General features: G+C 42.5%; 409 protein-coding genes, 2 tRNA genes, 1 other RNA gene, 1 pseudogene and 1 riboswitch (2 of these 414 cut by a window edge). Of the genes and pseudogenes, 178 read left to right on the top strand and 235 right to left on the bottom strand.

The features are described from left to right. The 7 genes from ACOOE0_RS17845 to ACOOE0_RS17815 form a co-directional block, all read right to left on the bottom strand. A protein-coding gene (locus ACOOE0_RS17845) for a type II toxin-antitoxin system HipA family toxin (RefSeq protein WP_420400263.1) crosses the window boundary here: on the bottom strand, positions 1-463 show its 5' portion. 839 nt of this gene lie to the left of the window's left edge; only the first 463 of its 1,302 coding nucleotides appear in the window; the start codon lies at positions 461-463; its stop codon lies beyond the left edge, outside the window. Continuing rightward, entirely contained in the window at positions 457-777 is a 321-nt protein-coding gene (locus ACOOE0_RS17840) for a helix-turn-helix domain-containing protein (RefSeq protein WP_420400262.1), read from the bottom strand. Before ACOOE0_RS17840 ends, ACOOE0_RS17845 begins: the two co-directional genes overlap by 7 nt. A gap of 225 nt (positions 778-1,002) precedes the next feature. After that, a complete protein-coding gene (locus ACOOE0_RS17835; RefSeq protein ID WP_420400261.1) occupies positions 1,003-2,271 on the bottom strand; it encodes an adenylosuccinate synthase in 1,269 nt (422 codons plus the stop codon). Positions 2,272-2,283: 12 nt separating this feature from the next. Further along, positions 2,284-2,739, bottom strand: a complete 456-nt coding sequence (locus ACOOE0_RS17830) for a Fur family transcriptional regulator (RefSeq protein ID WP_420400260.1) — start codon at positions 2,737-2,739, stop codon at positions 2,284-2,286. 41 nt (positions 2,740-2,780) lie between these two features. Beyond that, positions 2,781-4,985 carry a RelA/SpoT family protein gene (locus ACOOE0_RS17825; protein WP_420400259.1) on the bottom strand — a complete coding sequence of 735 codons (2,205 nt, stop codon included), beginning with the start codon at positions 4,983-4,985 and terminating at the stop codon, positions 2,781-2,783. Positions 4,986-5,029: 44 nt separating this feature from the next. Next, positions 5,030-6,262, bottom strand: a complete 1,233-nt coding sequence (locus ACOOE0_RS17820) for a M48 family metallopeptidase (RefSeq protein ID WP_420400258.1) — start codon at positions 6,260-6,262, stop codon at positions 5,030-5,032. Positions 6,263-6,265: 3 nt separating this feature from the next. Beyond that, on the bottom strand, positions 6,266-7,084 hold the full coding sequence (locus ACOOE0_RS17815; RefSeq protein WP_420400257.1) for a TrmH family RNA methyltransferase: 819 nt from the start codon (positions 7,082-7,084) through the stop codon (positions 6,266-6,268). Positions 7,085-7,143: 59 nt separating this feature from the next. Between ACOOE0_RS17815 and ACOOE0_RS17810 the strand changes: the two genes are divergently transcribed. Next, a complete protein-coding gene (locus ACOOE0_RS17810) occupies positions 7,144-7,950 on the top strand; it encodes a DUF6503 family protein (protein ID WP_420400256.1) in 807 nt (268 codons plus the stop codon). Between the two features lie 7 nt (positions 7,951-7,957). On the opposite strand, the gene ACOOE0_RS17805 is transcribed toward ACOOE0_RS17810, so the two are convergent. The 4 genes from ACOOE0_RS17805 to ACOOE0_RS17790 all read right to left on the bottom strand — a co-directional run bounded on the left by ACOOE0_RS17805 (position 7,958) and on the right by ACOOE0_RS17790 (position 11,855). Beyond that, positions 7,958-9,025, bottom strand: a complete 1,068-nt coding sequence (locus ACOOE0_RS17805) for a DUF3810 domain-containing protein (RefSeq protein ID WP_420400255.1) — start codon at positions 9,023-9,025, stop codon at positions 7,958-7,960. 145 nt (positions 9,026-9,170) lie between these two features. Continuing rightward, positions 9,171-10,280 carry a peptidylprolyl isomerase gene (locus ACOOE0_RS17800; RefSeq protein ID WP_420400254.1) on the bottom strand — a complete coding sequence of 370 codons (1,110 nt, stop codon included), beginning with the start codon at positions 10,278-10,280 and terminating at the stop codon, positions 9,171-9,173. Positions 10,281-10,284: 4 nt separating this feature from the next. After that, positions 10,285-10,842, bottom strand: a complete 558-nt coding sequence (gene gldI, locus ACOOE0_RS17795) for a gliding motility-associated peptidyl-prolyl isomerase GldI (RefSeq protein WP_420400253.1) — start codon at positions 10,840-10,842, stop codon at positions 10,285-10,287. Next, the gene (locus ACOOE0_RS17790) at positions 10,839-11,855 is read right to left on the bottom strand and encodes a DHH family phosphoesterase (RefSeq protein ID WP_420400252.1); all 1,017 of its coding nucleotides are present in this window, start codon (positions 11,853-11,855) and stop codon (positions 10,839-10,841) included. Before ACOOE0_RS17790 ends, gldI begins: the two co-directional genes overlap by 4 nt. A gap of 75 nt (positions 11,856-11,930) precedes the next feature. Here ACOOE0_RS17790 and ACOOE0_RS17785 point away from each other — a divergent pair, with 75 nt between their 5' ends. Then, positions 11,931-12,974 carry an alkaline phosphatase D family protein gene (locus ACOOE0_RS17785; protein ID WP_420400251.1) on the top strand — a complete coding sequence of 348 codons (1,044 nt, stop codon included), beginning with the start codon at positions 11,931-11,933 and terminating at the stop codon, positions 12,972-12,974. 49 nt (positions 12,975-13,023) lie between these two features. Continuing rightward, the gene (locus ACOOE0_RS17780; RefSeq protein ID WP_420402240.1) at positions 13,024-13,443 is read left to right on the top strand and encodes a nucleoside-diphosphate kinase; all 420 of its coding nucleotides are present in this window, start codon (positions 13,024-13,026) and stop codon (positions 13,441-13,443) included. A 47-nt stretch (positions 13,444-13,490) separates the two neighbouring features. On the opposite strand, the gene ACOOE0_RS17775 is transcribed toward ACOOE0_RS17780, so the two are convergent. Next, positions 13,491-13,997: a GNAT family N-acetyltransferase gene (locus ACOOE0_RS17775; protein ID WP_420400250.1), complete on the bottom strand. Its 507-nt coding sequence runs from the start codon at positions 13,995-13,997 to the stop codon at positions 13,491-13,493. A gap of 21 nt (positions 13,998-14,018) precedes the next feature. Next, positions 14,019-14,273: a DUF721 domain-containing protein gene (locus ACOOE0_RS17770; RefSeq protein WP_420402239.1), complete on the bottom strand. Its 255-nt coding sequence runs from the start codon at positions 14,271-14,273 to the stop codon at positions 14,019-14,021. Here ACOOE0_RS17770 and ACOOE0_RS17765 point away from each other — a divergent pair. Continuing rightward, the gene (locus ACOOE0_RS17765) at positions 14,264-14,311 is read left to right on the top strand and encodes an H-X9-DG-CTERM domain-containing protein (protein WP_420402238.1); all 48 of its coding nucleotides are present in this window, start codon (positions 14,264-14,266) and stop codon (positions 14,309-14,311) included. The two genes, ACOOE0_RS17770 and ACOOE0_RS17765, sit on opposite strands and share 10 nt — an antisense overlap. Before the next feature lie 3 nt (positions 14,312-14,314). Here the strand turns inward: ACOOE0_RS17765 and ACOOE0_RS17760 are convergent, their stop codons facing one another. Together ACOOE0_RS17760 and recF are read right to left on the bottom strand one after the other, a co-directional pair. Further along, positions 14,315-14,737: a hypothetical protein gene (locus ACOOE0_RS17760; RefSeq protein ID WP_420400249.1), complete on the bottom strand. Its 423-nt coding sequence runs from the start codon at positions 14,735-14,737 to the stop codon at positions 14,315-14,317. Between the two features lies 1 nt (position 14,738). After that, positions 14,739-15,818 (bottom strand): DNA replication/repair protein RecF, encoded by a 1,080-nt coding sequence (recF, locus tag ACOOE0_RS17755; protein ID WP_420400248.1) that lies wholly within the window; start codon positions 15,816-15,818, stop codon positions 14,739-14,741. Positions 15,819-15,944: 126 nt separating this feature from the next. On the opposite strand from recF, the gene ACOOE0_RS17750 reads away from it, so the two are divergent. The 7 genes from ACOOE0_RS17750 (at position 15,945) to ACOOE0_RS17720 (ending at position 22,468) form a co-directional block, all read left to right on the top strand. After that, on the top strand, positions 15,945-16,703 hold the full coding sequence (locus ACOOE0_RS17750) for a tetratricopeptide repeat protein (protein ID WP_420400247.1): 759 nt from the start codon (positions 15,945-15,947) through the stop codon (positions 16,701-16,703). Between the two features lie 4 nt (positions 16,704-16,707). After that, positions 16,708-17,190, top strand: coding sequence for a 6,7-dimethyl-8-ribityllumazine synthase (ribH, locus tag ACOOE0_RS17745; RefSeq protein WP_420400246.1), 483 nt, complete (start codon positions 16,708-16,710; stop codon positions 17,188-17,190). 494 nt (positions 17,191-17,684) lie between these two features. Further along, complete coding sequence (locus ACOOE0_RS17740; RefSeq protein WP_420400245.1) at positions 17,685-17,969, top strand: riboflavin synthase subunit beta; 285 nt, start codon at positions 17,685-17,687, stop codon at positions 17,967-17,969. Further along, a complete protein-coding gene (gene mutL, locus ACOOE0_RS17735) occupies positions 17,969-19,813 on the top strand; it encodes a DNA mismatch repair endonuclease MutL (RefSeq protein WP_420400244.1) in 1,845 nt (614 codons plus the stop codon). Before ACOOE0_RS17740 ends, mutL begins: the two co-directional genes overlap by 1 nt. Further along, complete coding sequence (locus ACOOE0_RS17730) at positions 19,814-20,548, top strand: rhomboid family intramembrane serine protease (RefSeq protein ID WP_420400243.1); 735 nt, start codon at positions 19,814-19,816, stop codon at positions 20,546-20,548. It begins immediately after the preceding gene. A 3-nt stretch (positions 20,549-20,551) separates the two neighbouring features. Then, positions 20,552-21,427, top strand: coding sequence for a rhomboid family intramembrane serine protease (locus ACOOE0_RS17725; RefSeq protein ID WP_420400242.1), 876 nt, complete (start codon positions 20,552-20,554; stop codon positions 21,425-21,427). A gap of 6 nt (positions 21,428-21,433) precedes the next feature. Next, a complete protein-coding gene (locus ACOOE0_RS17720; RefSeq protein ID WP_420400241.1) occupies positions 21,434-22,468 on the top strand; it encodes an endonuclease/exonuclease/phosphatase family protein in 1,035 nt (344 codons plus the stop codon). On the opposite strand, the gene ACOOE0_RS17715 is transcribed toward ACOOE0_RS17720, so the two are convergent. The 11 genes from ACOOE0_RS17715 to udk all read right to left on the bottom strand — a co-directional run bounded on the left by ACOOE0_RS17715 (position 22,445) and on the right by udk (position 32,815). After that, positions 22,445-22,738 (bottom strand): DUF6122 family protein, encoded by a 294-nt coding sequence (locus tag ACOOE0_RS17715; RefSeq protein ID WP_420400240.1) that lies wholly within the window; start codon positions 22,736-22,738, stop codon positions 22,445-22,447. The genes ACOOE0_RS17720 and ACOOE0_RS17715 overlap by 24 nt on opposite strands. A 19-nt stretch (positions 22,739-22,757) precedes the next feature. Next, on the bottom strand, positions 22,758-23,396 hold the full coding sequence (locus ACOOE0_RS17710; protein WP_420400239.1) for a WbqC family protein: 639 nt from the start codon (positions 23,394-23,396) through the stop codon (positions 22,758-22,760). 71 nt (positions 23,397-23,467) lie between these two features. Continuing rightward, complete coding sequence (gene lepB, locus ACOOE0_RS17705; protein WP_420400238.1) at positions 23,468-25,210, bottom strand: signal peptidase I; 1,743 nt, start codon at positions 25,208-25,210, stop codon at positions 23,468-23,470. A 47-nt stretch (positions 25,211-25,257) separates the two neighbouring features. Then, positions 25,258-25,959: a 4-hydroxy-tetrahydrodipicolinate reductase gene (gene dapB, locus ACOOE0_RS17700; RefSeq protein WP_420400237.1), complete on the bottom strand. Its 702-nt coding sequence runs from the start codon at positions 25,957-25,959 to the stop codon at positions 25,258-25,260. Positions 25,960-25,962: 3 nt separating this feature from the next. Continuing rightward, positions 25,963-26,601, bottom strand: coding sequence for a DUF5683 domain-containing protein (locus tag ACOOE0_RS17695; RefSeq protein WP_420400236.1), 639 nt, complete (start codon positions 26,599-26,601; stop codon positions 25,963-25,965). After that, the gene (locus ACOOE0_RS17690; protein WP_420400235.1) at positions 26,594-27,505 is read right to left on the bottom strand and encodes a ParB/RepB/Spo0J family partition protein; all 912 of its coding nucleotides are present in this window, start codon (positions 27,503-27,505) and stop codon (positions 26,594-26,596) included. The genes ACOOE0_RS17695 and ACOOE0_RS17690 overlap by 8 nt, the downstream gene beginning before the upstream one ends. Continuing rightward, positions 27,506-28,279 (bottom strand): ParA family protein, encoded by a 774-nt coding sequence (locus ACOOE0_RS17685; protein WP_420400234.1) that lies wholly within the window; start codon positions 28,277-28,279, stop codon positions 27,506-27,508. A 135-nt stretch (positions 28,280-28,414) separates the two neighbouring features. Further along, positions 28,415-30,490 carry a methylmalonyl-CoA mutase gene (scpA, locus tag ACOOE0_RS17680; RefSeq protein ID WP_420400233.1) on the bottom strand — a complete coding sequence of 692 codons (2,076 nt, stop codon included), beginning with the start codon at positions 30,488-30,490 and terminating at the stop codon, positions 28,415-28,417. Beyond that, positions 30,483-31,880: a methylmalonyl-CoA mutase subunit beta gene (locus ACOOE0_RS17675; protein ID WP_420400232.1), complete on the bottom strand. Its 1,398-nt coding sequence runs from the start codon at positions 31,878-31,880 to the stop codon at positions 30,483-30,485. Before ACOOE0_RS17675 ends, scpA begins: the two co-directional genes overlap by 8 nt. Next, positions 31,873-32,205, bottom strand: a complete 333-nt coding sequence (locus ACOOE0_RS17670) for an FtsB family cell division protein (RefSeq protein ID WP_420400231.1) — start codon at positions 32,203-32,205, stop codon at positions 31,873-31,875. Before ACOOE0_RS17670 ends, ACOOE0_RS17675 begins: the two co-directional genes overlap by 8 nt. 1 nt (position 32,206) lies before the next feature. Further along, positions 32,207-32,815 carry a uridine kinase gene (gene udk, locus ACOOE0_RS17665; RefSeq protein WP_420400230.1) on the bottom strand — a complete coding sequence of 203 codons (609 nt, stop codon included), beginning with the start codon at positions 32,813-32,815 and terminating at the stop codon, positions 32,207-32,209. 178 nt (positions 32,816-32,993) lie between these two features. Here udk and ACOOE0_RS17660 point away from each other — a divergent pair, with 178 nt between their 5' ends. From ACOOE0_RS17660 to ACOOE0_RS17650, 3 genes are read left to right on the top strand one after another with little or no spacing between them, the layout of a single operon-like run. Then, positions 32,994-33,494, top strand: coding sequence for an acetyl-CoA carboxylase biotin carboxyl carrier protein subunit (locus ACOOE0_RS17660; RefSeq protein ID WP_420400229.1), 501 nt, complete (start codon positions 32,994-32,996; stop codon positions 33,492-33,494). Positions 33,495-33,502: 8 nt separating this feature from the next. Beyond that, positions 33,503-34,945 (top strand): acetyl-CoA carboxylase biotin carboxylase subunit, encoded by a 1,443-nt coding sequence (gene accC / locus ACOOE0_RS17655; RefSeq protein ID WP_420400228.1) that lies wholly within the window; start codon positions 33,503-33,505, stop codon positions 34,943-34,945. Positions 34,946-34,950: 5 nt separating this feature from the next. Beyond that, complete coding sequence (locus tag ACOOE0_RS17650) at positions 34,951-36,492, top strand: acyl-CoA carboxylase subunit beta (RefSeq protein ID WP_420400227.1); 1,542 nt, start codon at positions 34,951-34,953, stop codon at positions 36,490-36,492. 23 nt (positions 36,493-36,515) lie between these two features. On the opposite strand, the gene ACOOE0_RS17645 is transcribed toward ACOOE0_RS17650, so the two are convergent. After that, the gene (locus ACOOE0_RS17645; RefSeq protein ID WP_420400226.1) at positions 36,516-37,577 is read right to left on the bottom strand and encodes a Gfo/Idh/MocA family protein; all 1,062 of its coding nucleotides are present in this window, start codon (positions 37,575-37,577) and stop codon (positions 36,516-36,518) included. Positions 37,578-37,656: 79 nt separating this feature from the next. Beyond that, positions 37,657-37,977, bottom strand: coding sequence for a GIY-YIG nuclease family protein (locus ACOOE0_RS17640; RefSeq protein ID WP_420400225.1), 321 nt, complete (start codon positions 37,975-37,977; stop codon positions 37,657-37,659). Between the two features lie 212 nt (positions 37,978-38,189). Here ACOOE0_RS17640 and ACOOE0_RS17635 point away from each other — a divergent pair, with 212 nt between their 5' ends. Further along, complete coding sequence (locus tag ACOOE0_RS17635; RefSeq protein ID WP_420400224.1) at positions 38,190-39,401, top strand: multidrug effflux MFS transporter; 1,212 nt, start codon at positions 38,190-38,192, stop codon at positions 39,399-39,401. Here ACOOE0_RS17635 and ACOOE0_RS17630 read toward each other — a convergent pair. From ACOOE0_RS17630 to nagB, 5 genes are read right to left on the bottom strand one after another with little or no spacing between them, the layout of a single operon-like run. Then, on the bottom strand, positions 39,398-40,477 hold the full coding sequence (locus tag ACOOE0_RS17630) for an anhydro-N-acetylmuramic acid kinase (RefSeq protein WP_420400223.1): 1,080 nt from the start codon (positions 40,475-40,477) through the stop codon (positions 39,398-39,400). The genes ACOOE0_RS17635 and ACOOE0_RS17630 overlap by 4 nt on opposite strands. A 15-nt stretch (positions 40,478-40,492) precedes the next feature. Continuing rightward, entirely contained in the window at positions 40,493-42,106 is a 1,614-nt protein-coding gene (locus tag ACOOE0_RS17625) for a glycoside hydrolase family 3 protein (RefSeq protein WP_420400222.1), read from the bottom strand. Next, on the bottom strand, positions 42,099-43,379 hold the full coding sequence (locus ACOOE0_RS17620; RefSeq protein ID WP_420400221.1) for an MFS transporter: 1,281 nt from the start codon (positions 43,377-43,379) through the stop codon (positions 42,099-42,101). The genes ACOOE0_RS17625 and ACOOE0_RS17620 overlap by 8 nt, the downstream gene beginning before the upstream one ends. A gap of 27 nt (positions 43,380-43,406) precedes the next feature. Next, positions 43,407-44,903, bottom strand: coding sequence for a glycoside hydrolase family 10 protein (locus ACOOE0_RS17615; RefSeq protein WP_420400220.1), 1,497 nt, complete (start codon positions 44,901-44,903; stop codon positions 43,407-43,409). 52 nt (positions 44,904-44,955) lie between these two features. After that, positions 44,956-46,890: a glucosamine-6-phosphate deaminase gene (gene nagB, locus ACOOE0_RS17610; protein ID WP_420400219.1), complete on the bottom strand. Its 1,935-nt coding sequence runs from the start codon at positions 46,888-46,890 to the stop codon at positions 44,956-44,958. Between the two features lie 207 nt (positions 46,891-47,097). Here nagB and ACOOE0_RS17605 point away from each other — a divergent pair, with 207 nt between their 5' ends. Beyond that, positions 47,098-47,847 carry a DeoR/GlpR family DNA-binding transcription regulator gene (locus ACOOE0_RS17605; RefSeq protein WP_420400218.1) on the top strand — a complete coding sequence of 250 codons (750 nt, stop codon included), beginning with the start codon at positions 47,098-47,100 and terminating at the stop codon, positions 47,845-47,847. Between the two features lies 1 nt (position 47,848). Then, entirely contained in the window at positions 47,849-48,661 is an 813-nt protein-coding gene (gene murQ / locus ACOOE0_RS17600; RefSeq protein ID WP_420400217.1) for an N-acetylmuramic acid 6-phosphate etherase, read from the top strand. Positions 48,662-48,671: 10 nt separating this feature from the next. On the opposite strand, the gene ACOOE0_RS17595 is transcribed toward murQ, so the two are convergent. After that, positions 48,672-49,790: a PQQ-dependent sugar dehydrogenase gene (locus ACOOE0_RS17595; protein ID WP_420400216.1), complete on the bottom strand. Its 1,119-nt coding sequence runs from the start codon at positions 49,788-49,790 to the stop codon at positions 48,672-48,674. Between the two features lie 146 nt (positions 49,791-49,936). Here ACOOE0_RS17595 and ACOOE0_RS17590 point away from each other — a divergent pair, with 146 nt between their 5' ends. Together ACOOE0_RS17590 and ACOOE0_RS17585 are read left to right on the top strand one after the other, a co-directional pair. After that, the gene (locus ACOOE0_RS17590; RefSeq protein WP_420400215.1) at positions 49,937-58,255 is read left to right on the top strand and encodes a T9SS type B sorting domain-containing protein; all 8,319 of its coding nucleotides are present in this window, start codon (positions 49,937-49,939) and stop codon (positions 58,253-58,255) included. Positions 58,256-58,443: 188 nt separating this feature from the next. Continuing rightward, complete coding sequence (locus ACOOE0_RS17585; protein WP_420400214.1) at positions 58,444-58,743, top strand: hypothetical protein; 300 nt, start codon at positions 58,444-58,446, stop codon at positions 58,741-58,743. A gap of 11 nt (positions 58,744-58,754) precedes the next feature. Here ACOOE0_RS17585 and ACOOE0_RS17580 read toward each other — a convergent pair whose 3' ends face one another. Both ACOOE0_RS17580 and ACOOE0_RS17575 read right to left on the bottom strand, forming a co-directional pair. After that, positions 58,755-61,499, bottom strand: a complete 2,745-nt coding sequence (locus ACOOE0_RS17580) for a T9SS type B sorting domain-containing protein (RefSeq protein WP_420400213.1) — start codon at positions 61,497-61,499, stop codon at positions 58,755-58,757. A gap of 184 nt (positions 61,500-61,683) precedes the next feature. Further along, positions 61,684-64,428 carry a T9SS type B sorting domain-containing protein gene (locus tag ACOOE0_RS17575; protein ID WP_420400212.1) on the bottom strand — a complete coding sequence of 915 codons (2,745 nt, stop codon included), beginning with the start codon at positions 64,426-64,428 and terminating at the stop codon, positions 61,684-61,686. A gap of 237 nt (positions 64,429-64,665) precedes the next feature. Here ACOOE0_RS17575 and ACOOE0_RS17570 point away from each other — a divergent pair. Then, a tRNA-Pro gene (locus ACOOE0_RS17570) sits at positions 64,666-64,739 on the top strand. Positions 64,740-64,985: 246 nt separating this feature from the next. Next, positions 64,986-66,782 (top strand): carboxypeptidase-like regulatory domain-containing protein, encoded by a 1,797-nt coding sequence (locus ACOOE0_RS17565; protein WP_420400211.1) that lies wholly within the window; start codon positions 64,986-64,988, stop codon positions 66,780-66,782. An 11-nt stretch (positions 66,783-66,793) separates the two neighbouring features. Here ACOOE0_RS17565 and ACOOE0_RS17560 read toward each other — a convergent pair whose 3' ends face one another. Further along, positions 66,794-68,458, bottom strand: coding sequence for a carboxypeptidase-like regulatory domain-containing protein (locus ACOOE0_RS17560; protein ID WP_420400210.1), 1,665 nt, complete (start codon positions 68,456-68,458; stop codon positions 66,794-66,796). Between the two features lie 485 nt (positions 68,459-68,943). Here ACOOE0_RS17560 and ACOOE0_RS17555 point away from each other — a divergent pair, with 485 nt between their 5' ends. The 23 genes from ACOOE0_RS17555 to ACOOE0_RS17445 all read left to right on the top strand — a co-directional run bounded on the left by ACOOE0_RS17555 (position 68,944) and on the right by ACOOE0_RS17445 (position 114,182). After that, positions 68,944-71,283 carry a TolC family protein gene (locus ACOOE0_RS17555; RefSeq protein WP_420400209.1) on the top strand — a complete coding sequence of 780 codons (2,340 nt, stop codon included), beginning with the start codon at positions 68,944-68,946 and terminating at the stop codon, positions 71,281-71,283. Positions 71,284-71,302: 19 nt separating this feature from the next. Beyond that, positions 71,303-72,388: an efflux RND transporter periplasmic adaptor subunit gene (locus ACOOE0_RS17550; RefSeq protein ID WP_420400208.1), complete on the top strand. Its 1,086-nt coding sequence runs from the start codon at positions 71,303-71,305 to the stop codon at positions 72,386-72,388. Between the two features lie 28 nt (positions 72,389-72,416). Continuing rightward, positions 72,417-75,530 carry an efflux RND transporter permease subunit gene (locus tag ACOOE0_RS17545; protein WP_420400207.1) on the top strand — a complete coding sequence of 1,038 codons (3,114 nt, stop codon included), beginning with the start codon at positions 72,417-72,419 and terminating at the stop codon, positions 75,528-75,530. Positions 75,531-75,721: 191 nt separating this feature from the next. Further along, on the top strand, positions 75,722-78,535 hold the full coding sequence (locus ACOOE0_RS17540; RefSeq protein ID WP_420400206.1) for a triple tyrosine motif-containing protein: 2,814 nt from the start codon (positions 75,722-75,724) through the stop codon (positions 78,533-78,535). A 306-nt stretch (positions 78,536-78,841) separates the two neighbouring features. Beyond that, positions 78,842-82,027: a glycoside hydrolase family 2 TIM barrel-domain containing protein gene (locus tag ACOOE0_RS17535; protein WP_420400205.1), complete on the top strand. Its 3,186-nt coding sequence runs from the start codon at positions 78,842-78,844 to the stop codon at positions 82,025-82,027. Positions 82,028-82,039: 12 nt separating this feature from the next. Continuing rightward, positions 82,040-83,446, top strand: coding sequence for a glycosyl hydrolase family 16 (locus ACOOE0_RS17530; RefSeq protein ID WP_420400204.1), 1,407 nt, complete (start codon positions 82,040-82,042; stop codon positions 83,444-83,446). A gap of 32 nt (positions 83,447-83,478) precedes the next feature. Further along, complete coding sequence (locus ACOOE0_RS17525; protein ID WP_420400203.1) at positions 83,479-84,327, top strand: glycoside hydrolase family 16 protein; 849 nt, start codon at positions 83,479-83,481, stop codon at positions 84,325-84,327. A gap of 16 nt (positions 84,328-84,343) precedes the next feature. Continuing rightward, positions 84,344-86,731: a PKD domain-containing protein gene (locus ACOOE0_RS17520; protein WP_420400202.1), complete on the top strand. Its 2,388-nt coding sequence runs from the start codon at positions 84,344-84,346 to the stop codon at positions 86,729-86,731. 100 nt (positions 86,732-86,831) lie between these two features. After that, positions 86,832-88,373 (top strand): sugar porter family MFS transporter, encoded by a 1,542-nt coding sequence (locus tag ACOOE0_RS17515; protein ID WP_420400201.1) that lies wholly within the window; start codon positions 86,832-86,834, stop codon positions 88,371-88,373. 67 nt (positions 88,374-88,440) lie between these two features. Further along, complete coding sequence (locus ACOOE0_RS17510; protein ID WP_420400200.1) at positions 88,441-91,851, top strand: hypothetical protein; 3,411 nt, start codon at positions 88,441-88,443, stop codon at positions 91,849-91,851. A 16-nt stretch (positions 91,852-91,867) separates the two neighbouring features. Then, a complete protein-coding gene (locus ACOOE0_RS17505) occupies positions 91,868-93,160 on the top strand; it encodes a glycosyl hydrolase family 17 protein (protein WP_420400199.1) in 1,293 nt (430 codons plus the stop codon). Between the two features lie 67 nt (positions 93,161-93,227). After that, the gene (locus ACOOE0_RS17500; RefSeq protein WP_420400198.1) at positions 93,228-94,694 is read left to right on the top strand and encodes a glycoside hydrolase family 30 protein; all 1,467 of its coding nucleotides are present in this window, start codon (positions 93,228-93,230) and stop codon (positions 94,692-94,694) included. 20 nt (positions 94,695-94,714) lie between these two features. Further along, complete coding sequence (locus ACOOE0_RS17495) at positions 94,715-96,145, top strand: MFS transporter (protein WP_420400197.1); 1,431 nt, start codon at positions 94,715-94,717, stop codon at positions 96,143-96,145. Between the two features lie 37 nt (positions 96,146-96,182). Continuing rightward, a complete protein-coding gene (locus tag ACOOE0_RS17490) occupies positions 96,183-96,818 on the top strand; it encodes a hypothetical protein (protein ID WP_420400196.1) in 636 nt (211 codons plus the stop codon). Between the two features lie 110 nt (positions 96,819-96,928). Beyond that, complete coding sequence (locus ACOOE0_RS17485; RefSeq protein ID WP_420400195.1) at positions 96,929-97,813, top strand: glycosyl hydrolase family 17 protein; 885 nt, start codon at positions 96,929-96,931, stop codon at positions 97,811-97,813. Positions 97,814-98,217: 404 nt separating this feature from the next. Then, on the top strand, positions 98,218-99,024 hold the full coding sequence (locus tag ACOOE0_RS17480; protein ID WP_420400194.1) for an endonuclease/exonuclease/phosphatase family protein: 807 nt from the start codon (positions 98,218-98,220) through the stop codon (positions 99,022-99,024). Positions 99,025-99,122: 98 nt separating this feature from the next. Continuing rightward, positions 99,123-100,547, top strand: a complete 1,425-nt coding sequence (locus ACOOE0_RS17475) for a sulfatase (protein ID WP_420400193.1) — start codon at positions 99,123-99,125, stop codon at positions 100,545-100,547. A 120-nt stretch (positions 100,548-100,667) separates the two neighbouring features. Beyond that, positions 100,668-101,318: an RNA polymerase sigma factor gene (locus ACOOE0_RS17470; protein WP_420400192.1), complete on the top strand. Its 651-nt coding sequence runs from the start codon at positions 100,668-100,670 to the stop codon at positions 101,316-101,318. Between the two features lie 156 nt (positions 101,319-101,474). Beyond that, on the top strand, positions 101,475-102,554 hold the full coding sequence (locus tag ACOOE0_RS17465) for a FecR family protein (protein WP_420400191.1): 1,080 nt from the start codon (positions 101,475-101,477) through the stop codon (positions 102,552-102,554). Between the two features lie 173 nt (positions 102,555-102,727). Then, positions 102,728-106,084 carry a SusC/RagA family TonB-linked outer membrane protein gene (locus ACOOE0_RS17460; RefSeq protein ID WP_420400190.1) on the top strand — a complete coding sequence of 1,119 codons (3,357 nt, stop codon included), beginning with the start codon at positions 102,728-102,730 and terminating at the stop codon, positions 106,082-106,084. 9 nt (positions 106,085-106,093) lie between these two features. Then, on the top strand, positions 106,094-107,674 hold the full coding sequence (locus tag ACOOE0_RS17455; RefSeq protein ID WP_420400189.1) for a SusD/RagB family nutrient-binding outer membrane lipoprotein: 1,581 nt from the start codon (positions 106,094-106,096) through the stop codon (positions 107,672-107,674). An 81-nt stretch (positions 107,675-107,755) separates the two neighbouring features. Then, positions 107,756-111,061: a VCBS repeat-containing protein gene (locus ACOOE0_RS17450; RefSeq protein ID WP_420400188.1), complete on the top strand. Its 3,306-nt coding sequence runs from the start codon at positions 107,756-107,758 to the stop codon at positions 111,059-111,061. A 16-nt stretch (positions 111,062-111,077) separates the two neighbouring features. Then, positions 111,078-114,182, top strand: coding sequence for a DUF5107 domain-containing protein (locus ACOOE0_RS17445; protein WP_420400187.1), 3,105 nt, complete (start codon positions 111,078-111,080; stop codon positions 114,180-114,182). A 35-nt stretch (positions 114,183-114,217) separates the two neighbouring features. Here ACOOE0_RS17445 and ACOOE0_RS17440 read toward each other — a convergent pair whose 3' ends face one another. From ACOOE0_RS17440 to ACOOE0_RS17430, 3 genes are read right to left on the bottom strand one after another with little or no spacing between them, the layout of a single operon-like run. After that, positions 114,218-114,835 carry a LacI family DNA-binding transcriptional regulator gene (locus ACOOE0_RS17440; RefSeq protein WP_420400186.1) on the bottom strand — a complete coding sequence of 206 codons (618 nt, stop codon included), beginning with the start codon at positions 114,833-114,835 and terminating at the stop codon, positions 114,218-114,220. Positions 114,836-114,884: 49 nt separating this feature from the next. Continuing rightward, complete coding sequence (locus ACOOE0_RS17435) at positions 114,885-115,772, bottom strand: sugar phosphate nucleotidyltransferase (RefSeq protein WP_420400185.1); 888 nt, start codon at positions 115,770-115,772, stop codon at positions 114,885-114,887. Positions 115,773-115,775: 3 nt separating this feature from the next. Beyond that, on the bottom strand, positions 115,776-116,876 hold the full coding sequence (locus tag ACOOE0_RS17430; RefSeq protein ID WP_420400184.1) for a galactokinase family protein: 1,101 nt from the start codon (positions 116,874-116,876) through the stop codon (positions 115,776-115,778). Positions 116,877-117,043: 167 nt separating this feature from the next. Here ACOOE0_RS17430 and ACOOE0_RS17425 point away from each other — a divergent pair, with 167 nt between their 5' ends. Then, entirely contained in the window at positions 117,044-118,075 is a 1,032-nt protein-coding gene (locus ACOOE0_RS17425) for a substrate-binding domain-containing protein (protein ID WP_420400183.1), read from the top strand. Between the two features lie 13 nt (positions 118,076-118,088). On the opposite strand, the gene ACOOE0_RS17420 is transcribed toward ACOOE0_RS17425, so the two are convergent. Beyond that, positions 118,089-118,739 (bottom strand): carbohydrate-binding family 9-like protein, encoded by a 651-nt coding sequence (locus ACOOE0_RS17420; RefSeq protein WP_420400182.1) that lies wholly within the window; start codon positions 118,737-118,739, stop codon positions 118,089-118,091. A gap of 169 nt (positions 118,740-118,908) precedes the next feature. Here ACOOE0_RS17420 and ACOOE0_RS17415 point away from each other — a divergent pair, with 169 nt between their 5' ends. Beyond that, positions 118,909-120,675 (top strand): glycoside hydrolase domain-containing protein, encoded by a 1,767-nt coding sequence (locus ACOOE0_RS17415; RefSeq protein ID WP_420400181.1) that lies wholly within the window; start codon positions 118,909-118,911, stop codon positions 120,673-120,675. A gap of 26 nt (positions 120,676-120,701) precedes the next feature. Here the strand turns inward: ACOOE0_RS17415 and ACOOE0_RS17410 are convergent, their stop codons facing one another. The 3 genes from ACOOE0_RS17410 to ACOOE0_RS17400 are packed head-to-tail and all read right to left on the bottom strand — an operon-like array spanning position 120,702 to position 123,424. Next, the gene (locus ACOOE0_RS17410; protein WP_420400180.1) at positions 120,702-121,976 is read right to left on the bottom strand and encodes a TRAP transporter large permease; all 1,275 of its coding nucleotides are present in this window, start codon (positions 121,974-121,976) and stop codon (positions 120,702-120,704) included. A gap of 3 nt (positions 121,977-121,979) precedes the next feature. Continuing rightward, positions 121,980-122,441 carry a TRAP transporter small permease gene (locus tag ACOOE0_RS17405; RefSeq protein WP_420400179.1) on the bottom strand — a complete coding sequence of 154 codons (462 nt, stop codon included), beginning with the start codon at positions 122,439-122,441 and terminating at the stop codon, positions 121,980-121,982. After that, complete coding sequence (locus tag ACOOE0_RS17400; RefSeq protein WP_420400178.1) at positions 122,438-123,424, bottom strand: TRAP transporter substrate-binding protein; 987 nt, start codon at positions 123,422-123,424, stop codon at positions 122,438-122,440. The genes ACOOE0_RS17405 and ACOOE0_RS17400 overlap by 4 nt, the downstream gene beginning before the upstream one ends. A gap of 320 nt (positions 123,425-123,744) precedes the next feature. Here ACOOE0_RS17400 and ACOOE0_RS17395 point away from each other — a divergent pair, with 320 nt between their 5' ends. Next, a complete protein-coding gene (locus tag ACOOE0_RS17395; RefSeq protein WP_420400177.1) occupies positions 123,745-124,515 on the top strand; it encodes an SDR family NAD(P)-dependent oxidoreductase in 771 nt (256 codons plus the stop codon). Between the two features lie 24 nt (positions 124,516-124,539). On the opposite strand, the gene ACOOE0_RS17390 is transcribed toward ACOOE0_RS17395, so the two are convergent. Continuing rightward, positions 124,540-125,019, bottom strand: a complete 480-nt coding sequence (locus tag ACOOE0_RS17390; protein ID WP_420400176.1) for an OsmC family protein — start codon at positions 125,017-125,019, stop codon at positions 124,540-124,542. 557 nt (positions 125,020-125,576) lie between these two features. Here ACOOE0_RS17390 and trxB point away from each other — a divergent pair. Then, positions 125,577-126,545 carry a thioredoxin-disulfide reductase gene (gene trxB, locus ACOOE0_RS17385; RefSeq protein ID WP_420400175.1) on the top strand — a complete coding sequence of 323 codons (969 nt, stop codon included), beginning with the start codon at positions 125,577-125,579 and terminating at the stop codon, positions 126,543-126,545. 82 nt (positions 126,546-126,627) lie between these two features. Here trxB and ACOOE0_RS17380 read toward each other — a convergent pair whose 3' ends face one another. The 8 genes from ACOOE0_RS17380 to ACOOE0_RS17345 form a co-directional block, all read right to left on the bottom strand. After that, entirely contained in the window at positions 126,628-127,077 is a 450-nt protein-coding gene (locus ACOOE0_RS17380; protein WP_420400174.1) for a hypothetical protein, read from the bottom strand. Between the two features lie 166 nt (positions 127,078-127,243). Then, positions 127,244-128,446, bottom strand: a complete 1,203-nt coding sequence (locus ACOOE0_RS17375) for an NlpC/P60 family protein (RefSeq protein WP_420400173.1) — start codon at positions 128,444-128,446, stop codon at positions 127,244-127,246. 64 nt (positions 128,447-128,510) lie between these two features. Beyond that, on the bottom strand, positions 128,511-129,554 hold the full coding sequence (locus ACOOE0_RS17370) for an aminotransferase class I/II-fold pyridoxal phosphate-dependent enzyme (RefSeq protein WP_420400172.1): 1,044 nt from the start codon (positions 129,552-129,554) through the stop codon (positions 128,511-128,513). A gap of 5 nt (positions 129,555-129,559) precedes the next feature. Beyond that, positions 129,560-130,570: a dipeptide epimerase gene (locus ACOOE0_RS17365; RefSeq protein WP_420400171.1), complete on the bottom strand. Its 1,011-nt coding sequence runs from the start codon at positions 130,568-130,570 to the stop codon at positions 129,560-129,562. Between the two features lie 107 nt (positions 130,571-130,677). Further along, positions 130,678-131,400 carry a head GIN domain-containing protein gene (locus ACOOE0_RS17360; RefSeq protein WP_138834055.1) on the bottom strand — a complete coding sequence of 241 codons (723 nt, stop codon included), beginning with the start codon at positions 131,398-131,400 and terminating at the stop codon, positions 130,678-130,680. Positions 131,401-131,555: 155 nt separating this feature from the next. Then, positions 131,556-133,289, bottom strand: coding sequence for a PspC domain-containing protein (locus ACOOE0_RS17355; protein WP_420400170.1), 1,734 nt, complete (start codon positions 133,287-133,289; stop codon positions 131,556-131,558). A 9-nt stretch (positions 133,290-133,298) separates the two neighbouring features. Then, entirely contained in the window at positions 133,299-133,628 is a 330-nt protein-coding gene (locus ACOOE0_RS17350; protein ID WP_097045933.1) for a PadR family transcriptional regulator, read from the bottom strand. Between the two features lie 211 nt (positions 133,629-133,839). Further along, the gene (locus ACOOE0_RS17345; protein ID WP_420400169.1) at positions 133,840-134,322 is read right to left on the bottom strand and encodes a DUF4870 domain-containing protein; all 483 of its coding nucleotides are present in this window, start codon (positions 134,320-134,322) and stop codon (positions 133,840-133,842) included. A 247-nt stretch (positions 134,323-134,569) separates the two neighbouring features. Between ACOOE0_RS17345 and ACOOE0_RS17340 the strand changes: the two genes are divergently transcribed. The 6 genes from ACOOE0_RS17340 to ACOOE0_RS17315 all read left to right on the top strand — a co-directional run bounded on the left by ACOOE0_RS17340 (position 134,570) and on the right by ACOOE0_RS17315 (position 143,385). Further along, a complete protein-coding gene (locus ACOOE0_RS17340; protein ID WP_420400168.1) occupies positions 134,570-135,025 on the top strand; it encodes a DUF4442 domain-containing protein in 456 nt (151 codons plus the stop codon). A 238-nt stretch (positions 135,026-135,263) separates the two neighbouring features. Continuing rightward, entirely contained in the window at positions 135,264-136,010 is a 747-nt protein-coding gene (locus tag ACOOE0_RS17335) for a hypothetical protein (protein ID WP_420400167.1), read from the top strand. Next, entirely contained in the window at positions 136,007-138,784 is a 2,778-nt protein-coding gene (locus ACOOE0_RS17330; RefSeq protein ID WP_420400166.1) for a TonB-dependent receptor, read from the top strand. Before ACOOE0_RS17335 ends, ACOOE0_RS17330 begins: the two co-directional genes overlap by 4 nt. Positions 138,785-138,795: 11 nt before the next feature. Continuing rightward, complete coding sequence (locus ACOOE0_RS17325) at positions 138,796-139,977, top strand: DUF4249 domain-containing protein (protein ID WP_420400165.1); 1,182 nt, start codon at positions 138,796-138,798, stop codon at positions 139,975-139,977. A gap of 47 nt (positions 139,978-140,024) precedes the next feature. Beyond that, on the top strand, positions 140,025-141,785 hold the full coding sequence (locus ACOOE0_RS17320; RefSeq protein WP_420400164.1) for a hypothetical protein: 1,761 nt from the start codon (positions 140,025-140,027) through the stop codon (positions 141,783-141,785). A 22-nt stretch (positions 141,786-141,807) separates the two neighbouring features. Beyond that, positions 141,808-143,385, top strand: coding sequence for a PQQ-binding-like beta-propeller repeat protein (locus ACOOE0_RS17315; RefSeq protein WP_420400163.1), 1,578 nt, complete (start codon positions 141,808-141,810; stop codon positions 143,383-143,385). A gap of 37 nt (positions 143,386-143,422) precedes the next feature. On the opposite strand, the gene ACOOE0_RS17310 is transcribed toward ACOOE0_RS17315, so the two are convergent. Next, positions 143,423-144,076: an HAD family hydrolase gene (locus ACOOE0_RS17310; RefSeq protein WP_420400162.1), complete on the bottom strand. Its 654-nt coding sequence runs from the start codon at positions 144,074-144,076 to the stop codon at positions 143,423-143,425. A gap of 172 nt (positions 144,077-144,248) precedes the next feature. Between ACOOE0_RS17310 and ACOOE0_RS17305 the strand changes: the two genes are divergently transcribed. The 4 genes from ACOOE0_RS17305 to ACOOE0_RS17290 all read left to right on the top strand — a co-directional run bounded on the left by ACOOE0_RS17305 (position 144,249) and on the right by ACOOE0_RS17290 (position 146,943). Next, complete coding sequence (locus tag ACOOE0_RS17305; protein ID WP_420400161.1) at positions 144,249-145,046, top strand: TIGR00266 family protein; 798 nt, start codon at positions 144,249-144,251, stop codon at positions 145,044-145,046. 71 nt (positions 145,047-145,117) lie between these two features. Next, positions 145,118-145,771, top strand: coding sequence for a DUF2461 domain-containing protein (locus ACOOE0_RS17300; protein WP_420400160.1), 654 nt, complete (start codon positions 145,118-145,120; stop codon positions 145,769-145,771). Between the two features lie 47 nt (positions 145,772-145,818). Then, on the top strand, positions 145,819-146,403 hold the full coding sequence (locus tag ACOOE0_RS17295) for an NUDIX domain-containing protein (protein ID WP_420400159.1): 585 nt from the start codon (positions 145,819-145,821) through the stop codon (positions 146,401-146,403). A 21-nt stretch (positions 146,404-146,424) separates the two neighbouring features. Beyond that, on the top strand, positions 146,425-146,943 hold the full coding sequence (locus tag ACOOE0_RS17290) for a peptide-methionine (S)-S-oxide reductase (RefSeq protein WP_420400158.1): 519 nt from the start codon (positions 146,425-146,427) through the stop codon (positions 146,941-146,943). Here the strand turns inward: ACOOE0_RS17290 and ACOOE0_RS17285 are convergent. Then, positions 146,918-148,204: a D-alanyl-D-alanine carboxypeptidase gene (locus tag ACOOE0_RS17285; protein ID WP_420400157.1), complete on the bottom strand. Its 1,287-nt coding sequence runs from the start codon at positions 148,202-148,204 to the stop codon at positions 146,918-146,920. The genes ACOOE0_RS17290 and ACOOE0_RS17285 overlap by 26 nt on opposite strands. Positions 148,205-148,321: 117 nt before the next feature. On the opposite strand from ACOOE0_RS17285, the gene ACOOE0_RS17280 reads away from it, so the two are divergent. Then, positions 148,322-148,519: a hypothetical protein gene (locus ACOOE0_RS17280; RefSeq protein WP_138834027.1), complete on the top strand. Its 198-nt coding sequence runs from the start codon at positions 148,322-148,324 to the stop codon at positions 148,517-148,519. A gap of 76 nt (positions 148,520-148,595) precedes the next feature. Here the strand turns inward: ACOOE0_RS17280 and ACOOE0_RS17275 are convergent, their stop codons facing one another. After that, positions 148,596-149,534 carry a LysR substrate-binding domain-containing protein gene (locus tag ACOOE0_RS17275; RefSeq protein ID WP_420400156.1) on the bottom strand — a complete coding sequence of 313 codons (939 nt, stop codon included), beginning with the start codon at positions 149,532-149,534 and terminating at the stop codon, positions 148,596-148,598. 165 nt (positions 149,535-149,699) lie between these two features. Between ACOOE0_RS17275 and ACOOE0_RS17270 the strand changes: the two genes are divergently transcribed. The 3 genes from ACOOE0_RS17270 to ACOOE0_RS17260 all read left to right on the top strand — a co-directional run bounded on the left by ACOOE0_RS17270 (position 149,700) and on the right by ACOOE0_RS17260 (position 155,822). Further along, a complete protein-coding gene (locus ACOOE0_RS17270; RefSeq protein ID WP_420400155.1) occupies positions 149,700-151,556 on the top strand; it encodes a sigma 54-interacting transcriptional regulator in 1,857 nt (618 codons plus the stop codon). 176 nt (positions 151,557-151,732) lie between these two features. Further along, the gene (locus ACOOE0_RS17265) at positions 151,733-152,287 is read left to right on the top strand and encodes an OsmC family protein (RefSeq protein WP_420400154.1); all 555 of its coding nucleotides are present in this window, start codon (positions 151,733-151,735) and stop codon (positions 152,285-152,287) included. 76 nt (positions 152,288-152,363) lie between these two features. Next, complete coding sequence (locus ACOOE0_RS17260) at positions 152,364-155,822, top strand: 4Fe-4S binding protein (protein WP_420400153.1); 3,459 nt, start codon at positions 152,364-152,366, stop codon at positions 155,820-155,822. Here ACOOE0_RS17260 and ACOOE0_RS17255 read toward each other — a convergent pair. Next, positions 155,800-159,195 (bottom strand): ATP-binding protein, encoded by a 3,396-nt coding sequence (locus ACOOE0_RS17255; RefSeq protein WP_420400152.1) that lies wholly within the window; start codon positions 159,193-159,195, stop codon positions 155,800-155,802. The genes ACOOE0_RS17260 and ACOOE0_RS17255 overlap by 23 nt on opposite strands. A 243-nt stretch (positions 159,196-159,438) precedes the next feature. Here ACOOE0_RS17255 and ACOOE0_RS17250 point away from each other — a divergent pair, with 243 nt between their 5' ends. Next, positions 159,439-161,601: a TonB-dependent receptor gene (locus tag ACOOE0_RS17250; RefSeq protein WP_420400151.1), complete on the top strand. Its 2,163-nt coding sequence runs from the start codon at positions 159,439-159,441 to the stop codon at positions 161,599-161,601. Positions 161,602-161,612: 11 nt separating this feature from the next. On the opposite strand, the gene ACOOE0_RS17245 is transcribed toward ACOOE0_RS17250, so the two are convergent. Beyond that, positions 161,613-162,035 carry a DoxX family protein gene (locus ACOOE0_RS17245; protein WP_420400150.1) on the bottom strand — a complete coding sequence of 141 codons (423 nt, stop codon included), beginning with the start codon at positions 162,033-162,035 and terminating at the stop codon, positions 161,613-161,615. 79 nt (positions 162,036-162,114) lie between these two features. After that, entirely contained in the window at positions 162,115-162,594 is a 480-nt protein-coding gene (locus ACOOE0_RS17240; protein WP_420400149.1) for a GNAT family N-acetyltransferase, read from the bottom strand. 308 nt (positions 162,595-162,902) lie between these two features. Between ACOOE0_RS17240 and ACOOE0_RS17235 the strand changes: the two genes are divergently transcribed. Continuing rightward, complete coding sequence (locus ACOOE0_RS17235; protein ID WP_420400148.1) at positions 162,903-164,663, top strand: type IX secretion system membrane protein PorP/SprF; 1,761 nt, start codon at positions 162,903-162,905, stop codon at positions 164,661-164,663. Between the two features lies 1 nt (position 164,664). On the opposite strand, the gene ACOOE0_RS17230 is transcribed toward ACOOE0_RS17235, so the two are convergent. From ACOOE0_RS17230 to ACOOE0_RS17195, 8 genes are all read right to left on the bottom strand, one after another. After that, positions 164,665-165,270, bottom strand: coding sequence for an FMN-binding negative transcriptional regulator (locus tag ACOOE0_RS17230; protein ID WP_420400147.1), 606 nt, complete (start codon positions 165,268-165,270; stop codon positions 164,665-164,667). A 127-nt stretch (positions 165,271-165,397) separates the two neighbouring features. After that, positions 165,398-166,162: a hypothetical protein gene (locus tag ACOOE0_RS17225; RefSeq protein ID WP_420400146.1), complete on the bottom strand. Its 765-nt coding sequence runs from the start codon at positions 166,160-166,162 to the stop codon at positions 165,398-165,400. 23 nt (positions 166,163-166,185) lie between these two features. Next, the gene (locus ACOOE0_RS17220; RefSeq protein WP_420400145.1) at positions 166,186-166,704 is read right to left on the bottom strand and encodes a nuclear transport factor 2 family protein; all 519 of its coding nucleotides are present in this window, start codon (positions 166,702-166,704) and stop codon (positions 166,186-166,188) included. Positions 166,705-166,761: 57 nt separating this feature from the next. Beyond that, positions 166,762-167,532 (bottom strand): hypothetical protein, encoded by a 771-nt coding sequence (locus ACOOE0_RS17215; protein WP_420400144.1) that lies wholly within the window; start codon positions 167,530-167,532, stop codon positions 166,762-166,764. Between the two features lie 301 nt (positions 167,533-167,833). Then, the gene (locus tag ACOOE0_RS17210) at positions 167,834-169,000 is read right to left on the bottom strand and encodes a serine hydrolase domain-containing protein (protein ID WP_420400143.1); all 1,167 of its coding nucleotides are present in this window, start codon (positions 168,998-169,000) and stop codon (positions 167,834-167,836) included. A gap of 134 nt (positions 169,001-169,134) precedes the next feature. Beyond that, the gene (locus tag ACOOE0_RS17205; protein WP_420400142.1) at positions 169,135-169,980 is read right to left on the bottom strand and encodes a DUF4249 family protein; all 846 of its coding nucleotides are present in this window, start codon (positions 169,978-169,980) and stop codon (positions 169,135-169,137) included. Positions 169,981-169,984: 4 nt separating this feature from the next. Continuing rightward, on the bottom strand, positions 169,985-172,384 hold the full coding sequence (locus ACOOE0_RS17200) for a TonB-dependent receptor (protein ID WP_420400141.1): 2,400 nt from the start codon (positions 172,382-172,384) through the stop codon (positions 169,985-169,987). 254 nt (positions 172,385-172,638) lie between these two features. Further along, the gene (locus tag ACOOE0_RS17195) at positions 172,639-174,414 is read right to left on the bottom strand and encodes a hypothetical protein (protein ID WP_420400140.1); all 1,776 of its coding nucleotides are present in this window, start codon (positions 174,412-174,414) and stop codon (positions 172,639-172,641) included. Positions 174,415-174,646: 232 nt separating this feature from the next. On the opposite strand from ACOOE0_RS17195, the gene ACOOE0_RS17190 reads away from it, so the two are divergent. The 9 genes from ACOOE0_RS17190 to ACOOE0_RS17150 all read left to right on the top strand — a co-directional run bounded on the left by ACOOE0_RS17190 (position 174,647) and on the right by ACOOE0_RS17150 (position 180,559). Then, positions 174,647-175,756: a hypothetical protein gene (locus tag ACOOE0_RS17190; protein WP_420400139.1), complete on the top strand. Its 1,110-nt coding sequence runs from the start codon at positions 174,647-174,649 to the stop codon at positions 175,754-175,756. A gap of 163 nt (positions 175,757-175,919) precedes the next feature. Further along, complete coding sequence (locus tag ACOOE0_RS17185; protein WP_420400138.1) at positions 175,920-176,339, top strand: DUF2141 domain-containing protein; 420 nt, start codon at positions 175,920-175,922, stop codon at positions 176,337-176,339. A gap of 4 nt (positions 176,340-176,343) precedes the next feature. After that, a complete protein-coding gene (locus ACOOE0_RS17180; RefSeq protein ID WP_420400137.1) occupies positions 176,344-176,967 on the top strand; it encodes a tetratricopeptide repeat protein in 624 nt (207 codons plus the stop codon). Beyond that, entirely contained in the window at positions 176,964-178,307 is a 1,344-nt protein-coding gene (locus ACOOE0_RS17175; RefSeq protein ID WP_420400136.1) for a 2TM domain-containing protein, read from the top strand. The genes ACOOE0_RS17180 and ACOOE0_RS17175 overlap by 4 nt, the downstream gene beginning before the upstream one ends. 215 nt (positions 178,308-178,522) lie before the next feature. Further along, entirely contained in the window at positions 178,523-178,801 is a 279-nt protein-coding gene (locus ACOOE0_RS17170) for a 2TM domain-containing protein (protein ID WP_420400135.1), read from the top strand. Positions 178,802-178,842: 41 nt separating this feature from the next. Further along, the gene (locus ACOOE0_RS17165; RefSeq protein WP_420400134.1) at positions 178,843-179,145 is read left to right on the top strand and encodes a 2TM domain-containing protein; all 303 of its coding nucleotides are present in this window, start codon (positions 178,843-178,845) and stop codon (positions 179,143-179,145) included. A 2-nt stretch (positions 179,146-179,147) separates the two neighbouring features. Beyond that, positions 179,148-179,453: a 2TM domain-containing protein gene (locus ACOOE0_RS17160; protein WP_420400133.1), complete on the top strand. Its 306-nt coding sequence runs from the start codon at positions 179,148-179,150 to the stop codon at positions 179,451-179,453. Beyond that, positions 179,453-179,788: a 2TM domain-containing protein gene (locus ACOOE0_RS17155; RefSeq protein ID WP_420400132.1), complete on the top strand. Its 336-nt coding sequence runs from the start codon at positions 179,453-179,455 to the stop codon at positions 179,786-179,788. The genes ACOOE0_RS17160 and ACOOE0_RS17155 overlap by 1 nt, the downstream gene beginning before the upstream one ends. 15 nt (positions 179,789-179,803) lie before the next feature. Next, entirely contained in the window at positions 179,804-180,559 is a 756-nt protein-coding gene (locus tag ACOOE0_RS17150; protein WP_420400131.1) for a LytR/AlgR family response regulator transcription factor, read from the top strand. Between the two features lie 91 nt (positions 180,560-180,650). On the opposite strand, the gene ACOOE0_RS17145 is transcribed toward ACOOE0_RS17150, so the two are convergent. Beyond that, complete coding sequence (locus tag ACOOE0_RS17145; protein ID WP_420400130.1) at positions 180,651-181,841, bottom strand: LETM1-related biofilm-associated protein; 1,191 nt, start codon at positions 181,839-181,841, stop codon at positions 180,651-180,653. Between the two features lie 205 nt (positions 181,842-182,046). Here ACOOE0_RS17145 and ACOOE0_RS17140 point away from each other — a divergent pair, with 205 nt between their 5' ends. Beyond that, positions 182,047-182,697 (top strand): OmpW/AlkL family protein, encoded by a 651-nt coding sequence (locus ACOOE0_RS17140; protein ID WP_420400129.1) that lies wholly within the window; start codon positions 182,047-182,049, stop codon positions 182,695-182,697. Between the two features lie 73 nt (positions 182,698-182,770). Here the strand turns inward: ACOOE0_RS17140 and ACOOE0_RS17135 are convergent, their stop codons facing one another. The 4 genes from ACOOE0_RS17135 to ACOOE0_RS17120 all read right to left on the bottom strand — a co-directional run bounded on the left by ACOOE0_RS17135 (position 182,771) and on the right by ACOOE0_RS17120 (position 186,182). After that, positions 182,771-183,127, bottom strand: coding sequence for a YciI family protein (locus ACOOE0_RS17135; protein WP_420400128.1), 357 nt, complete (start codon positions 183,125-183,127; stop codon positions 182,771-182,773). Positions 183,128-183,158: 31 nt separating this feature from the next. Next, positions 183,159-184,436, bottom strand: coding sequence for an RNA polymerase sigma factor (locus ACOOE0_RS17130; protein WP_420400127.1), 1,278 nt, complete (start codon positions 184,434-184,436; stop codon positions 183,159-183,161). A gap of 24 nt (positions 184,437-184,460) precedes the next feature. Next, positions 184,461-185,465 carry a GNAT family N-acetyltransferase gene (locus ACOOE0_RS17125; protein WP_420400126.1) on the bottom strand — a complete coding sequence of 335 codons (1,005 nt, stop codon included), beginning with the start codon at positions 185,463-185,465 and terminating at the stop codon, positions 184,461-184,463. 234 nt (positions 185,466-185,699) lie between these two features. Further along, complete coding sequence (locus ACOOE0_RS17120) at positions 185,700-186,182, bottom strand: YdeI/OmpD-associated family protein (protein WP_420400125.1); 483 nt, start codon at positions 186,180-186,182, stop codon at positions 185,700-185,702. A 166-nt stretch (positions 186,183-186,348) separates the two neighbouring features. Here ACOOE0_RS17120 and ACOOE0_RS17115 point away from each other — a divergent pair, with 166 nt between their 5' ends. Continuing rightward, positions 186,349-186,558 (top strand): hypothetical protein, encoded by a 210-nt coding sequence (locus ACOOE0_RS17115; protein WP_420400124.1) that lies wholly within the window; start codon positions 186,349-186,351, stop codon positions 186,556-186,558. A gap of 7 nt (positions 186,559-186,565) precedes the next feature. On the opposite strand, the gene ACOOE0_RS17110 is transcribed toward ACOOE0_RS17115, so the two are convergent. From ACOOE0_RS17110 to ACOOE0_RS17090, 5 genes are read right to left on the bottom strand one after another with little or no spacing between them, the layout of a single operon-like run. Then, a complete protein-coding gene (locus tag ACOOE0_RS17110; protein WP_420400123.1) occupies positions 186,566-187,786 on the bottom strand; it encodes an alpha/beta fold hydrolase in 1,221 nt (406 codons plus the stop codon). 56 nt (positions 187,787-187,842) lie between these two features. After that, a complete protein-coding gene (locus ACOOE0_RS17105) occupies positions 187,843-188,544 on the bottom strand; it encodes a DUF2490 domain-containing protein (protein ID WP_420400122.1) in 702 nt (233 codons plus the stop codon). A gap of 6 nt (positions 188,545-188,550) precedes the next feature. Continuing rightward, complete coding sequence (locus tag ACOOE0_RS17100) at positions 188,551-191,757, bottom strand: VPS10 domain-containing protein (RefSeq protein ID WP_420402237.1); 3,207 nt, start codon at positions 191,755-191,757, stop codon at positions 188,551-188,553. A 46-nt stretch (positions 191,758-191,803) separates the two neighbouring features. Next, positions 191,804-193,180 (bottom strand): amidohydrolase family protein, encoded by a 1,377-nt coding sequence (locus ACOOE0_RS17095; protein ID WP_420400121.1) that lies wholly within the window; start codon positions 193,178-193,180, stop codon positions 191,804-191,806. 33 nt (positions 193,181-193,213) lie between these two features. Beyond that, positions 193,214-196,504: an amidohydrolase family protein gene (locus ACOOE0_RS17090; RefSeq protein WP_420400120.1), complete on the bottom strand. Its 3,291-nt coding sequence runs from the start codon at positions 196,502-196,504 to the stop codon at positions 193,214-193,216. A 232-nt stretch (positions 196,505-196,736) separates the two neighbouring features. On the opposite strand from ACOOE0_RS17090, the gene ACOOE0_RS17085 reads away from it, so the two are divergent. Continuing rightward, a complete protein-coding gene (locus ACOOE0_RS17085) occupies positions 196,737-197,207 on the top strand; it encodes a hypothetical protein (RefSeq protein WP_420400119.1) in 471 nt (156 codons plus the stop codon). 79 nt (positions 197,208-197,286) lie between these two features. Continuing rightward, entirely contained in the window at positions 197,287-198,543 is a 1,257-nt protein-coding gene (locus tag ACOOE0_RS17080) for an MFS transporter (RefSeq protein ID WP_420400118.1), read from the top strand. 20 nt (positions 198,544-198,563) lie between these two features. Here ACOOE0_RS17080 and ACOOE0_RS17075 read toward each other — a convergent pair whose 3' ends face one another. From ACOOE0_RS17075 to ACOOE0_RS17045, 7 genes are all read right to left on the bottom strand, one after another. Further along, complete coding sequence (locus tag ACOOE0_RS17075; protein WP_420400117.1) at positions 198,564-199,256, bottom strand: hypothetical protein; 693 nt, start codon at positions 199,254-199,256, stop codon at positions 198,564-198,566. 9 nt (positions 199,257-199,265) lie between these two features. Continuing rightward, entirely contained in the window at positions 199,266-201,119 is a 1,854-nt protein-coding gene (locus ACOOE0_RS17070) for a hypothetical protein (protein WP_420400116.1), read from the bottom strand. A 134-nt stretch (positions 201,120-201,253) separates the two neighbouring features. Then, positions 201,254-201,829, bottom strand: a complete 576-nt coding sequence (locus ACOOE0_RS17065; protein WP_420400115.1) for a YdeI/OmpD-associated family protein — start codon at positions 201,827-201,829, stop codon at positions 201,254-201,256. Continuing rightward, positions 201,830-203,446 carry a M1 family metallopeptidase gene (locus ACOOE0_RS17060; RefSeq protein ID WP_420400114.1) on the bottom strand — a complete coding sequence of 539 codons (1,617 nt, stop codon included), beginning with the start codon at positions 203,444-203,446 and terminating at the stop codon, positions 201,830-201,832. A 7-nt stretch (positions 203,447-203,453) separates the two neighbouring features. Continuing rightward, positions 203,454-203,957 (bottom strand): VOC family protein, encoded by a 504-nt coding sequence (locus ACOOE0_RS17055; RefSeq protein ID WP_420400113.1) that lies wholly within the window; start codon positions 203,955-203,957, stop codon positions 203,454-203,456. Between the two features lie 82 nt (positions 203,958-204,039). Further along, entirely contained in the window at positions 204,040-205,569 is a 1,530-nt protein-coding gene (locus tag ACOOE0_RS17050) for a nuclear transport factor 2 family protein (RefSeq protein WP_420400112.1), read from the bottom strand. Continuing rightward, positions 205,566-207,776, bottom strand: a complete 2,211-nt coding sequence (locus ACOOE0_RS17045; RefSeq protein ID WP_420400111.1) for a bifunctional alpha,alpha-trehalose-phosphate synthase (UDP-forming)/trehalose-phosphatase — start codon at positions 207,774-207,776, stop codon at positions 205,566-205,568. Before ACOOE0_RS17045 ends, ACOOE0_RS17050 begins: the two co-directional genes overlap by 4 nt. Before the next feature lie 103 nt (positions 207,777-207,879). Here ACOOE0_RS17045 and ACOOE0_RS17040 point away from each other — a divergent pair, with 103 nt between their 5' ends. Further along, entirely contained in the window at positions 207,880-209,679 is a 1,800-nt protein-coding gene (locus ACOOE0_RS17040) for a glycoside hydrolase family 15 protein (protein ID WP_420400110.1), read from the top strand. Here ACOOE0_RS17040 and ACOOE0_RS17035 read toward each other — a convergent pair. The 15 genes from ACOOE0_RS17035 to ACOOE0_RS16965 form a co-directional block, all read right to left on the bottom strand. After that, complete coding sequence (locus tag ACOOE0_RS17035) at positions 209,672-211,117, bottom strand: pyridoxal phosphate-dependent decarboxylase family protein (RefSeq protein WP_420400109.1); 1,446 nt, start codon at positions 211,115-211,117, stop codon at positions 209,672-209,674. The two genes, ACOOE0_RS17040 and ACOOE0_RS17035, sit on opposite strands and share 8 nt — an antisense overlap. Before the next feature lie 103 nt (positions 211,118-211,220). Continuing rightward, entirely contained in the window at positions 211,221-213,026 is a 1,806-nt protein-coding gene (locus tag ACOOE0_RS17030; protein ID WP_420400108.1) for an acyl-CoA dehydrogenase family protein, read from the bottom strand. A 117-nt stretch (positions 213,027-213,143) separates the two neighbouring features. After that, positions 213,144-213,431, bottom strand: coding sequence for a four helix bundle protein (locus ACOOE0_RS17025; protein ID WP_420400107.1), 288 nt, complete (start codon positions 213,429-213,431; stop codon positions 213,144-213,146). A gap of 25 nt (positions 213,432-213,456) precedes the next feature. Beyond that, on the bottom strand, positions 213,457-214,647 hold the full coding sequence (locus tag ACOOE0_RS17020) for an acetyl-CoA C-acyltransferase (protein WP_420400106.1): 1,191 nt from the start codon (positions 214,645-214,647) through the stop codon (positions 213,457-213,459). A gap of 43 nt (positions 214,648-214,690) precedes the next feature. Beyond that, complete coding sequence (locus tag ACOOE0_RS17015) at positions 214,691-215,044, bottom strand: four helix bundle protein (RefSeq protein WP_420400105.1); 354 nt, start codon at positions 215,042-215,044, stop codon at positions 214,691-214,693. Between the two features lie 41 nt (positions 215,045-215,085). Beyond that, the gene (locus ACOOE0_RS17010; RefSeq protein ID WP_420400104.1) at positions 215,086-217,491 is read right to left on the bottom strand and encodes a 3-hydroxyacyl-CoA dehydrogenase/enoyl-CoA hydratase family protein; all 2,406 of its coding nucleotides are present in this window, start codon (positions 217,489-217,491) and stop codon (positions 215,086-215,088) included. A gap of 13 nt (positions 217,492-217,504) precedes the next feature. Next, positions 217,505-217,951: a MarR family winged helix-turn-helix transcriptional regulator gene (locus ACOOE0_RS17005; RefSeq protein ID WP_420400103.1), complete on the bottom strand. Its 447-nt coding sequence runs from the start codon at positions 217,949-217,951 to the stop codon at positions 217,505-217,507. Positions 217,952-218,076: 125 nt separating this feature from the next. Then, positions 218,077-219,849 (bottom strand): AMP-dependent synthetase/ligase, encoded by a 1,773-nt coding sequence (locus ACOOE0_RS17000; protein ID WP_420400102.1) that lies wholly within the window; start codon positions 219,847-219,849, stop codon positions 218,077-218,079. A 108-nt stretch (positions 219,850-219,957) separates the two neighbouring features. Then, entirely contained in the window at positions 219,958-220,311 is a 354-nt protein-coding gene (locus ACOOE0_RS16995) for a DUF4406 domain-containing protein (RefSeq protein WP_420400101.1), read from the bottom strand. 78 nt (positions 220,312-220,389) lie between these two features. Then, entirely contained in the window at positions 220,390-220,965 is a 576-nt protein-coding gene (locus ACOOE0_RS16990) for a Crp/Fnr family transcriptional regulator (RefSeq protein ID WP_420400100.1), read from the bottom strand. After that, positions 220,962-221,432, bottom strand: a complete 471-nt coding sequence (locus ACOOE0_RS16985; RefSeq protein ID WP_420400099.1) for a GNAT family N-acetyltransferase — start codon at positions 221,430-221,432, stop codon at positions 220,962-220,964. Before ACOOE0_RS16985 ends, ACOOE0_RS16990 begins: the two co-directional genes overlap by 4 nt. Before the next feature lie 192 nt (positions 221,433-221,624). Further along, positions 221,625-225,311, bottom strand: a complete 3,687-nt coding sequence (gene purL / locus ACOOE0_RS16980) for a phosphoribosylformylglycinamidine synthase (RefSeq protein ID WP_420400098.1) — start codon at positions 225,309-225,311, stop codon at positions 221,625-221,627. A gap of 124 nt (positions 225,312-225,435) precedes the next feature. Then, positions 225,436-226,191: an SDR family NAD(P)-dependent oxidoreductase gene (locus ACOOE0_RS16975; RefSeq protein ID WP_420400097.1), complete on the bottom strand. Its 756-nt coding sequence runs from the start codon at positions 226,189-226,191 to the stop codon at positions 225,436-225,438. An 86-nt stretch (positions 226,192-226,277) separates the two neighbouring features. Beyond that, positions 226,278-227,186: a helix-turn-helix domain-containing protein gene (locus ACOOE0_RS16970; RefSeq protein WP_420400096.1), complete on the bottom strand. Its 909-nt coding sequence runs from the start codon at positions 227,184-227,186 to the stop codon at positions 226,278-226,280. A gap of 145 nt (positions 227,187-227,331) precedes the next feature. Beyond that, positions 227,332-228,543: an RsmB/NOP family class I SAM-dependent RNA methyltransferase gene (locus tag ACOOE0_RS16965; protein ID WP_420400095.1), complete on the bottom strand. Its 1,212-nt coding sequence runs from the start codon at positions 228,541-228,543 to the stop codon at positions 227,332-227,334. A gap of 71 nt (positions 228,544-228,614) precedes the next feature. Between ACOOE0_RS16965 and ACOOE0_RS16960 the strand changes: the two genes are divergently transcribed. Further along, positions 228,615-229,646, top strand: a complete 1,032-nt coding sequence (locus tag ACOOE0_RS16960; RefSeq protein WP_420400094.1) for a WD40/YVTN/BNR-like repeat-containing protein — start codon at positions 228,615-228,617, stop codon at positions 229,644-229,646. 50 nt (positions 229,647-229,696) lie between these two features. Here ACOOE0_RS16960 and ACOOE0_RS16955 read toward each other — a convergent pair whose 3' ends face one another. The 8 genes from ACOOE0_RS16955 to ACOOE0_RS16920 form a co-directional block, all read right to left on the bottom strand. Continuing rightward, entirely contained in the window at positions 229,697-230,044 is a 348-nt protein-coding gene (locus ACOOE0_RS16955) for a DUF6515 family protein (protein ID WP_420400093.1), read from the bottom strand. A 108-nt stretch (positions 230,045-230,152) separates the two neighbouring features. Next, on the bottom strand, positions 230,153-230,596 hold the full coding sequence (locus ACOOE0_RS16950) for a Spy/CpxP family protein refolding chaperone (protein WP_420400092.1): 444 nt from the start codon (positions 230,594-230,596) through the stop codon (positions 230,153-230,155). Further along, positions 230,589-231,119 carry a hypothetical protein gene (locus ACOOE0_RS16945; protein ID WP_420400091.1) on the bottom strand — a complete coding sequence of 177 codons (531 nt, stop codon included), beginning with the start codon at positions 231,117-231,119 and terminating at the stop codon, positions 230,589-230,591. Before ACOOE0_RS16945 ends, ACOOE0_RS16950 begins: the two co-directional genes overlap by 8 nt. 33 nt (positions 231,120-231,152) lie before the next feature. Next, complete coding sequence (locus ACOOE0_RS16940; RefSeq protein WP_420400090.1) at positions 231,153-231,695, bottom strand: RNA polymerase sigma factor; 543 nt, start codon at positions 231,693-231,695, stop codon at positions 231,153-231,155. A gap of 342 nt (positions 231,696-232,037) precedes the next feature. Then, on the bottom strand, positions 232,038-233,861 hold the full coding sequence (locus tag ACOOE0_RS16935) for an ABC transporter ATP-binding protein (RefSeq protein WP_420400089.1): 1,824 nt from the start codon (positions 233,859-233,861) through the stop codon (positions 232,038-232,040). Positions 233,862-233,864: 3 nt separating this feature from the next. Next, positions 233,865-235,571 (bottom strand): phospho-sugar mutase, encoded by a 1,707-nt coding sequence (locus tag ACOOE0_RS16930; RefSeq protein ID WP_420400088.1) that lies wholly within the window; start codon positions 235,569-235,571, stop codon positions 233,865-233,867. A gap of 56 nt (positions 235,572-235,627) precedes the next feature. Next, entirely contained in the window at positions 235,628-236,575 is a 948-nt protein-coding gene (locus ACOOE0_RS16925) for a glycosyltransferase family 2 protein (RefSeq protein WP_420400087.1), read from the bottom strand. 42 nt (positions 236,576-236,617) lie between these two features. Further along, complete coding sequence (locus tag ACOOE0_RS16920) at positions 236,618-237,139, bottom strand: DUF4199 domain-containing protein (RefSeq protein WP_420400086.1); 522 nt, start codon at positions 237,137-237,139, stop codon at positions 236,618-236,620. 164 nt (positions 237,140-237,303) lie between these two features. Here ACOOE0_RS16920 and ACOOE0_RS16915 point away from each other — a divergent pair, with 164 nt between their 5' ends. Together ACOOE0_RS16915 and ACOOE0_RS16910 are read left to right on the top strand one after the other, a co-directional pair. Further along, positions 237,304-237,570, top strand: coding sequence for a type B 50S ribosomal protein L31 (locus tag ACOOE0_RS16915; RefSeq protein ID WP_420400085.1), 267 nt, complete (start codon positions 237,304-237,306; stop codon positions 237,568-237,570). Positions 237,571-237,651: 81 nt separating this feature from the next. Beyond that, a complete protein-coding gene (locus tag ACOOE0_RS16910; protein WP_420400084.1) occupies positions 237,652-238,827 on the top strand; it encodes a GlmU family protein in 1,176 nt (391 codons plus the stop codon). Positions 238,828-238,861: 34 nt separating this feature from the next. Here ACOOE0_RS16910 and ACOOE0_RS16905 read toward each other — a convergent pair whose 3' ends face one another. Continuing rightward, positions 238,862-240,439: a M81 family metallopeptidase gene (locus tag ACOOE0_RS16905; RefSeq protein ID WP_420400083.1), complete on the bottom strand. Its 1,578-nt coding sequence runs from the start codon at positions 240,437-240,439 to the stop codon at positions 238,862-238,864. A gap of 143 nt (positions 240,440-240,582) precedes the next feature. Between ACOOE0_RS16905 and ACOOE0_RS16900 the strand changes: the two genes are divergently transcribed. Beyond that, complete coding sequence (locus ACOOE0_RS16900; protein ID WP_420400082.1) at positions 240,583-241,053, top strand: YybH family protein; 471 nt, start codon at positions 240,583-240,585, stop codon at positions 241,051-241,053. Here ACOOE0_RS16900 and ACOOE0_RS16895 read toward each other — a convergent pair whose 3' ends face one another. Then, positions 241,054-242,820 (bottom strand): SGNH/GDSL hydrolase family protein, encoded by a 1,767-nt coding sequence (locus tag ACOOE0_RS16895; RefSeq protein WP_420400081.1) that lies wholly within the window; start codon positions 242,818-242,820, stop codon positions 241,054-241,056. A 197-nt stretch (positions 242,821-243,017) separates the two neighbouring features. Here ACOOE0_RS16895 and mtaB point away from each other — a divergent pair, with 197 nt between their 5' ends. Beyond that, entirely contained in the window at positions 243,018-244,346 is a 1,329-nt protein-coding gene (mtaB, locus tag ACOOE0_RS16890; protein ID WP_420400080.1) for a tRNA (N(6)-L-threonylcarbamoyladenosine(37)-C(2))-methylthiotransferase MtaB, read from the top strand. A gap of 49 nt (positions 244,347-244,395) precedes the next feature. On the opposite strand, the gene ACOOE0_RS16885 is transcribed toward mtaB, so the two are convergent. After that, positions 244,396-244,689, bottom strand: coding sequence for a GNAT family N-acetyltransferase (locus ACOOE0_RS16885; RefSeq protein ID WP_073176257.1), 294 nt, complete (start codon positions 244,687-244,689; stop codon positions 244,396-244,398). Between the two features lie 161 nt (positions 244,690-244,850). Here ACOOE0_RS16885 and ACOOE0_RS16880 point away from each other — a divergent pair, with 161 nt between their 5' ends. Together ACOOE0_RS16880 and ACOOE0_RS16875 are read left to right on the top strand one after the other, a co-directional pair. Then, positions 244,851-245,528, top strand: a complete 678-nt coding sequence (locus ACOOE0_RS16880; RefSeq protein ID WP_420400079.1) for an alpha/beta fold hydrolase — start codon at positions 244,851-244,853, stop codon at positions 245,526-245,528. A 29-nt stretch (positions 245,529-245,557) separates the two neighbouring features. Beyond that, positions 245,558-246,526 carry a lytic transglycosylase domain-containing protein gene (locus ACOOE0_RS16875; RefSeq protein ID WP_420400078.1) on the top strand — a complete coding sequence of 323 codons (969 nt, stop codon included), beginning with the start codon at positions 245,558-245,560 and terminating at the stop codon, positions 246,524-246,526. Positions 246,527-246,709: 183 nt separating this feature from the next. Here ACOOE0_RS16875 and ACOOE0_RS16870 read toward each other — a convergent pair whose 3' ends face one another. Beyond that, positions 246,710-247,330, bottom strand: a complete 621-nt coding sequence (locus ACOOE0_RS16870) for a pseudaminic acid biosynthesis-associated methylase (RefSeq protein ID WP_420400077.1) — start codon at positions 247,328-247,330, stop codon at positions 246,710-246,712. A 426-nt stretch (positions 247,331-247,756) separates the two neighbouring features. Further along, on the bottom strand, positions 247,757-248,272 hold the full coding sequence (locus ACOOE0_RS16865) for a DUF2892 domain-containing protein (RefSeq protein WP_420400076.1): 516 nt from the start codon (positions 248,270-248,272) through the stop codon (positions 247,757-247,759). A gap of 169 nt (positions 248,273-248,441) precedes the next feature. Between ACOOE0_RS16865 and rpmH the strand changes: the two genes are divergently transcribed. Together rpmH and carB are read left to right on the top strand one after the other, a co-directional pair. Further along, positions 248,442-248,600 carry a 50S ribosomal protein L34 gene (gene rpmH / locus ACOOE0_RS16860; protein ID WP_084598129.1) on the top strand — a complete coding sequence of 53 codons (159 nt, stop codon included), beginning with the start codon at positions 248,442-248,444 and terminating at the stop codon, positions 248,598-248,600. Between the two features lie 102 nt (positions 248,601-248,702). Then, positions 248,703-251,555 carry a carbamoyl-phosphate synthase large subunit gene (gene carB / locus ACOOE0_RS16855; RefSeq protein ID WP_420400075.1) on the top strand — a complete coding sequence of 951 codons (2,853 nt, stop codon included), beginning with the start codon at positions 248,703-248,705 and terminating at the stop codon, positions 251,553-251,555. Between the two features lie 4 nt (positions 251,556-251,559). On the opposite strand, the gene ACOOE0_RS16850 is transcribed toward carB, so the two are convergent. The 16 genes from ACOOE0_RS16850 to gndA form a co-directional block, all read right to left on the bottom strand. Next, positions 251,560-252,393: a DUF2306 domain-containing protein gene (locus ACOOE0_RS16850; RefSeq protein ID WP_420400074.1), complete on the bottom strand. Its 834-nt coding sequence runs from the start codon at positions 252,391-252,393 to the stop codon at positions 251,560-251,562. A gap of 35 nt (positions 252,394-252,428) precedes the next feature. Next, positions 252,429-253,109 (bottom strand): DUF4386 domain-containing protein, encoded by a 681-nt coding sequence (locus ACOOE0_RS16845; RefSeq protein WP_420400073.1) that lies wholly within the window; start codon positions 253,107-253,109, stop codon positions 252,429-252,431. A gap of 49 nt (positions 253,110-253,158) precedes the next feature. Continuing rightward, positions 253,159-253,398: a hypothetical protein gene (locus tag ACOOE0_RS16840; RefSeq protein WP_420400072.1), complete on the bottom strand. Its 240-nt coding sequence runs from the start codon at positions 253,396-253,398 to the stop codon at positions 253,159-253,161. Between the two features lie 109 nt (positions 253,399-253,507). Continuing rightward, on the bottom strand, positions 253,508-253,936 hold the full coding sequence (locus ACOOE0_RS16835) for a hypothetical protein (protein ID WP_420400071.1): 429 nt from the start codon (positions 253,934-253,936) through the stop codon (positions 253,508-253,510). Between the two features lie 98 nt (positions 253,937-254,034). Then, on the bottom strand, positions 254,035-254,592 hold the full coding sequence (locus ACOOE0_RS16830) for a GIN domain-containing protein (protein ID WP_420400070.1): 558 nt from the start codon (positions 254,590-254,592) through the stop codon (positions 254,035-254,037). Then, positions 254,579-254,947, bottom strand: a complete 369-nt coding sequence (locus tag ACOOE0_RS16825) for a GntR family transcriptional regulator (protein WP_420400069.1) — start codon at positions 254,945-254,947, stop codon at positions 254,579-254,581. The genes ACOOE0_RS16830 and ACOOE0_RS16825 overlap by 14 nt, the downstream gene beginning before the upstream one ends. A 1-nt stretch (position 254,948) precedes the next feature. After that, on the bottom strand, positions 254,949-255,701 hold the full coding sequence (locus tag ACOOE0_RS16820) for a hypothetical protein (RefSeq protein ID WP_420400068.1): 753 nt from the start codon (positions 255,699-255,701) through the stop codon (positions 254,949-254,951). After that, the gene (locus ACOOE0_RS16815; protein WP_420400067.1) at positions 255,685-256,536 is read right to left on the bottom strand and encodes an ATP-binding cassette domain-containing protein; all 852 of its coding nucleotides are present in this window, start codon (positions 256,534-256,536) and stop codon (positions 255,685-255,687) included. The genes ACOOE0_RS16820 and ACOOE0_RS16815 overlap by 17 nt, the downstream gene beginning before the upstream one ends. A 151-nt stretch (positions 256,537-256,687) precedes the next feature. Continuing rightward, positions 256,688-257,137, bottom strand: coding sequence for an SRPBCC family protein (locus ACOOE0_RS16810; protein WP_420400066.1), 450 nt, complete (start codon positions 257,135-257,137; stop codon positions 256,688-256,690). Then, positions 257,130-257,459: an ArsR/SmtB family transcription factor gene (locus ACOOE0_RS16805; protein ID WP_420400065.1), complete on the bottom strand. Its 330-nt coding sequence runs from the start codon at positions 257,457-257,459 to the stop codon at positions 257,130-257,132. Before ACOOE0_RS16805 ends, ACOOE0_RS16810 begins: the two co-directional genes overlap by 8 nt. Before the next feature lie 72 nt (positions 257,460-257,531). Continuing rightward, complete coding sequence (locus ACOOE0_RS16800; RefSeq protein WP_420400064.1) at positions 257,532-258,026, bottom strand: YdeI/OmpD-associated family protein; 495 nt, start codon at positions 258,024-258,026, stop codon at positions 257,532-257,534. Between the two features lie 199 nt (positions 258,027-258,225). Continuing rightward, entirely contained in the window at positions 258,226-258,549 is a 324-nt protein-coding gene (locus tag ACOOE0_RS16795) for a hypothetical protein (protein ID WP_420400063.1), read from the bottom strand. A 68-nt stretch (positions 258,550-258,617) separates the two neighbouring features. After that, positions 258,618-259,310, bottom strand: coding sequence for a helix-turn-helix transcriptional regulator (locus tag ACOOE0_RS16790; protein ID WP_420400062.1), 693 nt, complete (start codon positions 259,308-259,310; stop codon positions 258,618-258,620). 115 nt (positions 259,311-259,425) lie between these two features. Continuing rightward, the gene (locus ACOOE0_RS16785; RefSeq protein ID WP_420400061.1) at positions 259,426-259,866 is read right to left on the bottom strand and encodes a carboxymuconolactone decarboxylase family protein; all 441 of its coding nucleotides are present in this window, start codon (positions 259,864-259,866) and stop codon (positions 259,426-259,428) included. Between the two features lie 64 nt (positions 259,867-259,930). Next, positions 259,931-260,506 (bottom strand): Crp/Fnr family transcriptional regulator, encoded by a 576-nt coding sequence (locus ACOOE0_RS16780; protein ID WP_420400060.1) that lies wholly within the window; start codon positions 260,504-260,506, stop codon positions 259,931-259,933. 19 nt (positions 260,507-260,525) lie between these two features. Then, positions 260,526-261,935, bottom strand: a complete 1,410-nt coding sequence (gndA, locus tag ACOOE0_RS16775) for an NADP-dependent phosphogluconate dehydrogenase (RefSeq protein ID WP_420400059.1) — start codon at positions 261,933-261,935, stop codon at positions 260,526-260,528. A 188-nt stretch (positions 261,936-262,123) separates the two neighbouring features. Here gndA and zwf point away from each other — a divergent pair, with 188 nt between their 5' ends. Continuing rightward, a complete protein-coding gene (gene zwf / locus ACOOE0_RS16770) occupies positions 262,124-263,656 on the top strand; it encodes a glucose-6-phosphate dehydrogenase (RefSeq protein WP_420400058.1) in 1,533 nt (510 codons plus the stop codon). 81 nt (positions 263,657-263,737) lie between these two features. Continuing rightward, positions 263,738-264,451, top strand: a complete 714-nt coding sequence (gene pgl / locus ACOOE0_RS16765) for a 6-phosphogluconolactonase (protein ID WP_420400057.1) — start codon at positions 263,738-263,740, stop codon at positions 264,449-264,451. On the opposite strand, the gene ACOOE0_RS16760 is transcribed toward pgl, so the two are convergent. The 5 genes from ACOOE0_RS16760 to ACOOE0_RS16740 all read right to left on the bottom strand — a co-directional run bounded on the left by ACOOE0_RS16760 (position 264,444) and on the right by ACOOE0_RS16740 (position 269,422). Beyond that, positions 264,444-264,989, bottom strand: a complete 546-nt coding sequence (locus ACOOE0_RS16760) for an acyl-CoA thioesterase (protein ID WP_420400056.1) — start codon at positions 264,987-264,989, stop codon at positions 264,444-264,446. The genes pgl and ACOOE0_RS16760 overlap by 8 nt on opposite strands. A gap of 26 nt (positions 264,990-265,015) precedes the next feature. Beyond that, the gene (gene rmuC / locus ACOOE0_RS16755) at positions 265,016-266,359 is read right to left on the bottom strand and encodes a DNA recombination protein RmuC (protein WP_420400055.1); all 1,344 of its coding nucleotides are present in this window, start codon (positions 266,357-266,359) and stop codon (positions 265,016-265,018) included. 61 nt (positions 266,360-266,420) lie between these two features. Further along, the gene (locus ACOOE0_RS16750) at positions 266,421-267,200 is read right to left on the bottom strand and encodes an ABC transporter ATP-binding protein (RefSeq protein ID WP_420400054.1); all 780 of its coding nucleotides are present in this window, start codon (positions 267,198-267,200) and stop codon (positions 266,421-266,423) included. Beyond that, positions 267,200-268,231: an iron chelate uptake ABC transporter family permease subunit gene (locus tag ACOOE0_RS16745; RefSeq protein ID WP_420400053.1), complete on the bottom strand. Its 1,032-nt coding sequence runs from the start codon at positions 268,229-268,231 to the stop codon at positions 267,200-267,202. Before ACOOE0_RS16745 ends, ACOOE0_RS16750 begins: the two co-directional genes overlap by 1 nt. Continuing rightward, the gene (locus ACOOE0_RS16740; protein ID WP_420400052.1) at positions 268,232-269,422 is read right to left on the bottom strand and encodes an ABC transporter substrate-binding protein; all 1,191 of its coding nucleotides are present in this window, start codon (positions 269,420-269,422) and stop codon (positions 268,232-268,234) included. It lies immediately after the preceding gene. A 22-nt stretch (positions 269,423-269,444) separates the two neighbouring features. Next, a riboswitch (cobalamin riboswitch) is annotated at positions 269,445-269,691 on the top strand. A gap of 69 nt (positions 269,692-269,760) precedes the next feature. Between ACOOE0_RS16740 and ACOOE0_RS16735 the strand changes: the two genes are divergently transcribed. After that, the gene (locus ACOOE0_RS16735) at positions 269,761-271,623 is read left to right on the top strand and encodes a TonB-dependent receptor plug domain-containing protein (RefSeq protein ID WP_420400051.1); all 1,863 of its coding nucleotides are present in this window, start codon (positions 269,761-269,763) and stop codon (positions 271,621-271,623) included. 16 nt (positions 271,624-271,639) lie between these two features. Continuing rightward, entirely contained in the window at positions 271,640-272,572 is a 933-nt protein-coding gene (locus tag ACOOE0_RS16730; RefSeq protein ID WP_420400050.1) for an ABC transporter substrate-binding protein, read from the top strand. 49 nt (positions 272,573-272,621) lie between these two features. On the opposite strand, the gene ACOOE0_RS16725 is transcribed toward ACOOE0_RS16730, so the two are convergent. Beyond that, positions 272,622-274,088, bottom strand: a complete 1,467-nt coding sequence (locus tag ACOOE0_RS16725) for a S41 family peptidase (protein WP_420400049.1) — start codon at positions 274,086-274,088, stop codon at positions 272,622-272,624. Positions 274,089-274,298: 210 nt separating this feature from the next. On the opposite strand from ACOOE0_RS16725, the gene ACOOE0_RS16720 reads away from it, so the two are divergent. The 7 genes from ACOOE0_RS16720 to ACOOE0_RS16690 all read left to right on the top strand — a co-directional run bounded on the left by ACOOE0_RS16720 (position 274,299) and on the right by ACOOE0_RS16690 (position 278,374). Next, positions 274,299-274,808, top strand: coding sequence for an RNA polymerase sigma factor (locus ACOOE0_RS16720; protein WP_420400048.1), 510 nt, complete (start codon positions 274,299-274,301; stop codon positions 274,806-274,808). Further along, positions 274,795-275,214: a hypothetical protein gene (locus ACOOE0_RS16715; RefSeq protein WP_420400047.1), complete on the top strand. Its 420-nt coding sequence runs from the start codon at positions 274,795-274,797 to the stop codon at positions 275,212-275,214. The genes ACOOE0_RS16720 and ACOOE0_RS16715 overlap by 14 nt, the downstream gene beginning before the upstream one ends. A 10-nt stretch (positions 275,215-275,224) precedes the next feature. Then, positions 275,225-275,764, top strand: a complete 540-nt coding sequence (locus ACOOE0_RS16710; RefSeq protein WP_420400046.1) for a DUF4252 domain-containing protein — start codon at positions 275,225-275,227, stop codon at positions 275,762-275,764. A gap of 109 nt (positions 275,765-275,873) precedes the next feature. Then, a complete protein-coding gene (locus tag ACOOE0_RS16705) occupies positions 275,874-276,416 on the top strand; it encodes a DUF4252 domain-containing protein (RefSeq protein WP_420400045.1) in 543 nt (180 codons plus the stop codon). A 42-nt stretch (positions 276,417-276,458) separates the two neighbouring features. Then, a complete protein-coding gene (locus tag ACOOE0_RS16700; protein WP_420400044.1) occupies positions 276,459-276,998 on the top strand; it encodes a DUF4252 domain-containing protein in 540 nt (179 codons plus the stop codon). 132 nt (positions 276,999-277,130) lie between these two features. Next, positions 277,131-277,484 carry a hypothetical protein gene (locus tag ACOOE0_RS16695; protein ID WP_420400043.1) on the top strand — a complete coding sequence of 118 codons (354 nt, stop codon included), beginning with the start codon at positions 277,131-277,133 and terminating at the stop codon, positions 277,482-277,484. A gap of 74 nt (positions 277,485-277,558) precedes the next feature. Continuing rightward, positions 277,559-278,374, top strand: coding sequence for a mechanosensitive ion channel family protein (locus ACOOE0_RS16690; protein ID WP_420400042.1), 816 nt, complete (start codon positions 277,559-277,561; stop codon positions 278,372-278,374). Positions 278,375-278,466: 92 nt separating this feature from the next. Here the strand turns inward: ACOOE0_RS16690 and purB are convergent, their stop codons facing one another. Genes purB through ACOOE0_RS16675 form a run of 3 tightly spaced genes read right to left on the bottom strand, consistent with a single transcriptional unit; the run spans position 278,467 to position 281,131 of the window. Further along, entirely contained in the window at positions 278,467-279,810 is a 1,344-nt protein-coding gene (purB, locus tag ACOOE0_RS16685; RefSeq protein ID WP_420400041.1) for an adenylosuccinate lyase, read from the bottom strand. 44 nt (positions 279,811-279,854) lie between these two features. Continuing rightward, positions 279,855-280,427, bottom strand: a complete 573-nt coding sequence (locus tag ACOOE0_RS16680; protein WP_420400040.1) for an adenylosuccinate lyase — start codon at positions 280,425-280,427, stop codon at positions 279,855-279,857. A gap of 11 nt (positions 280,428-280,438) precedes the next feature. After that, positions 280,439-281,131, bottom strand: coding sequence for an SIR2 family NAD-dependent protein deacylase (locus ACOOE0_RS16675; protein ID WP_420400039.1), 693 nt, complete (start codon positions 281,129-281,131; stop codon positions 280,439-280,441). A 45-nt stretch (positions 281,132-281,176) separates the two neighbouring features. On the opposite strand from ACOOE0_RS16675, the gene ACOOE0_RS16670 reads away from it, so the two are divergent. From ACOOE0_RS16670 to ACOOE0_RS16660, 3 genes are read left to right on the top strand one after another with little or no spacing between them, the layout of a single operon-like run. Next, positions 281,177-281,830 (top strand): TrmH family RNA methyltransferase, encoded by a 654-nt coding sequence (locus ACOOE0_RS16670; protein ID WP_420400038.1) that lies wholly within the window; start codon positions 281,177-281,179, stop codon positions 281,828-281,830. Between the two features lie 40 nt (positions 281,831-281,870). Further along, positions 281,871-282,398: an SRPBCC family protein gene (locus ACOOE0_RS16665; protein ID WP_420400037.1), complete on the top strand. Its 528-nt coding sequence runs from the start codon at positions 281,871-281,873 to the stop codon at positions 282,396-282,398. A gap of 4 nt (positions 282,399-282,402) precedes the next feature. Further along, on the top strand, positions 282,403-282,780 hold the full coding sequence (locus ACOOE0_RS16660) for a VOC family protein (RefSeq protein ID WP_420400036.1): 378 nt from the start codon (positions 282,403-282,405) through the stop codon (positions 282,778-282,780). Here the strand turns inward: ACOOE0_RS16660 and ACOOE0_RS16655 are convergent, their stop codons facing one another. The 4 genes from ACOOE0_RS16655 to ACOOE0_RS16640 all read right to left on the bottom strand — a co-directional run bounded on the left by ACOOE0_RS16655 (position 282,781) and on the right by ACOOE0_RS16640 (position 287,895). Continuing rightward, entirely contained in the window at positions 282,781-284,466 is a 1,686-nt protein-coding gene (locus tag ACOOE0_RS16655) for an alpha-amylase family glycosyl hydrolase (RefSeq protein ID WP_420400035.1), read from the bottom strand. A gap of 98 nt (positions 284,467-284,564) precedes the next feature. After that, positions 284,565-285,341 (bottom strand): carboxypeptidase-like regulatory domain-containing protein, encoded by a 777-nt coding sequence (locus tag ACOOE0_RS16650; RefSeq protein ID WP_420400034.1) that lies wholly within the window; start codon positions 285,339-285,341, stop codon positions 284,565-284,567. Positions 285,342-285,416: 75 nt separating this feature from the next. Continuing rightward, complete coding sequence (locus tag ACOOE0_RS16645; protein ID WP_420400033.1) at positions 285,417-287,171, bottom strand: DEAD/DEAH box helicase; 1,755 nt, start codon at positions 287,169-287,171, stop codon at positions 285,417-285,419. A gap of 142 nt (positions 287,172-287,313) precedes the next feature. Next, positions 287,314-287,895 carry a non-canonical purine NTP diphosphatase gene (locus ACOOE0_RS16640; RefSeq protein ID WP_420400032.1) on the bottom strand — a complete coding sequence of 194 codons (582 nt, stop codon included), beginning with the start codon at positions 287,893-287,895 and terminating at the stop codon, positions 287,314-287,316. A 187-nt stretch (positions 287,896-288,082) separates the two neighbouring features. On the opposite strand from ACOOE0_RS16640, the gene ACOOE0_RS16635 reads away from it, so the two are divergent. From ACOOE0_RS16635 to ACOOE0_RS16625, 3 genes are all read left to right on the top strand, one after another. Beyond that, the gene (locus ACOOE0_RS16635) at positions 288,083-288,529 is read left to right on the top strand and encodes a methyltransferase family protein (RefSeq protein WP_420400031.1); all 447 of its coding nucleotides are present in this window, start codon (positions 288,083-288,085) and stop codon (positions 288,527-288,529) included. Positions 288,530-288,674: 145 nt separating this feature from the next. Continuing rightward, positions 288,675-290,567, top strand: a complete 1,893-nt coding sequence (gene serA, locus ACOOE0_RS16630; protein ID WP_420400030.1) for a phosphoglycerate dehydrogenase — start codon at positions 288,675-288,677, stop codon at positions 290,565-290,567. A gap of 127 nt (positions 290,568-290,694) precedes the next feature. After that, complete coding sequence (locus ACOOE0_RS16625) at positions 290,695-291,624, top strand: type IV pili methyl-accepting chemotaxis transducer N-terminal domain-containing protein (protein WP_420400029.1); 930 nt, start codon at positions 290,695-290,697, stop codon at positions 291,622-291,624. Here ACOOE0_RS16625 and rlmH read toward each other — a convergent pair. Together rlmH and ACOOE0_RS16615 are read right to left on the bottom strand one after the other, a co-directional pair. Then, positions 291,590-292,063 (bottom strand): 23S rRNA (pseudouridine(1915)-N(3))-methyltransferase RlmH, encoded by a 474-nt coding sequence (rlmH, locus tag ACOOE0_RS16620; RefSeq protein WP_420400028.1) that lies wholly within the window; start codon positions 292,061-292,063, stop codon positions 291,590-291,592. The two genes, ACOOE0_RS16625 and rlmH, sit on opposite strands and share 35 nt — an antisense overlap. 129 nt (positions 292,064-292,192) lie before the next feature. Beyond that, positions 292,193-293,032, bottom strand: coding sequence for a cupin-like domain-containing protein (locus ACOOE0_RS16615; RefSeq protein ID WP_420400027.1), 840 nt, complete (start codon positions 293,030-293,032; stop codon positions 292,193-292,195). A 257-nt stretch (positions 293,033-293,289) separates the two neighbouring features. Between ACOOE0_RS16615 and nadC the strand changes: the two genes are divergently transcribed. From nadC to priA, 4 genes and pseudogenes are all read left to right on the top strand, one after another. Then, positions 293,290-294,147 carry a carboxylating nicotinate-nucleotide diphosphorylase gene (gene nadC, locus ACOOE0_RS16610; protein ID WP_420400026.1) on the top strand — a complete coding sequence of 286 codons (858 nt, stop codon included), beginning with the start codon at positions 293,290-293,292 and terminating at the stop codon, positions 294,145-294,147. Continuing rightward, positions 294,147-295,123, top strand: a pseudogene (locus ACOOE0_RS16605) (YihY/virulence factor BrkB family protein). The gene nadC and the pseudogene ACOOE0_RS16605 overlap by 1 nt, the downstream one beginning before the upstream one ends. Next, positions 295,101-295,550 (top strand): DUF2147 domain-containing protein, encoded by a 450-nt coding sequence (locus ACOOE0_RS16600; protein ID WP_420400025.1) that lies wholly within the window; start codon positions 295,101-295,103, stop codon positions 295,548-295,550. The pseudogene ACOOE0_RS16605 and the gene ACOOE0_RS16600 overlap by 23 nt, the downstream one beginning before the upstream one ends. Positions 295,551-295,554: 4 nt before the next feature. Then, positions 295,555-298,011, top strand: coding sequence for a replication restart helicase PriA (priA, locus tag ACOOE0_RS16595; RefSeq protein ID WP_420400024.1), 2,457 nt, complete (start codon positions 295,555-295,557; stop codon positions 298,009-298,011). Positions 298,012-298,016: 5 nt separating this feature from the next. Here the strand turns inward: priA and ACOOE0_RS16590 are convergent, their stop codons facing one another. Further along, positions 298,017-298,709, bottom strand: coding sequence for a LytR/AlgR family response regulator transcription factor (locus tag ACOOE0_RS16590; protein WP_073176311.1), 693 nt, complete (start codon positions 298,707-298,709; stop codon positions 298,017-298,019). A gap of 236 nt (positions 298,710-298,945) precedes the next feature. Here ACOOE0_RS16590 and rpsF point away from each other — a divergent pair, with 236 nt between their 5' ends. The 5 genes from rpsF (at position 298,946) to ACOOE0_RS16565 (ending at position 303,840) form a co-directional block, all read left to right on the top strand. Further along, positions 298,946-299,284, top strand: a complete 339-nt coding sequence (gene rpsF, locus ACOOE0_RS16585; RefSeq protein WP_138833744.1) for a 30S ribosomal protein S6 — start codon at positions 298,946-298,948, stop codon at positions 299,282-299,284. A gap of 4 nt (positions 299,285-299,288) precedes the next feature. Further along, positions 299,289-299,585, top strand: coding sequence for a 30S ribosomal protein S18 (gene rpsR, locus ACOOE0_RS16580; protein ID WP_055392375.1), 297 nt, complete (start codon positions 299,289-299,291; stop codon positions 299,583-299,585). A 13-nt stretch (positions 299,586-299,598) separates the two neighbouring features. Beyond that, on the top strand, positions 299,599-300,051 hold the full coding sequence (gene rplI / locus ACOOE0_RS16575; protein ID WP_420400023.1) for a 50S ribosomal protein L9: 453 nt from the start codon (positions 299,599-299,601) through the stop codon (positions 300,049-300,051). Between the two features lie 99 nt (positions 300,052-300,150). Next, entirely contained in the window at positions 300,151-303,288 is a 3,138-nt protein-coding gene (locus tag ACOOE0_RS16570; RefSeq protein ID WP_420400022.1) for a TonB-dependent receptor, read from the top strand. Between the two features lie 81 nt (positions 303,289-303,369). Further along, positions 303,370-303,840, top strand: coding sequence for a DUF6495 family protein (locus ACOOE0_RS16565; RefSeq protein ID WP_420400021.1), 471 nt, complete (start codon positions 303,370-303,372; stop codon positions 303,838-303,840). 401 nt (positions 303,841-304,241) lie between these two features. Here the strand turns inward: ACOOE0_RS16565 and ACOOE0_RS16560 are convergent, their stop codons facing one another. After that, positions 304,242-305,009, bottom strand: coding sequence for a hypothetical protein (locus ACOOE0_RS16560; protein WP_420400020.1), 768 nt, complete (start codon positions 305,007-305,009; stop codon positions 304,242-304,244). Between the two features lie 490 nt (positions 305,010-305,499). Between ACOOE0_RS16560 and hisS the strand changes: the two genes are divergently transcribed. Continuing rightward, the gene (gene hisS, locus ACOOE0_RS16555; protein ID WP_420400019.1) at positions 305,500-306,876 is read left to right on the top strand and encodes a histidine--tRNA ligase; all 1,377 of its coding nucleotides are present in this window, start codon (positions 305,500-305,502) and stop codon (positions 306,874-306,876) included. Here the strand turns inward: hisS and ACOOE0_RS16550 are convergent. Both ACOOE0_RS16550 and ACOOE0_RS16545 read right to left on the bottom strand, forming a co-directional pair. Beyond that, on the bottom strand, positions 306,871-307,416 hold the full coding sequence (locus ACOOE0_RS16550; RefSeq protein WP_420400018.1) for an NUDIX hydrolase: 546 nt from the start codon (positions 307,414-307,416) through the stop codon (positions 306,871-306,873). The genes hisS and ACOOE0_RS16550 overlap by 6 nt on opposite strands. Before the next feature lie 85 nt (positions 307,417-307,501). Continuing rightward, entirely contained in the window at positions 307,502-308,590 is a 1,089-nt protein-coding gene (locus tag ACOOE0_RS16545; protein WP_420400017.1) for a M42 family metallopeptidase, read from the bottom strand. A gap of 104 nt (positions 308,591-308,694) precedes the next feature. On the opposite strand from ACOOE0_RS16545, the gene ACOOE0_RS16540 reads away from it, so the two are divergent. Further along, positions 308,695-309,372: a DUF4294 domain-containing protein gene (locus tag ACOOE0_RS16540; protein WP_420402236.1), complete on the top strand. Its 678-nt coding sequence runs from the start codon at positions 308,695-308,697 to the stop codon at positions 309,370-309,372. Here ACOOE0_RS16540 and ACOOE0_RS16535 read toward each other — a convergent pair. Continuing rightward, entirely contained in the window at positions 309,369-309,602 is a 234-nt protein-coding gene (locus ACOOE0_RS16535; protein WP_420400016.1) for a DUF6095 family protein, read from the bottom strand. The two genes, ACOOE0_RS16540 and ACOOE0_RS16535, sit on opposite strands and share 4 nt — an antisense overlap. Positions 309,603-309,659: 57 nt before the next feature. Between ACOOE0_RS16535 and ACOOE0_RS16530 the strand changes: the two genes are divergently transcribed. Beyond that, positions 309,660-310,979 (top strand): GntP family permease, encoded by a 1,320-nt coding sequence (locus ACOOE0_RS16530; RefSeq protein WP_420400015.1) that lies wholly within the window; start codon positions 309,660-309,662, stop codon positions 310,977-310,979. Here the strand turns inward: ACOOE0_RS16530 and ACOOE0_RS16525 are convergent, their stop codons facing one another. The 12 genes from ACOOE0_RS16525 to ACOOE0_RS16470 all read right to left on the bottom strand — a co-directional run bounded on the left by ACOOE0_RS16525 (position 310,980) and on the right by ACOOE0_RS16470 (position 324,561). Then, positions 310,980-311,807, bottom strand: coding sequence for a DUF4249 family protein (locus tag ACOOE0_RS16525; RefSeq protein ID WP_420400014.1), 828 nt, complete (start codon positions 311,805-311,807; stop codon positions 310,980-310,982). A 26-nt stretch (positions 311,808-311,833) separates the two neighbouring features. Further along, on the bottom strand, positions 311,834-312,697 hold the full coding sequence (locus tag ACOOE0_RS16520) for a DUF4249 family protein (RefSeq protein WP_420400013.1): 864 nt from the start codon (positions 312,695-312,697) through the stop codon (positions 311,834-311,836). 8 nt (positions 312,698-312,705) lie between these two features. Further along, positions 312,706-315,105: a TonB-dependent receptor gene (locus ACOOE0_RS16515; RefSeq protein ID WP_420400012.1), complete on the bottom strand. Its 2,400-nt coding sequence runs from the start codon at positions 315,103-315,105 to the stop codon at positions 312,706-312,708. 61 nt (positions 315,106-315,166) lie between these two features. Beyond that, entirely contained in the window at positions 315,167-315,979 is an 813-nt protein-coding gene (locus ACOOE0_RS16510) for a DUF4249 family protein (protein WP_420400011.1), read from the bottom strand. 87 nt (positions 315,980-316,066) lie between these two features. After that, a complete protein-coding gene (locus ACOOE0_RS16505) occupies positions 316,067-318,289 on the bottom strand; it encodes an NADP-dependent isocitrate dehydrogenase (protein WP_420400010.1) in 2,223 nt (740 codons plus the stop codon). Between the two features lie 622 nt (positions 318,290-318,911). Next, the gene (gene rplS / locus ACOOE0_RS16500) at positions 318,912-319,262 is read right to left on the bottom strand and encodes a 50S ribosomal protein L19 (protein WP_420400009.1); all 351 of its coding nucleotides are present in this window, start codon (positions 319,260-319,262) and stop codon (positions 318,912-318,914) included. Positions 319,263-319,392: 130 nt separating this feature from the next. Further along, positions 319,393-319,710: a hypothetical protein gene (locus ACOOE0_RS16495; protein WP_420400008.1), complete on the bottom strand. Its 318-nt coding sequence runs from the start codon at positions 319,708-319,710 to the stop codon at positions 319,393-319,395. 1 nt (position 319,711) lies between these two features. Next, complete coding sequence (trmD, locus tag ACOOE0_RS16490; protein WP_420402235.1) at positions 319,712-320,386, bottom strand: tRNA (guanosine(37)-N1)-methyltransferase TrmD; 675 nt, start codon at positions 320,384-320,386, stop codon at positions 319,712-319,714. 32 nt (positions 320,387-320,418) lie between these two features. Continuing rightward, positions 320,419-320,859 carry a GNAT family N-acetyltransferase gene (locus tag ACOOE0_RS16485; RefSeq protein ID WP_420400007.1) on the bottom strand — a complete coding sequence of 147 codons (441 nt, stop codon included), beginning with the start codon at positions 320,857-320,859 and terminating at the stop codon, positions 320,419-320,421. Between the two features lie 27 nt (positions 320,860-320,886). Then, positions 320,887-321,489 carry a tRNA (guanine-N1)-methyltransferase gene (locus ACOOE0_RS16480; RefSeq protein ID WP_420400006.1) on the bottom strand — a complete coding sequence of 201 codons (603 nt, stop codon included), beginning with the start codon at positions 321,487-321,489 and terminating at the stop codon, positions 320,887-320,889. 106 nt (positions 321,490-321,595) lie between these two features. Next, a complete protein-coding gene (locus ACOOE0_RS16475; RefSeq protein WP_420400005.1) occupies positions 321,596-323,044 on the bottom strand; it encodes a glyceraldehyde-3-phosphate dehydrogenase in 1,449 nt (482 codons plus the stop codon). Between the two features lie 125 nt (positions 323,045-323,169). After that, a complete protein-coding gene (locus ACOOE0_RS16470) occupies positions 323,170-324,561 on the bottom strand; it encodes a S1C family serine protease (protein WP_420400004.1) in 1,392 nt (463 codons plus the stop codon). A gap of 133 nt (positions 324,562-324,694) precedes the next feature. Between ACOOE0_RS16470 and dapF the strand changes: the two genes are divergently transcribed. The 4 genes from dapF (at position 324,695) to ACOOE0_RS16450 (ending at position 327,832) form a co-directional block, all read left to right on the top strand. Next, positions 324,695-325,468, top strand: a complete 774-nt coding sequence (dapF, locus tag ACOOE0_RS16465) for a diaminopimelate epimerase (RefSeq protein ID WP_420402234.1) — start codon at positions 324,695-324,697, stop codon at positions 325,466-325,468. Then, positions 325,462-325,995, top strand: coding sequence for a GNAT family N-acetyltransferase (locus ACOOE0_RS16460; RefSeq protein WP_420400003.1), 534 nt, complete (start codon positions 325,462-325,464; stop codon positions 325,993-325,995). The genes dapF and ACOOE0_RS16460 overlap by 7 nt, the downstream gene beginning before the upstream one ends. Continuing rightward, the gene (gene mltG / locus ACOOE0_RS16455) at positions 325,985-327,028 is read left to right on the top strand and encodes an endolytic transglycosylase MltG (RefSeq protein WP_420400002.1); all 1,044 of its coding nucleotides are present in this window, start codon (positions 325,985-325,987) and stop codon (positions 327,026-327,028) included. Before ACOOE0_RS16460 ends, mltG begins: the two co-directional genes overlap by 11 nt. Before the next feature lie 159 nt (positions 327,029-327,187). Continuing rightward, complete coding sequence (locus tag ACOOE0_RS16450; RefSeq protein ID WP_420400001.1) at positions 327,188-327,832, top strand: hypothetical protein; 645 nt, start codon at positions 327,188-327,190, stop codon at positions 327,830-327,832. 52 nt (positions 327,833-327,884) lie between these two features. Here ACOOE0_RS16450 and ACOOE0_RS16445 read toward each other — a convergent pair whose 3' ends face one another. From ACOOE0_RS16445 to dnaA, 3 genes are read right to left on the bottom strand one after another with little or no spacing between them, the layout of a single operon-like run. Then, positions 327,885-328,613, bottom strand: coding sequence for an SAM-dependent methyltransferase (locus ACOOE0_RS16445; protein WP_420400000.1), 729 nt, complete (start codon positions 328,611-328,613; stop codon positions 327,885-327,887). A 4-nt stretch (positions 328,614-328,617) separates the two neighbouring features. After that, positions 328,618-329,070: a low molecular weight protein-tyrosine-phosphatase gene (locus ACOOE0_RS16440; protein ID WP_420399999.1), complete on the bottom strand. Its 453-nt coding sequence runs from the start codon at positions 329,068-329,070 to the stop codon at positions 328,618-328,620. A 12-nt stretch (positions 329,071-329,082) separates the two neighbouring features. After that, complete coding sequence (dnaA, locus tag ACOOE0_RS16435) at positions 329,083-330,507, bottom strand: chromosomal replication initiator protein DnaA (RefSeq protein WP_420399998.1); 1,425 nt, start codon at positions 330,505-330,507, stop codon at positions 329,083-329,085. A 203-nt stretch (positions 330,508-330,710) separates the two neighbouring features. Here dnaA and ACOOE0_RS16430 point away from each other — a divergent pair, with 203 nt between their 5' ends. Beyond that, positions 330,711-331,109: an acyl-CoA thioesterase gene (locus ACOOE0_RS16430; RefSeq protein WP_420399997.1), complete on the top strand. Its 399-nt coding sequence runs from the start codon at positions 330,711-330,713 to the stop codon at positions 331,107-331,109. On the opposite strand, the gene ACOOE0_RS16425 is transcribed toward ACOOE0_RS16430, so the two are convergent. Genes ACOOE0_RS16425 through ribD form a run of 4 tightly spaced genes read right to left on the bottom strand, consistent with a single transcriptional unit; the run spans position 331,106 to position 334,224 of the window. Continuing rightward, entirely contained in the window at positions 331,106-331,714 is a 609-nt protein-coding gene (locus tag ACOOE0_RS16425; RefSeq protein WP_420399996.1) for an IMPACT family protein, read from the bottom strand. The two genes, ACOOE0_RS16430 and ACOOE0_RS16425, sit on opposite strands and share 4 nt — an antisense overlap. After that, entirely contained in the window at positions 331,714-332,577 is an 864-nt protein-coding gene (locus tag ACOOE0_RS16420; RefSeq protein ID WP_420399995.1) for an EamA family transporter, read from the bottom strand. Before ACOOE0_RS16420 ends, ACOOE0_RS16425 begins: the two co-directional genes overlap by 1 nt. After that, entirely contained in the window at positions 332,577-333,179 is a 603-nt protein-coding gene (locus ACOOE0_RS16415) for an HAD family hydrolase (protein WP_420399994.1), read from the bottom strand. Before ACOOE0_RS16415 ends, ACOOE0_RS16420 begins: the two co-directional genes overlap by 1 nt. Next, entirely contained in the window at positions 333,172-334,224 is a 1,053-nt protein-coding gene (gene ribD / locus ACOOE0_RS16410) for a bifunctional diaminohydroxyphosphoribosylaminopyrimidine deaminase/5-amino-6-(5-phosphoribosylamino)uracil reductase RibD (protein ID WP_420399993.1), read from the bottom strand. Before ribD ends, ACOOE0_RS16415 begins: the two co-directional genes overlap by 8 nt. A 29-nt stretch (positions 334,225-334,253) precedes the next feature. Here ribD and ACOOE0_RS16405 point away from each other — a divergent pair, with 29 nt between their 5' ends. From ACOOE0_RS16405 to ACOOE0_RS16370, 8 genes are all read left to right on the top strand, one after another. After that, positions 334,254-334,739: a GNAT family N-acetyltransferase gene (locus ACOOE0_RS16405; RefSeq protein ID WP_420399992.1), complete on the top strand. Its 486-nt coding sequence runs from the start codon at positions 334,254-334,256 to the stop codon at positions 334,737-334,739. A 1-nt stretch (position 334,740) separates the two neighbouring features. Next, positions 334,741-335,598: a peptide chain release factor N(5)-glutamine methyltransferase gene (gene prmC, locus ACOOE0_RS16400; RefSeq protein WP_420399991.1), complete on the top strand. Its 858-nt coding sequence runs from the start codon at positions 334,741-334,743 to the stop codon at positions 335,596-335,598. Position 335,599: 1 nt separating this feature from the next. After that, a complete protein-coding gene (locus ACOOE0_RS16395) occupies positions 335,600-336,181 on the top strand; it encodes a TIGR00730 family Rossman fold protein (protein WP_420399990.1) in 582 nt (193 codons plus the stop codon). Continuing rightward, complete coding sequence (gene ligA / locus ACOOE0_RS16390) at positions 336,182-338,182, top strand: NAD-dependent DNA ligase LigA (protein WP_420399989.1); 2,001 nt, start codon at positions 336,182-336,184, stop codon at positions 338,180-338,182. Between the two features lie 156 nt (positions 338,183-338,338). Further along, positions 338,339-338,722, top strand: coding sequence for a hypothetical protein (locus ACOOE0_RS16385; RefSeq protein WP_420399988.1), 384 nt, complete (start codon positions 338,339-338,341; stop codon positions 338,720-338,722). Continuing rightward, on the top strand, positions 338,719-339,129 hold the full coding sequence (locus ACOOE0_RS16380; protein WP_420399987.1) for a hypothetical protein: 411 nt from the start codon (positions 338,719-338,721) through the stop codon (positions 339,127-339,129). Before ACOOE0_RS16385 ends, ACOOE0_RS16380 begins: the two co-directional genes overlap by 4 nt. Next, on the top strand, positions 339,113-339,412 hold the full coding sequence (locus tag ACOOE0_RS16375) for a hypothetical protein (protein WP_420399986.1): 300 nt from the start codon (positions 339,113-339,115) through the stop codon (positions 339,410-339,412). Before ACOOE0_RS16380 ends, ACOOE0_RS16375 begins: the two co-directional genes overlap by 17 nt. A gap of 457 nt (positions 339,413-339,869) precedes the next feature. Beyond that, positions 339,870-341,360 carry a BspA family leucine-rich repeat surface protein gene (locus ACOOE0_RS16370; RefSeq protein ID WP_420399985.1) on the top strand — a complete coding sequence of 497 codons (1,491 nt, stop codon included), beginning with the start codon at positions 339,870-339,872 and terminating at the stop codon, positions 341,358-341,360. A 270-nt stretch (positions 341,361-341,630) separates the two neighbouring features. Here the strand turns inward: ACOOE0_RS16370 and ACOOE0_RS16365 are convergent, their stop codons facing one another. Further along, the gene (locus ACOOE0_RS16365; RefSeq protein ID WP_420399984.1) at positions 341,631-342,542 is read right to left on the bottom strand and encodes a metallophosphatase; all 912 of its coding nucleotides are present in this window, start codon (positions 342,540-342,542) and stop codon (positions 341,631-341,633) included. Continuing rightward, the gene (locus ACOOE0_RS16360; RefSeq protein ID WP_420399983.1) at positions 342,543-343,259 is read right to left on the bottom strand and encodes a 5'-nucleotidase C-terminal domain-containing protein; all 717 of its coding nucleotides are present in this window, start codon (positions 343,257-343,259) and stop codon (positions 342,543-342,545) included. 181 nt (positions 343,260-343,440) lie between these two features. Between ACOOE0_RS16360 and ACOOE0_RS16355 the strand changes: the two genes are divergently transcribed. The 13 genes from ACOOE0_RS16355 to ACOOE0_RS16295 all read left to right on the top strand — a co-directional run bounded on the left by ACOOE0_RS16355 (position 343,441) and on the right by ACOOE0_RS16295 (position 355,764). Beyond that, entirely contained in the window at positions 343,441-343,908 is a 468-nt protein-coding gene (locus ACOOE0_RS16355) for a DUF6913 domain-containing protein (RefSeq protein WP_420399982.1), read from the top strand. Next, on the top strand, positions 343,908-344,798 hold the full coding sequence (gene dapA, locus ACOOE0_RS16350) for a 4-hydroxy-tetrahydrodipicolinate synthase (RefSeq protein WP_420399981.1): 891 nt from the start codon (positions 343,908-343,910) through the stop codon (positions 344,796-344,798). The genes ACOOE0_RS16355 and dapA overlap by 1 nt, the downstream gene beginning before the upstream one ends. A gap of 107 nt (positions 344,799-344,905) precedes the next feature. Continuing rightward, positions 344,906-345,733 carry an outer membrane protein assembly factor BamD gene (locus ACOOE0_RS16345; protein ID WP_420399980.1) on the top strand — a complete coding sequence of 276 codons (828 nt, stop codon included), beginning with the start codon at positions 344,906-344,908 and terminating at the stop codon, positions 345,731-345,733. 19 nt (positions 345,734-345,752) lie between these two features. Then, positions 345,753-346,079, top strand: a complete 327-nt coding sequence (locus ACOOE0_RS16340) for a DNA-directed RNA polymerase subunit omega (protein ID WP_097046104.1) — start codon at positions 345,753-345,755, stop codon at positions 346,077-346,079. A gap of 3 nt (positions 346,080-346,082) precedes the next feature. Continuing rightward, positions 346,083-347,288 carry a bifunctional phosphopantothenoylcysteine decarboxylase/phosphopantothenate--cysteine ligase CoaBC gene (coaBC, locus tag ACOOE0_RS16335; protein ID WP_420399979.1) on the top strand — a complete coding sequence of 402 codons (1,206 nt, stop codon included), beginning with the start codon at positions 346,083-346,085 and terminating at the stop codon, positions 347,286-347,288. Further along, positions 347,281-348,171 (top strand): DUF4835 family protein, encoded by an 891-nt coding sequence (locus ACOOE0_RS16330; RefSeq protein WP_420399978.1) that lies wholly within the window; start codon positions 347,281-347,283, stop codon positions 348,169-348,171. The genes coaBC and ACOOE0_RS16330 overlap by 8 nt, the downstream gene beginning before the upstream one ends. A gap of 46 nt (positions 348,172-348,217) precedes the next feature. Beyond that, the gene (gene recN, locus ACOOE0_RS16325) at positions 348,218-349,870 is read left to right on the top strand and encodes a DNA repair protein RecN (protein WP_420399977.1); all 1,653 of its coding nucleotides are present in this window, start codon (positions 348,218-348,220) and stop codon (positions 349,868-349,870) included. Between the two features lie 91 nt (positions 349,871-349,961). After that, the gene (locus ACOOE0_RS16320) at positions 349,962-350,774 is read left to right on the top strand and encodes an enoyl-ACP reductase FabI (protein WP_138833641.1); all 813 of its coding nucleotides are present in this window, start codon (positions 349,962-349,964) and stop codon (positions 350,772-350,774) included. Positions 350,775-350,830: 56 nt separating this feature from the next. Beyond that, positions 350,831-351,841 carry a glycosyltransferase gene (locus tag ACOOE0_RS16315; protein WP_420399976.1) on the top strand — a complete coding sequence of 337 codons (1,011 nt, stop codon included), beginning with the start codon at positions 350,831-350,833 and terminating at the stop codon, positions 351,839-351,841. Further along, on the top strand, positions 351,841-352,797 hold the full coding sequence (locus tag ACOOE0_RS16310) for a YbbR-like domain-containing protein (protein ID WP_420399975.1): 957 nt from the start codon (positions 351,841-351,843) through the stop codon (positions 352,795-352,797). The genes ACOOE0_RS16315 and ACOOE0_RS16310 overlap by 1 nt, the downstream gene beginning before the upstream one ends. Next, positions 352,794-353,381, top strand: coding sequence for a dephospho-CoA kinase (gene coaE, locus ACOOE0_RS16305; protein ID WP_420399974.1), 588 nt, complete (start codon positions 352,794-352,796; stop codon positions 353,379-353,381). The genes ACOOE0_RS16310 and coaE overlap by 4 nt, the downstream gene beginning before the upstream one ends. 77 nt (positions 353,382-353,458) lie before the next feature. Beyond that, entirely contained in the window at positions 353,459-355,045 is a 1,587-nt protein-coding gene (locus ACOOE0_RS16300; protein WP_420399973.1) for a sensor histidine kinase, read from the top strand. 5 nt (positions 355,046-355,050) lie between these two features. Continuing rightward, on the top strand, positions 355,051-355,764 hold the full coding sequence (locus ACOOE0_RS16295; protein ID WP_420399972.1) for a response regulator transcription factor: 714 nt from the start codon (positions 355,051-355,053) through the stop codon (positions 355,762-355,764). Positions 355,765-355,823: 59 nt separating this feature from the next. Here the strand turns inward: ACOOE0_RS16295 and ACOOE0_RS16290 are convergent, their stop codons facing one another. The 8 genes from ACOOE0_RS16290 to ACOOE0_RS16255 are packed head-to-tail and all read right to left on the bottom strand — an operon-like array spanning position 355,824 to position 363,232. Then, positions 355,824-356,315, bottom strand: a complete 492-nt coding sequence (locus ACOOE0_RS16290) for a gluconokinase (RefSeq protein WP_420399971.1) — start codon at positions 356,313-356,315, stop codon at positions 355,824-355,826. After that, positions 356,308-357,231: a tRNA (adenosine(37)-N6)-dimethylallyltransferase MiaA gene (miaA, locus tag ACOOE0_RS16285; RefSeq protein ID WP_420399970.1), complete on the bottom strand. Its 924-nt coding sequence runs from the start codon at positions 357,229-357,231 to the stop codon at positions 356,308-356,310. The genes ACOOE0_RS16290 and miaA overlap by 8 nt, the downstream gene beginning before the upstream one ends. Beyond that, on the bottom strand, positions 357,228-358,067 hold the full coding sequence (locus tag ACOOE0_RS16280; RefSeq protein ID WP_420399969.1) for an ion transporter: 840 nt from the start codon (positions 358,065-358,067) through the stop codon (positions 357,228-357,230). The genes miaA and ACOOE0_RS16280 overlap by 4 nt, the downstream gene beginning before the upstream one ends. Beyond that, positions 358,064-359,425, bottom strand: a complete 1,362-nt coding sequence (locus ACOOE0_RS16275) for an exonuclease domain-containing protein (protein WP_420399968.1) — start codon at positions 359,423-359,425, stop codon at positions 358,064-358,066. The genes ACOOE0_RS16280 and ACOOE0_RS16275 overlap by 4 nt, the downstream gene beginning before the upstream one ends. A 22-nt stretch (positions 359,426-359,447) precedes the next feature. Then, the gene (locus ACOOE0_RS16270; protein WP_420399967.1) at positions 359,448-360,107 is read right to left on the bottom strand and encodes a YggS family pyridoxal phosphate-dependent enzyme; all 660 of its coding nucleotides are present in this window, start codon (positions 360,105-360,107) and stop codon (positions 359,448-359,450) included. 5 nt (positions 360,108-360,112) lie between these two features. After that, positions 360,113-361,348, bottom strand: a complete 1,236-nt coding sequence (locus ACOOE0_RS16265; RefSeq protein WP_420399966.1) for a DUF1015 domain-containing protein — start codon at positions 361,346-361,348, stop codon at positions 360,113-360,115. A 2-nt stretch (positions 361,349-361,350) separates the two neighbouring features. Then, a complete protein-coding gene (locus ACOOE0_RS16260) occupies positions 361,351-362,238 on the bottom strand; it encodes a 3-hydroxyacyl-CoA dehydrogenase family protein (RefSeq protein WP_420399965.1) in 888 nt (295 codons plus the stop codon). Between the two features lie 34 nt (positions 362,239-362,272). Next, positions 362,273-363,232 carry a Gfo/Idh/MocA family protein gene (locus ACOOE0_RS16255; RefSeq protein ID WP_420399964.1) on the bottom strand — a complete coding sequence of 320 codons (960 nt, stop codon included), beginning with the start codon at positions 363,230-363,232 and terminating at the stop codon, positions 362,273-362,275. Between the two features lie 115 nt (positions 363,233-363,347). Between ACOOE0_RS16255 and ACOOE0_RS16250 the strand changes: the two genes are divergently transcribed. Beyond that, a complete protein-coding gene (locus ACOOE0_RS16250; RefSeq protein ID WP_420399963.1) occupies positions 363,348-363,989 on the top strand; it encodes a protein-L-isoaspartate(D-aspartate) O-methyltransferase in 642 nt (213 codons plus the stop codon). A 5-nt stretch (positions 363,990-363,994) separates the two neighbouring features. Here the strand turns inward: ACOOE0_RS16250 and smpB are convergent, their stop codons facing one another. Further along, positions 363,995-364,456 carry an SsrA-binding protein SmpB gene (smpB, locus tag ACOOE0_RS16245; protein WP_420399962.1) on the bottom strand — a complete coding sequence of 154 codons (462 nt, stop codon included), beginning with the start codon at positions 364,454-364,456 and terminating at the stop codon, positions 363,995-363,997. Positions 364,457-364,524: 68 nt separating this feature from the next. Between smpB and ACOOE0_RS16240 the strand changes: the two genes are divergently transcribed. Beyond that, positions 364,525-365,265, top strand: coding sequence for a DUF6503 family protein (locus ACOOE0_RS16240; RefSeq protein ID WP_420399961.1), 741 nt, complete (start codon positions 364,525-364,527; stop codon positions 365,263-365,265). Here ACOOE0_RS16240 and ACOOE0_RS16235 read toward each other — a convergent pair whose 3' ends face one another. Next, positions 365,266-365,721, bottom strand: coding sequence for a histidine phosphatase family protein (locus ACOOE0_RS16235; protein WP_420399960.1), 456 nt, complete (start codon positions 365,719-365,721; stop codon positions 365,266-365,268). Positions 365,722-365,873: 152 nt separating this feature from the next. Here ACOOE0_RS16235 and ACOOE0_RS16230 point away from each other — a divergent pair, with 152 nt between their 5' ends. Next, the gene (locus ACOOE0_RS16230; RefSeq protein ID WP_420399959.1) at positions 365,874-367,442 is read left to right on the top strand and encodes a PorP/SprF family type IX secretion system membrane protein; all 1,569 of its coding nucleotides are present in this window, start codon (positions 365,874-365,876) and stop codon (positions 367,440-367,442) included. Between the two features lie 12 nt (positions 367,443-367,454). On the opposite strand, the gene ACOOE0_RS16225 is transcribed toward ACOOE0_RS16230, so the two are convergent. The 5 genes from ACOOE0_RS16225 to clpB form a co-directional block, all read right to left on the bottom strand. Then, on the bottom strand, positions 367,455-368,051 hold the full coding sequence (locus ACOOE0_RS16225; protein ID WP_420399958.1) for a TetR/AcrR family transcriptional regulator: 597 nt from the start codon (positions 368,049-368,051) through the stop codon (positions 367,455-367,457). Positions 368,052-368,123: 72 nt separating this feature from the next. Continuing rightward, on the bottom strand, positions 368,124-369,188 hold the full coding sequence (locus ACOOE0_RS16220; RefSeq protein WP_420399957.1) for a dipeptidase: 1,065 nt from the start codon (positions 369,186-369,188) through the stop codon (positions 368,124-368,126). A 51-nt stretch (positions 369,189-369,239) separates the two neighbouring features. Continuing rightward, positions 369,240-369,707 (bottom strand): RidA family protein, encoded by a 468-nt coding sequence (locus ACOOE0_RS16215; RefSeq protein WP_420399956.1) that lies wholly within the window; start codon positions 369,705-369,707, stop codon positions 369,240-369,242. A gap of 5 nt (positions 369,708-369,712) precedes the next feature. Then, complete coding sequence (locus ACOOE0_RS16210; protein ID WP_420399955.1) at positions 369,713-371,026, bottom strand: gluconate:H+ symporter; 1,314 nt, start codon at positions 371,024-371,026, stop codon at positions 369,713-369,715. 153 nt (positions 371,027-371,179) lie between these two features. Continuing rightward, positions 371,180-373,780, bottom strand: a complete 2,601-nt coding sequence (clpB, locus tag ACOOE0_RS16205; protein ID WP_420399954.1) for an ATP-dependent chaperone ClpB — start codon at positions 373,778-373,780, stop codon at positions 371,180-371,182. 144 nt (positions 373,781-373,924) lie between these two features. Between clpB and ytxJ the strand changes: the two genes are divergently transcribed. Further along, complete coding sequence (gene ytxJ / locus ACOOE0_RS16200) at positions 373,925-374,314, top strand: bacillithiol system redox-active protein YtxJ (protein ID WP_420399953.1); 390 nt, start codon at positions 373,925-373,927, stop codon at positions 374,312-374,314. A 76-nt stretch (positions 374,315-374,390) separates the two neighbouring features. Here the strand turns inward: ytxJ and ACOOE0_RS16195 are convergent, their stop codons facing one another. Then, the gene (locus tag ACOOE0_RS16195) at positions 374,391-375,596 is read right to left on the bottom strand and encodes a hypothetical protein (RefSeq protein ID WP_420399952.1); all 1,206 of its coding nucleotides are present in this window, start codon (positions 375,594-375,596) and stop codon (positions 374,391-374,393) included. 251 nt (positions 375,597-375,847) lie between these two features. Here ACOOE0_RS16195 and glyA point away from each other — a divergent pair, with 251 nt between their 5' ends. Next, positions 375,848-377,122: a serine hydroxymethyltransferase gene (glyA, locus tag ACOOE0_RS16190; protein ID WP_420399951.1), complete on the top strand. Its 1,275-nt coding sequence runs from the start codon at positions 375,848-375,850 to the stop codon at positions 377,120-377,122. A gap of 46 nt (positions 377,123-377,168) precedes the next feature. On the opposite strand, the gene ACOOE0_RS16185 is transcribed toward glyA, so the two are convergent. The 9 genes from ACOOE0_RS16185 to ACOOE0_RS16145 form a co-directional block, all read right to left on the bottom strand. Further along, complete coding sequence (locus ACOOE0_RS16185; protein ID WP_420399950.1) at positions 377,169-377,816, bottom strand: hypothetical protein; 648 nt, start codon at positions 377,814-377,816, stop codon at positions 377,169-377,171. A 174-nt stretch (positions 377,817-377,990) separates the two neighbouring features. Further along, entirely contained in the window at positions 377,991-378,659 is a 669-nt protein-coding gene (locus ACOOE0_RS16180) for a histidine kinase (protein ID WP_420399949.1), read from the bottom strand. An 18-nt stretch (positions 378,660-378,677) separates the two neighbouring features. Continuing rightward, positions 378,678-380,768, bottom strand: coding sequence for an ATP-binding protein (locus tag ACOOE0_RS16175; protein WP_420399948.1), 2,091 nt, complete (start codon positions 380,766-380,768; stop codon positions 378,678-378,680). 107 nt (positions 380,769-380,875) lie between these two features. Next, entirely contained in the window at positions 380,876-381,094 is a 219-nt protein-coding gene (locus tag ACOOE0_RS16170; RefSeq protein WP_420399947.1) for a hypothetical protein, read from the bottom strand. A gap of 21 nt (positions 381,095-381,115) precedes the next feature. Beyond that, positions 381,116-381,277, bottom strand: a complete 162-nt coding sequence (locus ACOOE0_RS16165; protein ID WP_420399946.1) for a hypothetical protein — start codon at positions 381,275-381,277, stop codon at positions 381,116-381,118. A 138-nt stretch (positions 381,278-381,415) separates the two neighbouring features. Then, entirely contained in the window at positions 381,416-382,150 is a 735-nt protein-coding gene (locus ACOOE0_RS16160; RefSeq protein ID WP_420399945.1) for a LytR/AlgR family response regulator transcription factor, read from the bottom strand. A 129-nt stretch (positions 382,151-382,279) separates the two neighbouring features. Continuing rightward, positions 382,280-383,779, bottom strand: coding sequence for a choice-of-anchor Q domain-containing protein (locus ACOOE0_RS16155; protein ID WP_420399944.1), 1,500 nt, complete (start codon positions 383,777-383,779; stop codon positions 382,280-382,282). A 38-nt stretch (positions 383,780-383,817) separates the two neighbouring features. Then, on the bottom strand, positions 383,818-384,213 hold the full coding sequence (locus ACOOE0_RS16150) for an acyl-CoA thioesterase (protein WP_420399943.1): 396 nt from the start codon (positions 384,211-384,213) through the stop codon (positions 383,818-383,820). After that, entirely contained in the window at positions 384,213-385,280 is a 1,068-nt protein-coding gene (locus tag ACOOE0_RS16145) for a glutaminyl-peptide cyclotransferase (RefSeq protein WP_420399942.1), read from the bottom strand. Before ACOOE0_RS16145 ends, ACOOE0_RS16150 begins: the two co-directional genes overlap by 1 nt. Before the next feature lie 75 nt (positions 385,281-385,355). Here ACOOE0_RS16145 and ffs point away from each other — a divergent pair. From ffs to fsa, 4 genes are all read left to right on the top strand, one after another. Continuing rightward, an RNA gene (gene ffs, locus ACOOE0_RS16140) (signal recognition particle sRNA small type) lies at positions 385,356-385,454 on the top strand. 58 nt (positions 385,455-385,512) lie between these two features. Further along, entirely contained in the window at positions 385,513-386,322 is an 810-nt protein-coding gene (locus ACOOE0_RS16135) for an SDR family oxidoreductase (protein ID WP_420399941.1), read from the top strand. 12 nt (positions 386,323-386,334) lie between these two features. Further along, a complete protein-coding gene (locus ACOOE0_RS16130) occupies positions 386,335-386,775 on the top strand; it encodes a hypothetical protein (RefSeq protein ID WP_420399940.1) in 441 nt (146 codons plus the stop codon). A gap of 102 nt (positions 386,776-386,877) precedes the next feature. Further along, the gene (fsa, locus tag ACOOE0_RS16125; RefSeq protein WP_420399939.1) at positions 386,878-387,534 is read left to right on the top strand and encodes a fructose-6-phosphate aldolase; all 657 of its coding nucleotides are present in this window, start codon (positions 386,878-386,880) and stop codon (positions 387,532-387,534) included. A 39-nt stretch (positions 387,535-387,573) separates the two neighbouring features. Here fsa and ACOOE0_RS16120 read toward each other — a convergent pair whose 3' ends face one another. Continuing rightward, a complete protein-coding gene (locus ACOOE0_RS16120; protein ID WP_420399938.1) occupies positions 387,574-388,959 on the bottom strand; it encodes a TlpA family protein disulfide reductase in 1,386 nt (461 codons plus the stop codon). A 171-nt stretch (positions 388,960-389,130) separates the two neighbouring features. On the opposite strand from ACOOE0_RS16120, the gene ACOOE0_RS16115 reads away from it, so the two are divergent. Then, positions 389,131-390,762: an ABC-F family ATP-binding cassette domain-containing protein gene (locus ACOOE0_RS16115; protein WP_420399937.1), complete on the top strand. Its 1,632-nt coding sequence runs from the start codon at positions 389,131-389,133 to the stop codon at positions 390,760-390,762. On the opposite strand, the gene ACOOE0_RS16110 is transcribed toward ACOOE0_RS16115, so the two are convergent. Next, positions 390,763-391,482, bottom strand: a complete 720-nt coding sequence (locus ACOOE0_RS16110) for a hypothetical protein (protein ID WP_420399936.1) — start codon at positions 391,480-391,482, stop codon at positions 390,763-390,765. It lies immediately after the preceding gene. A 224-nt stretch (positions 391,483-391,706) separates the two neighbouring features. On the opposite strand from ACOOE0_RS16110, the gene ACOOE0_RS16105 reads away from it, so the two are divergent. Continuing rightward, a complete protein-coding gene (locus tag ACOOE0_RS16105) occupies positions 391,707-392,258 on the top strand; it encodes a fasciclin domain-containing protein (RefSeq protein WP_420399935.1) in 552 nt (183 codons plus the stop codon). Here ACOOE0_RS16105 and pheT read toward each other — a convergent pair. Then, on the bottom strand, positions 392,250-394,670 hold the full coding sequence (gene pheT, locus ACOOE0_RS16100; protein ID WP_420399934.1) for a phenylalanine--tRNA ligase subunit beta: 2,421 nt from the start codon (positions 394,668-394,670) through the stop codon (positions 392,250-392,252). The genes ACOOE0_RS16105 and pheT overlap by 9 nt on opposite strands. 128 nt (positions 394,671-394,798) lie before the next feature. Here pheT and ACOOE0_RS16095 point away from each other — a divergent pair, with 128 nt between their 5' ends. After that, positions 394,799-396,040, top strand: a complete 1,242-nt coding sequence (locus ACOOE0_RS16095) for a peroxiredoxin family protein (protein ID WP_420399933.1) — start codon at positions 394,799-394,801, stop codon at positions 396,038-396,040. Here the strand turns inward: ACOOE0_RS16095 and leuB are convergent. Next, complete coding sequence (gene leuB, locus ACOOE0_RS16090) at positions 396,033-397,151, bottom strand: 3-isopropylmalate dehydrogenase (RefSeq protein ID WP_420399932.1); 1,119 nt, start codon at positions 397,149-397,151, stop codon at positions 396,033-396,035. The two genes, ACOOE0_RS16095 and leuB, sit on opposite strands and share 8 nt — an antisense overlap. 26 nt (positions 397,152-397,177) lie before the next feature. Then, the gene (locus ACOOE0_RS16085; protein WP_420399931.1) at positions 397,178-398,350 is read right to left on the bottom strand and encodes a 2-isopropylmalate synthase; all 1,173 of its coding nucleotides are present in this window, start codon (positions 398,348-398,350) and stop codon (positions 397,178-397,180) included. Between the two features lie 146 nt (positions 398,351-398,496). On the opposite strand from ACOOE0_RS16085, the gene ACOOE0_RS16080 reads away from it, so the two are divergent. Next, entirely contained in the window at positions 398,497-400,041 is a 1,545-nt protein-coding gene (locus ACOOE0_RS16080) for a hypothetical protein (RefSeq protein WP_420399930.1), read from the top strand. On the opposite strand, the gene ACOOE0_RS16075 is transcribed toward ACOOE0_RS16080, so the two are convergent. The 3 genes from ACOOE0_RS16075 to panB all read right to left on the bottom strand — a co-directional run bounded on the left by ACOOE0_RS16075 (position 400,031) and on the right by panB (position 402,035). Next, a complete protein-coding gene (locus ACOOE0_RS16075; RefSeq protein ID WP_420399929.1) occupies positions 400,031-400,756 on the bottom strand; it encodes an RluA family pseudouridine synthase in 726 nt (241 codons plus the stop codon). The two genes, ACOOE0_RS16080 and ACOOE0_RS16075, sit on opposite strands and share 11 nt — an antisense overlap. After that, positions 400,753-401,052, bottom strand: coding sequence for a four helix bundle protein (locus ACOOE0_RS16070; protein ID WP_420402233.1), 300 nt, complete (start codon positions 401,050-401,052; stop codon positions 400,753-400,755). Before ACOOE0_RS16070 ends, ACOOE0_RS16075 begins: the two co-directional genes overlap by 4 nt. A 164-nt stretch (positions 401,053-401,216) precedes the next feature. Next, complete coding sequence (gene panB / locus ACOOE0_RS16065; protein WP_420399928.1) at positions 401,217-402,035, bottom strand: 3-methyl-2-oxobutanoate hydroxymethyltransferase; 819 nt, start codon at positions 402,033-402,035, stop codon at positions 401,217-401,219. A gap of 71 nt (positions 402,036-402,106) precedes the next feature. On the opposite strand from panB, the gene ACOOE0_RS16060 reads away from it, so the two are divergent. Beyond that, the gene (locus ACOOE0_RS16060) at positions 402,107-402,589 is read left to right on the top strand and encodes a nuclear transport factor 2 family protein (protein ID WP_420399927.1); all 483 of its coding nucleotides are present in this window, start codon (positions 402,107-402,109) and stop codon (positions 402,587-402,589) included. 34 nt (positions 402,590-402,623) lie between these two features. Here the strand turns inward: ACOOE0_RS16060 and ACOOE0_RS16055 are convergent, their stop codons facing one another. From ACOOE0_RS16055 to ACOOE0_RS16025, 7 genes are all read right to left on the bottom strand, one after another. Beyond that, positions 402,624-403,292 carry an SCO family protein gene (locus tag ACOOE0_RS16055; RefSeq protein ID WP_420399926.1) on the bottom strand — a complete coding sequence of 223 codons (669 nt, stop codon included), beginning with the start codon at positions 403,290-403,292 and terminating at the stop codon, positions 402,624-402,626. Between the two features lie 9 nt (positions 403,293-403,301). Beyond that, entirely contained in the window at positions 403,302-405,032 is a 1,731-nt protein-coding gene (locus ACOOE0_RS16050; RefSeq protein WP_420399925.1) for a hypothetical protein, read from the bottom strand. A gap of 261 nt (positions 405,033-405,293) precedes the next feature. After that, a complete protein-coding gene (locus ACOOE0_RS16045; protein ID WP_420399924.1) occupies positions 405,294-406,517 on the bottom strand; it encodes a DUF3570 domain-containing protein in 1,224 nt (407 codons plus the stop codon). 9 nt (positions 406,518-406,526) lie between these two features. Next, entirely contained in the window at positions 406,527-406,751 is a 225-nt protein-coding gene (locus ACOOE0_RS16040) for a DUF4266 domain-containing protein (protein ID WP_420399923.1), read from the bottom strand. Beyond that, on the bottom strand, positions 406,732-407,664 hold the full coding sequence (locus tag ACOOE0_RS16035) for an FAD:protein FMN transferase (protein ID WP_420399922.1): 933 nt from the start codon (positions 407,662-407,664) through the stop codon (positions 406,732-406,734). The genes ACOOE0_RS16040 and ACOOE0_RS16035 overlap by 20 nt, the downstream gene beginning before the upstream one ends. 2 nt (positions 407,665-407,666) lie before the next feature. After that, a complete protein-coding gene (locus ACOOE0_RS16030; RefSeq protein ID WP_420399921.1) occupies positions 407,667-408,080 on the bottom strand; it encodes a thioredoxin fold domain-containing protein in 414 nt (137 codons plus the stop codon). A 37-nt stretch (positions 408,081-408,117) separates the two neighbouring features. Next, complete coding sequence (locus ACOOE0_RS16025) at positions 408,118-409,542, bottom strand: L-serine ammonia-lyase (RefSeq protein ID WP_420399920.1); 1,425 nt, start codon at positions 409,540-409,542, stop codon at positions 408,118-408,120. A 368-nt stretch (positions 409,543-409,910) separates the two neighbouring features. On the opposite strand from ACOOE0_RS16025, the gene dnaK reads away from it, so the two are divergent. Further along, positions 409,911-411,827, top strand: coding sequence for a molecular chaperone DnaK (gene dnaK / locus ACOOE0_RS16020; RefSeq protein WP_420399919.1), 1,917 nt, complete (start codon positions 409,911-409,913; stop codon positions 411,825-411,827). 115 nt (positions 411,828-411,942) lie between these two features. Here the strand turns inward: dnaK and ACOOE0_RS16015 are convergent, their stop codons facing one another. From ACOOE0_RS16015 to ACOOE0_RS15965, 11 genes are all read right to left on the bottom strand, one after another. After that, positions 411,943-412,587: a response regulator gene (locus ACOOE0_RS16015; protein WP_420399918.1), complete on the bottom strand. Its 645-nt coding sequence runs from the start codon at positions 412,585-412,587 to the stop codon at positions 411,943-411,945. A 621-nt stretch (positions 412,588-413,208) separates the two neighbouring features. Next, the gene (locus tag ACOOE0_RS16010; protein WP_420399917.1) at positions 413,209-414,075 is read right to left on the bottom strand and encodes a hypothetical protein; all 867 of its coding nucleotides are present in this window, start codon (positions 414,073-414,075) and stop codon (positions 413,209-413,211) included. 201 nt (positions 414,076-414,276) lie between these two features. Then, positions 414,277-414,999: a 23S rRNA pseudouridine(2604) synthase RluF gene (gene rluF / locus ACOOE0_RS16005; RefSeq protein WP_420399916.1), complete on the bottom strand. Its 723-nt coding sequence runs from the start codon at positions 414,997-414,999 to the stop codon at positions 414,277-414,279. 17 nt (positions 415,000-415,016) lie between these two features. Continuing rightward, positions 415,017-415,892, bottom strand: coding sequence for a sulfate/molybdate ABC transporter ATP-binding protein (locus tag ACOOE0_RS16000; RefSeq protein ID WP_420399915.1), 876 nt, complete (start codon positions 415,890-415,892; stop codon positions 415,017-415,019). Then, positions 415,889-416,560 (bottom strand): molybdate ABC transporter permease subunit, encoded by a 672-nt coding sequence (modB, locus tag ACOOE0_RS15995; RefSeq protein ID WP_420399914.1) that lies wholly within the window; start codon positions 416,558-416,560, stop codon positions 415,889-415,891. The genes ACOOE0_RS16000 and modB overlap by 4 nt, the downstream gene beginning before the upstream one ends. Next, positions 416,557-416,961 carry a TOBE domain-containing protein gene (locus ACOOE0_RS15990; RefSeq protein WP_420399913.1) on the bottom strand — a complete coding sequence of 135 codons (405 nt, stop codon included), beginning with the start codon at positions 416,959-416,961 and terminating at the stop codon, positions 416,557-416,559. The genes modB and ACOOE0_RS15990 overlap by 4 nt, the downstream gene beginning before the upstream one ends. Beyond that, complete coding sequence (gene modA, locus ACOOE0_RS15985; protein ID WP_420399912.1) at positions 416,954-417,721, bottom strand: molybdate ABC transporter substrate-binding protein; 768 nt, start codon at positions 417,719-417,721, stop codon at positions 416,954-416,956. Before modA ends, ACOOE0_RS15990 begins: the two co-directional genes overlap by 8 nt. A 71-nt stretch (positions 417,722-417,792) precedes the next feature. Then, on the bottom strand, positions 417,793-418,371 hold the full coding sequence (locus tag ACOOE0_RS15980; RefSeq protein ID WP_420399911.1) for a DUF1287 domain-containing protein: 579 nt from the start codon (positions 418,369-418,371) through the stop codon (positions 417,793-417,795). A gap of 6 nt (positions 418,372-418,377) precedes the next feature. Next, complete coding sequence (locus ACOOE0_RS15975) at positions 418,378-420,126, bottom strand: sugar-binding protein (protein ID WP_420399910.1); 1,749 nt, start codon at positions 420,124-420,126, stop codon at positions 418,378-418,380. Between the two features lie 35 nt (positions 420,127-420,161). After that, on the bottom strand, positions 420,162-420,974 hold the full coding sequence (locus ACOOE0_RS15970) for an alpha/beta hydrolase (protein ID WP_420399909.1): 813 nt from the start codon (positions 420,972-420,974) through the stop codon (positions 420,162-420,164). A 46-nt stretch (positions 420,975-421,020) separates the two neighbouring features. Then, positions 421,021-421,431 (bottom strand): EthD family reductase, encoded by a 411-nt coding sequence (locus tag ACOOE0_RS15965; protein WP_420399908.1) that lies wholly within the window; start codon positions 421,429-421,431, stop codon positions 421,021-421,023. A gap of 363 nt (positions 421,432-421,794) precedes the next feature. Between ACOOE0_RS15965 and ACOOE0_RS15960 the strand changes: the two genes are divergently transcribed. From ACOOE0_RS15960 to ACOOE0_RS15910, 11 genes are all read left to right on the top strand, one after another. Continuing rightward, positions 421,795-422,607 carry a hypothetical protein gene (locus ACOOE0_RS15960; protein ID WP_420399907.1) on the top strand — a complete coding sequence of 271 codons (813 nt, stop codon included), beginning with the start codon at positions 421,795-421,797 and terminating at the stop codon, positions 422,605-422,607. 132 nt (positions 422,608-422,739) lie between these two features. After that, a complete protein-coding gene (ggt, locus tag ACOOE0_RS15955; protein ID WP_420399906.1) occupies positions 422,740-424,437 on the top strand; it encodes a gamma-glutamyltransferase in 1,698 nt (565 codons plus the stop codon). Positions 424,438-424,637: 200 nt separating this feature from the next. Beyond that, positions 424,638-425,861: a GTP-binding protein gene (locus ACOOE0_RS15950; RefSeq protein ID WP_420399905.1), complete on the top strand. Its 1,224-nt coding sequence runs from the start codon at positions 424,638-424,640 to the stop codon at positions 425,859-425,861. Between the two features lie 7 nt (positions 425,862-425,868). Further along, positions 425,869-426,468, top strand: coding sequence for a DinB family protein (locus tag ACOOE0_RS15945; protein WP_420399904.1), 600 nt, complete (start codon positions 425,869-425,871; stop codon positions 426,466-426,468). 76 nt (positions 426,469-426,544) lie between these two features. Continuing rightward, positions 426,545-427,258 carry a hypothetical protein gene (locus ACOOE0_RS15940; RefSeq protein ID WP_420399903.1) on the top strand — a complete coding sequence of 238 codons (714 nt, stop codon included), beginning with the start codon at positions 426,545-426,547 and terminating at the stop codon, positions 427,256-427,258. 58 nt (positions 427,259-427,316) lie between these two features. Next, complete coding sequence (locus ACOOE0_RS15935) at positions 427,317-427,814, top strand: hypothetical protein (protein WP_420399902.1); 498 nt, start codon at positions 427,317-427,319, stop codon at positions 427,812-427,814. 68 nt (positions 427,815-427,882) lie between these two features. Continuing rightward, positions 427,883-429,286: a YfcC family protein gene (locus tag ACOOE0_RS15930; RefSeq protein WP_420399901.1), complete on the top strand. Its 1,404-nt coding sequence runs from the start codon at positions 427,883-427,885 to the stop codon at positions 429,284-429,286. 1 nt (position 429,287) lies between these two features. Then, positions 429,288-430,454 carry an acetylornithine deacetylase gene (gene argE, locus ACOOE0_RS15925; protein ID WP_420399900.1) on the top strand — a complete coding sequence of 389 codons (1,167 nt, stop codon included), beginning with the start codon at positions 429,288-429,290 and terminating at the stop codon, positions 430,452-430,454. 111 nt (positions 430,455-430,565) lie between these two features. Continuing rightward, the gene (locus ACOOE0_RS15920) at positions 430,566-431,840 is read left to right on the top strand and encodes a dipeptidase (protein WP_420399899.1); all 1,275 of its coding nucleotides are present in this window, start codon (positions 430,566-430,568) and stop codon (positions 431,838-431,840) included. Positions 431,841-431,858: 18 nt separating this feature from the next. After that, positions 431,859-432,368: a DUF6702 family protein gene (locus ACOOE0_RS15915; protein WP_420399898.1), complete on the top strand. Its 510-nt coding sequence runs from the start codon at positions 431,859-431,861 to the stop codon at positions 432,366-432,368. A 1-nt stretch (position 432,369) separates the two neighbouring features. Then, positions 432,370-432,954 (top strand): HupE/UreJ family protein, encoded by a 585-nt coding sequence (locus tag ACOOE0_RS15910; RefSeq protein WP_420399897.1) that lies wholly within the window; start codon positions 432,370-432,372, stop codon positions 432,952-432,954. A gap of 36 nt (positions 432,955-432,990) precedes the next feature. Here ACOOE0_RS15910 and ACOOE0_RS15905 read toward each other — a convergent pair whose 3' ends face one another. Next, positions 432,991-435,204 carry a DUF5916 domain-containing protein gene (locus ACOOE0_RS15905; protein WP_420399896.1) on the bottom strand — a complete coding sequence of 738 codons (2,214 nt, stop codon included), beginning with the start codon at positions 435,202-435,204 and terminating at the stop codon, positions 432,991-432,993. Positions 435,205-435,466: 262 nt separating this feature from the next. After that, a tRNA-Ser gene (locus ACOOE0_RS15900) sits at positions 435,467-435,551 on the bottom strand. 148 nt (positions 435,552-435,699) lie between these two features. On the opposite strand from ACOOE0_RS15900, the gene ACOOE0_RS15895 reads away from it, so the two are divergent. The 4 genes from ACOOE0_RS15895 (at position 435,700) to ACOOE0_RS15880 (ending at position 438,982) form a co-directional block, all read left to right on the top strand. Further along, positions 435,700-436,455: a sulfite exporter TauE/SafE family protein gene (locus ACOOE0_RS15895; protein WP_138833486.1), complete on the top strand. Its 756-nt coding sequence runs from the start codon at positions 435,700-435,702 to the stop codon at positions 436,453-436,455. A gap of 106 nt (positions 436,456-436,561) precedes the next feature. Next, positions 436,562-437,755, top strand: coding sequence for a DegT/DnrJ/EryC1/StrS family aminotransferase (locus tag ACOOE0_RS15890; protein WP_420399895.1), 1,194 nt, complete (start codon positions 436,562-436,564; stop codon positions 437,753-437,755). Positions 437,756-437,867: 112 nt separating this feature from the next. Next, positions 437,868-438,374, top strand: coding sequence for an RNA polymerase sigma factor (locus ACOOE0_RS15885; RefSeq protein ID WP_420399894.1), 507 nt, complete (start codon positions 437,868-437,870; stop codon positions 438,372-438,374). Then, the gene (locus tag ACOOE0_RS15880) at positions 438,371-438,982 is read left to right on the top strand and encodes a hypothetical protein (protein ID WP_420399893.1); all 612 of its coding nucleotides are present in this window, start codon (positions 438,371-438,373) and stop codon (positions 438,980-438,982) included. Before ACOOE0_RS15885 ends, ACOOE0_RS15880 begins: the two co-directional genes overlap by 4 nt. Positions 438,983-439,038: 56 nt before the next feature. Here ACOOE0_RS15880 and ribB read toward each other — a convergent pair whose 3' ends face one another. The 7 genes from ribB to ACOOE0_RS15845 all read right to left on the bottom strand — a co-directional run bounded on the left by ribB (position 439,039) and on the right by ACOOE0_RS15845 (position 446,443). Further along, complete coding sequence (gene ribB, locus ACOOE0_RS15875; protein ID WP_420399892.1) at positions 439,039-440,175, bottom strand: 3,4-dihydroxy-2-butanone-4-phosphate synthase; 1,137 nt, start codon at positions 440,173-440,175, stop codon at positions 439,039-439,041. Then, positions 440,172-441,680, bottom strand: a complete 1,509-nt coding sequence (locus tag ACOOE0_RS15870; protein WP_420399891.1) for an LptF/LptG family permease — start codon at positions 441,678-441,680, stop codon at positions 440,172-440,174. The genes ribB and ACOOE0_RS15870 overlap by 4 nt, the downstream gene beginning before the upstream one ends. Before the next feature lie 3 nt (positions 441,681-441,683). Next, positions 441,684-442,331: a LolA family protein gene (locus tag ACOOE0_RS15865; protein ID WP_420399890.1), complete on the bottom strand. Its 648-nt coding sequence runs from the start codon at positions 442,329-442,331 to the stop codon at positions 441,684-441,686. A 4-nt stretch (positions 442,332-442,335) separates the two neighbouring features. Further along, a complete protein-coding gene (locus ACOOE0_RS15860) occupies positions 442,336-444,702 on the bottom strand; it encodes a DNA translocase FtsK (protein WP_420399889.1) in 2,367 nt (788 codons plus the stop codon). 63 nt (positions 444,703-444,765) lie between these two features. Next, the gene (locus tag ACOOE0_RS15855) at positions 444,766-445,131 is read right to left on the bottom strand and encodes a diacylglycerol kinase (protein ID WP_420399888.1); all 366 of its coding nucleotides are present in this window, start codon (positions 445,129-445,131) and stop codon (positions 444,766-444,768) included. Then, the gene (gene tpx / locus ACOOE0_RS15850; protein ID WP_420399887.1) at positions 445,124-445,630 is read right to left on the bottom strand and encodes a thiol peroxidase; all 507 of its coding nucleotides are present in this window, start codon (positions 445,628-445,630) and stop codon (positions 445,124-445,126) included. The genes ACOOE0_RS15855 and tpx overlap by 8 nt, the downstream gene beginning before the upstream one ends. Positions 445,631-445,798: 168 nt before the next feature. Next, a complete protein-coding gene (locus ACOOE0_RS15845; protein ID WP_420399886.1) occupies positions 445,799-446,443 on the bottom strand; it encodes a peroxiredoxin in 645 nt (214 codons plus the stop codon). 448 nt (positions 446,444-446,891) lie between these two features. Between ACOOE0_RS15845 and ACOOE0_RS15840 the strand changes: the two genes are divergently transcribed. Next, positions 446,892-449,549, top strand: coding sequence for a hypothetical protein (locus ACOOE0_RS15840; protein WP_420399885.1), 2,658 nt, complete (start codon positions 446,892-446,894; stop codon positions 449,547-449,549). 47 nt (positions 449,550-449,596) lie between these two features. Here the strand turns inward: ACOOE0_RS15840 and nhaC are convergent, their stop codons facing one another. Continuing rightward, positions 449,597-451,078, bottom strand: coding sequence for a Na+/H+ antiporter NhaC (gene nhaC / locus ACOOE0_RS15835; RefSeq protein WP_420399884.1), 1,482 nt, complete (start codon positions 451,076-451,078; stop codon positions 449,597-449,599). Positions 451,079-451,140: 62 nt separating this feature from the next. After that, entirely contained in the window at positions 451,141-452,361 is a 1,221-nt protein-coding gene (locus ACOOE0_RS15830) for an aminotransferase class I/II-fold pyridoxal phosphate-dependent enzyme (RefSeq protein WP_420399883.1), read from the bottom strand. A 150-nt stretch (positions 452,362-452,511) separates the two neighbouring features. Here ACOOE0_RS15830 and ACOOE0_RS15825 point away from each other — a divergent pair, with 150 nt between their 5' ends. Both ACOOE0_RS15825 and ACOOE0_RS15820 read left to right on the top strand, forming a co-directional pair. Continuing rightward, on the top strand, positions 452,512-452,970 hold the full coding sequence (locus ACOOE0_RS15825) for an Lrp/AsnC family transcriptional regulator (RefSeq protein WP_420399882.1): 459 nt from the start codon (positions 452,512-452,514) through the stop codon (positions 452,968-452,970). Between the two features lie 109 nt (positions 452,971-453,079). Next, on the top strand, positions 453,080-453,469 hold the full coding sequence (locus tag ACOOE0_RS15820) for a hypothetical protein (RefSeq protein WP_420399881.1): 390 nt from the start codon (positions 453,080-453,082) through the stop codon (positions 453,467-453,469). 7 nt (positions 453,470-453,476) lie between these two features. On the opposite strand, the gene ACOOE0_RS15815 is transcribed toward ACOOE0_RS15820, so the two are convergent. The 3 genes from ACOOE0_RS15815 to ACOOE0_RS15805 all read right to left on the bottom strand — a co-directional run bounded on the left by ACOOE0_RS15815 (position 453,477) and on the right by ACOOE0_RS15805 (position 456,844). After that, a complete protein-coding gene (locus ACOOE0_RS15815; RefSeq protein ID WP_420399880.1) occupies positions 453,477-454,409 on the bottom strand; it encodes an aldo/keto reductase in 933 nt (310 codons plus the stop codon). Continuing rightward, complete coding sequence (locus ACOOE0_RS15810) at positions 454,393-455,706, bottom strand: NTP/NDP exchange transporter (protein ID WP_420399879.1); 1,314 nt, start codon at positions 455,704-455,706, stop codon at positions 454,393-454,395. The genes ACOOE0_RS15815 and ACOOE0_RS15810 overlap by 17 nt, the downstream gene beginning before the upstream one ends. Before the next feature lie 88 nt (positions 455,707-455,794). Then, positions 455,795-456,844, bottom strand: a complete 1,050-nt coding sequence (locus ACOOE0_RS15805; protein ID WP_420399878.1) for a helix-turn-helix domain-containing protein — start codon at positions 456,842-456,844, stop codon at positions 455,795-455,797. Positions 456,845-457,020: 176 nt separating this feature from the next. Between ACOOE0_RS15805 and lpdA the strand changes: the two genes are divergently transcribed. Continuing rightward, positions 457,021-458,427, top strand: coding sequence for a dihydrolipoyl dehydrogenase (gene lpdA / locus ACOOE0_RS15800; protein ID WP_420399877.1), 1,407 nt, complete (start codon positions 457,021-457,023; stop codon positions 458,425-458,427). 18 nt (positions 458,428-458,445) lie between these two features. Here the strand turns inward: lpdA and ACOOE0_RS15795 are convergent, their stop codons facing one another. Further along, on the bottom strand, positions 458,446-459,639 hold the full coding sequence (locus ACOOE0_RS15795; RefSeq protein ID WP_420399876.1) for a heparan-alpha-glucosaminide N-acetyltransferase domain-containing protein: 1,194 nt from the start codon (positions 459,637-459,639) through the stop codon (positions 458,446-458,448). Between the two features lie 129 nt (positions 459,640-459,768). Between ACOOE0_RS15795 and ACOOE0_RS15790 the strand changes: the two genes are divergently transcribed. Continuing rightward, complete coding sequence (locus ACOOE0_RS15790) at positions 459,769-460,302, top strand: NADPH-dependent FMN reductase (RefSeq protein ID WP_420399875.1); 534 nt, start codon at positions 459,769-459,771, stop codon at positions 460,300-460,302. A 6-nt stretch (positions 460,303-460,308) separates the two neighbouring features. Beyond that, a protein-coding gene (locus tag ACOOE0_RS15785) for an anthranilate synthase component I family protein (protein WP_420399874.1) crosses the window boundary here: on the top strand, positions 460,309-461,373 show its 5' portion. 234 nt of this gene lie beyond the right edge of the window; 1,065 of the gene's 1,299 nt are visible here — the first part of the coding sequence; the start codon lies at positions 460,309-460,311; its stop codon lies off the right edge, out of view.

The following is a 461,373-nucleotide window of genomic DNA, read 5'->3' as shown; positions in this document are numbered from 1 at the left end:
CGCGTTCGTTCAGCATTTTTTGGGCCACCTCCACTAGGCTGTCCAGTTCCAGAGCGTAGGTGTAGGTGCCAGTTTTTATTCTGGCAGGGTCAAACTCCAGCGCCCCCATACCCCTTGTGCCTATAAAGCATAGCTTTTCCACAGGGTTCATGCTGTTTTCGGGTCGGCCTTGCTGGGTTAGCCAGATGTTGATCAACTTGTTCCCGTATTTGTCTGGTAGGGCGTCGGATAATAGACCTGGCAATCCCTTAAAGGCATCTTCGGTTTCACCTCGGCCTTTCCGCAATTCTGGAAAACTATGTATTCGAGATCCTTGGTCCAAGGGCATTTTAATGGGGGATAGGTCCCAGCCTTTATGAAGAAAGTTGGGATCGTACTGGAAGTACCCCAACCGTTGGGATTCGTCCCAGCGGATGGCACCTACCAGCTCGTTCCATATTTTTACCTCGGCCACATCTACCATCCTAAATCTTCTTTGTTGGGTTTGGGACTGGATTTACCACTGGCCCTTTGTCTTTGCTGTTTTTTGAGCTTGGCATACGCCAGAGGGCTTATTTCTTCGGAAACTTGAAAGGTATTCAGAACATAAAGACTGTTTAAGGCCCTAAGAATTTGGATAAGGCTCATTAAGGTAACGGGCTCGCCATTCTCTATTTTACTGATGGTCCATCGATTGAGCCCTGCCTTATCTGCCAATTGGGCCTGCGAGGTATCTTGCTGTAATCGTAAACGCCTGATATATAGCCCTAGTTGTTCCACTATGGCAGCGTCTGTCATATGAGTCCAATTTATGTTGGTATTTTCCATCTTTATGTGAAAAAAACTATTTAATGTTTGTTTTTCCCAACAAAGATACAAAATTATACATAATTTTTCAAATTAATATGTTAGTGAATACCATCAATATAGATAAAAAATCGATTTAATGATGGTTTTTACCAACATAAAGTAAGTGTGAAATCCTATGATGAAATAAAATCAAAGTGGCAAAGAAGAAGTTGTTTACCTGTGAATGGTCTGTACCCGGTCTGGCCCTACGGAAACAATTTTGATCGGAACGTTCAATTCTTTTTCCAAAAAGTCGATATATGCGTTTAGAGCAGGAGGAAGGTCTTCCGCTTGGGTCAACTGGGTCAAATCCTTGGCCCAACCTTTCATTTCGGAATAAACGGGTGTTACGTTTTCGCTTTCAATATTATAGGGAAGGTGCTGGATTTCTTCGCCTTTATATTTATACGCTGTACAGACCTTTAGCGTTTTAAAACCACTCAAAACATCCGCTTTCATCATCATCAACTCGGTAACCCCGTTGATTTGGACCGCGTATTTTAACGCTACTAAATCCAACCAACCACAACGTCTGGGTCTTCCTGTGGTAGCACCAAATTCGTTGCCCACACGGCCCATGGTCTCTCCGTCCTTGTCAAAAAGTTCAGTAGGGAAGGGGCCACTGCCCACACGGGTGGTGTATGCCTTGAAAATACCCAAAACACGACCAATTTTATTGGGAGCCACCCCCAATCCGGTACAAGCCCCGGCAGCTGTGGTATTACTGGAGGTCACAAAGGGGTAGGTCCCAAAGTCAATGTCCAAAAGGGAACCTTGGGCGCCTTCGGCCAAAATTTTCTTGCCTTCGGCCTGTGCTTTGAAGATAAACTCTTCGCTGTCAATAAAAGTGAGCTTTTTAAGCATTTCCACAGCTTCAAAAAACTCAGCTTCCAACTCAGCCAAATCGTATTGGATATCCACATTGTAGAACCCGATCATGGCCTCATGCTTGTCGGCAAGCGTACGATATTTTGTTTTCCAGGTATCAAATTCCAAATCTCCAACCCGCATTCCGTTACGCCCGGTCTTGTCCATATAAGTAGGACCAATACCCTTAAGGGTAGATCCAATTTTGGCTTTCCCCTTGGCAGTTTCGGAAGCGGCATCCAACAAACGGTGGGTAGGTAAAATCAAATGGGCCTTTCTGGAAATCAGAAGCTTGGAGACAATATCAATATTGAACTTTTCAAGATTGTCCAGCTCCTTTTTAAAGATCACTGGATCTATGACCACCCCGTTCCCAACAACATTCACGGCATTTTTATGGAAAATTCCGGATGGAATGGTGTGCAATACATGTTTTATGCCATCAAACTCCAAGGTATGTCCTGCATTTGGACCGCCTTGAAAACGAGCTATAATATCATAATCCTTGGTAAGAACATCAACAATCTTTCCTTTTCCCTCGTCTCCCCATTGGAGTCCAAGCAATAAATCTACCATGAAATAGGTGGGTTAGTCAGTTAGGTTTTCTTCTTTGTTTCTGGTTCCGTAGAAATATAGAGAATGGTTGTTGATCTTGATATCAAAAACCTCCTCAATGGTTTTTTTGATGGATTGGATACGCGGGTCGCAAAATTCAACAACTTCGCCCGTATCCGTTAAAATAACATGGTCGTGCTGGCGATCAAAATAGGATTTTTCGTATTGGGCCTGGTTTTTCCCAAACTGATGCTTGCGTACCAATTTACAGTCCAATAGCAACTCAATGGTGTTGTAAAGGGTAGCTCGACTTACTCGATAGTTTTTGGTCTTCATTTTAATATAGAGGGATTCCACATCAAAATGGTCGTCACTATCGTAGATTTCCTGAAGAATAGCGTAACGTTCCGGAGTTTTTCGATGCCCTTTTTCCTCCAAAAAGGAAGTGAACACATTTTTTACAATTTCCTGGTTTTTATCGTTGCCCATAGCGTCTCACCAATGCTAAAGGACAAAGGTACAGCTAAAAATTAAATTCTGGATACTTTGTCTATCCCCTCTACCTGTTTCAGGTGGTTGACCAGTTTTTTAAGGATGTTGTTGTTTTTCACAACCAAGGTAATCTGGCCCGTAAAAGTTCCCCCGTCAGCACTAAAATTCAGGTTGCGCATATTCACGTGCAGGTTATCCGAGATGATGTTGGTAATCTCGTTTACCAATCCCAGATTGTCAATCCCTGTGATTCGGATGTCAGCCGTAAACTCTTCTTGCGAGGAGTCTATCCATTTGGCCGACATGATCCGGTACGCATAATTGGATTGAAGCGAAATGGCATTGGGACAGCTCTTGGTATGCACTTTTATGCCGTCGTTTACGCTTAAAAATCCAAAAACGTCATCTCCTGGAATGGGATTACAGCATTGTGACAGTTTGTAAGGCAATTTTTCCTCTTCCTTGCCAAATACGAGCATATCGTACTTGGTGGTAATCTCATCCTTGTTCACATCCTTGGGAGTAGGGTTCCTTCGGATTTTGTTTTTGAAGAAATTCAGGAAGGCATTGTGATACGAAGATGCAAAGTCCTTGATGCGCTCATTGTCTATGACCCCAATTCCTACGCGATAAAAGAGATCTAGGCTGGTTTTCAGCTTAAAGTAGGTCACCAATTTGTTCACGGTGTCCTCGTTCAAATTGATTTTTTGGGATTTTAGCTTTCGGCGAAGCACTTCTTTCCCGTCTGCCGCAATGCTTTTCTTTTCCTCACTTAGGGACGATTTGATCTTGGATCGCGCACGGGCCGTTTGGGCATAATCCAACCAACTTTGGTTGGGTTTCGCGCTTTCAGAAGTGATGATCTCCACTTGGTCCCCACTTTGAAGCGTAGATCCCAACGGAACCAATTTCCCATTAACCCGAGCACCTCGGGTCTTCATCCCAATCTCTGTATGGATGTGGAAGGCAAAATCCAAAGGGGTGGAACCTTTGGGCATGGATTTTAGATCCCCTTTTGGGGTAAATACAAAAATCTCCTTGGAATACAGATTAAGCTTGAATTCCTCCACAAAATCCACGGCATTTCCATTGGAGCCTTCAAGGGCTTCCTGTAATCGGTTGAGCCAATCCTCAATACCTTGTTCTTTTTGCTCCCCGTGCTTGTATTTAAAGTGGGCCGCATACCCTTTTTCGGCAATCTCGTGCATGCGTTCACTTCGGATTTGGACTTCTACCCATTTTCCTTTGGGCCCCATTACGGTAATGTGCAAGGCTTCGTACCCCGTTGATTTTGGAGAAGTGATCCAATCGCGCAAACGAATGGGATTGGGTGTGAAGTGGTCCGTAACAATGGAATAGATTTTCCAAGCCAGGAACTTTTCATTTTTTCGGTCGGATTTATAGATGATCCGAATGGCAAACTTGTCATAGACCTCATCAAAAGAAACGTTTTGGGCCTTCATCTTTCTCCTAATGGAAAAGATGGACTTCATTCGCCCCTTTACGTCATAGTTCAAGCCTTCCTTATCCAGGGAGTTTCTGATCACGTTGGCAAAATCATCAATATAGGCCTGCTGCTCTTCCTCCGTATCCTCAATCTTGGCTTGTATATCGTTGTAGACCTCAGGTTCGGTATATTTTAAACTGAGATCTTCCAGATGGGTTTTTATGTTATAAAGCCCAATCCTGTGTGCCAGGGGGGCATAAATGTACAGGGTCTCCGAGGCAATTTTTACCTGCTTGTGCTCGGGCATGGAATCCATGGTGAGCATATTGTGGTACCGGTCTGCAATTTTGATGATGATCACCCGTACATCGTCATGCAGGGTCAGCAGCATTTTTCTAAAGTTTTCTGCTTGCTGACTGATGTCCTTGTCCTTCTTAAGGTGGGCTATCTTGGTCAGTCCATCCACGATGCGGGCCACGGTTTCCCCGAACATACGTTCAATGTCGTCCAGGGTGTAGGGCGTATCTTCTACCACATCATGTAAAAGGGCAGAAGCAATGGAAACTGCATCCAGTCCAATTTTGGAAGCTACTATTTTGGCAACGGCTATAGGATGGAAAATATAGGCCTCCCCCGACTTCCTACGTTGATCTTTGTGGGCATCCACGGCAACGTCAAAAGCGGAGCGTATCAATTTCTTGTCCGCAGCGGTCAAGGTTTGATAACTGATACGAAGCAATTCCTTGTACTGCTTCGCGATCTCCTTGTTCTCTTTTTCTATAGCAGCCTCCGTCATATTAAATTAAAGTTAGCACAATCTTAATAGCTAACCAACAAAAATTATGCCTTTAAGTTTCTAATCCGTTCAATTAGAGGAGGGTGGGAATAATGCACAAACACGTACGCTGGATGGGGCGTGAGGTTGCTTAAATTGTTTTTGGAAAGCTTTTTTAAGGAGGTGACCAGCGGTGTGGCCGAAAATGTCATTTTGGCATAGTTATCTGCCTGAAACTCAAACTTTCTGGATAGATAATTCATGGCCAATCCAGTAATTTCGGAGATGGGGCTATAGAGCAGCACAAAGCCGATCAAGCCAGCGTGAAAACTTGGGGTGGATACCCCAATGGCCAATGAAATTTGCGGATTATTGATGAAAAGCGACAAAATGAACAAGGTCAAACCGGTCAGCAGTAATGAAACCACCAAATTGAAAATAATGTGCTTGCGTTTGTAATGACCGACCTCATGGGCCAAAATGGCTACAATTTCTTCCTCACTCAAATCATTGATCAAGGTGTCAAACAAAGTAATCCGCTTTTCCCGCCCAAATCCACTAAAATAGGCATTCGCCTTGGTTGACCGCTTGGAACCATCGATCACAAAAATGTTTTGAAGTTCAAAACCCACATGTTTGGCATAGCGTTCTATAGCTTCTTTCAAGCTTCCCTCTGTAAGTGGAGTCTGTTTGTTGAACAAAGGCACAATTAGTTTGCTATAGAACAAGTTCATGAACAGAATGACCACAGCAGCCATAATCCATGTGTACAGCCAAAAATTGGGGCCTGTCCATTGATAAAACAAGATAAACAGTGATAGGATACCACCCCCAAAAACAGCTGTGAGCACTCCAGCTTTAAGTTTGTCCAAGAAAAAGAGTTTCTTGGTGGTCTTGTTGAAACCATACTGTTCCTCTATCACAAAAGTTTGATAATAGGAAAACGGGGCACTAAGAATGCTGCTCCCCACTACAATCAGACCAAAGAACACCAAGGCCATTACAATGGGATTGTCCGATATGGAACGGGTAAACTGATCCAACCACTCAAATCCGTTCAACAACAAAAAAGCCAAGGTCACCAATAAGGAAAACCCATCTGACAAACTGCCAAATCTATAATTAGTTCGTTTATATTGCTGGGATTTTTGGTACTCCTCCCCATCAAAAACATCTTGGAGTTCTTTTGGAACTTCAGATTCAAATCTCTTGGCATTCAAGTATTCCAAAAGTTGATGGATAAGGTATTGCACCACCAAAATAACGATGATGACATAAAACAGTGTAGTTTTTTCCATAGGCTAGTATCCGCGTTGCCGCTTGGCTTCAAATATAAGTATTGCCGCGGACACGGAAACGTTCATGGAGTCAATTTCGCCTTGCATTGGAATTATAATGTTTTGATCCGAATGCTGGAGCCATGTATCGGACAAACCGGTAGCCTCGGTTCCAACCACAATGGCAGAACCACCTTGAAAATCGCATTCCACATAATTTTTGGAGGCCGTAAGGGCTGCACAGAAAATAGAAATGTTCTTCTCCTTTAAAAACTCCAGAATTTCTGTGGAGTTCCCCATGCCAATTTGGGTGGTAAATACGCATCCAACACTAGATCGGATAATGTTGGGGTTATAAAGGTCGGAGCGGGGATTGGCTATCAATACGGCATCGATATTCGCTGCATCCGCAGTACGCAACAAGGCGCCAATGTTCCCTGGTTTTTCAGGAGCTTCAGCAACCAAAACCAACGGATTTGGATTTTTAAACTGCAGATTTTCCAGTAGATGCTCCTTGCTCTCAACAACTGCTAAAACGCCCTCGGTTGTGCCCCTGTGGGCCAGTTTTTCGTAAACTGATTTGGAAAGCTGGACGTATTCGATTGTTGGATTTCTGGATATCGGATGGCTAGAAAAATCGGAAGCAATCTCGGGGTTGTACAGTAGCGTTTTTATTGTATAATCACCTTTTTGGGCCAGCTCAATTTCGCGAACTCCCTCCAATATAAAAAGGCCTGTTTTCTTTCGTTCCCGGGATTTTTCCTTTAGGAGCAGTACCTTCTTTATCAAAGGATTTTGGGTACTACTGATGGATTTGATTTCCTTCACCCCACAAAAATACATATTCTTGTAATCTCATCGGATAGCTTCCGACCAAGCATGAAATTGACCAAAAATAGAAGATGAAAAGAATAGTTCTCTTGGCAATGATTCTAATTGTTGCTTCGTGTAAACCAACCTCCAAAGAGGAAAAAAGCGCTGAAAATGTGCAAACAGAAACCGAAGTTACCGCTTCAAAATACCCTAAAATACTCGAGGCCGTTTTTACTGCCCATGGTGGCTTAAATGCATGGAAAGCCCAACGTACGTTGACCTTTGAAATGCCCAAAAGCGAATCAAGTGAAACGCATACAGTAGATTTATGGTCGCGCAAAGATCGTGTGGATACCCCGAACTTATCCATGGGTTCTGATGGCAGCCAAGTTTGGCTCTTAGATCCTGATAAAAGCTACGAGGGTGATGCCGTGTTTTACCATAACCTTATGTTTTACTTCTATGCCATGCCCTTTGTTTTGGCGGATGATGGTATAGTTTATCATGAAACGGATGATTTGGTATATGAACAAAAAAGTTACCCTGGAATTCGTATTGCCTATAATTCAGGTGTGGGAACCTCGCCCAAGGATGAATATTTTATCCATATTGACCCTGAAACTGGTCAAATGGCCTGGCTGGGGTATACAGTTACCTATAGAACAGGGGAAATATCAGAAAACGTCAAGTGGATTCGATATGATGATTGGCAGACCATTGATGGACTTGTACTCCCTAAATCCATTACATGGTACAACTATGAAGGACCAAAAATTTTGGATGCCCGAAGTACGGTTAATTTTGAAAACGTGAGCTTGGTCAAAGAAGCAAAACCCGTTGACTTTTATGCGAAACCAGAGCAGGCCGTTATTGTGGAACCCAAGAAGTATAGCTAGGAAGGCTTTAAAACCCGTACTTATTGTGATAGCTGATCAGTAGGCCTACCACGGAATTGTAGCTCTCAATTCCCTCCTCTTGATTATTGACTTTGAGGAAGGTGTTGAAGATGGATTTGAAGACAGGTTCCAGTGGATTTTCATAACGCTCCCAAAACTCACGGACTTCTTTATAATTTTTTTTGACTCCAGGATTTAATCCTGCTATCAATTGCTTGAAAGTGTCCTCATCTTTTCGGGCCAAATCGGAGAGGCAATAGCCCAAAGCATGGGAATATGCGGTATACTTAAAATAGGGGTCTTCGTTTTTAGCCGAAACCAAGAACCCAATGAAATTGGTGGCATCCTCGGCTGAATATCCCAATTGATGACCTATCTCATGTCCACTTACCGTTGGCATTCGATAGATGGGAGTAATCCCATTCACCTGCGCCTCATTTGAAAAAGGATTGAGGTATCCTCCGTAGCCCATATAGCTTAGCGGAATACTGAATATGGAGGATTTGATGCTTTTGCTTTTGTATTCAAGATAGGGGTATTTGTTTTTCAGTTGGTCATAACCTTTTTGGGTCATATCAAACACTTCCTTTCGGTCATAGGGAACTTTTACGGCAGTAATGCTGTCTCCAGTAATTTGCTCTTGAAAATGGTTGGATCGGTCAATCAAATACTGGGTAAAGTCCACCAATTGTACTTGGGTATATTCCCTTTCAATGCCCAGTTTCCAGGTAATGGGTTGTCTGTAGTAGTTCATTCCCCAGAGCAGATGAAATGCAAAATATACTATAGATAGAACCACTACAATATCCTTTAAGAAAAGCAGGGGCTTCTGCCTTATGTTCTTCCAGTTGCGGTAGAGATATTTTATGGCCAGAACAATGAGGGTTAGATACAGGAGGTCACCAAAAGAGAAGGGAATCCAACCAAATAGCATCCGTAGAAACCTGGAAATAGGTGGATAAATGCCCTCGCTATAATAGCGCTCAACCCAATTGGGATAACTTCCAACCCATTTGACCAAAATAATTTGAAGAGGTAGGGCAAGGGCAATTAAAGTTTTGACTTTGGGTCGCATAGAGTACGGATACGGGAAACAAGGCCTCTAAACTACTTCTAAATTTTTAGAATTTATATTGCGGGTTGGAGTCTTAACAAAGCTTTGTGCAAAAAACAAAAAAAGCCGAACATAGGTTCGGCTTGGTTCAATACAATTTAAGCTGTTATTCCTGAATTCCGGTAATCTCCAAGTCAAAAATCAAATCGGAATTAGGTGGGATGGGGCCACCGCCTTGGGCGCCATATCCTAGATGTGGTGGGATAAATACGCGTATTTTATCACCCACTTTCATAGTTTGCAACCCCTCTTTGAATCCTGGAATTAACCTGGCTTCAGGGCTATAATCCATTGGAGTTGGGAAATAACCGCCACCTTGCTTCCTTCGTAGGTCAAACTTGTTGAATTTGGTGGCTATCTCTTCATAATTGCTATCAAACAACAGTCCGTTGGGTAGCCATCCCGCATACATCACCAAGACCTTTTGCCCAACTTTAGGCTGCTCTCCATCCCCTTGGGTCAAAGAAAGTATTTTAAGTCCCGAAGGCAACTCCTCAGCTTGCGCTTTTTGACTTTCAAATTCAGCGGCGTAATCAGCCTTCATTTTTTCAAAAGCGGCTACCGCAGCTTCCTCCTCGGCAAAATAATCCGTCATGATTTGAACGGCATCGAAGTTTTTGGCTTCCTTGCCATTGCGTACAATTTCCACCTTGTTCATCACCACCTCATCATTGGGTTTGTTGCTTTGAGGAGCCACGGCCACATTGGCTATTGTATCCACTACTTCAATTCCACTTACTACCTCACCAAATACCGTATGTCTCCCATCCAGCCACGGGGTTTCTTTATGCGTTATAAAAAACTGACTCCCATTGGTCTTCGGGCCTGAGTTGGCCATGGATAGAATTCCCTTTTTAGAATGCTTGAGGGAGTCGTTGAATTCATCCTTGAACTTATATCCTGGATTACCCCGACCGGTTCCCATCGGGTCGCCGCCCTGAATCATAAAATCCTTCATGACCCTATGGAAAATCAAGCCATCATAGAATTTTTTGTTTTTTAGACTATCGGATACAAAGGGACTATTTCCTTCTGCCAAGGAAACAAAATTGGCCACGGTAACAGGGGTCTTCTCATGCTCCAATTTTACAATGATATCTCCTTTGTTGGTTTGGATATCAGCAAAAATGCCATCTCCCAAATCGGTATACTTGCTGGATTTACAGGCAAGTAAGGCCATGGAAAATAGCGTCATTAATACTAGGGATCGTTTCATGGTATTATGGTTTTAGATTTAGACTATCTTGATTTATTATGATTGTATGTAATTCTATGGTCGACTTCAAGGGGGTTCTAGGGCCAATTCTGTCACCATCCCCGTGATATCCATAGGCCTGCAGGGATGGAAATATGAAAGTCGCCTTTTCATTGATTTTAAGCAGTTTCACCGCATTTTGAAGTCCAGTGAACAATTGTTCTTTGTCCACTACGTAAGATGTTGGTCCAATTTCCTGGGCCGTATAAATAGTATCGTTATCCAAACTTCGCAGATTATACGAAAAGAGAATCTGGTCATTCGTTTTGGGCAAATATCGCGAGCTGTCATTTTTGGCATCAAAATAGTACCAAAACCCACTAGGACTAGCCGTATACTCATGCAATGAATCCCTTTCAATAATTTTCTGGATGATGGTTTCTTCTTGGGCCAAAAGTGCTTTGTTCCGCTCCACGGATTCCTTAAAAAAACTACCTGATTTTACTTTAACGGGCCTTCGAGGCTCTGGACCACCGCAGCTCATTAAAAACAAAATCAAAACGGACGACCAAATCGCTTTCATGGGTTTAATTCCTTTTGGTAAGTCTTTAGAATCAAGTTGAATTTATCAATAGTTTCCTCCATACTGAGCTCACTGCGCCCTCCAGCTGCGTTGTCATGTCCGCCTCCGTGAAAATGCTCTCGGGCAAATTGGTTTACTGAGAAATCCCCAATAGATCGAAATGAGATTTTGATGATACCCTCTTCCTTGTTTTCAATAAAGATGGCAGCAAAATTAATGTCTTCAAGCGTTAATCCGTAGTTTACAAAACCTTCGGTATCCCCTTTTTTGAAATCGTATTGATCTAACTCCTCTTGACTAAGGGTGATATAGGCGGTTTTCAATTCCGGGAGAATGACCATATTACCCAAAGCTACACCCAGCAAATGTAAGCGGGATGGGGAATTGGCATCAAAAACCTTCTGGTGGATCTCCATATTGGACGCCCCCTTGTCCATAAGATCGGCCACAACCCGATGCGTTCTACTGGAGGTGGTACGATATTTAAATGAACCGGTGTCCGTCATGATTCCAGTATACAGATTGGTGGCAATTTCTGGCGTAATGCTGTCCAATGCTCCCAAAAATTCTATAAAGTTATACACCATCTCACAAGTGGAACTCATGTTCACATCTGAATAGGTAACCTTGGCGTAACCATTGGGCTGCTGATGATGATCGATCATAATAAAGTCAGCCTTCTTTTCTTTTAAAGGAGTTTCCAACTGCCCAGTACGGGATAAATCGTTAAAATCCAAAGTAAAGACTACCGTAGCTTCTTCAAGAACCTTTTTAGCCTGACTGTTTTCCCTTTCATAATTTAAAATGCTGTTACAACCGGGCATCCATTTTAAGAATTTAGGAAAATCGTTGGGTGCCACCACTGTAGCCTTATGACCCTGGTCCTTCAGAAAAAAACAAAGGGCCAAACAGGAGCCAATGGCATCTCCATCAGGATTTTTATGGGGTATAATTGCGATGTTTTGGGGCTGGGAAAGAATCGACTTAACGGTCGTGATATCCTCTAAATTCATGCGCCCAAAGATACAATAATATAATATAGAGGTATGCTTTGATGCTTTATTTTTGTCCCAGTTCAAATTAATAGTATGACCCGCTTCCTTTCGTTTTTATTGTGCATAATTGCACTCGTCGCATGCAAATCAAAGCAGGAATCCACACCAAGGTCAGAAAGTCCTGGTGAAAATTCCAGTCCCACTTTTAGAATTACTTTTGGTTCCTGTAACAAACAAGATATGGACAACCCTTTTTGGGATGATATCTTGGATCTGGATCCCCAACTTTGGATTTGGGGCGGAGATAATATTTATGCGGATACGGATGATATGGAGCTTTTGAAATCGATGTATGACAAACAAAATAAGGTTGAGGGATATGCTGTATTGAAATCCAAAATTCCTGTAATTGGAACCTGGGACGATCATGATTATGGCCTGAATGATGGAGGGGAGGAGTTCATCATGAAAGATGGAAGTCAAGAACAGTTTTTAGACTTTATGGGAGTGGCTCCAGAAAGTGAAAGACGGGCTAGGAAGGGAATCTATGCAGCGCATACCTATGAAATTCCCGCTGGTAAAATAAAAGTAATGGTTTTGGACACCCGCTATTTTAGAAGTAGGCTGGAGAAAGATCCAAATCCTGAAAGAAGGTATATGCCCAATATAAAGGATGATGCTACCATTTTGGGGGATGCCCAATGGAAATGGCTTCAAAACGAATTGCAATCAACAGGGGCGGATTTCAATTTAATTGTGACAAGCATTCAATTTTTAGCCAGGGAACATGGATTTGAAGGTTGGGGCAATTTTCCAAAGGAAATTGAAAGGATGAACCAGCTCATATCCAATTCCAAGGCCAAAGGAGTTATGATTTTGTCTGGTGATAGACATATATCCGAGTTTTCCAAAACCCAATTGGAAGGCATGACCTATCCTTTGATTGACTTTACGAGTAGTGGCCTTACCCATTCCTACTCCAATTTTGAATCAGAGCCCAACCACTTTCGTGTGGGTTCGGTAACGTCGGTGCCCAGTTTTGGGCTAATTGAGTTAAACCTAGTGACCCGGGAGGCCAAGCTTAAAATAATGGGTGAAAATGGTTTGGTGCATCAAGAAATAAAACAGCAGTATTAAATCTTGCCCGTTGGTTGAAAAAGCGTAAGTTTGCGCAAAATTTTAGAAAATAATGGGAAATAGAACGTTTACCATGATCAAGCCAGATGCCGTTGAAAATGGGCATATTGGTGCTATATTGGAAAAGATTACTGGGGCTGGCTTCAAAATTGTGGCCATGAAATACACCCAGTTGAGCAAAAGAGATGCGCAAGAATTTTACGCAATCCATAAAGAGCGACCTTTCTTTGGGGAATTGGTGGAATTTATGACGCGTGGGCCAATTGTTGCCGCAATTTTGGAAAAGGATAATGCTGTGGATGATTTTCGTGCTTTGATCGGGGCAACCAACCCAGCAGAAGCTGCAGAGGGAACCATCCGTAAATTGTATGCAACCAGCATTGGTGAAAATGCCGTTCATGGTTCAGATAGTGATGAAAATGCAGCTATTGAAGGTGCTTTTCACTTTTCAGGAAGAGAAGTATTCTAAATAGCATAACGAATATACATGGAAAGCCACTCTTTTGGGTGGCTTTTTTAGTTGGAAAAAAGAAGAAGTTCCTCCTTTTTTCCTGGGGGAATCACCGTACCTACTTCCATAAGTCCAATTTTAACGAGTAGATTTCTGGATTTAACATTGCATGGAGTAGTGATACCCAGGATGGACTTCAACTTTAGATTTTGCTTGGCATGCTGCATCAAGGCTTCGCAAGCTTCATAAGTGTATCCAAATCCTTCAAAGGATGGCAAGGTGGCAAACCCAATATCCGGATGGTCCAAATAATCCCGTTGCAAGAACCCGCAGAGGCCAATAGGAATCATGGATGCCTTCAAAATTACGACGTAAAGCCCAAACCCGTAATGATTATAAGAGTGTCGTAAACTCGTTTCTATATAGTTTATGGCCTGTTTTTCGGTCTTCACCCCTCTATCTCCAATAAACTCCAACCAGTTGGGGCTGTTGAGCAGTTCCAGGATAAATTCGGAATCTTTTGGTTCTGCTTCCTGAATTCGCAATCTTTCCGATTCTATAATTGTTTTCATTGGGTTAGGAATGATTGCTATTTAACGCAGCACCAATTTTTTGACCAATTCTTTGCCCAGCTCCTCATTGAGCATTGTAATGATCTTGGATTTTCCCAAGCTTAGTTCCTCCCGCAACACGGAGGAGGACAAGGAAACATAAAGGGTTTCGTTTCTTAGTTCTACAGCTGTGGTGTAGTTGTTCACCCCATTGCCCATGAGTTTTGCCCAGGCATCCCTGGCATCCACTTTATCCATGCCTTTTTGAAGCTTGTTTTCCTTGATAAATTCGCTCAAGGCATCCCGAAGGGGCAAATGTGAGTTTTGTCTTTTAGCCATTATTTGGGAATGGATATGGGTTGAAATCGCTTATACGCATATTGTACGCCCTCCTCGTCACGGACGGTATACGAGAGCGAATCCAATTGGATTAGGGTTTCCCGTCTTTCATCCAGATTTTGTTCATAACTAAAGACAAAATACTCCTGACTTTGGATGACTTCAAAAGCTTCCGTTTGATTGGATGTTTGGTAACTGCCATCAAACTTGGGCTGCATTTTTTTTCGATAGCCTTGGGTGCCCTCCAATTGAATGAAATCAATGGTGGGATTGATACCGTAATCCTTCTGTTCACCATCTGGAAACATCACACTGCTGATTTCCCAATAGCCATTCAAATGCCGAAGTTCTTCCTTGGTAATTGCTGATTCAGCGCATCCCAGAAAGATTAAACCCAATAAAAACAGGATTGGCCACCTCATGTTACAAGGTAAAAATTTTATAGCTCTGCCGAATGTTTTTAACTACATTTTCAGTTCGCTCGGCATGCGTATCACTAATAAACAATTGCCCAAAACTCTCATTGTCTACAAGGGAAACTATTTGCGAGACCCGATGTTCATCCAGCTTGTCAAAAATGTCATCCAAAAGCAGAATGGGTGTGGTTCCGGCCTGCTCCTTTATAAAATGGAATTGAGCCAGTTTTAAGGCGATGAGAAAAGACTTTTGCTGACCTTGGCTCCCAAATTTCTTGATTGGATGCCCCGCAATGGTGAACTGTAGGTCATCTTTGTGAATGCCCACACTGGTGTATTGCAAAACCCGGTCTTTCTCCACTGCTCCTTCCAGCAATTCCAGGAGGCTTCTATCACTCAATTGGCTTTCATAGGACAAATCGATTTGTTCGTCCTTTTCTGAAATATGGGCGTATTGTTCCTTAAAAATGGGTAGAAATGATGTAATAAAGGCCAATCTTTTTTCATGGATGTTGGTTCCCAACTCGTGAAGTTGACCGTTGTAGATAGATAAGGTGTCGGGATCAAAGGTGTTGTTGGCCATAAAATACTTGAGCAAGGAATTACGCTGCACCAAAACCTTGTTGTATTTGATCAGGTCTTGCAGATATTGCTTATCCGATTGCGATATGACCCCGTCCATAAATTTTCGTCGGGTATCGCTACCCTCTATGATCAAATCCCGGTCCGAAGGAGAGATGATTACCAAGGGTAAAAATCCAATGTGTTCCGAAAATTTCTCATAGGCTTTCCCATTCCGTTTGATGACCTTTTTCATTCCCCGTTTAAAGCTGCAGATGATTTTTTCTGGACGTTCATCTTTCTCAAATTCTCCTTCGATCACAAAAAAATCAGTGCCGTGTTTAATGTTTTGGGTGGATACCGGGTTAAAATAACTCTTGCCAAAAGAAAGATGATAAATGGCGTCCAGAATGTTGGTCTTTCCAACCCCGTTATCGCCTACCAAACAATTGATTACGGGGTCGAACTCCATGATTTTGGAATCGAAATTCTTGTAATTGACTAAGGATAAATGCTTTAAAAACATGAAAAGCTAGTGCAATAATGTGTTTGGGGCGCTAATGGGACCCATAAAAGATTCCAAAAATAACGAATAAATTGCCTTTTGGTTTTGGATAAAAACTTTATTTTTGCGCGATTAATTTAATGAAGAATGGCAACATACAAGAAGCGAGGCTTTAAACCCAAAAATAAGGCTGAAGAAGTATCCATAGACGAAAACAGCACAACGGCAGAGGTGTTTAGCACCTTGGACCAAAGTGCTTCCAAAACTGAGGCTTGGGTACAGAAGAACCAAAATTTCATCTTGGGGGCCATTGGAGCTATTGCCATAGGAGTGTTGGGGTACTTGGGTTACAACGAGTTTATCCAGAAACCCAAAGAGGCCTCCGCTGCCAATGAGCTTTTTTATCCGCAGCAATATTTTGATCAAGCCTTGGCCAATGAAACTGCCAAGGATTCTTTGTTTGGATTGGCCTTGAACGGTGCAGAAGGGAAATATGGATTTTTGGATATCATTCAGGAGTATAAGGGAACCAAAGCCGCAAACTTGGCCAAATATTCTGCAGGAATGACTTATTTGAACCTACAACAATATGATGACGCCATAACCCAATTGGAGGATTTTTCTTCTGATGATGCTGTTCTGGGTGCCATGGCCAAGGGAGGTATTGGGGATGCTTTTTCCCAATTGAACCAGAAGGAGGATGCCTTGGATTACTATGAGAAAGCCATTTCACACAGTACCAATGAGTATACCACACCTAGATTTTTGTACAAAGCGGGTGTATTGGCCTTAAATCTTGGCCAAAAAGATAAGGCCATAGGTTTCTTTGAACGAATCAAGGAGGAGTTTGAAGGTTCGCAAGAAGCCAACGGCATTGACGTACTTATTGGCTTGGCCCAAAACTAACAGCATGGCCACTGAAAACAAAAACCTTTCAGTTTACGATAAATCCAAAATCCCAAATGCGAAGTCACTTCGGTTTGGGATTGTTGTTTCCGAATGGAACGAAGCCATTACCGAAGCGCTCTCTCAAGGGGCTTATGATGCCTTAATCGACTGTGGAGCGCAGCAAGAGAACATTCTGCGTTGGAGCGTTCCAGGAAGTTTTGAATTGACTTTTGGCTGCAAAAAAATGCTCATTACGGAAAAGGTAGATGCTGTAATTGCCATTGGAAGTGTCATTAGGGGAGAAACCAGCCATTTCGATTTTGTTTGTAGTGCCACGGCACAGGGAATCAAAGACCTTAATGTGGCATACGATATTCCTGTAATATTTTGCGTGTTAACAGACGATACGCTACAACAGGCTCAGGACCGAAGTGGCGGCAAACACGGCAACAAAGGTACGGAAGCGGCCATAGCAGCTATTCAGATGGCAGTGCTGGGAAGATAGTATAAACTTCAAGTTCAAACTCAAGTTCAATTTCTTCCAATATTTGATTTTGAGTTTTAAATGTTGAATGTAAAATCACAAGTATTCCCATTCAAAATCTAGAATTAATAATTTCGCATTGCGCTCACGGCTCCAAACCCCAAACACCAAAACTCAGAATCCAATTGTCAGTTCGAGCGCAGTCGAGAACGACATTAGTTCTAAGCTCTAAATTCCAAACTACAAATTCCAATTTAAGTTTGTTAGCTTTCCACTTTCCACTTTGGCATAAGCACCAAACACCAAACACCAAACACCAAACACCAAACTCCAACAATCCAAAACTCCAACAATCCAATAATCCTGTTGGCCTTGAACTTGATTCTTGAGTTTGAACTTGAACTTTGATTTTGAACTTATTTTCCGACTTTTCCCTTGTTAACATTTTTTGGCATACGCTCCAAGCCATGTTTTTCGATTTTAAGTACCTTTGAGGTTACACCGAAAAGGATGCCATGCGAAATTTTCTAAAACTTAGAAAAAACAAGACGTTTGACTACTCGCCGCGTTATTACAAGGGAGAACGCAGTCCTTATAAAATTGAACATAAACTTGATAAATTCAGAAGTACAGCACATACACAAAGAGGGATAAAAAACAAGGTGACTTCCGCAATGGATGATTTGAAGACGGAAGGGGATAGAAACCTAAGAATCCGATTCCTAATTATTGTAGCCGTATTAATATTGTTGTTTCTCTACATCATCGACTTTGATTTATCCATATTCCTGAATCCCTAATGGAGGACATCATTAAACTTTTACCAGACCATGTTGCCAATCAAATTGCAGCAGGGGAAGTGGTTCAACGCCCAGCTTCAGTGGTCAAGGAATTGTTGGAAAATGCCATTGATGCCGGAGCTACCTTGATCAAGCTGATCGTAAAGGACGGGGGCAAGTCGCTTTTGCAGGTGGTAGACAATGGCAAGGGTATGAGCGAAACGGATGCTAGGCTTTCTTTTGAACGCCATGCCACCTCCAAGATTTCCTCGGCCCAAGATCTGTTTAACCTTCAGACCAAAGGGTTTAGGGGTGAGGCTTTGGCTTCCATTGCTGCTATTGCCCATGTGGATATGTTGACCCGAATTGATACCATGGATGTGGGAACCCACATTAAAATAGAAGGCAGCAAAGTGGTGTCCCAAGAAGTAGTGGCTACCCCAAAAGGTACTTCCATTTCGGTCAAAAATCTTTTTTTCAACATCCCGGCCCGACGCAATTTCTTGAAATCGAACCAAGTGGAACTAAGGCATATAACGGATGAATTCCATAGAGTGGCGTTGGTACATCCCAATATCGAGTTTCATTTTTACAACAACGGTTCCGAGATTTTTAACCTTCCCAAAGTCAACCATAGACAACGGATAGCCCATGTTTTTGGAAGTAGGATGACCGAGCGATTGGTTCCAGTGGAAGAGGAGACCGAGGTGGTGAATATCTCAGGCTTTATCTGTAAACCTGAATTTGCCAAAAAGAGCAGGGGAGAGCAGTTTTTCTTTGCCAACAATCGATTTATCAAAAGTCCATATTTGCATCACGCGGTGGTCTCCGCTTTTGAGGGACTGATCAAGCCCGATGCTTTTCCAGGCTATTTTATTTATTTGGAGGTGGATCCCAAGTCCATCGATATTAACATACATCCCACCAAAACAGAAGTAAAATTTGATGATGAGCATGCCTTGTACGCCATGCTCCGCTCCACGGTAAAACATAGTTTGGGTCAGTTTAATGTGGCCCCGGTTCTGGATTTTGAGCACGATCCCAATTTAGATACGCCTTACGCCTATAAAGAAAAGGGAGTAGTATTGCCCAAAGTGACCGTGGATGCGGATTTCAATCCTTTTCAGGATACTGTAAAGACTACATCTGGCAAACCTGCTTTCCAAAAGCAAAGCGCCAAGGGCTGGGAGAATTTGTACCAAGGGTTGGACATGGAGGAGACGGGTGGATTCAGCAGCGTTGAAATTGAAACAGATACGGTCGTCCAAGGGGTCATGTATTCCGAAGATGAGATGGATGCCCAAGCGGGAACAACCTTCCAATTGCAGCGGAAATATGTGGTAAGTACCATTAAATCCGGTTTGTTGGTGGTTCATCAGAATCGGGCTCATGAACGTATCCTTTTTGAAAAATTTCTGGGCGAGATTACCGTAAAGGAAGGGGTAAGTCAGCAGTTGCTATTTCCTTTGGAACTTTCATTTTCCAAACAAGATTTAGCAGTATTGACGGAGGTAAGGGAAAGTTTATACAATGTTGGATTTGCCTTTGAAGATTTGGATCAGGAAACTGTAAAAGTGACAGGAGTACCCATAATGGTGTCCGAAAGTGGAATTGGCACGGTATTGGATCGCTTAATTGCGGATTACAAAGAGGGGTATCAGGAAGGTTCCATTTCCCAGGCCGAATTGCTGGCCGAGGCACTTTCCCGAAATTTGGCGGTAAAGACAGGAGACGTATTGGACCATGAATCGCAGTTGGCCTTGGTGAACAATCTTTTTGGATGTAAGGAACCCACTTTGAGTCCCAGACAAAAACAAATATATACCATCATCTCCGAAGGGGATATAGATAAAAAATTGAACTAAATGGGTAGATTGACCGAGGCAGTTAAGCATATATTGATTATCAATGTCATCTTGTTTTTTGCCACCCAATTGTACGGAGATCAAATGTACCAGTTGCTGTCGCTGTGGTTTCCCGAAAACAGCAACTTTGAATGGTGGCAGATTATCTCCCACATGTTTATGCATGGAGGTCTTATGCATATTGTTTTTAATATGTACGCATTATGGGCTTTTGGAACACCCTTGGAACAGGTTTGGGGAAGGAACAAGTTTTTGTTTTTCTATTTTTCCGCGGGATTGGGATCGGCGATGCTGCATTCAGCAGTGAATTTCTATCTATTTAATGAGGGATTAAGTGCTTTGGTAGATGCAGGAATGACCAAGAGTCAGGTTCTGGAAATATTGGGTAGGGGACAATACAGCCCAGATTGGTATAATCTAGCCTCCAAAAGTACTATTGACAACTTTTTAAGTGCATATAACACTCCAGCGGTAGGAGCTTCGGGAGCCATTTATGGTATTTTGGTGGCTTTCGCGTTTATGTATTCTGAGGCACGACTGATGCTCATTTTTCTTCCAGTTCCCATTAAAGCCAAGTATTTTGTGCCATTGTTGTTATTGGGGGATTTAATTTTTGGAATTGGAAACGTGAATACCGGGGTGGCCCATTTTGCTCATATTGGGGGCGCATTGATTGGATTTATTATGATGTGGTACTGGAAAAAGAATCAGTTCAACCAAAACCGATGGGATTAAAACATGGCTAGCGGAGGAATAAAATATTATATGGCTCGGCTTAACATAGCAGAAAAGCTTATTGGAATCAATGTGCTCGTGTTTATTGCTTCCGGTTTGTTGGCCGTATTGTTTGGCATTCCCAAGGACGCTGTACTCAATTGGTTCGAACTCCCTGAAGACATCAACGAGTTCATCACCAAGCCTTGGACCTTGGTCACTTATTCCTTTTTCCACGGAAGCTTGGGGCATATTTTTTGGAATATGTTGTTACTCTATTTCTTTGGAAGGATTTTTTTGAACCTTTTTGACAACCAAAGGTTCCTCAATGTATACTTTCTTGGGGTCATCTTTGGGGGCTTGCTGTTTATGCTGGGGTACAATGTATTTCCTATGCTGTTGTCAACCAACGCCATTTTAATAGGGGCTTCCGCAGGGGTCTCTGCCGTTTTGATTTTTGTTTGCGCATACATTCCTTCTCGTGAAGTACGAATCATATTTTTCAATATTAAACTCTGGCAATTGGCCGTTTTTGTGGTATTGAAAGATGTTATCTCCCTGTCCATGGGCAGCAATGTTGGCGGGATGCTTGCACACTTTGGAGGTATTTTACTGGGCTATGTGTATGCCACGCAACTTTTAAAGGGGAACGATATCGGTTCTGGATTTACCAAACTCTGGAATGGGATAGCCCAGCTTTTTAAACCAAGGGAAAAGAATGCTCCGCTGAAAACAGTCTACAAAAAGAAGGCTTCCAAAAACAAGACCAAGGTCGACTACGACAAGGCAGCACATCAAAAGAAGATAGACGACATCTTGGATAAAATAAGTAAATCTGGCTACGAGAGTTTGTCCAAGGCCGAAAAGGATTTTTTGTTCAAAGCAGGTAAAGAGGATTGACAGGCTATGGGCAAAATCGCTAAAATCTTTGGAAAGCTCTTTTTCGTTTTCAATATGTTCTTGGCATTCATGCTGCTGTTTGCCAGCTTGATTTCACTTTCTTCTTCAAAAATTTGGACCCCCTTTGCCATATTGAGTATTGCGGTTCCAGTTATTTTCCTCATCAATGTTCTGTTTTTGGTTTACTGGCTCTTAAAGCGTAAGAAAAAGATGTGGGTTTCCCTGGTCGCCCTGATTGTTGGATTCTTTACGTTTGGAAGTTTTTACAAACTGGGAAGTGGGGAGGTAATGGACTCTGGAGAAGAGCTTAGGGTTATGACATTCAATGTCTGGCGTTGGAATAAAAATGGATGGATAAAGAAACCCAATATTGGAGATAGCATTATTGGATTGATCAATAAAGAAAAACCGGATGTTTTGTGCATCCAGGAGCACACTCGCGTATGGCGAAAGAAATTGGGCCGATATCCTTATAGAACCGAGACACCATATTCGGTTGAGGGTAGAGCCACTCAAGCCATTTTTTCTGTGTTCCCAATTGTTGGAAGCGGATCCCTGGATTTACCGGGTACGGCAAACAATATTATTTATGCTGATATTGAGCGTCATCAGGATACGATTCGGGTATACAACGTGCATTTGCAATCGTTCAGTATTGTTCCGTCATCGGATGCTTTTTCCGAGGAGAAATCCGAAAGAAATTACAAAAGATTGGTTAGTACCGTAGGCAAACAATTGGACCAAGTTAAGTTTTTCAACGAACACAAAGTGAAAAGCCCTTATAAGTCTTTGGTCTGTGGGGATTTCAACAACACGCAGTTTTCCAATGTCTACCGAACAATCAAAGGCGATATGAGCGATACCTTTTTGGAAAGAGGGAGCGGTTTTGGAAGAACGTATAATTTGTTGGGTTTTCCCTTGCGTATTGATTACATCCTTGCAGATTCCTCTTTTGAGGTGTTATCCCATAAAAACTTTGACGAAAAACTATCCGATCATTATCCCGTTGTGGCCACTTTACGACTCCAGGAAAATCATTAGGCAGTCCAACATGTCGGCAATAATATGAATGATCAAGGCCAGGCCAATAAGCCGTGTAGGTCTAAAGAAGGGTAGTATGCAATACACCAGAATGGCCCAATACGAATGCAATAGGTGAAAATTGATACTGCATCGATTTGGATCAAAAATAGGGTTGGCCCATAAATGGTCTATATCTATGACGATTCCTGCCAAAAGAATCAGCGAGATTTTTAATCTGTCCTTTTTAAAACACAGGAAACCTATGAGAAAGGGAACCGCGAAATGCATGCCGTAATGAATGAGAAACCTAAGCATCCAAAAAATCCAATGATAGGTTGTGCAAGTAAGGAGCCGCGTTGGTACCTTCGTTGAAAAGCAAATCCAGAATGCTCAGATTGGACAGGAAGCCGTGACGTTCACCAAATACCTGTATGTACTCAGGAAATGGGTCCGAAATAAGGGGTTTTTTGGCATTCACTAGAAAACGAACATCTTGAAGCTCATTGGGGGACATTTCGAAATTTGAGGTTTGCTTACTGGTGAATTCAATGCCTAAACAGTCGGAAACGACCTGAATCGTCTTTAAGTTAAATTCAAATAAAGACTGGGTCTGCGTTTCAAAAAGGGATTTCAAATCGTCTTCATAAAACTCAAAGAAAGGAGAGGTTCTATATGCAGTTTCCAGGGTGCGCCAATGTTGTTTCAGCCAATTGGAAGAATGGTCCAGTTGTACCTCTCGGTACTTTTGTCTTCCTTCATTCCCTCCCACATGTTTTATGGGAATATTGAGCATATGTTTGCCTTGATCGGTACAGATGTAGCAACGGTTTCTGTAGGTCTGTTTTTGAAAGTTATCATGCGCTTCCCAAACAATATCCTTCTGGGCCAAGACCGCAAATGTGGCTATGCTGGGAAAATAGGAGGGATGTATGAGAAACTTGGACATAATACGCTGTTGTCCTATATCAAATCGGTTTATTTCTAACGTCTAACGTCTAACGTCTAACGTCTAACGTCTTATTCGGATTTCCTTTTTCTTCGTTTGTTGACAAAGTCAAGCACAAATAATCCCAACACAACTGCCACAAAATACCAGCGATACGAAACAGGCTCCCCACTGCCCCCAACAGTAGTGAAAATCCTTTCCCAACGAGGGCGCCAGTTAAAAAAGTCATCTTTAAAATTGTCAAAACTCATCCATAGAAAAACGGGTTTGCCCACAATATGGTTGGCAGGAACATAACCCCAGGAACGACTGTCCTCCGAGCTGTCCCTATTGTCTCCCATCATCCAATAGTAATCTTGCTTAAAGGTGTAGGAATTGGCTTCTTGGCCATTAATGAATACTTTCTGGCCGGTTACCTTTACATCATTGTTTTCGTAATCCCTGATTATCTTTTTGTAAAGGGGAATGGTGCGATGGTTGATTTCCACCGTGGACCCAGCTTCCGGAAGGTAGATGGGGCCAAAGTTATCATTGTTCCAAGGATACAGATTGGGTTTTTGCGGAAAGGAACCACCGTACTTTCCCTTGGGCTCATTGGTCCTGACCACCGAATCTATTTCTTGGTTGCTTCGGAGTTGGGTCACCATTTCATCGGTCATGTTGGCCAGTCGGGATAAAGGCCTTTCCTCGGAAAGTGACAATCTCAATTGCCTTATTACTTCAGTTGGAATTCCCTTCTCATCCGTGATGATTTCAATTTGGCCTTGCGGGTTTTTATAGGCCCCCCGAATATAAGGAGATAGGCCATTGGCTTGAGCCTCGCTCAGGGAATTTGCAAAGTACTTTCTGGTATAATCAGCTGCATCTACAGCCTCCAATGCCCTTGTGGAAACTCCTTTTTTGGAATAGATGGTATAGAAGTACATTACTTTGGCCCGATCTGAAAGCTGTAGTTTGGTGCCGTTTACATGCACAAAACCATCAATCACCGCCAGGGAATCACCTGGGGTTCCCACGCATCGTTTTACGTAATTTGATTTCTTATCAATAGGTTTTTTTACCGCTTTTTCCGCTCTAAAAAACTGATACAGCGTATCCGATGGCAGGCTAAATACTACAATATCATTCTTCTTCACCGTATTGAAACCGGGTAAACGCATGTACGGCAATTGCAGCTTATTGATCCACGAGGTTTTGTAAGTCTCGGGATTTACATCTGCCAGATAGGATCGCTTTCTTACCACTGGAAGCGTATCATGAACCATAGGTGCGGCAAGGGTGGTCATGGGAACACGGGCTCCATAATGAAATTTGCTCACAAAAAGGAAATCCCCGATTCGAAGAGTTCGTTCCAATGATCCCGTAGGAATCACATAAGGTTGGATAAAATAGGTGTGCACAAAGGTGGCAGCTACAATAGCAAAAACAATGGAACTGACCCACTCACCCAAACCTGTTCTGGGTTTTAGGCTTCGGTTTTCAATATAGCTTACATCCTCTGCATAGTTAATATAGTAGATATAGAATCCAAGGGTAAGAATAACCGCCCAGGTGTCCAAGAGCTTGTTTTTTCCAAAACTTCGGATTGTTTCTACCCAAACTACGGGAAACATCAATAAATTGATGATGGGAATGAAAAGCAAGGGCACCCACCACCAGGGCCTATTTATGATTTTCATGAGCACTACACCATTATATATGGGTATTGCCGCTTCCCAGGCTTTACGCCCTGCTTTTACATAGAGTTTCCAAGTGCCCAAAAAATGGATGACCTGAATGATCAGAATAAAGATGATCCACTGTGTTCCGTCCATAAAAAAGTTTATTTGTGAGACTTAAAGTCTTGCTAGTTGTTACTTTGTTAAGTGAGATTTAACACATCTTTCATAGAAAAGATACCCGTTTTTCCTTGAATCCATTCAGCGGCAATTACAGCTCCCAAAGCAAATCCCTCCCTATTGTGGGCGGTATGCTTTATTTCAATATCATCTACTTGGCTCTTGTATGAAATGGTATGTGTACCTGGAACTTTGCCTTCCCTTTTGGAGGTTATGGGAACTATATGTTCACCATCCTTCTCCAATTTCCAGTCCGTATAATCTGTATTCCCTATGATTCCTTCAGCTAACGTGATGGCCGTTCCGCTTGGAGCATCCAATTTTTGCGTATGGTGAATTTCCTCCATCGAAACTTTATACTGATCTAGACCCTTCATCATTTTGGCCAGATATGCATTCAATTCAAAAAATACATTGACACCCAAACTGAAATTGGAAGCATAGATGAAAGCGCTTTGGTGTGTTTCGCATTGAGATACAGCTTGGTCAAACTTATCCAACCAACCGGTAGTCCCTGATATCACGGGAACCTTATGTTCAAAACAGCTGGTAATATTGCCAAAAGCGGCATCTGGAGTACTAAAATCTATGGCAACATCCATGTTTTCAAAAGGGATGTCTGTGGTATCTACATCTACTCGAGCAACAATGGTATGCCCTCTATCTTGAGCTATTTGCTCTATCATCTTGCCCATTTTACCGTAGCCGAACAATCCAATCTTCATACATCAGAATTTTATGACCAGGGCCATGCCATAATTGGGGTCGTTGGTCAGGGGGTTAAGATCCAAATAAGGTTTAAAGTCGATGGCCAGGTTCTCATCCACATTATATTGCTTCAAATGGGCATCAACATTGGCATCAATAATGTTTAGGGCATACATGGCAATGGTGATCAGCAAGGCCAGATCCCGATCACGTTGTGCACGCTCTTGGGCATCTTGTAAGGCTTCCAAAGAGAAATCGGGTCCTTCCCCATCACCTGTAATGTCAAAAAACTCGTCTTCCAAGCCCGCACGTCTCCTTTTAAAAGCATCTCGCGCTCGATTGTATTCTGTATTGTTAAAGGAATACACATAGATTCCAGTACCAATGGCACCCCACACTATGGGGGCTTTCCAATACCTTTTGTTGTAAATCTGGCCCAAACCGGGTACTATGGCAGAAAAAAAGGCAGCCTTACTGGGTGCCAATGGATTTATTTTTCTTTTTTCATAGGTCACCTCCTCTATGGTAATACCTTTACCTTCAAGGTCTTGTGCCAAGGAGTCAATTTCCACGGGATGTTCTTGAATCTGATCATCCTGGGCAAAAGAAAAGCTGACAAAAAACAGGCAAGTGCCAAAAAAAAGCAGGTTTTTAATCACCAATCAACAATTTTTTTAAACGCTGGAATTCTTCTTTGGAATGGAAAGGAATCACAATTTTCCCTTTTCCATTGGCCGAGGTACTGATGTCCACTTTGGTTGAAAGGTGGGATTTCAAAGCATCAATTCCCTTGGTTACATAATTGGGGACTTCTTTTGAACTGCTGGTTTTCTTTCCAGAATCGATCCCGTCTTTGGATTCCTTATAGGATTTGACCAAACGCTCTGTTTCCCGAACGGATAAGCCATCAGAAACGATTTTTTCGTAAATATTGATTTGGTCCTTTTTCTTGTCGATATTGATAAGTGCCCTTCCGTGACCCATGCTCACAAATCCATCCCGCATACCGGTTTGAATGATGGGATGTAATTTTAGTAGCCGAAGATAATTGGTGATGGTGGAACGTTTTTTTCCAACCCGATCACTCAACTTTTCCTGGGTCACCTGGATTTCATCGATTAAGCGTTGGTAGGACAGTGCAATCTCGATAGGGTCCAAATCTTGGCGTTGGATGTTCTCTACCAAGGCCATTTCCAAGGATTCTTGGTCATTGGCAATCCGAATATAGGCCGGAATGGTCTCCAAGCCCACCATTTTGGAGGCACGGAAACGACGCTCCCCTGAAACCAGCTGGAATTTATTGAAATCCAACTTACGTACGGTAATGGGTTGGATGATTCCCAATTCCCTGATGGAACTGGCCAATTCTTTTAGGGTTTCATCATTGAAGTTGGAACGCGGCTGAAAGGGATTAACCTCTATGGATTCAATTTCCAATTCAACTACATTACCAATAACCTTGTCCGCATTTTTATCGGAAACAGATTGAATGTCATTCTCCGGATCCTTCAATAGAGCGGACAGGCCTCTTCCCAAAGCCTGCTTTTTGGTTGCTTTCGCCATTTAAACTTTCTCCTTGTTTTTCTTCAATATCTCATTGGCCAAGTTCAAGTAATTGGTTGCGCCCTTACTACTTGCATCGTATTTGATGATGCTTTCGCCATAGCTTGGGGCTTCACTTAGCCTAACGTTTCTTTGGATAATGGTGTCAAAAACCATATCCGCAAAGTGTTTCTTTACTTCCTCAACCACTTGGTTGGAAAGTCTTAATCGAGAGTCATACATGGTTAGGAGCATGCCCTCTATATCCAGGTCGTTGTTGTGTATTTTTTGTACGCTTTTTACGGTGTTCAATAGCTTTCCAAGTCCTTCCAAAGCAAAATATTCGCATTGGATTGGAATCATTACGGAATCAGCTGCTGTAAGCGCATTAAGTGTTAACAATCCCAATGATGGTGCACAGTCGATAAGTACAAAATCGTATCGGTCACCCAAATCCCTAAGGGCTTCTTTTAGCATATACTCCCTGTTGTCCTTGTCCACCAATTCAATTTCAATGGCCACAAGGTCTATGTGCGCTGGAATTAAATCGACATTTGGGGAATCCGTTTGGACAATTACATCATCCACACCTAGGGTGTGCTCCAATAACTGATATGTTCCCTGTTCAACCCCATCAACATCAATTCCCAAGCCTGAGGTGGCGTTGGCCTGAGGATCCGCATCAATCAACAACACCTTTTTTTCCAGTACACCAAGTGAGGCTGCAAGGTTTACTGTAGTAGTTGTTTTTCCAACACCGCCCTTCTGATTTGCAATAGCAATTATCTTGCCCATTTCATAGTAAGTTAGGTGCTAAAAATACGATTATTTAAGACGCTAAAAAATGTATTTTGTTAACAGAGGGTGAATAACCTTAACATCTTGCGTTAAAGAAAGTTAAAGTTTTAATTGCTAATAAGTTAAGGGGTGTTATCCTATTAAAATCTTTAGGATTTCAATAGCGGCATCGCTGATTTTGGTACCGGGTCCAAACACGGCTACGGCCCCATGTTTCATTAGGTGGTCGTAATCTTGTTTAGGGATAACACCACCCACAATAACCATAATGTCTTCCCTGCCATGATTTTTTAGTTCTTTGACCACCTCAGGCACCAAGGTTTTATGGCCTCCTGCCAAGGAGGAAATCCCTAGGACATGGACATCATTTTCAACGGCTTGTTTGGCAACTTCAGCAGGTGTTTGGAAGAGAGGTCCAATATCCACATCAAAACCTAAGTCTGCATAACCTGTTGCCACCACTTTGGCACCTCGATCATGGCCATCTTGCCCCATTTTGGCCACCATAATTCTGGGTCTACGACCTTCTTCCAATGCAAAGTCATCGGCCATTTGCTTGGCCCGCTCAAAGCTTTCGTCGTTTTTGATCTCTTTGGAATACACGCCTGTAAAGGATTGGATTTTTGCTCGATATCGCCCAAAGGCCTTTTCCATGGCATCACTTATTTCTCCCAGGGTGGCCCTTGCTTTGGCAGCTTCTACAGCTAAAGCTAGCAAATTTTCACGATCACTTTCGTTTTGCATGGCTTTTTCCGATGCCGCCGAAATACGCTCTAGAGCCAGTTTTACCTCTTCTTCTTTACGTGTTGACCTCAATTGATCCAATTGGGCAAGCTGCTGTTTTCTTACCTTATCATTGTCCACTTCCAAAATTTGGAGGTCATCCTCATTCTCGAGCTGATATTTGTTCACTCCGATGATGACATCCTGCCCGCTATCTATTCGAGCTTGTTTTTTGGCAGCTGCTTCCTCAATCCGCATTTTGGGTATCCCTGCTTCTATAGCCTTGGTCATGCCACCTAATTTTTCCACTTCTTGTATCAGTTCCCACGCTTCAGTTGCAATTTCATGGGTCAACTTTTCAACCACATGGCTTCCGGCCCAGGGATCAACCGTTTTGGTGATATGTGTTTCTTGCTGCAGATATATCTGGGTATTTCTGGCGATCCTTGCGGAAAAATCCGTGGGTAGTGCTATGGCTTCATCCAAGGCATTGGTATGCAGACTTTGTGTGCCTCCAAACGCTGCGGCCATGGCTTCAATAGTGGTACGTGCCACATTGTTGAAAGGATCTTGTTCAGTCAAACTCCAGCCGCTAGTCTGACTATGGGTTCGGAGCATCAAGGATTTTTCATTTTTCGGATTGAAATCCTTGACCAATTTAGCCCAGAGCATACGTCCAGCTCTCATTTTGGCGATTTCCGTGAAATGGTTCATCCCAATCCCCCAGAAAAAGGACAGTCGAGGGGCAAAGTCATCGATTTTTAGCCCAGCCTTTATTCCGGTTCTGATATACTCAATGCCGTCAGATAAAGTGTACGCCAACTCCATGGCTGCTGGTGCTCCTGCTTCGTGCATATGGTACCCTGAAATACTAATACTGTTAAATCGAGGCATGTTTTGACTGGTGAACTCAAAAATATCGGCCACCAATTGCATGGATGGAGCAGGAGGGTAGATATAGGTGTTTCGCACCATGAACTCCTTGAGGATGTCATTTTGTATGGTTCCGGAAAGTTGCTCCATGGATACTCCCTGTTCCAAGGCAGCGACAATATAAAATGCCATAATGGGAATAACTGCCCCGTTCATGGTCATGGATACCGACATTTTATCCAAGGGAATTCCATCAAAAAGCACCTTCATATCCTCAACGCTGTCAATGGCAACCCCTGCTTTGCCCACATCGCCTACCACACGCTCGTTATCGCTATCGTAACCGCGGTGGGTGGGGAGGTCAAACGCAACCGAAAGTCCTTTTTGACCTGCTTCCAAATTCCTTCTATAAAACGCATTGCTTTCCTCAGCTGTAGAGAATCCAGCGTATTGGCGGATAGTCCATGGTCTGCGTACGTACATAGTGGAATACGGCCCTCTAAGGAAGGGAGGGATGCCTGCTGCAAAATCAGAAGTCTGATTAGCTGTTACATCAGTATTTGGATGTTTTACATCCACTAATTCAAGTTGGGAAACGTCTTTTCTACTCATCGTCCAATCGTTTTATTTCCATCTGTTCCGCTAGCCGCCTTGCTATGATCGGCTCAATTAACGTCTTTCGAGCCTGTTTTTTTACAAAGGGGTAGAGCTCCATATCATCCTTCATTCTGTCCTGTGGATTTTGGAATTTATTGGTTCCTAAAAGCACGATATTCCCGTCGTTGAACAAGCCTTGTTCCTTGTCGGCACTTTCCTTGATTTTTCGCTGTATGTTGCCCTTTTTTAGCTCGCTTAAAAATCCTCCTGAACTTTCAATTTGCTTGAACAATACCAATGCTTTTTCTGCCAGCTGTTGGGTAAGCGACTCAATATAATAGGTGCCGCCTGCCGCTTTGGCCCCATTCCCAAAATAGCTTTCATCCTTTAAAAGCAGGAGCTGGTTCCGAGCTATTCTATCCCCAAATTCATTGTCTTTATGATAAATGGCATCGTAGGCTTGGTTATGCACGGTATCCGCACCACCCAAGACAGCGGACATACATTCCGATGTGCTACGAAGCATATTTACATTGTAATCATATAGAGTTTTATTGCGTTGGGTGGGAAAAGCCAAAACATGGCAATCCGATGTTATACCATAGTTTTTGGCCAGCGTCTGCCACAACCATCGTAAGGCTCTTAGCTTGGCAATTTCGAAGAAGTAGTTGCTTCCCACAGATACTTTAAAAGTGATGGGAAATATGTTCTTCGATGAGGTTGAAGCGGTATTGGAAAAATGATTGAGATACTCGTTGGCATGGGCAAGACCATAGGCCAATTGCTGCACCATGTTCGCCCCCGAATTTTGATAATGGGAAATAGCTACACTTAAAACACTAAAGTTGTCAAACTTGGATACCATGGCATGGATATCTTCCAGTATTTGGTGGTCCTTTTCCAAATTTTGGTACCAATTTCCGGTTTTCCCCAAATGACCAATTAAGTCTAAGTGGAAGAAGACAGAGGTGGATTTTCCTTTCAGAAATTCAAGGAACTCTTGTATGACATTTTTATCAAGGGTTTCAAAGTTTAAATGCAACGGATATTTTGATAAATCAATACCTTGAAACAAGGAGGCTATATCCAAATCCTGATCTGGAATGGTGAAAACAAGGCTTTCAGCACCACGTTTCAGGCTGTCTATGGCTGTTTTGTTGGCCAGGGAAAAATTTCCTGCATATATGGGCTGCCCAATCTTCCATTCCGATGACCCTTTTTGCTGAAATGATTTTAGGTTTTCTACATCTTCAGAATGGTAATAAGGTTTAACCTTGATACCCTCCAAGGATTCCCAGATCAAAGTTTCATTATAATCTGCTCCTTTTAGATCGTACTGGATTTTTTGCTTCCATTGTTTGGAAGACACTTGAGGGAATTCATTAAATAAATTGGGACTATTCATTTTTTTTGGTCTTAAGACTATCCTCGTATTCAATAAGAAAAATCTCCTCGTTTTCCTTCTTCATATAGTATTTTTCACGAGCAAATTTCTCTAGTTCTTCTTGGTCGGAAAGTTTGTCCAGAATGAGCTTGTCATGTTCAATTTCCCCTTCCAAAAATTCCTTTTGTTTTTCCAACTTTTTAATTTCCTGGTTCAATTCCCGATGAATAAGCAAGGAATTGGCATCAAAGAAAATCATCCATATGGCAAATGCTGTCAGGACCAGAACATAAATGTTCCGCATAAATTTGAACCACTTCTTGTTGTACAGATCGTGAATCAGCATATTAGCCTAATCTTTCATTAATAATGGTACGAACCATATCTACCGCCACCGTATTATAGTGGTTGTTGGGGATGATGATGTCCGCAAACTCCTTTGAGGGTTCAATAAACTGTTGGTGCATGGGTTTTACAGCTGTCTGGTAACGCGTCAGAACCTTGTCCAGATCATGTCCTCGTTCTCTAATATCCCGTTGCAACCTCCGAATCAGCCGTTCATCGGAATCGGCATGGACGTAGATTTTGATGTCAAACATTTCACGCAACAGCGGATTGCTCAATACCAAAATTCCTTCCACGATCATCACCTTTCTTGGATGGGTCAAAATCGTATCTTCCAAACGGGTTTCCTCCACAAACGAATAAATGGGTTTATGGATGGACTTACCCTCCCTTAGTTGCTGCAAGTGGGAAATCAACAATTCAAAATCTATGGAGTTGGGATGGTCAAAGTTGATTTGACCACGTTCTTTCTTGGTCAAATGGGAGAGGTCATTATAATAAGAATCCTGTGAAATAACACCCACTTCATTATCGGGTAGTTCCTCAACAATTTGATTAACCACTGTGGTTTTACCGCAACCGGTGCCCCCGGCAATTCCCAAGATCAGCATAATGATAATTTTAATCCCAAAAGTAAGCATTTGATACATTTTTCAATCTGCCAATACAACTGCATAGTTAGCTTCTTTTTGCCATTCCATGAATGATTATTGTCATGATTCCAGAAAGTAATTAACCATAGCTTTGCCTTGGAATACCGCTTTAATCTTATATTTATATTGACAACCCATGAGCACATTCTTTATGGACAATTCCTTTACAGTCAAGGTCGATGGAGACCTTGAATTTCAGTTATCCAAAGACGAAATTTCTTCTATGGATTCCCTAAAAACGGGGGATGGCGCTTTTCATATTTTGAAGGATGGCATCTCTTATCATATTGAGATTCCCAAGACCAACGGGAATCAGCGACTGTATACCGTTAAGGTAAACGGTACCGAGTATCAAGCGGAAATTCAGACCCCGCTGGACAAGCTTATCCAAAAAATGGGATTTGCTTCCAACGGTGCCAAAAGTATCAACTCCATAGCAGCACCCATGCCTGGATTGATTTTGGATATTTCGATTGAAGAAGGCCAGGAAGTGGCTGAGGATGACCAATTGGTAGTTTTGGAAGCCATGAAAATGGAAAACATAATTACTTCGCCACGAAAAGGGGTCATCAAAAAAATTGCCGTTAAAGTTGGGGATGCCGTAGAGAAACAACAATTGCTTGTAGAATTTGAATAAGTCTTGATATGAAAAAAATACTAGTTGCCAATAGGGGCGAGATTGCCCTTAGGGTAATGCGAACCGCCAAGAAAATGGGAATACGCACCGTGGCCGTCTTTTCTACGGCCGATAGAAATGCACCCCATGTGAGGTTTGCTGATGAGGCCGTTTGTATTGGGGAAGCACCTTCCAACCAATCCTATTTGTTGGGGGATAAAATCATTGCTGTGGCCAAAGAGCGTCATGTGGATGGCATACATCCAGGCTATGGATTCCTAAGTGAAAATGCGGATTTTGCAGAGGCTGTGGAACAAAACGGAATTACGTTTATCGGCCCAAAATCGAAAGCTATACGAATCATGGGAAGCAAACTTGCGGCTAAGGAAGCAGTTAAGGCCTACGATATTCCGATGGTTCCGGGCATTGATGAAGCCATTACCGATGTGGCAAAGGCCCAGGAAATTGCCCTTGAAATTGGATACCCCGTTCTGATCAAGGCTTCTGCAGGTGGGGGAGGTAAGGGAATGCGCATCATAGAAAAGGAAGAAGATTTGAAATCGGGAATGGAAAGGGCCATTAGTGAGGCTACTTCTGCTTTTGGTGACGGTTCTGTTTTTGTGGAGAAATATGTCACTTCCCCTCGCCATATCGAAATTCAGGTGATGGCGGATACCCACGGGAATGTGCTGCATTTTTTTGAACGGGAATGTAGTATTCAAAGGCGGCACCAAAAGGTTGTGGAAGAGGCACCTTCGTCCATTTTGACCCCAGAACTTCGGGAAGCCATGGGCGTGGCGGCTACTAAAGTAGCTAAAGCTTGCGATTATATTGGCGCCGGTACAGTGGAGTTTTTAATGGATGCCGACCTTAATTTCTATTTCTTGGAAATGAACACCCGATTGCAAGTGGAGCATCCGGTTACGGAGCTAATTTCGGGAGTTGATCTTGTGGAGCTGCAGATAAAAGTGGCTAGGGGAGAAGCATTGCCATTGAAACAGGAGGACTTGAAAATTCAGGGACATGCCATGGAATTGAGGGTTTACGCGGAAGACCCCCTAAACGATTTCTTACCCAGTGTGGGAACCTTGGAAACCTATCAATTGCCGGTTGGTGAGGGCATTCGGGTAGACAACGGTTTTGAGGAAGGAATGGACATTCCTATTTATTACGACCCTATGCTTTCCAAGTTGATTACCTACGGTAAAACCCGAGAGGAGTCCATTGAACTGATGTTGGAAGCCATACGGGATTACAAAGTCCAAGGGGTGCAAACCACCTTACCTTTTGGAGCCTTTGTTATGGAGCATGAGGCGTTCCGTTCTGGGAATTTTGACACCCATTTTGTAAAAGATCATTATTCGCCTGAGTTGATTTTGGAACGAAAATCCAAAGAAGCAGAAATGGCAGCGATAATGGCTTTACGCCAATTTCTAGATGATCAAAAAATAGTTCAACTACCTACAAACTAAAGCATATGGATTCCAAGATAAAAACGCTAAACAACAAGCTGGCCGAAGCCCATTTAGGCGGTGGGGAAAAACGTATCGAAAAACAACATCAAAAGAAAAAACTAACCGCTAGGGAACGTATCCACTACTTACTGGACGAAGGCTCCTTTGAGGAGATGGGCATTTTGGTGACGCATCGGACTACCGATTTTGGTATGGACAAGGAGCAATATTATGGCGATGGGGTAGTTACTGGCTATGGAACCGTTCACGGCAGATTGGTCTATGTATATGCCCAGGATTTTACAGTTTTTGGTGGGGCTTTGTCCGAGACCCATGCAGAGAAAATCTGTAAGGTGATGGATTTGGCGATGAAGGTAGGTGCACCCATTATCGGTTTGAACGATTCGGGAGGTGCAAGAATCCAGGAAGGGGTTCGGTCGTTGGGAGGCTATGCGGATATTTTCTACAGAAATGTTCAAGCTTCTGGGGTTATACCTCAAATTTCTGCGGTGATGGGCCCCTGTGCGGGAGGTGCGGTGTATTCCCCCGCCATGACGGATTTCATTGTGATGGTGGAAGAAACCAGCTATATGTTTGTAACTGGGCCAAACGTGGTCAAAACCGTGACCAATGAGGAGGTAACTTCGGAAGAATTGGGAGGCGCTACAACCCATGCGGTTAAATCTGGGGTGGCACATAAAACATCGTCCAATGATGCTTCCTGTTTGGATGATATTCGGAAACTGTTGGAGTATCTGCCCCAAAACAATAAGGAAACCGCAAGGAAGTTGGATTATGAGTTGGGAGAAGAAGTACGGGAAGAACTTTCGAACATTGTTCCCGACAACCCCAACAAACCTTACGATATGCACGATGTGATCAATGGTATTATTGACCACGATTCGTTCTATGAAATCCATAAGGATTATGCGGAGAATATTATTGTTGGTTTTGCCAGATTAGGGGGCAGGAGCATTGGAATTATTGCTAATCAACCTATGTTTTTAGCGGGGGTTCTTGGCGTAAAAAGCTCCCGAAAGGCCGCACGGTTCACCCGTTTTTGTGATGCTTTCAATATTCCGTTGTTGGTTTTGGTGGATGTTCCTGGATTTTTACCGGGAACGGATCAGGAATGGTCGGGAATTATCATGCACGGCGCCAAGCTTCTTTATGCCTTGAGTGAGGCTACGGTGCCTCGGGTTACCGTAATTACCCGTAAGGCCTACGGCGGAGCCTATGATGTGATGAACTCCAAACATATCGGAGCTGATTTTAACTTTGCATGGCCCACAGCCGAAATTGCGGTAATGGGTGCCAAGGGAGCCAGTGAGATAATTTTTAGACGGGAAATTGCTGCAGCTGATGACCCAGAGGCCAAGTTGAAGGAGAAAGAAGCGGAATATGCGGACAAGTTTGCCAACCCATATAGGGCAGCACGCCGCGGATTTATTGATGAAATAATCCTACCCAAAAATACCAGAAGAAAATTGTTGAAGGCTTATGCCATGCTTGAGAAAAAGGAGGTTGCGGCCCCAAAAAAGAAGCATGGAAATATTCCATTGTGATCCAAGGAATAAGCTGGGCGAGATTATAAATTAACAGTTTTACCCGTTTTTACAGATTCATCAGCGGCCAAAACAATTTTTAAACTGTTGACCGCATCATTCAAATGGTCGGTAAGGTCGCGGTCGTTCGTGATGGCGTCCAACAAGTATTCTTGTTCCAAAAGACAAAGTTGGTCATGGTCAGGTTCATCCGCGGTGTTTATTATCTCGTCTTTTTTGGCAAAGTGACCATCCGCGTCCAAAGTACTGTGATGTAGTTTTAAACTTCCCGTTTTTGTATGCCCCTCAATATCTTCTGAGGCTCCCTTATCTGCATCACTGATGGAAACACAACCCTTTGGCCCGATCACATCCTTGATAAAAAAGGCATTCTCGCTCATCATAGGTCCCCAACCTGCTTCGTACCATCCTACGGAGCCATCTTCAAAACGTACTTGCAACTGTCCGTAATTGTACATTTGGTCATCAACCTCACCTGACAAACGAGCGCCAATAGCCGAAACACTTACGGGATTGGATCGGGTCATGGAACACATAATATCCACATAATGCACACCGCAGTCCACAATGGGGGACATGGATTGCATCAATTGTTTGTGGGTGTACCATTGCTCCCCTGCACTTTGCTGATTTAGGTTCATTCGCATCACCAACGGTTTGCCCAGGGTTTGAGCCATTTGTACAAATTGGGTCCAGGTTGGATGAACACGAAGAATGTACCCTACTACCATCTTCTTCTTTTGCTTTTGTGCCAGTTCTACCAAACCCTGAGCCTCTTTCACCGTAAGGGCAAGGGGCTTTTCCACAAATACATGGGAGTCGGCTTGCAATGCCTTCTTCACGTAATCAAAATGGGTGTCGGGATAAGTATTGATGGAGACCACATCCGGTTTTGTCTGTTCTAGGGCCTGGTCATAATCGGAATATGTTGGGATTCCATTTAATTCTTGGGATAGCTGTTCCCGACTTTTAGCTCCTCTACTTACCAGTCCAACAATTTCAAACCCTTCCAATTTATGATAGGCACGGGCATGGGAGGTTCCCATATTACCACAGCCTACTACCAATGTTTTCAATGTATCCATCACCCTGTAGTTTAATCAAATATAGGCATTCAGACCATTAAAATTCATTAAGAATGTCGGGTCGAGCGCAGTCGAGACCTCATTCGCATTCTGGCTTATACTTGTAATGTGATGCATTCCTGCATTCAGTTAGAATTTGGAGCAGGTCAAAATTTCCACGAGCCAAAGCCAGTTTCTTTTGGGCGCTCCATTTTTTGATTTTCTTCTCGAAATAAATAGCTTGTAGCACATCATTGAACTGTTGTTGAAATATCAATTTGATAGGTCTTCGTTTATATGTAAAGCTGTCCTTATTCAATCCGTGTTGATGTTCCTCCAATCTTCTAGCCAAATTACAGGTAATACCTGTATAGGTAAGTCCATCAGCACAAAGTAAGATGTAAACGTAATAAGATTTCATGGGCGTTAGGTCTCGACTGCGCTCGACCTGACACTAAATATAGGCATTAGCGGGATATTTGGGACTAGGTTTTCGGGGCCAAAGAAAAAACTCTAAGGAGTTCAGATAGGATTTGAAAGACTTAATTGTATTATAACTTTTGACTATAAAACATAACATTAATACTATCATAAATACTTCATTGATTTCTTGGGGATGCCTAATTTTGCCAAATGCAAAAAGAGACCCAAAAACCTAACTTCGAATTCATAGCCATGATGGCCGCCTTGATGTCCATTGTGGCCTTGGCCATTGATGCCCTTTTACCTGCTATTTCAAATATTGGGGAGGCTATTCATAGCTACAGTTCAACAGATAACCAACTGTTGGTGACCATGATTTTTTTGGGACTTGGGGTGGGACAGCTGATTTTTGGTCCTCTTTCGGATTGCTATGGCAGAAAACCTGTGGTTTACTTGGGATTTGTTTTGTTTGCCATAGCCAGTGTAATCTGTGTTTGGGCTCCCTCTTTGGAGGTGATGGTTTTAGGAAGAATTTTACAAGGTATTGGACTATCGGCACCCAGAACTTTGGCCATTTCGATTATTAGGGATACGTACAAAGGAGATTACATGGCCAAGATAATGTCATTTGTGGTCGCTTTTTTTATTCTGATTCCGGTGATCGCACCCGCTATAGGTAAACTCATTTTGGACGCTTTTGGATGGGAAGCTATTTTTTATATCCAGCTCTTTTTTGCCCTTGTGGTGGCCCTGTGGTTTTGGAAAAGGCAGCCGGAAACGCTGAAACCGGAATACAAGATTCCGTTTACGCGTCACGTATTTGTAGATGGGGTTCGTGAATTCTTTAAATATAGGGATACCGTTATCTTTACCTTCATCTCAGGCTTGGTCACTGGAGCGTTTTTGGTGTATTTAAGTTCTTCCCAACACATTTTTGAGAATCAATACGACCTCAAGGAGGCCTTTCCATACATATTTGCTGGTTTGGCTATTTCCATTGGCTTGTCCACCTTTATGAACGGTACTTTAGTAATGCGCTATGGTATGCGAAAACTGTCTGTCTTGGCTCTTGCGGTGTTTTGTGGGATAGCCATTCTTTATGTATTGCTGTTTTGGGGAACACCCAATCCCAATATCTACATTTTGGTGGGATTCCTTTCCATTCAGTTTTTTTGCCTTGGTTTTATGTGGGGAAATTATCGTTCCATCGCCATGGAACCTATTGGACACATTGCGGGGATAGGAGCTGCCATCAATGGTTTTGTATCCACCCTGTTGGCCATTCCAATTGCAACTTTTATCGGGGATTTCATCGCTGATAGTGTTTGGCCCCTTTTCGCAGGGTTGGCCATTTGCGGGATTGCATCCTTGCTTCTTGTCATTTCCACCAGAAAACGCGGACGGGTGGCATTGACCAACTAAGCTTGTGGGTAGAAAATTTCACCACTACAGGAGTCTTTCTGTGCTCCGGTAACGGAACTTAACACATTGGTTTTGCTCTGTTCTTTAAGAACACCCATTAGGGCGAATACAAGCGCTTCTTTATAGGCAATGAGTGTTGGGGACGGTGAATGGATTTCAATGGTTTGTCCCAACTTTTCTTGCAAGGTTTCTTTAAAGAAACTATTTAAGGCTCCCCCGCCAGTAACGAGCATTTTTTGCTTTGTCCCAGTGGCATGTTTTTGTACTTCCAAAGCAATTTGTTCGCAGTTATGATGGATGAAGGTGTGCAACAAATCAGCATGGCTTGCCTTTGAGGATTCAATTAAGGGAACAATTTCCTCAGTGAACCATTCATAGCCTGTGGATTTTGGATGGGGAAGTTGGTAATAGGACAATGCGTTCAATTGCTCCAATAGCTGATTATCCAAATTTCCAGATCGGGCCAACTTTCCATCTTCATCATAGACCATTCCCAACTTCGCTGTGATAAAGTTCAAGGGCATGTTGGCCAAGCCAATATCATAGGCAATTCTTTGACCATCTTTTTCAAAAGACATATTACTGATTCCTCCCAGATTCAGGCAAAAATCATATTTATGAAACAGCAATCGGTCTCCTATAGGTACCAGGGGTGCACCTTGACCACCCAGAGAAACATCTTTGGTCCTGAAATCACAGATGACCTTCTTTTTTGAATTATTGGCAAGCAACTGCCCATCTCCCAATTGGAAGGTATATCCTTCCTCAGGTCTATGGTGTGAAGTATGCCCATGACTGGCTATAAAATCAACATCCAAATCATGCTCTTTTAAGAACTCCAAGGCCTGTTTTCCCAGCCAAATACCGTAGTTTTTGTGTAACTGCTCATGATTCTGCTCGGAAAGACGGATGGCATTCTTTAGTTGGTCTCTCAATTGAAGGTCATAGGAAACATCCTTTGTTTTTTCCAATGAAAATTCCCATCCCCTCGCACCTTCCCATAAATGGCAAAAGGCCAAGTCCAACCCATCTAGGGAAGTGCCCGACATTAATCCTAAAACCTGATACTTCTTCATCTGGGTGTTTTTTGATTAGTGGTGAAAAGCAGATTTCATCTGAAAAGGAAGCTTTCCTTTAGCTTCAAATTTATTTTGGAAATGTTCAAAGGCCACCTTTTGGAACACTTTAAAATCTTGATAGGCAATCACTAGGTTTGAATTTACCTCCAATCCTAGAATGTTGCTCACATATGGATTTCCGAACAGATAAATCAGAACATTTTTCTGGGAAATTAATTCACGGATAAATTCCAGTATCGGAGCTTCAAGTCCAAATGCCCCCTTGGGTTTAACAGCGGGCGGAAACAAGGCCAAAACTACATTTTCATTGGAAGCTACCAATTGCTTTATGTCCGTTAAGTTTTCAGATTTCACATGATGGTGCTGCTTGTCAAAAGTGTTCTCAATGGATTTGGAAAACAAATTTTCAGCAGGGCTACCTATGGAAAGGTTGAGAAATTGACCAGCTTTTAGCATCCGAACCCCATTAGTATCTCCATAGCATTCCGTCAACGCGAAAAGGGCTAACTTCCGATTTAACCCCTCTTCTGCCACGGGATTTGGTGCCTGTTTGGAAGGATGGTCCAAAAAAGCTTTTTCCTTCAGTTGCCATACCCTTTTGAAGCTTTCTTCTATACGTTCCGTAGTAGCAGATTTCAATATTTCGGCTATACCCTCTGTAGGATATTCGGTAAAACACATCATATCCATTCCAGCCTTGAATGCAGCGGCCTCCAAGGTTCCCTTTACGGTATATTGTTTGGAGACGGCATGCATGTTCAGGGCATCAGAAATAATCACTCCATTAAAGCCCAATTCATTTCTGAGAAGTTCTGTAATTATGGGATAGGAAGTTGTGGATGGATTCCCTGATTCGTCCAGCGATGGTATGGACAAGTGTCCCATCATAACTGAATCAACACCTTCTTGAATGTGCTTTATAAAAGGGAAAAGCTCGTTTTCCATTAGGATTTCCTTGGATTTGTCAATGACGGGCAGTCCCAAGTGGGAATCCGTTGCCGTATCCCCATGCCCTGGAAAATGTTTAACGGAATTTAGAACCCCAACACTGGACATTCCTTGGATATAGGCTAAAGATTTGGAAGTGACACTGTCCTTATCATCACCAAAGGATCTATACCCTATGACAGGATTTTCTGGATTGTTGTTGATGTCAACAACGGGAGAGAGGTTCCAATGTACACCGGCATTAAGACAATCCAAACCAATATGCTTTCCAACATCAAACAGCAAATTAGGTTGTTCCTGAATGGCCCCCAGGGTAATGGCATACGGATATTGTGGCGTGTTTTCAATACGCATGGCCAACCCCCATTCGGCGTCAATGGCGATAAGCAAAGGAATGTTTGCCGCTTTTTGATACCGCTCTATGAGTTGTAACAAACGATTGTAGCTCTTTTCGTTGTGAACTACTTTCTTTTTGCCTTCAAAATTTGTAGCAGCACTGGCCCTGCTATGGAAGAAACATATGGCACCAATGTCCAATGTATTAATCAAATACTCCAATTTTTGAACCTCCTCTTCCGTATCATTTATAAATGCCGCAGGCATAAACAATTGCCCCACTTTTTGCTTTAAGGTGAGTTGGTTTTTGGCTTCTTCGTATTTGGATAGTAGATCATTCATGGGTAATGGCACTTTTCTTTCCGTAATCGGCAGGGTACTTCAAAAATTTAAGCAACAAAAATGCTGGTAAGGCTGCAATGACGACCCAAACAAAGAATCCATCATAACCCAGCCATTCTTGGATATAACCACTCAACATTCCAGGAAGCATCATTCCCAAGGCCATAAAACCTGTTGCGATGGCATAGTGGGAGGTTTTGGAAGCTCCTTCAGCAACATAGATGAGATAGATCAAAAAAGCAGCGAACCCAAATCCATAACCAAATTGCTCTACCACTACAGTTCCCACCACAGCAACCAGACTGGAGGTTTTGGTAATCGCCAGCATGGCATAGAGGATATTGGGCAGGTTTAGGGATAATAGCATGGGGAGCATCCACTTTTTAAGTCCATCCCTAGAAATTAAAATTCCCCCAATGATCCCACCCAAAGAAAGCATGATTACTCCCACGGTTCCGTAAATGGTTCCTACGGCCTCTGTGGAATAAGCCAATCCGCCCACTTCTTTTTCATCCAAAAGAAAAGGGGAGGCCATTTTTACCAATTGCGATTCTCCCAACCGATAGGTAAGTATAAACAACAAGGCGATGCCAATCTGTTTTTTTCTGAAGAACGAAGCAAATACTTCCCAAAAATTGTTGGGCTTGTCCGAGTTTTGATTGGGAGCAGTTTCAAACTTGGGTGCAGCAAAGAAATTGGAAATGGTGAGAATAAGCATGAGAACGGCTGCACAAATCATGGTGAGCGACCACGCTTTGGTGTTATCCCCATATCTGTTTTCAAGAAAGCCTGCAAAAATGACCAGAAGTCCTTGTCCTGTCACCATGGCCAAACGATAAAAAGTACTTCGCATCCCGATAAAAAAGGACTGTTTTTTTTGGGTGAGACCTATCATATAATATCCGTCCGAGGCAATGTCGTTGGTTGCCGAAGCAAAGGCGGCCATCCAGAAAAATGCAAGGGAAACCACAAAGAACGCATTGGTGGGTAACGAAAGTCCTATGCCCAGAAAGGCCAGGGAAACAAGCAGTTGCATGGCCAAAAACCATTTTCGTTTAGTGCCGTTTAAATCCACGAAAGGACTCCAAATGGGTTTCAATACCCATGGCAAATAGAGCCAGCTGGTGTATAGTCCAATTTCGGCATTGCCAACGCCCAAACGTTTGTACATGATTACCGAAACCGTTACAATAAGGATATAGGGAATACCCTGGGTAAAATAAAGGATGGGTACCCAGACCCAGGCTCTTTTGTCTTTCTTTGCGATGCTCATCTAAGTTAACTTCATAGGATTTTGATTTTATGGTGTTTGGATCAACAATACCTCGCTTTCGTTTCCGTAGGCGTCAGATATGGTAATGCCCATGGGACTTTTAATGTTGTTTGCTTCCAAACATATACTTTGTTCGCCTTCGGATAAGTACTTTTTCCTGCTCAAGGTGGCATCCTCCCTTTCAAAACCACTCTTTGACCGATAGAGGTTAAGGAATCTTGGTACGGAGTCATTGTGCGAAATGCAAAGTTCCAGAACCTTGTTGTGCCTGTTGTAGGATGCCAGGGATGGTTGTAAAATCTCCCTCTTGGTTTTAACCAATCCAACCGGATTGTGGGAAGGCAAGGGATAAAATTTGCGCTTTAGGGTGTTTACGACCCTATCATGTTTACCCATTAAAGATTTGGCACTAAAAAAAATGTTGCCATCAATCTTATCCTGGTTTCTAGCTAGATGAAGTTGTTTGGGGATTTCGTTTCTGCGTTTCCAAGCTTTATCCGAATTGTTTTTGATTTTGTAGGTGCCATTCCCAATATACAATTGGGAGCCCTTTGAGTTGTTGGCCCACCACTGGGTAATAATCCGATGTGATGCAACAGGGTAGTCCATACTCCAATACACTTGCGGAGCCAGATAATCCAGCCAACCCTTCTCGGTCCAAAGAAGTGGATCGGCATAAAGATCTTCATAAGTAGTCTGTCCTGCTTTGGTGTCCGAACCCTTGGGATCCGTATCCCTGTTTTTCCAAACGCCAAAGGGACTAATTCCAAATTGTACCCAGGGTTTGTGCTTTTTTATGGTGCTGTGGACATTCTTAACCAGGGAATCGACATTGCTTCGCCTCCAATCCTCCAAATTTTGATTGGGAAGGCCAAATTTTTTGTAGGCGATGGAATCATTAAAGACCTCTCCTTTGATTTTGTAGGGATAGAAATAGTCGTCAAAATGAATGGCATCAACCTGATAATTTTGAACCAACTCGGCAATAATTGTATTGAACTTCTCCCTTACTTCGGGTAGACCAGGATTGTAGTAATACTTCTTGCCATACTTTACCATCCATTCTGGATGTTGGTAAAAATCGTGCTCATTGGAAAGCGAAAGGGTGTCCAAATCTACCGTTGCACGATAGGGATTCAACCAAGCATGGAATTCCATTCCACGTTTGTGTGTTTCCTCAATCATCCAGTGCAAAGGATTTTCAAATTCTTTTGGAGGTTTGCCTTGTTTCCCTGTCAAATATTTGGACCATGGGGAAAGTTGGGAGGGATACAAAGCATCTCCTGCGGTCCTAATCTGAACAATGGCGGCATTAAAATTAAGGTCTTCGTAGAAATCCAAAATGCGGATAAAATCCGCTTTCTTTTTGGCTGTATTGCCATTGGGGTTTTTGGGCCAGTCAATGTTGGCCACCGTAGCGATCCAAACCCCTCTAAATTCAGTTTTGGGGGCAGTGGTTGTGGTTCTGAATATAGAACAGGAAATGAAAAGAACTGGGAAGATTAAATATGCAATGTTGCGCATGGATAAAGAAAAAGGCCTACTCTTCAATAAAAGTAGGCCTTTTTTATATGGATTATTTGAAATTGTACCGTACAAATCCTTCCATGGCTTCGTACTCTGCCATTCCCAATTGGTTGTATTTTCTTGCGGTATCCTTATTGCGCTCTTCGGCTCTCATCCAGAACTCTCTGGAATCATCACCTTGGAACATGACCCCGTCTTTTTGTGACTGGTGACAGAATATGGCCAATCTTTTACGGAGCACCTGATCAGGACTCATAGGGACTGCCATTTCAATTTCGTGGGTGTCCCATTCATGCCAAGCACCTCTGTACAGCCATACCCAGCAATCATCCATATAGGATTCCCCCTTTAATTCTTCCAAGGCAGCAAACAAGGCGTCCAAACAGGTCTTGTGCGTACCGTGTGGGTCGGCCAGGTCACCCGCAGCGTAAATTTGATGCGGTTTAATGCTTTTGATAAGGTCTACCATTATTTGTACATCGGCATCCGAAAGATCGTTTTTCTTGATAGCCCCTGTTTCATAAAAGGGAAGATCTAAAAAGTGCACATTGGCATCATCCAACCCAAAGTAACGGGTGGCAGCAAAAGATTCACCACGCCTGATGTTTCCTTTCAATTTTCTTACCTCAAGCGGGTCAAAATCAGCTTCTTTTTTTGCTTTTATGGAATCGATAATGGTTTGGGCTTCCTCCGAAGGGTTGATGGATTTGGCAATTTCCGCAAATTTCAAAGCTTCGGTATCCGATACGGCGATATTTCCAGAAGTTTGATAGGCCACATGAACCTCATGACCTTGCTGAACCAATCGGTCAAAAGTACCTCCCATGGAAATGACATCGTCATCAGGGTGGGGGCTAAAAATGATGACCCGTTTGCTTTCCGGTAGTGCCCTTTCAGGTCTATTGGTATCATCAGCATTGGGTTTACCTCCAGGCCATCCCGTTATGGTATGCTGCAATCGGTTGAACATTTTAATGTTTAGGTCATACGATTCTTGGGAGGTTAGGAGACCTGACATTCCATTATCGTTGTAATCCTTATCGGTCAGGCTTAAAATGGATTTTCCCGTTTGTCGGCACAACCAAACTATGGCCTTGGCGGTCAATTGCTCATTCCAGGTAAGGGATTCATCCACCAACCATGGGGTTTTGTGACGTGTAAGTTCACTGGCCGCTCCGGTATCCAAAACAAAGGTACAGTTGGTGTGTTCTTGAAGGTAGGTGGCAGGAACCTGGGAGGAAATCTCGCCCTCTATGGTTTTTTTGATGATATCTGCCTTGTTTGGCCCCCATCCGAGCAAAACAATTCTTTTGGCACTCATTACCGTTGCAATTCCCATGGTAATGGCTCTGCGAGGAACATTATCTATACCCAAGAATGCGGGTGCAGCATCTACGCGCGTAATATGATCAAGGGTAATGACCCTTGTTGCAGAATTGTGGTGGGAACCAGGCTCGTTAAATCCAATATGGCCCGTTCGTCCAATTCCCAAAAGCTGAAAATCCAGTCCGCCAGCTTCCTTGATTTTTCTTTCATAATCCAAACAGTGCTCAATGATGGCATCGCCAGTAACCGTTCCGTTGGGGATATGAACATTGTTGGGGTCTATATCGATATGATTGAACAAGTGTTCATGCATAAAGTAGTGGTAACTCTGTCTGTTGTCCTTTTCCATGGGCAGGTACTCATCCAGATTAAAGGAAATAACATTGGAAAAACTAAGTCCTTCTTCATTGTGCATTCGCACCAATTCCCGGTATACGCGAATAGGAGAGGAGCCTGTGGCCAATCCAAGTACGCAAGTTTTACCCTTTGCCTGCTTTTCTTTGATCAAGTCCGCAATTTCCTTGGCCACCACGGCGGAGCCATCCGCAGAATTTTCAAAGATGATGTTGTGAATTTTTTCAAAACGGGTTTCCTCAAATCGCCCTGCTGGTTTATACGAGATATCCACTTTTCCTTTTTTTACTGTTGCTGTTTCCATGAAACCTGATTTTCGATGTGCTTGGTTACTATTATTTGCTGGTTTTGAACTGCAAAAATAGAAAATAAAATCAAAAACTGCTGTTTTTTGCAAGTATTTTGCAATGTTTTGCTTTTTTTAATCATTTGGTAACATTAAATTCGAATTAAACAGCATAAAATGGGATTGTTTTCTTTACATTTGATCTTGAATTAACACGCTGCTTACATGCTTAAAGAGGAAAGACAGCATACTATATTGAATGAAGTGGAGCTTCACAACCGCGTTCTGCTCACCGATTTGGCGGAAAAACTCGATGTTTCCATAGATACGGTTCGAAGGGATGTCAAGGAGCTGGATGGAGAGAACAAGTTGGTCAAGGTTCATGGAGGCGCAGTTTCTACCGGTTTTGCAAACCATAGCCCTGCGAGAAACAATGTATATGCCCTAGAGGAGAAGATTTTGATTGCCCAAAAGGCGACTTCCTTTTTAAAAGAGAACAGTGTTATTTTAATTGATGGGGGCACAACCTGCCTGGAATTGGCCAGATTGCTTCCTGCCAACATTAACTTGACTTGTTTTACCCTTAGTCTTCCAGTAGCTATGGAACTTTTGGGGAAACCCAATGTGGAGACCATTTTCATCGGGGGGATGTTGTCCAAGGATTCTCAAATAGCCATCGGCTCCAATGCCATTCATAATCTATCCCAAATAAAGGTAGATTACAGTTTCATTGGCACGGGCTATGTGGACTCAGCTTTTGGGTTAACGGAATTTGACTGGGATATTGTCCAAACCAAGAAAGCGGTAATCCAAGCTTCCAAAAAAACCGTGCTTTTGTGCATTTCAGAAAAATTGAATTCGCAACATCGGTTCAAAACCTGCGATTTAAATATGATCGATACCATGATTACCGAATTGAATCCGGAGCATCCGTTGTTGGAAAGTTTTAAAAATCAAGACCTATACCTATTATAATATGACAGATTATATCAAAATTACCGAGCGTTCTTCCAACCATGATCATTTGGAGAAGATGTCCACCAATGAAATTTTGGAAGGAATCAACCAAGAAGATAAGAGGGTTGCAGAAGCTGTTGAGCAAGTGTTGCCTCAATTGGCCCAGCTTATTGATGGTATTGTGGAACGTTTTGAGAAAGGCGGACGCCTGTTTTATATTGGCGCAGGTACCAGTGGTCGGTTGGGAATTCTGGATGCTTCGGAAATACCACCCACCTTTGGGATGCCGCATGATCGGGTCATAGGTCTAATGGCCGGAGGCGATGTTGCCATTCGTAAATCTGTGGAGCACGCAGAGGATGATACGCAACAAGCATGGAAAGATTTAATGGAATATGATATAAATGCCAATGATTCTTTAGTGGGTATTGCCGCTTCGGGAACCACCCCTTATGTTTTGGGAGGAATTGAAGATGCCAAAAAACATGGGATTCTCACGGGCGGGATCACTAACAACCCTGGATCACCTTTGGCTCAATTGGCTGACGTTCCCATCGAAATAAACGTGGGACCTGAATTTTTGACGGGGAGTACCCGTATGAAAAGTGGTACCAGCCAAAAACTGGCACTCAACATGATTTCCACTGCTTTGATGATTCGTGCCGGTAGGGTGAAAGGGAATAAAATGGTAAACATGCAACTGAGCAACAATAAGTTGGTAGATCGCGGTACCCGCTACCTAGTGGAAGCGCTTGGATTGGATTATGACGAAGCGCAAAAGGCTTTGAAAGAGCATGGCTCAGTAAAGAATGCAATAGAGGCCTTGAAATAACAAACAGGTATTATTTGGGATCCAAACGATAGATTCCTTTTCCTTCTATCCCAACATAGATAAAACCGTTTGGGGCTTGTCTCACATTTCGAACACGACCCATGCCGTCAAGTAATTTCTCTCGGTAGACTACTTTGTTGTTTTCAATGACCAAACGCTCCAGATACTGAAATGCCAAGGAACCTACCAGAAGATTTCCGCTCCATTTAGGGTATTTATCCGAAGAAACAAAAGCCATACCACTTGGACCAATGGAGGGTGTCCATTGATATACAGGTTGTTCCATGCCTGGTCTGGAGGTTTCATCGGTAATTTTTGTACCACTATAGTTAATGCCATAGGTAATCACTGGCCAGCCATAGTTTTTGCCTTTTTGTACCAAGTTGATTTCGTCACCTCCCCGGGGACCATGCTCGTGCTCCCATAATTTACCGGTATTGGGATGAAGTATCAAACCTTGCGGGTTTCTATGGCCATAGCTGTAGATAGCGGTTTTCGCCCCTGACTTATCTGCAAAAGGATTGTCTTTTGGAATGCTGCCGTCATCATGGATGCGATAGATTTTTCCACCATCCCTCCTTATGCTTTGTGGGTTAACATCCCTGTTTCCACGATCTCCTACCGAAAAGTACAGGTATCCCTCCCGGTCAAATTCCAATCTGGAACCAAAATGTTGTCCTTTGGTTGTATTGGGTTCGGCTTTATAAAGGAGTTGGTGATCCGTAAGCTGATTGCCCGAAAGCTTCGCTCTGGAAATTGCAGTGTTGCCACCTTTGCCATTTCCTTCAGAAGATGCATAGGAAAAATAAATCCACCCGTTTTCCTCATAATTGGGGTGTAGTTCAATATCCAAAAACCCACCTTGTCCTCGGACATAAATGTTCGGAATGTTTGAAATTTGAGTGGTATTTCCATCTTTATAATGGAATAATTTCCCTGATTTTTCGGTAACAAGAATTTCCCCATTTGGCAAAAATACCATACCCCAAGGGTTTTGAATGTCCTGAATTACCAAATGTGTAGTAAAATCAATACTTTCGGGAAGATTTATGCCTTTATCGGAGTTTTGGGCACAAGATGTATTAAGCATTACAACGAATAAATAAGGAAGAATGGCACTTTTTTTCATAATTTAACGTTGAAATTATAGATTTTATAGATGAACTGCGACTTTCTGTAGTCGAAAGATAACGAGAAAATATAAGTTTAGACAATTACAATCTAGAATATTAAGACCCCAAATCTGACGTATTCTACCATAACAAGACTTAACCTATGCTCCCACAGAAAACAAGGCATTTGCTATATGCCGTGCTGTTGGTGTTTATATCAATTTTTTGTTCCACAGTACTTGCAAAAACAGAGGTGAATAAGGTATTTGCCAAGGTGGTAGATGCTGTCTCTGGAACTAGTAAAGCCAAAAAAGCTGAATTATTGGAGGTACAATCCTCCAAGGTTCAGGTTCACGACGCAATTTCCGCTTCTGCTCCTATATTCATGACTATTATTCAGGGAGCCAACGAAGAGGTGGTATGCCCCAATGATGGTAGTACACTGGCCAAATTCTTCTTATGTGGAACCAGTGATATTAGAACTTTAACCCTTAGTCAATCCGGTAGCAGTTACGAATGGCAACAATTGGATACCAACACTTGTGCCCCAACTGTTGTAGATGATTGTCCAACCATAAATGCAGCTTGTACTTGGAATACAGTAGGGACTGGAGCAACCTATAGTTTGTCATCTGCTGGTGAATTTAGGGTGCGAGTGGATTCAGGTCAGTATTTTTATTTTAAATCCACTTTGAACCCGTTGGATCCCCAACTGATTCACGAAGATATCATCTGTGGTAATCCAGGTAGGGTAGAAGTAACCAATGTACCGGCTGGTTATGAATATAGCATAAGTGGTGCAGCAGGTCCGTATCAGGATGATCCTTTCTTTGATGTAACCACTGCTGGGAATTACATGGTGTGGGTACGTTTGAAAAATGTGTCGGCCAGTGCCTGTGTCTTCCCGTCCAATACCGTTAATGTTCAAGATTTGGATATCACAGTCGATGTCACGGCCAACGATATTCTGTGTAGTGGAGAGTTGGGAAGTGTGGATGTGCAGGTCTCCGGCGTTCCAGGATTCTTTACCTACAGGCTGATTAAAAATGGGATTACGGTTGATACCTTTGGTCCCAATGCCTCGGACAGCTATACCTTTGCCAATGTTGGTCCAGGGACCTATTCCATTCGAGTTGACACCAATGATTGTTCTGAGACGGTGACCACGGTTACTGGTGGTGGTCCAATCGAAATTGGTAATGGTATTAGTCCATTAGATGTTTCTGCTACAGCTTCTGACAGTTTTGGCTGTGGAGCCTCTTCGGTAGATGTCAACTTAACCACTTCAGGAGGAACTGCCCCATACCGCTATAGTGTGGATGGAGGTCCATTCAGCTCAACTTATACAGGTTCGACTACTTTTTCGGTTACTTCTGCTGCCACCTACAATATTTTGGTGGAAGATGCCAACGGATGTCAAAGAACTGCCTCTGTGGACGTTCAGGACATACCACCACCCTTGTTCAACTTTACCGAAGAAGACGCCAATTGTGGTGGAGCAAATGATGGAAGGATAACCATAAATGTGACCAACGGATTTGGATACGAGATAGAGTACAGTATTGACAATGGTGCCAATTATCAGATTAGTAATGTGTTTTCCAACTTGGCTCCTGGTACCTATGATATCGTATTGCGATATGAACAAGATTCCTTTTCATGTACCACGACACCGCAAACAGCTACGGTAGGTACACCTTCTACCATTAGTGCCACGGCAACACCGGATTCGTCCCCAACTTGCCTGAACGAAAATGGAGGCCAAATCACCATTTCGGGTGTCTCAGGAGGTACAGCACCTTATGAGTATAGCATTGGTGCTGGATTTGGTTCTGGAAATGTATTTACCAATTTGGGGGTTGGAACCTATACTCCTTTGGTGAGGGATGCCAATGGTTGTGTGCAACCCCTACCGGATATTGTATTCAATACCCTGAATAAACCTACCGACATAGCCTTTACCATTTCCAGTTTGGATTGTATAACCACAACTGCAAGTGTTGGTCTTGTGGTAACTGGGGGAACAGGGCCTTATACCTATGAAATTATTGCCCCGGCAGCAAGCGCAGTCAACAATGGAACCAATGATACCTTTACCGGACTGGGATTGGGAACCTATACCTTTAGGGTTACCGACAATGAAGGCTGTTCCTACGATGAAAATTATGCCATAACCGATATCAGTTCCATTGGGGTTCAAGCCCAACAGACCAAAGTGGTTACCTGTGTAGGTGATTCTGATGGGGAAGGAAGATATTTGGTTGACGGATTTAATACCACTTATAGCTATAGTATTGATGGTGGTCCACTATTCACTGGGCAAAATGCGGGCATAATCCCTATTACAGGTTTGGCGGCAGGTAATTATGTGATCTCCGTAACCGACGAGGATACCAATTGTACGGATACAGCTACCCTAACTATTGAAGAACCCTCCACGGCTTTCGCTATTTCCAGTTTGGATGTCACCGATATGAGTTGTCAGAATGGTAACATTGGCTCCGTACGAATCAACACTGTTGGTGGTTGGGGTGGTAATAGATATACCTTGACCCAACCTGATGGATCCACCCGTGGTCCAAAAAATGGAAGGGTTTTTTCCAATCTTTCCCAAGATGGCTTGTATCAAGTCAGTGTTACCGATGCCAACGGTTGTACTGTTACAGATAGTTTTACGCTAACCTCATTGCAAGCCCCTGCCTTGACATTGGACTTGGGTGCTTCCGACTTTTGCTACGATAACTTCAACGCAGCAACCTTAGTGGTCAATGCAACACTGGGCACAGCACCTTATCAATATCGTATCAATGGGGGAGCTTTGGGGGCCAGTAATACATTTTCTGGTCTTACTCCGGGCAACTATACCATAGAAGTAGTGGATGCCAACGATTGTAGAGACACCGTTTCCGCGACCATTGAACCTCAGGTAATGGCTACCGCGGTTACCATTCAGGAGTTGGATTGTGCAGGACCTCCAGGACAGATTCAGGTGAACATTTCCAATGGATACACTTCAGGAGGAGACTATGACATTTACGAAGTCAGTATCAATGGAGCACCTTATACCTCTGACAACAACAATATTACGGGAACCTCCTTTATATACAGTGTTCCCAATGATGGTTCTATCATCTCGGATACCACTTATCAGTTTATGATTACCGATGCCCAGGGATGTACCACAGAATCCAACGTGATTACCATAACGCCACCGGAGACCATTGCTGGTTCGGTGGTAGGAACGGACACACAATGTGGCGATGCTAATAGTGGTATTGTGGAACTGATTCCGGATACTTCCCAGGGAATTCCTCCGTATGAATTCAGTAATGATAATGGTGTGACTTTTGGAACACAAAATATATTCTCCGGTTATGGACCTGGAACCCATGGTGGGTTTGTTATTCGGGATAGCCGAGGCTGTGTTAGCCCAGCTTATGATGTAACCATTGGGGGAAGTGCTGCCTTGGATGCCACGGCTACGCCGTCTCCAGCAGTCTGCTCGGCCGGATCTGTATTGGGTTCAATCTCAACCACCATCAATAATGGTGTAGCTCCCTTTGACTATGTGTTACTTGATGTTGCAGGAAATTTAGTGGCATCTTCCATGGGAACCGCCAGTACAACGGTTAACTTCCCAAATCTTCCTGCTGGAAACTATACCGTCGTAACCACCGATTCCACAGGATGTGAGGACAGGGACCCAGTGGTGATTGACCAAAACACACTGGATTTGATTCCTTTGGATCCACCACCAGCCCTTTGTACCGATCCTTTCATATCTTATCGCGTACAAGCCACTGGAGGTACGGCGCCCTATGAATTTAGATTGGTGGGTGACCCTACTTTTGTACTAGCCAACGTTAATGGTGTTGATATCCATGATTTCTCCGCAATGGTGACCTTTGGAGTGACTTATTTTGTTGAAGTCAGGGATGCCTTGGGATGTACGTACATAGAGGAAATTGATCCGATTACGGCTCCAAGTCCAGTAACTGTAATGGCTACAGCTACAACAGCCTCCTGTAACGTTGCGGGAAGTGGTGCAATTGATTACGAAGTGACAGGAATTGCAAGCCCAGCAGATTTAACCATTACTCTTCAAAATACAGATACAGGAGCCACCATTACAGGCCCAACTCCACATAATAATGTGGCAATTCCTTTCAATGATTCATTCACTGGTTTGGCGCCAGGGAACTATCAGATTTTGGTAACAGATAACAATACCGGTTGTACGGGAAGTACCTTGGTCTTTATTGATTTTAGTTCCCCATCCATTGTTATCGATAGTAATGTACAGGCAACCTGTAATGCTGGGGCCTTTGTAACCGTTAGAGGTATTGGTTCAGGAACTCCATTCGGATATGCCTATGTGCCGTCAGGAGATCCTGCTCCAACGGTATTCAATACAGATACTACCTTTGAAATACCAGGGCCATATCCGACCAACTACGATTTCTATGTACAGGATGCAAACGGTTGTACAGCTATGACAACGGCAACGGTGAGCCAGGAAGCTGGAGTGCCAAATCCAACAATCGATGTTACAAATCAATGTACCGCAACCAGCGGATATCAGATTGAGGTGCTATCTCCTATTTCGACAGGTTCTGGATTGCCACATGAAACCTTTATGTATGATATTGGAAGCGGATACCAGACCAGTGTCAATTTTGTGGTTCCCAACCCAGGTAGCTATGTAATTACCGTAAGGGATGGTAATGGATGTATCAATACAGTAAATGCAGATGTGTTCGATTTCTTTGCGATAACCGCGGATGCTACTTCATTCCCTACCTGTAATGCCGGTGATGGAGAGATTACCGTGAATACCACAGGGGGTAGTGGAAATTTTGAATTCCAATTGCGGGATGCAGGAACCTTGGCGAATGTAGGTCCGGCCCAAAGCTCCAATGTGTTCACTAATGTAATGCCTGGAGATTACAACATTCTGGTAACGGACTTAAGCTCCAATACCAGTCCGTTATGTTCGGATGAAGCCATTGTGAATGTTTCAACGGTAAATACTCCAGTGATAACAGCAACCCCAAGTACGGATATCTCCTGTAACGGAGCTGGTGATGGTACCATTTCGGTAGAACTTCTACCTGGTTCGGATACAGATACTCCATTGAGCTATATTCTATATGATGGAGCTAGCACTACCGTGATCGCTGGTCCACAACCATCACCTGTCTTTGATAATCTTACGCCAGATACCTATCAAGTGGAAGTAGTTTCGGATAGAGGTTGTACAGATCGTTCTGGAGACGTGATCATAGCAGAACCTACTTTGTTGTTGGTAGATGCCATTCACACAGAATTCAGCTGTAACCCATCCAGCAATCAGTTTAGTACGGCTACCATAACCGTTTACACGGATACCAATGGGGATGGAACGGGAACACCTACAGGAACAGGACCCTATACCTATAGCTTAAATGACGGTACACCCCAGTTTGATGGTACCAACTTCCAGACCAGTAATGTTTTTGAAGTTATTGACAACGGTACAAACCAAACCTTCATTTTAACCGCAAGGGACCAGAGTGGGTGTGAAGAGACTACCACAGTCAATATCAATACACCGACGGATATCACCTTTAGTTATAATGTAGGACCTATATCCTGTGATGCCTCTGGAAGCGGAGTTAACCCTGGATTTATCGAAATCATTGTCAATGAAGGGCCAGGAAACTATGAAGTTGAGATTTTACCGCTAGGTTCCGAACCAGCCAGAAGTTCATCTGGAACGGATAGGGTAACTTGGGACATTTCTACTCCAGGGGATTACATCTTTGCAGTGACGGACGTGGGAAGTGGAGGTTGTTCTTATTTGACCGCTACCATCAACATGCCAGAATACAATAATATTGAGGCTGTCATAGCTGAGGTACGACCGGTAACCTGTTTCAATGGAAACGATGGTGAAATCAGTTTGGCAATCAACAATTATAGCGGTACTTATAATTATGAAGTCTTCTCGAGGGATAATTCAGGAGTGGAAACCACTACTGGAGTAACAGGTAGTTTTGATACCAATGCCCCGATCAATAGCCCAGAGATTATTTCGGGACTGCCAGCTGGAAACCTGGTAGTTCATATTGAAGCCTTGGATGATCCATATTGTGATGTGGTTAGTAATGTGGTTACCGTTAGGTCTCCAGACCGACCACTTACCGTAACAGCGGTGCAAACCACTGAGGTGACTTGTAATGTTCCTGGATTTGGTGAAATTACGGCCACTGGAGACGGAGGTTGGGGAACCTATGAGTACCAATTGATTGCTCCGGACGGTGTTACCGTGTTGGTAGATTATCCCAATACCAATCCTATTTTCCAAGATTTGTCAACGGGAACCTATACAGTAAATATCCGTGATTTTAGGGGCTGTGAGGAAAGCACAACCATTAACCTGCCATTGCCCGTACCAATTTCGGCAGATATTCAGGTGGTTCAACCCTTGCGTTGTAACAATGACAATGATGGAATCATTGAAGCCTACAATATGGCGGGAGGACAAGGTCCAGGAAACTATTTGTATCAATTGAACAGGATAACGGATGGAACCAATAGTGGACTTCAGACCATTCCAACATTTGCCAACTTGTCTGCCGGGGACTATACCATTACCATTTTTGATGGCTGGAATTGTAGTTTTACCACGGTTCCGATAACCGTTCAAGATCCAGAAATTGTGATTGCAGAATTGGTGGAGCTACAGCCTCCAGGTTGTGGGGATTTGGGTAGGATGCAATTGACCGTGACCAATCCGGAAGTAGGTGTGGACTATTTCTATAGAAGAGCGGGAACATCGGATCCGTTTACACCCTTTGGAGCTGGATTGAGTAGCGTTGAAATTGCGGCGGATATTACCATTGATCCCGGACCTTTCCAATATGACGTTCAGAATTCCAACGGTTGTCCGTTTGAGAAATCCAACCAGATTTCCTTGGATCCGGCAGCACCTTTGGTCATTGCTCTTGACCTGACCAACGCTACCATAAACTGTGCTGGTGAAGCAACGGGTATTATACGCTCGGAAGCATTTGGAGGTATTGGAAGCTATATCTATACCCTTTTGAATTCGAACACACCTCCAGTACCTACACCTGCAACAACGGTAAGATCCGCACAAAGCTCGGGGATTTTTAGGGACTTATTGCCTGGCACCTATTATGTATATGCTCAGAGTGGGGGATGTGAGGCCATTTCGGACCCCATTGTTATAGAACCAAAACCGCCATTGGTATTGGAGTATTTGGAAGCCGTTCCAGTAGCCTGTTATGGTGATACCAATGGACAGATTATTATTGAAGCCAGTGGAGGAACCGGAGCCATCCGTTATTCCATTTCTGATACTTTGAGTGAGTTCTTTGAAGGAGACGATCCAGCCAATCCAAATAGAAAGACGTTTGATGATCTTTCGCCCAGAACCTATGATGTGATCATCCAGGATGATTTGGGTTGTACCATTACCCGAACGGTGGAAATAACCCAGCCTATGGAATTGATCGCGGCTGTGGCATCAACAACGCCCGAAGTTTGTTTGGGTGATATGGATGGTACCATGACCTTGGAGGTCACAGGTGGTACAGCACCCTATTTCACCAGTGTAAATTCTGCTGATGATGCTGACTTTGAGCAAAACGACAGCTTGTTCTTTGATAACCTTCAAGGGGGTGAAACCTATGTGGTCTTTGTAAGGGATTCCAATGGTTGTCAAACCAACGTTACTGCAGATATTGGGCTCGGTATAGAATTGATGGCAGAACCTATTGTGGAGTATGGCTGTGAGGGGATCTTCCCTTATAGTACCGCCACGGTTTCCATTGCCGACGATTCCATGCTCAACGACCTGCTCTTTTCATTGGATGTGGACGACATTAGTTTGGCCACGGAGCAAAGAACTTTTGGTGATCTTCCAGAAGGCGAGCATACGGTTTTCATCTACCATCAAAATGGTTGTGTAACTTTTGTTGAGTTTGAAATAGAGGTTTATGAGCCATTGACTTTGGAAGTACTCAAAACGGGTCCTACAGAAATTAAGGCTATTGCAACCGGAGGTTTCGGAGGGTATGAATATTTCTTCCAAGGTGAATCCTTTGGGGAAACCAATACATTTACCATTAACCAAGATGCCAATGTCAATGTTATGGTTCGTGACCGTAATGGCTGCGAGGCCAACTTTATGATGGCCTTTGATTTTGAGGGAATGCCGGAAATGCCTCCGTTCTTTACGCCCGATGGAGACGGTATGAATGATAATTGGTATCCTAGAAATAGAGAGTTCTTCCCTAATATTGATGTGATCATCTACGACCGTTATGGTAGAGTGATAGCCAGACTTGATCAAGTACAGAAATGGGACGGAACCTATGAAGGACATCCGCTTCCTACAGGGGATTATTGGTACGTGGTCTACGCCAATGATAGGGAAAAACAACAATACGTAGGACATTTCACCTTATACAGGTAGGTGTAATCCAAATTTTGTTATATTTACTCATCCAAGACTCTGTTTGCAGAATTAGTTTGATTGGAGTTATAACCTCGCCTCTTTTTATTCAACGTATGTGCACAAAATAGTTGTTGGCCAGAAAAATTATTGGCTCAATGGTATTTGGGGTCTTGAATGCTAATCCAAATCTTAAATTCGGGACCACAATGGATTCAAACAAATTTGACCTGCAATTACCTTCTTTTTTGCCTATCGAAACCAAAACTTTGGAATATTCACTGTTTCTTTTGAATCTATATCTTAATGGGTATGGAGAGAAACATAAGCCTTACACAATTGACTACCACACCTTGTTGTTGAGCTATCACTTTTGGGGAAAGAAGAGTCTGGAAGAATTCTGCCAAAATCAAACATTGAGCTACTTTTTGTTACACCCAAATGATGATTCCGCTGAGGCAAGAGAAGCGTTTTATATTGAAATCAGGGAATTTTTGACAGGAAATTAACTCCCTTTAATCTATCGTTTCAGTGTAAAATGACCCTTGAAAGACCGACCATCCTCCAAAGAAACACTGAACCAATAATCCGAAGCGGGTAAGGGCTGACCGTTCCAACTACCATCCCAACCCGGGGAAGCGGGATCTACTTGGGCAAGGAAATTCCCATATCTATCAAAGATATAAACAATGGAACCCGACTGGATGTCTGCACTGATACCTTGGATTTGCCAATAGTCGTTCACATTGTCGTTATTCGGAGTGAAGAAAGCAGGATGTCCGATAACGGAGAACTGGAATTCCACCACCTCACAGCCGTTAATATCCCTAGCATAGGCCTTATGGATCCCAGGAGCCACATTTTCAAATACGTGACTTCTTTGGAAGGGGCCAAAAGGCGCATCCACCGAGAACTCAAAATCCCCAAATTCTGCCAATTCCACAGTTGCCGTGGTTTGTAAGCTTACCAATCCGTCAACATTAACGGTTAAAATTTCTGGGGGTTCTATCGTTGTGACTTCCACAGTTTTGAAAGCTTCGCATCCAGTTCCATCAGTCATGGTTGCCTTTAAGGTATAGGTTCCTTCAGCTGGAATGCCAAAAGTTTGGTTTGTACTCAAAACATTTCCATCGACATCTATCCATTCATAGGTATAAACATCTTGGACCTTCGTCGGACCTATGGAATACGGTAGCTGGTTTTGACAGACCTCTAGATTGGAATCCAAATCAAAAATTGGTCCTTCATCCACCACCAATGTTATGTGCTGTCCAAGTCCAATACAGGCATTTTGGTCTTCGCTATCCACCCTCACCCATAAATCCTGCTGACCAGGAGATAGTACATTTCTATAGCGCATTGGGTCTATGGCTTCCAACTCTGACAAGGCATCTTCCGCAGATGCATAATAGCTGACCTCAAAATTGCTGCCCGGAGGGAACAAGGCAAGAATAGTGTTTGTAGCACTGCTAAATTCAAAGGTTCCCACTCCATCGGTATAGTTGTCATTGACCCCATCGTCGCATGCCGTGACCTCTATGTTAAAATCACTGGGAATGGCCGTACTTACAACACTTAAATCCAGTGTAGTAACACCAAAACAGCCTAATTCATTTTCCACTCTCACAAAAAGTTGGGAACCCAAGGCATTGGAATAGGTTTCTGGATTGGCAACAGGACTTGAACCACCTCTTGCCCCTCGCTCACTATCATGAAAGCTAAAAGTGAGTCCATCAGTCGCATTGATCAGGGAACTGGCTTCAAACAGATTAAATTCCGAGAACCCGTCCCCATCGGGGTCGCACTGCACCAGTTGGGCCGGATTTGCCAAGGGCAGAGCCGTTACTTCAACCTCTTTGGTATAGGATTCCACTTCTGCACCTTTGGTAATGGTGGCGGTAACTAGATAAGTTCCAGGTACGGAATAAACATGCTCTGGAGATTTATCTATCGTGTTTAAAACGGGAGATCCGTCCCCAAAGTCCCAGGCAATGTTATCTGGATCAGGCAAAAAGTTGGTGGAGAGTTTGGTAAAGTCGCCAACACAGGCTTCCTCATATTCAACCCGAACTTGAAAATAGGACTGGACAAAGGATGGAAGTCCTTTCCAGCTGCTGTTCCCAATGGGTAAACCTTCTTCCACATAATTGCAGGCCGCTCCAAGTTCCTTTGGATTATTGATTACCCCTAAGTGACGCCTTTGGACATGTGCTTGGTAAATTTTTCCGTCTATGGCCAATTGCAGGGCTGTAGGGTCCACTGGGGACTCTGCGATCTTTTGATAATCGTTGTTTCTCTCCAAATCTATCTGGACCAAAATACTGCCATCATTGTCATGGCCGCTAGGAGGGACATCTCCATTGTTAAAACTACTTACCGTGGCATATAATTTTTTGGAATCCGGAGAAAATTCCACTCCATAGGCAAAGACAAAGTCATCATCCATCAACTGTTGGGCATTGGAAATCACACCCGTCAAAATATCAAAATCGAAGAGGTAAAGGCTACCTGGGGAATGCCCGCTGGGATCCACATTGTTCATAAAGTTGGCCATGGCCAGTTTGGTTCCGTCGGGAGACATTTTTATCTGTCCTTTGGCATTTCCGGAATAGGCTCCTAAATGCATTAATGGACCTACCTGTGATACTACAGGTGTTTCGTTAACTCCATTTTCATCCACTTTAAATGCATAGAATTTGTCATGAAAATGGGCGATTACCCAATAAATATCTTCACATGGATCCTTGATGGCCGTAAGTTTCTGGGAGCATTTCAAAGCCCTTTCAAATCGGTTATCCGGGTCATAGGTAATCAAATGGGCCCCACGGCTACTGATGGTTCCGGGCCCTGTCATGTTAACCTCAAAAAAATTGAGACCATCACCATTCCAAACAATGGTGTCAACCGTTTCGTAGTCGTCTGTTATAAAAAGGTAATAGAAGTTTGGAAATCCTGGTTTGGGAACAATAATGGAGGACTGCGTACTGAAATTGCTCCCCGATAGAGCCCTACTTCCAGGCATGCGCCTATGCAATCTATTGTAGGCTACTTCTGAATCCGTGTAAAAAAGAAGATTCCCTTCTTCGGTGGCGATGGTTGCAGAACCTTCATAGGTGTCCATACTGCTACCGACCAAGGATTGCGGGACGAGGCTATTGAAGTCCAGACCTGCAAATTGGCCAAAATGCCATATGGCCGCCTCCCTATCTTGAGCACACACCAATCCAAACCAACATGCCATGAGCAATGTAAGTGTTCTTTTCATAGCGAAATCGGAGTATTATTCCTTTCGTATAGTGATGAAAGTAAATAGCTATCAACTCTAAATATAGTGATTTCAGTGTTTTGGGCATAAAGTGGTGGACAAAAATGGGTGTTCATCGCATTTAATAGATGAACTGATATCTCAAAATACCAAATACACACCATGTAAAACAGATGGAAAGGATTTACCTTTTCAAGGTAAAATGGCCTTTAAAGGATCTACCATCTTCCAAGAATACCGTGAACCAATAGTCTGAGGCAGGGAGGGGTTTACCATTCCAACTGCCATCCCAACCTTCAGAAGCTGCATCAACTTGTGCTAAGAAGTTACCATATCTATCATAAATGTAGACCATAGATTGGGATTGAATATCAGCGCTTATGCCTTGTATCTGCCAGTAGTCATTCACACTATCATTATTTGGTGTAAAGAAGGCTGGATGTCCAATAACAGAAAATTGGAATTCCACTACCTCGCAGCCGTTAGTATCCCTAGCATAGGCCATGTGCACACCTGGCGGAACATTTTGAAATATGTTGCTGCTTTGGAACGGGCCCAGCGGATCGTCCAAAGAGAATTCGAAGTTGTCAAAGTTTGCGAGTTCCACAGTAGCTGTGGTTTGTAAGCTGACCAGGCCATCCACCTTTACATCCAATATTTCTGGAGGGTCAATGGTTGTGACATCGATAGTACTATAGGCTTCGCATCCGGTGCCATCTGTCATGGTTGCCTTTAATGTATAGGTTCCCGCTGTGGGAACACCAAAATTTTGATTGGTTCCCAAAATATTTCCCTCTGCGTCCATCCATTCGTAGGTATAGTTGTCTTGTGGATTTCGGGCACTTATAGGATAAGGTAATTGGTTCAAGCAGACTTCTATGGAGGGTTCCAAATCAAAAATAGGACCCTCATCAATAGCTAAGGTAATATGTTGCCCAAGTCCAATACAGGCATTCTGATCTGCTCCATCCACCCGAACCCAAATATCCTGTCTGTTGGGTGATCCCACATTGCGGTATTGTGTTGGATCTAAGGGATCCGTTTCCGAAAGTGCATCTTCTGAAGAGACGTAATAGCTAACTTCAAAATTGCTATTGGCAGGAAACAGGGCCATTATGGCGCCTGTGGCACTACTAAAATCAAAGGTGCCAATGCCATCAGTATAATTGTTGTCTACCCCATCATCACAGGCCCTAACCTCTAATTGAAAACCACTTGGAATAGCCGTACTCACTACTCTTAGGTCCAATGTTGTGACATCAAAACATCCCAGTTCATTCTCCACCCTCACAAAAAGTTGATTGCCCAATGCATTGGAATAGGTTTCCGGATTGGCAATTACGCTTGTACTTGCCCTAGCTCCCCTTTCAGTTTCATGAAAACTGTAGGTGAGGCCTTCAGTGGCATTTATCAGGGAAGCTGCTTCAAATAGGTTGAATTCTGAGAATCCGTCGCCGTCTGGGTCACACTGTACCAACTCAGCAGGGTTTGCCAAGGGTAAAGAGGTCACTTCCACTTCTTTGGTATAGGTTTCCACTTCTGCACCTTTGGTAATGGTGGCAGAGACCAGATAAGTGCCTGCACTGGTATATACGTGTTCCGGTGATTTGTCCAATGTATTCAATACGGGTGAGCCATCACCAAAATCCCATTCAATATTGTCAGGGTCTGGGAGATAGTTGGTAGAGAGCTTTGTATTGTCCCCAACACAAGCTTCTTCATATTCAACCCTCACCTGGAAAAAAGACTGCACAAAAGCTGGAAGCCCTTTTTGACTTGCCCTACCCATTGAAAGGCCATCTTCCACGTAGTTGCATGCCGCTCCTACTTCCTTGGGATTATTGATAACTCCAAGATAGCGCCTTTGAATATGCGCCTGATAGATCTTACCATCAATTGCTAGTTGGAGGTCCGTAGGGTCTACTGGAGAATCGGCTATTTTGCGATAATTGTTATTGTCCTCCAGATCCACTTGGACCAACATGCTCCCGTTATTAAAAAAACCACTAGGCGGCACATTTCCATTATTAAAACTACTTACAGTGGCGTACAGTTTTTTGGAATCGGGCGAAAACTCCACTCCATAAGCAAACACAAAATCGTCATCCATTAATTTTTGCTCATTGGAAACGACACCGGTAAGTACATTAAAATCAAAAACATATAGGCTACCCGGTGCATGGCTTTCCTTATCCACCCCATTCTGGAAATTAGCCATGGCCAAACGGGTTCCATCCGGAGACATTTTAATCTGCCCTTTAAAGTTCATAAAGGGTCGACCGAGTTCTACGGCAGGTCCCACTTGAGAAACCACGGGTGTTTCGTTCACTCCATTTTCATCAATCTTAAAGGCATAAAACGAGTCTTTGAAATGAGTTACAAGCCAATAAATCTCTTCGCATGGATCTTTGATAGCTGTAAGTTTTTGCGAGCACTTTAGTGCCCTTTCAAATCGGTTGCTGGGATCATAGGTCACTAGATGGTTAACTTGGTCCCTAATGGAGCCGGGACCGGCCATACCCACATCATAATAGTTCAGCCCAGAGCCGGTGTATACAACAGTGTCCACAGTTTCGTAATCGTCCGTGGTGAACAAAAAATAATTGGTGAGATTGGATGGGTCCGGGACTATAATGGCCGATTGGGTACTTCTGGTGCTACCAAGAAGGAACCTACTACCTGAAATGAGCCTATGCAAACTGTTATGTGCACTTTCTCCATCTGCATAAAATATCAAGCGTCCTTCCTCGGTGGAAATGGTGGTTGTTCCCTCAAATGTATCTGTGGCTGATCCCGCCAAAGAACGAGGGATCAAACTATTGAAATCCAAGCCTGCAAACTGTCCAAAGTGCCAAATCGCAGCCTCCCTATCTTGGGAAAAAGCCAGACTGGTCCAAAATGCCATAAGTATTAGTAGTGCTCTTTTCATGGTCAATTTGGATAACTACTGGGAACCTAAATCCTTGAATTTGAGTAGCTATCAAAAATAAATATAATGAATTCGTACTACTGGATTGAAATTAGCTGACAAAAACAGTTGGGTGTCCAAAAAATTGGATGAAATGAATAGTTTGATAAATCTGCCCAAATTGTATATTTGCACTCCCAATTTGTTAAGCAAAACTTGGAAATTGGGTATTGAAAATTGTTGACCGAAGGTCAATTACGGGATGTGGCGCAGTCTGGTAGCGTACACGCATGGGGTGCGTGTGGTCGCTGGTTCGAATCCAGTCATCCCGACAAGCTAAAGCAGAAAAGCCGAACATATTGTTCGGCTTTTTTGTTGGGAATCCTTGAATCTCAAAAACACCAAGATTTTGTTGCAGTTTTGAACCCATTTCCAAGTTCAAAATGTGTGCAAACATACATTTCGTCATTATTGAAGTAAAAACATGTCGTCTACTTATGGGTACAAGCAAAAAGTGACTTATCTTACAGTGTCTAACCCTTTCATTTTGAATAAAATGTGTTGGGGAATCCGTTTGGATGATGAAAATATTCAATCTGTTACTGGCGTTGGTGGTTTGTACTTCGGCTTGGTCCCAATCCAAGATTGAAGGCCATATATATGATAAGGCTACCAACACGCCTTTGCCCTATTGTTCCATCAAAATTTATGGATCCAAAGAGGATTATACCATAACAAACGAAGATGGAAAGTTTGCCATTGGTCCGGAGTTTGCCAATGATTCCCTAGAAATAAGACATATTGGATTCAAACCTAAAAAGGAAGCCTTGTCCTATTTTAAGTCAGAATCCAGACTGTATCTTGAGACGGATGTTTCCGCATTGGATGAAGTGGTGTTAACTGCCGGGGAGGATAAAGAATATCCGTATAAGTTATTGGCTCAAGTTGTGGAAAAGTACCGCGCAAAAAATAAAGTAACCCATAGCAAGGCTTTTCTTAAGTTGAGTTCGTCAGCCAGGAACATCCCCATTGAACAAATAGAAGGTTTTTATAATAGTGATCAAAGCCTGTCGGGAGGAATCTTGGATCTAAAAGTAAAAAGCGGTCGGTTCGGACAGAATAAAAAGTTTGCCTTTTACAGTCTGGACAACACCAAAATTCTAAGTGATTTTGAACTATTTGGAACTACAGGCCAACTATTACCAAATTACCCTGGTAATATGAATTATGAGGCGATTTCCAGAAAATACAAAGTGAGAATTGACCCTTGTACTTCCTGTAACGAGCAGGATGTGGCCATTGCCTTTTTCCCCAAGAGACCCAATGGCAGGTTGTTTTATGGCAAACTGATAGTGGACCATGCCCAGATGATTGTCAAAAAAATTGAATTGGGTGTCAAAGAACCAAATATAACCGATTTGGCCTCTATTAATGAAAACATTGAGCTCATACCCATTGAAATGCAACTTGATATTGCTTTTGACCCAATGGATTTGTATAAAATCCAATACTTAAATCTGACATTGCGGATGAACTACAGAATCGATGACATTTCTGAAATCATCGATTCCCGTACCTTTCTCTATGCTTACGATTATGATTCCACTTTTGAGATGCCATATTTTACCGAGGAATTGTCCTTCAACAATGATTACGACAAAATCATTGCTTTGCAGGCCTCGGATCATTTTTGGGAATCGAACTATCAATTCCCCAAAAGCTTTAAGGACAATCGTTCCATGAACTTCATGAAAGAGCATGGTTATTTGATCAACTATAACAGCTATATTCCCTTAAGTGACCTTATGTATGCAAAACCTTCTGTACTGTCTTGGCACAAGGACTACCGCTTGCAATGGGAACATTTAACAAACTTTATTCCTGTTGAGGAAGACAAAACAAGTCGAAAAGATGCAAGGGGTAAAAGGGATGTTACCGTGGGTCAATCCTTTGATTCGCCGGTAGCGGCCCATATAAAAAGCACAGGTGTTAAAAATAGCAAAGGACTCAACATTACCTATGTGGTGGATAGATATCTGGATGGTGAAGGAAAAAACAAAACCGTAAGCCGAACTTTATTAGATCTCAATGCTTCCCAATTTAAGAATGATGGCTCCAGAAACAGGTTGGCCTACATCAATATAATTTTTGATATCTATGAGGTTTACCGTCAATTGGCGTCTTCCCGTATCACTGAAAGCATGGGTTCTGAGGAGGCAAAAGCCATATTTGATGAAATATATCAGGGTGCAGCGATTGAGGTCAAAAAAATGGAAAGAGAGACCCAAAGAGGTGCAGATCAAGAAGCTCTACAGCTATGGAACCGAAGGATCAATGCCCGATTGGGGGTGGATAACATATCTTTGAACCGTTGATGGTAAACGGGTCATTCAATGATTGAATCTTTCTGCGTATTTACAGAGAATAAATGATTGCCCTGATAATTTGGGGTGAGTTTAAACAGCATCTGTTTTTGATGTTGGGTGGGAAGCCCATAATCAAAATAGGCTGTTACCCGAAGATATGTCACAGCACCTTCAAAGTTTTGCAAGTTTACTTGCCATTCCCCTTTGGGTTCTGCCTCCAAAAAGAATTGCTTCGTTGTTAAACCCTCCTGATTTTCATTGTTGTTCCAGATTTTGTATTGCGATTCAGGATTTATGATTTGAATACCCAAATTGATTTCGGGATTACTCCATGTCATTACAATTCTGGTGGGAGACATCATTGGCGGTTCCAAATCAAAGAAGCTGTCCATTCCACCAGTTTCTGGAATACGTCCATTTTGGACGTTTTCCTTGAATTGTCGGTACACCTCTGCTGCTTTTTCCCTATTTCCAAGGGCGACGTAGGCATTGGCAAGATCTATATAGGATTGGGGAGCCGTAGCATCTTGTTGTAAAATTTGAAGATACGTTTCCAAAGCCAGATTATTTTGTCCCTGTGTTTCATAGGTATAAGCCAGTGATCGCAAGGCAGGAATATTTTTCCCAAAGTTTTGACGGACATCCTTGAGCAATTGGTTGGCTGTTTTTTGATCATCCCAACGTCCCCTAAAATACTGCGCCACGTCCAAGAAAAAATAAGGTTGGGTTGCATAAGCCTCGGCATGGGTTTTCAATAATGCCTTTGCTTCTTGATGCGATATCGCTCGACCAAAGACATCCAGATATTCAGGATTCTCGGGCACATAGCTGTTTTTACTATCGAATAGGGTATACAGGCTATCCCGCATTTCAGAGTTGTCGTACCGTCGAACAATTCCCATTTCGTCCATACGGTTTTTGCCCTTTGTATTGACGATAATAACACCCCCAACCCCTCGAGGGCCATATCTGGAAATGGCGGCATTGCGCTCCAAAACAACCAAACGGTCTATATCACTTGCGGAAAGGTAAGTCGGTGTGCTTTCAAAAATCATCCCGTCCACATCAAATATGGCCTTGGGCGCTGAATTTACAGAACCTGAGGTATCCACGGAAAAGGACATTCTTCTTAAATAAACCTCTACATCGGGTACATGGGGTGGCCTTACAACCCGCATACTGGGTATGTGGTTCTTCAATGAGGTCAAAAAATCTGTTCCCACATTGATAAGATCTTTACCCTCCACAAAGCGCATGGAAGTGGAAGAACGATCTTTGTCCAGAATTCCAAAAGATGTCTTGATTAGATTAGTATTTTCTTGGTAATCCGCCAGTAACTCTTTTTGTCTTTTCCTTTTCTTTTTTTGAACAACCACTTCCCTTAGTTTTGTAGTTTGAGGGGATAGGACCACTTTCAAATCCTCCATCTGCTCGTCAACAACCAGCTCAATAGTGCCAAAACCAACCGCGGAGATGACTAAAACTTCATCTATCATTGCTTGTATGGCAAACTGCCCTTGCGTGTCGGAATTTGTACCACGCTGCGTATTCTTGATCAATATATTGGCATCAGGAATGGGAGTTTCCCACACATCGGTAACCTTTCCGGAAATTATTGCCTCTGTGGTTTGGGCATAAAAGGGTAGGGTGATTATAGAAAATAGAAATATTGCAAGACGCTTCATTTTTGATTGATTTGTAGGACTGAATCCCTATAAACTATAGAATCCGAGATGCCTACTGGTATTAAAAGTAAAAAAAATGCACCAACTTCCAGTAACGAATACCAACCTGGCTTATAAACCGAGAATATTTCGCCCTGTGGTTAGGCCTAGCCCCCCATCTTAAGATGATGTTCTTTTCGATTATTGAGAGTTTTTGGTTTCTGGATAACATTGCAAATCAAAATCGCCCTGGTTTTTAGGTTTGCTTCATTTTGTTAATGCAATGTTAAAAGCTACAGATAATTTTCCTATTTTAGGATGAAACATGATTCTGAAATTTTGTTTGACCACCGGTTTGGCAATTTTACATAGTGATACAATACACTGAAAAAGTATCATTCGGAGTTAAAGGTTGGTCAGGATCGGATCACATTTTATAAAAGAACCTGTAAGGAGCTTTTACAAGTCGCCTAAGAAAGGTAAGGAAGGAATTAACCTCAACATATATGAAACAAAGACTATTCTTCGTAATGCTTCTCTTGTCTTTGGTCACATTTGCCCAAACCGACCAGACCTACCGGATAGGGATTCTTATTGATCAGATGAACCCTGAAATGTCTCCCTTGCTGGAACAATTAAAATCTGAAGTCGTGGCCGTGGTGGGGGAGGATGCGAAAATTCAATTTCCGGAAGAGAACATACTTGTCAATGGTTTTGATGTAGCCAAGGCCAAACAGAATTACGACCAGCTTTTAAACAACAACACGGATATTATCCTGGCCTTTGGAGTGGTCAATAATCAAATCATAAGCCCATTGGAAGCACATCAAAAACCTACAATTCTCTTCGGGGCTGTCAATCGGGACCTCCACAATCTTGACCTGACCAACGCGACTTCTGGGATAGAGAATTTTACCTACCTGGTTGAATCCGAATCCTATGAAGAAGATTTCAAGAAATTCAAGGACCTTACCAACTTTGAGAACGTTGGAATCGTAATTGATGCCCCAATTGTGGAAATACTTCCGCTCAAAGAGACTTTTGACAGGGAAATCACAGCACTTGGAGCTACCTATAAGTTGATTCCGTTTACTACCGTTCAGGACATTACTTCCAATCTGGAAGGAATTGACGCAGTTTATATGGCCGGAGGATTTTTTCTGAGCAGAGAAGAGAAAAAGCAGTTGGCAGATACCTTTTTGCAGGCCAAACTTCCTTCCTTTACTGTTAATGGTACTGAAGATGTCAGAGATGGCTTTATGGCAACCTACCAATCCGATGATAACCTGGATCAGTTTTTTAGACGCATTGCATTGACCATAGAGGCTTATGTAACAGGCACCCCTTTGTCCGAACTTCCGGTGTACATAGATTACACCCCAAGATTGACCATCAATTACAATACCGCTGAGACTATTGGCGTACCCATAAAATACAGCTTGATAGGGCAAACGGATTTTGTTGGGGTTAAGAATGTTATTTCTGAAAAGGATTATGACCTTTTGACCGCAATCGATGATGCGCTTGAAAATAACCTATCCCTTGGTTCTAATCAGAAAGATGTTGAATTGGCTCAGCAGGATGTACGGTCGGCCAACAGCAATTACCTACCTAGTTTAACCGCTGCTGGAACTGCCACCTATGTTGACCCGGATGCCGCAGAGGTGAGCGCTGGACAAAACCCAGAATTCTCTACAGGCGGAAACATAACCTTAAGCCAGACTCTTTTTTCAGAAGCGGCCAACGCCAACATTTCCATACAAAAGAGCCTTCAAAAAGCCCAAGAGGCAAATTTTAATGCTGCTGAACTGGACTTGATTTTTGACGTTTCAAATGCGTATTTCAATGCCCTAATTTTAAAGGTAAATGCGCAAATTCAATCAAGGAATGTGACCTTGACCAAGCGAAACCTGGAAATTGCAGAACAGAATTTTGAAGCGGGTCAATCGGGAAAATCCGATATGCTCCGTTTTCGAAGTGAAATGGCACAAAACACCCAATCCATGGTGGAGGCCGTTAACCAATTGGAACAAGGTTTTTTGGTGCTCAACCAAATATTGAACAATCCCGTGGATCTTGAAATTGATGTGGAGGATGTGCAGTTCAATGAGGGCATATTTGAGCGCTACAATTATGAGGAATTTTTTGACCTTTTGGATAATCCCACGTTACGGGAGCCCTTTATCGATTTTCTAATAGAGGAGGCCTATAAAAATGCCCCCGAGTTAAAATCCTTGGACTTTAATCTGTTGGCTACGGAACGGAATATAAGGTTGAACGGATATGGCAGATTTCTTCCAACCTTGGCATTGCAGGGCCAATATAATTCCACATTTAGCCGATCAGGTGCGGGCAGTACTCCACCTCCAGGTGTTTCCCTGATTGATAATACCTACAATGCTGGACTTAACCTGTCCATTCCCATCGTAAACCAGAATTTGTCCAACATCAACCGTCAAACGGCCATTATTCAAAAAGAGCAGTTGGAAATAAATAAAAACAATGTGGAATTGGGAATTGCCGTGAACATTAGGACAGCCATACTGAATTTGGTAAATCAGATTTCCAATATCCAGCTTTCCCAAATATCAGAAGAAACCGCAGAGGAAGCCTTGGAACTTACACAGGCATCGTACTCCAGTGGGGCTGTGAACATTGTGCAATTATTGGATGCGCAGAACAATTTTTTGAATGCTCAATTGGCCAGGGCCAATGCCACCTATAATTATTTGATCAATTCGCTACAGGTAGAGCGCTTTTTGGGCTACTACTTTTTATTGAATTCTGAAGAAAAGAACAACGAGTTTAGACAAAGGTTCTTTGAGTATTTAAACACCAGAAACTAACGTACAAAAACACAAAGGGATGAAATTCATATCAAAACTAAGTTTGTTCAGTGTCCTGGCGGGATTGTTATTATCCTGCGGAAGTGAAGAAAAAAAGGAAGAAAAGTTCTTGCGGCCCGTTAAATACCAGGAGGTTGGCTTTTTGGGAGGAGAACGGGTAAGAACCTTTAGCGGAACCGCGCGCACCGATAAAATCATCAATTTAAGTTTTAGAAGCTCTGGAATCATCACTCAATTTGATATGAAGCTTGGCCAAAGAGTGAAGAAAGGGCAATTGCTAGGCAAACTGGACAATGTGCAATCAAGATTGGCCTATGAACAGTCCATAACACAACTGAACAGTGCTGCATCGCAAATGAACACCAGCAAGTTGAACTTGAACAGAATTCGTTCCCTCTATGAAAAAGGGAGCACTTCGTTAAGTGATTTTGAGGCCGCAAAAAACTCGTTTAAAAATGCGGAAGAAAGTTATAAATCGGCCAAACGAGGGGTGGAGATACAACAAGATCAGATAAACTACGGATATATCTACGCGCCTGAAGATGGCATCATTGCCTCTATTTCGGCAGAAGTGGACGAAAACATCCAGGCAGGATCTTCAGTGGCCATCCTCAATTCTGGTACCGAGATGGAAATTTCCTTGGGCTTGCCCGAGAGTGTCATCAATGGAGTGCAGGAAGGAATGGAAGTAGCTGTGGACTTTTCTTCCATACCCGATCAAACCTTCAAAGCAAAAGTCACCGAAGTAGCTCCCGCAGTGGATGCGAATACCGCAACTTATCCGGTCAGGGTAACCGTAGTAAATCCAAGCGATGCAATCAAAAGTGGAATGGCAGCCAATGTGGCCTTTGATTTTGGAAATCATGAAATTGATGAAAGCCGATTGGTGGTTCCTGCCCATGCAGTGGGAGAAGATAGCAATGGACGATTTGTGTTTTTGATCGAGGAAGAAGGCGCAATCACCAAGGTGCGAAAACAAGCTATCGAAATAGGTAGTCTTGCTTCGGACGGTTTCGAAATAACATCTGGATTGTCCAAAGGACAAAAAATAGCCACAGCTGGACTTCAGACCCTATTGGACGGGCAAGAAGTTAAATTACAATGAATTGAATTGGCCGCACTAAAACCAACCTATGAATTTAGCTAAGTTTTCCATTGAAAAGAATAGAATCACCTTTATGGTTCTGGCAACTATCGTTTTGTTGGGCATCTCCATGTATTTTGGACTTTCAAGAGATAGCATGCCTCCTTATACGGTTCGGGTGGCCACGGTGGTCTCGTCTTTTCCCGGAGCGAGTCCTGAACGTGTTGAACAACTGGTAACGGATAAAATTGAAAAAGTTGCTCAGGAACTCCCAGAGCTTGATGAGGTAAACAGCACCTCAAGAACCGGGCTTTCCATTGTCAGCGTGACCCTTAAGGATGAAGTCTCCAAGGAAAAAATGCAATCTGTTTGGGATAGATTGCGCAGAAAACTAAATGCCATTCAAGGCTTGCCTAGCGGGGTAAATCCCAATTTGAATGATGACGGAGTGGGCGATGTATATGGTATTGTGGTGGGCTTGACCTCTGATGGATATTCATATTCTGAGATGAAGGAGTACGCGGATGACATCAAAGATGAATTGATCAAGCTTCCCGATGCAGCAAAAGTGGAACTCGGAGGTGTACAGGAAGAACGGGTTTTTGTGGAATTTGATAATACACGACTGAAGGAATATGGACTTTCAGCTTCCAAATTGCAGCAGAGCATTTCCGCTACCAACATTCTCAATTCTGGGGGACAGGTCAATGTAGGTGATGAACGCATTATTTTGGAACCCACCGGAAACTTTGATTCTGTGGATGCCATTCGGGATATGTTGATTGCTGTGGGCGATGGCACACAATTGGTTAAACTGGGGGATATAACTTCGGTTTCCAAAGGTTATATTGATCCGCCCAATCAAATTGTCAGTATTAATGGCAGGGAAGCCATTTCTTTACATGTCAACCTAAAGGAAAACCAGAATATTGTTGCGTTGGGTGAGGCTGTAAACCAAGTGGTAAATAATTGGAAACAGAAACTTCCCATAGGTCTGGAACTGACCCGGGTTTCGTCCTTGGATACCTACATTGATGTTAAAGTAAGCGACTTTATTGTTAATCTTCTGCAATCCATTAGCATTGTTTTGTTGGTTATGCTTGTATTTCTCGGATTCCGTACGGGATTCGTTATTGCAAGCCTTATTCCCATTGTAACCATCATGACATTGATGATCATGGGGCTTATCAATGTGGGGTTAAATCAAGTTACCTTGGCCGCTTTGATCATGGCACTTGGGATGTTGGTGGATAATGCCATTGTGGTCGCCGAGACCATAATGGTAAAATTGGAACAAGGGGTTGCAAAAAAACAAGCAGCTGAAGAAGCTTTTGCTGAACTCTGGATGCCACTTTTGATATCCACCTTGACCACATCCGCTGCGTTTTTGGCCTTCTTTTTATCCCCCACTACCATGGGAGATATTGTGGGCCCCATTTTCGTGGTAATTACCATTGCTTTAATGTCCTCGTGGATCATTGCCCTTACGGTAATCACCATGTTCTGTTATCTTTTCCTAACGGTAGCTCCCAAGGGAGAGAAAAAACCAAGTTTGGTCGACAGGATTATCAATGCTTGCAAGAGCTATTATAAAAATTTGATCCTGATGGCTTTGGCGAACAAATACAAGGTGATTATCGCAATATTCCTTGCCTTTTTTGTTTCGCTTTATGGCTTCACCAAAATCCCTTTCATTTTCTTTCCTGATAGTGACCGAAATATGATTACCATCGACATTAATTTACCGGAAGGAAACAAGATTGAGCGAACAACCGAAGTGGTCCAGAAAATTGAGCAATTTATGACGGATTCGCTCAAGACGAATCCCAATAGGAGTTTGGGTGTTGTGGATTGGTCTTCCTACATCGGAGAAGGACCGGAATCCTATGACCTTGGATATTCACCCGATGAAGCCAATTCCAACTATGCACATATTTTGGTGAACACTTCCTCCTTTAATGAAAATGTAGCGATGATCACCAGATTGGACAAGTTTACCTTCAACAATTTCCCAAATGCGGACATCAAAGTAGGTGCCTTGGGTGCAGGTGGCGGCGGAACGCCTATAGAAATTAAGGTCTCAGGGAGCGATCCCGATGAACTTTCGAAAATATCAGAACGGGTTAAGCTCAGACTTGCCAGCATTGCAGGCACCAAAAATGTAAAGGATGATTGGGGACCAAAAAGTAAAAAGTTCCTAATTGAAATAGACCAAAATAGGGCACAAACCGCTGGAGTTAGCAGTCAGGATATTGCTACCTCGCTCCAAACTGTTTTGGACGGTTTTCAGACTGGGGAATATCGTGAGGATGATAAATCAATACCGATAATCATGCGAAGTGATGCGTCACAGCAACAATCATTGGCATCCTTGGAAACCTTGAATGTGTACTCACAAAACTCTGGAAAGACAGTCCCTTTATTGCAGGTCGCTTCCATTGTTCCCGCTTGGCAATATTCCAAGATAAAACGCTTGGATTTACGCCGAACCATCAACATTAGTAGTGAGCTCCGTGAAGGAGCCAATGCCTCGGCCATAACGGCGGAGATTACACCTTGGTTGGAACAAGAGTCAACCACATGGGCTGATAACTATAGTTTTAAGTTTGGTGGGGATGCGGAAAGTACTGCTGAAAGTATGGGGTCGGTAATTGGATTCTTGCCCATTTCTGCATTTATCATTGTTTTGCTTTTGATCATTCAATTTAATTCGTTTAGAAAAATGACCATGGTGGTGTTGACCATTCCCTTGGCCGTGATCGGAGTTGTAATAGGCTTGTTGGTTTTTCAGGAAGCTTTTGGGTTTATGCCCTTTTTAGGGGTCATATCCTTGGCCGGAATAGTGATCAACAACGCGATTGTGCTCATAGACAGAATGGAAATTGAACAGAGAGATTTGGGTCGTACGGAACAAGACGCGGTCATTGGTGCTTGTTTGCAGCGTTTTAGACCTATATTATTGGCCACCTTCACTACGGTTTTGGGACTTATCCCACTGTATTTGAGCGGAGGCGAAATGTGGGAAGGTATGGCAGTGAGTATTATGGTTGGACTGCTGTTCGGAACCATTATTACCCTCTTGTTTATTCCTGCACTATATAGTGCGCTCTTTCGTGTAAGCTATAAAAACTACCAATTCAATGACGAGCTTCTGGACGCCTAGGACAAATTAAATCTGAGGTCTAATTGTAAAATGTATGCCAAAGTAAAGTTGGTTTGGAACCTATTATAAATTGATTTTATGTATTTTAAACCTACGGATAAAGTATATCCCAAGCGTATTGGAATTTGATCACAACTAATCATTTGATTTCCAGCTTTTGACGATTCATCACTAACGCTTAATCAAAATTTGTGACCCAACTTAGGTATTTTGTTTTGCTTGCGGTTCTCACCCTACAAGGTTGGGGCATATCGCAAGAACTTCCCCCGATTCAGAACTTTGCCCCAGCGGACTATAATTCTGAAAGTCAAAATTGGGCCATTTCCCAATCCACCGACAAAATCATATATGTTGCCAATAACAACGGGCTTCTTGAATTTGATGGGGCAAGGTGGACTTTGTACCCCTCTCCCAATGAATCCATCATTAGAACTGTGAAGGTCGTAGGGAGCAGAATCTACACGGGAAACTATATGGATTTTGGCTATTGGGAAAAGGATCGTTTGGGTATTTTAAGATACACCAGTTTAGCTGCCCAAATGGATCATGCACTAGTTGAGGATGAGGAATTTTGGGGAATTCTGAATCTCGGGGAATTCATGGTGTTTCAGTCCCACAGCAGGATATACAGCTACAATTTGGCAAACAAATCCGTCAGCATCATCAATTCTGATACCTTTTTGCCCAAGATATTTAAGGTAGGACAAACTGTTTATTTCCAGAAAATGAACCAAGGACTTTTCCGAATTGAAAATGGGCAGGAAGTTCTTGTTTATGACCAAGAGCCATTGAAGTCGGATGAGGTGATCAGTATTGTTCCTGACAATGAGGAACTGCTGATTCTTACGCGCAACAATGGTTTTTATAGAGGCCAAAACGATACATTGGAGAAATGGAATGTGGCAATTGACACCCAGCTCAGCGATATCAGTCTTTATAGCGGATTGCAGATGAAAGATGGAAGTTTCGCCTTGGGGACCATTTCCCATGGCCTGATTCTAATGGATAGGGATGGGCAGTTGATTCGTCATATAGACCAGATCAGTGGATTACAGAATAATACGGTCTTGTCCCTTTACGAAGATGAGGATGCAAATGTCTGGTTGGGACTTGATGTTGGGATTAGCTATATCAATTTTGGGTCGCCCTTTCAAGTATATCCTGATAGCAGGGGATTGGTTGGGAGCGTCTATGCCTCGGCAGTTCAAGACGATTACCTGTATTTGGGAACCAATCAAGGCCTTTTCTATAAAAATGGAAGTCAATCCGATTTTCAGTTTGTAGAGGGTACTCATGGACAGGTGTGGTCCCTTGATGTTGTAGGTGGCACCCTGTTTTGCGGGCATCACACGGGTACTTACGTAATTTCAGAAGGAAAGGCGCAAAAAATATCAAATATTCAGGGAACCTGGAAAATTGGGGATTTGTCCAATAAATCCAACTTTGCTTTGCAAGGCAACTATGATGGGCTATATGTGTTGGAAAAGAAGGGTGGTAGCTGGCAACTTAAGAATAAGGTGGAGGGGTTTGACAATTCCGCTCGCTACTTTGAAATCTTCGAGGATCAAATATTTGTCAATCACGAGTACAAGGGAGTTTTTAAGGTAAAAGTGGATGAGGATTTCTCACGTTCCACCCATGTTGGGATTGACACGGTTATAAAGGGTTCCAATTCGGGCTTGATCAAATACAAGGGCAAATTGCTTTACGCCTTTAAGAATGGGATTTTCTCCTATCAAAAACAACAAGATAAATTTGTCAAGGATACCATTCTAAGCCAGCTGTACACGCCTGAGGAGTATACTTCGGGAAAAATGGTGGTGGACCACAAGAATGGCTATTTATGGACCTTTTCCAATGCAAGCATTGGTTATGTTTCTGAAAGTAGTCTGGCAAGCACGCTTAGTATAAACAAGATTCCGCTAACGGAAAATATCAGAAATGGAATTATTGGCTATGAAAGTGCCACTGCCCTGGAAAAGGAGGGGGTCTATCTTTTTGGTGCCCGTTCCGGTTATTTTACTCTGGACGTCAAAAACTTTCAGGAGAACCCAATCAATGTTAACATTGGCACCGTACAAATAGGCGGGAAGAACAGGGTGACCACAGAGAAAAATCTTTGGGATCCAAACATTACCGGTGATTTTGAAAGTGAGGAAAACAGCCTTCAGATTTCTTACTATGTCCCACACTATAACAAATATCTTAAGCCACAGTACCAATATCAGTTGCTGGGTATTTATCCAAATTGGAGCAATTGGTCAAGTGAAGCCGTCGTCTTGTTTGAAAATTTACCCCCGGGAGACTATACCTTTAATGTACGGGCCAAAATTGGGGAAAAGGTTTCAGAAAGTATGGATTCCTATACCTTTAAAATAGCCCGACCTTGGTATTTGTCCAATTTAATGTGGGTAGTCTACATTGTTGGCGCAATCCTGGGTTCCATTCTTATTCATTCTGCCTATCGTAGATATTATAACAGGCGTCAGCAAAAATTAATTGAAGAGAATAAGCGGGAAATGGAGTTGGCCAAGGCCCAAAATGAAAAGGAAATCATTAAACTTAAAAACAAGCAGTTACAGGAGGAGTTCAGAAGTAAAAGCAATGAATTGGCGGCTTCAACCATGAGTATCATCAAAAAGAACGAACTCTTGGCCAAAGTCAAGGAACAATTGACGGCTAATGCAGAGGATAAGGATGCCGTACGGCCCATTATTCATGTAATTGATAAAAGTCTAAATCAAAATGACGATTGGGAATTGTTCAAAGAAGCATTTAACAATGCCGATCGCAAGTTTTTGAAAAAACTTAAAAAGGCGCACGCCAATCTATCTCCAAATGACATTCGATTATGTGCCTATTTGCGCCTCAATTTGTCCTCCAAGGAAATCGCTCCCATGTTCAACATTTCACCAAGAAGTGTAGAAATAAAAAGGTACAGACTTCGCAAAAAAATGAACCTTGAACACGATGATAACCTGGTTGACTATATCCTAAAGCTTTAGTACACGCTACAGATGAGGTTTTCCACCTCAACATTACCTATACAAGTCCAAGTTTACCGCACTAACCAAACATTGGGAATCCTCTCTGAACTCCCATAAAAACTGATGTTTTGCCATATTCTCAAAAATCTCGCAATTTTTTTGTGATGTATATTTTTTGTTGAGGTAAACTTTAAGGACTTGGTATTTTTTTAAGATAAGTTTAACCGTCCGCAAAAATGGAGGATGGTTAGGTTTTGACCACTAATCAATTCTCGACTTCACCTTCTTTTCTGCGCAGACTTCAAACTAAAACTAAACATTACTATGAAAAACAATTTAATGAGATTGCTCCTCATATTGTTTGCTTCGGGATTGTATGCCCAGGCTGATCAAGTATCAGTGGTAAACAATGAGGAAGGAATGAAATTGGTTGTCAACGGTGAGGATTTTATGATCAATGGTATGAATTGGGATTACATTCCCATTGGCACCAACACCGTAAATGCCAATTTCTGGAAAAAGTCTGATGATGTAATCAAGGCGGGACTGGATCATGAAATGGCCTTGCTTAAAAACATGGGTGTTAATGTTATTCGGCAGTACACCGGAGTCCCAGCAAAATGGATTAAGTACATCTACGAAAACTACGGCATTTACACCATGCTCAACCATTCATTTGGGCGCTACGGACTCACTCTGGAGGGGGTATGGACACCGGTTACCATTTATGATGATCCAACAACAGTTGATTTCCTAATGCAGGAAATGAAGGAATTGGTCAATGGTTATAAGGACACTCCAGGACTTTTGTTGTATTTGTTGGGCAACGAAAACAACTATGGACTCTTTTGGGCGGGTGCAGAAACTGAGGATTTTCCAGATGATGAAGGTAGGATAGAATTTATAGGCGAGAGCCGCGGAAGGCCCATGTACCGATTAATGAATGAAGCCGCCAAAATGATGAAGGAAATGGATGCATCCCATCCAGTGGCTATCTGTAACGGGGATGTCTTGTTCATTGATATCGTAGCAGAGGAGTGTAAAGATGTGGATATCTATGGTACCAACACTTATAGGGGTGTATCCTTCGGTGATATGTTCCAAGTAGTGAAGGACAAACTCAACAAACCTGTCATGTTTACAGAGTTTGGTGCCGATGCCTTTAACGCAGTTGAGAATAAGGAAGACCAGTATTCCCAAGCCTATTACATGGTCGGAAACTGGAAAGAGATTTATGAAAATGCCGCGGGCTTAGGTAAGGTTGGAAATTCCGTAGGGGGTTTTACCTTCCAATTCAGTGATGGATGGTGGAAGTTTGGTTTTGATGATAGAAAAAATGCGGACGTTCATGACAACAACGCTTCATGGTCCAATGGAGGATATGCTAGAGATTTAGCAGAACCTGGAGCCAATAATATGAATGAAGAGTGGTTTGGGATATGCGCCAAAGGGGCAACAAACCCACGCGGGCTTTATGAACTTTATCCGAGAGCCGCCTACTATGCGCTAAAAGAGGCACATCAACTAAACCCATATGAGGAGGGCATTGACCTGGCCTTTGTAGAAAACTATTTCAACAATATTGAGCTAATGGAGGCGGTGCTTAAAGCACGGGGCGATAAAGCCGCTCTGCGTGGAGAGCAGAGTAACTTGTTGCGTATAAGTAATCTTCAGGCAAAGTTTTCCACCTTCAGCACGGGAGGAAGTTTAATCACTACACCCGATAATGCCGATCCGGATGACCCCAATACCTTTCCAAATCAACTAGGATTTGATCATATGCAATCCTATTTTGTTGGGATTGAAGGTAACCCTGCCCCCAATATGCGGGCAGAGGTGAACTTCAACATTCTTGGAAATGTTGCCCAGAATCCAATTAACGAAATCTTTTATGAGAATCGGGCAAGACCAATCACCGTAAGTTCTCCAGAAGGTGATGTTGTGATTAATGACAACAATAGGTTGGCAGTATACCAGGCCGAATTTGAGTGGAAGGCAAAAGAATTTGACCTTAGAGGGTTTTATAGAACGGGTCACTACCATTGGGGTTACGAAGGTGACTTCTTCGGATTGTATCCAGAAGCCAACTATGGCCCCAACCTTGATATTTATAACGGAGAGATACTTGGAGTCGAAGTCGACGGGAAAGGCCCTTTAAAAGGATTAAAAGCCGCCGTTGGCCCACAATTGTGGTGGGGAGCCAACCCTACAATGCTCTTTAAATACAAAAAGCATATTGGAAAGTTCGATGTTACAGGTATTTACCATAGGGATTTTAAAACTGAAATCGTTTTTGACGAAAGCGGACGTCGGGTCTTGGATGCTAACCAGGTTCGAAGTGGTGTAATCCCATTTTGGCCAACCGAAAGGGCCACATTGGCTATTGAAAGGGAGTTCGGCAAGTTTGGAGTTCATCTTGGAGGTATTTGGGCTGGAAACCCCTTAAATGGAAGTACGTTTCAAGATGTAAGAGGTACCCCTGGCAACTATGTTGTTTATGAAGATGTTATTAATTCAGATGACAATTGGGGTGGAAAAGTAAAGCTTACGTATGAAGGTGGTAAGTTCAATTGGTACGGTCAAGGAGCAGTTATGGGACTTGTCGCTAATGGTGGCGCAGACCAGACCTTGACATTTACAGGTTGGAAATTAAAGGATACAGGTAGCGGAAACCAAGCCAATTTCTTGACAGGATTTACAGTTGCGGCTGGAAATTTCCAGATTGCCCCCAACTTTCTCTATCAAAAACCATTGGTGGATCCTATGCCGAACGATGTAAATGCACCTGGACGTTTAAGGAACAATCTTGATGATCCCTTTTCCGTTCGAGGCAACAGGGAGACCACCGCCGGTGAAATTTTATTCACTTTTGATCCCACTCCCGGCACTTGGATGTACGAATGGGATAACGACCGTTCCGAGGATGCTAAGTTTGCCATGAATTTGGGATTTGTGTATCGTCACCTTCCTACAACCGTTGACTCACATATTGGTTTCAACGCCGACAGGACCTTTTTTGCTTTTCCAAATTCGGTTCCCGCTGAAGACTTATGGGAAGTACATTCCAGAATGGTGTCCAAAATCAATTCCGACATAGGAATTATTGGGAACTTCTATTATGGCAATGGACAGGCCAACGGTGATAGCGATAGGTTGATTAGACGTTTCGGTGGAGATGTTCGAATGATCTACAACAACTTGAAAATCCAGTATACCCAAAAGATCAATGATTGGGGACCTTTTGATTATCATCGTGATTTTAACTTAACGTACCCAGTACAATTAATGCTGGATATATCTACCACACTTGGAAAACCGGATTGGTTTATTCTTCCAAGCACGCAAGTGGGAATAAGGGGCACATGGCGATCCTTGGATGAATTTTCGCCTAGATACCTTCCCAACCAAGCACTAGAATTTGCTGACTCCCCAATTATAAGCCCGGTAGGATTCGGCGATGGTAGCGAGTGGGAAATCATGACTTATATACATATCAACATCGGCAAATAAAAAGATTTAAAAATGAAAAATAAGAAATATATCAGCTTACAATCTATACTTTTTCTCTGCCTGGGTATTGTAGTTTTTTCCAGTTGTGAAAGAGAATTTTCGGATGAGGTGCAATTCGCCACCTTCCCTCCGAACGGAGATGTTTTCATAGATGCCTTTTCCCCAGGTTTGGATTATTTTCCTTTTGTGGGAGCGGGCGCGGACCCGGAAGCTTTTAGTGTGGATTCAGAGAACGTATTTGACGGGGATGCCTCCATGCGTTTTGATGTTCCTGCATTTGGAAACGGCTTCGTGGGTGCTGCGTTCAATACTACGGTTACCAGAGACCTTTCAGGTTTTGATGCGTTAACCTTTTATGCAAAGGCCTCCCAAGCGGCTTCCATTGACGCTATCGGATTTGGCATCTCAGCAGAGACTGCCAACAAGTTTCAAGTAACAGCCAATAATTTGGGGATAAGCACGCGATGGGAAAAATATGTGATTCCTATTCCTGATGCTTCCAAACTTACTGAGCAAACCGGACTGTTCTGGTTGGCCGAAGGTGCATCCTTTGAGGGTGACGAAGGCGGCTATGTTTTATGGTTTGATGAAATCAAGTTTGAAAAATTGGGCACCGTTGCCCAACCTAGACCAACCATTTTTGATGGACAGGAATTGGTAGAACAGGCCTTTACAGGTTCCAACATTCCAATTACTGGGCTTACCCAGACCTTCAATTTGGATAATGGAGTAAACCAAACGGTTGTTGCCGCACCTTCCTATTTCGATTTTTCATCTTCAGATGTTGGCGTAGCTGTGGTGAGCGAGTTGGGTGAAATCTCTATAGTGGGAGCAGGAACGTCCACCATATCCGCCTTGTTGGCCAATGTTAGGGCGGCAGGTTCGTTGGAGGTAACATCAAGTGGTAGCCTACAGGCTTCCCCTGACCCAATTCATCCAGCTGCCAACGTAAAGTCCATTTTCAGTGACGCTTATAGCGATGACACCAGCAGTAATTTTTCACCTGGTTTCGGTGGATCCACAACGGATACCAAAGTAACGTCAACGGACAATGGGAATGTATTGGTTTATTCCAATAACAACTTTACAGGAATAATTTTCGACAATACGGTAGACGCTTCAGGCCTCACTTTCTTGCATATTGATGTTTATGTGCAAGCTCCAGGTGTAGAAGTGGGAGTCCAAATTAGGGACAGTGGAGCCAATCAAATGATAGAAACGGATGTCAACACTGGATTGCCCATTGGAGACGATAGGGACCGTAGGTTTGACTTGACGGGATTGACCGCGGGTCAATGGACTTCATTCAACATTGCGCTGGACGGTGACATTGCCGATCAGAAGAACAATTTGGCAGCAATCATACTTACAGGAGGACCAAATTTCATATTTGATAATGTGTACTTCTTCACCGAATAACAAGGAGTTCAATAAAAAGAAAAAATAGGGTTATGAATATAAAGTTTAGAAACATAAAAACTATAAAATCAAGTTTTTCAAATTTTTTGGTGGTTTTTCTAGTGTGCTGTTTTTCAGGATGTACAACGGATGACACACAGACGGTGGTAACTTTTACCAACTTGGTGATGGAGGATAACTTTAATACCGAAGGAGCTCCCAATCCACAAATCTGGGGCTATGATATAGGAACAGGGGTCAATGGCTGGGGCAATCAAGAGCTTCAGTACTATACCAGTCGCCCTGAAAACGTAAAGGTAGACAACGGGCTCCTGCTTATAACAGCACGTCAAGAGGCTTTTGAAAACTCACAATATACGTCTGCCAGATTGTTAACCAAGGATCTTTTTGAACAACAATACGGTCGATTTGAAGCAAGGATTCGCCTGCCTTACGGTCAGGGAATTTGGCCAGCTTTCTGGATGTTGGGAGCGGATATCGATGATAATCCTTGGCCAGCTGCAGGAGAGATTGACATTATGGAGTACCGCGGACAAAATCCAACCGTACTTGTTGGCAGTGTTCATGGGCCTGGATATTCGGCTGGAGAGGCCATTTCCAAGGAATACATTTTGGAAAATGACCGATTTGACACTGGTTTCCATGTGTTTGGAATTGAGTGGGGTCCTGAGTACATCAACTTTTATGTGGATGATGTTCTCTACAATCAAATTACTCCAGAGGATGTTACTGGGACTTGGGTGTTCAACAAGCCTTTTTACATCCTAATGAATCTTGCCGTGGGAGGAACCTTTGTGGGTAGCCCTAATGCAGAAACTGTTTTCCCTCAAACCATGTTGGTGGATTATGTAAGGGTATACGAAGGAATAGAAGCTAACTAAACTAATTTATACTAAAATGAAACAATTGCTAAACAAGGCCAAAGTTTTATGCTTGATGATTTTGGCCGTATCCTATTTAGGATGTGAAGAAGACGATGAAGGAAATGTACTGCCGGAAGTGTTGGCTGGCTTTACCCAATTGACCACGGAAGGAACGGGGACAGTTTCCTTTATCAATACCTCTGAAAATGCAGATAATTACGAATGGGATTTTGGGGATGGAACAACCTCCACCGAGATAGATCCGATTAAAACATATGGAACGGGAACGTATACGGTGAGCCTTACAGCGTCCAATGCTGCTGGCGGTTCGGATACTTTTGAAGATGAACTGGTCATTTTAGTGCCGGAAGCTGTGGCTTTGCCCATAACCTTTGATGGGGCCAATGTGGTTTATGATGCTTCCACGTTCAACGGGGCTGCATTTGAAGTGGTGGATAATCCTGCGCCGGGAGGCAGCAACGATACCGCTTCCAAAGTTGGGGCCATAACCAACAGTGGAGCAGCGTTTGAAGGGTTCTTCTTTGATTTGGGCGCTCCAATTGACCTAAGTACTGATAAGACCATCCAAATGAACTTTTGGGCAGATGCAGCCATCGATGTCCTCCTTAAACTTGAAGAAGGAACAGGGGCGGCCACAGAAGTGACAGCCAGTCATGGAGGTAGTGGTTGGGAAATGTTGTCTTTCGACTTTACATCCGAGGACAGTTTCTCAAGATTTACCATGTTTGTGGACGGTCCTGGAACAACCGCAGGTACTTTTTATATTGACGACATAACACAGGTGGAAACCATGTCCGGAGGTGGTGGCAATGCGCCAACTACTTCCGCACCAGCACCACCTGTACGCGATGCAGCAGATGTCATCTCAATTTATGGTGGCTCCTATGCCAACATTGACGGAATTAACTATAATCCCGATTGGGGACAATCAGGTCTGGCGTTCGTAAATACCGAATACGACCCAGGGGATGGGAATTTTGCCTTGGCCTATCCAATGTTCAATTTCCAAGGAACTGATTTTTCCGGGAATGCACAAGACGCTTCGGCAATGGAATTCCTTCATGTTGATATTTGGGTGCCCGAAGGTACAGATAGACAGGTGAAGATAAGTCCCATCAACAGTGGAACAGGAGCTGGAGAGGTATTGGTGGTAGTGCCAGTGACTCCAGGTGCCTGGAACAGTGTGGATCTTCCCATTGGTGACTTCACGGGAATGACCTGGGACAGTGTAATCCAAATGAAGTTTGATGGCCAGTTCAATGGAGATGGCAGTGCCAACACGGATCCACACGATATTTATTTGGACAACATCTATTTCTATAGGGAAGCCAGTGGGGGAAGCAGTGCACCAACTACTTCCGCACCTGTCCCTCCAGCTAGGGATGCGGCGGATGTAATCTCCATCTTCGGTGAGAGCTATACCAATGTGACGGGAATCGATTATGATCCCAACTGGGGCCAATCCGGATTTGGCTTGGTGAACACAACCTTTGATCCAGGAGATGGGAACTTGGCCTTGGCCTACCCGACCTTCAACTATCAGGGAACCGACTTTTCAGGTAATGCTCAAGATGCATCAGCAATGGAGTTCCTGCATGTGGATATCTGGGTGCCCAGTGGAACCGACCGACAGGTGAAGATAAGTCCCATCAACAGTGGTACCGGAGCGGGTGAAGTATTGGTGGTGGTGCCGGTTACACCAGGTGCCTGGAACAGCGTGGACCTGCCTATTGGCGATTTCACGGGAATGACTTGGGACAGTGTGATCCAAATGAAGTTTGACGGTCAGTTCAATGGAGATGGCAGTGCCAACACGGATCCACACGACATTTACTTGGATAATATTTATTTCTACAAGGAGCCAAGCGGCGGTGGCGGAAGTGCTCCGACAACCTCTGCACCTGTTCCCCCGGCTAGGGACGCAGCGGATGTGATCTCCATCTTCGGTGAGACCTATACCAATGTGACAGGAATCGATTATGATCCCAACTGGGGCCAATCCGGATTTGGCTTGGTGAACACAACCTTTGATCCAGGGGACGGGAACTTGGCCTTGGCCTACCCGACCTTCAACTATCAGGGAACCGACTTTTCAGGTAATGCTCAAGATGCTTCGGCAATGGAGTTTGTTCATGTGGATATCTGGGTGCCCACTGGGACTGACCGACAAGTGAAGATAAGTCCTATCAACAGTGGAACGGGAGCTGGAGAGGTATTGGTGGTAGTGCCTGTGACTCCAGGCTCATGGAACAGCGTGGATCTGCCCATCGGCGATTTCACGGGAATGACCTGGGACAATGTGATCCAAATGAAGTTTGATGGTCAGTTCAATGGAGATGGAAGCGCAAACACGGATCCATTCGATATCTATGTTGACAATATTTATTTCTATAGAAACTAAACTGTTCTGTTTCTAGATGGATTGAAGGGCTGGGAATGTATTTCCCGGCCTATTCAACAACTAACAGAATAGGGTCTTTAATAACCAAACATAACACTTCATGTCTCAGCATAAGCAAGTAGTTAAAATGAACAAATCCTATACCGTGCTCATCAGTTTAATAGTAGCACTGGGAGGATTTCTTTTAGGCTTTGATAGTGCGGTAATATCAGGGGCCATCAAAGGCATAACCACCTATTTTGAAATGACAGATGCCATGTTGGGATTTGCTGTAGGCTGCGTCATTTTTGGTGCCATGGCAGGCAATTTGATGGCTGGACCCCTTGCGGATAGATTTGGAAGAAAGAAGGTGTTGATTGTGGTAGCAGCCTTATTTGCGATTTCAGCAACATGGTCTGCCCTGGCAACGGATTATACCGAGTTCATTATCGCTCGAATTATTGGAGGCGTTGGAATAGGCGGTGCTATTTTAATAGCCCCCATTTATATCGCGGAAATTGCGCCTCCCAAGCTACGGGGCAGTTTGGTTTCTTTTAACCAACTGAACATAGTCATTGGTATTTCAGTGGCCTACTTTTCCAATTACTTTTTAGTGAATTATGGGGATGAAAGCTGGCGTTGGATGCTTGGGGTTGAGGCCATTCCTGCAACCATATACTTTCTATCCTTGTTTACAGTACCGCAAAGTCCTAGATGGTTGATTTTGAAATTGAACAAGGTCAAATTGGCTCGCAAAATTCTACAAAAAATAGGAGGGGAGGAGTATGCAGAAATTACCGTGATGGAAATTCAAAGGGGATTGGAAAAAAAGGAGAAAAAAGGACGTTTGACAGATTTGTTCAAAAGCAAGTATGCCACCATCATGATCATCGCTCTTGGCATTGCCTTCTTCCAACAAATTACTGGGATCAATGCCATTTTTTACTATGCACCTACCATTTTTGAACAGGCAGGGGGCAGCACTGATTCCTCCTTTTTGCAGGCGATTGTCGTCGGCCTCACCAACCTGGTTTTTACCCTAGTAGCCATTTGGCTTATTGACAAATTGGGGCGAAAACCATTACTTTTAATAGGTTCGGGGGTGATGACCGTGGCATTGCTCATGGCAACCATGGCATTTAACAATGCCAGCTACGAGTTTAAGGAATCCTCTTTGAGAAAGGTGGATGACTACCAGATTTATGTTGCCTTAACAGAATTGGAGGGCAAAAGATATAGCAGTCAAAAGGTCTTGTTTGAAGAAGTTAGGGAGAAACTCACCACCCAACAATTTTTGGATTTTAAACGGAACCAAGTCACCAATTTCATCGACATCAATGCCACCTTGGTTCTAATAGCAATTTTACTGTACGTGGCAGCATTTGCAATTTCATTGGGGCCGGTAATGTGGACCTTGATATCGGAAATTTTTCCGAATAGAATTAAGGGAATTGCCATTTCGGTAGTAGGCTTTTTCAACTCCTTGGTTAGCTTTTCGGTAACCCAAATTTTCCCCTGGGAGTTGACCAACCTTGGTCCTACGTGGACTTTTGCAATTTATGCGATATTCTCCGCCATCGCATTCCTTTTTGTTCGTCGTTTTGTGATAGAAACAAAAGGAAAAACACTGGAGGAGGTGGAAGATTTGTTGATAAGGACATAACATATTGAATTTGATAATGATAAGTGAACCATCACTAAAAGAAACCAAAGCAGTTAATACCACAAAAATGGAACAGGTTCAAATAGGTAACGAGGGCTTTTTCAAGATTTCGGATAGCGATAAACTAAGGCCGTTCTTTATGAGCATTGTTAGTGATTCAGATCATTGGATGTTTATATCCAGCAATGGGGGACTTTCTGCTGGAAGAAAGAATACGGAGTATTCCCTGTTTCCATATTACACTGATGATAAGATTACAGAGTCTGCGGAGATTACTGGAAGCAAAACCATTGTTGTAGTGCATGCATCCGATGCTCCTGTAGTTTGGGAACCTTTTTCGGATCGGAATAAAGAGAAGTTTCATATCACCAGGAACTTATACAAGAGCGTATACGGTAACAAAATTCTGTTTGAAGAGGTTAACCATGATTTGGAACTGAAATTTAGTTATCAATGGAATTCCAGTGACCGGTATGGGTTTGTTCGGAAATCGTCTTTAGTCAACTTGAGCGACCAACAAATCAAAGTTTCTGTGCTGGATGGCGTCCAAAATCTAATTCCTTATGGGGTGGGTAGTGACCTTCAGAACAGGCAGAGTAATCTGGTGGATGCCTATAAACGAAGTGAATTAATTGAAAAACAAGGGGTTGGAATTTATGCCTTAAGCGCAATTATTGTGGACAGGGCGGAACCTAGTGAGGCCTTAAAGGCAAATATCGCTTGGTCCGTTGGTTTAAATGGTCCAAAGTATTTGCTTTCATCTCTTCAGCTCCATGATTTTAGAACAAAATATTCGGTACGGCAAGAAACAGATGTTAAGGCAGAAAAGGGAGCCTATTTGCTAAACTTCGACCTCTCGATGGGGCCAAAATCCAATAAAGATTGGATGATTGTACTGAATGTGAACCAGAATCATGGTTCCATAGCCAAAATTGTAGCTTCACTTGGAGATTCAGCTTCCCTTGTCAATAGTATAAACGCAGATATTGAGAATGGCACCAAACAGCTAATTGGGTTAACGGCGGCTTCAGATGGGCTGCAATACACATCGGATAGCTTACGGGACACCCGTCATTTTTCCAATACCCTCTTTAACATTATGCGAGGCGGTATTTTCGATGATGGCTATCGGATTGAGAAATGGGATTTCACGGATTACCTGTCCAAAGCCAATAAGGAAGTCTACCAAAACGCTGCAAATACCATTGCGGAATTGCCAGAAACATTTACCCTAGCTACACTTAAGAAAATAACTGAGCAAAGTACGGACAGGGATTTGGTTCGACTTTGTCTGGAATATATGCCCCTGAAGTTCAGTAGAAGACATGGAGATCCAAGTAGACCCTGGAACAGATTCTCCATTAACACAAGAAGCGAAGTGGATGGTTCCAAAATTCTGGATTACGAAGGAAACTGGCGTGATATTTTCCAAAATTGGGAGGCTCTTGCCCATTCTTATCCAGAATTTATTGAGAACATGATTCATAAATTCTTGAACGCCACCACCTTTGACGGATACAATCCTTATAGAATCACCAAGGGAGGGTTTGATTGGGAAATCGTGGAGCCGGATGACCCATGGTCCTATATTGGATACTGGGGGGATCATCAAATTATTTATTTGCTGAAATTCTTGGAGTTCATTCAAGATCATTACCCAGGCAAATTGGAGGGTTATTTTGATAAAGACCTGTTTGTTTATGCGAACGTGCCCTACAAAATCAAGAGTTTTGAGGAAATTGTAAATGACCCAAAGGATACCATTGAGTTTGATGACGAGCAGGATAAAAGCATTCGCCATAGAAGGACCCAACTCGGGGCTGATGGGGCTTTGCTGACTGCCAGCGACCTTAGCATACATCGAGCCAATTTCCTGGAAAAAATATTGGCAACGGTATTGTCCAAATTGTCCAACTTGGTTCCAGAAGGCGGGATATGGATGAATACCCAACGCCCAGAATGGAATGATGCGAACAACGCCCTTGTTGGTAATGGGGTGTCCATGGTTACCCTGTACTACTTGAGGAGGTTTCTAAAGTTCTTTGAAGAATTGTTGGATGGGTATGAAGTCACCGAAGTACCCGTATCGAATGAGGTGGGCGAGTTTTTTGAAAACATCCGTCAATGCCTGGATGGTCATCGCCATTTACTTTCTAAAAGTATAGAGGACAAGGAGCGATATCAAATTGTTGCGCAATTGGGTCAGGCTGGAAGCATGTTCCGATCAAACATCTATGAAAATTCTTTTTCTGGGGAACAGTCCCCGCTTTTGTTGGATGACCTAAAACATACCATATCAGTCGCCTTGGAATTTTTGGAACACTCCATCAGTGCCAACAAACGTCAAGATGGAATGTACCATGCCTATAACTTGATGACAATAAATGAAAATCAAACCGCTTCCATATCCTATTTGAGTGAAATGCTAGAGGGGCAGGTTGCAGTTTTAAGTTCGGGTTACCTAACAGCGGAACAAAACTTGGAAGTGTTGGATGGATTAAAAAAGAGCAAGCTGTTCCGACCGGATCAGTATAGCTATTTGCTGTACCCGAACAAGGAATTGCCTTCATTCATGGATAAAAATACTGTTCCCGAAAAGCAGGTCAAAACCTCAGAATTGCTTTCAGCATTGGTGCATGACGGCAACCTTACAATTATTGAAAAGGATGTCAATGGAGCGTATCATTTTAATGGCGATTTTAAAAACGCCACAGATTTGGAACGGGCACTTCTGGCCTTGTCCAATACTCCGTACGCCCATCTGGCCAACAAGGAATCTGGACTGCTACATCAAATTTTTGAAGAAGTATTCAACCATAAGGCATTTACTGGAAGATCAGGTACATTCTATGGATACGAGGGTCTGGGGTCCATCTATTGGCATATGGTGTCCAAATTGTTGTTGGCCGTTGTGGAATGTTCCGTGGAAGTCATAGGCAAAGGCTCGAACGAAATCGTAGTTGGTAAATTATTGGAACATTTCTATGAAATCAATGAAGGGATTGGGGTACACAAATCGCCAGAACTGTATGGCGCATTTCCCACTGACCCGTATTCCCACACTCCCGCGGGAAAAGGAGCCCAGCAGCCGGGGATGACAGGACAGGTAAAAGAGGACATCTTGAGCAGGTTTGGCGAATTGGGAGTTTTTGTAGCCGATGGAAGACTAAAGTTTGACCCCGTATTGCTTAGAAAGAGTGAATTTTTGGAGGCATCCACCAGCTTCCATTTTGTGGATGTAAATGAGCAACAAAGGAAAATACAGCTGGAAAAGAATTCCCTTTGCTTTACATATTGTCAGGTTCCCATCATTTATAACATTTCGGAAGAAGAAACCGTGGTTGTGCTGGATAAAAACAATAACAAAACCATGTTTGATTCCCTAAGCCTTGACTTGCAGCATAGTATAGAGCTGTTTAAAAGAAGCGATGAAATTCGGTACATCATTGTTAACCTAAAGGAAACGAGATTAAGATGAATGAAAAAATCGTATTATGAAGTCAGCAGTAAAAGTGTTTCTTGTATTTCTGGTCATTTTGGTGACACAGGCCTGCAAGGAGAAAAAAAATAGTACAGAAGATCATCAATCCAAAACACCACAAGAAGTGACAGCAAAAGATATTTTAGGCAATCCAAACTATTTGGCCATTTCTTATGGCGGATACCGCGCTATTTCCAGAGATGTACAACCTACCTTGGACGAACTCAAGGAAGACATGAGGCTGTTGTCGGCCATGGGCATTAAAGTTGTTCGCACCTATAACGTGCAGTTACAGCAAGCTTCCAACTTGCTCAAGGCCATTCGGGAAATGAAGGAAGAAGATCCCAACTTTGAAATGTATGTGATGCTTGGCGCATGGATAGATTGTAAAAACGCATGGACGGACAAGGAACCGGACCACCATGTGGAAAGCGAGCAGAATGAAGCAGAAATTGGTAGGGCAGTGGCATTGGCCAACGCTTATCCGGACATTGTAAAAATTATTGCTGTGGGCAATGAGGCCATGGTAAAATGGGCCACTAGTTATTATGTGCAACCCAGCGTGATATTAAAATGGGTGAACCATTTGCAAGGACTCAAGAAAGAAGGGAAGCTTCCCGAAAGTCTATGGATTACCAGCTCCGATGATTTTGCTTCTTGGGGTGGGGGAGACCCAGAGTACCATACCCAGGATTTGGAAGCCCTTATCAAGGCAGTGGACTACATTTCCATGCACACCTATGCGTACCACAATACGCACTACAATCCTGAATTCTGGGGTGTTCCTGAAGATGAGGAAAACCTGGTTGATATAGCTAAAATTGAAGGTGCCATGTTGAGGGCAAAATCATTTGCAATGTCGCAGTACGAAGCTGTCACCCAGCATATGAAAAGTTTGGGTGTGGATAAACCGGTTCATATTGGTGAAACAGGTTGGGCCACCGTTTCCAACGGACAATATGGGCCCAAAGGCTCAAAAGCCACAGACGAGTTTAAAGAGGCTTTGTACCATAAACATATGCGGGAATGGACCAACAAGGCTGGAATTTCCTGTTTCTATTTTGAGGCGTTCAATGAAAAATGGAAGGATGCCCATAACAAGCAAGGTTCAGAGAACCACTTTGGGCTCTTTACCCTGGAAGGTCAAGCTAAATATGCCCTTTGGGATTTAGTGGATCAAGGCGTATTTGATGGATTGACCCGCAATGGAAATCCAATAACCAAGACGTATAATGGAGATTTGGAAGCGCTTATGGCGGATGTACTGGTTCCCCCGTTGAAGAGAGAACAGGCTGTCTCCCAATAGGTTCAAATATCATAACCTGAGGTGAATAGGCCGTTTACTGGAATTTAAATGCTTAACTAAGGCGGTAATGGTAAAATCATACAAAACGAAACATCTGGAGGTTGAGGTCTATGAAACGTCCTCAGAAGGACATCAATTGTCCAGGACCTTAGCTGTGGACAAAGTAGAGGATGGAGCCATAATCAAACTTTTACCAGGGAAGCAATATCAAACCATAACTGGTTTTGGGGGGTCCTTTACCCAAGCTTCGGCCTATTTGCTCAATCAGTTGGGAGAAGAGAATCGTAAAAGGATCATTGACGCCTATTTTGGGCCAGACGGAGCGCAATATTCCCTGACCAGGACTCATATGAATTCCTGTGATTTTTCATTGCGCAATTACTCCTATGCACCCGTGGAAGGAGATGTAAAATTGGAGTATTTTACCATAGAAGAAGATAAGGCTGATATCATTCCAATGATCAAAGAAGCCATGGCGGTGTCTAGGGATGGATTTAAGATTATTTCTTCCCCTTGGTCAGCACCACCATGGATGAAAGACAATAAAGATTGGCGGGGAGGTAAACTCTTACCGGAATATTTCGATACTTGGGCGCTCTTTTATTCCAAATATGTGGATGCCTTTAAGGCCGAGGGCATCGATATTTGGGGTTTTACCGTGGAGAATGAACCCTTGGGCAATGGCAACAACTGGGAAAGTATGCACTTTTCACCCACTGAAATGACGCATTTTGTGCAGCATCATTTGGGGCCTAAATTGGAAGCAGAAGGTAAGAGCCATATTAAGATATTCGGGTACGACCAAAACAGGGAACATTTGAAGGATTGGGTAGATGGAATGTTCCAATCCAAAGAGAGCTCCAGATACTATGATGGCACGGCCATTCATTGGTATGCCAGTACCTTTGAAGTATTCCCCGAAGCCTTGCAGTATGCCCATCACAAGGCTCCAAACAAGCACCTGATTCAAACGGAGGCTTGCGTGGATGCCCAGACGCCCAAATGGAAGGACGATGCGTGGTATTGGTCTCAGGAAGCAACGGACTGGGGATGGAACTGGGCACCCGAAAAAGATAAACAGCTGCATCCCAAATATGTACCGGTCTTCAGATATGCCAGGGATATTATTGGATGTTTGAACAACTGGGTGGATGGCTGGATTGATTGGAACATGGTATTGGACAGGCAGGGCGGCCCCAATTGGTTCAAAAATTGGTGCGTGGCCCCGGTTATAGTAGATCTAGCCAAAGATGAGGTTTATTTCACTCCCTTGTATTACACCATGACCCACTTCAGCAGGTACATACGACCTGGTGCCATACGGATAGGATTTGAAAATTCCAATCGGGATTTACAGGTGACGGCAGTGAAGAACCCTAATGACAACATAGCTGTAGTTGTTTTCAACGAAAACCCGGAAGCTAAGACTTTTTTGTTGGATTTGTATGAACAATCAGTGCCGATGAAAATACGTGGTAAAGCCTTGCAAACCATCATTATTGCTAACGATTCTAACAAAGACCAAACCAACTAATACTAACTAAAACAACAATTATGTCAAACGTAAAAACCATCAAAACAGATAGGGTCCCCTTGGGGCAAAAAGCCGCTTTTGGAGCAGGGCATTTGGTTTTGAACTTATATCCCGGTGCCTTGGGATTCTTTATGTTCTTTTTATTGACCGCATTTGGCATGGATCCATTTTTGGCTGGACTTTTAGGGGGGTTACCTCGATTTTTTGATGCCATCACGGATCCAATTATGGGATTTATTTCGGACAACACAAGCTCAAAATGGGGTAGAAGAAGGCCTTACATCCTAGTTGGGGGCATCATAAGTGCCATCACTTTTGTGCTGCTTTGGCAACTTGATGAAAACAACTCCTCAAACTACAATTTTTGGTATTTCCTTATTATGTCCATGGTTTTTCTTATCGGAAATACCATGTTTGCCACCCCCTTGGTCGGGTTGGGTTACGAAATGACCTCTGATTATAACGAAAGGACACGTTTGATGGCATTTTCACAAACTGTGGGTTTGTTGGCTTGGGTTATTGTTCCTTGGTTTTGGGTGATCATTGCAGACCCGGATATTTTTAGCAATCAAGCCGAAGGGGTACGGACAATGGCCATTTATGTTGGAGCAGCATGTTTGCTACTTGGACTTTTGCCAGCAATTTTTTGTAGGGGTATAGATGCATCCCATATGGGAAACAGAAAAAAGTTAACCTTTACCTCAATATTTAGTAATTTGAAAGACTTGTTGGTCAGCATAAAAGAGGCTGTAAAGAATAGGCCTTTCATGAAACTATGTGGCGCTACCTTTTTAGTATTTAATGGGTATCAAATTGTAGCATCCTTTAGTTTTTTCATTTTTGTTTTTTACATATTTAATGGAAGCTATGAGGCCACCGCAACCTGGCCAGCTTGGTTTAGCTCCATCGGGGCATTGGTATCGGCCTTTTTGGTGATTCCCATTGTGTCGGCCATGGCAACCAAATGGGGTAAAAAGAAAGCTTTTATTATTTCAACGGCCCTGTCCATTGTTGGATATCTTTTGAAGTGGTGGGCGTTCACCCCAGATAATATTTGGCTGTCCTTTATTCCCATTCCATTAATGTCATTTGGTTTGGGAAGTTTGTTCACGTTGATGATGAGTATGACGGCGGACGTATGTGACCTGGATGAACTTAGAAATGGTATGCCTCGGAAAGAAGGTACATTTGGAGCCTTATACTGGTGGGTGGTGAAACTTGGTCAGGGTTTGGCGCTGGTTTTGGGAGGTTTGGTATTAAAGATCATTGGATTTGATGGAAATGCGGCCACCCAAACAGTAGAAACTTTGACCAAATTAAGAATTGCAGATATCATTATTCCCGTAGTTACAGCTGCTTTGGCCATTTGGGTAATGTGGAAATACAGCTTGTCCGAGGAAAGGGCAAAAGAAATTAAAGCACAACTGGAAGAAAGAAGAGGAGTTTTATAAGGCTTTGAAGGATTGATTAATAGAAAAAAACAATAAGATGTCAACGAAATTAGTAATTATATCAGTAGGGATTTTGCTTGTGCTCATTGCCATACTTGGCAATAGAAAAGGAAACTCGGATAAGGGGTTTCTCGGCAGCAAGCTGGTAATGTCCTTCGGAATCATTGGAGTTTTGATGGTTATGTACGGAAGCTACTCATCCGAACTTGTAAACTTTAATACGCAAATGGAGCAAGTTTCCATCGGCAACAAATTAAAGGTAAGTGGACCCGTTGATGCGGTAAAGGTGGTGTCGCCAATCGAGAAAGATTCTGTGGATTGTCGCATTTTAACCATGGGCGTCTACCCCGAAGGTCATACCAAGGATATTTGGGTTGTCATCAGGCCTACCGATGACCGATATTATCCGCAATCCGATCACACCAATACATCATACAAAAGAGATGGGGAATGGCAGGTTGTTACCCGATTTGGAGGGGATAAAGGGGAGGCATACGATTTGATCATATATGAAGCGGATGCAGCGGCTTCCTCATTTTTTAGTTCCACAATAGCCAATTGGAAGGAAGTGGATGAATATCCTGGCCTCCAATTGGAAGAAATGCCAACTGGAGCAAAAGAGGTGGAGCGGCTTGTGATTTACACCAGTAAAAACTGCAGGGGCGTTTTCTAATAACTGTTTAATTACGGTTAGAATTGGAATCTGAAGAAAAAAGGAAGAGCCCATCGGTTGAAAGGAAGCAAAACTAACTAAGGGATACAAAACAAAATCAAAGAACCACTATGTCATATAAAGCAGAACGATTTCTCAATCTAGCTTCATTGGATTATGCTGGGAAAAGTGAAAAAGAGCTAAAGCTATTGTGCAGGGAAGTTTTAAAGGAAGGTATGCACGGTCTTTGTTTTAGTCCCTATATGGAAAATCAGCAACCTGGGGACCAGATTTCCGAGGAGCAGATCCATCGCCGCATGAAGATAATTCAGCCGTATACCAAATGGATTAGATCCTTCTCTTGTACCGATGGGAATGAGGCCATACCAAGAATTGCCAAACAATATGGCATTAAGACCATGGTAGGGGCATGGTTGGGCGATAACCCGGAAATCAACGAAAAGGAAATAGCAGGGCTCATCAAATTGGCCAATGAAGGCTATGTGGATATTGCGGCCGTGGGTAACGAGGTAATGTATCGAGGAGACCTAACCGAAGAGCAATTATTGGACTTTATCTATTTGGTGAAAGATGCCATTCCCAACATAACGGTTGGTTATGTGGATGCCTATTATGAGTTTGTGGATCATCCTCGGATTACGGACGCCTGCGATATCATTCTAGCCAATTGCTACCCATTTTGGGAAGGCTGCGATTTGGATTATTCTTTGTTGTACATGAAAGATATGTATCAGCGGGCATTGAGAGCAGGGAATGGTAAAAAAGTGATTGTATCAGAAACCGGTTGGCCCAGCCAGGGAACCAATTTGGAGGGGGCATTTCCCTCCTTTGAAAATTTCATGAAGTATTTTATGAATACCCAAAAATGGTCCATGGAAGAAGATGTTGAAATATTTTATTTCTCTTCTTTTGATGAGTCATGGAAAGTAGGGGCCGAGGGAGATGTTGGAGCCTATTGGGGCTTATGGGACAAAGATGAAAACTTAAAATTCTAGTCGTTCCAAATCTGAACAAGGCTCGCTGGATCAATTTTTCAAAGAAGGATTCATAGCTGGCTGCCCTTACTATTGGATTTTTCTTACTTTTTCCATCTGCGCCAAAATTCCTTTTTCAAAGCTAAAGCTAGTTGAATTAGCGCAGTGAAGCTACATTGCCTAGGACTCTGATATTGTTTGACATGTAATATGTGTTAACGTACACATTTTTTCTTATATTGCATGCGAACCTTGACTTTGGAGCAAGAATTCTTGCACTAAATCAACCAAAAAAAGAAACGTATTCCAGAAGATAATTCATGGAAATTGGGAACAACAATAGCTCCACAGTTGTTATTGATGTCTCCATTAGTGCCTTCGGTCTAATTATTTCCGTCTTCTTTTATCAATTAATTAAATTTTAAATGGAAATAGGAAAAATGGGTTTTAGAATCCTTTTGGTTATTGTGTCAATTTCGGTGGCTTTACCGATTTCAGCACAAACCAAAACCAAAGCTTCAAAAACTGTCAAAGTGCTTTCCTTCAATGTCTTTGGCGGCAGAACCACAAAAGGGGATTTGAATTTTGAAGTTGTGGCCAAGGTAATTCGGGACGTGAACCCAGATTTGGTTGCCTTGCAGGAGGTGGATTATAATGTTAATCGATCTAGAAAGGTGGATTTGGCTACCGAATTGGGCTGGCGAACCAAGCTCATACCCATCTTTGCCCGCGCCATGTACTATGACGGAGGAGAATATGGGGAGGGAGTATTGTCAAGATATTCATTCTTGACAACCCGAAGCGTTCCGCTTCCGAACATTGAAGGACAGGAACCTCGCACAGCTCTGGAAGTGGTTGTTGAGCTGCCATCGAGGGATACCATAGCCTTTGTGGGCACCCATTTTGCACATGAAGGACCGGCCGGAAGGGAGCTTCAGGCCAAGGCATTGAATGAAGTTTTTACCAAAAATAAATACCCGACCATTTTGGCCGGTGATCTAAATGCAAGACCAGGAAGCAAAACCATAACAATTTTGGAAGAGTTTTGGGAACCTACCTATGACAGGGAAAACCCAGAGCCTACTTCTCCTTCGCATGATCCCAAATCAAAGATTGATTATATCATGTTTTACCCTAAAAATAAATGGAGGGTAGTGGACAAGGAAATTATTGTGGATACCTATGCTTCGGATCACTGTGCATATTTGGTGACCTTGGAGCTTTTGGATTGATTTGACCAAGTATTAAGGTTGGAATAGGTAGAAATAAACGCAAGAGAGAACAAAACAAGAAAATGATAGTAAAATCCATCAAAATAACAATATGTCTTATGGCATTGTTGGTTGGGTGTAAACCGAACCAAAATACAGTGGCTAAAAAGACCAACGTTGTGTTTATTTTGGTGGACGACCTAGGGTGGAGAGATCTGGGCTGTTATGGCAGTACATTTTACGAGACTCCCAACATTGACAAACTAGCCCAATCAAGTGCCGTATTTACCAACGCCTATGCTGCAAGTCCTGTCTGCTCCCCAACCCGGGCCGCGATTTTGACAGGTAAGCATCCCACTCGAGTTGGAATCACGGATTGGATTCCTGGGTTTGATCCCAAAAACAGGACACTTTTGGGCCCCAATGACATGCATCAATTGCCCTTGGAAGAAACAACCTGGGCAGAGGCCTTGAAGCAAGAAGGGTATCAGACCTTTTTTGCTGGAAAATGGCATTTAGGGGATGAAGGTTTTTTTCCCGAAGACCAGGGATTTGACATTAACAAAGGCGGGCACCATATGGGGCAACCTCCAGGGGGGTATTACTCACCCTATAAAAATCCCAAACTTTCCGATGGCCCGGAAGGCGAATACTTAACGGATAGATTGGTAGACGAATCCTTGGAATTCATGGAAGCCAATCAGGAGAATCCGTTTCTGCTATACCTATCCTTATATACCGTACACACGCCAATTCAAGCTAGTAAAAGACATTTGGAAAAGTTCAGGATAAAACGACGGTCCCTTGCCGATTCCATTCCCCATATTGCAAATGAAGGTCAAGGCTTTACTACCCAAGGCCAAACCAATGCGGAATATGCTTCCATGGTATATGCCATGGACGAAAATGTTGGAAGGATTTTGAACCGACTTGAAGAGCTTGACTTGATGGACAACACGCTACTGGTTTTCACCTCGGACAATGGAGGTCTGTCTACAGTGGCAAATGCTAATTGGGTAGCACCCACCGATGTTCTACCCTTGCGCGCTGGTAAAGGTTGGGCCTATGAAGGTGGCATCCGGATTCCGTTGATTATCAAAAAACCCGACACCGATAAGGGCTTGGTTATTGAAACCCCGGTGAATAGCATGGATCTGTACCCCACGGTCCTGAGTACGTTGAAATTAGAGGCAAGACCGGTGCAGCACCAGGACGGGATAGACTTAACTGGGTTATGGGAGAATGGAGCAGAAGAAGTTCATGATGTCCTTTTTTGGGATTTCCCGCACTATCACGGGAGTGCTTGGACTCCTGGATGCGCCCTTAGGAAAGGAGATTGGAAAGTGATTCAATTCTATGAGGAAAATAGAATGGAACTGTATAATTTGAAAGAGGATATTGGAGAGCAGAACGACTTGGCAGAGGTAAATCCTGAAAAGCTTGGAGAGCTACTGAATGAATTGGAAAAAATGAAAGCAAAATTGGGTGCGAAAGCCCCAATTGAAAACACAAATAATAAAACTAATAGCAAAATTGAACTTTGATGACCTTTTTTTGAGTACCTTATATGTGCACAAGTCAGGTCGTCAATAAAGCATCCTACAAAACAGAGGAAGACTTTAGAGAACAAACTTGAACAACCACAACTAACTAACTAACTTAACATGGCTTCACCTAACTTAAGTGCAGCTGCAAAAATTCATCGGATAACAGGCAATTCGAAACCAAAATCGGATACCTGTAACTTTGATGCTTCCAAGGAATGGAAATTGTTTTGTGATGGTAGCGAAGCTGCATTTGTAAAGATCTACAATCACTATTTCCACATGTTGTACAATCTTGGCCGGCAATTTTCTGGAGATACGGAGTTATTGAAGGATGTATTACAGGAAACCTTTATCAAGATTCGGGAAAAAAGGGGCAAACTTCATAAAGTAGTTTCTGCAAAGGCCTTTCTTATTAAATGTTACAGGAATAACATTCTATCCGAACAGAAAAAGCGGAAAAAGAATATGACCTTGAATTTTTCAGCGACACCCTATGCGTTCCATTTAACCCCTTCCCATGAGAGTGTCCTGATCAATAGACGCTTTAAGTCAGATCAAATAAAATTGATCCAGGATTCCCTCAACAAACTTACCCGAAGGCAAAGGGAGGCTATTTATTACCTTTATTATAATGGGCTTACTTATGACCAAATAAAGGATGTAATGGGTTTTTCCAGTGTAAGGGCGGCCCGAAACTTAATTTATAGATCCTTGACCGAGTTGAAAAAACAGGTTGAAATTTTGGGAGAACCCAAAAAAATAGGGTAAAAGCGTTGTTTAGCGCCATTTAATTCAAAATTCAAGCAACTTTTTTTATTTCCAATTAAAAACTGTAGTTGCTTAATAATCAATAGTTAACATTAAGGAAACCTATAAAATGACAACATAAGTCTTAAAATTTTGTAAAAAAGGCAATTTTTTTTGATGTCATTTAACCTTTTCTTAAGTCTTTATAATACAGGAGAACACCAAATGGATTATCACGAGTATGAACTTGAGGATTTTTTAGCCGATTCTGAATTTCGGGATTGGGTAACTAAACCCAATAGATCTTCACATTTTTTCTGGAAAAACTGGTTGGCTGCAAACCCTTCCAAAAGAGATACGGTATTAGCGGCCAAGGAGATTCTTCTTTCCCTTAGCTTTCATCTGGACAATGAGTTGGATGGTAAGGCAAGGGAGGAACTTCTTACGTCCATTTTGGGCAAAAGAAATCTTATTCCAAAAAGTAACGGGAGTAGTTTAATGTCCTTTGTTCTTCCCTTGGTGGCATGTGGATTACTGTTCTTTGGCTTGGTTATAGGAATGCGGATGTCCGCAACAACAGAGTTGGTACCAACCACCCAGTCCATCACCTATTTGGAAAAAGAAAACCTGAGGGGAAAAAAATCAAGAATTACCCTTCCCGATGGCACAACCGTATACCTTAATAATAATAGTAGGATCAAATATGCCTCCAGATTTGTCAATGAAAGACAAGTTTATTTGGAGGGTGAGGCCTACTTTGAGGTAGAAAAGGACCCAACCAAACCTTTTTTGGTTAAATCCAATGGATTGGTAACCAGGGCTTTGGGTACTGCTTTTAATGTGAAGGCACACAAGGGAAAGAAAGTGGAAGTTGGATTGGTGGAAGGTAAAATTTCCGTTGCTCCTGTGCTCGAGGACAAGAAAGTTGGAATCATTGACAGCCCGGGCGGAAAGGCCACTTTTACCTCAGAAGATGGGGAACTCAACTTTTCAGCCTATGCCGATATGGACTTTTATAAGTGGACCAAACGAACTTTGGTCTTTAAGGCCGCTGGTTTTGATGAAATTGAGGAGACCCTCGAAAACTGGTACGACGTGAACATTACTGTTCGAAATCTGAAGAGGCGTGTTACCTATACAGGTGAATTTCCAAGCGAAAGCCTGGAAAGTGTTTTGGCAAGGATAGCCTTCGTGGAAAAATTCTCATTTAGGATAGATGAGGAAGACGAAAGAGAGGTAACGATCTATTTTAAGTAGCGAAAAATGGAACTTAAACAATTTGAAATAATAACCACTAAAACTTAAACGTATGAAAATGAAAAGCTACCCGTAAAAAATAAGTTTGCTCCAAAGAAAATGGCACTTTCGATGGAGGCAAACTTATCATCAAAAGTTCAATTAAAGTATATCAACTAAACCGATGTAAAAGTATGAAATTTAAACTATCTAAAACAGTCGCTATGCTCTCTAGGATATTTATTTTGCAAATGGTGTTCTGCTATTTTGCAATGGCTAATGAGGGGTATACGCAAAGTATGAAGGACACCTACCTTGAGTGGAACTCAGACCGACAGGTGAAGGTATTGGATGTCTTTGAAGAAATCGAGAACCAATCTGCGTTCAAATTCAATTACGACGAGAATGATGTGAACAGGAGGACAAAGTTCCAAATTGCCCTGGGTACCCATTCCGTGTACGACTTGTTGGAGCAGATAAGTAAAGAAGCTTCCTTGAATTTTAGAAGGATGAACAGCACTATTGCTGTGACGCCAAGACTCGAAGAAGCTGCTCCCGAAATTATTGAAAAAGTCGTTCAACAAACCGTGACAGGAAACGTTACAGATGACACGGGAGCACCTTTACCTGGGGTAAACGTTGTGGAAAAGGGAACGTCAAACGGTACATCTACCGATTTTGATGGAAACTATACCATTTCGGTTTCAAGTGGTGCAGTACTAGTGTTTACTTCCTTAGGTTTCACGGCCCAAGAAGTCCCCGTTGGCGGACAATCAACTGTTAATGTGTCTATGAGCGAAGACGCAGAGCAATTGGGAGAAGTGGTGGTAACCGCTTTGGGTATCAAAAGGGAAGAAAAAACCCTGACCTATGCCCAACAAACCGTGGATGCCGATGAGATTACAAAAACAAGAGATGTTAACTTCCTTAATAGTATCAACGGTAAAACCGCTGGTGTGGAAATCAAGAAAAGTAGCTCAGGTGCAGGTGGATCCACCAAAATTGTACTTAGAGGTAACAAATCTTTGACCGGGGACAGTACCCCATTATTCGTAATTGATGGTATTCCTTTGGCGAACAACCGTGGCGGTCAGCCCGGTATGTGGGGTGGAACTGATTCCGGAGACGGTATTTCAGCCTTAAACCCAGATGATATTGCCAGTATCAGTATCCTTAGAGGAGCAAACGCCGCCCTACTTTATGGTAGTGCTGGTGCCAATGGGGTGGTATTGATCACCACCAAAGAAGGACAAGCTGGTAAAACAACAGTGTCGCTAAACTCTGGGGTGACGTTTGAAAGCGTTATTGAGTTACCAGACCTTCAATTTAGGTATGGAGCAATAGGAGAGGCCAAAGAAAGCTGGGATACCACTCCTGGAAATTATGCCAGTGGCTATGTGGATGACTTCTTCTCCACGGGAGCCAACTGGATCAACTCTCTTTCCGTAAGTGGAGGGAATGACAGAACAACAGCTTATTTCTCTTATTCCAATACTACGGCAACTGGGATAACTCCTGATAACACCTATTCTAGAAATAATGTGTCGTTTAAGCAGTCTACCAAGCTATTGAATGATAAATTGACCGTAAGTTCAAATATCATCCTGTCCATAGAAAATTCAGAAAACAGATTGCCTGCAGGATATTACCTTAACCCATTAACGGGTCTTTATTTCTTCCCAAGGAATCGTGATTTTGAAGATACTAGGGTCAACTACCAGATTTTTGATGAAAGTAGAAATCTAATGGCCCAAAACTGGTTTGTAAATGATCACCATCAGTCCAATCCCTATTGGATAATAAACAACCAACCAAGAGATCAGAACAACAGAAGGGTGATTGCCAATTTAACCTTGAACTATCAGTTGGCGGATGCACTTAACCTTCAGGTTAGGGGTAATTACGATTACGCCAATGTTACAAGGGAGCAAAAGCATGCTGCTACTTCCAACCCAACCAATGTGAACATCAATGGTACTTGGGATTATCACAAGTATGAAGATCGTTTGATCTATACCGATGCCATATTGACTTATGATTCTGATTTATCTGATGACTTTAGTCTAACAGCACTTGTGGGAGGTAGTTATACAGAAACTGATTATGGAGATGGTGTAAGGGTTACTCCAAGTAGTGGTAACGGACTCATTTATCCAAATGAATTTAATTTCCAGAATTTGGCCTTGACTCAGACGCCAGTTCGTTCCGTAACCAATGGAGTCATCAAGAAGCAAGGTCTGTTTGCCAATGCCACATTGGGATATAAAGAAATGCTATTCTTGGATTTGGGTGGAAGAAATGACTGGGCTTCGACCTTGGCACTTACAGGAAATGATTCCTACTTCTATCCGTCCGTAGGTTTAACTGCTATCGTTAGTGAAATGTTTGAAATGCCAGAGGCCATCAGTTTTGCAAAATTCAGGGTTTCACAAACCCAGGTGGCCAATGAGGTGCCTTTTAACAGGATCAATCCTCAAAACAGTATTTCCGATCCAGTTGGTAGTTTAACGCGTAATACGACCAAGCCGTTTACAGATGCTGAACCGGAAATCATTACAAGTACCGAGATTGGTGCAGATTGGCGTTTCTTCGGTAATAGATTGGGAATTGATTTCACCTATTACCATATTAAATCTGAAGACCAGTTTATTACAGTTCCTTTGGATGCATCAGATCCAGAGTCTGAAGGTAGATACACCCAGAAATTCATTAATGCTGGTGAAATTGTAAACAAAGGAATCGAGGTTTCGTTGAATGGTACTCCAATTCGAAATGACAACTTTGAGTGGAATACAGCTTTCAACATTACAAGGAACAGAAGTGAGATTGTGGATATAGGCCCAGATGACGAAAGAATCATTGATTTGGGATCATCTGAAGGCTATAGATCTAGATTGGTTGAAGGCGGACGATTCAACGATTTGTATGTGTTGAAATTCCGTAGGGATGACCAAGGAAGAATCCTATTCGATGATAATGGTAATCCTCTTAGAACCCAAGATTATGAATTGATTGGTAATCTGGATCCTGACTTTACCTTAGGTTGGAACAATACAGTATCCTTTGGAAGATGGAGCGCAAGTGCCTTGATCAACGCAGTATTTGGCGGGGAGGTATTTAGCCAAACCGAATCCATGTTGGATGGAGCAGGAGTATCAGAGCGTACGGCTGCTGCCAGAGATGCGGGAAGTGTTGCGGTTAATGGTGTTGTAGAATCTTCGGGTGCTGCAGTAACCAGTGTAGATCCAGAACAATGGTTCCGTTTCATCGGAGACCGTAATGGTGTAGGAGAAGCTTATGTGTATGACAGAACCAATATTAGATTGGCGCAATTGTCTTTGGCCTATGATATCAACTTGGCCAAATTGAACATGCCTTTCATACAATCAGCTTCCATTGCCTTCATCGGCAACAACCTATTCTTCTTTAAAAAAGATGCACCATTTGATCCGGAATTGGCCATGAGTACCAATAGAAACTCTGTTGGATTGGATAACTTCAATCTACCTTCTACAAGGAATTATGGACTGAACCTTAAAGTAACTTTTTAAAAAATGGATATGAAGAAGTATATATATGTATTATCAATGGTGTTGGCACTAGGTGCCTGTACCAGCGACTTTGAAGAGACCAATACCAATCCATACGAGATTTCTGATGAATCATTGAAACAGGATTTCAATAATATTGGTGCCTTCTTCCCGGGCTTGTTGTCAAACCTTTATGGAATTCAGATTGACCATAATTTGACCAATGATTCCTATGCCCGGCATTTGGCCACTCCAACACCGTTTGTGGGTGGGGTGAACAATACGACCTATTACTTGCGTTGGAACAGGTACTGGAGCGTACAGTACAACAACGTTATGGCCCCTGCCAACCAGGTAATTGACATTGCTTCGCAAGAAGAGGGTAATGAAGTGTTTATCGAATTGGCCAATTTGATCAAGGTTCTTTCCATGCACCGTTTAACAGTGTACCAAGGACCTATTGTTTACACGGAATTTGGTCTGGGAAAAACAGGGGAGTATGATAGCGAGCAAGTGCTCTACAATGCTTTCTTCTCTGACTTGGACCGTATAATTGGTGTCTTGAAAGCTAATACCGATTTTGGAGGGTTCAGCGCTTTTGATGCCAGTTACGGTGGGGACATTGCCGCTTGGGCAAAGATGGCAAACACCTTGAGGCTTCGTTTGGCTATCAGGATATCCAAAGTAGATCCAGCTAAGGCGCAAGCTGAGGGTGAAAAAGCTTTGGCAGATTCCGCAGGGCTAATTCTGACCAATGCAGAGAATTTCAATATCTCCAACTATGGAAGAAAGTACCACCCAGCTGTAATCTGCTTTGAGTGGAACGATACCCGTATGAGCGCAAGTATGGAATCCATTTTGGGTGGATATGGAGACCCAAGGGTTAGTGCCTTTTTTGATGAGGCAACTGATCCCGCTGTTGTTGCCGATCACCCAGATTTCCCATATAAGGGAATCCGTAACGGTGCCACCTTGGGTGCCAAGGATGATCGTTTGAGTTATTCCACTATCGACCTTTCATTTAACGATCCTGCAGTAGTAACGGATCGTAAAATGATCAGCGCCGATGAAGTATATTTCCTAATGGCAGAAGCCGCATTGCGCGGTTGGGCTGGAGCAGGAGATGCTGGAGCAAACTATGAAATGGGTGTTCGTACTTCCTTTGAGCTCTGGGGAGTCGGCGGTGTTGATGATTATCTGGCAGACAATACCAGCATCCCATGGGATTATACAGATCCAAAGGCAGATGCAGGTGTTAATGCATTCACAAACAGAATCACTAACACTATTGCCTGGGATGAAGCTGCTGATAATGAAACCAAATTGGAGAAAATCATTACACAAAAGTGGATTGCTGCTTATACAGATTCCATGGAACCTTGGGTAGATCATCGTAGAACCGATTATCCTAAACTTCCGTTCAACTATCAGAATGATAGTAACTCGGATTGGGGGGTTATCGCAGACGATGACTTCTTAAGAAGAATGACATTTATAAACAGCGAGCGAACCAACAATCCAGATGGTGTCGCCGATGCAACCGCTAAGTTAGGTGGCCCCGATGAAATAGGAACGCGACTCTGGTGGGATACCGGAGGACCTAATTTCTAAAAAGGGGAGAAAAAAAACCTGTGGCGACCCCACAGGTTTTTTATTGTACTATCTTAAAAGGCGTAAACCAATCCAAAATCTATGAGTTCCCATTACAAAGCTTTGCTGCTGGTGTTCTGTATTGTTGCTTCATGCAAAAAAATAGATTCCAGCAAGTTGTTTTCCAAAATGCCCTCGAGCCATACAGGCATTAAATTTAAAAACCTGGTCACCGAAACGGATGAGTTCAACATTCTTACCTACGGTAATATTTACAATGGGGGAGGAGTGGCCGTTGGTGATATCAACAATGATGGGTTACAAGACCTATACTTTACAGGAAGTATGGTCGGAAGCCGTCTATATCTGAACAAAGGGGATTTTAAATTTGAGGAAATTGCCCAAAAAGCGGGTGTATTTGCTGAAGGGCTTTGGAACACGGGTACTTCAATGGCTGATGTGAATGGGGATGGTCTTTTGGATATTTATGTCTGCCGTTCAGCAGCCAAGAATAAGGAAAAAAGGAGAAACCTGCTCTTTATAAACAATGGGGATTTAACCTTTACTGAAAAAGGAGCGGAATATGGCCTGGACGACTTTGGGTATTCGACCCAGGGCAATTTTTTCGACTATGACAAAGACGGTGACATGGATGTCTTTGTGCTCAACCATTCCGTACAGCCGTACTCGAGCCTAAAAAATGCTTCCAATAAACTAAGGGAAAAGTCATATCCGGATTACGCGGATCGTTTGTACCGAAATGACAATGGAAAATTTGTGGATGTCAGCCAAGAGGCTGGAATCATGTCCAGTGTGTTGGGATTTGGATTAAGTGTTTCCGTCAGTGACATCAATGATGACACATGGCCGGATATTTATATTTCCAATGATTTTCACGAGCATGATTTTCTGTATTTGAACAATGGTGATGGAACTTTCACTGAAAGCCTAAAGGATTTTATAGGGCACACCTCGCATTTTTCCATGGGATCCGATATTTCGGACATCAATAACGATGGGAAACCGGATATTGTAACCTTGGATATGCTCCCAGAAGGGAATTTTAGACAAAAAATGGTCTCTGGCCCTGACAACTATGACAAGCACCAATTTCTTGTGGATTCTGATTTTCATCATCAGTATATGAGAAACATGCTGCATTTGAACCAAGGGAATTCCTTTGCGGAAATTGGGCAGTTGGCAGGAATACATGCTACCGATTGGAGTTGGGCACCACTCTTTGCCGATTTTGATAATGACGGTTACAAGGACTTATTCGTGACCAACGGGGTTAAACGGGACTACACCAATATGGATTTCATGAATTTTGCGGTTCAAAAGCGCTTGGAAGAAATGGATTCCGGAGTGGAAACCGCGATCAAGGATTTATTGGAAAATATTCCTTCCACCATCGAAGAAAATTACGCCTACCGAAACAAAGGGGATTTAACTTTTGGAAAAGTGACGGCAGATTGGGGCTTGGACGGGAAATCTCTTTCCAACGGTGCGGCCTACGTGGATCTGGACAATGATGGAGATTATGATTTGGTGGTCAACAATACAGATGATGAAGCTTTTATTTATCGCAATAACAGTGAGATTCTAGAGAACAACAACTACTTAAAAATACAGCTGCAAGGTAAGGAAGGGAATACCTTGGGGGTAGGAGCTAAAGTAATTATTAAATCAGATACTTTGCTATTGCACCAGGAGTTGTATCCTGCCAGGGGGTTTCAATCTTCCGTTGATCCTTCCCTAATATTTGGTTTGGGAAGCTTACAGAAGGTTGATGACCTAAAGGTCATATGGCCTGATGGAACGGTTACCACAAAAAGTAACATTGAAGCCAATCAAACGCTGCAGTTGGCGCAGACGGATGCGACTTTAGCAGAAGCAATGGAGGAAACCTCACAAACCCAGTATTTTTCAGATATAACTTCTGACAGTTTATTGGTTTTTAACCATATCGAAAACAAGTTTGTGGACTTCAAGAGGGAATCGCTTATTCCTCACCAACTTTCCACCCAAGGGCCCAAAATTGCCAAATCGGACATCAACAATGATGGACTTGAGGATATTTTTATAGGTGGGGCGAAAGGTAGTGTTGGAAAAGTGTTGGTTCAGCGTAGAACAGGGAATTTTACTGAACTTAACGCACCTACATTCAAAGATGATGAACAATCTGAAGATACTGCAGCATTATTTTTTGATGCAGACAACGATCAAGACATGGATCTCTATGTAGTTAGTGGAAGTCATGAGTTTGAAGAGGAAGCTCCTGAACTTCAGGACAGATTGTATATAAACAGCAACGGAAGCTTTACCAAAAAGACATCCGCCTTACCTAAAATGCTGACCAATGGATCCTGCGTGAGAGCATATGATTACGATCAGGACGGCGATCAAGATCTGTTTGTTGGTGGTAGATCGGTGCCAGGCCAATATCCCATGGCAGCCAGAAGTTATGTTTTGGAGAACGATGGGAATGGTAATTTCAAGGATAGCACAAACGAACTAAACAAGGATTTGTCCCATATCGGTATGGTAACAGATGCCTTATGGACTGATTTCAACGGAGACGGACTTAAAGATTTGATTTTAGTGGGTGAGTTTATGTCCATCCGCTTTTTTAGCAATGAGAATGGAAAATTAATAGAAGCAAACGATGCTGTTGACACCCAAAATTCCAAAGGCTGGTGGAACAGGATTGTTGAAGGGGATTTCGATAATGATGGTGATCAAGATTACATAATTGGCAACTTCGGATGGAATTCGCAATTAAAGGCTTCACCAGATGAACCTGTACAATTGTACGCCAAGGATTTTGATGATAATGGAGCTATCGACCCCATTTTGTGTTCCTACCTTATGGGTGAGAGCTATCCTGTGTTCTCCAAAGACGATTTGGTGGAACAACTGAATGGGCTTAAAGCCAAATACGTCAACTATTCCGACTACGCCACTCAAAAAATAACCGATATTTTTTCACCCGAGGAGTTAGAAGACGCCTACCTTTTGGAAGCCAACAATTTTTCTACCAGTTATATGGAAAATCTTGGGGAGGGCAGGTTCAAGCTGACACCACTCCCTATTCAAACTCAATTTTCACCCATCTATGCAATTCTGGCAAAGGATGTAAACAAAGACGGAAACCTAGACTTGGTTTTGGCAGGGAATTTCTACGGGACCAGGGTTAAATATGGCCGTTATGATGCCAACAATGGGCTTTTGTTGTTGGGCAATGGCCAAGGAGGCTTTCAAGCTGTCACGGATGTGGAAAGTGGCCTCAATGTAGCTGGCGAAGTCCGTGATTTGGTAATGATCAATGGCAATTCGGAAGCTCCTCTACTACTATTTGCAAGAAACAATCAACCTGTGCTGGTTTACAGAGCAACCGCTGATGACTAGCACTAAAACTGGAATTTTGAAAAAACTAACTGCACTTTTATGGATTGTCTCTCTGAGTACAATGGCACAAAACGCCAAAATCAGTGAAGAGGTAAGACAATTGGAAACATACGGATTTGGAGCACCCAACCCAGTTCCCATTTTAACGGAAAACCCTAAAATATTCCCTTACTTCAAATTTGAGGAATACGACCATACATCCCGAAAAAAAGGATGGAAAGTGGTGAAATTGGAAAACGAATACATTGAGGTCTATGTGCTACCGGAAATTGGGGGAAAGGTCTGGGGAGCCATTGAAAAGAGCACGGGCAATGAGTTTTTGTATCGGAATGAGGTGGTCAAGTTTCGGAACATTGCCATGAGAGGGCCATGGACTTCCGGAGGTATTGAGTTCAATTTTGGGATTATAGGACATCATCCTGGTACAGCAACTGCCGTGGATTATAAAACTGCGACCAACGAAGACGGCAGTGTAAGTTGTTTTGTAGGTAATATGGATTTGCCATCCGGAACGTATTGGCAGGTGGAAATTAAACTGGAAAAGGACAAGGCTTATTTTGAGACCAATGCCTCTTGGTACAATGGAACTTCCCTAAATCAATCTTATTACAACTGGATGACAGGTGCCGCACCTGCAACCAACGATTTGGAATTTTTTATTCCGGGCAATGGATATCTGGAGCACAATGGCACCTGGAAAAAATGGCCCATTGATGAGCAGGACAGAAATCTGGCCATGTACAAAAACAACGATTTTGGCCCCTCAAAATCCTATCACATAGTTGGCGATTACAAAAATTACTTTGGAGGCTATTATCATGACCGAAATGTTGGCTTTGGACATTTATCACCCTATGAGGAAATGCCTGGACAAAAATTATGGTTGTGGGCCCTGTCAAGATCGGGCGGTATTTGGGAAGACCTTCTGACGGATACCGATGGTCAGTATATTGAATTTCAGGCAGGCAGATTGTTCAATCAATATTTCCCAGGAGCCAAAAACCCAGTTTCCCAAGCCAACTTCGATCCCTATGTCATGGATACTTGGCAGGAACTCTGGTTTCCTATCAAAGAGATAGGCGGAATGGAAGCCGCTTCTGAATATGGAGTGTTAAACGTGGAACGGAATGAAGAGACGGCTACGTTAGGAATTAATGCGCTACAGGCATTTAAGGAACCCATTCAAATTTTTGTGAACAAGAAAGAGGTTTTTAGCGAGTCCCTAGAGATGCAACCCATGCAGATTTTCACCAAAACTTTTCCTTGTAAAGACACAGACACGTTGGATATTTACGTTGGTGCCGATAAATTGGAGTATACATCGGTTAGCAAAACCTTGCTCAAAAGGGATTTTGTTTACAAGCCTGAAATCAAACCTTCCAAGGTAGAGCAGTTGTATCATGAAGCTTCGGAAGCCATGAAGTATAGGGAATATGAATTGGCGGATGAAAAATTGGCCGAATTGTTTACTTTGGATAAAACGCATCCCAATGCCCTGATACTGGCCGCTGAATCAGCATATAGAAAAACGAGATATGATAAAGCCCTGGAATTTGCCAATACCGCTTTACAATTGGATACCTACAACCCTGAGGCCAATTATCTGGCGGGAATTTCCTATTGGGCTCAAAAGGACGCGCTTAACGCTTTGGAATCTTTTGGTTGGGCGGCGAGATCCATTCAATTTCGCTCGGTTTCCTTTGCCCAAATGGCAGAAATACACCTGTACAGGAACGATTTGGGTAAAGCCGAGAGTTATGCAAAAAAGGCTTTGGCATTCAATGCCTATAACCTAAATGCCAGACAGGTTTTATTGGTGGTGTATCGAAAGAACAACAAGGCCCAAGCGTTCCAAAAACAGCTCAATAAAGTATTTAAGATCAGTCCGATAAACCATTTTGCAGCTTTTGAAGAAATTCTTTTCCAAAAGGATGCTTCGGCTTCCATAACAGAAGGTATACAGAATGAGTTTCCCCAAGAAACCCTGCTGGATCTGGCACTGGAATACCTGAATTTGGGTCAGAAGCAGACAGCAGAACATTTATTGGATTTGAACGGTGCGGACATAAAATCAAGACTTTATTTGGCCTATGCTTCCAAAAATTCGGAAAAAAGTAAACAACTGCTTTCCGGATTGACAAGCCATTCTCCTGATTTTGTTTTTCCATATAGACGCGAGACCATACCAGTGTTGGAATGGGCCGTTTCTACCCATGATCATTGGAAGTTTAAATACTACTTGGCCCAAAACTATTTGGCAGTTGGACTAGAAGATAAGGCTATTGATTTATTGAAGCTATGCGGGAATCTGCCAGACAACGACACCTTCTACAGCTTTAGGGCCAAGATTATGGGCGATGCTCCTTACGGGGATTTGCACAAGGATTTTGAAAGGTCCCTTACTTTGAATAAAGACAATTGGAAACGTTGGGATGATTTCATTCTATTTTATTTGGACCATGATAAAAACGATGAGGCTACGGCGCTCGCCAAAAAGGGTTTCAAAAAATTTCCAAACAATTACAACATAGGATTGAGCTATGCCAAAGCGTTGGTGTCCACTGGAAATTATTCCAAAGCAATAGCAGCACTTGGAAGCTTGAATATTTTGCCTTTTGAACATGCATCCGAAAGCAAAAAAATCTATGATCAGGCGCACGTCTATAGGGCCAAACAGTTTATGGACAAAGAACAGTTCAGCAAGGCCATTCCTTTATTGGAAGCCTCAAAAGAATGGCCTGAAAACTTGGGAGTGGGTACTCCTTTTAATCCAGATACCCGTATGGCCGATTATCTTTTGGGTCTTTGTCACGAAAAGCTTCAAAATGCGGATAAGGCAAGTAGCTATTTTAAACAGGTTGCCGATTATCACAGCGATTCCAACCCGAATTTGGTTAGAAATAGTTTGTTCAAGCTAATGTCCTTGGAAAAGTTGGGTGAGGAAAACGATAGGGACGCCATATTGTCCCAAATCAAAAAGGAATCTGAAGACAGTCAAACTGCCGCCATGTTATCGGCAATATATGGTCAGGATGAGCAGCGTATTAATGAGTTAAATGGTAAACTAAAATGGGACAGCAGATTCTTGGAAATATTGAGCTATGTGGTGAAACAGCAGTAAATACCTCGCCCTAAATTAGCGGTAAAACCTATTTCTTAAACTTTGGAGAATTGTTCTGGAGCATTGTTTTTCCAGTCAATTCGCTCTATCAATGCCTTGCCAAGTTTCCTGCCGATACCACGCTGCTTTTTTATGTCAGAATTGGGCGGTAGGGGTTTGGTGTGCTTTATCCAAGCCAATCCTTCTTTCGTATGCTGTTCAAGCAAGTTTTCAGTGGCGGTATCTGTTTGTTCCAACAGAAATATCAATCCGTCCGCGGTTCTCTGGGGTTCTAATTGCTTAAGTGCTTTGTGCAATGTTTTGGAATCAAATTGATGGATCAAAGTTTGATACCCAAGGTTTTGGGACTTATCAATAATTCCTTCAATAACGGCTGAATACCTGCATAACTGTTGCTTTGGTAGGCAAACCATGAGTACATCCGTTTTTTGCTTTCTTAAAGCACAGGCGGTTTTGTTTGGAATATAGTTGTGATCCGTTGCAAGTTGCCGTAATTTCTTTTTGGTAAGTGAACTAATTTCATCACTGTTGTTCAGAGCCTTGGACACGGTAGAAATGGAAAATCCAGAAATTCTGGCCAAATCTTTTAAATTGGCCATGGGAGCAGTAATCTGCTTGTTGTGTACTGTTTTTTTGTTGGTTAAACCGTGCATGTTATTTACATTTTGTTCAATTCCTTTTGGAAATTTTGCATTCGTATTTTTAGGCCGACTCCCAATCCAATTCTGGATAGTTCTTTCTTAAAAACTCCTTGACTTCAAGAATATCTTCCTTGGCAGTAAGGTCAGGGACATGTTCTGAAAATGGAATCCCGATGGCAGAACCAGGGTGATCCTTCAGCATATTCAATAAGGCCGTGGGAAGTTCCTTTTCGTTTCTTTCTGGATGCACAGGGCAATTCTTGATATACGGATATATCATTGCCCCTTCAAACGTAAAGGCATTCATACTGACACGAAGTTTACCCGAAGCATCCCGATATCGCTCTACCTCGCTTTCCGAGGGTTTCTCAATAATGTCCAACAGATGCCCGTCATTATCCAGTTTGGCCAGGGCAAAGCGCGAAATACGTTCCATGGGAAATAACATGGCATCCCTATCATAGCCTATAAAAGCATTGGGACTATTGGTCTTTCTAAGCGCGGTCAATGCTTCTACCGAATAAAGGTTATCGCTGTTGCAAACCGTATAGGAAGTGTTGTTCAACTCTGGAAATTGCTCCAAAGCCTGAAAAACAGCATCTGCCGTACCAAAAGGTTTTACCCTTCCTTCCGGGATGTATTGGATGGCAAAAGAAATCTTGAGCCCACGGAATTCATTGCCCCTATCCTTGTTGCCATAAAATTCCCTGAACAGGTCACCTTGCTCCCCAATTACAATATAAATATGGGTGAATCCAGCCCGTTTGGCGTTGTATAGGACATAATCCATCATGGGTCTACCTTCATTGCCCACGGAAATAAGGCCCTTACTACGTTCGTTGGCTTGTTTAATGTCTTCGGCGCTAAGCCCTTTATCCGAAGAGACCTGTTTCTTCATTCTGGAAGATGCGCCCCCCGCCAAGACAATAAGATTTGAGTGTTCTTTCATTAATTACAATGTTTTGGTTTGAGGTTCTAAAATTCTTGCTCCTTCATCTACCTTTACAGCATATGCGTCCTTTGCCCCTGATTCCATCAGTGCTTTAATGACCTTGTCTTGTTCTCCGTCCCTGGCCAAGACCACAATACTGCCTCCTCTGCCCGAACCCACGATCTTGGCTCCCAGTGCGCCCGCACCCAACGCTCCCTCAATCATGGTATCAATGCGGGGAACAGTGATATTTAAATAATCCCTTAGGATATTATGATGCTGGCTCATAAGCTTCCCAATTTTAACCGGATCCAACTCTTGAAGTTGGAATTCTATCAAGGCCTGCTGCGTTACGTCATGGTTCAATATGGCTGCGTCCAAGTATATTTTTAGGTCATCCGGGACATAGTTTCTGTATTTGGGAAGATCATCCTTGGAAATTTTGCTAACGTCGAACGATGGTAATTTTTCCTTTACCTTGTTGATGGCGAGCAAAGCTTTTTCCTTTAGTTCCCCTAGGACACCTGTAGTATCCTTGGGAATTCCGGACTCGGCCACAATTAAGCCTGATAGTGGTTTGTGAAACACTTCATATTCCAACCGATCACCGGTTTCCAAATAAATAATACCTCCCAAGCCAATACTGAACTGATCCATTTTGCCTCCCGGTGCGCCGTGAAATGTCACCTCTGCCTCATAAGCAACCTGAGATATAAATTCTTTGGTTATAGGTACGTTGCAGCCAAAGGCATTTACCAGAAACAAGGCCCATGTAAGGATAAGGGCGCTGGAACTGGAAGTGCCCGCATTGATAGCTACGTTTCCAGAGATGGCTAGATCATAGCCGGAGTTGGGAACACAGCCATATTTTTTTAGGATTTTTAAGGTGGCCAATAAATGGTCTCCTTTGGAAACCTCCTTATCCTGAACATCGAATTCAAGGATACGTTGTTTTCCAATATCAGGCATGTTGATGACCAATTTATCCGTACTGTTCTTACAGGCTTCCAATCTTATATGCCGGTCAAAAGCACAGGCTATTACAGGGAGTCCCAAATAATCTTGGTGATCCCCAAACAAACATGTTCTTCCCGGTGCTATAGCAATGATTTTTTCCTTCATTTATTGCGGTTCAAATTCTGATTCTTCATAGTGCTACTTTTTGGTAAAAAATGGGACTTTCTCGATCAATTTTGGGGCAAGATAGAAAAAAATGTGTACGTTAACATCATTTTAGTGTTAAGGTACACAATACATCGGTTTCTTTTTTGGATATATTTGTGACAAGGATGAAAAAAAACACCACAATCAAGGATATTGCCAAGCTGGCTGGGGTCTCTATCGGCACGGTGGATCGTGTGTTGCACAATAGGGGAAGGGTTTCAAAAAAAGCCTTGGACAAGGTTAACGAAGCGCTTAAGGAATTGGAATACACCCCTAACCCCATTGCTCGGTCTTTAAGGAACAATGTGGTGTATACCATCCATATCCTTATCCCTGATGCCAAAAAGGATCCTTATTGGGAACCCTGTATGAAAGGGGTTTCTGAACTAATGGATGAATTTGCGGCTTTCGACCTAAATTTTTCCCTGCACACTTTTGATCCTTCCAATCCAAAATCTTTTTTAGGGGAAGGAAATAAAATCCTAGGAGAAGATCCTGATGCATTGCTATTTGTTCCCCTATTTGGTAAGGAAAGTACCCAGCTGCAAAAGGAGCTAAACGATAGAAATATTCTATCTACCACCTTCAATAGTCCCGTGTGGGATCATGTACATCATCATGTGGGTCAGGACTTATTTTTAAGTGGACGGGTTGGTGCCAAACTGGTGTCCAATCTTATTGACAATCCTGGTGAGATAGCTATTATTCATGTGGAAGAAGCGTACAACAATGCTACCCATATGCAGGAAAAGGAAAATGGCTTTAGATCCTTTTTTGAAGAGCAGCATACGGAATTTAAGATTTTGACGCTCATTCTAAGTTCCAAGGAAATTAGAAACGACTTTGAAACAATTGTCAAGAAACATCCCAATATTGAGGCCTATTTTGTAACCACGTCCAGAACCTATGAGGTGGCCAATGCAATACATAAATTGGGAATAAAAAAACCGGTAATTGGGTATGATCTTCTGCCCGAAAATGTGACTTGTTTGCACAATGATCAGGTTCAATTTTTAATACATCAAGCTCCTAGGCAACAGGCTTATTTGGGTCTTCGTAGCCTTGTGGAGAAACTTTTATTCAATAAGGAGTTGGCCAAGGTTGAGCTTTTACCCATTGATATTATAAATTCGGAAAACGTAAAAAGTTATCTGTAAGATAGGGAGCTCTTCATGTTAATTCCAAGATGCCAAAGGAGGAGGGCACATGAAAATCTGGATTCTCCACCAAAGGATCGATCCAAGTGAGCCAATTTAATCTTGCATTCTGCTTCCCTTCATCTGGCAAGGCTACACAATGACCTAGATAGATACCCGCACGTAGCGTATTGTTATGGATCAAACCTAGTTGATTCAAGGATTGTTTACTGATTCTGATGTCCACTTGATAATCGGTTGAACCAATATCTGCGGTAACAAAAATATGTCCGTCAGGCCAAGTCCATTGGTAGTCAAATACCCTATGGTAGGATGCTGAATAATCCAGAATTCTTGCCGAAGGATCAATTTCCAAACAATAATAGGTCTGTAATTGTGGGTCTGCGCTAAGGAAAATTTCAACACGATCGGACTGGGTGACGTCCATTTTTCCGTTACCCCCTTCGTATAAAAGAACATTGGCATCCTGCACTACGTACTTTAAGTACAGATATTCATCGTCATGAAGCGCCTTGAATAAGATTTCTGGATATTTTTCCTGTCCCCAGGGTTGATGAAAGGTGTGCAGTTTGTCTGCAGACTTCCATAAGTTGTTGTTAGGGAAAGCTGTTGACGGTTCGCCACTATTTATTTTTCTTATGGAATAAACCTTCGTTTGCTGCATGTTGCAAAGGTTACAAAATAAAATGGCACCTCACCCAATAAATAAGCTGGGGTCAGGACCTGTGTGAAAATCCTGCAAAGCGCTCATTTTTTTTATCTGAAAATTGCAGAAGTAGTGGTAATTTACCATCTTTGGTGGTAACGTTAACACAAATCATAAATCACTAATAATGAGGGTTTTATTATTTTTTGTTTTTTCAATTTTTCTAATTGGTTTTACCGCATGCCAACAGCAAGCAAAAATAGAAGTTGCTTCCACTTACGAGGAACCTGCAGATCCATCACCTGATACCACTTCGGATTGGTCCAAGGCACTACAAGGATTAAATGCCAGTTTTGCGTCCACTGGAATTCGTTTCGTGAAAAGTAAGATGCCCAATGTAGCACCTAAGAATGCCTGGGAGGCGACCGCATGGAGAGGAGAACGGGTATCTGCACAGTTGGTGCTCTGGTCCAACGATTCTATTTCCAATGTAAGGGCAAATGTGTCCGAATTTGAGTCTGGCTCAGGGGACAAACTTGGTGTTGAATCCACTAAAGCTCGTTTTGTGAAGTACGTGATCACGGATGAATTTGCAGATGGATGCGGCCATAGAAAACCAGAGGATTATGCGGCTTCCTTGGCTGCTGATGCCTTGGATACGGTTGCTTCTTATGCAGTAAAGGCTGGCGAAACACGACCCTTATGGTTGACCATTGACGTACCATCCGATGCGAAACCTGGACTTTATAAAAGTACATTGGCATTGGAGGTTGAAGGACAGAAAAATAAAGACTTTACGCTAGAGTTGACTGTGCAAGATCGGGTTTTACCCGAACCTGAAGAATGGAAGTTTCATTTGGATTTATGGCAAAACCCCTATGCGGTAGCTAGATACTTCGACGTTGAGGCATGGTCCGATGAACACTGGGAATTGGTGAAACCAGGGATGGAACGATTGGCAAATGCTGGGCAAAAAGTAATTACGGTTTCTTTGAACAAAAGACCTTGGGGCGGACAAACATTTGACCCTTTTGGAGCGATGATTGATTGGAGAAAAAAAGCGGACGGTACTTGGCATTATGACTATACTGTATTTGATAACTGGGTGCAGTTTATGATGGATTTAGGTATCAAACAACAGATCAACTGCTATTCCATGGTGCCTTGGGGCAATGAGATTTATTATTTTGATGAAAAGGAAAACAAGGAAATCAAAGTTAAGGCAGCTCCTGGAACAAAAATCTATGAAGAACTTTGGGCACCATTCCTGGAACAGTTCAAATCGCATCTCATGGAAAAGGGATGGTACGGTATTACCCGAATGGCCATGGATGAACGTGGGCCCGAAGAAATGCAGGCCATGCTGAAAATATTGGAAGAACATGCACCGGAACTTGGTTTTTCGCTAGCGGACAATCACAAAAGCTATAAGCTCTATCCAGACCAGATGAAGGATCTTTCCGTGGCTTTTGGTGCCACCGTGGATGCCGAAGATTTATCACTCCGTAAGCAAAGGGGATATATTAGCACACACTATGTTTGCTGTGCAGACAAATTCCCTAATGTGTTTACCTTTTCCGACCCATCAGAAGGGGTGTTTATAGGTTGGTATAGCATTGCTGCCGAATTTGATGGTTTCTTGCACTGGTCTTACAACAGTTGGGTGGAAAAACCACTACAGGATTCCCGCTTCAGGACTTGGCCAGCAGGTGATACGTACTTGGTTTATCCGGGCAATAGAAGTTCCATTCGTTTTGAGACCTTAAGGGAAGGCATTCAAGATGCTGAGAAAGTTCGGGTTTTAAGAGAGGATTTCAGCAGTAGAAATATGGAGCAAGAATTGGCGACTTTGAATACATTGGTCAATCAATTCAATATAACCGAGAAACCGGATCAATTGGAGCAAATGCTTCTCGACGCCAAGCAACAAATCAATATTTTGTCTGAGAAGTAATGGGTAATTCTAAATGTGTCCAGCAATTAATCCATAAACAATCTAGGGAGATATAGGGACAGATCTGGGAAAAGGGTTACCAAAGTTAAGATCAACAGACTAACCAATAAAAAGGGGAAGCCAGCTTTGCTCACTTTTCCAATGGAGACTTTTCCAATACTGGAGGATACAAAAAGACACACCCCTAAAGGAGGAGTGGTTAGACCGATCATGAGGTTGAGCAACGCTATCACGGCAAAATGAATTGGATCCACATCCACTGCAGTGGCAACTTTCAGCAGAATGGGAAATAGGATTAAGAGGGCGGCAATAGTTTCCATAAAGGTGCCTACAAAAATCAGCAAGAGATTGATCAGCAGTAGAACAACATATTTGTTCTCCGAAAAATTGATGATTTCCGAGGAGATCAATTGAGGGAGCTGTTCCGTAATAAGGATCCAACCAAAAAGATTGGCAAAACCGATGAGCACCATCAACGAAGCGGAAGTTTTCATGGAATCCAAGATTACGACCATGGTCGTTTTGAAGGTGAGTTTTTTGTACACTAAACTGCCCACCAAAAAAGCGTAGATTACCGCTATAATTGAAGCTTCTGTAGGGGTAAATACCCCACCAATAATTCCAAAAAGAATAATGAAGGTCATTAACAGCGACCAAAAAGTTTCAACAAATCCTTTCAATATTTGCTTGGCCGTACTCCGTTCCAATTTGGGATAATTTCTTTTTTTGGCGATGAAATAGGTGAGCACCATTAAGCTAAATCCCAATAGGAAACCTGGCAAGGCACCTGCCAAAAACAATTTCCCAACGGAAAGTCCGCTTAAGGTTGCGGCGATGATCATGGGAACACTGGGAGGTATGATTGGACCTACAGTAGAAGAGGACGCAGTGACGGCGGCAGAAAAGGCCGCATCATAACCTTCCTTTTTCATAGCAGGTATCATTACCGAACCAATACTGGCCGTATCGGAAATTGCTGTGCCTGAAATTCCGGCAAAAAGCATGGAAGCTCCGATATTACCAAGAGCAAGTCCACCTCGAACATGACCAATCAGATGGTTGCAGAAACCTATGATCTTTTCCGTCAATCCTCCATGGTTCATCAAATTTCCCGCAATTATGAACCCTGGTATGCTCAAAAGCACAAATACGTCGATGCCCGAATACATTTTCATGGGCATTACAATTAAGGGAATGCCTTTAAGCAATAGAAAAACCAAACAAGAAAGACCTAGACAAAAAGCAATGGGAAATCGCAACAAAAGACAGATGATAAAAACAGCAAGGAGAATCCAGATCATTTTTTATTTTTTGAAAAGGGAAATCAATTTAGTTATGGCATAATAGGAGATGGCCAACCCCATAATCGTAACCCCAATAAAGGCCACAGCCATTGGAAATCGTAAACTTGGCGATTTTTCAATCCAACCGTCCATTACAAACTGAAAGCTGTGATAGGTGAAAATCACGAAGAGAACCACAATCAGTATATAAATGGCCTTCATGATCAGCGACTTCAGTTTGGATGGGAGCTTTTCGTATAGGAAATCGAAATGGACATAATAACTTCCTCTCATGGCCAAACCTGAAGCGCAGCCAATGGCAAAAATGAAAAAGAGGCGAGCGGCTTCCTCCGTCCAAGAAGGAGCTTTGGCCATAAAAAAACGCGCATAGATTTGTATAAGTGTAGAGGCCACAAAGCCAAGCGTGCTCAGGAGCGTACCCCACTTCAACAATTTTCCAACCTGTCGTTGCAATGTTTTCATTGTTTTAAATCATTTCTTAGTTGGGTGTAGATTTCCTGCATTTCAGGAGATAGGGTATCGTAAATGGCATCTCCGCATTTGTCTATAAAGGCTTTGTTGTCCACTTCCACAAAGGTCATTCCCAGCGCTTCAAGTTCTTGTCGGGCGTTTTCCTCATATTCCATGAAGATCTTCTTTTCATAGGCCTGCATGTCCGCAGCTGCTTCAAGAAAAATCTCTTTGAGGTCATCTGGAAATTTTTGAAACTGCTTTTCCCCAATCAGCGGATATACCCAACTGACTACATGTCCCGTGAGGTTCAAATAATCCTGTACTTCATAAAAACCCGAAACCTTGATTTGGGCGAAAGGATTTTCCTGGGCTTCGATAGTACCCTGCTGTAACGAGGTAAATACTTCGGAAAACGCCATAGGGGTGGCTTTGGCCCCTAAAGCTTCCCATGCCTTTACAAAAGCGGGAACATTGGGTACCCTTATGATCAGACCGTTAAGGTCATCCGGATGCTTTATGGGTCGATTGGAAGTTAGGTGTCTCGTACCCATACGAAAATACCCCACAGGTCTCAGCCCTGCCTTGGAAATCATTTCTTGTTCAATACGTTTCCCTAGAGGGCCGTTGACCAATTTGTCAACATCATTGGGATCTTGGAGCATGAAAGGCATTTCGCAGAAAACCATGACCTCTACCCAGCTGCTCAACATGGCGCTGGTAATGGTCATGTCAATTACCTCGGCCTGAATCATGCGAATGGCCTCCACTTCCTTTGCCAACTGTTCCGAATGGTAGTTTTGCAGCACAATCCTCCCGTTGGAACGTTCTTCCAGGATTTCCCCAAAATATTCGAAAGCTTTGTACCAAGTATGGTCTTCACCTACCAAGTGACTGGCTCTAAGCAAAAATTCAGGTTGATCTTTTTTAGGTGAACATCCAACCAGCAATAAAAGGAATGCCAATCCTAAAATTAGGCTGAGGTTTTTTTTCATTCGAAGAATGGGTTGTTTGTTTGGTTGGATTCCAATTTACAAAAAACAATGCGCTAATTTCCCATTCTTGACAATTATAAAAGTTGTTTGCGAAGTTGTTCCGATTATAACATGCCATTGGTTTTGTGTTTTATTTGGATTGGATGAACGGGATTCTTCCAAGGTGATGTTTTTAAATGTTGAAAATCAGCTTATTTTCGACCACAGCATTGCTAAGACCCACAGAATACTGCCTTAAGTTTTCGACGGATAGACTTTTTTGGGTTTCTTTGGTAGGAATTAAAACGAATCGGACTCAATCCTGAATTTTAGAACAACGTATGGGAGTATTGAATAAGTTTAGCTTAGAAAGTAAAGTTGCATTGGTAACAGGATGTAAACGAGGTATTGGAAAAGCCATGGCCTTGGGTCTGGCAGAAGCGGGAGCAGATATTATTGGGGTCAGCGCTACATTGGAGGCTTCTGGAAGCGATGTGGAAAGGGAGGTAAAGGCCATTGGAAGAAACTTTACGGCCTATAGCTGTGATTTTGGTAAACGGGATTCCCTTTACAACTTTATAAATAAGGTGAAATCGGATTTTCCTGTCATCGATATTCTCATAAACAATGCAGGAACCATAAAGCGTGCTCCTGTTGTGGAGCACTCTGATGCTTTTTGGGATGAAGTGATTGAAGTGAATCAGAATGCCCAGTTTATCCTGACACGGGAAATAGGAAAGGATATGGTAGCAAGAGGATCGGGTAAAATAGTGTTTACGGCTTCACTCTTGACTTTTCAGGGGGGGATTACCGTTCCTGGTTACGCGGCCAGCAAGGGAGCCATAGGCCAACTTACCATGGCATTTGCCAATGAATGGGCCAAACATGGGGTAAATGTAAATGCCATAGCACCAGGGTATATTAGCACGGATATTACGGAGGATCTTCGAGAAAATTCGGAAAGATCAAAAGCCATTATGGCTAGAATTCCAGCGGAACGATGGGGAAAACCAGATGATTTTGCTGGCCCCGTGGTATTTCTTTCGTCAGATGCGGCCGCTTATATGCATGGGAGCATTATTGTGGTGGACGGTGGATGGATGGGTAGATAAACGGAATGCACCAACATAAATATCTCAATCTTGCCCTAGTACTCTTACCTTGGGTTTATGTCCAATCGGGAAATTGCATGAGTTGGCAATAAAGCACATTTCGTTGGCCTTTTTATGCAGTTCTTCCACAAGTTCCAAATCCACGGATGCTGCAACAACGATTTCTGGATGCAGGGTCACTTCCTTAAACCTCCCACGACCATCCTTTTCCTCGGTCATGGTGCCTGTTGCCTCGTCTTGGTATTCCAACACCACAATTTTTTTTGTGCTGCATAAATGCAGGAACCAAAGCATATGACAGGAAGCAATTGAAGATAGAAAAACGTCCTCAGGGTTATATCTTGTTTTATCTCCTCTGAAACTTGGATCCGAAGACCCTTGGATCAGGTGGCTCTTTAATGGGGCACTTACTTCAAAATCCCGGCTGTACGAACGGTAATCTAACGTACCCACTCCTTGACTTCCTATCCATTTAAGATCTATTTGATACTTATGTTCCTTCATGATAAGTTATGTAAGCGAATCTTCTAAACTATAGGGATGAACCAATTTTACACTATTCAGTTGCTAAAGATACTACGATCAATTTTTTAAATATTGATCCAAAACGGTCATCCGTAAACGCAGAAGGGGCATCCGTCCATTGGGAGCCCTTTTTCATGAATGTGCGTATTATGTTTGTTCACGAATTAATGAACGATCATAGACATCTAGATTCAAACCTCCGAATAGTCAGATACAAAGTATTTTGAGAACACTTTTCAAGCGTTCCTTACCTAATTCTGGCAACTACGAGGTTTCCGTTGTGCTAAGGGGTGTTGAGGTTGAGCCCCTTGGCCGACGGTTTTGAATCACCATACAATATATCTACATTCACTTAACCTGCATGTTTGGACAAAGAGTCGAGACCCGGACTCTTTTCCTTTTTTGTGCCCATTCCCAGGCATCAACATTTTTCCAACAAATTTGTGTACAACTATTCCAATTCAATGGAAAGTGAAATGTAAGTTTCTGTACAAAAAACCTACTTTTGTAGAACAAATTTTAGGAGAGTTTTTGTTATGTCAGAACAGATAGAAAGATTAAAAACATTGATTATAGGCTCAGGGCCTGCTGGGTATACCGCGGCCATTTATGCTTCAAGAGCGGATTTGAAACCCGTAATGTATACGGGAATGGAGCCAGGAGGACAGTTAACTACTACCACAGAGGTGGATAACTTTCCAGGATACCCAGAAGGAGTTGATGGGCCTACCATGATGGTACAATTACAGCAGCAGGCGGAACGATTTGGTACTGAAGTACGGATTGGAATGGTGACTGCCGTTGAATTTAGTGATGAACCAGGAGGAATACATAAAGTCACTGTGGATGATAGCAAGCAAATTGAAGCTGAAACCGTTATCATTTCGACTGGAGCTACAGCGAAATACCTGAACATTCCCAGTGAACAACGCCTTAGAGGTGGAGGTGTATCGGCCTGTGCCGTTTGTGACGGGTTCTTTTATAAAGACCAGGAAGTGGCCATTGTTGGAGCGGGCGATACCGCAGCAGAAGAAGCCTCTTATTTGGCCAATATTTGTAAAAAGGTGACCATGTTGGTGCGTAAGGACTATATGAGAGCTTCCAAAGCCATGCAACATAGGGTAAATAGCCTGGACAATATCGAGATCAAATACAATACTGAGGTTGATGAGGTTTTGGGTGATCAGGTGGTTGAAGGACTTCGCATGGTGAACAACCAAACCGGTGAGAAAGAGGATATTGCGATTACAGGACTGTTTATAGCCATTGGGCACAAACCTAACACCGATATTTTCAAAGGTCAATTGGATATGGATGATACCGGATATATCATTACCGAAGGGAAGTCCACCAAGACCAACAAACCAGGTGTATTTGCAAGTGGAGATGTACAGGATAAGGAATATCGCCAAGCGGTTACCGCAGCCGGTACTGGTTGTATGGCAGCCCTTGATGCGGAACGTTATTTGGCCGCTGTGGAGAGCAAGGAGGCCGTAGTATCTTAGCTATTGATATCCCAAAAAGATTGTGATAATAAAAAAGGCACCGCTGGTTTGCGGTGCCTTTTTTAGTGGAGCGCTAATTCAATTAATCAATGCGCTTGTAGTTTTCTGAAAATGTGCGGTGACCTTCTTCATCAAAACTGATTTGACTATAGGTGTCATCGGTCATTTCAAGTTCAAACCTAAAAACGCGAAGTGTGTCCAGGGCTGACATCATAGAAGCGGAACCAAATTCCAATTTCTCTATAAGTGAATCTGCAGTTATTTTGTAGGTGCCATACCCAAACCAGTCCCTGGGATCCTGCGGCGCATGCCTGCTCCACATAACCTTTCCGTTGTAGTACATTTTTACCTGACGGTAGCCCTCAGCTGTAGGGACTGTATCAGAAACATTGATGCCATCATCGTAATTATAAAAGCTCTGTAGCTCCCAAGTTCCCTCTATTGAGTGCATCGCTTCTGGCTGCGGGGAAGCAAATTCTGTGGCAGATACCAGAAAAAACATCAACAGAGCCAATCCGAATATTTTTTTCATGGCATTGTGTTTAGTGTTAGAATTCCGTTTTCACATATAAGATATGATATTTTTAACAAATAGTCAATAAATACCCTTCAAAATTGATAATATGAAAATCCAGCTTTCGGCTATATCCATAGGTAATAGACGAAACTCCTTCTAGATGTTTGCCAGTACCAAAAAATTAGAACACCTTCTGCTCCGTCAAATAAAGAATGCCTTCGTCCTTTTCGTTTAAGAGACGTTTGGTTCTGAGATATCGATTGTGATTGAATTCATCAAAGTTCTCTGCATTCGGCTCCATGCTGCTAATGTGCACATCCCCAGCAGCATGAATGAACTCATTATTTCCGAGCCACATGCCTACATGGGTTGCTTTTTCCAAAGTGGAATCCGTGGCCTTTCTTCCAAAAAAGAGTAAATCTCCAGGTACGAGTTTGCTGAAATCTCCATCAACATCAACCAAAATCCCTTCATGAACTTGTTGGGAGGCATCTCTAGGGATGATCATTCCGTTCATAAAATATACGGTTTTGGTAAAGCCACTACAGTCTACCCCTTTGGCCGAGGTCCCTCCCCAGAGATATGGTACCCCAAGCATTTTTTTGGATGTGGCTACCAAGCCCTCATTGCTATAGGGGAGTTGTGTTTTCCATGTCTGGTAAGGCGCCGCTTCAGATTTGGAAACATAAGCCTGTTTTCCATCGGCGTAGTTCACTTCAAAAAAATCATCTTTTTCAGCGGTCAATTGCAGAATGTTCCCAAAAACCAAATCGGACACAACTTGGGAAGCCTTATCTGCTTTCCCAAAGGAATTTCCAAAGGTTTTGGTATAGATCAATTTATCAGAACCATGCCATTCATTAAATTGAGTTTTGTCCATTAAAGCAAGACCTCCACTGTCCACCCAGCCCAAATACTTGTCCGGCGTTTGTATACGGTACCAACTTCCTTCTTTTTGAAAAATTTTAATGGGAGTTCCCATAATTGCCTGGGTGACCATTTCAGCGGAATGGGCAGGTCGTCCCCTTAAGTTGGCAACTGAAACTTTGATGACACCGTGCACCTTACCTTCAAGTTCCTGGGACGGAAGAACCTCAGTACTATCTATATATTTAATTTGTTGTTTTTCCAGTTTTGTTTGCAAGGCGTCCAGTGCTTCGGGAATGTTCGTGACACCTTTGACAATGTAGCCATCATTGGTCGGTACGGCAGCTATTTCAAAGATGGCGACTCGTTTATCGGGCACGTGCGCCTCTTTTACCGAGTCAATAGCCATCTCAACCCCATTGTGTTTTGAAGACGAATCGGTCTTACAGGCCACAATAATCAGCGAAAGAACTATTAACAGGGACAATCTTTTTTTCCGAAGGAATGGATGCTTCATAAGTTCAGTTTAAATTATGGTTCAACGGATAGGTACAAGGTACACAATTGACACCACTCAATCCTCAAAGGATAAAAGTATGTAGACAATCCACTAATTTGTGTAAATCCTCTTTTTTATGATGGGCGCTTAGCACAATTCTGCTTACGATAGGCCCATTATCATCGGGGTAATTGAAATTGGTGAAAACAAAACCGTTTTGTTCCAAAAATTTAGCCAGTTCAGGGTTACAGAACTCAAATGAGGGATGTCCTTTGATATGAGTGAAGAGTTGCTTAAAATGGGCTATGCCCTCCATGTATTCAAGGTGTTCCATTAATATGGCCCTCTTTTTACTGTAGATATCCCCGGCATTTAAAAGCGTGCTCAAGAAGGCAGGAGACGCAGGACTTGCCCCGCCAAAAAAAGCGGTGTTCCTTAGCATATTCACAGCGTTTTTGTCGCTAAATATGGCCCCGGCCTGAATCCCCATACCTTTTCCCAGGGAAGCGCACACAATCAATTGGGCAGGTTTCAATTGCTTTAATATGCTGTAGCAGCCGCTCCCTTTTGCGCCTACAATACCCATTCCGTGCGAATCATCTCCCACCAAAATAATTTTATCCAAGGGTAATTGCCGTAAAAGTTCGAAATCTGGATACTGTCCTTTGGAAAAATCAATAGTATCAAAGAGGATAGCTGGGATGATGTCCTTATCCAAGTTCAGGATTTCAGTAAGCTTTGCATGAAATTCTTCAGAACTGGCTGTTTGAATGACATGATCTGTTGAAAGGGCAATGTGTGCATTGGGAACCGCAATGGCAGGATGTCCTTGTTTCACAAGGGTCTGCACCACCAATTGCGCAGCTAAATATCCGGAAGAAAGGGTAATACAGGATTCGCTGCCCACCATTTCGGCCAAATGGGTCTCCGCTTCTTCAAAGATTTTAAGTTGAATGTTGGATTTTCGGGAGGCTCCATAATTGGTGCCATACCTCCTTAGGTTTTTGATATACAGGTCTTGAAACTCCTTGTCCAATTGAAGGCCTAAGTAGCTTGTCCCTCCAAAATAGAGATATTCCTTGCCGTTTTTCTGAATCGTTCGCCCAGGGTAAGAATCAATGGTCATTGCCACTACTTTAGAGTTATGCCACTTCCAGCTGTGGTCGGGAATACGATTTCCCCATTGTTCTTAATGGTTACTCCATGGGCAATGTCCTCCTTAAGCAACATGGCTCCGTCCATGTCTACATAATCCAGTTGGGGAAGTAATTGCGCAATAGCGGAAATGCCTACGGAAGATTCTGTCATACAACCCACCATGATTTTAAGCCCCAGCCTCTTACCTTTCCCAATCATACGTAGGGCAGGGGTAAGCCCCCCACACTTGGTTAATTTTATATTGATGCCATCAAAGTACGCGCTACATTTTTCAACATCGCCTTCTTCGATACAACTTTCATCAGCTATAACGGGAAGTACACTTTCCTTTTTAACCCTTTCCATGCCTTTCCAGTCATCCGCTTTAAGGGGTTGTTCCAAAAATTCCACCCCTAAGTCTTTTAGCAAAGGGGCATTCGCTATGGTCTGCTCAGCGGTCCAGGCACAATTGGCGTCAATACGGAAAACACTATCGGTATGTTTGCGGAGTTCCCTCACAATGGCTACATCATCTGGAGTTCCCAGCTTTATTTTATAAACTGGCCACGGCTTTTCCTTCAATTTTTCGACCATTTTTGAAATCGTATCAATTCCAATGGTGTAGTTGGTGATGGGATATTTTGAAGGGTCAGTTTCCCAAATTTCATAAAGAGGTTTGTCCAATAATTTACCATGAAGATCGTGAGCTGCCAAATCCAATGCGCAAAGTGTGAAATTTTGCAATCCCAATTTTTTCAGATGGCTGTAGAAGCGCTCAGGGGTGTCAAACTCATAGGTCTCGATTTGGTTTTGGACTGCCGCTATCTCCGCCTTCATGCTTTCCACGGTGATGTTATAATAGGGATTGGAAGTGGATTCACCATATCCTGTTTTTCCCTTGTGTGACAAGCAAACAATCATGGTGTCTTGGGTTGCATAGGTTTCCCTTGATATGCCAAAAGGGTGCTGTAACTGCAACTCGTACTTCCTAATTTCAATGTGCATACGTGCCTCGGTTTTGAACGCACTAAGATAACCACAAGGGTTGTTGAAAAAGCAAAAACCCGTTGAAATTTCAACGGGTTTTCCAAGTTTTGGATGGTTTGGTTCAATTAGTATTTATGGACGCTACCGGAGACTGATTTTTTTGTGTGCACTTTGGCATCGCCTGTATAGGAAATGTCAGCACCGCTACTGGCATCTGCCGTAAGGGATTCAGAAACATTTATAGAGATTCCCGCACCACTGCTAGCATCTGCGTTACAGGTCTTGGCCAATAAATCCCTTCCCCTTATATCTGCGCCACTGCTTGCATCTGCATATAGCACATCTACTTTACCAGACACCTTAATGTCTGCGCCGCTGCTGGCATCTGCAGAAACTTCTACGGCTACAAGTTCAATATGAAGGTCAGATCCACTGCTTGCATCCAAATCCAATTTCTCGGATTCGATTACATTCTGTGCGATTAGGTCAGCACCACTGGAACTTTTAAGCCCTGTGATCTCTGGAAGTGAGACATAAACCTTTTTGGTTGCCCTTCCTATGTTCTCAATGGCATGGATTCTAAGTTTTCCATCCCTGATATCTGTACCGATAAGGTCAATGATGTTTTCATCAGCCTCAACCTCAATTTTGAAGTCTTGGTCTTGGGTTACAAATACATCCAGACCTTCGGAGGCGGACACAACGGTAAATTCCTCGGTCACCTTTCTGGTTTCCTCCACCACCTGTCCGTTACCTTTCTTGCCATTCCCAAAGTTGATGTCCATCACACAGGAGGAGGCAAAAAGTGCCAATAATACTGCGATTGCGATTCTAGCTAGTGTTGTCATGATTGTTGTTTTTATGCTCAGCTTGGCTGGGCATTTGTTATTAATTGATTGATTTTATGAAGTGTTCAAACGATACTGAAATGAATTCAGTATGAAATTCGTGTTTATGATTGTTATTTTGTACTAATATTTTCCCAACTGTTAAAAATGGTTGCTCAATTGTTTGATTGATCTCCTGTTTTGATTTCTATGCCGTCTTCATCAATCTTCATTTTAAATTGATCGTTGCGGTCTTTCACATTGATATCGATTCCGTTTTCGTCCAAAATGATCCGTCCACCTTCTTCCTCTTCATCAGATTCAATTTCTTCTGGGCAATCTTGGCATTTAAGCTCTCCATCTTCTCCCATAATCCATATATGGCCAATCATATTACTTCTGTAGTAATCCCTATCGTTTTTGATTCCGCGGCCCACATGTCCTCTGGTGGATTCATTAAACTGGATGATTTTCCCTTCGGGAATAAAAATCGTTGAGGTTACCTCCTGGTTTCTGGCCTTGTTGGAGGTTGCCGTGGTCAAATAATCGTCAAAGATTATTTCGTTTTCCTGCACCTCATACCCATAATTGATCTGTCTGGCTCTTTCCCTAGCAGCTGGTGTAGAACTTCCGTGGGAGTCCTTTCTGATATTTATGGATACTTGATCATCTTTGGACTTTCGAATTTTGAAGTTCACGTCGTCAGAAATCAAAATCCGCTTGTCATTTTCATCATAGGTAAAGCGCATGCGTCCAAAATGCACATCATCCATATTGAATTCCAATTCTGAATCTCTCATTTTGATGACCAGCGTATCCTCTGGATTTTCCACATACATTTGATCCTTGATGTTCACGCTGCCCACGTTGGCAAATTCCGCTGCCTGACGAACACCTAAGGCAAAAATGGTTCCTATGGATATCAACCAAAGTCCAAGCAAGGAGAATTTGGCTACGTTTCCAATGGATTTCAAGTTGTTCACCAAAATCTTCAATCCCAAATAGAGCAGGAAGAAAAACGGAATACCGATGGCGAAAAAGATAAGGATGGACATTAGCCACACCGGTGCTCCCGTGGTATTCACAATTTCATAGAAATCCACTCCGGGAATGTGCACGGCATTGGACATACCCACGGTAAACATGGCAATGAACAATCCTACCAGGCTGGACGCCCCTATAATGATCAGCAATATTCCAATGAACTTGCCAAAAATCTTGAACAGGAACATGATAATATCCCCGATGGTATCAAAAAAGGTCTTGGAGCTGCTCTTGACCTTGTTGCCTACCTTTTCGTAGTCAACGTTTTTTACCTTGTCTGCAACATCATCAAACCCCTCTTTTACTTTGCGTTCTATATTGCTGATGTTGATGGGCTCTCCCGACATATCCAGTTTTTGGGAGGTGGTGGCTGCTTCGGGAACCAAAATCCAAAGGAGGATATAGGCTACCAGTCCGAAACCACTGAAAATGGTCAAAAGGATAAAAAGCAATCTTACCCAAAGGGCATCAATGCCCAAGTAATGTTCCAGACCGGAACATACACCACCAATGTACTTTTGGTCAATGTCCCTGTACAGTTTTTTGGTTCTTCGGGTGCTTTGGGTATGGCTTTTCCTCGGTTCGTCCTCAAAAATGTCCTCATCCACCATATAATCCTCGGGCTGCCCCATAATATTGATGACTTCGTCCACTTCCTTTTGGGTGATGACTTGCCTTTCGTTTTCCATTTTTTCCAGGAAGAGTTCAGCGACCCTTGCTTCAATATCTGCAATGATCTCATCGCTTCCAGCCGTTCCGGAGAAGGAACGTTTTATGGATTCCAAATACCGCCTAAGCTTGTTGTACGCCTCGTCATCTATGTGGAAGAGGGTATTGGCTAGATTTATATTTACTGTCTTGTTCATTTTAGATTCTTATTTTGTGTTGGTTACCAGGTTAACTGCATTTCTTAGTTCATCCCAGGTACCGTTTAATTCGTTGAGAAACAATCGTCCTGTTTCGGTAAGGGCATAATATTTTCGGGGTGGGCCAGAGGTGGATTCTTCCCAACGGTAGTTGAGCAATCCAGCGTTTTTCAGCCTCGTTAACAGAGGGTATATGGTGCCCTCCACCACCAGCATCTTAGCGTCTTTTAAGGCTCCGAGTATTTCGGAGGCATACTTGTCCTTGTCATTTAAGATGGACAGAATGCAATACTCCAGAACCCCTTTGCGCATTTGTGCTTTTGTGTTTTCTATGTTCATAACTTCATGGTTCTAATTTTGCCGAACTAGGTTCGGGATCTGTTTAACTGTTCGTTTTTTGCTTCCGCCCAATCCCTCTTTGATGAGAAGAGGGAGCGGAAACGTTTTTTGATTGATTGACCCTTCGACTTTGCTCAGGGCAGATGTTTGATTGATGTTTTTTCGTTTTTTGATTGATGATTAAACTCCTAATATTTTGATTGATGTGATGTTACTTTATAAATTTTATGGTGATGGGATATTTAAAAGTCTCCCCGTCATTTGTCTTGATGGTGGCCAAGATGGTGTAAACCACATTGATCACAACTAGGGCCGCCTGAAGCAGCCCTGTGATACCCACCGGCCAAAAGAACCGACCGAACCGAAAATCGTCGCTATCAAAATGGATGTTCAAATTGTTCAGGTCATTTAACCGATGAAAGCCCAAGAAATTCCAGTCAAATAGATCAGGCAAAAACCCGATAAAAAATGGAATGCTTACCAATCCAACTATTATGGAATACAACAGCATACTAATTTGAAAATTAAGTGCCTGTTTACCATTGTAATCCACAAATGCATACTCCTTTTTATTGGCCGTCCACAAGATCAGTGGTAGAATAAAATTCCCAAAAGGAATAAAATACTTGGAAAAAGTGGACGCGTGTATGATCGCGGATAAATTTCGTTCGTGTTTGGTTAATGTTGTTGCCATTTTTAATTGATGATTTTGCAATTTTTCATTCTGAACTTGTTCCAGAATTTCAACTAGGTTGGTCCCAAATTTGGATGGGAGTCCGAAGCAAGTTCGGGTTGATGACAAGCATCACCTATTAGCTTACAATGCAAATATATGTCTAAAAGATGGTACTATGCAAAACAAAGTACTATAAATTAACATATATTTAACAAATAGAACTAACGATTAATTTGGTTATTTTTAACCGACCAAAACAGAAGTCATGGCTCTTAGTCCCAGTAAATTCAATACATTCACATTTTTTAAACTACCAGCCGCGTGGTGGTGCGGTGTACGCCTTACCTATATTGACGAGCAAAAGGCGGTAACCAGCGTAAAGCATAGATGGTTCAATCAGAATCCTTTTAGATCCATGTTTTGGGCCGTTCAGGGCATGGCTGCGGAGTTAAGTACGGGGGCTATGGTCATTCGTCAAATCCAGAAAAGTGGTAAAAACATTTCCATGTTGGTGGCCAACAACAAAGCTGCTTTTACAAAAAAGGCCACAGGAAGGATAACTTTTACCTGTGAGGATGGGCATTTAATTGAAGAGGCAGTTCAAAAAACTATTGATACAGGGCAGGGGCAGACCTTTTGGATGAAATCGGTGGGCGTAAATAAAGATGGGATAGAAGTCTCTACCTTCCATTTTGAGTGGACAGTCAAAATCAAATCTTAGCCGCCTTATACGCTTTTTCCGTTCTTATTGTTTGATTTAAGGGCTCGAAATAGGCCATAGTTGTCCCAAAAGCGTTGGTTTTGTGGGATAAAACGTTATTCGTCTAAACTATTTTCTTTGCACAGCTTTAAAAGCTACATTAGAGTAATCGAAAAACGGTCATGATTTTCACCTCATCTTTCTGTCTTGCCGAGCGGCTTGCATGTTACCATGGTAGTTGCTTTTTCAATAAAATGTCATGAAGGAAACTAGGACAATTCCAATAGCGTTTGCAATGTTCCTTTTCTTCGGAGGATGGGCTTTGGGGCAATCTTCCATTCAAGACAAAGACCACTACAATTGGTTAGATAAAACCACTGGTATTGAAAATACCAACCTACTGGAGGGAACTTTGACCGTAGAGAAATATGGGGCAGTTGATGGAACCCATAAATTCTATGCATCCAATGACTACCTAAAAGGATATATTGTTTTTGATGGAGAGACCTATTTCGATGTTGATATGAAATATGACCTCTATGAAGATGAACTTTTGCTCCCATTACGCAGTGATGCGCAAGTGCAGTTGTTGAAATTGGTCAAGGAGAGAATTTCTGAATTTGTTATCGACGGACGCAGATTCATTGCAGTTATCCATAAGGGGGAAGGTCAAGCCAAGGTGACTTCTTTTTATGAAGTGTTGACCGAAACACCTTTGTTTAAACTCTTGAAAAAACATAAAAAGGTTGGTTTTGCCAATTACAAAAAGAACCTAGTGCGCTATAAATTCGTTAGCAAGAATACCTATTACGTTAGCTATGGAGAGCACTTGACCGAAATCAAAAACAAAAAAGATATACTCCGAATTTTCCCCGAAGCCAGGAGTGCGTTGAACAAACAATCCTTTGACTATCTCAAAAAAAACAGCAGGGACGAGTATTTCATTAAGATGATAGATCTGATACACCAACAACTGTTACCCAACAAAAGCACATCAGTAGAATGAAATATATACTAAGTGCTTTATTGATCTTGGGATTTTATTGTGGATTTGCACAGGAAATTGACGAGCAATTAAGTTTGTCCTTTGACAACATATCCATGAAGGAGGCGGTAGTTCTACTTCAAGAAAGCACGGACTATACCTTTTATTATGTGGACGACTGGTTGGATACCCGTTCAATTTCCAAAAGTTATGCTGGAATGTCCATCAATGAAATTCTAAACGACCTTTTCGCCGATACCAACCTTAACTATCATATTATGGATGGCAAAAGGGTGGTGCTTACCAAGGGAAGTATTATTTATGATGCGCTTCCTGAAAACTTCTTTCCTAGTTCGGAGGAACAAACTACCGATTCAATGGTTGTGGAAAGCATTGATGCCAGGGATATTATGCCCATCCTACAAGGAACGGAGCAAGGAGGAACGCGACAAACGAGAGAAATTGTCAAAATTGGGAAGGAGGATAGAAACAACCCAAATCGATTTGCGACCCTTCAAGGGTATGCCATTAATTCGGTTACCCAACAGCCTATTCAGGGTTTAGCCCTAGTGGTCAAAGGAAGTGGTCAAGGTACAACCACTAATGCCCAAGGGTTTTACAGCATACGTTTGCCAGTGGGAAGACAGCAGATAGAGGTTAGTGCGTTGGGCTATAGAGGAGAGCTAAGAGAGTTGATTGTTTACGGTGATGGACAGTTGAGTTTTGATCTTACAGAGAGTTTCGAAGTATTGGACGAAGTGGTAGTGGAAGGGGATAGGAATAGGAATATTGAGGAAACTATTGGAGGTGTCCTGCAAATTGAAATCAAGGAAATAAAAAATATACCCTTGGTATTGGGGGAAAGGGACATCTTTAAAGTGGCCACCACTTTGCCCGGGGTCACCACTGCTGGGGAAGGAGCATCCGGATTCAATGTACGAGGGGGAAAAACCGACCAAAATCTCATCCTGTTGGATCATGCTGTCATTTATAACCCTTCCCATTTCTTTGGTCTTTTTTCGGCAATCAATCCATTTACCTCCAACAACGTGGATATCTATAAAGGGAACATCCCGGCTGAACATGGGGGAAGATTGTCCTCGGTATTTGACATTCACACCAAAGACGGAAACGACCAAAAATTCTCTGGGGAGGCTTCCATTGGTCCTGTGACCGGTAATCTAACCTTGGAAACACCGCTTATCAAGGACAAATCATCACTTTTAGTGGGGGGCAGGGCTACTTATTCCAATTGGATTTTACGCTCCCTTGAAGATGAGGACCTAAAAAACAGTGAAGCTTCATTTTTTGATGTGATTGCCAAATACAACTATAAGATCAATAAGAACAACGATATAAAAGTGATGGGGTATTATAGCAGGGATGCCTTTAATGTGACCAGGGATTCCTTGCAGACCTACAGCAATCGTTCGGTATCACTACAATGGAACCATAAGTTTAGTGACAAGAGCAAAGGAGATCTCATATTTACAAATAGCCAGTACAAGTTCGATATAAACTTTGACGCCAACTCGGTGGGTGATTTTGATTTGAAGTACGATATTGAAGAGACCTTGCTAAAGTTGAAAATGAAGTATTTATACAATGCTTCCCATAATTTTGACTATGGAATTTCCGGAAAACTCTACAATGTAAATCCAGGAAGTATTGAACCTTTGGCCAGAGAATCCATTGTTGATCCCGTTTTTTTACCCAAGGAAAAAGGCCTGGAGGCCGCCGTGTTCCTATCCGATGATTTCAAAATAAATGATAGGTTATCCATTAATGCCGGTTTACGGTATTCCTGGTATGCAGCTTTGGGGGAATCAGCGCAGCGAATCTATGCAGACGGCCAACCCAAAAGTGAGGAAACCCTTGTGGAGACCCAAACTTTTGACAATAATGAGGTAATCAAATCTTATGGTGGTTTGGAGGCCAGGTTGTCAACTCGATATTTTTTGACTCCAAGTCTTTCGGCCAAGGCCAGCTACAACAACACTTTCCAATATGTGCATACCTTGTCCAACAATACAACCGCTTCTCCAACGGATACTTGGAAACTATCGGACATCAATATAGAACCCCAACGAGCTGATCAATTTGCCTTGGGACTACATAAAAATATCAACGACAACGAGTACGAACTAAGTATTGAAAGCTATTATAAAAAGTTCTCCAACATATTGGATTATAAGACCGGAGCCAATCTTTTGCTGAACGAGACGGTGGAGACCAATGTCCTTCAGGGGGATGGCAAGTCCTATGGAGTTGAATTGCTGATAAAAAAGAACCAAGGCAAGGTAAATGGGTGGCTAGGTTATACCTATTCACGTTCCCTAATCAAATTTGATGGGAACTTGGAAGAAGAGCGAATAAATGGGGGGGAATATTTTTCTTCCAATTTTGATAAGCCCCATGATCTTAGTTTGGTGACCAACTATAAATTTAACCGGCGTTTTAGTCTTTCGGCCAATTTTGTGTATCAGACGGGAAGACCGGTGACCTATCCTGTTGGCAATTATGTGTACGAGGGCAAGGAATACACTTTTTATAGTGACCGAAACAAATTTAGGATTCCGGATTACTACAGATTGGATGTCAGTTTTAATATCGAAGGAAACCACAAAATCAAAAAGTTTGCCCATAGTTTTTGGAATATATCAGTGTACAATGTGTTGGGAAGGAACAACCCGTTTTCCGTATTCTTTGTAACTGAAGAAGGGCAAATCAAGGCTTATAAAAGCTCCATTTTTGCCATTCCAATACCAACCATCACCTATAATTTTAAGTTTTGACACAAGGAAAGATGACATATAAGGCCCAGTTTGGCACGCTAAGAATCACAATCTTGGTTCTTCTAGTAGTTGGCATTTATGGTTGTGTAGAATCTTTTGTGCCCGAAACTGAAACTTTTGAGGATGCTTTGGTCATTGAGGCGACTCTCACCAATGAGGTGAAACAACAGGAAATATTGTTGAATCGGGCATTTCGTTTGGAAGACTTGGTTCCAACACCAGAGGTCAATGCCAGTGTGACCGTGGTGGACGACCTTGATAACCAATACGAATTTCAAGAGGTAACCCCGGGAACCTATGGGTCAGTAACTGAATTTGGAATTGTTCCTGGTAGAACCTATCAGTTGACGGTAACCACCAGGGATGGGCGTACGTATGAATCGGATCCGGTTTTGGGGCTGGAACCTACCCCCATTAACAATTTAACGATATCCAGAACAACCAATGAAGGAACGGAGGGTATTGACATATCAGTGGAGTACGACAATACCCAGCTTTCAAAGTACTTGCGATACAAATTCGAAGAAACATATAAAATAGTTGCACCTTCTTGGAGTGGGCAAACCCTAAGGATCCTAGGGGGTGAACTTGTAGTTTGGCCAATAGAAGGTGATGTGGGGCGTACCTGTTACAATACCGATTTATCCAACGATATCATCTTGAACAGGCCTCAGGAGTCCAACTCAGGTGAGGTGCAAAGGTTTTCATTGCGATTTATCGATAGAGATAATTTCATCTTATCGCATCGCTATAGCATTTTGGTCAAACAAATGGTCATCTCCCAGGAATCGTACAGCTATCTGGAGACATTGGAAGAATCGACTGCTGAAGGCGATTTGTTTTCTCCAAGTCAGCCTGGATTTTTTAGCGGGAACGTCCGCTCAACAAGCAATACAAATGAAAAAGTGCTTGGATTCTTTCATGTGGCAACCGTAGCATCCCAAAGGATCTTTTTCAATTACAACGACTATTTTCCAGAAGAGGACTTACCGCCATATGTAGATGCCTGTTTGCCATTTATTGCTCCTTTGGTTACCCACGACGGGACTCCGGATATTTTTGATTTATTGGCCGAAGATTCGGTGCGCTACCATAGTACCGCTCCAAGCGGAGATATTGCCGTTGTTTCAACGGTTTGTGCAGATTGTTCTGTAATGTGGGAAACTACCGTACCTGAATTCTGGGAAGAATAACTAGTATGAATAAAAAGTATTTCATAAAAGAAATTTTTACACGCTCGATGGTAGTTATCATACTATTGATACCCAGCATCATCAATGGGCAGGCTATGATATCAAATAGCGACAATAAAAACTTGGTATCGGAAAATAACCACCAGGAAACGGTATACCTCCATCACAACAAATCCTTATTATTTGCTGGGGAACAGTTATACTATAAAGTATATGCCTTAAAATCTGAATCCAACACCCTTAGTACTTTTAGTAAAATGGCCTATGTGGAGTTGATTGGGGAGAATGGGGAATTAGTTTTCCGCCATAAGATTAGACTGAAGAATGGAGTGGGTCAGGGTGAGTTTTTTATTCCGGTAACTGTACCCTCAGGAAACTATAAACTTATAGGATATACCCAATGGATGAAAAATTTTGGATTGAACCACTTTTATAAAAGTGATATTGGCCTGATCAATCCATTCCAAAGCAATCAGGAGGCCATCGTGCAAAACAATCAGGATTCCATTCCACCGTCAACAAAGACAACTGAGCACACAGATCTACAGGAGAATTTGGAACCCAACCCATTCTTCTCTTTTGAATTGAGCAAAAAAGAATTCAGGACTCGGGAGCGGGGCTCATTGATTGTTAGGTCTCTACAGAAAGGAACACCCAAGGGGAGCTATTCAATTTCCATTCGCAAAGTGGATTCTCTGGGTGGGCCACAGCCGTCTTCAGCCCAGTTGTATGTAAAAAAACACAACTCCCAATCTGAATTGAAGCATAGTTCCCTAAACCCGAACTATTTACCGGAACTAAGGGGCGAATTAATCTCGGGAACAATCACCCCCAAGGATCCCAGTTTTGCAATGGAAGAAGAAGAGATGGCATTATCTATTCCAGGTAAGCAGTTTGTCCTTAAACTAACGCGGACCAATTCGGCGGGGGAATTCTATTTTAACCTAAACCAAGCGTACTTGAACAGCAAGGCCTATGTTCAAATTTTGGGCGAGAACAGGGACAAATACAATCTTCAAATCACTGAACAACCTGCTATAGATTATGGAGCGGTACAATTCAACAAGCTACAGATTTCACCAAAGATGACGGATTTGATTTTGAAGCGGAGTGTTCATAATCAGGTAGAAAATGCCTTTATCGAATTAAAGCAGGATACGATTATGCCCATTATTCAGACATTGCCCATTTATAGAACCTTCTCTAAAATATATGATTTGGATGACTATACCCGATTTTCAACTGTTAGGGAGACGGCATCTGAAGTCTTGGAGCATGTATGGGTGTCAAAGCAAAATGATGGGCAAGAAGTCCTCAAAGTTAGGAGTGGGGAAGATGACGTAGCCTCAAATCTTTTGCCGTTGGTACTGATGGATGGGCTGCTGATTCAAAACCATTCGGATGTCATTGATTTTGATGCTAAAAGAATTAAGAGAATCCATATTTCACGGGAAGATTGTGTGGTAAACTCCATTATTTATAATGGAATCATAGCCATGGAAACATTGGAAGGTAGCTTTCCAGGGGAATTCAGCAGGGATTACATCAAGGATGTGGAACTATTTGCTCCTCTGCCTATAAAAAAGTACTTCAACCAAAAATACCAGCAAGCCACAAGACCTAACACAGACCAAATCCCCGATTTTAGGGAACAGTTGTTATGGTTGCCCCAGGTGGTTTTGGAATCCGACACCCCTCCAATAGAATTTTACACTTCAGATGTGGTAGGTAACTATGAAGTGTCCTTCGAGGGGTTTACGGAACAGGGAAACCCGATTTCTTGGAAAGAAACCTTTGTGGTCAAATAAATTATCCTAAATAACCAATGGCATGATCAAAACCCTATACTTTGCACTTTCTTTATTATGCTGCACGATTTTGCAAGCCCAAAAAAGTGATAACTGGCCTCAACCTGCGGGACCCAACGGTAACTGGATGATAAAAACAGAGGGCAAAGTGCCCACCGAATTCAGTGTAACCACCGGGAAAAACATTCTGTGGACAGCAGAATTGCCGGAAGGTGGTCAAAGCGGTATTACCGTTTGGGAGGATAGTATTTTCTTGACAGTTATGAGCCCCATTTTTGAGGTGCGAGAGGGACAGCCCATAAAAGGAGCGAATATTTTGGCCTTATGTATAGGTGCCAAGGATGGGAAGATTCTTTGGGAAAGGGAGCTAAAAGGGAGTGCTCAAAGTGAATACATGTACGGATTTAGTGATTCTTCAACTCCCGGGCCCGTAACCGATGGAAAATATGTTTGGTTCTTCAATGCCAGTGGTAATCTAAGCTGCTTTGATTTTAAGGGTAACCTGATTTGGGAAAGAACTTGGAATCCGGTAGAGGAGTTGGACGGGGTACATTTTCCATTTAACAAGCAGTTTGAACCCTTTTTAACTGGGGACTTGGTGATAAATATGGAGACCTATTGGAAAAAAGATGAAGAGCGGGTTTACGGTTGGAACTACCTATATGGAATTGACAAGAAAACGGGTGAACAACGATGGATATCGGAAGATGGGCTTACGCATTATAATACCCCTGTTATGTCCACGACCATTGAAGGAAAACCTGCAGCTTTAGTTGGTAGGGGAGGGCACCACGATGTTCCAGAAACCCCTGTTGGATATTCCCTGATCGATTTGGAAAATGGAAATCGGATATGGAAATACGACGCAGATGAAGGACTTGCTTTGTACAATGCCACTTGGAATGAAGATTACGCAGTCTGGTATACGGAAAAGGAATGTGCGGTCCATTTGGTGGATTCCAAAACGGGGAAACTTCAACGAAAAGTGTCTTTGACTGCGAATGCTGACGTTAGATTGTATGATACTGCCCGAGGTTCTTATACACTCCAAGAAAGCGTGGATATCCAAAAGGGCTTGGGAATCAATGTGTTCCCGGCTTGGTTTACTAACATCATTGTGGAGGACAAACTTTATTTTCTTTGTTTCAAATCAGGGAACTATCGAAAGAACATAGGACCGGATTATACAATGGCCAGGGTAGATTTAAAGTCTGGGAAGGCCGAATATTTGCAGGTTCCAGTGCAAGTGGCATATAAAGGCGGAACCAAATCCTATATATGGAACCAAGAACTTACTACGGAAACCATTAATAGTAGAGGTTTGGATGTCTCCAATGACAAAAGATCCCGAAGGGATGGTTGGCACTGGAATTTCAATGGCAACCCCATCGTTGTCAATGGCAAGATTTATTTCACCACTATGTTGGGAGTGGTGTACTGCATAGATACAACAACAGATGTTTTTGATGAAAGTGCTTTGATAAGCTTAAATGATTTGGGTCCCAAGGGAAAGGCATGGTCCGTTAATACGCCTACATACGCAAACGGGAAACTCTACCATAGAACATTGAAGCAGCTCATTTGTATTGGGGAGAAATAATATTGGAACAGAAGTTTGGGCTGGCGTCCTCCATAGATCAAATTTCAAGGATGTTCTGGTCTAACTCCGTGAAATCTGATATTATGGGATGGTTCCAATGGCTATAATCTCCATTGACTGAATTGACGATTACGATTTTTTCCGCTTTTGCATTTTCAGCTGCAGCTATACCCGATGGGGAATCCTCAAATATAAGGGTCGAATTTGGATGGACTCCGATGGTCTGCATAGCCTTAATGAAAATTTCCGGGTTCGGCTTACTTTTAATTGTACCGTCGCTATAGACAATTTGGGAGAAATCAAAATATTTGCCAAGATTCAAATACTCAAAGTAAAACTCCAGATTATACAGATCGGAGGCTGTAGCAATAGTATAAGGTATTTCTTTATCCGCCAAGTATGCTATAAAGTTGACGGCTCCCGGTGCCAACTGCATCTTGGATTTTAAGCAAAGTGTTTGGTAAATATCCTCCTTTTCAACACTTAGTTTTTTAATGTCATCCAGAGTCAATTCTTTGGAAAAGAGATTGGTCAATATTTCTTGATTGTTTTTACCGTGAATTTTTTGATCTTTTTCTTTATCGCTTAACTTTAAGGAATGTTTGTCCAAAAAAACATCCCATGCCTGATTGTGAAGATGGGTGTCAAAAAATAATGTGCCATTAAAATCAAAAATCACCCCCTTAACCATAAAAACTGTTTTTAATATTCATTGATGTTACGGAAATTATTTAAATCGAATAAGTTTTGCCCAATAACAAGTATTGGTGTAACATAATCCAAAATTGAACAACTTATAACATATAGAAGAACAAATCTAGAAGTAAATTTTTCTAACAGACATTTAAATTCAAACCAAAGAGATGAACGCACACGAAATAGATTATGACATTTACGGGGAGGAAATGCAATATGTAGAGATAGAGCTTGACCCCCAAGAGGCCGTAGTAGCAGAGGCCGGAAGCTTTATGATGATGGACACCGACATTAAAATGGATACCATTTTTGGAGATGGGTCAGGTCAGGATTCTGGAGTATTGGGGAAACTGTTCTCTGCAGGAAAAAGGCTATTGACCGGTGAAAGTTTGTTTATGACGGCCTTTTTAAACATCGGACAAGGCAAGAAGAAGGTAAGTTTTGCATCTCCCTATCCAGGAAAAATTTTGCCTATAGACTTATCAGAAAAAGGAGGCAAATTCATTTGTCAAAAAGACGCCTTTTTATGCGCAGCCAAGGGGGTGTCCGTCGGAATTGAATTTTCCAAACGACTGGGGCGTGGCTTATTTGGCGGTGAAGGTTTTATCATGCAAAAGCTGGAAGGAGATGGATTGGCTTTTGTGCATGCAGGCGGAACCATGGCCAAAAAAGAACTGGCTCCCGGGGAGGTACTTAAAGTGGACACTGGATGTATAGTGGGCTTCTCCCACACCGTTGACTACAATATTGAGTTTGTGGGTGGTATTAAGAATACCGTATTTGGCGGCGAGGGACTTTTCTTTGCCACCTTACGCGGCCCTGGAACCGTCTATGTCCAATCCTTGCCCTTTAGCAGATTGGCCGGAAGAGTATTGGCTTCAATTCCCCGTGGAGGAAAAGACAAAGGGGAAGGAAGCATTTTAGGTGGTCTGGGTGACATTGTGATGGGGGATAATCGGTTCTAGACAGAAGACGCAAGACAAAAGACATTAGACAAGCGCAAAATAGTTTTATTTTAGTCCTTCAATAACTTTGAATGGATTTTTCAGAACTATTCGACTTCCTTACCCAACTTCAAAAAAACAACTCCAAAGAATGGATGGATGCCAACCGAAAGTGGTATAGAACTTTACGGAATGAATTCGTTGTTTGGTTGGACGATTTGGACTTGACGATGTCGCACCTACATGATGATTATTACCCCACCCCAGGTAAAAAAGGCATCAACCGAATCAACAACAACTTAATGTTCCACCCACATAAGCCCATTTATAAAGATCACTTTGGGGCAGGTTTGGACAAAGCACCCAATACAGCGGATTTTTACATAGAGGTTGGGGTAAAACAATGTTTGTTGGCAGGGGGATTTTGGCGACCAGACCCTAAAACCCTTCGTAGTATTCGCGATGGGATTGATTACAATGGGGAGGAGCTACAGGAGATTTTGGACAGACCAAGCTTTAAGGAGCTTTTTGGGAGTTTGTACGAGGATGAAAAATTGACCAATGCCCCCAAAGGATTTGCCAATGATCATCCACATATTGACCTTCTGCGAAACAAGACCTTTGCCGTGGTGCATGAGATGAAGAGGGAAGAAGTATTACGGGACGATTTTAAAGAGAAAATTAAAATAGTTTATTTGGAGATGCTTCCCTTTCGCCGATATTTGAACAATGCAGCATCCGTTTAATATAATAGCTTGCTTCCGTGCAACCCGCAACCCATAACCCGTAACCTATGAAAAATGGAACCGTAAGAAACGTAAGCAAAGAATTGCTCTCGGACAATTGGTATACCCTCAACAAGGTCACTTTTGAATATCATCGGGAAGATGGCGAATGGGAAACCCAGATTAGGGAAGCCTATGATCGCGGGAACGGGGCGGTAATTTTGTTGTATAACAAGGAAAAGAAATCGGTGGTATTGACGCGCCAATTTCGAATGCCTACTTATTTGAACGGCAATACCAATGGGATGATGATTGAAGCCTGTGCAGGTATTTTGGAAAAGGGCAATGCGGAACAGACCATACGAATGGAAGTCGAAGAAGAAACAGGCTACAAGATTGATACAATTGAAAAGGTATTTGAATCTTATATGTCCCCAGGTTCAGTCACGGAAATTCTTTACTTTTTTATTGGGCAATACCATGAGGAAATGAAAGTAGGTGAGGGTGGTGGCGCTGAAGATGAGACCGAGAACATTGAAGTGTTGGAAATGACATTTAAGCAGGCACTTGAAATGATGGGCACTGGTGAAATTCGGGATGCCAAGACCATTATGCTCTTGCAATATGCTCAAATACATAAGTTATTCGATTAGCAGTTTTACGACCAATAGGGCATGGATATCAAGAAAATTGCCTTGGGCGGGGGCTGTCACTGGTGCACCGAAGCTGTTTTTCAGTCCTTGTTGGGTGTGGAAAAGGTGGAACAAGGATTTGTTGCCCCAAAACTTGAATTAAATGCTTTTTCAGAAGCGGTGATTGTCTACTACAATCCAAAGCTGATTCCGTTGAAAGATTTGATAGCCATCCACCTACATACACATAAGAGTACAAGCGATCATTCCTTTCGAAAAAAATACCGATCTGCCATTTACGCTTTTACGGAAGAAGAAATAATCGAATCCAAAACCTTTTTGGAAGAGCTACAGCAGGATTTTGAAGAAAAATTAATAACGAAAGTGTTCCGTTTTGGAAACTTTAAACCCTCCGAAGTCCAGTTTCATGATTATTATTTTAACAACCCCAACAAACCTTTCTGCGAAACCTATATTTCTCCAAAACTGCAACTGCTAATGCAAAAATTCGGAGGATTGGTCAATCGAGAAAAAGTCAATACTTCTCATGAATTGACTTAAGGGTTTCAAAGATATACGTTCGGATGTCATGCGATGGTACCCTAAAATGGTTGTTCATAAAACTGAAAATGAATACTGATCCCGATTTGGTCTTGAGGTACCCACTAAGGTTGTAATGATTCCCAAAAGAACCGGACTTTGCAAAAATAAAGGGTTGTAGACCTGGATGTTTCCAAGCGTCCACGGTACCCGTGGCATCCCACGTAGGAAAAAGTTGGAACAAACGCTCTTCAGGGATTTCGTTGTGTAATTTTTTCAAAATATGCACCAGGGAATTGGGTGTAAAAAGATTGTAGCGGGATAGTCCGGAACCATCAACCCATCGCGGCTTGTGTGGTAAGTCGCTCAAATACTCGTCCAACATTGTATTGATAGCAGTTTTGGTGCTCAAGGTATCCGAGAGGGTAGAGGAGGCCAGCATTAGGATTTGCTCCGCTAAAAAATTGTCGCTTTTATGCATCATCCGTTTGTAAATGGAATCCATGGGAATTCCGTATAAAATTTCCTTGGGCCCTTGCGGAAATTCATCAACCAAAGCAACATCCTTTCCCAAAATGTCCTGTAATAATCGCTGGGTAATATCAATATCGATTATAAATGGAACTTCTATGGTGTCTGTGATCTTAGGATTCAGATAAAATTGATTCTGGAACTCTTCCCTTCGGAATTGTGTCTCTTTGGTTAGAACACTATCCGAAAACAATTCAGGAGATGCTTTAAATGTTGGAACATTGAACAAGGTCACCACATTTCCATATAGCGGAAGCGCACTTTTTTCTGGGGAGAAATAGGTATCAAAGTCTTCCCAAGCCCAACCTGGCCCATATCTATTCTCGGAAGCATTATACGGGTGCCAAAGAACGGTGTTGTGTTTCTGAATTAAGTCGATAGCGGTACTGTCCTTAAAATACGGGTGGAGCAAGCTGGGGTCTCCCGTTCCTTCAAAGTATAGAGTATCGTTTTGGGAGATGTACTTCAATGTTGGGACTTGCTGCGGTAAAAATTTAGTACCGGTATAAAGGGTTACAATTTTGGTATTACTGGCAGGAGTAAAATACCGATCGCCAAGGTGGTTGTAAACTTCCTTTTGCTTATCAATATTAAAAACAACCAAACTGTGGAAAGAACGGTTGAGCGGTGAAGATTCCAATTTGGATTCAAAACTGGCAAAGCGGGAAGAAGAGCAGCTGACAAGCAAGAAAAAGACTACGAAACTTTTGATTGCTAGATAGTTAACTCCTTGATTGTATGGACGGTACATTTTACGTTTTATCGATTTTAACACGAAATTATTTAATTTTTAACTCAGAGGTCATGCTTTGCTCCGTGTTTTTTTCATAATTTAGGTGGACAACCTTTTAATCCAAATCATAGTTATATGCCAAGAGCAATGTTAGATTACACCAAAACCGTCCTGCAAAAGGTTAGTTTTGATGCTAAGCTATTCGCTAAAGAACTCAAAAAAGCCGTTTCAAGGTTATTACCAAGTGAAATTGAAGAACTTAAAATCTGGTTGCAATATTTTATATTAGATAAACCAGAATTGCAACCGACGTTACTGTTGATAAAAGCGTAACAAGAAAGAGCCGTTTTATGTAAAACGGCTCTTTCTTTTATGACCACTTTCCAAAATTGTTTTGGCCATACATTCCTTATTTGGCCAAAGGACTTATAATCTTAACATCCTGAAAGGCAATGGCCCCTTTTACGATGCTGGAAATTACCTCTTTCAACGCCTCCGTTATTTGAATCTTCAATTCGCTTTTGTGGTAGATCAAACTTATTTCCCTGGCAGGTGATGGATTTTTGAACGGGCGCAATTGGTTAACTTTTTTTGAATCCAATTCCAAGGTATTCAAGTAGGGCAACAGTGTCATTCCCATCCCTTCGTCCGAAAGACTCACCAAGGTTTCAAAGCTTCCGCTTTCAATTTTAAAATGTTCCTCTTGATGGTTCTTGGGTGTTTTGCAAAGATTGATTACCCCGTCCCTAAAGCAATGGCCATCCTGTAGCAAGAGGATATCATTGACATCCAAATCCTCAGTTCCCAATTCTTTATGGCTTGCCAAACGGTGATTGCTAGGGACATAACCCACAAAAGGTTCGTAATACAACGGACGTTCCTTGATAAATTCAATTTCAAGGGGCGTGGCCGCTATTCCCGCATCCAAATGGCCATCCAATATATTCCGAATCAAAGCCTCCGTTGGTTGTTCCTTTATGATCAGGTTGACCTTGGGATATTTTTTAATAAAAGTATTCAGGAACATGGGAAGCAAAGTGGGCATTACCGTCGGTATGATCCCAATGGTATAATCCCCACCTATAAAGCCCTTGTCCTGATCAACAATATCCTTGATGCGCTCGGCTTCAGCCACAATGTTTTTGGCTTGGGCTACAATTTTTTGGCCTACATCGGTGATGGTTATGGGCTTTTTGCCCCGATCAAATATCAAAATATCCAACTCGTCCTCCAATTTCTGAACCTGCATGCTCAAAGTAGGTTGGGTAACATAACTCTTTTCGGCAGCAAGGGTGAAATTTTTGTGTTCGGCAACGGCCAGGACATATTGTAATTGGGTAATGGTCATTAATATAAATTTTAGATATAAATGTATAAAAAACCATCAGTAATATTTATAATATAAAATTAGAAAATAGGAGTTCCATCAAATTCAATTGGCAACCATAGTCCAGTATCTGTCTTTGGATTCAAAACCGTATATTTAATTGGTACCTAACCAGCCATTTACAGCATGACCGATTCAGATCTAAATCAACAGCAATGGGTAGATTTCCTGAAAGAAGTGACTTTCTTTTCAGAAGTTGGGAAGTCCTCGTTGCAACAGCTCTGCAAACATCTCCAAAAAGAACATTTTGATGCTGATGACCGCATTATCCACAAGGGCGATGTTGGTGATGCCATGTATGTTATTTATGAGGGCAAGGTAAAAGTGCATGACAAGGATCACCTATATATTACACTATCCCAATCTGAATGTTTTGGTGAGTATGCCCTTATTGATGATGAGCCTCGTTCTGCTTCGGTAACGGCAATGGAGGAAACCACCCTTCTTAAAATTGGGACCGCCCATTTTGTGGAATTAATTACCACGGATAGAGGATTTGCCCAAGGGATTTTGTCCGTTTTGATCAAAAGGCACAGGGAACTTGATATTATTCAAGAGCGGTTGACGGTGTCCAAAAGGGATTTGGAACTGGCCAATTCCAAGATGATGGGTTTGATCAATGGCGCTATGGATGCCATCATCATGTTTGATAGCAACTTTCGGATTTTGGTCGCCAATGCGTCTGCTAAGGAAATTCTGGAAAATGAGGATGTCATCCAGAGAAACATCCTGTTTTTTATGGACGAAGAAAGCGCGCATCTACTGGAAAAATTGGTATCAGAGGATTTGGATGGTGAAGGGAACGGTATGAACACCTATCTGCCCAAGGTGGTCAAGGTGATTGGTTCCAAGGAAACAGCAACCCTTAACGAAGGCACTATAAGTAGGTACGGTAACGAAAAAAAATCGTTCTACACCCTTATCCTTAGAAACATAGATGAGCGGTTACAGGCGGAAAACAAAATCAATTCCTTGAAGAACCAGACCCAGTATTTACAGGAAGAAATCAAGGAACTGACCAGTGGTTATGGCATCATAGCCAAGCATAGATCCATGAAAAAAGTACTTGACTTGATAGAACGGGTGGCACAAACGGGAGCCACTGTTTTGATTCAAGGTGAGACAGGAACAGGTAAAGAGTTGGTGGCCAGGGCCATCCACATGGCCAGTGATCGCCATGAAAAACCCTTGATAAGGATCAATTGCGGAGCCATCCCTGAAAACCTAATAGAAAGTGAACTTTTTGGTCATGAAAAAGGTGCGTTTACTGGAGCTACGGCAAGCAGAAAAGGGAGGTTCCTTTTAGCGGATAAGGGTACCATTTTTTTGGATGAGATAGGGGAGTTGCCACTTGCCCTCCAACCCAAACTGCTTAGAGTGATTCAAGAAGGTGAATTTGACCCAGTGGGGAGTTCGGATACGGTGAAGGTGGACGTACGGATTATAGCTGCAACCCATAGAGACTTGTTGCAATTCTCCAAGGAAGGGAAATTTAGGGAGGATTTGTTTTATCGGCTCAATGTGTTTCCCATTCAAATTCCAGCATTGCGGGATAGGGGGTCGGATGTCTGTTTGATTGCCAACCAGATCATGGGGCAATACAGTGGTAAGCTAAATAAAGAGATCAATCTACTTACCAAGGAAGAGGAGCAGCTTTTTCTCAATTATTCGTGGCCCGGAAATGTCAGGGAATTGCAGAATCTGGTTGAACGTGCCATTATAGTTTCTCAGAATGGGCAGGTAGATTGGGAGAGTATCATCCCAAATGCTTTGAAAGAGCAAGCCACGGAACTGAGCACCGAGGGGGACTACATTTTTACTTCGCAAGAATGGGTGACCATGGAAAAGGAAAATATTCTAAGGGCTTTACGGAAAACCAACTGGAAAATATCGGGCGAAAAGGGTGCTGCAGTTTTACTGGGATTGCCTCCAACCACATTAACTTCAAAAATTAAGGCTCTGGGGATAACAAGACCGGTGTAAATTCACGAGATTTCATAATTATTCTAACGACATTTCGCCAATTCACGAAATATCGCTACATACATCTTTTTAATAAATCATTGTAATTATTTGATAATAAGATTGTTATGATTTTTGGCACGCCAGATGCATCTTCTATGGCAAATGCGAAATAATTAATCTTAAAAACAAAAAAAATGATTACAACAGCAAACATTAAAAACGGAGTAAACGTAGATCAATTGGTAGAAACCATCAATCACGTTCAAGAAGATCCATCATTGGCCAAATTTGAGTTTAGGGCCAAAACCAATTGGATCGAGGGAGGTCACTGTGTGACCAGCATCAAAGATTACTATGGTGTAGGTAGCGAGCACACGGAGAGAAGCAAGGATTCTTTTACCATGGAAGCCGACCACGTAGAGGTACTTTTGGGTCAGGATAAAGCACCCAACCCTGCTGAAACCGTATTGCATGCTTTGGGATCCTGTCTTACAGGAGCCATGGTTTACCATGCCGCTGCCCAAGGAATTGATATTGAAGGTATGGAGTCCTCTTTAAATGGAGGTTGCGACCTTCACGGATTCTTGGGACTTGACCCTGAGGTTAGAAAAGGATTCAACGGAATTACCGTAAAATTCAAAGTGAAATCTGATGCTTCTGAAGAGCAACTACGAGCGCTTTCACAATTCTCGCCTGTGTTTGACATGCTTACCAACCCAACTCCGGTTTCTATCGAGTTTGAAAAGTAAGATTGAAATAAGCCGCCCAAACGGGCGGCTTATTCACTTTGCATAACCCAATAGCCTTCCTAGCCATCTGTCTCTCATGAAAGAACAACAATACATCATCGTAAATGGAAACCAAGCTGCAGCACATGTGGCTTATCGGATTAACGAGGTATGTGCCATTTATCCTATCACACCAGCTTCGGAAATGTCCGAATTGGCGGAAGCTTGGAGTGCGGATGAACAGGAGAATATTTTTGGAGGCGTTCCATCCATCATTGAAATGCAAAGCGAAGGTGGAGTAGCGGGTGCCATGCATGGGGCGTTACAAACTGGAGCACTTTCCACAACTTTCACGGCATCACAAGGGCTTCTGCTCATGATGCCCAATATGTACAAAATTGCGGGTGAACTGACACCCAATGTCATCCATGTGGCCACAAGATCAGTGGCTACACACGCCTTATCGGTTTTTGGAGATCACAGCGATATCATGGCAGTCCGTAATACGGGATATGCCTTTTTAGGGTCGGCATCTGTACAGGAAGCAATGGACTTTGCCTTGATTTCACAAGCTGCAACCTTGGCTTCAAGAATCCCTTTTGTTCACTTTTTTGATGGGTTTAGAACCTCCCATGAAACTTCCAGAATTGAAAAGGTCAATGATCATGTGATTCATGCCATGGTCAACAACGAACTTATCAAAGCTCATAAGAAAAGAGCGCTCAGCCCTAACAATCCATTTGTGAGGGGAACTTCTCAAGGGCCAGATGTTTTCTTTCAAAGTAAGGAAGCTGCCAATCCTTATTACAATGCTTGCCCACAAATCGTTCAGGATCAAATGGATGATTTTGCAAAACTTACCGGAAGACATTATCGCTTATTTGATTACGTGGGACATCCTAAGGCCGAACGAGTGGTTGTTGCCATGGCATCAGCAACGGAAACCTTGGAGGCAGTCATTGACCAACTTAATGGCCAAGGAGAAAAAATAGGATTGGTTAAGGTCCGTCTTTTCAGACCTTTTAGCACCAAACATTTGATTCAAAGCCTTCCTGATACTTGCAAGGCCATTGTTGTTCTCGATCGCACCAAGGAATCAGGTGCTACAGGGGAACCGCTGTATTTGGATGTACTTCAGTCCGTGGTTCAATCCTTTGGGACCAAGTTTAAGATACTTCCAAAAGTGGTGGGCGGACGTTATGGTCTTAGTTCCAAGGAATTTACACCATCCATGGTCAAAGCCATCTTCGATAACTTAAAACAAGAAGAACCAAAAAACAATTTCACGGTTGGAATAAAGGATGATGTTACCCAGACGAGTCTTCCGATTAACCAAGAATTGCAAATCCAGGGAAAGTATTATCAAGCTTTGTTTTATGAAACTAAGAGTGCGGATACGCAACGGCACTTTAATGCTGGAATAAGCTTGTTGGGGAGCTGTACAGATGCAAATGTTCAGGGATACACTGAATGTGATTATAAAAAATCCAGTTCCAGAAGTGTTTCCAATTTACGGATTTCAAAATATCGGATTAAAGCTCCCTATCTTATCCAGGATGCAGACTTTGTTGCCTGTGATTCGGTTCAATTTCTAAAGTCCGATAATGCCCTGAAGCGGATAGCACAAGAAGGAACCTTGCTTGTGAATTCCGAGCTTTCACCAGAGGCCTTTTGGGCCGATCTACCTTTCAAAATTCAACACCACATCCAACAAAAGAATGTTACCCTATATCTAGTTAACTTAAAAGCACTTCCAACCAACTTAATGGTAAATGGATATACGATTTCCGCGCTGCATGCGTGTCACTTTGCAATGAAAAAAGACTTTCCCAATAGCTTGTTTTCAACGGAATTGAAGGAGAGTATTGCCCTAGTGGATACCACTGAAATTACGACTGAGGAAGGTGCATTTTTACATGAAGATGAAGCGTTTGCCAAAACACTTTTAGGCAGCCTCTTGGCAGGACGCGGGAATGAGATTCCAACAAGTATGTTACCTGTGGATGGTACTTACGAAAGCGGAACATCAAACTATATAACTCGAAATTCCAAAGAAGGAATCCCTGTGTGGGATACTGACCTTTGTACACAATGTGGAGCCTGCAGCATGGCCTGTCCACAAGGGGCATTGCGGATAAAAGCTTATGAAGTTGACCATTTACAAGGTGCATCTGAAAAATTTAAATCCATTCCATTTTTGGAGGAATTGGAAGGGATGGATTTGCTTAACTACACCGTTCAGGTTAGTCCAGAACAATGTACCTCCTGTAATAATTGTGTGGATGCTTGTCCGGTAAAAGCTTTGGTGGTGAATGCCAACCCTTCCAAAACAGAAACTGAAAGAAAAAATTGGGAATTTTTCAGCAAGCTCCCAGAAATGGACCGTACGAAAATTGATGTGACCAAAGTTTCACAACAACAATTGCAAGAACCTTTGTTCAAATACCCTATGGGAGTGGATGGATGTGGGGAAGCCCCTTATCTGAAACTGTTGTCCCAGTTATTTGGAGATCGTATGTTGGTGGCGAACGCTACGGGAGCAAGTTCTATTTTTGGCGGAGCCTTGCCAACCACGCCATGGTCCAAAAATGCAGCGGGCAGGGGACCTGCCTGGTCCAACTCCTTGTTTGAGGACAACGCGGAATTTGGGTTGGGCTTTCGTTTGTCCTTGGACTATCAGGAAAAACAGGCCAAAAATTTACTATTTAAGTTGGGGGATGTCCTTGATTCCGAATTAGTGGATTCGATATTGGGCGCCTCCCAAAATACAGAGGCTGAAATCCTTCAGCAAAGACAACGGGTAGAGAAACTAAGAAAAGTATTATCTCCATTGGAACAATCCGAAGCAGGAGTACTTTTAGGTTTGCTGGACAGTTTGGTTAAACAAAGCGTTTGGATTGTTGGCGGGGACGGATGGGCGTATGATATTGGTTACGGCGGATTGGATCATGTGTTGGCTTCAGGCAAAAACGTAAACATTTTGGTCTTAGACAACGAGGTTTATTCCAATACGGGAGGGCAAATGTCCAAGGCAACCCCTTTTGGGGCTTCCGCCAAGTTTGCGGCAAAAGGTAAGCTCAAACAAAAGAAAGACCTGGGTATGTTGGCCATGGGGTACGAAGATGTATATGTAGCTTCCGTGGCAATTGGTGCAAATCAGGAACAGACTTTAAAAGCATTCTTGGAAGCGGAGCAACACGATGGTCCGTCAATAATTCTGGCGTACTGCCACAGCCCTGCCCACGGCATTGATATGCGCCACCCATCCCAATACCATAAAGCTGCAGTGGATTCCGGTCAATGGTTATTGTATAGAAACAACCCTAACAGAACAGCGGACGGATTAAATTCTTTGGAATTGGATTCTGACGAACCTTCCATGGCCATTTCTGATTATTTGAGGATGGAAGGGCGTTTTGACGTGCAATTTGAAATGCATCCAGCCCATGGGGAAAGTTTTATGGAAAAAGCTCAGCGGGCAGTAGATGAAAGATATCTAAATTATAGGGCGAAAGAGAGTAGGGAGCCTATGCTTATTTCTCATCCATTACCGTAGTGGATTGCCAGTTGCCTGGAGCTCCGGAAATGGCATAGATGCTGGCTTTGTTCTGAAAATACTGGACCACGGAGTCGTTCGGGTTTTTGGATAGGACCGCCTCAAAAGCTTCAGTGGCTTCTTCAAACTTTTGGTCAAAGAATAGTTTAACTCCTTTTTTATAGTCTTTGAGGGTCTCCAGCTTTAGGGAAATACTGGCAATACTGTCCCCATCTATACACTCGTAGATACCCATGGCCTTTTGCTTGCCTTTGACCTTTACTTTGCCCAGATATCTAAAATTAAAACCGCTGGAATCTTTCATGGACTTCAGACAACTTTCACTAATGATGATGTTGGCTCCATAGTGCTTGGTGACCCCCTCCACTCGGGCACCACTGTTTACCGTATCGGCAATTACAGCTGGGTCATTTCTTTTGGAATCCCCAATTATTCCCATGACCAAGGGGCCTGAATGCAATCCCATACCAACCGTAATGGGTCGGTATCCTTTTTCTTCCATTCTTCGCTTGTTGTATAGCGCCAGTGTCCGTTGCATTTCAATAGCCGCGTCCAAGGCATTCTCTGCACTTTCTGGAAAGAGGGCCATAATACCATCACCCAAATATTGGTTTACAAAGCCTTGGTTTTCCTTGATTATTGGTCCCATCCGCCCGACATATGCATTGACAAATTTGAAGTTTTGTTCAGGAGTCATGGTTTCCGCCAAAGGCGTGTAATCCCTAATATCGCTAAACAGCACGGTGACATTCTTTTCTATGTGGTCGCCGAGCTTTACATCCGTAATGGATTCTTTTCCAACGGAGTGTACAAATTCCATGGGTACAAATTTGGAGGTGGCACGATGGATGGTGTTCAGATTGATATGCGTTTTGATACGACTTAGCAGTTCATTTTTGGAAAACGGTTTGGTCAAGTAATCGTTGGCTCCCGCATCAAATCCTGTGACCAACTCATTAACCCGATTTTTGGCTGTCAGCAGAATAATGGGCAGTTCACTTGCTGGGATATCCTCCCTGATTTTCTTGCAGACCTCATATCCAGACATGCTTGGCATCATTACATCTAGAAGAACAAGGTTAAATGGAGTTTCGGATTCCATGGCTTTCAAAGCCTCTTTACCGGAACTTACTTCTACCACGGTATATCCGGCCACGGTCAAATGGTTCTCCAGAACACGTCGGTTCACAGGCTCATCATCCACCACAAGAATTCTGAGGGATTCCTTGTTGGAACCAGGCTGTATTGATTTTACATTCTCCTCGTCATTGTAACTGTTCAAGTTCTGAACAAAATCCAAGGTGGACTTGTTTTTCTTTTTTAGCTCCTTCCGTTTGGTTTTACTCAATGGTAGCGTAAATGTAAAAATGGAACCCTTGCCTTGTTCAGAGGTCGCTTCAATGGTGCCTCCGTGAAGTTCTACCAATTGTTTGGTAACCGAGAGACCCAGGCCAGTACCGCCATACTCCCTCTGGGTAGAACCATCACCTTGCTCAAAGGAGTTGAAAATGGTCTCTAGCTTGTTCTCGGGAATTCCAATTCCTGTATCGGAAACGATAATGGATAGCATCTCCTTTTTGGTTTCGGCCAGTAGGGTGATATATCCCTTTGGGGTAAACTTGATGGCATTGCCAATGAGATTGTGCAAGATTTGCTGTAATCGGTTTTCATCGGCATCAACTAAGGGAATTTCTTTGGGAATGGAATTAATGAGTTTTATTTTTTTGTCTTGGAGCAAGGGTTGGGAAAGCTGCAAAACAATATTGGAAACTCCATGGACATCCACGGGGCGCAAGGCAAGCTCCAAATCTTGGTTCTTAAGTTTGGAGAAATCCAAAATGTCGTTCACCAAATGGGACAATCTTCTGCCACTATTGGCAATCATATCCAGGTTATCCATGGCGGTTTTTGGAAGCTTTCCCGCAATCCCATCCTTTAAGGATTCCGTGAGTCCAATAATACCTACCAAAGGAGTGCGTAGCTCATGGGAGGTGTTGGCAAGGAACTCGTCCTTGAGCTTGTCAATTTTTTGAAGTTCAGATACACGTTGTTTTTCTATTTCGGTTCTTTTCCGCTCTTCTTCGATGACTCTTTTCTTTTCCTGGTCTGCCTGCTTAACGCGCTGCGCATGCTTGTAGCGGTTAAATACAAACAAGAGCACCAAGAAACCAGCAATGGAAACACCAATGATGATATTCCTTAGAGTGGTTTGCTGTTTGAGTTTCAGATCGTTGATTTCTGCGTCTTTTTCCAAAGCTGCGATGGCATCTTGCTTCTTCTCCGTATCAAATCGTACTTGTAATTCCTCTATTTGTTTGGATTTTTCAGTATTGAACAGACTGTCCTTGACCGTGACATATTTGTTTCTAAAATTCAAAGCGTTTTGATAGTCTCCCTTTTCCTCATATAGTTGGGACAGTAGGCCATAATTTTTCTGAAGCTGGGCCTTGGCCCCCATTTCTTCAGCGATCTGAACGGAAGTAAGCAGACTTTCCTCTGCGGTATTAAATCTTCGGAGCGCTATGTTGACCGCACCGATTTGCGTATGGCTTTCGGAAAGACCCATACGTTGTCCCAGTTTTTCCCGAAGTGCCAGCGCTCTATTGTGATACTCCAAGGACTTGTTGTATTCCTTCTGAAAGGCAAAGACCTTTCCCAAAGCTTCATAATCATAGGCCATGCCCCACTCACTGTTCGTCTCTTGATCCAGAGCCAAGGCTCGATTTAAGAACTCTAAGGCAAGGGGATATTCCTTGGACTGCATATGGGTATCCCCAATGTTGAAAAGACAGTTGGCCATTTCTGTTTTGTCCCCCAAATCTGTAAAGATGTCCAACGCTTCTTGGTAGGATTGCATGGCTTCGGCCTTTTTGCCTGTGTTCTTAAGGATTTCGCCAATGGCATTAAGAATGGTCGCTATGCTAAATGGGTCGTCATGTTCTTCATATATTTTTAAGATGTCATAGTATATTTCTAGGCTTTTCTCCGCGTTGCCCAAATCATCCAGAATCACGGCCTTTTGGTACAAGCCATTGGCCAAATCAAAAGGTTTATCCGTCCTATGTTTGTAATCAAGGTATTTATCTATGTAGTCCAAGGCAAGGTTATAGTCCCCGTTTTGTCTTGCCAATACAGCATATTGGTAATAGGCGAGGTAGACACCCCATTCTATACGTGCTTTGGTACTAATGGTGTGAAAACTGTCGATGTGTTTTTTGGCGAGTTCGGCGTTACCACGATTATTGATGTATTCCCAAGAAATGTTTTTTAAGATCCCGATGCGGGCAGAATCTGAGACGGCTGATGGATAGAGCCGTTGCAAGCTATCAATAACACTTTCTTGTCCCTGTAGTCCAATTGCTAGAAGGAACAATACCACGGTTATGGAACAGTACTTTTTAATGATTGTGGTTTAAAGGTTGATTAACAGCTACTTAAATTTAATGTTAAAACCAATAAGGTCAAAATCCGGAGTTTATTCTTGGACATTGGCACTTGGATACACCAGTTGAATCAGAGTGTTTCAATTCGTCCTTAAAATTCTACAATTGGGTATCGCCGATTGGTTTATGAAAAGGCACGGTGACAATTTTGTGGCATCAAATAACGAACAGTCATGAAAAGTCAACTGCTATTTTTTCTTTTTTTATGTAACCTGACCACTCTTTTGGGACAGACCACCATATCTGGTTTGGTTACCGATTCCAAAAATGAACCTATTGTAGGAGCCAATGTGTATTTGGAAGGTACTTACGATGGGGCATCTACAGGAGAAGATGGCTCCTTTAGTTTTGAAACCACCGAAACTGGAACCCAAACCTTGGTGATTTCCATGTTAACTTACGACCCGCATTATGAAGTTGGTGACGTGAGCTATTTTACGAATTTGAAAATTAGTCTGGCGGAATCCATAAATGCGTTGACAGGGGTAACGCTGACTGCAGGAACGTTTGAGGCTGGGGACAATTCCAAGGTGTCCGTGTTGAAACCATTGGATATTGTCACCACAGCAGGAGCCGCTGGGGATTTTGTAGCGGCTTTACAGACTTTACCGGGTACCACTACCGTCAATGAAGATGGTAGATTGTTTGTACGCGGGGGCGAAGCAGGAGAGACGCAGGTTTTTATAGACGGTCTTCGAGTGTTTCAACCCTTTAATGCCACAGCGAACAACATTCCCACCCGCGGCAGATTTTCCCCTTTTCTTTTTAAGGGAATTACCTTTAGTACGGGCGGATACTCCGCAGAGTATGGCCAAGCATTGTCCAGTGTGTTGTTGTTGAACACCACCGATGTTCCTGTCCAAGATAAAACGGATATATCCGTAATGTCTGTTGGTGGAGGAGTGGGACATACCAAAATTTGGGGAGATGAGTCCTTGAGCATCAACACCTCCTATATCAATCTTTCCCCTTACGAGGCCTTGATTCCTTCTGACCAAGGTGTTGAATGGAATAGCCCCTATGAATCCATTTCCGGGGAGGCAGTTTTTAGAAGCAAAGGGAATAAAAGTATGTTCAAACTGTATACTGGATTCAACCATGCCGATTTGGACATAGAACAAGAAGACATCAATTATGAAGATTTTGTCCGATTTGGGCTCACGAACAACAACCTATATTTCAATTCTTCCTATAAACACTACTTTGAAAACGATTGGAGCCTGACTACTGGGGCAGCTATTTCGTGGGATACCAATTCCATTGGATTGCAGGAAAACGCCATCGAAACCAAAGAAACGGCTTCACACGTAAAAGTAAAAGCCCACAAAAACTTTAGTAGTAGGTTCAATCTCAACATGGGATCAGAGTTCTTTGCCATGAATTATGATGAAACTTTCAGCACTCCAGAAAACACTACTTTCAATAATGAGTATCAAGAACGGTTATGGGCAGGCTTCACAGAAGCTGATATTTTTCTTAGCAATCAGTTTGCCATGAAATTGGGGGCTAGGGTAGAGCATAGCTCCTTGTTAAATACCTTTGAGCTTATGCCAAGAGTTTCCTTAGCCTATAAGCCTGGAGACAAAGGTCAATTTTCTTTGGCATATGGGGATTTCTATCAAAACCCCCTTACCGAAGTGGTTAAGTTTGGCCAGCCACTTGGTTCCGAAAAAACCTCACATTATATCTTGAATTATCAAAGGGTAGGGGATGGAAAGACTTTTAGGGCAGAAGCGTATTACAAGGACTATGATAACCTGATAAAATATGATACGGAAATGCCGCAATTCAACTCAAGCTTTGATAATAGCGGAAGTGGTTATGCTACTGGGCTGGATGTATTTTGGAGGGATAACAAGAGCATAAGCCAATTGGATTATTGGATTTCCTATTCGTATTTAAATACCGAAAGGGACTATCGAAACTTTGAAGAGCGGGCTACGCCCAACTTTGCTCCTGAGCATAGTTTGTCAGTTGTAACCAAATATTTTATCACCAAGCTTCGGTCACAGGTTGGACTATCCTATTCCTATGGGTCGGGTAGGCCTTATAACAATCCGAACACGGCAGAATTTTTGGCCGAAAAGACGAAGTCTTTCAATAATCTAAGCTTCAATTGGGCCTACTTGATAGATCAACAAAAAATCCTATACTTTTCGGTAAATAATGTATTGGGATTCAAGAACATTAGTGATTATCAGTATGCCAATGCCCCGAACGTGGATGGTATTTTTGACAGGCGCGCCATTACTCCAGCAGCAGACCAATTTTTCTTTGTCGGTTTCTTTTGGACCATCAGCAGCGATGGCAAAAGCAACCAGTTGGATAATCTATAAATCTACCTTGGTTATTTCTGCATCTTGAGGTAATAGTCCGCCGAATGTTTTCCTGAACCATAGAACAAAAAGAAAATACAGACCAGCAAGGTAATGGTGGCCAATATCAGATTGTTCGTGTTCATTACACCCAAGAAATTGGTTAACACAGCCCCTAAGAGAATTGGGATTTGTGCCAAGGCAGCCCATCGGGTAAGTAAACCAACTACAATTAAAAATCCACCAACAAAATGGGCAGGGGCAATATAGTGCAATAAGATCATGCCACCCGGCATTTCCTGAAAGGGTCTCACCACCTCTGCCATTTGCTCATGATTGGTCATAAATTCAACGCCTTTCATAAAAAGAAAAACGCCTAAGGCTACTCTAATAAGATCTAAGGGGTAATAGGTATGGGCATTGGCCCATTTGTTCAATCTTTTAATGGTTCCCATGGCTCTATAATTTATGATGACATCTATAAGATACTCATTTTTAATGGGATGTGAAAATTAGCAGCGCCTTGAAAACGACCTATTTACTGGTTAGGTCCAATTCCATTTGAATGTCACTTCGCTGGTAGGGTGAAGAAGCGCCAACCATTTCGGTAAAGCCCAATTTTTGGTATAACTGTAAGGCGGGTTTAAGGATACGGTTGCTTTCCAGATATAGTTTTTTGCATCCAAGGACTTTGGCTTTATCTATAATGTGCAAACCCAACAATTTGCCAATGCCTTTGCCCTGTGCCTTTGGGGAAACACCCATTTTGGCTAGCTCAAAATCAAAGTCGTCCCGCGTACTGGGAATTAGCGCGCATACACCAACAGCTTCTCCATTTAACAGGGCAACCCCAATGTAACCGCCTTTGTCAAGAATATAAGCTTGGGGATTATTTAAGGAAACACGATCCATTTCCTCCATTTTAAAGTACTTAATGATCCACTCTTCATTAAGTGCCTTAAAAGCAGAGGTATAGACATCCGAAAACTCCACAATTTTAATGATTTCTTCCATATTCATTCCAAGGTGTAAACAATGCTTACATAAAATTACAGCGAAAAAATAGAATCAATCCCATTTGGAAATGCATATCAGCATAGAATATTTCGGTAATTCCCTCGTTATTAACCTGTTGAACGTTTAATTATCGTGTAAACCATGCATTTGAACGAGTAAATTGGTTTTTTATCGAGTTAATACGTAATATTACAATTAAGTTAATAGTAAAACTCTTACAAGTATCCCAAATCTTGCTATGAGACCAAACAAAAAACACGCACCTGGGCACCCCAGGATCTTTAACCTACAAACACCATTTGGCTATGGATGTAAAATTACCCCTATTCTCCAAAGGCAACTATTCATTTCCCCTTAATTGGATATTTCATTTGCTAATACCCTGTTTGCTTAGCGGCTCGCTTAGCGCTCAGGATGGCAACCCTTATGTGAGTTACGATGTACCATTTCAGAATTTGTTGAAGTTCAATCGCTTTTTGATTAACCCTACATTTTCAGCAGTTCGTGAAGATAAATCCTATGTAAACTTGTTTCATAGAAGTCAAGGAGCAGAGTTTAATGATAACAACCAAAACTACTTTTTAAGCTACAGCGGCCGAATCAACGATCGTGTTGGTTTGGGTGTTAGTCTGTATAACCAGCAGGAAGGAGTGATTTCCAATTTGGGGATTATGGCCAATTACTCCCATGGTATCCAGTTGGGCCAAAAGAGCAACCTGAGTTTTGGTGTCAATATCCCATATTATGTAAGTAGTTTTGATCCAGATCGAGCGGTTGCTTTGGATGATGATCCCATTCTCAATGATGCCACCCAGAACTCGATTATCTCATTTCAACCTGGATTAAATCTCTCTTTGGGGAAATTTGATTTTGGGGTATTTGCCCAAAATTTGGTGGATTATAACATCAGAACAGGTAAGTCTTTAAGCGAGTTCAACGAAAAGACCTTTTCAGGGCATATCCAATTTGCCCACAACTTTAGAAACGGTGCTGGAATTTTCGAGGACGGTCGCCTGTTGCCTTTGGCTAGAGCCAGATTTGAGGCAAACCAAGATCCAATTTTTGGTGGAGGACTGATTTTGGACCTTCCCAAATTGGGCTGGCTCCAAGGTGGATATGACCAATTGTATGGAGCTTCGGCAGGAACGGGTTTTAATCTGAATCGCAGACTTTCCTTTGGATATAATTTTGAAAAGAATCTCAATAGAAACCTGACGCATTTGGGGGTTACCCATGAAGTTTCCATTGCATTTTCCTTTGTTCCCACCATGTCTAGAAATGTGCTGCTGGCCGATTCACAACCAGAACAGAAACCCATTGAGGGAACTTTTGTAGCCGACATCAAGGAAAGCAAAAAGAAACGTAAGGACAAGTTGGACGCCAAAACTACTTTGCGCCCAACCAACAAGGAAGATTTAGCATTCTGGGAAGCACAGGTAAAGGAATTAAAGGAACAGCAAGCGGACAATTATGCCATCATAAATGAGCTGATCTTTAAGATGGACTCCCTGGAAAAGAACAGGCAACGTGATTTGGAAATGCGTTTTGAAATGGTCATGCGCATGGTAAAGCGACAGACAGATAACAAGAGGCCCGACATTGAGGCTATGGCCGAGACGCTCTATCTCGCGAAGAACACGGAATTGGATTCTCTGGCCAACACCATGGAAAGTACAACCCTTGCGGTAACTATTGAAAAACCCAAGGAAGTTGCAAAACCCAAAAGTACTTTTACTGGAGGCGCGTATAAACCCATTGAGAAATTTATAAGTCTGGATGGGGTAGGCAAAGGCCATTATATCGTTGCCAATGTGTTCAAGAATGAAAGCTATTTAAAGAGCTTCATGGCCGATCTTAAAAAACGGGGGTTGGATGCCAAATACTTCAAAAACCCGGATAACGGGCTTAATTATGTTTACTTGGCCAAGTACGAACAAGACGAAAAGGCCTATGCCGCTTATCAATCCCAAATGAAGGGAAAATATAAGGATGAGCTATGGATCATGCACGTGGACAACCCACGTTATTCCAATTGGGCGGATACCAAGTTTATGGACAACGAATAGGTCAATTGTTCGCCATATGATCTGCTATGGACTGACTTCCAGGATCTTGTCTTTCCGATAATTCGGCAACAATCTTTGGATGGTCTTGAGGTCGGGTTTGGGAAAGTTTATACGCAGCCTGAATATCGGTGATTTCAATCTGAAAAGCTACAATGCCCTTCACCTGGCGAAGTGTTTTTGGAGACAGGTCGTTCAAGGAGAGTGGGTTTTTTGAGCCCTTCTCATATTTGTCCACTAATTTATGTAGGGATGCCATGGTTTCGTCCTCGTTCAAGATCTTGACCTTTCCGTATACGTGAACCGCAATATAGTTCCAAGTGGGAACCTCTTCTTCCTGGTACCAAGAAGAAGACACATAAGCATGGGGCCCGTTAAAAATGCAAAGCACTTCGGTATCGGATTCAAAGGACTTCCATTGGGGATTAGCCTTGGAAATATGACTCACCAAAATGTCCTTACCTTCTTCTGTTCTATCCAGTTCCAATGGGATGTGTGTGGCCCATGGTTTTCCATCCAATTGGTTGACCAGGATTCCGAAGCTGTTATGATCCAAAAAATCCTTGATTTCCTCAAGGTTTTCGTTCTTATAGTAGTGGGGTATGTACATGAATTCGATTTAATGGTATACATGAAAGTAGTTGATAAAGTTACCCATTAAATCAGCATAAATAAGCGTAATTGTCAAACAAAAAAGTAGGAGCATTTACATGCCCCTACTTCATTGCTTCTATGGCCTACTGGCGATCGGCGGCTTGCACTGAACCGTCTGTACCACTGAGATCGGACCTAAAGGCCCAAAGCTCTTGAACGTCGGAATGTGTAGTATCCCCAAAAGCTTTTAAAAACTCCATAAAAGTACCTTCCCCGTGAACTTCTTCGTACCACTGAGGGAATTTATCCTCTTCGGACATCCAGGAGCTGCTGTCAAAAAAGTTTACCCAGGCCATATCCTGGCCATCCGTATTGTTGAGTTCATTAAAATAAACACCCCATTGCGAATCGGCATCTTTGGTCTTGAATACTTTGGTAACCTTATCCAAAAGGCCCATGAATTCACGGCCCTTAAAACGTTTGATATCCAACATGAAAACCGCCAAGTTTTTAAGCTTAAAATCCTTGGTAAAATTGGATCTGTCTGTATCAAACTTCCAATAGGTCACTGTAGCGTCCGAAAGGGCATGGGCTGCCACGTTTGCATTCCAGTCGTCATTGTGGCCATTTTCGTTACCTGGAGCATTATCCATGGAACTCCAGGGATTGGGTCCCATACTCCAGATATATTTGCCGAAGTTTTTGCCGCTCATTACAAAAAACACATTGGCTTGGTAGGCTCCTTCGGAATGGAACTTTTTGTTGTGTGCTGCCAATCCTGCTTCAAATTCGGAGATTTTTTCCGGGTTGGCGGTGAGCATGAGGTTGGTGAACATACCATACTCCTGAACTTCCTGTGCAGATACCATAAAAGGTACCAACAGGGCAATTAAAAATAATCTTTTCATTGTGTGTTGGTTTATATTAGTATTTATTCTTCTGCTTGTTCTGCCTCTTCCTCCGCTGCTTTGGCCGCAGCCGCAATTTCCTGTAGGCTGAGCACAATTTCTGTGGGATCCCAGTAACCATATTCCCGTACAATTTTTCCGTCCACAAAGCGATAGGTGAGGTGGACAGGAACACTGATTTCCTTACCATTGGCCGCTAAGGTACCCTGCCATTCCAACCAACAGTTGACCCAGGTTTCACCATCATCTGTCACTACCATTTCGTATTCTTGGCCTTCCGCCTTAAAACCTCTTTTGGCATAGTTGGCATCAGCCTGTTTATGGTAATCCATGGCTTCAGAGGGAGACATTGTTTTCATGCTGTTGTAATTGGTTTTGGATGAATCCGCAAACATACTAGTGTCATAGCTTTTGCTATCATAGTTGGACAATAGTTGTTTTACGGTGTCAATCTCAGCTGAGGATTGGGTATACCTGGCCGGTCCTTGGTTACAGGATACAAATAGGGCGATAACGCAGCCCAATGCAAATAGTTTTTTCATTGTTGTTGATTTTAGTTAATGAAAAAGCCCAGGGGAAATCCACTGGGCTTATTGAGTTTATTTTGGAGAATAAGCGAAATCCGGTCTCATTTTTCCAGAAATCTCTTCCATCTTGGTGACATATTTCATCACCTTTCCGAAAACAGCTTGAGCCTCTGGGCCAAGAAGTTCATCGTTCTCTGCGCTCCTTTGCTCGTAGGCAACCCCATCTTTGGCAGCGACAGCCACCATATAAAAGCTGCCCATGTTACCAAAAGCACTTCGGTAAACCCTATAATGTACCTTGGAGCCCTTTTCCTTAAACATATTTTTTACAGCTTTCATGCCTTCTTTCATCTTGCTCATCCCGGAAGGTGTGGTGTGCAGATAGAAAAATCTGCGGTAATCCTGCCCTTCAGGGGTTTGTGTCATACCATCGGGCATATAGGATAAACTGTGATCCAATACCAGAACATAATCGCCCAAGGCATTGCAGCATTTGTCCAATTCATCGAACAAATTGTCAAAAACTTCTTCTCCGATTTTATCGCTAAGTGAGTTGAATTTTTTGCTCGCCTTGGAAATATCCGCAAGGGAATCTATAGGCGTAACATAGAGGTAGCGGAAATCGTCTGTTTGGGTTGAAATCCATGATACACCCTGAATATTTTGGGCCTTGCAGTGATCCGTAAGTTCCTTGCTTGCTTTCTCGTACTCCATTACCATGGAAGGTTTAACCCGATCCTCATGGACCCAAAAGGCCTGGGTGGTTTTCTCCTGGGCAAGTAATAGCCCGGAAAATAAGAATGCGGCGGATGCCACAAACAGCTTTTTTTGTAGTGTTTTCATAAGGTTGAAATTAAATGTTGCTATTATGTTGAATTAGTCTCGAAGAATGAAAGGCTATAACTTGCACAATTTCAACCAGCATATGTCCACCTATACAATTGCAAGTAAGGGTCTGCTTATAAAGGGGAACGGAAGGAAAAAGGGGGAGGGTAAATGTTAAATTTCCAACCCTTTAATATACTAAAAAACTGGTAATGAAGGTCTTAAATAGACGAATAAATAGATATTATTCCGCGAAAAAAGCAAAACGGGGTGTTTTTCCTACGCTCTAAATACTAATTTATACCGAATGGGCTAAGGATTAATTTGAAATTAAAGCTGGATAGATAAAATCAACCAAAAGTGCTTCGGAATCTTTTTTTAATGTCCAATTGTTGTAGTTACCTGCGGTAATGACCACAATCAGCCCTGTATCGGAATCTATATAAATTCTTTGCCCTCCGTTGCCCACCGCAGCGGGAATCAAATGATCGTGTCCTGAACTTATGGTATTGGCCTTAAAAATCCAAAATTGGTATCCATAACCCACATTGTTGTTTCTCCCGAACCAAATATGGGGCTGAAAGGCGTTTTTAACCCAGGATTTGGACAGGAGTTGTTTCCCGTTCCATTGGCCTTGATTGGCATAAAGCATTCCAAACTTCATTAGATCCCTTGACTTAAGTCTAAGCCCAGAAGCTGCGGCAGGCAAATCAAGACCTGGAAATTGTGTCCACTCGGAACCGGTTATGCCGAGGGGTGTGAACAAATTCTCTTTGGCATATTCATGGATATTTTTGCCGGTAGCCCGCTCAATGATTGAAGCCAAAAGCTGCGTGGTTCCTCCATTGTATTCCCATTTTTCACCAGGGTTACTAAGTAAGGGTCTACTGAGTACAAATTCAATGGGATCTTCGCTGGAAGTCATCTGGATTTCGCTGTTTCTTGGATCGGTATAGGGAACATTTTCATTCCATTCCATGCCAGTGGTCATGGTCAACAGATGCTCTATGGTTATTTGGGAACGCAATCCAATCTTGTACTTCACATATTCCGGATAAAAGTCAAATATACTTTGGGAAAGACTATCAATTTTACCTTGCTTTAATGCTATTCCAACGCAGGTGGCGACAATACTTTTCGAGACGCTGCGCACATCGTGAAGGCTATCTTTGTGATGCTGGACTACTCCCAAACTATCTCCCCATAGTTCATCATGGCCTTTGAAATAGGCTTCATAAACCAATTTTTGATTCTTTAAAATTAACACGCTGTGAATATTGGGATAACTTCCGGATTTGATGGAATCCTCCATTTTATTTATTTGGATGGAGTCAAGACCAATTTGGGAGAGTGAAGCGGTTTCAAACTTGAAATCCTTGGCAACCGTAAGAGTGTCCTTTTGCTGTGGCGTCTTTTCTTGACAGGCCAAAAGAAATGAAAGTAACAAAAAGGAGCTCAGAAAAACAGAGAACTTGGGCGGTTTCATAGGAGGGTTGTCTTGGAGTTAGTTGTCCAAAAGACAATGGTTTATGGCAAGTGTTACAGTTGGAACCTTCCAAAATAAAAAATCCCAAGGCCAAAAGAGAGCTTTGTACCTTGGGATTTGCACCAACCAAAAAACTACTCAAACGTATAAGTGTCCTGTACCATTTGGGTTACCCTGAAGTACCCATAAGGGGCATTGCTGGAATCATCCAGGTTTATGCAGTTTCCGACAAGCGCAACTGGGGTTGCACTAAATGGATCACCTGCACTGTCAAATTGTTCAATAAGCAATTGCATATAGTTGTAATAATCCTCGGATACACCCAAAAGCTTAATGTCCACAATATCTCCAGGTTCAAACTCCCTAATGTTGTTGCTCTCGTCTTCTGTTTTTTCGTAATAGAAAGTAGCCTCGTTACCATCTATAAATTCATCCTTGATATCGAAAAGCTCAGGGAGCACATCGTTTCTACTTTGAAAGCGTAGGTAGTAATAGTTTTCTATGCCTTCGGGATCCTGAAAGGAAACATTGACTTCCAATACTTCATCGTCCTCACCATCCTCTTTGGATTGAAACACTTCGGAAATATCGGATACGGGGAACAAAGTTTCCGTTCCCGTATAGCGTTCTCCATTGTGTGTAATATTCAGCGTATATGAATTTTCAAGAATTGGAATAAAGTTGGTGGTAGTGTATGTACCGTCGTTTTGGTCTTCAAAATTGAAGATTGTCCCAGTATCGTTGTTGGTAACGGTTACCAGTGCCCCAGTTACCGGGGATGGCGTTTGATTGTCATAAAAGGTGGTCGAGTTACTCAATAGAATGGTTTGCTCGTTACCAGCAGTTCCTTTTTCCCAATCCAGGGATGCTTCTATGGTTAATCGGATGGGGCCTTCAGGGACATCCACTTCAATAACATCTGTGCAGGATGTCATTAACGTCGCCAAAGCGGTCAATACAATTATATAATAGGATTTCATGTTGTTAGAATTTAAAATTATAGGTTACGGAAGGCACTATGCCAAAGATGGCTGTACGGGTTGCTTCATTGGCCCCGGTCTCTACATTTTGACCAAAGGAGATGGAAGCCGCGTTCTTTCGGTTAAAAACATTGTAGATACCAAAGACCCACTCACCCTTCCAACGCTTATCCGGCCTTTTATTGGGTTTGTAAGTGGCCGAAACATCCAGTCGGTAATAATCGGGTAGTCTGTCCGCATTTCGTTGGGAATAATTGGCAATGGAAATACCTTCATAAATGTATTGCCCATTAGGGTAGGTTACGGGTCTACCGGTTTGGTAAATGGCATTGGCTCCAAAGCTCCATTTATCATTGAACCTGTAGGCTCCGGTAACCGAAATGTCATGCGTTCTGTCAAATGGGGTATTGTACCAGTCTCCATTGTTGATACCGGGCCCACCTGCATTACCGCCAAACGTTCTTTGTTCAGACTTGGAAAGCGTGTAAGAAATCCATCCGGTTAAATCCCCTTCATTTTTTCGCATTAGCAATTCCAGTCCATAGGCGCGGGATTCCCCATTCAAAATTTCAGTTTCTATGGTATTGTTTCCAATCAAGTCGGATCCATCTATGTAGTCTATTCTGTTGTCCACGGTTTTATAGTAGACCTCTGCTTCCAACGAGTACATCTTGTCCTTAAAATTTCGGAAGTATCCCAAAGCATATTGATCCGATAACTGTGGTTTGATGTACTTTCCACTAGGCGTCCACACGTCCAATGGAGTTACAGATGAGGTGTTGGACAGCAAGTGGATATACTGGGCTGCTCGGGAATATCCAAGCTTTACAGAGGAGTAATCATTTAGCTGATACGCCAAAGAAGCTCGGGGTTCCAAGTTGGAGAATGTTTTTATGCTTTCGCCCTTATCAAAGCTAATCTCATCAATAGGGTCGGTACGCTGATATATTTGCAGGGTGTTGTTATAGACCAAAGGTTGGTCATTGGCATAGAGAGACAATTTTTGTCCGCCCATTCGGTTAAAATGGCTAAACCTAACTCCATATTGGGCCGTTAACCTATCTGTAAGTTTATGTTCTGCATTAACGTAAGCGGCGCTTTCAAGTGCGGCTTTTTGCTCCAGTTGCAATTCATTTATCGCAGAATCAGGTCCTTTGGGTTTGATTTGTCCTGGATCAAATTCGTATTTGAGAGTACTTACCCCAAAATCCAATTTAAAGGCATCGTTGAAATAATACTTGAGATCGTACTTGGCATTGTAATTTTTGATGGAGGATATCCAGTCAAAGGAAAAATCGTCAATGGACAACTCATAGTCGTACTTACTATAGATAAGGGACAGGTTAGAGAAAAGGCGGTCGTTGAATATGTGGTTCCATCTTAGGTTACCTGAAGCATTGCCGTAGCTACTGCTAAATGAGCCTCCAAACTCAAAAACATCCCGTCCAAAATAACCAGAAAGAAACAACTTGTCATTTTTACTGAGATTGTAATTGGTTTTGAGGTTGAGGTCATAAAAACTCACACTATTTTGCTCCCCTGCCAGCTTTAAGAACAAATGGGCATAAGAACCACGGCCTGCGACGAGGAAAGAGCCCCTGTCGTTGAACATAGGTCCTTCAGCGGCCAATCTGCTGGAAATGGCCCCAATACCACCCGTGAGTGCAAAGTTCTTGCTGTTTCCATCTTTTTGGCGCACATCAAGAACGGACGATACCCTCCCACCAAATTTGGCTGGGATCCCTCCTTTATACAATTTAAGGTCTTTGACTGCATCCGCATTGAAAACCGAGAAAAAGCCCAGCATATGGGAGGTGTTATAGATAATGGCCTCGTCCAACAATACCAGGTTTTGGTCCACGGCACCACCTCTAACATGGAAACCGCTGGAACCTTCACCATTATTGGTAACCCCAGGTAAAATTTGCAAGGATTTAATAACATCCACCTCACCCAAAACAACGGGCATCTGCTTTACCGTTTTAATGTTGAGTTTGGATACGCTCATTTCAGGTTTTCTAAGTATGGCCCTTTCGGGTTCTTCGGCGGTTACCTCTACCTCGTCCAATTGAGTAGAGAATTCTTCAATTTCCATGTCCATTTTTAAATTCTGGTTCAGTTGGATGGGCATGGAAATTTCTTTGTACCCCATATGGGAGAACACCAAGGTGTAGTCTCCAGCTGGGGCGGTTAAGGAATAGAAGCCATATTCATTGGTAATGGCACCAATGGTGGTTCCTTCCAGAAAAATGGAAGTACCAAACAGGGTCTCCCCATTGATTTTGTCAGTTACATTCCCACTAATGGTAAAATTTTGCTGTGCTTGGATGGTGAGACCGCCCAATAAAAGACATAGTCCGGTCCATAACCAGGGCAGCCTAAGCCTTCCGGTTTTTTGTTTCATGTTTTTTGATTTAATGAATTATGTAAATCCCTTTTTAGGATTTGTTTGCCTTAAGGACAGGGGTGGATAGGAAAGGGTTGCATCAAGGAAATGTTAAATGTTGGATTTTTTGACTTTACAATTCTTTTAGTTGGGTATATGTTTGATTTTAAATTGATTAAAGCGTTTTCTTGTGGTATTTTTTTATCCCCTAGATTTTTAAAACAAAAAAGGCCCCAATGTTGGGACCTTTACTAATTAGATTTTCGGTAAGATTAATTGCATTTTGGTGGAAGGTATCTATGCGTATTGGAGCCCACCCCATAAAAGGCTCCATTGGCCATCAGAATTATCTGCTCAACGATGGAACCATTGGGCATTCTTGATTTAACGGCTCCTTTATAAACAGTATACATATGGACTCCTGTCACTTCATGATACTTTTCATATTTGTCAACGTATCGACATGAAAATGGTGTTTCTTTCCAATTGGATCTAACAGCTTCCTTTTTAGCTAATGCCAAAATTGATTTAGAATAACTGTTGATTACACCAGAGGTAGGGCCGTAGTTGTTTTCGCCACTATTGCAAAAAGGTTTCCAGCTATTTTCTGTAATGGTGACCTTAATTGGGCCAGATTCTGCAAGTAATACTTCCAGCGGAAATTTCTCCTCACCTTCACCCGCTTCTGTATTTATCACATTGTAATTGACAATGTATTTTTTAAACTCTACGATGTGTTCCCCATAACTGGGATTTTGGGCAAAAATTCCTTCAAAACCTTCTCTATAGGCATCTTGGGCATCGCCGTTAGGGTCGAAACCTTTTTCCCGATAACTTGTAGCGTTGGTGACTATTTCAACATCTTCCGGCTTTGTACATCTCAAAAGATCTTGACCCACCTCCTCACCGTCAAAGAAAATTCGGGTTCTGATGGCAGAACCTATCTCCCCAGCAGGAGGGTAACCCGTTAGGGCCAAATGTTTCATAGGGGCTTTGTTCTTGTCCATGATTACGCGTACCCAAAATCCTTGACCCAATTCCAAAGAAGTAGCCAATGGAACAACAGGATTACTTTCCTTACCTTCCTCCTTTCCATTTTTGAAAATAGGCCCATGGGTAGAGATTACAATTTTGCCCAAATTGTCTTTCACAAAAGGATCTAAATTTTCCTTTTCCAACCGTTCTTGGGCACGTTGGTCCATGGCTTGTTCCAATTCTTCCCTGGTTTTGGTGTTGCTAAAGAGTATTATGGCCACAGGTTTTTGGTCTTGAATGACCGCCATCTGATAATATGGAATGTTCCCGGCTGCATCTTTATGGGGAAGAATGGCACCTTGGCCTAATCCTTCTATATCAAAAGCGGTCGCTTCAGGATTGTCTTCCGTTGCTTTTTGTACCATGTGCCCCTCCAAATTTCCTAGAGGACCGTTTAGTTTTATGGACTGTTTGTTTGTGAACTTTTCAAATTCCATAGAACCAAATTCTACGGTTTCCCAAACCCCAGTTGTGGTATAGGTTCCTACCGCAATAAATGCAGCATCAGCTTTCTTGCCTTCAATAAGATCTTTGACTTCTTGTACTTCACTTTCCAATTTGGATTTGTCACAAGAAGGATCTCGTGTTTCAATCTTTGGTATCCACTGTTCTTCCACACGCTTGACAACCCCTTTCATGTCAGCAATCGAAAGCGGTTCAGCGTTAGGGTCGGGTTTCCTTATTCTGTCCAAATCCTTTCTGGCAAGTTTAAAATATGATTCCGTGTTTTTACAGCCTGCTTCTCCTGTTCCGGGTACGCTGGGCAAGGAAGGGGAACCTGCACTTGTTGGATTTCCTGTGGTTGGCGTTTTAACTGCTGGTACTGAGGTTTTCCCTGTTTTGGGAAGCTTCCCCGTTTTTTTGGTGTTGCTAACGGCCTTCTTAGCCTTCCGTTCTTCAGTTTTAATCTTATTGGATACTTTTTTACCCAATTTTCCCAATTGAGCCTGGGCATTTGGGATGCTTCCTGCACCTAGGAAAAGCATAAATAGAACGAATGATAGTTTTTTCATTGGATGGATGATTTTGATTAAGGAGGAATATTAGGTGTAAATTTTTGGATAAGACCCTCGCATTTGACGGATAAGGTATTTGAGTTTACGAAACCCCCTTTTGAATGGACAGAACAGATTTTGGATAGATGAATTTGGTGTTCGTATGGGTGACAATGTCGTTCAGCTAAGAATCAAATGAATACCCAAAAAGTTTGGTTAAATTCAAGCCCAATAACACAAAAACTTTCCAATGAAGCGACTTTTGCCGTTACTAGTAATGACCATTCTGCTTGTATCATGTGCTGAGCAATCCAAGATTCCTGTGTATGCTTGGCTTGGGGGACCTGGAGATGCGACCGACTCGGAAATTACAGCCGAGTTCAAAGATCTTAAAGCCAAAGGGATTGACGGACTTATGTACAATGGGGGGCATGATCCAGCTACCTACAAAAGAGTGGGGAAGCTGGCCAAAGCTGAGGGAATGGAATTCCACACTTGGATTCCTACCATGGTACAAGGCAAAAATCCCAAGTTGAAGAAGGAATGGTATGCCATAAACGGGAACGGGGAATCAGCTTTTGATAAACCAGCCTATGTATCACACTATACCTTTTTATGTCCCAACAAAGAAGGGGTCTACAACTTTTTGGCCGATTTATACGGAAGTGTAGCTGAAGTAAAGGAAGTTGATGGAATTCATTTGGATTATATCCGGTTTCCCGATGTGATTTTGGCCCGCGGCTTGTGGGACAAATATGGATTGGTCATGGACCGAGAATATCCAGAATATGATTACTGTTATTGTGATAAATGCGTGGCGGATTTCAAGGAAAAGTCAGGTATTGATATCAAGGAAGTGGAAGATCCATCCCAAGTAACCGAGTGGGTCCAATTTAGATATGATTTAATCACCAGTATGGTCAATAGACTTACAGAAGTGGTGCATTCCAAGGACAAAAAAATCAATGCAGCGGTATTTCCAGGACCGTCCATTTCCAAAAAACTGGTACGGCAAGAGTGGAACAAGTGGAATCTGGACGCCATTTATCCCATGAATTACAATGATTTCTATTTGGAAGGTCCGGAATGGGTTGGTGAAATGACCAAGGAGGAAGTAGCTGCCGCAAAAAATGGAGCTCCAGTGTACAGTGGTCTCTTTATTTGTCCAAACCCTGAAAAGAAGGGCAGCGAAAAAGACCCGGAAAACCACGGATTGCTTCCGGAAGAAATTGGAACGGCCATAGCTACTTCAATGCAAAATGGTGCAGCGGGGATATGCCTTTTTACCCCGCGGAGAATGACAGATGCCCATTGGGAGGTTTTTGAAGAAGCCATCCATAAAGATTATAGCCAACGTTAGTTTTCATATTTTCAATTGGTATGCCCGATAGTTTGCTGAGCTATCGGGTTTTTTTATCCCCACTTACAATCCATCCGCTGATTCATACAATTCAGTCATTCTTTTTGTGCTTTAAAAGGACTTAGCTCCAATTTTGGGGTGTAAATCATAAAAACGAAAAGTGATGAAATCAGCAATCTTAAGCTTTGGAATGATACTCTGTATGCTTTCCATTGGCTCTGCACAGTCCACTGCCACATTAAAGGTGCAGATACAAGATATTGAAAGTGATGAGGGCATGCTTCGGGTTGGACTATACGACTCGGCCCAAAATTGGTTGGAAAAAACCTTCAAAAGCAAAAGCAGCACTATTGTGAATGGCAAATGTGAGGTTGTTTTCGAAGATGTTCCCTATGGAGAGTATGCTATTTCCGTGTATCATGATGAAAACAACAATGGAAAAATGGATAAATACCTCGGTTTTTATCCGAAGGAAAATTATGCCTGTAGTAATCAGGCTCCAGCTAAATATGGCCCTCCAGAGTGGAAAGATGCCAAGTTCACCATCAGTCAAAAAACGAATCAGCAACTTATAAAACTTTAAAACCATGAAAAAGATTATCGTATTACTTGTCATTTGTGTAACTGGTGTGGCCACCGCCCAGGATCAGTACACCAATGGGATGCAAAAAGCATTTCAACTTTGGGGTGAACAAAAACCCACTGAAGCCTCCAATCTTTTTGAACGGATTGCCATGGCGGAACAGGACAATTGGATTCCCCATTATTATGTGGCCCATGTCAATACCATCCACTCATTTGGAGAAAGGAATTTTGAAAAACTATCGAAGCAGTTGGAAAAAGCAAAGGAATTTTTGGATTTGGCAAAGGCCATTTCCCCAGAAAATCCAGAGTTGATGGTTTTGGAGGCCTTGATCAATACGGCTTGGATTGCCTATGATGGAGCTACATATGGGATGACGCTTTCTGGAAAGAACTTTCAATTATATGAGCAAGCCTTGGCCATGGCTCCACAAAACCCGCGTGTGGTACTGTCCAAAGCAGAATGGGATATGGGTAGTGCCAAATATTTTGGCAAAGATGTAACCCCCTATTGTAAAGACGTGGAAAAGTCCTTGGAACTTTTTGCTAATTTTAGCAATGATACGCCTTTCTATCCTTCTTGGGGTAAGGATCGGGCAGAGGTTGTTCTTAATCAATGTGGTGAATGAAAATATCATTAAAATATATTGGCAAACTATTGGCCACGGCCATATTGATCGGGTTGATCATCGCTGGAATATTTATTGGCCTTCGGGCGCTTTCGGGAGGGTCGGTATCTTTTGATATTGACCTTTTACGTGAGATTGGATACTACATATTCTACTCCATAGTCTTGAGCTTGCTTAATGGGGTATACTATGATTATCTGAACCACAAAGTGGTATGGAAACGCTATGCCAAATACCGCCTGGCTATAGGTGCACTTGGTGGGGTTGTCCTGACCATGATCGGAATTTTCTGGATCAGAATCGTAATCAATATTGGTTTTGAAGGAGAGGACTGGGAGGTTTTTATTGCGGGTGAAAGGGCTATTTATTATGTCGTAGCCCTATTGATCACGATTGTTATTTCTGTCTTTTTCCACGCTTTTTACTTCTACAGGAATTGGCAGGAAAAAAGGGTCAAAGAGCAGAAAATCATAGCTGGAACGGCTTCTGCGCGCTTCGATGCGCTAAAAAATCAGTTGGATCCGCATTTTCTGTTCAACAGCTTAAATGTGTTGACCAGCCTAATTGAGGAAGATCCTGCACAAGCCCAAAAGTTTACCACATCGCTTTCCAAAGTATATCGATATGTTTTGGAGCAAAAGAACAAGGATTTGGTGACGGTGGACGAGGAACTCAACTTTGCCCGTACCTATGTTAGATTGCTTAAGATGCGGTTTGAAGACAGCATAGTTTTTGATATTCCGGAGAAGAGCAGCATACCAGAGGCCAAAATTGTTCCCTTGTCCTTGCAGTTATTATTGGAAAATGCGGTGAAGCACAATGTGGTCACCGCGGCCAAGCCCTTGCATATCAAAGTTGAAGAAAAAGCAGGGAACTTGGTTGTCAGCAATAATCTCCAGGAAAAACAGGTCGTTAAAAAAAGTAGTGGGGTAGGACTTCAGAATATTAAACAGCGCTACAGCATTTTGACGGATAGAGGGGTGGAAATTGGTAAAACCAAATCAAAATTCAGTGTTGCCATACCCATGCTCACCCAAAACATTAGCGTAAAAGAAACGCAACAGAGTTATATAGCCGAGAAACGCTATATAAAAGCAAAAGAACGTGTGAAGGCTATCAAGGACTTCTATTCCAACCTTACGGCTTATTGCATTGTTATACCCTTCCTGTGGTGGCTCAATTTCAGGACAACGGATTTTTTATGGGCTTTTTTCCCAACACTGGGCTGGGGTTTTGGACTCTTAATGCACGGAATGGAAGCTTTTGGAACAAACCCGCTTTGGGGCAAGCGCTGGGAAGAACGAAAGATTAGGGAACTCATGGAGAAAGAGGATTTTTAAGCTAAAGACTAAAGACTAAGGACTAAAGACTAACGTCCTGATTCTTGAATCTAGCGTCTCACATCTCACCTCTCACGTCTCATGTCTCATGTCCAATCCCAACAACAACTCATCCTGCTAAATTAACAATTGACTCCTTCTCTTTTTTTACCCTAGTTGTTTGTTCCGAATTTTGAAGTATAAATCAAAACAAGTTGAACATCAATACAAAACAAATGGAAAATTATAGAGACTTTAAATACGAGAGAGCCAAGGAACGAGTCAAAGAACTAAAAGGTTTTTACAGCAGTTTAATCAGCTACTGTATTGTGATTCCAATCTTGGCGTATGTCAATTACCACACAACCAGTTTTCCCTGGGTAATCTTTCCAGCTTTAGGTTGGGGGATAGGCCTTATCGCTCAGTGGATGAATGCCAGCGGATACCATCCTATATTGGGAAAAAACTGGGAAGAGCGAAAAATTAAGGAGTATATGAACAGCAACGAATTCTAATGAATCCTTATCTTTAAAAACCTTGCTAAACACTAGACAACATGGACAATTTCAATAAAGAGAACAAGTATATCAGGGCAAAGGAACGGGTGGATGAGCTTAAAAAATTCTACGGTAACTTGGGGTCTTATGTTGTAGTTGTCTCTTTTCTTGCCCTCGTTAATTACCTAACCATCGGTTTTGGATATATGTGGTTTTTATGGGTAGCATTCGGTTGGGGGATTGGTGTTTTCTTTCACGCACTCAAAACCTTTAACCTTAATCCCTTTTTTGGAAGAAAATGGGAAGAGCGAAAAATAAAACAGTTGATGGAAGATGAGGAAAGTAAAAATAAATGGAGATAGTCATGGAACAATTTGATCAAGAAAAATATAAAAGAGCCAAAAAGAAGATTGAGGAACTCAAGGGGTTTTACATTCATTTGGCCGTTTACGTCATCATTAACACCTTTATTTTGGTGAATATCTATATGCACACGGACGACTTTTGGCAATGGCCACACTTTGTAACCCTATTCGGTTGGGGAATCGGCCTGGGATTCCATGCTTCCAAAGTTTTTGGTTTCAATCTATTGTTTGGTAAGGATTGGGAGGAAAAACAGATTCAAAAATATATAGAGGAGGACGAAAAAGAAATGGACAAATACCGCTAATGGAACCAGAAGTTGCAAAATATGAGAAGGCCCAGAAAAAGGCGAGGAAAATCAGGGGGTTTTATACCCATGTTTTTGTGTTCCTACTGGTCAACGCCATATTATGGATTGTAAAGGCAGATACCAGTCGTATGATCATTGAGGCAACCGGTATTCAGGAAGTGGGCTTTGCCAATTATCTGCACTGGCAATTTTGGACCATTACCTTGAGTTGGGCCGCAATTATACTTATTCAAGGTCTAACCTTGTTCGGTAGACCATTGATTGCGAAATGGGAGCGCCGAAAAATGCAAGAGTTTATGAACAAAGAAAACAATGGTTTCCACGAACACTAACTGACAATGGCTATAATGAACGTAATTATTATTGAGGATGAAAAACCGGCTGCAAGAAGATTAAGCCGTCTACTTTCGGATTTGGATGTGCATGTCTCCATGATGCTCCATTCGGTGGAAGAATCCATTGAGTGGTTTCAGAACAATCCCCATCCCGATTTGATTTTTTTGGACATCCAACTTTCGGATGGTTTGTCCTTTGAAATTTTTGAAATTGTGGAGGTTAAAAGTGCCATCATTTTCACCACTGCTTATGACGAATATGCACTCCAAGCTTTCAAGTTGAACAGCATAGATTATTTGTTAAAACCAATTGATGATGAGGAGCTGGAAAGTGCCATAAAAAAGTATCAAAATTTTAAGCCTGGAAACCAGAAAATTTCGGTGGATTTCAACGACATAAAAAAGCTCTTGGTAAACCCTCTGGAAAGAGAGTACAAAAAAAGGTTCACGGTAAAAGTTGGACAACATCTGAAGATCATTAATGCCGATGAGGTGGAATGCTTCTACAGTGAAAACAAAGGAACCTACGCGGCCACATCCGAGGGAAGAAATTACTTATTGGATACCACTTTGGAAAATTTGGAAGATGAGCTTTCGCCTCAAATGTTTTTTAGGGTAAGCCGAAAGTTTTATGTGAATGTAAATCACGTTAATGATATCATTTCTTACACCAATTCCAGGCTCCAAATCAAGCTAAATCGGTATAATGAGCAAGAAATTATAGTGAGCAGAGAGCGCGTAAAAGACTTCAAGTTATGGTTAGAATAAAGGTTTGTATAAATCTGATTTTCAAAAATATATAACCTCTTAAAAATCACTATAAATTTTCTTTATAGTGCGTTTTTGGCCTTCAAATAGGCTAACTCTCCTCAATTCTGTTGTCATCAAAGGCGGAAGGAAGTAATTTAGGAATCAATTTAATGAAAATTGGTAAAAGAACCGCTCCTCCAGGTAACATAAAAATGGCCAAAGAAGGCACACTTTTAAAAACATCCAACAGCTGATTCTGAACTTTTTTCTTTTCGTCAGGACTTAATTCCTTAACCGCAGATTTGGATAATAGGGTAACCAATTCCTTGCTTTCGGCAAGTTCTTTTTTTAATCTTTTGCTATTTCTCAGAATTAATTTACTGACGTTTTTGGACATTCCGTCATAGAATTGTGAGGCCAAATTTTTGTCGTTTAAATAGGGAACTTTGTCCCTGTTTTTTTCAAAGAAATCCTTCACATTTTCCAAGGCCAATTTCACCTCAATTTCGGTCTTTTCCAAGTCGGTTCCCAAACCAAAAATATAGTCGGATTCTGTGTAGTTCAATGTCTGGTCTTCCCAGATGGTCAAGCAGGCCATATCCAAAAAATATTGGCGCTCTTCAGGAGTAAAATTGGAGCGCAATAAATCCCTATATGTACCATCAAAATTTGCATTGTTTAGATCCACATAGGTTAGTGAAGAGGCCAAAAGTTGCATCAATTTGGCATCCTTTTCATCCGTTTCCTTGGAATTTAAGGTTTGGTATGCAATGTTCATGATCACATACTCCAATTTTTGGGCATGCTCCATAATTGGGGAATATCCTTTGAGGTAAACCCTAAAAATGAGAATATCAACATAAAGAAGTGAGTTGGTCAAACTGTTCCCAAGAGCCCTGTTAAATGCATTTCCCCCCAAATAGATTCTGGAATCCAACAATTTTTCAAGCTGGTTTTCCGTGTGTCCTCCTGCCAAAATCTTGTTTAGAAATGAAATTTTTCCAACTTCAAGTGATTGGTAATAGGCAAAAACGGTGTTCACAAAGAGGTCAAACTCCACCTCTCCTTTCTCCAACCTGAACGTATAGCAGAGCGCGGTCAGCAGGTTGATTTTTGCTATTTCATCTTCCGTGAGCTCATGCTGGACGGGAATAAAATCAGAAATCCCAAGATGGATGCCATAGATAAAACCGTTCTTTTTCAGTTCCAGGTACAAACTTTCAAAGTCTGGGAAGTGTAGGCGCTCTTTTTGGACTAGATGTCCAAACTTATTGATCCATCCGGAAGCAGAAGGGTTCATTGGGCAAAGATTTACGGTTCAAAATAAAGGAAATTATAGCACTTAGGATAAACCAATTTTTGTTTTGCAACAAATTTGACACCTGAGGTAAAAACTTTTGGTGGCGTATGCTCTGGTTTTACTGGGGATCCAGTGTCCAATGATAAAGGTCATATTCCTTGAAGTATTCCAACCCTAGTTTTGACGAAAATTAAAATCAAAGAACATGGGAAAAAAAGGAATTTTTGTTTTGGCAATACTAATGGCCATGATAACCAATGTATGGGCGCAGAATGCACCAAGCAGTGATGATACCAGCAAGTGGCAGTTTCGTTTAAGGGGAATTGTTGTGACTCCCGATGAGAGTGCGGATATTGAGACTATTGGTGGGGATGCTTCCATATCCACAGCCGTCGTTCCAGAATTTGATATCTCTTATTTTTTTAATGAAAATTGGTCTTTGGAATTGATTTTGGCCACTACCAAACACGATGTGGAAGCTGTTGGAACAGCTGCCGGTGATTTGGATTTGGGACACGTATGGTTGCTTCCCCCAACTTTGACTGGACAATACCACTTTACAGGAGGGGATTTTGTTCCTTATGTGGGGGCAGGTTTAAACCTTACATTGTTCTATGGTGTTGATGAAGGCCCTGTCGCTGATGATGTGGATTATGACACCAGCATTGGATATGCCTTGCAAGGCGGATTTGACTATATGCTCAACGATAAATGGTTCTTGAACCTGGATGTGAAGAAGCTCTTCCTAAATACCGATGCAACCGTGAATGCTACCACCGCTCTGGGTGCCACCGTAGGTGCCGATGTGGATATCAACCCCTGGATTATTGGATTTGGAGTTGGGGTAAAATTATAAGAACCAGTATTGGTTTTTAGGTTTATTTTGATGGTGGGAACGGCTTGCTTTAGCAAGCCGTTCCTTTTTTAGGTTAGTTAATACCTTCAACATATTTAATGGGCCTGACTTCTACTCGCCAAATACCCTCTTCAAACCTTGGGTCTTGTTTGGCGATGGACACAGCTTCTTCCATGTCTTTGGCAAGCAGGTGGTAATAGCCTGAAATAATTTCCTTGGTCTCGTTATAGGGACCGTCTATAATCTGCCCATTTTGGTAGGATAGCATGGTGCCTTCCATCTCCAAAGGTTGAGCCGATTTCACCCGACCTTCCTCTGTGAGCCGTTGCAGATATCCCCCCACTTTTTCAATGTGCTGTTGCATTTGTTCTGGGGACAAATTGGCCTTTGGCGATTCCTCACTTCGGATAAGCAATAAAAATTCTCTCATGATTTTCTTGTTTTTGGATTAAAATTCAACCCTAGGACAATTGGGAAGGTAAGTTAGGGACAAGCTCCTGAATTTTTTTTGATAAAAGTTCCTTATCTCTTGGATTTGGAGTTAGTTCTTTAGCATTTTGATAGGCCTCCAGCGCTTTGTCCCATTCCTGATTTCGCTTATAAAGTTCACCCAAGGTAAAGGGGTACATATAGTACTGCCCTATATCTGATTGGGAAGCCAGCTCTTTCAATACTTCAATGGCTTTGGTGGCTCCCTCAACTTCGGAAAGGACAACAGCTCGGTTTAGTGCCACAATGGGAGATTGTTCCAAAGAGAGCAGTTGGTCATATAGATCCAAAATGTCATTCCATTTGGTTTGCCCATACGTGGGAGCCGCACAATGATGGGCAGAAATGGTAGCTAAAAGGGCATATTTTGAAACCTTGTGACTTTGGGTCACCTCTTCCAAATATTGCATGCCGATTTGAATGGATTCGGTATCCCATAAGCTCCTGTCCTGTTCCTTCAAATCCAACACTCTACCATCAGTTGAAACTCGGGCATTGAACCTTGAAACATTAAAGTACATTAACGCCAAAAGTGAATGAATGTCTGTTTTTTGTTGGATGCTTTTGCTTTCCAGCAGTAGTTTGGCCAAGCGAATTGCTTCTAAACAAAGGTCGAATCGGATAACCTCATTTTTACTGGAAGGAAAATACCCTTCATTAAACAAGAGATAAATCGTTTTTAAAACAGCTTCCAGTCGTTGGTTTATTACTTCCTCGTTAAAAAGTTCCAAACTTACCTGGCGCAATTGTTTTCTGCCTCTAACCAAACGCTTGTTTATGGTTTCGGTATTGGAGAAAAAAGCATGGGCAATTTCTTGGATACTAAAACCTGAGAGAATCTTTAAAACAAGGGCTATTTGGGAATTTTCAGAAATGGAAGGGTGGCAACAGCAAAACATCATTCGCAGTTGGCTGTCCGCTATAAGTTCTTCAGAAAAGGGCAACCCATCCTCCAAACTTGGTTTTAAGCTGTTTTTGGATGCATAATCCCTTTGGTACTTGCCCCGTTTGATGGCATTGAGTGATAGGTTTTTAGCGGTAGTATACAGCCAAGCTCTGGGATTGTCCGGAATACCGTTCATTTCCCAGTGGGAGGTGGCCTTTAACATGGTTTCTTGCACAATATCTTCTGTCGTCTCCACATGATGGTTTCCTAAATATCTGGAAATTACGGCAACAAGCTTCCCATATTCGGTTCTGAAAAAATGGGAGGCTAGGGCGCTACTGGAATTTTCCAAAGACTCATCCATGGCTCGAATAACTTTTGGCCTAAGTTACTTCAGAATAAGCCGAAATCCATGAACCTGTAATCCTTCTTGAACAAAATCCAATTTGGGATAGCGAACAAAACCCAGTTTTCGATACATCTTTCGAGCAGGTTTCATGTAGGCTGTGGAATGGATCAGCATCAGCGTATTTCCGTGTGCTTTGGCCTTATCTATACAGGCCATACTCAACGCTTTGCCCACACCCAGACCCCTGGCCGAGGAAGTAACTGCCAACAACCGAAACCCCGAGGCATTTTTCATTTGTGTGGCAGTACCTCCGGAGCCGTAGTGTTGCATATCCCCAAAATAAAGGACGCCGCCTAAAATTTTTTGGGAATGGGATACGGCCACCAACAGTTCTGTATTCGGTTTTTTGGTAAAGTCACCTATGTTGGCGAGGGTATGGTAATATGCAGGTTGGTCTTCCTGCTTGGGAAAGCCGTCTAGACCTGAATAGACCTCTACCATGAGGTTCCCGATTTGTTGAAACTCGGAAGGTAGGGCATTGCGTATGATAAAAGGGCTGTCTTTTTTGTGCTCTTCAAAACGGATGGTATAGCGTTCGGAAAAACTACTTTCTTTAAGATTTTGTTCCAAAGTGTCCAGTTTTTTTAAAAGGGCATCGTCTACAACTTCTTGAAGTACTTCTTGAATTCTGTTCCATTCTTTTTCAAACTTTGGGAGTAGTCTTTTGCCTTTTTTTGAAAGTCGTATCAAGGTCTTTCGCTGATCCAGTACATCTTTTTGATACTCCAAATAACCCTGCTCATTCATTTTTCTAGTGGTCTTGATCATAGCAGGGTGGGAGAACCCCAAGGTTTGGGCCATTTCCGTTATAGTAAGGGTGCCGTGTTGTTTCAGCAATAAAAAAATAACATGCCAGTTGGGTTCCAACGGCAAGTTCAAGCTGGAATAATGATCCACGGTGCTGGCCACAATGCTTTCATTAAGTCTTTTTATACGGGCGGTGAACCCCAGATGTTTGAGTTCTTGTAAAAAATCACGTTCCATGTTAATTATGTAACCAGTTACGCAAATATATAAAATATATGTAACCAGTTACTTAAAATACGATACGAAAAGCAAAATAGCTGGAATACTTTTTTTGGTTCTAGGGGTTTTGTCATAGCTGCTTTTTTAACTTACTTACCGCCAAGCCGTTGGAGATAGTCATGAAACTCCCATTTTAATTATCACAACTATTGGATTGGATTCTGACATCGATAAAACAGTGTGATTTGCATCCTACAAAGGTTTCAAGAGCAATTTGTTGTCCCTAATACCTCTTTTAAGATTTTCACAAAGCAGGAGCGATTTGTCAATTCGGGTTTGGGAATTCTTATAGCCGGATATCATATAGATAAGACTTCTTTTTTTGCCATCAGTGAAGCTCTCAAAAACAGTTTCCGCATCCATGTCGGTTGATAACACAGCCTCCAACTCTTCTGGCATTTCCACACCGTATTTGGACGTATCTTCAAAAAACTGCATCTGAAAGTAATCACCTGGGTAAACGCCCAAGTTTTTTTGATTCCCCTTGTTGAACATCACAAAATAAGCACCTATACGTTTCTGCAGAGCGGCATAATAAACTGCTTCTTTATTTTCAAAGAACGCTTTTACCTTAACCCTTTTGTGGCCGGCCTCCAAAAATGGAGCGACAACTTCCGTCGGAACCCTTACACTATGTGTACTTTCCAAGCTTACCTCAAATACTGGACTTTCCATATATGCTTAGGTTGAAGGGATAAATATGCTGTTAAACACAGGAGATGATTCAGCCATCAATATTCCTAATATGAACCTTTAACGGATTTAAAAATACTGATCTTTTAATTACAGCGTTATTTTGATAAAGCCTGATGTCTCCCTAAGGCACTAAAAAAGTTAATTTATGCTGGTTCAACAGCCGTCACATTATATTGATTTTCTAGTGTATTGCAAAAAGAGAAAATCTTTCTGCAAGGGGTACCACCGTTTAAAAAAACTGTGGTACGATGGCAAAATTGGTTATAACGAATATGTACGTTCCTTAGGTAAAATCCGAAGGTCGGCCATAGAACTTGAGCTGGATTATTTTGACATCCTGTACATGCGCGGCTAAACCGCATTTACTCCACTAATTTACTGATGACCTGAGTTTCACTATGCAGGGTCTTATGAACGGGACACTTGTCCGCGATTTGCATAATTCGTGCTTTTTGCTTCTCATCCAAATCCCCTGTGAACTTGATTTCCCTGTGAAAGGTATCTATTTTGGCACTATCCTGTTCACAATTCTCACAATCCTGTGCATGGGTTTTACTATAAGAAGTATGAACTTCCACATTATCCACGGGCCAGCCTTTTCTTTTGGAGTACATCTGAATGGTCATAACCGTACAGGCAGATAAACCGGCCGAAACCAATTCATAGGGTGAAGGCCCAAAATCGTTGCCCCCAAAACTTTCAGGTTCATCCGCAACCATATAGTGCCTGCCCACTTTCATTTGAGTGGTAAATCCATCTTCCGCATCCAAACTAGCCGCCACTTGATGCTTGGTTTTCAATTTTGGTTCTTGGTTTTCCACGGGACCCACATATCGCGTTGCCCACCCCGCAATTACATTTCCAGCATAAATGGAATCCTCTTTTTTGGAGAGGAGGTGATCTGCACCGTCCAAGGAAACAAAACTTTTTGGATGATGGGCGGCAATATAGATTTCTTCGGCGTTTTTGATTCCCACCGTATCGTCCTGCGGGGAATGCATGATCAAAAGTGGTTTGCGAAGGGTCTTGGCGGTTTCGGGCAAGGATTTGGTTTCCAAATCGTCCAAAAATTGTTTTTTAATCGTGAAATCCCTTCCACTTAAATTAACTACCGCTTTTCCTGTTGCCAGAATCTCATCCACTCCGCTCTGCAAAAGATGTTTGACATGTACCGGATTGGAAGGGGCACCAATTGTGGCAACCGCTTTGATGGATGGAATTTGCGCTGCGGCAAAAATGGATGCAGCACCACCCAGAGAATGTCCAATGATTAGGGTAGGGGCATCATAATTGTTGTGCAAAAATTCAGCAGCAGCTACAAGATCACCTACATTACCTGAGAAGTTGGTATCGGCAAAATCCCCATCGCTTTCCCCAAGTCCTGTGAAATCAAAACGCAAGACCCCAAATCCGTGGGAGGTGAGTGCTTTTCCTATGTTTTTTACCGCCAATAAGTTTTTGTTGCAAGTAAAACAATGTGCAAAAATGGCATAGCTGTGGGGATGTTGGTCAGCGGGTAGCTCTAACCGACCTACCAAAGTTTGACCATCTGAATTTTTAAAGTTGATTTTTTGAAGACCCATTTGTTCCAAATAAAAGTTAAACTTCTGGTTCAGAACAAATGGGCAATCAATAGGGATTAGTTGGTGGCCCCTTTCTTCTTGAACACTCCCTTTAAGTCGGGATTATAAAAGATTCCTATCTGTACACGATCAAAGACCGCATTGGCAAACTGATTTCGTAGATAACCCACTTGCACACTGCTGTTACTGGTCACATGAATTCCCAGAGCTCCATACAAACGGTTTTGTCCAAAAAGGTCATCCTGTAAATTGATGAACAACTCATCATAAAAATTTAGGAAGAAGGTATCCGTCAAGGGTAGTGTCATTTGAATCCTATACCGTCCACGATGCTGGGTATCTGTCCGATCTCCAAAATCCAAAAACCGTTGCTCGAGTCGATAACGGTGCTCAAATAGAAACTCCCAGACTTTGTTTTTCAAAATGAACTGTTGGAAAATACGATGCTCCTTGTTGTTGGTTTCGTTGGGAAACTCCTCAAAAGTACCATCAGTGGTAATATAGCCATAGCCCAATGTGGCAATAGCGTTCTTATCTATATGATAATTGAGTCCCGTACGCAGCAGCATTTGGTTAAAGTTGGAGGCCGTTTCATAGAATCGGAACTGGGCCTCTGTATGAATACTGAACCGTTCCGCAATTTTGTTGGTTCCGAAATACATGTACCAAGCACCCCATTCATCTTCTCCGGCTTGTTGGGCACTAAGTTGGGATGCAAACCCTATTGTCATTAAGCTAAATACAATTTTCTTGATCATACTATTTTAATCTAGTTCAAAAACTTGCGTTTCCTTAAAAGGGGACAAATTTAAGGCTTCTATAGATTCTTGGTAAGGTTTCCAATCATTTGTAAAAAACGAATTGGTCTTATCTATAGCTTCCTTCAGTTCCTCATGGGCAAATTGCACCAATTTCTTTTCCGTTTCGGTAATACCGGATTTTCTTGTACCAACATAAAAACTGGCCGTATTTAAGCGCTGCATCACTGTAATTTCCGGATTTCTTGTAATCCCTTGCCTTTTGTCCTCCTTACCCAGATAAAGAGCAACAACCGAATCTATTTTTTTGACCATGTCCCCAGATGCTTTGATTTGGTCCTTGTATTTTTCCTTATCCAGTTCCTTCATTTCTTTTTCGAACTTTTGGACCAGATTTTTGTTCTGCACCAATTGCTTTACCGCATCGGCAGCGGTTTGGGTGTAGCCTTCCAATTTTTTGCCCATGTCATAAACTTCTTGGATTCCCTCCAAGGATGTTTTGATTCGAGGGTCTGTTTTTACGATAACACGAGTGGAGTCCGTATGACCGCCATATTGGATTTTCACCTTGTAGGTACCAGGTTTAACAGATATACCTCCGTTTTCCTTCTTGCTTTTGCTGATTTTCCTTGCAGGGGTGTCCGGCCCTTTTTCATCCAATCCCCAGTATACCCTATGAAATCCTGCTTTTTTAGGTGTTTTATGGGATAAAGTCCTGATCAATCTATCCCCATCATAAATTTTGATGAAAATGGAATCTTTTTTTGGCTTTTCGTCCTTTTCGGCTTCATCTACCGTTGACTTTTCATCCTCTTTTTTATCTGATTTGGACTCCTGTTTCTTTCCTTCCTTCAGATAATAGGTCAACATGGCCCCTTGCTTTCTGTTTTCACCATTATAGATGGCATCCCCGCCAAATCTGCTTCCCGTGGCTTGTTGATACGCTGCCAAATAGGCATCAGGAGATTCAAAAAGACTTACCTCCTTTTGAAGAAGGGAAGGGTTTTGGGCCAAGGCCCTTAATGGGCGGATATCATCCAAGACCCAAGCTGCCCGTCCAAAGGTCCCAATGACCAAATCCTGCTCCCTGGGATGAATTACTAAATCTTTAGTAGATACCGTCGGGAATCCTTCTGTCCATTTTTGCCATTTCCCGCCTGCATTGAAGGAGATGTAAAGTCCGTCATCAGTGCCTAAAAAGAGTAGGTTTGGATTTTCCTTGTCCTCCACAATGGATAGCACATAACTTTCCACATCATTCCCGTCCACGATGCGTGTCCAGGTTCTTCCATAATCCTTGGTGCGATAAGCATAAGGTGTGTAATTGAACCTTCGGTAGTCATTGGCCACCAATAAGGCTTCGCCTCTATGGGTTTTCGATGCCTTAATCTGTGGAATCCAGCTGCCCTTGGGTAATCCTTTAATGTTTTGGGTTACCTCTGTCCAGCTTTCCCCTCCATTTTGGGTAATGTGCACGCGTCCGTCATCTGTACCCACCCAAAGCATGTTTTGCTCCACTGGCGAAGGTTCTATAACGAGAATGGTACAATAATTTTCCGCTCCGGTGGCATCCATGGTTAATCCCCCACTTTCACTTTGCTTTTGCTTTTCCTTGTCGTTGGTGGTCAAGTCGGGTGATATGACTTCCCAGGTCAATCCTTTGTTTGTGGATTTATGTACAAACTGACTTCCAAAATAAACGGTGCTGTTGTTAAATGGATCCTGTCCTATACCTGCATTCCAGTTAAACCGAAGTTTTGTGGTGGCATCGGGAGGGGTAGGGCGAACAATATAATTGTTCCCCGTTTTCCAATCGTATCGGGAAACAAACCCTTGCTGACTCATTGCATAACCAAATTGGTTATTGTCCAAATCGGGAACCACATCAAAACCATCCCCAAAAGCTATTTCTTGCCAGTAATCGTTTCGTATCCCTTGATGACGCCAAGCATAGGCTGGTCCTCGCCAAGAACCATTGTCCTGCATGCCCCCATATACATTGTAGGGGTACTCATTATCCACGCTGATATGATAGAATTGGGCCAAGGGTAGGTTACCCACAAAACGCCAAGTTTTGCCACCATCTTTGGTGATGTTCATACCTCCATCATTTCCATCAATCATGAATTGACCATTTTCGGGATGGATCCACCATGCATGGTGATCTGGATGCACCCCATTATCAACTTGATAAGCGGGCATCAGTTGCTTGAAATTCTTTCCACCATCTTCTGAAACATTCACGTAGGTAAAAATGGAATACACCCGATTCTCATTTTCTGGGTCTACATAGATTTCAGAATAGTAGAACGGACGATTGCCAATATCATTCTTATCATTGATTTTCTTCCATTTGGCACCACCGTCCTCGGACTTATAGAGCGCATTTTTCTTAGCTTCTACCAAGGCGTATACCACATTGGGTTTGTTTTTGGCAATGGCTATTCCAATTCTTCCCAATTCCCCTTTGGGCAGCCCGTCTTTTTCCATCACTTTTTTCCAGTTAACACCGCCATCATGGGTTATATGTAGACCACTTCCTTCTCCACCGGACTTAAAGAACCAGGGGTCACGTTTGTGTTCCCATAAGGCCACTATAAGTTTATTGGGATTGGAAGGATCCATGACCATATCCGCTACCCCCGTTTTGTTGTTTACAAATAGGATTTTACTCCAAGTTTTTCCTCCGTCCATGGTTTTAAAGACGCCGCGTTCGGGATGTTCGCCCCACGGGGATCCAATGGCTCCTACGTAAACCACATCCGGATTGGTAGGGTCTATAATGATTCTGTGAATGTGCCTTGTTTTTTCCAATCCCATGGATGTCCATGTTTTACCGCCATCCAATGATTTGTAGATACCATAGCCTCCGTTAAGACTGTTTCTTGGGTTTCCCTCCCCAGTTCCTGCCCAAATTACAGAGGGATTGGACTGTTGAATCGCCACGGCCCCAATAGAACCTGTAACCTCCTTTTCAAAAATGGGCTTCCATCTAATTCCTCCTGAGGTGGATTTCCAGAGTCCACCAGAAGCGGTGCCCACATACATGATGTCAGGATTGGAGTGTACCACATCAATGGCGGTGACCCGACCGCTCATCCCAGCTGGGCCAATGTTTCTGGGTTTCATGTCCTGTACCAAATCCATATTGAATTCTTGGCCAAAGACCACTGTGGACGCGCAAAGTGTCATCAGAAAAAGTAACTTTTTTATCATTTTAGGTAATTTGTCGTTTTTAGATTAATGATTAGCTGAATTTTTAGTTTTTAGAGGCGCTCTCGGCAATTTTTTCAAGTTTAAGGGCAATCATTTCTTGGGATAACCACTTACCTTGACGAATAACTCCTGAGATATCTTTCAGAGCCGATAAGTTATCCAACGGATTGGATTCCAGAACAACAAGGTCCGCGGCCAGACCTTCCTTAACTTCTCCAAATTCATGTTCCAATCCAAAAAATTGGGCTGGGTTAATGGTCCCTGATTGAATGATTTCCAAAGGAGTCATCCCTGCTTTTACCATACCCTCAATTTCATGGTGGATGGAAAATCCTGGAACATTGAAAAGTTGAGGGGCATCTGAACCCAATAAAATGCCTTGACCACCATCTTGTAAAGCCTTTAATAATTGTCTTCTAATAGCAATAAAATCTTCCCACTGGGCTTCATCAAAACCAGAATCCGGTCCTGTGGAGTTCAATTTGATTTTTTTCCAGTTCTCCAAGGTGGAGACGGGCATATATTTCATTTCCGGTTGTGCCAGAAGTGTTTCCGCAGAAATAGGGGCAAACCATCGTTCAAACAGACTTTGGGTGGGTACGATCCAGACCTTATGCTCTTTGGAAAGTACGACCAGTTCATCAATTAGCGAAACATCTGCCAACGGAGTAAAATTATAGCCGAAGAATCCATTGGCCGTAGGGTCAACATTTTCAGAAGTAGGTACAAGTCCTTCCAAATACCCATCAATATGGTCAATGGAGGAGAAATTGCTTTCCAAGGCATGACGGATGCCCACATCCACAGGAACATGGCCTGCAAAGGTAATGCCTACTTCATTGGCGGTTTTGACCAGCGCATCAAATACATTGCGTTGAATACCTGGATGGATTTTTAAAAAATCGTACCCATCTTTTTGATAGGCGGTTACTTTGATAATGGCCTCTTCTTCTGAAGTAACCGAATTACCGTTAAGGGAAGGACTGGAAGTAAAAATTCGAGGTCCCAGAATCTCCCCTTTTTTAACTTGTTCCCGCAATTCCAGATGATTGGGTGCTCCCAGCATGCCACGTATCGTAGTGATGCCATTGGACAAGTACAGGAATAGGGTTTCTTCCAATCGTTCTTGTGAAGTGGATGGCGGGGGAATGTGTGCGTGCATTTCAGCAAGGCCGGGAAGCACAAACTTCCCTGAGCCATTAATATGCTCATTAAAATTTCCTGGGTGCTGTTCTTCTGAAAGAATGTGTCTTATTATCCCAGAATCTATAACAATGTGCTGATGGGCCATAATGGTTCCTTCGCGAACATCAATTACATTGACATCGCTAAGTAATAGGTCGCCGGTAATTGTTTTCTCTTGAGCCCGATTGCATGCCGATAGGGCAATCATGACCAAGAGGAGTGCTGTTTTTTTCATCGCGGTGTTGTTTAGGCCCCTAGAATGAGGCGGTTAGTTGTGCCCTATATGGCAGCCACAGCCTGGGTGTGTGAAGCTTTGGGCTTCTTCATGCCAGGGGAAAGCAGCATTGTATTTGTTGTTCTCCCACCAAAACTGACTTCGGTTTAGCTCCGTATTTCCAATTTCATCCATGGTTTCCGTATCAAAGAGACGACCATTGACCATGGTGTATTTCACTGATTCCGTGTTTCGGATGTCCTCTAGCGGATTTTTGTCCAAAACAATCAAATCCGCAAGTTTTCCCACTTTTAGGGAACCTATGTCATTTCCTGCACCGATGTATCTGGCCCCATTGATGGTTGCTGCCCGCAGCGCTTGCATATTGGTCAATCCACCTTGATGCAATAGCCAAAGCTCCCAATGGGCACCAAGACCCTGCAATTGACCGTGGGCACCCAAATTGACCTTGACGCCTTCATTGGCCAGGGCCGTAGCAGTCTTGGAAACCAGAATATGGCCATTTTCATATTCCTCATCAGGAATCATGGTTCGGTACCTAGATCGAGCATCTACCAGACCTCTTGGGGTATATTTCAAGAGTTTTTCATTTTCCCATATTTTGTCTTTCTGATAGAAATAATACTCTCCATTCATCCCTCCATAGTTGACCACAAGGGTAGGGGTATACCCTGAACCACTGGTTTTCCAAAGTTCCACCACATCTTTATAAACCGGGGCAACTGGGATATTGTGCTCTATTCCAGTATGGCCATCCATGATCATGGTCATGTTGTGGTAGAAAGTAGAGCCACCTTCAGGCACTACGTTGATGCCCAATTCCCGTGCGGCTTGCATTACCTGTTGCCGCTGGTCCCTTCTGGGTTGGTTATAACTTTTAACGGACTTGGCCCCAAAGGCCTTGGTTCTTCGGATGGCGGAACGGGCATCTTCAAGATTGTTGATCACGGCCTTAAAATCTCCGTCGGCGCCATATAAGATGATACCTGTGGAATACAAGCGCGGTCCTACCATATTCCCGTTTTTAATCAGTTCGGACATGGCAAAAATAGACTCTGTATTAGCCGAGGGATCATGGGAAGTAGTTACTCCAAAGGCCAAATTTGCATACAGCTGCCAATGTTTTTGCGTGGTCAGTCCATATCGAAAACCGCCAATATGGGCATGGGCATCCACAATTCCAGGCATGATGGTCTTTCCAGTGGCATCGAATACCTTGGTATTTGCCGGCACATTAATTTCATCTGATTTGCCCAAATATTCAATTTTATTTTCGTTGATGACGATGGTGCCATTTTCAATGATTTCATCTCCTTCCATCGTCAAGATTCGAGCATTGGTAAAAGCGATTCTACCTGAAGGTTTATGGGTTTTGGCAACCAAACCGATTTTGGTTCCTATACTATCCATTTTAACGGCCTTCTCAGGTGACCCAGGTAAAAAGGTATAGCGGTCCTTGATGTCGTTCGCGAAATACTCTTCGCCCAAGGTCCAAAAGATTCTTTTACTGTCATTGGACCAATGCAAATTGATGCCCGCATCCTTGGAAATTTGTGAAACTGGAACAGATTTGGAGTTGTTGTCCAAATCAATTGCTTTTCCATTGAGCACCAAAGGAGCTATATAAGCTTTATGCAGGTTGGTAAAAGCTATCCATTTATTATCAGGGCTTGGCACCAGACGGTTGGCGTATTTGGATTTGACATGTGTTTTTTTGTCCTTGCCATTAATGTCTACCGATTTAAGCTCCTTGGTCAGGCTTCCAAAATACATTCCCCCGGTTTGGTAGAAAATGCGTTTTCCATCTTTGCTGAAGGTCGGATATTCACCCTCATTGACCACCCAATTGTGGTTGGAACCATCTACATTGATGGTGTAGATCCCTGTTTTTTTGGCAAAGCTTCGTCCTTGGTCGTTGTTGCCAGGCTCTTTTCGATATGTGATTTTACGTCCATCCAAGCTAAACGAAGGGGTACGGTAAATGCCTTTTTCCGAACTGAGTCTTACGGGCGTTCCTCCAGAGGAGGATATCTTGTATATCGCTCCCAGATTTTCATCATTCCAGGTAACATAGGCTATGGTCTTTCCATCTGGAGCAAAGGTGGGTTCAAACTCAAAATCCGTTCCCTTGGTCAAGCGTTTGGGTTTCCCGTTGGGCAGTTTCTTGGTCCAGAGGTGCCCAAGGGCATTAAAAACCAATGTTTTTTGGTCAGGGGAGGTCACCGCATGGCGAATCACTTTGGCGGTGAACTGGTCAGGAGCAACTGGCGAATCCACCCTAAGGGTTTCCGCAATCTTTATGTTGGCGTCCACACTAAATGGGATATTGACCACCTCTTGGGTCTCAATATTGATTCTATGGATTTTTCCTTTGTTCCAAAAAACAATTTCTTGGTTATTGGGCATCCAATTGAAGTTGGGGTATACTCCAAAAATGGCCCAGGCCTCTTGTTGGTCTTTGTTCAATGAATCCAAAATAGGCCATTCCTCTCCAGTTTGAAGATCATGCAGATATAGTACACTTTTGGTGCGTACACGTTTTACAAAAGCAAGCAGCTTGCCATCTGGGGACACTTGGGGTCTGGCTGCACCGCCAGGGCCTCCGGTTACCGTAACGGTATTTCCAGTTTCAAAATCATAGCGCTTTATTACATAGATCTGTTTGTTGGGATCTTTGTTGTATTGAAAGAATCCTCCTGGGTAAACATCCTCACTGTAGTATAGGTATTTGCCATCTCGGGAAATACAGGGTTCATTGACATCCTGTTGATCGTTTTTACGCTTGGTAAGTTGTAGCCCTGTTCCTCCAGTGATGTGATATTGCCAGATTTCACCAGCACCGAGGGAACGTTGGGAAGTAAAATGCTTACGCGCCACCAGATAATGACCACTGGGCATCCAATATGAATTGTTCAGCAATCTGAAATCTTCTTTGGTGACCTGCTTGGCGTTAGAGCCATCAGTATCCATCACCCAGATGTTGTCACCGCCTCCTGCATCGCTGGTAAAGGAAATTTTGGAGCCATCTGGACTAAATCTCGGTTGTACTTCAAACGGGATTCCGCCTCTTAAAAGTTTAGCTTTCCCACCAGAAATCGGTATGGAATAGATATCACCCAATAAATCAAAAACAATCTGGGAGCCATCAGGGCTCACATCCAAATTCATCCAGGTACCTTCGTCCGTAGAAAACTGGTGATCTTGGAAATTGAAGTCCCCTGTAGGATTGGAAACATCCCATTTGGAGTCATCTTTTTTGTCTTTTTCTTGGGCATACAGGCTTACTGATGCTAGGAACACCAGTGCAACGTAGAAGTATTTCATTATAGGTTCAATTAGTCAGCTAAAGATACCAAAAACGAAGAGTGGTTTTCTTAAAGCCTTGTTAATGGCATTGCAACCGGGTTTTTGATACCAAAACCCCGGTTTATCCTCACTTATCGTTGGACAATCCAGAGGAATATTAGGAATTCCGAAGTAATTTGCTCAATTTTAATTGGTTGCTATTGAAACCCTGTTCCCCTAAAGCGGTAATTAACCTTTAAATCCGATTCCAATGAAAAAATTAATCATCCTTGGGATGTTGCTAGTGGGAACAACTGTATTTACTCAAGAACCTCTAGACACTGAAAATCTGTTTGTACGGGTTTTTGATATGCAGGGAACTAAAATAGCGAAAGGTTTTGTGGTGTCCTGGTCTCCAAATGGGTTGGTGCTTTTGAAGGGAAAAAAGACCACGGAAATCCCCTTCAACAATATTGAAAAGATAAAATTGAAAAGGGCCGGGGGGCATAATGTGGGTATGGGAGCTCTTTTTGGTGCCGCGACCGGAGCAGTTTTTGGTCTAGCCCTTGGCGAGGAAGAGGGATTCTTTGTGACTTCCACTTCAGAAAATATGGTAGGTTTCTCCATTGTAGGAGCTTTTTTGGGTTCCGTTATTGGTGGTGTTTCCACAGTTGCCAAGAAGAACAGAACAATTGTAATCGATGGGGATATCAAGAATTGGGAACAGTTGGTAAATCAATAGCGTAGTTATACCTGAGATAACTTAAGGGGAAGATGTATACAAGACTTAAAGCTTGGATTTTTGGCTATATTTATAGCGAATGGATAGAAAAGCCCCTTGGTATTATCTTACTTTGCTGATTCTGGCTGGAGAAGCGGTTTTTATCCTTCCCTTTGTACTCCCTCGGATTTTTAGAAGTACCGTTCTGGATGTTTTTCAATTGGACAATACCCAACTAGGTCTATGCTTTTCGGTTTATGGGATTGTAGCCCTGATTTCTTACCTGTTTGGGGGTCCTTTGGCCGATAAATATCCTCCTCGAAAATTAATTGCCATTGCTTTATGGATGACCGCTTTGGGAGGTCTGTTTTTTGTGACGTATCCGAGCTTTAAGCAATTGCAAGTCTTGTATGGTTATTGGGGTTTTACCACCATTTTCTTGTTTTGGGCACCCATGATCAAAGCAACGCGGGTGTGGGGCGGGGATACTGCGCAGGGAAAGGCGTTTGGACTCTTGGACGGGGGACGCGGACTCACGGGAGCCCTATTTGGTTTGTTGGGCGTGCTCATCTTCTCATTTTTTTTGGGTGAAGAAGTGGAAACCAGCGCCCTTTTGGAACGGAGAGAAGCTTTTCAATATATTGTATATACCTCCAGTGTGATCATAGCTATTATAGGAGTCTTGGTTTGGGTTTTTCTAAAATCCGGAATGGACGAGCGGGAAATTCTTGTTGACCGTATTTCCAAAAAGGAAATTGGGGAGGTACTGCGAATTCCCTCGGTCTGGTTACTGATGATTATTATTCTTTGTGCCTATGTAGGCTATAAGATTACGGATATTATATCGCAATATGCCAACGAGGTAATGTTGTACAACGAGGTAAAAGCGGCCCAAACTGGAACCTTTTTCCAGTTTTTAAGGCCCACAATTGGGGTTTTGGTGGGACTGTTGGTAGACCGATTTAGAATCACCCTGTGGTTGGTGTATAGCTTTGGAGCCTGCATTCTGGGTGGGATCCTGTTTGGTTCAGGAATTATTGGACCTTCAGCCACGGCCTTGTTTTTTATGTCCGTAGTGATTGTGGCGGCAGGAATCTACGCTGCAAGGGCGCTTTACTTTGGCGTGATGCAGAAAGGCAAAATCCCATTGATGTTAACAGGGACAGCAGTAGGGCTCATTTCTTTGATAGGATATACCCCCGATATCTTTGCCGGGCCAGCGTACGGAATCTTGCTTGATGCGCATAAAGGAGAAGAACTTGGGCATCAAAATGTGTTTTGGATGCTCACAGGGTTTTCCCTAGTTGGTGGTGCAGCGGCCATTATCTATCACAGACTGTATGGAAAAGGGGATTAGGCTTTGAAGGCTGTTTATGGTTAAATGGGGATGGCAATCCCAATACCTGTTCTTAGGCCCGACCAACCTGTTTTAACAGCACTTCCGCCATTGTCTTCAATATAAAAATCCTTGTTGTCATTCAAGGTTAATTTGTTTCCTAGGACGGCATCAAAACCTATGGAAGCTCTCAAACGGATTACGGAAATGGGATATTCATAGATCAGACCAACTCCCACCCCATAATCAATGGAATGTACGCCTATTTCCTCCTCAGTAACCGCACCCAAAGTTTCATTATAGCTTTGGATATCCAGGGTGGAATAGGTACCAAATCCTTTCAAACTTAAAGACAGTGCATTGTTCCTATCGTTTCGTAGCAGACTTACGTGGTATATACCGCCTAGGGTATAGCCGTTTAAAGGCTGGGTCAGGCGAATCACTCCAGAAAAATCTGAGTAGGAGATTTTGCCCCCTGTACTATTGTAACTGGCAAAAATGGAAGTGTTGATTGCATTTATTTTATAACCTACGGTAAAGCCCACATGAGCGGGAAAATCGTCGTTCACTCTTAAATCAACCTGTGGAATGTCCTGAACGAATTCCTGCTGGAAACTCTGAAGATTACTATGGGAAAATGTATTGTAATTGATTTCGGCAAAAATACTTCCGCTTTGGGCTATAGCATTATGTGAAAAAAGTAGTAGGGTTAGAAATTTGAATATTGATTTCATGGCAATGGGTTAGTTAAAGTAATCTTGTAGGTAAAGCCCCTGATTGGAAATCAGTTTCTCGTTTAAATAGTGATAATACCGTGTTCTAAAATCCACAAAAACCTTAAGCTGCTTCTCAACTCCACTTGTCCGTGAATACAGATATGCAATGTCATTGCTGGAATCATCGGGGTCACGCCTAAACATACAGAGCTTGTCAGAAACAGGATCATATTTGATGTCATCTATCCCAGTAAGTTGTGGAATTATCTGGGAGGTATCAGCAACATAATCGTAGATAACGGGATTACTATCTATATGGCTTAATACAACGATATTTTGATTGGGGACAAAGTAAACCCCATGAACGGACACATTGCCTATAAGGTTGAGTGCAAGTACCTCATTAAAGGCATTGCCGTCCCATCGGTAAACGGCATTATTGTTAACGAAGGTCTCGCCGTCATCTGCAATATGAAACTTGTACTCAATGTTGGATTGATATAACAAGTTTCGAGTAGCAGCATCAAAAATGTATACGGATTCCCGGCTTAACTTTTCCACAATGATGAAGCCATTTCTATAATAGGTGTGGATGTTGTAGGTATCTAAAGTATAGTCAGAAGCATTCCATGAACTTAAAATTTCAAGCGTGTTCACATCAATCAAATAAGTGGAATCCTTTAAATCCAGAATCAAGTTGTTCGAAATTGGATCTACGGTCAAGTTGGCAAAGCTGTCGGTAATGGTAAAATAGTTTCTGGAGGTAACAATCTCCAAAGTTTCGGGATCCAATTCGTGAATTATCACATCCCTGGGGGCGTTATGGGTTGTGCCACCATCAAGCACAACCGTGAAAATCGAATTGCGTTGAGTACTCAAGACGTAATTTTCACCGTGGCTTGCCTCAAAAGTCTCCCCGAAATGCATTTCTCCAGAAACAAAATGGAGGTAGGTAAAGTCATTTTCCCTTTGCAAATTCAAGGAATGGACTTCAGTTTGCCCAAAGACAGGGTCATCATCCACAATGAGTTCACCTCCTCGGTTGCTCAAATCAACAAAGGTGTTGTTGGGCCTCATGTTGTAGGTGTAAAAATCAAAATTGCCGTATAAGGGATGTTCCGTCCATAGGACTCTATATTGGGAATCATTGATGACTTGTCCCCTTAAGCTTGGGTAATCCAGCGAAATACCGATACGGTTGCCCGTGGATTCGGCATATCTATTACTTAGCATTATCTCATATTCCAATTCAAGATCAGTGCTGAGGGTATCATTGAATTCCCCGGCCAAAATATCCTCAGGGGTAAGCTCAATTTGACGAAGTATTCGGTTGTCCTCTGGATCATAAACCAAAAGAACAGCCTCGTCAAAATTTTGTTGCCCAATATCTTCCCATCGTATCCAAATGGTACCGTCGCTGACATCGACATTGGTAAGTGTTACAGGGTCTGGACTTGACTTGTCTACTGTAAACGTATAGGAAATGGAACCTTCCAGTCTTTCCAGGTCATTTAAATCGGCCAAACTTCCAGTTCCGGAAGAGTATTGATAGCGAACCCTTAACGTATGCTCTCCTTCCGAGAGGGCATCCGTGTTGACTACGAACGAACCAGTACGGTCTTGAGTTCCCAATATACCTTGGCCATCAATGTCCACATTAATGCTGTACAGCCTATGCCTAGGGTCACTGTTGAAACTATAGGAAACTGTTCTTGGTGCACTCAGGCTTATGCCATTCTCAAAAGGTTCAACGGTGATGAGGGCGTTGGAACCTTGATCTTCCAAATCGGCAAAAAAGTCTTCCGAAAATTGAAAAGAACAGCTGCTGAAAAATAAAAGGAATAGTGATAAGAGTAGGAGGTTGATCTTTGATTTGGTCATCTATAACAATAAAGGTTGATGGTCGGCAAGATATAGCGTTGGGATCTTGCACCTAATTTTATGCGATTAAATATCAGGGATATTGGATAAACGAACAAATTTTGGAACAGAATTCTCTGACAAAACTTAAAGAACTATCTAGCACTTCTGGATTTAATGTTTTTTTTGCATCCATCAATGATTTCCACAATCCGCTTTTGTCGGGTTTCTTCCCTTTTGGCTTGGTTTAACCAATAGAGGTAACTCTTTTTTTGCGATCGGGTAAAACTTTGAAAGTTGGAAAATGCCTTTTTGTTTCGATTGAAAGCTTTTTGTAAATCGGGAGGAACTACGCAGTTTTCCACATCATCCAAAGCAATCCAAGAGCCATTTTCCTTCGCTATTTGAATGGACGCCAAACCACTTTGGTGCATTTGGTCATTGGCCATCAATTCTTCTATATGATCCTTGTTGACCTTGCTCCACACACTTTTGGGTTTTCTGGGGCAAAAGTACTGCCTGCGTTTACCATCCCCCAGACTTTTTACGGTGCTGTCAATCCATCCATAGCATAAAGCAACCCGTACGGCTTCTTCCCACCGCATGCTTTCCATGTGATGATCTACCTTATACAGAATCAGATAAATCCCAGCAGAGGAATTATGATGATCATGTAGCCATTTCCGCCACTCGGTATCATTTTTAAAATAATGTTCCGGAATTTCCTTCATTTAAATTTGTTCAGTCTCTACATAGAAGTTCTCATCAAAGACCAAGGTAGCGCCTTTCAATTTTTCCGTTTTCCATTCCGCATTTGGATAAATCCACTGCTCCTTACCATCAACAAAAAGGCGAATGGGCATGTCAAAATCCTGTACAATGTCCACATATCTATAGCGCAGCGTATCACCCTCTTTTTTGTATTCCAATATGGGAATCATGGCAGTTCTTAGATATTGGTTGAAAAAAGCGGACAAGTCTTTTTTGGTTTTCTTGCTGATATAATTTTCTATTTGCTCTGTGGTAACGGTTTGATGATAGAATTCTTCATTCAATCCCCTTAAAACTGCTCTCCAGAGCTTATCATCTTCTAATAGTTGCCGTAAGGTGTGCAACATGTTTGCTCCCTTATAGTACATGTCTCCAGAGCCTGATTTATTTACATTATAGGGGCCAATGATGGGTCTATCGTTTCTGATGTTTTTTCGAGTTCCAATCACATACTCCGCGGAGGCTTTGGTGCCGTAATGGTAGTCCAAATAGAGATTTTCCGAATAAGCGGTAAAAGCCTCATGAATCCACATATCGGCAATATCCTTGTAGGTGATATTGTTGGCAAACCACTCATGTCCACCTTCATGGATGATGATAAAATCAAATTTTAATCCCCAGCCAGAACCGGAAAGGTCGCGACCCAGGTACCCATTTTGATATTTGTTACCATAGGTTACAGAACTTTGGTGTTCCATACCCAAATAAGGTACCTCCACCAGCTTAAAACTGTCTTCATAAAAAGGATAGGGACCAAACCAATGTTCAAAGGCTTCCAACATCATGGAAGTTTGTTTGAATTGCTCCTTGGCCTTGTCCAAATTATCCCGAAGCACATAATAATCCACATCCAAAGGGCCCTTTTCACCTTCGTATTTTTCCCCAAAATGGACATAATCCCCAATGTTCACATTTACGCAGTAGTTGTTAATGGGATTGGAAACAAACCAGGTAAAATTTTTGGTGGTATCACCCTCACTGGTGTCAATCAGTCTGCCATTGGAAACATTCATCAAGTTCTTGGGAACATCCACGCTGATACGCATGCTATCCACCTCATCATACATGTGGTCTTTATTCGGCCACCAGACACTGGCACCCAGGCCCTGACATGATGTGGCGGCAAAGGGTAGATTATTATTGTCCCTACTCCATGAAAACCCTCCATCCCAAGGTGCACGGACGGCTTTTCTAGGTTCCCCGGAATAGACCACCTTAAGTTCATTGTAATCCCCTTTGCTTTGCTTCTTTTTTAGTTTGATAAAGTGGGCAGGGCCTATGGAGGTAAACTCCAAGGGTTGATTGTCCTGGGTCACCTCATCAATTCGTAAAGGTTGTTGCAGGTCAATTTGGATGACATCTGCTTCTTTGAGAACCTTGTATCTAATTCGATTGAAGCCTGAAATATATTCTGCTTCCGGGTCTACATTAAGGTTTAAGTCGTAATAACTCACATCCCACCATTCCCGTTCCGGGGTAATACTTCCCCTTAGCGTGTCCAGTTGGGTGAACATTTGGGCGGATACGCCTGTCATTATCCCCAAAAGCATTAGGCTTAAAACAATCTTCCTTTTCATTAAAATTCTATTTTCCAATCAGTTCAATAAAGGTTCCATCTGGATCCTGTACCAATATAAATCTTCTCCCATCAGGAATGAGGGTTGGTTTCTGGCTCAGGAATGGAATGTTGTTGTCTTCCAGTCTCTGGGTTACGTCATCCAAGGATTTATAAAATATGGTGATGTATCGCATTCCATTCCGATCTTGAATATGCTTTTCCTCTTCATTTTTTTCGTTGCCAAAGGACATCAATTTGTATTCTGCTGCATTGGGATCGTCATAAAGCTTTAAGACTTTGACATCAAAGGCTTTTCCTCCGGTCAATCCTGTTTTTTTGCTCAGAGGGCCATCAACACTGAACTCCCCTAGTTCTTTCATTCCTATAATGTTGGTATAGAAGTCTAAGGACGCTTCTAAATCCGTTACCACCACTCCAATGGAAATATAGGGTTTGTCGAATTCAGTTTGGGCCATGGCAGTATTTAGACAAATGAAGGATAGCAGTCCTAGAAAGAAGGATAATTTCATAGGTTGGGATTTTAAAAATGAGTTGTGAATGTAACAAAAGCTATGGAATTTTCTAAATATTGGTCTGGTGAATATGATGATCCTAACGGATAAAGGTAACCCTGGTGATTTTTCCATCTTCCACTTCATAAATTGCTGCTGCACTAAAACTGGATTTGGTGCCTGTAATATACTCTTCGTCAATCACCTTGTTTCCGATAACCATACGGTTTTTGATTTCGCAGTGCAGATTGGGAGTGGATTTGAAAAACTCTTCGTACCGAGCTTTCATTTTTGTTTTCCCTTTCATAAATGACTCGTTTGGAAAGTTGAAGAGTTCAATATCATCCGCATAGGTTGCCATAAAGCCATCTATATCCCTTGCGTTATAGGCATCCAATTGCGATTGGACCACGGCCTCGGTATCATTGGTTTCCCGATCTGGAAATATAAACCGCATGGAGGCGATGAACCCATTTTTAACCTCATAAAGAGCCACTTGATGCCCTTTTCTCCCATCTACCAGGGTGATTTCCTCATCTATCACAGTATTTCCTATTCTGATGCGCTTGACTACTTCCACCTTGGCCTCTTTGGTGTTTTGGTAGAAACGATCGTAGCTATCGGTCATTTTCTGACGTCCCACATACATGGGTTTGTTTGGAAATCGCTCCACCACAACATCCTCACTATAATTGGAGACAAATCCAAATAAATCTCGATCATTGAAGGTTTGCACCTGCCGGTCAATGACGCTTATCGGAGAGACTTCAGCAACAAAGGCCAAACGATTACCACTTGGATTGATGGCCATTCGGGTAATGTTGTTGATTTCATCAAGCTCAAAATCCATAACCGTTTGCCATTCCGTGTTGGAACCAATATTGAATTTAAGAATAGATTTTCCCACTCCGGTCAACAAGGTTTCCCCATTTAACCAACAAACATCCTCACTTTGTTTTGGAATATCTGCTAGTTTCTTGGTAAGCCCGCTAGTGGGGTCCAACGAGCGAATTTCCCACGGGGTATTTACTTTGCTTACATAACTGACCAAGTTGGTGTCGGGAATTTTATGAAAAGAGCGACCAACATTTCGGGCTATGGTTTTCCGAGTGCCTTCTTTTAGGTTGTTGACCACTAAGTCCATGCGATTGTCAACCAGAACAGAAGTGACCAAGACATTTTCATTGAACCAGACATGGTAACCCACTTTTTGATTGGGCAAGATGGGCTTTGATTCCCCTGTTTTTAAATCATATTCGTACAGCAATTGTAAACCATTCAAATCCAGCCGAATGGAAGAAACTGCAGCTTTGTTCGGAATTTTTAAAGGAGAATATTCACTTCCCGTTGGTGTATTGCTTACCCATTCCGATGTGCTTCCGCCTTCTATGTTGAATTTCTTGATATCGGTTTGATCAGCTCGGGTTGCCGAAAATAGGATGGTATGATCATCCATAAAAGAAGGTTGGTTGTCATAGCCGTGATTGTTTGAAATGTTTTTGGGATTGGATAGTACGGGATTTCCATCTTTCAAGCTTAAATCAAAAAGATACACTTCCGTATTGGCCTGCGAAAACAGACTTTGAAAGGAGGTAAGGAGTAAAATTATGGGGATAAATCTTAAAGTCATGAGTCTACAAGTTGATGGAGCAAATCACGGACACGTTTGGTGTTTTCCACATAGTACTTGGCCTGCGTTTTTTTGAGCCCCACTTTAACGGTCACGGCAGAATCCGGTAATTCTTGGAACATGAATTCATCTGTCCAATCATCTCCAATGGCAAAAACAAAGTCGTAATCATCTTCTCCCAGCATGCGTACAGAAGCTCGTCCCTTGTTCACGTTACTGCTTTTAACCTCCATTACCTTGTTGCCATTGAGCACGCTAATATCGTCGTTCCCAATAAGGCTGGTAAGCACGGTGTTGAGTTCTGTGGCTCTTTTTTCACCAAAATCGGGGTCTGTATTTCGGTAGTGCCAAGCCATGGAGTAGTTCTTTTCTTCAATAAAGGACCCTGGTGTTCGATCCACAAAGGACTCTAATACCGGTTTTATTTTTTCCATCCATTCCCCCTTAACGTTTTCCAACATTCTGAAGGGTTCACCTTCGGTGGAAATCCACACCCCATGTTCCACGATCATATTGTATTTTTTGTCCAGGAACCACTTGGTAAACGTTTGTTTGTCCCTTCCGCTGATCAAAAACAGCGTGGTGTTCTTGTCGTTGTGCAATTGATCCAGCAGTTTGTATAATTCAGCATCAGGGGTCGCTTTTTGGGGATCCTTATGGAATCCGGTTAGCGTTCCATCATAGTCCAAGAACAGCAATCGCTTCTTTGAACTGGCATATTGCTTGCTGATTTGATTTAGGATGGAATTGGACATTTTTTGGGAAACAAAGGTATCGTCCCCCTCACTTTTTTGATTGAGGGCATTCATAAATTCATTGGCCCATACCTCTACATTGTATCGTTCCAATCTGTTTTGAAGGAACATATTACGCGCCATTTGTTCCTCTTTGGGCATGGTAATGGCTTGTTTTAGGGTATCTGCCTGTTGTTCAAAATTGTTGGGGTTGATGAGGAGAGCTTCGTTCATTTCGTAGGCGGATCCCGCCATTTCACTTAAGATCAAAACCCCTGTTTTGTCTATTCGGGTGGCGATATACTCTTTGGCCACCAGATTCATCCCATCCCTCAAAGGTGTTAACCAGGCAATATCACTACTGGTATATAGATCGATAAGGTTTTCAAAGGGCATGGAACGGTAGAAGTACCAAATGGGTGTCCAGTTGACCGTGGAAAGCTCGCCATTGATGCGGCCCACCAGTTCATCAATTTCCTTTTTTAAGACCTGATATTGCGGTACGTTAGATCGCGAAGGCACGGCCAAAATAATCAATCGGACCTTTTCTTTGTATTCTGGATATTTGTTGAGGAAGTACTCAAACGCATTGATACGTTTGGCAATACCTTTACTGTAATCCAACCGATCTATTGAGATAATGAGTTTGGTGTCGGGTGCTGAAGCTTTGTGGTCATCCAATCTTATCTGAAAATCGGATCGCTTTTCCAAAGTGTTTTTTCCGTGTGCAATGGCGGCATCCCTAAATTTCTTATAATCTATTCCCATGGGAAAGGAATCCACTTTAATGACCCTGTGGTCTTGATAAACGTCATTAAAACTTACCTCAAGCCCTAAAAGTCTGCGCACGGAGCTTAAAAAATGCCGTTCATAATCATAGGTATGGAACCCAATCAGGTCAGAACCTAACAAGCCCTCTAGGACCTCTTCCCGCCAAGGCATGGTTCTGAAAATCTCATAAGATGGGAATGGAATGTGCAAAAAGAATCCAATGGATGTATTGGGCCTTTTCTCACGTACCATTTGGGGCACCAACATCAGTTGGTAATCGTGAACCCAGATGGTATCATCCTCATTGGATTGTTCTATGATGGCATCCGCAAATTTTTGGTTCACGGATTTATATACATTCCAGAAATCGAGCTCAAATTCCGTGTATTCCAAAAAATAATGAAACAAGGGCCATATAGTCCTATTGCTAAATCCAAAGTAAAACCCATCAATTTCTTTGGCAGTAAGGTTGACCTTGGCACAGCCATGCTTGGCAAGGGCTGAATCAATCTCCGATTCAAGGTCCGCAGGTGTATCCTCCTCTGTAAGTCCAGACCATCCAATCCATAGACTTTCACCCCCACTGTGTACGGATTTCATTCCTGTGGCCAAGCCTCCAACACTTGGGGTAGCGGTGAGTCCACCATCACTTATTTGCAATTGTACTGGTAGTCTATTGGAAATAATTATAGTTTTACTCATGAATGGTGATTTTAGGATCAAAATGTAATAAAATTCCTATTTTTTCGATTTAATAGAAGGTAAAAAAACCATTATTTAACCAACAGAAATTTAAATCCTGACTATGGATAACCTAAATTACGGAATAATTGGTAACTGTAGAAGTGCCGCATTGATTTCCGATACCGGCTCCCTTGATTGGTGCTGCCTGCCCCAATTTGATTCCACTTCAGTCTTTGCCAAACTCCTGGATAACAAGAATGGCGGGAGTTTTGAAATCAAGACCAAATACAATTACGAAATACATCAAGAGTACTATAGAAACACGGCAATATTGGTCACCCGCTATTCCGATGGGGAAAATACCTTTGAGGTTCATGATTTTATGCCGAGGTACCATAAACTGACAGGTAAATACAATGCTCCACCAGAAATTGTTAGGTATATCAAACACGTTTCCGGAACTCCAAGGTTTAGTGTGCACTACGATCCCAGATTGGAATATGCACAAGGAAATACCACCAACCATGTAAAGGCAAACTTCATTGTGAGCCTGACCAACAAACAAAAATTTGACACCCTTTTTCTATATACCTCGTTCAACAAGAACAGGGTAATGGACGGAGACGAGATTGTGCTGAAGGAAGATGGATATTTCCTCATTTGCTACAATGAAAAAATCCTGAAACCGACCACGGAGAAAATGTCCTTGGAATTGGAACGCACCAAAATTTATTGGCTGGACTGGGTGGATAGGACCCCGACCTACAAGCAGTTCAATGACGAAATTATGCGTAGTGCCATAACGCTAAAAATGTTGACCTATGATAAAACAGGAGCCGTATTGGCCGCCGCCACTACCTCCTTGCCCGAAACCATTGGGGAGGTAAGGAATTGGGATTATAGGTTTTGTTGGATCAGGGATGCCTCCATGGTGATCAAGGTGGTATCTGAATTGGGACACAAGAACTCGGCCAAAAGATATTTACAGTTTATTATTGATTTAATGCCTGACAAGGATGAAAAACTCCAGATCATGTACGGAATCAACAAGCAAAAAACGCTTACTGAGAAGAGCCTAGATCATTTGGAAGGATACAAAGGTTCCAAACCTGTGCGCATTGGAAATGCTGCTTACAAGCAAAAGCAGAATGACATTTATGGCATTCTAATGGATGTGATCTATGAGCAGTTGGTCAAGTTTAGCAACGACATGGAGAATGGGGAGGAGCTTTGGAGCATTACCAAGGGAATTGTTTGGATTGTTAGCAAGCACTGGCGCGAACCGGATAAAGGAATCTGGGAATTCCGGGGAGAGGATAGGCACTTTACTTTCTCCAAAGTACTGTGTTGGGTGGCCTTGGATAGGGCGATCAAGGTGGCGCGAATTTTTGGAAAATCCAGAAAAATTGAAAAGTGGACCGCACTTGAACAAGAAATAAAGGAGGATATACACGAACATGCTTGGAACCCTGATAGAAATGCCTTTGTACAATCCTATGGTTCCAGTGATTTGGATGCCTCTGTTCTGCTCATGGAGTCTTACGGATTCATTCATGCCAGAGACCCAAAATTTGTGAGTACCGTACGGGCCATTGAGGAGGATTTGAGCAATGACGGTTTACTGTATCGCTATAAAAATGAAGATGATTTTGGATTACCGTCGTCATCCTTTACCATTTGTACTTTTTGGTTCATCAATAGTTTGTTCAAAATAGGGGAGGAGGAAAAGGCCTTGGCCCATTTTGAGCGCTTGTTGAGTTACAGCAACCACCTCGGTTTGTTTAGTGAGGATATTGATTTCAAGACCAAACGTTTATTGGGGAACTTCCCGCAAGCTTATTCCCATTTGGCCTTAATTGAATGCGCCATAAATTTCTCCAGAAAAAAGAGTGAGGAGAAAATCTTGGAATCCATTAGCTGAGCTGTTTAGCCAATAGTTTTTCAGCTACTGATTTAATCTTTTCCAACATTTGGGAGAGGTGTTCCATTGTGGTGAACGGGTTCATCAAGGTTGTTCTTAGATAATGGATTCCGCGTAACTTGGTTTGTACCAAATAGAATTCCCCATCTTCCAAAAGCAGTTGTCTTATGGATTGATTAAGTGTGTTCAGCTCTTCCAAGCTTAAGGATGAATCCACATACCTGAAACAAAGAATATTGGATTGGGGTTCAAAAGCGAGTTCAAAGTGATCATCTTTCTTTAGCAACTGTTCAAAATCCATGGCTAGATCATACAGTGTAGTTACATTTTGGTCAAAAGCTTCTTCCCCGTACATTTTTAGCATGATGTACCAGTGAAGACTCATCATGGATTTGGTGCATTCAAAAGTTCTTTTACCACCGTTGTACCAGTCTTCTTCGTCCGTGTGGGTAAGTAAGTAATCTGCTTTTTGTGTAAAGGTGGTATGTGAATGCTTTCCTTCCTTGAAAATCAAGGCGGTGGTAATGGTGGGCATCATCATCATTTTATGTCCGTCAATAACCACAGAATCCGAAAGTTGGATTCCGGACAGCAGGTGTTTGTATTTCTTGGAGAATATGGCGGCTCCGCCGTGGGCACCATCCACATGAAACCATAAGTTGTGTTTTTCAGCAAAATGCCCAATGGCTTCCAAATCGTCATAAATTCCAGTTGCCGTGGAGGGAGCACTTCCTACTATGGCAAACACCTCAACACCTTTTTTCTTTGCTTCGTGGTAATAAGGCTCTAATTTTTCAATATTAATGCTGTAGGAATCCGTTACGGGAACTTTGATTATGCCAGCTTCGCCCAGCCCCATGATTTTAGCTGCCCTGTCCACGCAGTAATGGGCTTCCTCACTAACCATGATGCCCAATTTATGGGTGTGTCCATTGTTCCAAACATCGCTGTCCACCATAGCCTTTCTTGCCGATAATAGGGCTGTAAGATTGGCTAGGGTACCGCCAGATGTCAGGATGCCACGCGAGTTTTTGTCATAACCGATTCGTTCACCCAATAAATCACACACAATACGTTCCATGGCCGTTGGGGCCATTCCCATCTCGTACACCGCCATGCCATTGTTCAATATAGAACCAATCATTCCTGTAAGCGCTCCCATGGGCGCTGGTGCAGCTACTTGATGCCCCACATATTTAGGGTTGTGGGTATGGGTGGTGCGTTGCAGGATCTGGGGAAAGAAATCGGAAAGGTTTCCTTGCTCCAAAAAATCCTTCCATAACCCTAGCTCGTCTTCAGGATTTTTCCAACTTATGGTCTTTTGGGAAGACCCGGATAAAGTCCTCTCCAGGTGATTGGCCAAAAGGTCAATAAGGGTATGTCCTTGATTTCTAAAACTTTCAGAATTGTAGACGGTATTCAGCAATTTTTCATCCATGGAATAAAGGTATGCGGATTGCCAAAAGTGTCAAAATAAACCATAAAAAAACCGCCCCAGATGGGGCGGTTCCAAATTGAGCTTTGTTTCAGCATCATTTGAATTAGTCAAAGGTATACCCATTATCCGCTGCAACCTTGTCCGCAACCAGGGTGCGGAGTGCCACGACATTGGGTTGATTTGTATATTTCGTAAAACGTTTGAGTCCCATGAGCATCATACGTTGTTCGTCGCCTTCAGCAAAAGAAACTATCGCTTCCTTTCCTTTTTGATTGATAATATCCACAGCGCGGTACAAATATAACTTGCTCATTGCAATTTGCGCAGCCTGGGAATCTTCTCCAAATCTTTTGGCGTTTTTCTCCGTGCGTAAGATAGTGGATTCTGCCAAATAAATCTGAATCAAAATATCCGCAGCCGACATCAACAACATTTGGTGTTCTTCCAACGCTGCCCCGTACTTTTGGACTGCGCTTCCAGCAATCATAAGAAACACTTTTTTCAAGCGGGTCACCAAATCCTTTTCTTCAGAAAAAAGTTCGGAGAAATCAGGAGTATCAAAGGATGGGATGCCCATCAATTCTTCACCAACGGCGGTGGCTGGTCCCAATAAGTCCACATGACCTTTCATGGCTTTTTTAACCAACATGCCCACAGCCAACATTCTGTTGATTTCATTAGTTCCTTCGTAGATTCTGGAAATTCTTGCATCTCTCCAAGCAGATTCCATAGGAGTATCTGCGCTAAAGCCCATTCCACCAAATATTTGGATGCCTTCATCCGTAGTGTGCTGTACGTGTTCTGAAACCGCCACTTTTAGGATGGAGCACTCAATGGCATATTCCTCAACACCTTTGAGCTCTGCTTCTTGGTGACTATTACCATCAGCTTCACGCAAAGCGATTCTATCCTGGATGTTTTTGGCCGCTCTATAACAGGCTGATTCATCCGCATAAACGTTGGTGGCCATGTCAGCAACCTTGGCCTTGATGGCACCGAAGTTCATAATCGGGGTTTTAAACTGAATACGCTCGTTGGCATATTTTACTGCTTCTGTGGTCACCCGACGTTGTGCTTCCAAACAGGCAGCAGCTAACTTGATTCGGCCAACATTTAAGGCATTCATGGCTATTTTGAACCCATTTCCTCTTTCGGAAAGCATGTTTTCAACGGGAACCTTGGTTTCGTTGAAAAACACCTGCCGGGTAGAGGAGGAGTGAATCCCAAGCTTTTTTTCCTCATCTCCAAGGGTGATTCCATTTTCTGGATCGTTTTCTACAATGAATCCAGTGATATTTTTATCATCCTCAATTCTGGCAAAAACAATAAATACGTTGCAGAATCCAGCATTGGAAATCCACATTTTTTGTCCGGTGATGTTATAAAACTTTCCATCTTCGGACAAAACGGCCTTGGTCTTACCAGAATTGGCATCCGAGCCCGCCCCAGGTTCTGTTAAACAGTATGCGCCAAACCATTCACCCGTTGCCAATTTGGGGACGTATTTTTGCTTTTGTTCCTCAGTTCCATATAGGGTTATGGGCATGGTACCAATGCCTGTATGCGCCCCAAATGCTGTGCTAAAGGAACCCGTTGCTCCAGAAATATAATCACACACCAACATGGTGGAGACAAATCCCATTCCCATACCGCCGTAAGCTTCTGGAACAGCGATGCTCAACAAGCCCAATTCACCAGCATTACGCATGGTTTCTTCGGTATAGGCATAGTCTTTCTGCTCAAAACGTTCCCAGTGGCCCCAGAGTTCACGATCTACGAACTCTTTGGTGCTTTCCCGCATCATTTTTTGCTCTTCGTTGAGGTCCTCAAGGGTAAATACGTCTTCGCATTTGGTTTCCTTGACCAAGAATTGACCACCTCGTAGAATGTCTTTATTTATAGTTTCCATTATAGCTATTTTTTAATGCTCGATTTTTAATTTTCAATGCTTCTCAGATTCTCCTGCGAGGTCTTCACAATTTTAGTGAGAATCTTTATTATTTCATCAATACCTTTTAACTGTTCACTACAATTTACTTGCCCAAGTTTGGAACGATTCAAAAGTTTTAACCAAATATTGGGTTTCCCTCGCCTCTTTGGAAGCAAATGCCATTTTATGGATAAAATCCCTTTTTGATTCCGCAGCAGTGGCCTCATTCACATTTGCTCCAATACTAGTACCACTTCTCAACAGTTGTTTTGAAAGAACGAATTCTTTGTTTTGTTTTAAATCCTTAAACAATTCAATTATCGAAAGTGAAAACTCGAATGTCTTTCTTAAGATAACATTGTCTTCCTTCACCTCATTCAACATTCAAACTTCAAAATCCAGAATCATTTTAGTTAAGGAACTCATATATCCCTGCTGCGCCTTGTCCAGTACCCACACACATGGTCACCATACCGTATTTTCCTTTCATCTCGCGCTTTCGCATTTCATCAAAAAGTTGAACCGATAACTTGGCCCCTGTACAACCCAGAGGATGTCCTAGAGCAATGGCTCCGCCATTTACATTCACGATTTCCTGATTTAAATCCAGCTCGCGCATAACCGCAAGAGATTGGGAAGCAAAGGCCTCATTCAACTCAATCAATTCTACATCATCCTGTTTTAAGCCAGCTTGTTTTAGCGCTTTTGGAATGGCCTTGACCGGACCAATTCCCATAATTCTGGGTTCCACTCCCGCTGCGGCATAATTGACCAAGCGGGCAATAGGTTCCAGATTCAGTTCCTTTACCATTTCCTCACTCATCACCATCACAAAAGCCGCTCCATCACTCATTTGGGAGGAATTCCCTGCGGTAACACTGCCGCCAGCCGCAAAAACAGGGCGTAACTTGTTCAGGGTGGGAATGTTGGTTCCTTTCCGCGGCCCTTCATCCTTACTTACCGTGTAGGACTTGGTTTCCTTTTTTCCCGCTTCATTGACAAAGGTGTGTTCAACCTCTATAGGAACAATTTGATCCTGAAAACGATTTTCTTCCTGGGCCTTAAGCGCTTTCATGTGGGAACTATAGGCAAATACATCCTGATCTTCCCTAGATATTTTGAATTGATTGGCCACCGCTTCGGCCGTTAATCCCATACCCCAATAATAATCTTCATTTCCTTCCTTTGCTGTAGTGTAGTCAGGAGTAGGTTTGTATCCGCCCATGGGAATATAACTCATGCTTTCAGAACCTCCGGCAATGATGCAGTCCGCCATTCCAGACTGGATTTTGGCTGTGGCAATCCCAATGGTTTCCAACCCGGATGCGCAATATCTGTTGACCGTAACCCCGGGCACATCGTCAATGTTCAATCCCATCAAGGAAATCAAACGGGCCATATTCAAACCTTGCTCCGCTTCGGGCATAGCATTTCCTACAATTACGTCATCTATTCGTTTTTTATCCAGATTGGGCAGCTCTTTCATCATGTGTTCAATGGTTTCCGCAGCCAGTTCATCAGGTCTTTTAAACCTAAACAAACCCCTCGGAGCCTTTCCTACTGCCGTTCTGTATGCTTTAACTATGTATGCTGTTTTCATTTTATTCTAGATGTTAGAATTTAGATGTGAGATTTTAGACCTCTCACTGGGTAAATTTTTTAATTAATGAATAATTAATTTTTTGCACTTCAATTAAGCCATCTAAAATGGGCTTTAATTCTACCTCTGGAATCAAACCAAGTCTTTGGGATAAAACCAATTGAGAAAACAACTCATTGGATGAACCACTTGCAATCCCTAGGAAATTCTTAAACTCTCCATCTGTGTTTCGTCCTGCACCTTCAGCAATGTTTGAAGGAATTGAAACTGCACTCCTTCTAATTTGGCTCGTCAGCCCATAAATTTCCTCCTTTGGGAACTTTGAACTAAGCCGATAAATATCCTCAACAATGTCCATCGCCTTTTTCCAAATTATCAATTCCTGAAAATTATGCATAGTCTAGTATCTCAAGTCTAACTTCTCATATCTATTCGCAATTAATTGCGAAGCGGTTTCCCTGTTTTCAACATATGCTGTATACGTTCCAAGGTCTTTCTTTCGGTACAAAGCGATAGGAATGCTTCCCGTTCCAAGTCCAAAAGGTATTGTTCGGTGACGTAACTGGCCTCGGACAAATCCCCACCGGCCATTACATAGGCCAACTTATCTGCAATTTTCTTGTCATGTTCGGAGATATAGTGTCCTGCTTCCATGGAATCCGTTCCAACCAAGAACATACCCAAAGCCTGTTTTCCAAGTACCTTAACATCCTTGCGTTTTACAGGTTGTGTATATCCAGCCTCTGCCATTAGCTTGGCATAAGCCTTGGCTGTAGCTATTTGTCGGTCTTTATTGACAACCACTACATCTTTTCCTTTTTGCATGATTCCCAAATCGTAGGCTTCATAAGCCGAAGTGGATACTTTGGCCATTCCTATAGTGAGGAAATACTCCTGTAACACGTTCAGTTCCACATCGTTTTTACGAAAAGTATCCGAAGCACGCAGAGCCATTTCCTTGGAACCACCTCCGCCTGGGATGACCCCAACACCAAACTCTACCAATCCAATATAGGTCTCCGCCGCGGCAACAATTTTATCCGCGTGCAAGGAAAGCTCGCATCCACCACCCAAACACATTCCATGAGGGGCAGAAATAGTCGGAATTGAGGAATATCGCATCCGCATCATGGTATCCTGGAAGTACTTGATGGCCATATTCAGTTCATCATACTCTTGCTCCACGGCCATCATAAAAATCATTCCAATATTGGCTCCAACCGAGAAATTGGCAGCTTGGTTTCCTACTACCAGACCTTGGAAATCCTTTTCTGCCAAATCAACCGCTTTGTTGAGCCCAGCCAAAACATCCCCACCAATAGTATTCATCTTGGATTGGAATTCGATATTCAAAATGCCATCTCCCAAATCTTCGATGACCACCCCACTGTTCTTAAATACCTCATTGGATTTTCTGATGTTATCCAGAATAATAAAGGCATCCTGACCGGGTACTTTGGCCATTGATTTTTTAGGAATATTATAGAAATAGGTAGCACCATCCTTTACAGAGTAAAATGAGGAAGTACCAGCCTCTTTCATTGCAGAAACCCAAGCTGCGGCTTCCAAACCTTCTGCTTTGATAAACTCAAGCCCTTTTTCCAATCCTACCGCATCCCAAATCTGGAAAGGTCCATGTTCCCATCCAAATCCGGCCTTCATGGCATCGTCTATTTTATAAAGCTCCTCCGATATTTCAGGAATTCGATGCGAAACATAGGCAAACAAGGCCCCAAAACTCTTTCTGTAAAATTCCCCGGCTTTATCTTTACCCGAAGTAAGTACCGAAAAACGATCTACTACCTTATCAATGGTCTTGGTCAACTCCAGGGTAGCGAACTTGGCACTTTTCTTGGCCCGATAATCCATCGTATCCAAATCCAATGTCAGGATTTCACTTTTCCCTTTATCGTCCTTTACTTTTTTATAGAAGCCCTGTCCCGTCTTGCTCCCCAACCATTTGTTGTCCACCATGGTGTTGATGAAATCTGGAAGCTGGAACAACTCGAGACGTTCGTCCTCTTTGCAATTTTCATGGATACCATTGGCCACGTGTACCAAGGTGTCCAAACCAACCACATCCACGGTTCGGAAAGTTGCGGATTTAGGTCGACCTATGACAGGACCTGTAAGTTTATCAACTTCTTCCACGGTCATGCCCAAATCCTTAACCGCATGGAAGAGACTTTGAATGCTAAAAATCCCAATCCGATTCCCAATAAAAGCAGGGGTGTCCTTGGCTACTACGGAGGTTTTCCCGAGGAATTGCTCTCCATATCCATTGAGGAAATTCAATACTTCCTTAGAGGTTTTTGGTCCGGGAATGATCTCAAATAGTTTAAGGTATCTAGCCGGATTGAAAAAGTGGGTCCCACAAAAATGTTTTTGGAAATCCTCACTTCTTCCCTCACTCATAAACTTGATGGGAATACCCGAGGTGTTGGAAGTGATTAAAGTGCCTGGCGTTCTGTGTTTTTCGAGATTTTCAAACACCCGTTTTTTAATGTCGAGGCGTTCCACCACCACTTCAATGATCCAATCCACATCTGCAACCTTGGCAATATCATCTTCCAAATTTCCAGTGGCGATTCTACTAGCAAATTTTTGATGATAAATGGGGGAGGGTTTGGATTTTAGGGCAGCTGCCAAGGAATCGTTCACGAGTCTATTGCGCACCACCTTATCTTCCAAGCTGAGACCCTTGGCTTTTTCCTTCTCGTTAAGTTCTCGGGGAACAATATCCAATAATAGTACTTCGACCCCGATATTGGCAAAGTGACAGGCTATGCCACTGCCCATGATGCCGGAACCGATTACGGCAACTTTATTGATATGCCTTTTCATGTAAGCGTTGGAATTAATTTGTTGACTTTATATATATTTTTTTATCTACGATAAGCTTGTTGATCACTGCCGCGGTCTTAAAAAAGCTGGCCAAATCCTCCTCGGAAACATGTTGTTTGACCACCTCGTTGAACCGAAGCACCACATCCTTGGAATCTTTTCGTTTGTCCAGCCCCAAAGCCGTAAGGTGAATCAAAACACCCCGCCCGTCCTTGGGATTGGGTTTCCGTTGAATGTAACCCCGTTCCTCTATATTCTTCAAAATTCTGGATAGGCTAGTGGCCTCCATGCCCATTTTGGGTCCCAAAGCGGTACTTGGGGTACCTTTTTTGGGGTCTATGCTCAGCAGGGTAAAACCTATGGCCATGGTAAGCCCATAGTTCTTGGCTTCCTCATTGTACATCTTGCTAACTGCTTGCCAAGTGGCCCTTAAAGCATAATCAATGGTCAAATCTTTCATGGAACAGGATTGGTGTGACCAAATATACAAAAATTTATTATGCATGCATAATAAATATCGGAAATTGAAATTAAAAAAGCCCGACTTATATCGGGCCAATTATTTTGGTTGGTATTGAACCTTAATTAGTATCCATAAATACTATTGTACAGGTCTAGATATTTTTCCTTGACAATTTTCCGGCGGAGTTTCATGGTCGGGGTCAGGTGCCCGTCATCCACGCTCCAAACATCCGGGGTGAGCCTAAACTGTTTTACTTTTTCCCATTTGGCAAAGTCCTCATTGGCCAAATCTATTTCTTCCTGGAAACGGGATATGACTTTGTCATTTATTGTAATATCCGAGTTGGCGCCCACAGTAATCTCATGGCGTTTGGCCCATTCGTGCAAGAATTCAAAATTGGGTTGGATGAGGGCAGCCGGCATTTTCTCGCCTTCACCCACAACCATAATCTGTTCTATAAATCGGGATTGCTTAAAGCGGTTTTCCAATAATTGTGGAGCTACATACTTTCCACCAGAGGTCTTGAACATTTCTTTCTTACGGTCTGTAATTCGTAAAAAGCCATCGGCATCCACCTCTCCAATATCTCCGGTATGAAAGTAACCATCCTTTAAAACTTCGGCGGTTTTTTCAGGGTCTTTGTAATAGCCTTGCATCACCTGTGGTCCCTTGATGCAGATTTCGCCATCATCTGCAATTTTTACTTCTGTTCTTGCAATAGGTCTACCAACGGTTCCAATTTTAAAACCGCTTTCCCGCATATCGTTTACGGAAACCACGGGAGAAGTCTCAGTTAAACCATATCCTTCCATGACCCCCATTTCGGCAGCGTTGAAAATTCGTGCCAGACGGGGTTGCAAGGCTGCACTACCTGAGGCTATCAATTTTAGGTTACCGCCAAGCCCTTCCTTCCACTTGCTAAAAATAAGTTTACGCGCCAATGCCAATTTCTTTTCGTACCACCAACCGTTTTGTCCGTAGGGTTCGTACTTGAGACCCACTTCAACTGCCCAAAAGAAAAGTTTCCTTTTAATACCAGTAAGTGCCGCTCCTTTGGCTATGATCTTGTCATATACCTTTTCCAACAAACGAGGTACGGCCGTCATTACATGTGGTTCCGTTTCCTTGAGGTTGTCACTTATGGTTTCCAAGGACTCCGCATAATGTATGGCTACACCTCTATATTGGTACAGATAGATAAGCATTCGCTCATAAACATGGCAGAGGGGCAAAAAACTCAGAGAACGGGTTTCGCCGTCCACAATGGGGAAACGCTTTGAACTTTCAATGGCGTTGCTTACCAGATTATCATGGGATAGCATTACACCTTTGGGCCTTCCCGTGGTACCTGATGTATAAATCAAGGTGGCCAGGTCATTGGGTGTTACCTGCGCTTTCAACTTTTCCACTTCGTCCTGATTGGATGTGTCCGCTCCCAAATCCAAAACTTCTTTCCAGTTTTTGCAATTGCCCAATTCGCCAAAGGAGTACACATCCTTTAAATTCTTGATTTTGGAAGACACCTCGAGCACCTTTTCCAAAACCTCGCCGCAGGAAACAAAACAGTATTTTGCCTCGGAGTGGTTCAGTACATATTCATAATCTGCCGCTGAGATGGTAGGGTAAATAGGCACATTCTGTGCACCGATTTGCAATACCCCAATATCCATAATATTCCATTCCGTTCTGTTGGTCATGGAAATCACGGCAATTTTGTCGTTTGGTTGCACCCCCAATCTCAATAAAGCTCGGCTAACGGCGTTGGCCTGATCTATATAGGCCTGGGTGGAGGTGGGCACCCACGTTCCGTTGTATTTGGTAACCAGCGAATTTTCAAGGGGGAATTTTTCCAATTGGTAATATGGAAAATCAAATAATCTGGTAACTGTTTGCATAGTAAGTTTCTGTAAAGTAATTGCAAAATAGGAAATAGGACCCAGATTAAGAAATGGTATTCTTACTATAAGGAGGGAAAAATTTAAAATTTGACAATGAGGTTTCGGTTAGGTCGATGGAATCTCTTCCAGAGAATAATACACCTTAAGTCCATTTTTTTTGGCCACCTCAACGTCCTGATCAGCACCCTTGGATTCCCCTGGGATTCGGAGGATGGCATCACATTTAAGTAGCATACGATGCGCTGCTGGATACTGAATTTCCTGCCATATTTTATCTCCCGGTTCTTTTGCTCCAGCCAATTTAAGAAGGGGCAAGGCCAACCATTCTCCAATAATGGGCATGTGTCCCATTCGGAACAGCGGCAAGGCCATTGCTTCCAAACGTTCCAAGTTTTTTTTCATTAGGATTGGGTCGTTGTTGGTGCCACTTCTATAGGGGCCGGCTATCAATATCATCATAATAAGGCATTTTAGATATTGATAAAGTAAGCTCGAAATGTTATGATGGCAAATAAAGTAGTTTAAGAAATGGGATGGCTAAGGGTTGTTGCGAATCATGCTTAAGAATTCCGGGGTAATACCCAAATAGGATGCAATCTGTTTTTGGTTGAGTTTATTTGAAATTTCAGGATACCTGGTCTTGAAAATTTCATACTTTTCCTTGGCTGGGAGAGAAAGGTTTTCCATACTTCTTCGCTGTTCCCGTATGTACGCATTTTGCATTAGGATTCTAAAGAAGCGTTCCAACTTTGGAATCTGAACAAGAAGTTTCTCATAATCCAATTTGGACAGTCGGAAGACGGATGAAGGGACAAGTGCCTCAATGTTAACCGCGCTCTTTTGCTCTTTAACAAATGCAAACATATCCGTGATCCACCAATCCGCGGTGGCAAACATGACCGTATGTTCCTTCCCGTCCTCGGCTAATGAGTAGGCCCGCAACATACCTTTGCTAACAAAGTAAATGGCGTCACAAAAAGCTGCTTGTTCCAATAAGGTCTCCTGTTTTTGAAGCTGCACATGATGAAGATGGGATACAAATGTTTTACGCTCTTCAGGTGTCAGCTGAATGTGCTTCTCCAAGTTGGCTAGAATACCCCTAAATTCCTTCATTGGGTAGGATTAAGGTGTAGTTTCATGCCTTCGTGCGAATCGGTAAACCCCAAGGTCCTATAGAATTCCAAGGCATCCGGGCGTTTTTTGTCTGTAGTGAGCTGCACTACATGTGCTCCTCTTTCTTTGGCCCGCTCAATGGCCCATTGGAACAATTTTTTACCGATTCCCTTACCGCGATATTCATGGTGCACCCGAACAGCCTCTATTTGGGCTCGAATCCCACCTTGATAAGTCAAATATTGAATAAAACTTAGCTGCATGGTGCCAATGACGTTGCCAGAATTGTCCTCGGTTACTATCAATTCCTGATTTGGATCTTGATTGATGTTCTTGAAAGCCTCTAGGTACTTTTCAGGAAGGGGTTTCCGAAAATTCTCCCGTAGTTTGCCCAATTTATCATTCGCCAGCATTTCAACTATTGCAGGGATGTCCTTAAGAGTAGCTTGGCGGATATTGTTTGGCACAATTATGTTGTTTTTAACTGTTTGACACGAATTTCACTAATTACGTTTTTGCTATGTAAGTGGTTCAAGGGTTTGACACGAATGTCACGAATTTACGCGAATCTTGTGAAGTTTATGAATTAGGATAAACATAGAACCGCTGTGCTGAACAGCTACCCGTTTAACAATCCAATAATCTAACTTAATCCAGAGCTAGCTATTTTCCTCCACCCATTCCCTAGCATTGATAAACGCTTGTAGCCAGGGCGAGACCTCATCATTCCTATCCTTCGGATAATGTGCCCAGTTCCATGGAAAAGTGGAACGCTCAATATGGGGCATAGTTACCAAGTGTCTACCTGTTTTGTCACATAACATTGCGGTATTGAAATCACTCCCGTTGGGGTTGGCCGGATAGCCTTCATAACCGTATTTGGCCACAATATCGTATTGGTCTTCGGAATGCGGGAGGCTGAACTTTCCTTCGCCATGGGAAATCCATACCCCTAATGTAGATCCCGCCATGGAGCCCAACATCACCGAATTGTTCTCTTGAATTTTGACCGAAGTAAAATTACTTTCGTGCTTACCGGAATCATTGTAGGTCAATCGCCCATGTGTTTCGTGTTCGGGATTGATCAAATCCAACTCCATGAACAATTGACAACCATTGCAGATTCCTATGGATAGGGTGTCCGGTCTGGCAAAGAAGTCGTTGATGACCTTATTGGCCTTCTCATTGTATTTGATGGCACCTGCCCATCCCTTGGCACTACCGAGCACGTCAGAATTGGAAAAACCACCTACGGCACCCAAAAACTGAATGTCTTCCAAGGTTTCCCTACCAGATATCAAATCGGTCATGTGCACATCCTTAACATCAAATCCAGCCAAGAATAGGGCGTTGGCCATTTCGCGTTCGGAGTTGCTTCCTTTTTCGCGGAGGATGGCGGCTTTGGGCTTCTTACCTCTCGACTGCGCTCGAGGTGACAACCTGCCATCAAAATTTTCAGGGAAATTATAGATCAAAGACTGATTTTTGTAGTTGTCATAGCGGTCTTTGGCCAGATTGCTGGCAGTCTGTTTAGCGTCAAGTAGGTATGAAGTGTTGAACCAAGTGTCCCTTAACGATGGAATGTTCAGGCCTATTTCTATGCCATGGTTTTTGATGGTCAGTTCTTCTTTTGATGAAACCGAACCAATTTTGATTGCCTCAATCCCAGCATTTCTAAGCACTTCTTCCGCTGAATTATCCTTAACTTGGAAAACAATTCCAGCATTTTCGGCGAAAAGCAAGTTGATGGTATCTTCCTCACCAACTTCGGTGAGATCCAGTTGTGCTCCAAGAGCCAAATCAGCAAAACACATTTCCAAAAGAGTAGTGATCAATCCGCCAGAAGCTACATCATGACCAGCAAGAATTTTATCGTCTTTAATCAATGATTGGAGGGTGTTGAACACCAATTTCACATAGGCCGAATCTTGTACGGAAGGAGCTTCGTCACCTATTTCATTCAGGATTTGGGCGAATGAGGAACCTCCTAGTTTGTATCCATCCTTTGATAAGTTGATGTAGTAAATATCCCCGCCATCTTTTTGCAAGACAGGTTCAACTATTTTATTGATGTCATTACAATTTGCAGCCGCAGAAATGATTACCGTGCCGGGCGAAAGCACATCTCCATCCTTATACTTTTGCTTCATGGATAGGGAATCCTTCCCCGTGGGGACATTTATTCCCAGTGCAATGGAGAAATCGGAAACGGCTTTAACAGCCTCGTATAAACGGGCATCCTCACCTTCGTTTTTGCAAGGCCACATCCAATTGGCAGATAAGGAAACCGACTTAAGCCCATCCTTCAAAGGTGCCCATATGATATTGGTCAAAGCTTCTGTGATACTATTGCGGCTACCGGCAACAGGGTCTACCAAGCCAGAAATTGGCGAGTGTCCAATACTGGTGGCAAGTCCTTCCTTACTTTTGAAATCCAATGCCATCACCCCGCAATTGTTTAAGGGTAACTGCAGCGGGCCCGCACATTGTTGTTTGGCCACTCGACCTCCAACACAGCGATCTACTTTATTGGTCAGCCAGTCTTTACAGGCCACAGCTTCCAACTGAAGTAGCTGTTCAAGATAATCGTGAAAATGTTCAAGGGAGTAATTGAGTTTGGCGTATTCGCGAAGCACGGTACTGTCTTCCATTATGGTTTTTGGAGAACTTCCAAACATGTCGGAAAGCTCCAAATCCATTGGTTTATCTCCAGATTTATCGGATACAAATGTGAAGCGATGATCTCCTGTCACCTCACCCACGTCGTACATTGGGGAGCGCTCACGAGCCGCAATCCGATTCAATAAATCCAAGTCTTTTTTTCCAATAACCAATCCCATTCTTTCCTGGGACTCATTCCCAATAAGTTCCTTGGCCGATAGGGTAGGGTCGCCCACTGGAAGTTTATCGGTATTGATGGTACCTCCGGTTTCCTCAACCAATTCTGACAAACAGTTAAGATGTCCACCGGCACCATGGTCATGTATGGAAACGATGGGGTTATCATGACTCTCCACCATCCCTCGAATGGCGTTGGAGGCCCTTTTTTGCATTTCGGGATTGGAACGTTGTACCGCATTCAGTTCAATGGCCGAACTAAATTCCCCGGTATCTGCACTGGATACTGCGGCACCTCCCATTCCTATGCGATAATTGTCTCCACCAAGAATGACTATTCTGTCTTCCTTTTGGGGTTGATCTTTAAGGGCTTGCTCTTTTTTTCCGTATCCAATTCCCCCCGCCAGCATAATGACCTTGTCAAAGCCTAATTTTCGAGCTTCTTCCTGATGTTCGAAGGTAAGTACTGAACCGGCAATTAGGGGTTGACCAAATTTGTTCCCAAAATCGGAGGCGCCGTTGGAAGCTTTGATCAATATATCCATAGGAGTCTGGTACAACCAGTCGCGTTCCACCATACCCTTTTCCCACGGGCGATTTTCTTCCAATCGGGAGTAGGAGGTCATGTACACCGCAGTTCCTGCCAAAGGAAGCGAGCCTTTTCCGCCTGCCAAACGATCTCTGATTTCCCCTCCAGAACCTGTGGCTGCCCCGTTAAAGGGCTCTACCGTGGTTGGAAAGTTGTGGGTTTCGGCTTTTAAGGATAGAACTGAGTCGAACTCCGATTCTTCATAATAGTCGGGCTTGTCGGCTGTTTTGGGTGCAAATTGCACCGCTTTTGGCCCATCAATAAAAGCCACATTGTCCTTGTAGGCTGAAACAATTTCATTCGGATTTTCCTCCGAAGTCTTCTTGATCATTTTAAACAAGGACAATGGCTTTTCTTCCCCATCTATAACAAATGTTCCATTGAAAATTTTATGTCGGCAATGTTCAGAATTCACCTGACTGAAACCAAATACCTCCGAATCCGTCAACTTTCTCCCTATGCGTTCTGCCAGCTCTTCCAAATAGGAGACTTCATCATCACTCAATGCCAGACCTTCCTGCTGGTTATAGCTGGCAATATCATCAATTTCCAAAATGGGTTCGGGAACAATATCAATGGTAAAAATATCCTGGTTTAGTCCCTGGTACTTTTGAAAAAGCATGGGGTCATAGTCCTGATGTCCCTCTTCCGTTGCATAAAACTCTTCAATCCTTTGGATGCCCTCAATGCCCATATTCTGGGTTATCTCCGTGGCATTGGTACTCCAGGGGGTGATCATTGCGGCCCGAGGTCCAATAAAAAAGGCGTCAAGAGACGCCAGAGGTTTTTTTGTTGCTCCCGAAACAAGTTCGGGACAGGCGAACAACCACGTAAGTTTCTGAATGTCTTTTGGTGCGATTTCTTGAGCAGTCTGGACGGCAAAAACCTTTGTTGCCATGTCCCCAAAGAAATGAATCATATCAGCCTAATTGTTGAACAGATTAAGAAAGTGCAAATTTACGCTTTTCTATGTGATTCCATGTCCAGGAGCAAAACAGTTTTCAACCTGAGTTGTTAATAGCTGCTTGGAAGAATTTCGAAGCCTAAACAAACATTCCTCCAGATGCCTCAATCCGCTGACCATTGATCCATTTGGCCTCATCTGTACATAAAAAAGCGACCAAACCACCAATGTCATGACTTTCACCAACTCTGCCAAGGGCGGTTAAGTTGGCAATGTGGTCCATTACCTGTGGCATTTCCTCGAAGCGCTCCTTGTTGAAATCGGTGTTGATTGCTCCAGGAGCCACGGTATTTGCTTTAATTTTACGAGGTCCCAACTCTTTGGCCAGATATCTGGTAAAGACTTCCACGGCTCCTTTCATTGCCGCGTAGGCCGAATATCCAGGAAAAGAAAAACGAGCAAGCCCGCTTGATATATTTACAATTCCACCCCCATCATTTAATATGGGCAAAAGTGTCTGGGTTAAAAAATACACCCCTTTAAAGTGGACATTAAACAACTGATCGAAATTTTCCTCAGTGGTTTCGGCAACGTATGCGTTATACCCGAACCCGGCATTGTTGATCAGAAAATCGATGGTATCCGAATCAAATTCCTTTTTTAGTGTTCGTTCCAGTAGGGTTTTAAAAGATTGAAATGAAACTTTTGTGGTGTCCAACTGCAAGGCAACCCCTTGTCTACCAATCGCCTCTATCTCCCCAATGGTGGTTTCGGCAGCTGTTTTGTTTGAATGGTAGGTGATGACTACATCCAAGCCTTTTTTGGCAAGTTCGATGGCCATGTCCCTACCCAACCCTCGACTTCCGCCTGTGATCAATGCAATTTTTGTACTCATGTTTTATGTTTTTAGTTATGAATACTGCAAAGTTCAACAGGGTTGACTTGATTATCTTGTGATGGTCAATCCAATAATTGCAAAAATCAAACAATTTCTATTTTTCGAGACTTTAAGGGAGAGAGGTCGGTGTGTTTTTTGAAGAAGTTGGAAAAATGGGCCGTTTCTTCAAATCCGAGCGCGAATGCAATCTCGGCTATGTTCCAATTACTGTGTCTTACGAGTATTTTGGCTTCTTTGATAACCCGTTCCGCAATTAAGTGGGAGGTGCTTTTCTGCTCAACTTCCTGTAATGCCCGGTTTAAGTGGTTTGTATGGATACTGAGCTGATTGGCAAAATCAGACGGGGAACGAAGATTCATGCGCTGCCCCGTACTTTCTATAGGGAACTGTCTTTCCAATAATTCGGTAAACAGGGAGGTAATTCTTTCCGAGGCGTTGGAATGGATATTGGCAATGGTATGGGCGGGCTGCAGTTTCATAGCCTCGTGAATGAGTTCAAAAACTAGGTTTCTCAAGATATCATACTTGAAGGCGTAATCTGAATTCAGCTCTTTGAACATGCGCTGAAATAAGGGCGTAAACCTATCAATATCCCGATGGGTCAACTGCACCACGGGAATCCCTCCAGGCTGAAAAACAGGGTAGTTTAAAAGTGTGCCAAATTGATGAAAAAAGGTTGCGGTGAATACGCAAAAATACCCTGTTAGCTGCTCATCTATTTGTTCCCAATTGTACGGTATTTGCGGGTTGGAGAATACCAGCACATGTTCATCAACCGGCACAACCTTATCAGCGTAGTGCACCTTACTTCTGCCGGAGACCAAGCTTATTTTGAAGTAATCCCTACGGTTAAAGGGCATGGGTTTGGGTTTGGGCCCTGCAAATTCGTCCAACTTAAATACATTGAAGTGACCTATCCCAGTTTTGAGATCCTCTGGAATGCTATTTTGACTGGAACTATAAAACTCCTCAATGGAAACACGTTTGGCCATGTTTCAAAGTTACATAAATCAAATAAATTAGATTGTTGGATTGTTGGATTGTTGGATTGTTGGATTGCTTCGAGCTGGGAATTTGGGATTTCAAGTTTGGAATTTGAAAATCGAATGGATTGTTTGATTGTTAATTGAACATTGTTTACTGTTTCTTGAGCAACGCCATATAGAAACCATCATATCCATGTTCTGATGCATAGATATTTTGCTCTTTGACCAGGGTAAACTCTTGCCCAGATTCGGAATCCAAGAACTTTTGCACTTGCTCTGTGTTTTCTTGTGGGAGAATAGAACAGGTGGCATATACCATTTGACCACCTTTTTTGAGCATTTTGCTGTAGTTCTGAAGAATATCCTGTTGCACGCCCATAATGCGGTCAATAAATTCAGGTTCCAACTTCCATTTGGAGTCTGGATTACGACGGATTACGCCCAATCCAGAGCAAGGAGCATCCAGTAAAAGTCGGTCTGCACTATTGCGTAGTTTTTTGATGACCTTGGTTGAATCAATAACCCTTGTTTCCACATTATGGACCCCATTGCGGCGCGCTCGAATCTTCAGTTTTTTGAGTTTGCTTTCATAGATGTCCAGCGCTATTAACTGTCCTTTGTTCTGCATTTGAGCAGCCAAATGCAAGGTCTTTCCTCCTGCACCCGCACAGGCATCCACCACACGTTGTCCTGGTTTCACCTCCAAAAAAGGTGCTACCAGTTGGGAAGAGGCATCCTGCACTTCAAACAAGCCATCCTTAAAGGATTCCGTGGTGAAAACATTTTTCCTTTCCTTGAGTTTTAGGGCATCGGGATAGCCCTTGATAGGTTCAGTTTCAATTTCATGCTGTTCCAACGCAATTTGAAGCTGCTCCTTTTTTATTTTCAAGGTGTTGGTTCGAAGAATGACCTCGGCTTGCTTGTTCAACGCAGCGATTTCCTTTGTCCAAAGTTCATTTCCCAATGACTTTTCACCAAGCTCATCCATCCAATCTGGTACGGATTCTTTTATTTTTCTGATTTTGGACAGTTCATCAAACCTACCCTTGATTCGACGCTCGGGAGTACCTTCCAACTGCTTCCAATCCGGGATTCGGATGCCTCTCAAAACGCACCATACGGCAAACAAACGAAACAAATGTTCCCTAGAGTAGGGTTCGTGCACTTCCGATATTTCAGTATAAAGGCGTTTCCAACGCACAATGTCGTAAGTGGTTTCGGCAATAAAGCCGCGATCTCGTGAACCCCATCGCTTATCATACCGCAGTACTTTCTCAATAACCTTATCGGCATATTCATTTTCGTTGAAGATTATGTTCAACGCATCAATTACGGCAAAGACCAAGTTTCGGTGTAATCGCATCCCAAAAATTAAGAAATGCAAAGGTATGGTTTCTAATAAGATTCCAATTACATTTGGGCAAACACATCTGCATGAAAAACTTCCAATTGCTTGTCTTATTGATTTTGATTGCTGCCTGTTCCAAAAAGGAAAGACCAAAGCGCTTTTCTGCTGTTCAGATAAAGACCGTTATTGAAGATTCGGTAAGCATACGTGCCATTGAATTTTTGGATAGCAAAACTTTGGCATTTGCGGGGAGTGGCGGTGTGTATGGAACTGTGGATGTTAATACCCATACAGTACGTTCCAATATTCAAGTCTATGATAGCCTTTATCCTGGATTCAGGGCTGTGGGAAAGACGACCTCGGATTTTTTTATGCTTTCTGCTGGAAATCCTGCATTACTTTACAAAACTGGAGATACGGGAACAATGGAATTGGTATATAAAGAAGAAGGCGAAGGTGTTTTTTATGATTCCATGAGATTTTGGAATGATAGGGAAGGTATGGCCGTTGGTGATAGTATGAATGGGTGTTTGTCCATCATCATTACGCGGGATGGAGGTAATACCTGGACTAAATCGCCTTGTTCACAATTGCCCGATGCCGAAGAAGGGGAAGGGGCATTTGCAGCCAGCAACACCAATATTGTTATTGTGGGAAACAATGCTTGGATTGCGACAACCGCCGGTGCGGTCTATAAATCAACGGATAAGGGTAAAACATGGTCAAAAACCGCGACTCCCATTGTTAAAGAAAAACCTACCGAAGGAATTTATTCCATTGATTTTTATGATGAAAACGTGGGGTTTGCTATAGGAGGGGACTATACGCAACCTGAATCCAACAAAGCCAATAAGGTTGTTACCCAAGATGGGGGTGTTACTTGGCAATTGATTGCCGATGGGGAGGAACCCAACTATAAAAGTTGTGTACAGTATGTGCCCAATTCGAATGGCGAAGGATTGGTAGCGGTTGGGTTTACAGGGATTTCCTATTCCCAAGATTCAGGACAGCATTGGAAACGGCTCAGCGATGAAGGCTTTTATTCCCTTCGTTTTTTGAATGATACGGTTGCTTATGCCTCAGGAAAAAATCGCATTGCCAAATTGGTATTTCAATAAAAAAGCGACGAGAATATCGCCGCTCTTTTCTAACTACTAACCAAACCAACTTAAACGTTGACCACCACATAATGGCGACCTGATTTTTTATACCAGATACCTCTGGATTTATATAGTTTTCTTCCGTTTACCACAACCACGGTTCGGGTTCTGGGAAGTCTTTTCACTCTGATTCCAACAGGGGCAGCACAAACCACATACCTTTTTCCACGGGCTTTGTACCACACGCCATCCGCGAAATAGAAATTGGTCTTTTTGTGCACCACTACTCGTGGTTTTTTAATGGTAGTAACCACGGTTCCGTGTTTGGGATATACGCGAACCACCGTTCTTTGGGCACTAACGGCCATTGTTCCCAAAAGGGCCACGACAACTAGGATTGTTTTTAAAGCTTTCATAATGTAGATTTTTATGGTTTCTGCTTCTTTGACTATGGAAATGGGAGATGGTTTAATTAAAAAAGGAGCCAATTGGCTCCTTTTTGTGTAGTTTATCGAAAAGGGGAATTACCCACCACCTCTACGTTTTCGCATTTGCTGTAGCAGTCGCTTTTTAAAATCTTCTTCGGCCTTCAGCAGTAGCAAGGTCTTTTTAGGCGAAATCACGGTTTTTATCTCGGAGATGAACTCCAGTTGGGCTTCATGCTTTTCTTTTTGCACATCCAAAAACTTGGTCAATAGGGAAGAAGACTCCGCATTGGATAAATCCTGGATAAATGCTATTTGGGAGCGAAGTTCCATACGTTCGGTTCTGCGAATACGCTCCAAAGTTTCTTCATATTCATTATAAATGGGCCAGAAGGATTGTGCCTCTTGGCTAGTGAGATTCAAACGCTCCGTAATAAATGCCACTTTTAGGGTTTTGATGCGCTCACGGGCAGGACCCTGGGCATAAAACCATGAGGTCCCCATGGCAAAACTGAAAATTAGTATGAGTATTTTTTTAGTCATAATCATTGTAGTCTAGGTTTAAATCCTCAATGTCCTCCACATTTTCATCCAGGTATTCCAAAATTTGCTCCTCGCCCAAATGCTGGTCCAACATATCGGATAATTCAATTTGCTCCAACGAAACCACCTCGGCAATTTCATAGGAAGAAAGATTGAAGTCGGTAGTATCAAAATAGGCTTCCAACTCAGAATTTGCCAAATCATCAAAGGTTATGGTATCGGTATTCTTCCCATTGAGTCCAAAGAACAACAGCAATACTGCGGCAACTCCAGCTATGCTGTAGTATACTTTCTTATAAGATTTAAGTTGAACAACTTTAACCTCTTTAGGTTCCAGTTGTGCCATTACTTTTGGGGTAAGGTCTTCAAGGTAGGTCTCGGGCACAGCAAAACCGTCCGACTTAGGAATTATGGAATTTTCCTCTAGGGAATCCTCCTCTTGGATCCTGTCCATAAGTCGGTCATGAAAGTTATCGAAATAACCTTCCGGAGTTTTGAATTTATTTTTTTTATCCTTTCCCATCTTTTTTGTTTGACCCCCAAACCTTAAAAAGGTTTAATCTGCTTTAAGATACGTTTCAATTTTCTTTACCGCCAAATGGTAAGAGGTTTTTAGAGCACCTACCGAGGTTTCAAGCACTTCTGATATTTCTTCGTACTTCATTTCCTGAAAATATTTCATGGTAAAAACCAATTTTTGCTTATCAGGAAGTGTTGCCAAAGCTTTCTGGAGCTTTAATTGGATCTCATCCCCTTCAAAATAAACATCGGATTGAAGGTTTTCTACCATTGCCGTTTTCAACTCTTCATCACTGATACCCGCCTTCCTGGATTTTTGTTTTAAAAAAGTCAAGGATTCGTTGGTTGCTATACGGTACATCCATGAATACAGCTTACTGTCCCCTTTAAAGCCGTCTATGTTTCGATACACTTTGATAAAGGTATTCTGCAGCACGTCATCAGCATCATCATGATTTAGGACAATCCTTCGGATATGCCAATACAAGCGTTCCTTATAGGTGTTGACCAACACTTCAAAGGCTTTAGCTTGACTATCCTTATGTTTTAGCTCAGCGACTAAGGTTTCCTCAGCGATCAATTTTTTGTTGATTTGATGCTATGACTATGGTAAAGGTAAAAGGTTTAAATTTTTTCTTTCAGTCTTGGGTGCCAGATGCCAGATGCCAGATGTCAGATGTCAGATGCTTGGATTTTTGGATTGTTAGAGCTTGAGCTTGGGTTTTGAATTTTGGATCCTTGGAATTTGGGATTTGGAGTTTTGATTGTCAGAGGTCAGATGTCAGAGGTCAGATGTCAGAGGTCAGATGTCAGATGTCAGATGTCAGGTGTCGAGTGCTGGGTGTTGGATGTCAGATGTTCGATTTTGGATTCTTAGATTTTTGGAATTTGGAATTTGGAATTTGGAATTTTGAACTTGAACTTACCCAAGCGTCTGCATTTCCACTAGCTTTTTGTAACCTTTTTGGGATTTCATCAACTCTTCATGGGTGCCTTGCTCCACAATTTTTCCTTTGCTGAGGACTACTATGGAATCTGCATTTTGGATGGTGGACAGACGGTGCGCAATAACAATGGAGGTTCGATTTTGCATCATTTTTTCCAGTGCATCCTGAACGAGCTTCTCGCTCTCCGTGTCCAAAGCGGAAGTGGCCTCGTCCAAAATCATGATGGGAGGGTTTTTCAACACGGCCCTTGCTATGGACAACCGTTGTTTTTGGCCTCCACTCAATTTATTTCCGCTATCCCCGATATTGGTATCGTAGCCATTGGGAAGTTCCATGATAAATTCATGGGCATTGGCCACTTTGGCAGCTTCCATAATTTCTTCTTCCGTAGCGCCCTCTTTGCCCAGACCAATATTGTTTTTAACGGTATCGTTGAACAAGATAGAATCCTGCGTCACCAATCCCATAAGTCCACGAAGGGATTTTTTGGAAATGTCTTTGATATTGGTTCCGTCAATGTTGATTTCACCCTCGTTCACATCGTAAAAACGCGTGACCAAATTGGCGATGGTACTTTTCCCACTTCCGGATTGGCCAACCAAGGCCACGGTATGCCCTTTTTTGACCTCCAGATTGAAGTTTTCCAGCACATAATCATCTTCATACTTAAAGGAAACTTCCTTGAGGAATATGCTCTTGGAAAAATCTGTTTTTTCTATGGCATTTTGACCGTCTGCGATTGGATTTTCAGATTCCAAAACTTCCAACACCCGTTCTGCGGCGGCATTTCCCTTTCTAACTCCGTAGGAAGCCTTGCTAATGGCCTTTGCGGGGGTTAGAATATTATATGCCAGTCCCATGTAGGCTATAAAAGAGGAGGGATCCAGGGTTTTGTCCACCAAGACCATCTTACCTCCAAACCATAGTAATACTCCAATAACCAATATGCCTAAAAATTCACCTGTGGGCGAGGCTAGGTTTTGCCTGTTCAATAGGGAGTTGGAAAATCTAAAAAAGCGGTTTGTAGATTTTTTGAAGGTATTGAAAAATCGAGATTCAGAGTTAAAGGCCTTGATGACCCGTAAACCACCCAAAGTTTCCTCCACAATGGACAAAAACTCGCCTTGTTCTTTCTGTACTTTATCCGATTTTCGCTTTAGCGACTTTCCAATTCGGGAAATGATCATGCCCGCGATAGGGATGAAAATGAACACAAAAATGGTGAGTTTGGCACTAATACCGAACATGATCAAAATGGTAAACAAAATGGTCAAAGGCTCCCTTACAATCAACTCCAAAATGGATAGAAAAGAGTGCTGAATTTCCAAAACATCCGAAGTGATTCTGGCTATAACATCCCCTTTGCGTTTTTCCGAAAAATAGGAAATGGGCAAATCCACAATTTTCTGGTACATTTTGTTCCGAATGTCCTTTAGTACCCCATTCCTAAGAAAGGTGATAAAGAACATGGCCAGGTAATTGAAGGCGTTCTTCAAAAGAAATAACACCAACACCAGTCCAATGACCAAAATAAGTCCTTTCATATCATCATCCCCAGAATAAGCGGTGACCCGATAGTTGATGTAATCCTGGAGATAATCCTTTAACCCGCCCATACCCGTATAAACTGGCTCAACCAAAACCTTATCGTTGGGCTTGAATAACACATCCAGCATGGGAATCAAGGCCGCAAAGGAAAGCGCACTAAAAAGCGCATAAAGGATATTAAAGAAAATATTGAGAAAACCGTATTTGCGATAGGGAACCGCAAAACGGAGAATCTTTTTAAAATAATTCATTCACTACAAGTTCAATTCGGAAACGATGCCCTCCAGTTTGGCATCCAACTGCGAATTTACGGATTTATAATCCGCGGCATTCTGTAATGTGGCGTTGGTGCTCATGTAAAACTTCACCTTGGGCTCTGTTCCGCTAGGTCTTGCGGCAATTCGTGTGCCATCTTCGGTTTCGTAGATCAAAACATTCGATTTTGGCAGGTCAATGGCCTTTTCCTCCCCAGTTTGTACATTTTTGGCAGTTGAAGTATTATAATCCTCAATCCAAACCACTTTGGAACCTTGAACGGAATCCACGGGATTCTCTTTAAAATCAATCAGCATTTGCTTGATTTCCTCAGCGCCGCTGATTCCTTTTTTGGTCAGGGAAATCAGTTTCTCCTTATAAAAACCAAAACTTACGTAGCAGTTGATCAGTTCTTCATAAAAAGAGCTGCCACTGGCTTTGGCATCTGAAGCTATTTCGCAAGCCAGTAGGGTAGAGGTAACGGCGTCCTTATCCCGAACAAAATCGCCTACCATATACCCAAAACTTTCCTCTCCTCCGCCTATAAATTGGGAATCCGGGAAGTCCTTGATCATTTTGCCAATCCACTTAAATCCGGTCAGGGAAGTCTTGCATTCCACCCCATAGGCTTTTGCCATTTGCTGCATCATGGGTGTGGATACAATGGTAGAAGCTACAAACTCATTGCCCTGCAATCCTTTGTCCTTGAACTTGTCCAACAAAAACTTGGTCATCATGATCATGGTCTGGTTACCATTGAGCAATTCAATTTTACCTTTCAAGTTTCTAACGGCTATCCCTAGGCGATCACTATCAGGGTCGGTACCCACTACCATATCGGCTCCAATGGCTTCTGCCTTTTCAATGGCCATGGCCAAAGCGGCAGGTTCTTCCGGATTTGGAGACTCCACAGTAGGGAATGCCCCATCAGGTTTGGCCTGTTCTTCTATGATGGTGACGTTGTTGTAGCCTGCTCTTTTCAACACCTCGGGAATAGCGGTAATGGAAGTGCCGTGCAAGGAGGTGAACACAATTTTGAAGTCATCCTTTCCCTTGGCGCCAAAACTGCCTTTGCTTACCGAAGCTTCAAAGAAAGCCTCATCCACCTCTTTATCTATAAGTTGAATAAGCCCGCCATCCGCCTCAAACTTTATATCCTCAAAAGAAAGCGAATCTATTTCAGCTATAATTTCACCATCCTGTGGTGGTACAATTTGACCTCCATCTGCCCAGTACACTTTGTACCCATTGTATTCAGGCGGATTGTGGGATGCAGTCAGAACAATTCCCGCTTGACAGCCCAAATGTCTTACCGCAAAAGAAAGTTCTGGCGTTGTTCGCAATTCGGAGAACAAATAAACTTGGATTCCATTCGCAGCAAAAACCTCAGATACTGTTTTAGACAAAGTGTCCGAATTGTGACGGCAATCATAGGCAATAACCACTTTGATATCGGTGTTGCCATGAACTTTTTTTAAATAATTGCTGAGTCCCTGGGTATTTTTGCCCAAAGTGTATTTGTTGATTCGGTTGGTTCCAACCCCCATGACTCCTCGCATTCCCCCGGTTCCAAATTCCAAATCCTTGTAAAAACGTTCCTTTAATTCTTCGGTATCGTTTTCTATAAGGTGTTGAACTTCTTTTTTGGTGTCTGCGTCAAAAAAATCGGTAAGCCAAGTCTTGGCGTTTGCGGTGATGGAATCCATGAAATAATGTAATTTTCTTCGTGTTAAAAGTACAAAGAATATGAAATTGGCCTCGGTTAAATGTTAATTTTCTTGGAGATGGTATATCGGGTATCATTTTTTCTTGAGCGAACCATTATTTCACCCAAAAAGCCAGCTAAAAATAACTGGGTTCCGATAACCATGGCCACTAAGGCAATATAAAACTGGGGTCGGTCGGTTATTAAGCGGCCAGTAGGGTTTAAAAAGAGTTTGTCTATTCCCAGATAGATGGAAAAACCAAATCCCACCAAAAACATAATTACACCCAATGCGCCAAAAAGATGCATGGGTTGACGGCCAAATTTGGAGACAAACCAAATGGTAATCAAATCCAAAAATCCATTTACAAAACGTTCCGCGCCAAATTTGGTGCTCCCATATTTTCTGGCCTGATGCTGCACCACCTTTTCGGTAATATTGGAAAAACCGGCATTTTTCGCAAGTACAGGGATGTACCGATGCATTTCTCCAGAAACTTCGATGTTTTTGACCACATTTTTGTTGAAGGCCTTGAGTCCGCAGTTAAAATCATGGAGTTTGACCCCTGATGTCCTTCTTGCCGCCCAATTGAACAGCTTGGATGGGATGTTCTTGGTGATTATGGAATCGTAGCGTTTCTTTTTCCAGCCAGAGACAATATGATAGTTGTCTTGCTTGATGAGGTTATACAGTTCGGGGATTTCTTCGGGATTGTCCTGTAAATCCGCATCCATGGTAATGACAACCTCTCCTTTGGCGGCTTCAAAACCGGCATGCAGGGCCTGAGACTTTCCGTAGTTCTTTAAAAATCGAATCCCCTTAACGTTTTCATTTTTTTCTGAAAGCTCTTGTATGGTTTTCCAAGAATCATCCACACTGCCATCGTCAATAAAAATAACCTCGTACAAAAAACGATTGGATTGCATAACCTGTACAATCCAATCATGGAGTTCTGTAAGTGATTCTTGCTCGTTAAGTAAAGGGATTACAATGGAAATCTGCATTGTTTCTTTCTGGAATTCCCTTCAAAAGTAGCATTTTTTGTGTTAGTAGGCAGGTTTGTCCTTTTTCACTATAAGACCTGTTATAAGGCTCACAATAAATCCAAAAATTACCGACAAGAGCATGAACACCGCCATAATGACCCAGAAGAACTTTTTCTGGATTTCAATGCTTTGGTCAACTTGTTCGGCAGTTAAATTTGGATTTTGTTCCATGGCTTGTTGCCGACCTAATTCATAGGCCTGTTCCATAAAATTTGGTTCGATAACATTGGAAAAAATAAGAAAATAGATAATGCCCAAAATAAAACTGACCACGGCAACTCCAGGACCTATCTTTATGGCTTGAACCAAGCTTATAAAACCTCCATTGGCCTTTTTAAACTGTAAAATTGCAAGGACAACAAAGACGGCAAGGATAAGATATTGGACGGCCTGAATTGCAAAACTTCTTTCGTGGTGCATATCTGCCAAATAAAGCATTAGGGAAAAGATAATTCCCGCTGCTCCCGCCAAAGCACCATAATTCCGTGAGTAGGTACCCACTTTAGGTTGATTTTCTTCCATTTTAAAAGATTATTTTAGATTGATAGCTGTCTGTTAGTGACCTTTGTTAAGGTTTTGTTACAGTTAAAGGTAGATTTTTTCTTTTTTAATGTTTTTGGGTTGGGATTCTAAAAGAAATCATTAAATTTGCAGCTCGAAAATTCTGAGAATAAGTTTTTAAGGCGATGAGAAAAGGTATACACCCAGAAAATTATAGATTGGTAGCTTTTAAAGATATGTCCAATGACGATGTATTCATAACAAAGTCTACTGCTGATGCCAAAGAAACCATTACCGTGGACGGTGTTGAGTATCCTTTGGTAAAATTGGAAATCTCCAGAACTTCACATCCGTATTATACTGGTAAAACCAAATTGGTGGACACCGCTGGTAGAATTGACAAGTTCAAGAACAAGTACAAGAAATTCAACAAAGAAGAAAAGGCTGAGTAGTCAACTTCTTAATAAATAGATAAGGCGCCCTTGATTTTTAATCAGGGGCGTTTTTTATTTTTACAGTTAGAAACAACCAGCATGAATTATATCCTGGCCGATGGCCCCAGAAGGACCGCACTACTTCCCTTTACATTTACCAGACCCGTTGCAGAAATACGAATTGGCATATTGACCATTACGGAAAAATGGGAACGAAGACTCAAAACCAAGCTAAGTTTTAAGACAGAGGAATATCTGTCCGAGAAGTATCCCATGGTTTCCGCAAAGGAAAACGTGGTCATAGATGGAGCCATCGTACCCGACCAAGGTCTGTCTGAAATGGTAAGTGCCCTTTCAGCAAATGAGGCGATTCAATATGGGGACAAGGTTGTGGCCTATCACACCACAAATCCTAATTCGGAGCCGGATTTTTCCATTTACAAAATGAAAACGTATAAGGGAGAACTTATCACAGTAGATTTTACTTGGGATATTTTTTCCAAAAATGGGGAGGCTCTCCAGGCCGATTATGATTTCATCACCGAGGGAAGGAAAAGTGCCCCAATTTCGGATACCAATAAACTCATAAATCCAGAAAATATCTTTTTGGAAGAAGGAGCAAGTGTGGAACACAGTATCCTAAATGCTTCCAATGGCCCTATTTACATTGGAGCCAATGCTGAAGTATGGGAAGGTGCGCTGATTCGTGGTGGTTTGGCACTTTGCGAAAAAGCTGTGGTAAAAATGGGAGCAAAGATTTATGGACCCACTACAGTTGGCCCCCATGGAAAGGTGTGCGGTGAAATCAGCAACTCTGTAATTTTTGGTTACTCCAGTAAAGGTCATGAAGGGTATTTAGGGAATGCTGTTTTAGGGGAATGGTGCAACATTGGAGCGGATTCCAACAACTCCAACCTTAAGAACAACTATGCCAAAGTTCGGATGTGGAATTATGAGACACAAAAGTTTGACCATACAGGACTTCAGTTTTGTGGCTTGATGATGGGAGACCACAGCAAGACTGCCATCAATACTATGTTCAATACTGGAACCGTAATCGGAGTAAATTCCAATATTTATGTGCCTGGGTTTCCAAGGAATTTCATTCCAAGTTTTAGTTGGGGAGGAGCTTCAGGTTTCTCTACTTATATGCCTAAAAGGGCATTTGAAGCGGCTAAGGTCATGATGGCCAGAAGAGGAAGGGAATTTGACGATGTGGAAGCCCGTATTTTGGAGCATGTCTTTGAACTGACCAAAAAATGGCGGAATTACTGATTCAATCCAATTTGTCTCTGATATTTTAGGTTCTTTATTTTGTGGTGCTACCGGATTGAGGAATGAGTCGGGCCTTCAGATTGGGATCTTCCATGTCTTTATCCAACGGAAACATGGGTCTATTGATTCGTTGATAGCCCAAGCGCTCCAAATCTTGATCTACTCCTCCAGGAGTAAGAGCCATAATCCAATCCCCTCTCATATTGTAAAGTTCAGGTACCAAATACCCAATTTTCACGACTAGGATATCGGAGCTTCTAGGATTCAATCCCAAATTGGTAAAGTCACTTTCCCTGTGGTAAGGCTTCCTTTTTTTGGTAACGATTACTGAAATACTTCCCACTTTCACTACCACTTCCGTTTCGGCATGCCTATCCCCATGCTTGATCGCCTCTATAGTTCCCGAGAGTTCAATGGGAGGTGAAAAACGGCTGTCCACCTGGGCTCCCGCCAAAGCCGATATTTTTTCTCCCACACCCAATTCCACTGCTTTTTGCACCAAATCTGGGCCAGGAATGGAAGCATAAATCAAACTCGGGCCATTGGGGGAAGAAAATTCCGATCTAGCCAATAACTCTCTCAAGGTCCATGTAACATCACCGGCGCCACCAGCGGTTGGGTTGTCTCCCATATCACTGATGATAAAGGGTTTTTCCTTGCTGGACAGTGCTTTTTTTAAGCTTTCTTCCAAAGTTGTGGTCGGTGCCACAAACTCAAAGGCATTTCTAGCCTCCCAAAAACTACTGGCCAGTTGTTCAGCACCTTGGGTTACTTTGTCCCTGTCGTCCCCAGTTACCATGACCACGGCGTGATTTCTAGGTTCGTCCGCCCATGCATATCCTACCCATATAGCGGCATCCACAATACCTTCCTGACCAGCGATTGGGGCAACCTTGGCGTAGAGACTTTTTCCTGGTTCAACACGGGTACTTGTCATTTCCCCTGGTAAAAGTATAGGAACTGGAATCCAAGCTTTATAGGCAGGCTTTCCTTGATTGCTTTCCAATCTATCCAGAAGATTCACTACCGCCCTTTTTTTGGATTCCATGGCATCTTCGTGGGGTGCCATGCGATAGCAGGTAATTAAATCGGTTTGTTCTGCAAGCCTTTGTGAAACATTGCCATGCAGATCCATGCAAGTGGATATTAGTGTTTCGTATCCTACCACTTCCCTAATACGGGCAATTAAGTCCCCTTCGGGGTCATCCAAACCTTCAACACTCATAGCCCCGTGAATATCAAAAAAGAGCCCGTCATAAGGGGCATTTTTCTTAAGCATTTCCAAAGTTTTACCCACCAAGGATTCATAGGTTTCCTTGGTTACGATACCGCCTGGCAACGCGTGACCTTTTAGGGTTGGAAACCAATGGGCACGTTTTCTGGAGAGCGAATCTTTGGACATAAATGGATATAGGGAAAAGACATCATCTCCGGTTTTGGCATGGAAAGCATCCTCCAATGTGACTGCAGGAGAGAAGGTACTGGATTCAATAGCAATTCCTGCGATGGCTATTTTGGGGAGCGTATCTGTTGCTGTCTTCTTATCAGAGGATTTGGTGTTACAACCCACAAGTAAAAGAAGCAGGGACAGGGTAAGGACAATCTTGTGCATGTTCAAAAGTTATCTGTTGATTAGAATTTTGCAGCTAGGTCCACGAAGTTAATGGAAAAAGAATGAAATTTTATGAAGGACAGGAACAGATAAAGGGGGTAACTTTTGCTTACTTTGTTAAAATGCCTTAAACCGAATTCAAAATGAAACCATTTACAAACCTTATCATAGCCAGTTTTCTTTTGATAAGCTGTATTCCCGAAAAAAAGCATGAGGAAGATATTGTCGCAACAGTTGAAGAAGAGAAAGAAGCCATCAAATCCACATTGATATCCATGTGGGATGCCATTGAAAAAGGCGATGTTGAGCGCTATGCAACCTATGTGCATCCAGATTTTACCCAATTTGGGGAAACGGATTCAATCCTCAGAGTGGGTAAGGAGACAGAAGTTAGGGGAGTTGCAGCTTGGGTAAAGGAATCAGAAGGGATACATACCGAAATGGACGAACCTCTTGTAACTGTTAAGGGAAATGTGGCTTGGATTACCTATTATTGGAGGGATAAGGGTATTACCAATGGTGAACCCTTTGCTTCCCGTGGTAAGTCCACCCGAATTTTTGTGAAAGAAAATGGGAATTGGCTATGCATACATGGCCATTATACCCTGCTATAATTATTCCGAAACCTTTTGAAGCTGCGCGACCAACTGTTTGGCAAGCAATCTATATCCTTTAGCGTTTGGGTGAAGGCCATCGGTAAATAAGGACTCGTTTAAAGTTCCGTTCTCTAATAATACCGGGCTTCCTATATCGGCATATGCAATGTTTTCCAATTGGGCCAATTCGGCAATTTTCAGGTTAATTTCCCTGACCCGAGTTTCTTTTCCCGTTCTTGGCAGTATCCCAATAAGATGTAGCTGACTTTTGGGTTGACGGATTTTTATGGCCTGAATCAAATTTTGTAAACCTGAAATAATCTCAGAATCCGTATTGAGGTGGAGATTGTTGGTACCAATCATAAGGATAATGCTTTCGGCCTCAAATCCATCCAACTCACCATGCTGTACCCGCCATAACACATTTTCAATGCGATCCCATCCGTATCCAAAATTCCGAACACCAAGCGGCATCATGACCTCATCCCAGGAATCCGCTCCGTTGGCAATACTGGACTTTGGTTCCCCGCCCCAAAAATTGATGATGGAATCCCCGAACAGACAGATTTTGGTTGGGTTTTGCTGGTTGCCTTCAAGAATGGCTTGGTGTCTGTTTTCCCATTGATACACCGCTATATCCCTACTTTGTGTTTTGGGGATGGTGGTGGAAATTTCCCCTTTGGGTTCATTCAGAATTTCACGAATCATTTGTTCATAAGCATCGGCGTACTGTAGCATCCCATAATCATTGGGATGAATGATATCCACAAAAGAATCAAACCCTAGGCCGATAGAGTCCTTCGCCAACAAGAAAACATCCGTATACCCCTCAGATTTTAACTGATTAAATGCGTTCTCGAGGTCTTCATTTAGAGGTATGTATCGGTCTTTGTTTTCTTGGTTGGTAAAATCATCGGCGTAACCCACATGTGCTGTCAGAATTATTGGGGTATGGGGTTTTGACTCCTTGAGTCTTTTTACGGCATTCAATACCAGTAGTTGGGTATTATCGCGGTTTGGACTCAGGTTGGGAAGACAATCCAGGATATATAGTTTGGCGTCAATTTCGGTCATTAAATCAATGAGTTCGGGTTCCATTCTGCCATTCCCAGAAAAGCCAAGATTGATTATGGATCTATCCAGTCTACGTTCCAATATATTGGTCCATGCCATTCCGGGTCGGGAGGCGCATGCTCCTTGGCAAATGGATGTACCATAGGCTACAATGGGCTTCTCTTTTCTTATGGGAAGCGGATTCAAAAAGGAACCATCCTCTATTCCGATTTCCAAACTTTCTATTTCATTGTAAAGTGGCAAAAAGAGCTGATATTCCCTACCGTATTGATAGTAGGTCTCCGTATCCGAATCAATGGTGAAGGTATAGTTACTTTCCTTATCCAAGGAATAGAACCCCCAATGGCGTATCCAGTCTCCGTGAGGTGTTTTACCGTACAAATCCAATCCACTGACCCCTGTGGCCGGCATATGGGGTAAGGATAGGCCTCCTTTGAGCGTGTATTTTACCCGGATGTTTTTGGCGTTGCTCCAAAACCTGATGGATAGGCCAGCCGCTTGCTTCGATAAGTTCCAAACCGCTTTTCTAACGTTTTGTTCTGCACGGGCAGGAAGTCTGTGAAACTGGGATTCCACCTCATTGGACCAAGCTTGGCCTGAAATCACCGGGAACTCATGCTCAGCCGGATTCCACCATTTGATGTCTGTCTTTTCTTGAGCGGAAATTGGTGAAAGAAATAAGATGAATGCAAAGAGCCAAAAGTTCTTCATGAGTGCAATTTTGGTGGGTTTTTATGCGGTCAACTAAAATAGTCCAAGTTTTGCGTATTATGCAATACAGTTCTGCTGGGATTTTGTTATGGGAATCACTTATTCGTTTTAAAGGCCATTCAAAATTGGAATACATTCAGAACAACCTAAGTCCCAACGAATCACTATCTTTGCAGCCCAAAATTTAAGAAGGGTCAATGCGCAAAAAAGTTGCTTTTTATACCTTGGGTTGCAAGCTTAATTTCTCCGAAACCTCTACCATAGCCAGAAGTTTTGAAAAGGTGGACTTTGACCGTGTGGACTTTGATGAGAAGGCCGATATTTATGTGATCAACACCTGCTCTGTCACAGAAAATGCGGACAAACGCTTTAAGACCATTGTAAAACAAACCCAAAAAAGTAATCCGGAGGCCTTTGTTGCCGCTGTGGGATGCTATGCGCAATTGAAACCGGAGCAATTGGCTGCGGTTGACGGAGTGGATTTGGTTTTGGGTGCAACGGAAAAGTTTAAGATTACCGATTACCTTAACGACCTTACCAAAAATGAGCACGGAGAAGTGCATTCCTGTGAGATTGAAGATGCTGATTTTTATGTGGGTAGTTACGCCATTGGGGATAGGACCCGCGCATTTTTAAAGGTTCAGGATGGCTGTGACTACAAGTGCACCTATTGTACTATCCCATTGGCAAGAGGGATCTCGCGAAGTGATACTTTGGACAATGTGTTATCCAATGCTGCTGAAATTGCCTCCAAGGGCATCAAGGAAATTGTGCTGACGGGTGTAAACATAGGCGATTACGGAAAGGGAGAATTTGGCAACAAAAAGCATGAACATACTTTCTTTGAGTTGGTGAAAGCGTTGGACGAAGTAGATGGCATTCACCGCCTTCGTATTTCCTCCATCGAACCCAATCTCTTGAAGAACGAAACCATCGATTTTGTATCAAAGAGCAATTCCTTTGTCCCTCACTTTCATATACCATTGCAAAGTGGGAGTGATGAGATTCTTAAAAAGATGCGCCGTCGTTACTTATCCAATCTATATGTGGATAGGGTGCAACGAATAAAACAAGTAATGCCCCATGCTTGTATTGGAGTGGATGTGATTGTTGGTTTTCCAGGAGAAACAGAGGAACACTTCTTGGAAACCTACCACTTCCTGAATGAATTGGATATTTCCTATTTGCACGTTTTCACCTATTCCGAAAGGGATAATACCCTTGCCGCTGAAATGGGGAATGTTGTTCCCAAAAATGTTAGGGCCAAGCGAAGCAAAATGCTTCGAGGGCTTTCTGCCAAAAAACGCCGGGCGTTTTATGAAAGTCAATTGGGGAGCACCCGAACAGTCTTGTTTGAGGGCGAGAACAAATCAGGGTACATACATGGATTCACGGAAAATTATGTGAAGGTAAAAGCGCCTTGGAATCCCGAATTGGTAAATACGCTACATCAAGTGAAACTGACCCAGATTGATGAAGATGGTTTGGTTAGGTTTGAGTTTGTTCCTGAAAAGATTTTGGCATAAAAAAACCTCTCATAATGAGAGGTCTTCAACTCGTTTTGTTTTTCTTGGGTTAGATGCGGATTCCTACGGGAAGCATCTCTTTGTACTGTCTGTTCTTTCTTAAGAAACCTGCAATGTGCGGACTTGTGGGTACCACTCTGAGGTTTTTCTCTTGAATTTCATGCAAAACGGCCTTAATGAATGTTTCTTTAAAACCTTCTTGAGTAATTTCCTCAGGAATGACCAATTTGGTCAAAAATACTTTGCGTTCTTGTGAGGAGTACTCAATTTTAGCCAAATGGCCATCAACCCTAGTTTCAAATTGGCGCAAGAAACTATTGTCATTAATTTCCATTTCTGTCATATAGTATTGTTTTAAAAATTGACACAGCACATTACCAAAGCGGTAATTTAAAATCGTCCCTTTTGGTTAATTGTTCAAAAATGAGCGGGGCCTATTGCAAAAGGGACACAAAATTAGTCAAAAATTTGTTAATTTCCTAGCCCAATTGATATTAGGGAAAAATGCCCCGTTCCAAAATCCACTTGTATCTGATGCCTGGTATGGCAGCTAATCCTTCTATTTTTGATGGGATTAAATTACCTCCGGAAACCTTCGCCCTGCATAGGCTGGAATGGTTTGTTCCGGAAAAGGGAATGTCCCTAGCGGATTATGCTAAAAAAATGGTGGCTCAAGTTCAACATGAAAGTCCCGTTTTACTGGGAGTTTCCTTCGGAGGACTATTGGTTCAGGAAATGGCCCAGCATATCAAGGTAAGGAAGGCCATAGTGGTCTCTGCGGTAAAACATCAGCATGAATTGCCAAAAAAAATGCTGTTTGCAAAGTATACCAAGGTACATAAACTATTACCAACTGGACTGGTCAACAATGTGGAACTATTGGCTAGATATGCGTTTGGGGAACGAGCTACCAAACGGCTGGATCTTTATGAAACCTATTTGTCCGTTAGGGATAAACGGTATATAGATTGGGCAATAGACAATATTGTCAATTGGAATCCACCCGCTTCCGTTCCCAATCTTGTCCATATCCATGGAGATAAAGATGCCGTATTTCCCATTGAAAAAATCAAGGATTGCATCACTGTCAAAAATGGAACACATACCATGATAATACATAGGGCAAGATGGTTTAATGAGCACCTTCCCGCAATTATTTTAGAAGAAGGAAGTTCTATATAGTATCTTTAACCAAACAAATGAGGTAATCTATGAAGCATGTTAAGAACGTACTGGCCGTAATTGGACTAGTGGTTGTGGTAGGAAGTTTGATTTTTGCGGTACAGTCCAAACCTGGGGATTTTGTTCAAGCTAATTCTGGAGAACAAAGCGCTGAAAACGACAAAAATGTAGCCGATGGATATCGAATCAGTGCCATCGAAATTCCAGAAGACTTGAATTTTGCAGGGGAAGCAGTTCCGTTGGATGACCCCGAGGTTTTGGAACGTGTAGACCGTGAGTTTTTGGTGAACACCTATTGGCAATCCAATGCTTTATTGTTGATGAAAAGGGCGAATAAGTATTTCCCCATCATAGAACCCATTTTGGCCAAAAATGGAATTCCTGACGATTTTAAATATTTGGCGGTTGCGGAAAGTGCACTGATAGATGTAGCCTCACCCAAAGGAGCGGCAGGCATGTGGCATTTTATGAGAGCCACAGGCAGGGAATATGGATTGGAGGTCAATGCCAATGTGGATGAACGGTATCATATTGAGAAATCTACCCAAGCGGCTTGTGAGTATATCAACAAATGGAAAAAGCGCTTTGGTACCTGGACCTTGACAGCAGCCTCATACAATGCTGGTCCTGCAGGGGTGCAGAAGTATATGAATATCCAAAAAGTGGAAAATTACTATGATCTTCTGTTGGGGCAGGAGACTGGACGCTACGTGTTCCGAATTTTGGCCCTCAAGGAGATTCTTTCCAATCCTGACAAGTATGGTTTTGATGTGGGGGAGGAAGATTTTTATAATACAGTACCGACATTTTCCGTGCAGGTAGATACGGCCGTGACCAGCTGGGCAGACTTTGCCAAGCTTTACGAAATCAATTACAAAATCCTAAAAAGGCATAACCCTTGGTTGCGTGAACCTCATCTGAATAATGCTTCACGTAAAAAATATGTCATTGAGATTCCGAATAAGGGGTATTACCGAAATGTTAGTACAGGGGAATAAATGTTTACGCTTTATAACCAAGTACTAAATTCGAAAACGTATAATTCGTGCACACTTTTCTGGTAGTATTTGCAAAGTAGGTAATTATCGGTATTAAGATTATCAAGCCGAGATAGCTTTATAGTCGCCATGACTTTTTGACTTATTACCTTTCCTGCCATTTTGTATTTTATTATGTACTTTCTACGTATTCTTCTTGAGTAAAAACCAAGTTGAATCGTCCATTGGAAAATTGTTATCTCGATGATATTGAAATCCATAGTCCACCAATTCTAAGTTTGGATATAAATCCATGATTTCGCCTGCAAAATCACGCTTGAAAAGTCTCTTCGAATATCCTCGATAATTGACTTCAATAGGTTTTGGATTATAGTATTCTTTCACTAAAATGTACTTACTCGAGCAATCGTACAATTTTGCGTAGACTTCACGTAATTTACTTGGATTTATGTGAATTAAAACACCAGATGTAAATGTTAAATCGAATTGTCCTAAATCTTTTGAAGTAAAATCCAATATTGAACCCTCAAATACATTAATATCTGAAATATTCTTCAATTCTTGAATTGCTTTTGTATTTATTTCAACTCCATTTAATTTGCATTTTGGCAATAAATTTCTCAACGCAATTAAGTTTTGTCCAATATTGGTTCCAAATTCGATAATTGAGGTTAAGTCCTTTGTCCTTGATAAAATGCTTGAAAATACGGCAGTTCTATATGCTATGCTTTTAGGGTTACTATTCCTGTCAACGTATTGATTGCCAAAGTCTCCTGTCCAAAAATCTTCTTGTTCTGTTTTCAAATTCAAACTTATCTTTTATTAAATTGGTTTTTAGTTCTCCCCCTTTTTTATTGGTTTCTAATCTCGAATTTTAGTTTTATCAGTTAGGAGCAATCATGAATTGTCGAAACAAGTACTTTTTCAATTCCTCCTTAGCTTGCTCACAGTGTTCAGGAGATATTTTGTTTTAGCATTGACGAGTGAACTTACAGGTTTTTTAGTTGGAATGCCCTGCTAAATTGACGGATTGCCCTTTAGAATTGATGGATTATCCTTTTGAATTGACGAATCGGCGAATCACTTAGCTCGGATTCTTGAGGAAAGTATACCAAGAAAATGGAAAGAAGAATTTTGTAATGTAGTTTTGAAATCTCCGATTTCATGATCCAAATTTCAAAAAATATATGGCTTGAAATTTTCACATTTGGGAATTGTAAAATTATCGCATTATATGCGCTTCATCTGTTGCTGCATCATTTTGATCTGCTCCGTAAGCATATTGTTTTTGTCCAATTTCTTGGCTTCTTGCAACAGCTGTGTGGCTTCCCGCTTTCTGCGCTTTTGCATGGAAATCCCGGCAAGACTTAACTTGGCCATGGCCACATCATAATCCATGGTCAAACCCAGTTTTAGTGCTTTTTTAAAGTACTTCTCTGCCTGGGTCAAGTTCTTTTGGGAATAAATAATACCGTGCAGGTAGTTATAATAACCTTGTTGCTTCTTGATCAAAGCTGCCTCTGGATTCTTGATTTTACCCAACCATTTTTGGGTGCCTTCCATGTCTTGTTTTCGCATCCGAAGAAAAGCCATAAGGATGAACTCATTTCTGAAATACAGAAAAATAAACACCAATGAAAGTAGAATCAGGGAAATACCGTTACCAATATATCCCTCGGCAAACTGGTACCCTGAGTAGCCTACTATTAAGGCGGCAATGACTAATTTTATATTTTTATGGAACATATTTTGTTCGGATTTTAAGTCGGTTTCAAGAGGAGGCAAAAGTACTAAAAACTAATTTAAATATTTTCTTTTTCCACTTGCCAAAGTAAAAACTCTTCGTATATTTGCGCCCAGAATTTTTAGGGTAGTTTTATCTCCCAGCAACAAAATCCATTAAAAGAGTTCCGAAATGAAAAGAACGTATCAGCCGTCAAAGAGGAAGAGAAGAAACAAACATGGTTTTAGAGAACGCATGGCGACTGCCAATGGTAGAAAAGTTCTTGCTAGAAGAAGAGCGAAGGGAAGAAAGAAATTATCTGTTTCATCAGAACCACGTCATAAGAAATAATGACTGTAAATAACTTTTTAATAAAGGTGCTACTTTTTCAAGATTAGCACCTTTTTTTTGACCTAATTTTGAAAAATTTGATAACGAGTAACCCTATTTAGAATGCCCAAAAGAAAAGACCTTAAATCGATTTTGATTATTGGTTCTGGCCCTATCATTATTGGCCAGGCATGTGAATTTGATTATTCCGGTTCCCAATCCTTACGATCGCTTCGCGAAGATGGTATAGAAACCATCTTGATCAATAGCAATCCTGCTACGATCATGACGGACCCAGCCATGGCGGATCACGTCTACCTGAAACCCTTGAACACCAAATCAATTATTGAGATTTTAAAAAACCACCCCAATATTGATGCGGTTTTGCCCACCATGGGAGGACAAACGGCCCTGAATCTATGTATTGAGGCGGATGAGAAGGGTATTTGGGAAGATTTTGGAGTGGAGATTATAGGTGTGGATATAGACGCCATCAATATCACAGAAGATCGCGAGAAGTTTAGGGAATTAATGCTCAAAATTGGGATTGGGATGCCACCCCAGGCTGCCGCAACCTCTTTTCTTAAAGGAAAGGAAATAGCCCAAGAATTTGGCTTTCCCTTGGTGATTAGGGCATCATTTACTTTGGGTGGAGCAGGGGCGTCCATTGTGTACGACCCGGAAAATTTTGATAAACAACTAAGTCATGCACTTGAGGTATCGCCCATCCACGAGGTGATGATAGACAAGGCCTTGATGGGGTGGAAGGAATACGAATTGGAGTTGCTTCGGGATAAAAATGACAATGTCGTCATCATTTGTACCATTGAAAATATGGATCCCATGGGTATTCACACAGGAGACTCCATTACTGTGGCGCCCGCAATGACCTTATCTGATCGGACATTCCAACGTATGCGTGATATGGCTATTCATATGATGCGCAGCATTGGAGATTTTGCAGGTGGATGTAACGTTCAATTTGCGGTGAGCCCGGATGAAAAGGAAGATATTATAGCCATTGAGATCAACCCTAGGGTATCCCGTTCTTCGGCATTGGCATCAAAGGCTACTGGATATCCTATTGCGAAAATTGCCACCAAACTGGCCATCGGCTATAGTTTGGATGAATTGGACAATCAAATAACCAAGTCCACTTCGGCATTGTTTGAGCCCACCTTGGACTACGTTATCGTAAAAATTCCAAGATGGAACTTTGACAAATTTGAAGGTTCTGATCGTACTTTGGGGCTTCAGATGAAGTCCGTAGGGGAGGTCATGGGTATTGGTAGATCATTTCAAGAAGCCTTGCACAAAGCCACACAATCACTTGAAATCAAGCGAAATGGTCTTGGCGCAGATGGTAAAGGTTATAAAGACTACGACAAAATTATCCAAAAACTAAAAGTGCCCAGTTGGGATAGGGTCTTCGTACTTTATGATGCCATCCAATTGGGGATTCCGTTGAAGACCATCCATGATATCACCAAGATAGATATGTGGTTCCTTAAGCAGTACGAGGAACTTCATTACCTGGAAATGGAGATTTCAAAATATACGGTGGAGAGCCTTCCCAAATCCCTCTTGTTGGAGGCCAAACAAAAAGGTTTTGCGGATCGCCAGATAGCCCATATGTTGGATTGCTACGAGAGTGAAGTCCATAAAAAGAGGATGGCCTTAAAGATCAATAGGGTCTATAAACTGGTGGATACCTGTGCGGCGGAATTCAAGGCCATGACCCCATATTACTACTCCACCTTTGAGGAAGAAATTGAGACCGCAGATGGCACCCGTTTTGTGGCCAACGATAGCGAGGTCACCGATAGAAGAAAGATTGTAGTCTTAGGTTCCGGGCCCAATAGGATAGGGCAAGGGATAGAATTTGACTACTGCTGTGTGCACGGGGTTTTGGCGGCGGCCGAATGTGATTATGAAACCATCATGATCAACTGTAACCCAGAGACCGTATCAACGGACTTTGATACCGCGGACAAGCTTTATTTCGAACCTGTTTTCTGGGAACATATCTATGATATTATTCTTCATGAAAAGCCAGAGGGAGTTATTGTGCAGCTTGGTGGACAAACGGCCTTGAAGCTGGCTGAAAAGTTGGATCGTTATGGAATTAACATCATCGGGACCAGTTTTAAATCCTTGGATTTGGCAGAGGACAGGGGAAGCTTTTCTACTTTATTGAAGGAAAATGACATCCCTTACCCACGATTTGGAGTTGCGGAAACAGCCGATGAAGCCTTGGAACTTGCAGATGAATTGAACTTCCCACTTTTGGTACGTCCGTCTTATGTTCTGGGTGGACAGGGAATGAAGATTGTGATCAATAAGGAAGAGTTGGAAGCGCATGTGGTGGATTTGCTTCGCAGCATCCCCAACAACAAACTTTTATTGGATCATTATTTGGATGGGGCCATTGAGGCGGAAGCAGATGCCATTTGTGATGGGGAGGAAGTATACATCATCGGTATCATGGAGCATATAGAGCCCTGTGGAATCCACTCTGGGGATTCCAATGCTACCTTGCCTCCTTTTAATCTTGGCGAATTTGTCATGCAACAAATAAAGGATCACACCAAGAAGATAGCTTTGGCCCTAAAAACGGTGGGACTGATCAATATCCAATTTGCCATCAAGGACGATATCGTGTACATCATTGAAGCAAATCCGAGGGCATCCCGTACAGTTCCATTTATAGCTAAAGCTTATGGAGAACCATATGTGAACTATGCCACCAAGGTAATGTTGGGGGAAAATAAGGTCAAAGACTTTGATTTCAAACCCCATTTGGACGGCTATGCGATCAAACAACCCGTGTTTTCGTTCAACAAGTTCCCGAATGTGAATAAGAATCTGGGTCCAGAGATGAAAAGTACAGGAGAGAGCATCCTCTTTATAGATAGTCTAAAAGACGATGATTTCTACAACCTGTACTCTCGAAGAAAGATGTACCTCAGCAAATAGAGATTCAGCTAATTCGCGGTATCCACATGCCCATGGTGGCCGCAAAAGTCCCCAAAGCTGTTATAAGAGTCAGGATTATCATGCCAATGGACATGGCAATCTTGGCTCCTTGGGACTTGTTCTTCTGTGCCAAAAAGTAAAGTTCCAACACCGCCAAAGGAAGTAGATATTGGGCAAAACCTAGGAAAACAAGGAACGGCCCGCGGAAGGTTTCAGGGTCAAATCCTACAGGTTTTCCATGAACGAATAGCCAAAACATCAAGCCTATTCTAAAGAACCATACCCCAGCCATGGTTAGGAATAATCTTAGAGCCCATTTTCGATGCACCGTAAAGTTTCGCTTCATGGCTGTTCTTAGAGCCATTAGGGCAAAGGTTAAGATAAGTACCCCGTTTAGGCTTACGCTTATATCCCCAACCAAACCACTGATGGTACCCTTGGTGACAACCATGTAAATTCCACTTAAACTGATTAAAAAGGCAGCCCCAATGTAAAATCGTCCATTCCAACGATGAAAGCGAGGAAAATAACTCCTGAGTTTTGGAATGAACTGCATGGGGCCGCCGACCATTACGATGATGGCAAAAAGCAAGTGTATGGCCACAGCCGTATTGCCCATGGTCTCTCCTTCCACGTAACCGTGAGGTAAAACCCTGTTCCAACGCATAAAATCTCCGTCCATGGCCGCTCCCCCGTAGAACAAGGCTACGTAAAAGGCAAATATCCACTGGCCTAACACAGCGACGGTAAACCAAACTTCAATGGATTTATCCAATAATTTTTTAGGCCATATTTTGGTTGGCCTACCAGCGGTAAGCACATCTGTTTTGATTGACATAATTATTCGTTTTGTTGATTAATACATTGATGAAACTAGCTGTTCTGCATGGCAGAATCAGAAAACCCCTTCGCAATTAACCATCCCATAAAGACAATCATAAAAATGCCATTCTGGGAATAAAAATGGAAGCTGATATCCAAATCAAAGATGTTGACCCAAGAGGCCATAAATACCAGGGTAATGGCTATCATGCCCCATAACGCCAATAATTTGGGAACCAATTTGGTTCGAAATAGAAAATAGTAAAATACAAAGGCGGCCATGGCATAGGTAATTAACGCCATGAAATGCGACCAGAAGTAATCCTCAATTTTTAGCAAACCAAGGGTCCGAAGTATGTCCAGATTGGTGGCTCCAGGCTTCACAAATTCTCCACTTAACGAAATCAGCGATAAATGACTGATGTTGCTATAGATTATGATGCCCAAATTAATCACCCAAAGTCCAAAAAATGCAAGGGCAAGCCCCGAGCTATATTCTTTGATTTTGGGAAAAAGATAAATGGAGATTAAAAGCCATAAGGCACTGGCAGTAATGTCCAGCACCATTCCAAAGCGCATTCCCAATGCATTTTGATGAATGTACTCCAGAAAATTAAGATCTTCACCCATAGACGTTGATAGCCCTCTAAGACTTAATGAGGGTATGCCCACGGCCATGATCAGGAGCAACAAGACCCCCACAATTCTACCTGTTTTTTGATTTGTTTTCATGATTGTTCGTTTTTTTGCTGTCTTCCAACAGCAGGTTGATGAATAAACTTTAGTGCTTGTAGATTTTTCGTTTGGTTTGCTCAAATTGGTTCAAATGCCCCATTTGGCTAAACCCTTTGTTTAGATTGTCAGATAAGAGTCCAAGTGCATATGCCGTTTGCTGATAGGCAAGCTCCACTTTCTTTTGCGTATGATACCTATGTAGTGCATAACTGCCAAGAATCAAAGCGATGAGCCCTATACCCAGGAACCGAAAAAGACGTTTGGTTCCTACTTTTTGTGATTTCATGATTGTTCGTTTTTTTACCTGTCCGTGTACCTATGGTACATAAACCAACAGGCGGATTGATGAATGGTCTACAGGATTTGCGGTATTTATACCGGGTAAACCCTGAATTTTAAAAAGGGCTTGATGAAAGCCTTAAATAAATACCCCCCCATGGAATAACCAAGGTATCAATGATTACGGCGGTAACGCACACCCAAAAGAAGGATTCTGCATTGGGGGTGATTGTCCCTGCATGTTTCATGGGAAGGTATACCGTCAATGCCCAAATGGATTTATAAGCCAATTGCAGGAGGATCAACGGTAGCATCTTTAAAGGGTATCTTATGCCAATCCCCATAAGTGTGGCATAAGCAGCCCAAAAACTAAAGGACACTCCTGTAATATAGTCCAGGGGCTCGGGAGGAAAGAGCAAATAGTCCCAAGCTTCAAAAGCCAGTCCTATAAAAGTGAGAAAATAAAGAGCACGCATGAGCCAAATGCGCCATTTCGGCGGATATGGAACACCCTCTTGGTCATATGTGGTGGTATGTGATTTCATAACTGTTCGTTTTTTGATTGATGGACCCTTCGACTATGCTCAGGGCAGATTGATGATTGATGAATAATAAAAGCTGATTGTTCGTTTTTTGATGGTATTTAGTTGTTCTTTTCCTCCATAAAATTTAGTTGGTTAATTTTTCCATTTAGATGCACACTGCCTGTTGAGGTGTTGCTGTAATTCAATTGCTCATAGGAAAGTTCAAGTTTTCCTGAGCTTTTATCTCTGAACTTCAAGTCCAGATTAGCTCCTGACAGGATTCCGACCGACTCAACTGATACTTCAGAACTAAACTTAAGCCCATGAAATTCTGGGTTCGAAATACGAAGGACAATACTGTCTTTCTTTTTCAAGGGTGAGGCCACACTGATGTCCAAAGTATCGTCAACTATTAGGGTGCGAATGGAATCGATAATATAATCAGGGGCACTTATCTGAATTGCCGCTGTATCTTGTTGTTCCATAAGAATTTTCAATCTCCCATTTACTTTGACTACCGTAAAACGGGCGAGCTGCCTATTTTGCGTTTGCATTTTTACAGGTTTGATAAGGGCTTTCCCCTCCTTCACATAGCTATGCACGGATAACTGAAAAATGAACGAAAATAGCAGGATAGCAATCAGCGCTCCCCATAAAATAAGACTACTTTTCTTCATTTTTGTGTTGGTTGTAAGCGTTGTTCAATTCTTCAATTCCAATGTCCAATAGACTCATTTGCTTGAATAGACTGGGAAGGTTTTGTTCCAAAAACTCCTTGCGCCTAATTTCCAATACAGTGGTAAATCCATTGTCGGATACGAAGTATCCAATACCTCTTTTGTTATAGATAACCTCCAAATCCTGTAGGTGGTTAAAGGCCCTTATGGCCGTATTGGGGTTAACCTCCACCATCATAGCCACCTCCCTTACGGAAGGGATTCTGCTTCCTTCTTGCCATTGTTTGCTCAATATGTTTTCATAAAAGAAATCCACTATTTGTAAATAAATGGGTTTACTGTTGTCAAAATCCATCCTACACCTCCTTTTCCCTCATTTTAAAATAAGCTGCCACAAGCATTAACGGCCCAAATATGAAGCCGTAGAACCATCGTCCAACAATGGAAAAATCCATCCCGGCCTTGTTGAATGCCATTGAACCTAGCCCGTCTTCGTCAAAAACACCAAGTCTATGGTTGAACATGGCATACAATAGAAAATTGAAAAGAAAGAAGCCCAGAACTACAATTCCAACAGCCAATAAGGTTTTCCCGATCTTGTTTCTGGTAAAACTAAGCGCGCCCACCATGGCCACAGGTTGAACAAATATATAGGTGCCAACAATAGTTAAATAGGATTCTGAGAATAGGGTCAGCAGGCTAAAGTTGGCTCCAAAAAGAACGATTCCCGCGGCCATGGCCACCGTGCCAACCAGCAGGGCCAAAACAGATAATACCAAGGTATAGATCAGGGTAACCGTTAGCCATTTGGCTGCTAGTCGTTCTAGAGTGGAAACAGGAAGGGCCAGATATAATGCGTTGGTTTTTGGGTTTCCAAACTCGCGAAACAATGCAAAGGTGAACAGTATTCCCATTGGAATATAGATGATTCCGAAAATTCCATAAAACTCTTCCAAATCTAATTTTTGGTCCCACACCATGTTCAACAAGCAGAATATGAAAACCAAGATAATGGCTACCAAAAAACCGGTCAGAAATGTACCTCTTAGCAAGACCAAGTCCCGCTTTATGAACTGCAATACCCGCTGAAAACTAAACCTCTGCTCCATGATCGTTGTTTTGCATGATTTGATTTATTCTCACGGGCTCGTTCAATACCCCATTAAAAAGAAGTTCCAGGTCCACTTCAGTTTCTTCCTTATCCATTCTGGCATGTACGGAGCGTCCGCCAAATGCCCCCTCAGAGTAAATGAGTCCAGTTTGCTCCGTGCTGGATGCTCTGCCAAACCATAGCATTTTGGTCACCTGATCCAGGGATTGGTCAAAAATGAGCTGGGCATTGTCCAAGATGATTACATGGTTGATGAGGCTATGAAGGTCTCGAACTTGATGTGTTGAAATCACTATGCATTTTCCTGAATCAACACTAGCTGCCATTACCTTTCTAAACTGACTCTTGGACGGAATGTCCAAGCCATTGGTAGGTTCATCCATGAGCAATAATTGCGTGTTAACCGCTATACCAAATGCTATCAGTACTTTCTTTTTTTGTCCAAAAGAAAGGTTGGAAATGATTTGTTGCGGTTTTAAATGGAATTCCTCCAAAAGATGGTAAAACTGTTCCTTGGAAAAATTGGGATAGAAAACCGAGTTGATGTGTTCAAATGCCTTTATAGCGATGCGGGGCAATTCAAATTCCTCGGGTATCAAAAAAATGTCCTGTAAAGTCTGTGGTTCCCTTTGTTGGGTGGACAGTCCGTTAAAAGTGCAACTACCGGATTTTGGAAACAACAACCCACCCATGATCTTGATCAAGGTGCTTTTCCCTTCCCCGTTCTTACCAAACAAGCCATAAATGTTGCCTGGCTTAAGTTCCAGATTAATGGACTTAAGTACCGAAGGACTGGTTGGATAATTGAAATAAAGCTTGTTTGTCGCTAACATTTATAGTGTATTAGATAACTAGAACACTACAAAGGTAAAATATTTTTTTAATTCTCCAAATTTTTTTTGAAAAGTAGGAGAGCGCTAACGGCTTGTATACCAGTTGATCATACAAAAAAAGAGCCGTGGGTTACGGCTCTTATGGTATTAGTTATTTTGAAGAGACAAATTCTGACAAGCGGTCAAACACGGAGCCCCAACCATTGTAGAAGCCCATTTCTTCTTGTTGTTTGCAATACTCCTCTGTCTCATGCACACAATTAAAGGTAAAATGGGTTTTATCACCATCAGCCTTAAAAATGGATTGGATTTCCACACCTTCCGTCATGGGTTTGAAATTGGCAGAGGAAACGATTCTTTCCTTTGGAACAATATCCACGTAGACACCATCGGCTATAAATTCACTACCGTCTGGCATGGTCATGGCGTATTTCCATTGGCCTCCTACAGTAAAATCATGTTCCAATACTTTGGTTTCCATTCCCTTGGGTCCCCACCATTGGGCAATGTGTTCTGGTTGAGTCCAGGCTTCCCAAACAAGATCAAGGGGAGCGTCAAAGGTTCGTTCAAGGGTTAGGGTTCTGTTTTTTGGATTATTCATGCTTGTTGTTTTTGTTTTGTAATTGATTCAAATAGTTTTCAAAAGAGTCCAGTTTCTCTTCCCAGAGATTTCGGTATTGGTCAATCCATAAAAATGCGGGGATTAGGTTTTTAGGTTGAATAAGACAGTGCCGTTCACGTCCTTTTTGACTGAACATGATGATACCGCATTCCTCCAAAATCTTTAGGTGTTTGGAAATGGCAGGTCTGCTCACTTCAAATTGCTCCGCCACTTCATTTACGGTCAAAGCCTGTTCCGACAACAACTTTATGATGTCTCGCCGAACGGGATCTGCAATGGCTTGGAATACATCTCTTCTCATTTATAAGTAACCGTTTGGTTACAAATATATATGTAATCATTCGGTTACGCAAATTTGAAAAGTAATTTTTGACTAATCCCGCTTTTCTTGTTGGTTAAGGGAAAGATTTTTAGACAGTTTGTGCATCATCAATGCAATTCTGTCCGCTTGGGTATCTTCCTTTTTTGCAGCATAGATCCAGTCCAAGTAGGCTTTTTGCTGACCTTGGGTTAGGGATTGAAACGTGGATAGGAGGGATGCCGGCTCTTGACGAAAACACTCCATGATATCTTCGGGAATTTGCATAGGATCCTCATCCAGATACAAAACCACCTGGACGTAATCCCCTGGCCATTTGTCAATTCTTTTTCGGATGGCTGCCTTTACGGGCAAAAACATATGGCCATCATTGAGTGGCATAATATGGTATTGTTGAATGGGAAATCCATCTATGCTTCCCTTTACCTTGATCCACCCAAACCCATTGGATTTACCCTTGATTTTTCCTGGGATGCTCGCATAAGTCCATCCACCTTTGCCTGGGGTTTTTTGAAGAAGGAATTCGCCTTTTATTATGAGTTCTTTCATTTTTATTTGTTAGCAGACCTCCTTGCATTTTTAAAGTACAAGTTGATAGAACCCATCAATTCGAGTTTTCCAAAGGAAAGTATCGAGAATGAGGGAATTGACCAATGGGTCCTTTGTTCTCGATACAATTTTTTCGACTGTAACTCGAAAAAATCACTCGAACTGACGAGTTTCAATCAAAATGTACAATTGGTCAGCATTAATAACTGGCATACATTTGATAGTGCAAAACACCTTGTTCCGGTTGGGAAGTATCAGCTTCTTCCATCAGGCTAAAGTAGTTGGAAAAGGCCTGACTTTCCTGAACCTTGACCATAACTTCCCGCGCCGCATCCATACTTTCCCATAGAATGGTGTCGATGAAGTTCCGATCAGATTGAACCAAGAGTTCCCTTCGGATGAATCCGTTTTGCTTTTCCAAGAAATCTGTTTGCAAAGCTTTGGAGGCTTCCAACAGTTGTTGCTCCGTGATGCCCTCTTTGATGGTGAATGGGGCCCACTCCAAAATTTGATGATTGTTCATTTTTTGCGTTGTTTTTCATTTAACAACAAAATTAAATCTGGAGAGTGTCAAGGGTATGTCAGTAGGGTTCAGGAATATTTTTCACCCCTTTGCTTATAGTGGTCCTGTAGGTTGAAAGTAATGGCTTTCCCAGATTTTATATCCGTAGGTTTTAATTCCAAAATCCTGTCCAGTCTAAAATCCCTATAATCTTCCCTGAACCTACAATAGGCCACCATAACCCATCTGTTTTCTGTAAAATATAGACCGAGAGGGTCTACCTTACGTTGGGTCGTAATACCTTGCGGGCTGCGGTAGGTAATATCTATGACCTCAAAAGAAGTGATGGCTTTCTGCACCTCTGCCAAATAGGATGAGTTTTCTTCTGTATTGAATTGTCGGGCGGGACTTATTCTGCTTTCCAGCAGGGCAACCTTGTCCTTTTCTGAGGTACGGAGTACCGCCTTGATTTTGGTTAGTGCAGAGCGATAGTTCTTTACCAAGGAAGTCTCCATATTCTGCAGCACAAACTTTTCGGCGGTTACCAGTGCATTGGCTTCGTCCTCTTCAAAAGATACTGGGGGCAGTCGGTATCCATCAACCATAAAATATCCAATGCCTGCTTCGGAACCAATGGGTACTCCAGCTTCCTGTAAGGTTTTTACATCCCTGTACACGGTCCTTAGACTAATGTCGAATTCGTCCGCAATCTCTTGTGCGGTTAGGGTGCTTTTGGACTGTAACTTGATTAATATAGAAGTAATACGGGTAAGCCTGTTCATAATTTTGATGATGATTATAACTACAGTAATGGGGATACAATTTACATTAAAAGCGGCATGGGTTGGCTTCCAAGCCGCTTAAAATTTGCAAAATTCCACCTGCGGTGCTAAGCAATTATTTTGGAACTGGCATATGTGTGCTTATGGCAATACGATTCCAAACATTGATGGTGGCAATGGCCATAATGATTTGTGAAAAATAATGCGGATCAAAGAACTTCATGGCCTTTTGATAGGTTTCAGGAGTTAGTCCTTTTTCATGAATCTTGGTCACCTCCTCCGTCATTTGCAAGATTACTTTTTCCTCTTCGGAGAAAACATCAATATCCTGCCACGCATTCAAAAGGAACAAGCGCTCTTGGGTTTCCCCAAGCTTTAATGCTTCTTTGGTATGCATATCAATACAAAAAGCACATCCGTTGATTTGGGATGCCCTTACTTTGATCAGTTTATAATGTGATTTTTTTAGTTCGGATTGTGCCAAATATCCTTCCAGGCCAAAGACGGCTTGATACGCCTTGGGTTCTGTTTCCCCAACTTGAATTCTCGTTTCCATGTTCGTTGTTTTTTGAATTTGGAACGAAGGTATTGCAGGGAAAATCCAAATAACTTAAACGGGTTTAAGAACGTCTTTTAGCTCGGATTTCGCTCACGTATTCTGGAGTGAGCCCTAAAAAAGAAGCAATTAAGTATTGGGGAACCCGCTGGGCAAAATCAGGAAACTGTTCCGTAAAATGAAAGTAAATGTCCTCCTTGGAATAGTCCTGTAGGTACCTCATTTTATTCAAGGAAGCCCCATAGCCAATTTGGTAGATGACCCTAAAGTACTTTTCCATTTGTGGAAATCGTTCCAGCAGTATGTCGTACTGGTCTCGGCTTATGGACAAAAACGTAGTCTTTTCCACCGCTTGTATGGCATAATTGGAACTGGACCTGTTGCCAAACGAAAGGAAATCCGTTAACCACCAATTTTCTATTCCAAACTGGATGGTACGTTCCACTCCTTTCTCCGTTGGAAAAAACATGTTTAGGCAACCCTGCAACACAAAATGGGTATGGGTGCACGGGGAATTGGCTTCCATGATCATTTCCTTTTTACGGACAGTACGAAGCTCAAAAAAACGCATAATTTCCTCAAACTCTACAGTGGAAACAGCTGCATATTGATTGATATGGTCAAAAAATTGTTTGGACATTGGTCACTGGCTACACCATTTAATCCTCCCATTCCGTATGGAAAATACCCTCTTTGTCCAGTCGCTCATAGGTGTGGGAACCAAAATAATCCCTCTGCGCTTGAATCAGATTCAAGGGTAATCTACCACTGGTGTAAGCATCAAAATAAGTCAAGGCATTGGACAGGCCAGGTAATGGAATTCCATTGGACGCCCCATAGGCCACAAGTTCCCTTGCGGCACCCACTGTTTCCTTTACTTTATCCACAAATGAAGGAGACAGGAGCAGGTTTTGAAGATTGTTGTCCGCTTGAAATGCACTGGTAATATCAGCCAACAATTCGGCGCGGATGATACATCCTGCTCGCCAGATTTTGGCAATTTCTCCCAATTGCAATTCATAGCCGTACTCCTTGGATGCATCTGCCAGTTGGTGCATACCTTGGGCATAGGTCATGATAAAGGAGAAATAAAGAGCCTGTTCAGCCTTGCTTACCAAGGAATCTTTTACAACCGATGTCAATTCGGGTTTGTCATAAAGATCATCTGCCTTTACACGTTCGTCTTTTAAGGCGGATATCTCCCGCATGCTCACAGCTATATCAATAGTAGGCACTGGGATTCCCAAATCCATGGCATTCTGTGAGGTCCATTTACCTGTACCTTTTTGCTTGGCTTTATCCAGGATTTTATCCACCAAATCGCCGTCTCCCAGCTCATCTTTCTGTTTGAAAATTTCAGAGGTAATTTCTACCAAAAAGGATTGTAACCTTCCTGCGTTCCAAATTGCGAAGGTTTTATGCAGTTCCCCGTTGCTTAATCCTCCAGCTTTTTTCAAAAGATCGTAAATCTCCGAAGTCAGCTGCATGAGACCATATTCAATGCCGTTGTGCACCATCTTTACATAGTTTCCTGCAGATTTTGGTCCCAAATAGGCCACACAAGGTTCGCCCTTATACTTGGCTGAAACTGCTTCAAAAACGGGTTTTACGTATTGATATGCCTCCCTTGAACCTCCAGGCATAATACTTGGGCCTTTTCTGGCACCCTTGGCTCCACCCGAAACCCCGGCTCCAAAGAAATTGATGCCTTTTTCCTGCAAGTAGGCTTCGCGACGGTCGGTATCGGTAAAAAAGGAGTTCCCACCATCTATGATGATATCCCCCTTGTCCAAATGAGGTAAGAGCCCATCAATTACAATATCCACAACTTTCCCGGCAGGTACCAACAACATGATTTTTCTTGGGGTGCTTAGGGCGCCGACAAAAGTGGCAACATCGGAGGTGGCGTTGACTTTTGAGGTATCTCCACCCTCCGAAATAAGTGCGCTGACCTTTTCCTCATCCAAATCGTTCCCAAAGGCAGTAAATCCTTTGTCCGCTACATTAAGGATAAAATTCCTTCCCATCACCCCGAGGCCTACAAGGCCAAAATCATAAGTATCTGCCATTTTTCTTTCTTTTTGTTAGTGTTTTGTTAGGAGAGCGATAAGTAAGCTATCCGTTGAATCGTGAACCTAAAATAAACGTTATATTCGTCATGCTCAAAAATAAAATGGGAACGTAAAACATTTTTATGGTTTCGTGATTTCCATGTCATTTTTTTTAAGATTCAAAAGATTAACTTTCAGATGTAATTATGAAAAAGACGGACAACCAAATTCTTGTCATTTTTGGTGCCTCGGGCGACTTGACGGCCAGAAAGTTGATACCAGCACTCTTTAATTTATATGTAGCCAGACAATTACCTGAAAACTTTGTGGTTTTGGGAGCCAGCCGAAGTGATCTAACGGATGAGGCATTTCGGGATAAAGTGGTTTTTAACAGCCCTTATTTGAAGGAAAAAATTGAAGACCTTAAGGAGAACTACATTAGGGGCTTTGCGGACAAGTTGTTTTATGAAGATTTAGGGGGTGCCTACGACACGGATTATCAGGGTTTAAGGGCGAGGGTGGAGAACCTAAAAAAGGAACATAATACCTCAGGCAACATTATCTACTACCTGTCCACGCCACCTACCTTGTACGAAACCATAGCGCAACGTTTGGCAGATGCTGGGATGAGCACCCAAAATAATGGCTGGAAAAGATTGATTGTGGAGAAGCCATTTGGCTATAGTTTGGAGACAGCCAGAGAATTAAATGCTGGACTTCACCGATTTTTTACGGAACCGCAGATTTATAGGATTGATCATTACCTTGGGAAGGAAACAGTGCAAAATCTATTGGTCACCCGATTCTCCAACAGCATTTTTGAACCACTCTGGAACAGAAATTATATCCACCATGTTGAAATTACCAATGCTGAAAGTGTTGGGGTCGAGAAAAGAGGTGGATATTATGATAAATCAGGGGCACTTCGGGACATGTTCCAGAATCACCTGTTGCAAATTGTATCCTTGGTGGTCATGGAACCCCCCATTGGTGATCAACCGGAGGAAATCAGAAATGAAAAGGTGAAAGCCCTAAAATCATTGCGAATTATGACCGATGAAAAAACGCTGTGGGATAATACCATTAGGGCACAGTATGTGGCATCTGAGGTAAAAGGGGAGAAGGTTAAAGGATATCGCGAAGAAGATGGTGTGGATTCCAATTCCACTACGGAAACCTATGCTGCCATCAAATTTTTTGTGGACAACTGGCGATGGGAAGGTGTTCCCTTCTACGTGCGAACGGCTAAACGGATGCCGACCAAGGTTACCGAGGTGGTTATTCACTTCAAGACCCCTCACCACCAGATTTTTAAGGATTCTGGAGTTAATAGCAAAGACAACAAACTGATTATCCGTATTCAACCGGATGAAGGTATTTTGATGAAGTTTGGAGTAAAGGTACCTGGGCAAGGGTTTAAGGTAGAACGAGCCAATTTGGACTTTTACTACTCGAGTTTGGCCCAAACCTATGTCATGGAGGCCTATGAGCGTCTTCTTTTGGACGCTATGCAAGGCGATGCGACTTTGTATGCCAGAGCGGATGAAGTGGAAGCGGCATGGGAGTTTGTAGATCCTATTTTGAATTATTGGAAAAATGGAAAAGATGTCCGCATGTATGGTTATGCAGCGGGGGTTTGGGGCCCTGAAAATGCGGATGAACTTTTAGACGATTTGGGCTCTTGGCGGAATCCAGGGGAAAGCTTGGCGGAGGATCCAGGTTATTGTGTGATATGCTAGGTTCAGTTATCAGTTATCAGTAACCAGTAATCAGTTGTCAGTTCGAGCGCAGTCGAGAACAAACTATATAGGAAGATAAAAATGGAACTAAAAATATTTAAAGACAAACAGGAAGTAGCTGAACAGTTCTCTGCTTATTTTGAGAATTTGGTCAAGGATAAAGCTGAGTTCCATGTGGCACTTTCAGGAGGTAGCACGCCCAAAATTGTTTTTGATATTCTAGCTGAAAAGTTTGGAGACAATATAGATTGGAGCAAGATTCATTTTTATTGGGGGGATGAACGTTGCGTTCCACCAACTGATGATCAAAGCAATTACAAAATGACTTTGGAGCATCTATTTTCAAAGATCAATGTGCCCCAAGAAAATATACATCGCGTTTTAGGGGAAAATGACCCAAATCCAGAAGCTATGCGTTATGCCAACCTCCTTGAAATCAATTTGGATAGGGTACAAGGGGTTCCCCAATTCGATTTGGTCATTCTGGGGATGGGAGATGATGGGCATACGGCTTCCATTTTTCCTCATGAGATAGACCTTTGGGAAGCGGCGGACCATTGCGTGGTGGCAACCCATCCCGAATCAGGTCAAAAAAGGGTTTCTATCAATGGGAAAGTGATCAATACAGCCAAGGAGGTAGCTTTTTTGGTCACAGGACAATCAAAAGCTGAAAAGGTGCAGACCATCATTGGACAATACGAAGGATTTAAAGATTACCCAGCGGCACTGGTAAATCCAGTTTCAGGAAATTTGAGCTGGTTTATGGACCGGGAAGCAGCTTCTTTACTTAGTTAACTTCCAGCTTTACATTTTCCCCATCCAACAAGTGAAAGTATTCTTTGGCCACAAACTTTTTGGAGCTGTATTTGGTATCCCGATCGTAGGCTGAAGTCTTTCGTTCCATACTTCGTGCAAAACGCCGTAATCCTTGATTGTCCTCAACAATCAATCCCGGAACGGGAATGTTCTTGCCCTCCCCATTTTTGGCAACCATGGTGAAATAAGAGGAATTGCAGTGCTTGGTTTCCCCGGTTTGTACATTTTCCGACTCAACGCGAACGCCTACCACCATAGAGGTCCGTCCGGTATAATTGATGGCCGCTTTCAGGGTTACCAACTCCCCAACCTCAATCGGATTCAAAAAATTAACCCGATTCACAGAAGCAGTGACACAATAGGCTTGCGAATGTTTGGAGGCGCAGGCAAATGCAATTTGGTCCATTAAATTTAAAATATGTCCCCCATGAACCTTTCCACCAAAATTGGAGTGGGAGGGTAGCATGAGCTCAGTGATGGACACTTTGGATTCCTTAGCGGTTTTGAATTTTTTCATGACAATTTCTAAAAGGTGGATAAGGTTTAGAGCTCCAATTGAGGTTCTTCGTAATCGTCTTCTTGGGCCCTTTTTAAAATGGGCTCGGGAATGGATTTTTTGGCTTTGGCACCCATTTTTTTCAATCTTTCTATGCTGGTGACAATATTGCCCCTGCCTTCTACCAATTTGTTCATAGCTCCACGATACTCGTTTTTGGCTTCATCCATTTTCTTGCCCACCTTGGTCAAATCGGTAACAAAACCTTCAAATTTGTCATAAAGGGCACCAGCTTGCCTTGCAATTTCAATGGCGTTTTTTTGCTGCTTCTCATTGCTCCACATGGTATCTATGGTTCTTAGGGTAGCCAACAGGGTTGAAGGGGTAACGATTACAATATTCTGTTCAAATGCCTTTACATATATTGAACTATCCTGGTTGATGGCCACGGCAAAAGCGGGCTCAATGGGAACAAAGAGCAACACAAAATCGGGACTTTCCATTTCATAGAGATCCTCGTATTTTTTGGAGGAAAGCTGCTCCACGTGTTTTCGTAAGGAGTTGATATGGTCTTTCAGATGTTTCTCTTTGGTTTCTTCGTCAGCATTGGTGTAGCGCTCATAATCTGTAAGTGAAACCTTGGAATCCACAACCATTTTTTTACCATCAGGCAAGTTGATGATTACATCGGGCAACACTCGGGAACCGTCTTCACGGGTAAAACTTTGCTGCACACTATATTCCCGATCCTTCTCCAATCCTGATTTTTCCAACACCCGCTCCAGCACCAATTCCCCCCAGTTCCCCTGCATTTTGCTATCACCTTTTAAGGCTTTGGTCAGATTTTCTGCTTCCTGGGTAATTTTTAAATTCTGGTTTTGAAGGTTGAGCAATTGTTCTTTTAATGCGGAATGTATGCTGATGTTCTCCTTTTGCGTGGCCTCAACCTTTTTTTCAAAGAGTTGGATTTTTTCCTGAAGCGGGCTTAATATCTGTTTGATGTTCTTTTGGTTCTGCTCAGTGAATTTGGTACTCTTTTCATCCAGAATTTTATTGGCCAAGTTTTCAAATTCCTTGGTAAATTTTTCCTGAAGCTTTTCAACCTCCTCTTTTTGTTCCGTATTGATGCGTTGCAGGTTTTCCAAATCGGCTTGGTAACGAACTATTTGGTTGCTCTGCTGCTCTTTTTCATTTTGCAATTGCTTTTTTTCCTCATCAGTGGCCAATAATTTATCATTCAACGTCCGAATGGATGAATTCAACTGCTGTTCCCGCTCCCCCCATACATCTTCGTTGGATTTGGTTTTCAATTTTTGGATGTAGATGCCCAAAAACAGTCCAAGCCCAGCCATCAGCAGCCCTACGATGATATAAATCAATGCTTCGTTCATAAATTGTAAATCTAAGGATAAAGATAAAGGATTCCCTCATGTGGGAAAATGGGAAATAACATTACTTTTTCACCTTAAATGAACCGCTACTCGAATCAAACTTTACCATATCCGAAGGAAAAAGTTGCTCAAAATGTTTTTGCTGGATCAATTCCGATGGAGTGCCAAAAGGATTGCTCTTGCCGTCCAAAATCAGGATTTTATCACATAGTTGAATGGCCAAATCTATTTCATGGGTGGTAAATACGATGGTCTTTTTGCTTTGATGGGCCAATTGTTGCAGCATTTTAAGAATTTGCACCTTATGGTACAGATCTAAATGGGTAGTGGGCTCATCCAACAGCACTACTGGCGTGTTTTGTGCAGCGGCCCTTGCAATAAGTACCCTTTGCAATTGTCCATCGCTGAGTTCATGACATTTTCGAAATTTCAATTCCTCCAACAGAAAGGCTTTAAGGTTGGTTTGGACGTGTCTTTTATCCTCCAAGGTCAAAGTTCCAATCCAATTGGTGTACGGTTGTCTTCCCAACGCGATTAACTCCTGCACCCTCAAATTTTTGGAAGCAGGTGGTTCGGTAAGAACCACACTCAACGTCTTGGCGAGCTCGTCGGTGTCAAAATTCTCCAAGTTTTTTCCAGAAATTTGGATTGCTCCCTCCAATTTAGGCTGCAAATTCCCAAGTGTTCTGATCAGGGTGGATTTCCCAATACCATTGACGCCAACAATGGCACAAAGCTCACCTTCTGACAATTGCAAATCGATGTACTGACAAACCGTCCGATCCTTATAGCCCACGGCTAAGTCCTTCACGCTGATATTTAGGTGGTCGGGTTTTTGCATCAAAACAACATTTTACGTTTTCGTACCAACAACCAAATGACCACTGGAGCCCCAACAAGAGATGTAATGGCATTGATGGGCAGAATATTGGCAGAGTTGGGCAGTTGGGCCAATACATCACATAACAGCATAAGAATGGCACCATACAAGAACACTGCAGGAATTAGAATACGATGTTCCATAGTATCAAATATTTGACGGGTCAAATGCGGTACTGCTAGCCCCACAAAGGCTATAGGCCCGGCAAAGGCAGTAACACCACCAGCCAATATTCCAGTTGCGATGATAATGGTCAACCTTGATCTTTTTAAGGAAACCCCCAAACTTTGAGCATAGTTCTCGCCTAATAAAAAAGCATTCAACCGTTTGATGGAAAAAACGGCCAAAAGGGTTCCCAAGCCTACAATAGCACCTAGTAATGTTACCTGTTGGGAGGATAAATTTCCCACACTGCCAAATGACCAAAAAACAAACCGCTGTAAATTCTCGGCACTAGTGAAATAAGCCAAAACACTCACAATAGCCGCAGTAATGCTTCCAAACATCAAACCGATGATCAAGAGGGCCATGGTGTCCTTAATACGATTGGCAACAAGTAATACCACGAGGAGAACCAAAAAACTGCCCAGACTGGCAGCAATAACCACGGAAATATCATTAAGAAAGGGCATGGCCGCGAATCCGGCTATGAGCGAAGTTCCCATCAACAGTAATGCAGCTCCCAAACTGGCTCCAGAACTGATACCCAACACAAATGGGCCTGCCAAGGGATTCCGAAATAAGGTCTGCATGAGCAAGCCACTTAAAGCAAGCCCGCCGCCAACCAAAACGGAGGTAAAAGCCTTTGGCATTCTATAATTCCACAGGATGTAATTCCATGATTCCACTTCGGCGCTTCCTCCAAAAATGAGATTGAGCACGGCTTCAAATGGAATCAAGACGGAACCTGAGCTTATGTTAAGCAAAAAGGCCAAAAGAAGTGCCAGGGTTATCAGAGTAAATGCTATGGAATATGACCGGTTCGAACTCATTTAGTGCAAGGGCATAAAAAAGTGAGGTTCGTAATCCTGGAGTAATCCAGGATGCAGGAGGCAGATGAGATCCTTAAGTACCAAATCTGGTCGCTGAGGAGCCAACTCATAAAAAAGTAACCCGCCTGTTTCTCCCTTTTTGACAGCATTGGAAAATACACTTTTGCGGGAAAAAGCTTCAAACTGTTGGTAATGGGAGTTGGCCTGTAACAATTCTTGGTATGACGCATGCAAGGATGGATTGAACCAAAAATCGGCCTGTGAACCTGTGGCAAGAACAACTTCCAAGCTCAAGCCAATGCTACCACTTTCTGACGTTTCTGCCCATAGATAGTCCGCATTGGCATCCTGAAGAAATTGGGCCATCCAACTGTTTCCTCCTGCCACATACCAAACATCTTTATACAATCCCCCCGTAAGAACGGTTGGCTTCTCCTTGGCTTGTAGAGCCAGTATCTTTGCCTTCTCGTAATCCGCTTCAATGGAATTAAAAATGCGCTCTGCCTCGGTCTCTTTATTAAAGAAGGGTGCAAAAAATTTGATCCATTCTGCTTTGCCCAATGGGGTTGCCTCTGTCCAGTCACCATTGTATACCAACGGAATGCCTGATTTTTGAATGGTTTCGTAAGCTTTGTTGGTATCATTGATTCCAAAACCCACAATCACTTCAGGGTTTAGTTCCAAAGTAATTTCCGTATTGATGTTTTCATTGCTGCCCAGTTCCCTTATTTGTCCTTGGTCAATTCGCTTTCGGGTACTTGGTGAGCTTATCAAATCCGTATTGGGAAAACCTACAACCGCTCCAAGCTGCCCCAAGGCTTCCAGCGACGGGATGTGGGTGGTGGAAGTTACTACCATTCGCTCCACGGGGGTGGCTACAATGGCGTCATAGGCATCTGCGGGGAGGGTAATGGAAGCTAGTTTTTCTTTAGGAACCAAAGCATAGGTAAAAGAAGTTTTTGAGCCTGGCCATGCCGAGGAAACCTCAATGACTGTGATATCTCCTTCTGATTGGATGGTAAAACCCGTGGCGTGTTTTATTCCAGATGCCTGCACATGTTGTTCAACTTTGGGTGCCTTCCTTTTTTCGGCACATCCGTTAACCAAAAACAGTAGGAGTAGCGCAAAAGACGCTTTGTATAAACGATGGGATCCCATGCCGTCAAAAGTAAGATTATTTAACTTTTTCAAAAAAAGATTAAACAGAATGATTACTTTCGCCCTGAATTTTGGTTCCTGCGAGTAGGTTACCCGTAGGATTAAAAGGGAATCCGGTGTAAATCCGGAACTGTTCCCGCAACTGTAAGTTTATGCCAAGCATTTCGCTGAGCGAAGTCGAAGTGTTGATTTGGCACCTCATTAAAGGGATGTTGTTTTCTTCAAAGCCACTGTTCTAAGGGATGGGAAGGCAAAACAGCGTTAGACAAGTCAGGAGACCTGCCAAGTTCAAACAAACATTGTTAAACTTTCGGGATAAAGGTTTACGTATGGGACAGCATACTATTCTCCCGTTTATTCACTTAAACGAAATGAAAAAAAGAAATTTATGGATTTGTACCGCTATTTTGGCGGGCCAGGGGCTTGCTGCGCAGGATATTCAGCAAGATTCCCTGCAGCTTACCCAACTGAATGAGGTTGTGGTGAGCGATTCGCGTTTTGCCCTAAAACGGGAAAACTCGGGTAAAACTGTGATTAAGATTTCCGCTGAGGAATTGGAACGCAACCAAGGAAGAACGGTGGCAGAACTGATCAATACCAAAAGTGGGATTGAGATTACGGGCAGCCGCGGTAGGGATGGCTCCGTTTTTGGAGTGTTTGCCCGTGGTGGTCGTGGGCGACAAGCATTGGTAATTATAGATGGGGTACGGGTATCCGATCCTTCTTCCTTTTCCCAGGAATATGACCTTCGACTGTTATCTACCGCCAATATTGAATCCATTGAGATCATTAAAGGGGCGGCGAGTACCCTGTATGGTACCAATGCAGCAACAGCCGTCATCAACATTACTACCAAAAAAGGTGCTGAACGACCTATTTCCGGAAGTTTTAGATCTAGTATCGGTACCAACCAGACAGCGGATGATACCAATGGAAATTTGGGCAGTATGACGAATGGTGCTTCGGTTAGTGGGCAACTGAAGAAGTTCAGTTATGGCGTGGATTTTTCCAACCGCTATTCCAGTGGCCTTTCCGCGGCGGTTACTCCAGAAAACGAAGAGGATAATACCTCCCATTTTGCTACCAATATAAAATTGGGGTATGAGTTTTCGGAAAATTTTGAGTTGTCGGTTTATGGAAACCAAACCAAATTCACCACTGATTTTGATGCTGATCGCATGGAAGCGCCCAATAGTTCAAGGGTAGAACAGGAAAGAGTTGGACTGGCATCCGTAATCAACTATGGCAGTGGCTCAATTCATGTGAATTCGGCCTATTCCACCTACGATTCCTTTAATGTCAGCACTTTTGGCGAAAGTACTTCTGAAGCTGACAATTGGGTCTTGGATGCCTATAATAAATATGTCATTGACGAAAAATGGCATACCATTTTGGGAGTCAATTATATCAAGGACAAGGCTGTGTTCTCTTCCGAAGCCGATTTTTCCATTTTGGATCCGTATGCCAATGTGGTTTACGTTTCGGATTTTGGTTTTAACCTGAATACAGGAGCCCGTTTGAATACCCATTCCGAGTATGGCAACCACTTTGTGTATAATATCAACCCAAGCTATGCTTTTCAAACCCAAAATGGGTATGTGAAATTGCTGGGGTCGTATGCCACATCGTATATCACCCCCAATCTGATTCAATTGTTTGGGGATTTTGGAGCCAATCCAGACTTGGAACCCGAAGAGAACAGGACTATGGAAGGAGGAGTAGAGTATTTTGTGAATGACAAACTACGCTTAAGTACGCTTTACTTTAATCGAAACGAAAAAAACACCATAGGATTTGACCAGAATTTCACCAGCATCAATGTTGCTGATGAGATTGATGCCAGTGGGGTGGAGGTAGAACTTTCTTGGCATCCTTCAAATCTATTTTCGCTGGACGCTAATTACACCTTCACCGAGCGCAAGGGTGATGCGGCTATCCGAATACCCAAACACAAGGTAAACTTGGCCGCAGGCTACCAAATCTGTGAAACAACCAATGTGTCCTTTACCTATGCATATACGGGGGAGCGATTTGACACCGACTTCAGTACATTTTCCAACGTTTCCTTGGAGGCATTTTCATTGGTAGGATTATATGTGGAACACCAATTGATCCCAGAACGATTAAAGGTGTTCCTGAATGGTTCCAACCTTTTAAATGAGGACTTTGTAGAAGTCATTGGATTTACCACAAGAGGTAGGAACATCAGTGCTGGATTTCATTTGAATCTATAATCCATATCTTGTAAGCATGCTCAAAGTTTGTTCATTTTTACCCGCGGTTACCCAGATGCTATACGACATGGGTTTGAACGAACATTTGTATGGAGTAACCTTTGAATGCCCGGAACGGGCATTGAAGGAAAAGCAACCCGTGGTTCGGTGCATTTTGGAAGGCAAGAATTTGTCCAGCAAAGAGATTGACACACTTTTCTCAGCGAGTAAGCATCAGGGGAAAGATTTGTACTATGTGGACGAGCCGGTATTGGAAAAAATTGCACCGGACATCATTTTTACCCAAGACATGTGCGATATATGTCAAATAGATACGGCCTGTACTGCAGCAGCCGTTGCTAAATTGGACAAGCAGCCTGAGCTGATATCCATCAGCCCCGAATCTTTGGAAGATGTCTTTACCTCTGCGATAACCATTGCCAAGGCATTGGGGAAAGAGGAGGTTGCTTATACCTATTTAAATGGCTTAAACAAGCGGATTGATGTTGTGGTGGATGCCCTAAGAGCATCAAAAGCATTACCCAAACGTATAATGTTGATGGAGTGGTTGGATCCCATTTTTAACTGTGGGCATTGGATTCCCCATCAAATTGGATATGCGGGTGGGATTGATATGCTCTCCAATCCATCTGGGGACAGTGTTGTTACGCCTTGGGATAAGATTTTGAAATATGACCCAGAAATTTTGGTGGTGGCGCCCTGCGGATTTACCGTAAAACGTACCTTGGAAGAGATGCATATTTTGACCACTAAAAAAGGTTGGAACGATTTAAAAGCGGTGCGAGAAAACAAAGTCTTCGTTGCAGATTTTGATATGTTCACCCAATCCTCCGCCAACACCTTGGTCAATGGGATTGAATTACTGGCTGGGGTGTTTCATCCTGAGGCTATCCAAGTACCTAAGCACTTGACAACAAAGTTTATGCATCTTGATTTGCAACCCGTATAAAAAAGGGAAATATGAAAAATAAAAAAGCGGCTTTTAAGCCGCTTTTGTTTTATCTGTTAAGGTGTAATGGTTTATCCAAAAACATATTGTCTCTTAATGGAGTCTCTATCCTAGATCCGGTGAAGGCTTTGGCGGGCATTTGCGCGGAGTAGGATTTTTTTCCGGTCATTCCTGTGATCTCCTCAATGGCCCTGGCAAGCAAGGGCTCAGTGGGATCGCCAAGTACGCCCAAATTTGCCAAATCTTCCTCCAAAAAGATATCAGGTGGCAATCCATCGATGTAATCGAAAAAGCCATCCGCATTTTCATTTCTCCCAACCAAAGGTTGAATTCCCCAGCTATTGTCAGGATTGATTTGGTTCTCCCGATCGCTACTATAGATATAGGCGTTGTCAACATCATCCACCAAGGTAATTGAAAACTCGTTTTTACCTCTTGTTGTTTCTCCAATGTGGACAACATCCACATAAGGCGCCAAACCGTTCATCACCAATTCACTTGCCGAGGCAGAGCTATTCGTGGCAAGCACATAGACCGTACTCAAGTTTAACGTATTGATCGGTGTGGAACCTGTGGTGCTGGCGAAATAGTCCTCCAACTGCTCGTGGCTTAACTGTCCTTGGATTTTGCTGTTCCAGCGTTGTCTTATGTATAAATCGTTGGTGTTGGTGCCGTAAATCATACTGGCCAAAAGGCGGGAGGTGTTTACAGAACCCCCAGGGTTATATCGCATGTCCAAAACCAATTCTGTGGCTCCATCAGCGACAAACTGCCCAAAAGCGGCATTGAGTTCCTCATTAAAGTTGCTTAAAAACCGGTTGTACATCAAATAGGCAATTTTCGTTCCGTTGATGTCCAGGGTTTCAGCAACCAAAATAGGATCTTCCACTTGGTTGGCAATCTTGGTCAATTCTATTTCGGTGTCGTTGTCTGTGATTTGGGTTCCATTGATATCTGCCATGCCCAATGTATAGGTGTCATTGTCACCGAACAACAAACTCACATAATTATCCGAGGTAAGTGCTGTACCGTCAACGCGGGTAAAAATGTCGCCTCTTTTGATTTCTGTTGTTGAGGCGTTGGAATTGGGAACAATGTACTGCACATAGCCGAAAAGGCCATTGCCTTCCGAGAAACGGACAAGACCGAATTCCAATCCATTACTTTTGGAAACACCTGAAAGGTTGTTGACCAATTCCTCATAATCCTCATTCAAGAAACTGAATCTATCTTCGGAGAAAAGTAAAGTGTTAAAGTAAAAATCCGAAGGATTTGGATGTTGTTGCAGAAATTCAGTGAATTCCTGGTCGTTGGCGAAGCGGTCATCCGCAAGATCATCCACATCTGCTTGCCAAAAATACCAAAGGTTTAAGGCATTCCACATAAATGCTTGGGCGTCTAGATCTTCACTGGTGGGGTTGTTTGGGTCGTTTGGATTGTCAATTCCGTTGTCATCACTTTTACAACTGACAAGTAACAAACCAAGCCCAACAAATAAATACAGGAGTTTTTTCATAGCTAATTTTGGTAAAATTCATCAATTATCATTCCACAAGATCATTGAGGCATATAGAATTTGTAGAATTATTTCATAATTTCTTACAGCAAATTTTACCCCAAAATAGCCACTTGTGAGCAGATTACAAATTTTTTGTAACAAATTTCGATATGTGTCGTCGTGATAATGTAAGCAAATAGGAAAGCTTGCAACAACTATCAAAACCTAATGAAACAAGCTGAATTTTTAAACGTGGTCATGCCCTTTAAGGACAAGCTGTACCGATTGGCAAAGCGCCTATTGGTTTCCAAGGAGGAAGCGGAGGACGCCACACAGGAAATTTTGCTAAAACTCTGGTCAAAGAACGAGTCGATGGGAGAGTACAAAAACGTAGAGGCTTTTGCGATGACGATGACCAAGAATTTTTGTTTGGACCGATTAAAATCCAAACAGGCCAGCAATTTAAAGTTGGTGCACAGTAACTATCAGGACGAAAAGACCTCCCTGCAAAAACAATTGGAAGCAGAGGACAGCGTTCGTTGGATGGAACGCATCATGGAAGAATTGCCGGAACAGCAAAAAATGGTATTGCAGCTACGGGATGTGGAGCAATACGAATTTGAGGAAATATGCGAACTCTTGGACATGAAACCCACAGCAGTCCGCGTGACCCTCTCAAGAGCAAGAAAAGCAGTACGACAAGAATTGATTAAAAAACATAACTATGGAATTGGATAACATAGAAAAATTATTGGAAAAGTACTTTGAAGCTACCACCACGGTGGCCGAGGAGCAGACCTTGCAGGCTTATTTTTCCCAAAAGGAAGTTGCTTCACATTTGGAGCAATATAAGTCCATGTTCAACTATTTTTCCATAGCCAAGGAAGAGCGGTACACCAAGCAGGTTCCACTAAAACCTAGAAGAAATTACTACAAGTGGCTATCCGTTGCGGCAGTGGTTGTTTTAACCTTTGGTATCTATTTTGGTAATGAATACCAAGAAAGAAAACAGGCAGAATACGCCTATAATGAAACAAAAAAGGCTTTTGAGCTCCTAGCGGAGAATTTTGGAAAAGGCACAGAAAAAGTAGCCTACTTACAGGAGTTTGAAGTCGCAAAACAAAAAATTTACAACAACGATTAAAACAAAAACGATGAAGCGCAATATTTTAATTTTAATGATGGCCGTAATGCCTTTGACCAGTTTTTCACAATCCCTGTTTGACCGATTTGAGGATTTGGACGAGGTGACCTCTGTGGTGGTCAATAAAAGCATGTTCAATTTGCTGGCCAAGATAGATGTTGAGGTTGACGATCCCGAGGCTCAGGATTTTATGGACATCGCCAGCAGTCTTAAAAGTTTGAAGGTGTTTACTACGGATAATGAGGAGATTGGGGCCGATATGAAATCTTCGGTGCAGAAGTATCTAAAGTCCTCAACCATGGAAGAGTTGATGCGGGTGAAGGACAAGGATGCCAATGTAAAGTTCTATATCAAACAAGGGAAGGATGATGACCATGTAAGCGAACTGCTGATGTTTGTGACCGGATTGAAGGAGATCGAAGCCGATGGCAGAAAGTTTGAAACGGTACTACTTTCCTTGACAGGGGATATCGATTTGAATAAAATCAATTCCTTGACAAACAAGATGAACTTGCCCAAAGAGTTGAACAAAGCAGGGAAAAAAGAATAGCATACAGTAAACAGTGTACAGCAATCCGCATCAATTGGCAGTTTTTAAGCTATTCGCTGATTGCTGTAAGCTGTCAACTGTAAAACATCAATCATAAAAAACAACAGTCATGAAAAAACTAAGTATATTATTAGTGGCATTAGTATTGCCATATCTGGGCATTTCCCAGTCCATCTTTGATAAATTTGAAGATTCGGAACGTATAGGAACGGTTACCATTAACAAGGGAATGTTGAGCATTGCCGCCAAAATAATGGCACACGATGAGGACGAGGATACCCAAGAGTTCATTGAAATTGCCAAGAGTATCAATAACATCAAGGTTTTTATGTCTGAGGATACAGATGCCTCGGAAGATATGTCGGCAACGATGAAGCAATACGTAAGATCTTCCAAATTGGAAGAGCTTATGAAAGTGAAGGATGGAGATACCCATGTTAATTTCTATATCAGAAATGGAAAAGATGAGGATCATGTAGCTGAATTGCTGATGTTTGTGACAGGTATTGAAGACAAACATGGCCGTAAACATGGACGTAATTTTGAAACGGTCCTATTGACCATGACTGGGGACATAGATTTGGCCAAGGTGGGCTCCTTGAGCAAAAAAATGAAATTGCACAAAGGGCTTCGTAAACTTGATCGGCATTAGAACCAAGTATTAAGCTTTTTAATTCAGTCAAAAAAAGTACAAATGAAAAATTTTATTAAAAGTATGGTGGTTGCAGGGACGATGTTACTGGCTTCCTGTTCGTCCCAGCAAAGTTTGCAGGAGTATTATGTGGACAATTCGGAGAATCCCAATTTTATTGCCATTGATGTACCTGCTAGCATTTTGAAAATGGATGGGGTGGATCTGACCGAAACCCAAAGTGAGGCCATAGAATCCCTGCGTAAGTTCAACCTGCTGGCCTTTAAAAAAACAGCTGATAATGTAGCGGAGTATAAGGCGGAAAAAGTAAAGGTCAAGGAGATTTTGAAAGGAGATAAGTTTGTGGAGTTGATGAAGATCAATTCGCAATATGGTAAAGGAGTCATCAAATACATTGGCGATGAGGATGCCATTGATGAGGTGATTATTTATGGTGACAGCAAAGACAAAGGGTTTGCTTTGGTGCGTGTTTTGGGCAAGGATATGAACCCAGCCCATATTGTACAACTAATGCAGGCCATCCAAAAATCAAATTACGACGGAGCTGGGCTTGGTGAGATAGGGGAGTTCTTAAAAGGATAGCATAAACATCAATCAGAAAATGGAATCCCGATAGCTTTGCTATCGGGATTTTTGTTTATATATTTTCTTACATTTATGACCACCTTCTCGTCTGCATACCCCGTCATATTTGGTAATCAAGAACTATTAGAAATGAAAAAAATGTTTGGGGTAGTACTCATAATAGGAGTGTATTTTTACAATGGTTGCTCGCACAAGGATGAGTTGGCAACAACTGTGATTGAATTGAATGGCAGAATCAATGAGGAATTAAGATATCAACTAGGGAGCCAACCAACAGAAGGAAGTTATAGCATTACCCAGCAGCCTGAATCATATAAAACCAGTGAGATAGTTGTAGATGATGTTTCAGGTAAACTCAATTATCTTTTTATTCCAGCAGACAATTTTAGCGGTAGAGAAACTGTAGAAATAATCTTGAAAACTTCTATAGGGGATGACAACTTTAAAAGCTTAATGATAGTACTGAAAATTAGCATTCAATAACAAATTAAATTTAGTGACCTTCTTCCTATCTTAGTGTCTCACACATGGAACACTAACAAAATCAATTGAATCTTATGGAAAAAGCACAAGAATGGATGAACTATGGCTTGGAATTGGCCAAAGAGTTTGGTCCCAAGTTGATCACCGCAATCCTCATTTATATTGTTGGTTCGTGGGTTATCAAAAAAATAATTTCGGCCACAAGAAAAGTCATGGCCAAAAGCAAATACGAGGAGTCCCTCCAAAAGTTCTTGTTGAATTTGATTTCCTGGTCGCTCAAGGTATTCCTGATCATCTTGGTCATTTCACGATTGGGGGTTGATGTAACCACCTTTGCCGCCGTGATTGCCGCTGCTGGTTTGGCTGTTGGTCTAGCTCTACAGGGATCGCTGTCCAATTTTGCCGGTGGGGTATTGCTAATGGTTTTTAAACCCTACCGAATAGGTGATCTAATTGAGGCCCAAGGGGAGCTCGGGGTGGTCAAGGAGATTGAAATTTTCACTACCAAACTCATTACACCTGAAAATAAACTGGCCATCGTACCCAATGGAGCTATGGCCAATGGTAATATTGTCAATTATACTGCCGAAGGAAAAATTCGGGTGGACACTGTTGTGGGAGTTGGCTACGGAGAGGATATCAAAAAGACTAAGGAGGTGCTCTTGAACGTGCTAACTTCCAATCCGCAAGTGCTTAGAGACCCCAAGCCCTCTGTTAATGTGATGGAACTGGCAGATAGTTCTGTGAATTTTGCTGTTCGGCCCTACTGCAAACCAGAAGATTATTGGGATGTCTATTTCTCTACTTATGAGAATTGTAAGTTGGCCTTGGACGAGGCTGGAATTGAAATTCCATACCCACATCAAGTGGAAATCCATAAGGAGGGATAAAGGCTATTTCAAAACCTTTGCCTCGAATTTACTTAAAGTAGGTCTCGACTGCCTGCCTGTCGGCAGACACGGCGCTCGACCTGACAGAAGGATTAAACCCCAGTATAATTTGCTGGGGTTATTTTTTTAAGCTCACTTTTGATTTCAGCCGAAACCTCCAATGTATCTATAAAATCTGCAATGGATTTTTGGGTGATTTTCTCATTCGTTCGGGTAAGTCCCTTTAAGGCTTCATAGGGATTTGGATAGCCTTCGCGCCTTAAAATGGTCTGAATGGCCTCTGCAACCACCGCCCAATTGTCCTCCAAATCCTGCTCAAACTTATCGGCATTCAAAACCAGTTTATTCAAACCTTTTAAGGTTGATTGAAAAGCTACTTGGGTATGCGCAAAGGGCACACCCACATTTCTAAGCACGGTACTGTCCGTAAGGTCCCGCTGGAGTCGGGAAACAGGAAGTTTTGCGGATAAATGTTCAAAAATAGCATTGGCGATGCCCAGGTTCCCCTCGGAATTTTCAAAATCTATAGGGTTTACCTTATGAGGCATGGCAGATGACCCCACTTCCCCTTTTTTGATTTTTTGTTTGAAATAATCCATGGAGATATAAGTCCAAACATCCCGGTTGAGATCAATGTAAATGGTATTGATGCGCTTTAGACAATCGAACAAGGCCGCCATATGGTCGTAGTGCTCAATTTGCGTAGTAGGAAAGGAGTGGTGAAGTCCTAATTTTTCTTGCACGAACTGTTGTCCAAAAGCCTTCCAATCTGTATTGGGATAGGCTACTTTGTGTGCGTTGTAATTCCCCGTGGCACCCCCAAACTTGGCCGCGCTTGGAATATCATTCAATAAATTGAACTGTTCCTTCAATCGTTCCACAAAAACATCGATTTCCTTGCCCAAACGGGTGGGGGAAGCCGGTTGTCCATGAGTTCTGGCCAACATGGGGATTTCTGCCCATTCGGCTGCCAAAGCCTTTAACTTTTCAAATACTTCAAAATACAGGGGCACATAAACCTCATTCATGGCCTCCTTTATGGAAAGGGGAATAGCTGTATTGTTGATGTCCTGGGATGTCAATCCAAAATGGATGAACTCCTTATATTTTTCCAAGCCCAACGCATCAAACTTTTGTTTGATGAAATATTCAACCGCTTTTACATCATGGTTGGTGGTTTTCTCAATTTCCTTAATCGATAATGCATCTTCGGCAGAAAAATCTTGATGGATTTTTTGTAAATCGGAAAACTTGGAAGTATCAAAATCCGCTAATTGGGGCAAGGGAATTTCACAAAGGGCAATAAAATATTCAATTTCAACCCGAACCCGATACTTGATCAAGGCCTCTTCTGAAAAATAGGCGCCCAAGGCTTCAGTTTTATTGCGGTATCTGCCATCTATGGGTGAAATGGCGTTGAGTGGATTCAATGACATGGTTTGGTTTTAGAAAGGAGCAAAGATACTTAAACTCTTAGAGTTTAGTGGCCTAAAACGGTGAGCTTGTCCAAGGTTTTTTTCGCTCTGTTTTTGTAACCCGCGGTACCTTGGGCAATGGTATCTTCCAATATCATCTTAAGTTCAGGGTGAACCCAATCAAATTTGGTTCCTAGATAGAAAAGACTGCTCATGGCAAATACCTTGGCTGCAACTTTGTGTTCCCCAATAAACCAATCAAAACAGACGGTCATTATTTTCTCCAAATGTTCAGAAGACATGTTTTTGACAAAGGTTTCATCCTTTTTTTTGAAATAAGCTTCGCACAAGAGTTCACAGACATGCGCCATGGGACGAATACCCGATTCATTGGTAAGCTTGGACAGTCCACTAGTGAACTCATCCAAGTAGGGTAAAAGATAAACCAGTTTTTTGCGCATTAAATGGTCAAAAACCCAACTGGCGTTAAAGGAGTCCGTTTTGTCCTGGTCAAAGACCTCTTGCAATAGGTCTCCAGTGCGGTTGGGAAGAACAACCAGCTCGGCAACCAAACCATCAATGCTTTTTTTGGACAATCTTCCGGAATTCAGCGCAGTATGTAATTCTTTTGCGGTCAATGAGCAGGTTTTTAGGGGATTAACTTGGCAACCAAGGCTGGAACCCCTTCAGCAGCTGTCGTGGGCATCACCGTCAAATTGTCAAACTCTCTGGGATTTACACTGGGTTTGGGGTCTATAAAATAAATGGGAGTGTCCTTGGCCACATAGTTGATAAGACTGGCAGCGGGATATACTTGCATGGACGTTCCAATGACAATCAAGATATCTGCCTGAATCGTAATTTCCACTGCTGTTTGCAACATAGGGACCATTTCACCAAACCAAACAATATGGGGGCGCAATTGATTTCCATTATCGTCCAAATCCCCTAAAACCAAATCTTTTTTCCAGTCCAAGACGTAATTTTCATCCGCTGTACTCCGCACTTTAAAAAGTTCACCATGTAAATGTACCACATGGGAACTTCCAGCTTGCTCATGAAGATTATCCACATTCTGGGTTACAATACTCACATCAAACTGCGTTTCCAATGTAGCTAAGGCCGTATGGCCTGCATTGGGGGAAACTTCTAAAAGTTGTCTTCGCCTCTGGTTATAAAATTCGAGAACCAATTCGGGGTCGCTATAAAAACCTTGGGGAGAAGCAACTTCCATAACGTCATGGCCCTCCCACAAACCATTGGAATCCCTAAAGGTCTTCAGTCCACTTTCGGCGCTCATTCCAGCTCCGGTCAGCACTACAATTTTTTGTTTTTTGCCCATATCGCCCTAAAAATATGAAATTCATTTTTCGCTATCTTGTCCTGCATGTTTGACAACGATTTGTTGACCTATTTGGAAACCTATCTTACCGAGGATAGAAAGCAGCGGTTTTTAGAGGTGTTGAAGCACCGAACGAAGTATTTAACCGTAGCCATCGAAGATGTATTCCAGTTGCACAATACCAGTGCTGTAATTAGAAGTTGTGATGCTTTTGGAATCCAAGAAGTGCATGTGGTGGAAGACCGATTTGGCCAACGATTGGACAAAAACATTGCTATGGGAGCCGAACAGTGGGTAGACGTTTATCGATACCAAACAACTTCGGATTGTATTTCGGAACTCAAGGGTCAGGGATATCGAGTCATTGCCACAACCCCCCATCACGGTTCAAGTTTCTTACACGATTTTGAATTGAACCACAAAACCGCCCTTTTTTTCGGAACCGAAAAAGAAGGTTTGAGTGAGGAAGTCATGCAAAAAGCAGATGGTTTCCTTAAAATTCCCATGGTTGGTTTTTCCGAAAGTTTGAACATTTCGGTTTCTGCAGCCATCATTATCCAAGAACTGACGCAACAGCTCAGAAATTCTACACTTGATTGGCAACTTTCAGACATTGAAATTTTGGACAAACGACTGGATTGGGCCAAAAAATCCATTAAGAATGTGGAAGGAATCATCGGGAGGTATCAAGGCAAATAAAGTTTTTTGTATTTTGTAGGGTAACCAAATTAAAATCAACATGACCACATTACTCTACATTCTAGGGGGAATTGTCCTTCTCATCATTATTTTGGCCTTAATTGCGCCGAAGAGCTACAACGTTTCAAGATCTATTGAAATTGACCAACCCAGAGCCGTTGTCTTTGACAATCTAAGGTATTTGAAAAATCATGACGAATGGTCGCCATGGGGTAAAAAGGATCCCAACATGGAAAAGAAATTTACTGGGACCGACGGACAAGTTGGAGCTACCAGCTATTGGAACGGAAACAAGGACGTTGGAGAGGGAGAGCAAGAAATCAAAAAAATTGTGGACGGGGAGCGCATTGAATCCGAGCTACGATTTTTGAAACCATGGAAATCCACCTCAGATGCGTATTTGGTAACAGAAGATGGATCCAACGGCGGAACCAAGGTTACTTGGGGATTTTCGGGAAAAAACAAATTTCCCTTTAGCATTATGATGCTGTTCATGAATATGGACAAAGCTGTGGGCGGTGATTTTGAGGATGGTTTGTCCAGTTTAAAAGGCCTTTTAGAGAAATAAAGTCATGGAGCAAAATATAGTTGGTTGGTTTGAGATCCCGGTTACCAACATGGATCGGGCCAAGGCATTTTACGACCAAGTTTTTCAAATTGACATTCAAGTACAGGATTTTGGCGGAACCCTTATGGGTTGGTTTCCATGGGCTGAAGGAAAGCCTGGTGCCAACGGGTCCCTTATTCAGCATGAAAGTTATAAACCAAGCAGCACAGATGGGGTGTTGATTTACTTTTCAAGCGCCGATGTACAACATGAATTGGATAGGGTAGAAGCTGCTGGAGGTAAAATACAACGAGGCAAAACCCAAATTAGCCCTGAAGTGGGTTATATGGGGGTATTTGTGGACTCTGAGGGCAACAGGGTTGCCTTGCATTCCAGAAACTGATTACTCGGCCAGTTCCAGCAAGGCAATGTCAAATTCATTGTCCAAGAGTACTTTTCCCTTGGCTACTGTTACTTCGGTTTCGGAGTAGGTATCGTATAATTTAGTGCCGTCACCAAAAAAACCTTTGACCCAAAGGGATTTTTTCCCCTTGGGTAGATCCAAACCAACGACAACCTTGTCTTTGTAATCCCCGTCCATGTATGTTCTGGAGAACACGTAGGGTTTCTTTGCCAATCTTTTGTGTTTTCCGGCACCAATGGAAGGATGGTTTCTTCTAAACTGACCCAACTTTTGCCAGTGCTTGTGAATTTTTTGAATTTCCGGCATGCTGTCCAGTTCTTGCCAATTCATAAAGGAGCGGAGGGTGGCATCCCCTTCAGTTCCTTCCACAATTAAGTTACGGGAGGTTTCGTCCCCGTAATATACCTGAGAGGCTCCAGGGGTCAACAAGAGCACGTTGGCCGAATAGATGGGTTTCTTGCGCTCTTTATCAAACGGACTACCATCATCATGTGATGTAAGATAGTTAAGCACGCTTTTGCCCTTTAATTTGGTGTTGAGCAGTTTGCTGTACTTTTTGAAAGTGGTTTCATAATCTTTATGCGCATCCGACTTCAAATCAAAATTGATGAGACTTTTGAATCCATAGTCAAAAAAGTCCACCTTTTTATCTCCAAAATCAAATTCGCGACCTCCAGAAATCCCATAGTTGTAGACCTCACCCACCATGTAAAAGGGATTGTCATCCAACACTTGATCGGGATGTTTTTTCTTCCAAGTTTCAAAGGCATAGGAGGCCTCTTTATACAAATCTGACCAGGCATTTTCATTGACGTGTTTCACGGTGTCCACACGAAAGCCATCCACCCCGAAGTCGTTGATGTAATCTGTCAACCATTTAATAATATAAAATCGGGGAGCCCGTGGGTATCCCGTACGTTCAAAAAAGAGTTGAAGCTCGTCCAATTCCTGACTTAAACGCCCTTCGTCCTTCCATTTGGCCAAAAGTGCATCTGGGAGTTCTACCGCTTCATTCGACTCCGTCAAGATATCGGGTAGGTTTTCCACCAAGGTACAGGCTGTGGTATTTTCATAGGTAGTGAATTCACATTTAGGCCCTGTCCTCACCCATTCCTCTGGCCAAACGGGGTCTAAGTCCGTTATTGGGCCAGTATGGTTCAAGACTACATCCAACAACACACGAATGCCCTTGGAGTGTGCTGTTTTTACCAATTTCTCCAAGTCTTTTCGGGTGCCAAAATTGGGGTCTATGGCGGTCCAATCCTTGGCCCAGTAGCCATGGTATCCATAAGTATTGCCAGTTCCTTCGTTGGTTGAGCCATGAATTTGTTCCACTATCGGGGTGAACCAAATGGCGTTAATGCCCAGGTCTGAAAAATATCCTTCTTCAATTTTCTGTGTAATGCCTTGGATGTCACCTCCTTCAAACCCCCTAAGAACAGCTGTTTCCTTGGTTTGATCAAATTGCACTCCTTTTTCGGGATTGCCAATATTGAATCGGTCTGTTAGCAGGAAATATACATTGGCCCCTTCCCAAACAAAGGGCACATCCTTTTTTTGGGCTAGCTCTACGGCTACTTGAGTATCTATTTTCTCTGGCTTTTTGGTCTGTTTACATGCGGACAGAAAGGACAAAACAGTCATGATAGCAAGTAGTTTTTTCATCTTTTGGGATTTTAGCTAAAGCTATAAAATGCATGCGGAAATATAAAATTTATTTAATCCGTATAAACATGAAATAGTAAGGAAAGTCCCGACGTAAGTTACCTCCTGTTAAGCACCCTGTACTCCTCATAGCAGCTAGAAATGGCATCAAGGATTTGAAGGTCGTTGGCAGTATTAATGAATGATCTTGAGTAATTGCAATTGTTGAGGATGTCCTCAATGTCCACTTTTTCCAATTGCAGGAGTTCTGTCAGGGTTTCGCGGTCAAACTTGGAAGCCAAAAGATCGCGGATGTCATCATCTTGTTTCATCTGTTGGAGCTTGCGCATCTGTTTGGGTTTTTTTCCAAATAGATTTCGAAGTAAATCCGCTGGATTCAGGATGGCGCCCAAGACCTTGGTAACCGCACTTGGACTCTTGTTTCCACCCTCATAACTTTTCTGCAAACCGGAAATGCTGTACTGGTATGCATTGTTTATGGGTAGATTCTTTACATCAATCTCTAGATAGCCTGTAAGTTGGTAAGGCCTAACAATGACCTCTTCCAAAGCATAGGCCAATTCCGTAAGCGCAACCTCAGTACCTTCAAACTTGAACATATCACCGGTAACCCTAACTTTTTCGGATTTAAATCCCAAAAAAGTAAAATAAAGGGTGTCATTTACCGCTGCAGGAATAGTAAACCTTCCTTCCTGATCCGTAATGGTACCTACCACCTTGTTCAGATTGATTACGTGCACGCTTACCATGGGAAAGCCACTTTGGGCATTGACCACAGTGGCATTCAACTCGCCTTCCACAGCAGAATCTTCAGTATCCTGGGAAAAACCAATAAAAGAAACTAGAAAGAAAAATGTAAGTAGAACTCTTTTCATGCAATTTGTGTAGCCATAAAAGTACTAAACAAAGAAAAATAAATAGGAGTTCACCACGATTTAATATAGAATTAACTAATAAAAACCAGGTCTTCTTTTGCCGCCTCTTTTCCCGGAACCACCTCTGCGGCCTCCTCTAAAGGACTTGTTGTCACCTCCTTTGCGGTGACCTCGTTTTCTGTCCCGTTTTCTACCGCCCCTGCCAGAACTTGGTGGGTTTTTGGAAATTTCAACATTAATGAAACGTCCTTTAACCTTAAATTCGGTAAAAGTCTGCAGCACGAAATCCGAAAGTTGGGCTTCTGTATTGAAGAAAGAAAAGCTGTCCTTGGTATCAACATTGAAAATGTCATCTTTCTCCAGATTCAAGGTATCCCGCAAGAAGTCCTTGAGCGACATCCAGTCATAGCCATCGCGCTCACCCACATTGATGAAGTATCGCACCGAACCATCGCTTGGCTTGTTGCCTTTGGATTCCCCTTTCTCGCCTCTATCCCTTCGGCCTTCATCTGAATTTAGGTCTCGGGTTTTGCTATAATAGTTGTAGAAACGGGTAAATTCCACAGAAACAATTTTCTTGACCAATTCCTCCCGATCCAAACCATCCAACACATCATTGATGGCAGGGAGGTAATTGTCAATTTCAGGATTGATTTCAGTTTCCTTGATTCTATTGGCTAGATGATATAGCTGGATTTCGCAGATTTCAATCCCTGTTGGAATCTTTTTTGAAATAAAATCCTGCTTGATTTTCTTCTCAATGGCCTTGATTTTCCTCAATTCCGAACGGGTAACAATGACCATGGAGATTCCTGATTTCCCTGCTCTACCTGTACGTCCACTTCGGTGGGTGTAGGTTTCAATTTCATCAGGAAGCTGGTAGTTGATCACATGGGTCACATCATCCACATCAATTCCCCTGGCGGCTACATCCGTAGCCACCAACATTTGCACCTGCTTCTTCCGAAACGCATTCATCACCAAATCCCTTTGGTTCTGACTCAGGTCTCCGTGTAGCGCCCCAGCATTGTATCCATCCTCAATCAACTTTTCGGCCACGCGTTGGGTATCTCGTTTTGTTCTACAGAATACCACAGAGAAAATTCCTGGATTGGCATCGGCCAAACGTTTTAGAGCGGCATAACGATCTCGTCCACCTACCGTATAATATTCATGCTGAACCGTGGTTGCCCCAGCATTTTTGGCTCCTACCGTGATTTCATGCGGTTTGTGCATGAATTTTTTGGCAATGGAAGCCACTTCTTTGGGCATAGTTGCCGAAAAAAGCCAGGTGAATTTTTCTTCTGGTGTATTGGAAAGTATATCCTTGATATCCTCGTAAAAGCCCATGTTGAGCATCTCATCGGCCTCATCAAGAACGCAATAATCAATTTTGGAGATATTGACCATTCCGCGACCGATCATATCTTTCATACGCCCTGGAGTAGCAACTACAATTTGCGCACCTCTTTTAATCTGTCTGGCCTGTTCGGTGATACTTGCACCCCCGTAAATGGCTACTGTATTTAGACCTTTAACGTATTTGGAGTACAATTTGAGCTCGTTGGTAATTTGCAAACATAGCTCACGCGTTGGCGAAAGGATAAGACCTTGGGTGGTTCTGCTATCAGCCTGTATTTTTTGAATCATGGGAAAACCGAATGCAGCCGTTTTACCTGTTCCTGTCTGGGCCAGGGCGACCAAGTCGGTTTCTTCCTGTAATAGAACTGGGATTGATTTTTCCTGTACTTCGGAGGGAGTCTCAAATCCAAGATCGGAAATAGCATCCAATAGGGGTTTGTCCAACCCCAAGGCTTCAAATTTTGTCATAGTGGTGTAAACCTTAAATCGCAAATATGTTATGTTGCATAGAGCGATTTTCGAATACCCATTTTAAGCCCCTCGCAACACCATGCCCATACCGGCGGCGTTAATAAAGGCGCAAAGGTACACCAATTAAATAAGGTGGAAACTATAAATCCCTGTTTTTGAAAAAGGAAGCCAATTTTCGGATGGCTTTCCCCCGGTGGCTTATAGCGTTTTTGGTGGCATCCGATAGTTCTCCAAAGGTGGTATCATAGCCGTCAGGTCTAAATATGGGGTCGTAACCAAAACCATTTGTTCCTTGTGCTGCCTGTACGATGCTTCCATTCACAATCCCATCAAACACAAAACTCTCCCCATTAAAATTTAAATGAACCACGGTTTTAAAATGCGCGGTTCTTTGGTCATTGTCTTTTAGTTCGCTCAACACTTTGGCCATATTATCCTTGGCATTTTTTTGCGCCCCTGCATAGCGGGCGGAATATACCCCAGGCGCTCCGCCCAAGGCATCAATCAGAAGCCCAGTATCGTCTGAAAAACATGGGAGGCCATATTTTTTGGTGACAAAGTCGGCCTTCAATTTGGCATTGGCCTCCAAGGTTTTACCAGTTTCGGGAATTTCTTCGGTACAACCAATATCATCCAAGGAAAGTAATTCAATTTCAGAGGGTAACAACTGTTGGACTTCCCTTAGCTTATGGGTGTTATGGGTGGCAAAAACTAGTTTCAAGGCGAGTTTTTTTCTTTGATTATTTTGGAAAAAGTATCAAGAACAAAGGTTTTACCAGGGAATTCTTGGCTTAGATACTATTTTATCAGTTTCTAACTCAAAAAATAACTCAAACTTCCGAATTCATGATAAAATCCACAATGGGTTAAAAGTAGTAATTTCGAACTTTGTATTAACCCATTTACTCATGAAGATTCTTCCACCTTTGGTCATGGTGATTTTTGGTTTTTTGATGTACTTATTGAATCGGTTCTTACCTGTTGGCCATTTTGACTTTTTTGGTAGGAGGGAGTTGTCCAATGTTCTGTTTGTGATAGCCCTTTTGGTCTTTTTCCTAGCCGTTTTCCAGTTTGTTGGGGCCAAGACTTCCACCAACCCCATAAATTTGACCAAAACCACTCGATTGGTTACCAAGGGAATTTTCAAGTATTCCAGAAATCCCATGTACTTGGGAATGCTTCTCCTGCTCCTGGGTTATGGACTTAGGCTTGGAAATGCCTTCAACACCCTTTTGGCTGCAGGATTTGTGTACTATATGAATCATTTTCAGATTGCAAAGGAGGAACAGGCCCTTACCCAACTTTTTGGTAAGGAATATCGAAATTATTGCAAGGCCACCCGACGCTGGTTCTAGCCCATCTGTTGGATTATTTAGTCATTTTGAAACATTTTGTGGGTGTTTTTTGATATATCCGCAATTGTGGAGCGTTTTTGGGAGCTTGGAATTTCACGGATGGAATTTATGATTAATTTTATGCCTTAATTTTTTGAAGAAATTCATGGTAGAAGTGGGACGCAAGTATGTTTTTGATTTTGACAGCACCCTGACCCGGGTGGAAGCTTTGGATGTTTTGGCGGAAATGACGCTACAGGGCAAGTCCAACAAAGATGAAATTATCCAAGAAATTCAAGATATCACCAACTTGGGTATCGATGGGGATATTTCCTTCACCGAATCGTTGGAGCGAAGGATTCAACTGCTGAATGCCCATAAAAATGATTTGGATGGTTTGGTAGGAGAGCTTCGCCAGAAAATATCAAAATCCATTGCATCCAATAAAGAATTCTTTGAAAAATACTCAGACGATATCTATGTGATTTCCTGTGGGTTCAAGGAATTTATTGATCCCATTGTTGAAGAATACAACATTCCTTCGGAACGTGTGTACGCCAATACCTTTACCTTTGATGCAGAAGGACATATTGTCGGATTTGATGAGGACAACGTACTGGCCTCGCATAATGGAAAGATAGAATGTCTAAAACGTTTGGACTTGGAAGGCGAGGTACAAGTCATTGGGGACGGCTATAGCGACTATGTTATGCGCGAAGCTGGAATTGCCGACAAGTTTTTTGCCTATACTGAAAATGTGCATCGTGAGAAAGCTGCCAGCAATGCCGATCATGTTGCTCCTAACCTAGATGAATTCCTGTACGTGAACGATTTACCAAGAAATTTATCCTATCCCAAAAACAGAATCAAGATTTTGTTGTTGGAAAATGTGCATCCTGATGCTTTTGAGAACCTTTCTGAAGACGGTTTTTCCGTGGAACTGGTAAAGCACAGCTTATCGGAAGACGAACTGATAGAACGGATCAAAGGAGTCCACGTGTTGGGAATTCGTTCCAAAACACAGGTTACCCAGAAGGTGTTGGATGCTGCCAATAAGTTGTTGGTAGTTGGTGCATTCTGCATTGGAACTACCCAAATTGACTTAGAGCACGCCAAACAGAAAGGGGTAGTGGTTTTCAACGCGCCTTATAGCAATACAAGGTCTGTGGTGGAATTGGCCATAGGTCAGATTGTAATGCTCAAACGAAACATTTTTACCCGCAGCACCGAAATCCATAAGGGGGAATGGAACAAAACCGCCATCAACTCTAGGGAGGTCCGTGGTAAAAACTTAGGGATTGTTGGTTACGGGAATATTGGAAAGCAATTGTCTGTACTGGCAGAAGCCATGGGCATGCGGGTATATTATTATGATGTTGCGGATAGATTGGCCTTAGGGAATGCCACAAAATGTAGTACCCTTGAAGATTTACTTGGTGTCTCTGATGTGGTTACCCTTCATGTGGATGACAACAAAGCCAATAAAAACTTTATTGGAGAAAGAGAACTCAACCAAATGCGTGACGGAGCTATCCTGATTAACCTTTCAAGGGGTTTTGTAGTGGATATTGAAGCTCTTGCAGCTGCCCTAAAAACAGGGAAATTGGGCGGTGCCGCTGTAGATGTGTATCCATCGGAACCGAGAAGCAACGGCAAGTTTGAAACAGCCTTGCAAGGATTGCCCAATGTGATTCTTACGCCCCATATTGGCGGAAGTACCGAAGAGGCCCAGAGGGATATTGCGGATTTTGTGCCTAATAAGATTATGGATTATATCAACTCCGGGAATACCGTTGACGCGGTAAACTTTCCAAATATCAGATTGCCCAAACAGACCAATGCCCACAGGTTCCTTCATATTCACAAGAATGTTCCTGGTATTATGGCGAAGATCAGTAAAGTGTTGGCCGAATATGAGATGAACATTACGGGACAATACCTGTCCACGGACGACAAAGTGGGCTATGTGATTACCGATTTGGATAAGGAGTACAACAAAGAAGTGGTTAAGGCCCTTAAGAATGTGGAAAACACCATTAAGTTTAGGGTTCTTTATTAATCAACCAGTTTTACTTTTCCTGAATAGGGGATTTCACATGCTTTAATACCCGTTTCACAACATTTTTCTTTCTGTCCTTATTTTTCCATCTAAATTGTGGGTAAATACTTACGGTTATTTTACCTAAATGAGGATAGGAAAGTTCGAAATATTCAAAAAAGGCTTTAGGGCCTACTACCTATTGGTTATCTCCATTGTATTCCTTACGATTGTTATTCAGTCCATGACCCAATACACTTTGAGCAGGCAGCGATCTACGGCCCTCATCGTAAACTTGGCCGGCAGACAGCGGATGCTGAGTCAGAAAGTGCTCAATGAACTATATTCCTGCAGGTATCACAATTGCGATTATGCGGAGATGAAATTGGCCCTGACCAAGCTGTATCAGATGAACGGGTTTTTACAAAACGGTAATCCAACTTTGAATATTGAGCCACTTGATGATGAGGAAATACAGGCTCAGTTCAATCGGTTGGAGACCCATGTGCAATGGTTATATCATGAGTTGAAGAATTTCAAGAATTTTGATGAAATCTCCTTCAATGATGTGCGCTATCGGGTGGATCGATTTACCGGGATTATGGACGGAATTGTGACTTTGTTTCAAAATAAATCCGAAAAGGACATCAAGACCATGATGATCATAGAATTGGAGCTGGCCATTTTTTCCATAGTCATCATATTTTTCGAGATTTTCTTTATTGTTAATCCCATTATTAGTCGGATAATGGACCAAAAAAAGAAACTATCGGAAATCGCTTGGCACCAATCCCAAGTGTTCAATTCCCACATGAAGAACATCTCGGACCTTCAATATGTCTTGGAGGTGGAGAAGGATCCTGCCAGACAGAAGGAGATTTATGGATTTATCGGCGAGGAACTTGATGAGCTAAAGAAAGTATCGCAACGTATGCTGAAATCCTTGAAAAAGACAACCAAAGAGGCCAAACCACATCATCTAATCATCCAAAAAGTGGAAGACTTTTTGGCAAAATACAATTTAATGTCCTCTGAAAAGGAATTCATTGGTGATGATAAGGCTCATTACGCAAAATAGTGAAACCTCTATAGAGTTGTTCCACCAAAAACAAGCGTACCATTTGGTGGGAAAAGGTCATTTTGGATAAGCTCAGTTTTTCTTGGCTTCTTGAATATACGGCATCACTAAAGCCATAAGGCCCGCCGATAACAAGTACCAAATTCTTAAGTCCGCTGTTCATTTTCTTTTGAAGGAATTTGGAAAATTCCATGGAGCTATAGTGCTTACCATTTTCATCCAATAGAACAAGATGGTCTGAAGAATGGATTTGGGACAAAACCAATTCCCCTTCCTTTTCTTTTTGTTGTGACTCGGAAAGGTTTTTGGTGTTCTTTACATCCGGAAGCATCTTAAACTGAAACTTGATATAGTGCCCCAAGCGCTTCTCATAGATGTTGATGAGTGTGGAAAGCTCCGCACTGTCGGTTTTACCAATGGCGATTAAAGTGATTTGCATGCCCAAAATTAATTTTTTAGGACAAACCAGGACAATGGATCTTGGATGTAATGGAAATCTTGGATTTAAACCTTGTTTCAATCCATTTTAAAGAGCGGAATCTACTTTTACGGAATCCATTGCTTATCCCTAAGCATCGCAGCAAAAACAATTTTTAGGTTTGTAATAACCTCTTTTGTGTAAGGAGTGTTTAATACGTTCTTTTAGAAGCAAAGTATACTTCTCACTTTTCGTATATCCAAAGTTGCTGATGCTAATAGATGTATCAAGTGACTGCACATAATGCCACCACTTTTGCGGAACAAATAGGACATCCCCTGGCTCCAGGATGGCAACTTGAAGTTCTGCATCTTCAAATTTTGGAAACCTCTTTGGGTCAAAGTTATTGAGGTCTATCTGACTTGCCACTGCATCCGCAATATGCTTACTGCTCGGGTACATGTTCCTGTTAAATTTGGGAGAGGAAATAATGAACATTTTTTTGCCCATAATTTGGGCATACATATTATTGGCAGTATCAAAGTGAAACCCTGAAATGGTTCCTTTAGGTCCTATCCAACCCGTTACATAATTCGAAACAGTATTTTTTTCAAACAGCGAAAAATCAATGTCCTCAGTTAGATGGGGGAAAAATTTAAAGATATCTACGGTGGTCAAATAATCCTTCATTACCTCCTTGTTGGTTTCCGAGCTTTTTAAAGCTTGTAGATAATCCTTAAAAGACCCTTGTCTATATCGATTGTCGTCCTGAATAAAATTTGCGGCTAAAAGAAGTACTTGGTTATCACCTTCCAAATTCATTAAAAAATCGAGATTCCATTTTTTTTTGGCTCCCCAATCTTTGGCAAAACCTTTTAAAAGAACAGGTCTTCTTTTTGTAAAGTAATTCTTCCTGAATTCCTGAGCATTGATTGAACTTACTTCTTCTACCGAACTGCTCTTTGCTACAACATCATTGACAATATCCATCTTGGTTTAGGTTTGATTCGACATCCTATTAAAATTAGAAATAATCCACTTTTGCCTTATAAAACCTTACTGTTATTCTTACTAACTGCCTAAATACTCGATGAATTACATAACCAACCTATTTTGAGGGAGTTATACTCCCAACAAAAGCAGTTGTGCACTAACCGACAAACCAGATAAAATGCACTGCAAGAATTCCATTTTTTTAAAAGAATTGTGAGTAATGTTTTTACTATTTTCGTTGAAACCCCGTATGCATGATTACCCAAGATCAATTTGAGAAGGAAGTAGCTTTAATTATTGCCAATGCCCTTAGGGAAGATGTGGGAGATGGCGACCATAGTTCATTGGCTTGTATTCCAGGTTCTGCTCAGGGCAAAGCCAAACTTTTGGTGAAGGATGAGGGCATTTTGGCGGGGGTGGAGTTTGCCAAACAAGTATTTCAATATGTGGATCCCGAGATGAAAACGGAAGTCCTGATTCCGGATGGGATGCCTGTGAAATACGGAGATATAGCCTTCTATGTTTCGGGAAGTTCCCAAAACATTTTAAAGGCGGAGCGTTTAGTGCTTAACGCCATGCAGCGCATGAGTGCCATCGCCACTAAAACCAACTTTTTTGTAACATTATTGGAAGGAACACAGACTAAGATATTGGATACCCGAAAAACCACACCAGGAATTCGGGCATTGGAAAAATGGGCGGTTAAGATTGGGGGAGGTGAAAACCATAGGTTTGCATTGTATGACATGATCATGCTCAAGGACAATCATATCGATTTTGCTGGAGGAATTACAAAAGCCATCGAAAAAACACAGCAATATTTGAAGGAATCCAAGCGAGAACTAAAAATTATAGTAGAGGCCAGAAACCTTGGGGAAGTCGAAGAAATTTTGCAATCCAACGGGGTTTACAGAATACTCTTGGACAATTTTGATTATTCGGACACCCAAAAAGCGGTGGCTCTAATAGGAGATCAATGCCTTACAGAATCCTCGGGAGGCATCAACGAGCAGACCATTCGCAAATATGCGGAATGTGGGGTGGATTATATCTCCTCAGGGGCCTTGACCCATTCCGTGCACAATTTGGATTTGAGTTTAAAAGCAGTTTAATGTCATTGGCTATAGAAGAACGGTTAGAGAAGATTCCAGTGGTAAACTGGTTGGTGCGATTGCTCAAAAGCATTAAGCTAAGGGCGTTCGAGGGCTTGTCCTTTTATGATTTGACTGAAATGTACCTCTTGGGAATTGTTAAGGGTACACTATCGGCCAGAGCCAGTTCCATTGCTTTTAGCCTTTTTATGGCACTTTTTCCGCTCTTGATTTTTTTAGTGACCTTGTTGCCCTTTATAATTCCGTATGCCAGTGTGGGAAACGAGAATTTTGATGCCCAATTCCTCATTTTCCTGGAATCTTTTTGCCCTCCGCTACCAGTGATTATTTTGGTGACATCTATCAACAGATCAAAGATCAAAAAAGGGGAGGCTTGCTTTCCTCGACATTTCTGCTGTCCATTTTTTTGGTGGCCAATGGGGTCAATTCCATTTTCGGGGGTTTTGAGAACTCCTATCACGTAGAGCTGACACGCAATTTTTTTCGCCAGTATGCCTATGCGCTAATGGTGGGATTGATTCTATCCATACTTCTGATTGTTGGAGCCGTAGCATTTGTCTATTTTGAGTTCTACATTGTGGAGTACACCAGTGAATATTTGGGTAAAACATTGGGTTATGATGTGGAGAAGGGTGATACAGTTGGCATTCAGATATCCAAAATCTTGTTTTTTATGATTTTGTCTTATCTCACTACAGCAATTCTCTATTATTTTGGTACTGCGGAAGGAAGAAAGGCCCGATTTTTTTCTGCAGGTGCGCTGATGACCACGCTCTTGTTTGTGCTTACATCCTATTTGTTTGGGGTATATGTGGAAAAATTTGCCCGCTACAACGAGCTGTATGGCGCATTGGGAGGTCTCTTGATTTTAATGGTTTTTATATGGTTGAATTCGAATATCCTATTACTGGGATTTGAATTGAATGCCACCCTGAATTCTTTGAAGAAAAAACATGAATTACAACAGAAGGAATAGTGCAATTCTTGTGATGTTTTGTCTAATGGTAGGTGCCATGGCGCAAGCACAAAGTGTTTTTGGTAAATGGCGAACTGTGGATGACCAAACGGGAGTGGCCAAGGGTATAGTGGAAGTGTATGAAAAGAATGGATTACTTCAGGCCAAAATCCTTCAAACCTTGGAAAAAGGGAGGGAGAACGCCCTTTGTATAAAATGCAAAGGTGACCTCAAGGATAAACCCGTTAAAGGGATGCATATCATGCGAAACTTTAAGCCAAATTCCAAAGGGGAATTTAGGGGAGAAGGTCTATTGGATCCTGAAAGCGGGTCTACATATCGGGGAAAGGTATGGTTGGATCCAGAAGATAAAAATAAACTAAAGGTCAGGGGTTATCTGGCATTTTTCTACCGCACCCAAACCTGGCATAGAATAACTGACGAATAAGGGTATGCAGTATTTTTTGGATGTTGTGCTTCCAATTCCCTTGGAAAGACTTTTTACCTATAAAATCACTTCGGAGGAGGCCGCTTTTCTGAAACCTGGTATGCGGGTAGCTGTTCCCTTTGGGAAGTCCAAGATTTACACAGCACTGGCTTACAACATCCACCAAGATGAACCACAGGCCTATGAGGCCAAGGAGATCTATCAGATTTTGGACGAAGTTCCTTTGGTAAACACCTATCAACTTCAGCATTGGGAATGGATTGCCAAGTACTATATGTGCACTTTGGGAGAAGTTTTACGAAGTGCCTTGCCCAGTGCTTTTTTGTTGGAAAGTGAAACCCTGATTTTGCCCAACAAGGAGGCAGAGGTGGACGAAATGGGGCTAAAGGATGATGAATTTCTCATTTTTGAAGCCCTGCAGCATCAATCAGCCTTAAAAATTGGAGAGATCAGTGGTATTGTGGATAAAAAGAACGTTCTCCCCCTCGTCAATAGGTTGGTGCAAAAAGGAGTGGTGCTGCAAAAAGAAGAACTGTATGAACAGTACAGACCCAAGCTGGTACAATATGTAAAGTTGGCTGAGGAATATCAGGCTGAGGATAAATTGGAGCAACTGCTTCAGGAATTGACCAGGGCTCCAAAACAAAGTCAAGTGGTACTTTCATTGTTCCAATTGCAGGCGGTGAACAAAAAGCCCATTAAAGTTACCGATTTGGAACGGGAGAGTGCAGCTTCCAAAGCTGTAATCAAAGCTTTGATTGATAAATCCGTACTGGAAGAATTCCATATCCGAACGGATCGGGTGCAACAGCAGCAGGAATCTTCCTCGGTGGATGCGATAATGCTTAACCCACATCAACAAGAAGCCCTGGAAACCATTAAATCGGGTTTTTCAGAAAGCAAACCTGTATTGTTGCACGGAGTTACGTCGGCGGGAAAAACCGAGGTCTATTTCAAATTAATACAAGATGTATTGGATCAAGGGAAACAGGTTTTGTATTTACTTCCAGAGATTGCTTTGACCTCCCAGCTCATAAATAGACTACGACATTATTTTGGGTCCAAGGTTTCTGTATATCATTCCAAATACAGCATCCATGAAAGGGTAGAGGTATGGAACAATGTGCTGAAGAATGCCGAGAAGGCACAAATAGTCATTGGTGCCCGCTCATCCCTATTTTTGCCCTATTCCAATTTGGGTTTGGTAGTTGTGGATGAAGAACATGAAAGTTCTTTTAAGCAATTTGATCCGGCTCCTAGATATCATGCCCGGGATGCCGCCATGGTCTTGGCAGCTTATCATAAGGCCCATTGTGTGTTAGGGTCTGCTACTCCCAGTATTGAAAGCATGGCCAATGCGAAAAAGGGCAAGTACGGTTATGCCGCTATTGCTTACCGTTACGGAAATGTGCTAATGCCGGATATAAATTTGGTGGACATCAAGGAGGCCACCCGTAAAAAACGGATGAAAGGCCATTTTTCAGAAAGCCTGTTCAATGCCATAATGGAAGCCTTGGAGGAAGGAGAGCAGGTAATCCTGTTCCAGAACAGAAGAGGATATGCTCCTATTGTGGAGTGTACTACTTGTGGACACGCGGCTCAATGTCCCAATTGCGATGTGAGTTTGACCTACCATCAGCACAGGAACCAACTCAGATGTCATTATTGTGGATATCACATGGCTTTGCAACACGCGTGTTTGGCCTGTGGGAGTCATACCTTGGATAAAAAGGGATTTGGGACGGAGCAGATCCAGCAGGAGCTGAAGGAATTGTTTCCTGAAGCCTCGGTAGGTAGAATGGATTTGGATACCACTAGAGGAAAGTATGCCTACGAAAAAATCATCACTGCATTTGAACAACAGGAAATGGACATTTTGGTCGGAACCCAGATGGTGACCAAGGGATTGGACTTTAGAAATGTGAGCCTGGTGGGTATTATGAATGCGGACACTTTATTAAACTTCCCCGATTACAGGGCGCATGAACGAAGCTTTCAATTGTTGACCCAGGTAGCGGGTAGGGCAGGAAGAACTCAAAAGCGCGGCAAGGTTTTGATTCAGACTTATAATCCATACCACCAAATTTTACAGCAGGTGACCACCAATGATTATGATAAAATGTTTGCCGAACAACACTATGAGCGGGAACAGTTTAAATATCCACCTTTGGTGCGCATTATCAAGCTAACTCTGAAAGACAAGGATTACAATAAGCTCAACGACGCCTCGGAATGGTTTGCACAATCGTTGCGAAATGTATTGGGGCAACAGGTGCTGGGTCCGGAGTATCCTCCAGTGGCTAGAATCCGACGGGATTATTTAAAGAACATTTTGGTGAAGATGCCCAGAAATCTCTCCGTGGTCCAAATAAAAAATAGCATTAAAAGAATTGAAAAATCTTTTAATGCTATTTCTAAGTATAAAAGTGTGAGACTGGTCTACAATGTGGACCACATATAACTTTTCTATACGTTGGCCAGCGCTTCGGCCAGCTCTGTCTTTTTGTTTCTGCTCAACGGAATCTGTCTACCCCCTACCTCTACATTTTTACTGTTGAACTTTTCAATCTTTTCTAGATTGACAATATAAGACTTATGGATACGAAGGAACTTTTCCGCAGGAAGCTGCTTTTCAAAAGCCTTCATGGTGGATAGGATTACGATATTGGCTTCATCCGTTACCAATTTGATGTAATCACCCAAGGCTTCTATCCATTTAATATCGTTTAGGATAACCTTACGTTTTTTAAGGTTACTTTTTACAAAGATGTGTTCTTCATCCTCATCAACCCGGTTCATTTGCTCATATTTGGCAACCGCTCTTTTTACAGAGGATTCAAATCGGGCTAGGGTAATGGGTTTATGAAGATAATCGGTTACATCATAATCGAATGCTTTAAGGGCATAATCAGGTTTTCCAGTAATCAAAATAACCTGTGGTGGGTTCTCTAGGGCCTCTAAAAGGTCAAACCCACTGATGATCGGCATTTCAACATCTAAAAAGATAAGATCAATGTCGTGGTTCTTTAACCCATTTTTGGCTTCAATAGCATTGCTATACTCGGCTACAAGGGCAAGATGTGGGTGATTGTTGACCAATTTTGCAACGGCCATCCGCTGCATGGAGGAGTCGTCTACAATTATACTTTTTAATTTCATAGAATGGGGTGATTTGTAGGGTTTTAAATCATCGGCAAATTACACAAAAAGGATGTTTAACTGCAACAAAAGATGTAAACATGGTCTATTTTGTTGTGTACATTACCATATACGTTACGAAGGTTTAGTTGGTTCATTATTGTTAATAACTCTTGACTCTTAAACGAAGAAATTTACCTTTTCTTGCGGAGGTGAGCTTTTATTACTAATTTTGCGCTCCTTTAAAATAATAATATATGAACCATTACGAAACTGTTTTCATTTTGAATCCCGTTCTATCTGAGACCCAGATAGAGGAAACAGTCAAGAAATTTGAGGATTTCTTGATTAAGAATGGTGGCAAAATGGTCTCCAAGGAAAACTGGGGACTTAAGAAATTGGCCTATCCCATTCAGCACAAAAAAAGTGGCTTTTACCACTTGTTTGAATTTACCGTTCCAGGTGAAGCAATTGCTCCCTACGAATTGGAATTTAGAAGAGATGAACGTATTATGCGTTTTTTGACCGTTAAATTGGACAAGCATGCTATTGCTTGGGCAGAAAAAAGAAGAACCAAATTAAAAGCAAACGCATAGGGCTATGGCATCTATAGAACAACAAGCAAAATCAAAGAAAGATGGGGAAATCAGGTATTTGACCCCATTGAACATTGAGACCAACAAGCAAAAGAAATACTGTAGGTTCAAAAAGTCAGGTATCAAGTACATTGATTACAAAGACCCGGATTTCTTGATGAAATTGGTAAACGAGCAAGGTAAATTGCTTCCTAGAAGACTTACCGGAACCTCTTTGAAATACCAAAGAAAAGTGGCACAAGCTGTAAAAAGAGCCCGTCACCTAGCCTTAATGCCATATGTTGGCGATATGTTGAAATAAAAAATACTGAAGAATGGAACTTATTCTAAAAGAAGATATACAGGATTTGGGTTTTAAGGACGATATCGTTAAGGTAAAGAACGGTTACGGAAGAAATTACCTTATTCCTCAAGGGTTGGCCGCTTTGGCTACCCCTTCTGCCAAAAAGGTATTGGAAGAAAACCTTAGGCAAAGAGCCCATAAAGAAAAGAAGATTGTTGACGAGGCCACTAAATTGGCCGACGCCTTAAAGCAATTGGAAATCCGTATCCCTGCCAAAGTGGGTGCTGGTGACAAATTGTTTGGTTCCGTTAGCAATATCGATTTGGCAGCCGCATTGGATAAAGCTGGTCATCAGATCGAAAGAAAGTTTATCAATATCAAAGGAGGAACCATCAAAAGAGTTGGGCCTTACAATGCCCAGATCAGATTGCACAGAGAGGTAATCGTTGATTTCCCTTTTGAAGTTATTGCTGAAGCCAAGTAAGGATTTCCTTAACATTCAGTTAATAAGTTATGAAGAGCTATGCATGCATAGCTCTTTTTTTTGTCTATGTTTGTAGGTACTCAAAAAACTAACTCATCTATGAAGAAAAATTTACTGTTGGGGATACTGTTACTAATGGTATCCACCTCGGCTTTTTCACAAGTCACCACATCCAACATCAGAGGAACTGTTGTTGATGATCAGAACGCCCCCCTTTTAGGGGCGAATGTGGTAGCGGTGCACACACCTACAGGTACGCGCTACGGAGCTATTACCAACGAGGAGGGAAGGTATAACCTTCTTAACTTAAGGGTTGGGGGGCCTTACGAGGTAACCATTTCCTATGTTGGATTTAAAACCAATGTGCAAAGCGATATTTTCCTATCGCTGGGTAAGACTTACAACCACAATATGGCATTGGCATCAGATAGCCAAGCGTTGGAGGAGGTTGTTGTTGTGTCCGATCAAACGGGGACTTTTGGCAGCGACCGTACCGGGGCAGAAACCAGTGTTGGCAGACGTGAATTGACCCGATTGCCCACCATTTCAAGGTCAACCAATGACTTTACCCGTCTAGAGCCTACCGCAAGTGCAGGTTCCTTTGGGGGAAGAAACGACCAATTCAACAATTTCTCCTTGGATGGGGCTATTTTCAATAACCCTTTTGGATTGGATGCCGCACAACCTGGAGGACAAACGGATGCAAATCCTATTTCCATTGACGCCATTGACCAAATTCAGGTTACCACTGCGCCTTACGACGTAACCCAATCCGGATTTACAGGGGCTTCCGTAAATGCGGTGACCAAAAGCGGTACCAATGAATTCTATGGAACGGTTTATGGATTTTATAGAAATGAAAGCTTAACTGGAGGAAAAGTAGCTGGGGATGACGTGTTTAAAGCTGACCTTAGTCAATCCCAATACGGTATAAGTATTGGCGGTCCAATCGTTAAGAATAAGCTGTTCTTCTTTGCCAACTTTGAAAAAGACGACCGTACAGATTTGGGATCCAACGGTTTTGTTCCCAATAGAGGTAGGGGTGGTATCAACGAATCCAGGGTTTTGGCCTCGGATTTTGAATTGGTATCCAATATTCTAAGTCAAGTTTCCATCGGGGATGGACAATTCTATAACCCAGGAAGGTTTGAAGGTTTCAATTTTGATCAGGAATCGACCAAGGGGATCTTCAAATTGGATTGGAACATAAACGACAATAACCGATTGGCCATCATTTACAATTTCTTGGACGCTTCCAAGGAAAAGCCGGCCCACCCAACTGCTTTGGGCTTTAGAGGACCAAACCTATCCACTTTGCAGTTTGAAAATGCTGGATATGAGATCAACAACAGAATTCAATCGGTACAAATTGAATTAAACTCTACGCTTTCTGATGAGGCCATCAACAAGTTGCAAGTAGGCTATACCCATTTTGACGATTTCAGGAATCCGAAATCAACTCCAGCACCGACCATCACATTGCTGGATGAAAATGGGGCATCAAATTACATCATTGCAGGACATGAGCCTTTCTCCATCAACAATAGATTGGACCAGAAGGTTTTTCAATTAACAAATAACCTCAACTTTTTTAAGGGAGACCATACGTTCACCGTTGGGTTCTCTTTTGAGAAGTTCCAATTTGACAACTCCTTTAACTTAGGGGTTTATGGTGCTCAAGGAGTGTTTTTCCCAACAGGTTCCATAGCCGATTTTAGAGGTTTGGATGCTGCAGGGGAAGCTGCGTTGGTCAATGTTTATCAAGGTCAGTTCAATGCGGCTATAGCCGCCAACAATGCCTTAAATGCCGCAGGAGAAGGAAATGCAGGAGGTTGGGCATTGGCGGAAACCAACGTAGGTCAAATGGCTTTTTACGCACAGGATGAGTGGAATGCCACTGAAAATTTCAAGCTTACCTATGGCCTACGAGTGGATAGACCGCTTTACTTTGACTCTGCAGAAAAAGCCCAAGACGTTATTGATAGGGCACCAGCAGTGGTTCCGAATATTCCTTATGTAAATCCCAATAATGGGGAAACGGTATTGATAGACAACACCAATTTACCCACCAATGATTGGCTGATTTCTCCCCGTGTTGGATTCAATTGGGACGTGAATAATGATGGGAATTTGCAGATTAGAGGTGGTTCTGGGATTTTTACTGGCCGCTTCCCATTTGTGTGGTTGGGCAACCAGATAGCCAACCCCAATGTATTTTTCCTAACTGCAGTAGACCCCGATTTCCAATGGCCACAAGTGTTCCGAACCAGTTTGGGTGCGGACAAGCGCTTGAACAATGGCTGGATTTTGACTGCTGATTTCTCCTATTCAAAGGACATCAACGGGCCTCACGTTCAAAACTGGGGACTGACTTCTCCTTCAGAGACCTTACAAGGAGTGGATAACAGAGCCGTGTATGCCGCAACGGATTTGATTAACAATGCTTATGTATTCTCCAATTCCGATGAAGGAAGAATTTGGAATGCGGTGTTCAAGGGACAAAAAACATGGGATAACGGCCTTTATGCCAGCTTGGCTTATAGCTACTTGAATTCAAAGGATGTGAATTCCATTGAAGCTGAGATTACCAGTGATGCCTTTGCCGCCAACGCCATAGTCAATGATGCCAATGCAGATGTGTTGTCCTATTCAAGATATGGGGATACCCACCGTTTTGTGGGGGTTATTTCCAAAGTGTTTAAGACAGGAACTACCATTTCCACATTTTTTGAATACGCTCAGGGAGGTCGTTTCAATTATATCTATGGAGGTGACATCAATAGGGATGGATCAAGTATCAATGATCTGTTATACATCCCAACCTCTGCGGAAGTCAACCAAATGAATTTTGCTGAAGCTGGGGATGCAGCTGCATTTGAAGCCTTTATTCAACAAGATGACTATTTGAGTGAAAACCGAGGCTCTTATGCAGAGCGCTACGGTGCTTTGGCACCTTGGAGAGGGCGTTGGGACTTGAAAATTCTGCAGGATATTAAGATTGCAAGCAAGAATACCATCCAGTTGAGTTTGGATGTGTTGAATGTTGGCAACTTGATCAGTTCTGAGTGGGGTGTTGTTGAAATCCCGACCAACCAGCAGGTGTTGGGTGTAACCATTGATGACAACAATAATCCAACTTATAGTTTCGATGAGAGTTTGACAGAAACCTTTAGTTCGGATACTAGCTTGTTGTCCAGATGGCAAGCCCAGTTTGGAGTACGGTACATCTTCAACTAAAAGAACATAATTTATAAGCTAAAAAGGCTGCGCAACTGCGTGGCCTTTTTTACTTTTGCCGAATTAAAGGAATCTGATTCAATGAAGTACGCAAGATTGACGCAACAACAATTGGAAGAGTTGCATCCTGAGTTTATCAACTTTTTGGCTACCCAGTCCATAACAGCGGAAGAGTGGGCAAGTATCAAGAAAGAAAAACCCCAGGTTGCAGAGGAGGAAATAGATGTTTTTAGTGATTTGGTTTGGGAAGGAGTGCTGTCCAAGGTAGAGTATCTTGAAAACATTTCGGAAATGCATATGCACTTGTTCCATCTAACGGACAAGGAGATGAAGCTCTTCTCTGTAAAAGTGCTCAATCCCGAAATTGATTTACGGACAGAGGAAGGTTTTGGCTGGTTTAAGCGCAATTTCCAATCCGATTTTGTAGAGTACCTTACCGCGTCCAAAGCCTATTCCGACGACAAGAACAAGGACAAATTTGATTTGATCCAACAAGGAGCTGCCATAACCAAAGGAGAGCTGTACCAATGGTTTGAGCAGATTATGGAGTAGCTTTGGCTGGATTGTTAGATGTTTGGATTTTTGGAATTTGGTTGTTTGATGCTGGAGACTCGATGTTCAATTCTAAATTTTTAATGTTGAATGCTGAGGTTTTACCAATTGCTTTCGAGCCAATTTGCGTAATTCGTGTTGGCCCAAGTAATGAATGGGCTGTAAACTTGCTTGATGTGAGATGCTAGATGTCTGGCATTTGAGGTGAATTCGTGAAATTCGAGTCAAACTTACAAAGATGATCTTGTGATTTGTTAGATGTCGGATGCTGGGTGCCAGATGTACCATGCATAGTTTTCAGTTCTTAGATTTTAATGTTGAATGCTGAGGTTCTATATCAATGACTTTCGAGTAAATTCGTGCAATTAGTGTCAAGCCATCCGAATCCCTGGACACAAACTTTACTCATCGTCAAAGTAGGGGACAAGGGCATCAAAATCCTGAATATTAATACCGAATTCACTTAAACTTTTTTTAATTGTTGATAGTTCATCCTCGTCCTTTAATGCAGAGATTTTGATAAAGGTAATATGGAGAAAGTCCCAAGTATCAGTCCATCCTGGGTTGGTATCGGTCCCGTCAAAATTGGAAACTACGATATAGACATACCCATTGGTAAACCAGAAAACATCGTATTTTCTATCTATTTCTGCCAATCCGCCAGGGATTGCTAGAAAGGTTGATAAGTTTACATTTTGAATATGCTCTAAAGTGAACAGCATAATATGACTTTGCAAAGTTTTTTGATTTAACTCAGGAGCTATAAATAAAGCAGTGTATTCATTAAAATATGCATTGTCAAAAGCCAAAGTAATCCTTTGCACATTGGCATTCCCATCTTCCCCTTGGCAATCCAACGCGTTCCACTGACCATCACTGTTCACATCCTCATCTTCATCATTGAACCAATCACCATCCAGATCCCAGCAATTGATACCGTTAACACCGTTTAGTCCATCCTGCCCCAAACAGTCCAACCCGTTCCATTCATCATCTTGGTTGACATCTTCATCTAGGTCATTTATGCCATTTAAGTTCAAGTCCCAACAATGGTAACCGTTTTCTCCTTGCTCACCTGCTGGGCCTACGGCCCCATCTTCACCATAACAGGAAAACAACAAAAGAGTAACTGCGGAATGAAACAAAAGCCAAATTCTATGTGGTCTCATAATATTCACTTTTAGTTCCTTAACATACCACAAGAAGGAAGTTTTGTGAATTGTAAATTGATGGATACCCTTTTTGAGTTGACGTACGCGGTTTTTCTAGAAAAGAATATTGGAGTTAGTTAGTTTTCGAACCAATTTGTGCAATTCGTGTCGGCCCAAGTAATGAATGGGTTGTAAACTTGCTTGATGTGAGATGCTAGATGTCTGGCATTTGTGGTGAATTTGTGAAATTCGTGTCAAACTTACAAAGATGATCTCGTGATTTGTTAGAAGTCGGATGCGCGATGCCAAATGCACCATGCATAGTTTTTAATTCTTAGTTTTTAATGTTGAATGTTTAAATCCCTTATTCAAAATTTTTGATTTAAAGGGTGAAACAAACATTTGAACATTGATTGTACAGTTCAACCTTCCTCAAAATAATTGTCATATTGATAATTGTTCATTGAATGGCAAAGCCCTTATATTTGCACGAGAATTACCAGTTTTCATGCCACAAAAACCATCCATTCCCAAGGGAACGCGCGATTTTTCACCAACTGAAGTTGCCAAACGTAGCTACATCATCCAAACCATCAAAAAACATTTTGAGGTGTATGGGTTCCAACCCATAGAAACCCCATCCTTTGAAAATTCCGAAACCCTAATGGGCAAATATGGCGATGAAGGGGATAGGCTTATCTTCAAGATTTTGAACTCTGGCGACTTTATCTCCAAAGTGGACGATATTACCTATAGTTCCAAGAATTCGGCTTCGCTGACGCCGAAAATTACAGAGAAAGCGCTCAGGTATGACCTTACGGTACCCTTTGCCCGTTATGTGGTCATGCATCAAAATGAAATCGATTTCCCGTTTAAGCGGTATCAAATCCAACCGGTTTGGCGTGCCGATAGGCCCCAGAAGGGACGTTTTCGTGAGTTTTATCAGTGTGATGCCGATGTAGTCGGGGCCAAGTCTCTGCTTCAAGAAGTGGAGTTTGTTCAACTATATGATGCAGTCTTTACAGATTTGGGATTGAAAGGTACCACCATCAAAATCAACAATAGAAAAGTATTGTCTGGTATAGCTGAAGTCATTGGAGCCAAACATTTGCTTATTGACTTTACGGTGGCCTTGGACAAATTGGACAAGATAGGAGAGGAGGGCGTAAAAAAGGAAATGTTGGCCAAGGGAATTTCAGAAAGTGCCATTGAAAAAGCAAGTCCCTTGTTTGCCATGTCTGGCTCCAATATGGAGCAATTGGAGCAACTGAAATCATTGTTGGTGGAATCTGAAATAGGTATGGCAGGGGTTGCGGAACTGGATGAAATCACCAGAAATGTTGAGGCACTTGGATTACAATCTGCCCAACTTCAACTGGATGTGACATTGGCACGTGGACTGAACTACTATACGGGTGCCATTTTTGAAGTCAGTGCTCCTGAAGGTGTAAAAATGGGCTCTATTGGTGGAGGTGGACGTTATGATGACCTCACGGGAATTTTTGGGCTAAAAGACATTAGCGGTGTGGGTATTTCTTTCGGATTGGACCGTATTTATTTGGTTTTGGAAGAATTGAATCTGTTCCCAAGCAGTGTAAGCAAATCGGTTGATGTACTCTGTGTAAACTTTGGAGAGCAGGAGAGCATGGCGGCCCTTACATTGGTGAATGGGATGAGGTCCAAGGGTATCAAGGCCGAAGTGTACCCGACGAATACCAAAATGCAAAAGCAGATGAAATATGCCAATAGCAGGAATATTCCATATGTGGTTTTGATTGGCGCACAAGAACTGGAACAGGGACAGTTTGTGGTTAAGGATATGGCCCAAGGTACGCAGGAGACCTACTCTTTGGATAACCCAGGAGAGTTTATTGAACGCTTATAGCCTTCTGGATATTTCTTTAATCACTGTTGAATAATAGCTGGTATCGTTGGGAACAAAACCGTCCATTTGGTTGAGTTCAACTTTTGACGTAAACGTTTCCAAATCCATAAAATCCAAAGCGTCTACCTCGCTTTCTTGTTTGACGAGCTGGGACAAGGGAACTTCCAATTCGCAAAGAAAAGTATGATGAAATTCTCTGTCCACTAGGGTTTTGCTATGTTGATGGACGGATAGGAAATAACCTATTTTCTCCAAATCTCCAACTTTAACCATTAGACCGATTTCCTCCTTTACTTCCCGTATCGCAGCTTCAATCACATCTTCCCCAGCGCCAATGTGGCCAGCTACCGAAACATCCCAAAGTCCTGGGAAAGTATTTTTATTTGCTGCCCTTTTTTGAAATAGCACTTTTCCATTTGAAGTATATAACCAAACATGAACAGTGGGGTGGAAATACCCCTTAAGATGCGCTTCGGACTTTAAACAGGTCTGACCCGTTAGGTTCCCGTTTTCATCCAGGATGTCTATCAACTCATCCATGAATCACTTCATTAGTGTCATTCCTGCGTAGGCAGGAATCCATTGGTTAATAATAAAAGATTCTCGTTTTCGCGGGAATGACAACTTAGTCAAAGTAACTAAAGGTCTCTCCTTCTTTAATGTTAAGGAGTGTCTCGTAAATCAGTCTGATGACGTTTTCGACATCATCTTTGTGCACCATTTCCACGGTGGTATGCATATACCTAAGTGGCAATGAAATTAGGGCTGATGCCACCCCACCGTTACTGTAGGCAAATGCATCTGTATCGGTTCCCGTATAACGGGAAGAAGCCAATCGTTGGAATGGAATTTTCTTGGCTTCCGCGGTTTCTATGATGCGCTCCCGTAGCTTATTTTGCACAGCAGGAGCATAGGAAATCACGGGGCCGGAACCAATTGCAGTTTCTCCTTCCTTCTTTTTGTCAATCATTGGAGTTGTGGTATCGTGGCATACATCTGTTACAATGGCCACATCGGGTTTAATGGTCTGGGTGATCATTTCCGCACCACGCAGTCCAATTTCTTCCTGTACCGAGTTGGTGATATACAATCCGAACGGAAGCTTCACCTTGTTTTCATGAAGCAATCTGGCAACCTCTGCGATCATAAAGCCCCCAGCACGATTATCAATGGCACGACAAACAAATTTGTTTTTGTTCAACACTTGGAATTCATCCGGATAGGTAATGACACAGCCCACATGAACCCCCATTTTTTCAACCTCCTCTTTGTCTTTGGCCCCTATATCAATACATATGTTATCCAACTTGGGCGGTTCCTCCTTGGCTCGGTTACGGGTATGGATGGCGGGCCAGCCAAATACACCTTTCACAATCCCTTTTTTGGTATGGATGTTCACCCATTTTGAGGGCGCAATTTGGTGGTCGCTCCCGCCATTTCTGATGACATAGAGCAATCCATTGTCCGTGATATAATTCACATACCAAGAAATTTCATCGGAATGCCCCTCAATCACCACCTTGTACTTGGCATCTGGATTTATTACCGCTACCGCCGTGCCATAGGTGTCCGTAATAAATTCGTCCACGTAGGGTTTTAGGTAGTCCATCCATATTTTTTGACCTTCCCATTCATAACCTGTAGGGGAGGCATTATTCAGGTATTTCTCGAAGAATTTAAGTGATTTAGCAGTGATAATTTTTGATGATGCCATGTATGTAGTTTAGTCCACAAACTTAATAATATTCACTTTTATTTAATAGCCATTTCCTTGCTTTATCCTTAATTTTGGCAGGACTTTTGTCTTATTTTAGAATGATGCGTTTCTACACAAGTATCGTTTTTCTGCTGCTATGCGCCTTAGGTTTTACCCAAGAAACCGAAAAGGATTCCCTCACTGATTACTATGTTCGGTTTGAAGGGGACTCCATTTTACATAGTTCCATAGCACTGGACGAGGTATATCTTTTTGGTAGGCTGGAATTTGCCAACCGAAAGGAAAAGCTTCGGTATTATATCTTGAGAAGAAAGACCTTAAAGGTGTATCCCTATGCGAAATTGGCAGCAGAGCGTTTGGTAGAGTTGAACGATAGCCTGGCCAACATCAAAAAGAAAAGGCATCGAAAGAAGTACACCAAAAAAGTTCAAAAATATATTGAGGGAGAGTTTTCCGCGGAACTTAAAAAACTAACCCGAACCGAAGGTCAGATTTTGGTCAAACTCATTTATCGCCAAACCGGGAAAACCGCTTTTGATTTGGTGAAGGAACTCCGAAACGGATGGCGGGCTTTTTGGTACAACACTACCGCGAAGGCTTTCAAAATAAGTATTAAGGAAGAATTCCATCCAGAGCAAATCCATGAAGACTACCTCATTGAGGACATTTTACAACGCGCTTTTGCCTCCAAGCGATTGGAACGGCAAAAATCGGTTTTGGATTACGATTATGCCCAATTGAGCAACAAGTGGAAAAATAGCAAGACCACAAAGGATTAATCCTTTGCTTTTTTTCCGAACAAAGCTTCCATAAAAATTTTGATGGTGTAAAACCCTAGGCCAATGGCAACTACAGCCAATACCAAACCCACGATCAACACAGGCCAATAGGCAGGATGCCCCTCGTTTTTAAAAGCTTGGTAAATAGTAAATGGGGCCAGAAACATAACGGCTACCGTATAGCCTATGAATTTGAGGCCTTTTGCCAATAATTTTTTATCGGTATGCATAGGAACTAAAGTAGCAAGTTTAGCCTATATTTAAAGGACATTTTCTAAAAAAATAATATGGAAATCCTTGTTTTGGCCCTAGTGGTCGTTTTTATCATTGTGGCGACCATCAAGTTTAAAATGCACCCCGTTTTTTCCCTGACCTTGGCCGCGGTGGTTTCTGGTTTTCTCTTGGGACTCTCTCCTCAAAATATTATGGAAACGATGGGCAATGGATTTGGGAAAACCTTATCAGGAATTGGTCTGGTCATTGCGTTTGGAACCGTAATTGGGATTTATCTTGAAAAAACAGGGAGTACCAAGGTTTTGGCCAATTCTATTTTAAAATTGATTGGACTTAAAAAATCGCCATTGGCCATTAACCTGGCCGGATACATTATTTCCATACCTGTTTTTTGCGATTCGGGTTTTATCATATTGTCTTCTTTGAACAAGGCGCTGAGCAAAAAGTCAGGGATTCCTATTATGGTCTTTGCAGTAGCCTTGGCAACAGGCCTTTACGCAGCCCATGTGTTTGTACCACCAACGCCGGGTCCTTTGGCCGCAGCCGCTATTTTGGATGCCGATTTGGGTACCGTTCTGTTGTTGGGTCTTGTAGTTTCCATACCTGTTTCCTTGATGGGGTATTTCTGGGCTCGATTTATGGGTAGAAAATTACAACAAGAAGTAGGGGAGGAAGAAAGCGACGTCAAAGAGGAATTGGAATCCAACATTAAACCCCTTAACGCATTTTTGCCGTTAGTAGTTCCTATAGTTCTGATTGCATTAAAATCCGTTGCCAATTACCCCACTTTTCCCTTAGGGAAGTCAACCCTTTTCTTTGTTTTTGATTTTCTTGGAAGTCCCATTATAGCTTTATTGATTGGGGTTTTATTGGCCTTTATGATGGCACGTAAAATTCCAACCGAGCAACAAAAACAGTGGGTTCCTGAGGCGTTTAGACAAGCGGGTGCCATTGTTTTGATAACTGGTGCTGGGGGAGCATTTGGAGCTATTCTGCGCACTTTGGATATGGCCGAAATATTCAACCTGACCCAAAGTTCTGGATTAGGGGGTTTACTAATTTCATTTGCGATCGCCGCTGTTCTGAAAACGGCCCAAGGCTCTTCCACTGTGGCCATTATCACCACTTCTGCTATTGTAGCACCCTTGTTGGACACCTTTGGATTACTGTCCATAACCGATAAAGCGTTGGCCGTTTTGGCCGTTGGAGCAGGAGCTATGACTGTTTCCCATGTAAACGACAGCTATTTTTGGGTGGTTTCCCAATTTTCCAACATGAATGTGAAAACAGCTTTGCGGGGACACACTTTGGCCACCCTGTTTCAGGGCTTGGTGGGGCTTGGTGTAATAGTGTTACTGTATACTTTTTTATGATTATGGTATGGTGATGCTCTGCTTATATTCCTCAACAACGGCAAAATAACCCAAAAGAAATTCGTTGGGAATATTCACGTTATCAAAAAAATCAATGTTATCCAATTCGGTTACATCAAATATGTTTCCACGCAAAGTAGCTGTTGGGGTTTCAAAAACCCCTAAATCGTCTTCGGTCTGTTCTATAAGCAAATTCATGTAGTTGTAAAATGCCTGATCAGCGCCAAGAACGCTTACCGTGATTTCCTGTCCAGGTTCGAATTTTTCATCATAGAAATATGAAAAACTAAATTGTTGACCTTGAAAAAACTGGTCGTCCAAAGTAATGAAGTTCCCAAAACCCAAATCAACCACATAGAAATTATTTCTATTGGGATCATCGGTAATGGTGATGATTATTTCCGTTTCGTCATCATCGAATAAGGTATTGGAACCGATACGCAGGTCGTCAATTGGCACTGAACTGGCATAGGTTGTTGATCCGTAGTAGAGTTTGTCTTCCCATTCAAGTTGTAACAACAGTTCTTCCGATGCTTTAAGATTTTCCGCTGAACGCGTGCCTTTGTAAATCCCGGAGCCGGGATTGTCATAGTCAACAAGAACCCCACCTGCCAGAGTAATCTGCTTTAAATTTGTCACGGGAATTTCACCAAAAAAAGCATCGGTTAATCCGACCTCCACCTCAATGTCCACAATATTGGAAGTGGGATCCACCCGAACCAAGGCATCAACAATTAATCTGGGTTCTTCCGAAGGAACCTCCACGTCTATCACCTCCTCACAAGAAAGCAACGCAATTAAAAAGACGCAAAAGGCTATGCTCCTCATTGAAATCGATATTAAACAAAGATTATTTATTCTATAGTAATTGTGCGTTTATATTCCTGAACTACCGCAAAATAGCCTAAGGGAAATACGTCGGGTTGTCCTACATTATCAAACAGATCAATATTATCTAGGTCGGTAACATCAAAGATGTTGCCCCTAGCAGTGGCCACGGGAGTTTCAAAAACCCCTTGATTGTCTGTAGTTTGTTCCACCAATAGGTCCATATAGTTGAAAAATTCACGGTCGGCCCCCATGATGCTTACAGTCACTTCATCGCCAGGATTCAATGTTCGTTCCGGGAAAAAGGAGAAACTAAACTGCTCCCCATTAAAGAATTTGTCTTCAAGGGCTAAAAACTCTCCCTCACCATAGTCCAGTACATAAAAGTTGTCCGCTGTGCCATCATCGGTGATGGTAACCTCGAGTTCAATGTCATCATCATCAAATAGGGTCTCATCACCCTGTTGGAGGTCGTCCATGGGTGCGGAGAGTGCATAAAACGTTCGGGCAAAATAACGACGCCCTTCATGTTCCAACTGTAGTAAAAGTTCCCCACCTTCAAAAAAACGCGTAGGTACTGGATCTGGGTCTTGGTACTCTCCAGAGCCTGGAGCTGTTTCTTCCAATACAATGAAGTTTCCTCCACCCGCAGTGGGTAAGCTGAGATTTATAATGGTTATATCTCTAAGCCCTGTGAGCGGAATACTTCCAAAAAAGGAACTCGTCAATGACACTTTGACCACTGGCATATGGAAGGAATCATTGGGATCCAATCTGATCAGGGCCTCAACGATTAATCTGGGTTCTTCCGCAGGAACATCCACTTCAATCACATCTTCGCATGAAAACAGCAAGAAGAGAAAAAATAGGTATGGGGATATCTTTTTCATAAGCTGTTTTAAAACTTAAAATTATAGGTTATTGCTGGAACAATTCCAAAAATAGAGGTTCGAATGGCCTCATTTCTACCAGTATCCTGGTTCTGTCTAAAATTGATGGAGGCGGCATTCAATCTATTGTATACATTGTAAACACTGAAAACCCATTCAGATTTTAGCTTTTTATTTCTCGCGGGTCTAGGCTTTAAAGTGACCGATAAATCCAATCGATGGTAATCCGGCAGCCTTTCCTCATTTCTTAAACCATAATACGGGATGACCAGACCTTGGAATTCAAATTGACCAATGGGGTAGTTGGTTGGTTGTCCAGTTTGATAGATGAAATTGGCATTGAAATTCCAACGTTCATTCAAATCAAAGCTACCATAAAGGGCAAGGTCATGCGTTTTGTCATAAGGTGTGCTGTACCATTGGCCTAAATTAATACCAGTCTCCATATTGGACCTTCCGTTATCAAAAGTGGGTTCCCGGCCAGGGGTTCGTTGTTCCGACCTGGAAAGGGTGTATGCTAACCAACCCTTCAATCGACCATCATTCTTGCGAAGCAACAATTCCAAACCATAGGCGCGTGCCTCCCCATTGAGGATAACTTGTTCTATGGCATTATTGGCTATGAGATTGGCGCCGTCTATGTAATCAATTCTGTTTTGGATGTCTTTGTAATAAGCTTCCACCTCAAGGGAATATGCTCCACCATCAATGTTTCTAAAATAGCCCACCGCATATTGATCTAAAAACTGTGGTTCAATAAAGGGGCCACTAGGCGTCCAAACATCCAAGGGGGTGGGAGAGCTGGTGTTGGAAAGCAAATGTAAGTATTGGGCTAGCTTGGTGTAACTGGCCTTGATAGAGCTTTGTCCCTTAAAATTATAGGACATGGAAATCCTGGGTTCCAATTTCCCGAATTTTTTCAATGTTCCCCCTCTCCCGGGCCGCAGGGTATCCCTGGGAATGGCCTCCTGATAGGTTAAAGTAAAAGGATCAAAAACAACGGGCTGATTGTTTTCATATTGATAGAATTCATCTTGCCCCAACCTGTTGAACTGACTTACCCTAAGCCCGTATTCCATGCTTAACCTATCCGATATTTTATTTTCTATATCCAGATAAATGGCATTTTCATTAGCGTATTTTTTTGTCAATTGTTCCTCTACAATCCCAGAATCAGGGCTGTTAGGCTTTATCTTTCCTGGATTGAACACGTAATAGGTGTTGTGGATCCCATAGTTCACCTGAATTTTATCGCTGACATAGTTTTTGAGGTCATACTTTAGGTTGAAATTCTGAATACCTGAATCCCATTCAAATCCCACAAAATCCAATTCCAGACCATAGAAATAATCCGAATAAATTAGGGACAAATTGGAAAACAATTTATCAGAGAACAGGTGGTTCCATCTAAAATTCCCCACAGCATTCCCGTAGGTGTTTACAAAACTATCGTTGATGCTAAACAAATCCCTACCAAAGTATCCAGATAAGAAGATGCTGTTCCGCTCATTGATTTTATGGTTGAATTTGGTATTTAAGTCATAGAAATAGGCTTTGTTGTCCACATCAAACAAGGGGAGGAACAGATGCGCATAGGAAGCTCTTCCCCCGGCCAAAAAGGCAGTTCGGTCTTCTATGATGGGGCCTTCCACCAACAATCTACTGGCCACTGCGCCAATACCTCCGTTCACCTTAAGTTCCTTACTGTTACCTTCTTTTTGAAAAATTTCCAATACCGATGACACCCTGCCACCATACCTGGCAGGAATTCCACCTTTGAACAATTTTACGTCTTTGATGGCATCTGGATTAAAAACCGAAAAGAACCCAAAGAGGTGGGAAGAATTAAAAATTGTGGCTTCATCCAATAAGATCAAATTCTGATCGGCAGCACCCCCACGAACATTAAACCCGGACGAAGCTTCTCCGGCATTGGTGACCCCCGGAAGCAGCACCAAAGATTTAATGACATCTGCCTCACCTAGGACAACTGGTATTTGCTTGATGGTTTGTACGGCCAGCGTATTGACACTCATTTGGGGTTTCCGTATATCCAAGCGCCCGGCATTGTCCGTTACCACCACTTCATCCAACTCCTCTACAGCTTCAGCAAGATTAAAATCCCTTTTAATATTGGAGCGCAAACTTATGGTCTCTCTAATATCCTGGTATCCCAAATAGCTAACAACCACCTCATAGTCGCCCTCGGGCAAGGTTATGGAAAAAAAGCCGTACTCATTGGTGGCGACCCCCGTGTTTATACTTGGGAAGGCAATGGTGACCCCAATCAAGGTTTCGTTACTTTTTTCTTCTGAAACTGTACCACTCAGTGTGTACGTCTTTTGAACCTGTGCCCAACTGGAATGTAAAGAGATGAGCAGTAAGGAAACCAGTAATCGTTGAAGCATGCAAGAGATTTTCCTACAATTTATAGAATATGGTTGATTTATAAAAAAAGTATTACTACTACTATTGAATGGTTAACAGTTGGGTGTCGAATTCACTTAGGGCAAAATACCCCAAAGCAAAGTTTTCTGGGTTGGTAACATTGGCAAGATTACCTCTTGCCGTTGCCGGAACCGTGAAAGGTCCGCCGCTGCCATTGTCCTCACCAGACTGCTGAAGCACCTGCTGAGCATAATTGGCAAATTGTGGGTCTGCTCCAAAAATGGTAATGGTCAGTAATCTGCCCGGGTTTATGTTATCATAGAAATAAGAGAAGGTTAGTTGTTCGCCGTCAAAAAAAGTGTCTTCAATAACCAGAAAATTTCCAAACCCAAATGCGAGTAAATATTGGTTTTGTTCTCCAGGAAAATCGGTAATGGTTACTTTAACCTCGGTTTCTTCCTCTTCATTGAACAAAAATCCATCGCCTTGCTCCAGATTATCAATAGTGGTGGTCTTTACCAATTCCTCTGTGGCCGTGTACACTTGGTCATTGTAGATTACTTCCAAGGTGTATTCCCTTCCAAACTGCAATTGGGGTATTCCTGTGCCAAACACCCCTTGTTCGGTTTCTGTCAAAGGATATAAAAGGCCTGTAAAATTATCCCTGATGGAGACTTGGGCATTGGTTGCAGGAGGGGTGCCATCTACCAAAAAAGGTGCCGTAAGGGTAAGCCTTACCTCTCCTATAGTAATGGGGTCGCCATTGTTCTCATGATATCCGAGCAGTGCGTCAATCACCAATAGGGGTTCAGAGGTTGGAAGCTCTGGATTGATAACATCCTCGCATGCAAGCAAAAGGATACAGCCAATAAAAAGTGGGAGATGAATCCTCAAACCAAGATAATTGTGGGACATTGGTCTAAAATAGACAAATATCCTTTCGGTATCTTTTGGTTAACAGTTTGTTTTTCGGAAAATTCTCTAATTCAGCTTGGCTAAAATGGTATTCAATGTCTGGCTCGGTCTCATGGCTTTTGAAGCCATATCCGCATCAGGAAGGTAGTAACCACCTATTTCCATATTAGTACCCTGGGCATCAATCAACTCTTGTGCAATTTTTGCCTCATTGCTGTTGAGCTCCGCTGATATGCTGCCAAAAATGGCCTTCAGTTCTGCGTCTTCATTTTGCTCCGCCAGCTGTTCTGCCCAATAAAGGCATAGGTAAAAATGACTTCCGCGGGTATCAAGCTCGTTTACCTTACGGGAAGGGGATTTATCATTGTCCAAAAACTTTTCTGTGGCCTTGTCCAAAGTATCTGCCAGTACTGTAGCCTTTTTGTTTTGATTTTTCTCTCCGTAGAATTCCAAGGAAACACCTAAAGCCAAGAATTCTCCAAGGGAATCCCATCGCAGGTGACCTTCTTCCAAAAACTGCTCCACATGTTTGGGTGCAGAGCCTCCGGCACCTGTTTCAAAGAGACCTCCACCATTCATCAAGGGAACTATGGATAACATCTTGGCACTGGTGCCCACCTCCAAAATTGGGAACAGGTCCGTTAGATAATCACGAAGTACATTTCCAGAGACGGAAATGGTATCCTTACCCTCCTTTACGCGTTGCAAAGTGAATTTTGTTGCCTCAACAGGGGAGAGGATGTGGATTTCCAAACCACTGGTATCATGGCCTTTGAGATACTCATTGACTTTGGTGATCAACTCGGCATCATGAGCCCTATCCTTGTCCAGCCAAAATACGGCAGGGGTATTGGTTGCCCTTGCCCTGGAAACCGCAAGTTTTACCCAATCTTGTACAGGAGCATCCTTTACTTGACACATTCTCCAAATGTCACCTTCCTCCACAGCATGCCCTATAAGCGTACTATTGTCAGTATTACTTACTACACGAACGGTTCCTGCTGTCGGAATCTCAAAAGTCTTATCATGGGAGCCGTATTCCTCGGCCTTTTGGGCCATTAGACCCACATTGGGAACAGTACCCATGGTGGTGGGGTCAAAGGCTCCGTTTTCTTTACAAAAATCAATAGTGGCCTGATAAACACCTGCGTAGCTGCTATCAGGAATAACAGCCTTGGTGTCTTGCAGCTCGCCATTCTTGTTCCACATTTTTCCAGAAGTTCTGATCATGGCAGGCATGGAAGCGTCGATGATCACATCACTTGGGACATGCAGGTTGGTTATTCCCTTATCAGAATTTACCATGGCCAAATCAGGCCCATTTGCTATGCTTTTGGCAATGGCCTGTTCAATTTCTTCGCGTTTGGCAGCTGGAAGTTCCTGTAGTTTATCCAACAAGGTTTCCAAACCGTTATTGGCATTTATGCCCAATTCCTCAAATGTGTCCTTGTACTCGGTAAACAAATTGGAGAAATAAGCTTCCAAAGCATGCCCAAAAATAATGGGATCGGAAACTTTCATCATGGTGGCCTTGAAATGAAGGGAGAGTAACAGGTTTTCTTCCTTGGCATTGGCTATTTCATTTGTAAGGAAATCTACCAAAGCTTTTTTGCTCATCACCGTGGCATCTATAACCTCGCCTTTTTGAAGAACTACTTTCTCCTTTAAGACGGTTGCATTACCACTGGCATCAACCAACTCAATCCGAATATCATCGGCACTGGACAAGGTCAATGACTTTTCATTGTTTCGGAAGTCTCCATGATCCATAGTTGCCACATGGGTCTTGGAGTCAGCGGACCAAGCTCCCATGGTGTGCGGATTTTTCTTGGCGTAGTTTTTAATGGCTTTTGGGGCTCGCCTGTCTGAGTTACCCTCACGAAGTACAGGATTTACAGCACTTCCCTTTACTTTATCGTATCGGTCTTTGATGGCTTTTTCGGCATCATTTTGAGGTTCATCCGGGTAGTCAGGTAAGTTGTATCCCTTTTGTTGCAATTCTTCTATAGCCTCCTTCAATTGAGGAATGGAAGCACTGATATTGGGCAATTTTATGATGTTGGCTTCAGGGGTTTTGGCCAAATCCCCCAAGATTTTCAAGTCGTCCGAAATCTGCTGATCCTCGTTCAAAAATTCCGGAAATACCGCTGCAATCCGACCGGCCAAGGAAATATCCTTGGTTTCAATTTCAATGTTTGCAGTATTTGTAAAGGCTTTTACAATGGGTAAAAATGACTGTGTTGCCAAGGCTGGAGCTTCATCAGTCTTCGTATAAAAAATCTTAGCCATCTAGGTGTTTTTATTTGAGCGGTGCAAATATACAATTTATGGCTGTTGGTATACTAAGTGATTTGACGAAAAGTGTGATTTTGGAGGGATTAAAAAACAAAAGCCATATCTATGTCGAAACATTGATATGGCTTTCTGAAAGGAGCTAAAAGATTTTATTCTGCGTTGCCGCAAAATTGCAACCATTGATTGCATCCGTTGCTCCCTTGACGTTTACTCAACACTATGCCTTTAATTTTGCAACTAAACAACATCTTGTAAAGTGTCCTAATAGTTTCCTAAACCCTATCAAAACGAAAAATTGCTCTCTCGCCCGCACATAGGATTTCTCATTTCTATTTAGGCTACACCGAGGCGCTACCTCCTTCGAAATTCCTTTTGTGATCAGTAGTGTTACCAATTCAAAGGGAAACATCAGTTTTTAAAGAACGTCAACTTTAAAATCAAACACGAGCTCGATTGCTCTCCTTCGTATTTGTTTGACTAAATTAGAATAAACTGTCAGATATCCAAATTTTGTAAGCAATTAAAAATCAACAATGTATGAACGATGGTTATTAACAATTGTTCATAAAAAAAGCACCCAAATTGGGTGCTTGATGTTTTACTAAGGAAAGTGGGTTTATCCCCGAACTTCCTTGATACGTGCCTTTTTACCGGTAAGCCCTCTAAAATAGAAGATTCTAGATCTACGAACCTTACCTTTTTTGTTCACCTCAACGCGTTGAAGTGCAGGCATGTTGATTGGGAAAATTCTTTCCACTCCTACAGTTCCAGACATTTTTCTGATAGTAAAGGTCTCTGTTGCTCCAGATCCCCTTCTCTGAATTACCACTCCTTTAAAGAACTGGGTACGTGTTTTTTCGCCTTCCTTAATTTCGTAGTATACCGTGATGGTATCACCAGCTGAAAATTTTGGAAAGTCTTTTTTTGGAACAAATTCGTCTTCAACAAATTTTATTAAGGATTCCATGATATGCTTTTTTTATGTTTTACAATATCAACTTTCACGAGTTTCGTCAGAGGTTAATTTTGCGATTGCAAAAGTAATGCAATATTTAGAATTGACAAGGGCTTTTTTCTTTTTACAGCTGATTCTTTTCTTAAGCCGATTTTCGGACATGTCCAATCACATAAACCAACAGGCCTATACCAAATAGGATGTAGGGGAGTGGCCCAATAATAGCAAATATCTTTGTCCAAGACAAAACGGAATCTGCACCTCGCTGACCCGCAAAAAGGGTTCCAGAGAAATTGAGGATGCTAAAAACCAAGGTTAGTATACTTCCAACAAGCATAAGCAGGGTACCTGCGTTTTTTTGCTTGGTCACCAGAACAATGCATCCTACAATTACGGCCAATTGGGCAAGGGTACCCAATATGGAGCCCAAAGCGAAAAAAAGAGTATAAGAATCGTCCATATTATTTTAATAAATCAGGTCGTTTTTTTGTAGTGCGTTCCATAGCCTGCTCCTCCCTCCATTTTTCTATCTTGGGAAAATCCCCGCTTAGCAATATTTCTGGAACTTCCTGTCCTTTATAGTTGGAAGGTCTGGTATACACGGGGGGCGCCAGTAGGTTGTCCTGGAAGGTATCGGTCAAGGCTGAGGTTTCATCATTCAGCACCCCGGGCAATAGTCGTATCACGGCATCGCAAAGTACCGCGGCGGCCAATTCTCCTCCAGACAGTACATAGTCACCTATGGATATTTCACGGCTAACAAACATATCTCTGACCCGTTGATCCACGCCTTTATAATGTCCACATAGAATGATTACATTTTGTTTTAGGGAAAGTTCGTTGGCAATCCCTTGATTCAAAGTGTCCCCATCAGGTGTCATATAAATGACTTCATCGTACTCCCTTTCAGCTTTGAGTTGGGAGATGCACTTGTCAATGGGCTCAATCATGAGTACCATTCCGGCGCCACCCCCAAATTGATAGTCATCCACCTGCTTGTAATTTCCCGTAGTATAATCCCTAAGATTATGGAAATGGACTTCCACCAAACCTTTTTCCTTGGCCCTGTTAAGAATGGAGGCGTTGAATGGACTCTGCATTAACTCCGGTAAGACCGTTATAATATCTATCCGCATGGGCACAAAAATAAAGAAGTATTGTGGATACCCTATTGTGGGTTCTTCCAAAAATAATGCAGGTAAGCCTCATCCTTTTCCCAACCCAATCGTTCATATAGTTTTTGGGCTGGATTATCTGTGGCTGTTTCCAAAGCGAGTCCCTTGCCATTTTTCAGTTGGCAAAAATCCTTGGCATGATTCAAGAGTTGTTCGCCTACACCTTTTTTTCTAGCTTTAGGAGCAACAAATAAATCGTTCAAAATGTAAAACTGCTGCATGGACACGGAAGAAAAGGTGGCGTACAATTGGGTAAAACCCACTGGAATTTCATTTTCCAAGGCAAGGAAAATAACGTTTTCCCCTTTTCTAAAACGTTCCAAAAGAAAATCTTTTGCTGCCTCTACATCCGATTCCTGTCCATAAAAAACACGATAGGCGTCAAATAGAGGAGCGATAAGGTCAACATCCAAGACTGTAGCTTGTTTGATCATCCCTTAGAACCTTAAAAGTGGACTTTGTTACTTTTTGTTTTTGTTCAGTTCGTCCTGAAGTTGTCGGCTAATTTTCTGCTCGCGTTCCAATGCACGACGTCTGTGCTCTTCAAATTCCTTTTCAAGATCGGCCAGTGCCTCCTTGGCCTGACTGGTTAGAACATTGCTATTCCTGAACCTGTAAATAAATAGGAGCAAGAATAGGAGCAAGCCAACTATAATTCCCCAAAGAATAAGTTTGTAGGTGCCTTTGCTAACCTGTGCTCCAAAAAAGGACATGCTATCTTTCTCTGAAGTAACCGTTTTTAGACTGTTCGAAGTTTCTTGCAGCCTTGCGTTTAGATCCTCTATTTCCGATTTGTTATTGGTAATGGTGGCAGATAGGTCTTTTATGGACTTGTTGGCGGTGTTTATGGAATCAAATATGTTTTCTTTGATTCGATTCAAATCCACAAGGCGAATTACCTCATACCGAATACCATTGGCCCTATAGTTACCGGATTTTTTTTCCAATCGTTGGAATTGGCCCACCAAAGACGGATCTTCCTCATCCTGATTGCTTTGTTGCGCAGATAAGGTCAATAAAGGGGTTAGTAAAGCTAGGGCGAATAAATATCGTAATCTTCTCATGGTCAATGTTCTTTAAATTTAGATTAAGGGTAGGGCGAAATTACACCAATAAACTAAAATTCAAAAGAAAATCGCCCATGGGAGCACCTACCAACCCCAAAATTGTTTAATAATAGGTATAGCGTCTAACTTTGGCAATGTACTTTGCCAATCTGATCACCTGATGGGAGTATCCGTACTCGTTATCATACCATATATATAATACCACACTTTTCCCATCTGCGGATACCAGGGTGGCCTGACTATCATAGATGGATGGGGCAGAGGCACCAACAATATCAGAAGACACCAGTTCATTGCTCAGGGAATATTTGATCTGTTCCACCAAATCCCCTTCCAGTGCGTACTTTTTCAAAATGGTGTTCAAGCTTTCCTTGGAGGTCTTATTCTTGACTTCGAGATGAAGAATGGCCAAGGAACCATTGGGTACCGGAACACGAATGGCGTTGGAAGTCAGTTTGCCTTTTAAGGAAGGTAAGGCTTTGGCAACAGCAGCTCCAGCTCCGGTTTCTGTTATGACCATATTTAGGGCGGCAGCACGACCCCTACGATACTTTTTGTGCATATTATCCACCAAGTTCTGGTCGTTGGTATAAGCATGTATGGTCTCCAAATGTCCTTTTTTGATGCCAAGGGAATCCTCTATGACCTTTAGGACAGGAGTAATGGCGTTGGTGGTACAAGATGCTGCGGAATAAATTTTAGTTTTTTCAGGATCAAACTCGGAATGGTTCACCCCATGCACAATGTTGGGAACCTCTTTTCCTGGGGCAGTAAGCAACACTCGGCTGGCTCCTTTGGCTTCCAAGTGTCTGGAAAGTGCCTCCTTATCCCTAAATGCTCCTGTGTTGTCTATGATCAAAGCATTGAAGATTCCGTGCTTGGTATAGTCAATGGATTCTGGTTTGTCCGCACTGATAAACTTGACCGTGGTTCCATTAACAATCAGGGCCTCATTCGCTGCATCCACATCCACGGTTCCCATAAATTGTCCATGCACAGAGTCTGTTTTCAACAGGGCTGCACGTTTTTCCAAAATTTCGTGGGACAATTCACCTCGTACTACAACAGCTCTTAATCTTAATTGGCTACCTCTTCCGGTTTTTGCCATAAGCTCTCTTGCTACCAATCTACCAATTCGGCCAAACCCATAAAGTACTACATCTTTGGGCTTGATTTCCTTGGAAGCCTGCGCATCCTTGAGTTTCTCCAGCACAAATGCCTTTACATTGAGGTGCGTATTATCTTCGGAATGGTATTCATAGGTCAATTTTCCAATGTCCAGTTTGGCTGGGGGAAGGTTGATATCGTTAATGGCTCGAAGAATTTCCACGGAATCAAAAATGGAAATGGGTTTTTGGACAAATTCACCCGCATACTCGTGCAGATTGATGATGTCACTCACATTTTTGTCTATGATTTGATTTTTGAAAAGCACCACTTCAATGGCCTTGTCATACCAAAGATCACTGATGATCTTGATGAATTCGGTGGTGGCTTTTCTACGATCGGCTTGGAATGCAAGCTCCTTTTCGTAAGACTTGATATCTCCCATAGGATTTAGTTGCTTGAGTTTTAAGTTTGCGGCAAAATTATATATTTCAAACGTTTTCGTAAAGGGTTTTGACAATAAAAAAGCACCCTGAAAGGGTGCTTTTTCAAGTCTTCAAAGAATAGCGATTATTGCAAAATTAATCGCTCTTTTTCACCTTTTTCGTTGATCATAGTGAAGCTTGTTCGACCATATCTTGAGATTTCCCCAAAATGCTCACGCGCATCATCTATGTTGGTGATATCATTGTCATCCACGGCAATGATTACCTTATTTTTCAAGTCATACCTTCCATAGCCTTCCGGTACATCAATAATCTTGACACCTTTTTTGACTCCGAAGGTCTTTTTGTCTTCATCGGAAAGGTTCTTGACCATAAACCCGGTTGTTGGCAAAATGACGGTTTGCTGTTTTTTCAAGGTAACCTTCTTGGTCAATTTATTGCCATCCCTATCCACAACAACATCAACGGTGTCCCCTGGTCTTTTGGAGGATAAATATCCAGTTAGTTCAGAAAATTTACGAACTAGAATATTATCAACTTGTTTAATGATATCACCTTCTTGCAAACCAGCTTCTTCGGCACCGGAATCCTCAGAAACTTGGGAGATATATACTCCTTCAATTTCATCCAAGCCCAATTCAATTGCAGCTTGCGAATTAACGTTAGCCGCAGAAATTCCCAAAAGACCGCGTTGTACATTTCCAAACTCCATAATATCCTCTACCACTTTCTTTGCAATATTGCTTGGTACGGCAAAGGCATAGCCCACATAAGATCCTGTTTGGGAAGTAATAGCGGTATTAATGCCAATAAGGTCACCATTGGTATTTACTAAAGCGCCTCCGCTATTTCCTGGATTTACCGCAGCATCTGTTTGAATAAAACTTTGGTTTCTTCCCAAGGAACGGGCCTTGGCACTAACAATACCTGCTGTAACTGTAGAGGTTAAACTAAACGGGTTACCTACGGCAAGCACCCATTCCCCAACGCGGGAATTGTCCGAGTCTCCAAAGGCTAAATAGGGTAGTGGGCGATCTACATCAATCTTCAACAAAGCAATATCGGTATTGGAATCCGCACCAATAACCTCGGCTTCATAGGTTTTTTTATTGTTTAAGGTCACCTCCAATTGGGTGGCATTGGCAATTACATGATTATTGGTAACGATAAAACCATCAGGCGAAATAATAACCCCTGAACCTGTTCCTATTTGTGGGGTCTGTTGGCGTTCAAATCCGTAAAAGAAATCGGATAAACTATTTGACCCTTTATTGGTGCTCAAATTTTTCACGTGTACCACGGCGTTGACCGTCTTTTCAGCCGCTATGGTGAAATCCACTTCGTTAATACCGGCACCTTTGGCCGAGGTGGATAGGCTACTGGTACTTAGTATTGGGGTATTTTGATCTGCTTGCACCCATTTATAGTTGTCTTCTTCAAAAAATAATTTATATGCTCCCAAGGTAATGGCTCCTGCAAAGAGGCCTACTAGGAATAAACCGGCTATTCTTTTCATAATTCAGTAAAAATTTAACATTTAGCTTCAACAAAATTAAATGAATCCTATAATGGCTTTGTCGGTTTAACTCGCTTTTAACTACAAAAAAATCCTTAAAGAATACCCTATATTTGTTCCTTTGCAGAGAAGTATGCAACTGGATTTTTACAAATACCAAGGAACCGGGAACGATTTTGTTGTAATCGACAACCGCCAGGATGTTTTTCCCGAAAATAATACCAAAATCATTTCGCAATTGTGTGACCGCAGATTTGGTGTGGGTGCGGATGGGCTTATTTTGCTTGAAAATGACGATGCGTCCGATTTTTATATGAATTATTACAACTCGGATGGGAGTCAAAGCATGTGCGGGAATGGAGGTAGATGTGCGGTTGCGTTTGCCCAGTTTCTAGGGATAATTGATGAACAAACCACTTTCAAGGCCATTGATGGACTTCATACGGCGACCATAAAAGGAGATATAGTCACCCTAAAAATGCACGATGTGGAAGAGGTGCGCCAAAAGGATGCCTATAGCTTTTTGGATACCGGTTCACCCCACCATGTTCAACTGGTTCATGAGCTCGAAAAATTCAATGTAACCAAAGAAGGGGCCAAGCTAAGGTACGGGCTCTATGGCAAGGCAGGGAGCAATATCAACTTTGTGGAACAAGCCGATGCGAACACCTTTGGGGTTAGGACATATGAGAGGGGGGTGGAAGACGAGACGCTTTCCTGTGGTACAGGGGTTACTGCTGTGGCCATTGCTATGCACAAAACGGGGAAAACCGAATCCAACGAAGTGAACATAAAAACCCCAGGTGGAGACTTGACCATAAGTTTTGACCAGCAAAATGGTTTGTATACAGACGTCTACCTCCAGGGGCCTGCCCAAATGGTATTTAATGGCAAAGTATCATGGTGAAGTTGGACGGCAAACATATTTATTTGAGAGCTTTGGAACCCAAAGATTTGGATTTCCTGTACCAATTGGAAAATGACACCTCCATCTGGGAAATCAGTGGTACGCTAAAGCCCTATTCCAAAAAAGTGCTCCGATTATATCTGGACAATGCCCACAGAGACATTTTTGAAGTAAAACAATTACGCTTATGCATCTGCACATTGGATGACCAATGTGTGGGCTTGATCGATTTGTTTGATTTTGACCCAAAGAATAAACGGGCAGGCATGGGAATTGTAATTGCCAAACCTGAGGATCGGAATAAGGGTTGGGGAGCAGAAGCAATCGAAATCCTTTGCAATTACGCTTTTACCACGCTGGACCTTCACCAGCTTTATGCCAATATTTTGGAGGAAAACAAACCCAGTATCCATTTGTTCGAAAAGTTGGGATTTGACCAAATTGGGGTTAAAAAAGAGTGGGTAAGGACCAGCAACGGGTTCAAGAACGAACTAATGTTCCAAAAAATCAATAGTAATGCATCTTAAGAGAGTGCTCTGGGCCGCGGCCATCCTAGGTCTGATTGTTTGTGGTTTTATTGCGTACCAAATTTACAGCGCCATTTTCAGTCCCAATACCCAATTCAATAATGAGGAGGCTTTCGTATATATTGCTTCTGATGCCAATTTATCGGACGTTAGAAAAAGTTTGGAACCCTTGGTCAAGGATTGGTCCAGTTTTGAGGCAGTTGCAGACCGAAAAGGGTATTCTTCCAACATCAAAGGAGGAAAATATGTCATTAAAAATGGGATGAGCAACAATGACATGATCAATACCCTAAGAAGCCAAAACATTCCTGTAAGAGTATCATTCAACAATCAAGAATCTGCGGCAGCTTTGGCGGGAAGAGTTGCTGAACAAATAGAAGCGGATAGCTTATCCTTATTGAAAGCTTTTAATGACGCCCAGTTTTTGGGAGAAGCAGGTTTTGATGAAGATACCAAATTGGCCATGTACCTACCCAATACCTATGAATTCTTTTGGAATACCAGTGGTGATGGTTTTCGGGATAGAATGTATAAGGAATACAAAAGATTTTGGACGGAAGACCGATTGGAGAAAGCCAAAAAGCAAAATCTAACCGCTGCACAGGCCATCTCCTTGGCAGCCATAGTGCAGAAAGAGACCGTAAAATCTGATGAGCGTCCAAGAGTAGCTGGTGTTTACCTAAATCGAATTAAAAAGGGCATTTTGCTCCAAGCGGATCCAACCGTGATTTTTGCCATCAAAAAAGAGACGGGGAATTACGATACCATTATAAAAAGAGTCCTGTATCGGGATTTGGAGATTGATTCCCCTTATAATACCTACAAAAATGCTGGAGTTCCTCCAGGTCCGATCACCATGCCGGACATAACTTCCATAGAAGCCGTTTTGAATCCTGAAAAACACGATTATCTCTATTTTGTGGCTGATGTATCCAATTTTGGCTATCATATGTTTGCCGAAACACTTGCGCAACACAACCGAAATAAGGTGCAATACATCCGTTGGCTAAATCAGCAAAATGTCCGCAGATAATACCGCTTACCGTTAATTTTCAGCCTTTTAACGTTATTTGGGCCACAATTAAGAAATTCTTATGAGCTTTATTATTGTTAAAATAAAGTCTCCCCCTATATTTGCCGGCCAAATTTAATTTCATAGCAAATGTGCTTTGAATCATTAAATATGTGAATTATGAAAAGATGGATTGGTTTTATACTGCATCTTGCCATGGTTGTGATTTTAACGAGTTTTGTCTCGTATACCACTCCTAAAAAAGTGGACTACAAGATTCCGGATTCGTTGAAAACAAGAATCAATGTGGAGACCATAGTGCTCGAGGAGCCTTTGGAAATCCAGGAAGACGACCTAGTGACCCCTCCTTTTTTGGGGAATGCCTATAATGGTTTTAAAGAAGCTTTGGCATTTAAGGAGTCGCAAGGAAGATATGACGTTATCAATACCTTGGGGTATCTTGGAAAGTATCAGTTTGGAGTAGGAACACTTAAATTATTGGGTGTCTACGATTCCATAGATTTTCTGAATAACCCTGAATTGCAAGAAAAGGTTTTTGAAACAAATGTTGCGAGGAACAAATGGATACTTAGACGGTACATAAAATTGTACAACGGGAAACGAATCCGAGGTACGGTTATCACCGAATCCGGTATTTTGGCAGCAGCTCATTTGGCTGGAGCCGGAAATGTAAAAAAATACCTGAGATCCTATGGAAAGAACGATGTTGCGGATGCTTATGGAAGTAACATTTCGTATTACATGAGAAAATTCTCAGGATTTGACATCTGTTCCATTGAGCAAAAAAGAAATGCGAAAATTTAATTAAGTTTTTTTAAGTAAGTAATATGGCCCAAGGTTTGTCCTTGGGCTTTTTTTATGCCTGAATAATAAAGATAGTGGGTCGTTTGTTCAGGTCTATTTCTATTTCACTCCATTCATGGACGCTTTTGGTCTGTATAAATTCGGTAGGCAGGGTAATGTCCGCGGCTATACAGAGTCTGGTTTGCTTTTGCAGGGTTTTGGTAAGCTCAAGCAGTAATTTTCCATTGCGGTACGGAGTCTCCATAAAGATTTGGGATTGGCCAGTATCCCTAGACAAGCGTTCCAATTGTTTTAGTTTGGATTTTCTTTCGGGGGTATCAATGGGCAAATATCCATTAAATGCAAAGTTCTGTCCATTCATTCCACTGCTCATCATGGCCATTAAAATGGAAGAGGGTCCCACCAGAGGAACTACCTGAATGCGTCTTTCATGGGCCACTTTGATTACCGCAGCACCGGGGTCGGCAATACCGGGGCAACCCGCCTCGGACAAAATTCCAATGTTGTGACCACTGATACAGGGGTCCAAATACGATGGAATTACAGCAGGATCCGTGTATTTATTCAGTGTTTCTATATGCAAACTGGGTTGCGGTTTGCTAGGGCTCACTTTCTTGATAAAGCGTCTGGCTGTCTTTTCGTTTTCTACCACATAGTGGTTAATGTTTTCGATGGTGCGCTTGATGGAAATGGGCAGAACCTCCAAAGGGGCATTGTCTCCCAAAGTGGTGGGAATCAAATAGACTTTACCTAAAACCAGACCAGGTTTGCTTTCTTCCATCCGATCAACTCAATTTTTGGGCGATGACCTCACAAGCCATATCAACCATTTGATATACATTTTCAAATCCATCAGGTCCACCATAGTAAGGGTCAGGAACTTCATTGAAACCCAAATCCACTTCGTCCAAAAGCAACTTTACTTTCTTTTCATCTTCCCTGCTATTGGCAAGTCGTAAAACGTTGGAAAAATTACTTAAATCCATGACATAAATTACATCGAACTCCTGAAAATCATTTGCAGAAAATTTGCGACATTTTTGATGGCTGATATCAATTCCGTGCTTTAGTGCCACAGTCATGGACCGCTTGTCGGGGGCATTACCTACAGGATATCCGGCAGTCCCGGCGGAGTCGACAAATATTGAACCCTCGTCAATTTTGGAACGCAATACACCTTCGGCCAGTGGTGACCTGCAAATGTTGCCCAAGCAGACCATCAACACCTTGGTTTTCATTAAGCTAAAGGATTAGGAAAATTTCTTGTTCAGGTCTTCGATATACTTTCTGAACTGCTTATCGGTTTCGGCCAGATTATCTACTGTTTTGCACGCGTGCAATACTGTGGCATGATCTCGCTTTCCTATTTGGGAGCCAATGCTGGCCAATGAGGCCTTGGTAAACTTTTTGGCAAAGAACATGGCCAATTGTCTGGCTTGTACAATATGGCGTTTTCTGGTTTTGGATTGAAGTGTTGCCACATCCATTTCAAAATAATCCGACACCACTTTTTGGATGTAATCGATGGAAACCTCCCGTTTGGTGTTCTTGACAAACTTCTCAACTACCTGTTGGGCCAACTCCAAAGTCACCTCACGTTTGTTGAAGGAGGACTGTGCAATCAACGAAATAATGGCTCCTTCCAATTCCCGAATGTTGGTTTTGATGTTCTTGGCTACATGATCAATGATATCCTCCGGCATTTCAACCCCATCTCTATACAGCTTGTTCTTTAAGATGGATACCCGGGTCTCATAATCCGGACTCTGCAGTTCGGCAGAAAGTCCCCATTTGAATCGGGACAACAAACGCTGCTCTATATCCTGCATGTCCACAGGAGCTTTGTCCGATGTTAAGATGACCTGCTTGCCATTTTGGTGCAGGTGGTTGAAAATATGGAAGAACACATCCTGCGTACCGGATTTTCCAGAAAGGAACTGCACATCATCAATAATCAGCACATCTATTAATTGATAGAAGTGGATGAAATCGTTTCGGGTGTTCTTTTTTACGGATTCAATATATTGTTGTGTAAATTTTTCCGCGGAAATATAGAGTACGGTCTTTTCTGGATATTTATCCTTGATTTCCACTCCAATGGCATGTGCCAAGTGGGTCTTTCCCAATCCAACCCCACCAAAAACCAATAGGGGGTTAAAGGAAGTTCCACCAGGTTTGTTGGCCACTGCCATACCCGCTGATCGAGCCAAGCGATTGGAATCTCCTTCCAGAAAATTCTCAAAATTGTAATTGGGGTTGAGCTGCGACTCAATCTTGATATTGCGAATACCGGGAATCACAAAGGGATTCTTCAGCTCAGGACTTTTGGAGGTAATGGGCACATCCAATTCCTGGGGCCCCACAGCAGTTCGGTTTGAGCTTGGGATTTGTTCCGTAAACGGTTCCTTGTTACCGTACTTATTTTCCATTTTAATAATGTAGATAAGTTTGGCATTGTTTCCGAGCTCCTTGGTCAAGGCAACTTTCAAAAGCTTTACATAATGCTCTTCCAACCATTCATAGAAAAATTTACTGGGAACTTGAATGCTCAGGGCGCTATCTGTTAACTTGATAGGCTTAATAGGTTCAAACCATGTTTTGAATGCCTGCGGTTGGATATTATCCTGGATAAAAGCCAAACAATTGTTCCACACGGAATTTGCAGTAACACTCATAAAAGTTTTTCCTTAGTTTAATGGTTAGCTTTAAAGCTCTAGGTCAAAGCATCAAAGGGTTTCAGGATGCTCGTTGGATGCGACAAATATGTGAACAAAACTTTGAAAAAAAAAATGATTTTACCATTGAATATTCTGTTTTTTTTTCGCATGTTTCCTTAATGTAAACCGAGCCTCTAAATATATAATTTTTCAGTTAAAATATGCGGATAAATTCATTTTCTTTTCGCGTTCGTTATGCAGAAACGGACCAGATGGGTATTGTTCACCATGCAAGCTATGTTCCCTATTTGGAGATGGGCAGAATAGAGTGGTTAAGGGCCATGGGCATCTCCTATAGGGCCATGGAGGAAAATGGAATCATACTTCCTGTAATTTCCCTACAGATCAACTATAAAAAATCTGCACTCTATGATGATATGCTTACCGTGGAAACCCGGCTAAAGCAACTACCCATGGTCCGAATTGAATTTGAATACGCGATATACAATGAAAAACGTGAGTTGCTGGCCGAGGCCAGCACGGTATTGGCATTCATGGATCAAAGCAAAAACAGGCCCATAAAATGTCCAGACTTCATTATGGAAAAATTGAAAGCTTAGTCCAGTACGTTCACTTTGATTTGATGCAGTTGCTGAAAGGTTCCAAGAACATCTTCAGCTTCTTTTTTTCGGACTGCAACCACCAAGACACAATCCATTTCCATTTTTTGGGAAATGATTTCCAGATTTCTCTGTTTTATGGTTCGCATGACCACATCCATTTGCGGGTAGTCGAACCTAAGTTGAAAATGCAGTTTCACAATCTTTTCAATAATTGTTGCATTTTCAAGGGTCATTTGTGCTGCAGTACGATAGGCCTGAATTAGGCCGCCAACCCCCAATTTGGTTCCCCCAAAAATTCGGACTATTGCTACCAACACATTAGTGACCCCAAAAGATTGGATTTGTCCATAAATGGGCATTCCGGCCGAGTTATTGGGCTCTCCGTCATCATTGGCCCTGTATGTGATCTGATCGGCGCCAAGTTGCCAAGCATAACATACATGGTTGGCCGTAGGATACTTTTTTCTCAAAGCTTCCACAATGGGTTTGACTTCTTCTTCCGTGGAAATCGGAAAGGCAAACCCAAAGAATTTACTTTTTCTGTCCTTATATAGGATTTCAGGTGTAGGATTCTCCAGAGTTCTGTAACTGTCCACTTCCATCAGAACAAGGCTACTAAAACAATACTTAGAACGGCCAAGGCTATGCCTCCCCAATTTTTACTACTCAATCGTTCCTGGAACATCAAAATGCCAAGTAAAGTGCAAAGCATGACCACGGCCACATTGTTAATGGTAAAAATGGCAGCGCTGCTAAAATTCTCGTTCTGTAAAGCTCTAAGCAAAAAGAAAATGGAAAAATAATTGGGCACTCCGAGTATTATACCGCCCAATACATTTCTGTAATTAATTTTGATCGTATCCTGGGTAGCCTTGTATCCGATAAAGACAAAGCCCGAAAGTGCAGCAAAACCAAAGACCATAGCTGAAAAAATAGCAACCTCCTTGGAATCCAGATGCCGTTCTTCAAAATATTTCATACTGGCATCTATGATTCCAGACCCCAAGAACACCAATAGGGGCAAGACCAAGGCCTTTTTGGAAATTACCAACGAATTTTCCTTAATGGAGGTGAAATAGACTGCAGCTAAGGCCAATAATATCCCAAGGCCTTGAAAAAGAGAGAGCTTTTCATTGTATAGGATCATCCCTATGACCACAGGAATAACCAAGGACATTTTGGTGGCCACGGATGCCACGGTGACCCCTGCTACCTGAGATGCCCTCGCCATCAGATTAAAAATGAGAATAAAAAAGACGCCCATACCCATTGCTCCCACAAACCAAGACGATTGCGTTATTGAAGAAACATTGATCGTTCCATCATAAAGGAAGAGACCTACAGTACAAGCCACCACATAATTGACCACAATGGCGTAGGGAGTCTGTACCTTATACGTGTCAAATAATTTGAACACGACAAATATGGTAGTAGTACAAAGAATGCTAAATAGTAGATCTAACATTAAAGGTGTTGTTTTAGTTGGGTGATATCTTCTGAGCCTACTTGCAAATTCCAAACTTGGATACCCAAAGAGGCCGCAGTATCTGTGTTTTCCTTGGTATCATCCACAAAAAGTGTTTCCTCTGGGATAAGATTATTGGCTTGTAGTACAAACTCGAAAATTTCAGCATCTGGTTTGCGCATGCCCATTTCATAGGAGAGGTAGAAAACCTCAAAGGATCCTTCAAACCGATCAAACTTTTCCTTTCCCAGCCGTTCTCTTACAAACTCGATGTGAAGGTCATTGGTATTGCTCAAAAGGAACAAACGATATTGTTTTTCCTTGGCCAGGTTTTCCACAAAATCTAGTCGGCTATCTGGAAAATCCTTTAGGATGGCGTTCCAGGCATTGATTAAATAGTCCTCGGGAGCAGCTGGAAAATGCAAAGTAACTTGCTTCAAAAAGGACGGGGAATCCATCTCTCCCTTTTCATAGGAGTTAAATAGGCTTTCCAAATCTGGAGTAAGTTCCCTGAAACCATATTTTGCCATGGCCCTTGCTGTGGCGGGTTTATCCAAATCGATAAAAATGTCTCCAAAATCGAGAATAATGTTTTTAATCATGCTGCAGTATTGAAAGGGTGTCGGAAATTATTTTTTTGGAATGGAGAAGCTTCCCAGATATAACTGGCGCTAAAGTTCCGGAATCAAATGTGGAGGTTCCTTTAAAAATACGGGCCTCATCCCAAAGCTCCTCATCAATGAAAGTCTGGAGCGTTTTTGTTCCTCCTTCAACTAATAGGCTTGATACGGAATGTTTGTGCAGTAAATTGCAAATTTGGTTTGCAACAGGTTTGGTGAAATCCAGTAGCTCATAGGTGATTCCGTCTAAGTACTCGGAGCTGTCCTTTTCGGCCGTCAATACTAAAGTATGCACGCTTTGGTCCAGCACGTGAAAATGTGGTGGGATCTTCAGCGATCGATCCACGATTACCCGAATCGGATTTTTGCCTTCCCAGGTTCTCACATTTAGTTTCGGATTGTCTTCCAAAACGGTCTGTGTACCCACCAAAATGGCCTGTTCTTCAGCTCTCCATTGATGAACCAACTGTTTGGAGTAGGTATTGCTGATCCAAAAGGGTTCGGGATTGTCTTTTCTCTTGACTTTATCTGGCGCAATAAACCCATCCTGCGTTTCCGCCCATTTTAAAATGATGTAGGGTCTTTTTTTCTCCTGATAGGTCAAAAACCGTTTGTGGTGTTCCCTGCATTCAGCTTCCAAAACACCAACAGTTACCTCGCATCCTGCCATCCGTAACTTGTCAATTCCTTTACCCGCAACCTTATCATGGGGGTCTTGCAAACCAATGACCACCTTTGGTATTTCCGATTCAATAATTAAGTCAGCGCAAGGTGGGGTTTTTCCGAAGTGCGAGCAGGGTTCCAAAGTAACATAAATCGTGGATTGCTTTAGTAGTTCCTTGTCTTGGACAGCGTTAATGGCATTCACTTCGGCGTGAGGTCCTCCATAAGGACTCGTGTAGCCTTCCCCAATGATTTTGTGATTGTGAACAAGTACACTTCCTACCATAGGATTGGGTGCTGTGGTTCCTAGACCTTTTTTGCCCAATTCCATGCATCGCAACAGGTATTTTTCGTGTATATTCACCGGACAAAAATAGAATAATAAAACACAATATGGGCGAGGTCATAATTCGCGAAATCCAACCAAAGGACAATGCCGCGGTAGCAGGTGTAGTTCGCCAAGTTTTGGTGGATTTGGGAGTGCCCAAAGTGGGTACCGCTTATGCCGATAAAGCATTGGATGATATGTATGGAGCTTATGACGTTCCAAAGGCTACCTATTTTGTTGCTGAAGAGGGAGGCCGCATTATTGGATGCGCAGGAGTGGCCCAATTGGAAAACTTTGATGGCAATGTCTGTGAGCTGCAGAAAATGTACTTTCTGGAAGAAGCTAGGGGAAAAGGCTTGGGTGCCAAGATGATCGACACTTGCTTGGCAAAAGCAAAGGAATTTGGTTTTGAAGCTTGCTATCTGGAAACCATGCCTTACATGAAAGCCGCCCAGAAACTCTATCAAAAAAACGGGTTCCAATATATTGATGCCCCTATGGGCAATACAGGGCACTATTCTTGTCCCGTTTGGATGCTTAAAGAAATATAGGGTGCTGCTGAAGGAGATCAAGAACATTTTTCACAAAGAATTGGATCCAATTTACGCTACTGAGGAAGTGGACTCCTTTTTTCACCTATGTGTAGAACATTATTTGCAATTGGGGCGATTCGTTTTGGTTCTTCAACCTGATTTGGTGTTGACAAAGGAGGAGGAAACGCCATTGTTTGAGGCCTTAAGTAAACTGAAATTGGAGGAACCCTTGCAGTATATTTTGGGAACTGCCCATTTCATGGATTTGGATTTTAAGGTCAATGAACATGTATTAATTCCCAGACCGGAGACCGAAGAATTGGTGGAGTGGGTAATATTGGATTGTCAGGTCGAGCGCAGTCGAGACCTAAGGATATTGGACATTGGAACCGGAAGCGGATGCATTGCCATCGCCTTGGCCAAAAAGTTTCCTGACGCCAATGTTTATGCCTTGGATGTATCTGAACAAGCAATTGGGGTAGCCAAGGAAAACGCTAAATTAAATGGAGTTGATGTTACTTTCATTCATCAAGATATCCTTGACCCTGATTTTGAACTTGAACTTGAATTTGATGTGATTGTATCCAATCCACCCTATGTAAGGGAGTTGGAAAAAGAAGGGATAAAGGACAATGTGAAAAAGTACGAACCGCATGTGGCCTTGTTTGTCCAGGATGAAGACCCTTTACTTTTTTACAAGGCGATTACGCAATTTGCCATTTCACATCTTAAGAAGAAAGGAAAGCTCTATTTTGAAATCAACCAATATTTGGGCAAGGAGACCCAAGCCCTTTTAGAAGCGCATAATTTTTTGGAAATTGAACTTCGAAAGGACATTTTCGGGAATGACAGAATGCTTAAAGGCCAACTAAATTAATATGGAGAGTGTTGCTGTTTTTTGTGGAAGTAGCGAGGGGAATGACCCTAGGACGATTGAAGCTGCCTACCAGTTGGGAGAAGTTTTGGCTTCGCAACAAATCCAATTGGTGTATGGCGGCGCTAAAGTTGGGCTGATGGGTCAGGTGGCTGACGGAGCTTTGGGCAAAAATGGGAAAGTAATCGGGGTAATACCGGATTTTCTGAAACGCAGGGAGGTGTTTCATCCACATATTTCAGAATTGATCGTTGTGGAAACCATGCACCAAAGGAAATTGAAAATGCATGAACTTTCTGATGGGTTTATGGCACTTCCAGGGGGTTATGGTACCTTGGAAGAACTTTTTGAAATCATTACTTGGGGACAGTTGGGATTGCACCAAAAACCCATAGGGGTGCTAAATTGTGATGGTTTTTTTGATTCCATGCTGCAATTTTTGGATACCATGGTCACCCAAGGATTTTTAAAGCAAGAAAATAGGGAGATGTTATTGGTGGATGCCAGTGCGGCAGGACTTCTGGAGCAAATGAGGAGCTATACACCATTGATCACTCCCAAATGGATTGAAAAAGAACAAACGTAAATGAACATCCAAGAAAAAATAACGGCACTTAGGGAAGAACTCCGTGGGCACAACTACAATTATTATGTATTGGACAAGCCCACGATTTCAGATTACGAGTTTGATATCAAACTTAAGGAACTCCAAGAACTGGAAGAGGCCCATCCCGAGTTCCATGACCCTACATCCCCAACTCTCAGGGTAGGTGGAGAGGTGACCAAGAATTTTGAGACCATCAAGCATGAACATCGCATGTATTCCCTGGACAATTCCTATTCCAAAGAGGATTTGGAAGACTGGGAAAAGCGCATCCAACGCATTTTGGGGGATGTAGATGTGGAGTTTACCTGTGAGTTGAAGTATGATGGGGCCTCCATCAGTCTGACTTATGAAGACGGACAATTGGTACGGGCGGTTACCAGGGGTGATGGATTTCAGGGCGATGATGTGACCACCAATATCAAGACCATCAAATCCGTTCCCTTGCAGCTTAAGGGGGACTATCCTCCCAAATTTGACATCCGTGGGGAGATTATCCTAACCCTTGAGGGCTTCGCCCAGATGAACAAGGAACGAATAGCAGCTGGGGAAGAACCTTATATGAATCCCAGGAATACGGCCTCCGGAAGTCTTAAACTTCAGGACAGTGCTTTGGTGGCCCAACGTCCGCTGGAGTGTTTGCTATACAGTATTGTTGGCAACAATCTGTCCATAACAACCCAATATGAGGTACTGGAAAAAGCCCGTGCATGGGGGTTTAAGGTGCCCACAGTTGCCAAATTGTGCAAAACCACGGAAGAGGTGATGCAGTTTGTGGAGCATTGGGATGAGAAACGGCAGGATTTGCCATATGAAACTGACGGTGTGGTCATTAAAGTGAACAATCTACGCCATCAAGAAGAGTTAGGTTATACCGCAAAAGCCCCACGCTGGGCCATGGCCTACAAGTTCAAGGCGGAACAGGTCTCTACCGTACTCAATGAAATCACCTATCAGGTTGGACGTACAGGTGCTATAACCCCAGTGGCCAACCTGGAACCGGTTTTGTTGGCCGGAACCACGGTAAAAAGGGCATCCCTGCACAATGCAGATCAGATTGAAAAATTGGACATTCGTGAAGGGGATACGGTATTTGTGGAAAAGGGAGGGGAGATCATTCCGAAAATTATAGCGGTAGACCTAACCCAACGGCCTGCTGGTTTGGTTCCAACCCAGTATATTCAAAATTGTCCGGAGTGCAATACTCCCTTGATTCGCAAGGAGGGGGAAGCGCAACACTTTTGTCCCAATGATACCGGTTGTCCTCCGCAAATCACAGGAAGAATCCAACATTTTATTTCCCGTAAGGCCATGGATATTGAAGGTTTGGGAGGTGAGACCGTGGAACTCCTCTTTAAAGAAGGCTTGATAGCCAATTATGCCGACCTCTATGTCTTGACCAAGGAACAAATAATGCCGCTGGAGCGCATGGCCGAAAAATCTGCAGAGAACTTGGTGAATGGGGTAGCGGCTTCCAAAAGTATTCCATTTGAAAGGGTGTTGTTTGGCTTGGGAATCAGGTATGTAGGGGAGACTGTGGCCAAAAAATTGGCCAAGGCCTATAAAAACATCGATGCTTTGATAGCTGCTTCTGAAGAAGAATTAGTGGCTGTTGATGAGATTGGCGGACGAATAGCGGAAAGTGTGGTCCAGTTTTTTGGGAATCCCGAAAATGTGGGAATTGTGGACAGGCTTAAATCCTACGGATTACAATTCTCACTATCCGAAGAGCAGCTCGAAAATCAATCCGAAAAATTAAAGGGACAGACCTTTGTTGTCTCGGGAGTGTTCGAGTCCATAGGTCGTACCGAGCTTAAAAAACTCATTGAGGATAACGGAGGGAAAGTGGCTTCGTCCATTTCTTCCAAAACCAGTTTTTTGGTTGCTGGCGCCAATATGGGGCCCAGCAAAAAGACCAAGGCCGAGAACTTGGGAGTACCCATCATTTCCGAGCAGGAGTTTATGGCCAAACTGGAGGGATGATGACCAACACCATAAGCGTTGCAGGCATTTTTTATAGGCAGTTTCGTTTTTCTGATTCGACATCACTATACCATTAATTGATTTTATCCCATAATGGCAATTCCATCACCCTCAAATGGGTTTTACCGTTGTCAGTTTTTTCCGTAAATTGAAGCAATGGAAGAGACCTATGAAATTGTCACTGCAATTATGGCAACCTTTGCCGCTTTGTACGTGCTTTTGGAAGTATTCTTGAACGTCAATGGTATTGATGACGACACTTCCAACATCCTCTTGCTGGAAGCATCCCAGAAGAAACTCTTTTTTATTCCGTTTGCCTTGGGCGCCATTCTGGGACACCTGTTTTTAGGAACTGCTAACGCAGATTTTGAAATGTCCAGCTCGCTTTATCCTGTAATCATTCTCTTCGCACTTGCCATTGCTACTTACATTTTTGCCCGGTTTGTGGAATTTGAAAAACCCATTTGGTTTTTGAGCCTCTTGCTTGTTTTAGGGTTAATCTATGGCCACCTGTTTTGGTCTATGAACTATGTCACATGAAGCCATTATCAGAAAAAAATAAAAATGCATTAAAGATCATTAAAATTGTGGTTGCCGCGCTTTTAGGAATTATGGTGGTGATAGACATTGTTCTGGTGAGCTTGGAAGATCGGGGTTTCCCTACTTTTAGTGAAGTGATCAAGAATGACCGTACCTCACTTATATGGTTGAATTTCTTGTTGGGTGGCTTGGTAGCCAAAGTGTTTTATAACAGAAAGGTAACAACCAAGGAACATGAAATTTCCGGTTTCTTTACCTTTTTGGCCATGTTGGTGTTGCTATTCTTCTTGGGAAAACTGTTTACCATCCAAATAGAAACCCCCTATCATTTGCTTATCATGGTTTGTGGCGGTATCTTGGCTTATCGAGCTTGGCCACAATATCTGAAGGATGAAGACACCCCTTGATTTCCAGCAATTTAAAGAGTCACTTAGCGAATTGCAACCTCCAAAAAATTGGCCCCTGGCCCTACAGTCTCTTTGGTACGATGCCAAGGGGGATTGGGAATCTTCGCATAACATTGCCCAAGATTTGCACACATCAATGGGAAGTTGGATTCATGCTTATCTACATCGCAAGGAAGGAGATGGATGGAATGCAGGCTATTGGTATCGACAAGCTGGGCGCCCATTTCCTGGGCATAGTCTGGAGGAGGAATTGCAGGAATTGGTGGAATTTGCGCTCCGCTAGACTATTAAGACAAAACCGTCAGTTCGAGTGTCCCGAATAAAATTCGGGATGTATCGAGAATGACGTATTACCACTTTTTTACTTTCTGCTGTCAGACCGTTTTTAACATGTTTCTCGAGAGGGGTTGGGGGTGTGTTTTTCTTCTCGGCTACCGCTAGATTGCATCTAGTGGTTGAGTATGCAAGAATAGAAAGGTATGTTAAGAAGAACAAAGCCTTAATTTTTAACACATCCCTGATTTCAGCATACTGAAATCCTTCCCTTCTCAAGAAGGGAGCGCATTGTTCCCCTCTCGAGAGGGGCGGGGGTGTGTTTTCTTCCCTTTTCCCCATAATAATAAAAATCCATCAACCCAAAACCCCTATCCGTCAATTGAAAATGGGTCTCTGTCAATTGACACTTAAACAAAAGATGTTGATTCTTCAAGTTTGTTGGGTAAACTATAAAAACCCAAAAAATGAAATTGCAGAATCTTTTTTTAATGCTATTGGCCACAGCTATTTTGTTCTCCTGTAAAAAAGACGATGGCGCCGAACCCGCCAACGAAGCTCCGCAGATCACCACCTCCTCCGTAGATACACCGGAAGACACTGAAGCTGGAACCACATTTGCTACTATAGCGGCAACAGATCCGGAAGGAGATGAATTCTTCTTTTCCTTAGATGCTTCCGAGACCATGTTCCAAATTACGGCAGACGGAGGGTTACAACTTAAGACCGGACAACAATTTGATCTTGCCACAACTACGCAGCACACGGTAAACGTAACCGTAACGGATGAACATGCAGCAGAATCGGAGTCGGCTGTGACCATTAATGTAACCGAAGGAGAAGGGGAGACTAACCAGGCCCCCGCAGTAAACAATGAAGTTTTGGAATTTGAGGTTTCAGAAAATATCTCAGACGATGAAACTATTGGAACCGTTGATGCAAGCGACCCAGAGGGACAAACTTTGGAGTATGATGTAGTTTCTCAAATAGAACTTATTGAGATTTCGGATTCAGGTGAACTGTCCTTGGTTGCAGGAGAGGAATTTGACTACGAAACCGCCACCTCGCATACCGTTAGGGTAAGAGTGTCCGATGGGGAGAACATTGTGGATACTGATTTCACCATTATGGTAACAAATGTGATTGAAACGCTATTTGAAGACCCTGGGTCGTTTATCACCACATGGAATACTGAAGGAGCGAACGACACAATAAGTTTTGGAGATGTCCAGGATGGGTTTTACCTCTGCGATATTGATTGGGGTGATGGTTCGCAGGAAACTTATGAAGGAACTACTCCTCCAAGCCATGTTTACGCAGCTGAAGGCACCTATAGTATTGCCATTAAGTATGGATTTTCCCAACTTTTAATGGATAACAATGAATCTGCGCATAAACTAATAAGTATAGATCAATGGGGAGACATCCAATGGCAAAATTTTGAAAATGCCTTTGAAGGTTGTGTTAATATGGAATACAATGCAACCGATGCTCCTGATCTCTCCCAAGTAACCAGCCTTTGGGCCATGTTCTATGGATGCTCTTCCTTTAATGGAGATTTGAACAATTGGGTCGTGGGTACCATAACCAACATGGGGTATATGTTTAGTGGAGCCTCTTCTTTTAACGGTGACGTAGGTAACTGGGGTGTAGAAAATGTTACAGACATGTCTTACATGTTTAGTGGTGCGCAAAAGTTTAATCAAAATCTGGGTGGATGGGACTTAAGTGAGCTAGTTGCACCAGGTATGATATCCGTGTTTGACAATTCAGGAATGACAAAAGAAAGTTATGATGCTACTTTGAAAGGTTGGGCAGACAATCCCAATACTCCTGATAATATTACCCTAGGTGCAGATGGGATTCCATATTGTACAAGTTTTGTGGAGAGGCAAAAATTAATTAACGACAAGGGTTGGACCATCGATGACAATGGTTTGCATACAGACTGTATATAGTGGTTTAGCTAAGAGCTAAATAAAAACACCAGAATCTCAACTTCCGGTGTTTTTTTCATTCAATAAAGCAGATTTCCCTTGCTACCGCTAGATTGCATCTAGTGGTTGGGTAAACAAGAAAAAGATATGATTGGAACAAAGGCCACAACTACTTTTGCGGTTGTGGCTTTTTTAGTGCCATAAGCTTAAAACTGGCCTTGGTAAGGCTGTGTTGTTCTCGATACATCCCGAATTTCATTCGGGACACTCGAACTGACAAAAAGCTAGATGTTAAACAGAAATACTCACCCCATTCCCGGAAACATTCTTATCCGAATCAAAATAGAAGTCAATACGGCCCAAATTAAGTCCGTAAGCCCCAACTTGGTTTACCAAAACAGAGTCGCCATTTAAATTGGTGCGTACTTCTGGTTTATCCAAAAAGGTATGGGTATGCCCGCCTATGATCAAATTAGTGTGGTGGGTGTTCTGTGCAAGCCTAACATCTGAGGGTCGTTGGGGATTCTCATAGTCGTACCCCAAATGTGAAAGGCAAACAATCAAATCGCAGCTTTCTTCTTCCTTGAGTTTCCGTTCTAGATCCAGGGCAATTTCATAGGGATCTAAATAAACAGTTTCCTTGTACAAGCGTTTGGTCACTAGCCCGTCCAAGGAAATGCCCAATCCGTAGACCCCAATTTTAATACCATCCAGTTGGTATATGTTATAGGGCTTCACAAAGCCATCCAGTACGGTATTGGAAAAATCGTAGTTGGCGGAAAGCAAATCAAATGTACCATTCGGGATTTGGGCCAACAGCCCGTCCACCCCATTGTCAAAATCGTGGTTGCCAATGGTGGCGGCATCGTACTTGAGCTTGCTCATCAACTTAAATTCCAGCTCTCCTCCATAGAAATTAAAGTAAGGGGTGCCTTGAAAAATATCTCCGGCATCAAAAAGGAGTGTATTGGGATTTTCATTTCGGATTTGTTCTACCAAAGTGGCCCTACGGGCAACGCCACCCAAATTAGGGTACCGACTATCCGTGCTCGGGAAAGGGTCAATATGGCTGTGCACATCATTGGTATGCAAAATGGTGATGTGTTTTCTGCCCAATGCCGAACAGGATTGGAGTCCAAACCCGCCCAGTCCAACCAAGGTGGAGGCAGCTGCCGTCTGACTTAGAAAATCTCGTCTTTTCATCTAGTTTAATTGAATAAATCGGTCATCCACTTGGGCGGTCACGGTATCTACCTTTTTCAAATGGTCAATAATGGCGTTTCTTACCAAATAACCCGTATCATGTACAGAGACCATATCGCTGAAAAAACCAATGCTGGGCCCACCCTGCACCAAATAGTCCGAGGTGGCCACATGGTAGTTTTTGTTTTCGTCAAAAGGGCTTCCATTAATGTTCACGGATTCCAAATGCCCTGTTTTGTCCAAGGTAATTTGCATACCCGCAATGGCATGTATGCGGGAGGAATTGATCAAAAAACTGATTAGTTTTCGCATAGCAGTACCATCCAGTTCCACTACCGAGATATAGTTTTCAAAGGGCATGACTTCAAAAGCATGTCTGGCACTTACGTTCCCTGCCGAAATTATGGAGCGGATACCCCCGCGGTTCATGATAACAAAGTCCAATTCCTTTCCCGTTTGTTTTTGGAATAGGGGAGCGGTCTCCTCCAAAAGTACGTCAGCCATAAAATTACCCATGGAGGTATTTCGGGGGCCATCATCCAAATTAATGTCTTCAGGAGCAAAGGCCAAGGTACTGTCCAACACCTCGTTTATTCGGGTTCTATAGGGGGTTACAAAGGATGCAATGGAATCTACCGGAGCAAGAATACTGTCTATAGGTACTTGTTTTCCGTCAATTTTTGAAAGCTGTGGTTTTCCCTGATTACAGGAAACCAAAACACAAATTGTTAAGAATAAAACAATTTGTTTGATTTTTAAAACACTCACTGGCGTATCTTTGTTTTAAGGAGTCAAGGTAGATTAATTACCTTTGTAAAAATGCATAAAAATAATGTTTTTAAAAGGGCTCCAGGATAAATTTAAAGTTAAATCGGGACAAAAATACCTGCAGGATGAAATGCAGAAGCCCGCTACCATTGTGGAGCGGAGCAAGGGCATAAGTAGTATTGGCTGCATTGTGGATGTGGACAATTTTGGAAATGCAGAGGTGTTTTATGAGTTGATAGACGAGTACGAACTTAGACCGAATGCTATTAAGATCATCGGCTATAAAAGGGAGTACGATAAAAACTCGCCCTATGCCATTCAAATTTTTTCCGATAAGGATTTAGGTTGGAAAGGCGAAATTGAAAACGGGTATGTGCTGGAGTTTTTGGGCAGGGAATACGATCTGTTGCTCAACTATTACCAAGAGGATAATTTAATGATGAAACTCCTCTCCGTGAAAACCCAAGCCCGACTCAAGGTTGGATTTGGAACCTTAGATCCCAAGATCAACGATTTGATTTTAAATACGTCCTTAAACGATTTTGACTTGTTCAAAAGTGAATTAAAGAAATATTTAAAGGTTTTAAAAGAATTGTAATGGAGCAATTATTGGGCACGGGAGTGGCGTTGGTTACCCCGTTCAAAGAAGATTTTTCAGTGGATACCGCTGCCTTGGAGCGTGTAGTGGAACATTGTATTCAGGGAGGCATTGATTATCTGGTGGCCTTGGGCACCACGGCGGAATCGGCTACATTGTCCAAATCCGAAAAGCAGTTGGTTGCTGATGTGGTTGTTCGTGTCAACGCAGGAAGGTTGCCATTGGTACTAGGTGTGGGCGGAAACAACACTGCTGCAGTTGTAGAGGAACTCAGAACTTTGGACCTTTCGGAATTCACGGCCATATTATCTGTATCGCCCTACTACAATAGGCCGACTCAAGAAGGGATATACCAGCATTTCAAGGCCATTGGTGCGGCATCTCCAATACCTATAGTAATGTACAATGTACCTGCAAGGACAGGTAGTAATTTGTTACCGGAAACCACGGTGAGGTTGGCAAAGGACGTTCCCAATATTGTGGCCATCAAAGAAGCCTGTGGGGATATGGTCCAGATTGACCAGATCATTAAGGAAAAACCAGATAACTTTTTGGTCATTTCTGGAGACGATTTCACGGCTTTGCCCACCGTTTTGGCTGGAGGCTCTGGAGTAATTTCGGTTTTGGGCCAAGGGTTGCCAGCAGGTTTCTCTAAAATGATTGAGCAGGGGCTGCAAGGTAAATCAGATGAGGCCTATGAATTGCACCATGCACTTTTGCCCGCCATGCAACTTATTTTTGAAGAAGGCAATCCAGCTGGAATCAAGAGTATTTTTGAGTCGTTGGGACTTTGTTCTGCCGTAGTACGTTTGCCACTGGTTGAAGCTTCCCTTGGCTTAAAAAACAGAATTGCGGCCTATCTGAAGTCGCACAATAAGGTGTATGCATAAGCTGCGTTAAAACTTAGCCAAAACCTTGGCAGGAAGCTGCACGGACACTTATTTTTGGAAGTGGATTTCTATTTTTTAAATCCATTGATTATCACTAATTTTGCAAAATGTTTTTGAAAATGAGGTCGATTCTTCCTTTACTCTTTGCCGTAATTTTATTTTCATCCTGTAGCGAGTACCAGAAAGTGCTTAAAAATGAGGATGTAAAGGCTAAATATGATTTGGCCCAGAAGTACTATGACGAAGGGGATTTTAAAAGGGCAAAAAGATTGTTTGAGCAGATTGCTCCCCGATATGTGGGCAAACCACAAGGAGAGCGGGTGATGTTCTTTTTTGCAGACTCCTATTTCAAAACCAAAGATTATTACCTATCAGGATACCAGTTTGAGCGATTCATAAAATCATATCCTAGAAGTGATAAGATTCAGGAAGCCTCCTTTTTAGGGGCAAAGAGTTATTATGAACTGTCTCCAGCCTATTCGCTAGATCAAACGGATACTGATAAGGCCTTAGCAAAACTACAGACCTTTATCAACACCTATCCAGAATCGGAATTTTTTGAAGAGGCGAATGCCATGGCCAAGGAGTTAACCTCCAAAAAGGAAAGAAAGCAAATTGAGATAGCCAAGCAGTTCAACAAGTTGGGGAAATTCAACTATCCCATCTTAATTTCGGCCATCACCGCCCTGGATAATTTCATTTCCGATAACCCAGGTTCCGTTTACAGGGAAGAAGCACTCTATTATAGAATAGAGGCGGCCACCAATTTGGCGGTAAACAGTACAGAGAACAAAAAGCAGGAACGTCTGGAAGATGCGTTGTCAGCGTATAACAATTTGTTCAGGTATTTTCCTGAGACCCGATTTAAAAAGAAAGCGGACGAACTGTCCCAGAAAATACAGAAAGAGTTGAGTGTGTACTCCAGCTCCAAATAACATTTTAAACTATCCGTAAATGCAAGATTTGAAAAACACCAAAGCTCCCGTTTCTACCGTGACCCACAACAGGAACGAATTTGATGAGAAAACGGACAACATTTATGAGGCCATTTCCATCGCATCCAAGCGAGCCATCCAAATCAATTCTGAAATAAAGAAGGAATTGTTGGAAAAGTTGGAAGAATTCGCCACCTACAGCGATAGCTTGGAAGAAGTCTTTGAAAACAAAGAGCAGATAGAAGTTTCCAAGTTTTACGAAAAGCTTCCAAAACCCCATGCGTTGGCGGTAATGGAATGGTTGGAAGACAAAATCTACTACAGAAACACAGAGAAAGACGCCTAAGAAATGCTTAGCGGTAAAAACATTCTTTTGGGCGTTACCGGGGGAATTGCCGCATACAAGACCACATTTCTTGTTAGGTTACTTATAAAAGCTGGTGCCAAGGTCAAAGTTGTTATGACCCAGAGTGCCGGCTCTTTTGTTTCCCCCCTTACCTTGTCCACCCTCTCCAAGAATCCTGTGCTGATGGATTTTGTAAACGAGGAGGACGGAAGTTTATCTTGGAACAATCATGTGGAATTGGGCCTATGGGCAGATCTTATGATCATTGCTCCTGCTACCGCCAATACGCTGTCCAAAATGTCCCAAGGCATTTGTGACAATCTGCTGTTGGCGACCTATCTTTCAGCCAAGTGTCCGGTCTTTTTTGCTCCGGCCATGGATTTGGACATGTACAAACACCCGTCTACAACAACCTCTTTGGAGAAACTGACTTCCTTCGGAAACACTATGATTCCAGCCGAATCAGGCGAATTGGCCAGTGGACTACATGGTGAAGGACGAATGGCGGAACCAGAAAATATCCTCGCGTTTGTCCAAAATGAATTATCACAGGGTTTGCCCCTCAGCGGCAAGAAAGTTTTGATAACTGCTGGCCCAACCCATGAGCCCTTGGATCCTGTTCGTTTTTTGGGCAATCGTTCCTCTGGAACCATGGGTTTTGAATTGGCGAAAAAGGCGGCAAATTTGGGAGCAAAAGTCATTTTGGTTTCTGGACCTACAAGCCTAACAGCGGATCAGGATTCCATTCAGTTGATTCGGATTACTTCGGCTCAGGAAATGTACGATGCCTGTCATGAACATTTTGGGGATGTGGATGTAGCAATTGCCGCTGCCGCAGTGGCGGACTACAGACCCAAGCATGTGGCCCAGGAAAAAATGAAAAAGAAAGATGGAGACCTCCAAATTGAACTGGAACGAAACCCAGACATCCTTTTATCACTAGGTGAGCGCAAGGACAAACAGTTTTTGGTGGGCTTTGCCCTGGAAACGGAAAACGAGCTTGAAAATGCCAAAGGCAAGTTGAAGCGCAAAAATTTGGATGCCATCGTATTGAACTCGCTTAAGGACGATGGCGCTGGTTTTGGAGGTAGCACCAATAAAATTACCTTTATCGATAAGAATTCCGGGATTAAAACGTTTGGATTGAAGACGAAGCCCGAAGTTGCTTCGGACATTTGGGAAGAAATTATCTCCAGAATCCATGCATAGGATCATTATACTTGTTTTTTTGTTTTCAATTGCACAAATCTCGTTTGCGCAAGAACTCAATTGTACCATAACAGTCAATTCTGATCAAGTGAGTCAGACCAACCAGCAGATATTTAGGACGTTGGAACGTTCACTCAACGATTTTGTGAACAAAAACAAGTGGACCAATCGGGTGTATCGGGAGAATGAACGTGTTAATGCCAGGATGTTCATTACGGTAACGCAATATGAATCGGACCGATTTGAGGCCAACATCCAAATTCAATCTTCCCGCCCGGTATTCAATACATCCTATGAAAGTCCCATCTTCAATTATAAGGATGATGCCTTCAACTTCCAATACCAGGAATTTCAGCCTTTGGTATTCAACGAGAACGTCTTTGATTCCAACTTAATAGGCGTTATTACCTATTATGTGTATGTGATTTTAGGCTTGGATGCTGATACCTTTTCCTTGGAAGGTGGGGATGAAATGTTTCGAAAGGCACAGAATATTGTAACGCAGGCACAAGGCTCAAATTTCTCGGGTTGGAACCAAGAAACTGGGGAGCGTTCCCGATTTGAGCTGGTGGACAATTTGATGAGCAATTCCTTTAGGGAATATCGGATTGCCATGTACAACTACCATAGAAAGGGGTTGGATATCTTGGGGGACAACAATAGTACGGGCAAACAGGTAATTGCTGGAAGCATGCGTTTGTTTGAGACCTTGATCAAGCGCCGACCCAATGCTTTTTTGATCCAGACTTTTTTTGATGCCAAGTCAGAGGAAATTAGAAATATCTTCTCCGATGGCCCCAAGGTGGACATTGTAAAACTCAAGGAAACCTTGAATCGGGTGGCGCCATTTTATTCCAATACCTGGAACGAAATAAATTACTAGTCCATTTCTCCAAAGAGCTATATCTTTACGGGGAAAATCCGCTAAGTTGCTAACAAATCTTTCCATTCAGAACTATGCTTTGATTGATGATGTGAACGTGCAGTTTGCTGCTGGATTCACTACCATTACGGGCGAGACTGGAGCTGGAAAATCCATATTATTGGGTGGACTTTCTTTGGTGTTGGGAAAGCGGGCAGATTTAACCTCTCTAAAAAACCAGACCCAGAAGTGCATTATTGAGGCTGAGTTTGATATATCCAAATACAAGCTCGAAGATTTTTTCCAGTCCCATGACTTGGATTACGAGCATGATACCATTTTACGCCGTGAAATTTTACCCAGCGGAAAATCCCGTGCTTTTGTAAATGATTCGCCAGTTACTTTGGATATCCTTAAAGGATTGGGAGAACGTTTGGTGGATGTTCATTCACAGCATCAAACCCTGCGCTTGACCGAAAATGATTTCCAACTTAAGGTAGTGGACGCCCTGGCAGGAAACCAAGACAACCTGCATACCTATAAAGCCCATTTGGAGACTTATAGAAAGGTGTCCAAGGAATTAAGGGAACTTCAGGAATTTCAAGCCAACTCCAATAAAGAACACGATTACAACAGTTTTTTGTTGAAAGAACTGGAAGCCGCATCGCTTAAAGAAGGAGTGCAAGAGGCATTGGAGATGGAATATGAGCAGTTGAACAATGTGGAGCAAATCATGGAGCAGTTGTCTCAAGGACATCAATTGCTTAATGACGAGCAATTGGGCTTATTGGGGAGAATGGCCGATTTAAAACGCAGCTTTCAACATTTAGCAGATTTTGGGGATACCTATGCCAAGCTCAACGAACGGGTGCAATCCATTTTTATTGAAATGGATGATGTGGCAGGAGAACTGGAAGTTTTGAAGGATGGGGTAGAGGCCAATCCTGAGCGATTGGAGGCCGTAAACGGTCAGCTTCAACTATTATATGACCTTCAAAAAAAGCATCAGGTAAATTCCGTTGCAGAACTACTTGCCATAAAAGAGGATTTAAGCACAAAGGTGGATGCCGTAGAAAATATTGAGTCCAATATCTTGGAAAAAGAACAAGAACTACAGCTGGTAGCAATGAAAGCGGACACTTGGGCGGCAAAAATTACTGAAGCCAGAAATAAGGCCATCCCCAAACTAAAACACACTCTTCAGGAAAACCTGTACGCCTTGGGAATGCCTTCAGCTACCTTTAAAATAGAGGTGCATCCTTCGGATGCCTTCAAATCCAACGGAAAAGATGATTTGATATTCCTGTTCTCCGCCAACAAGGGTTCAGCATATGGGGAGTTAAAGAAAGTGGCTTCGGGAGGTGAATTGTCTAGAATCATGCTCACGATAAAGTCCCTGCTGGCGCAATTTGAACAATTGCCCACTATGATGTTTGACGAGATAGACACTGGTGTTTCAGGGGAAATATCCAATCGAATGGGGGAGATTATGAAACAGATGAGCCAAACCATGCAAGTTTTTTCCATTACCCACTTGCCCCAGGTTGCATCCAAAGGGAGTCATCAATTTAAGGTTTTTAAAGAGGAGAGTGCATCTGGCACCAGTACCCGAATGAAGCGGTTGAACGAGGAAGAACGGGTAACAGAGCTGGCAGAAATGTTAGGTGGGAAAGCGCTTTCCGATTCCGCTTTGGCACATGCCAAGCAATTATTGCAATAGGAAATGCCCACGGTTGTGGAACTTCAATAAGAGCGGATAAAAATCAATTAGAATAAATATCTTTGCCGCTAAACCAAACAATACAATAAGAATGGCATACAATCTTTTAAAAGGTAAGCGAGGAATCATTTTTGGAGCCTTGGATGAAAACTCCATAGCTTGGAAGACTGCAGAGCGCGTTCATGAGGAAGGTGGAACCTTTGTACTGACCAATGCGCCCATCGCTATGCGAATGGGGCAAATCAAAGAACTTGCTGCAAAGACCAATTCGGAAATTATTCCGGCGGATGCCACAAGTGAGGAGGATTTGCAAAATTTGGTAAGCCAATCCATGGAAATCTTGGGAGGTAAATTGGATTTTGTGCTGCACTCCATAGGAATGTCTGTCAACGTACGTAAAGGACGTGCCTATACGGATGAAAAATACGATTTCACTACCAAGGGTTGGGACGTTTCCGCTCTTTCGTTCCATAAGGTAATGCAGACCTTGTTTAAGGCTGATGCCATGAATGAATGGGGGAGTATTGTAGCCTTGACTTATATGGCGGCCCAGCGTACATTCCCGGATTATAATGATATGGCGGACAATAAAGCCTATTTGGAATCTGTGGCCAGAAGCTTTGGCTATTTCTTCGGAAAAGAGAAGAAGGTGAGGGTCAACACCATATCCCAATCCCCAACCCCAACAACTGCCGGGCAGGGTGTAAAGGGCTTTGGTGGATTTATCAACTATGCCGAAAAAATGTCGCCACTGGGCAACGCATCAGCAGCGGATTGTGCAGATTATACCATCAGTCTGTTTTCCGATTTAACCCGAAAAGTGACCATGCAGAACCTGTTCCATGATGGTGGTTTCTCCAATACTGGGGTTAGCCAAGAAGTCATTGATGAGTTCAGCGAATAATATTATAATAAGATAGCGGAGGCCATCCTTGTTTGGGATGGCTTTTGTGTTTAAGGATGAACCCATATTTCTCCATAATAGTCCCGGTTTACAATAGACCTGATGAGGTACACGAACTGCTGCAAAGTTTGCAACAGCAAGAATTCACGGATGACTTTGAGGTGGTTATCGTGGAGGACGGTTCTACGGAAAGGTCAGATGATATTGTAGAGGGATTCAATGAAAATCTGAACATTTCCTATTATTTCAAACCAAATTCAGGCCCTGGGGATTCCCGAAATTTTGGAATGCAAAAGGCTAAAGGGAATTACTTTATCATTTTGGATTCCGATTGCATCTTGCCTCCCCGATATCTGGTTGAGGTTGAAAAAGAGCTCAAAGCCAATTTTGTTGATTGCTTCGGAGGGCCAGATGCGGCACACGAATCGTTTACCACAGTTCAGAAAGCCATTAACTATGTAATGACCTCAATATTTACCACAGGTGGAATCCGGGGAGGAAAGAAATCAGTTGGTAAATTCCAGCCACGAAGTTTTAATATGGGAATTTCCAAAACGACATTTGAAAAGACAGGAGGGTTTGGGAGAATCCACCCCGGGGAAGATCCAGACCTCACCTTTCGTATTTGGAAGGCCGGTTTCGATTCCAGATTGTTTCCCAAAGCCTTTGTCTACCACAAACGCCGGATTGACTGGAACAAATTCTATATTCAAGTGAATAAATTTGGAAGTGTACGACCCATTTTGAACAAATGGCATCCTGGCACCGCTAAACTGACCTATTGGTTCCCCAGTTTTTTTATGTTGGGACTGATTACTTCAATCGTGCTGCTCATTGCAAAAATTTACCTGCCCCTGCTGCTGTATGGTGTTTATTTTGCCCTCTTGTTTGTAGGCGCCGCAGTCCAAAACAAGAATCTTGTTGTTGCTTTTTATGCCATTTTTGCGGCACTTACCCAATTCACGGGATATGGTTTGGGTTTCCTTAAATCCACAATCTTGCTTAATTTTAGTAAGAAGGAACCAGAGGAGCTGTTTCCAAAATTGTTCTTCAAAAGGAAATCATAGTGGTCAAAAAATTCTTGCAAGGCCTAAATAGAAGAAAAGTAAAAGTGTTTTTCATCTTTTTACTATGTTCTTTCCTTGCTTGGTTTTTAAGCAATCTATCCGAGTCCTATGAATCCAGGGTCAATTTGGATTTGAATTATAGGAACTTGCCAGACACCTTGCTACTGGGGAACAATGCCGTTAACACCATGGAAGCCAAACTTCGGACCAGTGGATTTCAGTTCCTGTATTACAAGTTTTGGAACAAAAGGGTCAATGTTAATTTGGGAGAGGTCCAATATCGGAACGGAAGATATATGCTTTCGGAAGATGCACTTAAAAAGCAAATTGAGCGGCAATTGTCCCAGAACATTTCGCTATTGGATTTGGATAGAAGACAGCTAACGGTAGACCTATACCAGGTAAACTCGAAGGAGGTGCCCGTTGTGGCCCAACTGGACGTTCAGTTTGCACAAAACTTTATTTTGGATGGGGAACCTATCATCAAACCTGCAACAATCATTGTAAAAGGCCCCAAAAAAGAGATTGATACCATAAAACATATTTTCACATCCAAATTGGAATTGGCCCAAGTATCCGCTGACTTTTCTGAAGATGTACTTTTGATATTTCCTAGAAACTTGGTCAACAGTATTTTTTCTACCAATAGGGTGGAAGTGTCCGGTACTGTCATGAAATTTTCCGAAGAAGTTTTTGAGGTGCCTGTAAAGGTGGTCAATCTTCCCGAAGGGTATCAAATCAAAACCTTCCCCAACTCAGTTTCTGTGCTCTGCAAGGCAACTGTGGAGCGTCTAAAATCCCTTTCCGCGGCAGATATTAAGGTCATTGCGGATTATCGACAACTGAGAAATTCCGATAGCAACGAATTGTTTTTGGAAATTCAGGAAACCCCTGAAAAAGTATATGATCTAAGGCCCTTGGTCAACAAGGTTAATTTTGTATTGGAACAGCAATGAGGATTGTAGGGCTAACAGGAGGCATTGGGAGTGGTAAAAGCACGGTGGCTGAAATGTTTAGAGCGCTGGGAATTTCGGTCTATGATTCGGATGTGGAAGCCAGAAATCTAATGTCCAGTTCTGCGCAAGTAAAGGAGGCTATCGTGGAATTGCTGGGAGAGGCGTCCTATGAAGACGGAGTTTTGAACAGAGCTTTTGTGGCTTCCAAAGTATTTACCCAGCCAGAACTTTTGAAAGCACTGAATGGGATAGTCCACCCAGCAGTACGAGAACATTTTGCTCACTGGGTTACGGAACAGGAGGGCCCATATGTAATCCAAGAAACTGCTTTGATTTTTGAAAATGGGATGCAAGATCAATACGATCACATCATTTTGGTGACGGCTCCCTATGAAATTAGATTGGAACGTGTAATTCGAAGGGACCAAGCTAAAAAAGAACAGGTTTTGGATCGTATGCGCAACCAACTGGAAGATGATAAAAAGGAAGATTTATCACATTTCATAATCGATAATTTGGATTTGGAAAATACGCGCCAACAGGTGATAAAACTTCATGAAACACTTGCTAATCAAGCAAATTGAAGCATCATTTTAACATTTTTGTTAAGGTTAGGTTAAACGATAAAAGGCCTAAATGTTAAATTTCTAATTTTACCCCAATGAACAAGAAGTTATTTGTTCTTCTCGTCATTCTTATGAGCTTGTCCCTTATCGGGATAATTTTTGTTCAAGTTTACTGGATAAGAACTTCGATAAATGACAAGGAGGAGCAATTCTCAAGAACGGTCACCGATATACTGGATAGAGTAGCGAGTAGGGTGGAGAAAAGGGAGATGAAGGATTATTCAGATCGTTTGGCTTCCTTGGTAGATAGTGTTGGGCAACCGAAAACCACACAGTTCAGAAATTTTTTGTTTGTTGACAGGGATTTAAATTCTGATGAGATACTCTTCTATTCCCATGGGATTTTGGAAGAGGATTACAATATATCATCAACGTTCTTTGATAATAATTTACAGGGGGATGTGGATTCCACAACCATTACCAATTTCACCAGTAAACGGACGAAGGCCGTGTTTAGGGAGGAATATGGTTTGGACGGGAAAAGTTATAGCCTAACGCCCATTCAACGAGCTGAAAAAATTGGCGGACTTTCCAGTATTGAAAAATTGGCAATGGAGGATGTGTTCATGGAATACGCCAAAAGCCAACCTATTCATAAACGGGTAAGTACCCAAGAGTTGGAACTATTGTTAAGCCAGGAATTAGGAGATAGAAACATCGATATCGATTATGAATACGGAGTTTATAGTCAAGGTTATCCCACCAAGGTAAGGTCCAAAAAGTTCAAGTTTTCGGAATCGAAAATGTACAAGGCCCGGATTTTCAAGGACAGTGAAGGGCAGACCAGTTTTTCATTGCTGCTGACATTTCCGTCCATGAACAAGTTTTTGTTCCAGTCCATTATGGGAATGGCACTCTTATCACTGATTTTCACCTTGGTGATTATGGTGGCCTATTCCAGTGCCATTTATCAATTGATAAAGCAGAAGCAGATTTCAGAGATTAAGACCGACTTTATCAATAACATGACCCATGAGTTCAAAACTCCCATAGCGACCATTAATTTGGCGGTGGAGGCCATTCGAAATCCGAAATCTATCGAGGACAAGGACAAAGTACTGAGGTATCTGGGAATGATCAAGGATGAAAACAAACGGATGCACGCCCAGGTTGAAAATGTACTTCGGATATCCAAACTGGAGAAAAATCAGCTGGACATCAGTAAAGATCGGGTAGATGTTCATGAGATTGTGGAGGATGCCATAACCCATATAGAATTGATTGTTGCAGATAGAGGCGGGTATGTACATGCACATTTGGATGCGGAACGATCGGAAATTCTGGCAAATGACACGCATTTTACCAATGTTATTGTCAACATGTTGGACAATGCCGTCAAATATTCACCAGAATCTCCCAAAATTGATGTATATACAGAGTTGGCAAAGAACAACATCATAATTAAAATACAAGACCAAGGGGCTGGAATGAGCAAGGCGGTCCTCAAAAAAGTGTTTGAGAAGTTTTACCGGGAGCATACCGGCGACATACACAATGTAAAAGGTCACGGTTTAGGTTTGGCCTATGTTAAACGAATAATAGAAGATCATCAGGGTGAGGTTTATGCAGAAAGTGAAAAAGGAAAAGGAAGTACTTTCTACATAAAACTACCCTTAATTTAGAAAATATGGAGACAGAGAAAAAGAAAATTCTTTTAGTGGAGGATGACCCCAATTTTGGGATTGTGCTCAAGGATTATTTGTCCATGAACGACTTTGATGTTGTGCTGGCCAAAAATGGAATGGAAGGGTTTGAGAAGTTCAAAAAGGACAATTATGACGTGTGCATCCTCGATGTCATGATGCCTTATAAGGATGGATTCACCCTAGCTCGTGAAATACGGGAAAAGAATGAAAACGTTCCAATCATTTTCCTCACGGCCAAGACCATGAAAGAAGATGTACTAAAAGGATATAAGGCTGGAGCCGATGATTATTTGAACAAGCCGTTCGATTCTGAAGTGTTATTGATGAAACTTAAAGCAATACTTCAAAGAAAGGCTTCAAGCACATTGGCAGACAGTAAGCAATTTGAATTTCAAATTGGTAATTTCCATCTAAATTCAAAGCTTCGATTCCTCACTTATTTGGAAGAAGAACCTATTAAATTGTCTCCTAAGGAAAATGAACTGTTGCGTTTGCTTGCATTGCATGAAAATGACCTAATGCCTAGGGAATTGGCATTGACTAAAATCTGGAGGGACGATAATTATTTCACTTCCCGAAGTATGGACGTATACATCGCCAAACTAAGGAAATATTTGAAGCGTGATGATGTAGTCGAAATTCTGAATATTCACGGAGAAGGATTTAGATTGGTGGTCAAAGCGGAAAACCAGTAGAAAACACACCATATATAATCAGCCACCCAATAGGGTGGTTTTTTTATGACAAAAAGTTGCTACTTAAGCTGTTGAATAACCTGATTCGTAATTTCGTTAGGTTGTAAGGCGATGGATACCGTGATGGCATCCTCGGGGGGCTCCAAGGTATCAAACTGGGATTGAAGTAGGGTAGAGGTCATAAAGTGCCCCTTGCGGTTCTCCAACCTCGATTTTATTAATTCAAAGGAACCTTCCAAAAATACAAATGCCAGTTTTTGGTTCATTCCTTGCCTCAACAAATCCCTATAAGTTTGTTTTAATGCAGAGCATGCGATAACAGCTCCCGTCTTTTGGTGTTCTTTGGCCAATTCGTTTAATCGGATCAACCAACCTTGACGGTCGTGATCGTTCAAGGGTTGTCCCGCCGACATTTTTTTAACGTTGGCTTCTGGATGGTAGTCATCACCGTCAAAAAACGGGATTCCCAATTGTTTGGAAAGCATGGTTCCAATGGTTGACTTACCCGTTCCAGATACTCCCATGACGATCAATACGGTTATCTTACTCACTTTGTATTCTTTTTAATTCAATGTTGATTTTCTTTGAGACTTCCTTGATATCCGTATCAAAATCCACCCATAGAATGTTCTCATTTTTGCGTAACCAGGTAAGCTGTCTTTTGGCAAATCTCCTGGTATTTTTTTTGATTTCAGAGATGGCAAAATCCAAATCGATCTTGCCATCAAAATACTCAAAAAGTTCTCGGTACCCAACAGTTTGAAGTGCGTTTAGCTGCTTATGGGGGTACAGGTTTTTTGCTTCTTCCAACAATCCCTGATCCATCATAATGTCAACACGCGAGTTGATACGATTGTATATGATTTCACGATCTGCGTAAATCCCAACATACAAGGTTTGAAAGGGCCGAATATCATTCTTTTGTTTTAGAAAGGAGGAGTAGGGTTTACCGGAAGCGATACAAACTTCCAAGGCACGGATGAGCCGATGCGGATTGTCCAAATCCACCATTTGATAGTATTTCGAGTCTTTGGATTCCAGTTCAGATTGCAAGGCCTCCAATCCTTCCGTTTCCAATTTTTTATTTAAGAGGCCTCTGATGGAAGGGTCTACCTTTGGGAATTCATCCAAACCTTGGACAACTGCATCCACATAAAGACCGCTTCCACCTACCATAACCACAATATCCTTGGATTGAAAAAGTGCTTCAAGCTTTGCTAGCGCATCACGTTCAAAATCGCCCACAGAATAAGGTTCTTCAATGCTTTTATGCTGAATAAAGTGGTGTGGAACAGTATTGAGTTCGGCTTTGGAAGGTACCGCGGTACCTATTCGTATCTCCTTGAAAAACTGACGTGAATCCGCTGAAAGGATTTCGGTGTTAAAATGTTGGGCAAGATGTATACCCAGGGCCGTCTTTCCAATTGCGGTAGGCCCCACTACGGCAATTAAGGTCTTGGAAATCATAATGGTTCGCCACAATTATAGCAGTGGGTGGCATCATCCCTATGCCCTTCAGCTGAACAGCTTGGACAGGCCTGGGTATTGGTATGTACCACACTGGCAGCGGTTTGTCCCTTTTTATGTCTAGAGAATTCAACAGTAACAATCCCTGTGGGTACGGCAATGATTCCGTAACCCAAAATCATGATGACGGTGGCCAAAAACTGCCCCAAGTTGGTCTGTGGGGCAATGTCGCCATAACCCACGGTAGTCAGGGTTACTATAGTCCAGTATATACTTCTGGGAATGCTGGTAAATCCAGCTTCGTCGCTTTCTATTAGGTACATTACGGTTCCCATGATTACGGAAAGGATGAGCACCACGTAAATAAAAACGGCAATCTTGGCCCTGCTCGCTTTTAATGCGGCCTTTAACTGGGAGGCCTCGCCCATAAATTTCACCAACTTCAGAATCCTAAAAATCCGAAGCAGCCTAAAAGCTCTTACAGCCAATAGCACCTGCGATCCGGCTAAAATATAGGAAAGGTACAGTGGAATGGTGGAGACAAAATCGATAATACCGTAAAAACTGAAAACATACTTCCAAGGCTTTTTTATGCTAACAAGTCTTGCGATGTACTCCAGAGTAAAAAAGATAGTGACCACCCATTCCAGTGTAAGCAGAATTTTATGGTAGTGCATGTCTATTTCCTTCACACTTTCCAGCATGACCAAAACAACACTGAGCACAATTAAAATGATCAGAACTAAGTCGAAAAGTTTGCCCAACGGGGTATCCGCTTCATAAATAATCTCATGAAGCGTGTTTTTCCAACCCGAATGTACTTTATGTGCTTTCAAGCGGTAGGGGTTAACTCCAAAACCTTGAGCCTACTGTTTTTTCTTAGGTACGATTCTACAATAAAGGTAGTATTCTCGTCACTGGTCATAGGGGTTATAATGGATTCTAAGATATGAATATTATTTATTTGATGGTTGAGCTCCACATATCCAAAGCCTTTTAAAATACCCTCTTTGATCAAGATAAAACTGCGTTCTCCCACTTCCCTACCTTTGTCCAAAATAGCAATGTTCTTGTCCGATAGGCTGTATTTTTGGAATGCCGAACTGGCTTTTTGATTGTAAACTGGAGTATTTTCAATATCCGTGCAGCTTTGGGCGCATCCATTTTGACGGTGTTTGCATTCAACATCCAGCCCAAGTGAAGAGGGGCAAAGTTCAAACTCAGCACTGATTTTAGCCAGAAAATTTTTGGCTGAAACCACTCCGCTAAATCCGAGGTTTTGCTTTTTCCGAAATTTGTTTTTTACAATTTCAACCTCAATATGTGGGGTGCCGTTTTGATGGAAATTAATGACATGTGAAAACAACTTTTTTTTGGTAATGCTGTTATGCCTAGGGTTGTTGTTTCGCAATTCCTGATACTCTTTGAGAATGGCCACCAACTCGCTGCCAGTTCTTTCAAAGGAGACTTTTTTGGTTTCTTTCTGGAGTTTACGGGCCAGCTGCCCTACATTGGTAAAGTGCTGGTTGACCCTTTTCTTGGCATTTTTGGTCTTTCCCAGAAAAATGATTTCCCCCTCTTTATCGTGCATGTAGTACACTCCAGTTTCCGATGGTAGATCGGATACAATATCCAGTTGGGTAGGCGAGAGTTCTCCTTCGGTTTCTTTACGGATCACCTCTTTGACAATGGACTTGCTTGAATCCTTGTCCAGTAACATTTTAAACAATTTAAGGGTAGCTATGGCATCGCCATTGGCTCTATGCCTATCGCTCATGGGAATCCCAAGCGATCTTACCAATTTGCCCAAACTGTGGGATTCTGCCTCGGGCAACAGTTTTTTGGAAAGATCAACCGTACAAAGGGTCTTTCGTTGAAAATCATATCCCAATCTTCTGAATTCGGTACGCAAGATTCTATAGTCAAACTGGGCATTATGTGCCACCAGAATGGCTCCTTCCGTGATTTCCACTATGCGTTTGGCCACCTCATGGAATTTTGGAGCGGTACGCAGCATTTTGTTGTTGATACCGGTAAGTTTGGTAACAAAAGGCTGTATTTCCCTTTCTGGATTGACAAGGCTCATGAATTTATCCACTACTTGATGTCCATCATATTTGTGGATGGCGATTTCCATGATTCCCTCTTCGTTGTATTTACCTCCGGTGCTTTCTATATCGAGTACGGCGTACATGAATATGGTTGGAAAAAAGGGATTAGTTATAATTCCGTGCCCCAAAGATACTACTTCCTATGCGCACCATGGTACTACCTTCCTCTAAGGCAATGGAATAATCCCCGCTCATACCCATGGAGAGTACAGAAATGCTGGGTAATTGACCTTGCACCTTATCATATATAGATTTCAATTGGGCAAATTCCTTTCGTATCTGGCTCTGATCATCAGTAAAGGTAGCCATACCCATTAGCCCCTTGATTTGGACATGCTCTAGTTGGGCAAAGGTCTCTGAGGATATAATTTCATGTAGCTCCTGTTCATCCAAACCAAATTTGGTGGACTCTTCAGCAATATGCATCTGTAAAAGACAAGGGATGACCCTATTGTGCTTTTTAGCTTGTTTATCAATCTCCACCAGCAGCCGCAAACTATCCACCCCATGAATCATTGAAACGAAATCGGCCATATGCTTTACCTTATTCCGTTGAACATGACCGATCATATGCCATTCAATATCCTTGGGAAGTTGCTCCCACTTTTGGGCCATTTCCTGGATTTTGTTTTCTCCAAAAACCCGCTGGCCAGCCTCGTAGGCCTCCAGTATGGTCTCAATAGGTTTGGTTTTGGAAACCGCGACAAGGGTGACCTCCTTTGGCAAGGAATCATTGATGTTTTTAAGGTTCTCTTTAATTGACATGCTGCTTAAAATTCGTAAATAGCCAACCCACTACGGAGTTTGGGTTCAATATAGGTGCTCTTGGGGGGCATTACCAGACCTGCATCCGCAATGGCCTTGATTTCATCAATGCTAGTAGGCACCAAACTGAAGCCTACCGCAAAATTTCCACTGTCAATGGCGTCTTTCATTTGAATGACGTTGTGCTTGCCATACCCATAGGAAATACGTTTATCATTCCTTAAATCATGAATACCCAGGATAGGTTCCAAAATAGTCTTGTATAGAATTTGGGTATCCAGTTCGCTAAGGGCATCGGTAAACTTATAGACTTTTTTGCGCAAATAGAGGGAATAGAACTCCCCATCCAAGTACATACTGAAATGATGTTTTTGGGTAGGCTTATATAACCCATCGTCTTTCTTTTCAATCCTAAAAAGTTCATCTAACTGAATCAAAAATTCCTCCTTGGAATGACCATTTAGGTCCTTTACCATACGGTTGAACTCGTAGATCTTTATTTCAGTTTCAGGAATGAGATAGGCCATAAAATAGTTGTAGGCCTCGTTTCCCGAATGCCCGTCATTTTTGGCTTTTTTCTTCTCGGCCAACAGATGGGAGGAGGCGCTTCTATGGTGCCCATCCGCAATGTAAAGCGCATCCATGTCATCAAAGGCATTTTGAAGCTGCTTTATAGCTTCAGAATCCTCAATTTTCCAAAGCTGATGATTATACTTGTCCGTAGTGGTAAAATTGTATACAGGAGTTTTGGAAGCTTCGGTTCTCAAAATTGCACTGATCGTGCAATTATCGGCATAGGTCATCAACACCGGTTCTGCATTGAATCCAACGGTATCCAAATAATCAGCAAACAGTTTTTCCCTTCGCTGAATGGTATCTTCGTGTTTTCGGATAAGGTCGTTCTGATAGTCCAAGACGCTGCAAGCACAGAAAAACCCCAAGGTCTTAAAACTACCCTTGGATATCTGATACAGGTAAAAACAGGCTTCTTCATCCTTAAGGAAAATGTTATCCTCTAAAAACTCCAAATACCGATTGTGAACCAACCTAAACCGTTCTTTTCCTGAAATGTTTTTATGGAACTTAAATCCAGGATTGAGAATATGTAAAAAAGAAAAGGGATTGTACTTTAAAACCGATTTACGCTCGTCCTTTGAATATTCCTCATAGGACCGAGTGGCCACAAATGAAGCTTTATCCTCAGCAGGACGAATGGCTTTAAAAGGTTTAATGATGGCCATGTCTAGCTAAATTGTTTCGCAACTTTTTCCGCCTTTCTGGACTCGGAGTAATCATAGAATCCTTCCCCGGACTTTACGCCAAGCTTACCGGCCATAACCATGTTGACCAGAAGGGGGCATGGGGCATATTTCGGGTTTTTGAACCCGTCGTACATGACCTTCAAAATGGATAGACACACGTCGAGCCCAATAAAGTCTGCCAATTGCAATGGTCCCATGGGGTGGGCCATACCCAATTTCATTACGGTGTCTATTTCCTGTACGCCTGCCACTCCATTGTAAAGCGTTTCAATAGCCTCGTTGATCATGGGCATCAAAATGCGATTGGCCACAAAACCAGGATAATCGTTGACCTCTGTGGGTGTTTTGCCCAATTTTGAAGAGAGATCCATAATGGTTTGGGTGACTTCATCCGAAGTACTGTAACCACGGATGATTTCCACCAATTTCATAATGGGCACTGGATTCATGAAATGCATCCCAATGACCTTCTCTGGTCTATGGGTAGCTGCAGCAATCTGGGTTATGGAAATGGAGGAGGTATTGGTGGCCAACAGGGTTTTAGCATCACAGATTTCATCCAGTTCTTTAAAAATGCCCAGTTTAATGTCCAGATTTTCCGTAGCTGCTTCAACCACCAAATCCACTTGGGCCACGCCTTCCTTCAACACGGTAAAGGTTGTAATGTTTTCCAAGGTGTTTTTCTTATCCTCTGCGGAAATTTTCTCCTTGGCAATCATACGATCCAGGTTTTTGGCAATGTTTGCCAAACCTTTGTCCAAGGATGATTGGGCGATATCAATAAGGTTGACCTGAAATCCGTTTTGGGCAAAAACATGGGCAATTCCATTTCCCATGGTTCCAGCTCCAATTACAGCTATAGTTTTCATAAGGTAGTTTGCTTTAAACTTGAGCGAATCACTTTTAGAAGGATTCAATAATTTGTAAGGCCACGCGCAGGGCTTTGGTTCCTTGTTCCAAGGTCACAATGGGTTCTGTATCTGTGTTGATGGCATCTGCAAAGGTTTCCAACTCGTCCAAAATGGCATTATTGGCTTGAATGTCGGGGTTTTCAAAATAGATTTGCTTCTTTTCTCCCTCTGCATTTTGCAAGATCATGTCAAAATCCCCGGGTTGTTCCGGTGCGTCTTTCATCTTCACCACTTCCACCTTCTTCTCCAAGAAATCCACCGAGATGTAGGCATCCCGTTGGAAAAACCTTGATTTCCTCATATTCTTCAGGGAAATTCTACTGGAGGTAAGGTTGGCCACGCAACCGTTCTCAAATTCGATACGCGCATTGGCAATGTCAGGAGATTTACTAATGACGGAAACCCCACTGGCGTTGATTTGTTTCACTTGGGAATTTACCACACTTAAAATGGCATCGATGTCGTGAATCATGAGATCCAAGACCACGGGAACATCCGTTCCCCTTGGGTTAAATTCGGCCAAACGATGTGTTTCGATGAACATGGGGGTGTCAATCTTATCCTTGACCGCCAAAAAAGCTGGATTGAATCGCTCCACATGCCCCACCTGTCCTTTTACCTTGTGTTGATTCACTAGTCCGAGCAGTTGTTCGGCTTCATCCAAGGTGTTGGTAATCGGTTTTTCAATAAAGATATGCCGCCCTTTTTCAATGGCTTTTTTGGCACAATCAAAATGGGAAAGAGTAGGGGTTACAATGTCCACCACATCAACCAAATCAATTAATTCATTGATGTTTTCAATGTAGGAGTAACCAAATTCGGCCGCTACTTTTTTAGCATTGATTTCATCGGGATCATAAAAGCCAACAAGTTCGTATTTCTCCGATTCGTTTAAGAGCCTTAGGTGGATTTTACCCAAATGTCCGGCACCAAGGACGCCTACTTTTAGCATACCCATTGTTTTTGTCAAAAATAAGGATATGGCACCACTCTTCCATGAAAATTAGCTGGCAACCCGCTATTAATTTTCAAGGGAACTTTTTAAATTCGTGGGCCAGACCAACACCATGAAAGATACACACAAACATAAGGGTATGCGCAACCAATTGGCCGATGTACTGGTTGCCAAGGGAATAGCGGACAAGAACGTATTGGATGCTATCAGGACCATTCCCAGACATCTTTTTTTGGATAGTGGGTTTGAGGATCATGCCTATCAGGACAAGGCCTTTCCCATTGGGGCGGAACAGACCATTTCCCAGCCCTACACCGTTGCTTTCCAAACAGAGCTTTTGCAGATAAAGCCCAACGACAGAATTTTGGAAATTGGTACGGGAAGTGGATATCAGACAGCTGTTTTGTTGCACCTAAAGGCCAAAGTTTATACGATTGAGCGACAACAAGAACTATTTAAAAAGACCAAGTTGTTCTTCACCAAAATGAACTATAGACCCAAAAAAGTGGTTTTTGGTGATGGCTACAAGGGTTTACCGGAAGAAGCCCCCTTTAATGGTATCATTGTCACAGCTGGAGCGCCAAAAGTACCCAAGGCCCTAATGTCCCAATTGAAAGTAGGAGGAAAGTTGGTGATTCCTGTGGGTGTGGACAGTCAGACCATGACCTTGTTCACGCGAAAATCTGAAAAGGAATTTGAAAAACAGGAGTTGGGAGCCTTTAGGTTTGTGCCGTTGCTAGAAAACAAAAATTGATTTCCTTAACGGTTAAAGTTCTTTTTGATTCGGGATAAATCACGTTTGTTGTCCCTGTCTTTTATCGTTTCCCTTTTGTCGTAAAGTTTTTTACCCTTGGCTAGGCCAATATTTACTTTGGCAAGCCCTTTCTCATTTATAAACAGGTTGATCGGAATTATGGTAAGTCCAGAAGTGGTTACCTCCCTGCGCAGTTTTTTTAGTTCTCTTTTGTTGAGTAAAAGTTTGCGTTCCGCTTTGGGTTTGTGATTGTAATACCCTCCATGACTATACTCATCCACTTGCATATTGATCACAAAAAGCTCCCCACGCTCGTTGAACTCGCAAAAACTCTGGGATAGCGAAGCCTTGCCCAATCGGATGGATTTTATCTCGGTCCCACCTAAAACTATTCCAGCCGTGTAGGTGTCCAAAATTTCGTAATCGAATCTGGCGCGCTTGTTTTTTATGTTAATGTTTTTCTGCATTGGGACAAAAATAGAAACTCTTTGTAATGTTGTATTGAATTTTACGATTATCTATGAAACCGATTTTTATGAAACCTGTTTTTTTTGGATTGATTTTGGTACTTACCCTGTCCTGTAAACAACAATCCAAAACCCAACTGACAGCCCAAGAAATTGTGGACAAATCCATTGAAGTCAGTGGTGGACTTTTGTACAAGACCCATGCAAGCTCATTCAAGTTTAGAGGTAGAAAATACAGTTCGCAGATAGATAATGGCAAGAAGGTTTTGGAACGCATCACCTATTTGGATTCAGTAACTATCAAGGATGTTAAGACCAATTCCGATTTGAAACGCTATTTCAATGATTCCTTGGTGTCCTTACCTGATACCTTGGCTTTCAAATATGCAAATTCTGTAAACTCGGTACACTATTTTGCGCGATTGCCCTATGGTTTGAACGACAGGGCCGTAAATAAGGAGCTTTTGGGAACCGAAACCATTAAAGGAGTGCCCTATTTCAAATTAAAGGTAACCTTTGAGCAAGAAGGGGGCGGGAAGGATTTTGATGACACCTACATCTATTGGTTTAACACTGAAACTTTTAAGGCAGATTATTTGGCTTACGACTATCACACCGATGGAGGGGGACAGCGTTTTAGGGAGGCATATAATGAAAGATTCGTAGAAGGAATACGCTTTGTGGATTACAATAATTTCAAACCCAAAAAAAAGGGAACGGCTCTATTGGAAATTGGCAAAATGTTTGAAGAAGGTGGCTTGGAGCTCCTGTCCAAAATTGAACTTACGGATATTGAAGTGACTCCCTGATCAGTCTATTTGTAAACGAAGGTCAGTGGCTTCCCCGTCAATGATCCGGATAATAAAAAGACTACTGTTGTCCGTGTCATCCATTGATTGATATTTATCAATCCCCAACATTTTATTGACAAAATCCGGGGTGGTGTTGCTGTGTCCCACCACCAGCACACTCAATCGCTCGTTGGAACTCTTAAAGGCCTCGATATCCAGGGAGGTAGGATCATAATACTTTATGGGAATGTTCTTTTTTACAGAAGTAGGAGCTGCAGTCATGGAAGTGCGCTCATAATTGGTGGAATATACCGCATCCAAATCAATGGGATCAAACACCTCGGCCCATCTAATAGCTCGGTTTAAACCATCCTGATTCAATTCAGGGTCTTTATTTTCAGGGTCGGTTCTGTCTTTTTCGGCATGTCTGATAAAATAAAATGTGGAAATCACGGGATCTTCTGTAATTTCCATATCTTTAGTTGTCTCGTTGCATCCCACAACTGCAATAGAACAAAATGCAATGGCGATAATAAGCTTGGTCATTCGCATAAATACTGATCTAAGTTTCCCTGAATTTTACACTTGTTGTGTTTAAAAGTAACGTTTAAATTTTAGTTTATCGTATGCTCAAACATTTGGCATGGCTTTTATTGCTACTTCCTGTGTCGATTCTTAGATCACAGGAACGCACCTTGCCTGCTGATTTTCGGCAGCATAACCTGAGCCAGTTCAATGCCAGCCTATTGAACCCAACTTTTGCATTGGATTGGAATAGACCCAATGCCATGTCCATATGGACGCGATGGCAATGGCAGACGGTTGACGGTGACCCAACTACCATTTTTACGAATTACACCCAACTCATAAACTCCAATGCAGCGGCTGGGGTTGGATTTTTACAACACAATACAGGTACATTTTTGAATACAGGTTTGAACCTGAACTATGTCCATGCTTTCCCTTTGGAAAATGATATTAAGATATTTGTGGGGGCCAACGTTTTTGGTTTTAGGGAAAAACTTGCGGATGACCGTTTTATTCCCAACCCAGATATTGAATTACCTGAACTGGAAACCACAAACGACTTTATCCTGGCGTTTTCCCCAGCGGTCCGATTACAAGTAAACCAGTTCAACCTGGGTTTGTCCATAGAAAATGCCATAGATGTTAATTTTTCTGAGAGCGGTGCAGGTAGGGGAGATGGAGGAACGGTGGTACTGGGAACCATCAGTAACGATTTTCCGATTTCGTTGTTCAACGGACTGGGCCCTAGTTTTGTGCGGCCAATGATTTATTTAAAAACTATCCCGGATGAGGATACCCAGTTTGGAATCAATGGATTGCTTTCCACCTCAAGATTTTGGGTTCAAGCGGGCTATAATGGTTTTTATGGTATCTCTGGAGGAGTAGGGGTAACTTTTGCAAATCAATTTTCCATTGGAGGCCTCATAGAAAAGGGAACAGATAATACCCTAAGGGATGAGAAATCCACATTTGAATTAATCCTCTCATATCATGGAGCCGCTTCGGACAACCGGAAAAAAGTGGTGGACTTTGATTGGGAAAAAGATGATGAGCTAGCCCGCTTACGTATGCAGCAGGAGGAAGAGCTACAACAAGAATTGGAGAATCAAAAACAGGAAGAGGAGAAGAGGATACAAGAGGAAGAAAACAGAAAACTCCAGGAGGAAGAAAGAAAACAGCTTGAAGAGGAAGCCAGAAAACAGCAGGAAGAAGAAAATCGTTTGGCAGCGGAACAAGAACGCCAGGAACGGGAAAGCGCGGTTGTTGAAGAACAGAAAAAACAGGATTCCATTGCTGCCGCTGCATTGGACAGGGCCAGATTATTGGCTGAACAGAGACGGAAGGACAGCATAGCCAAAGTTCAAAATGAAAAGGTAGAATTGCAAGGCAATGAAAAATATGAGGAGGTGGCCAGTGCTGATGGTCTTGAACCTGGATTTTACCTGATTGCCAATGTCTTCGGAACCAAGAAATATCATGATGCTTTCATGGCCAAACTTACCAAGGACGGATTGAACCCTAAATCCTTTTATAGAGCTTTGAACAAGTATAGGTACGTGTATTTGGGTCGGTACAACACTATGAACGAGGCCCGCAGGGCGCGAGACAGTAAGTTGGATGGAAAATATCCGGATAAAACCTGGATTTTTAGAGTACGGGCAAAATAAGAAACCAATTCTTTATTTCTTGATCTCTCGCTGCACCAATTGCTCCAAATACGCAATGGTATTGACCAAGTATTTGCGATCTCTGGTCATTGTGGACATGGTAATAGCACCTTGAAGCATAGTAAACAATTGCTTCGCAAATTGAAGTGGGGGAACTGGTATATGGATTTCACCATTTTTAGAGCCATTTTCCAAGACCAATGCAATCTTCCCTTCAATTTCTTTAATGGTTTCCTTAACGGCAGCAGCCAATAAATGGTTGTTGTGTTGTGCGTCTACTCCAACATTTAATATGGGGCATCCGCCCATGGGCAAGGTATACACATCGTATTGCCTATAAAATCGCAATAGCGAATGAATTTTATCCATGGCTCTTCCTTCCACCGCCAGTTTATCGTCAATAATGGCCAACAAATGGTTGCGGTTATATTCAAAGGCCGACATGGCAAGGGATTCCTTATTTTCAAAATTTCCGTAAATGGCCCCTTTGGTAAGTCCTGTTGCTTCGGTAAGATCGCTCATGCTGGTTCCCACATAACCAAACTTGTTAAATATGGGCGCAACTGTCTCTATAATATAAGCTGTGGTTCGTTCGGCTTTGGTAGACATTTTGGGTTTAGTTGGTCGTAGCTAATATATAAAAATATACTGTTGGGTATCAACATGCTGAAATTTTTAACATCAGGCCCAGACGCGTTGTAAAAAGCGAATAAAGTTTTGGTTCATAATATTTTCAATGGCCCCGGTATTGTATCCACGTTGTGATAAGAGCCCGGGAACTTGCTGTAAATCTGCTATAGTGTCCAAGTCCGCGGGAGATTGTTCCTTGCCAAAAGCCCCGTCCAAATCGGTACCTATTCCTACGTGATCTGCATTGCCCGCGAGTTGGCAGATATGATCTATGTTGTCAATCATCTGTTCAAGGGCTACCCCCATACTTTTGGGATCCGACTTACCACGAACCCAATTGGGAACCATCATCCAAGCATCCAGTGGTATCCCAATAACTGCCTTGCGCTGTATCAATTCCTTAATTTGATCATCTGAAAATTGCCGATTGTGCTCTACCAATTCCCTGCAATTACTGTGGCTGGCCCATACTGGACCATTGTGGTATTTCATGGTTTCCCAAAAACTTTCATCACATAAATGCGTGGCATCCAAAATAAGGTTTAGCTCCTCTATTTTTTTTAATAAGGTTTTCCCCTTTATCCCAATACCTCCCACAGAATCCGTTCCATGGGCATACACCCCTGGACCGTAATGTGCAGGTCCTATGGCCCTAAGCCCTGATGCATGGGCTTGTTCCAGGTAATCCATGTCCACGATGGAATCTGCACCTTCCAAACTAAGTATATAGCCAATAGGTTTATGGCCTTTGGTCTTTTGCCATTGTTCCAAGTGGGTATTTAAACTGGGAAGATTTGAAATTTGAACCATTTCCCCTTCCTTTTCCATAGCTCGATACCAAGCCAACTGCCCTTGGGTCTGGGCCCACGCTTGCTGTTGCGAATTCCAACCGGGAAGTGGATTGTTACGGTCTGAAAAGCGGGCTATCTGCGTAGCCACACAGAGCCCTACATTGCCTTTGCGCATTGCATCCAAAGAAACTGTGTTCTTCTCGCGATCTGGTTTATCTGTCATCCCTTTTTCCAGTTCACGAATCTCGGAAACAGGAAGTCGAAGATCTCGATTCCATTCCAGGGCATTCATGGCTAGATCCAAGTGTGCGTCAAAAATCAGCATGAAAATGTGTTGAAATAAATATTGAAATACATCTTTTCAAAAAGCACGCCATCAGCTTTTTAGCTGAAACATGGCTTCTATTTCCACAGGAATATTCTCAGGAAGCATCATGCCAACAGCGCTTCGAACGCCTATCCCACTTTCAGTTCCGAAAACATCGGCCATAAGCTCACTGAACCCATTGATCACATAGGGTTGTTTTCCAAAATCTGGAGTACAATTGACCATTCCCAGTACCTTGACCACACGCGCTATGCGATCTAAGCTTCCAAAATGCGTGTTGATGGTGGATAACATGGTAAGGCCAACCTGTCTTGCTGCCAGCTTGGCGGCGTCCTTGTCCAAGTCATCACCGGCTCGCCCTTTCATTAGGGAACCATCCAGGTTTACAGGACCTTGGCCAGATACATACAGAAAGTTGTCAACGACCAAAATAGGTCTATAGACCCCAGCTGGGGGAGGTGCAGGCGGCAGTACAAGGCCTAGTTCTTTTATACGTTCCGAAGGTGATGTGCTCATAGTATTTAGATTATCATATTCATTGCCAGGACACCCAACAGTCCCATGATGCCTACTAGGGTTTCCATTACGGTCCAGGTGGACAAGGTTTCCTTTACAGAAAGGTTGAAGTATTCTTTAAACATCCAAAATCCTGTATCGTTGACGTGGGACAGCATTAAACTTCCGGAACCGATGGCCAAAACCATGAGTTCGGCACTTACATTGGCGCTGGAAGCCAAAGGTAATACAATACCCGCAGCTGTTAGTCCAGCGACGGTGGCAGAACCCACGCTAACCCGAATGGCAGTTGCAATCAACCAGGCCAAAACCAGGGGAGAAACGGCTGAACCTTCCAAACTGGAAGCGATGTATTCGCTAACCTTGCTATCTATTAAAACCTCCTTAAGCGCACCCGCTCCTGCGATAATCAATAAAATCATGGTAATGGTGGAAACGGATGTGGAAATAGATTGCATCACCGTTTTCATGTCCTTACCTCTTGCAATTCCAAGGGTGTATATGGCCATGAGTACTGAAATGAGAAGGGCAATCACAGGATTACCAAGAAACATCATGATATCTCTCAGGACTCCTTCGGGCAGCAGATTTTCCGCCGCAATGGCAAGGCCTATTAAAATGATGGGCAAAAGTGCAGTCAAAATACTGATGGCTGTGGAGGGCAACTTCTCTTCAGGGATTAAAACAGGATTGTAAAATTCTTTGAGGGGCTTGGCCTCTACTTTTTTAATGGTTCTAGCGAACAAAGGCCCAGCCACCAAAATGGCAGGAATCGCTATGATAATACCATACATCAAAGTTTTTCCAATGTCTGCGTTGAACATGGCCGCTATAGCTGTTGGTGCAGGGTGGGGCGGAAGATACCCATGAGTTACGGAAAGTGAAGTCAGCATAGGAAGACCCACATAAAGAAGCGGTAAACCCGTGGAGATGGCAATGGTAAAAACCAAAGGGATCAAAATCACAAAGCCCACGGAATAGAACATGGGAATTCCCACGATAAAACCGGTAACTACCATGGCCCATTGGACATTTTTAACCCCAAAGACATCCACTAACCTGGTGGTGATCCGTTGGGCTGCACCGCTATCGGCAACCAATTTGCCCAGCATGGCCCCAAGACCCAAAATAAGCACAAGAAAGCCCAGCGTATTGCCTATTCCACGCTGTATGGATTGGACAATATCCGGAAGCTGCATCCCTTGGAAAATTCCAACGAAAAGACAAACAACGATGAAAGCCAAAAAGGCATTCAATTTAAATCGGGCTATTAAGACAAACAGGATTAAAATGCCGAGAACGGCTATTACAATTGGCATGGCTGGATTTTATAAAAGCCCCTAAAATAAAGATTTGCAATGAAATATTGCGTTCAGATGTGTGCTATTTTGTGATTATATGGTGTAAATTGAAGAAAATCAAAAAGCCCCAACTTCATTAAAAATTGGGGCTTGATTTATAGTGAAGCGAGCTTAGTTTACCAGCTCACTCTGGTTTCTGAAAACTAATTTATCATCAAACGAATCCAATAAAACAATGCTCTCGGCTTTAATTTTACCTGCTAACAGTTCTTTGGATAAATTATTCAAGACCTCTTTTTGGATCAACCGTTTAACGGGCCTTGCTCCAAATTGGGGATCATACCCTTTAATGGCCAAATAATCAATGGCCTCCTCCGTGGCATCCAAAGTAATGTGCTGTTTGGATACCATTTTTTTGAGCTGTTCCAATTGAAGACGAACAATTTCCTTGATATTGGCTTTATCCAACGGAGTGAACATAATAATGTCATCAATCCTATTTAAAAACTCAGGGCGTATGGTTTTGCGAAGCAATCCCATTACTTCCATTCTGGCTGCTTCGGCTGCATTGTCCAGATCCGTTGCATCCTCAAATTTTTCCTGGATGATGGGACTTCCCATATTACTGGTCATAATTATGATCGCATTTTTGAAATCGGCCACGCGACCTTTATTGTCCGTAAGTCTACCCTCATCCAATACCTGCAATAGAATGTTGAAGGTGTCAGGGTGTGCCTTTTCAATTTCATCCAAAAGCACAACGGAATAAGGTTTTCTCCGAACGGCCTCGGTCAACTGACCTCCTTCGTCATAGCCCACGTATCCAGGAGGTGCTCCTACCAATCTGCTTACTGCATGCCGCTCCTGGTATTCACTCATATCAATACGCGTAATGGCATTTTCGTCATCAAAGAGATAGGCGGCCAAGGTTTTGGCCAATTCCGTTTTACCTACTCCCGTACTTCCCAAAAAGAGGAAGGAACCAATGGGTTTTTTGGCATCCTGCAAGCCGGCCCGACTTCTTCGGATGGCATCGGAAACGGCTGTTATGGCCTCTTCTTGGCCAACCACACGTTTGTGGAGTACGTCCTCCAGTTGCAACAGTTTTTCCCGCTCGCTCTGCAGCATTTTGGTCACGGGAATCCCTGTCCATTTGGCAACCACCTCCGCAATATCTTCGTTGGTCACTTCTTCCTTGATCAAGGTGCCAGCCGTTTGTTGGGCCGCCAGTTCATCCTGTAGCTTTTGGAGATTTTCTTGGGATTCCTTGATTTTGCCATAGCGTAGCTCGGCAACCTTGCCATAATCCCCATTACGCTCAGCTCTTTCTGCTTCCAGCTTATAGTTTTCAATATCATGTTTTGTCTTTTGGATATTGTCCACCACACTTTTCTCACTTTCCCATTGCGCAAAGATTTCATTGCGCTCTTCCTTCAAATTGGCCAGTTCCAGATTCAAGGATTGCAACTTGGCCTTATCGTTTTCCCGTTTAATGGCCTCAATCTCAATTTCCAGCTGCATTATTTTTCGGTCCAGCACATCCAGTTCTTCGGGTTTGGAATTGATTTCCATTCTGAGTTTAGATGCTGCTTCATCCATAAGGTCAATGGCCTTGTCCGGTAAAAAGCGATTGGTGATGTAACGCTGTGACAGTTCTACAGCAGAGATGACTGCCTCATCCTTGATACGCACCTTGTGATGGGTCTCGTATTTTTCCTTGATTCCCCTTAAAATGGAGATGGCACTTTCAGTGTCGGGCTCATCAATGACCACTTTTTGGAACCTACGCTCCAGAGCCTTGTCCTTTTCAAAATACTTTTGGTATTCATCAAGGGTAGTGGCCCCAATGGCTCTCAATTCTCCACGCGCCAAGGCTGGTTTTAGAATGTTGGCCGCGTCCATGGCGCCTTGTCCACCTCCAGCTCCAACCAAGGTGTGAATTTCATCAATGAACAACACTATGTCACCATCCGACGAAGTAACTTCCTTAATCACGGCTTTTAAGCGCTCCTCAAACTCTCCTTTAAATTTTGCCCCTGCAATCAAGGCACCCATATCCAAGGAATAGATAATCTTGTCTTTCAAGTTTTCCGGAATGTCACCCTGAACAATTCTATGTGCCAATCCTTCTGCTATTGCGGTTTTACCAACACCGGGTTCCCCCACAAGCATGGGGTTGTTCTTGGTTCTACGGGAAAGAATTTGCAATACGCGTCGAATTTCCTCATCACGTCCAATTACGGGATCTAACTTGCCGTTATCTGCCAGTTGGTTGAGGTTTTTGGCATATTTATCCAAAGAATTATAGGTGTCCTCAGCACTTTGGGAGGTAACTTTTCCTCCTTTTCGCAATTCTTGGATGGCAGCATTTAAGTCTTTTTCGCTTACCCCTTGATCTTTGAGTATTTGGGCAATTTTGCTCTTGGATTTGAAAATGGCCAGGAGCAAATGCTCAATGGATACAAATTCATCGCCCATCTTTTTGGCAACAATATTGGCTTCATTCAAAGATTTGCCAGCGTTTTGGGAGAGCATAATGTCACCTCCTGAAACTTTGGAGAAGCTCTCCAATTCTTTGTCCAAGATTTGGGTGAGCAAGGCAGTGTTCACGTTCAATTTTTTTAGAATGAACGGCAACACGTTTTCATCAACCAGACCAATGGCCTTGAAAAGATGTTCGTTTTCTATTTGTTGATGCCCCATTTCCTGTGCCAGCTGCTGGGCCTGTTGAAGGGCTTCCTGTGATTTTATCGTAAAGTTGTTAAAGTTCATCTCAATCGTTTTGTATAGGGATTGTCAACAACCCTACCATTTGCCCCAGACAGTCAAAATGTCGCTAAAAGCCCAAAAACACAGGACATTTCGTCAGTTTGTAAGCTTTTTGCCCAAGCTCGACATAACATATAAATTTGCAGTATGGGATTATTCGGTAACGTATTCGGGAAAAAGGAAGAAAAGGAAAAGGCAACAACAAAAGTTCCATGGATTCCATTGGAATCTATGGAGCAATTGGAAGAGATTGCAGAAAAATCCAAAACCCGGACACAGATTATATTTAAGCATTCCACCACTTGTGGGATTAGCCGAATGGTTTTGAATATGTTTACAGGAAGCTATAATCTGGGTGATGAAAATGACATCTACTTTTTGGATTTGCACGCGCACAGGGGAGTGTCCAATGCGGTGGAAAGTAAATTTCAGGTAAGACATCAATCCCCGCAACTACTCGTCATAAAAAACGGGAAAGCTAGTTTCCATACCTCACATGGGGCAATAGCGGATACGGATTTAAAGGAAGTGGTTTAGGAGGGAATGAAATAAATACGAGCGCCCGTTTTCTGGGCGCTCGCACTTACTTTATCTAGTATCTAACATACAATATCTAGTCATTGAACTGATTGTCCGCCACAAACTGGTTTTGGGCAATAATGGACTTCAGTCTGGCTTTTAAATCCTCCCCAGCATCGTAGACCATTTGCTCATTGGTTGGGAAGGGTACCGCTCTTACGTTCAGCAGGTTTATCAAGTCTGTATCCAAAGCCCTTTTATCACCTCTGTAGTTGGCATATATGTGCTCAAAAACAAATTCGCTGGCTAGGGGATAGGAGTTGATTTCCTGCCCGTTGGCCAAATTGGTGAAACTCACCTTGGCTCCAATTTGGGCAGCTTTAAACTGGGTAAACTGATAGAAATTACATCGCACCGTTCTAAACTTATCCACCTTGATTCGGTTGCCCAAACTATCCTTTACGGCATTACCCTCATCATCCAACAAATATTCAAACCCATCTTTGATTTGTTTTTCTTTGATGATCTGCTTCTCATTGATCTGCTCTGGAGAAATATTGATTTCCCTGAAATTCAGATTAAGCGCATAATCATAGTTCACATCTTCCAAGGGATTGGTATGGAACTCTGTCCAGAAATTATTGATGCCGTAGGCATTGAAATCCAGTAGTTCGGTTTCCAATCGCTCTGGGATGATCTGTTCGGTCTCGTTCCCGATATCAACGCGAACATACTCCAAACCTTTGTTGTAAGCCTCGTCCATTTTGGCAATGGTTTCCTTATATCCAGGATTAATATCCTGCAAATATTTCAATTCGCTATAAACGGACCTATACTCAAACTTCTCCCTTGCATTCGTCAACATATTGTTGGCATTGCTGTACAAATATTCGGAAAGATTGGTCTTGGTAGCCAAAATTCTAGAATCGTAATTCTGGAAATTGAATCGGGCGTCCCTACCTTCTTCGTAAATCGAAAGTGGCATTAAAGGTCTTATCCGTTGTTGGATTTCCTTCAAACGCAGGTATTTGTTATAAATGTTTTCCAAGTTGGCCGGATTGCCATCCTGTTGCAAAAAGGCAATCTGCTCCAGCTCTCGCTGTGTATGCTTGGCAAACGCATCTTCCAACAACACCACATAGGGTTGATGTCCTTTTTTGGTCTTGTTTTCCGCTAGATTCTTGATGGCTTTGTTCATGGCAGAAACATAGTTTCCGCTATTCAAAGCTTCCTGGGTCTTTTTAACGCCTCCGCAGGCAACAAGTAGTACCAGTGTACCAAAGAGTAGTATTTTCTTCATGGCTTTTTGATTTTATTGGTTATGGTTGGTTTTTCAACAGCCGTGCCAAAAACCTTCAAATTATTAACGAAAAAGGTTTAACGGTAGTATAAAATCGATGAAATGCACAAAATGAGCCTGATTTTGACTCTCAAACCAGCAGCGGAACATTGTTAATTGTCGTTTGATAAAATTGATTTTTGGCACATTTTTTTTCAGTTCCGTTAGCTTTTCTATTCGTACTTTTAGCACTTCTAAATTCACAGGCAAAAATGGAAAGAGATCACCGAATTTTTGAACTCATTGAAGACGAAAAAGAAAGACAGTTGGAAGGCTTGGAGCTGATTGCTTCCGAGAATTTTGTAAGCCCACAGGTTATGGAGGCGGCAGGTTCCGTGTTGACCAATAAATATGCGGAAGGCTACCCAGGAAAACGCTATTATGGAGGTTGTGAGGTAGTGGACCAAATTGAGCAATTGGCCATTGATCGGGCCAAGGAATTGTTTGGTGCGTCCTATGCCAACGTACAACCACACTCGGGCTCCCAGGCCAACGCTTCGGTGTACCATGCCTGTCTTCAACCCGGTGATACCATTTTAGGCTTTGATCTTTCCCATGGTGGGCATTTGACCCACGGTTCCCCTGTGAATTTCTCCGGGAAACTTTACAATCCTGTTTTCTATGGGGTAGAAGAAGAAACAGGGATGCTCGACTATGATAAAATCCAAGAGGTTGCCGATAAGGAAAAACCCAAACTGATTATAGCGGGTGCGTCTGCCTATTCGCGAGACATGGATTTTAAACGGTTTAGGGAAATAGCCGACAGTGTTGATGCCCTTTTGGTAGCAGATATCTCGCACCCAGCGGGCTTGATTGCCAAGGGTATTATGAACGATCCCATTCCGCATTGCCATATTGTGACCACCACCACCCATAAAACACTGCGAGGGCCAAGAGGGGGACTGATCTTAATGGGAGAGAACTTTGAAAACCCGTTCGGTATCCGATTAAAGAACGGAAACTTGAGAAAAATGTCGGGACTTTTGGATTTGGCCGTTTTCCCAGGAAACCAAGGTGGACCTTTGGAGCATACCATTGCGGCCAAGGCCGTAGCCTTTGGAGAAGCCCTAACGGATGACTTCTTGCATTACATCATCCAAGTAAAGAAAAATGCGGAGGCCATGGCCAAGGCATTTGTGGCCAGGGATTACAAAGTAATCTCCGGGGGCACGGACAACCATATGATGCTCATCGACCTAAGGAACAAGAACATAACAGGGAAAGATGCGGAAAAAGCCCTGGAGCTAGCCGCCATCACTGCCAACAAGAACATGGTGCCCTTTGATGATCAATCGCCCTTTATCACTTCTGGAATACGGTTTGGAACTTCTGCTGTAACCACCCGTGGACTCAAAGAAGCTGACATGGAAACCATTGTGGGTTATATAGATGAGGTGCTTATGGATGCTACAAACGAGAAGAGCATAGCAGGCATTAAGCAAAAGGTGCATGACCTTATGCATTCAAGACCGTTGTTCAGTGCTTAAACTGGACAAGGTGTTTCTTTACAGCCCTTACTGGTAGAAAGTAGTTTTAGTCCAAGAGGAAAAAATCTTCTTTCTTCATGGTTTTGCTTTCCAAGCAGTAGACCATCACGTCGTGTTGCGGGTCATCTTCAAAGTACAGCCCCCAGTGGTCAAAATAGCTTTGTTCCCAGTTTTCCAACGAACCTCCCTTCTGGGAAGCATCTTCAAAAACGGATACAAAAATTTCATAGGGCATTTCCGTCAGGCCTTTTGTGAAATACACAAAATGTTCGCTGGCCTTATTGATAATGGCCCCCAATTGGTCCGGGATGCTGTAATCTTGGATTCTAGTTATAATAACGGAGGTGTCCTTAAAGTGGATAGACAGCTCGGCGATGTCTATGTTTCCGTCATTCAAATTGCTCAACTGCTCAAAGGCAGTGTCAAAAGAGGATTTTCCATTTTCGGTGCAGGAAAATCCACCCCAATTACCAGTGCTGAAATGGTGCAAACCTTCGGTAAGACCAAAGTTGCAAGAAACATCTAAAATTAATTCGGTCCTCTCAATTGCTCTTTCATATTGACATTTTACCGTCAATTCCGCGAAAAAATCTTTTTCAAGAACCCGAATGAATTCGTCCAGTCCTTCTGCAGCAACAAATGTCCTGATACCAGTTAGGGGGAAAATTAGATTGGATCTTTTTTGGTATGGCATTTCGTTTCTTCATCGTGTTCCCTATCAAAGTTAAAACGAAACTTTATCATTCGGTTGGAGGAAATCCTTAAAAATTCTGGGGATTTCCTTCAATTTACCCCCTTTTTTAGGGATTTTTTGGGAAAAAAGAAAAAATGGCCTTCTGGAAATCACCTGACGGCGATGACAAACCAATTATATGAACCCACGGTTTTTGGCTGCCAAAATCAAGGCAAGATCGTTCTCGTTCTCGGTACCAAAAAGGGTTTTCATATGCCTTTTTCGGTTTTCTATGGAAGAAGGAGACAAACGGATATGTTGTTCCAAATCCTTGTTCTTGGTTCCAATGGACAAATGGTAGAGAATCTTCTTGTCCTTTTCATCCAGATCAATATCGTTCTTCAACTTTTTACGAATGGCCGCCAAGGCTTTGGAGGAATAATAAGGAGGATTCAATGTTACCGTTTTCACGGCATCTTCCAAAGTTTGGGGGTCGATGTCGTTTTTGATCAAGTAGCCATCCGGGTCCACGGATTTAAGTATGCTGTTGATTCTAAAATTATCGCTAAAGGAGGACATGAATATGATCTTGGTCTCTGGGACCAAGCGCCGGGCCAACTTACCCAGATCTTCACCCGTATGGGGTTGATCTTCATTGGGAGGATACAATTGTACGTCCAGAAACAGGATGTCGTATTTAAAGGAGTCCACGGATTCCTCGATCATACGTTTGCCCAGTTCATAGGAATTGGCCGTATCCACAATTATGGAATATCCTTCAAAAACAATGCGCTCCAAGATATACTTGTACCCCAGCATCGTCATCTCATGGTCATCAATGGTTAAAATTCGTAGTGTTTTCATACGTTCCGTATTTAAGATTTAGGCATTTTGCATTTGCATTTGTCCCTCCATATCTGAAGGGTTTTGCGATCCAATATACTTGGCGGGCATCTGGACCGTAATGGTGGTCCCGTTTCCTTTTCCACTATCCACATGCAGGGTTCCGTTCATTTTTTCTGCTCTGGAGGTCAGGTTTCGAAGACCAATACCGTTCCTGCCCTTGTTCACATCAAAGCCAACACCATCATCCTGTATGGTCAGGGCAAGCATACCATCTGACAGCTTAAAGGCAACGAGGGCTTGTTTACATTGGGCATGTTTGACGCTGTTTTTAAGGGATTCCTGCACAATTCTATAGCTGTTGATTTTGATATCGCCATCCAGCGCATCCCATTCCACATCGTCGTCATAAGTAAAGGAACATTCAATTCCAGAGGAAGCTTCAATGGTCTCCACCAGCTCTTCCAAGGAAACGATAAAGTTATAAAATTTTTCGTACGAAGCTTTGTTCATTTCGTGGGATATGGTTCGGATTTCTTCCTCCACTTCCCGTAGTTTTTCAATCATTTGCGCCCGCTGCTCCACGGCAGATTCGTCGTTCTGTTCGTTAAGCGCTCCCATGAACATGCTAATGCTAAGCAGATCGCCCAGCACGCTATCGTGCAGCTCTTCGGATACGCGTTTCTTCTCCAGTTTTTTGCCTTCTTCAAACTTGCCCCGTTGTGAGAGCATTAGGTTATAGATCTCTTTGTTGGCCTCTTGTTGCTTCTGCTCAAATTTAAGCTTGTTGTTACTGGCCCGTTGGGTAAAAATGATGTAGAGCGCGATGGCGGACAACAGCAGGCCAATGGCCACCAAGGTCCAGATAAGTTTGCCACGGGTAAGGGCCTCGTTTCTTTGGATTACCTCGTCCGTTTCCAAACGGATACGGGCGAATTTGTCTCTTTTGGTGCGTTCCTCTTCCTTTATTTTTTCATTGAGATCATAGTATTTGTTCGAATGTGCAACTGCATTTTTGCTATCTAAACCAGTTAGTAGTCTCAATAGTTCTAGATTTTGATCATTATTAGAAGTCTCTTTGGCCAGCAGTAAAGCCTCATTGGCTACATGGACTGCCTGAGCTGTGTCTCCCAGAAAAGCAAAAATTTCAGCATGATATTGTTTAGCTCGAGCTTGGTCCATTGAAAAACCAATGCTATCATTTATACCAATTGCCTCATCAATTAATTCATGTGCCAATTCAACATTTTTTTTGCCCTTAAAAATGGAATAAGACATACTGGTCATTGCTCTTGCAAACAGCACAGGCTTTTCCGCTCTAATATTGGGATTTTCCACCAATTCTGAGTATTCCATTTCTGCCTTTTCATATTGTGAATTCTCTAAGAAAACAAAAGCTATGTTGTTTTTGTTTTGCCACTCTAGGGCAATTTTGTCTGAAGAATCCAGCTTTTGAATTAGTTCTCCAGCCCTCTTGTAGTACTCAAGAGATTTTTCATGGTTATTCATACCAAGAGCTATTACCCCTAAAAGATTGTTACAATTATAAATTCTCCAGTGATCTCCTAATTCTTCGAATATAATTAGTGACTCGGTGGTGCTAATCTCAGCGCCAAGGTAGTCTTTAAAATAATCTTGGATATCTCCCATGCTGTACAACATTCGTCCTCTAAGAGATAGCGATGTGGAATCAATTGGTAAACGGTCAAAACTTCGGTAGGCACTTTGGTAATGATAGTAAGCACTATCCATAACGCCATAGGATTTAAGGAAGGAGGCTAAATCCCAATGCGATTCCCCTTCGGCTTTATAAAGTTTACCTCGAGCTGCAAGCTTTAAAACCCGCTGATTCATTTGTCGGAAACCCAACGAATCTTCCAAACGTTTGTAGGCCAAGGAAATTCGAGAGAGATGATCCAGTCGGATGGTATCATTGGCAATTCCAAAGGCCAAATCTGCAGATTGACTTAAAAAACCTTTGCGTGTTTCCAAGGGCAGATGCGTACTATCCCGTGAAGCATCAATCCAAGTGTTGATTTGTTCAGACTCTTTGGAAACGGGAACAACCGTAGCTTGCTTTCCGCAAGCGCATAGCAAAATTAGAACCAGTATTATGTACTTGTTTTTCAAGGTATTGTGCTAAAATGGGGGTAAAGTTTTGTTTTCTTTTACTACAAGGTATAAAAAAAGCCCCAGACCGTAACGGAAATGAGGCTTTGTACTAAGATGGCAATTACTTACAATTGACGGTCGTCATCAATTGCATGAATCAAACCAGAAAATCTATTATTATTGATTAGGCTACGGATATTCTGCCGTTCCAACTTCAATATTTTATTGTCAAAAGTAACCATAGGCTCCGAAACAGCTTCATCTTGGATGTCAGAGTTTTGGAAACATGCAAAAAAACTAAATACACCTATAATTAAGGAGATTTTGATGTAATGTTGTTTCATGAGCTTTGGGTTAAATGTTGTTTACTGGCGATCGTCGTCATTCTTATCTGACCCTGTGCTTGAGTCCTGATCTTCCAAGCTTTCCATTAGGGCTTCGGTTTCACTTACATTGTCTGCTTCACAAGAAAACAATCCCATTGTCAATACTACTACGGCAAAAATACTTACAACCTTTCTCATCATCTTTCTTAATTTTTGGTTAGAAAATTTGGTTTATGCAGCCAAGTTATCTTAGTGATTCAGAAAGAAAGCGGGTGTCCCAAATGTTTTAGTAAATGGACCTACTATGTTAGAATTTTGCAGAAATGTGTAAGAATTACACTAATTATAAGTGTTAATTGCCGTTTTGGAGAGCATTTCCTTTAGGGTGTCCACTTTTTCCCTGTATGTCTTGGAGAAGGGGAGCTCGTCCTGGTTCTCTGTCCGTAGGGTGCAGATAGACTTTCCGTAATTGATACGGCGTACATAGCGGCTATTGATAATATAACTTTGGTGGATACGGACAAAGCTCTCTGGCAGCTGCTCCTCAAAGGACTTGAGGGTTTTAAAGGCGCTTATCACATGGCCATTGCGCATAAAAAAGTCCGTGGAATTGTTATCGGATTTTAGGTATAGGATATCGGTGGTGTCCAAGTACCTATAATCATTATAGGTCTTAAGGCAGAGCGTGGCGGGAACATTTTGTTGAGGGAAACTCTTGCGCAGCCTTAAAATGGTCTTGCGCACATCAAACTCGTTGTGCGGCAAGACCCAATAATCAAAGAAACCACTTTTAATAGCGTTGTATGCAAATTTTTTGGAGGAGGAGTAGCCTATGATAATGGGGAGGCTGCTCAAGAACTGGTTCAGTTCCGATACCATATGAAAATAACCCATGCCCTCGTCCTGAAGATTGATCAGAACCACATCAGGGGCAAATTTTAGAATGGTATTTAAACCGTTTTCGGGATTGGCGGCGGTACCTACACAGCTAAAGTCTCCATATTCTCTCAAGTACACTTGTAATTGGAGCTTGGAAGCAGCATTGGAATCGATAATGGTATAGGTATAATCCATATGTAAAACCCTGGCTGCAAGTTAATAACGTCTCAAAAAAACTCGTTGCATTTTTCCCTTAAAAAAACTGGGGGATTCCCGCAAAAACAGGGTTTTTCGAGGGTTTTTATCATAAAAATTCCAAAAAACTCAATTTTCAGGAACAAATTCGTACGCTCCAATATCTGGATTTGGCAACCTGTCCACACCTCGGATGTCCATGGAAATGGAAGGGAGAATATCCGGGTCTGCTGCATCTATGGCAAACGAATTGGCACCTATATGAAATTGGTTATCAAAAGGTAAGAAAAAATCCGCGTCACTATCAAAAATTACATCAATATAACGATCTGCGTCCCCAAAGTTATATAGCGGGTCATTTTCAAAACTACTGTCCGAGCTGTTAAACTGCAGTAGGCAGTTTCTAAAGCTGAAATTAAAGGCCGCCGCGGCATCCGCCACCAAACTAAACTCCACGGGCATGCTCCCGCCAACAATACAGTTGATGAAATCCGCCTGTTCCAAGTCTGTGCTTGTGGATCCCTCAAAATTATCCAGGGCCAGGGCAGTGCCCGTTCTAAATCCGTTGCCCCAATAGTTGGCCAAGGTGCAATGGGTAAATTGGTATCTGCCACCCAAATGTCCCAGAAAGCTGTAGCCGCCCGCGCCACCCAAAACGGTATTTTCTGCCAGAATACGAGCCGAGGTGGCCCAAAGATTATGGTTAAGGCTGTTATAAATCTGGCAGTTGCGAAGGGTCAGGGTAGGGGTGTCCCAAGGTGCTTCGCCTTCCGCTCTTAGCCCCAAGGTGGCATTTTTGAGCGTGAGATGTTCCAAATGATTGTTGGTACTCCCCGATCTCAACCAGATGGTGCCCCATTGGCCTGGTTCTTCAGCGTAGGCGGGCTCTAAACGGTCGCCCTCAAAAATGACCTCGTTCTCCAAAAGTTCTAGGTCCTCGCTAAGGCTGCCATTTACGTGCAGGGAAGCACCACCTTCAACGATCAAGCCCGAATTGTTATGGAAATGCACTCGCGCACCTGCTTGTACATTCAAAGTATTGCCATCAGGGACGGCGGCATAGCCATAGATTACGTAAGGTTTCTCATTGGTGAAGAGCAATTGTTCGGGTTCCAGATAAAAACCTTCCACCTGTATCTCGTTCCCATCGGCATCCTGGCCTACCACCAGGGTTTCCTTGGTACCATCGGATTGCGTGGCGGGATAGAGGAAGACCGCATCCTTGACCAGGGTGACCAAGGGTACGTTTTGGGTATTGGGGCCAGTGCCAAACAAAAGATTTTCTGTGTACAAAAATTCGGTTTGGTTGGTGGGTGCCACATCATAGGTGGTTTCAATAAAGACAAAAAGACTGTCCTTGGCCAAAAGGGGAATGTCCGTGAATTCCTTTCCTGCCAAGCCATCCACGTTGAGTCGATAGCTGCTGTTTTGTCCCGTCTCCAAACCAATAAAGGGAATCAATATATCCCTGACCCCCTTGTTATATACCTTTAAGGTATAGGTGGCGCTCCCAATGTTGGTGAAAATGGTATCCAAGAAAACGGTATCCTTGGAAAAGGACAGATTGCCAGAGCTGGGTTCGTAGTCAAAATCCTTACGGCAGGAGGCGGCAAGGATGATGAGGACCATGCCTGCGCAGATTGCCATAGATTTGAGATACCAGCGGTTCACGTTCCCTTGAATAGTTTTTGGATGGTTTCCGGGACGCGTTTGGGTCGTAAGCTATGGGCGTCCAAAAGGCACCATTCCGTAATAGCCTTAACTATAAGTTGCCCTGTTTTATTGTGAAGAATCTCCACTATCCGGATTGAGAGTGGGCCTTGGGTTTTCTGTATATAGGTTTTTATTAGGAGCTCGTCTCCCAATAGGGCAGAACGTTGGTAGGAGATATTGTGATTTTTGACCACCCAAATCATGTCCTTGCGTATATCTGGATTCGTGGCGGCTTCCCAATGCTTTTTGGAAATATTCTGAACCCATTCCACGTAGCGCACGTTATTAACATGCTGGTTGTTGTCCAGGTCCTGTTCCTGTACGGTCAGGACTTCGGAATAGGACTGCATCAGTCCTTTTTTCGGATTTGGACCTCAAAGAGTTTGTCCCAATTTTTTCCAGTTACGAAGAAGGTGCCCCGTTCCTGGTGGTAGGCCACCCCGTTGAGCACGGAATTGCCTTCGTCCCAATTGGCGCCCTTCCTTATTTTGTTCTTGAGCCCCCCAAAGTTGATGACCCCTTCTATGGCGCCCGAGGTGGCGTCAATGATCATCATGCTTTCCTTTTGGTACACGTTGGCATAGATTTTCCCGTTCACGAATTCCAGCTCATTGGCCTTGTTAAAGATGGATTTGTTGGTCACGGTTTCTATATAGCCCATTTCCTCCAGGGTTTCTGGATCCAAGAACCATATTTTTTCGGTGCCATCGCTTTTGTAGATTTTGGTGCCATCATTGCAGAGTCCCCAACCCTCACGGCTTTTGCCATAACTGAAATCCTTTTTTTTCTCCAGGGTATTGGGGTCGTATACATAACCCATTCGTTTTTGCCAAGTGAGGTGGTACAGCTGATTATTGAGCAAGGTGATGCCCTCCCCAAAAACATCGGCATCCATATCAATTTTTTCCAAAACCTCCCCAGTTTCAAAATTTACCTTACGCACCGTTGAGAATCCTTTTTTTCCTGTACTCTCGTATAAAATCCCATTGTGAAATTCCAATCCTTGGGTATACGCCGTTTGGTCGTGCGGGTAGGTATTAAGGATTTCGTAGGTGTAGATTTCCGGAGAAGATTCGGCCAAAAGCCTGATCTTTTTTTCAATGGCGATGGACTGATCTCCAAAGCTGATGTTTGCCACCAAGGTTTTGTTGCCCAATGTACCCGCATCCAGTTTTATTTTACCATTGGAAACAGGCAAGGTTTTCCCATCCAAAGAATATTCAATGTTGGAAATCTCAATTTCCTTTTTGTTTTTAACGGAAACACCCACCTCTTGCCCTTGCTGGAATTTGTTGCCATTGCCTTCCATTTGTATGGCAAAGAATTTGGTAGGATCGGCCTCGCCGCATCCGAGGAAAAAGAGCAGGAAACCAAATATGGAAAGTAGCTTGACCATGGTGCTAATCGCTTTTTTCATTGTGTTCAGACTTGGTTATCGAAATTAAGGATAAATGGGATTGCAGCAAATTTAAAATGGTCGTATATTTGCATTTGGCAAGTCCTACACGACCAGCTCCTGCAAAATCCCCCAGGGCGGGAACGCAGCAAGGGTATGTGGTTGTAGCGGTGCGATGTAGGTAGCTTGCCTTTTTTTGTGCCCTAAATTCTCCTGATCATGTATCTTTCCAACCCAATTTCAAACAGCAAACATGGATAAAAAAGTTGTACTGATCACCGGCGGTTCCTCGGGAATAGGAAAATCTGTGGGCACTTATCTAACCGAGAAAGGATACAAGGTCTATGGCACTACCAGGAATCCAGACAAATACCCTGATTTTTCTGCTTTTGAGCTTATCCGTTTGGATGTGAAACTTCCAGAAAGCGTCCATGAAGCAGTAAGTGAGGTTATTTCCAAAGCAGGGAGGCTGGATGTGCTTATCAACAACGCTGGGGTTGGCATTACAGGTCCCATTGAGGAAACTCCCCATGAGGAGATTCTGAATGTATTTGACACCAATTTGCATGGCCCAATACATATGATGAAGGCCGTTTTGCCCCAAATGCGCAAACAAGGTGGGGGACTGATCATCAACACTACTTCCATTGCTGGGTATATGGGACTGCCCTTTAGAGGATATTATTCGGCGACCAAGGGCGCTTTAAATCTGATAACCGAAGCCTTGCGGATGGAAACCAAGAAATTTGGGATATCCATCACCAATTTGGCTCCAGGTGATTTTGCCACCAATATTGCCGCGGGACGTTATCATGCTCCTGTGATGAAGGGTTCGGCCTACGAAGAGGATTACCAGCGCAGTTTGGATTTGATGAACGAGCATGTGGATGCGGGTGGGGATCCCCTGCAGGTAGCGAAGAAGGTCCATCAGATTATTCTAAAGAAAAAAAACAAGGTGCACTATCCAGTTGGAGAATTTACGCAAAGGCTTTCGTTGGTGCTGAAAAGAATTCTTCCGAGCCGAGTTTATGAGAAGCTTTTGCTCAACCATTACAAGTTGTAAAAACACGATGGCATGTTTTTTGATTTCATTGTAAACATGAAACCAAAGAACATTACAACCATCATTTTATTGGCAGCATCCACTTTTCTTTTTCAAGGCTGCGACGAGATTTACGAGTGCGTTTTCAACATCAATCCAGAACTTCATGATAGACCTTTGGAAATCGGTTTTGTTGGGGAACGGTACTACGACGAGGTAACTGCGGAGATCAGTAACGAGGTCAACGACAACGATTATATTTACGATTTTGTGGTCTATGGCGATCTTCCGCCAGGTATTTCCTATGACTTTAGACGTAGGTCCGTGGAGCTTTTTGGGCGACCAGAAGAGCGTGGTACTTATAGATTTACTGTGGAACTCTTTGTGGAATCCTACGATTATTATGGCTACGATGGTAGTCCAACTTGCTCGGATTCAACTACAAGACAGTTCACAATTCAGGTAGTGGAATAGTGGTCTCCTAACATTTATTTTATCCCATTTGTGAAGCCGTGCCTTCTTAATGTTGTAAATTCGCAACGAATTCTATTACAACATAAAAACAGCTTAAGAAGGATGAAATTTTTTATAGACACGGCCAACTTGGACCAAATTGCAGAAGCAGAGCAATTGGGTGTTTTGGATGGGGTTACCACCAACCCTTCGCTTATGGCCAAGGAAGGTATTACCGGAACTGAAAATATATTAAAACACTATGTGGACATCTGCAACATTGTGGATGGGGATGTTTCCGCAGAAGTGGTATCCACAGACTTTGACAACATGGTCAAAGAAGGGGAGGAGCTTGCCAAACTCCATGATCAAATTGTGGTAAAAGTACCTATGATCAAGGATGGGGTAAAAGCCCTGAAATATTTTTCAGATAACGGAATCCGAACCAACTGCACCTTGGTATTTTCTCCTGGACAAGCTTTATTGGCTGCCAAGGCTGGAGCTACTTATGTGTCTCCTTTTTTGGGAAGGTTGGACGACATTTCCACGGATGGTCTTAACCTGATCGCGGAAATACGTCAGATCTATGACAACTACGGATTTGAAACACAAATCTTGGCAGCATCCATTAGACATACCATGCACGTGATCGATTGTGCCAAGATTGGAGCGGATGTAATGACCGGCCCACTTTCATCCATTACAGGATTGTTGAAACACCCGTTGACGGATATAGGTTTGGAGAAATTCTTGGCGGACTACCGTAAAGGAAATTCCTAAACAAAAAGAAAATTGATTTTGGAAAAGCCCTGAATGAATTTACATTTGGGGCTTTTTTAGATTGGCGAAGGCATCCACAATCATATTGTCTTCTGTGATTACACATTTATAAAGATCGTCCAAGATCATGGTCGTCTGGATCTCTTCAAAGTCGGCGGCATGGAATTGGTTGGCTTTATCCAGATTGTGCTCTTCCAATAAGTTTTGCCATTGGGTGTAGCCCGTTTTTACATTGATGCCCACAAAGCGGTACTCCGGATGCTTCTTCTGATACTTTGCCACATATTTAACGACATTCTTTAGATGCTTTTTTTGCGATCCTGTCCAGAAGTAAAAAATGGTCTTCCCATCTTTTGCTATTTCCTTGATGGATACAGGCTCGTTATTTACATCAACAATGGCGACATCGGGAACCTCCTTGTTGGGCTGTAATTTTTGGATACCATCGTAGAGGTCGTCTATCTCCTGTTTGTGTTCATCGCTGGAGGAGAGTTTGCGGAACTTATCAATAAATATTTGACACTCTTGACTGGCCGAATGCTCTCGTAGCAGATAATCCATGGCAATATTCCGGAACAACAAGTTTCTAAGTTCATTGTCATCGACCAAACTATCCACTAAACTTAGTTTGTGCTTGTTGTAGTGCAATCTGCCCATTGCCGGTTTTTCCATTATGCCACAATCCTTCATACAGGACATATAGGCAAGGTTACCGAAATGATACTTGATATAATCAAAATAGGGTCTGAAATATGCTAGCTCCCGATCATTCAGATTTACTGTTTTGCGGTATGCGTAAAAACTATCAGGTAAATTGGGAAACTCCTCTTTTCCAGTTTTCTTCTTATGGTAAAACGGATAGGCTTCCCTGTGGGTATAGCTTTGGAAGTTAACGGAGGCCTTGGCAAGGTTAATGGCCTTTTCGGATAATTTGTTTTCTGCAACAAGCTCGTTCAAATGCTCCAGTTTCGCTGCCTGAAGTGAGTCCATTTTTGACCTGAACTCTTCCGGGGGTAGGTGATATAACCCGTATACTTCATACTCTTCCTTTTCATGGGCCAAGAACATCTCAATCAAAAAATTGTTGATTTCACTTCCTTCACCAGAAAATACCAAGGACTCATCAAACTCCATGGTGTTCAATCGAATGAGGATGCTATCGCCTTCCTGTAAGTATAGATATTGAAGTTCTGGATTGTGGTCAAAATGGTAGAGTCCTTCCTCTATACCCTGAAGTTTAAAGGAGAAGCGATTTCCGGTGTCCAATTTAGCAGAATCGATATAGGTGTCGCTTCTGTAGAGAACAACATACTCGCTGGTAGGATTCACTATTTCCCCTCCAAAAAAGACCGTAGGACATTCTCCTGATTTGTCAGTACACGCCAAAATCGAGAAAAGGGAGAGGCCGAGTAAAAATCTAATCATACAATGGAAACAATCACATTTGACCAACAAAATTAAGTATAGCAGAACCCATAGCTTGTTAATGGCTAGTTAAATGTTGTAAAAGCTTGTTTTTGTGTAGTTTAATAATCACGTTTTAAATTGGAAATACGAATAGGTTTTAGCTACTTTTGCAGCAAAATTTATCGTTGCATGTTATCAGTATCAAATCTATCGGTACAATTTGGAAAAAGGGTGTTGTTTGATGAGGTCAACGTGACCTTTACCCATGGAAATTGTTATGGTATTATTGGCGCCAATGGGGCGGGGAAATCCACCTTTCTAAGGATTTTGTCCGGGCAGAACGAACCCACTTCAGGGAGTGTGAGCCTAGAGCCCGGAAAGCGAATGTCCATCTTGGAACAGGATCACAATGCCTATGATGAATTTCCTGTTTTGGAATCGGTGGTGATGGGAAATAAGCCCCTTTTCAAAATCAAGAAGGAGATAGATGCCCTATATGCGGATTATTCGGATGAGAATGCCGAAAAGATTGGGGAGCTTCAGGTACAGTTTGAAGAAATGAACGGATGGAATGCCGATAGTGATGCTGCGGCTCTTTTGTCCAACTTGGGAATTACGGAAGAACTGCATTATACCAACATGGCCGATATGGATTCCAAGCTCAAGGTTCGGGTGCTTTTGGCACAGGCGCTCTTTGGCAACCCGGATGTGTTGATCATGGATGAGCCCACCAACGATTTGGACTATGAGACCATTAATTGGTTGGAGAACTTTTTGGCCAATTACGACAATACGGTCATTGTGGTGTCTCACGACCGTCACTTTTTGGATGCGGTTTGTACCAGTATTGCCGATATCGATTTTGGAAAAATCAACCTTTTCTCGGGAAATTATACATTTTGGTATCAAAGTAGCCAGTTGGCGGCCAGACAACGCGCCCAACAGAACAAAAAAGCGGAGGAAAAGGCCAAGGAACTCCAAGAATTTATCCAGCGATTCAGTGCCAACGTGGCCAAGAGCAAGCAAGCAACCTCCCGTAAAAAAATGTTGGACAAGCTGAAAATTGAAGATATCAAACCATCCAGCAGAAGATACCCTGCCATTATTTTTGACAGGGAGCGTGAAGCTGGAGATCAGATTTTGAATGTGGAAAAACTATCCGCTACTTCAGAGGATGGGGATTTGCTATTCCAGGATGTCAACATTAATCTGGCCAAAGGGGACAAGGTGGCCATTATCTCCAGGGATTCTAGAGCTACAACGGCTTTTTATGATATCATCAATGGTGTGCGAAAGGCAGACGGTGGATCCTACCAGTGGGGAGTTACTACCACCCAGTCCTATTTGCCGGCGGACAACGCTTCCTTCTTTAACGAAGACATTAATTTGGTGGATTGGCTGCGCCAATGGGCAAAGACCGAAGAAGAGCGCGAGGAGGTTTACATCCGTGGATTTTTGGGTAAAATGTTGTTCAGTGGGGAAGAGGCCTTAAAAAAGTGTACAGTTCTATCTGGAGGTGAAAAGGTACGTTGTATGCTGAGCCGTATGATGATGCTTAGAGCCAACGTTTTGTTGTTGGATGAACCTACAAACCACTTGGATTTGGAAAGTATCACTGCCTTTAACAATTCACTGAAAAACTTTAAAGGCACGGTACTTCTGACCACGCATGATCATGAATTTGTGCATACGGTAGCCACTAGGATTATAGAAATCACCCCCAAGGGAACCATTGACCGTTATTTGAGCTTTGACGATTATATGTCCGATAAATCCATTAAGGCACAGCGGGATAAAATGTATGCCCTGGAAACGGTCTGATCAAGCGTTAAAGTATTTGCTGTTCCAAATAGCCGGGTTGAAGTTCTTCCCCAAAGCGAAGCCGTAAAAAATGACCACGGCTGCTATCCATTTGAACATAAAAAAGAAGATAATCCAGAACTCTGCGGTGGAATTGTTTTTGGAGAACAAGCCATCGGGTACCAAAAGAGTTACAAGATAGCTCAACAACAGGGTAAACAGCACCAGATTGACCATGCCCTTAAAGGGCCAGACCAACCATTTTCTTAGTGGGTGAAGGTCATTGCCCCATTGGTGCACCAAATAAAAGTAATTGTTGCCCATGGGAACAAAGAGTAGGGGGTCGTCCTTGTCCTTAAGCTTGAACAATTTGGAAGGAGCCATTATTTTATACCCGCCCAGCTGGATTTGATGCTGTGCCTCCAATTTTTTGATTTGGTTCAGGGCTTCCTGCGGCAACTCGCCTTTGAAGTATTGACTGTCCAAAAACCGAAGGCGATAGTCAATACAGATTTTTTTGATGTGCACCAGATGGTATATTCGGTCCGTGTCCAACAGATCAAAATGGAATGGGTTAGAGCTGGTTTTCTCTTTGGATTTTAATTGGTTTTTAATCCGGTTGTCTTCTTTTTGAACCTTGGCTAGGTAATTTCTGATTTCTTGCAGCAGGGCATCCCCAGAACTATCTTTATTCCGAAGCTTGTTTAGTTTTTGCTGGATGTTGGTGGAAGGCAAAATCATCTTTTTTTCACTGCAATTCCTTCAAAGTTAGTGATTTGAAAAAAGGAAGGGAAAAAAGGAATAAAATCGTTAATGTTAACATTTTGTTAAATATCCCCTCATCCCTTTATTTAAAGCAAGAATTGGTCAAAATAATGTATCTTATCGAAGTTTTTGGTATTTGAACGTAAAAGCATACGATTTTTTACCTTCAGATAGAAAGCCCCAAAGATTACTATAAGTTTATGAAAGCCCCCTTTTCCAAAATCCTACTTGGCCTGTGTCTTGTCTCTTCGACATGGGTATCCGCTCAAGAAACTGTTGTGGATAACAAGGAAACCATAGGGGAAAACCACCAATCTGAACAACATAAGATTCTTTTTGCTGCCGTTAAGGCCACGGAAATGGATGCCATATTGGACAATGCAGGACCTTTTACTGTTTTTGCCCCATCCGATGCCGCCTTTGAGCGCTTTTCAAAAGGCAGAATAGAAGAATTGATGAACTCACAGGACAAGAGCGCATTAAAATCGCTTTTGGGCTATCATATTGTTGCAGGGCACCTAACCGCTTCCCGAATTCTAAGAGCCATGTGCAAGGGGAATGGCAAAGCCAGTTTTACCACCATTCAGGGAAAAAAGCTGGTAGCCCATTTGGATGGATATGACATTGTTTTAACCGATCCTGTGGGCAACACGGCTAGGATAACCACAGCGGATGTGAGCCAAGGCAACAGGGTGATCCATGAAATAGACAGTGTTATTGTTCCAACCCACGCTTGGGGATCTTTACCTTAATTCCGCGCCCAATTCCTTCTGGTAGCGCGTCATCACCTTGGACATGATTTTGTCAATCTGCTTATCTGTTAAGGTCTTCTTTTCATCCAAAAGGGTAAAGCTTACCGCATAGGACTTTTTCCCTTCCGGAAGTTTTTTGCCTAAATAAACATCAAACAAATTGACATTTTTAAGGAGTTTCTTTTCCGTACTCCATGCCAGGTCGTAGACCTGTTGGAATGAAATCTTTTCGTCTAACAACAAAGCCAAATCCCTTGAGACTTCAGGGTACTTTGGAATTTCTTGGAAAACCACATTTTGCGTGCTGATCAAACCAAGAATGGCATCCCAGTCCAAATCGGCATAGAAGACCTCTTGCTTGATGTCAAATGCCTTCAAGATACTTTTGGAAACCAATCCGAAAGAGGCAATCTGTTTGCCACCACAACTATAGCTCAAACCTTCGCTGAGTACTTTTTCGTTAGTGGGGGCGGATTTGATGTCCTTTAAGCCCAAACGCTCAAAAATGGAAGTCAGGGTTCCCTTCAAATAGAAAAAATCGGTGGTTCTGGAACCAACGGCCCAGCTGTTTCTATTTCTTTCACCAGTAACAAAAAGAGATAGATGTTGATTTTCCTCATTTTTATCCGCAACTTTATGATAGGTCTTCCCAAACTCAAAAAGCTGTAAATCGTTTTTCTGTCGGTTAATATTGTAGGCGATGGTTTGTAGACCGGAAGACAACATTTGGGTTCTTAACACGGATAAATCCGCACTTAATGGATTCAGCATGCCTACCGAGTTTGTATCTGATGCCAAACGTTGTTCGGTTTCAGAAGCCACCAAACTGTTGGTCATGGTTTCGTAGAAACCCTGGGCAGCCAACATATTGGCTACGACATCTTGAATTCTGTGATTTTCAAATTTGGAGGTTTGGGCTATGGATGCTGTTAACTTCTCCTTGTAATCGATATTATTGTAACCGTATACTCTTAGAATTTCTTCAATTACATCAACTTCACGCTCTACGTCCACCCTATAGTTGGGAATGGTAAGTCCCAGTCCTGACTCGGTAACGTTGTTTACCTTGATTTCCAAGGAAGACAATATGGACTTGATGGTGTCTCTTGGAATTTCCTGACCGATCAAAGAGTTGATTTTATCAAAGGTGAGGAACACATGTCTTTCCTGAACCTTTTTTGGGTACAGATCAACCACTTCGGAACTAATGTCCCCGCCAGCAATTTCTTTGATCAAAAGGGCGGCTCTTTTAAGGGCATATTCAGTCATGTTGATGTCAATTCCCCGTTCAAATCGGAAAGACGCATCGGTATTTAGGCCATGGCGCTTTGCCGACTTTCTAATGGAAACTGGATCAAAATAGGCACTTTCCAAAAAGATTGCAGAAGTATGCTCGGTAACCCCCGAATTGACTCCCCCAAAAACACCGGCAATACACATAGGATTGTCGCTATCGCAGATCATAAGGTCGTCTTGGTGAAGTTCCCGTTCCACATCATCCAATGTGATGAACTTGGTTCCTGCAGGTAAAGTCTTTACTTCAATTTTACTGCCTTTAATTTTGGCTGCGTCAAAGGCATGTAAGGGTTGACCCAATTCATGCAACACGTAGTTGGTCACATCAACTACATTGTTTATGGGCGATAGACCGATAGCCTTTAATCTGTTCTTTAACCAATCTGGTGATTCTTGGACAATAAGATTGCTGATTGTCACACCGCAATAGCGGGGTGCCAAATCACTATCCATAACCTCGACATCAATTTTGAGCGAGCGATTGTCAATTAAAAAATTACTGGTGGAAGGGGTTAAAAGCCCTTTTTGTATTTCCTGTTGTTCAAGTCCAGCTTTAAGGTCACGGGCCACCCCAAAATGGCTCATGGCATCAGCTCTGTTGGGTGTCAAACCAATTTCAAAGACTTCATCATTTTCAATATCGAATACTTCTGCGCAAGGGGTTCCAGGCTGCAAAGCTTCGCTAAGAACCATAATGCCATCGTGACTCTCACCTAATCCCAGTTCATCTTCCGCACAGATCATCCCATGGCTTTCCTCTCCTCTAATCTTCCCTTTTTTGATTTGCCAAGATTCACCTTCTTTGGTGTATAAAGTGGTGCCTATGGTGGCCACTGGAACTTTTTGTCCAGCTGCTACGTTGGGTGCACCGCAAACAATTTTCAGGGGAGTTTCTGTACCAACATCCACAGTTGTTACTTTAAGCCGATCGGCATTGGGGTGTTTTTCACAGGTGAGGACATGGCCAACAACCACTCCGTTCAAGCCTCCTTTAACAGATTCAAAGTTTGAGATACCTTCCACCTCAAGACCCAAATCCGTAAGCAATTCCCCGGTTTTTGCCGCTTCCCAATCAATCTGCAAAAACTGCTTCAACCAGTTATAAGAAATCTTCATACCCCAATTTTAAAGTGGACAAAGATAAAAAATAGGGAAAGACATTCCATGCAAATGAAGATAGGATTTAGTCCATGGGTGTAAGATTTGAAAGGGAATTGCGATATTTAGTACAAATTCTGTTAGGTATGGGAAAAGTTAGGTTGGTTGTCCTAAGTATATTTTTATTGTTGTTGTCTTGCGAGGGCAGGGAAATACCCCTTAATCTTGGTGATTGGTGGGGAGCCATGGATGTTTCGGAAACCGAGACCCTACCTTTTAATTTTTCCATTTCCAAAGATGAGGATGGTTCTTACATCATGGAAATGTACAATGCCGAAGAGGTGGTGGTTGTAGATGAATTTGAGATGAAGGATGGCGTAATCCGAATTCAAATGCCCATTTTTGAAGGATACATTGAAGGAACCTACAGCGAAAACAGTATTCAGGGAAGTTTTATCAAGGAAAGTCTAAATAGGGTAGTTCCCTTCCATGCTGCGTATGGAAAGCGCGATCGTTTTGAGGTTACCGAAGATCCTGCCATGGATGTTTCGGGGGTGTGGGAAACCTATTTTAATTTTGGGCAGGACAACCAATATCCTGGTAAAGGCATATTTAAGCAAACAGGAAGTAAGGTCACAGGAACCTTTAGAACGCATTCCGGGGATTACCGATATTTGGAAGGGGCCATTAATGGCACTACGGTAAAACTTTCTGCTTTTGACGGTGCCCATGTATTTCTATTTACTGCCGAAGTAGTGGATAGTACTATGCAGGGAACCTTTTATTCGGGCAACCATTTTGTCTCTCCGTTCCAAGGTAAACGCAACGATACGTTTGAGCTAACAGATGCAGACGAATTGACTTTTTTGAAGGAAGGCTATGACCGGTTTGATTTTTCCTTTGAAGATGTGGAAGGTAACATGGTGAGCTTAGCCGATGAACGCTTCAACAATAAACCTGTATTGGTGCAAATTATGGGGACTTGGTGTCCCAATTGCTTGGATGAAACCCGTTTTTATGTCGATTTTTTGAAGAATAATCCAAACTTGGATATAGAATTTGTGGCATTGGCTTTTGAGTATGCAAAGACCAAGGAAAAGGCCTTTGAAGGCATAGCCAGATTAAGGGAAAGAGCAGGAGTTGACTATCCCATATTATTGGCCCAATATGGTACATCGAGCAAGCAAAAGGCAAATGAAAAATTACCGATGCTCAATCATGTGATATCCTATCCAACTACCATTTACATTGATAAACAAGGTAATGTGAAAAAGATACACACGGGGTTTAATGGCCCAGCCACGGGAGAAAAATATGAGCTATTCAAAAAGGATTTTTCCGAAACCATTCAAGAGTTGACGGAAGTAAAGGAAGTTGCAGCTAAATGATGGTAGATTTCCCTAAATCGATATTTTCATCGTTCATGTTGAAATCATCCCCGCTATCCACAATGTTTTCGGCCACAAAATCTCCTACCTGATTGGTCCCATATTGACTCTTGGAATCCAAGTCGGGTGTTACAACGCCCTTTTTTAGGGATTTATCTACGGCTTCCCTGACAGCCATGGCTTCCTCAAAAAGACTAAAGTGCTCCAACAACATTGCAGCAGATAAAATAGAAGCAATTGGATTGGCAATATCCTGCCCCTTGGCTTGCGGATACGATCCATGAATGGGCTCAAACAGGGCGCTGTCATCTCCTACAGAAGCTGAGGCCAACAGTCCAATGGAACCACCAATTACACTACCTTCATCAGAAATAATGTCTCCAAACATATTTTCCGTTAGAATCACATCGAACTGACTGGGATTAAGAATAATCTGCATGGCAGCATTGTCCACGAACATGTACTCCAATTGCACATCGGGATAGCTTTCGCCAATTTTGGTCACCACCTTTCGCCACAGACGCGAAGATTCCAATACATTGGCCTTATCGACCAGGGTGAGCTTATTACGCCTATTTTTGGCCGCCTTAAACGCCAAATGGGCTATCCTACTGATTTCCTTTTCAGAATATTCGCATAAATCCGAGGCAACGGTTCCCTCTTCATTTAGATGTTTTTGGCCAAAATAAATACCACCTGTCAATTCCCTGTAAATGGTAAAATCAGTTCCTTCAATGACTTCTTGTTTCAAAGGGGAATTTTGAATCAGGGATGGAAAAACCTTAACAGGTCTAATGTTGGCAAATAGCCCGAGCTCTTTTCTTAGCTTCAACAGTCCCTGTTCTGGGCGCACCTTGGCGTTCGGATCATTGTCATATTTGGGATCGCCTATAGCACCGAACAAAACGGCATCGGCATCTTTGCAAAGATTCAGGGTAGTATCTGGCAGCGGGCTTCCTTTTCTGTCAATGGCAATGGCCCCCACCGCAGCTTCCCTGTAAATGAATTGATGATTGAAAGTTTCCTCAACAGCTTGAAGGCATTTAACCGCTTGGGCCAAAACTTCAGGTCCAATACCATCTCCGGGCAACAAAGCAATATTCAAGTTCATGCAATGGTATTTTGTGTCAATGGGAACTAGGCCATGCTTTGGATGGAAATTCCACTAGTGTCAATGATCTCATGAATATCTTCATCCATGATTTCCTTTTTGCGATCAGCGAACTTTAGGAAATTCTCATAGACAACGTCCAGTTGCAATTTGGTGAGTTCGTACCCCACATTTTTAGCTCTATAGGCCAATGCGGCTCGACCACTTCTAGCTGTTAGAACAATAGAAGATTCGCTTACACCCACATCTTTTGGGTCGATGATTTCATAAGTTTCCCTTTGTTTAATAACCCCGTCTTGGTGAATTCCAGAGCTATGGGCAAAAGCATTGGAACCCACAATGGCTTTGTTGGGTTGTACCGGCATGCCCATTTTTTGGGAAACCATTTGGCTCGTATCCAAAAGCAGTTGGCTATTGATATCGGTATCCAAGTTGAGATACGGATGCTGTCTTAAAATCATCACCACTTCTTCCAAAGAGGTATTACCTGCCCGTTCCCCGATACCGTTGATGGTACATTCAATCTGACGTGCCCCATTGATTACACCTGCAATGGAATTGGCCGTGGCCAATCCTAAATCGTTATGGCAGTGACAAGACAAAATGGCTTTATCAATTCCCTTGACATTTTCCTTGAGGTACTTCATTTTGGCACCGTACTCCTCTGGCAAGCAGTAACCTGTGGTGTCCGGAATGTTCAATACCGTAGCCCCAGCTTTTATGACCGCTTCGCAGACTTGGGCCAAATATTCGTTGTCGGTTCTACCGGCATCCTCTGCATAGAATTCCACGTCCTCCACAAAGGATTTGGCATAAGAAACAGCTTCTACGGCTCGTTCTATGATTTTTTCACGGGTGGAATTAAATTTAAACTGGATATGGGAATCCGAGGTTCCAATCCCTGTATGAATTCTGGGGCGCTTAGCTATTTTTATGGCTTCCGCGGCCACTTCAATATCTTTTTTAACCGCTCGCGTTAGGCCACAGACGGTTGCATTTTTCACCAACTTGGCAATTTCATGAACCGAATTAAAATCACCCGGACTTGAAATAGGAAAGCCTGCCTCAATAATGTCCACTCCCAACTCATCCAATCGCTCTGCAATGACCAACTTTTGTTTTGTATCCAATTTGCAACCCGGGACTTGTTCTCCATCCCTAAGGGTTGTGTCAAAAATTTGTACCTTATCTTTACCCATTATCTAAGCCAGTTTTTGCTAATATACACGAAGATAATTCAGTGCATGGCAAGAACCGTAAATTGCTAAAATCCATTACAACGTTAAATTGTATTTCAGTAAGTTTAATTACCTGAATTACAAATGTTTAAAGCATAATTTTTACGATGACAAATACCCATAAGGATGCCTTGTTTGTGTTGATCGAGTCACTTTCCAAATCCGAAAAGCGACAGTTTAAGTTGTATGTGGGTCGACTTGGGGTGAATACGGATGCGAAGTTTTTGGCGCTGTTCAATTTGTTGGACAAAATGAAAAGCTATGATGAGAAGCAGATTTTGGACAGCGGGATCGTAAAAAAGGCACAACTTTCAAATTTGAAAGCCCACCTATACAAACAGATCTTGGTGAGCTTGCGATTGAACCCTGTAAACCAGAACATTAGGGTGCAAATTAGGGAGCAATTGGATTTTGCCACCATTCTGTATCAAAAAGGCTTGTACAAACAGAGTTTGAAAATTTTGGACAAGGCCAAGAATTTGGCCATGGAGCACGAGGAGAAAAATGTGGCCTATGAGATTGTGGAGCTGGAGAAAATAATTGAAACCCAGTATATTACCCGTAGTATTCCGGATAGGGCCAATGAGCTTGCAGAACAAGCCAAAGAGTTATCTGAACACAATGTGATGACCAGTAAACTCTCTAACCTTTCCCTGCAACTCTATGGAATGATGTTAAAGGTGGGCTATGTAAGGAATGATGAGGATTTGCAGAAAGTCCGTAGCTATTTTGAGGCGCAATTGCCTTCCTATGATATAGAACAGTTGGGATTTCGTGAAAAGCTTTGGCTGTACAAAGCACATCTTTGGTATAGTTTATTGACACAGGACTTTTTATCCTCCTATAAATATGCCAGCAAATGGGTGGATCTCTTTTATGAGAACAAGGAAATGATTTCCTTAAACCCTGTGTTTTTCCTAAAAGGAAACCATTATCTTTTGGAGTCTCTCTTCTTTGTCAAATACGCGTCCCAGTTCAGGGGAACCCTGGAAAGATTGGAGGCTCAGGTAAACCATTCAGGGTTTCCGAGCAATGATAATATTGCCTCACTCGCCTTTCTATACATCAACTCCAATAAGTTAAACCTCCATTTTCTGGAAGGAACCTTTGAAAAGGGGCTGTATTTGGTTAATATTATTGAGTACGGCATAAAAAAACATCGACCCCGTATAGATGAGCACCATATAATGCTGCTCTACTATAAAATTGCCTGCCTGTATTTTGGCACTGGTGATCATAAAAACTGCATTGTTTACCTCAAAAAAATCATTTCCAACAAGAATCTAAAAATGCGGGAAGATTTGATGTGCTTCGCCAGGGTTTTAAGCTTGGTGGCACATTATGAGGCAGGTATGGATTATCATTTGGAGGTGCAATTGAAGAGTACCTACAAGTTCTTGCTTAAAATGAACGATCTACATGCGGTTCAAAAGGAAATGATCAAGTTTCTACGAAATCTCGGGGAAATCTACCCCAGTGATTTAAAAAATGAGTTCCAAAAATTATATAAAGAGCTCAAACGGTATGAAAACCACCCCTACGAGAAGCGGGCCTTCCTGTACTTGGATATTTTGTCGTGGCTGGAAAGTCATTTACAGAACAAACCTGTTGGCCAGGTCATTCGAGAGAAGGCGTTGGCCATTACCCGTTAATGCACGCATTCCAAATGGGATCATCCGGTGGCGGAGCCAGTAATTTGATGTTTTCTTTTTTTACCGGATGCTCCAATTCCAAACTTCTGGCATGCAGGTGAATCCCGCCATTTTTATTACTACGGGCCGCACCATATTTTAAATCCCCTTTGATGTGACAGCCCATGGCCGCCAATTGTGCCCGAATCTGATGGTGCCTTCCTGTTTTAAGGTCAATTTCAAGCAGGGAATAAGAGTTAAGCTGCTTGAGCAATCGGTATCCCAAAATGGCTTTTTTGCTTTGGGGGACTTCTTTTGGATACGCATAAGATTTGTTCTGTTTGGGATTTCGTACTAGCCAATGTACCAACTCTGCTGATGTTTGTTTCGGAGCTTCTTTAACGACTGCCCAATAGGTCTTTTTGGTTTTTCCTTCGGAAAATAACTTGTTGAGTCGGGGCAGGGCTTTTGAGGTTTTGGCAAATAGTACAATTCCAGTGGTGGGCCTATCCAAACGGTGAACGACACCCAAAAACACATTCCCAGGTTTATTGTATTTGTCCTTGAGATACATTTTGACCACTTCACTTAAGGGAATATCCCCAGTTTTATCTCCTTGGACAATATCACCAGCTCGTTTATTGACCACGATAAGGTGGTTATCCTCATAGATAACCTGAAGATTTGACGCGTTTGATTTATGGATTTCTGGATTTTTCGAGAACTCAGATTTCACCTTAACGTGGATTTAAATTTGGATGTCATTTTGATTAAGGAACTCAATTTTGTCAAAAGTAATTCCAATTCATCGTTCTTGATAAAATTTAAGTCCATTGAAACCAACAATTGCGATTCCATTTCGTACATGGAACCAATGGCGATTTCTAAAAACCTGCTAAATTCCTTGTTGGATTTTCTCGAACACCCCTCGGCTATGTTGCTAGGTACCGATACTGAGGCCCTTCTTAACTGGGATGACAAGCCAAATTTTTCCGATTCAGGAAAGTTCAATGTGGTCTTGTATACATCCATACAAAAAGACCTGCTTAATTTCCATATTTCCAAATCCTTAAATCTATGCATTCTACAGTATTTTGAAGCTCTAGACTTTGAGGTTGGATGGAATTTTGACTTCCAATGCGCCAAAAATCCAAGAATCCAAGAAGCTTAATTAATAATTGAAAATTGAAAGTTGGTCAGTACTGTTCGCTCTCGTTAGGGAAATCCTTACTTTTCACGTCATCCACATATTGGGAAATGGCATTTCCCATGTCTTCATAAAGGTTCATATAACGCCTTAAAAACCGAGGGTTGAACTCATGGGTCATCCCGAGTAGATCGTGGACAACAAGCACCTGGCCGTCAACGCCTCCGCCAGCACCAATACCAATAATTGGAATGGAAACACTTTCTGCTACTTCTTGGGCCAATTTGGCTGGAATCTTTTCCAAAACAATACCAAAACATCCAATTTCCTCCAGCAGCTTGGCATCTTCCTTTAATTTTTTGGCCTCTTGTTCTTCCTTGGCCCTTACGGTATAGGTTCCGAATTTATAGATGGACTGTGGGGTAAGTCCCAGATGCCCCATAACTGGGATACCTGCCTCCAAAATCCTTCCAATGGATCCTTGTATTTCGGCACCACCTTCAACCTTTACGGCATGTGCACCACTTTCCTTCATAATGCGTATAGCAGAGCGCAGCGCTTCTTTGGAATCACCTTGATAACTCCCAAAGGGAATATCCACGACCACCAATGCGCGCTTGGCAGCTCGAACCACTGAACTGGCATGGTAAATCATTTGGTCCAGGGTAATGGGCAAGGTGGTTTCATGACCAGCAATTACATTACTGGCAGAATCGCCCACCAAAATGACATCTACCTGGGCGGCATCAACAATTTTGGCCATGGAATAATCATAGGAGGTGAGCATGGAAATCTTCTCCCCGTCCTGTTTCATTTCTATTAAGGATTTCACCGTGACCCGCTTGTATTCTTTTTTTGCGACTGACATTCCGTTCGATTTTAGGAGCTAAATGTAAGCAGATTTGTTTAAATTGGACTGCAATCAAAAAACGTAAAACCATGAAAACACTATTTACCCTTGTACTATCCGTAGTTGTAGTCATCAATCTTTCTGCCCAAGGCCCAAATGCGTCTAGTTATGATGATAAAGAAGATGTCAAAAAGGTCATTGAATCTTTTTTTGATGGATTCCACAAACAGGATTCCGCAGCCATGAAAAGCTTGGTAGCCGATGATGTGGTATTGCAAACCACGGGGCGTAACAAAGAGGGAAAGACCCTGTTTAGAACGGAGAAATTTGACAAATTGATAAGCTCCATCACCAGCATCCCGGATAGTATTTCCTTTGAAGAGAAATTGACCTCGTTTTCCATTCAAGTAGATCGGACCATGGCCAATGCCTGGGTGGGCTACGAATTCTGGCTAAACGATAAATTCAGCCATTGCGGAATCAACTCTTTTCAGTTGGTCAACTTTGATGGGGAATGGAAAATCATCTACCTCATTGATACCCGCGGGAGGGCAGGGTGCTTGGAGGAATAAGGAGCGTCTAGCTTAGCTTAGCTTAGTTTAGCATTCAGTTTATTTGGTAAACCAGTGACTTAATGTCACCAATAAGCCGATTTACGTCATCGGTATCAGTTCCATTGTAGACACCCCGTATCTGTTTATTTTGATCTACCAGCACAAAGTTTGGGGTGTGGATAAAATCTTGGAGTCCGCCATCTCCATAATCGACCGTGGCAAAATAGCTTTTACGTGCCAGGTCATAAATATGTTTTTTGTCGCCAGTGGCAATGTTCCATTTCGATTTAAACACGCCATTTCTACGGGCATATTCTTTTAATACAGGAACACTGTCCATTTCAGGAGTTACCGACATGGATAGCAGCATCACATCATCCTCATTCAAAAATTCCTGCTGCAATTTTTGCATATTGTTGGACATAATAGGGCATATGCTGGGACAGCGGGTGAAAAAGAAATCGGTTACATATACTTTGTCCTTATAGTTGTTTTGGGTAATAATTTCTCCATCTTGATTGACAAGACTAAAGTCCGTAACCGTATGCAGCACTTTGGTGTTTTGGAGTTCTACATCTACCAACTCAGGGTTAAAATCCTGCGGACCAAAAATTGGCAGTTCCTTTTTCTGATTGGGAAACAGGTAAACAACCATCAGGGTACCAACAGCGATAACTGCTATTGGCACCTTGGATTGGTTGAGCCATTTAGAAAATTTCATAGGCTTTTGTTATAGGGTGGAGTTTTCAATTTGTATATCTGAATGGGCCCAGGCTTGATCAAATTCTTGTTTGATTTTGGCCGCTTCTTCCATTTTACCTTGTGCCTTTAAGCTATTGTGCAAGCCCATTAGGGACCAACCGTTTTGCCTTAAGACTTTCAAATCCTCGCGATAGACTTTCTCTGCCTCAGCATATTTTTTGGCAGCCATTAGAGCGGCTCCTAAATTCTGACGGGTGGGAATATGCCAAGCGGCTGGCTCGGTATAGGTCAATCCATCTTCAAATTTCACTGCGTTTTCCAAATGTGAAATGGCTTTGGTAATATCGCCATTTAAAGCTGCAAGTTCCCCAGCTACCACTTCATAGGCAATGTTTGCAGAGTTGATGGATGGATTATGTGCTGTGGCCACCAAATCTTCCAGAGCAGGATCATTTTTGAGAGCGGCAATTGCATCCAGTTCCTCTTTGGCTTCCTTGCTGTTTCCTTTACGGACAAATGCCATTCCACGGGCATAGTGGCGGATAAGGTTGAGATGTTTGATTTCCGGATTGGGAGCTGGAATGGTTAATATTTCATTCCATTTGCCAAATCGTGTATAGGCGAGTAATGGGGTAGAGGCAAAGTCCTGCAAAAAGGGAAGATTGATCAACTCTCCTGTTGGAACTTTCTCTGCAGTTTTTTTGGCCGCGTCAATGGCAATTTCACTATCCCCCAATAAGCTGGCTGCGGACCAAAGAAAATGAATGTTGTGAGGATAATAACCCAATGGATACAAACCTTGGGAATAGCATTGGGAAATATAATCCTCATCGGCCAAAATAGCGGCTTGGTTGGACTTTACTGCATCCAAATAACGCCCAACACGAATGTAAATATGGGATGGCATATGTACAATATGACCTGCGGCTGGCATGAGTGCTCCCAACCTATCAGCGCTGGCCACCGCCAAATCAGGTTTTGGCAATTCCACCATATGAATATAATAATGGTGGGCACCAGGATTATCGGGATTTATTTCTATTGCTTTTTCCAAGGCGGCCTTGGCTTCCGGAATGTTGGGCGATGGATTCCCATTATCGTCCCAATAGTTCCAAGGTACGGTGTTCATGACCGAGGCGGCATATAGTACCTGAACTTCGGCATCTTCTGGAAATTGCTGCTGCACTTTGGCCATTTCATGCATATAGGCCATGTTGAGTTCGGCTACATCCTTGGATAAATCCTCACTGTATCTGGCCGTTAAGGCATTGATGAGAGCTTTTTCTTTCTCAGTGGCGTTGGCCGCAAATTTTTTTGCCTTGGCAAGAGCCTCATTGGTTTTTATTTTTCGTTCTTCAGGGGGCAGGGGGTCATTGATGTTCGGTCCCAAGGCATATGCCTGGCCCCAGTAGGTCATCGCCGATGTTGGATCTAATCGTGATGCCTCCATGAAGGATCGGTGCGCTTCGGCATGATTAAAGGCATAGGTTAATCTCAATCCCTGGTTGAAAAAGGTTTGTGCGCGTTCATTTTGTGTAGTGATTTTGTAACTCAGTTCCCCAAGATTTTCAAAGAGAGGGGAAATCTGCTGTGTACTGTCAATTCCGTCTAGCAAAAATGTAGTAGGAGTACACTTAATAAAGGCAAAGGAAGCTTTTTGATAATTTTTCGATGTTCCCAAAGAACCATTTTTGGACCAAAAGTGGACCATTGTGAGCAATCCCAGCGCAATTACGACGAGACTTAATTTAGTTTTCATAGTGTTAGTTGTTATTGTTAAAAAGCATGTATTCGAAACTTACATTTCCAAATTCAAATTGGTATTGGCCATTATTTTTGGATGCAACCCAAGGGAAGAACTGACAGTCATTTTAGATAATTAAAAAATAACTGTAAAGGGTTGATTTGTAATAAAATACAAGGTACTAAAAAAACGAGATGGCCACACTGCAACTGTGTAAATTGCACTTCCTGAAGTATAATGGGTAAGTTTTGTTGGAAAACTCTCTGTTGCCCATTCCTATTTGGACTTGTTTTTTCTTGTCCTTCCCTTGCGTTTTTTCAAAAAATTAAAGGAGGTGGAAACGGTATGCGCCTTTAACCCATTGGAACGGGAATAAAAGAAATACCGAAACGAAAAATTATGCAAACCTTTGTTCTTACGTGAAGCTGGCCAATGTCGCCACCCCAAGCCCACGGTAATGGAATTAATACCCGATAGATCGTAGTCTGAGGTGTAAAATTCTTCAGAAGTGTCATGTTCTCCCTTTGGAGCAAAAAACCTGGATTCTTTTTGCGTATAGTATCTAAGGCTAGGGAGCAACGTCCATTTAGGACTTAGCTTAATGGCAGTTTCATTGTCCAAGGTAAGTCCAAGTATCCCAAAATCATCGGTATACAGCCCCACTTTATTTTTTAAGATTACACCTCCTGTGGTAAACCGATTCCATCGAAGGGAAACCGCCAGCTTTCGCCTTTCGTCCGGAAACTGTTCGACTCCTCTTGAATTGTCCGAAAAGAAAATCCTGTGGAAGGGTGTTGCCAATAGTCCTTTTTGTAAACTGAGGACTGAAAATATGCCAATAGTATTTCTTTGATCCAGTACTTGGGTAAATCCGAGGTTAAGATTGTAGGAATCCCGTCGGTACTCATCATACCATTCCTGAAACCTAAGCTCCACAGGGTAAATCAAAAATTGGGGCTCCGACAAAAATCCGTCATCGAGTCTTCCCCATCGCAAATCGTCATTAAAAATCTGGAGTTCCGCCGAATATGTTTGCATATCATTTTGGGAAGTTTTGGTCATACCCAAATGCTTTCCAATCGAAAAGTAATCCGATTCTATGGAGCCGCTTAGTCCAAAACTTAAGGTCATTTTGCTCTTTTCCAGATAGCGGGTATAGTGAAGACTGGTATAGCTGCGAGCATCCAAGCGCGAAGCGGAAGACTTAATTCGGTCTATATTATCTGTGGAAGCTGAGGAAATAATGTCGGCACCAAGCTGAAAATTAATTCCATTTTTACCCAGTTTCTTTTTGAGGTTGAAAGAAGGCCCGTATACCGTCAAGCGCTCTGTTCCCTCTCCACCAGTTACGGCAGAGTTGTCGCCATTTTGAAGGTAGTGGTTATACAACAGTTCCACTTCTGTCTCCTTGACCTTAAATTCGGATTTGCTCCTATTCTGTGCTTTCGCCATCAATAGGGAAAATGCAAGGCTACCAACAAGTAAAGTGCGTTTGTTCATCCTTTAACCCTAATTGCAACCGCAGCCCCCACTGCCTTTTTTGCCTTCAGCAGTTACGGAACCTTCCCTGATGGCATGAGCGTAATGTTGAAATTTATTGGCACTGAACCCGGTCATGGACATTTCAGGGTCGTTAATATATTGCCTTTCATAGGGTTTTAAGGCCGTGGAACAGGATTCCAAGCTTATCAGTAGCAGGCACAAGGCGAAAATCTTAGGCAGGAATTGGTTCATATTGTAATTGCTTGGTAAAAAACACCTTGTTTTGGTCATCCACAATAATGCCGTGGGTTTGGGGTAGTTGATTCAAAAAGGAAAGCCCTTGGTCAACGCCCATGGCATAAACCGCCGTCGCCAGGGCATCTGAAAGCTCTGCACTAGGGGAAAAGATAGAAACACTTTTGACTCCTGTTACAGGAAGACCGGTTTTAGGATTGATATTATGGGAATAGCGGACCCCTTTGTACATAAAATGTTGTTCATAGTCCCCGGAAGTGGCCAAGGAAGCATTGTTCAGTGGAATATGAAAAAGAATTTGATCTCTGTCATCTGGATTGGCAATGCCAATCTTCCAGGCTTGTCCGTTCTCGTCGGTACCAAAAGCTGTCAAATCGCCACTGGCATCAATATAGCCCCCTGGCAACTGGTGACCTTTCCAAATTTCCTTGACCCTATCCGCCGCATATCCTTTTCCAATGGCTGCCACGCTGAGGTGCATGTTTTCTTGTTTCAAACGGACAGCATTGGAGTCTTCATCCAGCTGGATTTTGTTATAACCCACTCGATTTTTGACCCTTTGAACATCCTTTTTACCAGGTAAGGTGAACTCGGCATTCCGAAACCGATACAATTTTTTTAATGGCCCCACGGAGATATCGAAATACCCTTGGGAGAGTCTAGAAATTTGTTGGCAACGCTTCAACAGTTCCATGACCTCTGGATTTACGTGAACAGGTGTTTCGTATGCCTTTGTGTTGATATTGGAAATAATGGAATCTCCTTTAAACTCCGACAACAAATCCTCGATGCGTTGGATTTCCTTGACCCCTTCTTCCAATAATCGATGGGCCTTGACTTCATCATCAAGTACCACGCCCAGCTCAAAAGAACAGCCCATTAATTTTTGTTGTCTCTTGTAGCGTTGCATACCTATGGGTTGAGGTTTGATGACAGTTGGGCAATAAAATCGGAACAACTTTGGTCCAGATACTCCAAGGTTTGGGTTTCCTTGGTGTCGGTTTTTTCTAGAATGAGGGTGGGAAAAATGCCTTGAAAGTTATACTTCTCCGCCATTTCGGCATTGTATTGCTGGGTGGCTTCGTCCAATTGCTTTCGTTGCGGAAAATCGATGCGTTCAATGTGAATACTGTGTTTTTCTGCATAGGTGATAAAAGCAGTATTGCTCAATACATTTTTTTCTAGCCGAATACAGTTCACGCACCAATCCGATCCTTCAAACAGGATAAGACGATACCCACTTTCCACTTCCCTGTTCGGGCTGAAAGCAAGCAATAGAAAAACAAGCGCAACAAGTCCGAACGAAAAAAATCTTGAGGTTGCCATGAATTAAGGTTGAATTACTTATCGAATTAATTTTGGTTTAACAATCACTTAAAAAGACGCCAACAGCCAGTCCTCCTTCCGAAGTCTCCTTATACTTGGTATTCATATCTTTTGCGGTTTCCCACATGGTACTGATCACTTTGTCCAAAGGCACTTTGGCATCCTTAGGGTCGGTTTCCAAAGCCAACTCCGCAGCATTGATGGCCTTGATTGCCCCCATAGAATTCCTTTCTATGCACGGAACCTGTACCAGCCCACCTATGGGATCACATGTAAGCCCTAGATGGTGCTCCATCGCAATCTCGGCTGCAACCAAAACTTGTTCAGGGGTGCCCCCCAATAGTTCGGTCAGAGCACCTGCTGCCATTGCCGAGGATACCCCAATTTCAGCTTGACACCCTCCCATGGCCGCGGATATGGTCGCACCTTTTTTAAATATACTGCCAATCTCACCCGCCACCAACAAAAACTTTTTAATGTGCTCAAAATTCGCCGAATGGTTTTCTATGACCATGTGGTACATCAAAACCGAGGGTATGACCCCCGCGCTGCCATTGGTGGGTGCTGTGACCACCCTACCCAAGGAGGCATTGACTTCGTTTACACTTAAGGCGAAACAACTCACCCATTTCAAAATTTGGCGAAACTTAACCCTGGTTTTTCGGATGACTTCCAACCATTCTTGTGGGTTGGAATAGGGGAGTTCACCTTTCAATTTTTGATGCATTTCAAAAGCCCTTCGCCTTACATTGAGACCTCCAGGAAGCGTGCCTTGGGTATGGCACCCCAAATACATGCATTCCAGCATGGTATGCCAAATACGCTGTAATTCAGCATCTATTTCCTTAGCTGACCTTAGGGAGAGTTCATTTTCAAGTACTACTTCCGAGATGGATGCTTTTTTTGAATCGCAATAGGACAAGAGTTCATCCCCTGTTTTAATAGGACAGGGAAATGCTTTGAACGTAGCTTTGTTTTCTTTGGAATGTCCGAGGTCTTCTTTGACCACAAAACCCCCTCCTATGGAATAATAGGTTTCTGAATGGCTCTGCCCTTTGTGGAGCTTTGCTTCAAACCGCATCCCATTGGCATGAAACGGTAGAAACTCTTTTTTAAAAACAATATCGTCCGAAAAGGAAAAAGATATTTCGCGCTCACTTCCAAGTGCCAGCTTACCGGAAGTTTTGATGGATTCAATAGTACTGTCGATACTGTCCGTAGGTACTGTTTCGGGATCACTGCCCAAGAGCCCCATGATTACGGCAATGTCTGTTGCATGCCCCTTGCCAGTCAAGGATAACGACCCATAGAGATAGACTTTTATCTCGGAAACAGCATCAAAAATCTCTTGTTCCCTAAGCTCTTGAATCCAGCGTTCAGCAGCCCTCCAAGGCCCAAGTGTATGGGAGCTGGATGGACCCACACCGATTTTAAGCATGTCAAAAACGCTAATGCATTCCACAGGCAAATTATTTTTCCCAAATATAAGAAGAGCGCAAGCACAAATTATAGGGTGGGGAGTTAGTTATTTTCTGAATCAGTAATCAATTATCAGTTTGCCAAACATCAAACATCAAACATCAAACACCAAACACCAAACACCAATCACCAAGCACCAAACACCAAACACCAAACACCAATCACCAATCACCAAGCACCAATCACCCAAGCCCCAGCTCCAAACCCTAAACCCTAAACCCTAAACTCCTCAACTACTAATTTTCATCCAACTATGTCTGACACCTTGTCATATTCCAATGCATGGCATGATCATTGTCACTTCAAGAGCGAGACAAAAATGAATTTTCAACAGATATAACTTTAAATAAAATGAGCAAAATTATAGGTATAGACTTGGGTACGACCAACTCCTGCGTCTCTGTAATGGAGGGTAATGAGCCTGTGGTAATCCCCAATGCAGAGGGGAAAAGAACCACGCCGTCTGTCATCGCATTCGTGGAAGGCGGAGAGATCAAGGTTGGAGACCCGGCCAAGCGTCAGGCTGTTACCAATCCTCATAAAACAATTTACTCTATCAAGCGGTTTATGGGGAATAAGTTCTCAGAATCCAAAAAAGAGGCTGACAGAGTACCGTATAAAGTACAAAAAGGTGACAACGATACCCCAAGGGTAGATATTGACGGTCGTTTGTACACGCCACAGGAACTTTCAGCGATGATCCTTCAGAAAATGAAGAAAACTGCTGAGGATTATTTGGGACAGGATGTGACCAGGGCGGTGATCACCGTGCCGGCATACTTTAATGACTCCCAACGTCAGGCCACCAAAGAAGCTGGAGAAATTGCCGGTTTAACCGTGGAGCGAATCATCAATGAGCCAACTGCGGCTTCATTGGCTTACGGACTTGATAAAAAAGATACTGATCAAAAGATTGTAGTGTTCGATTTTGGTGGTGGTACGCACGATGTTTCCATCTTGGAATTGGGTGATGGTGTTTTTGAAGTATTGGCTACAGATGGAGACACCCACTTGGGAGGTGATGACGTGGACCAAAAAATCATTGACTGGTTGGCCGAAGAGTTCAAAAGCGACGAAGGACTTGATTTGAGGGAAGATGCCATGGCGCTACAGCGTTTACGCGAGGCTGCGGAGAAGGCAAAGATTGAATTGTCGTCTTCTGCCCAAACCGAAATCAACTTGCCTTATGTAACAGCTACAGCTTCTGGTCCAAAACACTTGGTAAGAACCTTGAGCCGAGCCAAGTTTGAGCAGTTGATCGGGGATTTGGTGAAGCGTACCATAGAGCCATGCGAGGCCGCACTAAAGAGTGCTGGACTTTCCAAAAGCGACATAGATGAGATTATTTTGGTAGGGGGATCTACAAGAATTCCTGCCGTGCAGGAAGCCGTGGAGAAGTTCTTCGGGAAAAAACCTTCCAAAGGGGTTAACCCGGATGAGGTTGTGGCCGTAGGTGCTGCAATCCAAGGAGGTGTATTGACAGGAGATGTGAAAGATGTACTTCTTTTGGATGTTACCCCACTTTCTTTGGGTATCGAAACCATGGGAAGCGTGTTTACTAAATTGATTGAGGCAAACACCACAATCCCAACCAAAAAATCACAGGTATTCTCTACAGCGGCAGATAATCAACCTTCGGTTGAGATTCATGTATTGCAAGGAGAGCGCCCCATGGCAGCGGATAACAAAACCATTGGTAGATTCCATTTGGATGGGATTCCACCCGCACCAAGAGGTACACCTCAAATTGAAGTGACCTTTGATATCGATGCGAACGGAATCATCAAGGTTTCCGCAACGGACAAGGCCACAAACAAAACGCAGGATATCCGAATTGAAGCTTCTTCAGGTTTGACCGAGGAGGAAATCGAAAAGATGAAAGCTGAGGCAGAAGCCAATGCTGAAGCCGATAAAGCTGCCAAAGAAAAAGCGGATAAGTTGAACGAGGCTGATGGAATGATTTTCCAAACAGAAAAGCAATTGAAGGAGTTTGGAGATAAACTTTCGGATGATAAGAAAAAGCCAATCGAGGAGGCTTTGGAAGAGCTGAAGAAAGCGTATGAAACCAAAGATGTAGTGGTTATTGAACCAGCTTTGGAGAAAATCAATGAAGCTTGGAAAGTGGCATCTGAAGAGATGTACAAGGCCCAGGCCGAAGCTGCACAAGCCAATGGTGCTGCAGATGCTGCAGCTGGCGGTGATGCCGGTGCAGGAGATTCAGCAGAAGGCGATAACGTTGAAGACGTAGACTTCGAAGAAGTCAAGTAGCCTGTCCTGAGCAAGGACGAAGGATAGACTTCGAAAAAGTAAAATAAGATATTAAATGTCCAAAGTATAAAAGCCCGCTAAAAGCGGGCTTTTTTTTGTTTGCAAGGATATCAAGCTAAGCTGCATTCAGTTGTCGGACTTCCATCTCTTGCAGTTTCTTTAGTGCTTCAGATTTGGAGTTCACATTAAGTTTTACATAGATGTTCTGAATGTGAAAGTTCACGGCACTGGGAGTTACGCAAAGCCTGTCGGCAATCATTTTGTAAGTATACCCATGGGTGAGCAACTCAATAATTTGATTCTCCTTTTTTGAAAAGCTCTCGAACGTTCTGACCTGGAAGGAATGAATGATTTTCTTGGCCACCTCGTGCTCCAAGGCCACTCCATATTGGTGCAATTCCGTAATCGCATTGAGCAATCGATTTTTGGCCAGAGGCTTGGTCAAAAAGCCATCAGCTCCCTTTCTAAAGGCTTCTTTTATCACTTCGAAGTCACATTTCCCACTTATCATCAAGACCTTGGAGGAGATATTTTGTTTCTTGAAATATGGAATGCCATCAATTCCGGAAATACCGGTCAAAATAACTTCGGAAACCACAATGTCCGGTCTTGTTCTAACAGCATTTGGAATAAATTGATTTACGGAAGTGTAAATCGCTACCAGTTCATATAATATCGAATCGGTAAAATACTGTTGGTAGAGGGGGTGTAGTTTTTCGTCATTATCAATAATTACAATTTTTAATGTTTCAGTTTTCATGGTTACTAGATTTGATTATCTGATTTTGTCATATACATCATCGTTTACCTTAAATTCAGGTAAAACACGTCCTGTCCGCACATCCAGTCAGCGAGAACATGGTAAACCAGAGTGTTCCAGATATAAAGCAGAACCTAACAGGTTTTACCAATGTCCAAGAGTGGACATGCTGATAACAATCCCAAAGGGATTAAATCAATAGTAGTCTAGAAAAAATAAAGGGTGCTAGAAAAGTGCCTTTGTTTGGTCTGGGGGATTTGTTCTGGCACTAAGATTAGTAGCTTTTTTCATGAGTATAAGATTTGGGTTAATATGTTATTTCAAAAATTAAATTAAGTTTTTTATTCCTTCAAAAGAACATTTTGTAGTTTTTTTCGTTCAAATGCACTTTTCGCTTACCTCGAATTTCATGAGGTATAAGCGCATTCAGAACTGTATAAAACAAAATAGGATGCCCATTTCGAGCATCCTATTCTTACTAAATTGGTCCGGATGAAATAACACAACCCGCTTCTATGATAATTTTTGGTTCCCCCTGTTTAATTTACCATAGTTCAATAATGTTCTATAATTGACAAAATCAGATAATCTTCAGGTAGTGGACCAACTTTTGTCGCACTGTTAATCTTCAAAGGACGTTCCAGTGTACGAATTTGCCGAGTCCGCATTTAATGCAGCGTTGAGATTGTTATCATTGTAGGCCACCACCGTATTGTCCATAGGTTGTCTTCTGTAGGCAATGGTTACCTGCTCAATGGTGTGGTTTTGGCCCCTATTGGATACTACGTAGCTTTCTCCTTTTTCAACATCCAATTGTATGGCATAATCATCCCTGCTGCTGTTGATGTGGCTTCCCAAGTTTACCGAAGGAGTCAGTTTGTTATGGGTCACTTGAGTGGCATAGAGGTCCAAGCCTCCAAATCCATCACGTCCTTCAGAAGCAAAGAACAAGAGCGTACCGTTATAAATATTTGGATATAGCTCATCCTCTTTGGTGTTTACCTTGGGACCTAGGTTTTTGGATACCCCTAGGCTTCCATCAGAGTTGATGTCAGCAACATAGATGTCATATTTCCCATAGCTTCCCTTCATATTGGAGGCAAAGAATAGACGTTTACCATCATCAGAAACCGTAGGATGTTTGGCAGAGGCATATTTGGGGCACACAGCTATTTTGGTAATGTTGCTCCATTTGCCATTGATTTTTTCAGCGCGATAAACCTCATGGATAAGTTCCTTCTTGGAAAATAATCCGTACAATGGCTTTTGTTCACTGGTTTTACTGAAGTATGCCGTTTTACCATCTTGGGTTACCGACATGGAGGGAATATAACCTTCCAATGTGGACACATGGCCATTACTATTGCCTTTGGAAGCTTCGATAATCCCAATGCTATTTTCAAATTTCATGGGATTTTGCGCAGTTACCTGCATTAAGCAGAATATAGCGGTAACAAGAATGGATTGATGGGTTAATGAACGTGTCATGATGTACAGATTTGGGGGTTAATACATCACAAATTTGGAGAAAGATTTTTAAGAATTACCTATTAATTTTTCATAGTTTTTGAATTATGTCGATTAAAAACTGCATTTCATCGAATATTTTTTAATTCATTAACAGTATAAAATCCTCAAAAAGGTCAGTTGACGATGTTTTGTGCATTTTAACCGATTGATTGCACAAACCTAATCGTGTGTCTTGGAGGAACTTGACACCAGTTTGTTGATTTCGCGAAGTTCTTGCTCTGTTAGATGGCGCCATTTTCCCACCGGAACATCCAAGCTCACATTCATGATTCTAACCCGTTTCAATTTTTTAACCCTGTAATCCAAATGCTCGCACATTCTGCGTATCTGTCGGTTAAGACCTTGGGTCAAAATTATTTTGAACTGGTGTGAACCCAATTTTTCCACTTCACATTTTCGGGTCATGGTGCCCAATATGGGGATACCATTGCGCATGCGGCGAATAAAGTCTGATGTAATAGGTTTGTTGACGGTGACGATATATTCTTTTTCATGGTTGTTTCTAGCCCTTAAAATTTTATTCACGATGTCTCCATCATTGGTCATGAATATGAGTCCTTCACTAGGTTTGTCCAAACGGCCGATAGGGAAAATCCTTTTGGGGTAGTTGATAAAGTCGATGATGTTGTCTTTTTCAACCCTTGTATCCGTAGTGCAGACAATGCCCACGGGTTTGTGAAAGGCCAGGTACACAGGTTTATCCTTAGGCTCGGAAATCAACTCCCCGTCCACTCGTACTTCATCTGTAGGTTTGATTTTTGTGCCCATTTCCGGTACTTTTCCGTTGATGGTCACCCTACCTTGGTCAATCAACTTATCCGCTGCCCGCCTGGAACAATACCCAACCTCACTCAAGTACTTATTGATTCTTGTCTCCTTCATAGATTTTCTTTTTCCCTTCAAGAAATTTTATAAATAATTGGATTAAATGCTTTGGAGGCCACGATGACGGCATCTCCAATGCCAAGATTTTTTACTTCGGATTCCTGGGCTATGATTTTGACCACTTCATTCTGGATTAAAACGGTAACAATATAAACCACTTCATTTTTCTCGATGCGGAGTACTTCACCTTTAAATTTGAATTTGCCACTTAGATTTTGGTTTATAAAGATTTCGGATGGACTCCCTTGGCGAATCACCTTTCCTTCCTCCAAAACCACAACCCAATCCGATAATCGATGGATTTCCCCAATGTCATGACTGATCAGCAAGGTGGTCAGTTTGTATTTACGGTGCACTTGGAGTAGATACTCTTGCAATTTGAGCCGAATTTTTAGATCGAGGGCCGAAAGTGGTTCATCCAACAAAAGAATTTTGGGTTGCTGAACCAGGGCTCTGGCCAAAGCCACTCGCTGTTGCTGCCCTCCTGATAAGGTATTTGGCTTTCTGTCTTTAATGTTTCCAAGTTCAATGATTTGGATCAGTTCCTGGACAATTCCAGAATCCTTGTCCTTGGGTTGGGCGAATTCCAAGTTCTGCAGCACGCTCATATTTGGAAACAGGGCATAGTCCTGAAACACGTATCCAATCTCTCGATCTTGCGGTTTTAGACGGATTTTTTTTGATGTATCCAACCAAACACTGTTGTCCACCTCAATTTTGCCAGTTTCTGGCTGCATTAAACCCGAAAGGATTTTCAAGGTGGTCGTCTTGCCTGCTCCAGAAGGGCCATAAAGGGTGATCAATTGACCCCGCGGAACCTGTAAATCCAGGTCTAGGAGCATAGGACCTTCAGGGCCATCCAATGGTTTTTGTATTTGGATGTTTATCATTTCCAAAACTTTTTAAGATGTCCCCCATTGATCAAATACACGGTTAGCAGAATACCAAAGGTGATGGCAAACAAGATCAAGGAATAAAAATTGGCATTGGCGTAGTTCAAAGCTTCAACCTCATCGTAAATGGCAATGGAAGAAACCTTCGTCTTTCCGGGAATGTTGCCCCCAATCATCAAGACCACCCCAAATTCTCCAACGGTATGTGCAAAGGAAAGCACTATACCCGTTAGCAGTGAAGGTTTGATATTGGGCAAAAGAACATTCAGCAAGGTTCGAAACTTGGATTTGCCCATGAGGTAGGACGCTTCCCGAAGGGAATCTGGAATTCCAGAAAACCCGGATTGAATGGGATGCACCATAAAAGGTAAACTATACAGTAAAGATGCCACTACAAGCCCAGGAAATGAAAATACCAATTGAATTCCAAAGGCTTCATTGAGCCAGCCTCCAAAAATGGTATTGGGGCTAAAAGCAATCAAGAAGTAAAATCCCAAAACTGTAGGCGGAAGAACCAACGGCATGCTCACCAAGGTTTGAACAATGGGCTTGATTCGGGCTTTGGAATACGCCAGCCAATAGGAGAGGGGTATGGAAACCAACAACAAGACCACCGTGGTGACCAGGGCCAATTTAAAAGTCAATATCAGTGGTTCCCAACTCATAGTTTGGCCAACATTATTTCGTTCAGTTTGATGAGTGCGGTGGCTGGAGCGCTGTTCTTCAGTTTCAGCTGGTCTATTGCTTTGGAACTGATAATGGAAGTGATTTCACCCATAGGGCTTTCCAAGACCACCTTTCCCAGCAAAGCTCCCTTATCTATGTTTTTGATGGTTCCAGGTATTTGGTTCTGCAAACTGATATGAAATGATTCACCCACCCCAATGACGACCTCAGTTTCCTTGAACAAGACATTGATTGCTTCGCCTTTTTTAAGATAATCTGCGGATTCCGGTGTTTCCACCACAATGGCTTTGATACGGATCTTCGAATGTACTTCAACAGTTACCAGAGACAGATGTCCACTAACCTCTATATCCACAATGGTCCCAGGTAAACTATTCATATATCGAATATCCGTATTTCTTCAAAATTTCTTGGGCTTCTTCGGTAAAAATAAATTCCAAAAACGAGAGCGAAGCTTGGTCTTGACCTGTTTGATTCCCCAGCATCACAATGCCCTGTTGAATAGGTGCGTAGCTATCCGTGTCCAATTCTATCCAATGACCCTGCTGGGATAAAGGTGTACCGATTAAAGTAGATTTGGCCGTAAATCCCATTTGGGCAGCCCCAGTGGTCATAAACTGATTGGTCTGTGAAATGTTCTCACCATATACGAGCTTGTCCCTGACCAAATCCATCAACCCATGTTGCTCCAATACTTCCATGGCTGCCCTACCATAAGGGGCCGTTTTGGGATTTGCCAAAGCGATATGCGCAATACTGTCGTTTTTGAGAAATTCCAACTTAGGGACAAGTTCTTTGTTGGTTGTAAACAAAACCAGCTTCCCGAGTGCATAAATTTTTGGTGCCGCTTTGGTATGTCCTTTTTGATGAAGCATTTGGGGATATTTCAAATCCGCGGATAGAAATACATCAAAGGGTGCTCCTTCCATGATTTGGGCGGTGAGTTTTCCTGAGGAACCCACCACCAAATCACAGGCTGTTCCTGTATGCTCCGTATATCTTGCGGCGATTTCCTGAATGGAATACTGCATGTTGGACGAAACCGCGATGGTCAGTTTTTTGGATGTGTTGCTGGAATTGCACCCTAATCCTAGGATGAAGAGAAATGCCGTAACTATTAAAGTATAAACTTTGTTCATAATCCATCTAAAGGTACTATAGCCTGAACAATGAATCTCTTAATAGGCTACAAAAATGAAAAGTAATGCATCTATGGGTAGCGATAGTGTCCTATAATCTTGAAATCGAACAGGCAATCTTCCAAAACCTGCCCACGCCCAATATTATGAACGATAAGATATCGGTGCCCTTCACGGGATTTTTTATGGGACACAATTCCGATATGGGTAGTTCCCCCGCCCAGATTCCAACATACCACATCCCCAGGCAAATAGTCCGAAGCTTGATTGGAAATAGTTAGGGAGGCTCCCTGACGTTTAAAATAGGTCATCAGATTTGGAACCCTCCGATGATCAATGTTGGTATCTGTGGATTGCAACCCCCAAATTTTGGGATACTCCTGAAAATGTGCTTTCATATCCTGATGTACCCTTTCTTGGAGGTCGATGCCAATTTTGCGATAGGCCCTAATAATGACATCCGTGCAAACCCCCTTATCACTTGGCACATCCCCATTGGGATAAGCTATGGAAAAATAACCAGGGTCATAGGTAACCTGTTGTTCGGTGAGTTCCAAAGCAGCATCGGCCAATTCTAAGGTCTGCGTGTCTATTTGGGAAAAAGAAAATTGACAGACGAACAGGGCAAAGAGAAACTTTAAAACCTTCATTGAGTGTTATTCGTTAAAAGAAACCTTACTAAAGGCAGAAGGTATATGAAAATCCGCTTTGGGGGAGTCGGGGATGGTTTTGGTATACCAATTCACCTTTTTGCCTCCATGAAAATCCGCTCGGAAAACACCCATGTAACATTCATTTTGGATGCCAAAGGATTCGAGCTCTTTTCTTGAAATACTGCCTTCCACAATATAGCCCCCTTCAATATCTTTAGTAGCCAGGGTAAGGGTTTTAAAGTCCCAGCCATGATCAATATTCCTTGGAAAACTTGCCTTAAAATCAAGTACTTCACCCTTTGGGGTCATTTCGGCTCCATAATATTCTGTCAACTCTTTATCCGAAGAGAAAAACAATTCCACCCTGTCCGCAGGAAGCAAGGAACGTTCGTTTACATATGTGATTTTGGTAGGGGTGGCATCCATGGTCTTGAAGTAAAAATAGAAGTGCTCAGGAGTGACCACATAATCAAAATGGGTTTGGTCTTTGCCTTTAAGCTTCCATGGATCCGACAGTCCAAACAGGTAATGGTGTTTATCCCAGTCTTCCAGTTGGGCATCCACCAAAATCTCAGCATCACCCGTGATTGATTGAATAAAGGACACTTCTTCCTCCCTATAGGGCGAGCCATCTTCCCGTAAAACATCATGGAACCAAAGTTCCGGTTCCGCAGTGTATTCCTTTTGCCATGAATCCCAAGGATAAATGGTTTGGGATTTCCCAGAAACAAAACCCCAGCTGTAGGACGCTACCTTATGCTTTTTGAATATAGGGAGTATGTCCTGAAAAGTAGAATTTACAGATCGGGCCATGTATTCGGTACAGAATAGAGGCCGGTTGGCAGTGGACAAGCGTTCCACCATTTGGGCCGTGGCCTCGGCATTGGCATAGCAATGAAAATTGATGACATCAGAGTTTTCAAAGGCGAATTTGTCAATATCACTCATGTCATCCAATTCTTTATTGACCGAGGTCCAAACATCAATGCTAAGGGGTTGGGAGGGATTTACTTCCCTTGCCCATTTATATACCTTTTTCAAAAGGCTTAATGAGTGTATCTCCTTGTTTTCGGGTTCCAATTCCCCATAGCTATTGCTATTGGGGTTACCTGGTTCGTTGTATAAATCCCAGATAAGCACGCGCTGGTCATCATTAAAATGATTAAGCACACCCTTAACATAATGTTCCAATTTTTTATGCTGGGTTGAATCTACCAAAACCTCATGTCCAGGACTTTGGACCCATCCAGAGTTATGCACATGGGGATTGGGTTCGTGCTGTTTGCCCAATTTTGGATTCGGGTCCCAAACATCGTCCAGCAAAACAAACATGGTTTTAATTTTATGGGTGTCCGCAATGTCAAGATATTTTTCCGCACGATTTATTAAGCCCAGGGAATCCTGTTCCCATAACAGGTCGTGCAAAAACACGCGCATGGTATTGAAACCCATATCATGGGCCCAGGAAAGTTCTTTGTCAATTTTCAACGTGTCAAAAGTATCTTCCTGCCACATTTCCAATTGATTAATGGCCGAAGATGGGACAAAATTAGCACCGACCAACCAAGTTTGATTCTCATACCAAGCGTTGATTCGTTCTTCTGTCCATCGCTGCACAGTGGTATCGTTTGTTATTTCCAGCCTCTTTTGTTTTTCCTTACATGAGAGGCCTAGGCCAAATAGTATCGTAATGAGCAGAAGTGCCAACGGCCCCCGACTTGAAATTTTGGTTTCCTTGTTTTTTGAGGTCATTTTTCAAAAGGTAATTAGTGCGTTTTTACTTAGTTTTAGTTTGTGTGTTCCAATACAAAGTCTACCAAAGGACTATCCTCCCGCCCCAATTCATGTACCATTTGGTAGTGGTTAAGATGCTTGTATGCTTTGTATTCCATATCTGCTACTGACTTGTTCTCTTCATAAAGGCTGTTGGATTGCTCAATAAAAAATTCCGTTTCATTAGTACCGACACTTAATGAAACTGGGCACTTTACAACGGACAGATCCTTGTTGATTATGCTATAATTCTCCACATCATGATCATTCAGTTGAAGCACCTCATTGAGGTAACTGTTTTTTATGGGGTCTAAATCAAAGATACCACTGAGGCTACATATGGCACGGATGCTAGATCTTAAGGTCTCATTCATTAAATAGGTCATTAGCGCCAAATGCCCGCCAGCGGAATGTCCTGAAAGAACAAGTTTATTGGGATTTCCATTATATCGAACAATCTGTTCCCTAATCCAGATTAACGCATTGCTGACATCCAGTAAGACGGTTTCCATATTCACTGAAGGAATGAGCCTATAATTGATTACGCAGACAGTGAAATTATTTTTGACAAAGGGCTCTGCTACAAATTGATAACTCCTTTTATCCAACGCTCGCCAGTAACCTCCATGTATGAACACCAAAACAGGGGCATTTTCCACATTGGATGGGAAGATATCCATGGCTTGCAACACATCCAAGCCATATTTTTGATCCAAATGACAGCTATAGGATTTCTTGACTCTTAAGGATTCCCTTTCGTTGATATCCAAATATTTTTGATAATCCGGATGCCGTAAGCGAAGGTTGAATTGATTGGTTTTAACCATGACTGATTTTAGGAAAGGAGCGTTCTCTTGTTGTTATGACCCTTGCTTATTCATACACTTCGCTAATCTGCACTACAGGCTGTATGTTCGTATAGTTTGGAATGTCACCAACAATTTTATCGGCATTGGGGCCAAACGAATTTTGATAGGCTGACAGTTGGTCAAAATACAAATATCCGATGGCCAAGTATGGGATGGGCTCATCAGGGGTCCTGCCGCTAATCCCCTTGTCTATGGTAAACAACTTTAGGGAATCTCCCAGTAAGTTCGCTACCATGGGCATATGTTTATTGGAATAATAATCCATGTCAAAGGTTTTGCCATCTCCATTGGGGTACAGGATGGTTACTTTGGTCATGCCCTTCTTGATTTTGGAGGTTTCCTCGGGCGGGGTCCCTTGGCAACTGGCAAAAAATAGAACCATGCAGAGCATAAGAGGCAGAATTTTGTTTTTCATTTTGTTGGTATTTAATGGCTTGCCTTAAAGGTAGCATTTTTATTGGGGGATTGGGAGCTAGTTATTGGATAGACCAACCAACCTAATTACATCTAAATCGTAATTTGTGTCTCTGCCATGCTGCTCAACCGCTAAAAACAGCTTTACTTTTTGTATTGTAGGTTCGACCATTTGGATTCAATGGATTTTCAAGTTTTAGGTTGACTAAGTTTCTGGCTCTATTGGAATTTAGTAAGTTTGTTTTGTTCCTGAGTATAGGAGCATATATTCCCTTGGGTTAAGACCAATCTTTTGGATTCGGAAATAAATCAATCGGATTGGAATTTACGGAATTCAACAGTCAACTATATAAAAACAATTCAAATGAAATTAAAAACTCCAAATTTATTTGCTTCAATGCTACTCTTGGCAATTGTTGTAACATCTTGCAAGCAGCAAAAAAAGGAAAACACGGAAGCCGCAGAAGAAGTAGCGGTGGAGGTTGAACAGACCAAGATTACCCTTGAAAAACTGGATGGGTCCCCTGCATATGCCGATGCAGTATTGCAGTTGGATGAACCCAGTAATACCAGCATAGCTGAAGGTGGGGAGGTGAATTTCTCCTTTACAGTGAACAATTATGAGCTTGGAGCGCAGACAGAAGGTCCCAATGCGGAACGCTTGGCAAATTCAGGTAAGGGACAGCACATCCACTTTATTTTGAACAACCAGCCCTATTCTGCACATTATGAACCTGCATTTGCCAAAGAGGTTCCCAGCGGAGTTCACCATTTGGTTGCATTTTTAAGCCGTTCGTACCATGAGTCGGTAAAGAATGAAAACTCCGTAGTGGTTAAAAAACTGGAGATAGGACCAAATGCCACGGATTCACTTGGCTTGGATATGGAAGCTCCTACACTGATATATAGTCGCCCCAAGGGAACTTACAAAGGAAAGGATACGGAAAATCTTTTGCTGGACTTTTTTGTGTTGAACACTACGCTTTCAGAAGACGGCAATAAAGTAAAAGCTACGGTAAACGGAGAAGAGTTTATGATTACGGAATGGGCTCCCCATGTGGTCAAAGGACTACCTATGGGCGAAGTAACCATTGAATTGGAGTTGGTGGATAGTGAAGGGAATCTAATTCCTGGACCGTTCAACACTGTGACGCGAACAGTGACCTTGGCGGAATAGAAATATCTTGGATAGTACGTAAATTATCAAAAGGTCTTTTCCAGAATCTGGGAGAGGCCTTTTTTCTTTTGTTGTGGCCCATCATAAAAAAATAGACATCATATTTTGTACTTTAGAAGAAGAAAAACGATTATGAAAAAAATACTTTGTTACCTCATTTGCTTTTTACTTTTCTTACACTCTTCAATAGCCCAAGACCGAATCACTGGTGAGGCCTTTGCCACCCGTTCCGTGGTGTTGGGTCAGAACGGCATGGTGGCCACTAGCCATCCTTTGGCCACCCAGATTGGACTAGACATCCTCAAGGATGGCGGTAACGCCATAGACGCAGCCATTGCTGCAAATGCCGCTCTAGGACTGATGGAGCCTACAGGATGTGGGATAGGAGGAGATTTGTTTGCAATTGTTTGGGATGGGAAAACAAAAAAGCTCTACGGGTTAAACGCTAGCGGACGTTCACCCCAAAAACTCACTCTGGAATATTTTGAAAAAAAGGGCATGAAGAAAATCCCATCACACGGACCGCTTCCTGTTAGTGTACCTGGAGCAGTGGACGGTTGGTTTGAATTGCACCGGAAGTTTGGGTCAAAACCCATGACCGAAATCCTTGCGCCAGCCATCGATTATGCAGAAAAAGGCTTTCCATTGACTGAACTTATCGCGTGGTACATGCAACGCACCATTCCTTATTTTGAATCGAAGGGGTTTCCGAATATAGAGGATACATACAAATCCCAAAACGGTGGAAAATTGCCCAACGAAGGGGAAATCTATAAAAACCCCTACTTGGCCAATACCTATCGTAAAATTGCTGAGGGAGGAAGGGATGCCTATTACAAAGGGGATATTGCCAAAACTATCGGAAAGTTCATAAAAGACCAAGGAGGTTTTCTGTCAGCTAAAGATTTGGCGGCGCACAAGTCAGAATGGGTAGAACCGGTATCCATTAATTACAGGGGGTACGATGTCTGGGAGCTTCCACCGAATGGCCAGGGAATTGCTGCGCTTCAAATGCTACAAATATTAAAGGGTTATGACTTTTCCAATATCAAATTTGGAAGTACGGAACACCTCCATCTCTTTACGGAAGCCAAAAAACTGGCCTTTGAGGACCGAGCTAAATATTATGCAGATATGGATTTTTTTGATGTCCCTGTTGAAGAATTGTTGTCTGAAGATTATGCTAAGTCAAGAAGGGAACAAATAGGTAAGCGCGCTAGCACGTATTCGGCTGGGGAAATCTCCGCAGGTGAGACCATTTATATGACTGTAGCGGACGATGAAGGCACCATGATTTCATTGATTCAAAGTAATTACCGTGGGATGGGTTCTGGAATGGCGCCGCCCAAATTGGGTTTTATGCTCCAGGATCGGGGTGAGTTGTTCAGTCTTAAACGGGGTCAGGCAAATACCTATGAATCGGGAAAACGACCCTTCCATACCATAATCCCTGCCTTTGTGACTAAAGATGATAAACCTTACCTCAGTTTTGGTGTAATGGGAGGAGATTTCCAGCCTATGGGCCACACACAAATTGTTATGAACCTGATTGATTTTGGAATGAACATCCAGGAGGCCGGTGATGCCCCAAGATGGGACCACACGGGTGGAGCAAGCCCTATGGGAGCAACCACTAAGAATACAGGGATGATACGAACAGAATCCGGGATACCGTATTCCACCATTCGAGGTTTAATGGACAAAGGCCATAAAATGGGCACCGCTCGAGGCATCTATGGGGGCTACCAAGCCATTCTTTGGGATGACGAAAACAAAGTCTATCACGGAGCTTCCGAAAGCCGTAAAGACGGGCAGGCAGCTGGGTATTAAGCAAACTTTAGAGTTTAATTCTCCCAAATAGGTATCCTATTTCAGAATATAGGAACCGTAGCTTACGGTTGATATTTCTGCCGCTTATAAAATAAATGCAACCGAGTTGCATTTATTTTCTTTTTCATATATTTTTACGACTGAGTTGCATTTACATGGATTGTTGACACTTGTGTTGTGCAATGCTTAAACTTCGTAAAATGAAAAAGGACAATAAACTGCCTGTAACCGTACTTAGTGGCTTTTTGGGTGCAGGGAAGACCACCTTGCTAAACCATGTTTTACATAACAAAGAAGGGATGAAAGTCGCTGTCATTGTTAACGACATGAGTGAAGTGAATGTGGATGCGGAATTGGTGAAGAGTGAAAACACCCTTTCACGTACGGAGGAGAAATTGGTGGAAATGAGCAACGGCTGCATTTGCTGTACCCTTAGGGAGGATTTGATGGTAGAGGTGGAGCGTCTGGCCAAGGAAAACCGATTTGACTACCTCCTTATTGAAAGTACTGGAATAAGTGAGCCCATCCCCGTAGCCCAGACTTTTTCTTTTGTTGATGAGGAGAACAACATTGACCTTTCCCGATTTAGCTATGTGGATACCATGGTAACCGTGGTGGACGCCTTCAATTTTTTCAAGGATTTTGGGAGTCCCGAAACCCTTATGGACCGAAGTCTTACTGATATTGATGGGGATTATAGAACCATTGTCAACTTGTTGACCGACCAAATTGAATTTGCCAACGTGATCATACTGAATAAAACCGATTTGGTTTCAGAAGCGCAGTTGGGTCTTTTAACAGCTACCATTCACAAACTAAATCCCTCTGCACAGATTATCGAGTCCCAGTTTGGCAAGATCAGCCCACGGGAGATACTGCATACTGGACTTTTCAATTTTGAGGAAGCGGAACAAAGCGCAGGTTGGATTGAGGAACTAAACAAAGATGAACATACCCCTGAAACCGAAGAGTACGGTATAGGTTCGTTTGTGTTTCGAAGCAAAAGACCATTTGACCCGGAACGTTTCTGGCATTTTGCCCAACATGTATTCCCAAATACCATTATCCGCAGTAAAGGTTTGTTTTGGCTCGCTTCCAGACCCTCCCAAGCCTTGATTTGGGGTCAGGCAGGAGGATCTCTGAGAACGGATAGTGCAGGAGTCTGGTGGAGCAGCATGTCTTTTCAACAAAGGTCCCAATACATGGCGTTTTTGGAAAATCAAGAGCACATCGAGTCTGGATGGGACAAAACCTTTGGTGATCGAAAGAATGAAATTGTATTTATAGGTCAGGATATGGATGAAGCACATATTAGGGCTGAGCTTGATGCTTGTTTAGCTACGGACAAAGAGCTAGAGTCCCAAAAGTGGATTCAGGGATATCAGGATGAGTGGCCTGTGCAGCGAGCTTATGCATTGAATTGACGCTAATATGAATCGAACAGGTTTTCTAAAAAATATTTTTGGTTTTGGTCTGCTCTCCCTCCTGGGTTGTAAAATTGATAACGACCAAAAAGAATCCGCGGCAGGACTGGATGAGGGTAAGTTAATGGCCGCTTACGCCCACGAATCTTTAAAAGATTTGCGTAAAGAACTTGTAGCGGCTTGGCATCGTTCAGAAGCTATGACAATGACCAATGTAAAACAGATGCCTCCAGAGTATTTTACTTTTAAGTATACGGATGAGGCCATGACTTTTGCTGAGCAATGGCGACACTGCGTTATTTATACCTGTGGGCAGTTGGCTGGCCGAGCGGGGTTAAAAAATCCCTATGAGGGGATAAAATTACCAGTACAAATGCCCAAGGATGATGTTATCAATGAATTGAAGAACATGTATGCGTTTGTACGAAAATCCATTGCCGAAATGTCTGATGACAAGCTTACGGCCAAGTGCGATTTTGCAGGGGAGACCATTCCGGTTTGGCGTTTGTTTTATGCCATGGAGAACCATATCATTCACCATCGTGGACAATGCGTTGTTTACTTGCGTCTCAATGGTGTCGTTCCCAAAGGGTTTTATGGATGGTAAGGACATGGACCATCCAAGGTTCAACTAGTTAGAGAAAAAACACTGAACAGAAAATAAACATTTAAAAATTTCACCAATGCTACAAAGAAAATTTGATGAAGTAGTGAAGACCTACTTTCCCGATGCCATGGACGCCAAGGACACTTCGATTCACTATCTGGGAAAAATGCAATTGGAGCATCAACTGGATATTTCCAAAGTACTAATGGCCACATCGGTATGTTCCGATGATATCAATGTGCCTTCCACAACTTTTTTTAATGTGTTGTTCGGTCCCTTTATTATGGGGGGATTGGGAGGACTGCCCTTCGCTGGACAAACAGGGATGACAGCCTTTGCACACCATATTCCGGATGATGGTAGCGCTTTCATCTTTTACGGCCCGCATATTGGAATTACCCTGGATGGCGATTTAGGGAAAATGTTCCGACCACGACAGGAGCAGACCGGAAATTCATGCGGCGCGTTAATGTTGGCACTGGACAGATTCCAAGATAGTGACTACAGACCAGTATTGAACGATGATGACTATCAGCAAATGAAACTGGAGGAAAGCCTGCTGCCCTACAGAGAACAAATACTGGATAGTAATCATCAAGAAAAGAGTATTACTGAGGCAACCTATGAGGTAATTAACAAAAAAATCCATGAGCACATCAAATCTTGCAAAAATGAATTCCATGTAGACAAGGTGACCTTACTGGGAGGGATTATTATCAATACCGATTATGGTTTGGATGACTACTTTGTGGCCAAAAACTTTGAGGTGATTGATGTTAAAAGCTTATAAGTCAATCTTATAGGCCTTTCAGAGCCATGATTTGCTTTAAGATTTGGAAATCCAATTGATGCGAAGAAGTTTATATTTCGTTTGTCCAACAGATTGTCTTGAGCCTGTGATTAACGGTTATTTTGGAGACAAAAACCACTATTACACCTCACTTGGCAATTCCGTGGTGTTTGATATGGATACCATTGGTCATCTCAGACAACTGATTTTAAAGCACAGCATTCAGGAAATTTCCTTTGTCTTGTCCATCAACAATCCAATAATAGTTGACGCCTTGGAAAATCAGAATTTTGCGGATATCAGGGGTTTGAATGATCTCTATATGGAATTGGTAAAGCAGAAGGGACATTCCGAGGTTTTATGTGGCGGGCATAATCGTCAGTTCATTATTCTTTCTTATCACCTCAACAAGAAGATAAAGGAATTTCAATTTGTATTGGAGAGTTTAGGTATGAATCAAATAAAGGTAGGGGGCAAAATTTACAGTAAGGAGGAGCATACATTTTACAAAATATATTCCGATTTGGTATGCACTGAGTTTTTTAGCTTAAATTGACCGAATGAAACCAAATTCAGAAAATTGACTGTTGAACCGAACAAAGTGAAGCCGTCCTCCTGAGATAAATGAGCAAATCAAAATCTGAAGCCCCCTCTTTTTTTCAGCGTATACCCCATGCCATTACCATGTTGTTTGGCATTATTGTGTTGGTAACCCTGCTGACTTACCTTTTACCGGCGGGTTCGTATGAAAGGATTTTGGTGGATGGCAGGAGTACAGTTGTTCCCAATTCGTATCGTACTATTTCTTCTACTCCTGTTGGAATCCTGGGGATGTTTAAGTCCATCCCATTGGGATTCAAGGCTGCGGTGGAAATCATCTTTATCGTACTGTCCGGGGGAATCATGTTTGGTTTCATGGAAAAATCGAAAGCTGTTGAAAATGCAGTCGGTACGCTGGTAAGGAAATTGGGTCTTAAAAACAAGCATATGATCATTGTGATCATGACCTTTATTTATGGCTTGTTGGGAGTAGCTGTAGGATATGAGAACAATATAGCTATGGTACCAATAGCAGCGGTGTTAAGTCTGGCGTTAGGAGGAGATTTAATTCTTGCTGCGGGTATTTCTGTTGGTGCCATGACGATCGGTTTTGGTCTATCACCCATAAACCCATACACGGTGGGAACGGGACATAAAATTGCAGAACTGCCCATGTTTTCAGGAGCTTTGCTTCGAAGTGTACTTTGTTTTACAGCCTTGACCATCATGGCTTATTACAATGTGAGATACTTCAAAAAGATTACTTTGAACCCCAACAGGAGTCTTGGCAAAGGCCTGAATGTAAGTAATTTGACATTGTCAAAGCCGCTAAATGAATACGGATTGAGCAAAGGAAATTGGATGGTGATTTCCATTTTTATAATGGGCTTATTGGCGGTACTATATGGAGTTTTCAATCTCAACTGGTATATCAATGAGCTTTCTGCTGTTTTTTTGATGGTGGCCTTGCTATCTGGCTTGGCATCAAGAATGAGCGCTACCACAATGAGCGAAACGGTTTTGAAAGCAGTAGGGTTGGCAGCACCAGGGGCATTTATGGTAGGGTTTGCCACATCTATCAAGGTACTCATGGAAATGGGAAATATTGGAGATACGATCTCACATCAACTTTCCGTTGTTTTACAAGGTCTGCCATTGTATGCCTCAGCTATTTGCATGTCCATTTCCCAAACCGTTATTAACTTTTTTATACCCTCAGGAAGCGGACAGGCATTGGCTACCTTGCCCGTGATGCTGCCGTTGGGAGAATCTTTGGGACTTACCAGGCAAATTACGATTTTGGCCTTCCAAATAGGCGATGGGATTTCTAATTTGGTGAACCCCACCTTGGGCGGACTGATTGCCATGTTGAGCATGTGTCGTGTACCCATAGATCGGTGGATTCGTTTTATATTTCCAGTATTGATCAGCCTGCTGTGCATTGCCGTATTGGCGTTGGTAGTGGCAGTGGCAATTAACTATAGCTAATATGACCGTAGAAAACATCCTTACCAAGCTTGTTTCTTTTCCCGTACTGGGAGGCGAAAGCAATTTAAGTATCATCCATTGGATAAAGGAGTATATCGAATCCTATGGGGTTGAGGCAAACTTGCTGCCCAATGCTGAGGGTACCAAGGCTTCACTCCATTGCCGTATTGGCCCCGCTGTTGACGGAGGTGTCATTCTTTCTGGGCACACCGATGTGGTTCCTGTTGAAGGCCAGGAATGGACTACGGACCCGTTTGTTTTGACGGATAAAGGGGATGGCAAATTATATGGAAGGGGTTCTTGTGATATGAAAGGTTTCCTTGCCTGTTGTTTAGCCGTTTTACCCCAAATGGTCAATGCAGACCTGAAAAAACCCATCTATTTTGCTTTTTCCTATGATGAGGAGGTAGGCTGTTTGGCTGGACCTGAACTGGCTCGAGTAATGAATACATATTATCAGGAGACTCCCAAATATGCCATTATAGGAGAACCATCCATGATGGAACCCATAGTGGGTCAAAAGGGGATTTACATTTTGGAAACCTATGTTGAAGGTTCTGCGGGACATAGCAGTCGTATCAAACAAGAAGTCAGTGCTATTCATGAAGCCATGCGGCTAATACTTTGGTTAGAGAATAAGATGGATCAATTAATAGCAGCTGAAAGGTTGGATGAACGTTTTAACCCACCGCATTCCACCATACATATAGGGTTGGTAAACGGAGGAATTGCCCCAAATGTTATTGCGGACAAAGCTTATTTCTACTGGGATTTAAGAACCATACCCATGGATTCCATTGAAGAAATCGTAAATGAATTTGAAGCATATTGCAGGGAGAGGGAAGAGGAATTACGACAAGTTTTTCCCGATTTTGGGATCAAAACCATGGAAAACCATCCTCCAGTTCCACATCTGGATACCAATGCCAATGATGATGTGGTGCAACTGATAAAAAGAATTGCAGGAAATTCGAAATTAAATACCGTTTCCTATGCCGCAGAGGCAGGTCAATTTGCCAATGAAGGTTTTCACACGGCAATCTGTGGGCCGGGATCCATTGCACAAGCGCACAGGGCCAACGAATTTATTGCAAAGGAACAATTGGAGATGGGAATGGAAATGTTGCAGAAGTTGGTTCAGGAATTATCAACAGAGAGCTTCCAATGAGCCCTAAAGCCAAGGGAATTTGATAGGTTACCGGATGGATGCAATTCGAAGAAGTATGAAGTACATTATTGTTGTACATTTAATAATATCGTATCACATAAACCATAAACTATGAACAAGTTACGACACAGTTTTTCCTTTTTTTCCATCCTCTTGGTGTTGATGGCGGGTTGCAAGGAAAAATCTGAACCACAAGAATCAAAAACCGAGGAAGAACAATTAGTGGAAAAGGCCCTTGAAATCCACAAGCGCGTACTTACACTGGATACCCATGCGGATACGCCCTTGCGTATGATTGAACCTGGCTTCGACATGGCCGAGCGGCATAACCCCAATGAAACTGGTTCAAAAGTGGATTATCCAAGGATGGTTGAAGGGGATTTGGATGCCATCTTCTTTGCTGCTTTTGTGGCCCAGGATATTAGGGATGATGATGGAAATACTAGGGCGAAGACGTTATGTCTTCAAATGATAGATTCGGTCATTGCATCAACTCAAAGAAATGCTGATGTTGTGGGACTTGCACTTAACCCAGATGATGCCTACGCTTTGGAAAAAGAAGGAAAACGCGCCATATACATTGGAATTGAAAATGGATACCCCATCGGTAAGGACTTGGCCAATGTAGAACTCTATTTCAATAAGGGCGTACGTTACATTACCCTGGTACATTCTTCGAACAATGATTTGGCGGATTCGGCTACCGATGAGTTGGGAACAGAACACGGTGGAATTAGTGAATTTGGTTCCAAAGTGGTTGCTGAGATGAATCGTCTTGGAATAATGGTAGATGTTTCCCATGGCAACGACAGCGTATTTTACGATGCCATTAAGATGTCCAAGGCACCCATAATTGCAAGCCATTCCAATGCACGTAGCGTGACCAAACACGACCGAAATATGACCGATGAAATGCTTAAGCTCATGGCAGAAAATGGGGGAGTGGTGCAATTAACCATGCTGTCAGATTATTTACGTATGCCTCCGCCCAATGTTGCGTTGGATTCTGCAACGGCTGCTCTAAAAGCCAATATGAAACCTGTGGAAGAAATGACCCTGGAAGAACGCGGGGAGATGCGTAAAGCGATTCGGTCGCTCAGGGAGAAATACCCAGCGCCACTCGCCACGGTTCAACATGCAGCTGACCATATTGACCACATTGTAAAAGTCGCTGGGATTGACCATGTTGGTATCGGATGTGATTTTGATGGAGGTGGCGGCATCCAAGGGGTTTTTGATGCCAGCGAAGTGATGAACATCACCATAGAATTGGTGAAGCGTGGATACACCGAGGAAGAGATTGAAAAAATTTGGGGAGGAAATTTGATTCGGGTCTTTAAAGTAGTCCAAAAGGTTGCGGAAGAGATTCAATCCAATCCGTCCTAATCACCAGAAATTAAGGCCGTGTTCAGAGTACTGTTTGTTTTTGTTGTTTTGGGAATATCCAAACCGATGGAGGCACATCCGTTGCGGCTTTCTCTGTGCGAAATAGAATATTCTGCCAGCAATCAGCTGTTGACCGTGAACCTAAAGTTGTTCTTGACCGATGTAAATGAAGCCATAGTTTTTGACCCCTACAGCAAGGAGTTGGCCTTTTGTCAACCTAATGAATCGCCAAAAGCCGACCAGCTGCTCATGGACTACTTGAATCAACTGTTCCATGTAAAAGCCAATAGGAAATTGGTCAATCTTAAAATAAAAAGTAAGAAATTGAGTGGGGAAGGAGATAATACGGCTTTGTGGGTTTATTTTGAGTATCGACAAGAAGCGCCCTTATCGTCATTGGAAATTAAGAATGCAGTTTTTACCGATCTTTTTTTTGATCAAAACAACATTGTCTACGTCCACGTCAATGGGGAGTCAAAAAGTTTGATGCTCAACAAAAAAACAGCTGTCCACCAATTGAAATTTTAAAATGCATCCGTTCCATTTTTACCTAAAATTAGGCTTCGAACATATTTCTAACTTGGCAGGTTATGATCATATACTCTTTTTGATTGTACTCTGCGCTGTCTATCGCATCCAGCAGTGGAGAAATATCCTGATTTTGGTTACGGCATTTACCATTGGTCATAGCGTTACCTTGGCTCTTGTTTCCTTGGATATCATTTCTATCCCTTCGAATATCATCAAATTTTTGATTCCTACGACCATATTTGTCACGGCATTGCATAACGTAGTAGGCCCAAGCCCTGACGAATTGTCTACCCGTATGGGAAGAAACTATGCAATGGCTTTGTTCTTTGGCTTTATTCACGGAATGGATTTTTCCAATTATTTCAAGGCACTGCTCATGGATCCATCAGATGTTTTGGTTCCTTTGCTTGGTTTTAATTTGGGAATTGAACTTGGACAATTGTTGGTGGTATTTTTTATTGTTGCATTCTCCTTTCTGTTTCTTAACGTACTCAAAGCCAAACACAGGGATTGGAATGTTTTTATTTCGGGAGCAGCGGCAGGCTTGTCCCTGATTTCTATGTTTGAGAACAAATTTTGGTAAGAAAAATTAAATTAAGCGGGTTGGCCGCTTAATCCTTTATAGTCTGAAATTATATCGTACTTTCAACAAAATCTGTCGGTTTTGAAGCTCCCAAGGTTGGTTTAGACCGTTAAAGGTATTGTTGTTAAACACCAAGAAGACATCACCGAGCGGAGAGAAGATCCAATGTATACGGGCATTTAATCCCAAAACACGGCTATCGGTATCGTACTGTAGATAACTGTTCAGCTGAAGGTTCGAAGTGACATTGAATCGTACACGAAGGCCTGCCAGCGTTTGGTCAAAATCCCCAAATGGCAACCTGGCACGGTTGTGAAGTCCGCTAAATTCAAACGCCAAAAGCGCACTGGGATTCCAGTTGAGGGTCAATTCAAACTCATCCAAGTTCCCGTCATAAAAACTACCAAACCACCAGGTGGCCTGACCACTTAGACGACGTTTACGGGCAAATTCCGCTTCCAAACGATAGCGCATAAAGTTGTATTCACCCACAGGAATGGTCACTCCATCCGAGATTTCAAAAGGCTCCAATATGTTCTCGCCCACGGGCCTAATATTACCTTCTACACGATCGCCACTTTCCAAACGCCAATTGATAGGGGCTGTGAATATGCTATAGGACTGCCATGGCCCTGAAATGTTATTGACATACGTAACAAAAAACTGATGGAACATTTGGCGGAGCCAAGGGGTTTTGGGTCTTGGCGCAAAAGTCCCTCCAAAGCGATAGAAGTTGACACCACGTCTTGGTACAAAACCTAAAGAAGGGTCAAACTGTTCCCCGATACGGGCATAGGTAACGGCAACGTCCCAGCGATCATTGGGATAATCGATTTTGAAACCTGCGGCCGCACGATCGCTGGACAGGTCTTCTCGATCCGTAAATAGCGCCCAACCTCCTACCAAAAAGTTTTTGTCCCCATGGAATCGGGTGGTCTGAAAGGTAAAATCAGCCCCGGACATCCAACTGCCATCACGCCCCAATGGATCACCGGCTGAAGCTATAAAGCCTACGGAACTTTCCTTGAGCACGTTTCTGCGAACCCGAACCACTCCCATATTGGTGGCATTGAAATTATTGTTCTCTAAGCTGAAATCGTTGGTTCGAATACCCAATCCACCAAAAGCGGTCTTGCCAATGCGACCATTCAATTTGGTTCCACCAACAACTGGAATCTGAACATTGTCGCGAAGTCCAATGCGTCGACTAAAGAAGGGAAGAATAGTACTGCGTCCAGTACCAAATCCGAATTCGAAAATGTCGGAACCTTCAAGGAAAAAGGTACGTTTTTCAGGAAAAAATAACGGAAAACGGGTCAAGTTGGTCTGACGTGTATCTACCTCGGTTTCTCCAAAATCGGTATTGACGGTAAATGTAGCAAGAACATTGGGGCCAATACGTTGATTGGCATCAAAACTAATATCGGGATCTACCACCATGGCACCATCAGAGCCCGATTGGTTGGTGTTGGCAATCAAGGAGGGTCTAATATTGACTCCAATCCCATAATTGAATTCAGGTAGTCCGGTGACCAATCCCGCCCGACTGGTTTGGGCAATCCACTGGTCACGTTTGACATTCGACCAACGGATGGTCTCTTGATTGCGCTGTATTCTTCGTTCCACATTAAAGCCCCATTTGGACAGCCCTTTTTTAAAGGCAATGCTTTGAATGGGAATTACAATTTCGACCGTCCAACCCTTATCCGTAATTTGTGTTTTGGCATCCCAAACAGCATCCCAATCAGCGTTCTCATCTTCACCGCGGTTTGATACCAGCGCATCGTAACGTGCTCCCAGGGAATTAACCGCAAAGATGTAGCCAGATTGCCCGTCCAAAAAAGGGTCGATGACCACTTTAACATGGTCTTCTTCTGAAATATCCGTATCCCGTAATTTGGAAAAACGAATAATTCCTTCTGGATTGGTATCATTACAGCTTATACCAATCACTACGGTTCTGGCATCAGCTATAACTTGGATTAAGGTCGATTGCGAGGGCATACCCCCTTCTTCTGGAACTGTGGTTTTTAAATTGGTAAGTACAGGCGCAGTATTCCAGTCCTCTTCGCTTAAAGCCCCATCAAAATTGAAGGAATCGGTCAATTTTCCAGAAGCAAATTCCGGTCGTTCAATAACTTGGCCAAAACCAATTTGAATAAATCCCAGTAAAAGGATTAAAACCCATTTAAATTGAACGATGGATTGGAAAATTCGAAGGTCTTTTTGGTATGCAGGTTTTGGATTCAATACCGATAATTAAATCATCAATGAAGATACTCCAATAATTGTTCTATTGAGATGAAACCCATGTAAATCTTAATTCGAAGGGAATCTTGTTTTGGGATAGTGTCTCTAGGAGGAAGAGGGATTCTTTGCAAGACAAACATCCCAAATTGGAATCCAATACAAAGAAAAGCTCCTATCAGAGCCATTTTGATTTTTTATGGCAAATTGAAACCAATTTCGTTTGCTCTAAAAAAAAGCTTCACCATGGTGAAGCTTTTCTTTGCGGAGGAAGAGGGATTCGAACCCCCGGAGGTGTGACCCTCAACAGTTTTCAAGACTGCCGCATTCGACCACTCTGCCATTCCTCCAATGTTTGCGGGCTTGCCCGCCCTTTACCATCTTTTACCATCGCAAAGGCGGGTGCAAATATAGTAAGCTTTTTTATTTCAGTAAAAACCTGAACACTTTATTTTATTTCAGATTTCCATTTCATTTATACCGCTTACATTTGCCCCCATGGATCAGTGGTACCATTATGTACTTTTGGTTGTGGTTGGTTTTGCCGTAGGCTTTATCAACACCATTGCAGGAGGTGGCTCTTTGCTGTCGCTTCCTACCTTAATTTTTTTGGGTCTTCCCCCGGCTGTGGCCAATGGAACCAACAGAGTGGCCATAGTGATACAAACGGCCATAGCCACTGCTGGATTCAAGAGCAAAGGCGTCTCAACTTATCCCTTCAACATTTACCTTGGAATTTCGGCCTTTTTAGGCGCCATTCTTGGGGCGAGGATTGCTGTGGATGTGGATGGGGAGACTTTCAATAAGATTTTGGCCATGGTGATGCTGGCCGTGGTGTTGATTATCATTTTCAAGCCTAAGCTGAAATTGGAGGAAATGCAGGAACGGCTCACCGGAAAATACCTTTGGCTGAGCATTGTGGTTTTCTTCTTTTTTGGAATCTATGGAGGTTTTATAAACGCTGGCCTTGGTTTCCTCATGATTTTGTTTATGCATTTTGTCAACCGTATGAATCTGGTTCGGGTCAATGCCACAAAAGTGGTAGTGGTCTTTGTTTATATGCTGTCCGCCTTGGCGGTTTTTGCATTCAATGATAAAGTGGACTGGAAAGTTGGACTTATCTTGGCTATCGGGAATGGAACCGGGGGTTGGATTTCCAGCCGTTTTTCCGTCAAAAAAGGGGATGGGTTTATCAAGACTTTTTTGGTGGTAATGGTCATTATTATGGCGATAAAACTGTGGTTTTTTGGATAGTCGACAATTAGCAATGAACAATTAGCAATGGGCAATAATCAATAATCAATAATCAATAATCAATAATCGATAACGGATTAACCCTTAACCATTAACAAAATACATTATGCCTGGATTTGAACTTTTTGGAGATAAGGAACGAGCACAAGTACAGGACGTCCTGGATTCGGGGGTTCTGATGCGCTATGGCTTTGACGGTATGCGTAATAATCATTGGAAAGCCAAAGAGCTGGAAGCTGCCTTGGCGCAAAAAATGAAATCAAATCATGTGCATTTGGTGAGTAGTGGTACGGCTGCCCTAACCGTAGCTTTGGCAAGCGCCGGCATTGGAGCAGGATACGAGGTCATCATGCCCACCTTCACCTTTGTGGCCAGTTTTGAATCGATTCTGGCATTAGGTGCTGTTCCTATTCTGGTTGATGTGGATGATACCTTGACCCTGAACCCTGAAGCTGTGGAGAAAGCCATTACCCCAAGAACCAAGGTCGTTATGCCAGTGCATATGTGTGGTTCCATGGCCAATCTCGAAGCCTTGCAAACTATCTGCGACCAACATGGGCTATTGTTGTTGGAAGATGCTTGCCAAGCCATAGGGGCTACCTACCATGGAAAGCCATTGGGAAGCATTGGGGATTTGGGCTGCTTTTCTTTTGATTATGTAAAGACCATAACCTGCGGTGAGGGAGGTGCTATACTTACGAACAATGAAACGTATTATCAGAATGCCCATAAATATGCTGATCATGGACATGACCATATAGGAAACGATAGGGGAGCAGAGGCGCATCCGTTTTTGGGTTACAATTATCGTATTTCTGAAATGAATGCCGCTGTGGGATTGGCCCAACTGTCCCGTTTGGATGAATTTATCGCCATTCAAAAGAAAAACTATGCCATAATACGCGAGGCTTTAAGCCATATTGATGGAGTCCAATTCAGGACAGTACCCGAGGGAGGCGAGGAGAATTATTCCTTCCTTAGTTTTTTTCTTCCTTCGGAAGCATTGGCGCAGCAAGCTCAAAAAGCCTTGGGAGAGGCAGGTGTGGATGGTTGTTTTTATTGGTATAACAACAATTGGCATTACTACCGCAAATGGGAGCATTTGACCCAAAAGAAATCCTTGGGAAAATTGCCAAAAGATGTGCTGGAAGCTCTTCCCGATTATGAAAAAGCAGATTTCTCCGTATCTGACCATTGGGTGGGGCGCAACATTTCCTGTTTGATCAAACTAGGTTGGACAGCCGACGATGTTAAGCTAAGGGCCCAAACTATGGCCGATGTGCTGCGGAAAATTCTATAAGCACCATTCTTCGATTTTAAAAGTGTAATTCTCACTTGGATTGCAACTTTTTTGGTTTTCATGTCATATTTTCAAATGGCCTGTAACTAAACCAATAAAGGCAGCAATCCTAATGAACAAAGATTTAGAGCGTACCTTCCTGAACGCCTTGGACGAATCCCAGGAAAAATTACTTCGTGTTTGCTATTCTTATGCAAACAGTACAGAAGAAGCTAAAGACCTGTTTCAGGAAGTATTGGTCAATATCTGGAAGGCCCTCCCCAATTTTAATGGAGACTCAACACTGACTACTTGGATGTATCGGATTACCCTGAATGTGGGGCTTAGATACCGCTCCAATTTATTGCGGGACAAAAAACGGATTTCGGAAATTAAAAGCGTTACCATTGAACAGATTGAAGGGCATCAGGAAGAGAGTAGGAGTAGATTGAAATTGGATTTGTTGCGGCAATGTGTTAGACATCTTAATGAAATTGACAAGGCGGTAATCACGCTTTACCTGGAAGAACTTCCCTATAAAGAGATTGGAACTATTTTGGGATTAAAGGAAAATACGGTCGCCGTTCGCGTTAAACGTATCAAAACAAAACTGTTGAACTGTTTAAATGAAAAGTTATGATTGAGGATGAATTGATTCAAATTTGGCAGTCCTCGCCAAAGCACGAGCGCATTAAGTTTGAAAAGTCCAGACTCCTGCTGGATGTGCAAAACAGACTGGATAGCTTTGATAGGGCTGTTAAAATTAGGGATACGGTAGAAATCAGTGTTGCAATACTAATGACCCCTCTCTTTTTGTATCAAGTTTATCGGCAGCCCAATGTGTTGGCGAAAATTGGAGCAATTTGGATTGTGGCCTATATCTTATTTGTCGTCTATAAGCTACTAAAGGTTAAAAAAGAAAAGCCTAGCGAAGCCACGTCCTATCTTGAATACTTAAAGCAGAGCAAGATCTATCTGGAAAAACAAAAGAGATTGATTGAAAGTGTACTGTACTGGTATATTCTTCCGGGTTTAATGGGTTGCACTATATTTTTGATTGGCTCTTTAGATTTGCTGAATAAAACCTGGCAGGAGATTATAAAAATAAAGAAAGTATGGGTTGGCCTGTCGGCATTTACAGGGGTCGGGGCATTCACGTATTGGTTAAATAAAAGAGGGGTCAAGAAAGAATTCATACCCCGATTGAAAAAAGTGGACGAGTTGATTCGGTTAATGGAAGAAGAATAAGCAGTAGCTTGGGTCTAAAGTCTCTAGTCCCTAGTCTAAGGTCCAAAGTCTAACAACTAGTAGCCAACATATTCCACAATCTCAAGCCCATAACCTACCATTCCCACCCGTCTGGTCTGAGCAGAGTTCGTCAATAATCGAAGTTTGGAAATATTCAAGTCATGTAAAATTTGCGCTCCAATTCCGAAGTCCTTGGTGTCCATGTCTATTTTTGGTGCCTTGTAAATGCCCTCCGCCTGCAGTTTTTTTAATTCTGCCAAGCGACCCAGCAGATTCATGTGTTGGTTGCCTTGGTTGATAAAGATCATAGCTCCCTTTTCTTCAGCATTTAACGCATCAAACATGCGTTGCAACCGCTCATCTGGATTATTGGTTAGGGTGCCCAACATATCATTGTTCACCAAAGTGGAATTGATTCTTGTCAACACGGGCTCCCCAGTTTTCCAATGTCCTTTGGTCAATGCTATGTGCACTTGATCATTGGTGGTTTGTTTATAGGCACGCAAACGGAAGTCCCCAAATCGGGTTTTGATATCGAAGGCCTCTTTGCGCTCAATCAAGCTATCATGTTCCATACGGTAGGCAATCAAGTCCTCAATGGAAACAATTTTAAGGTCAAACTTTTTGGCTACCTCCCGCAACTCGGGCAATCTTGCCATGCTGCCATCCTCATTCATGATTTCGACAATAACCCCGGCAGGTTTCAGGTCGGCCAAACGGGCAAAATCTATGGCGGCTTCGGTATGCCCTGTTCTACGGAGAACCCCACCTTCTTTGGCAATTAAAGGGAAAATGTGCCCAGGTCTTGCCAAATCATGTGGTTTGGTACCCTGTTCCGTAAGCGCTATGATGGTTTTGGCCCGATCTCCAGCAGAAATACCTGTGGTAACCCCATTTCCTCTTAAATCCACTGATACGGTAAAAGCCGTTTCCAAGGGATCGGAATTATGGGTAACCATTTTATGCAAGCCTAGATCTTCGCAACGTCCCTCGGTAAGTGGGACACAGATAAGTCCACGGCCATGGGTGGCCATAAAATTTATCGTTTCGGGTGTAATGAGCTCAGCAGCGGCCAAGAAATCCCCTTCATTCTCACGATTTTCATCATCTACCACAATGATAACCTTGCCTTGTCGGATGTCTTCTATGGCTTCTTCTATGGCATTCAGTCGGCTATTTTCCTTATCACTCATTCCGTATCCTCTTTTTCTTTCTTCTTGAACAGGTTCTTAATTCCATCCATAATATGCCCAAACCCAATCAACCCTCTATCTGCAGTGGCCCGTCGGGTCAAGGAAATTCCCATGGGGAGCATGATCAGGGTAGACAGCCAGGCGCCCAATATAGGGTGAATATTGTTCTCTTTGGAGTAGTTTCCTGCAAATACCCCAATAAAATAATAGGCCAAAAACAGGATAATGGCAATCACCATGGGTAATCCCAAACCACCTTTGCGAATTATGGCACCCAAGGGAGCTCCTACAAAAAATAGGATAATACAGGAGAATGCCAGGGCATATTTTTTATGCAGGGACAGAATATGGCTGTTGTAAAACTTAAACCGCTTTTGCAGCTCTTCTTTTTTACCAATAACCGTGGTCAATATACTCTTGGTAGAGGTGCGGGCAGAAGTAACAATTTGCAACTGTTGCCACTCGGGAAGGGTTTTGATAAACTCCTTAATGGTAGAAATGCTATCGTACTGGGCTTTTTTCTTTTCGGTCAGCTCAGTTTTGTCCAGTTTGGCCCTTTGCGCTTTTTGAATGCTGTCTTGCTTGGTAGGAACAGGAAAGGCACCCATCCGCGTAATGATGTTCTTGGAAAAAGCCTCCACTTTTTCCAAATTATTCTTTTCCAAAGAATCAATGTCCTTGACCAGGCGGACAACATTTTTCATTTTGTCCGTGGTGATGTTTCCTTCCTCCTCCAAATCCTGGTTGTTAAGTTCGGAAATATCAATATTGATGGTATAGGTCTCAAACTTTGCTTTAGCAAAAGGATGTTTCCTTTTTTCCTCGCTTCTTTTGGGTTTTAATTCCTTGTAATAGTTCCCATCTTTAAGTACCAACTCAATAATATCAGAATCCTCACTACTGATCAGTTCCCCTTCTTTGGCCTTGATAACTGTGGTGTTTACAGCTTGTTTGTCCTTGATGTGGATGATTACATTATCCAGAAAGCGGTCTTGCTCTCCATATTTTCTATCCACCTTGATGTTCATCCCTTCCCCAGTACCTTCAAAATCACTGAACACTCCCTCTGTAATGGCCGCAGCGGGCTTAACCTTGGCGATGTTACGCCTCAAGTTGAACATCTTCTGTTCGGATTTGGGAATGATGTTGTTGGCAAAGAAAAAAGTGACAACGCCTAAAAAGAGCACAAAAACTATCAAACTGCGCATCCCCCGCTGAAGGGAAATACCAGAGGCCTTCATGGCCGCAAATTCATAGTTTTCCGCAAAAGTTCCAAAGGTGAGAATGGATGATAGCAGTACCGTTAGCGGGAGTACCTTGTCCACCAGGGTGGGGATAAAATAAAAAATGAACTTGGCTATGATCACCACGCCAAGTCCTTTTCCCGCCAAGTCATCTATAAAAAGCCATATCCCTTGGAAGATGAATATGACAATCAGGATGCAAAAGGAGCTAAAGAAGTTATAGAGAAACCTATATAATATATACCGGTCAAGTATCTTCAATGCCTAATTTCTTATGATATAGTACCCGTCGTCCTCGAATTTTTTCGCGTTAAAGGTAAACAGTGTACTTGACAATGGCTGATTGGTTTTGAAAGAATTAACGGTAATCGTTGTTTTTGTGCTGTTCTTTCCCGTTTGGATAAGCTTGTAGATATGCTTGGTTCCCATGTCCACACCCAAAAGAATGGACGCTATTTCGGTGTTGGAATCGATGGGGGTCAACTTTACATATTGGATTTTTCTTCCGCCCACATTTTGAAGGAGATCCCAGGCATAGTTATGACCAGAGCGGTAGAAGGTCAACATTTTTGATGGGGTAATGTTGTTGTCGTCTTCGGAAATAGCCTCAATGGTCACTTCCTCATTTTCAGGAACAATGGTGTATACTTTGGAACCATCACTCATCACTTGGGCGCCCAAATAATCCAAAAGATATTTATCACCACTTAAGGTCACATTTCCACTGGATTCCTGCTTTAGGTTGGCCTCAGAATTTTCAAGACCATATTTAAAATCTATATAGATGTTATCGTAGCTTTTGGCTTTGCTATATACCTCATCCAAAAGCGCTTTGGCCTTGGTTGCGTTCTGTGCATGGGCAAAGAAACCCACGGCAAAAAGCCCGATAAAAAGAAATAGTTTTTTGAACATTGTGCTATTTTGTTTCATTTTCTAAAAGTTGATCTAAGGCCAGGATATCGGGAACCAATACTTGTCTTGCTTTACTTCCTTCAAATGGACCTACAATTCCTGCCGCTTCCAATTGATCTATGATTCGTCCTGCCCTGTTATATCCTAATTTTAATTTTCGTTGGATCAGCGATGCGGAACCTTGCTGGGCATTTACAATGACCTCTGCCGCTTCCCGGAACATGGCATCCCTGTCCGCTATGTCATAATCAATCCCCGTGCCAGAGTCCTCACCTACATATTCTGGCAGTAAATGGGCATCCGGATAGGCGCGTTGCGAGCCAATATATTCTGTGATTTTGGCCACCTCAGGGGTGTCCACAAAAGCACACTGGAGTCTGGTCACATCATTACCCTGGGTAAATAGCATATCCCCGCGCCCAATTAATTGGTCGGCTCCTTGGGTGTCCAAAATGGTTCTGGAGTCTATTTTGGAAGTCACCCTAAAGGCAATTCGCGCCGGGAAGTTGGCTTTGATAATACCGGTGATTACATTTACAGAGGGTCTTTGGGTGGCTATGATCAAATGAATTCCGATAGCCCTGGCCAACTGGGCCAAACGCGCAATGGGAGCTTCCACTTCCTTGCCTGCCGTCATAATCAGGTCGGCAAACTCATCGATAATTAAAACAATATAAGGTAAGAACTTATGGCCCTCGTTGGGATTCAGCTTACGGGCCTTGAATTTGACATTATACTCTTTGATGTTCCGCACCATGGCCGTTTTCAGCAACTCGTAGCGGTTGTCCATTTCAATACAAAGGGAATTCAAGGTATTGATCACCTTGGTGTTGTCCGTGATAATGGCGTCCTCTGAATCTGGAAGTTTGGCCAAGAAATGTCTTTCAATTTTGTTGTACAGGGTCAGTTCCACTTTCTTGGGATCCACCAGTACAAACTTGATTTCCGCTGGATGTTTTTTGTACAATAGGGAAGTGATCACCGCATTCAATCCCACGGATTTACCTTGTCCAGTGGCACCTGCCATGAGCATATGGGGCATTTTTGCCAAATCCACCACAAAAGTTTCGTTGCTGATGGTTTTTCCAAAAGCAATGGGCAATTCCATTTCGGCCTTTTGGAATTTGTTGGAGGCAATTACCGAGCGCATGGATACCACGGAAGCATTTTTATTGGGCACCTCAATACCTATGGTTCCTTTTCCAGGAATAGGGGCAATGATCCGAATCCCAAGCGCTGCCAAAGACAGGGCGATGTCGTCCTCCAGATTTTTGATTTTGGAAATTCGGATTCCCGCCTCAGGCACAATTTCGTAAAGCGTCACTGTGGGACCTATAGTGGCCTTGATTTGGGCTATCCCAATCTTATAATTCTTTAGGGTGCTAACGATTCGGTTCTTGTTCTCCTCAAGTTCTTCTTGGTTGATTGTGATTCCTGAAGAAGCTCCATGGGGTTCCAAGAGATCTAGGATTGGGAATTTGTAATTGCCCAGTTCCAGTTTTGGGTCGAACTCCCCAAAGTCCTTCACCAATTTTTCCGCTTTAATGTCCTTTTCTTCTTTCTCCTCCTTAACTGTTTCTACCTTTAGGTCGATGTCGGTTTCTTCCTCTTTCGGAAGATTTACGTCCAGACCGGCTTCTGGGTTTAGGGGTGGTATGTCTTTTTTGTGGGTATAGGTATCCACCAAAACAGGTTCTTCCTCCGTGCTTAGCTCGATACTATTATCCTCGGTGCCCAAAACTTTTGGTGCCGAATCTTTCTTTTTAAAGTCAGTTTTCAGGTTTTGCCGTTGGTTTCTAAAGAAGTTGCCTATCCCCTCAGGACTAAAATTGAACAAGCGAACCAAGATGACCATCAAGACAAAAATCAAAATGAGGAAAACCCCAATCTTGCCTACATAATCCTGAAGGAAATCATTCATTTCATAGCCAATAAGTCCACCCAGAAGGGGTTGCTCCATAGCGAAAAATCCAAGGGCAATGGATACCCAAATGATACCGATCAACCCCCAAATCCATTTGCCTACCAGTCCTTTGTTGTTCAGGCCCAAAAAGAGATAGAGTCCGGTCACCGCCAGCAATAGCGGAAATACAAAGGAGGCCAAACCAAAGCCTTTGTACATAAAAAAATGACTTACGGCGGCACCAAACTTATTTAGTAAGTTGTTGGCTTCCGCGTTGCGGTCCCTAAACTCGGTAAGTAAACTTTGATCCTCCTGCCAGGTAAAATAATAGGACATAAAGGAGAAGAACAGGGCAATACTGAGTACAATAAGCAAACTACCCAAAATAATTTTATTCTGTTTGGACGGTTTTAAGGATAACTTTCTTTTGGCGGATTTAGGTTTGGATTTTGTCCTCTTCTTGGCCATGCAAATGATTAATAACGGGGCTAATTTACAAATTTACGATGCTTACCATGGAAACAGATGTTGCTAAACCAATTTTGGCACATAAATAACAAGTCCCACGATACATGCTATGATGGATACTATCATAACGGCTCCTGCAGAGATATCTTTTATAAAACCAATTTTTGGGTCATCTTCGGGTTGGATATAGTCCGAGATTTTCTCTACAGCAGTATTCAAGCCTTCAATTCCCATGACCATTCCAATGGAAATCAATTGGGCCATCCATTCCCCTGATGAGATTTCAAAATAAAAACCCGCTGCAGTCATGAGCAGGGCTATCACAAATTGGATTTTGATACTAGCCTCCGTCCGCAATAGCAAGAACAGCCCTTTAAAGGCATAACCAACACTCTTGATCCTGTTGATGAAGAAGGACTCCTTAGGCATCCATTAAGGCTTCTAGCGCTGCCTTGTAATTAGGTTCATCCGCAGTTTCCTGTACCTGTTCGGTATAAATGACCTTACCTTCCTCATTCAACACTACAACACATCTGGAAAGCAGGCTTTCAAAGGAGGAGTCTGCAAATGCTAGCCCATAATCCTGACCGAAAGAACCTGTTTTGTAATCGGAAAGCATCTCCACATTTTCAATGCCCTCGGCTCCACAAAATCTGTTTTGGGCAAATGGCAAATCCTTGGAAATGCAGAGCACTTTTACACCACTGAGTTCGGCAGCTTCTTCATTGAACTGTCTTACGGACTGGGCACAAGTACCTGTGTCCACGCTTGGAAAAATATTTAAAACCACTTTGCTTCCGTGATAGTCCGAAAGCGTTTTTGTGGACATATCCGATTTGGTTAGCGTAAAAGTGGGTGCTTGTGAGTTTACCTCAGGAAGGTTTCCAACTGTATTGGCGGGATTTCCGCCTAGTGTTATTGATGCCATATGAAAAGTTTTAAGAAGGGTGAAATTACTAAATAATCCAAAGTCCGTGGCAAAAAAGGAAGCCCATTGAAAAAGTTTTTCCAATGGGCCTGTCTTATTTTGGGATGTTCCTTCCTTTTTATGGAAAGAAACAGATCAATTCCAGAGTTTTGTTTCCTCTTTAAGGGATTAATTGGCGTGCTTGGATAGGTATTCGGCCACACCGCTCCTGTCGGCATTCATAGCTTCTTTACCGCTGTTCCAATTGGCAGGGCAAACCTCACCTTTTTCCTGTACATGCGTATAGGCATCAATCAGCCTGATGAACTCATCAATGTTTCTACCAAGCGGCATATGGTTCACACTTTCGTGAAAGATGGTTCCTTCTTCATCAATCAAATAGGTGGCTCTATAGGTTACATTATCTCCTTCGACAGTGAAAACCTTGGTTTCCTCATCATATTTTTCGTCTGTAATGTCCAAAATGCCCAGGGTAGAGGCCAAGTTTCGATTACTGTCCGCCAATAGGGGATAGGTAACACCCTCAATACCTCCGTTTTTCTTTTCGGTGTTCAACCAAGCAAAGTGAACCTCCGCCGTATCGCAAGAAGCACCAATTACGAGGGTATTTCTTTTGTCAAATTCTTCCATTGCATTTTGGAAGGCGTGCAACTCTGTTGGACAAACGAAAGTAAAATCCTTGGGGTACCAGAAAAGCACCACTTTTTTGTTTGATTCTTGAGCCTTTTTAAGAATGTTCAGCTTGGTTGTAATGCCGGATTTGTCAATGGCATTGACTTCTAGATTTGGAAATTTTTTGCCAACTAATGTCATAATTTACGTGCTTTTTTGTGCGTCAACAAATTTAGCTCTTGCTCATTAAAACTGGTTCATTTTTGAATCCAAATTTGCTGACAAAAACACGTATTTCCATTTGTGTAAAAAAGGAGAAAAATTATTGAGGGAACCAAAAAAATGAAGCAAATAAAAAAATGAACTGATAATGTCAAGACCAATATTCTGATTATTTTTTAAACGTGTTAACGTTGAAGAAAGCAGAGGCCAAACCTATGGTGCATTTAGGTGATGTTGACTTTGATGTCTGCGAGTTTCGGCAACCATATCTGTTACAAAAAACTCGATTTTATATCCACTTGGTTCATTCCCCATTATTTTCTTGTAATTTGATTCGGAGTTGGCATTTTTCAAATTACGGCGATGGAACGGTATGCATAACTTTACCAAAAGCACAATGGTTTAACCACTAAAAAACAAACTTCATATGCATAATCATCAAAAAAGGACTAATGGGCAAAGTCTTGTTTTAAAACTGTATAAGGTTTACCTACTGATCATGGTTTTGGGTTGTACTGTTTCCTGTAAAAAAGAGTTTTCTGGACCTATTACAGAACAAATCACCATGCACAACATAACCATCCCCGAAGGTTTTAAAATAGAGAAGCTATATAGCCCTGGTACCCATGACCAAGGATCTTGGGTGAGCATAACCAAAGATGACAAAGGACGTTTGTATGCTTCGGACCAATTTGGAACTATCTATAGGGTAACCTTACCTAGTACAGAAAATAATTTAGATAGCGTTGTGGTCAAAAAGATTGATATCCAATTAGGTATGGCGCAAGGTTTACTCTGGCATAAAAACACATTGTATGCCTTGGTCAATGCAAGCAGTGAAAACGACTTAGACATACAAAGTGGTTTTTATAAAATTACCGATGCAAATAGTGATGATGAGTTTGATACGGTTAAAATGCTTAGGACTTTTAAGGGTTGGGGAGAACATGGTCCCCACAACATAACTTTGGCACCGGACGGACAGTCACTGTTCATGGTTTTAGGAAACCATACCGATATTCCGGAAGATATTGGCAGCGTAATACCCAAGAATTGGGGAGAAGATAATTTATTGCCTGTTATTAAAGACCCCAGTGGTCATGCCAATGATGTAAAAGCGCCAGGTGGTTGGGTGGTTAAAACTGATTTTGAAGGTAGGGATTGGACGCTTTTAAATGTAGGACTCAGGAATACTTATGATATAGCTTTTAATCCTGATGGAGAACTATTCGGGTTCGATTCTGATATGGAATACGACATGGGAATGCCGTGGTACAGGCCTATTAGACTGTGCCATTTAACAAGCGGGGGCGATTTTGGTTGGCGTACAGGAACAGGTAAGTTTGATGCTGAATTCCCAGATAACTTACCCAGCATTGCAAATTTGGGGCAAGGATCTCCAACAGGACTTTTGGAAGGCGAAGGCTTGAAGTTTCCCAACTATTATCAAAATGGATTTTATCTTTTTGATTGGAGTTATGGTACCATGTATTTTGCCAGTCTGACCCCCGAAGGAAGTAGCTATACGGCTAAAGTTACTGAGTTTATTTCAGGAGTGCCCTTGCCTTTGACCAATGGAATTGTGGGAAATGATGGTGCCATGTATTTCTTGACAGGAGGAAGGCGTTTGGAGTCCGCCTTGTATAAACTAACCTATACAGGTGCCTTGAACAATGAAGTTAAGACGGCAACTCCGAACAAATTAGGTAAAAATGAAAGAAAGCTTAGAAAAAAAATTGAGAGCTATCAAAGTATAAAAAGTCCAGATCAGATAGATTTTTTGGTTGAAAATTTAGATCATGAGGACAGATATATTCGATTTTCATCTAGAGTAGCATTGGAAAATCAGGATGTTGCTATTTGGAAACATAAAATCGTTGAAGATGAAAGTGTTTTGATAAAAATCGCCTTAGCGATTGCCATTGCCCATCAAGGCAAGGACAACGATAGAGTGGAGGCATTACAAGCTTTAATGAAGTTGGATTGGACAGATTTAACTTCATTGGAAAAAATAGATTTTTTAAGAGCCACAGAGCTGTTGATCATCAGAAGCAATCAAAGCGTTGATGCATCGTTACAAAGGGCCATTGCCACTAAACTTTTACCGTATCACTTAAAAGAATCGGAACATCTTAATAAGGAAATAACCAAGTTGTTGAGTTATCTGGATACCTCAGAAATTTTAGAGGCTACCATTTATAAAATGGAGAACGACACCATTACGTCCAATTTAAAATCTAATTATTTGTCGGGGGATATTACCAAACGAAGTGATCAGTATGGTAAAGACGTGGAAAACATGCTCAAAAACATGCCCAATCAGCAAAACATCAGTTATGCCAAAAGCTTAAGTGAAGTAAAATCTGGTTGGACAAAAGCCTTGAGGGAGCGGTATTTTAGATGGTATAATCGAGCGTTAAAAAAATCAGGCGGAAAACAGTATGCTAATTTTATCAAAGCCATTCAACGCAAAGCCTTGGAAAATGTTCCGGATGAAGAACGAGCGTATTTCGAGTCCTTGTCTAGTGAATCCATGAATCAACAAGCAGATTTGATGAAAGATGTGAGAATGCCGGATGGCCCAGGAAAAAACTATACTGTTGCCCAGGTTGAGAAAGCATTTAATGAAAATAAAAAGGATGCCAACTTTGCCAACGGCGAAAATTTTTATAGAGCATCAATGTGCGTTTTATGCCATAGTATAAAAGGAGTTGGAGGCAATTCAGGTCCAGAGTTGACACAAATAGGGACACGTTTTTCAATTAAGGACATTGCAGAGGCGATTGTCAATCCTTCAAAAACGGTTTCAGACAGATATAGAAACACCATTTATCATTTGACCAGTGGCAACACCATTAGAGGAAGGGCAGTGGAAGAAAGAGACGACGAGATAATCGTAAGTATAAATGCCTTCTCTCCAGATATTACCAGTATCATAAAAAGAGCTGATATAGCTAAAGTTGAAGAGTCTGCGCAATCTGTAATGCCAGCTGGTTTAATTAATAGTTTAAACGAGAAGGAATTAAGTGATCTAATGGCCTTTCTGGTCGCAGGGGGAGACGAGAACAATAAAATTTACGACTAGTGTTCTTAACCACATGGTGTGATTAAGACATTTGTGTTATTAATCGCTTACTTCGTAGTAAGTTGCTTGATCTTGATTTTGAATGCCGCAAACAGTAAGGTCATAAATGGGCTCAACCAATTGAAAATGGCAAAAGCAAAGTAGTCAATTACGGGAACCCCAAGTACGCCGCTGTGATAGGCTCCACAGGTGTTCCACGGTACAAGAACCGAAGTTACCGTCCCTGAATCTTCCAAGGTCCGACTTAGGTTTTCAGGTGCCAACCCGCGTTCCTGATAGGCTTTGGAGAACATTTTCCCTGGAACTACCAGAGCAAGGTACTGGTCTGAGGCAGTAACATTGAGTGCAAGGCAACTTCCCACGGTACTGGCAAATAATCCAAACGTGGTCTTGGCCATGCTCAAGAGAGATTTGGTGATTCGCTGCAGCGCTCCAATCCCGTCCATGATGCCGCCAAAAACCATGGCGCATACAATCAACCAAATAGTGCCGAGCATTCCTGCCATTCCTCCAGATGAAAAGAGGTCGTTCAGAGCAGGGTCTGAGGTCTCAATGTTGGTGTCAACCGTTATGGCATTCAATATTCCCTTGTAAGCAGATTCAAAAGTCAAGCTTGTTCCCCCGCCCACGGATGTAACCAACTCAGGTTGGAAAATTAGGGCAAAAACACCTCCCAAAAGCGTCCCGATCAGAAGAGCCAGCAGCGGTGGTGCTTTTTTTACGATTAAGAAAATAACCACTACAGGAACCAAGAACAACCAACCGTTAATATTGAAGGTGGAGGCGACATTTTTAAGAATGGCATCGGTATCCGCTACGCCTGAAGAATCAATTGTAAACCCTAGGATAATGAACACTACGAGTGTTACCGAAATGGTCGGGATCGTGGTCCACCCCATATACCGTATATGTGAGAATAAATCCCCTCCCGCCATAGCAGGAGCAAGGTTAGTGGTATCGCTCAAGGGCGACATTTTATCTCCAAAATAGGCTCCTGAGAGGACAGCCCCGGCTGTCATACCCAAGGAAATACCCAGTGCGTCCCCAATCCCAATTAAGGCAATACCAACGGTAGCAGCAGTAGTCCAGCTACTCCCTGTGGCGATGGAAATAATGGCGCAGATGATAACGCAAGCTGCCAAAAAAATGGTTGGATTAAGAATCTGAAGCCCGTAATAAATCATGGCGGGAATGATGCCGCTAATCAGCCAAGTTCCTGAAAGGGCTCCCACCATAAGTAATATGAGCAGGGCTCCTGTTGTAGATCGCACATTCTCTGCAACCTCGGCCAGCATTTGTTTGTAAGATACTTTGTTGAAGAAACCAACAATGGCAGCAACCGCTCCTCCCAAAAGTAGAATAAACTGATTGGAGCCACTTAAGGCGTCGTCACCAAAAACGTATACGTTGTAGGCCAACATGGCCACCAAGGCGAAAACCGGAATTAGGGCCTCCCAAATATTAAGTTCTTTATTTTCTACAATGTTCTCTGCTTCTCTAAACTTGGGTTTTTGGGCTTTTTCCGCCATGTAGTCTGGTTTTGTTAACGAGTAATATTACAACATTGCGTCCTGTTGTGCAAACCATCGGGCTATACCAACACCTTGCCTGTTTGCAAAATTCCCAATCGCTCCATGCATGCGCGCATGGTCAAATAGGTTTTGTGAATATCGTTATCCAAACCAATGGAGAAGCGAATCAATCCTTGGGATAATCCCAAGGCTTCTTGTTCTTCCATAGGAATTTCTGAGGAGGTAGAAGTGCCTGGAGCACTGAAAAGCGTTTTGTAAAAGCCAAGACTAACGGCCAGGTATCCCAGTTTTTCACGTTGCATTAATTCCATCAGAGCATTGGCCATGTCCAAAGAACCAACATCCAAAGTGAGTAATCCGCCATATCCAAATTCAGGATTGAACTGGGAGGTCATGGTTTCATGTCCGGAATGTGATTTTAAGCCTGGATACACCACGGTTAGGCCATCTTTTTCAAATTGTTGGGCAAGATACAGCGCATTTTCACTGTGCTTTTTGATTCTGATATGAAGCGTTCGCATGTTTTTAAGAACTGAAGCGGCCCGTAGACTGTCCATAGTACTTCCCAAGAGCATGCCGGCCCCATCGTTGACATCTTTCAGACTCAAACAAAAATCTTTGGAAGCACATACGGCCCCTGCAACGCAATCGCTGCTTCCATTAATGAACTTTGTGAGACTGTGTACCACAATATCGGCACCCAATTTAGCCGCACTTATGGAAAGGGGCGAAAAAGTATTGTCCACCACCAAGGGCATCCCGTGTTTTTTGGACAAAACGGACAAGGATGGTAAATCCGCGACCTCAAGCAACGGATTGCTGACCGCTTCGCAATAGATCATTTTGGTCTTTGAGGTTATGGCCCCTTCAACCGAGTCCAATTTGGTGATGTCTACAAAAGAGGTGGTTATATTGAATTTTTTCAAAAAGTTCTTCAATAGGGCATAGGTGCCCCCATAAATGGTTCTGCTGCAAACAATGTGATCTCCCGCATTGCACAATTGTAAGATTACGGCGCTGATAGCTCCCATTCCACTGGCATAGACGTTGGCTGACTCTGTGCCCTCCAATTGGGCCATGGCTTCCCCCAAATACAGATTGGATGGAGAGGAGTGCCTACTGTAAAGATAACAGCCCTCGGTATTCCCCTCGAAGGTGTCGAACATGGTCTTGGCCGATAAAAAGGTATAGGTGGATGAATCGGAAATGGAAGGGTTTACCCCGCCGAATTCCCCAAAATATTGAAGATCCTGAATTTTGTCTGAAGCTTTGTAATCCATTCGGTAAGTTTTGCAGTAAAATTACCTTTGTATGGACAAAAAATCAATGGATATTAGTTATTTAAGAACATTGTTCTAAAATTATATTTTTATACGAATAATAATCTTTAATTTTCGTTATAATTTAAAATTCACTGAAAAAAGGTCGGTATGGAATTGGATGAAATTGATAAAAAACTGGTGCAGCTCCTACAAGAGGATAGCAAAAAAACCACCAAACAATACGCAAACTCCCTTAACTTGTCTAAAACCGCGGTTTATGAACGTATTCGAAGGCTGGAGCGACAAGGGGTGGTGACGGGCTATGTCGCCCTTGTGGATAAATCCAAAATCCAGCGAAACTTCACTGTGCTTTGCCATATTAGATTGGCTCAACATATCAAGGAGAATGTACTTCGATTTGAACGGGAAGTTCTAAAACTGCAGGAAGTTTCAGAGTGTTTTCACGTTAGCGGGGATTATGACTACATCTTAAAGATTCATGTGGAAAATATGGAAAAATACCGTGAATTTATGGTGGCCAAGCTTACGGCTATCAGTAACATCGGAAGCACCCAAAGCTCCTTTGTAATTAGTGAAGTGAAACATAGCACAGCAATTCCTATTTAGGAAAGTTTAACGTAAATCGATGTTAAATGGGATTCCGGATTCGTGGGATATTCCTAATTTTTTGGTCAAATCAAGAAACGAACCACAATCAAAAAACATCTTTTTACTCATGAATTCGCGTACACGGGTTTTTCTCACGGTGCTTTCTACGGTCGTAGGAGGGTTCTCTCTCATACTTTATACGACCATCTCACATAACATTTTATTTAAAGGCTTAAGTTTTTGCACCTCTTCCATTCAAGAATTGATTTTTGGAAGCACGGCCTTTTTTCTTTCTGCGGTAATCGCTGGATTTATTTCGACTTTAATAGTCGTCAAGGATAATTTTTTACCCTTATTTATAATTTCACTTTTCATTATTGGAGAGTTCCTTGTACTTACATCCAGCGGGCACTGGCATGGCCCAGTTTGGTTTGAAACCGGACTATATCTTTCCCATATTGGTGGTCTTTGGATAGGGTGCTATGGTGCCGTTAAATTCCCCTTGGCCCCAATGTAGCATTTTTCTAAAGTGACTTTTTTATGTAGGAGGCCATTTTTTCACGGGTTTCCCTATTTGGGATTCTGCCCAGACCAGCTCCCATATTGTCTATCATATGATGCGGTTTGGAGGTTCCTGGAATTACACAGCCTACATGGGGATTGGAGAGGATGAATTTTAAAAAGAATTGCCCCCAACTGTGAATGCCCCATTCTTTTGCCCAACTAGGTAGGGTTTTCCCTCGCACAGCTCCAAACAAGGAACCGCCACCGTATGGTTGGTTGATTAGGGTAGCTACTTCATACTTATGGGCTGTTTGGAAAAGGGATTTTTCCGCATGTCTGGATCTGATGGAGTAGTTGAATTGGACAAAGTCTGGACGCTCTGCTGCAATGATGCGCTCCAGGGATTCGTGGGAAGAGTCAACATAATGGGTAATTCCCCAATAGCGAATCTTTCCCTGGGCTTTCCAATCTTTCAGCGTTTTTACGTGTGTTTTCCAATCAACAAGATTGTGTATCTGCATCAGATCCATAGTGGTGACCCCCATCTTTTTAAACGAGGAATCCATTTGCCGTATGCCAGCCAGTTTTCCGGAAGTCCAAACCTTGGTAGCATAGAACAACTGCTTTTGGAAATCAAGTTGTCCTGCTAGATCACCCACCACTTTTTCCGAGCTCCCATACATCGGGGAAGAATCGATTACCGAGCCTCCAAAACCATGCAGTTGGGTCAATACCTCGGTTAATAATTTGCGTTTCTCAACAGAGTTGCCCACGTCAAAAGTCTGCCAGGTACCCAAACCAACAACGGGTAGCGCTTCACCTGATTTGGGAATGGGTCGCGTAAGGACTTTGTCCTTAGGATTAAAAAAGGCATAGGAGGGTTGGAGCGAAAGTCCCAATCCCGCCAACAATGACAATTTCAAGCTGTCTCTTCTGCTATACATGTTCTTCATACATCTTCTTTTTTAAAGTTAAGTCATTCTCCCTAACAAGCTGCATTTTACCCAATCGGAAACCGACCAGGCTCCAGATAAATGAAAGGGGAATGGTTGCCAGGGCAATGAATCCAAGACCCCATCCAAGGGCAGCTACTCCGGCAAAAAGCCATCCAACAAGGGCATCCCCGCCACGATAGATGGCGGTATCGATAAAGTTTTTGGATTTGTATTTTTCCTCAAATTCGGTTACTGTAAATAAAATTTCACGCGCCGGTCTTAACAACATAAAATTACCGGCACGATGAAGGACCATCAGCAATGCGATAATGGTTAATGTCGGGTTCTGACCCAAAAAAATCAATCCCAGTCCTACCAATAAGGGAACTGAAGCCAAAACTATAGATAAGCCAATCCTACGAATGATTTTGGCGGTTAGAAAGAACTGCCCAAAGATGGCAATGGCATTGATGGTGAAATCCAAGCTCGAAAAATAGTCAAGACGGTTGGCACTTGATAACAGCTCCTTTTCCACAATATGGGCTTGCTCAAAATACAAAACGGTGGATATGGAGGTGTAGAGCAAAACAAAGCCAACTATGCCCAATAGGTAAGGTGACTTTGCCATGTGACGTATACCTTCAAAAAGCTGGGAAAGGTTTGGCTTAGGTGTATTGGTCTTAACACCACCCTTGGTTTTAAGGGGCTGAAGTTTTAGAATGAAATGAATGCAGCAGACCGCCATCAACAAAAAAAATGCTGAAACCAATAAGAGGATTCCGATGGAAAAGTTACTCCCAACTACATTGGCGATTACCGGCCCCACCAGCGCGCCCAAACTTCCTCCAGAGGCAATAACACCAAAAAAACGTTTGGAAGACACACTGTCAAATACATCGGCCATAAAACTCCAGAAAAGGGAAACGACAAATAAATTGAAAACGCTGAGCCAAATAAAAAAGGCAGCGGCCATTCCTCTTGAGGGGCCAAATAGGGTGAAAAGGAAATAGAAAACCAAAATGTTGACAATGCAGAATCCATAGGAATACATCAACACCTTGCTGATGGAAAATCTGCTCACTACCCATCCAAAAACTGGAACGACCATTAACATGGCCACAAAGGTTCCCGTAAATAACCATTGCATGTTTACAACCCCGTTTAGGATACCCATTTCATCCCGAATGGGACGGAGGATAAAATAACCACAGAGTAAACAGAAAAAGTAAATGGCGGATAATGCCACAAGCTGCTTTTCCTGAAACTTAGGCGAATTGCCTTTGTACGATTTGTGAGGTCTAAATAAGTGGTTCATTCAGTATTCCAATTGAAATACCAAGATGTGAACGCTATGGGGATTAAGCTATGTGATTGATAAATGTGTGTGACGGATTTATAAATCCTTAAGAAGAAACTTGTTCTTTTTGAAATTTTGTTGGAGTGAATCCAGTAGCTTTTTTAAAAGCGGTATTGAAGGCCGAAAGGGTGTTAAATCCGCAGTCATATGCGATGCTGGCAATTTTGGTATGCCTGTAATTAGGGTGGACAAGTCTATTTTTCACAGCCTCCACTCTATAGGAGTTAAGGAAATCTGGAAATCCCATTCCTATCACCTTGTTGACCACATGGGAAACCAAGTAAGGCTGCATATTGGTGGCTTTGGCCACCTTGGCCATGGTACAATCCGGATCAAGGTATAATTTTTCGGATTCCATGGTTTTTTGAAGTCTCTCGGCCAGTGCACTTAGTTCCTCTGCCGACAAATTAGCAGCACCATTTTTTTGGGCAGTTACATGCTGAAGGATTTTTGGGTTTTTGAACAATACAAATGCCAGAAAATAAATGAAAGGTAAATACAGCAAGGGGCCTAAGAGGTACGGGGTAATCCCCAAAATATAATTGGAAAAATAAAGAAACTGCAGGGTGGCAGTGCCCAATATCAAGATGGTAAGCCAAATTTTGGCTGCTTTGGTAGGTTGGACGCGTAACGATTTTTTTCTAAGAAATATGCCCAGAAGAACCAAACCACCCAGCACATAGCTCATTTGATGAAACAACAAGGCCGTGTAACCACCAATGTACCAAAACCCGTCTCTGGTTAAAAGGTTGATAAAAAGCAACAGCAAAATTCCTGGAACAAAATGGATCCAATTCCAATGGGACCATTTTTTTTGGAAAAGAAAGTGCCAGACATATAACAGGAGTGCCGGACCAGTAAGGGCATGGGCCGCAAATCCTAAATTGATGAACCAGATAGGACTGGTATCCAGGTAGACCCAGAGTATGGATTTGGTCAATCTAATGGTGATGGCAAAAAAGAAAAGGGAGAGCAACAGGTTTCTAAAATCCCATTTGCGTTCCAACAAACTATAAATGGAAAGAAACAGGCTTTGTGCGGCACCTACTCCTGCCACAAACAGCTCAACTTCATTTTGTAATCTAAGCGTACGCATAAAACAAAAACCCTTGAATTTAAACAATTTCAGTGGCGTTGATACACCCTTTAACAGAACATTGTCAGAATACTAACATGAGCTAAATCAAATAGCAAAAAGAAAAGGCATTTCAAAGAAACATTGTTATTTTTGTACTCATTATCAAAACGAAACAAAATCCCTAATAAATAGATATGAATCAATACGATGTGGCCGTTATTGGCTCTGGACCTGGAGGCTATGTGGCGGCAATTCGCTGCGCCCAATTAGGAATGAAAACTGCAATTGTTGAGAAATACGCCACCTTGGGCGGAACCTGTCTCAATGTGGGCTGTATTCCCTCCAAGGCCCTATTGGATTCGTCCCATCATTACGAAGATGCTGTCAAACATTTTAAGGAGCACGGTATTGATATCCCGGGTGAAGTAAAGGTAAACCTGGAGCAAATGATTGCCCGTAAGCAAGGTGTGGTTGACCAAACCACTAAAGGCATCCAATTTTTGATGGATAAAAACAAAATTGATGTATATCAGGGCGTAGGGAGTTTTAAGGACGCTACCCATATCAACATTGATTCAGAAGGAGGCAAAACAGAGACGATTGAGGCTAAGAACACCATTATAGCAACAGGCTCCAAACCATCAACTTTGCCCTTTATAAAGTTGGACAAGGAGCGAATCATTACCTCCACGGAAGCTCTGGAGTTAAAGGAAGTTCCAAAACACATGATTGTGATAGGAGGGGGTGTTATCGGATTGGAATTGGGACAAGTATATAAGCGTTTGGGTGCAGAGGTAAGTGTGGTGGAATTCATGGATCGAATCATTCCAGGTATGGATGGCGGACTTTCCAAAGAACTTATGAGGTCCTTGAAAAAGCAAAAGATGAAATTCCATTTGTCGCACAAAGTGAAATCTGTGGAACGCAAAGGAGATGAAGTGATCGTCAAAGCAGATGACAAGAAAGGACAGGAGGTCACTTTTACTGGGGACTATTGTTTGGTCTCTGTGGGAAGAAGACCTTATACGGATGGACTTAATGCTGAAGCCGCTGGGGTGAAATTGGATGACCGTGGTAGGGTAGAGGTCAATGAACACCTACAAACCAATGTTTCCAACATCTATGCTATTGGCGATGTGGTACGTGGTGCCATGTTGGCCCATAAGGCTGAGGAGGAAGGAACTTTGGTAGCCGAATATTTGGCTGGTCAAAAGCCACATATCAATTACAACTTGATTCCTGGTGTGGTCTATACCTGGCCGGAAGTAGCTGCCGTGGGTCAGACGGAGGAGCAACTCAAGGAAGCTGGGGTTGACTATAAAGTTGGGCAATTTCCAATGCGGGCATTGGGAAGAGCCAGGGCGAGTATGGACATTGATGGATTTGTAAAAATCCTAGCAGATAAAACCACGGATGAAGTTCTTGGTGTGCATATGATCGGAGCGCGCTGCGCAGACCTGATTACCGAAGGAGTCACTGCTATGGAGTTCAGGGCATCTGCGGAGGATATGGCACGAATGAGCCATGCGCATCCTACCTATGCCGAAGCGGTCAAGGAAGCTGCCTTGGCGGCCACGGAAAACAGACCAATCCATATTTAATAAAAGAGAAAATCGCGCTTACTTGGCGGTTTTAAGAACCCGGTTCAAAAACAGTTTCAATTTCATTGATGCGTCTTTGAGCACGGGTTTTCCATTTTGGTAAAGCTCGAGACCCTTAACTTTTAAGATGGAAACCCCATGGGACCATTGAGACTTGATTTCGGCCTCGTGCTTATTGTAAGCCAGCGCTAGGTAAGTACACACTACCATAAAAACCAATGCCCCTGAAATTACCACCGAAGGGCTTAAACTGTATTTAAAAAAACGATAAAGGCCCATTCCCGTAAAACTTCCGTAAAGAATGATGAAGTGAATTACATAAATGGAAAGGGTGCTGGCCCCAATTTTCAAAATGGTAGGGTTGGTCAGGAATTTACGTATGATCATAAAAACGGCGAAGACCAAGAATACATCCCCCAATCGAATAAAGAGATAATTGTTGGATTGAATCATATAGAACAATTCAATTCCAGTAAGGCGGAATAGCGATACAAATCCAGAGGAAGAATAAAAAATCAAAGCTGATCCAACTATTGCTGCCATGGAAATGGCAACAGGATATAGGTACTTAAAATCCTTGAACTTTGTAAACAGCACCGCCAAAAAACCACCTATAGTGGCATAGCCCAACCACGGGATTATGGTAAATACGGAACCATTGGCCTTGGTAAAATAATTGGCCAACATTTCTGGCAAAAAGCCAAAAGACCACTGTTTGTAAACAGGCTCAAACAGAAATAAAACCAAAGTTATTCCCAACAATAGCACTGGAAAAACAAAAGATTTTCTTCTGACAGCAAAGAGATAGACTCCTATTACGGCCAAAATGGAGAGACCAATACAATGCAGTACATCGACTAGATAAAAGGAACCATAGATATGTCCACTCAATAACCCAACAAAATTGGTGCGGAGTAAATATCCAATTAGCAACAATTGCAAACCACGGCGGATTCCTTTTTTTACCCTGGGATTGTCAAACCCTTTTCGGGGAACCCTTATGAGCAGGTATGTAAAGATAAATCCAGATACGGTAAAGAATACGGGGGCAGTAATCCCACGGAAATAAAGCCAGGTTTTGAACACCATGTTTTCCCTGTCCCTGAAAACGGGATCTAAGAGGCCATCAATAAAGTGTCCTTGGAGCATCATCAAAATGGCCCAGGCCCTCATGGCATCAATAAAAAACAATCTGGCCGACTTGGAATTCATTGGCAAATAATTATCCTATATACTTGCTTAACAGCAAGTTTGGATGTTTGACGGGTCAAAATTAGACAAAATACTCGCATGGAATAGCCTTTTGGGGTATTTTAGCCAAACAAACAAAGTTTTTTCCCTATGGCTTCAATTTTGGCGTTTGCCGGAAGTAATTCTTCCACCTCGGTCAATTTTAAATTGGTTCAGTATACCACAACTATGATTGAAGGTCATCAAGTTCAATTATTGGACATGACCAGATATCCGTTTCCCATGTTTAGTGAGGATGAGGAGAAACAAAAAGGGTATTCCAATTCTTTGGTGGAACTCAAGAACGATATACAACAATCTAATGGGCTGATTCTTTCCGTAAATGAGCACAATAGCAATCCTTCTGCATACTTTAAGAATGTGTTGGATTGGTTATCCCGCTTGGAGCGTAAATTCTTGGACAATACCAAGGTTCTCTTGATGTCGGCCTCTCCTGGTGGACGCGGAGGCATTGGCGCTTTGGGGGTAACCGAAGCCCTACTGCCCAGATTTGGCGCTGAGATTGTAAGTACCTTCTCGTTGCCTTCATTTCATCAGAATTTTGGGGAAGATGGGATAATGGATGCCGAATTGAAGGAGGCGCATCAAAAAGCACTGACCCAATTTCTGGATTCACTTAAGTAAAATCTTTTGCGAAAGCAACGCTCTTTTTCTGTTTCCTCCCCTGAAAATTTTAAGACCGCGCTATTGGAATGGTCCAAATCCTATAATAAGGTGGTTTGGCTGGACAGTAATAATCATGTGGATACATACGGGAAATACGATGCGCTTCTGGCAATTTCTGGACAGACCGATGAGTCCAAAAAATCACTTCAAAACACCGATGAAGTATCTGATTTCATCGATGAAGAGAAGGATTGGCTGTTTGGTTATTTTTCATACGACTTAAAAAATCAATGGGAAGACCTGGATTCCAACAATCATGATGGGCTGGGATTTCCAGTCCTCCATTTCTTTCAACCCGAAAAAATTCTGACTTTAAAAGACGATCAAGTTCAGTTGTTGTATCTGGATAGTCTCTCCTCGGAGATGGAAACAGATTATACCGAAATATGGCGATTGTCACAAAATAGAACTACTCCTGAGCTTCATCAATCCGTTCGAATAAAACTGCGCATCCATAAGGATTCCTATTTTGAAAAAGCCAACAGGTTTTTAGAGCATATACATCGCGGAGATATCTATGAGGCCAACTTTTGCCAAGAATTTTATGCGGAGCAGACCGAAATAGATCCATGGGAAACCTATAGGAATTTGAATCAAATTTCATCACCACCCTTTGCGGCCTTTTTAAGGTTGGACGATAAATATTTACTATGTGCTTCCCCAGAACGTTACTTACGCAGGGAAGGAGAGAAGGTAATATCCCAGCCCATAAAAGGTACGGCGCCAAGGAGTATGGATCCGAAGGAAGACCACGAATTGAAAAAGCAACTGCAACAAGACCCTAAGGAGCGGGTGGAGAATATCATGATTACCGATTTAGTACGGAATGATTTGTCAAAAAGCGCATTAAAGGGTAGTGTGAAGGTGGAGGAATTGTGTGGGGTTTATGCTTTTAAGCAGGTGCATCAGATGATTTCGACCATAACTGCTCAAGTGCCCAATGAGTTGAATTCCATGAAATTGATTAAGGACACCTTTCCGATGGGAAGTATGACGGGTGCCCCGAAAGTTTCTGCCATGAAAATCATT

Source organism: Flagellimonas sp. (assembly GCF_965215805.1).
GTDB lineage: Bacteria > Bacteroidota > Bacteroidia > Flavobacteriales > Flavobacteriaceae > Flagellimonas.
The sequence above is the reverse complement of the archived record's forward strand: the minus strand, read 5'-3'. Positions and strand labels throughout refer to the sequence as shown.

Coding starts and splice junctions, on each gene's coding strand:
- ACOOE0_RS17840 (WP_420400262.1), bottom strand. CDS start 777: ATGACAGACGCTGCCATAGTGGAACAACTAGGGCTATATATCAGGCGT.
- ACOOE0_RS17835 (WP_420400261.1), bottom strand. CDS start 2,271: ATGGTAGATTTATTGCTTGGACTCCAATGGGGAGACGAGGGAAAAGGA.
- ACOOE0_RS17830 (WP_420400260.1), bottom strand. CDS start 2,739: ATGGGCAACGATAAAAACCAGGAAATTGTAAAAAATGTGTTCACTTCC.
- ACOOE0_RS17825 (WP_420400259.1), bottom strand. CDS start 4,985: ATGACGGAGGCTGCTATAGAAAAAGAGAACAAGGAGATCGCGAAGCAG.
- ACOOE0_RS17820 (WP_420400258.1), bottom strand. CDS start 6,262: ATGGAAAAAACTACACTGTTTTATGTCATCATCGTTATTTTGGTGGTG.
- ACOOE0_RS17815 (WP_420400257.1), bottom strand. CDS start 7,084: ATGTATTTTTGTGGGGTGAAGGAAATCAAATCCATCAGTAGTACCCAA.
- ACOOE0_RS17810 (WP_420400256.1), top strand. CDS start 7,144: ATGAAAAGAATAGTTCTCTTGGCAATGATTCTAATTGTTGCTTCGTGT.
- ACOOE0_RS17805 (WP_420400255.1), bottom strand. CDS start 9,025: ATGCGACCCAAAGTCAAAACTTTAATTGCCCTTGCCCTACCTCTTCAA.
- ACOOE0_RS17800 (WP_420400254.1), bottom strand. CDS start 10,280: ATGAAACGATCCCTAGTATTAATGACGCTATTTTCCATGGCCTTACTT.
- gldI (WP_420400253.1), bottom strand. CDS start 10,842: ATGAAAGCGATTTGGTCGTCCGTTTTGATTTTGTTTTTAATGAGCTGC.
- ACOOE0_RS17790 (WP_420400252.1), bottom strand. CDS start 11,855: ATGAATTTAGAGGATATCACGACCGTTAAGTCGATTCTTTCCCAGCCC.
- ACOOE0_RS17785 (WP_420400251.1), top strand. CDS start 11,931: ATGACCCGCTTCCTTTCGTTTTTATTGTGCATAATTGCACTCGTCGCA.
- ACOOE0_RS17775 (WP_420400250.1), bottom strand. CDS start 13,997: ATGAAAACAATTATAGAATCGGAAAGATTGCGAATTCAGGAAGCAGAA.
- ACOOE0_RS17760 (WP_420400249.1), bottom strand. CDS start 14,737: ATGAGGTGGCCAATCCTGTTTTTATTGGGTTTAATCTTTCTGGGATGC.
- recF (WP_420400248.1), bottom strand. CDS start 15,818: ATGTTTTTAAAGCATTTATCCTTAGTCAATTACAAGAATTTCGATTCC.
- ACOOE0_RS17750 (WP_420400247.1), top strand. CDS start 15,945: ATGGCAACATACAAGAAGCGAGGCTTTAAACCCAAAAATAAGGCTGAA.
- ribH (WP_420400246.1), top strand. CDS start 16,708: ATGGCCACTGAAAACAAAAACCTTTCAGTTTACGATAAATCCAAAATC.
- ACOOE0_RS17740 (WP_420400245.1), top strand. CDS start 17,685: ATGCGAAATTTTCTAAAACTTAGAAAAAACAAGACGTTTGACTACTCG.
- mutL (WP_420400244.1), top strand. CDS start 17,969: ATGGAGGACATCATTAAACTTTTACCAGACCATGTTGCCAATCAAATT.
- ACOOE0_RS17730 (WP_420400243.1), top strand. CDS start 19,814: ATGGGTAGATTGACCGAGGCAGTTAAGCATATATTGATTATCAATGTC.
- ACOOE0_RS17725 (WP_420400242.1), top strand. CDS start 20,552: ATGGCTAGCGGAGGAATAAAATATTATATGGCTCGGCTTAACATAGCA.
- ACOOE0_RS17720 (WP_420400241.1), top strand. CDS start 21,434: ATGGGCAAAATCGCTAAAATCTTTGGAAAGCTCTTTTTCGTTTTCAAT.
- ACOOE0_RS17715 (WP_420400240.1), bottom strand. CDS start 22,738: ATGCATTTCGCGGTTCCCTTTCTCATAGGTTTCCTGTGTTTTAAAAAG.
- ACOOE0_RS17710 (WP_420400239.1), bottom strand. CDS start 23,396: ATGTCCAAGTTTCTCATACATCCCTCCTATTTTCCCAGCATAGCCACA.
- lepB (WP_420400238.1), bottom strand. CDS start 25,210: ATGGACGGAACACAGTGGATCATCTTTATTCTGATCATTCAGGTCATC.
- dapB (WP_420400237.1), bottom strand. CDS start 25,959: ATGAAGATTGGATTGTTCGGCTACGGTAAAATGGGCAAGATGATAGAG.
- ACOOE0_RS17690 (WP_420400235.1), bottom strand. CDS start 27,505: ATGGCGAAAGCAACCAAAAAGCAGGCTTTGGGAAGAGGCCTGTCCGCT.
- ACOOE0_RS17685 (WP_420400234.1), bottom strand. CDS start 28,279: ATGGGCAAGATAATTGCTATTGCAAATCAGAAGGGCGGTGTTGGAAAA.
- scpA (WP_420400233.1), bottom strand. CDS start 30,490: ATGAGTAGAAAAGACGTTTCCCAACTTGAATTAGTGGATGTAAAACAT.
- ACOOE0_RS17675 (WP_420400232.1), bottom strand. CDS start 31,880: ATGAATAGTCCCAATTTATTTAATGAATTCCCTCAAGTGTCTTCCAAA.
- ACOOE0_RS17670 (WP_420400231.1), bottom strand. CDS start 32,205: ATGCTGATTCACGATCTGTACAACAAGAAGTGGTTCAAATTTATGCGG.
- udk (WP_420400230.1), bottom strand. CDS start 32,815: ATGCTGATCTTGGGAATTGCCGGGGGCACCGGTTGCGGTAAAACCACA.
- ACOOE0_RS17660 (WP_420400229.1), top strand. CDS start 32,994: ATGAGCACATTCTTTATGGACAATTCCTTTACAGTCAAGGTCGATGGA.
- accC (WP_420400228.1), top strand. CDS start 33,503: ATGAAAAAAATACTAGTTGCCAATAGGGGCGAGATTGCCCTTAGGGTA.
- ACOOE0_RS17650 (WP_420400227.1), top strand. CDS start 34,951: ATGGATTCCAAGATAAAAACGCTAAACAACAAGCTGGCCGAAGCCCAT.
- ACOOE0_RS17645 (WP_420400226.1), bottom strand. CDS start 37,577: ATGGATACATTGAAAACATTGGTAGTAGGCTGTGGTAATATGGGAACC.
- ACOOE0_RS17640 (WP_420400225.1), bottom strand. CDS start 37,977: ATGAAATCTTATTACGTTTACATCTTACTTTGTGCTGATGGACTTACC.
- ACOOE0_RS17635 (WP_420400224.1), top strand. CDS start 38,190: ATGCAAAAAGAGACCCAAAAACCTAACTTCGAATTCATAGCCATGATG.
- ACOOE0_RS17630 (WP_420400223.1), bottom strand. CDS start 40,477: ATGAAGAAGTATCAGGTTTTAGGATTAATGTCGGGCACTTCCCTAGAT.
- ACOOE0_RS17625 (WP_420400222.1), bottom strand. CDS start 42,106: ATGAATGATCTACTATCCAAATACGAAGAAGCCAAAAACCAACTCACC.
- ACOOE0_RS17620 (WP_420400221.1), bottom strand. CDS start 43,379: ATGAGCATCGCAAAGAAAGACAAAAGAGCCTGGGTCTGGGTACCCATC.
- ACOOE0_RS17615 (WP_420400220.1), bottom strand. CDS start 44,903: ATGCGCAACATTGCATATTTAATCTTCCCAGTTCTTTTCATTTCCTGT.
- nagB (WP_420400219.1), bottom strand. CDS start 46,890: ATGGAAACAGCAACAGTAAAAAAAGGAAAAGTGGATATCTCGTATAAA.
- ACOOE0_RS17605 (WP_420400218.1), top strand. CDS start 47,098: ATGCTTAAAGAGGAAAGACAGCATACTATATTGAATGAAGTGGAGCTT.
- murQ (WP_420400217.1), top strand. CDS start 47,849: ATGACAGATTATATCAAAATTACCGAGCGTTCTTCCAACCATGATCAT.
- ACOOE0_RS17595 (WP_420400216.1), bottom strand. CDS start 49,790: ATGAAAAAAAGTGCCATTCTTCCTTATTTATTCGTTGTAATGCTTAAT.
- ACOOE0_RS17590 (WP_420400215.1), top strand. CDS start 49,937: ATGCTCCCACAGAAAACAAGGCATTTGCTATATGCCGTGCTGTTGGTG.
- ACOOE0_RS17585 (WP_420400214.1), top strand. CDS start 58,444: ATGGATTCAAACAAATTTGACCTGCAATTACCTTCTTTTTTGCCTATC.
- ACOOE0_RS17580 (WP_420400213.1), bottom strand. CDS start 61,499: ATGAAAAGAACACTTACATTGCTCATGGCATGTTGGTTTGGATTGGTG.
- ACOOE0_RS17575 (WP_420400212.1), bottom strand. CDS start 64,428: ATGAAAAGAGCACTACTAATACTTATGGCATTTTGGACCAGTCTGGCT.
- ACOOE0_RS17565 (WP_420400211.1), top strand. CDS start 64,986: ATGATGAAAATATTCAATCTGTTACTGGCGTTGGTGGTTTGTACTTCG.
- ACOOE0_RS17560 (WP_420400210.1), bottom strand. CDS start 68,458: ATGAAGCGTCTTGCAATATTTCTATTTTCTATAATCACCCTACCCTTT.
- ACOOE0_RS17555 (WP_420400209.1), top strand. CDS start 68,944: ATGAAACAAAGACTATTCTTCGTAATGCTTCTCTTGTCTTTGGTCACA.
- ACOOE0_RS17550 (WP_420400208.1), top strand. CDS start 71,303: ATGAAATTCATATCAAAACTAAGTTTGTTCAGTGTCCTGGCGGGATTG.
- ACOOE0_RS17545 (WP_420400207.1), top strand. CDS start 72,417: ATGAATTTAGCTAAGTTTTCCATTGAAAAGAATAGAATCACCTTTATG.
- ACOOE0_RS17535 (WP_420400205.1), top strand. CDS start 78,842: ATGAAAAACAATTTAATGAGATTGCTCCTCATATTGTTTGCTTCGGGA.
- ACOOE0_RS17530 (WP_420400204.1), top strand. CDS start 82,040: ATGAAAAATAAGAAATATATCAGCTTACAATCTATACTTTTTCTCTGC.
- ACOOE0_RS17525 (WP_420400203.1), top strand. CDS start 83,479: ATGAATATAAAGTTTAGAAACATAAAAACTATAAAATCAAGTTTTTCA.
- ACOOE0_RS17520 (WP_420400202.1), top strand. CDS start 84,344: ATGAAACAATTGCTAAACAAGGCCAAAGTTTTATGCTTGATGATTTTG.
- ACOOE0_RS17515 (WP_420400201.1), top strand. CDS start 86,832: ATGTCTCAGCATAAGCAAGTAGTTAAAATGAACAAATCCTATACCGTG.
- ACOOE0_RS17510 (WP_420400200.1), top strand. CDS start 88,441: ATGGAACAGGTTCAAATAGGTAACGAGGGCTTTTTCAAGATTTCGGAT.
- ACOOE0_RS17505 (WP_420400199.1), top strand. CDS start 91,868: ATGAAGTCAGCAGTAAAAGTGTTTCTTGTATTTCTGGTCATTTTGGTG.
- ACOOE0_RS17500 (WP_420400198.1), top strand. CDS start 93,228: ATGGTAAAATCATACAAAACGAAACATCTGGAGGTTGAGGTCTATGAA.
- ACOOE0_RS17495 (WP_420400197.1), top strand. CDS start 94,715: ATGTCAAACGTAAAAACCATCAAAACAGATAGGGTCCCCTTGGGGCAA.
- ACOOE0_RS17490 (WP_420400196.1), top strand. CDS start 96,183: ATGTCAACGAAATTAGTAATTATATCAGTAGGGATTTTGCTTGTGCTC.
- ACOOE0_RS17485 (WP_420400195.1), top strand. CDS start 96,929: ATGTCATATAAAGCAGAACGATTTCTCAATCTAGCTTCATTGGATTAT.
- ACOOE0_RS17480 (WP_420400194.1), top strand. CDS start 98,218: ATGGAAATAGGAAAAATGGGTTTTAGAATCCTTTTGGTTATTGTGTCA.
- ACOOE0_RS17475 (WP_420400193.1), top strand. CDS start 99,123: ATGGCATTGTTGGTTGGGTGTAAACCGAACCAAAATACAGTGGCTAAA.
- ACOOE0_RS17470 (WP_420400192.1), top strand. CDS start 100,668: ATGGCTTCACCTAACTTAAGTGCAGCTGCAAAAATTCATCGGATAACA.
- ACOOE0_RS17465 (WP_420400191.1), top strand. CDS start 101,475: ATGTCATTTAACCTTTTCTTAAGTCTTTATAATACAGGAGAACACCAA.
- ACOOE0_RS17460 (WP_420400190.1), top strand. CDS start 102,728: ATGAAATTTAAACTATCTAAAACAGTCGCTATGCTCTCTAGGATATTT.
- ACOOE0_RS17455 (WP_420400189.1), top strand. CDS start 106,094: ATGAAGAAGTATATATATGTATTATCAATGGTGTTGGCACTAGGTGCC.
- ACOOE0_RS17450 (WP_420400188.1), top strand. CDS start 107,756: ATGAGTTCCCATTACAAAGCTTTGCTGCTGGTGTTCTGTATTGTTGCT.
- ACOOE0_RS17440 (WP_420400186.1), bottom strand. CDS start 114,835: ATGCACGGTTTAACCAACAAAAAAACAGTACACAACAAGCAGATTACT.
- ACOOE0_RS17435 (WP_420400185.1), bottom strand. CDS start 115,772: ATGAAAGAACACTCAAATCTTATTGTCTTGGCGGGGGGCGCATCTTCC.
- ACOOE0_RS17430 (WP_420400184.1), bottom strand. CDS start 116,876: ATGAAGGAAAAAATCATTGCTATAGCACCGGGAAGAACATGTTTGTTT.
- ACOOE0_RS17425 (WP_420400183.1), top strand. CDS start 117,044: ATGAAAAAAAACACCACAATCAAGGATATTGCCAAGCTGGCTGGGGTC.
- ACOOE0_RS17420 (WP_420400182.1), bottom strand. CDS start 118,739: ATGCAGCAAACGAAGGTTTATTCCATAAGAAAAATAAATAGTGGCGAA.
- ACOOE0_RS17415 (WP_420400181.1), top strand. CDS start 118,909: ATGAGGGTTTTATTATTTTTTGTTTTTTCAATTTTTCTAATTGGTTTT.
- ACOOE0_RS17410 (WP_420400180.1), bottom strand. CDS start 121,976: ATGATCTGGATTCTCCTTGCTGTTTTTATCATCTGTCTTTTGTTGCGA.
- ACOOE0_RS17405 (WP_420400179.1), bottom strand. CDS start 122,441: ATGAAAACATTGCAACGACAGGTTGGAAAATTGTTGAAGTGGGGTACG.
- ACOOE0_RS17400 (WP_420400178.1), bottom strand. CDS start 123,424: ATGAAAAAAAACCTCAGCCTAATTTTAGGATTGGCATTCCTTTTATTG.
- ACOOE0_RS17395 (WP_420400177.1), top strand. CDS start 123,745: ATGGGAGTATTGAATAAGTTTAGCTTAGAAAGTAAAGTTGCATTGGTA.
- ACOOE0_RS17390 (WP_420400176.1), bottom strand. CDS start 125,019: ATGAAGGAACATAAGTATCAAATAGATCTTAAATGGATAGGAAGTCAA.
- trxB (WP_420400175.1), top strand. CDS start 125,577: ATGTCAGAACAGATAGAAAGATTAAAAACATTGATTATAGGCTCAGGG.
- ACOOE0_RS17380 (WP_420400174.1), bottom strand. CDS start 127,077: ATGAAAAAAATATTCGGATTGGCTCTGTTGATGTTTTTTCTGGTATCT.
- ACOOE0_RS17375 (WP_420400173.1), bottom strand. CDS start 128,446: ATGAAGCATCCATTCCTTCGGAAAAAAAGATTGTCCCTGTTAATAGTT.
- ACOOE0_RS17370 (WP_420400172.1), bottom strand. CDS start 129,554: ATGACCATTGATTCTTACCCTGGGCGAACGATTCAGAAAAACGGCAAG.
- ACOOE0_RS17365 (WP_420400171.1), bottom strand. CDS start 130,570: ATGCACATTGAAATTAGGAAGTACGAGTTGCAGTTACAGCACCCTTTT.
- ACOOE0_RS17360 (WP_138834055.1), bottom strand. CDS start 131,400: ATGACAACACTAGCTAGAATCGCAATCGCAGTATTATTGGCACTTTTT.
- ACOOE0_RS17355 (WP_420400170.1), bottom strand. CDS start 133,289: ATGAACAAGACAGTAAATATAAATCTAGCCAATACCCTCTTCCACATA.
- ACOOE0_RS17350 (WP_097045933.1), bottom strand. CDS start 133,628: ATGAACATAGAAAACACAAAAGCACAAATGCGCAAAGGGGTTCTGGAG.
- ACOOE0_RS17345 (WP_420400169.1), bottom strand. CDS start 134,322: ATGGCAACAACATTAACCAAACACGAACGAAATTTATCCGCGATCATA.
- ACOOE0_RS17340 (WP_420400168.1), top strand. CDS start 134,570: ATGGCTCTTAGTCCCAGTAAATTCAATACATTCACATTTTTTAAACTA.
- ACOOE0_RS17335 (WP_420400167.1), top strand. CDS start 135,264: ATGAAGGAAACTAGGACAATTCCAATAGCGTTTGCAATGTTCCTTTTC.
- ACOOE0_RS17330 (WP_420400166.1), top strand. CDS start 136,007: ATGAAATATATACTAAGTGCTTTATTGATCTTGGGATTTTATTGTGGA.
- ACOOE0_RS17325 (WP_420400165.1), top strand. CDS start 138,796: ATGACATATAAGGCCCAGTTTGGCACGCTAAGAATCACAATCTTGGTT.
- ACOOE0_RS17320 (WP_420400164.1), top strand. CDS start 140,025: ATGGTAGTTATCATACTATTGATACCCAGCATCATCAATGGGCAGGCT.
- ACOOE0_RS17315 (WP_420400163.1), top strand. CDS start 141,808: ATGATCAAAACCCTATACTTTGCACTTTCTTTATTATGCTGCACGATT.
- ACOOE0_RS17310 (WP_420400162.1), bottom strand. CDS start 144,076: ATGGTTAAGGGGGTGATTTTTGATTTTAATGGCACATTATTTTTTGAC.
- ACOOE0_RS17305 (WP_420400161.1), top strand. CDS start 144,249: ATGAACGCACACGAAATAGATTATGACATTTACGGGGAGGAAATGCAA.
- ACOOE0_RS17300 (WP_420400160.1), top strand. CDS start 145,118: ATGGATTTTTCAGAACTATTCGACTTCCTTACCCAACTTCAAAAAAAC.
- ACOOE0_RS17295 (WP_420400159.1), top strand. CDS start 145,819: ATGAAAAATGGAACCGTAAGAAACGTAAGCAAAGAATTGCTCTCGGAC.
- ACOOE0_RS17290 (WP_420400158.1), top strand. CDS start 146,425: ATGGATATCAAGAAAATTGCCTTGGGCGGGGGCTGTCACTGGTGCACC.
- ACOOE0_RS17285 (WP_420400157.1), bottom strand. CDS start 148,204: ATGTACCGTCCATACAATCAAGGAGTTAACTATCTAGCAATCAAAAGT.
- ACOOE0_RS17280 (WP_138834027.1), top strand. CDS start 148,322: ATGCCAAGAGCAATGTTAGATTACACCAAAACCGTCCTGCAAAAGGTT.
- ACOOE0_RS17275 (WP_420400156.1), bottom strand. CDS start 149,534: ATGACCATTACCCAATTACAATATGTCCTGGCCGTTGCCGAACACAAA.
- ACOOE0_RS17270 (WP_420400155.1), top strand. CDS start 149,700: ATGACCGATTCAGATCTAAATCAACAGCAATGGGTAGATTTCCTGAAA.
- ACOOE0_RS17265 (WP_420400154.1), top strand. CDS start 151,733: ATGATTACAACAGCAAACATTAAAAACGGAGTAAACGTAGATCAATTG.
- ACOOE0_RS17260 (WP_420400153.1), top strand. CDS start 152,364: ATGAAAGAACAACAATACATCATCGTAAATGGAAACCAAGCTGCAGCA.
- ACOOE0_RS17250 (WP_420400151.1), top strand. CDS start 159,439: ATGAAAAGTCAACTGCTATTTTTTCTTTTTTTATGTAACCTGACCACT.
- ACOOE0_RS17245 (WP_420400150.1), bottom strand. CDS start 162,035: ATGGGAACCATTAAAAGATTGAACAAATGGGCCAATGCCCATACCTAT.
- ACOOE0_RS17240 (WP_420400149.1), bottom strand. CDS start 162,594: ATGGAAGAAATCATTAAAATTGTGGAGTTTTCGGATGTCTATACCTCT.
- ACOOE0_RS17235 (WP_420400148.1), top strand. CDS start 162,903: ATGGATGTAAAATTACCCCTATTCTCCAAAGGCAACTATTCATTTCCC.
- ACOOE0_RS17230 (WP_420400147.1), bottom strand. CDS start 165,270: ATGTACATACCCCACTACTATAAGAACGAAAACCTTGAGGAAATCAAG.
- ACOOE0_RS17225 (WP_420400146.1), bottom strand. CDS start 166,162: ATGAAAAGATTATTTTTAATTGCCCTGTTGGTACCTTTTATGGTATCT.
- ACOOE0_RS17220 (WP_420400145.1), bottom strand. CDS start 166,704: ATGAAAAAACTATTTGCATTGGGCTGCGTTATCGCCCTATTTGTATCC.
- ACOOE0_RS17215 (WP_420400144.1), bottom strand. CDS start 167,532: ATGAAAACACTACAAAAAAAGCTGTTTGTGGCATCCGCCGCATTCTTA.
- ACOOE0_RS17210 (WP_420400143.1), bottom strand. CDS start 169,000: ATGAAACCGCCCAAGTTCTCTGTTTTTCTGAGCTCCTTTTTGTTACTT.
- ACOOE0_RS17205 (WP_420400142.1), bottom strand. CDS start 169,980: ATGAAATCCTATTATATAATTGTATTGACCGCTTTGGCGACGTTAATG.
- ACOOE0_RS17200 (WP_420400141.1), bottom strand. CDS start 172,384: ATGAAACAAAAAACCGGAAGGCTTAGGCTGCCCTGGTTATGGACCGGA.
- ACOOE0_RS17195 (WP_420400140.1), bottom strand. CDS start 174,414: ATGAAAAAACTATCATTCGTTCTATTTATGCTTTTCCTAGGTGCAGGA.
- ACOOE0_RS17190 (WP_420400139.1), top strand. CDS start 174,647: ATGAAGCGACTTTTGCCGTTACTAGTAATGACCATTCTGCTTGTATCA.
- ACOOE0_RS17185 (WP_420400138.1), top strand. CDS start 175,920: ATGAAATCAGCAATCTTAAGCTTTGGAATGATACTCTGTATGCTTTCC.
- ACOOE0_RS17180 (WP_420400137.1), top strand. CDS start 176,344: ATGAAAAAGATTATCGTATTACTTGTCATTTGTGTAACTGGTGTGGCC.
- ACOOE0_RS17175 (WP_420400136.1), top strand. CDS start 176,964: ATGAAAATATCATTAAAATATATTGGCAAACTATTGGCCACGGCCATA.
- ACOOE0_RS17170 (WP_420400135.1), top strand. CDS start 178,523: ATGGAAAATTATAGAGACTTTAAATACGAGAGAGCCAAGGAACGAGTC.
- ACOOE0_RS17165 (WP_420400134.1), top strand. CDS start 178,843: ATGGACAATTTCAATAAAGAGAACAAGTATATCAGGGCAAAGGAACGG.
- ACOOE0_RS17160 (WP_420400133.1), top strand. CDS start 179,148: ATGGAACAATTTGATCAAGAAAAATATAAAAGAGCCAAAAAGAAGATT.
- ACOOE0_RS17155 (WP_420400132.1), top strand. CDS start 179,453: ATGGAACCAGAAGTTGCAAAATATGAGAAGGCCCAGAAAAAGGCGAGG.
- ACOOE0_RS17150 (WP_420400131.1), top strand. CDS start 179,804: ATGAACGTAATTATTATTGAGGATGAAAAACCGGCTGCAAGAAGATTA.
- ACOOE0_RS17145 (WP_420400130.1), bottom strand. CDS start 181,841: ATGAACCCTTCTGCTTCCGGATGGATCAATAAGTTTGGACATCTAGTC.
- ACOOE0_RS17140 (WP_420400129.1), top strand. CDS start 182,047: ATGGGAAAAAAAGGAATTTTTGTTTTGGCAATACTAATGGCCATGATA.
- ACOOE0_RS17135 (WP_420400128.1), bottom strand. CDS start 183,127: ATGAGAGAATTTTTATTGCTTATCCGAAGTGAGGAATCGCCAAAGGCC.
- ACOOE0_RS17130 (WP_420400127.1), bottom strand. CDS start 184,436: ATGGATGAGTCTTTGGAAAATTCCAGTAGCGCCCTAGCCTCCCATTTT.
- ACOOE0_RS17125 (WP_420400126.1), bottom strand. CDS start 185,465: ATGGAACGTGATTTTTTACAAGAACTCAAACATCTGGGGTTCACCGCC.
- ACOOE0_RS17120 (WP_420400125.1), bottom strand. CDS start 186,182: ATGGAAAGTCCAGTATTTGAGGTAAGCTTGGAAAGTACACATAGTGTA.
- ACOOE0_RS17115 (WP_420400124.1), top strand. CDS start 186,349: ATGCTGGTTCAACAGCCGTCACATTATATTGATTTTCTAGTGTATTGC.
- ACOOE0_RS17110 (WP_420400123.1), bottom strand. CDS start 187,786: ATGGGTCTTCAAAAAATCAACTTTAAAAATTCAGATGGTCAAACTTTG.
- ACOOE0_RS17105 (WP_420400122.1), bottom strand. CDS start 188,544: ATGATCAAGAAAATTGTATTTAGCTTAATGACAATAGGGTTTGCATCC.
- ACOOE0_RS17095 (WP_420400121.1), bottom strand. CDS start 193,180: ATGAAAAAAACAGCACTCCTCTTGGTCATGATTGCCCTATCGGCATGC.
- ACOOE0_RS17090 (WP_420400120.1), bottom strand. CDS start 196,504: ATGAAATACTTCTACGTTGCACTGGTGTTCCTAGCATCAGTAAGCCTG.
- ACOOE0_RS17085 (WP_420400119.1), top strand. CDS start 196,737: ATGAAAAAATTAATCATCCTTGGGATGTTGCTAGTGGGAACAACTGTA.
- ACOOE0_RS17080 (WP_420400118.1), top strand. CDS start 197,287: ATGGATAGAAAAGCCCCTTGGTATTATCTTACTTTGCTGATTCTGGCT.
- ACOOE0_RS17075 (WP_420400117.1), bottom strand. CDS start 199,256: ATGAAATCAATATTCAAATTTCTAACCCTACTACTTTTTTCACATAAT.
- ACOOE0_RS17070 (WP_420400116.1), bottom strand. CDS start 201,119: ATGACCAAATCAAAGATCAACCTCCTACTCTTATCACTATTCCTTTTA.
- ACOOE0_RS17065 (WP_420400115.1), bottom strand. CDS start 201,829: ATGAAGGAAATTCCGGAACATTATTTTAAAAATGATACCGAGTGGCGG.
- ACOOE0_RS17060 (WP_420400114.1), bottom strand. CDS start 203,446: ATGAAAAGGAAGATTGTTTTAAGCCTAATGCTTTTGGGGATAATGACA.
- ACOOE0_RS17055 (WP_420400113.1), bottom strand. CDS start 203,957: ATGAAATTATCCTTCTTTCTAGGACTGCTATCCTTCATTTGTCTAAAT.
- ACOOE0_RS17050 (WP_420400112.1), bottom strand. CDS start 205,569: ATGACTTTAAGATTTATCCCCATAATTTTACTCCTTACCTCCTTTCAA.
- ACOOE0_RS17045 (WP_420400111.1), bottom strand. CDS start 207,776: ATGAGTAAAACTATAATTATTTCCAATAGACTACCAGTACAATTGCAA.
- ACOOE0_RS17040 (WP_420400110.1), top strand. CDS start 207,880: ATGGATAACCTAAATTACGGAATAATTGGTAACTGTAGAAGTGCCGCA.
- ACOOE0_RS17035 (WP_420400109.1), bottom strand. CDS start 211,117: ATGGATGAAAAATTGCTGAATACCGTCTACAATTCTGAAAGTTTTAGA.
- ACOOE0_RS17030 (WP_420400108.1), bottom strand. CDS start 213,026: ATGGAAACTATAAATAAAGACATTCTACGAGGTGGTCAATTCTTGGTC.
- ACOOE0_RS17025 (WP_420400107.1), bottom strand. CDS start 213,431: ATGTTGAATGAGGTGAAGGAAGACAATGTTATCTTAAGAAAGACATTC.
- ACOOE0_RS17020 (WP_420400106.1), bottom strand. CDS start 214,647: ATGAAAACAGCATACATAGTTAAAGCATACAGAACGGCAGTAGGAAAG.
- ACOOE0_RS17015 (WP_420400105.1), bottom strand. CDS start 215,044: ATGCATAATTTTCAGGAATTGATAATTTGGAAAAAGGCGATGGACATT.
- ACOOE0_RS17010 (WP_420400104.1), bottom strand. CDS start 217,491: ATGAAAAGGCATATCAATAAAGTTGCCGTAATCGGTTCCGGCATCATG.
- ACOOE0_RS17005 (WP_420400103.1), bottom strand. CDS start 217,951: ATGAAAGATTTGACCATTGATTATGCTTTAAGGGCCACTTGGCAAGCA.
- ACOOE0_RS17000 (WP_420400102.1), bottom strand. CDS start 219,849: ATGCAAACAGTTACCAGATTATTTGATTTTCCATATTACCAATTGGAA.
- ACOOE0_RS16995 (WP_420400101.1), bottom strand. CDS start 220,311: ATGATGATATTGATAGCCGGCCCCTATAGAAGTGGCACCAACAACGAC.
- ACOOE0_RS16990 (WP_420400100.1), bottom strand. CDS start 220,965: ATGAAGGAATTTAGGGGTATTCTAGCCAACTTGGAGAAGCACATTCAG.
- purL (WP_420400098.1), bottom strand. CDS start 225,311: ATGATTCATTTCTTTGGGGACATGGCAACAAAGGTTTTTGCCGTCCAG.
- ACOOE0_RS16975 (WP_420400097.1), bottom strand. CDS start 226,191: ATGAGTACAAAAATTGCATTGATCACAGGCGGAAGTCGAGGGTTGGGT.
- ACOOE0_RS16970 (WP_420400096.1), bottom strand. CDS start 227,186: ATGGCCAAACGTGTTTCCATTGAGGAGTTTTATAGTTCCAGTCAAAAT.
- ACOOE0_RS16965 (WP_420400095.1), bottom strand. CDS start 228,543: ATGCGATTACACCGAAACTTGGTCTTTGCCGTAATTGATGCGTTGAAC.
- ACOOE0_RS16960 (WP_420400094.1), top strand. CDS start 228,615: ATGAAAAACTTCCAATTGCTTGTCTTATTGATTTTGATTGCTGCCTGT.
- ACOOE0_RS16955 (WP_420400093.1), bottom strand. CDS start 230,044: ATGAAAGCTTTAAAAACAATCCTAGTTGTCGTGGCCCTTTTGGGAACA.
- ACOOE0_RS16950 (WP_420400092.1), bottom strand. CDS start 230,596: ATGACTAAAAAAATACTCATACTAATTTTCAGTTTTGCCATGGGGACC.
- ACOOE0_RS16945 (WP_420400091.1), bottom strand. CDS start 231,119: ATGGGAAAGGATAAAAAAAATAAATTCAAAACTCCGGAAGGTTATTTC.
- ACOOE0_RS16935 (WP_420400089.1), bottom strand. CDS start 233,861: ATGAATTATTTTAAAAAGATTCTCCGTTTTGCGGTTCCCTATCGCAAA.
- ACOOE0_RS16930 (WP_420400088.1), bottom strand. CDS start 235,571: ATGGATTCCATCACCGCAAACGCCAAGACTTGGCTTACCGATTTTTTT.
- ACOOE0_RS16925 (WP_420400087.1), bottom strand. CDS start 236,575: ATGCAGATTTCCATTGTAATCCCTTTACTTAACGAGCAAGAATCACTT.
- ACOOE0_RS16920 (WP_420400086.1), bottom strand. CDS start 237,139: ATGGAAGAAAATCAACCTAAAGTGGGTACCTACTCACGGAATTATGGT.
- ACOOE0_RS16915 (WP_420400085.1), top strand. CDS start 237,304: ATGAGAAAAGGTATACACCCAGAAAATTATAGATTGGTAGCTTTTAAA.
- ACOOE0_RS16910 (WP_420400084.1), top strand. CDS start 237,652: ATGAATTATATCCTGGCCGATGGCCCCAGAAGGACCGCACTACTTCCC.
- ACOOE0_RS16905 (WP_420400083.1), bottom strand. CDS start 240,439: ATGCACAAGATTGTCCTTACCCTGTCCCTGCTTCTTTTACTTGTGGGT.
- ACOOE0_RS16900 (WP_420400082.1), top strand. CDS start 240,583: ATGAAACCATTTACAAACCTTATCATAGCCAGTTTTCTTTTGATAAGC.
- ACOOE0_RS16895 (WP_420400081.1), bottom strand. CDS start 242,820: ATGAAGAACTTTTGGCTCTTTGCATTCATCTTATTTCTTTCACCAATT.
- mtaB (WP_420400080.1), top strand. CDS start 243,018: ATGCGCAAAAAAGTTGCTTTTTATACCTTGGGTTGCAAGCTTAATTTC.
- ACOOE0_RS16885 (WP_073176257.1), bottom strand. CDS start 244,689: ATGACAGAAATGGAAATTAATGACAATAGTTTCTTGCGCCAATTTGAA.
- ACOOE0_RS16880 (WP_420400079.1), top strand. CDS start 244,851: ATGCCCCGTTCCAAAATCCACTTGTATCTGATGCCTGGTATGGCAGCT.
- ACOOE0_RS16875 (WP_420400078.1), top strand. CDS start 245,558: ATGAAGCATGTTAAGAACGTACTGGCCGTAATTGGACTAGTGGTTGTG.
- ACOOE0_RS16865 (WP_420400076.1), bottom strand. CDS start 248,272: ATGTTCCATAAAAATATAAAATTAGTCATTGCCGCCTTAATAGTAGGC.
- rpmH (WP_084598129.1), top strand. CDS start 248,442: ATGAAAAGAACGTATCAGCCGTCAAAGAGGAAGAGAAGAAACAAACAT.
- carB (WP_420400075.1), top strand. CDS start 248,703: ATGCCCAAAAGAAAAGACCTTAAATCGATTTTGATTATTGGTTCTGGC.
- ACOOE0_RS16850 (WP_420400074.1), bottom strand. CDS start 252,393: ATGTCAATCAAAACAGATGTGCTTACCGCTGGTAGGCCAACCAAAATA.
- ACOOE0_RS16845 (WP_420400073.1), bottom strand. CDS start 253,109: ATGAAAACAAATCAAAAAACAGGTAGAATTGTGGGGGTCTTGTTGCTC.
- ACOOE0_RS16840 (WP_420400072.1), bottom strand. CDS start 253,398: ATGAAATCACAAAAAGTAGGAACCAAACGTCTTTTTCGGTTCCTGGGT.
- ACOOE0_RS16835 (WP_420400071.1), bottom strand. CDS start 253,936: ATGAAATCACATACCACCACATATGACCAAGAGGGTGTTCCATATCCG.
- ACOOE0_RS16830 (WP_420400070.1), bottom strand. CDS start 254,592: ATGAAGAAAAGTAGTCTTATTTTATGGGGAGCGCTGATTGCTATCCTG.
- ACOOE0_RS16825 (WP_420400069.1), bottom strand. CDS start 254,947: ATGGATTTTGACAACAGTAAACCCATTTATTTACAAATAGTGGATTTC.
- ACOOE0_RS16820 (WP_420400068.1), bottom strand. CDS start 255,701: ATGGAGCAGAGGTTTAGTTTTCAGCGGGTATTGCAGTTCATAAAGCGG.
- ACOOE0_RS16815 (WP_420400067.1), bottom strand. CDS start 256,536: ATGTTAGCGACAAACAAGCTTTATTTCAATTATCCAACCAGTCCTTCG.
- ACOOE0_RS16810 (WP_420400066.1), bottom strand. CDS start 257,137: ATGAATAATCCAAAAAACAGAACCCTAACCCTTGAACGAACCTTTGAC.
- ACOOE0_RS16805 (WP_420400065.1), bottom strand. CDS start 257,459: ATGAGAAGAGATGTATTCCAAGCCATTGCAGATCCCGTTCGGCGAGAC.
- ACOOE0_RS16800 (WP_420400064.1), bottom strand. CDS start 258,026: ATGAAAGAACTCATAATAAAAGGCGAATTCCTTCTTCAAAAAACCCCA.
- ACOOE0_RS16795 (WP_420400063.1), bottom strand. CDS start 258,549: ATGAACAATCATCAAATTTTGGAGTGGGCCCCATTCACCATCAAAGAG.
- ACOOE0_RS16790 (WP_420400062.1), bottom strand. CDS start 259,310: ATGAACAGGCTTACCCGTATTACTTCTATATTAATCAAGTTACAGTCC.
- ACOOE0_RS16785 (WP_420400061.1), bottom strand. CDS start 259,866: ATGGAAACGAGAATTCAAGTTGGGGAAACAGAACCCAAGGCGTATCAA.
- ACOOE0_RS16780 (WP_420400060.1), bottom strand. CDS start 260,506: ATGTCCAAACAATTTTTTGACCATATCAATCAATATGCAGCTGTTTCC.
- gndA (WP_420400059.1), bottom strand. CDS start 261,935: ATGGCAGATACTTATGATTTTGGCCTTGTAGGCCTCGGGGTGATGGGA.
- zwf (WP_420400058.1), top strand. CDS start 262,124: ATGAAAAAGACGGACAACCAAATTCTTGTCATTTTTGGTGCCTCGGGC.
- pgl (WP_420400057.1), top strand. CDS start 263,738: ATGGAACTAAAAATATTTAAAGACAAACAGGAAGTAGCTGAACAGTTC.
- ACOOE0_RS16760 (WP_420400056.1), bottom strand. CDS start 264,989: ATGAAAAAATTCAAAACCGCTAAGGAATCCAAAGTGTCCATCACTGAG.
- rmuC (WP_420400055.1), bottom strand. CDS start 266,359: ATGAACGAAGCATTGATTTATATCATCGTAGGGCTGCTGATGGCTGGG.
- ACOOE0_RS16750 (WP_420400054.1), bottom strand. CDS start 267,200: ATGCAAAAACCCGACCACCTAAATATCAGCGTGAAGGACTTAGCCGTG.
- ACOOE0_RS16745 (WP_420400053.1), bottom strand. CDS start 268,231: ATGAGTTCGAACCGGTCATATTCCATAGCATTTACTCTGATAACCCTG.
- ACOOE0_RS16735 (WP_420400051.1), top strand. CDS start 269,761: ATGAAAAAAAGAAATTTATGGATTTGTACCGCTATTTTGGCGGGCCAG.
- ACOOE0_RS16730 (WP_420400050.1), top strand. CDS start 271,640: ATGCTCAAAGTTTGTTCATTTTTACCCGCGGTTACCCAGATGCTATAC.
- ACOOE0_RS16725 (WP_420400049.1), bottom strand. CDS start 274,088: ATGAAAAAACTCCTGTATTTATTTGTTGGGCTTGGTTTGTTACTTGTC.
- ACOOE0_RS16720 (WP_420400048.1), top strand. CDS start 274,299: ATGAAACAAGCTGAATTTTTAAACGTGGTCATGCCCTTTAAGGACAAG.
- ACOOE0_RS16715 (WP_420400047.1), top strand. CDS start 274,795: ATGGAATTGGATAACATAGAAAAATTATTGGAAAAGTACTTTGAAGCT.
- ACOOE0_RS16710 (WP_420400046.1), top strand. CDS start 275,225: ATGAAGCGCAATATTTTAATTTTAATGATGGCCGTAATGCCTTTGACC.
- ACOOE0_RS16705 (WP_420400045.1), top strand. CDS start 275,874: ATGAAAAAACTAAGTATATTATTAGTGGCATTAGTATTGCCATATCTG.
- ACOOE0_RS16700 (WP_420400044.1), top strand. CDS start 276,459: ATGAAAAATTTTATTAAAAGTATGGTGGTTGCAGGGACGATGTTACTG.
- ACOOE0_RS16695 (WP_420400043.1), top strand. CDS start 277,131: ATGAAAAAAATGTTTGGGGTAGTACTCATAATAGGAGTGTATTTTTAC.
- ACOOE0_RS16690 (WP_420400042.1), top strand. CDS start 277,559: ATGGAAAAAGCACAAGAATGGATGAACTATGGCTTGGAATTGGCCAAA.
- purB (WP_420400041.1), bottom strand. CDS start 279,810: ATGTCATTGAATCCACTCAACGCCATTTCACCCATAGATGGCAGATAC.
- ACOOE0_RS16675 (WP_420400039.1), bottom strand. CDS start 281,131: ATGGGCAAAAAACAAAAAATTGTAGTGCTGACCGGAGCTGGAATGAGC.
- ACOOE0_RS16670 (WP_420400038.1), top strand. CDS start 281,177: ATGTTTGACAACGATTTGTTGACCTATTTGGAAACCTATCTTACCGAG.
- ACOOE0_RS16665 (WP_420400037.1), top strand. CDS start 281,871: ATGACCACATTACTCTACATTCTAGGGGGAATTGTCCTTCTCATCATT.
- ACOOE0_RS16660 (WP_420400036.1), top strand. CDS start 282,403: ATGGAGCAAAATATAGTTGGTTGGTTTGAGATCCCGGTTACCAACATG.
- ACOOE0_RS16655 (WP_420400035.1), bottom strand. CDS start 284,466: ATGAAAAAACTACTTGCTATCATGACTGTTTTGTCCTTTCTGTCCGCA.
- ACOOE0_RS16650 (WP_420400034.1), bottom strand. CDS start 285,341: ATGAAAAGAGTTCTACTTACATTTTTCTTTCTAGTTTCTTTTATTGGT.
- ACOOE0_RS16645 (WP_420400033.1), bottom strand. CDS start 287,171: ATGACAAAATTTGAAGCCTTGGGGTTGGACAAACCCCTATTGGATGCT.
- ACOOE0_RS16635 (WP_420400031.1), top strand. CDS start 288,083: ATGAAGATTCTTCCACCTTTGGTCATGGTGATTTTTGGTTTTTTGATG.
- serA (WP_420400030.1), top strand. CDS start 288,675: ATGGTAGAAGTGGGACGCAAGTATGTTTTTGATTTTGACAGCACCCTG.
- ACOOE0_RS16625 (WP_420400029.1), top strand. CDS start 290,695: ATGAGGATAGGAAAGTTCGAAATATTCAAAAAAGGCTTTAGGGCCTAC.
- rlmH (WP_420400028.1), bottom strand. CDS start 292,063: ATGCAAATCACTTTAATCGCCATTGGTAAAACCGACAGTGCGGAGCTT.
- ACOOE0_RS16615 (WP_420400027.1), bottom strand. CDS start 293,032: ATGGATATTGTCAATGATGTTGTAGCAAAGAGCAGTTCGGTAGAAGAA.
- nadC (WP_420400026.1), top strand. CDS start 293,290: ATGATTACCCAAGATCAATTTGAGAAGGAAGTAGCTTTAATTATTGCC.
- ACOOE0_RS16600 (WP_420400025.1), top strand. CDS start 295,101: ATGAATTACAACAGAAGGAATAGTGCAATTCTTGTGATGTTTTGTCTA.
- priA (WP_420400024.1), top strand. CDS start 295,555: ATGCAGTATTTTTTGGATGTTGTGCTTCCAATTCCCTTGGAAAGACTT.
- ACOOE0_RS16590 (WP_073176311.1), bottom strand. CDS start 298,709: ATGAAATTAAAAAGTATAATTGTAGACGACTCCTCCATGCAGCGGATG.
- rpsF (WP_138833744.1), top strand. CDS start 298,946: ATGAACCATTACGAAACTGTTTTCATTTTGAATCCCGTTCTATCTGAG.
- rpsR (WP_055392375.1), top strand. CDS start 299,289: ATGGCATCTATAGAACAACAAGCAAAATCAAAGAAAGATGGGGAAATC.
- rplI (WP_420400023.1), top strand. CDS start 299,599: ATGGAACTTATTCTAAAAGAAGATATACAGGATTTGGGTTTTAAGGAC.
- ACOOE0_RS16570 (WP_420400022.1), top strand. CDS start 300,151: ATGAAGAAAAATTTACTGTTGGGGATACTGTTACTAATGGTATCCACC.
- ACOOE0_RS16565 (WP_420400021.1), top strand. CDS start 303,370: ATGAAGTACGCAAGATTGACGCAACAACAATTGGAAGAGTTGCATCCT.
- ACOOE0_RS16560 (WP_420400020.1), bottom strand. CDS start 305,009: ATGAGACCACATAGAATTTGGCTTTTGTTTCATTCCGCAGTTACTCTT.
- hisS (WP_420400019.1), top strand. CDS start 305,500: ATGCCACAAAAACCATCCATTCCCAAGGGAACGCGCGATTTTTCACCA.
- ACOOE0_RS16550 (WP_420400018.1), bottom strand. CDS start 307,416: ATGGATGAGTTGATAGACATCCTGGATGAAAACGGGAACCTAACGGGT.
- ACOOE0_RS16545 (WP_420400017.1), bottom strand. CDS start 308,590: ATGGCATCATCAAAAATTATCACTGCTAAATCACTTAAATTCTTCGAG.
- ACOOE0_RS16540 (WP_420402236.1), top strand. CDS start 308,695: ATGCGTTTCTACACAAGTATCGTTTTTCTGCTGCTATGCGCCTTAGGT.
- ACOOE0_RS16535 (WP_420400016.1), bottom strand. CDS start 309,602: ATGCATACCGATAAAAAATTATTGGCAAAAGGCCTCAAATTCATAGGC.
- ACOOE0_RS16530 (WP_420400015.1), top strand. CDS start 309,660: ATGGAAATCCTTGTTTTGGCCCTAGTGGTCGTTTTTATCATTGTGGCG.
- ACOOE0_RS16525 (WP_420400014.1), bottom strand. CDS start 311,807: ATGAGGAGCATAGCCTTTTGCGTCTTTTTAATTGCGTTGCTTTCTTGT.
- ACOOE0_RS16520 (WP_420400013.1), bottom strand. CDS start 312,697: ATGAAAAAGATATCCCCATACCTATTTTTTCTCTTCTTGCTGTTTTCA.
- ACOOE0_RS16515 (WP_420400012.1), bottom strand. CDS start 315,105: ATGCTTCAACGATTACTGGTTTCCTTACTGCTCATCTCTTTACATTCC.
- ACOOE0_RS16505 (WP_420400010.1), bottom strand. CDS start 318,289: ATGGCTAAGATTTTTTATACGAAGACTGATGAAGCTCCAGCCTTGGCA.
- rplS (WP_420400009.1), bottom strand. CDS start 319,262: ATGGAATCCTTAATAAAATTTGTTGAAGACGAATTTGTTCCAAAAAAA.
- ACOOE0_RS16495 (WP_420400008.1), bottom strand. CDS start 319,710: ATGGACGATTCTTATACTCTTTTTTTCGCTTTGGGCTCCATATTGGGT.
- trmD (WP_420402235.1), bottom strand. CDS start 320,386: ATGCGGATAGATATTATAACGGTCTTACCGGAGTTAATGCAGAGTCCA.
- ACOOE0_RS16485 (WP_420400007.1), bottom strand. CDS start 320,859: ATGATCAAACAAGCTACAGTCTTGGATGTTGACCTTATCGCTCCTCTA.
- ACOOE0_RS16480 (WP_420400006.1), bottom strand. CDS start 321,489: ATGAGAAGATTACGATATTTATTCGCCCTAGCTTTACTAACCCCTTTA.
- ACOOE0_RS16475 (WP_420400005.1), bottom strand. CDS start 323,044: ATGGGAGATATCAAGTCTTACGAAAAGGAGCTTGCATTCCAAGCCGAT.
- ACOOE0_RS16470 (WP_420400004.1), bottom strand. CDS start 324,561: ATGAAAAGAATAGCCGGTTTATTCCTAGTAGGCCTCTTTGCAGGAGCC.
- dapF (WP_420402234.1), top strand. CDS start 324,695: ATGCAACTGGATTTTTACAAATACCAAGGAACCGGGAACGATTTTGTT.
- ACOOE0_RS16460 (WP_420400003.1), top strand. CDS start 325,462: ATGGTGAAGTTGGACGGCAAACATATTTATTTGAGAGCTTTGGAACCC.
- mltG (WP_420400002.1), top strand. CDS start 325,985: ATGCATCTTAAGAGAGTGCTCTGGGCCGCGGCCATCCTAGGTCTGATT.
- ACOOE0_RS16450 (WP_420400001.1), top strand. CDS start 327,188: ATGAAAAGATGGATTGGTTTTATACTGCATCTTGCCATGGTTGTGATT.
- ACOOE0_RS16445 (WP_420400000.1), bottom strand. CDS start 328,613: ATGGAAGAAAGCAAACCTGGTCTGGTTTTAGGTAAAGTCTATTTGATT.
- ACOOE0_RS16440 (WP_420399999.1), bottom strand. CDS start 329,070: ATGAAAACCAAGGTGTTGATGGTCTGCTTGGGCAACATTTGCAGGTCA.
- dnaA (WP_420399998.1), bottom strand. CDS start 330,507: ATGAGTGTTACTGCAAATTCCGTGTGGAACAATTGTTTGGCTTTTATC.
- ACOOE0_RS16430 (WP_420399997.1), top strand. CDS start 330,711: ATGCGGATAAATTCATTTTCTTTTCGCGTTCGTTATGCAGAAACGGAC.
- ACOOE0_RS16425 (WP_420399996.1), bottom strand. CDS start 331,714: ATGGAAGTGGACAGTTACAGAACTCTGGAGAATCCTACACCTGAAATC.
- ACOOE0_RS16420 (WP_420399995.1), bottom strand. CDS start 332,577: ATGTTAGATCTACTATTTAGCATTCTTTGTACTACTACCATATTTGTC.
- ACOOE0_RS16415 (WP_420399994.1), bottom strand. CDS start 333,179: ATGATTAAAAACATTATTCTCGATTTTGGAGACATTTTTATCGATTTG.
- ACOOE0_RS16405 (WP_420399992.1), top strand. CDS start 334,254: ATGGGCGAGGTCATAATTCGCGAAATCCAACCAAAGGACAATGCCGCG.
- ACOOE0_RS16395 (WP_420399990.1), top strand. CDS start 335,600: ATGGAGAGTGTTGCTGTTTTTTGTGGAAGTAGCGAGGGGAATGACCCT.
- ligA (WP_420399989.1), top strand. CDS start 336,182: ATGAACATCCAAGAAAAAATAACGGCACTTAGGGAAGAACTCCGTGGG.
- ACOOE0_RS16385 (WP_420399988.1), top strand. CDS start 338,339: ATGGAAGAGACCTATGAAATTGTCACTGCAATTATGGCAACCTTTGCC.
- ACOOE0_RS16380 (WP_420399987.1), top strand. CDS start 338,719: ATGAAGCCATTATCAGAAAAAAATAAAAATGCATTAAAGATCATTAAA.
- ACOOE0_RS16375 (WP_420399986.1), top strand. CDS start 339,113: ATGAAGACACCCCTTGATTTCCAGCAATTTAAAGAGTCACTTAGCGAA.
- ACOOE0_RS16370 (WP_420399985.1), top strand. CDS start 339,870: ATGAAATTGCAGAATCTTTTTTTAATGCTATTGGCCACAGCTATTTTG.
- ACOOE0_RS16365 (WP_420399984.1), bottom strand. CDS start 342,542: ATGAAAAGACGAGATTTTCTAAGTCAGACGGCAGCTGCCTCCACCTTG.
- ACOOE0_RS16355 (WP_420399982.1), top strand. CDS start 343,441: ATGCAGAAGCCCGCTACCATTGTGGAGCGGAGCAAGGGCATAAGTAGT.
- dapA (WP_420399981.1), top strand. CDS start 343,908: ATGGAGCAATTATTGGGCACGGGAGTGGCGTTGGTTACCCCGTTCAAA.
- ACOOE0_RS16345 (WP_420399980.1), top strand. CDS start 344,906: ATGTTTTTGAAAATGAGGTCGATTCTTCCTTTACTCTTTGCCGTAATT.
- ACOOE0_RS16340 (WP_097046104.1), top strand. CDS start 345,753: ATGCAAGATTTGAAAAACACCAAAGCTCCCGTTTCTACCGTGACCCAC.
- coaBC (WP_420399979.1), top strand. CDS start 346,083: ATGCTTAGCGGTAAAAACATTCTTTTGGGCGTTACCGGGGGAATTGCC.
- ACOOE0_RS16330 (WP_420399978.1), top strand. CDS start 347,281: ATGCATAGGATCATTATACTTGTTTTTTTGTTTTCAATTGCACAAATC.
- ACOOE0_RS16320 (WP_138833641.1), top strand. CDS start 349,962: ATGGCATACAATCTTTTAAAAGGTAAGCGAGGAATCATTTTTGGAGCC.
- ACOOE0_RS16315 (WP_420399976.1), top strand. CDS start 350,831: ATGAACCCATATTTCTCCATAATAGTCCCGGTTTACAATAGACCTGAT.
- coaE (WP_420399974.1), top strand. CDS start 352,794: ATGAGGATTGTAGGGCTAACAGGAGGCATTGGGAGTGGTAAAAGCACG.
- ACOOE0_RS16300 (WP_420399973.1), top strand. CDS start 353,459: ATGAACAAGAAGTTATTTGTTCTTCTCGTCATTCTTATGAGCTTGTCC.
- ACOOE0_RS16295 (WP_420399972.1), top strand. CDS start 355,051: ATGGAGACAGAGAAAAAGAAAATTCTTTTAGTGGAGGATGACCCCAAT.
- miaA (WP_420399970.1), bottom strand. CDS start 357,231: ATGATTTCCAAGACCTTAATTGCCGTAGTGGGGCCTACCGCAATTGGA.
- ACOOE0_RS16275 (WP_420399968.1), bottom strand. CDS start 359,425: ATGTACGCCGTACTCGATATAGAAAGCACCGGAGGTAAATACAACGAA.
- ACOOE0_RS16270 (WP_420399967.1), bottom strand. CDS start 360,107: ATGTCAATTAAAGAGAACCTTAAAAACATCAATGATTCCTTGCCAAAG.
- ACOOE0_RS16265 (WP_420399966.1), bottom strand. CDS start 361,348: ATGGCCATCATTAAACCTTTTAAAGCCATTCGTCCTGCTGAGGATAAA.
- ACOOE0_RS16260 (WP_420399965.1), bottom strand. CDS start 362,238: ATGAAAACTATAGCTGTAATTGGAGCTGGAACCATGGGAAATGGAATT.
- ACOOE0_RS16255 (WP_420399964.1), bottom strand. CDS start 363,232: ATGCTAAAAGTAGGCGTCCTTGGTGCCGGACATTTGGGTAAAATCCAC.
- ACOOE0_RS16250 (WP_420399963.1), top strand. CDS start 363,348: ATGAAAGATACACACAAACATAAGGGTATGCGCAACCAATTGGCCGAT.
- smpB (WP_420399962.1), bottom strand. CDS start 364,456: ATGCAGAAAAACATTAACATAAAAAACAAGCGCGCCAGATTCGATTAC.
- ACOOE0_RS16240 (WP_420399961.1), top strand. CDS start 364,525: ATGAAACCTGTTTTTTTTGGATTGATTTTGGTACTTACCCTGTCCTGT.
- ACOOE0_RS16235 (WP_420399960.1), bottom strand. CDS start 365,721: ATGGAAATTACAGAAGATCCCGTGATTTCCACATTTTATTTTATCAGA.
- ACOOE0_RS16230 (WP_420399959.1), top strand. CDS start 365,874: ATGCTCAAACATTTGGCATGGCTTTTATTGCTACTTCCTGTGTCGATT.
- ACOOE0_RS16225 (WP_420399958.1), bottom strand. CDS start 368,051: ATGTCTACCAAAGCCGAACGAACCACAGCTTATATTATAGAGACAGTT.
- ACOOE0_RS16220 (WP_420399957.1), bottom strand. CDS start 369,188: ATGCTGATTTTTGACGCACACTTGGATCTAGCCATGAATGCCCTGGAA.
- ACOOE0_RS16215 (WP_420399956.1), bottom strand. CDS start 369,707: ATGAGCACATCACCTTCGGAACGTATAAAAGAACTAGGCCTTGTACTG.
- ACOOE0_RS16210 (WP_420399955.1), bottom strand. CDS start 371,026: ATGCCAATTGTAATAGCCGTTCTCGGCATTTTAATCCTGTTTGTCTTA.
- clpB (WP_420399954.1), bottom strand. CDS start 373,780: ATGAACTTTAACAACTTTACGATAAAATCACAGGAAGCCCTTCAACAG.
- ytxJ (WP_420399953.1), top strand. CDS start 373,925: ATGGGATTATTCGGTAACGTATTCGGGAAAAAGGAAGAAAAGGAAAAG.
- ACOOE0_RS16195 (WP_420399952.1), bottom strand. CDS start 375,596: ATGAAGAAAATACTACTCTTTGGTACACTGGTACTACTTGTTGCCTGC.
- glyA (WP_420399951.1), top strand. CDS start 375,848: ATGGAAAGAGATCACCGAATTTTTGAACTCATTGAAGACGAAAAAGAA.
- ACOOE0_RS16185 (WP_420399950.1), bottom strand. CDS start 377,816: ATGCCATACCAAAAAAGATCCAATCTAATTTTCCCCCTAACTGGTATC.
- ACOOE0_RS16180 (WP_420399949.1), bottom strand. CDS start 378,659: ATGAAAACACTACGAATTTTAACCATTGATGACCATGAGATGACGATG.
- ACOOE0_RS16170 (WP_420399947.1), bottom strand. CDS start 381,094: ATGAAACAACATTACATCAAAATCTCCTTAATTATAGGTGTATTTAGT.
- ACOOE0_RS16165 (WP_420399946.1), bottom strand. CDS start 381,277: ATGATGAGAAAGGTTGTAAGTATTTTTGCCGTAGTAGTATTGACAATG.
- ACOOE0_RS16160 (WP_420399945.1), bottom strand. CDS start 382,150: ATGGATTATACCTATACCATTATCGATTCCAATGCTGCTTCCAAGCTC.
- ACOOE0_RS16155 (WP_420399944.1), bottom strand. CDS start 383,779: ATGGTCCTCATCATCCTTGCCGCCTCCTGCCGTAAGGATTTTGACTAC.
- ACOOE0_RS16150 (WP_420399943.1), bottom strand. CDS start 384,213: ATGCAGTCCTATTCCGAAGTCCTGACCGTACAGGAACAGGACCTGGAC.
- ACOOE0_RS16145 (WP_420399942.1), bottom strand. CDS start 385,280: ATGAAAAAAGCGATTAGCACCATGGTCAAGCTACTTTCCATATTTGGT.
- ACOOE0_RS16135 (WP_420399941.1), top strand. CDS start 385,513: ATGGATAAAAAAGTTGTACTGATCACCGGCGGTTCCTCGGGAATAGGA.
- ACOOE0_RS16130 (WP_420399940.1), top strand. CDS start 386,335: ATGTTTTTTGATTTCATTGTAAACATGAAACCAAAGAACATTACAACC.
- fsa (WP_420399939.1), top strand. CDS start 386,878: ATGAAATTTTTTATAGACACGGCCAACTTGGACCAAATTGCAGAAGCA.
- ACOOE0_RS16120 (WP_420399938.1), bottom strand. CDS start 388,959: ATGATTAGATTTTTACTCGGCCTCTCCCTTTTCTCGATTTTGGCGTGT.
- ACOOE0_RS16115 (WP_420399937.1), top strand. CDS start 389,131: ATGTTATCAGTATCAAATCTATCGGTACAATTTGGAAAAAGGGTGTTG.
- ACOOE0_RS16110 (WP_420399936.1), bottom strand. CDS start 391,482: ATGATTTTGCCTTCCACCAACATCCAGCAAAAACTAAACAAGCTTCGG.
- ACOOE0_RS16105 (WP_420399935.1), top strand. CDS start 391,707: ATGAAAGCCCCCTTTTCCAAAATCCTACTTGGCCTGTGTCTTGTCTCT.
- pheT (WP_420399934.1), bottom strand. CDS start 394,670: ATGAAGATTTCTTATAACTGGTTGAAGCAGTTTTTGCAGATTGATTGG.
- ACOOE0_RS16095 (WP_420399933.1), top strand. CDS start 394,799: ATGGGAAAAGTTAGGTTGGTTGTCCTAAGTATATTTTTATTGTTGTTG.
- leuB (WP_420399932.1), bottom strand. CDS start 397,151: ATGAACTTGAATATTGCTTTGTTGCCCGGAGATGGTATTGGACCTGAA.
- ACOOE0_RS16085 (WP_420399931.1), bottom strand. CDS start 398,350: ATGGGTAAAGATAAGGTACAAATTTTTGACACAACCCTTAGGGATGGA.
- ACOOE0_RS16080 (WP_420399930.1), top strand. CDS start 398,497: ATGACAAATACCCATAAGGATGCCTTGTTTGTGTTGATCGAGTCACTT.
- ACOOE0_RS16070 (WP_420402233.1), bottom strand. CDS start 401,052: ATGGATGTATACAAGACCACATTGAACTTTCCTGAATCGGAAAAATTT.
- panB (WP_420399928.1), bottom strand. CDS start 402,035: ATGTCAGTCGCAAAAAAAGAATACAAGCGGGTCACGGTGAAATCCTTA.
- ACOOE0_RS16060 (WP_420399927.1), top strand. CDS start 402,107: ATGAAAACACTATTTACCCTTGTACTATCCGTAGTTGTAGTCATCAAT.
- ACOOE0_RS16055 (WP_420399926.1), bottom strand. CDS start 403,292: ATGAAATTTTCTAAATGGCTCAACCAATCCAAGGTGCCAATAGCAGTT.
- ACOOE0_RS16050 (WP_420399925.1), bottom strand. CDS start 405,032: ATGAAAACTAAATTAAGTCTCGTCGTAATTGCGCTGGGATTGCTCACA.
- ACOOE0_RS16045 (WP_420399924.1), bottom strand. CDS start 406,517: ATGAACAAACGCACTTTACTTGTTGGTAGCCTTGCATTTTCCCTATTG.
- ACOOE0_RS16040 (WP_420399923.1), bottom strand. CDS start 406,751: ATGAACCAATTCCTGCCTAAGATTTTCGCCTTGTGCCTGCTACTGATA.
- ACOOE0_RS16035 (WP_420399922.1), bottom strand. CDS start 407,664: ATGCAACGCTACAAGAGACAACAAAAATTAATGGGCTGTTCTTTTGAG.
- ACOOE0_RS16030 (WP_420399921.1), bottom strand. CDS start 408,080: ATGGCAACCTCAAGATTTTTTTCGTTCGGACTTGTTGCGCTTGTTTTT.
- dnaK (WP_420399919.1), top strand. CDS start 409,911: ATGAGCAAAATTATAGGTATAGACTTGGGTACGACCAACTCCTGCGTC.
- ACOOE0_RS16015 (WP_420399918.1), bottom strand. CDS start 412,587: ATGAAAACTGAAACATTAAAAATTGTAATTATTGATAATGACGAAAAA.
- ACOOE0_RS16010 (WP_420399917.1), bottom strand. CDS start 414,075: ATGACACGTTCATTAACCCATCAATCCATTCTTGTTACCGCTATATTC.
- rluF (WP_420399916.1), bottom strand. CDS start 414,999: ATGAAGGAGACAAGAATCAATAAGTACTTGAGTGAGGTTGGGTATTGT.
- ACOOE0_RS16000 (WP_420399915.1), bottom strand. CDS start 415,892: ATGATAAACATCCAAATACAAAAACCATTGGATGGCCCTGAAGGTCCT.
- modB (WP_420399914.1), bottom strand. CDS start 416,560: ATGAGTTGGGAACCACTGATATTGACTTTTAAATTGGCCCTGGTCACC.
- ACOOE0_RS15990 (WP_420399913.1), bottom strand. CDS start 416,961: ATGAATAGTTTACCTGGGACCATTGTGGATATAGAGGTTAGTGGACAT.
- modA (WP_420399912.1), bottom strand. CDS start 417,721: ATGAACAAAGTTTATACTTTAATAGTTACGGCATTTCTCTTCATCCTA.
- ACOOE0_RS15980 (WP_420399911.1), bottom strand. CDS start 418,371: ATGAAGGTTTTAAAGTTTCTCTTTGCCCTGTTCGTCTGTCAATTTTCT.
- ACOOE0_RS15975 (WP_420399910.1), bottom strand. CDS start 420,126: ATGACCTCAAAAAACAAGGAAACCAAAATTTCAAGTCGGGGGCCGTTG.
- ACOOE0_RS15970 (WP_420399909.1), bottom strand. CDS start 420,974: ATGGTTAAAACCAATCAATTCAACCTTCGCTTACGGCATCCGGATTAT.
- ACOOE0_RS15965 (WP_420399908.1), bottom strand. CDS start 421,431: ATGAAAAACAAAATTCTGCCTCTTATGCTCTGCATGGTTCTATTTTTT.
- ACOOE0_RS15960 (WP_420399907.1), top strand. CDS start 421,795: ATGAAATTAAAAACTCCAAATTTATTTGCTTCAATGCTACTCTTGGCA.
- ggt (WP_420399906.1), top strand. CDS start 422,740: ATGAAAAAAATACTTTGTTACCTCATTTGCTTTTTACTTTTCTTACAC.
- ACOOE0_RS15950 (WP_420399905.1), top strand. CDS start 424,638: ATGAAAAAGGACAATAAACTGCCTGTAACCGTACTTAGTGGCTTTTTG.
- ACOOE0_RS15945 (WP_420399904.1), top strand. CDS start 425,869: ATGAATCGAACAGGTTTTCTAAAAAATATTTTTGGTTTTGGTCTGCTC.
- ACOOE0_RS15940 (WP_420399903.1), top strand. CDS start 426,545: ATGCTACAAAGAAAATTTGATGAAGTAGTGAAGACCTACTTTCCCGAT.
- ACOOE0_RS15935 (WP_420399902.1), top strand. CDS start 427,317: ATGCGAAGAAGTTTATATTTCGTTTGTCCAACAGATTGTCTTGAGCCT.
- ACOOE0_RS15930 (WP_420399901.1), top strand. CDS start 427,883: ATGAGCAAATCAAAATCTGAAGCCCCCTCTTTTTTTCAGCGTATACCC.
- argE (WP_420399900.1), top strand. CDS start 429,288: ATGACCGTAGAAAACATCCTTACCAAGCTTGTTTCTTTTCCCGTACTG.
- ACOOE0_RS15920 (WP_420399899.1), top strand. CDS start 430,566: ATGAACAAGTTACGACACAGTTTTTCCTTTTTTTCCATCCTCTTGGTG.
- ACOOE0_RS15910 (WP_420399897.1), top strand. CDS start 432,370: ATGCATCCGTTCCATTTTTACCTAAAATTAGGCTTCGAACATATTTCT.
- ACOOE0_RS15895 (WP_138833486.1), top strand. CDS start 435,700: ATGGATCAGTGGTACCATTATGTACTTTTGGTTGTGGTTGGTTTTGCC.
- ACOOE0_RS15890 (WP_420399895.1), top strand. CDS start 436,562: ATGCCTGGATTTGAACTTTTTGGAGATAAGGAACGAGCACAAGTACAG.
- ACOOE0_RS15885 (WP_420399894.1), top strand. CDS start 437,868: ATGAACAAAGATTTAGAGCGTACCTTCCTGAACGCCTTGGACGAATCC.
- ACOOE0_RS15880 (WP_420399893.1), top strand. CDS start 438,371: ATGATTGAGGATGAATTGATTCAAATTTGGCAGTCCTCGCCAAAGCAC.
- ribB (WP_420399892.1), bottom strand. CDS start 440,175: ATGAGTGATAAGGAAAATAGCCGACTGAATGCCATAGAAGAAGCCATA.
- ACOOE0_RS15865 (WP_420399890.1), bottom strand. CDS start 442,331: ATGTTCAAAAAACTATTTCTTTTTATCGGGCTTTTTGCCGTGGGTTTC.
- ACOOE0_RS15860 (WP_420399889.1), bottom strand. CDS start 444,702: ATGGCCAAGAAGAGGACAAAATCCAAACCTAAATCCGCCAAAAGAAAG.
- ACOOE0_RS15855 (WP_420399888.1), bottom strand. CDS start 445,131: ATGCCTAAGGAGTCCTTCTTCATCAACAGGATCAAGAGTGTTGGTTAT.
- tpx (WP_420399887.1), bottom strand. CDS start 445,630: ATGGCATCAATAACACTAGGCGGAAATCCCGCCAATACAGTTGGAAAC.
- ACOOE0_RS15845 (WP_420399886.1), bottom strand. CDS start 446,443: ATGACATTAGTTGGCAAAAAATTTCCAAATCTAGAAGTCAATGCCATT.
- ACOOE0_RS15840 (WP_420399885.1), top strand. CDS start 446,892: ATGCATAATCATCAAAAAAGGACTAATGGGCAAAGTCTTGTTTTAAAA.
- nhaC (WP_420399884.1), bottom strand. CDS start 451,078: ATGGCGGAAAAAGCCCAAAAACCCAAGTTTAGAGAAGCAGAGAACATT.
- ACOOE0_RS15830 (WP_420399883.1), bottom strand. CDS start 452,361: ATGGATTACAAAGCTTCAGACAAAATTCAGGATCTTCAATATTTTGGG.
- ACOOE0_RS15825 (WP_420399882.1), top strand. CDS start 452,512: ATGGAATTGGATGAAATTGATAAAAAACTGGTGCAGCTCCTACAAGAG.
- ACOOE0_RS15820 (WP_420399881.1), top strand. CDS start 453,080: ATGAATTCGCGTACACGGGTTTTTCTCACGGTGCTTTCTACGGTCGTA.
- ACOOE0_RS15815 (WP_420399880.1), bottom strand. CDS start 454,409: ATGAAGAACATGTATAGCAGAAGAGACAGCTTGAAATTGTCATTGTTG.
- ACOOE0_RS15810 (WP_420399879.1), bottom strand. CDS start 455,706: ATGAACCACTTATTTAGACCTCACAAATCGTACAAAGGCAATTCGCCT.
- ACOOE0_RS15805 (WP_420399878.1), bottom strand. CDS start 456,844: ATGCGTACGCTTAGATTACAAAATGAAGTTGAGCTGTTTGTGGCAGGA.
- lpdA (WP_420399877.1), top strand. CDS start 457,021: ATGAATCAATACGATGTGGCCGTTATTGGCTCTGGACCTGGAGGCTAT.
- ACOOE0_RS15795 (WP_420399876.1), bottom strand. CDS start 459,639: ATGAATTCCAAGTCGGCCAGATTGTTTTTTATTGATGCCATGAGGGCC.
- ACOOE0_RS15790 (WP_420399875.1), top strand. CDS start 459,769: ATGGCTTCAATTTTGGCGTTTGCCGGAAGTAATTCTTCCACCTCGGTC.